A 461,373-nucleotide genomic window follows, 5' to 3' on the forward strand; every position below is an offset into this window, starting at 1 on the left:
TGGCAAAAGCTTTTGTAAATGAGATATTTATGGGTTTAGATCCTAAAAATATGCCAAAACCATCTACGTTTGATAATAACTACAATTATGGTGAAATGTTAGTAGAAAAAAACATTGTTGTGTATTCTACTTGCGAGCATCATTTATTACCAATTATTGGTAGAGCACACGTTGCTTATATTTCTGATGGTAAAGTTATTGGTTTATCTAAAATGAATAGAATTGTAGAGTATTTTTCTAAAAGACCACAAGTGCAAGAGCGTTTAACTATGCAGGTTGTACAAGCAATGCAAGAAGCATTAGGTACAGATAATGTAGCTTGTGTAATTGATGCAAAGCATTTGTGTGTAAATTCTAGAGGGATAAAAGACATAGAAAGCTCTACTGTTACAGCAGAATTTGGAGGTAAATTTAAAGAAAGTGAAACAAAAAGAGAATTTTTAGATTACCTAAAAATGAACACAGATTTCGATTGATTTATCAGTCTTAAAAATTCTTATAATTATAATATTAATAATCCGTTTAGAAATTTCTAAACGGATTTTTTTTGTTTTCTACCTAAGTTGTCAGTTCGAGTGATTTTGCTTTTTCGCAAAATTGTATCGAGAACATTTAAAGCAACAAACTTCTCAATTTAATTTTTCATTCTTCCGCAATGAAATATCTGAGTTGTTGATAGTTGAGATTTTTGAAATTTAATTTTATTTCCTGTCAGTTCGAGTAATTTTGCTTTTCGCAAAATTATATCGAGAACATTTACAATTTTCTATTTTAATCTTCAATTTCTTGGAATCTAAAAATCGGCTAAGCTAATTTAGACACCTTTATTCTAAGGAGTAACTAACGTTTTTAAAAAATAATTTTATTTTTTGCGACACTTATTAAAAATCTCAGTTCTTATATTGTAAGATAAAATTAACCAACTATTTTTTTGAACACCAACCAACTCATACAACAATGTAAACTGAATAATTACTCAGCACAATTACAAGTATATAATGCTTATAAAAATATGATGTTTGGTGCTGCTGTTAGAATTTTAAAAAGTAGAGAAGAGGCAGAAGATGTTGTACAAGATTGTTTTATAAAAGGTTTTCAAAAAATTCATCAACTTAAAGAAGGTGCAAATTTAGGAGCTTGGTTTAAAAGAATTGTAATTAATAAATCTTTAGATGTTGTTAAAGAGAAAAAAAAGATTGTTTGGGTTGATGAAACTTTTGTTTTAGAAAAAGAATCTGATCAAGAAAATGAAGTAACAAATGATATTTCTATCGATTTTATAAAGAGCTGTATACATCAACTTAAAGAAAAATACAGTATTATTTTAACGCTTTATTTAATTGAAGATTATAATCATAGAGAAATAGGAGAGCTTTTAAATATTAAAGAAAGCACAGTTAGAAATCAATATAGAAGAGGAAAAGAACAACTTTTGCTATTGATAAAAAAATAAGAAAGATGAAACTTAAAGAGTTTATACAAGAACATAAAAATGATTTTAATAACGAAACAATGTCTAAAGAAGCAGATGTTTCTTTTGAAAAATTATTGCGAAAAGAATTACATCAACCTAAAAAGCAAAAGGTTATTTCTATCAAATTTATTTCTATAGCTGCAAGTATTGTAATTATCTTTTCTGTTGGATTTTGGTATATCAACTCAAAAAAAATAAATGTTGCACAACAACAATTAATGGCAAGTTTAGATGCAGATTCTGCAGGAAAACGTTTAGAAGGTATTTATGCTTTTAATGATGAGTATAAAAAAGAAGACGCAAGAATAATTAATAGATTAATAGAAATTATACATAAAGATGAAAATGCCAATGTAAAAATTGCAACCATTGATGCGCTTTTACAATTTCCATCTAATGAGAAAATTAGAAAAAATTTAATAGTGGCTTTAGAAAAAGAAAACAAGCCTTTGGTACAAATAAAATTAATTAAAGCTTTAAGTGTTTTAAGAGAAAATCGCGCGAAAAAACCTCTTGAAAGAATTATAAATGATGAACAAACCTACCCAATAGTAAAAAATAATGCAACATTAGCTATGGTAGAAATTAAAAAATAATATAATGAAAACAATAAAAATACTATTCATTTTTGCACTGTCTATTCACTTTTTACAGACAAATGCCCAAGAGAAAAAAATAAAATTTAACAAAGGAACTTTAAAAATTTGCTCTTCTAAAAATTTTGAAATTGAAGGTTATGATGGAACTGAAGTTATTATAAAAAGTTTGCACGATAAAAGAAGAGCTAATTTAACGTATTCAGTGTCTGGCACTAGAGGTTCAAGAGCTTATTCTTATAGCAGTTCTTCCAGTAATTCTAATAGAGTTGGAGTTGCAAGATTAGGAACGATAAGATCATCTGCTACAAGTGCTAAAGACTCAACAATTAAAGGAAATGTTTTCTTTTTAAATAATGATGGGGATAGAAAAAATGGTTTAAAGAAATTGGGTAAGAAAAATGAAAACTCAGATTTAGGAATCTATTTTATCATTGAAAAAAATGGTGATGAATTGGTTTTTAAAGATAATTCTGAAGGACAATTAATTATGATGAGCAATGAAAGATATCAAATTAAAATTCCGAATTCTATTAAATTAGATTGGCAAACCAACAATTGCAAAGAAGCAGAGGTTAAAAATAATCAACATCGTTTTTTTAATTCAAAACCATCCAGTTTATCCAATTTTAATGGAGAAGTAGAAATCTCATCAACCTTAAATAATACAAAGTTAAAAGATGTTACTGGGCCAGTTTCTATAAATACTATTGGTGGTAATGTTACTATTGAGTTTGATAAAAAAACACCACAAAAACTCTATTCTATTTATTCTAACAACGGATTTATAGACATAACTTTTCCATCAAATTCAGATATAAAATTAGATGCAACAGGTAGAGAAATTTTTAGTGATATCGATTTTAAAATTGAAGAAGAAACAGAAGAACGAGATTTGCAGATTATGAAATTGAAACTAAATAATGGTAAAGTAAAAATGAAATTAAATGCCAATTTGGGTAATATTTATTTGAGAAAAAAATCCGTTTAGAAATTTCTAAACGGATTTTTTTATTTTTAACTCCTGCAAGGTTTTAAAAACCTTGCAGGATAATAGTTTATTTATTTACTAAAACAAACTCACCTTTTTCAATTAAAGGAATTGCTTGTTTGTATTTTACCTCTTTTTCTTCACCACTCATTACATTTTTAATAGTAACACGTTCGTTTCTACCAATTTTTGGTTGCTCTCTTACTACAGTTTCAACAGGTTCTTGTTGTTGCTGTCTAGAGTTTTGAATGGCTTGTTCTGTAGTGTTTTGAACATCAGCTTTGCTAGTATTTAATTGCTCTCTTTTTTGTTGACGAGCTTCAGAAATCTGATTAGATTGTTGAGGTAATTCTCCTTTAAATAAGAATGATAAAACTTCTTTATTTATTTCATCTACAGTTCTTTTAAACAATTCAAAAGCTTCGAACTTATAAATTAATAGAGGGTCTTTTTGTTCATAAGACGCATTTTGTACAGATTGTTTTAACTCATCCATTTTACGTAAATGCTCTTTCCAGTTTTCATCAATAATGGCTAACGTTATATTTTTCTCAAAATCTGTAATTAACGATTTACCATCACTTTCGTAAGCCTCTTTTAAGTTGGTAACAACTTGTAAAGATTTAATTCCGTCTGTAAAAGGAACTACAATTCGTTCATAACGATCACCTTCATTTTCAAAAACATCTTTAATAACTGGGAAAGCTAAAACAGCATTTCTTTCGATTTTTGCTTTGTAATGTTCAGTAACAATATCGTACAATTTGTCTGTTAATTCTTTTTCAGACAGTTTATTAAACTCATCTTCAGAAAAAGGAGAAGTCATCGAAGAGAATTTGATCAATTCAAACTCAAAATTCTGAAAATCTTTAGCGCCTTTATTTGCCAGGATAATAGATTCGCAAGTATCATAAATCATATTTGCAATATCTACTTGTAAGCGTTTACCGTCTAAAGCATTTCTTCTTCTTTTGTAAACAAACTCACGCTGAGAGTTCATAATATCATCATATTCTAACAAACGTTTTCTGATACCAAAGTTATTTTCTTCAACTTTTTTCTGAGCTCTTTCTATAGATTTGGTAATCATAGAATGTTGAATAACTTCACCTTCTTGTAAGCCCATTCTATCCATCATTTTGGCAATTCTATCAGAACCAAAAAGACGCATTAAGTTATCATCTAAAGCCACATAGAACTGAGAAGAACCAACATCACCTTGTCTTCCTGCACGTCCTCTTAACTGTCTGTCTACTCTTCGTGAATCGTGTCTTTCTGTACCTACAATTGCTAAACCACCAGCTTCTTTTACTTCTTTAGATAGTTTAATATCTGTTCCACGACCAGCCATATTTGTTGCAATGGTTACAACACCAGGTTTACCAGCTTCTGCAACAACATCAGCTTCACGTTTGTGTAATTTTGCATTTAATATATTATGAGGAATTTTACGCATTTGTAACATTCTACCCAATAATTCTGATATTTCTACGGATGTTGTACCAACTAAAACTGGTCTTTTTTGTTCTACTAATTTTACAACATCTTCTATAACAGCATTGTATTTTTCACGAGCAGTTTTGTAAACTAAATCTTCTTTATCATCTCTTTGAATAGGTCTGTTTGTTGGTATTTCTACAACGTCTAATTTGTAAATTTCCCATAACTCACCTGCTTCTGTAATCGCAGTTCCTGTCATACCAGAAAGTTTACGATACATTCTAAAGTAATTCTGTAAAGTTACAGTGGCAAAAGTTTGTGTAGCATCTTCAATTTTACAGTTTTCTTTTGCTTCAATTGCTTGGTGTAAACCATCAGAATAACGACGACCGTCCATAATACGACCTGTTTGTTCATCAACAATCATTACTTTATTGTCCATAACTACATACTCAACATCTTTTTCAAAAACAGTGTATGCTTTTAAAAGTTGATTCATAGTATGAATACGCTCGCTTTTTATGCTAAAGTCTTTGTATAGTTCTTCTTTTTGGGAAGCTTTTTCTTCTTTTGATGTTTCTGCTTTATCAATTTCACCAATTTTAACACCAATATCTGGTAATACAAAGAAAGTATCGTTGTTTGTTTTTTCTGATAAATGGGCAATACCTTTATCAGTTAAATCAATTTGATTATTTTTTTCTTCTACAACAAACCATAAATCTTCATCTACTTCTGGCATCAACTTGTTGTTGTCTGCCATATATGTATTTTCAGTTTTTTGTAAAATTTGTTTTGTACCTTCTTGAGATAAAAACTTAATTAAAGCTTTATTTTTAGGTAAACCTCTGTAAACTCTTAATAATAAGAATCCACCTTCTTTTTCGTTTCCTTCTGCTAATAATTTTTTTGCTTCTGCTAAAACACCAACTAAATGCTTTTTTTGTAAAGCAACAATATCTGCAACTAAAGGTTTTAAGTCGTTAAATTCGTGTCTGTCTCCTTGTGGTACAGGACCAGAAATAATTAAAGGAGTTCTTGCATCATCAATTAAAACAGAATCTACTTCATCAATAATAGCGTAATTTGGTGCTCTTTGTACTAAATCGTCTTTAGAGCTAGCCATATTATCACGTAAATAATCGAAACCAAATTCGTTATTTGTTCCATAAGTAATATCTGCATTGTAAGCTTTTCTACGTGCATCTGAGTTGGGTTGATGAAAATCAATACAATCTGTAGATAAACCGTGGAATTCGAAAATAGGCGCCATCCAAGCTCTATCACGTTTTGCTAAATAATCATTTACAGTAACAACGTGCACTCCATTACCTGTTAAAGCATTTAAGTAAACTGGTAAAGTAGAAACTAGTGTTTTACCTTCTCCAGTCATCATTTCTGCAATTTTACCTTGATGTAAAACAGAACCACCAATTAATTGTACATCATAGTGAATCATATCCCAAGTAACAGGTTTACCTGCTGCATCCCAAGAATTTGCCCAAAAAGCTTTATCGTCTTCTAAAGTGATATGTTCGTTTGTTGCAGATAATTCTCTATCAAAAGGTGTTGCTGTAACTTCTACTTCTTCATTTTCTACAAAACGTTTGGCAGTTTCTTTAATAACAGCAAAAGCTTCTGGCATAATTTCTGCCAAAGTAGCTTCAGAAATAGCATATGCTTCATCTTTTAAAGCATCAATTTCGGTATAAATGTCTTCTTGTCTATCAATATCTGCTTCTTTAGCTTCTTGTTCTAATGCAGAAATTCTATCATCCAATTCTTTTGTTGCGGCTTTTAACTTATCTTTGAATTCTTGAGTTTTTGCACGTAATTCATCGTGTGAAAGTTTAGTAAGTGCTGCTTCAAATTTCTTTACATCTTCTACAATTGGTTGTAAAATTTTTAAATCTTTTTGCTGTTTATCACCTACAAAAAGTTTAATTACTGAATCTAAAATACCCATTTATTTATATGTTTTTTAGTTATTTAGAATAACTATGTTTGTTTAGTTAAATTTTAATTTTATCAATCAGAAAAGTATTTTCTTGGTTATCAAAAAACAAAAAAAAAGCCTCTTTAGAGACTTTTTATATTGTTTTGCATTATTTAGTATTCATCCTCATTCCAAAGATAATCATCTTCTGTGGGATAATCTGGCCAAATTTCAATTATAGAGTCATAAGCATCACCTTCATCTTCAATATCCTGTAAGTTTTCTACAACTTCTAAAGGAGCTCCTGTTCTAATTGCGTAATCTATTAACTCATCTTTGGTTGCTGGCCAAGGTGCGTCTGCTAAATAAGATGCTAATTCTAATGTCCAATACATTTCTTACTGTTTAATTTTGTGCAAAAATAATTTTTTTGCGGAATTATGCAAGTCTTTTTTAAGAAATATACAATGAAGTTATTGTTAATTTTTATGTTACACTGTAAATCAATACTTTGTATTTGTAATAAAAGTTAAAAATCCTTCAATAATCGATAAAAAAAGAACTTAGTTATTGTTTAGTAGGAATCCATTTAATTTCCTCTACTGCTAAGTCTTGAGACAATTTTCGTGCCAATACAAAAAGGTAGTCAGAAAGTCGGTTTAAGTATTTTAAGATGTCATTATTAATGTTTTCTTGGTCATTTAATTCTACAGAAAGGCGTTCTGCGCGTCTGCAAACACATCTGGCAACGTGACAGAATGACACTGCTTGATGACCTCCAGGTAGAATAAAATGTGTCATTTGAGGAAGTACAGCATCCATTTTATCAATTTCATTTTCTAAAAACTCAATAGAATTTTCATCAACTTTAGGAATATTTAAACGCTCTTTGCCAGATTTTAATGTTTCTTTTTCTGGCGGAGTTGCTAACATTGCACCTAAAGTAAATAACTCATTTTGTATTTTTAGCAAAGAATTTTTAATTTTATCACTAATTTCTTGATCCTTTATTAATCCAATATAAGAGTTTAATTCATCTACAGTACCATAACTTTCTATGCGTAAATTGTATTTTTTTACTCTAGAACCTCCAAAAAGAGCTGTGGTTCCTGCATCACCAGTTTTTGTATATATTTTCATTAAAAATGAGTTTCGAATTTGAAAAGTGCTAAGTTACAAAGTTTATCCTTGTATAATTGCTAAACTCTAATTCTAAAATCTTCTTTTGCCTGTTCTTTTCTAAAGAATAATAATCCAAAATAAAACAAATTAATACTTACAGTTAAATTATTTTTTTTAATGATGTTCTGCCATTCTTGTTCTGATTTTTTTGATTGATAAATACCATCAATCAAAATAATATGTTTAGAACTTAACTTTGAAAAGTTTATATTTTTAACACTTTCTATGTTGTTGATATATAGTAATTTGTAATTTTCTGGTTTTTCATTAAAACTAGAACTATCAAAAGAAATTTTATCAATTTTAAAATAAATTAGAATTTTTGAGAGTAGTTTTTTTTGCTTTTTTGATAGACTTTTAAGTACTGAATATTCTTCAAAATTAATGCTTTTTATTTTTTTTTGATACAAACCTTTGGTAACAAAATCGAATACAAAAGGGGAATGAACTCCGTGTTCATCTGTAGATTTTAGTAAAAATTGTAGATAAGAAAAAAGTTGAAAGAACATTAAATTTTGTTTTCTTTTTAAGGATAATTAGTTTTTATAAAATGCTTAAATTCGTAAAAACAAACATACATAAATCTATTTTAATGATTCCAGAAAATGAATACGCGCCTTATTACAAATCATACATACAATTGATTGAAAGTAATGAAAAATCTTTATTAGATAACTTGAAACATTCTCAATTAGATTTTGAGAATACATTAAGAAAAATATCAAAAGAGAAAGGTGATTTTGCTTATGCAGAAGGTAAATGGACTTTGAAGGAGTTGGTGCAACACATTATTGATACAGAACGTGTTTTTTGTTACAGAGCTTTGTGTTTTGCAAGAAATGATAAAACTGAATTACCAGGTTTTGATGAGAATTTTTTTGTTGATAATTCTAACGTTCAGAATAGAGATTTTTATGATATGTTAGACGAAATGAAAGCTTTAAGAATTAGTACAATTCACCTTTTTGAAAGTTTTTCTGATGAAGATTTGTTAAAAATTGGTGTTGGTTCTGGTAACAAAATGTCTGTGAGAGCTTTAGGGTTTATTTTTTCTGGACATCAAACTCATCATTTAAATATAGTTAAAGAAAGATATTTGTAAGTTTGCAGAAATAATTTGATATAATGACTTTACCAAAATTTTTATTGGCCGATAATAGTGAGTTTCCTGAAGATATTTTTGTTTTACATACAGAATTTCCTCGTTTTATGATTAATCTTAAAGATGATGAAATAGAATGGTTCGAAGATTTAACAGGAGAAAACGAAGAAGATATTGCTACAGAATTAGCAGATTTAATGGATAAAGCTGGTGAGTTTTACGATGCTGAAATGAAGTTATACGAATAAAAAAAATGCCTAAATTAGTATTTAAACTAATATTAGGCACCAACTAACCAACCAGTTGTTTATTTTTTAAGCTTTTAATTTTACAGGTATTCTGTAAATCTCACCTTTTTTTGTTCCTTTTACTTTTACTTTTTTGTAGTTTAATTTTGTTTTTACAAAAGAACTAAATTCAGATACTTCAGAGTCTACAGAAACAATTACAACTTCATTGTCGTTGTTAATCATAAAAGAGATTCTTGCAGATGTAGTGTCTTCTAATTCTAACTGAATTTCATTTCCTAACATAGAAACAATTTCTGTTCTTAATTTGCTAGATACTTTTGCTTTTTCTGTTTCATTTTTTTTCTCTGTTGCAGTTGCAGAAAAAGTGGTTGCTAAAGTAATTGCAATAATGGCGATAATAGATTTTAAATTTTTCATTTTATTTGAGTGTGTTAAGTTAAACGATACATAGAAAAGACGCCCAATCTTTAAAAACGTTTCACTAAAAAAATGACTTTAATAATTTCTTAACATATTTTGATTGTTCTTAACAATTTTTAACTATAATATTAAGAATTCTTTCGAATCGATATAAGAATTGAAGTATATTGTTTTAAAAACAAACCTATTTATATTTCCAGATTTTCTTAATTTTATTTTTATCTCTCGTAATTTTTGTACCTAATAAACCTTCCCAAAGAAATAAATCTGATATTTTTTCAATTTTACTGGTAGGCACTTGAAACGTTTCTAAATCTTCATCTGTGGCTTTATTTGGTATTATAAAAGACCAAATATGCAAAGTGCCTCTATGATTTTCTGTAAGAATAGATTTAAAGTAGGAGTGAGGTATAGGTAAAGTTACACCTTCGTCTTTTTTGGAATCAATTACTTTAACTTCTGTATCAAATAAAAATAGAGGACCAGAAATTACATAAGTTTCTAAAATATTTTTTTGACCATCTAAAACTCGTACTGCATTTTCTAAACGTTTCCAAACACCTTTGTTAAAAGATGGTACTTGAGGCGTCATGTTAGATAATAGAAAAGTTTCGCTATTTTGAATCTGAGTTTCAAATTGATTTGCACTTGCTACTAAATGACCTCTGTTAAAACCAGAATTTAAATAGTCTGCTAAATCTGCTCTAAACATTTCTGGAATTCTGTAATCGGGTCTAAAATTATCTATTCTTTCAATGTCAGTTCTGTCTTTATCTATAATTTCTAAAGCCCATTTTGCTTGTCTAAAATAATAGGAGTAACCTAAAACATAATGACGATTAAAAAGAATTTGATCTGCAGCTGGTACTCCATATCTGGTTTCACGTTTTAAATTAGATTGTGTAATCATCGCTAAAGTTTTAGTAATTAGTTAGATGTACAATATAATTTTAAAAAACGGAACTTAAAACAGGAAAAACCTTATTTCTTTGCTTTTTCTACCAACTCTAATTTTTCTAATGAAGTTTTTGTTGTGAAAATTCCGTAATTGATGGTTACACTTTTCTTGTCAATCTTGTCAATTGTACCCACAGAATTAGAATCTATAATTCTAACTCTATCATTTACTTTATAAATGTATTTAGATTTTTCTTTGGCAATTTTAGCCGCTTCAATCTTTTTTTCTTTTCTAACTTCTACTACCTTTTCTAAAACCTCTTTTTCTACTTTTTTAATAGTTTCTTGCACTTGTTTTGCAACCACTTTTGCTTTTTGTTTTTGCGCTTTTGTTTTAGGTTTTATAGGATTTTTCTTTACGTGCCTTACTTTTTCGTCTGCAACCCATTTGTTAAAATTAGCATTTAACTCCTTTTTGTTGTTGGTCTGAAAGTATTTATTCAACAACTCATTCGTCTTTCTACCTAAAGAAAGCATTTTCTGATTTTGATCGTACAATTCTTGGAAACCTGATAATTTATCTTGAATTCGTTGTTCTTTTTCTTGTAAACTATCTAAATGTTCTTGCCCTTTAGATTTTTGTCTTTCTAAATTATCAGAATTTTTTTGAAGTCTATTTCTTTCTTTTTGCAGTTTAGATATGGTTTTGTCTAAACGTACTTTTTCAGTTTCTACTCTTTTTTTAGCTTTATTGATTAAACTAAATGGAATTCCGTTTTTTTGAGCAACTTCAAAAGTAAAAGAGCTACCTGCTTGCCCAATAAATAAACGATATAAAGGTTCTAAAGTGCGTTCATCAAATTGCATATTTGCATTGGTAACATTTTCTAATTCATTGGCTAAAACTTTTAAATTAGAATAGTGGGTAGTTATAATTCCGAATGCTTTTTTATGATAAAATTCTTCTAAGAAAATTTCAGCTAAAGCTCCACCTAATTCTGGGTCTGAACCTGTACCAAATTCATCAATTAAAAATAAAGTATTCTCATTACACTTACGTAAAAAATAACGCATATTTTTAAGGCGATAACTATAAGTACTTAATTGGTTTTCAATAGATTGGTTATCTCCAATATCCGTTAGAATTGTGTCAAAAATATAAGTTTCACTACGTTCATCTACAGGAATTAATATTCCACTTTGCACCATAATTTGCAACAAACCAATGGTTTTTAAGGTGATACTTTTTCCACCTGCATTTGGTCCTGAGATTACTATAATTTGTTGCTTTTCATCTAATTTAATAGTTTGTGCAACCGTTTTTATTTCTTGTTCTTTATTCTTTTTCCATAAAACAGGATGATAGGCATTTTTAAAAAATATCTTTTTATTATTCGATATTTTTGGAAGAATTGCATCCATTTCTAGTGCATATTTTGCCTTTGCACCAACTGTATCTGTGTGAATTAAAAATTGAATATATTCATTTAATAAAGCAACACAAGGACGAATTGTGGTGGCTAAAGCACGCAATATTTTTACAACTTCTTGTTTTTCTTCGTACACTAAATTCTGATATTCTCTGCTATAAGAAAGTGTTGCTTGTGGTGCAATATAAACGATATTACCAGATTTAGAAGAACCTAATAAACTACCAGGAACTTTTCTTCTGTGCATTGCAGAAACGGCCAAAACCCTTTGATTGTCTACAATTGTTTCTTTAATATCATCTAAATAACCAGCAGCAATTGCTTTAGATAATGCTGATGAAAAACTTGCGCCAATTTTACCACGAACATTATTAATATCTCTTCTAATTTGTTTTAAAGAAGCTGATGCATTGTTTTTAACTTCTCCAGAAATATCTATAATTTTCTTTATTTCATCGTCTACAAAAGTGGTGAATTCTATTTCTTGAGAAAGCGCATAAAAAGTAGGGAACTGAATTTGAAATTTCTTAAAAAACTTAATTAATTCATTTACAGTAAGTGAAGTTGTGGCTATTTTTAAAAATGCATCAGTTTCTATAAAGCTATTTTCTATAGCCAAACGTTTTACATTTTCTATAATATTATCAAATCCGTGATTAGGAACTCTGTTTTCACTTTCAAAAGAAGATAAATATTCATCTACTAAATGCAGTTCTTTAAACAGTTCTTTACGCTGCTGAATTGGTTTAGTTTCAAAGATTTTTTCTTTACCTAAACTAGAAATGCAAAATTCTGAAATGTGTTGTAAAACCGTAGAAAATTCTAAATCTTGAAGTGTTTTCTCTGAAATGTTCGTTCTCAATATTGTATTTTTGAATTCTTTTTTGAGTGATTTTATCACTAATAACAACAAAAATAGGAACTATGGAAGTAAAAATAGCGGATTCTTGGAAAAATATCTTACAACCAGAATTTGATAAACCTTATTTTAAAGAATTAACAGATTTTGTAAAATCGGAATATGAAAATTATATTTGTTATCCGAAGGCAAAAGACATTTTTGCAGCTTTTGATTTTTGTTCTTTAAACAATTTAAAAGTGGTTATTATTGGTCAAGATCCTTATCACGGACCCAGTCAAGCAAATGGATTGTGTTTTTCTGTTAAAGATGCTATAAAACATCCACCTTCTTTAGTTAATATTTTTAAAGAAATTTCTTCGGATTTGAATCAGGAATATCCACAAAGTGGGAATTTAGAAAAATGGGCAAAGCAAGGAGTTTTGTTACTCAATGCAACTTTAACTGTTAGAGCACACGAAGCTGGTAGTCATCAAAAAAAAGGATGGGAAACTTTTACAGATTGTGTTATCAAACAAATATCCGAAGAAAAAGAAAACATTATTTTTTTACTTTGGGGAGGTTTTGCCAAGAAAAAAGTGAAATTAATTAACAAAAAGAAACATCATATTTTAGAATCTGGGCATCCATCACCTTTAAGTGCCAATAGAGGTTATTGGTTTAATAATAAACATTTTTCTAAAACAAACGAAATTTTACAAAGTATGAATAAGCCTAAAATACAATGGTAGATAATAGTGTTTCGTTGTAATATGGCAATAAAATAGCTTCAATTAGATCTTCTGTGGTATCTTCATAATCTACATCAATAAGATTATCTGCCTGAATCCATTTTGCAATTTTTGTAATTCTTTTTTTGCTTAATTTCTTTAAAACAGGTACGCCCATTTCTTTTAAAGCTAATGCATTGCATTTTTGTTCATATTGGTTTTTCATTGGTATTACCATCAGCTTTTTTCTTAAAAATAAAGCTTCAGAAGGAGTTTCAAAACCTGCTCCACAAAGTACACCACTAGATGAAGCCATACTTTTTATAAAATCGAATTCGTTTACAGGGTAAATAGTTATGTTTTTTCTAAATATTAAACTTGTAGTTTCTTTAGAAAAAATATGCCATTTTACAATTGGTATTTGAGACAATACTTTTACTATTTTATTATGATTATAAGATGGTAAGTATACTGTAAAATGCCCTTTATTTGTAATTTTTCTGTTACGAATCTTTTTTCTGATTATTGGTGTAAATGTAGTAGTACTATAGGTTTTAAAATGAAAACCAAATTTTGAATTTGCAGGTGCGTAATATTTTAAAATTAGTTTTTCTAAAAAATGCTTACTGTATTTTGGTGCAGCTTTATCTGACACTGCATTTTGATGACTTAAAGAAACAATGTTTACATTATTTATTTTAGCAGCCCAAGCAGAAACTGGCTCAAAATCATTTAAAACTAAATCATATTTTTTAACAGGTAATGCTTTAATTTCTTTAAAAAATCGAGATAGATTCATTTTTTTATAACTAGCTAAAAAATCAATACCTCCTTTTTTACCAAAGGTGTAATTTAATCCGTGTATTTTATATTTAATTTCATAACCTAATTCTAAGTCATTTTCGTTGCCACTTACTAAAATATCTAGATCGCCTTTTTCTTGTAGAATAGGAATAATTTCTTTGGCTCTAGTTATATGCCCATTTCCTGTACCTTGTATTGCATATAGTATTTTCATAGAAATAATTTATGTATTTGTTATATCGAACTCTTTTAACAATTCATTAAATAGAATAGTATGTTCTTTTTCTTTGTCTTTTTTCTTTCCCTTTTTTGTGTCTTTAAACTCAAAGCTTTTAGCAACTTCATCTTTAGCATATTCGTATAAAGACCATTCTTTTTTATTGTATTCGAGAGCAGTTAAATTCTCTATCCAATCTCCAGAGTTTAAATAAAGAGTTTCTCCTTTTTGATTTTTTATTTTTCTGATTTCTGGTTGATGAATATGGCCACAAATCACATAATCGTAATTATTATCAATAGCAATATCAGAAGCAGTTTTCTCGAAATCATTAATAAATTTTACAGCGCTTTTTACACTGTTTTTTATTTTTTTTGAGAGCGATAATTTTCCATAACCAAAAAGCTGACTAACCCAATTTATAAAAGTGTTTAAAACTATTAGTAAATCGTATCCTTTACCGCCTAATTTTGCCAACCATTTAGAGTGTTTCATTGTAACATCAAAAACATCACCGTGAAAAATCCAAGCTTTTTTACCATCCAGATTTAGAATAATTTTATTTAAAATCTTGAAATTACCTAGTTGAAAGCCTCTAAATTTTCTAAGCATTTCATCGTGATTTCCAGTAATGTAATAGACCTTAGTTTCTTTTGATAGTAGAGATGTGATATGTTTAATCACATTCATATGCGATTTAGGAAAAAATCGTTTTTTAAACTGCCATATGTCTATAATATCTCCGTTAAGAATTAGTGTTTCTGCTTGAATGGTTTTTAAATAATTCAGTACTTCTTTTGCTCGGCAACCATAAGTGCCTAGATGAATATCAGAAATTACAACTAATTCTACCTTACGCTTTTTAGTTTTTTTCATTTTAAGAAGTTCGTTAGAGGAACTAGGCCAACTATTTTTAAGAGATATAACAAGTTTTTAGCTTGATATTTTTTATACATAGCATCTATTTGCTCTTGGTTTTAACAAATATAGAAGCCTAATGTATTTTTAGCGTAAAATTAAAATGAATAAAAAGTAAGTTTAATCTTATTAAAAAGTTTGTGAAAAGTTAATAAAACATTAAGAAATAATGTTTTATAGTGATTCTGTAAAAAAAATAAAATCCACTTAAAAAAGTGGATTTATTGAATTTGAAATTAAGAAACAAGAAGAGTTTAAGTTAAATCTGCTTGCTGTAATGTTGTTTGAGTTGTTGAATTTTGATCTGCTAAACCACAAGAGCTTGATGTACTTCTACAAGAAGAAAAACAAATAACTCCTAAAATACAAATTACAATAAATGCTGCTTTTTTCATTTTTTTTCTATTTTCGATTTAAATGTACATATTTTTTATGAAATCTCCCGAATTTTTCTTCTTTTCAATAACGTTAAACTTCACCATTTTATTTTGAATGCGTGTAATTAAGTTTTTTGTTATTGGTTTTCCAGGGTTCCATTCAGTTATCTTTAGCCACTCTCGAATATCTTCTAGTTGTTGTTCGTATCTTTTTGCTAGTGTTTTATCTATATCTTTAATTTGTTTAAAGTCATTAGTTTGGTTATTTATAATGTCTAAGACTTTTTTAACTTCATTAAAATTATTTTCTAAAATTTCATTTCTTACAGCTATAACAAAACATGGCCAAGGAGTTGGGCAATCATCAATTCTTCTAAAAGTACCGTTATCTACATAAGGTTTTGTTGTAAAATGTTCCCACATAAAATAATCAGCTTCACCATTTGTAAGTGCTTCTATACCGCCATCTAAATTTTTAATTACTTTAAATTTTAATTTAGAAACATCCCAACCTTGATTGTATGCATTTACAATGGCCATTAAATGTGAGCCAGAACCAAATCGACTAATCGCAATTGTGGCGTGTTCTAAATCTTCTATTTTTTTAAATGATGAATTTGCACCAACGTGAATACCCCAAACTAAGGGAGTTTTTACAAAAGTTTGTACAATTTTAGACGGATTGCCAGCAGCAATGTCTTTAATTATACCTTCTGTTAACACAATAGCAATATCTACAGAACCATCTCTTAAGGCTTTGCACATTTGCCCAGTGCCTCCATAAAAGTCTTGCCAACGTAAATTAATATTATGTTTATTGTATTCTTTATTTTTAAGTGTAATGTACCAAGGATAGTTGAAATGCTCAGGAACTCCACCTACTTTTAAGTTCGTCATTTAAGCTACTATTTTATCTAAGGTATATGTAATTAAATCGGCAACTACATTACCAGGGTTTTTACTAAAAGTACCATTGGCTCTATTTGCTATTATAGCATTTATAGAGCAAGCCTTATGGCCTAATAATTTTGATAAACCGTAAATAGCAGAAGTTTCCATTTCTAAATTGGTAATTCTATTATTTTTAAAATTAAAACTATCAATTTTATGGTTTAAATCATTGTCTTGTAATGCTAATCGTAAAATTCTTCCTTGAGGACCATAAAAACCCCCTGCAGTTGCAGTAATTCCTGTAAAAGTTTTATCAGAAGTTAACTTGCTTTCTAACTCTTTACTGTTTGATATTATTATAGGATATGCTTTTTTTGCACTCCAATTTGTATGCGCTACAAAAGCATTTTCTATTTCTGGATTAGAAATAGTATCTATTTGATAGGAGTGAAGCAATCCATTTAAATCGAGTCCGTGAGAACTAATTACAAAAGAATCTACAGGAATATCTACTTGTAAAGATCCAGAAGTACCAATTCTTACAATATTTAAAGAAGTTAGTTTTTCTTTAGGTTGTCTTGTTTCTAAATCGATATTAACCAAAGCATCTAATTCATTTAAAACAATATCTATATTATCTGGTCCAATACCAGTTGATATTACAGATATTCTTTGGTTTTTATAACGACCTGTTGTTGTTTTAAATTCTCTTTTTTGCGTAGTAAACTCAATAGAATCGAAGTGTTTCGTAATTTTATCAACTCGATCTTGGTCACCAACAAAAATTATATTTTTTGCAATATGTTCTTCTCTTAAATTAAGATGATAAATACTACCATCAGGATTTAAGATAAGTTCAGAAGGTTTTATAGGCATTTAAGATGTAATTTGTAACAGCTTATTAGATTGATTATGATATAAAAAACTGTATTTTTTAGAACCACCAAGATAAGAAATATCATTTCTTATTTGGCCATAATAATTAATTTGATTTTCTAAAACTTCTTTTCCTTTTTTACTTAACTTAACAGGATTAAAAGAATGGAAGAGTTTTCTTAAATCGTTAATTTTATTTTCGTATTGTAAATCGCCAAAACCATAAGCATCACCATCTTTTAAAAGCTGGCTAATTAATTCATTTTTAGAAGTTGGTTTTTTATTTAAGGCAGTTTCTAGAATAGTATTTTCAACTTTATTTAATCCGTTTGCAATAGAAGGGAAACGTAATAAATGTGCTTCTATAGCAGAAGTTAAATATTGAAAAGGAGACATTGGGTTAAATTTATATACGGTTTCTAAACGTAGAGGGGAGTCTGAACAGTATAATTGCCATATGTAATCGGCATATTCAATATCATCTTGGGTTAATTCCATTCTATTTTTAAAATGGCTTTGAATTTGTTTTTCGTTTAACTCTGGTAAAGCGTACATTCGTTTTGAGTTACCTACTTTGCCGCTGCAAACTAAAGAAATGTGGTGTCCTTTTCTGTAACGCTTTAACCAACTGATTACAGCAATCATATTAATTTGGCAAAACAAATCGTACTCGAACCATAAAACGATTTCTTTTTGTTGTTTTTCGTTACAAAGGTTTCTATATTCTTTAATGGTGTAATCTATAAACTTTTGTTTGCTTACTTTGTAAGAAGATTTAAAAAAATCATATCTATTTTTCCAAAAGGATTCGCTACCAACATCTATGGTAGTTTTACCTTCGCATAGCATCTCTCTCCAGGTAATAAATTCTCCTTTAAACTTTAATTTTTTTAGATAGTTCGTAGTACTATCACCATTTGTAATGTGTAATATTGAGCCCCCCATAATTGAAAAAAACGTTTATATATAGTTTAGTTAGTTGTCTGTTGATTAAAATTTACCCGCCTACGCGTTTTACTTTAAACCCTTTTTCTTTTAGCATTGTCATTATTTTATCTCTATAATCACCCTGAATAATGATTTTTTCATCTTTAAAACTACCTCCAACAGAAAGTTTTGTTTTAATTTCTTTTGCTAAAATTTTAAAATCTGAAGTTGCTCCAGTATAACCTTCTAATATTGTAATTGGTTTTCCTTTACGCTTTTCATATTTACATATTATAGGATCTTCTTGTAACCAAATATTTGATTTTTTTACTGCTGGTTCTTGAGTTTCTTTATGCTCAGGAAACAGGTTTTTTAATTGATCTTTTAAATCCATTATTTCTTTAATCCTAATTCTCTTAAACGTTCATCTAAAAACTCACCAGCTGTAATGTCATCGAATTTTTTAGGATTATTCTCATCAATACAATTTTCTAAAACATTTAGTTTCATATCTGAAACTGGATGCATAAAAAACGGAATAGAATAACGAGATGTACTCCACATTTCTTTTGGCGGATTTGTAACTCTATGAATTGTAGATTTTAATTTGTTATTACTATGTCTCGATAACATATCACCAACATTAATCATTAATTCATCGGGTTCAGCCATAGCATCAATCCAATCTCCATTATGGTTTTGAACTTGTAATCCTTTTCCTTGAGCACCCATCAATAAGGTAATCAAGTTTATATCTCCGTGTGCTGCTGCTCTTTCTGCTCCTTTTGGTTCTGTTTTTATTGGGGGGTAATGAATAGGTCTTAAAATGCTATTTCCATTTTTAATATAATCATCAAAATAAACCTCATCTAAACCTAAATGTAAAGCCAAAGAACGTAAAACATACTTCGCTGTTTTCTCTAACATCTTATAGGTTTCTTTACCAACTTCGTTAAATTTTGGTAATTCTTCTACATTTACATTATCTGGATATTCATTGGCATATTTAGAATCTTCATCTACATATTGTCCAAAATGCCAAAACTCTTTTAAATCGCCTTCTTTTTTACCTTTCGCAGATTCTTTACCAAAAGAAACATATCCTCTTTGACCTCCAATTCCTGGAATCTCATATTTTTCTTTTATTTCTGTAGGTAAATCAAAAAAGTTTTTAATTTCTTTATATAAATTATCTACTAAATTATCATCTAAAAAATGTCCTTTTAAGGCAACAAAACCTATGTTTTCATAGGCGTGTCCAATTTCATTGATAAATTTTTGTTTTCTATTTTTATCTTCGGATAAAAAATCGGCTAAATTTACACTAGGTATTTGATTCATTATTAATGAGCTATTTAACAAGCGGGTTTAAAGTTACAAAAAAAAGGTTTCGTTAATTCGTAAAAATATAAGAGCTATTTTAAATATTCAATTTTTTAATGTTAAAAAATTAAAGATTCCTAAATAATTATTTTTTTGAAAACGGAATTAAGTAAGATAAAGTATAATTAAAACCAAAACCTGTACCAGTTTCAAAAATTCTATTAAAACCTGGGGCATATAAAGTTTTAAAGTTTTCAGGCTCTTTTGCGCTGATTAATACTTTGTAAGAAAAACTTGCACCAAGGTAAAAATTTGTGAAAGTTTCAACTTTAAAACCAAACATAAATTCGGTCCAATGTGCATTTAAATTTGTAGTTGTATCTGTAGTAACTAGAGTTGCTGGGAAATATGGGACGCCATTATCTTCACCATTAACAACATTTGGTGTATAATGGTTTAAAGTTTGGTCGAAAATACTAAAACCATATCTAAAGCCCATAAAAACTTCGTTATTCATATCTAACCAATTTTCATAGGCATTATAATTTATACCTAATCTAATATAACTGCCTTTAGCTGTTGAATTTGTATATTCTTCTGCATTTGTTTCATCTTCAAAACCAAGTTCTGCAGCTATAAAAAGTCGTTTTGTTACTCTATAGTCTCCTACAATTTCGAAACCACTATTATAAGCACCATCTACAGATGCTTTTATAGGTTTACTAATGTCTACGCCCAATCGAATTCCGTATGGAGATTTATATACAATAGAATCTTTAGAAGTAGTGGCTTCGTCTAGTTCTTGTTCTTGAGAAAAAGCATCAACAACTATAAAAAGCAAGAAAATATTAATGAAATACTTGAACATGTGCTGTATTTTGATTGTCTATTGCTGTTTCTATTTGTGTAAAATCGGTTATCCAAGAATTATCTGTAGTAAAACTAACATTGTTAAATATTATTTTATAACCACAAGAACGAGAAACATATTCGTTTTCTGGAGTATAATCAATGGTAAATTGTTCAACTACATCTCCTTTAGATAAACTATAAATGGTTTGATTTGTATTTGTGTTTAGTGGAATTACCAAAGAATCTGTAGATATGTTTTCAAAAATACTATCTTTAGTACCAGACCATACATAAAGATCATCTGCTGTTTTTATGGTGCTTCTATCTGCATCATCATAAAAACGGAGAATTAATTTTGGTGTTACAGGATTCTTAATACAGAAATCGTCCTTTTCACAACCCGAAATTATAATGACCATTAAAAAAAGAAAACCAAATATTTTTCTCATATATTATTCTTCAACTTCTACGATTCTATTAATGGCTTTTGCCAATTTAAAATCTAATTCTGTTACGCCTCCTGCATCGTGTGTTGTTAGTAAAATGTCTAAAGTATTGTAAACATTTGTCCATTCTGGATGATGATTTAGTGCTTCGCATTCAAACGCAATTCTGTTCATAGCAGACATACAATCTTTAAAATTATCGAATTCAAAATCAGTATGCAATGCATTATCATAAAATTCCCAATCAGTTAGGTTTTCTATTTTGTTTTCAATTTCTGAGTTCGTAAGTTTTTTCATTTTTGGAGGTTTTATTTGTTGCTAAAATAGTTTCATTTTAAGAAATATGCCTAAAACTTCACAAATAATTAACTGATTTAACATTTCTCGAACAAAACAACAGTTTCTATATGTGCTGTATGAGGAAATTGATCTACCAAACTAATTTTTTTAATTACATAACCAGCTTCTCTTAATAATTCTGTGTCTCTTGCCTGTGTTGCAGGGTTACAAGAAACATACACCATTCTGTCTGCATTTAAATCAATTATTTTTTTCAAAGTTTTTGGCATAATTCCTGCTCTTGCAGGATCTAAAATTATTGTTTTTATTTTATTTTTATATTCTGGATGATGAGTTAAAAACTTACCAACATCAGCAGCATAAAATTTTAAACCTTCAATATTATTTCTCTTTGCGTTTTTCTTGGCATCTTCAATAGCAGATGCAACAATATCTACACCAACAATTTTTGCATTATCACTTTCTGATGCTATAATTTGCCCAATAGTTCCTGTACCACAAAATAAATCCATAACTACAGTATTGTCTACTTTAGATTTATCTTCTAAAACATAATCAACTACTTTTGAGTATAATTTTTCTGCGGATTTAGGGTTGGTTTGAAAAAAGCTTTTCATACTAATTTCAAAATTTAAGCCTAATAATTCTTCTACAATTTTGTCTTTTCCATAAACTAAATCAATACTTCCAGAAGTTGCAATAGTTCTATCGCCAACTTCATCATTTATAGTATGTAATAAACCAGCAACTCTATCACCAAAAAGGTTTACTAAAAAACTAGCAAATTTATTTAAATCGAACTTTGGTAAATCATAAGAAGTAGTTACTAAATTGAATAATAATTCATTAGTTTTAAACGATTTTCTTACTACAAAATACCTGAAAAAACCTTCTTTTTTGGGTCCGTGCCAAGGATCTAAACCAGTATCAAAACAATATTTTCTGATGTTTTTTAAATTGTCTTCAAATTCTTTATCAAATAAACCTGAATCTTTTTCTAGATTATCTCCCATCCACCAAACTCCACGTCTTTTAAAACCTAGGGTAAATTCGTCTTTATCTCTTTTGGCAACTCTATCATAACCAATTGCAGAAAAACCATATTCCATTTTATTTCTATAGTGAAATACATTTGGAGAAGTAATAAATTCATCAAACAAATCTTCGATATTTTCTACTTTACCAATTCTTTTAAAAAGAGATAATGTACTTTCTTTTTTATATTGATGTTGTAAATCAATAGGTAATTGAATATAAGGAGCTCCAGGAATATCTTGAAACGGAACTTCAATTTCATTTTCTGAAGGTGCTAAAACATCAATTAATTTAGCTTCAGCGTATTTTTTGCTCGATTTTTTTATCTGTGCTTTTACCAATTGTCCAGGCAAAGTATTAGGTACAAATACAACAAAACTACCTTCATCAGAATGGATTCTTGCAATTCCTTTTCCTCCAAAAGCGTAATCTTCAATTTTTAATTCTAAAATTTGATTTCTTTTTACAAATTTATTTCGTTCTCTACGTGGCATTTTCAATTATTTATAAGGTTGCAAAATTAGACAAAATATAATTTCTTTAAACAAAAAAAGACCACTCAAATGAGTAGTCTTCTTTATTAAATTTTATAACTATTATTGTTTTGCTTCTTGTTGTGCTTCTTTAATCATTTCTTCATTGGCTACAATAGCAAATTCAACACGTCTGTTTTTGCTTCTACCTTCTGCAGTTTCGTTGGTTGCAATAGGGTCATTTATACCCAAACCTTTTGTTTCGAAACGAGCATTATCTACCCCATTTGCAGCTAAATAATCTTTTACAGAATTCGCTCTTTTTTCTGATAACATTTGGTTGTATTCAACTCTACCTGTACTATCTGTATAACCATAAATTACAATATTTGTGTTTTCATAATTATTTAAAACAGGAACCAATTTATCTAAATTCCCTTTGGCAGTTGCTGTTAAAGTAGATTTATTAGTATCAAAACGAACAGCGTTTTCACCTAAAGTTAGCATAATACCTTCTCCAACTCTTTCTACTTCTGCACCAGGAATTGCTTCTTGAATTTCACGAGCTTGTTTATCCATTTTATTACCAATAACACCACCAGCAACACCACCAATAACTCCACCTAAAACTGCGCCTAATTCTGAGTTCTTCTTGTTACCAACGTTGTTACCAATTACTGCACCCAAAATGGCACCTGCAGCAGCCCCAATTCCAGCTCCTTTTTGAGTGTTATTTGCATTTTTTGTTGCTTCGCAAGAAGTTAATGTACTTGCAGCTATTACTAAAATCGCTAAACTATATATGATTGTTTTTTTCATTGTGTTTTTAATTTAATTTTTTTGAAAAGTATAAGTTATGCTTTTAATGCTGCCTGCAACATTAATTTTATCAACTAAATCGAAGCTAGTTTCTGTTACGTTATTAATAGTTAAAACAAAACCATTACTTACTTCTTTAGCTTTATAATCGTTAGTGAATTTTAGCACAAATTGCCCCTCTTTGTTTAAATACCAGGTAATAGGAGAACTATAATCGATACAAGCACTGCTTGAGTTATTTAGTTTCATATCTCCTTTATTATTATTCGAAATAAAATTCCAGTTGCTGTTTACAAAACATTTAGAATCTGCTAAGTAAAATGATTCTACTTTTATATAATCAGATCCAGGATAATTAACAGAAGTAATTGTCCAGTTTCCTTTTAAAATGCGTTCTGTTTTATTATCAACTTTAGTATTTACTACAGAAGTCGATTTACAACCAACTATTGTTGCTATAAATAATAGCACTATTAAGTGTTTTTTCATAAGTAAAATAATTTTAAATTATTATTAGTTTTTAAGGGGGTGCAAGTTATAATTTTTTAGACACATTATAATTTAAAGGGTCACTTAATATTCTTAAAATACTATTTATTTTAAAATTAAATATTTAAAGAATAAAATTTATTATTTTTGTAAAACTTCGGGGATGATTTCTTTCCCACGCTGAATTTTCGGTACTCACTGAAAGGATAAAGGTAGAACAGGAATGGTTATTTACTCGTTTATCGAGTTTAATTATTTATTAATTTATTTGAAAACTAAAAATAATGTTTTCGAATATGGTTTTAGTGATATACTAAAACATTAAACTATTTTAAAATGGCTGTTTTAGACAAATTAACATCGCAAGAAGCGATTGAATTAGAAAACAAGTATGGTGCTCACAACTATCATCCACTTCCTGTAGTTTTAAGTAGAGGAGAAGGCGTATATGTTTGGGATGCAGAAGGTAAAAAGTATTACGATTTTTTATCAGCTTATTCAGCTGTAAATCAAGGTCATTGTCATCAAAAGATTGTAGATGCTATGGTTAGTCAAGCAAAAACATTAACCTTAACTTCTCGTGCTTTTTACAATGATATGTTAGGTAAATACGAGAAATTCGCTACAGATTTATTTGGTTTCGACAAATTATTACCTATGAATACAGGTGCAGAAGCTGTAGAAACTGCTTTAAAGTTAGCCAGAAAATGGGCGTACGAAGTAAAAGGAATAGACGAAAACAAAGCAGAAATAATTGTTTGTGAAAATAATTTTCACGGAAGAACAACTACAATTATTTCATTTTCTAATGATCCTGTAGCTAAGAAAAATTTTGGTCCTTACACAAAAGGATTTATCAAAATAGAATACGATAATTTACAAGAATTACAAGAAGCTTTAGAAAATAACCCAAATGTGGCCGCTTTTTTAGTGGAGCCAATTCAGGGGGAGGCTGGTGTTTATGTACCTTCTGAAGGTTATTTAAAAGCAGCAAAGAAATTATGTGAAGATTATAACGTTTTATTTATTGCTGATGAAGTACAAACAGGAATTGCAAGAACTGGTAAAATGTTAGCAGTAGATCACGAAGATGTACAACCTGATGTTTTAATTTTAGGAAAAGCTTTAAGTGGAGGCGCTTATCCTGTTTCTGCTGTTTTGGCAAATGATACTATTATGAATGTAATTAAACCTGGTAATCACGGTTCTACTTTTGGTGGTAACCCTATTGCATCTGCTGTTGCAATTGCTGCTTTAAATGTTGTAGCTGATGAAAAATTAGCAGAAAATGCTAATAAATTAGGTGAAATTTTTAGAGCTGAATTAACAGAATTCTGTAAAAACAATCATTTAGTAGAATCTGTTAGAGGTAAAGGTTTATTGAACGCAATTTTAATAAACGATTCTGAAGATAGTTCTACAGCTTGGGATATTTGTATAAAATTAAGAGATAATGGTTTGTTAGCAAAACCAACTCACGGAAATATTATTCGTTTTGCGCCACCTTTGGTAATGAATGAAGAACAATTAAAAGATTGTATTAGCATTATTAAAAAAACGATTACTGAGTTTAACTAAGCGTTTTCTGTTAATACTAGAAAATACAGTAATAAATTACAGCCACAAAATCGCCAAAAAATATTTGGGATTTTGTGGCTTCTTTTTTCTATTTTTGAAGTAAAGAATAAAATATTATGCACAGTCCACTTACACAATTAGAGCAAATCGTTTTAACATCAGATTCTAAAAATTTTTTAAGAGAAATTTCTAAATGGACATTTTTCTTTTCTATTATTGGGTTTATAGGAATAGCTTTTTTAGTGATTGGTGCAATTCTATTAGGTACAATTTATGCACCAATGTTAGATATGGTTGGGCAACAACAAGGTGTTGCTTCTATAAGTTTAGGAGTAATGATTACCTATTTAGTTATGGCCTTATTGTATGTTATGCCTGTATTGTATTTATTTAAATTTTCTAGAAAAATGAAATTAGCTTTAGCAGATAAAAATGATGATATTTTAGCTGATGCTTTTCAGAATTTAAAATCGCACTATAAATTTATTGGAGTGTTAACAATTATAATGATTTCTTTATATGTGCTTTTAATAGGTTTTTCTTTGGTTGCTGGTTCTTTACTTTAAATTAATAAGTAGCTCTGTTTTTGCTTTTGTAGATTTTTATCCATCTAAAAAAACACCAAACATAAATACTTTCATATTCTTCTGATATTTCATTTTCTTTGAAGAAACCATCATAAGTAAAATTTACAAAAGGAGATAATTGCTCTAATTTTATCCAATAGATAAGGTTCATATTATTCCAGAAATTACGTTCGTAATTTACTGTAACATCATTAAAACCTTTGTCTTTTAAAATGCTAACAATTTCTCTTTGATTTTTTAGATAATCCTCTAAATCAAAAATATGAATTTGTATAGAATCTTGTTTTTTTACAAAAGTTTTGTTTGTTATTATTTGTAACCCTAAAGTGTTTTTGCCATAAAAGAAAAATGAACACAAATAAATTACAAACAATATTAAAACGATTCGTAATTTATTTTTCATACCTTAAAAGTACAACTTTTACTGCTTATTGTTTTTTGTAGTATCTGTTTTCTTTTTGCTAAAAAGATTACCTAAAACTCCTTTAATTTTATCAGTAGTATTTTCTTTTGTTTCTGTAGAATCCTTATCGTTTTTATTAATGTTTAATAAGCTATTTAATTTGTTTTTACCTTGATTTAGTAAACTTTGTTTTTGCTTTTCTACCAAATCATTTATTAAATTGGAAGTAGCATCTTTAATATTTGTAGAAAAATTAGGACTTGTAAAACTACCTGTTAAATTCGCTTTTACAGGCACACTTTTTACTTCTGCAGCGTCTTTAGGTGATAATTTTGCTAGTAAGCTAGTTACTTCTGAACCTAAATATTTTACAGGAACATCGAACATAATATTGTAATTTATAGATTGATCAAAACTATGATTACCAGAAATTTCTATACCAATGTCTTTATATTTTAACGGAATTGGTTTAACATTTACTGTTCCGTTTTCGAAGGATAAATAAGCATTTATTCCGTCTAAATTTAATTTGTCAGCATCTAAAAAAGAAACTTTATTACTTAATAAACTTAGTACTTTAGAGTTACTTGCATTTAGTTTTGGATCTAATAATTTACCAAATAAATCACCTGTTATGGTTTTTAAATTCGGAGTCATATCTTCATTTAAATTACCAGCAACTTTTATTGTTGAATTAAAATTACCCTGAATTGTATTTGCAATTGGAGCAATAGATTTTAGCATTTCTAAATTAGAGAAAGACTGAGCTACACTTAATTGGTTTAATTTTAAATCAATATCAAAAGTTGAGGTAGCTCCTTTTGTAGAGACATTACCATCAAAACCAATTTTACCGCCAAAAACATCAGTTTTTAAATTTTGAAGATTTACAGCTTCGTCTTTTACATAAATAGTACCAGAAACATTTTTTAAATTTATATCATCATAAACCACATTTTTAGCATTTGCTACAAATTTGCAATCTAAAAAAGCAGGAATTTTAAGTTGACTATTTTGTGTATTCGTTTCTTCTGTTGAAGTAGATTCTGTTAAGAAATCTGCAACTTTAAAGTTGTTAGAATTTAAATTGAAATTCCCTTTTAAAACTTCTTTGTTAAAAAGAAATCCGTAGAAATTATCCAAATTCCCCCTTACAGAAATATCAGAATTCCCAGTTTTTGCATCAAACTCGTTTAGTTTTATAGTATTGGTATTAAAACTTACTTCGGTTTTATTGATTATAAATGCGTTTGCAACATCATTTCCATCATATTTAAAGTTGTTTACACTAATTGTACCTGTATTTTTAATGTTTTTATACAAACCTTTTTCAACGGAATTCATATCGAAACTTGTAGAAACATCTGCATTTAAAATTCCAGCTAGATCTAAATCAGCAGGAGCAGGATAAACTTTACCAATGTTTTCTAAATTAATTTTTCCTTTTGCGCTTAAATTTACATTCGGATTTGTAGTTAAGTTTGCAATGCTACCATTGGTTGCAAAAACATCTTCATCAATCTTAAAAGTTAATTGATCTATATTTACATAAGTGTCTTTTGTTAAACCAGTTTTGTTAATGACTTTAGCATCAATATTTATATTTTTTACAGCTTTTGGTAAATCATCATATTTAAACATTGCATTTTTAGAAGAAAAAGAAATATTAAAAGCCGGTATTTTATCTTGAGACAAAATACCTTTTACAGTACCATTTAAATCGAAATTACCTTCAGTTTTTATCGCATTTAAATTACCTGAATATTGTTTTGGTAAAAGTGCTAATAAATTTTTAAATTCTGATGTTGGTGTTTTAAAATTGATGTCATATAGCTGGTTTTCATCAACTAATTGAATATAGCCATCAAAATTTAATGGTAATTGATTTATGTAACCTGTGTTTTCTTTAAAGGTGTATTTGCTATTTTTTAAATCAATTCCCAAAACAGCATCCAAAGAAATGGCTACATCGTGTAAATAGTTAGTATTTGCCATATCTAAAGACAGAATTGCTTCTGTTTTGGTGTCTAAATCTAAAACATCTTCTGCAAAATTTCCATTTCCTTGATGATTGATATTTTTTAATTGTAGCTTTAAATCAGAGCTTCTATCAATGTAATTAAACTCCATATTTTCTAATTCATATTCTTGAATATCAAAAGAAAAAGAATTGTTATTGGTTGTTGTAGATGTTTCTTCAGTTTCTATGGCAATATCATAATTACCTACATTTTGCTCATTAAAAATAATGTTTACTTGGCCATTTTTGGTTGCAATACTATTTAATTCTATGGTTTCATCTGCTTTTTTAAAGAGTTCAGTAATTTTCATACTAAAATCTAAACTTTCTGCTTTAAACAAAGTATCTCCTTTAAATTCAGCTTTATTTGCAACTACAATATCATTTACATTAATACTTGCTAGAGGAAAATTACGGAACAAACTTAAATCTGTTTCTTTAAAAGTTACTGTTGCATTTATATTATTGTTGATGGTATTAGAAACCATTTCTACAATTTTATCTTTAAATAAAAACGGAATAGAAAAAAGCCCAATTATTAAAACTAATAAGGTTATTAAACTCCATTTTAATATTCTTTTTTCTAAAGATTTTTTCTTTTTCTCCATTATAAACTGTAGTTATTTAATTCAATCACAAAGTTAGTTGAAATACAAAATCTTCTTTGTTTATATGATGTTAAATGTAACTCAAATACTAGTAAAAAAAATATCCAAATACTTTCAGTAAGAAAATATTTGGATATTATATATAGGTAGTAAAAATTTAATTTTACTGATATTCTTCCATTCTTTTATTAAACTCTTCCCAAAAAGCTTCTGTATCCATTGTCGCAAAACTATATACACTATAAATAAACCATAAACCATTAATAGCTAACGCAACTAGTGCAAATGTTCTTGCAGTTGACATTGCTTTTACTTCTTCAGCATCAAATTCTTCCGGATATTGCGTGGCTTCTTTAAATTTTTTATTAGCAATTAAAAAAGAAGGTAATGCTAAAAGGATTCCAAGCCCAAAAAAGCAACAGCACAAGAGACTTACAGATGATAATACATAGATTAGGGTAGTGTTTAATTTCTTCATTTGGTTTTAAAAATTGATTTTTATTAGATAATTAATTATCATAATTGATAAATTTAGGTACGCTAATCTACTAATTATTTTTTTTGAATGTTTAAACTTGAGTTTAAAATTTAATAAAATGAATAAAAATAAGCCAATAAGTGTATAAACTGCAGGGTACATTTTAAAAGCATCAATAAAATTACCATTTATTAATAATAAAAAAGATCTTTGAAAACCGCAGCCCAAGCATTCTAAACCAAAAAAGGTTTTGCTTAAACAGGGTAACATATAATCTTCTAAATTTAGGTGCATTTTATATTTAATTTATCACATTCCAGGTATGTTTGGCATTCCACTTTTAGCAGCAGAAGCCATTTCTGTTACGTTAATTTTAGAAGCCTTTTCAATGGCTTTATTTAAAGTGATAATTAAAAAATCTTCTAACTCTTCAGCATCAGTAAGTAAAGAATCATCAATTGCAATAGATTTAATGTTTCTATTAGCAGTTAAAGTTACTTTAATTTTACCATCCGCAGAAGTTTCATCAATTAAAACAGAATCTAACCTAACTTTGGTTTTTTCTACTTCTTCTTGCGCTTTTTTAAGTTTATCCATCATTCCTGATAAGTCTCCAAACATAATTTTTCTTTTTTTTCAGTTATTTAAAAACAAATTTACAAATTCGTAAAGAAATGTAATCGCTCAAAAACCAGAAAATAATAGTTTTAACTTTAATATTAAGTCTTACTTTTGCTTTCGCTTTTAAAAAATGATAAAATGATGAAAAGTTCAGATGCAAAACAGCCCATTGCAGAAAAACAACCCGTAAAATTAGAGAAACATAATGATGTAAGAATAGACAACTATTTTTGGATGCGTTTGTCTGACGAACAAAAATTATCGGAAGTTAAAGATGAACAAACTCAAAAAGTTATTGATTATTTAGAAGCAGAAAATACTTATTATGATAAAATAACTGACTTTTCTAAAACTTTTCAAGAAGAATTATTTGAAGAGATGAAAGGCAGAATTAAAGAAGACGATTCTTCTGTGCCTTATAAAAAGAACGGTTATTATTATATAACACGTTTTGAAATTGGGAGTCAATACCCAATTTATTCAAGAAAAAAAGGAGATTTAAATGCAGAAGAGCAAGTTATTTTTAATGTAAATGAATTTGCAAAAGGTTTCGATTATTATCAATTAGGTGGTTTAAATATTTCTTCGGATAATAAATTGGCTGTTTTTGCAACAGATACAGTAAGTAGAAGGCAATATTTTTTAAGAATTAAAAACCTAGAAACAGGTGAGATTTATAAAGATATTATAGATAATACAACAGGTGGTTCTGTTTGGGCAAATGATAATAAAACGTTTTTTTATACCAAAAAGAATCCTGTAACTTTAAGAAGCGAAAAGATTTTTAGACACGTTTTAGGCACACCAGCATCAGAAGATGTAGAGGTTTATCACGAAAAAGATGAAACTTTTGGTACTTATGTTACCAAATCTAAATCAGAAAAATACATTATAATTGGGTCTTATAGTACACTTTCTACAGAAGCTCAATATTTAGATGCAGATAATCCTACAGGAGCATTTACAATGCTACAAGAAAGAGAGCAAGATTTAGAGTATAATGTTGCACATTATAAAGACCACTTTTATTTATTAACCAATAAAGATAATGCTACCAATTTTAAGTTGATGAAAACTTCTGTTGATAAAACAACTAAAGAAAATTGGGTAGATGTAATTCCTCATAGAGAAGATACATTATTAGAAGATTTTTCAATTTTTAAAGATTATTTGGTGCTTGAAGAACGTACAAATGGCTTAAATAAAATTAGAATAAAACGTTGGGATGAAACCGAAGATTACTATTTGCCTTTTGATGAAGAAACATATGCTGCAAATGTATATGGTAATCCAGAATTTGATACAGATGTAATTCGTTATTCTTACAATTCTTTTACTACACCAAGTTCTGTAATCGATTTTAATATGGATGATAAATCTAAAGATATTAAAAAAGAACAAGAGGTTTTAGGAGGAAAGTTTGATAAAAACAACTACAAAAGCGAAAGAGTTTGGGCAACAGCAAGAGATGGAAAAAAAGTGGCCATTTCTTTGGTTTATCATAAAGATACAAAGCTCGATGAAAACACACCGCTTTTACAATATGCTTATGGTTCTTATGGTTATACAATTCCAGATAGTTTTTCTACAACACGTTTAAGTCTTTTAGATAGAGGTTTTGTCTATGCATTAGCACATATTAGAGGTAGTGAATATTTAGGCAGAAACTGGTATGATGATGGTAAAATGCTAAATAAGAAAAACACCTTCTACGATTTTATTGATTGCTCTAGATTTTTAATTGATCATAAATATACATCAGCCAAACATTTATATGCAATGGGTGGTTCTGCAGGTGGTTTGTTAATGGGAGCTATTGTAAATATGAATCCTGAATTGTATAATGGAATTATTGCAGCTGTACCTTTTGTTGATGTTATTTCTACAATGTTAGACGATTCTATACCTTTAACAACAGGTGAGTATGATGAATGGGGAAACCCAAATGAAAAGGAATTTTACGATTATATAAAATCGTATTCTCCTTACGATCAAGTTGAAGCTAAAGCCTATCCAAATATGTTAATAACAACTGGTTTTCACGATTCTCAAGTACAATATTGGGAACCTGCAAAATGGGTTGCAAAATTAAGAGAATTAAAAACAGACAATAATTTATTGATGTTGCATACTAATATGGAAGCAGGTCATGGAGGTGCATCTGGTAGGTTTGAAGCATTAAAAGAAACTGCAAAAGATTATACATTCTTTTTAGCTTTAGAAAACAAATTAAAAATATAATAAATTAAGCCTTAAAATCAATTTTATTATTCAATAAGGTTGCGTATTTTTGTGGCTTATTAAAAATTAAACATCGTTAAACGAAAACTAACAATTTGCAATTACTAATAATTTTGTTTTTCGTTAAAACTCTAAAGATGTTTTACTTTTTAAAATGTTAAAATGACTAGAAATCAAGGAATTAGCAATACTATTTTAGATCTGGTAGGGGAAACACCTATGGTAAAACTCCAAAGAGTTACAAAAAAATTAAAAGGTAGATATTACGCTAAATTAGAGGCATTTAATCCTGGATTATCCCAAAAAGACAGAATAGCGCTTCACATCGTAGAAAATGCAGAAAAAAAAGGAATATTAAAAAAAGGAGCAACAATTGTAGAGACAACTTCTGGTAATACAGGGTATAGTTTAGCAATGATTGGTTTGGTAAAAGGCTATAAATGTATTTTAGCAGTATCAGATAAATCATCTCAAGATAAAATAGATTTGCTTCAAACAATGGGTGCAGAGGTACATGTTTGTCCTGCTAATGTTCCTGCAGCAGACCCAAGATCTTATTACGAAGTTGCAAAAAGCATTCACAAAAAAACACCAAACTCTGTATATATTAATCAGTATTTTAATGAATTAAATATCGATGCACATTACAGAACAACTGGTCCAGAAATTTGGGAACAAACCAAAGGTAAAATAACGCATTTAATTGTAGCTAGTGGTACAGGAGGTACAATATCAGGTACAGGTAAATATTTAAAAGAGCAAAACCCTAATGTTAAAGTTTTAGGTGTAGATGCAATTGGTTCAGTTTTAAAGAAATATCATGAAACAGGTCAATTAGATTTAAATGAAGTTGCGCCTTATAAAATAGAAGGTTTGGGTAAGAATTTAATTCCTACTGCTACCAATTTTGATGTAATAGATATTTACGAAAAAGTAAGTGATAAAGAAGCAGCTTTTGCAGCAAGAGAAATTACAAATAAAGAAGGTATTTTTTGTGGTTACACTTGTGGAGCAGTTTTACAAGCTGCTAGGCAATACGAAAAACAAGATTATTTTAATGAAGATAGTGTTGTAGTTTTAATTTTTCCAGATCATGGTTCTAGATATATGAACAAAATTTACAATGATTCTTGGATGAAAGAACAAGGATTTATATAAAAACATAGATTTTCTTAACAATTTGATAAACTGCAAAAAAAGCGGTTAATTTGCACCACTTAAGAAAATCAAAAATACAGAAAATGACGAAAGATTTATTTGATAGAATTGTAGCGGATAAAGGGCCTTTAGGAAAATGGGCAGACCAAGCAGAAGGATATTATGTTTTTCCTAAATTAGAAGGACCTATTTCTAATAGAATGTCTTTTAATGGTAAAAAAGTTGTTACCTGGAGTATTAATGATTACTTAGGTTTAGCAAATCATCCTGAAGTTTTAAAGGTTGACGGAGAAGCAGCTTTAGAACATGGAATGGCTTACCCAATGGGAGCTAGAATGATGTCTGGACATACACCTTTACATGAACAATTAGAACGTGAATGTGCAGAATTTGTAGATAAAGAAAAAGCATATTTATTAAATTTTGGATACCAAGGTATCATGTCTGCAATAGACGCTTTGGTTACAAAAAACGATGTTATTGTGTATGATATGGATACACACGCTTGTATTATTGATGGTGTTCGTTTGCATGCAGGTAAACGTTTTGTTTACAGACACAATGATATGGAGAGTTTTGAGAAAAACATTAAACGTGCTACAAGAGTTGCAGAAAAATCTGGAGGTGGAATTTTAGTGATTTCAGAAGGAGTTTTTGGAATGAGAGGAGAGCAAGGACGTTTAAAAGAAATCATCGCTTTTAAAAAAGAATATAATTTTAGATTATTAGTAGATGATGCTCATGGTTTTGGAACTCTTGGAGAGGGAGGTAGAGGAACTGGTTTTGAGCAAGGTGTACAAGATGATATAGATGTTTATTTTGCAACTTTTGCTAAATCTATGGCAGGAATTGGAGCCTTTTTAGCAGGAGATAAAGATGTAATACAGTTTTTGCAATATAATTTAAGATCGCAAATGTTTGCAAAATCATTACCTATGGCAATGGTTAAAGGTGCATTAAAACGTTTGGATATGATTAGAACAATGCCAGAATTAAAAGAAAAATTATGGCAAAATACTAATGCACTGCAATCTGGTTTACGTAATGCTGGTTTCGATTTAGGGACTACGCAAACTTGTATAACACCAGTATTCTTAAAAGGAGATATACCAGAAGCAATGGCTATGGTTAATGATTTAAGAGAAAATCACGGTATTTTTTGTTCTATTGTTGTGTATCCTGTAATACCTAAAGGATTAATTATTTTAAGATTAATACCAACAGCAACACATACTCAAGAAGATATTGATGAAACTATAATTGCTTTTTCTGCAATTAGAGAAAACTTAGAAAACGGAACTTATAAAAAGATAGCTGCTGCAATGATGTAGTAGCTATTTTTTTATAGCAGCTTCAATTTGGTCTAGTAAATCTTGCGGATCGAAAGGCTTAAAGATAAAACCATTCATACCACATTCACTAATCTTGTCCTTTACTTCCATAAAAACGGAAGCAGAAAGGGCTAAGATTGGTATTCTTTTATTAAATTTTCTAATTTCTTTTGTAGCTGTATAACCATCCATAACTGGCATTTGAATGTCCATAAGTACAACATCATAATCGTTTTCTTTTATTTTTGTTACGGCAACTGCCCCGTCATTAGCAACATCTACAGTTAGTTTAGATTTTTCTAAAATCTGTTTACCAACCATCACATTTATAAGGTTGTCTTCTACTAACAGAACTTTCTTACCTTCAAAATTATACTTCTTCTTCCTAATCGTCTTTTTTAGTTCTTTTTCTGATGCAATTTCTAAATCAATTTCAAAATAAAAACGACTTCCTTTGCCCATTTCACTATCAATCATTACATCAGAACCCATAGTGTTTACAATGCTTTTTACAATAGGTAAACCTAAACCAGTACCACCATATAAACGATTTGTATTAGTTGATGCTTGTGTAAAGGCTTCCCAAATGGTGCCTTGTTTATCTTTTGGTATTCCTATTCCAGTATCAATAATTTCTGTAAGCAATGTTAATTTACTTTTACCAATCTGATTTACTTTTTTTATTCTTAAAGTAACACTACCAACATCTGTAAATTTAATGGCATTTGTTACAAGATTATTTATTACTTGGTTAAATCGAACAACATCTAACCAAACTACTGGTATGTCTTCATCAACTTCTAAGTTCATTGTAATTCCTTTACGTAAACAAGAAGCTTCATGAATTTTTTTAATCTGTTTTGTTGCAATTAATAAATTAGTCGGAATGTTATCTAATTCTATTGTAGTAGATTGCATCTTGCTGAAATCTAGTACATTGTTTAATAAGTTTAATAATATTTTACCAGAATAATTGAGTGCTTCGATGTTTTGAACCTGATCTTCTCTTGGGTTATCATCACCTAAAATATGTGATAAACCAATAACAGCATTTAAAGGAGTTCTTATCTCATGACTCATTGTGCTTAAAAAATCTGATTTTGCATTTGATGCTTCTATGGCTTCTATTTTTTTGTTTTCTATTCTATTAAAATATTTTGTATTCAGAATTAAAAAATAGATTAATTGAAAAATAACTAAGCCAATTGCACTTGCTACTGATATTGGGTAAATGAATTCTTTAGCAATTACAGGATCTAATTTTCTATCTGTAAATAAACTAAATTCAGTGATAAATAAAAGTGTCCATAAAATTAATGGAACTATAGTAAATAGTAATACTAGCAACCTTTCTCTTCTAAAAGAAAATAAGATAAAAGGTAAACCAATATTAAACATATAGATAAACTCTACACTACCAAATTTACCAACATAAGAAGCAATAACAGCAATACCAAAATTACTTGCCAATAAATAAATTACTCTGGCATAATTTAGCAAACCTTTTTTTACAATAGTGGCTGCTATAACATATATAAAAATATTAAATATATTGTAGTTTCTTAGCCAGGTAAACCCTAAGTTATGTGCTATAAAAACAGTGAGTAAAGAAAGACCAACATGTATTAATGCTAGTGTAAATAAAAGATTTAACCTTCTTTGAGAATACTTTTTTCTCATATTCATTAACTGTTTATGGTTACTTCAATTTGATTTAATAAGTCTTCTGGTTCAAAAGGTTTAAAGATAAAACCGTTCATACCACTTTCGTTTATTCTGTCTTTAACTTCCATAAAAACGGATGCAGAAAGGGCTAATATTGGTATTTTACTATTAAATTTTCTAATTTCTACGGATGCTTCATAACCGTCCATAATTGGCATTTGAATGTCCATTAAAATGGTATCATAATGTTTTTCTTTTACCATATTTACAGCTGCTAATCCATCATTAGCAACATCAACGTTAAGTTTTGCTTTTTCTAAAATTTGTTTGGCAACCATTACATTAATTAAATTATCTTCTACTAATAGAATAGTTTTACCTTCAAAATTATGAACTTTCTTTTCTGTAGTTTTTTGAAATTCTTTTTCTGATGCAATTTTTAAATCCAACTTAAAATAAAAACGACTTCCATTACCTATTAAACTATCTATTTTTACATCAGAATTCATTGAATTTACAATGCTTTTTACTATTGGTAAACCTAAACCTGTACCACCATATAAGCGATTTGTAGAGCTAGAAGCTTGTGTAAAAGCTTCCCAAATTGTTTTTTGTTTTTCTTTAGGAATTCCTATACCAGTATCTATAACTTCTGTAAGTAAAGTTAATGTGTTTTCTGTTTGTTGTTCTTTTTTTATTCTTAAAGTAACACTTCCTTTATCTGTAAACTTTATAGCATTGCTTACTAAATTATTAATCACTTGATTAAAACGAACAATATCTAACCAAATCATTGGTATATCATTATCAATTTTTAAATTCATAATAATTCCCTTTTTTAAACAAGATGTCTCGTGTATTTTTTTTATCTGTTTTGTTGCAGATAATAAATCTGTAGGAATATTATCTAATTGAATTTTAGTAGATTGCATTTTACTAAAATCTAAAACATTGTTTAATAAATTTAATAATATTTTTCCGGAATAATTTAAAGCTTCTATATTTTGTACTTGGTCTTTTCTAGGATTGTTGTCTCCTAAAATATGAGAAAGACCAATAACAGCGTTTAATGGTGTTCTAATTTCATGACTCATTGTACTTAAAAAATTAGACTTAGCATTAGAAGCTTCTATAGCATCTTCTCTATAATTGTGTATAGAAGAAAAGTTTTTAAAATTTAAATGAGAATAATAAAATAACTGAAATGTAACCAAAAATAAGGTCATTATAATAGAAACAGGATATATAAATTTTGCTGCCTGTTCTACATCAATTTTAGAATTTACTATTAAATTGAAATCGGAAATATATAAAGTAGCCCAGAGTATAATTGCAGTAATACAGAATAAAAAGATAAATATTTTTTCTCTATTAAAAGAGAATATCATAAAAGGTAAACACATAGAGTACATAAACATAAACTCCATACCACCTTCTTGTCCTACATAAGATGCAGAGGTAACAATACCAATGTTTAGTATAACAAGGTATATTATTCTAGATTCTATTAAATTACCTTTCCAAGAAAAGTATGCACATAATAAATAAAAGGAAATACAAATTAAATGTAGTGATACTAAATTGTCTAATTTGAGGCTTAATGCTATAAAAATATACACAACACTAATTACTGATGTAATTAATGATAATGTGAATACCATTTGTGTACGCCTTAGGGAGAAATCGGCCATTGTTTGTTTTCTAGAACATAAATATACAAAAAACTTAAGAGAAATTAATCAATTGAAGTAACTTCTTGAATTTGTTTAAGTAAATCATCTGGATCAAAGGGTTTGTAGATAAAACCATTCATTCCACATTCTTTTATTTTATCTTTAGCTTTCATGAAAACAGAGGCAGAGAGCGCTAAAATTGGTGTTTTTTTATTAAATTTTCTAATTTCTTTAGATGCAGTATATCCATCCATAATTGGCATTTGAATATCCATAAGAATAATGTCAAAATTTGTTTCTTTAGCTAAATTTAGGGCAGTTAATCCATCTCTTGCAATTTCAACTTTTAGATTAACTTTTTCCAATATTTGTTTGCCTACAAGCACATTAAAATCATTGTCTTCTACTAATAAAGCTTTTTTGCCTTTAAAATTATAAGTTTTTTTCTTTTTAGTTTTTTCTAATTCTTTTGCAGATGCTTTTTTAAGAGAAATTTGAAAATAAAATCGACTACCTTTATTTATATCGCTATCGATTTTTACTTTAGATCCCATAGCTTTTACAATACTTTTTACAATTGGTAAACCCAGTCCTGTACCACCATATAATCTATTTGTTTGGCTAGAAGCTTGCGTAAATGCTTCCCAAATTGTTTCTTGTTTATCTTTAGGGATACCAATACCTGTATCGATTATCTCTGTTAATAAACTTATCGTTTTTTTTGTTTGCTTAACGTTTTTAATTTTAAGAGTTATGCTTCCTTTTTCTGTAAATTTAATGGCATTAGCTACTAAATTGTTTATTACTTGATTAAAGCGAACAATATCTAACCAAACAATGGGTATATTTTTGTCAATTTCTAAATTCATAATTAAACCTTTTTTTAAACAAGAGGCTTCATGAACTTTTTTGATTTGTTTAATGGCATCATAAAGATTAATAGGAATATTGTCTAATTCTATATTTGTAGATTCCATTTTACTAAAATCTAGTACATTGTTAAGTAAATTGAGTAGTATTTTACCAGAATAATTAAGGGCTTCTATATTTTGAACTTGATCTTTTCTAGGGTTATTATCTCCTAATATATGAGATAACCCAATAACTGCGTTTAATGGTGTTCTAATTTCATGACTCATTGTGCTTAAAAACTGAGATTTAGCATTAGATGCATCAATAGCTTTTTGTTTTGTAGAGTGTGCTTTTTTGTTTATTCGTGCATTACCATAAGAATAAAATATTAGCTGAAAAACGACTAAGAGAAGGCCTATTGTTATTGAAAAATAATAAATAATATTTCTAACTTTTGTAGCATTTTTTAATTCGACATCAACAAAAAGTTTAAAATCTGTTATGAAAAGAAGTAGCCACAATAATATTGGGATTAAAGAAAATATAAAGATTTTAATTTTGTCTCTTTTGTGAGAGAATATGATAAAAGGAATACCAACAGCAAACATTAAAAAGAACTCTACACTTGCTCCCTTACCTATATAAGAAGAAACATAGGTAATTGATATATTAAAAAGTAAAATAAAAAGTATTCGAGCAACGCCTGGAAACCTATTTTTAGAAAGAAATGCTGATGTAATAAATAATATAGATACAGCAATTAGAAAATAACTTAAACTGTAAATACCTATTAAAAAGGTCATAATTGCCCAAAGAAAAGATAAAGCAGCACAAACTAAAGAAAGCGTGAAAATTATTCTTATTCTTTTAGTTGAAAATTTTAATTTAACTGTTTCAGACATCTTAATTACTTAAAAATTCTTCTAATTGGTTTAATAGCTCTTCAGGAGTAAATGGTTTAAATATAAAACCGTTCATTCCAGAATCTTCTATTTTATCTTTTATTTCTCTAAAAACATTAGCAGAAAGTGCTATAATAGGTGTTGTTTTATTAAAAATTCTTATTTCTTTAGTTGCTGTATATCCATCCATAATAGGCATTTGAATGTCCATTAAAATGATGTCAAATTCTTCTTGTTTTACTTTATTTACAGCTGCCAATCCATCATTTGCAACTTCTACTTTTAATTTAGAACGTTCTAAAATTTGTTTTCCAACCATAATATTAATTAGGTTGTCATCAACTAATAAAGCCTTTTTATTTTTAAAAAAATGATTTTTGTCTTTAGTGATTTTTGTAGGAGCGATTTTTTCTGAAATTTTTAAATTTAAATCAAACATAAATCTACTTCCTTTACCTTCTGAACTTATGATTTTTACTTTAGATCCCATAACTTCAATAATACTTTTTACAATAGGTAAGCCTAAACCTGTACCTCCATAAATTCGATTTGTTGTATTTGATGCTTGTGCAAAAGCTTCCCAAATTGTTTCTTGTTTACTTATAGGTATACCAATACCAGTGTCTTTAACTTCGATATTTAAGGTAATGTTACTTTTATTTTGATTTATTTTTTTTATGATTAATGTTACACTTCCTTCATCAGTAAATTTTATAGCATTAGATATTAAATTATTTATTACCTGATTAAAACGAACTATATCAATACAAATAGCAGGTATGTTATTATCAATTTCTAAATTCAATGAAATGCCTTTTTTTATACAAGCTGGCTTATGAATTTTTATAATCTGTTTAACATCATTATAGAGATTAGTATGTATTGAATCTAACTCTATTATTGTTGATTGCATTTTACTAAAGTCTAATACATTGTTAAGTAAATTAAGTAAGGTTTTGCCAGAAAAATTTAAAGCTTCAATATTTTGAATTTGATCCTTTTTGGGTTCGTTGTTACCAAGTATATGAGAAAGCCCAATAATTGCATTTAAAGGTGTTCTAATTTCATGACTCATAGTGCTTAGAAATTTAGATTTAGCTTGTGATGCTTCTAAAGCTTCTTGTTTTTTATTTAGTATTCTGTTATAATATCTAGTTCCTAAAATAGAAAAGTAAATTAACTGTAAAATAATCATTAGAAAAGTACCAATTACAGAAATAGGGTAAATATAGTTGTTAGCAATATCAGTATTTAATTGAATATTTGAAATTAATTTAAAATCTGTAAATGCAAGAAGTATCCATAATATTCCAGATAAAAAAGAAAATATATATACGTATATTTTTTCTGTTCTAAAAGAAAACATAGAAAAGGGTATTGCTATAGAGTATAAAAACATATATTCTATACTAGCTGCTCTACCCATATAAGAAGCAGTAATTGTAATTCCTAGATTAAGTAATATTAGGTAAAGTATTCTTGCAAAAAATAATTTGCCTTTTTTAGAAAGAAAAGCACAATAAATATATAAGAAAATAGAAGAAAAATTGTAATAAGCTAAATTATTGAGGTCAAAAAAATATGCAATTAGTGCTGTGAAAAATGTAATACATGCAGTTCCAATACTTACATAGAATGACAGTAATTTAATTCTATTAGAAGTTTTTTTAATTTTTCCTTCTGACATAATTTTTATAAAATTATAAAAAATGTCCCATTAAATATTAGAATCTGGGGGGAGATTTTTATATTAAGTATCTAATTTAATAAAAATTATGATATAAAAAAAATAAGCTCTCGATTATTGAGAGCTTATTTTTTATTATTTGTAATTAAATGTTATTTAACATCCATTAATTCAACATCAAAAATAAGTGTAGCATTAGGCGGAATTACACCTCCTGCTCCTGCAGATCCATATGCTAAATTAGACGGAATTACCATACGTGCTTTATCACCAACTTTTAATAATTGAATACCTTCATCCCAACCAGAAATTACTTGGCCAACACCAACATTAAAATCTATAGGTTGTTTTCTTTTGTATGAAGAATCGAAAACAGTACCATCTAATAATTGTCCTTTATAATGAACAGATACTTTTGCTCCTTTTGTGGCTTGTTTTCCATCACCTTTTTGTAAAACTTTATAACGTAAACCGCTTGCAGTTTCATCATAACCAGCTGCAACTTTGTCTAACATTTCTTTTTGAGCAGCTTTTGCTTCTGCTTCACGTTTTTCTCTAGCACCTTCAAAAGTTCTAAAAGCTTCTATAGCATTAAAGTTTTCAGCTTCTTCACCTACTTTAATAATTTCTACAGACATTTCATCACCTTGTGCAACAGCATCAACAACATCTTGCCCTTCAATAACAGAACCAAAAACAGTATGTTTACCATCTAACCAAGGAGTTGGTACATGAGTTATGTAAAATTGACTACCATTAGTTGCTGGTCCAGAATTAGCCATTGCTAATTTCCCAGGAGCATCATGTTTTAAATCTGGGTGAAATTCATCATCAAACTTATAACCAGGGTTACCTGTTCCTGTTCCTTGAGGGCAACCTCCTTGAATCATAAAATCTGGAATTACTCTATGAAATTTTAATCCATCATAATAAGGAGTTCCTTGCTCTTTTGATGAGTTTTCTAAATTACCTTCTGCTAAGGCAACAAAGTTACCAACAGTTCCAGGTGTTTTTTCGTGTTCTAACTGTACTAAAATATCACCTTTTGGTGTTTTGAATTTTGCATAAATTCCGTTGTTCATTTTTTTAATTTTAATCGTTTTTATTGATGTTTTACTAAAATAAATTTAGTATGAATTATTTTTTAGCATTTAAAATTGATAGACTATAGGTTAGGCCAATATTTAAATTTGTTGAGTTTACATTGCCGTATGCAGATATATATTGCCCACCAGAAATTTGAAAAGATAAATCACTATTTAAGTGATAATTAATACCTGCTGTTGGTCTTATTAAAATTCCTTCTCCTGTATCTACACCTGCACCACCAGCAACTCCTGCAGAAGTTTCAGCAAATAAAGAAAACTTATTGTTTATAAATTTATTACTTCTAATTCCTATTCCGAATATTCCGTGAGCGTAACCACCAGATTCACCTTCATATGCAAATGAAGCTTCTCCTGAAAGATAAAAAATATGGTTTATGTCATATAGAACTTTTATAGCGATTAACTGAAGATCCAGAGGGTTTCTATCTGTTTTTGCAACTTTAAAATAAGTTTGATTTTGAACCCCTATATGAATACCTTTTGTTTTTATTATTGATACTTTTTTATTGGTGAAAGGTTCAGTAGTACCTCCGTTTAAACCATAATATTTTAAACTAAAACCAGCAGTATAAGCTTCAAAAATTCCACCAATAGCTCTATGATATCCACCGTGAGCACTCACTCCAAAATTCTTTGTTAGTTTTACATCAAAACCTGCATTTGGGTAAACTGTTAATCCATTTTCTGGGTAAATTCTACCACCTGCAGCTCCAACTCCCAATTTGGCAAAAAAGTTAACATATTTTGTTTCAATTAAGTTTTTACCAATTCCGAAAAAGACATCCATAAAACCAGCTTCTAAACCACTATACATAGCATCTACGTGTGCATAAATAAAAGTATTTTGTGTTAAATATCTTTGGTATTCAAAACCTAAAAGACTTAAAGTTTGAGTTAAAGGTGTTGCATCGTTAAAAACTGTAATTCCATCATTTCTAGAAGAACCAATAGGGAAAAAATAATCAAAGGTTACTTGTTGTACGTTTTTTACAGCCGGTTTTTTCCAGAATTTATCTTTATTTTCATTATTTACTATAAAAGATTTTTGAGCATTTGCATAAGAACTAGTTCTTAAAGTAGTTGGTATTTCTACAAAAAATGAAATATTATTTCCACCTTGTATCCCTGTAAAGAAATCTACTTTACCATATTGAAGTCCGAAAGAAAAATCTTTAGTATCATATTTTAAACCGGCATTTGTGTATAATAACCCACCGCCATTTACTAAACTTCTAAAACCACCTCCACCACCAAAGTGGACATTAGCATCAAAAGATAAGTTTTTATAAATTGGAAAATTAACACCTAAGTTTACACCTAATGTAAATAAACCACCTTGATCTCCATAAGCTGCTCCGTGAAAACCAGCACCAGTATATAACCAATCGTTTAAAGGGATGTTATAATTTAATCCCCAAAAACCCATATTAGGATCTAAAGTATAGGTACTTCCATCACCATAAGTGTAAGTTCTATCTGGTTGATCAATTAAAATGTAATTTAAACGAATTGAATTATGAAGTTCTTTACCTTTTAAATCATTCAAATTATATTCTTGAGCGATGTTATTTAAACTAGAAAGAAAAATACATACAAAAATGAATTTCTTCATATTATTAATTTTTAAATTCACTTGTAAAATGTAATTTAACTGATGGATATTTACTTTGTGTCATTTGAATGGTAAAAGCAGAATCTGCTAAAAATACTAATTGACCTTGTTTATCTTTTGCTAAATAACGTTGTTTTACTCTTTTAAACTCCTTGAACTCTTCACTTTTTATGTCTTCTGGTTCTACCCAACAAGCTTTGTGAACACTTAAATTTTCGTAAGTACATTTTGCACCATATTCGTGTTCTAATCTATATTGAATAACCTCGAATTGTAAAGCACCTACTGTACCAATTACCCTTCTTCCATTCATTTCTAAGATAAATAATTGCGCAACACCTTCATCCATCAATTGATCTAAACCTTTGTATAATTGTTTAGATTTCATTGGGTCTGCATTATTTACATATCTAAAGTGTTCTGGAGAAAAACTTGGAATTCCTCTAAAATTTAAATCTTCACCTTCAGTTAAAGTGTCACCGATTTTGAAATTTCCAGTATCATGAATACCAACAATATCACCAGGAAAAGATTCATCTACAATTTCTTTTTTCTCTGCAAAAAATGCATTCGGACTAGAGAATTTTACTTTTTTACCATTTCTAACGTGTAAATAAGGCGAGTTTCTTTTAAAAGTACCAGAAACCACTTTTATAAAAGCCAATCTATCTCTGTGCTTAGGATCCATATTTGCGTGGATTTTAAACACAAAACCAGTCATTTTTTTCTCTTTAGAATCTACTAAACGTTCTTCTGCTTTTTTTGGTTGTGGAGAAGGTGCAATTTCTATAAATGCATCTAATAATTCTTTTACACCAAAATTATTTAAAGCCGAACCAAAAAATACAGGTTGTAATTCACCTTTTAAATATTCATCTTGATTAAAAGGTGGGTAAACTTCATCAATCAATTCGATTTCTTCTCGTAAAGTTTCTGCAGCAGTTTCTCCAACAGCTTTGTCTAATTCAGGGTTCGATAAATCATCAAACTCAACACCTTCTGAAATAGTTTGTTTTTTATCGCCAGAAAAAAGATTTAATTTCTTTTCCCAAATGTTATAAATCCCTTTAAAATCGTAACCCATTCCAATAGGGAAACTCATTGGTGTTACTCGTAAACCTAATTTTTGCTCAACTTCATCTAACAAATCGAAAGCATCTTTACCTTCTCTATCCAATTTATTGATAAAAACCAGCATTGGTATGCTACGCATTCTACAAACTTCAACTAATTTTTCTGTTTGTGGCTCAACACCTTTTGCCACATCAATAACCACAATAACACTATCTACAGCAGTTAAAGTTCTAAATGTATCTTCAGCAAAATCTTTGTGACCAGGAGTATCTAAAATATTGATTTTCTTATTTTGATAAATAAATGCCAAAACAGAAGTAGCCACAGAGATACCTCTTTGTCGCTCAATTTCCATAAAATCGGAAGTTGCTCCTTTTTTTATTTTATTATTTTTTACTGCACCAGCTTCTTGTATGGCACCACCAAATAATAATAATTTTTCTGTTAATGTAGTTTTACCAGCATCTGGATGCGAAATGATACCAAATGTTCTTCTACGTGCTATTTCTTCTAAAAAACTCATCTACAAAATTTGAGGTGCAAAGATAGGTTTTATGTTGAAAATAGACACTAAATTATCGAATTTAGACTTGTGTTTACTTTAAAAACATACCTTTAATTATATCAAAATAAGAATTCGCATTTTATTATTCTAAAATTTCGATGGTCATTTGAATGTCGTTTATAGGCCATTCATCAACACCAACTTTTACTTTAGATATTTTATCCATAGTATCAAAGCCAGAAATAACTTCACCAAAAACAGTATGTTCGTTATCTAAATGATGAGCGCCACTTCTTTTATGAACCATATAAAACTCAAAAGGACTTGATAATTTATTCGGATTATTTTCCCATTGTCTGGCTGCCGCTAAAGCTCCATATTTATGTTTTCTATGGTTTCTGAATTCGGGTTTCATTAAGTAATTTCCGTATTTTCTACGTTGTTTTTGCGTGTACATATTATCAGAATTGCCACCTTGAATTACAAAGTTTTTTGCCACACGATAAATAACAGTTGTATTAAAATATTTAATTTTTGTTAAGAAAATAAAATTAGCTCTGTGTACAGGTACATCTTCATAAAGTCTGAGTTTTATATTGCCAAATTTTGTTTTGATGATAACTTTTGTCTCAGGATTTTGTTTGCCATATTCTAATAAAAAAGCTTCTGTATTGGTGCTATTTAAACTATCCCAAGGTTTAATTATTTTTTCTTCTTCTTTTTGTTTAATTGTTTTATTTAGTATCGTTTTTTCTTTTTTTGATTCCTTTTTTGCATCACATTGATAAAATGAAATAAGTAGCGTTAGAATGAATAATCGATATAAAAGCTTCACTTTAAAATAAGTTTAATAATTACCAAATATAAATCATCAAAATAAAAGAATAGAAAAATCTAATGGTTTTATTAAAATTTTAGGTTCTTAAACCTTTTTGATATATTATCTTTGTAAATATGGAAGAATTGGTAGTTTTAGTTGATGAAAATGACAAACAATTAGGTTTAATGCCTAAAATGGAAGCACATGAAAAAGCAGTTTTACATAGAGCTTTTTCTGTATTTATTTTTAATGATAAAGGTGAGTTAATGTTACAACAAAGAGCAGCTCATAAATATCATTCGCCATTATTATGGACAAATACATGTTGCTCTCATCAAAGAGATGGAGAAAGTAATGTAGAGGCTGGTAGAAGAAGGTTGCAAGAAGAGATGGGTTTTACAGCAGATTTAAAAGAGATTTTTTCGTTTGTTTATAAAGCACCTTTTGATAACGGTTTAACAGAGCATGAATTAGACCATGTAATGATTGGTAGTTTTAATGATATGCCAAATATTAATAAAGAAGAAGTTGCTGATTATAAATGGATGCAATTAGAAGATGTACAGACTGATATTGACAACAATCCTGCTATTTACACAGAATGGTTTAAAATAATTTTTAAAGAATCTTATCAAAAATTAACAAATGCCTAGAGTTACAGTTCATAGAAAAGCACATTTTAATGCAGCTCATAGATTGTATTGTAAAGATTGGTCCAGTGAGAAAAATTTTGAGGTTTTTAGTAAATGTAGTAACCCTAATTTTCACGGTCATAATTACGAGCTTATTGTTTCTTTAACAGGAGAAGTAAATCCAATAACTGGTTATGTTTACGATTTAGGTGTATTGAAAAATATCATAAAAGAAGAAATAGAAGAAGCTTTTGATCATAAAAATTTAAATATAGAGGTGCCTGAGTTTAAAAACTTAAATCCGACAGCAGAGAATATTTGTGTTGTTATTTATGATAAATTAAGAACACACATTCCCAATCATTTAGATTTAAAAATTACACTATACGAAACGCCAAGAAATTTTGTAAGTTACTCTGGCGATTAATAAATTTCTAATTCGCTGCTAAAATATTTTCGTTCTTTTTAAACTTCTCAAAACCACCATTTATACTGTTATAATACTTTATAGATTTAGCTAGTTTATTATAATTGTAATAGGTAAAGTTTGTGAAATTAATTTTTCTTAATAAATCTTTATTGGTTTTCTGCATACTATCAATAAAAATTCTTTCACCTTTTTTAATCGAATTAAACTTTAACCAACCACCCATAAACATAGTTTCTGAAGAATAAATAATTGATATTTTAGGCATATTTTTTATATCACTTAGATATTCTAACCTTTTGTTTGCAGAATTAAAGCCGTTTCTTGGGTCTGTAACGTAAACGTGTACCAATAATCTGTCTACATATCTAGAAATTTTTTCAATTTCGTGTTTGTAGTATTTACCAACATAAGCTTCTACAGTTACTTTATGGCTATTTTCTTTAGCCAGGGCTTTCATTGTTTTTAACGAGTTTACAAAAAAGTTAAAAGTGGTTTTTCTATTACAAGCTTCACCATTTTTTTTCAGATAGTTTTCGCAATAATAGCCTCCATTTTTATTTGCATCTTTTTTCCAATACTCATATTCTAAATTATAAGTATCAAACCTTTCAATAGGGTTTATTCTAGACATATTGTAGGCGTGAATTGCATTAATAAAAAACTCTGCACTTTCTCCAGAACCACCTACACCTTTTAAACCATAGTTTATTTTTGCTTTAAAAATAAATCGAGCTAAAATGCTGTTTTTTCTTTCATCTGCAAGCGGATAAACTTTGTTGATTTTGTGTAAATCGTAAAGAATAATTTTGTCGAAACCATTTTGAACAGTGAACTCTAATAAGTCGTTTTCTTTTTGTTCATTGCCAAGAATATCGTAAAACTGATCTACATACAAGATTCTGTGAGATCCATAAGTTTTAAATATAACAAATAGCGTAATTATTAGAAATTTAGGGAATTTCCATTTCATACTTAAAAGGGGATTTAAGGGATTTAATAGAGAACAAACGTACAACTTTTTTTTAAATAAAAAGTTATTAACAATTTTATTCAATAAAAAGTTGCTTTAATTTGTGAAAATATAAAGTTTAAGGTCTTATTTTTAGAGACTTAATTGCGAGTGTAAGAAAAGTAACTTACCGATTTTTCTAAAAAAGAATAGGTGTGGTAACTAAAACCATCTAAATTTATATTTTTAGAATAATTAGTATTATTAACATTCATTAAATTAAAAAAATCTTTTTCTCCACGCTCTAAACTATTCGATTTAAACCAATAACCCATATGATTCATACGTGTAGAATATAAAATTGATGTTTTAATTTTGCTATTAATTTTTGCGAGATGTGCTAAATTCTTTTTGGCAGAAGCAAACGAAACTTTAGGGTTTTTACCAGAAGTTTGTATAATTAAACGATCGCAATATTTTACAATATTGCTCACTTCTTTTTGGGAATAGTAACCTATGTAAGCTTCTATTTTTATGTTGTGAATGTTGTCTTTAGAAAGCTGTTTTAATTCTTTTAAATTATCAATAAAAAAATTGAAAGAACCATTTCTATTACAAGGAATTGAGTTTTCATTCAGGTAGTTTATGCAATAATAACCATTTTCTCCAGATGCATTTTGAGACCAATATTCATACTCAAGGTTGTAAATGTCAATTTTTTCTTCGGCTCTATTTCTAGAGTTATTGTAAGGGTTAATTCGGTTTGTAAAAAAGGAAGCACATTCACCAGAAGCTCCAATATTTTTTATACTGAATTCAGTTTTTGCTTTGGCAATAAATTCGGCTAAAACATTATTTTTTCTAGGATCAGAAAGCGACCATTTTTTATCAACTTTATTTAATTGATAAAGTATAAGTGTTTTAAAATTATTCTTTTTTGCGAATAATAATAGCCTTTCTTCTTTACCAGAGCTGCCTAAAATATTCACAAAATCATCTACATATAAAGTTCTATGATTACTAAATATACTTGTTGTAATCAAAACATAAAAAATGAAAGTAATAACTTTTTTCAAACTAAAATATATTTGTTTAATAGTATTGCAATATAATTAATAAACCAAATATATATTTAATTCTGGTTTGTACATTTTTAAAATTGATTTTTAAATTCGGAAAAATTATGGACTATAATTGATGAAAACAATACAAAATCTATCAATATTATTTTTTTTGATAAAATTTTAAAAATGATTTTAAAGGTAATTGTTTTTAAACAATTCTATTAATCTTAAATTTGTACTTACAAATACAAAGTTTCTTAAAACTTGTAAAGATAATTTTATGAAGGTAATTGCAATGATTCCTGCACGTTATAGTGCATCTCGTTTTCCAGGTAAATTAATGAAAGATTTAGCTGGTAAACCTGTAATTCTAAGAACATACGAAGCAGCTTTAAATACCAATTTGTTTGATGAAGTTTATGTTGTAACAGATTCTGATGTAATTTTTAATACCATAAAAAATGCTAAAGGTAAAGCAATTATGAGTATTAAAGAACACGAATGTGGTTCTGATAGAATTGCTGAAGCTGTTGAAAATTTAGCTGTTGATATTGTAATTAATGTACAAGGAGATGAGCCTTTTATAGATGCTATTTCGCTTACAAAATTAATTCAGGTTTTTAAAGATGATGCTAAAAAAGAAGTAGATTTAGCTTCTTTAAAAGTAGAAATTAAAGATAAAATTGATGTCGAAAACCCGAATAATGTAAAAGTAATTACAGATGTAAATAATATGGCAATTTACTTTTCTAGAAGTGTAATTCCGTATCATAGAGATACTAATATTAATGTAAAATATTACAAGCATAAAGGTGTTTATGCATTTAGAAAACAAGCTCTTATCGATTTTTATAACACGCCAATTACACCTTTAGAAGCAGCAGAAAAGATAGAGGCAATTCGTTATCAAGAAATTGGTAAAAAAATTAAAATGGTAGAAACTTCTGTAGAATCTATTGGTATAGATACACCAGAAGATTTAGAAAAAGCAATTAAAATTTTAGATAATAATGAATAAAAATATAAAAGTAATTGCCTTTGATGCTGATGATACACTTTGGGTAAATGAAACTTATTTTAGGGATGCAGAACATCAATTTGCTAAACTATTATCTAAATACGAAACCGAGAATAAAATAGATCAAGAACTCTTTAAAAAAGAGATCGATAATTTACACCTTTATGGTTACGGAATTAAAGGTTTTGTATTATCTATGGTAGAATCTGCCTTAGAACTTTCTAATTATCAAATAAATCCAAAAATTATAGCATCGATTTTAAATATTGGTAAAGAAATGTTAGCGCAACCTATTGAGCTATTAGATGGAGTAGAAGAGGTGCTAAAAAGTTATTATGGAAAATATAAATTAATTGTAGCAACAAAAGGAGATTTACTAGATCAAGAACGTAAGTTAGAGAAATCGAATCTGCTAAAATATTTTCATCATATTGAGGTAATGAGCGATAAAAAAGAAAATGATTATCAAAAATTAATTAATCACTTAGATATTGATCCTTCTGAGTTATTAATGATAGGTAATTCTTTAAAATCTGATGTTTTGCCATTAATTAACATAGGCGCTACTGCAATTCATATTCCTTTTCATACAACTTGGGTTCACGAAGAAGTTAGCGATAATGAAAAATCTGATACCGACTACAAAACACTTTCTAGTATTAAAGAAATAAAAAATATTTTATGAAATATTTAGATATTGAAAACTGGAATAGAAAATTACACTATAACCATTTTAAAAGTCTAAAAAATCCTTTTTATGGTGTAACTGTTAATATTGACGTAACTCATACTTATCAAAAATCAAAAGAAGAAAAAATATCGTTTTTTGTCTATTACTTGCACGCTTGTTTAAAAGCTTTAAATAGTGTAGAGAATTTTAAATATAGAATTCAAGATGATAAAATTGCCGTTTGCGATGTAATTCACGCTTCTGCAACAATTGCCAGAGAAAATCATACTTTTGGTTTTTCTTTTATTCATTTTGCTGATGATATTGCTACTTTCAATCAAAATTTTTTAGAAGAAAAAGAACGAATTTTAAATTCAGAAGATTTGTTTCCGCTTATAAATTCTGATGAATGTATCTATTGCTCAGCTTTACCTTGGTTTTCTTTTACCAGCCAAATAGAGCCAGATTCAGGTTTAAAAAACGATAGTATTCCTAGATTGGCTTTTGGAAAAACCTTTACAGAAAATAATCGACTTAAAATGCCGGTTGCAATTACTGTAAATCACGCATTAGTAGATGGTTATCATTTAGGTTTATTTTTTAAAGAATATCAAAGTCAATTAGATAAAAACCACTAAATTTGCACTTTAAAATAAAAAGTAATGGCAAGTATAAAAAACTTAAAAAAAGATATCAATTACGTTTTGGGTGATGTTATAGAATACACATTAGATGTTTCTATCTTAAAAAACGAATCTAAAAAAGGTGAGGAGATTATTGATGAAGCAATTGAAACTTTTGATTCTTTAATTGCAAAAGTTAATGCGAAGAATGTTGAAAATAAAAAAGCACATTACAAAGCAATAAACGAAGAATTAGAAACAGAAGCTAAAAACTTAATCGAAAAAGTGAATAGCCTTTAATTGTTTTTTAACAAATTGTAACAAAAAATTAAGACCAATATCAAATTTAGATATTGGTTTTTTTTTGTAAATTTGGTAAGTATACTAAAACGTTTTAGTTTACGTTATTACATATAATAAATATACAAAATAATATGGCAAGAGCAATGTTTGAGTACACAAAAACGGTACTAAAAAAGGTAAGTTTTAATTCAGATTTGTTTTGTAAGGAGTTAGAGAAAGCACTCAGCAGGTTGTTACCTTATGAGATTGATGAACTAACAATTTGGTTGAAACAATTTACAGCAAACAAACCAGAATTATACTCCTGTCTACAATTAATAGATTAAAAAAAATGGAAGCTTTTTTAAAGGCTTCCATTTTTTTATTAGTTAATCTAATTCTTTCTATCAGAATCTCGATCTCTATGCTTGTATTTTCTCATTAATTTACGCCCAAATTCCATTTCTGCTATTTGCAGTTTTAGAATTTTTTTATAAGAAATTATACTCTCAATTTTTTTTGTAAATTTTTCTTGAGAATCATATAGTTTTTTATCTGTAACTAGTTTTAAAGCTACTAATTTTTTTGCTTCTTCTTCACTTACGCTACTTAGGTCTTCATATTCTTTTTCTACCTTTTTAACGCTCGCTTTATAATTGTTTCTTATAGAATATTGAGTAGTATTATAAGTATTGTAAACAGGCCAAAACTTTTCTGCTTCTGCAGTTGTTAAGTTCATTTGCTCTGTTAAATAAGCCACTTTTAAAGCCTTAATCTTTTTTCTTCCTTCTCTGCTCATTTGAGCATTTATAGATATTGATAAGAAGATAGAAAAACATATAAATGTTATTGTTTTTTTCATTATCTAAATTTTTAATTTAATTCGTTTAACAAAGATGTATTATCTATAGAATTTATATAATCTTCTATACTTTCATCTTCTATTAGTGCAAAAGAAAACTCGTTAATTTCTAAAATGTCTTCTGGTAAAATTTCTACGATATCGTCTGTTTCTATAGAGCTAACATCTAACCATTGTTCAAAATCATCATCTGTAAGTGCTTCTAATGTATTTGCATTATCAGTATTAAATACAAACGAATTCAAACCAATAAATAAAGCAATAGAAGCAGCAGCAGCATAAGGTATAAGTTTAAAAACTCTCTCTTTTAAAGAAATTATTTTTGTTTCTTTTTCTTTGGATGAAATTTTTTCTAAAATAGTATCTTCTAGATTGTTAAAGTAGGTGTTAGGTACTTTGAAAGAAGTGTTTTTTGCAAAATTTTCTTCAGAAATTTTTATAGAAATATCATCCTCTAAATTATCAAAATAATTAGATGGAGCAGAAAAGCCAGGCTTTTTGCCAATTTTTTTACTAATAAATGCTACACTATGTCTAATTTCGTTTTCCATTGTTATTTAGACCTTTAAATTTTAAAAAGGTTTAATTTGTTTCTGTTTTTATATATTTTTCTATTTTTTTAACTGCATGAAAATAAGATGCTTTTAAAGCTCCAACAGAAGTTTCTAAAATTTCTGATATTTCATCATATTTTAACTCATCAAAATATTTCATATTAAAAACTAATTGTTGTTTATGAGGTAATGTTGCAATTGCTTTTTGTAGAATAATCTGAATTTCATCACCAGAAAAATATAAATCGCTTTCTAAAGTACTCGCTAATTGTTGGTGATAGTCAGAAATATCTACATTTCTTTCTTTAGCTCTCTTGTTAATAAATGTAATAGATTCGTTTGTGGCTATTCTATACATCCAAGAGTACAATTTACTTTCTTTATTAAACTTTTCGATATTTTTAAAAATCTTTACAAAAGTGTTTTGTAAAACATCATCTGCATCATCATGTACAATTACAATTTTACGTATATGCCAGTACAAACGCTCTTTGTATTGAGTAATTAATACTCTAAAGGCTTTGTCTCTGGTTTTAGTATTTTGAAGTTGTTGTACTAATGTAATCTCGTCAATCAAAAAAACAACGTTTTATGTTAGACAAAAAAATACTTAAAAGGTTTAATTAAGTAACAAATAAAATTTAGCTTTTACGTCTAGATCTAGAATAACCAAATAATCGATTTTGTTTAATAATTTCTGGAATACCTTCTGGCAGCATTTCTTCCCAACCTTCTTTGCCTTCCATAATCATTTTTAAAACGGTTCTAGAAAAAATGTCTAAAACGTCTTTATTAAAATCTTTAATATCTGAAATTTTACCATTTATTTTAAAGAATTTATATAATTCTTTCATTCTAGGATGCACTTTTAAGTTTTCGCTATTCATATACTCACCTGTTTCTGGATCGTGATATGGATACATATAAACCTTTAAATCTCTATGAAAAAGTTTACCAAAGGCCTCTAAAATTCCGCCACTTAAATCTCTATAATATTTTTCGTCAAAAATTTGTACTAAGTTGTAAACACCCATTGCAAGTGCCATTCTTTCTTTAGTAAATTCGCTAAAATATTCTACCAATTTAAAGTATTGTTGAAAGTTGGTAATCATTACATTTTGCCCAAGAGAACAAAGTAATTCGGCTCTATCTAAAAAGTCTCTTTCGTTAATTTTACCTTCTGCAGATAAATTACTAAGAGTAATTTCAAAAATTACTTGAGTTTTACTTTCTTGCACTTTTTTCTCTGCTAAAAACATTTTTTTGGATTGCTCAAACATATCCATATTAACCTTAGTAACAGGTCTAAAACTACCTCTTAAAGCTAAAATATTTTTCTTATAAAGTACTTGTGCAGGCAATAAATTATTTCCATCAGGGCCAAACATCACAGCGTTTGTCATACCATTTTTAAGTAGTTGTAAACTCATTAATCGATTATCAACATACATAAAACGCGGGCCAGAGAAATTAATCATATCAATTTCTAGTTGATGGTTACCTAAATTGTCGTAAAAAGATTTTACTAATTCTTTAGGATTATCATTTAAATAAAAAGCTCCATAAATTAAATTTACACCTAAAATACCTAGCGTTTCTTGTTGTAAACGTGCATCTGTTTCTTTAAAACGAAGGTGCAAAACAATTTCGTTATAATCTTCTAAAGGATCTAATTGAAAACGGATACCAACCCAACCATGACCTTTAAATTTTCTTGCAAAATCTATGGTTGTTACTGTGTTCGCATAACTAAAAAATAATTTATCTGGGTGTTTTTGTCTACTTAATCGATCTTCCATTAAATCGATTTCGTGACCTAGCATTTTTTTTAAACGTGGCTGAGTTACATAACGTCTGTCTTCTTCAATACCATAAATAGCATCAGAAAAATCTTTATCATAAGCACTCATGGCTTTTGCTATTGTGCCAGAAGCAGCACCAGACCTAAAAAAATTACGTGCAGTTTCTTGCCCTGCACCAATTTCTGCAAAGGTTCCGTAAATATCAGTGTTTAAATTTATTCTTAGTGCTTTATTCTTAGTAGTTGGTACACTACTAATTTCTTGATCTCCTCTCAAAGAAATTGCCATATCAGATTTTTTAAGTACTTAACAAATGTAGTAAATAAGAATACTATCAGTCAATTTTTATGTTATTTTTGTTCTAATGAATTTTACCAAAAAAATATTACATATTACTTTTTTAGGAACAGGTACTTCTCAAGGCATACCAATGATTGCAAGTAACGATCCTGTATGTTTATCTACAGATTTTAAAGACAAGCGTTTAAGGTCTTCAATTTTAATTTCTTGGGATAATGTTTCTTATACCATAGATTGTGGTCCAGATTTTAGACAACAAATGTTGCGCGAAAATGTGCAGTTAATTCAGGGTGTTTTTTTTACTCATGAACACGCAGATCATATTGGTGGTTTAGATGATTTAAGGCCATTTTGTTATAAGTTAGGTGAAATGAAAATCTATTTGTCTAACAGAGTTTTAACGAGTTTAGAAAAGCGTTTCGAATATATTTTTAGTACAGAAAATAGATATCCTGGTGCACCAACTGTTAATCCTATTTTGGTTGATGATGCTTCTTTTTTGGTTGATGATTTAACAATTACACCAATAAAAGTAATGCACGGTAATTTGCCAATAACTGCATATAGATTTCAAGATTTTGCATATTTAACAGATGTAAAAAGTATAGAAGCATCAGAAAAAGAAAAGTTAAGAAATTTAGATGTTTTGGTGGTAAACGCATTAAGAATTCAAGAACATCCAACTCATTTTAACCTACAAGAAGCTTTAGATTTTGTAAAAGAAATAAAACCGAAAAGAACTTATTTTACACATATTAGTCACAAACTTGGCTTTCATAAAGAAGTTTCTGAACAGTTACCAAAAAATGTGTTTTTGGCTTATGATGGTTTAAAAATTACAGTATAGGTTTTTATAATTTGTTTTTTAGTGTATATTTGTCTACAAGGCTATTGTTTTCAGAACTTTAGTCATTAATTTTAAAAGACTTAAAGGTTATAAATAACAAATAAAAGCATGGCAAAAACTCCCGAACAAAATAATGAAGCAGCTCCTAATCAGCAAGTTGATACTAGGATTGCAGCAGTAAGAGACTTAATCTTTGGAGAAAATATACAAAGATACGACTCAGAATTTGCAGATGTTTATGAAAAAATAGAAACATTAAAAAATCAAAGTAACCATAGTTTAGCTGAAGCTGTAACTAACCTTGAAAATAAATTATCTGATTTAGAAAGTTTAGTTGATCATAAATTTCAAGATTTAAATGACGATTTAGACAAGAAATTGGCAGATTTAGATGATGAAAAAGCAGACAGAAGGAAATTAGGAAAAGCTTTAGAGAAGATTGCGCAGATGCTGCAAGAATAGATGAAAAACACGACTGTAAATCATAAAACAGACAACCGTTTTGAATTACTAAAAGAACTTTTATTAACTGAAGATAGAAAAGAATTAGAAGCTTTAAGCGCAAAATTTTTAGAAAAAACTGAAGTTAAAAAAGAAGTTTCTCCTGTTATTGACGATAAAATTGATGATTTTAAAAATAATTTTTCAAATCATTTTGGTGGTCATATTACAGAAGCAATAAAGGTTCAGATTAGAGATTCGCAAGACGAAGTTGTAGAAGCTCTTTACCCAATTATAGGTAAATTGATTAAGAAATTTATTGTCGCAGAAATAGCTAAACTTACAGAAAGTATAAACGAAACCATTAACGATAAATTCTCGATTTCTCAGATTATTAAACGCCTCTTTAAAGGTAAAAGAACAGATGCAGATGATGTTTTTCAAGAGGTATTTGAGCCAATTATAGAAGAAGTTTTTGTTATAGAAAAAGATTCAGGTTTATTAAGAGGTAATTTCTCAAGAGGTAGCATTGCAGATAAAGATATGGTTTCTGGAATGTTAACCGCTATTAAATCTTTTGCAGAAGATGCCTTTTCTAAAGAAGGGCAAGATTTAGAAGATATTAAGTTCGAAAACTTTCAGCTCTCCATACAAAATTTTAAGTCTATTTATATTGCAACTGCAACATCGGGTATTATTAATAGCGAATTTAAAGAAGAACTTTTAGATGATATTAATAGTTTAGCAGAACGTGTTTTGATGGATAGAAGTTTTTTATCAGAAGAAAAAAGACTGAACGAATTAATAATAACAACATTTATAAATAAAGATTAGTTTATTTAAATGATAGCAAAAAAAGTTTTACTAGTTGGTAATTTTGGGGTTGGTAAAACTTCCTTAATTAGAAGATTTGTTTTAAATGAGTTTTCTGAAGATTATATAAGTACAATTGGTGTTAGAGTTAGTACAAAAATTGTAGAATTAAATTCAGAAAAAATTAAACTTTTAATTTGGGATGTTGCAGGTACTAAAGATGATGAAAAAGTACCTAAAGCCTATTTTTTAGGCGCAAGTGCGGCTATGTACGTTTTCGATTTGTCTAGAGAAGAAACTTACCTAAACATTAAAAGTCAAATAAATACTGTTAAAGAATTATCGGGCTTAGAGTATATTACTGTTGTTGGGAATAAGAAAGATTTACTTACATCAACAGAGTTAGAAAAAATAAATAAAATTATTAGTATTCCTATTGATTTAGTTACTAGTGCTAAAGATGATGAAAATGTAGAAGATGCATTTATTGCTTTAGCTAAACAATGCTTAAAATAAAACTTGTGATCCCCAAAAAAATTGAAAATGCGTTTATAGAAATTACTACAGATAACCAAGGTGTTATTAATAAAGTTACTGCAGGTAAATTTGCTAAAAATGAGTTTTTAGCAGGTACTTCAATTTTTAATTCATGTTCTTTTCTTTTTGGTACTTTAGATTTGCTTCCTATAAGTGAGTCTTTTGTAATGGAAGGAATGGTGATAAACTCTGAGGATGAGGAGTTTAATGTAGATTTAGAGTTGTTTAGAACAGACGATTTAATAACTATTTTAATCCATAACCGTACAAAAACCTACAAAACTATAAGTCAATTAAATCAAAATAGAAATGATTTATTTTTTATGAAAAGAGAAATTTCAGAAAAAAATAATGAACTTGCTATTTTAAGAAAAGCATCAGACAAAGCGAACGAAGAAAAATCACGATTTTTGGCAATGATGAGTCATGAAGTTCGTAATCCTTTAAATACAATTTTAGGATATACTGATATGATTTCTGATGAAAATTTAAGCAAAAAAGTCGAAGAATATGTAAAGTATTTGGCAATTGCTGGTAAAAATTTAAAAGTTATTGTTGATGATATTTTAGATTTATCTAGAATAGAGGCAGGTAAACTTCAACTAGCAGTTGAAGAGGTAAATGTTAACGATATAATAGAAGGTATTTTTATCAACTATAAAAGTCAGAATAAGAATGAAAAAGTTAAAATAGAACTTTCTAAATCTGATCATATACCAGATATTTTATTGGGTGATGGTGTAAGACTTACTCAAATTATTACCAACTTAATGAGTAATGCTTTAAAGTTTACCAAAAAAGGAATGGTTTCTTTACAAGCAAATCTAATTTTAGAAAACCCAGAAACTACAGAAATCTGTTTTAAAATTATTGATACTGGTAGAGGAATGACTCCTGAACAAACAGTACAAATATTTGAAGAATATGGGCAAACAGAATTAGACGATAATAGAATTCATGGTGGTGCAGGTTTAGGGTTGGCTATAGTAAAGCGTATAGTGTCAGCAATGCAAGGAACTATTTCTGTAGAAAGTGTTGTTGATAAAGGAACTGTTTTCTCTATAGAAATTCCGTTTAAAAAAGTAAAAAACATTGCTACTAAGCAAAAAGCTGAGCTATCTGAAGAAGAAATTATAAGTTTAAATGGGAAAAAAGTTTTATTAGCTGATGATGATCATCTGAATCAAAAAATAACTGTTCATTTTTTAGAAAAGGAAGGTGCTAAAGTTACTGTTGTAGATAATGGATTAATGGCTTATAATATTTTAAATAAGGAATATTTTGATATTGTTCTTTTAGATATAAATATGCCAGAAGTAACAGGGGTAGAGTTAGTTAAAAGAAAAGAACATCTAGATTTTAATACACAAATTCCTTTTTTAGCTTTAACAGGTTTTGCTACTGAAGAAGACAAAAATCATTTTTTAAGTATAGGTTTCAAAGATGTTGTTTTTAAACCTTATAAACCTATAGAATTAATAGGTAAACTTCAATGTTCTTTAATTGATATAGAGTAATTAGTTTAAGAATTCTTATTTTGTATCTATGCTTATATCTTTTTGCATAAATACTTTTAAGTTCTTTATTTTATTCTAAATTTTTCTCAATCCAAGATTTAAAACTATAAAAATTTTGTGGAGCTACTCCATGACCAACAGGATATTCAGAATAAACATTATCTAATCCTAAATTGTCTAAAAAGGGTTTGGTTTTTCTTGCCCAATCTATAGGTAAAACTTGATCTACAGTTCCGTGAGAACAATAGTAGTCTGTTTTTATATCTTTAGAAATGGTTTTTGGTAATAAATTAGTTTCTATATAACCACTTAAAGCAATAACATGGTTTACTTTATTTGGATAAAAAAAGCTTAAAGAGTAACTTAAAATTGAACCTTGACTAAAGCCTAATAAAAAGGTGTTATCAGCATTTGTGTTGTATTTTGCTTTTATTTCATCAATAAAAACAGCAATTTTATCTATAGATTCTTTTGCTTGTTTTAAATCGGAAAATTTACCATTTACTTCGTCAAAATTAATAGCATACCAAGCATAACCTCCATAACCTATTTCGTAAGGTGCTTGTGCACTTATAATCAGTAATTCTTCTGGTAACTCTTCTGCAAACGAAAATAAATCTTGTTCATTACTGCCATATCCATGTAATAAAATTAATAAAGGCGGATTTTCAGTTTTTTTAGTAGGTTCTTTTACAATGTAATTTAAACTCATAAATATTTTATATACTCCTGTTTTTACAAGGATGATAGATTTTTGTAAATGTAAATTCTAGTTCAAGAAAAAATACTTGAATTAAATATTTCTAAACCAATTTTGAAAATGTTCACCAACAACTGGTACTTCTTTCTCTTCTCCTTTAAAGGCTCCTATTAATGAGATAATCCAAAGAACAAAAGTTATAGCTCCAATAATATAACTTGCTGAGCTACCAAAAAATTTGAGAATAATTGCTCCGTTTAAAAATTGAATAATATTTAAACCAATCATTTGTCTAATATAAAAACTAGCAAAATAATTTTTTTTGTTCATATTCATTATAAAAGCAATTACTAAACCTACAATCCAAAAATGACTGATAATAGCTGCTGTTTTTCCTTCGTTTACTGATGTATTTTCCATAATACTTATTTTAAAATCAATTGATTGTTTGCAAAAACTCCATAAACTTTTCCTTTCAATTTTTTGCTGATAAAAGGACTGTTTTTAGAGGTTGATAAAATTTGTTGGTTAGTAAAAACTATTTCTTCTTTTGGGTCGAATAATGTAATATCAGCTTTATTACCTTCAGCAATAGTGTAATTTTCTAATCCGAAAATAGCTTTAGGTTTTATGGTTAAATTCTCAATAAAATTTTCTAAATCTAAAACTGAATTGATTGCTCCAAAAGCTGTTTCTAAACCAATAACTCCATCTTTAGCTTCACTGAATTCAACTTTTTTATGTTCAATATCTATAGGATTATGATCTGAAGTTATAATGTCAATAACACCATTTTTTACGCCTTTTTGTAAAGCTTTAATATCTTCTTTGGTTCTTAAAGGCGGATTCGTTTTAAAATTACTGTCAAAACCATGTAATTCATCATCAGTTAATGTTAAATGATGTACACTAACACTACAGGTAACTTGTAAGCCTTTTTTCTTAGCATCTTTAATTAACTCTACTGATTTTGCTGTAGAAATTGTAGGTATGTGTAATTTACCTCCTGTATATTCTAACAAAAATAAATCTCTTGCAATTTGTATGTGTTCAGTTAAAGCTGGGCTTCCTTTTAAACCTAATTTGGTGCTATTAATCCCTTCGTTTGCAATTCCTTCTCCTGCAATTGCATTATTTTTAGGGAAACTTAAAACTAGACCATCAAAATTTTGAGCATATAAAAGTGCAACTTTCATTAAGTTGTCGTTTTCAATTGGCTTATTGTAATCGCCAAAAGCAATAGCTCCAGATAGTTGCATATCGTACAATTCAGCCATTTCAATTCCTTTGCTTTTTTGAGTTAAAGCAGCAATTGGGTATAGTTTTGTGGCAGAATTATTAGCTTTATGAATCAGAAACTCAACATCAGATTTAGAATCTATAATTGGATTTGTATTTGCATTTACAGCAATTGCAGTAAAACCACTTTTAGCAGCGACTTGCAAACCATTTTTTATTGTTTCTCTTTCTTCAAAACCAGGTTCTCCTAAAGAAACACTAGTATCAAACCAGCCACAAGAAATATGGAGGTCTTCTAATTCTATTAAATTTGTGTTTTCTTTAAGTTGAATGGCGTCTGCAATCTTTTCAATTTTTCCATTACTAATTAAAATATCCTTTTTTTGAAGATGATAAGGACTTGTTGCATCTATAATTGTTGCGTTTCTAAGAAGCGTACTCATGGTTTATAGAATTTTAAAATAAAAATTTCTAAAAGCAAAGATACAATTGCCAAGGCTAAAAACCATTTCCAAAGCCATTGAACTTCATTTTTTTTGTTTAAATCGTTAAAAACATCTGCAATTGAAGAAGAAAATTCAATGTTTTTATGTTCTTTTTTTAAAGAATTTATGTCTAAAAATTTTAATGAACTCTCTTCTTTTGGGTTGTTGAAAGCAATAGTTTGTAGTGTATCTTTTTTGCTGATTATATTGTAGAAACCAACTTCTGTGGGATTGTCTTTCGTAGTAATACTAACTTTATTTTGATACGTTTGTTGAGGTGGTATAAAAGATGAATTTAGATTTACAATAGTAAGAATTTCATCTTTTTCTAAATTTGTTTCAACATCAATTTTGTTTTCTTTTTCTAAATAATAATACATTTTTTTATGCTGAAAACTTAGTTTTCCAAAATTGTAAAAGACTGGAACAACTAGTGGTGAATTTAAAAAATTACTATTGCTTTTTGATAAAGAACTAGACACCCAATACACTTTATTTTTAGAAGAATTAAGTTCACTTATAAAAGATGAATTGTTCTCAAAACTGATAATGTTACTTTTATTTTTTGATAAAATAGGGTAGTGGCTTTTAACAATTGGATATTGAAAATTCAATACTTTTTTAGAAAAAACATTTTTAAATAAAGGATGATTAAAATTGATATTTGTAATTTTTAAAGTATCAGAAATTTTTGATTTTATTTTTGAGTCTGCAATTTTATTTAGGAATAAATTATAAGATTGTACTTCAGATTTTATATTTGGTATAATTACAATTGTGCCTCCTTTTTTAGAAAATTCAATGATGCTTTTTGATAACGTTTCTGGAATTTTTTCTAACTCATTTAAGATGATAATTTGCTGTTTTGGAATCGCATTATAATTTACATTTTGTAGAGTAGAAGTAGAGAAATTAAATTCGTCTTTTGTGTAGATTTTAGATAAGAAATTTGCGTTATTTCCAATGCTTAAAACGTTAATTTTTTTACTGGTATTTATACAGAAATAAAATGTGTTATCAAATGAAAAAGTATCGCTAAAAGTTATGTCTATTTTTCCTAAGAATTCAGTGATGTTTTGTAATGTAAAAGTTATTGTTTTGTTTGTGTTTTCTTCAATAGAAAAAGACTGTTTACTTACTAGTTTTTCTTTGTTGAAAATTGCAATAGGAATGTTGTTTTTTGCATCACCTTGATTTTTAATCACAACGTTTACGGTTAAGTTTGTAGCGTTTGTGTTGTTAGTAAAAACACTATCAATAGAAATGTTGTTTTTTTTGCTGCTTTCTAGTTTTATGCCAGAAAAACCTTTGGTTACATTTGTAAACTCGTTATTGTAAGTGTTCTGAAAATCAGAAATAAATATGCTTTTATTTAAAGTTTTAGTTTTATTTTTTTGAGAACTGTTTATTTTAAGTAAAACGTTCTTAATTCCTACTTTTTTTGCTGAATTTTTAATGTTTAGTAGGTTGCTTTTTAAATCTTCGTAAGAAATATCTTTGTAAAAATCTGTATTCGTTTGCAAAGAATAACGATCATTTTTAGAAGCGTTTTCAATAATTTCTTGTGCTGCTATTTTTAATAAATTTCCTTTTTCTCCTGTAGCATTTGTGCTTAAAGAATTGTCTAAATATATAAAAGTTTGCTGTTTTGTTTCTATTTTTTTACTGCTAAAGTAAGGTTGAGAAAATGCAAAAATTATCGCTGAAAGTAAAAGTAGTCTTGTGCCTAAAATTAACCATTTTTTAATACGAGAACTCTTACGAGTTTGTTGTACTAATTTCTGTAAAAAAGCAACGTTGGTAAATGGTATTTTTTCAAACTTTTGTAATTGAAAAAGATGCACTAAAATTGGTATAATAAGTAGCGCTAAAAAGTATAAAATTTCAGGATTTTGAAATTGCATTTTTATGATTAAAGTTCTCTCAAAAATAGGGAAATTAATCCATATTATAACACTGAGTTATGAATAGAAATCACAAAGTTTTATTAGTTTATTTGCTCTAAAATTTTTCGAAAACACCTAATCCAAAAAGAGCAAAATCATATTTTACAGGATCTTTTTTGTCGAGTTTTCTTAAATTTTCATCTAACTCAGAAAGTGCTTTCCAGTCGTTTTGTTTTCTGTTTAACAGTTTTAATTTTCTTGCAACATTGCCAGAATGGACATCTAAAGGACAAGATAAATTTGCAGAATTATGCGTTTTCCAAATTCCGAAATCTACACCAGAATTATCGTTTCTAACCATCCAACGTAAAAACATATTTATACGTTTTGCTGCCGAATTTTTATGTGGATCTGAAACGTGTTTTTGTGTTCTTTGTTGATGCTCAATTTCAAAAAAAACATTTTTAAATTGATGAATTGCTGTTTTATAATTTTGTGAATTATCTGTAATATTTAAAACATTTTCTAACCCATTATAAGTTTTGTAAATGTGTTGTAAAGATTTTATAAATTGTTGAAAATCGACAAAATTAAAAGTTCGATGTACAAAGTTTTCGAAAGATTTTAAATCTTTTTCTTGATGGTTTAAAACAAAATCATAAGGAGAATTCTCTAACAATTCCATCATCTTAAATGCATTTTTAATAATCATTTTTCGATTACCCCAAGAAATGGTGGCTGTTAAAAAAGCAGCAATTTCTATATCTTCTTTTAAAGCAAATGTATGCGGAATTTGAATAGGATCTGATTCAATGAATTTAGGATTGTTGTATAAGATTACCTTTTCGTCTAAAAATTCTTTTAGGGCTGCTTTATTCAATTTTTAAAGTTTAATTCCTAATTTAAAACCTAAAGAATAATTAAAAAATGATTTTTGATCATAATTTTTAAAATCTCTCGTATCAAAAAGAAAAAAATTATCTGAGTATTGTATTTGATGAATGTTTTTATTGTATTCTAAATTTTTATGATCAAATTTTTTAATCCTTAATCCTAATCCAGTATAAAAATCAAAATAAAACTTTTTTCCAATTGGTACAATTAACCCATATTTTAAGTTAAAAATAGTTACGTTTTTTTTTGTCGCAAAATCATCAATATAATAATTGTTAGAATTTTCTATCTCATAATAATTGATTTGATCATTGTATTCATTTTTTATTTTTCTAAATTCTATTGCTAAATATTCATTTAGATAAACATTATTAGTTAGGTTAATTTTATTGTAAAGTTTAGTTTCAAATCGATAGGCATTATTTTTTTCATCTAAAAAAGAAACTTCATAATTTCTATTATAATCTGAATTATTAAACCCATATTCTGCACTTAAACTAAAATTATTATCGATAAAATATTCTGTTCCTAATGTAACCATAGGTACTGAAAAGAAATCTAAAAATTGTAATGGAGATGTATATAAAAAGAACTTGTTTTTTGGAAGGAAACTTATTTTTTTATTACTAATTACCATTTTGTTTGTTATACTATCTGTTACAAAATGTAAATTATGTCTATAAGTAAAACGTTTGTCATTGGTTAAATCAACAAGAATTCCTAATCCATAATTTTGCGTAATGTTTAACCAAAAAAGAGGAGATAATTTTCTTTTTAATGAAATGTCTTCTTTTAAACTATCTCTTAAAATACTAAAATTTAAAGGATTATTAGAGCGTATTGGCTTTAATTTTATTTGTTTTTTACTAATTAATAAAGTATCATTTAGGTAGATTATTTTACTTTTTTTATCCGAAGATATTTTAACAACAGTTGTTTCTTTATTAAGTATTGAAGCACAAGATGTCATTAATATTATAGATAGTAAAATAAATAATATTCTTTTCATAGTAGTTATACTATTTTACCATCTTTCATTGTTAATTTTCTATCAGCCATATCTGCTAATTCTAAATTATGTGTAACTAAAACAAAAGTTTGGCCAAATTCATCACGCAGTTTAAAAAAGAGCTCGTGTAAATTTTTAGCAGATTCGCTATCTAGGTTTCCACTTGGCTCATCGGCAAGAATAACAGAAGGGTTGTTAATTAAGGCTCTTGCAACTGCAACTCTTTGTTGTTCACCACCAGAAAGTTCGCTTGGTTTATGATTTATTCTATGAGATAAACCTAAAAATTCCAGTAATTCTTTAGCTCTTTTTTCAGCTTCTTTTTTCGGTTTTTTTGCAATAAAGGCAGGAATACAAACATTTTCTAAAGCTGTAAATTCTGGTAATAATTGATGGAATTGAAAAATAAAACCAATATGTTGATTTCTAAATTCTGATAATTGTTTGTCTGTTAAATTTTTAAGAGATTTATTGTTGATGCTAATTTCGAAATCTTGTTCTTTTAAAGGTTTGTCTAACGTACCTAAAATTTGTAAAAGTGTTGTTTTTCCTGCTCCAGAAGGACCAACAATAGCTACAATTTCTCCTTTCTTTATTTCTAAATCTAATCCTTTTAAAACTTCAACATCACCATAATATTTATGGATATTTTTTGTAACAATCATAGTTTTTATATCTGATTACGAATGTATAAAAAAACGGATATACTTTGTAAATATATCCGTTTTTATTGAAAGTTGGGAGTGTTTTAAACTCAAAAAATGTTCTTTATTTTATTGTAGTCGATAAAATAAACAAACCTTACAGAAAATGTATGACTATGAGATTGTGCAAATAAATTATCTAAATTTTTAAAAAAATTCAAATTAGAGTTCGTGTCTGAATTGTAAATTGAATTTCTATAAAACGCTATTAATTGGCTTCCTGGGGCAAATTGCCAAATGTAATTTAAGTCTAAATTCCAGCTATTAAAATTCACATTTTCTCCTTCATATGTATCGTTTTTATTTAATCCTCCATCAGAAGTAAGATTGTAATAGTCATTATAATTCACAGCCCCCCAATAATGTCTAAAGGTTAGGGATAAAGAAGATTTTGTACTAAAGCTATATTTACCAGATATAGAATTGGTGTAGTTTTTTCGATCACGCATCCCAAAAATTATATTGGTATCATCTTCATCTACATAACCTTGATCATCATAAAATTGATTATAATTTAATCGATATTGCAAAGAAAATTGGTTTGTAAATCGATAACGTGGTGCAACACTAAAACCATAACCTACTTTTGGGTTATTAGAATACGCTGTATACCAAGCATCAGCATCTACTTGAAACTTTTTTTGTGAATTTGTAGAAATCCACATATTTATATTTTTTCTTTCTGGTTGTAAAAAATAAACACCACTTGTAGTACCTTGTCTTGGCTCAAAAAAATCTTTACTTTCTGTTTCGTAATTTAAGTTACCACCAAAAAAGAATCGTTTTCTTGTTTGTGCACTCGCGCCAAAACTAGCTGAATAACCTGTAAAAATTCCAGAATAATGCTGGAATTCTGCATTGTTGTAAAAATAAAAATTGTAAGAATTAAACTTTTTAGTAGGTTGTAAAGTTCGCCAACCTGCACTACCATATATGGTTTGCTGATTATTGCTAAAAAGAATCCCCAAATCGTTTGGATTGTAATCTTTGTTTTCGAAGTTGTAACCTAATTCCCAATTCCAATGACCAGAATTGTAACCAAAACTATTATCAAAATAATAACCTAAACCATTATTATTTACGTCATCAGAAATAGAACTCATTTTTACAGAACCATCTGCATTATACTTACTATCTTTTGTTTCTATATGCCAATCTAAAGCAGTTACATTTGCATCTCTAAAACTACCGGATCTTGTAACATTTGTGTTGATAAGAGATATGGTTGAGTTTTGATTAAATTGTTGATCTAAAACTAAAATATTATAATTTGTAAAAGGATCAATAACTTCTTTTCTTTCTGTACCAGTAGTATTGTTTTTTATAGTTGCTTCTGTTTTTTCTGTAATTGCGTTAAAAAAACCAATTCCTAAACCCTTTTGGGTTCTTCCAGAAATTTTTACTGCATTTAGCATCGTTACTTTTCCTGGGTAATCTGTAATTTCTTCATCTTCGGATATTGAACTTTCAACATCAAATTGATCTATAGGTTGTGCACCAATTCTTCTAGAATAAAATAAATTGGCAATATTAAATAATTCTGTACCCTCTGTAAAAAACTGTCTTTGTTCTGTAAATTGTTGCTCAAAGGGCCCCAGATTTAATTCAACATCATCAAATCCAACTTGACTAAAATCAGGTATCAAAGTAGCGTCTAAAGTAAAGTTTTCTGTTAAACCATATTTAATATCCATACCAACACTATAATTAAAATCGGTATTACCTTCAAACGTAGTGCTAGTTGCAGAAGCGTAAGGATATAAGTTTAATCTAGTTGGTGGTTTTATATTTCTAAAATCTGTAATTAAACCATCATATTGAGTCCATCTTCCTACTGTATTATCAATATGTGTCCAAGTGTGTTGTTGGTTTAATTTTTCTAATCTTCTATGAAAATTAAACCCCCAAGATTGTACTGGTCTGTTTGCAAAACGTAAGGCTCTGTAGGGTATTTCCATTTCTACATTCCAGCCTTTATCAGTAATTTTTGCAGCACTATCCCAAACAGCACTCCAATTTAAATCTTCATTTCCATTAGATACTTTGGCATCACCCTGGTTTCCTGTAGATTGTACAATAAATTCAAACGGGTTTTGTCCATCATCATTTGGATTAATGGTTACTAGAAAGAAATCTGCTAGTCCAAAATTGTCTCTAACCGCAAATTCTTGAGGAATTCCTTTAGGATCTGGATCTAACATTTCTGCTGAGATGTATATAGCATCATCATTATAAATTACCTTAACAGTAGTTTGATATTCTTTTGATACTGGTTTACCATTATCTGGTCTAAGAATAACAAAATCAGAACAGATTTCTGCATTTTGCCAAGCTTCATCATTTAAAATACCATCAATTTTTGGTGCTTTCGATATTCGTTTTGTTTTAATTGTTTTTCTATTCTTTTGGTTTTGTGAGGATAATTGATGAATGCTTATAAAAGCAATCAGAATTAATGAGAGTTTTTTGAACATTAGGTTTTTTTGGTTGATTTATGTTTATAAACACGGTACGAATATATCTGACACATCACAGAAAACTCATAAAATGTTATTAATTATTGTAAAGACAACCTATTTTTGAAAGCGTTACAGAAATCAACTGTTAATTAAATCTTAAAATGTTTTCAGTAATTTTAATTATAATTTTATTGATGTGATAATTTTATAAAAAAAATATTAAAAATCATCATTGAATTTGTATTTTTGTTTCCGTTTTAAAATCACGACACAGATGAACTTACACGAATATCAAGGAAAAGAAATTTTAAACAGTTTTGGAGTTAGAATTCAACGAGGAATTGTTGCAAGCACTCCTGCTGAAGCTGTAGAAGCTGCAAAAAAACTAACAGAAGATACTGGTACAGGTTGGCATGTTATAAAAGCTCAAGTTCACGCAGGTGGTCGTGGAAAAGGTGGTGGAGTTAAGTTAGCTAAAAATTTAGATGAAGTTCAAACTATTTCTGACGATATTTTAGGTATGATGTTAATTACACCTCAAACATCTGCAGAAGGTAAATTAGTAAACCAAGTTTTAGTTGCAGAAGATGTTTATTATCCTGGAGATGAAGAACCAGACGAATACTATATGTCTGTTTTATTAAATAGAGCAACTGGTAAAAATATGATTATGTATTCTACAGAAGGTGGAATGGATATCGAAACTGTTGCAGAAGAAACTCCGCATTTAATTTTTACAGAAGAGGTAGATCCTTTATTAGGTTTAATGCCTTTTCAAGCACGTAAAGTAGCTTTTAACTTAGGTTTATCTGGTGTAGCATTTAAAGAAATGACAAAATTTGTTACAGCTCTTTATACTGCATATATTAAATCTGATTCTTCTATGTTTGAGATTAACCCAGTATTAAAAACTTCTGATTCTAAAATAATGGCTGTTGATGCTAAAGTTTCTTTAGATGAAAATGCTTTATACAGGCATAAAGATTATGCAGCAATGCGTGATTTAAGAGAAGAAAACCCAATTGAAGTAGAAGCTAAAGCTGCAGGTTTAAACTATGTAGATTTAGATGGTAATGTTGGTTGTATGGTAAACGGAGCTGGTTTAGCAATGGGAACTATGGATTTAATTAAGGAATCTGGTGGTGAGCCAGCTAACTTTTTAGATGTTGGTGGTACTGCAGATGCAGCAAGAGTAGAAACTGCATTTGGTATTATTTTAAAAGACCCGAATGTAAAAGCTATTTTAGTAAATATTTTTGGTGGTATTGTACGTTGTGACAGAGTTGCACAAGGTGTTGTAGATGCTTACCAAAATATGGGAGATAAAATTACTGTACCAATTATTTGTAGATTACAAGGTACAAATGCTGTAGAAGCTAAAGAACTAATTGATAACTCTGGAATGGAAATTATTTCTGCTACAGAATTTCAAGAAGCTGCAGATAAAGTAGCAGAAGTTTTAGGAGCTTAACCTTATAGTTTAAATATATTTAAAAAAGCCTCACAAGAAATTGTGAGGCTTTTTTAATACATGATATTAAAATTATAAATTAATAGTCAAAAGACTATAAAAAAGAATACTAAATTTATTTAAGCCATTTTCCTTAAATTTCTGTTAAAGAGAAAAAATAATGTAACTTAACTACAAATGATGCGTCTAAATAAATATATAGCTAAAACTTAAAAAGTTATTTAGCGAATATTAGTTAGTTTTTAATAGTTGATTAGAGTCAAAAACGATAAAAAGTTTTTGACTCTTTTGTTTTTGAGATATTTTAGTTTTTAGAAGGAATTTTATCGCGTTCTATTTTACCATTTTTTATGGCTTTATAGTTTTCGTAACAACTAAGAACAGCTTCAATCATTTGTAAATCTGATGCTTTTTTGATAAAATATTCAGAATAACTACAGTCTGTTAAAAGATCAGTTAATTCCTGTCTATCCATTTGTAGGTATTCCATCATCACTTCTCTGTCAAATTTACCAGCTAACATTTTACGTAAATCGTCTTCTTTCTTAAGCTTTTGCAATTTCTTTAACTGCTTTGGCTTTTTACCAAATAAGTTATACAAGAAGTCTACTGGTTGAAATAATGCGGCAACAGGAGAAGAGAAATCTCTTTTATTAGGTTTACCAACTTCATAAGTTTGTGGCAATCCATTAATATGAATTCTTGTAAATTTATCTTTAGGTACTTGTTTTACATCAACTTCTAAAACACCAATTAACTTCGTAGATTTTATAATAACCTCTCTAATTTCTTCGGGTTTTTCGTACAGAGCAATTTCTAATTCATTACCTTTTAGTAAATCGTTAGTTACTTTTACTTTTATTGATGAAAATCCTAGGTAAGAAACTAGAATCGTATCATTAGCTTGTGTTGGTATTTCAAAAAAACCTTTATCGTTAGTAATCGTACCTTGCACTGTATTTAAGTTTAAAATATGTGCTGCACTTAAAGGTTGCTTATTTACGGCGTGTATAATTTGCCCTTTTAATGTTGCAGTACGAATACTATCTTGTTGAGAAAATGCGCTTAAACTTAATAAAAAGCACAGTATAATGAGAGTTTTTTGCATAGAAACAAAATTAATGATAAAAGTGATGAGAAAGGTTAATATTTTGTGAAGATGTAAACATTTTCAATGATAATGTGCGCACGAGAAGATTCGAACTTCCACTTTCTTGCGAAAACAGCCCCCTCAAGGCTGCGCGTCTACCAGTTTCGCCACGTGCGCAAAATATAAAAATAAAAAAAAAGTTAAGCGTTGGCTTAACTTTTTTTTCTGTGACCGGGCTGGGGCTCGAACCCAGGACCCTCTCCTTAAAAGGGAGATGCTCTACCAACTGAGCTACCAGGTCAAAAATTTTACGAGGTGCAAATATACTATCAATCATTTAAATCTGAAACATAAAATTGAAGAAATTTTTCGATATTTGCTAAAAATTAAAAATAAATGAAAATAGTTCTATTAGGTTATATGGCTTCTGGAAAATCTAGTATTGGTAAAAAACTATCTAAAAGTTTAGAAATGAATTTTATAGACCTAGATGATTATATTATCGAAAAAGAAAAAAAATCTATTTCTGATATTTTTAAAGAGAATGGAGAAATCTATTTTAGACTGATTGAAACCAAATATTTGAAAGAAATCTTATCAAAAGATGGTAATTTTATACTTTCATTAGGTGGTGGAACGCCTTGTTATGCTAATAATATGGAAATTGTTAATCAGGCTGAAACAAAATCTATCTATTTGCAAGGGAGTGTACCAACAATGGTAGAAAGATTAATAAGAAAAAAAGCAAAAAGACCCTTAATTGCTTCTTTAGGCGATGATAAAATTCCAGAATTTGTAGCAAAACATCTTTTTGAAAGACGTCCATATTATGAAAAAGCAAAAGTGACTATTAAAATAGATGATAAAAAGAAAAGTGAAGTAGCAGAAGAGCTGTATAAGTTACTAAGCTAAATACGCTATAGAATCATTTTCTAAAAAGTCAATCTGTACATGTTCTTTTATTGATGTTGATAAAGAAATTCCTTTAAAATCTGCTTTTACTGGGTATTTTTTATGATTTCTGTTTACTAAAACCGCTGTTTTAAACCTTTTTAATGGTACATCTAAAAAATGTTTTACTCCATATATTAAAGTAGTTCCAGAGTTTAAAACATCATCAACAAGAACTAAAGATTTATTTTTATAATCAGCAACATTTAAAGAAGTGGTAATAGGTTCTAAAGGTTTTTTCTTATTAATAGTTACTTTACAAATGGTTAATTTAAGAGTTGATATTTCGTTTAAAATTTCAACTAATTTTTCAGCAAAAACATAGCCATTACCTATAACACCTGCAATAATAACTTCTTTTTCGCTACTATTACTTTCGTAAATTTGATAAGCAATTCTTCTAATTTTTTGATTTATTTGAACTGTATCTAAAATAATATTTCCTTCTGCTATCATAAGTTTTCTGTAGTATCTTCTGTATATCCTTCTATATCTCTTCTGTCTTTTTTGGTTGGTCTACCAGTACCTTTTTTACGATAATAATCTTTTGCATATTTTAAAAGTTCATTTTTTTGAAACTCCTCTTTTGGTGTAACATCCTTTCTATACAAATCTGCTAACTTGGCACCAACACGACTTTCTGGTAAATCTAAAACTTTTATTTGATAATTAATTTGATTTTTTCTTACTAAAATCAATTCATTACCAAAAACCTCTTTAGAAGGTTTTACACTTTTATTATCAATCTTTACTTGCCCTTTTTTACAAGCATTAGTAGCTATACTTCTAGTTTTAAAAGTACGAATACACCATAAGTATTTATCAATTCTCATAAAAACAGTTAAAATACATCATTTGTCTTTTTACAAAGGTATAAAAATGGTAAATTGCGCCCACAAAATTTATGATTAAATGAGTAAAATAAAAAATGCACTTGTTATAATAATTTTAACTACTATTATTTATGCTTGTAGCGATGACAATTTTTTTACTAATCCTTTTGATGATGTAGATCATGAAGCATTAGCAATTTCTGATAATGATTCTTTAGTTAAGTTTTTAAGTAGCCATTATTACGATTTTAGTGTAGATTCAGTAAAAGCAATTACAGCTAGCGAAACTGCATTAATAAACGATTCTAATTTAAAAACTTTATCTCTTACAGAAAACGATATCGATTATAAATTATACGTTTATGTAGCTAATGTAGGAGATCCAAGTCCTGATGTTAATAAGGGAAACCCTACAAAAGTAGATTCAGTATTTGTAAAATATGATGGTAGAACAATGTCTGGATCAACATTTAGTGCTACTAATTTTGATAGCAATATTACAGGTCTTTGGATTAATTTATTGTCAACTGTAAGAGGTTGGTCTCATGGATTTCAGTATTTTCAGGGTGGTTCGTTAAAAAAAGATCCAGATACAGGAGGAGTTTTTAACGGCCCAATAACTTATTTAAACGGCGGTAAAGGAGTTTTATTTATTCCTTCTGGTTTAGGATATCCATCTTCTGTTACTACAAATCAAACAAGTTCTTTAGTAGATACCAATTTGTTTTTTTATATAGAATTATTAGATTTAGTACCAGATACTGATCATGATAATGATAATGTAGGTACTATTTTTGAAGATTTAGATGGTGATGGAGATGTTACAAACGATGATACAGATGAGAATGGTTTACCAAACTATTTAGATACTGATGATGATGGAGATGGAGTATTAACGAAAGATGAAGATGCTAATAATGATGGAGATCCAACAAACGATTTTAGTGATCCAAATTCTGCTTTACCAGATTACTTAAATCCTGATGTTAATTAGTAACATCAATTTTATAAACATAAAAAAAACTCTTTCTATTTTAGAAAGAGCTTTTTTTATGAATTATTTCTTTTGTAGACCTTATGAATTCGCTCTCCTTTTACAAGCTAATAATGTGTTTTTAAGTAACATTGCAATTGTCATTGGCCCAACACCACCAGGTACTGGAGTAATAAAATCTGATTTTGCTGCTACTTCATTAAAAGCGACATCGCCTACTAATCTAAACCCGCTTTTTTTGCTAGGATCTGCTAATCTTGTAATACCTACATCAATAACAGTTACATTGTCTTTTACCATATCTGCTTTTAAAAATTCAGGAATACCAATCGCAGCCAAAATAATATCTGCTTGTAAAGTGATTTCTTTTAGGTTTTTAGTTCTACTATGACACATAGTTACAGTGGCATTACCAACTTTCCTTTTTTGTGATAAAAGAATACTCATTGGGCTACCTACAATATGGCTTCTACCTAAAACAACAACATGTTTACCAGAAGTTTCTACATTATACCTATCTAATAATTCTAAAATTCCGAAAGGAGTAGCAGAAATAAAAGTTGGCAAATTAAGAGCCATTTTTCCAACATTCGTTGGATGAAATCCGTCTACATCTTTATCAGGGTCAACAGCCATTAAAACTTTTTGTTCATCTATGTGTTTTGGTAAAGGCAACTGTACAATAAAACCATCAATATCATTATCAATATTTAAAATGGCAATTTCATTTAATAATTCTTCTTCTGTTATATCTTCAGAAAGTCTTATTAAAGTAGATTCGAAACCAACTCTTTCGCAAGCTTTAACTTTTGCGTTTACATAGGTTATACTTGCACCATCATTACCCACAATAATTGCAGCTAAATGAGGAGTTTTATGGTCGTTATTTTTTAAATCTCTAACTTCTAAAGCAATTTCTTCTTTAATGTCAGCTGATGTTTTTTTTCCGTCTAATAAAATCATTGTTCTTTTGTAATATAAATATTGGTAGTGATGTTAAAATTATTGAATTCTTTTAATATAGTTTAATCATTTTTCTAAACTTTTTAATTCATCATCAGATAAATTAAAAACTGTTGTATAAAGCTTATACTTGCCTTTTTTAGTAATTGGTTTTAAAGAGCTAGTATCAACTTTAAAGAAAAAATTAGTTAGTAGAAAAGTTCAATTTTAATGTTTTACACATTTCTTAACTAAAAAAAGCTGCAAAATTGCAGCTTAAATTTATTTCATTCCTTTCATCATTTGCATCATCTTTCTACTTCCACCACCTTGCATCATTTTCATCATTTTGCTCATTTGGTTAAACTGCTTCATTAACTGGTTTACTTCTTGTATCGAAGTTCCAGATCCTTTTGCAATTCGTTTTTTTCTGCTAGAATTTATAGTAGATGGAGTACTTCTTTCTGAAGGAGTCATAGAATGGATTATTGCTTCTATACCTTTAAAAGCATCATCATCTATATCAACATCTTTCATTGCTTTTCCAGCACCAGGAATCATACCAACTAAATCTTTCATACTACCCATCTTTTTGATTTGCTGAATCTGACTTAAAAAGTCGTCGAAACCAAATTGATTTTTAGCAATTTTCTTTTGTAGTTTTCTTGCTTCTTCCTCATCATATTGATCTTGGGCTCTTTCTACAAGAGAAATAACATCTCCCATTCCCAAAATACGATCTGCCATTCTATCAGGATGAAAAACATCAATTGCTTCCATTTTTTCTCCTGTACCAATAAACTTAATTGGTTTATCTACCACAGATTTAATAGATAATGCAGCACCACCTCTGGTATCACCATCTAATTTTGTAAGTACAACACCTTCAAAATTTAAAATATCATTAAATGCTTTTGCTGTATTTACAGCATCTTGCCCAGTCATAGAATCAACCACAAATAAAGTTTCTTGCGGATTTACAGTTTTATGAATGTTAGAAATCTCTGTCATCATTTCTTGATCTACAGCTAAACGACCTGCAGTATCAATAATTACAACATTTTTACCATTTGCTTTGGCGTGTTTTATGGCATTCTGAGAAATTTCTACAGGGTTTTGGTTACCAACTTCTGCATATACTTCTACACCAATTTGCTCGCCTACAACTTGTAATTGATTTATGGCAGCAGGTCTATAAACATCACAACCTACTAATAAAACTTGTTTAGATTTTTTTGTTTTAAGGTAATTCGCCAATTTACCAGAAAAGGTAGTTTTACCAGAACCTTGCAAACCAGACATTAAAATTACAGTTGGTGAGCCACCAAGATTAACACCTACAGTTTCTCCTCCCATTAATTCAGTTAGTTCATCTTTAACTAACTTTACCATTAATTGCCCAGGGTTTAATGTAGTTAATACATCTTGCCCAATGGCTTTTTGCTGAACTTTTTTGGTGAAATCTTTGGCAATCTTAAAGTTAACATCGGCATCTAAAAGTGCTCTTCTAACTTCTTTTAAAGTCTCTGCAACGTTAATTTCTGTAATTTGCCCATGACCTTTTAAGGTGTGTAAGGCTTTATCTAATTTATCACTTAAATTATTGAACATAATTTGTATTCATTTTTTTCGAAACACAAATATAAATATAACTGCTCTCTTATAAAAAATTAAAAGACTTATTCTCTTTTTAAAAGTAAACTAACAAAGAAATTGACCAAATGCACAAAGATGGATAATAGAAATAAGAAAAAAGAGAAGATTAAAACTGCTTCTAAGTTTAATATTCCTAAAAATTGATTCCCTTTTAATAAGCCGTTTTCATCTAGTCGTAAAACTGCATAAATAAAAGGGATTATGGCTAAAGTTTGTAGAATTATGTGCGAAATAGTCAGCCACTTTTTTGGGCATTTTTTAGCCCAATCTAAAGCCACATAATTTATACCAATCAAACTAAAATAAACAGCAGAAACATAACACCAAAAATCTACATTAATTAAATAATAGATATAAGTTATGTTAATATCAATTGGCACATTTCTTTTAATTAACCCAATAGTGATGTAAAGAGGTATTAACGCAAAAAAATATAAATAGGGTTTGTTGATTATTTTTTTCATCTAAAATGATTTTTGTAAAGTATCTAAATACGGATAAGTACTTTACAAAATTTTATAAACTTAAATGTATGAAAATTAATTAAAATACAATTTACCTTTAGGTTTTAAGTTGATTTAATCATTTTTAAATTACAATAGAGATGGTAAAATATACTCTTCAAATATTTTTTCTGGCTGTTTTGTTTTTCCGTTTCTGTAGTTACCAGATGTAATAACACAGACCAAATTTAATTCAGAAATCACAAAAATATACTGACCTCCATTACCTCTTGCTTCTACAGACTTTATTTTTTTACCTTTTACAGTATAAGTTTTGTGCCACCAAAAATACCCATATCCGTTTTTTTCTAAGGTATTAGTCAAGGGTAAATAATTTTGAAATGATTTATCTATCCAATTTTCAGATAAAACTCTTTTTCCTTCAAACTTACCTTTATTTAAATACAATTGTCCAAATTTTAGCATATCTCTAGGTGAAATATATATTCCGCCTCCAAAATAAGGTTTCCCTGTCATTTCTTTCTGAATTGTATAATTATGAATACCTAAAGGTTTAAATAATTTTTGATCCATATATAATGGTAATGGAAGAGGAGTGAGGTCAGTTAGAATTTCGCCTAATAAATACGGATTTGCAGAACCATAATTGGCTACAGCACCTGGTTTATGCATCATTGGTGCTTCTAAAACAGTTTTTAACCAATTTCTTGAGTTTTGATACGCTTGCTCAGAAGCTTTCGATTTTCTATCAATACCAAAATCAACAGCATCTAAACCAGAACTCATTGTTAGTAAATCTTTAATTTTAATGTCTTTCTTTAATGTGTCTTTGGTGTATTGATATTCTTCTGAAATATAATTGTATAATAAATCTGTATCGCCTTTAATAATTTTATCTTCTATTGCCAACCCAACAATTGCAGAAGTTATACTTTTTGATGCAGAGCGTTGATCGTGAAGAGTAGTATTCGAAAAACCATCAAAATAGTTCTCATAAATTATTTTTCCTTTTTTGGCAATTAATACACTATGTGTATTGATTAATTTCTTTTGATGAATACTATCTTCTAGTTTTTCTAAGAAAATATTTTTTTCTAGAGGATGTGTTTTCCAACCATCATCTAAATTTAAATTGTTGTTTTTTATATTGTTATAATTACCAAATTTCCATGGATTTTTTGATGGGTTTAAACGAACTTTTGTAAAAACATTATTCGCAATAAGTATTTCTAAATCGATAGTTTCTTTTAAAAGAGTGCCTTTAAAACCAATACCAGTTCTCATATCTTGAAAGGTAATTACATTGCCATTCTGTTTAGAATTACCAGCCCATGTACCTGCAAAACGTTGATCGCCAAAAAAAGGATAGGCATCAAAATTAGTACCATTTACATTTTCGATACTTAAAAATATGGAGTTAGAAAGAAGTTCATCCAACATAAAAATATTCCAATTACCTTGGTAAGAATTATTTTCTGCTTGAATTAATTTAATATGATAGAAATAAAGTCCTGAGCTTATAAAACCATCAATTTGATGCTTCTTTTTATCTAAAATTCCTGTAAAAGAAATAGTTTCATCAATCTTAATATTGATATAATTTTTAGTAGAAGATTTTACTTTTGTAGTAAATTTGAAGTTTTTGTTATGTAGTGAAAACTGGTATTCAGAATTACTGAGTAGATCCAAAGTAACAGAAAAATTAAAAGCATTTTTATCATTTAGTTTTCCTTCCCATTGTTTTTCATAATCTTTAATATTTGTTTGAGAATGAAGCTGGGTAAAAGAAAAAATGAATAAGCTAAAAAGAATTTTATAATAGGTTTTCAATACTGTTGATTTTAGTTTGCCTCAAAAATAAATACTTCGATTTTTTTAAAATTGTAATAAATTAACATCGCCTATTTTTTTTGATATTTTTAAAGGAGTTTGTCCATAAATCTTTTTTAAAGAAGTTATAAAATGGCTCTGATCATAAAAACCAGCTTCATAGCAAACTTCGGTCATAGAGAGTTTGTTTTTAGCAATTAATAATAAAGCTTTGTTTATTTTTTGAGTACGAATATAATTGCCAATTGTAGTCTTAAAATATTTAGGAAATTCTCTTGATAAATGTACAGGATGAATATTTAAAATAGTACTTAAAGCACTAAGAGAAGTGATGTTATTTTCTGATGAATGTAAAATTTCTTTAAGCTGTTTTACCCAATTTGGCTTTTGTTTTTCTGAGTTATGATGGTGGGTTTTTATATTGTTAAAAATATCAACCAAAAGCATATTTATAGCTAATTGACTGTTCTGATCTTTAATTTTACTTTCCAACAAAATGCAATTCATTTTTTGCTGTATTAAAGGATTTTTTAATTGCATACTACCTTCAAAATCAAAAGATTTAATATCATATAAATCAAACCAATTTGTATTCATTTCTATATGAAAACCTCTTGTATAAATATCTGGTTTTATATTATAATGTGCATCTTGCCAATTATGGAAAAGTAAACTTCCACTTTTTAGATAATAGTTTTCTTTCTTATTTTCTTCGTATAATTTGCCTTGTAATAAATATGTGAAATATGGATTTTCATGATAATGCCAATCTACCTTTGCGTGTGTGTATTTGGTATCTGTAATTAATAAATCATCAAACTGATTCTTATTGTAATGATTGCCAAAATATTCTCCTTTCAATAACTTTTTCATAAACTATTGATATAATTTTCTTTTTCGATACCCGACAATTAATCCCACTAAACCAATAATCGTCATTAATAAAAAAGCAAAAGAGATATATCTATTAAAAATGAAAACTTTAGTAATTATTGTAATTATAGCTAAAGAAATTCCTAAGGTAACCCAGAGTTTGTCGTTTTCTAATCTTTTTATGTTAGAATTTGTAGGTTTTTTATTGATGAGTATTTTAAGTGAATCCCAATCCCAATAAATTAAAAATAAGGAAGATAGTAACATTAAACCTGTAATAATGGGTGTTCCTCTAAAATCGTAAGAAATGGTAATTACAAAAACATTAGCAATAATGGGCAAAAATATAATTGCACCTAATTTTGCAAAACGTTGTGTAATTAAAAGTGTACCCGCAATACATTGAGCAATACCAATAAAATGCCAATATAAACCAGATTGATATAAAGTTTCAAAAAAATGCCAAGCTGAATTTATTGGGTTTTCTGCTCCGCTTTCTGCTGTAAAACGCAATCCTTGAATCTTTACTAAACTTGCAAAAATGAAAGCAAAACCAATTAAATAGCGCAAATAAATCACAAATAATTGTGGAAAGGTTTTTTGCTTCATCAAAAAGTTGGTTTATTAGTTTACTTATTTTGTAGACGATATATAACCAATTTTGTTACTCACATTAAATTTAAAACCTTTTGCTTTGTATTTATAAGTACTTAATTTTTAGCTACAAATTCTAAGGCTGCTCCATTTATACAATGACGTTTTCCTGTAGTTTCTGTAGGGCCATCATCAAAAGAATGCCCTAAATGACCACCACAAGTATTGCATTTTAGTTCGGTTCTTGCATAACCAATTTTGTAATCTACATCTAGTTCTACATTTTCTTTAATTGCTCTATCAAAAGAAGGCCAACCAGAACCAGAATCATATTTATGCTCAGATTTGTATAATGGTGTTTTACAAGCAGCACAAACAAAAGTTCCTTTTTTATGGTTATCATTTAACGGACTTGAAAAAGCTCTTTCTGTACCAGATTCTCTTAAAACATAATAAGCTAAAGGAGAAAGTAGTGTTTTCCATTCAGCATCTGTTTTATTAATTTTATAAGTTTTCTTTTTTTCTTCTGATGAGTTTTGGGCATTTCCTATACAACTTATCATCAGCATTAAAAGAATAAGACTTGCTACTTTTTTCATTTATTTTATTTAAAAATTAATTCTGGGTAAAATAATAATTTAATTGTTTCACTATCATTTTGGACGAAATCTTATGGTTTATCTTACAAATAATATTAAAAACTATTTTTTAGATTTAAATAGAATACTTAATTTTAAGGAAATAATTTAGTTATAAATGTGACTAAATTAGTATATAAGTGTCTTATAATAAGAACCAAAAAGTATAAAAATGAAAAAAATAATAGTTTTAGTAGTCGCAGTTTTTCTTTTTTCTGAATGTAGTACAGTGCCAATTACAGGAAGAAAACGTGTGAATTTTGTGAGTGATTCGCAAGTTTTACCTGCAAGTTTTGCACAATATAGTAGTTTTTTAGAAGAGAATAAATTGTCTACAAACAGAGTAATGTCTAATCAAATAAAAGATGTTGGTAAAAATATTTCTGCAGCTGTAGATCGTTTTATGAGAGCAAATAATATGGTTTCTGAAGCAAATTCTTATAAATGGGAGTTTAATTTAATAGAAGATAAAACTGTTAACGCTTGGTGTATGCCAGGTGGTAAAGTAGTTTTTTACACAGGTATAATGCCAATTTGTGATAATGAAAATGGGGTAGCAGCAGTTATGGGGCATGAGGTTGCACATGCGTTTGCAAAACACGGTCAAGAAAGAATGTCTCAAGGACAATTACAACAAATAGGTGGTTTAGCTGTTGCTTTGGGCACATCTGGTAAAGATGCAGAAAGTCAGCAAATTTGGAATACAGCTTTTGGTATAGGTTCTGGTTTAGGAATGTTAAAATTTAGTAGAGTACATGAACAAGAAGCAGATAGATTAGGTTTAGTTTTTATGATTATGGCTGGTTATGATGGTACAGAGGCAGCTGAAGTTTGGGTAAGAATGAGCGAAAAATCTGGAGGAGGATCTTCACCAGAAATTTTAAGTACACACCCATCTAACGCTTCTAGGATTCAAGATCTTAGAACTTATTTGCCTACTGCAAAAAAATATGCAGCTCAATACAATGCAAATGGAGTTATAAAATAAAATAGAAACAAATAGTTTCCCTATATTGTAGCCGTTCAAAATTTAATTTTGAACGGTTTTTTTATAAAATATATTTTATGTTAAAAATAGGAGATAAAAAATTAATAAACGCTTGGGCTTTTTATGATTGGGCAAACTCAGTATATTCTTTAGTAATTAGTACAGCAGTCTTCCCTTTGTATTATAGTGCAGTTACAGAAGGTGAAACTGTTACTTTTTTGGGTATGGAATGGGATCATCCAGATAGTTTATATAGTTATGCACTTTCTTTTTCTTTTTTGGTAGTTGCTTTTATTTCGCCAATATTATCTGGTATTGCAGATTATACAGGTAGCAAGAAAAAGTTTATGAAATTTTTCTGCTTTTTAGGAAGTTTATCTGTAATGAGTTTGTATTTTTTTGATGGATTAGATACAGTTTGGATTGGTATTGTTTTTACCATTTTAGCAAGTATAGGTTTTTGGGCAAGTTTGGTTTTTTACAATGCATATTTGCCAGAAGTAGCGCATCCTGAACAACAAGATAAGGCAAGTGCAAAAGGGTTTATATTTGGTTATATTGGTTCTATCATTTTACTAATTATCAATTTAATACTGATACAAAAACCAGATTGGTTTGGTATAGATTCTGGTATGGCTTCTAGAATTTCTTTTGTCATGGTTGGTTTGTGGTGGTTAAGTTTTGCGCAAATTACGTTTAAACGTTTACCTAATGATATGTATAATAAAAAGCCCGAAGAAGATTATATCTGGAAAGGGTTTAAAGAGTTAAAAATAGTAGCAAAAGAGATTGCAAATTATCCTACATTAAAAAAGTTTTTAATAGCTTTCTTTTTATTGAGTGTTGGTGTACAAACTATAATTCTCTTAGCTACTATTTTTGGTTCTACAGAATTAGGTTTAGCGACTATTGATTTAATTATTACAGTTTTATTAATTCAGGTTGTAGCAATTTTAGGAGCATTTTTATTCTCAAGATTATCAGGAAAAAAAGGAAACTTCTACGCATTAAAATTAACCATTGTAATTTGGATGGTGGTTTGTTTCTGTGCTTTTTTATTACACAAAGAATTACCAAATGTTTCTTTGTATTTTTATTCTTTAGGAGCTGTTTTAGGTTTGGTTTTAGGAGCTATACAATCTTTAACGCGTTCTACCTATTCTAAGTTGTTACCAGAAACAGAAGATCATGCTACTTATTTTAGCTTTTACGATGTTACAGAAAAAATAGCAATTGTACTAGGTACAGCTGTTTATGGAGTATTGTATGCCATTACAGATTCTATGCAATGGAGTGTTTTATGTTTGGCTTTCTTCTTTTTAGCAGCTTTACTAATTTTAAGTACTTTAAAGAAAACGAAATATGTGAGATAAAAAAAGTGCTGATAAACAGCACTTTTTTAAATATTTATAAGTTTTTCTTTTTTCTTATTGAACAGAAATTGCAAAAGTAACTTCTACATCTGTACTACCTCCTGCATTATCAGCATTATTATCATTTGGTTTTGTTGGTTCGTGCTTTAAAACAATTGTTAAAGTACCAACACCAGCATCTCCTGTTGTAAGTGTAGTTTCGATTCCAATTGGGTTTCCATCACCATCTTCATCTGTTTTTTCAATAGAAACTCCATTAATATTAGAAGAATAAAAGAATTCGTGCTCATCACCTTCATCTTTTACTTCAACAGTAATATCTTCAGCAGGGTCTTCTGTTGCGTTTAATAATTCAATAGCACCAATGTATGTAGTATTTGCAGTTAAACTACCAGAAACAGTGTAAGTTCCATCAGCACCACCTTCACCATCTAAATCTACAAATGATAGGGTAACAACATCATCTCCGTTAGTTAATGTATAGTTAACTGTTGTAATTAATTCTTCTTCGTGGTCGTGGTCATCATCATCATGGTCGTCATCAGAACAGCTAGAAAGTGTTAAAGCTGAAATAAATAATATTGCTAATAATTTGATTGTTTTCATTGTTGTTGTTTTTGAATTTTTCATAATTGAGTGTTCTAGTATTTTATTTTTATTTTAAAATTAAAATTCCTACCTAATTCATCAGCAAAATATCTTAATCTGTTTAAGTGTTCTCTGTAAGAAACATCAAACAAATTTTCGATATTAAATTCTAATTCTAAACTTCCTTTATTAAATGCCTTAAAAACGGCAGAAGTGTTTAAATTGAATAATGAATAAGCAGGTGGTGTAGAACTAATGTCTACAAATACATCTTCTTGCGCAATAGCATTAAATGTATAAAAATTGTAATCTGGGTATCGTTTTTGTTGTAAAACCGATTTATGTGTTAAACTAATTTTTAGATTGTTTAACGCATTGTTTGTATAAGAAATACGATTACTAAAATTGGTAGCAGGCATATGTATTAAAGGAATATCATCTGAAATATTATTACCTCGTAATAAACTTAAGCTTCCTTTATAATCGAACTTGCTGTTAATTTTTTTGTTTACGTCTAAATCAACTCCAAAAATCTGTGCATTAATCTGGTTGTATTGCCAAACAGGAAATGCGCCTCTAATTGTTGTTGTAATTCCTACAGGTATTAATTGAATATAATTACGAATATGTTTAAAATATGGGCTAACAGAAAATCCGAAATCATCTGAATTTTTCTCTAAAGAAATGGCAAATTTATTAGCAGTTTCTTTTTCCATAGTTAATAAACCTATTTCTATTCTAGCTGCACTATGATGCAAACCATCACTAAATAATTCTGACGGATTTGGCACTCGCGAGGCTAAACCATAATTCACTAATAAAGACAAATTATTATCAAATTGCTTAGCTAAACCTAAACTTGTAGAAATATTATGATAAGAAAAATTCGGATTTGTAGGAATGTCTGTTCCATCAACATCACCAGTTTCAAATTCAGGGAATAATTCGTCGTAGTTATACGTTTCGCGCCAATCTGTAACATTATATTCTTTTTGGGCATCTATTCTAGAAAAATCATAACGAACTCCTGCACTTACCTTAGTAGACTCGTTAATATCGTAATTTCCTATAATGTAAGTACCAAAATCATATTTGTCGTAATCAGGAATTAAAGGACTTGTGCCTGTGCCAGCGACTGCATCATTTTGCTGATAACGTGCTAAAATACCAGTGTTAATTTTTAAATTATCTGAATAATCTATTTGTAAATCTGTTTGTAAACTATTTGTAAATAATCGTAAATCTATTACAGGAGTATTACTTAAATCTCCTCTTCGTAAATCAAATTCTTTACGTCTATTAATTTGAAAATCGTATTGAACAGTTAATTTTCCAAAACCTTTAAAACGTTTATAGGCTTCTATTTTTCCTAAATGATGTAAAATAGATTGTTTTGGAAAAGTAATATCATAAGAAAAGTCTTCAATAACTCTTGGTTCTTGGCTGTTTATAGCGTTAACGAGATCATTTACATTACCAATATGTGAGGATTGTAAAATGGCAAATTCATTATCTACATAACTATAATAAGCGTCAAAACCTTTTTCAAAACTATTGTAACCAAATCTAAACGATGCATTTTTACTAATGGTTCCACTATTTGTAAGGTAATAATCGGGTGCTTTAAAATCTCCAAACTGTTTGTAATTCATCTGAATTTTTCCATAAAAACCAGATTCGTATGTTTTTACAATTTCTGAATTTATATTACCACCTAAACCGTTTGAATTAAATGAAACTAAGGTGCTCCCAAAAAGGCTATCTTTAATAGCGTATTTTTTAGGTTTAATTAGTATCATACCTCCAATAGCATCACTACCATACTTTAACGTATTTGCACCTTTTATAACTTCAATACTGTTATTTGCATTAATGTCTATATTTGGTGCGTGTTCATCTCCCCATTCTTGGTCAAACATTCTTACATTATTGTTAATAATCAAGAGTCTGCTACTGTGTAAACCGTGAATCATTGGTTTTACAATAGTGTTACCTGTGTTTAATGAAGATACTCCACTTACGTTTTTTAAAGCATCACCTAAAGACTTGTCAGAATATTCTTCTAATACATTTTTTTTGATAGATTGCTCAATACTAGTAGCTTCTGTTTTAAAATTTGTTTTTACAACTACCTCATTTAGTTCTTCTAAATGATGCTCTAACAAAATTTCTTTATATAAATTTTGATTGATGGTAATGGTCAAATTTTTAGTTTCACAAGCTATATGCTGTACTTCGATTACCAATTCTCCTTTGCATAAATTTTTAAACTGAAACTCACCTTTATGATTTGTAGAGGTATATTTGTTTAAATTTTTTATGTGAACAGATGCACCAAAAATTGGTGTATTGTTATGGAAATCAGTAATTTTCCCTTTAAGAGTAAAGGTGCAATCTTGCGCCATTGTATTTGTGGTAAGACAAATAGCAATAACACAATAACAAAATAATTTTATCATTGTTTATTCTTAAGATTTAAATTAATAGCGTTTAATTTAAACCGATAAAGGTGGCCCTCTTAAAGAAAATGATAATTGATGATGATTTTTTAAGTAATAATATTGCTCGCTATTAAAATCAATAATAATAGCTTCTGAAAGTATGTTAGGTAAATCTAGAGTTAATAAAGCAGTACTATGCTTTATTAAATGTACTTTACAATCAATATCTTTTTTATGTACATGTTGCTCAATTTTAGAATTACAAACAGCGTGTTCGTGATTCATAAAATCGTGTATTGAATCAAGTACTAATGGTAATAAGAATATTACTAGTAAAACAATACCTATATGTTTTTTTATATTCTTGATATTAATTGTTCTTTTTACGTGCTTTTAAATTTAGCATTTCTACACCTAACGAAAATGCGATTGCAAAGTACAAATAACCTTTAGGAATAGCACCTACAGTTTTGTTAAAAAATTTAGTGTGCGATAAATGTGCACCTTCTGTAATTAGCATAAACCCAATTAAAATAAGAAAAGAAAGTGCTAACATTTGTATTGTTGGGTTTCTGTTTACAAATTTATTGATGGGTTGAGAGAAAATCATCATAATAATAATCGAAACAATTACAGCAATTATCATAATAATTAATGCGCCATCAATTCCGTTTGTCATACCAACAGCAGTAAGAATACTATCAAAAGAAAAAACAATATCAATTAAAATAATTTGAATAATTACACTTTTAAAAGAAATTACTTTTGGTGAATTTATAACCTGCTCTTCATTGGTATGTTCTACTTTTTCTCTTATTTCTTTGGTGCTTTTATATAATAAAAATATTCCTCCTAAAAATAAGATAAGGCTTTGCCCAGTTAAGCCTGTTTTAAACCAACTAATATCAACAATATAAAAAGGATCTTTTAAAGCAATTAAATAAGACACGCTAAAAAGCAATGCAATTCTAGTTATCATTGCTAAAGCTAAACCTAATAATGTGGCTTTTTTAACTTGGTTTTCTGGTAATTTATTAGCGGAAATAGATATGAAAATTATATTATCTATACCTAAAATAATCTCTAAAAAAGTAAGTGTTAGCAAAGAAACCCAAGTTTCTGCTTGTAAAAATATTTCCATTTATTTTACTTTAATTACTGTACCAGATTTTTTAAATTTAGAGAAACCAATTTTAACTGTAAAATCGTAAGAGTTTTCTCTAAATTTATTAATTTGAATGTACATAGGATCTTTTTGTAAACTATTTTTTGGGTTGATATACTTTAAAGTATAAAAGAAATTATTTTTCCATTCAATAGATAAAGTATCAATCTGATCTCCATATTTACTAATCTGAATGCTATCTTTTCTGATAATTGTTTCTTTTACAAAATCTTTACCAGCAGGAATTTCGAAAACACCTTCTTTAAATCGATTAGAACTGTCTTTAAAAGATGGTTTACACGATAAAAAGAAAATAGAAGTGGTTATAAATAGAAAAAACAATAAGCTTTTTTTATTGATTAAATTATAGAAATGTACAGATCTATTTTCTTTCATCGTGTTTTCTTTATCTTATATTTTAAAAACTTATATTCCTGTGTAATTACTTGGTGTAATTGCTTTTAATTCTGCTTTAATTTCATCAGAAACTTCTAATGTATCAATAAAATTAGCAATAGAATTTTGATTGATTTTCTCGTTTGTTCTCGTTAATCCTTTTAAAGCTTCATAAGGATTAGGATACGCTTCTCTTCTTAAAATTGTTTGAATAGCCTCGGCAACAACTGCCCAGTTATTTTCTAAATCTTGCTCAAATTTTTCTTTGTTTAGCAATAATTTATTTAAACCTTTTAAGGTTGATGTAAACGCAATAATTGTATGACCAAAAGGTACACCAACATTACGTAAAACAGTACTATCTGTTAAATCTCTTTGTAAACGAGAAACAGGTAATTTTGCAGAAAGGTGTTCAAAAATTGCATTTGCAATTCCTAAATTTCCTTCAGAATTTTCAAAATCAATAGGATTTACTTTGTGTGGCATAGCAGAAGAACCAACTTCGCCAGCTTTAATTTTCTGTTTAAAATAATCCATAGAAACATAGGTCCAGAAATCTCTGTCTAAATCTATGATAATTGTGTTGATACGTTTTAAAGTATCAAACAAAGCAGCCATATGATCGTAATGTTCTATTTGTGTTGTTGGAAAAGAGTGTTGTAAACCTAATTTTTCTTGTACAAAATCAGTTCCAAAAGTTTTCCAATCAATAGAAGAATATGCCACTTTATGTGCGTTAAAATTACCAGTTGCTCCACCAAATTTGGCAGCACTTGGTATATCATTCAGTAAATTAAATTGTTCTTTTAAACGAGTAACAAAAACATCTACTTCTTTACCCAATCTTGTTGGCGATGCTGGTTGTCCATGCGTTCTTGCCAACATAGAAATGTCTTTCCATTCAATTACTAATTCTTGTAATTTTTCTACAACTTCAAAATAATGAGGCACAAAAACATCGTTCATTGCTTCTTTAATAGATAAAGGAATTGCAGTGTTATTAATGTCTTGTGATGTTAATCCAAAATGGATAAACTCTTTATCTTTTTGTAAACCTAAAGCATCGAATTTTTCTTTGATAAAATACTCAACCGCTTTTACATCGTGATTAGTAATTTTCTCAATATCTTTTATTTTTTGAGCATCTTCTGCAGTAAAATCTGTATAAATTTTACGTAAATCACTAAATAAATCAGTATTAAAATCTGCTAATTGAGGCAAAGGAACTTCGCACAAAGCAATAAAATATTCAATTTCTACACGAACTCTATACTTTATTAGAGCTTCTTCAGAAAAATAATTAGCTAATTTTGATATTTTACCTCTGTAACGTCCATCAATAGGAGAGATGGCATTTAATTGTGATAATTCCATTTTTTAGTTCTGTTGTTAACTGCAAAAATAGGTATTTCAGCAGATTTATACTGTTTTTTTAGACACGAATTTATCTAATTTCACAAAAATAAAATCTTCAAATATAAACTTTTAATAAGCTACAAATTCACAATTTTTTCTTTTTTCAAGTTGATGATATTTTTAAGTGATAAATTTCTCAAAGATTCTAAATAAAATTAGAACATTAAGGTGTTTACAATAAAAAAAATGAGAAATTAATGAAATTCGTGCCTACTTTGCACGTTTTGCCATCAAAGCTAAAATAAATTTTCCACGAGCTTTACAACCTTTACTTTCGTGAATAATTTTAGTTTCTATTAAATGCTTTAATTCTGGATGTACCCAATCTTTTTCTAATCCGAAAAAATACAAAGTATTCATTGTGTACGCTCTAACTGCAATTTTTTGAGGTGTAATTAACCAATCAAAACCAGTTTCAATAATTGTGTTTATGTGATTATCAGTTAAATGTGTTTTAACTTCATTGGCTTTTTTAGAATAGTAAGCATTTGCCAAATGTTCACAAATTTTTGCACAAGGTCTTATTGCGCTATCAAAAGTAAGATGGGCAATATTTTTGGTAAACTCATCTAAATGCGGAATAATCAAATTTAAATGATGATGAGTGCAAATCCATTCTAAAATCCAAGCCGCTTTTATAGATATTTTATCATCAACCTTAAAAGTGATTGTAACCAAATCTTTGAATAAATTTTGATTTTTTAACACAATATCAGCCACTCTTTGTCGGTTTTCCCTTTTAGGGTTTTCCATATTGTTGAGTTGTTCTGTTAAAAAAATAATACTCATTTTTGGTATGATTAATGTATATTTACTCTAAAATTTTTGCAATGCTAAATATAAAAAGATTGGGTTTTGTTTTTGTGTTTTTAACTTGTTTTTTTTCAAGTATAAATATTAATGCACAGAAAATAAATCAGTTTGATGCGAATAAGAAAAGAACTGGAATTTGGAAAAAATATCACCCAAACAAAAGAATTCGTTATACAGGTCAGTTTATGAACGGAAAAGAAGTAGGTGTTTTTAAGTTTTACGACATTACTGATTCCAGAAATCCAACAATTATTAAAACTTTTTCTGCCACAAGCGATTCTGTAGCTGTGTCTTTTTATTCGATAAATGGTATTTTAAAAAGCAAGGGAATTTTTATCGGTAAAAAAAGAGTAGGAGTCTGGAAATATTTCTTTGCTGATGGTAAACTAATGTCTAAAGAATTTTATATTGATGGTAAATTAGAGGGTGAGTTGGTTAATTATTATCCGAATGGAAAACCAGCAGAAATCTCAATTTATAGAGCAGGTTTAAAAAACGGATTATCTCAAAAATACTCAAGTAAAGGTATTTTAATTGAAGAGTTAATGTATCAAAATAATAAACCAAATGGAATTGCCAAATACTTTGAATTAACAGGTATTCTAAAAGAAAAAGGAGTTTACAAAGACGGCAAAAGATTTGGGAAATGGGAGTTTTATTTGGATGGAGAAATGGCTTCTGAAGAAGAAAATAAAAAGAAAAAAACGTTTACTAAAACTAAAAAGAACTAATCTTAATATTATAAGGTAAACTAATCTTATAATCAATTCTTTCAATTTATAGTTCACTTACAAAGTCGTAACTTTGCATCCTCAAAAATAAAAAATGAAACGAGTAGTTGTTGGTCTTTCTGGTGGAGTAGATTCTAGTGTAACAGCCCATTTGTTAAAAGAACAGGGTTATGAAGTTATTGGGCTTTTTATGAAAAATTGGCACGATGATTCTGTAACTATTTCAAACGAATGCCCTTGGTTAGAAGATAGTAATGATGCAATGATTGTTGCAGAAAAATTAGGTATTCCTTTTCAAGTAGTAGATTTAAGTGCACAATACAAAGAACGTATTGTAGATTATATGTTCGATGAATATTCTAAAGGTAGAACTCCAAACCCTGATGTACTTTGTAACAGAGAAATTAAGTTTGATGTTTTTATGGATATTGCACTAAAACTAGGAGCAGATTACGTGGCAACTGGTCATTATTGTAGAAAAGGCGAAGAAATTATAGATGGTAAATCCGTTTATAAATTATTCGCAGGTAAAGACAATAACAAAGATCAATCTTATTTTTTATGTCAATTATCGCAAGAACAATTGGCAAAAGCATTATTTCCAATAGGCGAATTAACAAAACCAGAAGTTAGAGAAATAGCAAAAGAAGCAGATTTAATTACAGCCGAAAAGAAAGACAGCCAAGGTTTATGTTTTATTGGTAAAGTACGTTTGCCAGAATTTTTACAGCAAAAATTACAACCAAAAGCAGGTGAGATAGTTACGATTCCTGCGGATTTTAATGCGTATGTAAAAGAACATCCGAAGTTTGAAAATAAAGAAGAAGAGCTTAACTATTTTGCAACAAAATTTTCTTACAACAAAGAAGATGGTAAAGTTGTAGGTAAACATCAAGGAGCACATTATTTTACGAAAGGACAACGTAAAGGATTAAACGTTGGTGGTACCAAAGAGGCTTTATATGTTATTGAAACTGATGTAAATGAAAATGTAATTTACACTGGAGAAGGTAAAAATCACGCTGGTTTATACAGAAATGTATTGTTTGTTTCTAATGATGAAATGCATTGGATTCGTGAAGATTTAACGTTAAAATCTGGAGAAACAATGCAAGTTGATGCCAGAATTAGATACAGACAAAAATTAGAAAATGCTACTTTACACAAAGTTGATGCTGGTTTGTATGTAGAATTTGATAACAAACAATCTGCAATACAAGAAGGGCAATTTGTGGCTTGGTATAAAAATGAAGAATTGTTAGGTTCTGGAGTTATTTCGTAACTTCGTTTAATGACAAATAAAATCACTCAACTTTTTAATATTAAATACCCTGTTATTCAAGGAGGAATGGTTTGGGTTTCTGGTTATAAACTAGCTTCTGCAGTTTCTAATGCAGGTGGTTTAGGCTTAATTGGTGCAGGTTCTATGTATCCTGATGTTTTAAGAGAACATATAAAAAAATGTAAAAAAGCAACAGACAAACCTTTTGGTGTAAATGTACCTATGTTGTATCCTCAGATTGAGGAAATTATGAATATTATTGTTGAAGAAGAAGTCAAGATTGTTTTTACATCCGCAGGAAATCCGAAAACGTGGACCGCTTTTTTAAAGGAAAAAGGAATTACTGTAGTACACGTTGTAAGTTCTGTAAAATTTGCCTTAAAAGCAGAAGCTGCTGGTGTAGATGCCATTGTTTGTGAAGGTTTTGAAGCTGGAGGACATAATGGTCGTGAAGAAACTACCACGTTTACTTTAATACCTATGGTTAAGGAAGCTGTAAAAATTCCTGTAATGGCTGCTGGCGGAATTGCAACAGGAAAAGGAATGTTAGCTGCAATGGTTTTAGGTGCAGATGGAGTACAAATTGGTAGTAGATTTGCTGCAACAGAAGAGTCTTCTGCTCACATTAATTTTAAAAATAGTATTGTTGATGTTAAAGATGGTGATACACATTTAACTTTAAAAGAATTGGCTCCTGTTCGTTTGATAAAAAATAAGTTTTACCAAAAACTACAAGAATTATATCTACAAAACCCAACAAAAGAACAATTGATAGAATTATTGGGTAGAGCAAGAGCAAAAAAAGGAATTTTTGAAGGAGATGTAGAAAATGGAGAGCTAGAAATAGGACAGATTGCAGGCTTAATTCACAATATAAAACCGGCAAAACAAGTTTTAGAAGAAATTATTGCTGAATTTAATGCTGTTAAAGCTACTGTTAGTAAGCTTTAAGCATTTAAATAAAAGAAAATTAAATATTTAGGGCTTTCTAATATTATTGGCACTATCTTTGCAACTTAAATAAACGTTGTTAGGAATTAATTTAACAACACAATAATTTTTTATAATGAATAAAGGTACCGTAAAATTTTTCAATGAATCTAAAGGATTTGGATTTATCACTGAAGAAGGAACAAACAAAGAACATTTTGTACATGTGTCAGGATTAGTTGACGAAATTCGTGAAAACGATGAAGTTGAATTCGACTTACAAGATGGAAGAAAAGGATTAAACGCAGTAAACGTAAGAGTTTTATAATTATATATTGCTAGTTAAATTTTTATCTAAAAGCCTATCAAATTTTGATAGGCTTTTTTTATTTTTATAATTAAATGTTATTTATGATTGATTGTAGGCAAAGAAAAAATATTAAAGTCGGTTTGTTTGTAGAAGTAGTTCAAAAACCACATCAAAAAACAGGCGAATTAACACAAGGTGTTGTTGCTAAATTGTTAACCAAATCACCCAATCATCCTTATGGAATTAAGGTGCAATTAGAATCTGGTTTGGTTGGTAGAGTAAAAAATATAATTGAATAGAACTATTTCTTAATTAGCAGGTATTTTAATTTCGTACAATTTTCTGCTTTTATTGTTTAAGTGATGTTCTCTTAACCAAGGATTTAAAATCTTAAATTCCTTGTAATTTATACCAAATTTTTGAGCAAAAGCAGTAATATTGGTAATTGCAGTATCTACTTTTACAGTGGTTGTTTCTTGTAAAGTGTATAAATCTTCCTTTTCAAAAACAAAACCATATTTCTGCGGATTATTAATAATCTCTTTTAAAGCTAAAATTCTAAATATATAACGCTCAGTTTCATCAGCAAGTTTAGCATCGTAATAATTAGTTACTTGTTGTGCTTCTAATCTTCTAGAAATACCATAATTTCCAGCATTGTATGCAGCAGCAGCCAAGGTCCAAGAATTAAAACGTTCTTTAGATTTAATTAAATATTCGGCAGCAACTTTGGTAGATTTTTCAATATCATATCTTTCATCAACATTTTTATTAATTTCTAAGCCAAATTCTTTACCAGTTTGCTTCATAAAATGCCACATTCCTGCTGCACCAACATTAGAGGTTTCATCAGTAAAACCACTTTCAGCTAAAGCTAAAAACTTAAAATCGTCTGGTAAACCATATTTTTTTAAAAGCGGTTCTAAAATAGGAAAATATTTATTTGCTCTTTTTATCAATAATAAACCATTCGATTGCCAATAAGTATTCACTAACAATTCTCTTTCCATTCTTTCTCTAACATCAGGAATCTCTAAAGGCACTCTTTCACCAGCCAAATTTAAATTATTAGGTAATTTTAAAGCCTTTATTTTGTAGTATTTATGTGTGTTTATAATCGGTTCTGTTTTGTCTTTATTTATAGCATTTATAAATAAAAGAGTAATAAATACAATGCTTAATATTGATATTATTCTAAAAGGTTTCTTCATAATCAATCCATTTAAATTGTGACATAAATTTACTTAAAACTAATAATTTAAAAAAGTTAAAGTGTCTTCAATTATTTTTGATATTTGTTTGGCTTTTATAATTATCATAGAATGATTTCCGTTTTCAATTTCTATGGCATTTTTAATATTTTTTATTGGAAAAATTTCATCTTTTGTTCCGTGAATATGTGTAATGTTTTCTAGAACTGTTTGCTCTTTCCAATTTAGAACATTTTCAATAGACCATTTCAGATAGTTTTCGCCTCTAACAGAAAGGTATTTCTTATACATTTTGGCTTTTTTTTCTAAGGTTTTTCCAATAAAATATTTAGAATACGTGTCAAAATTAGTTACAATTTGAGTTGGGAATAATTTATATATTTTACTCTTACTAGCAAATTGAAAAGTTGTAGGAAATTCAGTTTGAGATTTAACACTAGAAATAATAATTACTTTTTTTACAGTAATAAACTTTGTCATTTCTTGCACTATAATCCCGCCAAAAGAAACACCAACTAAAACAGGGTTTTCGTGTTTAATTTCTTCGGATAATCTTTTTGTGTAACTACTTAAACTTTCATCTAAAGTTAGTGGCTCATTCCAAGTTAAATAATGCAGTTCATATAACTCATCAGAAAGGGTAAGGTTTTCAAAAATTTCAGGTCCAGCAGCTAAACCAGGCATAAAATAAATATGAGTTTTAGACATAATAATTTAATTAAAAATAAACAATTCAGTTCTTAAAAGCACATTATTAAATGTGTTATTATAAAGCTACTTTATCTTCTATAAAATCGAAACGTACTAAGCCATCTTCATCAATTTTAGTAAGTGTAATAGTGTGTAAAGTATTTATTAATTCAGGATTCCAAGGCGTTTTTACTTTTACGTAATTTTCTGTAAATCCGTTAATATATCCTTCTTTATTCTCATTTTCAAACAAAACAGTTACTGTATTACCTAATTGAGATTCGTAAAAAGAACGTCTTTTCTTGGCAGACAAACCACGCAACATTTTGCTACGTTTTGCTCTTGTTTTTTTAGGTACAACTCCATCAAAACCTACAGCTTCTGTATTTGGTCTTTCAGAATAAGTAAAAACGTGTAAATAAGAAATATCTAATTCGTTTAAATAATTGTAGGTTTCTAAAAATAATTCATCAGTTTCACCAGGAAAACCAACAATTACATCAACACCAATACAAGCATTTGGCATTACTTCTTTAATTTTATCAACTCTATTTGTGTAGGTATTTCTTAAATATCTACGTTTCATTTTCTTTAATAACTCATCACTACCAGATTGCAAAGGAATATGAAAATGAGGTACAAAAGAATTGGATTTAGACACAAAATCAATAGTTTCATCCTTTAGTAAATTAGGTTCTATAGAAGAAATTCGTAAACGATGAATACCATCTACTTTATCTAATTCTTTTACTAATTCTAAAAAAGTATGTCCGTGTTTTTTGTTACCAAATTCACCTTTTCCATAATCACCAATATTAACACCTGTCAATACAATTTCTTTAATACCTTTAAATGATATTTCTTTGGCATTATCAATTACATTTTGCAAAGTATCGCTTCTAGAAATTCCGCGTGCTAAAGGAATTGTACAATACGTACATTTATAATCGCAACCATCTTGTACTTTTAAAAAAGCACGAGTTCTATCGCCTATAGAATAAGAACCTACATAAAAATCGGCATCTACAATTTCACAAGAATGTACTTCACCAACATCATTTTTAGATAAATCGTTAATATAACTAGTTACATTAAACTTTTCTGTAGCACCTAAAACCAAATCTACACCATCTACAGCAGCCAATTCTTCTGGTTTTAATTGCGCATAACAACCCACAGCAATTAAAAAAGCATCATCATTTTTCTTTAACGCATTTTTTACAATCGATTTAAAACGCTTGTCTGCATTATCAGTCACTGAGCAAGTATTAATAACGTAAATATCTGCTTCCTCAGTAAAATCTACACGTTCAAAACCTTCATTCACAAAATTTCTTGCAATTGTAGATGTTTCCGAAAAATTTAATTTACAGCCTAAAGTATAAAAAGCGACTTTTTTATCTGACATCATTCCTGTACATTTACTCGATAATCGAGGTTTTATAATTTTTTAATAACCCTAATTTTTTTATAAAAATAAAGCTTATTAAAATGATTTTTTAATTCTGCAAATTTACAACATTATTGATGATTTTTGAGACACAAAGGTTACTTATTAGAAAACTGAATTTAGAGGATTTAAAACCTTTTCATCAATTAGAAAGTAATCCTAAAGTTTTAAAATATGCAACAGGAGAAGTGAAAACTCTTTCTGAAAATAAAAAGGAATTGAAAGATTTAATTTCTAGATATAATAAGCATTTAAACGATTTTTGGATTTATGCTATCGAAAGAAAATCAGATCAAAAATTTGTAGGAACTCTAGCTTTGGTAAAAGATAATATTGATGATGAAATAGGATATCGTTTTTTAGAAAAATATTGGAACAAAGGTTATGGTTTTGAGCTTTGCCAAGCAACAATAGCCTATTGCAGACAAATAGGAATTAAAAAATTAGTGGCTTATTGTGTAGATGAGAATATAGCATCAGCAAAGATTTTAGAAAAGTTAAAATTTAAAATTGTGAAGCATTTTATAAGTGATGATATTAAATTGCCAGAAACTAAATACGTTTTAGAATTATGATTGTTGATACTTTAAAACCACCTTATTATGCCGTCATTTTTACAACAATTTTAGAAAATAACATAGAAGGTTATCTAGAAACAGCAGAAAGAATGGAAGCTCTAGCCAAACAACAAAATGGTTTTTTAGGCATTGAATCTGCAAGAAAAGAAATCGGAATTACAGTTTCTTACTGGCAAACTGAAGATGATATTATTGCTTGGAAAAATAATATAGAACATACAGAAGCAAGAAATTTAGGCAGAGAAAAATGGTACAAACAATACCAATTAAGAATCTGTAAAGTAGAACGTGAATATGGTTTTAAGAAATAAATATGTACGCACAAATTCAGAAAGTTTTAGAAAAATTTATGAGTAAAAGCAGTATTTATAAATACGGTTTTAACTTATCACCAATGTACAGAAGGTCTACAGGGAAAATAATAAAAGTTTCTGATGATTTATTGAACGTAAAAATACAGATTAAATTAAGTTACAAAAACAGCAATTATGTAGGTTCTATTTTTGGCGGAAGTTTGTTTTCTGCAACAGATCCTATTTTTATGATACAGTTGTTAAATGTTTTAGATACCAATTATGTAGTTTGGGATAAAGCAGCTTCTATAAAATTTAAAAGACCAGCTAAAGAAACTTGTTACGTTGATTTTATTTTTACTTCGGATGAAATTGAACAAATAAAAAAAGATGTTTCTGAGAAAAAAGAAATTGATTTAATTAAAAATATAGAACTAACCAATAAGGATAAATCTGTTGTTTTTGCTGAAGTTTCTAAAACAATTTATATCGCTGATAAAAGGTATTATAAAGAGAAAAGAAAACTTAAAGAGAAGCAAAATTAATCATCAAAGACATTTTAAGAATTAATTTTTGTTGTTCAAGTTTCTTTTGATTTAATACGTTTTTAACTCATAAATTCATTTCTTTAAAAAAATCTTCTCTTTAATTTTATTTTTTAGTTTTTCAGAAACATTTGTAGGGAAAGGACGATCTCCGTGTAAAATATCAACCATAATATTATTAAAATATTGTCCATATTTATTCAATAAATATTTTCTAACAGGGTTATTGTGATAAAAGAATTTAGATAAAAAAGCACCCGATTTTAATTCAGGTAACAACTTGATATTTAGTTTTTCTAGATAAATTTTCTCAGCAAGTTTTATATCTAATTTACTTTCTATAATAGCTTCAGCAACATATTTTCCGCTTAAAATTGCATTAGAAATTCCTTCTGCCGTAATAGGTTCTGCAAAACCTGCAGCATCACCAATTAAAAAGACATTGTTTTTTACAAAACCATCAGTTCTTGGAGCTAACGGAATTTGAAATCCGTGTGCATCTTCTTTAATAATTTCTTTAATGCCTAAAGTTTCTAAATACTTTTTGTAATATTCTTTTAAATTGATTTTCCCTTTTTTGGTAGTTAAAACTCCTAAGGATAAATGGTTTTTCTTAGGAAAACACCAAGCATAGCCATAAGGAACTGCATCAATATCAAAACGTACAGTTTTAGAAAGCCTTTTAAAATCTGTTTCAGAAACTTCAACTTCATATTCTAAAGCAGGGATTAAATTTCTGGTATCATTTTTATAACCTGCCATTTTTGCTGTCGGACTCAAAACACCATCTGCAGCAATAATAAAATCAGCAGAAATATCACCTTGCGAAGTTTTTAAAATCGATTTATCATCAGTAAAATCAATACTTAACAATTTATGATCTTCTAATAAAGTAACTCCGAATTCTTTTGCTTTATTAACAATTAAATTATCGAAATCATCACGCATAATCATTGTAATTATGGGCTCTTCTTTGTTAGAGTAGTAACATTTTTCGTGATTGTTAAAGTAAGTATCCACTTGGCAAAATTCACGTTCTACAACCTCAGAAATATCAAAAGGCATATCTTTTTTGCCTCTGTTTACAAAGCCACCACCACAAGTTTTATATCGTGGTAAAGTCTCTTTTTCAATAATTACGGTATCAATACCTTGTTTACCCAAATAAAATGCGGTGGATGCTCCAGAAGGACCACTACCAATAATTGCAACTGTAAAATGTTTCATAGCACTAAAAGCTTTGTGCGAATATAGAGATTCTTACCAATTTATTTTAGCTTGAATAGAGAAGTGGTCAGAATTTTTTTCTGTAAAAGATGTGAATTGAGTGATTTCTGCATTTTCATCAGATAAAATAAAATCAATTCGCATAGGAAACCAATAATTAAAAGATTTTCCAAATCCGCTACCAGCCTCAATAAATGCATCTTTTTTATCTTCGGATATTTGATTGTACACCCAAGAATAGGAAGTGTTATTAAAGTCGCCAGCAACTATTTTTTTTCCGTTCCATTTTTTTTCGTGTTCTAAAAATACAGTAGTTTGCTCAGCCTGTTTTTTAAAACCTTCTTGTAATCTTGCAATTAGTTTTTCTGAATTTTCTTGGCCAAAATTATCTTTATCGGTATTTAGACCTAAAGATTGTAAATGAATATTGTAAATTCTTATGGTGTCTTTATTTCTAAGAATATCAGCAAAAATAATATTGTTAGATGTGTTATTAAAATCAAAAGAACCTTTATTTATAATCGGAAATTTAGAGTAAATGGCCAATCCGAAATTAGAATTTAATTTGCTAGGTTTTAAATATTTGTATTTATAATTAAAATTTATTCCTTTTTGATTAAAATATTCTTGAAATAGTAAAATATCTGGCGATTCTTTTTTAAGAAAATTATTGATGTTTTCTAGTATGTTTTTGTCATCAATCCAGTTCCAATAATTAAACATTCTAACATTATAACTCATTACTTTTAAATCATTTTTTTCTGATGTATCTTTTTCAGAAAATTTATAAATATTGGGTATTATAAACCAACCCAGCAATAAAATTAAGGTTGATAATAGAAATTGTTTTTTTAAGTTAATGAGCCAATAAACCACAAAAACTAGGTTAATAACTATTAAAATAGGTACTAATAAACTTAAAATAGCAAAGGCAGGAAACGATTTTGGAGAAACATATGGCAATAAGTAAGAAAACAACAAGCAAGCAGCCATCAAAGAATTGATGATATAAATAAGCGTATTTATAAAGGATAATTTTTTCACGTTGGGGAGTTAAAAATAAATTATTTTTTGCCTTGTCTAAACAAAAAATCTTTTTCGGCTTTGGTCAATGTATCGTAACCAGATTTACTTATTTTATCTAAAATTTCATCAATCTGCTGCTGATTCAAATTGGTATTTGTTTTCTTTTTTACTTTCGATTTATGTACTGTTTTTAAAGGCGATTTCTTTTTAGTTTTAAATAAATCTGCAATTTTATCGAACAATTTAATTTCTGTATTACTTGCTTTTTTAACATATAAAAAACCAAATAATGCACCACCTAAATGTGCAAAGTTACCTCCAGCATTATCACCAATTAATCCAATTACATCTAATCCAATCCAAATGGCAGCTAAATGCCAAAGTTTTACAAAACCTATAAATCGTAATTTTAATTGATAATTTGGTATGTAAGTAGCAATACCAATAAAAATAGCTGAAATACCTGCAGAAGCACCAACCAATAAAGATATTTTACCTTGAAATAATGGGAAATAATTCTGACTAAAAATAAATAAAACTCCGCCAAAAAAAGTACCTAATAGGTAAAAACTTAATAATTGTTTTTGAGTAAAATATTCTAGAAATAAATTACCAATAAAATACAAAACCATAAGGTTCATTAAAACGTGTAAAAAATCGGCGTGTAAAAATCCGTAAGTAATTATAGACCAAGGTTTTTTGTAGAGAGAACTTATATCATCATCTAAAGAAAACCAATCAACTAACCAATTTATTTGACCTTCATATAAACCTTGAATAACACTAACTATAATGGTTACAACGAATATAGTAATATTTATAAAAATTAATTTTTCTACAATATTACCAGTAATATATCTGTTTTTTATATCGTTTACAATGCTCATTAGTTTGTTTTGAATTGATTTTTTTTCCAATAATAGGCAATTAAAAAACCGATTAAAGCTCCACCAACGTGAGCAAAATGCGCAACATTTCCAATAGAATATTTTGTCATTCCAAAGAATAAATCACCTAAAATCATTACAGGAATAAAGTATTTTGCTGCAATAGGAACAGGGAAAAATATTAATGCTAATTTGGCATCTTTAAAATACAAACCAAAAGCAACTAAAATTCCGTAAACAGCACCAGAAGCACCAACTGCAGGTGTATTATATAAAGACCAAATTTTATTAAATTGATCTTGGTTAATAACATCTGCCAACCTAGGGTCATTTGTACTACCAAGTTCTAGAATAGAGATTACTTCAGAATCTGTTAAACCAGCGTTTATAAAAATTTCATAAATGCCATTAAATTGATAATAATTAACTAAAGTATAAATTAAACCAGCGCCGATTCCTGCAGAAAAATAGAAAAAGAAAAACTTTTTCTTTCCCCACATTTGCTCTAAAGGTGTACCAAAAGCCCATAAACCATACATATTAAATAAAATATGTGAAAAGCTACCGTGCATAAATATGTGTGTTACATATTGCCAAAATCCAAAATGCTCATTTCTTGGAAAATGCAAAGCTAAAAAATTAGTTAAATCTAATTGTAATATTTGTGGAGCAATAAAAAGTATTGCGTTTATAATAATTAGATGTTTTATAGCGTCTGTAATTCTATTCATTTTTAACTATTAAATAGATTATCTATTTCGTTTAATGTAAGCGTTTTAAAAGTCGCTTTACCTGTTGGGGAAACTGTTGGCTCTTTACAAGAAAATAAATTATTTACTAAACTTTCTTGCTCTTGTTCAGAGAGTTGAGTTCCTGTTTTAATCGATAACGTTTTAGCAAAAGATTTTGCCATAACATCAAAATGACTAAAACTTGTATCTGGTACTTCTAAATTAATATCATTTAAAAGTTCTTCTAAGATAATGGTAATTTTACTTTCTGTTACAGAAACCGGAATTCCTTTTATAGTTACACTGTCTTTGGTAAATTCATCAAAAGAAAAACCAGCATTTTCTAATTCTGTTTTTATGGTGTAAATCATTTCTATTTCTTGTGATGAAAAAGAGATTTTTACAGGAAACAACAATTGCTGACTGTTAGCTTCCTTTACAGTGATGCTCTCTAAAAATTCTTCGTATAAAATACGTTGATGTGCCAAAGATTGATGAATTAAAACCACACCAGATTTTATCAAACTCATTACATATTTACGCTGAATTTGAAATGTTTTTTGTGTTTTAGTTTCTGGCTGATTTTCAAATAACTCTTCCTGTTTTTCTGTTTGATGATTAGAAACAGAAGTATATAAAGTTTCCCAGCTTTGTGTATTTTGCTCTCTTTTGTAAGGAGAACTGATTTGTTTTGGTTTTACATCCTCTTTAAAAGGATTAAAATCTGGATCTACAGTAATTTTGGGTGTAGATGCTTTTGTGTTGTTTTTATTAAAATGATAAGGTGTATCTAAATTTGCATCTCTATTAAAATCTAAAACAGGAGCTACATTATATTGCCCTAAACTATGCTTAACAGTAGCTCTTAACATCGAGTATAAAGCCTTTTCATTATCGAACTTTATTTCTGTTTTTGTAGGATGAATGTTAATATCTATAGTATTTGCAGGCACAGTTAAATATAAAAAATAGGAGGGATGTGAACCCTGTTCTAACAAACCATCAAAAGCATTTACAACTGCGTGGTTTAAATAAGAACTTTTTATAAACCTATCGTTTACAAAAAAGAATTGTTCACCTCTTTTTCTTTTAGAGAATTCTGGTTTTGCTACAAATCCGTTTATATTTAAGATATCTGTTTGTTCATTTATTGGTACTAATTTTTCATTCATTTTTGTACCAAAAACAGCTACAATTCGTTGTCTTAAATTGCCATTTTTTAAATGATAAACTTCATTATTATTATGATGTAATAAAAAAGCAATATCAGGATGTGCTAAAGCAACTCTTTGAAACTCATCTATAATATGCCTAGTTTCTACAGTATCTGATTTTAAGAAATTTCTACGAGCAGGAATGTTGTAAAATAAATTTTTTACAGCCAAACTTGTTCCTTTAGAAGTTGAGATAAAATCTTGAGAAACTACTTTACTACCTTCAATTTTTAGGCAAGAACCTAATTCCTCATTTTCTTGTTTTGTTTTTAATTCTACGTGTGCAATTGCTGCAATAGATGCTAAAGCTTCACCTCTAAATCCTTTTGTACTAAGATTAAACAAATCTTCTGCTTTCTGAATTTTAGAAGTTGCGTGTCTTTCAAAACACATTCTGGCATCTGTGGCACTCATTCCTTTGCCATCATCAATAACCTGAATTAAAGTTTTACCAGCGTCTTTTAGTAATAATTTTATACTAGTTGCACCAGCATCTATAGCGTTTTCTAACAATTCTTTTACCACAGAAGCAGGTCTTTGCACTACTTCTCCTGCAGCAATTTGGTTCGCTACATGATCTGGTAAAAGTTGAATGATGTCTGACATTAATTATTAATGAATATGGATAAATCGAAATCTATAATGTACAAGAAAATTAAAACAAGAATTAAAACAATGTAAACAATGGTTTTGTTAAACTTGTTTTCTGAATCTTTAAATTCGTTTATGGCTGCAGAAAATTTAGATTTTAAGCCTTTGTTTTTTCCTGTTGTTGTTCTAAATTTATCTAGTTTATGTTCTATCTTAAAAGGATTTCCTTCTCCTTTATAATAACGAGGTTGGTAATCAAATTTTTTATTTGTTCTTTTTAAAAATCCCATAATTTTAGATAATAATTGGTGAATAATGGTTTGTAAAACTCAAATATTGTACCAATTTTAAGGATATCAAAATTAAAGAATTAAAAGGAATACATCAAGAAATGATGTTAAAAGTATTCTTAAAAATCCTGCAAGGCTTTTAAAACCTTGTAGATTTGTGTATTGGATTAAATTTATGGATGATTTCCTAAAAAGTTTAAGAAATTCTATAAAGTTGATTCTTTAATAATATAGCTGAATACTTTCTAATTCTATTTTATTAAAAACCAATACTATCAGAAGTTCTGTCAATGTTTTTAAGAGCTGCCATTTTTACAGCAGCAACAGCACATTCTATACCTTTATTACCTAATTTTCCTCCAGATCTATCTAAAGATTGTTGTTTGGTATTGTCTGTTAAAACACAGAAAATTACAGGTACATCGTATTTAATATTTAAATCTACAATACCTTGTGTAACACCTTCACAAACAAAATCGAAATGTTTTGTTTCTCCTTGTATTACATTTCCAATAGCAATAATTGCATCAACTTGTTGAGATTGAATCATTTTTTTGCATCCATAAACAAGTTCAAAACTACCAGGTACATCCCAAGAAATAATATTTTCTTTAGTAGCACCACAATCTAAAAAAGTTTCTATTGCTCCTTTTTTAAGGTTCTGAGTAATTTCTGGATTCCATTCAGAAACAACAATCCCAAATCGAAAAGGTTTCGCATTTGGGATTGTTGCTTTATCGTAATATGATAAATTGGTTGTAGCCATATTTTTTAGTCTTCAGTGTTTAGTTTTCAGTCTTCAGTTTGCCATTTACTGCTTTCTGTTAACTGAAATACTGCTTACTTATTATTGCGCATATTTTGCTGCATTGATAAATTTTTCTACATCTCTACCTTGATCAGATTTTGGGTAGCTTTCTTTAATTTTAGAAAATAAATCTTCTGCTTTACTGTATTCTTTTAAATTCATAGCAGTTTGTCCTGCTTTGTATAAAAATAAAGGAGTTGTAAAATCGTTTGTTTTTTTATTAGCCGCTTTTTCATAATATTCTAAAGCATCTTCTTCTTGATCAATATCAGAAAAAGCATCTCCAATTGCACCTAATGCAACAGGACCTAACATTTCGTCATCAGAATCAAATTTGCTTAAAAATTCGATGGCTTTATCATATTGTTTCATTTGTAAATAAGAAACACCAGCATAATAATTTGCCATATTTCCTGCATCTGTACCACTGTAAGAATCTGCAATATCTATAAAACCATATTTACCATCAGCACCTTCTAAACCTAGAGTTAAAAGAGAATCTATACCAGAACCAGCAGTTGCTGCTTCATCAAAATATTTTCGAGGAAAAGCCAATTCGTTAGATGCATCTAACTCATTTGGTTCTACTATATATTTATTATACCCTAAAAAAGCTAAGAAAACAACAACAATTGCTACTAAAGCACCAAATAAAACTTTGCTATTTTTTTCTATCCATTGTTCAGATTTAGAAGCAGTTTCATCTAAAGTATTAAATACTTCAGCAGTTGTGCTTTCCATATTTTCTACTTGTTGTTCTTCTTGTTTATTCTTAGGTTTGTATCCTCTCTTCTTGTATGTTGCCATATTTCCTTAAAAATTAGTGGCGCAAAAATAGTTTTTTTAATTGGATTTTAAAAGCGGTTATTTCGCAAAATTTTCAATAATTTGCAATCCGTTTTTAATCTAGTTTTTTATACATGTATTTACAGAAAATTTCTATTGTAAATTTTAAAAATATCGAATCGCAAACCTTTGATTTTCAGGAGAAAATAAATTGTTTTGTGGGTAATAATGGTGTAGGTAAAACCAATGTTTTAGATGCAATTTATTACTTGTCTTTTACCAAAAGCTACTTTAATTCTGTGGCTGTACAGAATATTAAACACGGTGAAGGTTTTTTTATGATAGAAGGTAATTACCTTTTAAATGATAGAATTGAAAAAATTGTTTGTAGTTTAAAAAAGGGACAAAAAAAGGTTTTAAAGAGAAATGAAAAAGCTTACGGAAAATTTTCTGAACATATAGGTCAGTTTCCTTTGGTAATCATTTCGCCTGCAGATCGAGATTTGGTTACAGAAGGTAGTGATACGCGTAGAAAATTTATAGATGGTGTAATTTCTCAACAAAATAAATCGTATTTACAAGATTTAATTGCTTATAATAAAGTATTAAGTCAGAGAAATGCTTTGTTAAAATATTTTGCTGCTAACAGAACTTTCGATGCTTTGAATTTAAGTGTTTACGATGAGCAATTAGCTAATTATGCAAGTAAAATTTATAAAATAAGAAAGGCTTTTTTAGAAGAGTTTATTCCTATTTTTAATAATAAATATCAAATAATTTCTGGTGATAAAGAGCAAGTAAATCTGAATTATAAAAGTCAGTTACACGATTTTAATATGGAAGATTTATTAAAGAAATCCTTAGAAAAAGATAGAGTAATTCAATATACGACCTCAGGGATTCATAAAGATGATTTAAGTTTTGAGATTGGAGATTATCCTATTAAAAAGTTTGGTTCTCAGGGTCAACAGAAATCATATTTAATTGCTTTAAAATTGGCACAGTTTCAGTTTATAAAACAACAATCTAAAGTTACACCTATATTATTGCTAGATGATATTTTTGATAAATTAGATGAAAACAGAGTTGCACAAATTATAGACTTAGTAAATAATGATGAATTTGGACAGATTTTTATTACTGATACGCATTCTGATAGAACAGAGAATATTTTAAAACAAGGTGATAAAGAATATCAGATTTTTAAGCTGTAGTTTACCTATTTTGAACTTGGCAGTAATATTAAAAAATTAAATAATAATTAGTGAAAGGCAAATAGCCAAAAACTAAAAGTTAAGAATAATGGCAAAGAGAGAAAACGATTCCTTTTCGATAGAAGATTTAATGAAAACCTTTATCAAAGAAAATAATTTGAGCAAAGGAATGCAAAAATTAAAAGTAGAAGAAACTTGGAATAAAATGATGGGGCCAGGAGTTGCTACGCATACTACTTCTGTAAAATTGCAAAATAAGACTTTAATTATTCAATTAAAATCTTCGGTTTTAAGAGAGGAATTAAGTTACGGAAAAGATAAAATCATTAAAATGATGAATGAAGAATTAGGAGAAACTATTATAACTAAATTGATGTTGGTTTAAATAAAAAAATGTTCAATAGAGCAATTTGAATAATTGTTTTTTATTGAGTTTTCTGTTTTTTTTAATCTTAATCTTTATGATTTTGATCAATTTATAGATAAATAAAAAAAGGATTACAATATTTTATTGTAATCCTTTTTTATGAATTTTAATTTATCAATTATTTTAATGGCTCAATACTAAAACTATAAGAATATTCTTTTGGTGTAATTCTGTATTCTTTGTGTGGTTCAGCTCTTTTAGACCAAGTATTATCTCCACCAACTCCCATTTGAATTAAATCGATATTTACCGTCAATTCTTTTCTTTCTTTAAGTTCGTTAGTGTGTGTTGCCTTTTCAATGTTTTTAGTACTATAAGGCAAAACACTAAAATTTAGGGGTTGTAAACCTTTGATTAACAATCCTTTTTTACGACTATTTTCTAGTTGAAACCATTTTGTACCCATATGATTACCATATTCTTGGGGTAAAACATACATATAATTCATAGTTAAAGCGTTCTCTTTAAACAACCCAAAATGAGAAGCAGTATTTCTATCAGAATAATTTGCTTTTGGTCCTTTACCTAGATAAGTTATGTTTTTATACTGATTAGCAATATCAAATTGCATTCCTATTTTCGGAATGTTTGGTGCATTTTTATCAATATTTGCCTTGTAATCTGTAACCACTTTTCCATCACCATAAATGGTATAACGCAATATTATATCAGTTTTTGGTTGATCTATTTCTCCAGTAATAGTTACAATAACGATTCCTTTTTTATTTTGATTGATATTTGCAGTTGTAACCTTAAAATTATCTGCGGCATTTAACCAATCTCTTTCTGATGTTTGTTTTTTGGCTCTTCTGTAAGCAGCATCATTTTCTGTTTCTGGTCTCCAGAAATTCAATTGCAAAGGAGCTTCAAAATAACTTACATTCTTGTAAGCATATTGATTAATAGTACCCTTTTTCTTATCAATTCTAATATTTAAGTTTTTATTATTGATGATTATTAAAGCATCATTTTCATTAACATTTAAACTTGGGTAATTTTTAGATTTACTTTTTTTGATTTCTGTTTGATTCGGGATTAAAAATTGCTCTTCAAAAACCGTATAATTAGCATCTGCCCATAGAGTTTTCTCTTTTAAGTTTCCTTTAAAATTGATGTAATAATCGCTATTACCTTTAAGCTTTAATTTCTTTAAATCAATTTTGAATTTTTTAGTTTCGTAAGGAGCTAAAGTTAAATCATTAACAGCACCAGAAAGAATGCTTATTCCATCTTTTTCTACATTCCAAATAAAATTATAATTACTTAAATGAGTTGTTTGATGTCTGCTTGTAATTTTAAAAGTTCCTTGTAAAACATCAATTTTAGAAATAATTATAGGCTGATTTACTTTTTTACACTCATAAATTTCTGGTTTAGGAGTTCTATCTGCAGCAATAATTCCGTTAATACAAAAACTACCCGAATTTGGTTTGTCACCAAAATCGCCACCATAAGCTAAAAACTCAGTTCCATTTTCATCTTTTTTTACAATTCCTTGGTCAATCCAATCCCAAATATATCCACCTAAAGCTCTATCATACTTGTAAATTACATCCCAATATTCTTTCATATTACCAACAGAATTCCCCATTGCGTGTGCATATTCGCACATTAAAACCGGTCTTTTGTCAAAACTTGTATTGTTTATTAAAGATTCATATTCAGAAGGTTGTGGGTACATTCTACTTAACATATCTACATATTGAGGATCTGTAGGGTTTCCTTTTCCGTGATTATAATAATTAATTTTATAGTCTTTATGAGTAGGATCTCCTTGTGCACCTTCGTAATGTATAAAACGAGTAGGGTCGTAGCTTTTTATCCAGCTAGCCATTGCTGCGTGATTTGGTCCAGTACCAGATTCGTTACCTAAAGACCAAAATACAATACTTGGATGATTTTTATCTCTTTCTACCATTCTTACAGCACGTTCTAAATACGCATTAGACCATTCTGTAACATTGCTTAATTTTCCTCTAACTCCATGCGTTTCTAAATTAGCCTCGTCCATTACATAAATTCCGTATTTATCACATAAATCATAAAAATATGGGTCATTAGGATAGTGAGAAGTTCTTACAGCGTTAAAATTAAATTGTTTCATTAATTTAACATCTTCTTCCATTTCTGCTCTGGTAAGGGTTTTTCCGTTTTTCATATGATGATCGTGTCTGTTAACACCAATCATTTTTACAGGATTTCCATTTACTAAAAAACGACCTTTATCATCGAATTTTGTTTCTCTAAAACCAATTTTTGTACTTACAAACTCAATTGTTTTACCATCATCATTAGTTAAGGTAAAAATTGCAGTGTATAAATACGGATGATCTGAAGACCATTTTTTAGGCGATTTTACTGGGATTTCAATTAAACTTCCAAAATAGACATTGTCTCTCTGTGGATAAAATTCTCCAAAATAATCACCCAATTTCATTTGATGAGAAACACCAATATCATTTCCATTTTCATCATAAAGTTTGGTTGTTAATGTCCAGTTATCAACAGTGGTTTTAAGAGGTGCATCACCAAAATGACCAACTTTTTTTAAATATTTGTTTTTGATATTTGCAATTATTTTAGGTCTAACTTTAAGAGTGGCATCTTTATAACCTTCATCTAAATCTGTTTGTACAAAGAAATCTGCTAAACGTACTTTTGGTACAGCTTTTATATAAACTTCTCTTTCAATTCCGCTTAAACGCCAGTGATCTTGCGCTTCTAAATAACTTCCATCAGACCATCTAAAAACTTTTACAGCAATTTTATTTTTACCTATTTGAGTATATTTTGTAATATCGAATTCAGATGATAATCTTGTGTCTTCACTATAACCCACAAAATTTCCATTTACCCAAACATAAAAAGCAGAAGAAACACCTCCAAAATGAAGAATTAAATCTTTTTCAGACCAATTTTCATCAATCTCTATTTCTTTGATATAATGACCAACAGGATTATCAGAATGATTTATAAAAGGAAAATCACTAAAAAACGGGTAAGTAGAATTCGTGTAAATTGGTGTTCCGTAACCTCTCATTTCCCAGTTTGATGGTATATCAATGGTTTTCCATTTAGAAGCATCATAATTCGATTTGTAAAAATCATTTATAGCATCTACAGGTTTTTTAACCCAGAAAAAGTTCCAATCTCCGTTTAAGGATAAAAAGTTTTCTGAAGCCTCTCTGTTATCACTTTTTGCTAATTTTTCAGTTTCGTAACTGTAAAAAGTAGCTTTAGATGGTAATCTGTTTATTTGATTTACATTCGGATTTTCCCAATCATTTTGTTGGGCTGTTAAATTGATAGAAATTAAAAATAGAAATAAAAGTTTCTGGATTTTCATAAATACAATAGTTTATAAATCAAAAGTAATTTTAATTACAGATAAAGTAGAAAACAAATGATTTATAGAGTATGTTAAATGTTCTTTTAGAAAATAAGTTTTTTATTTAGTGTGTTGATTTTTAGGTTTTTGAATTATTTTAAAGCAAAAAAAACTCATAACCAAAAGGTTACGAGTTTTTAAAAATATTATTTTGAACTTTAATTCTAAATTAGAATTGCTCTCTACCAGAAAAGTGAAAGTTTCCTTCGATTTCAGCATTTTCATCAGAATCAGAACCATGAACAGCATTTTCTCCCATAGAAGTTGCATATAATTTTCTGATTGTTCCTTCAGCTGCATCAGCAGGGTTTGTTGCACCAATTAAAGTTCTAAAATCTTCAACTGCATTTTCTTTTTCTAAGATAGCAGCAATTATTGGTCCTCTTGTCATGAACTCAACTAATTCTCCAAAAAACGGACGCTCATTATGCACAGCATAAAAAGTTTCTGCATCAGCTTTCGTCATTTGAGTTTTCTTTAACGCTACAATTCTAAATCCTGCAGCATTAATCTTTTCTAAAATTGCACCAGTGTGTCCGTTTTCTACAGCATCTGGTTTAAGCATTGTAAATGTTCTATTTGTTGCCATTTTCTATAATTTTCGGCAAAAGTACATTTTTTAATGTTAATAACAAGTTAATGATATACTTGTATTAATTCTTGTTGCAATATGTTGTCTTTCCCTCTCATCTGCATCGTAATTTTATTTTTATCAAAATTAAATTTTAACACCCCAAAACTAATTTTAGAAATAACTTTTTGTATTCTATATTGATTGGGTTCAGATGTAAAACCTTCATAAGAATGTGTTAATCCACTAGATGTAAAATCGATTAAAGGGTAGGATAAAGCATCAACAATAGTTTTAGAAAATTCAGAGATATGCCTGTCTCCAGAAAGTAATAACACTTTTTTTGCTTTAGATTCTTTAATTATTTTTTTTAGTTGATCTACTTCATGCGGAAAATTTCCCCAAGTTTCAAAACCGTGTTCAGCAGATAAAACTTGTATGCTGCTTACAATTACATTAAAGTCTGCCTTAGAATTTGTTAATTCAGATTTCAACCATTTCCATTGAGTATCACCCAAAATGGTACCTTCTCCATATTTATTTGGGGTATATCTTTTTTTTCCTTTTGCCTCTGTTAAGGCTGTTCTATGATATCTAGTATCTAAGATAATTACTTTAACACTTCCTTTTTCTGTCTTAAATTCTTTAGAATGATAAACTCCAGATCTTGTTCTTCTTTCACTTTTTTTATCAACATTTAAAAAATCTAAAAATAATTGTTGAGCTTCTTTCTTTTTTGGGAATTCAGTTCCACCATCATTTATACCATAATCGTGATCATCCCAAGTAGCCATAATAGGCATACTATTTTGTATGGTTTTATATTCTTCTTGGTTTAATAATATATTATAATCCTTTTTCATTTTATGCATATTTTCTGTGTCTGAGTAAATAATATCTCCACCCCAAATCCATAAATCCGGATTATTTTTGTGAACTTCTTGCCATAAAACATTGGTTTCGTTTTGTTTGTTGCAAGAACCAAAAGCAATAGTAAAATCTGCTTTACGAGTTGTAACTTGTTTTGAGTTCGTTTGCTTTGCTACACAAGAAAAAAGTATAGTGCTAGCAATAATGATTATAAATATTTTTTTCATTTTGATTTTAGTTTGCGCAATCAAATGTAGCAGAAAATATATTTTAATCAATGTTATTAAATTGTATATTCGCAAATTATGATTTTGAAAGGACTTGAAGATTTAAAAGGGTTTTTAGAAGAACCAAAAAAAATAGTAATTGTAGGACATAGAAATCCTGATGGAGATGCAATGGGTTCTACATTGGCTTTAAAGCATTATTTAGATAAAAAAGGACATAAAAGTACAGTTGTTATGCCTAATGATTACCCAGATTTTTTAAACTGGTTGCCAGGTACAGATTCAACTTATTTATTCGATTGGCAAAACAAACAATCTAAAAGAGCAATCAATAATTCTGATATTATTTTCTTGCTAGATTTTAATGCTTTGCATAGAGTAGGTAGTGATATGCAAAACACTTTAGAAGCATATAAAAATGATTTTGCTATGATAGATCATCATCAACAACCAGATGATGTAAAATACATGTATTCTGATACTGAGATTTGTTCTACTTGTCAAATGGTGTATCAATTTATTGAAATGAATAACGATTTAGATGTAATTGATGCCAATATTGCTACTTGTTTATATACAGGTATAATGACAGATACAGGTTCTTTTCGATTTAGATCTACCACAAGTACAACGCACAGAATTATTGCAGATTTAATTGATAAAGGTGCTGAAAACGATAGAATTCATAACAACGTTTACGATGCCAATTCTTACAATAGATTGTTGTTATTAGGGCAGGCATTAAGTAATTTACAGATTTTACCTAATTACAAAACAGCTTATATAACCTTAACTGATGCAGAAAAGAAGCGTTTCGATTTTAAAAAAGGAGATACAGAAGGTGTTGTGAATTATGCGTTATCGTTAAAAGGAATAATTTTTGCAGCTATTTTTATTGAAGATAAAGAGCAAGGAATTATTAAAATATCGTTTAGATCTAAAGGTAATTTTTCTGTAAATCAATTTGCCAGAAATCATTTTAATGGCGGAGGCCATGATAATGCAGCAGGCGGTAGGTCAGATTTACCAATGGCACAAACAATAACAAAATTCACATCTTTAGTTCCAGAATATCAACAAGAATTAGAAACCTCTTATGAAGCATAGTTTTTTGTTTTTTTTGATGTTAATTTGTTTTTCGTGCTCAAAAATTGAGCCTAGAAAACCAATTAATCCTAAACCATCTACCACACTTTATTTTGAAGCTATGCAACAAAATAAAATTTTAAATAGACAGGAAGATGATAAGATTTTACAAATCATAAAAAACGATTCTTTAAGTACTTATTATCAATCTTCAAATGGATTTTGGTACAAATACATCAACAAAATTAAAGAAGATTTACCAACGCCTAATAAAGGAAACGAGGTAACTTTTGAGTACAATATTACAGATTTAAGAGATTCTATAATTTATAGTAAACAAGAATTAGGAATTAAAACGTACGCTATAGATAAACAAGACATAATTTCTGGTTTACAAAAAGGAATAAAGTTGATGAAAATAGGAGAAACCATTACATTTGTAATTCCGTCTTATAGCGCTTTTGGTATTGCAGGCGATGGAAAAAAAATTGGAATAAATCAATCAATAAAAAGTACAGTAACATTAATAAATATTAAATAAACAAATAAAAATGAGAGTATTAAAAAATTTAGCAATTATTACGGTTTTAGGAACAATGGTTTCATGCGGAAATCAAGTAAAAAACGCAAGTTCTTTAGAAACTGAAATAGATTCAGCTAGTTACGCTTTAGGTATGGATATGGCTTTAAAAGTAAAAGCTAATTTTGATAAAGCAGATACAGATTTATTTTTACAAGGATATAGAAACGGAATCGATTCTACAAACTTGTTAATCGAAGAAAAAGACTTAAATAATTTTTTAAGAGTTTTCTTTCAAAAACAACAAGCAGAAAAAATGAAAGAGCAGCAAGCTAAAGCAGAAAAAGATGCTTTAATAAAATTTGCTGATAACAAAAAAGCTGGAGAAGAATTTTTAGCATTAAATAAAGTTAAAGATGGTATAGAAACTACAGAAAGTGGTTTACAATATATTGTTCTTAAAGAAGGTAAAGGAGAAAATATTAAGCCAACAGATAAAGTTAAAATTCATTATCATGGAACTACAATCGATGGTGAGGTTTTTGATAGTACAGTAGACAGAAAATCGCCATATACATCTAATGCAAATGTTTTTGTACCAGGATTTAATGAAGCGTTATCTTTAATGAAAGTAGGTTCTAAATACAAAGTTTTTATTCCTCAAGAATTAGCATATGGTGCACAACAAAGAGGACAATTAATTAAACCTTTTTCTACTTTAGTTTTTGAAATTGAAATGTTAGAAATTATAAAGTAATAAATGAAAAAATCAATCTATATTTTAGCTAGTTTCTTTTTAATTGTTGGTTGTCAATCTCCAAAATATAAAGATTTACAAGAAGGTTTGTATGCAGAAATACAAACAAATAAAGGCGATATTTTATTAGAATTGTATCCAGAAGCTGCACCAATGACGGTTGCAAACTTCGTTTCTTTATCAGAAGGTACAAACAATAGAGTTTCAGATTCTTTAAAAGGAGAAAAATTCTATGATGGAATTCGTTTTCATAGAGTTGTAAATAATTTTGTGATTCAAGGAGGAGATCCAACAGAAACAGGAAGAGGAACAGCGGGTTATAGATTTGGTAGTGAGTTTACTAAAGATGAAAATGGTAATTTGTTGAATAAACATGATGATGCAGGAATGTTATCTATGGCAAATGGAGGACCAGATTCTAACGGAAGTCAGTTTTTTATAACCCACAATCCTATTCCGCATTTAGATGGTAAACATACTGTTTTTGGTAAAACTACTGTAAACTCGATTCAATTAGAAGCTTTAAAAACTAAAATACAAGATTCTTTAGGCTTAGTAAAAGCGATCGATTCTTTAAGAATGGCGGTTGTAAATAGTATTGTGCAATTCGATACTATAAATACAATCGAAATTATTAGAATTGGTAGTAAAGCAAAATCCTTTGACGCTCCTGAAGTATTTGATGCAGAATTAATGAAATTTGCTAATAGTAAAAAGGATAGAGAAAAAGAAGTATTGAATGCAGAAACAGCAAGGTATTCTAAATATTTAGAAGATAAAGTTGCTTTTTTAGCTAAAATGGATGAAAGTAAAGCAAAAAAAACAAGCTCTGGTTTGCGAATTTTAATGCTTAAAAATAACCCATCAGGCGAAAAAGTAGTAACTAACAAACCAATTAAAGCGCATTTTACTTTGTATACTGCAGATGGTAATAAAATACAATCTACAGAAGATTCTGGTCAGCCATTTGTTTTTCAATTAGATGATGCAGAAAGACCAATGATTACTGGTTTTAAAGAAGGAGTTGCAGATATGAGAGTAGGTGAAAAAGTACGTCTTTTTATCCCTTATTATATTGGTTTTGGTGAGGCAAAATACGGTCCTTTCCCAGCAAAATCTGATTTAGTTTTTGAAGTAGAAATTTTAGAAATAAACAAATAATTTGTTCGATTTTATAATTCAAAAAGATCAAGAATTATTAATATTCTTTAATAGTTTAGGAAGTGAACAATGGGACCCATTTTGGTTGGCAATAACCAAGCAATTTAATTGGGCTCCATTGTTCCTTTTTGTTATTATTTTAATCTTCAAATTCTTCGGATGGAAACGTGGTAGTTTTGTAATATTATCACTTATAATTTTAGTAGCTTTTTCAGATCAGTTTGTAAATTTGATTAAGAATACCATAGAAAGATTAAGACCAAATAATAATCCAGAAATAAATCATATTATTAGAACTTTTTCTTATTCTCCTAAAGGATTTAGTTTTGTTTCTGGCCACGCAACAACATCTACATTTTTCTCTGTATTTGTAATTCTTTTACTTAGAGATAAGTTCAAATACATTTACTTTATTTTAATTTTTCCGCTTTTATTTTCTTTTAGCAGAATGTATTTAGGAGTACATTTTCCTTTGGATGTTACAATGGGCGCTTTAATTGGTTTTATACTTGCAAATTTATACTACTTGCTGTTTAATAAAGTAGATCAGAAGTTGTTCGCAAATCAAATTGCACAAGAGTAAAAGTTATTGAACTTCTACTAAATATCTGATTTGTAAAGTTTCTTTTCTGGTATCTTTATTTAGAAATTTATTGTTAATTCTACTTACATGAAAGTTTTCTATTTCTTTAATTATTTTAAAATTGACGTTCTGTCTTTTAAATATATTAAGTTCTTTACTATCAATATAAAAAATACGTCCTTTTTCTTGATGTATTTTTAAAGTATCAATTCTTTTAAAATTGCCCTTTAAATAATATTCAAAAGCAAAATGTCTATTAATTTTTTTTAATAAACTTCCTTTGCCTTCATAATTTTTATTTACAAAACGAGCTGCATTTACACCTCCTTGATAAGGTAAAATAGTAGGATAAAAAAAGGTGAATAGAAACGTATAAATATTTAAAAATAATACTGTAGAAACTAGAAATAATTTCTGAATTGAGTTGTTTTCAGATTTGTAAATTCCCCAGAATATAAAGATTGAGAATGCTAAAACAACTAAAAATAAAAAGTTGAATTCAGGTTGCATCACATAAAATAAAAAGCCAATCAATAAAATAGCAACCACGTTTTGAAACCATAAAATTACAGCATAACCTTTTGTATAAGAATTCTTGTTTTTACTCAATTTATCAATAAAATCAGCAACAATTATCGCCATAAAAGGAAATACAATATTGGTATAATGTGCTAATTGAAATTTACTCAAAGAAAAAATAAATATCGCTGATAAACATCCAAAAAGACTATAAAACTCTTCTTTCTGAATTACTTTTTTCAAATTTCTTTTTACTTTACTAAATGTTGCTATGTAAAAAAGGATACCAAATGGTAAAAATGCCCAAAGAATTGTGTGTAAAAAGAACGTTTTATCTCCAGTTCCTTTTATAGGTCCTGTGTTAAAAAAACGACCAAACTGACTGTCCCAAAAGAAAAATTTTAGCCCAGAAACATTGTGTTTACCAAATACTAGTTTCTCTGGATGCATATCAAACTGAACATACAATGTGTACAATTCTGGTAAAATAAAAATGAAAATCAGCAATGTTGCTAATAACCAAATAGGATTAAGAATTTCATTCCATTTTCTTTTTAATAATAATTCTCCTCCTAATGCAGCAACTATAGGAATCATTGCAAAAATACCTTTTGTCATAATTGCAAATGCAGAAAAAAGACAAGCAAAAATTAAATATTTTATTCGTTTGTTTTTTAAATATACATCAAAATAATAGAGGCTACTAATCATAAATGCTGTTAAATAAGCTTCAGCTCTTACATCAAAATTAGAAATAATACTATGTGTTGCAGTAGCTAAAATAATGGCAGCATAAATACCAGTTTTTGTATTGTAATTATTTTTTGTGAATTTATAAGTCGTGTAAATTCCGAAGAAAAAAATAAGAACTCCAGGTAGTTTGTATGCAAAATTGGTAACCCCAAATATTTTATAAGAAACGGCAGTAAGCCAAAAAGGTAAATGAGGTTTATCTAGCCAATCATTTCCTAATGAATAGAGATTAATAAAATCGTTATTTTCAGCCATCAATTTAGAAATGGACGCATATAAAGTTGCATCTGGTTCTAACAGATCTAAAGGAAGACCAATAATGGTAACAATTAAGATGAATACAAAAATTAAAAAAAAAAGATTATTTTCTTTTGATAAAAGTTTGGCTAACATAAGTTTGTGTAATTTTTTTTAATCTATTTATTCTATTCACTTAAAAGTTCTTGAACAAACTCTTCAAATTCTTTTTTAAATTCATGATACTTTTCATCAGTTGCAGGACCATTAAAACCAGTATGAATTTTTCTAACTTTTCGATTTTTATCCATAAAAATAGTGGTAGGATAAGAAATAATGTGGTTTAACATTGGTAATTTTCTTTGAGCTAAAGTTTTATCTGCAACTTTACCATATTGTGCTAATAAAACAGGATATTCTACCCCAACTCTTTCTTTAAAACGTTTAATTCGTTTGTAGGCAATTTCTCTGGTTTTAGCTACTTCAAAAGCTAAAGCAATTACTTGTAAATTTTCATTCGGATTTTCCTTTAAATACTTTACCAAATACTTGCTTTCATCTAAACAATTTGGGCACCAAGTTCCCATTATTTGAATAATAATTGTTTTGTCTTTAAACTCAGTATCACTTAAAGAAACAATTCTACCTCTTGTATCAGGAAAAGAGAAATCGAAATATTCGTAACCCTCTTTAATGTAGGTTAAATCTTCTTCTTTAGGTAACTCATAATCGTTGTTTAATTTGGCAGTAAAAGGCTCTTTCCAATGATTTCCTGAATAGAAAAATCCGTTCATAATTGAATCTGTAACCTTTGCTGTAAATAAAAATGCGTGAGCACCATCAAAAGTAGAAAGCTTTAAAGAATCACCATCAACAATACCTTCTAAATACCTATAATCTCCAGTTGTTGTTCTAAAAGTACCAGTTACTTTATTTTTTGTTTGATTAAAAATACCTTTTGCAATATATTTTTCATCAAGGTTGTCATCGCTAAAAACAGTTTCCCAATTACCAGAAATATTTACAGTTTCTTTTTTGATTGATGAAAATCGGACACTATCTTTTTGAGCTTCAAAAGGAACAATTCTATCTAAACTTGGTTTTATAAAACTTCCTTTTAAGGTATTATTTGCAATTTTAGCAATAATATAGCCTTCAAAAACAGGAGTTTGTATGGTAATAGAATCGTTTTTGTAAGAAATTTCATCAACAATAATTTTTTCATCAGCATTAATAATTGTGATTAAAGAATCGTTTTTAACTTCGAAAATAAAAGGCAATTCTTGGTTGTCTTGTACTTTTAAAATGGCTCTGTAAGTTCCTTTATCTATTTTGTTTTCTGTTTTTTTATCACAAGAAATAAATATTAAAATACTGATTATCAATAAAAAAAATCTCATTACAAATGCTTTTTTAGAAAAATCGAATTTACAATAATTTGTGAACATTATTGGGGGTAAAATTATAATGAATATGTTTAATTTAATCTTAAAATTGGTTAAATTCGCAGATTAAATATCATCATAAAAAATAAATGAAAATATCATACAATTGGTTACAGCAATTTTTAAAAGTTGATTGGGAAGCTGATAAAACTGGTGAACTTTTAACAGATTTAGGTTTAGAAGTTGAAGGAATTGAAAAGATAGAATCTATTAAAGGTAGTTTAAATGGCGTAGTTGTAGGTGAAGTTTTAACTTGCATTCAACACCCAAATGCAGACAGATTAAAAATAACTACTGTTAATTTAGGCGATGAAAACCCTGTACAAATTGTTTGTGGAGCACCAAATGTTGCTGCTGGCCAAAAAGTACCTGTAGCCACTATTGGTACAATGTTGTATGATGAAAAAGGTGAAGGTTTTAAAATTAAAAAAGGTAAAATTAGAGGCGAAGAAAGCCATGGAATGATTTGCGCTGAAGACGAATTAGGCTTAGGTAAAGGTCATGATGGAATTCTAGTTTTAGAAAATGATTTAAAACCAGGTACACCGGCTGCAGAAGTTTTTGAAATAGAAACTGATTATGTTTTCGAAATTGGGTTAACTCCTAATAGATCTGATGCTATGAGTCATCATGGAGTTGCTAGAGACTTGCGTGCAGGTTTAATTCAAAATGATTTAAAACTTGAATTAATTTCTCCTTTTGTAAGTGATTTTCATGTAGATGAAAGAACTTTACGTTTTGATGTTGAAGTAGAAGACAAGGAATTGGTGCCACGTTATTGTGGGATTTCTATTACAGATATCGAAGTTAAAGACTCGCCAGATTGGATTAAAAACAGATTAAAAGCCATTGGTATTACACCAAAAAATAATATTGTTGATATTACTAATTATGTTTTACATGAATTAGGACAACCATTACATGCTTTTGATGCTCAAAAAATTAGAGGAAATAAAATTATTGTTAAAACTTTAGAAGAAGGTACAAAATTCATCACTTTAGATGAAGTTGAAAGAGAACTTTCTGCAGATGATATTATGATTTGTGATGCTGATGAAAATCCGCTTTGTATTGCAGGAGTTTTTGGAGGATTAAACTCTGGAGTTACAGAACATACAAACTCAATCTTTTTAGAAAGTGCTTATTTTAATCCTGTTTCTGTGCGTAAAACTGCAAAAAGACACGCTTTAAACACAGATGCTTCTTTTCGTTTTGAAAGAGGAATTGATATTAACACTACAAAATACGCTTTAAAAAGAGCAGCTTTATTAATCGAAAAATATGCAGGAGGTAAATTGGCTTCAGATATTTCTGATTTCTACCCTATAAAAATGGAAGATTTTCAGGTATTTCTTTCATACGATAATGCTTACAGATTAATTGGTCAAGAAATTCCGAAAGAAAAAATTAAGAACATTTTAGCTTCTTTAGAAATTAAAATTAATAGTGAAACTGCTGGTGGTTTAGGTTTAACAATTCCATCTTACAGAACAGATGTTCAAAGAGAAGCAGATATTATTGAAGAGATTTTAAGAGTTTATGGTTACAATAATATTGAATTTTCATACAAATTAAATACTTCAATTTCTTTTGATACTAACAATGATACAAAAATTGAAAACATTGTTGCCAATCAATTAAGTGCTTTAGGATTTAACGAAACTATGGCAAACTCATTAACCAAACCTGAGTACAATTCGCTTTCAGAAAATATTAATGATGATGCTAAAGTGATGATGTTAAATCCGTTAAGTAACGATTTAGCTGTTATGCGTCAATCAATGTTATTTAGTGGTTTAGAATCTGTTTCTTATAACTTAAATAGAAAAAATACAGCATTAAAGTTTTATGAATTTGGTAAAACTTATCATAAATATGCTGATAAATACCAAGAAGATAAACATTTAACGCTTTTTGTAACAGGTAATAGAACCAAAGAATCTTGGAAATCAAATAATAATCCTTCAGATTTCTTTTATTTAAAAGGTGTAATAACTTCGGTTTTAGAAAGGTTAGGAATACATAAGTTAAAAGCAACACCAATTAAAAACGATGTTTTTTCAGAAGGTTTAGTTTTTAGTTTAGGTAAAATTAAAATAGCAGAATTCGGAGTTGTTAAAAGAAGTGTTTTAAAAGAATTTGGTATAAAACAAGAAGTTTTATTTGCTGATTTTAATTGGGATACTGTTTTAAAATTCTCTGGTAATAAAAAAGTGAAAGTTGCTGGCTTAACAAAATTCCCAGCTGTTAAAAGAGATTTAGCTTTGTTATTAAATGCTAAAACTGAATTTAAAGAGGTTTACAACTTGGCTTTCCAGGCAGAAAGAAAACTCTTAAAAGAAGTAGATTTGTTCGATGTTTATGAAGGAGATAATTTACCACAAGGCAAAAAATCTTATGCAGTAAGTTTTGTTTTACAAGATGAAACGAAAACTTTAGAAGACAAGCAGATTGATAAAATAATGCAAAAATTACAACAAAGTTTCGAGAAGAATTTAGAAGCTGTTTTAAGATAATTACAAAGCTCCTTTTTAGGAGCTTTTTTTATAAAATAGAATTATGTACAAACTAATAATAAGACCCATTTTCTTTCTTTTTGACCCAGAAAAAATACATTATTTCACCTTTTCTTTGGTTAAATTTTTATCTAAAATACCTTTAGTACCAAATATTTTTAGAAGTCTTTATCAAGTAAATGATAAAAAATTAGAACGTAATTTATTTGGATTAACATTTAAAAATCCTGTGGGATTAGCTGCTGGTTTTGATAAAAATGCAGTTTTATATAATGAATTGGCTAATTTTGGTTTTGGCTTTATAGAAATTGGTACAGTAACTCCAAAAGGTCAAGTTGGTAATCCTAAAAAGAGGTTATTTCGTTTAAAAGATGATCAAGGAATTATCAATAGAATGGGGTTTAATAACGAAGGTTTAGCCATTGCTATAGAACAATTAAAAAAGAACAAAGGCAAAGTAATTATTGGTGGTAATATTGGTAAAAACACACAAACTGCTCCTGAAAATTATACAGCAGATTATTTAGAATGTTTTAAAGGATTACATCCTTATGTAGATTATTTTGTGCTGAATGTAAGTTGCCCAAATGTTGGTAGTCACGCAAAATTAAATGATAAAGATTATTTGGTAGAATTAATTACTGAATGCCAAAAACTAAATAAATTAGAAGAAAAGCAAAAGCCAATTTTATTAAAAATTGCTCCAGATTTAAACAATGTTCAATTAGATGAAATAATTGAGTTGGTTGCAGAAACTAACATTGATGGTGTAATCGCTTCAAATACATCAACAACTAGAGATAATTTAAAAGCCTCTCCAGAGCGATTAAAAGAAATTGGTAATGGAGGTGTAAGTGGTCAGCCAATAAAAAATCAGAGTACACAAGTGATTAAATATTTGGCAGACAATTCTAATAAATCTTTTCCTATTATTGGGGTAGGAGGTATTCACTCCGAACAAGATGCCTTAGATAAGTTAGAAGCAGGCGCAGATTTGGTTCAGATTTATACTGGTTTTATTTATGAAGGTCCAAGTTTGGTTAAAAGAATTAATAAAGCAATTTTAAAGGATTTATAAATTATTGTTAGATTGTTTGCTAAATTTGCAGTAACAAATACCAATGTTAGAAACCCTTTTATCTTTTGCTTTAGCAACAGCAATATTAGCTATTTCTCCTGGGCCAGATAATATATTTGTGTTAACGCAAAGTATTGTAAATGGTAGAAAATTTGGTTTAGCAACTGTTTTCGGATTAATTTCTGGTTGTTTGGTACATACAACTTTGTTGGCATTTGGAGTATCAGCAATTATAAAACAATCAGAAAATTTATTTTTTGCAATTAAATTATTTGGTGCTATTTATTTGCTTTATTTGGCTTATAAAGTTTATAAATCTGATGCTAATATTATTCTTTCTAAAGATAATGTAGAACAAAAAACAACGACACAATTATTTAAACAAGGGTTTATTATGAATGTATTAAACCCGAAAGTATCCATTTTCTTTTTAGCCTTTTTTCCAGGTTTTTTATTTTCAGAAAGTATTAATACTGTAATTCAATTCTATGTTTTAGGTTTTGTTTTTATGCTAGTTTCTCTTTTAATTTTTTCCTCAATAGCTTTTTTAGCAGGTACAATTTCAGAAAAAATTAAAGAGAATCAAAAAATTGGGTTGTATTTAAAATGGATGCAAATTATTGTTTTTGTATTAATTGCAGGTTTTATATTTATTTAGGTTTATTAGATAAAGAACGTATTATCATTTTTACAAGAAATTATTTGGTACAACATCTTTTTTATTAAAAATCAAACAAAAACTTAAATCTTGATAAATATTATATTTAACTAAATTTTATAGCCACTTCATTTGGTTTTATCAAAATAAAATTTGAATATTTGTATAATTAATAAAGTAAATGAAATTTATTCAAAATCATCATCATCATTTTTACAATTGCTCTCAAGCGATTTAAAAATGTATTGAATAAAGTCAAGATATTTATAAACCTGTTTGAGCAAATCAAACAGGTTTTTTAATTTTAAAACCAAATTTGCTCAAACCAAACTAAAAACAAAAATGAGTAACTTAAGAATTGCAGTACAAAAATCAGGTAGATTAAATGAAGATTCAATGAGAATCTTAAAAGACATTGGTATTTCTATCGATAATGGTAAAGATCAATTAAAAGCAGCTGCAAGAGATTTTCCTGTAGAGGTTTTTTACCTTAGAAATGGCGATATTCCTCAGTATTTAAAAGACGGAGTAGTAGATGCAGCCATAATTGGCGAGAATGTTTTAATAGAAAAAGGAAACGATATTCAGTTTGTAGAACGTTTAGGTTTTTCTAAATGTAAAGTTTCTATTGCAGTGCCAAAAGAATCAAATGCAAGTTCTTTAAAAGATTTGGCAGGCAAGAGAATTGCAACTTCGTATCCAGAAACTGTAAAGAAATTTTTGGTAGAGCAAAATATAGATGCTCAGTTACATAAAATTAATGGTTCAGTAGAAATTGCACCAAATATTGGTTTAGCAGATGGTATTTGCGATATTGTTTCTAGTGGAAGTACATTATTTAAAAACGGATTAAAAGAAATTGAGGTTTTATTAAAATCAGAAGCAGTTTTGGCAGTTTCTCCTCAAATTAATGCAGAAAGAAAAGCAATTTTAGAGAAAATTCAATTTAGAATTCAGTCGGTTTTAAAAGGCAGAAACTCTAAATATATTCTATTAAATGCACCAAATGATAAATTAGAAAATATTCTAAAATTGTTACCAGGTATGCGTAGTCCTACAGTTTTGCCATTGGCAGAAAAAGGTTGGAGTTCTGTGCACACAGTTATTTCTAAAAATCAGTTTTGGGAAATTATAGACGAATTAAAAGCCAATGGAGCAGAAGGTATTTTAGTTTGTCCAATAGAAAAAATGGTGCTTTAATATTTTTATTAGGGCGTTTTAACGGGCTTTACGCACTCGCTTTTTTTCTGAAAAAGAAAAAAGAGCTCAAACAAATGCTACAATCCCTAACGCTTATGCAAGTTTATAAAGAGTAATTATTATGAAAACTATTAATAACCCATCAAAAGAAACTTGGTCTCAAATTTTAGAAAGACCAACAAAAACAGTTGATGATATAGAAAAAACGGTAATCCAAATTTTTGAAGAAGTTCAAAAAAATGGAGATAAAGCTGTTCAAAAATACACAGAATTGTTCGATGGTATTTCTTTAGATAACAATATTGTTTCAGAAGTAGAAATTACAGAAGCTTTAAATTTAGTTTCAGAAGATTTAAAAGTAGCTATTCAATTAGCAAAAGATAATATTACGAATTTTCATAAAGCTCAAAAAACAGAAAAAGTTTTTGTAGAAACTGCAAACGGAGTAGAATGTTGGCAAGAAAAAAGACCAATTCAAAAAGTTGGTTTATATATTCCTGGAGGTACAGCACCTTTATTTTCTACAGTATTAATGTTGGCTGTTCCTGCTCAAATTGCAGGTTGTAAAGAAATTGTTTTATGCTCACCTCCAAATGCAGCTGGTAAAATAAATCCGGCAATTTTGTACACAGCAAATTTATGTGGTGTTACTAAAATTATAAAAGTAGGCGGAATTCAAGCAATTGCAGGCTATACTTTTGGTACAGAAACAATACCTCAAGTTTACAAAATATTTGGCCCAGGAAATCAGTTTGTAACAGTTGCAAAACAGTTATCAACTAAATTTGGAGTAGCCATAGATATGCCTGCAGGACCGAGTGAACTATTAGTAGTTGCAGACAATTCTGCAAATGCAAGTTTTGTAGCTTCAGATTTATTGAGTCAAGCTGAGCATGGTGCAGATAGTCAAGTTATTTTAGTTTCAACATCAAAAGAATTAATTAACGAAGTTGAAAAAGAAATTGAAACACAATTAGCAGTTTTACCAAGAGTAGAAATAGCCAAAAAAGCGATTGCAAATTCAAAATCAATATTTGTAGATAATGATGAAATAGCTCTAGAATTAATTAACGAATATGGGCCAGAACATTTTATTGTTTGTACAAATAACAATGATTTTTATGTAGATAATATTGCGAATGCAGGTTCTGTTTTTATAGGTAATTATACACCAGAAAGTGCAGGAGATTATGCTTCTGGTACAAACCATACGTTACCAACAAACGGATTCTCTAAAGCCTATTCAGGTGTAAATTTAGATAGTTTTACAAAAAGTATTACTTTTCAGAAAATATCTAAAAAGGGCATACAAAATATAGGAAATGCTATAGAATTAATGGCAGAGGCAGAAGGTTTACAAGCACATAAAAATGCAGTTTCTATCAGATTAAAAAATTTGGAAAAATAAATTGTAACTAAAACTCCATTTTAGGAGTCTTTAAAGTATGAAAACAGACTTTAACATCAACAACTTAGTAAGAGAGAATATTAAATCTTTAAAACCATATTCATCTGCAAGAGACGAATATAAAGATATAACCTATAATGATATGATTTTCTTGGATGCCAATGAAAATCCTTTCGAAAATGGCGTAAATCGCTATCCAGATCCGCAACAACTTAGTGTAAAAGATATTTTATCTGAAATTAAAGGGGTTGACCAAGAAAATATTCTTTTAGGTAATGGTAGTGATGAAGTTTTAGATTTAATTTACAGAGCTTTTTGTGAGCCGAAAATTGATAATATCATCACCTTACCACCTACGTATGGTATGTATTCTGTTTTAGCAAGTTTAAATGATATAGAAAATAAAGAAGTGTTGTTAAGTTCTGATTTTCAGCCTAGTATTACTGAAATATTAAATGCTTCGAATAAAAATTCTAAAATTCTATTTTTATGCTCGCCAAATAACCCAACAGGAAATAGTTTTAGCGAAAAAGCAGTACATGAATTACTTATAAAGTTTAAAGGCTTGGTGGTTATAGATGAAGCTTATATCGATTTTTCTACGCAAAAAAGTTGGTTAAAAAAGTTAGATAAGTTTCCGAATTTAATCATTACACAAACCTTATCTAAAGCTTATGGTTTAGCAGGAATTCGATTAGGAGTTTGTTATGCATCCAAAGAAATTATTAAAATTTTAAACAATATAAAACCACCTTATAATGTAAACGAATTAACGCAACAAAGAGCAATAGATCGTTTGCAAAAAATAGATGAAATTAATAATGAAGTAGCACAACTAATTAGCGAAAGAAAACGCCTAAAACAAGAGTTAGAATGTTGCGTAAGTTTTATAGAAAAAGTATATCCTTCAGATGGTAATTTTTTATTGTTAAAGGTAGATGATGCTAATAAACGTTACAAAGAATTAATTGAATATGGTGTGGTAATTAGAAACAGAACTACACAACCTTTATGCGAAAACTGTTTGCGAATTAGTGTGGGTATTTGTGAAGAAAATCAAAGATTAATTAGAGCTTTAAAATCATTACAATAATGAAAAAAGTATTATTTATAGACAGAGACGGAACTTTAGTTTTAGAACCACCTGTAGATTATCAATTAGATAGTTTAGAAAAATTAGAATACTACCCAAAAGTATTTCAATATATGGCAAAGATTGCTGCTGAATTAGATTACGAATTGGTTATGGTAACCAATCAAGATGGTTTGGGAACAGATTCTTTTCCAGAAGATACTTTTTGGCCAGCACAGAATAAAGTAATTTCTGCTTTCGAAAAAGAAGGTGTTGTTTTCTCTGAAGTTTGTATCGATAAAACTTTTCCGCATGAAAATGCTCCAACTCGTAAACCAAGAACAGGATTATTAACCAAATATTTTTCTGAAGATTATGATTTAGAAAACTCTTTTGTTTTAGGTGATAGAATTACAGATATGGAATTGGCTAAAAACTTAGGTGCAAAAGGTATTTATTTATCCGAAAACCCAGAATTAGGAGCAGATGAAATTGAAACTTCTAAACAAGAAATTTTAGATTGTATTGCTTTAACGTCTACAGATTGGAAGCAAATTTATGAGTTTTTAAAATTAGAAGATAGAGTTTCTGAAATTACTAGAAATACAAATGAAACTAAGATTTACATCAAACTAAATTTAGACGGTTCTGGTAAAAATGATATTGACACTGGAGTTAAGTTTTTCGATCATATGTTAGATCAAATTGGTAGACATGGTGCTATGGATTTAACTGTTAAAGTAGATGGAGATTTAGAGGTTGATGAACATCACACAATAGAAGATACGATGATTGCTTTAGGAGAATTATTCCACAAAGCATTAGGTAATAAATTAGGGATAGAACGTTATGGTTTTTGTTTACCTATGGATGATTGTTTAGCACAAGCAGCAGTTGATTTTGGTGGTAGACCTTGGCTAGTTTGGGATGCAGATTTTAAACGAGAAATGATTGGTGATATGCCAACAGAAATGTTTTTACATTTGTTTAAATCGTTTACAGATGGTGCAAAATGTAATTTAAATATTAAGGCAGAAGGTGATAATGAGCATCATAAAATAGAAGGAATTTTTAAAGCATTTGCAAAAGCAATGAAAATGGCTGTAAAAAGAGATGCTAACAAAATGTTTTTACCAAGTACAAAAGGAATGTTGTAAAATTACCTTTAGCTGTTAGCTATTTGCTAATAGCCAAAAGCTAAAAGCGAAAAAATGAAATTAGTAATTATAGATTACGGAGCAGGAAACATAAAAAGCATTCAATTTGCTTTTAAACGTTTGGGAGTAGATGCTGTTTTATCAAATAATATTGATGAAATTAAAGCTGCTGATAAAGTAATTTTTCCAGGTGTAGGAGAAGCAAGTTCTGCAATGAAAATGTTGCAAGAAAGTGGTTTAGATAAATTAATTCCGACATTAAAACAACCAGTTTTAGGAATTTGTTTAGGTATGCAATTAATGTGTAACTCATCAGAAGAAGGAAATACAAAAGGATTAGGAATTTTTAATGTTGATGTAAAAAAGTTTTCGAAAGCTGTAAAAGTTCCACAAATGGGATGGAATGTAATTTACAATTTAGAATCTGAATTATTTGCAGGAGTTAAAGAAAAAGATTTTATGTATTTGGTGCATAGTTTTTACGCAGAAGAATGTGAAGAATCTATTGCAACCACAGATTATGAAATTGAATATGCATCAGCATTAAAAAAGGATAATTTTTATGGAGTACAATTTCATCCAGAGAAATCATCAAAAGCGGGAGAACAGATATTGAAAAACTTCTTGAATATTTAAAATACTATGGCTATGAAAAAGCAAATTTTAATGTTCGTAATTGTATTTAATTCTTTAATTACAAGTTATGCTCAAAATAATCCTGTTCCTGAATATTTAGAGAACAATACTTTTTCTAAGGAACTCCTAAGTTTTAAAATGACTAATTTAGAAGGTAAAGTAGTTTCTTTAGGTGAAGTTTTAGAGTTACATAAAGGAAAAAAAGTAGTCATTGATTTTTGGGCTTCTTGGTGTAGAGATTGCATTTTAGATGTGCCTGCTGCTAAAAAACTAAAGCGAAAAACAATAAATACAGACTATGTTTATATTTCTTTAGATAAAGATATTGAGCGTTGGAAAAGAGCTATAACTTATTGGAAAATTAAAGGAGATCATTATTACATAAAAGAAGGTTGGGAAAATGAACTATCTAAATATGTAGATTTAGATTGGATACCAAGATATATAGTATTAGATGAAGCTGGAGTTATTAAACTGCCTAAAGCTTTAAAAATATCAGACAAAGAAATTAAAGAAATCGTAGATTAAAGAAAATTATATGCGAATTATACCAGCAATAGATATTATAGACGGAAAATGCGTTCGTTTAACCAAAGGTGATTACGATACCAAAAAAATTTACAACGAAAATCCGTTAGAAGTTGCTGCAGCATTTGAAGCAGCAGGAATCGAGTTTTTACACGTTGTAGATTTAGATGGCGCAAAAGCAAGTCAGATTATCAACTATAAAGTATTAGAACAAATTGCCTCTAAAACCAATTTAAAAATTGATTTTGGTGGTGGTTTAAAAGCTGATAAAGATTTGGAAATTGCTTTTAATTCTGGAGCAAATCAAATTACAGGAGGAAGTATTGCAGTTAAAAATCCAACAATATTTGAAAGTTGGATAGAAAAATATGGTTCAGAAAAAATCATTTTAGGAGCCGATTTTTATCCTGATAATTCAGGAGGAAAAATAGCAACAAACGGCTGGCAAGAAGAAAGTTCATTAGAATTAATTCCCTTTATTTCTGATTATCAACAAAAAGGAATTCAATATGTAATTTGTACGGATATTTCCAAAGATGGTATGTTACAAGGCCCAAGTTTTGATATTTATCAACAAATTTTATCAGAAGTAAAACCTTTAAAACTAATTGCTTCAGGAGGAATATCATCTTTTGATGAATTGCCAAAATTAGCAGAAAATGGTTGTGAGGGCGTAATTATTGGAAAAGCGATTTATGAAAATAAAATCAGCTTAAAACAATTAGAACAATTTATATTAAACAAATAGCCTTTTGTTATTAGCGGTTAGCAATTTGCTAAAAGCCAAAAGCCAAAAGCCAAAAGCTATAAATAATGTTAACAAAAAGAATAGTACCTTGTTTAGATATTAAAAACGGAAGAACTGTAAAAGGTGTTAATTTCGTGAATTTAATAGATGCAGGAGATCCTGTGGTTTTAGCAAAACAATATGCAGAATTAGGTGCAGACGAATTGGTTTTTTTAGATATTGCAGCCACTTTAGAAAATAGAGGTACCACTTTAGATATGGTTTTAAAAGTTGCTGAGCAAGTAAATATTCCGTTTACAGTTGGTGGAGGAATCTCTTCTGTAGAGCACGTAGATGCCTTATTAAAATGTGGCGCAGATAAAGTTTCTATAAATTCATCTGCAGTAAAAAGACCGGAATTAGTAAACGAATTGGCAGAAAAATTTGGGAGTCAATGCGTGGTTGTTGCTATTGATGGAAAACAAATTGAAGGAGAATGGTTTGTGCATTTAGCAGGCGGAACAATACCTACAGATATTAAATTATTTGAATGGGCAAAAGAAGTTGAAGAAAGAGGAGCAGGGGAAATTTTGTTCACATCTATGAATCATGATGGAACAAAAGGTGGTTTTGCAAATGAAGCTTTGGCACATTTATCAGAATTACTAAACATTCCAATTATTGCTTCTGGTGGCGCTGGAACTATTCAGCATTTTGCAGATACATTCATTGATGGAAAATCTGATGCAGCTTTGGCAGCTAGTGTTTTTCACTTTGGTGAAATTCCGATTTTAGAGTTAAAACAAGCATTAAAAGAACAAAATATACCAGTTAGACTTTAGTCGATATTCTGAGTAAATTTCAGAATTATATAAAAAAAACATAATGTCACTTCGAGTGATTTTTGAGGAACGAAAAATTGTATCGAGAAGTAATTATTGGTTCTCGCTACAGTTTCGATGAAAAATCGAAATCACTCTAACTGAAAGAAAATTAATAAAATGAATATAGATTTTAATAAAAATAACGATGGTTTAGTGCCTGCAATCATTCAAGATGCTACAACAAAAAATGTCTTGATGTTGGGTTATATGAATGAAGAAGCTTTTGCAAAAACGCAAGAAACTAAATTAGTTACTTTCTTTTCTAGAACAAAAAATAGACTTTGGACCAAAGGTGAAGAAAGTGGAAATGTATTGAATTTAGTGGATATAAAACTAGATTGTGATAATGATACTTTATTGATTTTTGTAAACCCTAAAGGGCCAACTTGCCATACAGGAACTGACACGTGCTGGAATGGAGAAAATAACCAAAACTATGGTTTCTTTTCTACATTAGAAGGTGTTATTGCAGAAAGAGTAGCCAACAAAGACACTAAAAAATCTTATGTAGCTAGTTTATTTGCGAAAGGGATAAATAAAGTTGCGCAAAAAGTAGGAGAAGAGGCTGTTGAAACTGTTATTGAAGCTATGGATAACAATGATGAATTGTTTTTATATGAATCTGCAGATTTATTATTCCATTATTTAATGCTGTTGCAAGCAAAAGGATTTACTTTAAAAGATATTGAAGCTGAATTAAAAGGCAGACACAAATAGCCGGGGTTAATATGTGATTTTAAAAGGATGTTTTTAAAAACAGAATCAGTAAAATTTTTTATTTATTACCAGTTAACTATATTTAAACTTTATTCAAATATTTTTTATGAAATTATATCATAGCCTATTTAAAACAGGTATTTTAATTTTCCTTTTTCAAACAAACCTTTTATCACAAACTTTAGAGTATAAAAATCCAATAGCCAAACAAAGAGCTGATCCATGGGTTACAAAAACAGATAGTACATATTATTTGATTGCTACAGTACCTACTTATGACAAAATTGTGATAAGAAAGGCAAATACCATCAACGGCTTAAAAACAGCAAAAGAAACGATAATTTGGAAAAAGCATGATAAAGGTGTAATGGGACATCATATATGGGCTCCAGAGTTACATAAAATTGATGGGAAATGGTATATATATTTTGCTGCAGGTGAAGCTGAAAATATATGGAATATTAGAATGTGGGCACTTTCTAACACTTCAAAAGATCCAACAAAAGGAGTTTGGAAAGAGGAAGGAAGAATTATAACACAAAGAGATTCTTTTTCTTTAGATGCTACTAGTTTTACCCATAATGGAAAACGCTATTTAGTTTGGGCTCAAAATGTTAGAGGAGGAGAGCATGGTACTGCTTTAGTTATGTCGGAAATGAAAAATGCAACTACTTTAATAGGTCCTGAAATTGTATTAACAGAACCAGAATTTGGTTGGGAAACTATGAAATACAATGTTAATGAAGGCCCAGCAGTTTTAAAAAAGAATGGTAAAATATTTATTAGCTATTCTGCAAGTGCCACCAATCATAACTACTGTATAGGTTTGTTATGGATAGATGAAAATAAAGATATTATGAAATCAAAATTATGGAATAAATCGCCTGCACCAGTTTTTTATAGTAATGATAAATTAAAAAGATTCGGTCCAGGGCACAATTCCTTTACGGTTGCAGAAGATGGTAAAACTGTAGTTATGATTTATCATGCAAGAGATTATAAAAAAATTGTTGGTTCTGAGCTTTTAGACCCTAATAGAGCAACAAGAGCAAGAGAACTTAAATTTACAGCAAGTGGGTTTCCAGATTTTATGCAAAATGTAAAAGATTAGTAAATTTTAGTGAAAATAACGATGAATTATTTTTATACAAGTAAGGGGGAGATTATTTCATTGTTTAAGGCTAATATAAAAAAGGTTTTACCTTAAAATTGTATTGAGGCAGAATTAAAGCCAGACATAAATAACTAGTTTATTGCCGTAAGGATTAAGGTTTGAATATAATTTCCTTTATCACCGGAAGCAAAAAGCATTCTGTTTTCCGTTAATTCTTCTAGTTCTAGGATGGTTAATCTAGATTGAAAATCGTTATTGAAGGATTCGCCTCTACTTACATTTAAGAAAACGCGACCTTCTAATTCGTTTATAGAATAGGTTAGAGTTGCTGCTTGATCTGTTGGGTTATCAAAAAAACAGTTAATACCTCCTAAATTGGCTTCAGCCACATTTTTATCTTTGTAAAAAGTAAAAGTATCGTCTGTATAGCAATCATTAAATTCGCTTAAAATATTCGAGTTATAGTTGCTATAGAAACTGTCTACTTGCCATGTTTTAGAACTATTACCATCTATTTTTTGTAAATCTAATGTTGTAAAACCAGTCTCAATTTCATCATCTTTACTACAATTAAACAATAATATTGAAAGTACACTTAAAACAAATATTTTACTGATTTTCATTTGGCTGAATTTAAATTTATATTGTTTTACTTATTCAATTATTGTGCCACTTGTAATAGTTGTAGTTTATTTTTTATTTATTAATGCTAACGTAACAGTATAAACATCTTGTTTTGTCATTTTAGCTTTTAGCCAAGCAAAGAAACTCATTATAAAAATATCTTCTTTTTTATGATCTAACCAAGCAAAAGAATTCTCTACTTTTTGATGAAATTCTTCTGATGTTACAATTTCTGGATTTTTGTAATAGGTTTCTATTAGTTTTAGATAATCAGTTACTTTCTCTTGATGTATGTTTTTTAAATACTTATTGTAATTACGTTTAAAACTTAAAATTCTAGAATCAACAACATCAATATTACCTAAATCTATTTGGAGTAAAATTTCAATTAAACTCTTTTTTATTGTCCAATCAAACCCTGCTTTTTCAATGTACCATTTGTCTGTATGATAAAATTTAAGAAATAAACTGTGTGCTTTTTTTATTTCATTTTTCTGTGCATAAAACACAATCATTGCTAAAAAAATATCTAATTGAGAAACAAGGTCTAAATTTTTTTGATCTATAAAAGGAGTTAAAAGTTGTATAGCAAAATCCTGATTTCCAGAATAATTGTAATTTAAAGCTATTAGTAATTGATATTTTAAATAAAACTCTTTATAGTATTTCTTTTTATTTTGAAGCATATGTAAATGCATCAACTCTAAATATGCTAAAGATTGTTTAAATTTTTTATTTCTAAACAAAGTATTCGCAATCACATACACCACCTCAATATGATAAAATAGCTGTTTTTCTTTCGCTTTATGGTTTTTTTAAATTTGATAAGTATCTAATAAAAAGGGTTCTATACTCCAATATTCAAAATTTTGAATGGTAGTAAGATTTGTGATTTTTATAATTTGATTTAAAGATTTAAACGATAATTCATCAGAAATAGTAATTTCATTTTCTTTAAAAATGGTTTCTATTACCAATTTTAAATCAACAATTTTTTGTTGATGTTCAATTTCATTTAAAGTTTTTGTAATCTTAGCATAAGAAATGTTTAACCGTTCTTCTAATTGATGTTGCTTTTGATTTTCTTTAAATTTTAGAATAATTTCATCAATATCAATAGTTTTTATAAGATTTATATATTCAATTTTTGTGTGATATATTTCATTTAGTATTGCATATAATTGATACTCATTAGCGATTAATTCTGCTTTATCTAAAATTTTATATCCTACTTTATACTGCCCTTGTTTTAAAAAAGATCTAGCAGAAACAATATGTTTAATTAAAGAAATGTCAATAGAATTTTCATCTTTTAAACTAATATTTGCTGTAAAGTCAATTAAAGATTTAAATAATCGTTTTCTTAAAGCGTGTAAAGCAACCTTGTTTTCTCTTTTATATAGTTTTAAAGATATTTCTTTAGATGATAATTTATCATCAATTAAAATCTTTACTAGCTTAATGTTTTTAGCGTCTTTTCTTTTATTCTTTTTATCTAGATAATTAATAAATTCTTGCTGTTTTTCTTCTGTAAATGAATTTAGTATTTGTTTTAAATTAATCATTATATCGTCAGTAATTATTACTCTAATATATAAATTTAATAGAATTTATATTGATAAAGTAAAATTATATCGTCAGTAATTATTTAATTCTATTTTTATCAGATTAAATTTATAAACCAAATTTGCAGTGTAATTATTAAACTAAAATTATGAATTATCAAACAACAGTTTCATCTAATGAAGAAACTAAAAATCAGAAAAGAAATAATAAATTAACTGTAGAAATGAGTCAGAAACCAACATCTGCTTATGTTGGTGCAACTTGGGGTGTAGTTAGTATTGGGTTGCTTTCTTATTGTATTGGCTTATGGAATGCAAATATGCAGCTCAATGAAAAGGGATACTATTTTGCTATTCTTTTAATGGGTATTTATGCTGTTATTTCACTACAAAAAGCAGTAAGAGATAAAACAGAAAAATTAAAAGTGAGTGATATGTATTACAGCATAAGTTGGGTTGTAGTAATTGTTGCTTTGCTTTTATTAATCATTGGTTTAAGAAATGCAGATTTAGCTTTGAGTGAAAAAGGTTTTTACGGAATCTCTTATTTATTAAGCCTTTTTGGGGCAATTACTGTACAGAAAAATGCAAGAGATATAGATTTTATAAAAACTAAAATGGAAAAAGAAGAGTAATTAGTTTAATAATGGTTGTAAACCAAAACCTCATAAATTCAAGTTTATGAGGTTTAAAATCACTAACTTTAAAAAAAATATTATGAATTCTAAATTAATACGAGAATTACAGACTTTAATTGAGAACGAGGTAATTTCTATAGAAGTTGCAGAAAAAATTGAAGCGTATTATAATTCTAAATCTCCCAACCAAAGCAATAAACTTTTAACCATTTTTGGAGTAATTGGTAGTCTTTTAGTTGGTTTAGGAATAATATTGGTTTTGGCTCATAATTGGGATAATTTTTCTAGAACTATTAAATCTGTTCTTGCCTTTTTACCTCTATTAATAGGGCAAATAATAGTGGGGTATTCGTTGTTAAAGAAAAAAACTAAAACTTGGTTAGAATCATCTGGAGTGTTTTTATTTTTTGCAGTGGGTAGTTCAATTTCTTTAATAAGTCAGATTTACAATATTCCTGGAAATTTCAGTTCTTTTTTATTAACTTGGTTTTTACTTTGTGTACCATTAGTTTATCTCTTAAAATCTAAAGTACTTTTTTTATTAACATTAGTTTTTGCAACAGTTTATAGTGTTGATGTTGGCTATAATTTTTCTGGAATTAGAAAAGTTCCTTGGATGTATTTATTGACTATCGCAATTCTTTTACCTAAGTATTTAATGCTTCTAAAAGATGAAGTTGTAATGAATTATACAGCAATATTAAATTGGCTTATACCATTAAGTGCTATTATTGTTTTTGGTGCATTTATCAATTCAAGTTTTATGTTCGAATTAATTTTATACATTTTGCTTTTTGGATTACTCTATAATATTGGATTGCTTAAAAAATTTAATAAAATACGATTAATAAAAAATGGATTTTTAATTATTGGTTCTATGGGTTTAGTTATAACGTTACTCTTAGCAAGTTCTAAAAGCTTTTGGCATAAAGATTTAGATATTTATAATTTACAAATTAAAGAAATCATAATTGGTTTTGTATTGATTTTGAGTACTGTTTTTATTATGCCTAAAAATAATTTTTTCAATAATAAAGGCTATCAAAAACTATTTCAATTAACATCAATAATAATGCTTTTTATATTTATTATTCATTATTTAGATATCACTATAGCTATTATTCTTTTAAATTTTACTCTTTTAGCTTTAGGCATAACAACTATAAAAAAAGGTGTAGATACAATAAATTTTACTTTGTTAAACTACGGATTTTTAATCATTACTGCATTAATAATAACTCGTTTTTTTGATACAAATATGTCTTTTGTAGTACGAGGTTTATTATTTATTTTAGTTGGTGTTGGTTTCTTTTCTACTAACTATTTATTGGCAAAAAAAATAAAAAAGGATGCTTAAATTTTATCAAATGAAATCAAAAAAAATAATTTTTATACTTTTTTTGTTGGTAGCAGTTTTGCAATTATTAGCGCCAACAAAAATGATTTACGATCAAGAAAACACACTAAAAAATGGTAAAGCTCTTAAGTTTTTAACAGAACCAATAGATCCTAATGATCCTTTTAGAGGTAAGTACATTAATTTGAATTACAATATAAATTCATTTAAAACTAAAGATACAATTTGGGAAAGAAAGCAAGATATTTATATTTATTTAAATGATAGTTTAGGTTATGCTACCTTAAAAACTGTTAGCAAAACAAAATTAGAAATTGATAATAATTATGTAAAAACAAAGGTAAGTTGGTATAATAAATACAATAATAAATTACAATTTAATTTACCTTTCGATCGTTTTTATATGGAAGAATCTAAGGCAAAACCTGCAGAAGATTTGGTAAGGATTAATAATAGAAGAGATAGTTTAGAAACAAATACTACATTTGCTTTGGTATATCTAGATAATGATAAATTTGTGTTAGATAATGTCTTTATAAATGATGTTTCAATTAAAGATTTAGTAGATAAATAAAAATGTAGAAATATTTTTTACTGGCTTAATACAAAGTGAATCCTTTTATCATATTTCTAATATATTTTTTATTAAATTCATAATAATTAGAAGAAGATAAAAGTAAATTATATAATTTTTTCTTGGTTTAATTTCTTCTTAAAATATTTGGTTATAAAAATTTCAGAGATAAATAAGAAAATAAATAAAAACCTAGAAAACATAGGTAAAGTAAAAGCTAAACAACCTGCCAAAACCCAAACTAAAAATCCGTTTAAAGCTCTTATTTTATGATATTTACCTAAAGTGGGAGTAATGCCTGTTAAGCCTTTTTCTTTTTTTATGATATAAAAATTCATTAAAACGTTAAAAAGGCCAATAGCAGAAAGATTAAAACAGTAAAAAGTAAAAGGCCCATTGTAAGAAAACCCTTTTACATAGAAAGCTGTAGAAAAGGGGAGAAGCACAATAAAAAATAATAACATTATGTTTAGCCATAATAATTTACTATTAATGCTGGATACATATTTCATAATACGTAAATGAGAAATCCAATAGATAGCAGTTACCATAAAACTAACCACTAAACCAATAAAACTTGGAATTCTATTTTTAAGAATTAATAAAGTATCTCCAGTTTTTAATTCTTTATAGCTTGGTATAACAACTTCTAGAACTAATAAAGTAATTGCTATAGAAAAAACAGCATCACTAAAACTTATTACTCTGGCTTTGTCAAAAGTTTCGTTTTTCATTATAAAATAATCTATATTTTCAAATATAGCATTTTAAAAATGTGTTATATAACAAAGAAAGAGAATTTTATAATGATATTTTTAAATTAATTAATAGTATCTATTTCTAGATTCTCATTATCATCACTACCTAAACTATAATGTTGATTTTCTTCGTCTTTCAAGCTTTTTTTATTTGTTTTTATTGATGGTTTTCTACCAGGAATATCTAAATCTTTGCCTGTAAAATCGGTATTATTTACCTTGTTTTTTAGTAGTTCGTCATCACTGTTGTCGTTTCTTAAATTTCCAGATTTATCACCTAAAGTTTTTAAATCTTCTTTTGTAATTTCTGAATTATACTTTGTGTTTTTCGTGCTCATATTTTTTTATTTACTGTTTACATAAAATGCGTGTATTACTCCTGGTAACCAACCTAAAATGGTTAGTAAAACATTTATTAAAAATTCTTTACCTAAACCGTGTTTTAAGAGTACAGCTACAGGTGGTAACAAAATGCTTAAAATTATTGTTAAAATAGACATATTTCTGTTTGTTTTTAATTGATGTACAAAACTAAATTTTAATCTGTTTTTAGATTACCTTAAAAGATTTAAGTTTTAACTCATTACCTATTTTAACTTTTTAAAAATCTTGTTAACAGATGTTTAACTATTAAATTGAAAGTTAATGTTTATATTGAAAATGAACTTAAAAAATAGAATTATGGAAATTAGTATTAAGAAAAAATTTGAAAGAAAAAAGAAACAGAATAATCCAATTGGTACAACTATTGATTTAGAAAAGAATAAAGATTTTAATTTGGATAACAAGACAATTAAAGAAAAGCAACAAAATTCATAATTATAAATAGTTGTATATAAAAATAACGCTCACATTTTATGTGAGCGTTTTCTAATTAAAAGTAAAATAGAAAGTTTAATACTCATTCATTAGAATTACTTTTAAGTTTGGGTAATTTGTTTTTAACTCTTTTTCTAAACCAATTACATGTGCAGCACCAACAATAACTAAATTTCTTTTTTTGTTTGATGTTAAAACTTGTTCTGCAATATTTTTTGCCATTCTCATATTTCTTTCATTCCAATATTTTCTGCCTTCTTTGCATCCTTCAGTATCTTCTAGAACATAATTAAATGAACTCATTTTATGCAATCTGTTTAAAGATTTCCTTTTATTTACATGTTTACCCAAACCTCTAAAAATAGCTGGTAAAATGGCTGAATTATAATCTTTTTTGTTCAATTTAGAATTTTTGTTATTATTTCCATTGTTTACTCCTTCTTTAGAGCATTTACCCCAAGCTTTATGATAAAGACCATTTGTTTGTTGATCATCCATATTTGTAACTTTTAAATTTTGATGAATCGCTAATTTGTATGTTAAATCTCCATCTTCATGTCTTGTTGGTTTTTTAGCGCCTTTTGATCCATATTTTTTAAAATAGGTTAATAATCCGTAATTTCCATTATCTCTTTTGTGGGCGTAATTGATTATTAGTTCATTAATTTCATTAACATTCAAAACTTTTAAGTTTTTGTTTGATAATATTTTGAATTTATCAGCATTAAATTGAAAAGTATCTTTAAGGTCATTAGATAATTTATAAAATTGCTTGTAATTTTTAGACCAGCCTTCTTTTAAATAATTCCAAGAAATAGAATCATTTGCCATTGGCGATTCTACATAAATAGCTTCAGGATTGTACTTTTTAGCAAAACGTAACATAGGTTTATAACTATTTTTTACAATTTTTGGTACTTTATGCATTGTACCAATAATTATAATTTCTTGTAGCTCTTCTTGAGCCGATAAATTAAAAATTGAAATGAAGATTAAGCTAATTAAAGTAATTTGAGTTTTCATAATGATGTTTTTTATTGATTAAACTTTCTGATTCAAAACTAGAAAGGAATCTTTTAAAAACTCAGTAATTAAAAGCGATTGGGGTGAAATGCAGTTATTCTGTGGTAGAATTAAGAACTGCTTTTACATCATTTTGATAGGTTCTAGAAACTGGCACTTCTATGTGGTGAAATAACAAAACGAACAACTTACTTTTTTCTGTTTTCCATTGTGAAAAATGAAAAGGATTAATTAAATAAGAACGATGTGTTCTTAAAAGTGAAGGGAATTCATCAGCAAGCACAGATAATTTATTTCGAATTAAACTTTTCTTAATTTCATTATTAGATATATAAAAAACTTCTACATAATTGTCTGATGATTTTATACAAATAATATCATTCAAAAATAAACGCAAACCTTCATAATTGCCTTCTCCTTTAATCTCTATTTTTTGAGCTTCAATTTGTTTGTTTTTATATTTTCCGAAGGCAAAGCGCCCAATAAATACAATAGGTAAAATTGTAGTTAATGCAGGCAGAATTATAGCTGTTAAATGATATGTAAATGTATACGGATTTCTGTCTGGTTTAACAATGTATAAATAAAACAGTCTTGCAGCAATAATTGCCATTAAAACAAATAATAGAAAAAACAATAGTTCTGTTTTTACATACCAATTTTTATTGTTTTTGCTATAAAAATAATTTTGAAGCGGTAGAAAAACAGCATAACAAATAGAGCCTAATAAACCATATAATGGTAAATAAATTAATTTTTCTATACTTTTAAACTCATTTATATCTACAGGTTCAGAAAAATAGAGGAATATAAAAATCCAAAAAGCTAAACCTAAGGCAATTATAAAATGATGCTTTAAAGAAGAGTCAAAAGGGTATTTTTTGTTTAGCAAATCTTTTATTGTAATAGTGTAGAATTCAAATATACTTATATTATAAACATTCTTGTAAATTAAATGCATTGGATGATTATAATATAAGTATTTTTGAAGCCTAAATTAAATACCCTGAAAAATTCTAAACTATTAATTGTTTTATCGTTTATCTCTATTTACGTTATATGGGGATCTACTTATCTATTCAATAAAGTTGCGGTTACAGAATTGCCTCCATTTTTTTTGGCTTCTATTCGTTTTTCTGTGGCAGGTATTTTAATGATTTTAATTGCTATTATTTTAAAACAACCTTTAAAAATTTCGAGAAAGCAATTTTTTAACTCAGCAATTGCTTCCTTTTTCTTTTTAGTTTATGGTAATGGAGTTTTTGTTTGGGCTTTGCGTTATGTAGATAGTGGTTTTGGAGCTTTATTAGCCTCTACACAGCCCTTATTTGTATTATTTCTATTAAGGTTGATAGATAGAAAGCCTTTTCAAAGAAAATCGATGATTGGGGTTGCTTTAGGTATGTTTGGTATGTACTTATTAGTCAGTCAAAAAGAATTAGTAACATCCGAAGATACTTTACTAGGAATTTTTATGATGCTTACCTGTGTTTTAAGTTGGAGTTTTGGTAGTGTATTTGTCTCTAAAGCTAATTTACCAAAAAGCTTTATGGTTTCAACTGGTTATCAAATGTTAGTAGCTGGTTTTATACTTTTTATATTAAGTGTAAGTACTAACGAGAGTTGGAGTTCTCCATTAAATTGGAGTAATGAGGTGCAATTATCTATGTTATTATTAATTGTTTTTGGTGGTATTATTGCTTTTACAGCATTTAATTATTTATTAAAAGTGGTTTCTCCAGAAAAAGTATCTACGTCTGCTTATGTAAACCCAGTAATTGCTCTTTTTATGGGTTGGTATTTCTTAGATGAAAATTTAACTACTCAATCAATTATTGCGTCATCAGTCTTATTAACAGGGGTGTATTTTATTACTTCTAGAAAAAGAAGATAGAAGTTTTACGTAAAATATTGTATTAATTTGCTTTATAAACTTTTTATAATTAAAAAACTAATTTTTGTTTAAAAAAATAACAATTTATTAAAAAAAAGTATATATTTGTTTAACCTTAAAACGTAACCCCTATGTTAAAATCAGATCTAACTGCTACAGAGCAGTCAGTACTCAATGCAGTACGCGAAGAACACTTAACCAGTTTCGAAATCCTAAAAAAAGTTGAGAATGTTTCTCTTATATTATCTCTGTATAATATTTTGGATAAACTTAACAGTAAGGGTGTATTAAAAAGTTATATGAAACAAAATAGAAAGTATCATTACGCTGCTTAATTTTTTGTTTATGTAGAATAAAAAAAAATGCCATTTTAATTAATACAATATTAAAGTGGCGTTTTTTTTTGATGACAATAATTTTATTGAACTACAAGTTATCTAGTTTAACTTGTAGTTGAAGTAAGGTTTGTATGCTTTTAACTAAATTTTGTTTATTTACAGTTAATCTATCGTATTTTTGTTATATCCTAAAAAAAATACAATGAAATTCAATAATTTAACAGAACAGCAAAAGTCGGTATTAAAAGTAATTCAAACAGAACCCCTAACCAGTTTTCAAATTTTAAAAAGAGTTGAAAATATATCTATGATTTTATCCCTATATAATATTATGGACGAACTAAAAAGTAAAGGTGCTCTTAAAAGCTATACAGTAGAGAATGTAAAATATCATATTGCTAGCTAATTATTATTTCAATAAAAATAAAATTATAATACTTCAAAAATGAACCATTTTGGTGATTTTTTGAAGTTTTTTTATATTACAGCTGGTCTAATATCAACAGAAACATTCATAATACTTTTTCCAGAACCATAAATAACACCTTTTAAAGGAGGTACATCATAATAATCTCGACCATAAGAAATTACAATATGTTGGTCTTTTGGTATTTGATTGTTAGTAGGATCAAAATCTACCCAGCCAAAATCTGGTATAAATACAGAAAACCAAGCATGAGATGCATCTGTACCCACTAATTTTTCTTTTCCTGGTGGTGGTAAGGTTTCTATATAACCACTAACATATCTGGCAGGTAAACCAATTGAGCGTACGCAAGCAATTGCCAATTGTGCAAAATCTTGGCAAACTCCTTTTTTGGCTTCCATAACTTCTTGAATTGGTGTTGCTATGGTACTAAAATTACTATCGAATTTAAACTCTGTAAAGATTCTTTTCATCAACTCGTTTGCAGCCTCAAAAACAGATCGGTCTTTTTTAAAAGATTCTTTAGCATAATCTTTAATTGTTGATGAAATATTTTTGATTAAAACAGAGTCTAACAAAAACTGTTTGGCATCTATACTTTCTGGATTTAATGTGTTTAATTTTAATAATGCTGTTTCTAAAGTTATTGATTTATAGGTTTCTGAACTTAAATTATTTTGTTGCAATTCATAAGATCTATCAACTTTACTTACAGCAGTTACAATAAGTTCTTTGTGTTGTTTTTCAATTGAAAAATGGGTAACAGAATTACCAAAAAAATCAATATTTTCTTTAATTACAGTTGGTTTTGGAGTAATCTCTAATTTATAGTCTAGTAATCTTTGACCTGCAAATAATTTAGGTTTTAAAATAGCTAAATTATGACAGTAAGTAACGTTATTATCGTATTTATAAATCGTTTTATGTATGATAGAAAAAACCATATTAAGATATATAATTTTGATTAAACAACTGTATTTGTTCATCAGAATGATTAAAATACATATCTGTTAAAGATAATGATGTATTGTGAATCATATCACTTAAAGAAGCTAATAAATCTTCTAATTCAGTTCTTGTAAACGAATCTTTATCAACTTTTATAAGATTAGTTGCGTTGGCTTTATTAATTAAATTACACGCATCTAAAATTGATTTTTGAACAGAAGATAAATTAGTATCTTCATTTCTTTTTGGTAGCCTAAATATATCTTTTTGAATTCTATTTATTTGATATTTTAAAGATCTAGAATAAGAATTATCAAGCAATATTAAATTAATAACATTTTCAATATCTAAATAAGATCTAAAACTATATCTATAAATATTTAAGCTTTCATGGCTATTTAATAAAGATTCTAGAATTTCATATTCAACGTCTTCATTGTGTTTTATAGTTAATAATGCTCTAGATTTATCGATACACATTATGGCTTGCTCCATTTGAAAACCAATAAAATAAACTAATAAACCTTGCTCTACTAATATGCTTTCTTCAATTAAACCAATGTAAGCTATTAAATCTATGATTACTGTATCTAATAATTTAATAATCTTGTGGATGTTTTTATGATCTTCTTTTTCAAAACTATGCCAAGTTTTATGCAATTTGTCGTAAACACGCCACATATCTTTAGACCACAGATTTCTAAGCGAATAATAAGAGCTATTAAAAGAGGATAAAGAGTGTGCTAAACTACCAAACTGAGTTTCATCAAAAAGTACTTTAATAATTTCTTTTAAAGGATCTTTAAATGCTTCTTCTTTATTTTTACCTGTAAACCCAGGAAAAATTGAAGTTAAGTGTGTTATAGATTGATATAAAATATGTAAGTTTTCTGAATCTGAATTTCGTTGAGTAAACTCAGAATTAGACATTTGATTTAACACCATTCTAATATACCTAGCAGTTACTAAAGTTCTTGCTAAATATCTACCAGACCAAAATAAGTTTTCTGCTGTATTACTTGGTATATTACCAATTCCTGATAAATTATTCGTTGTAGAGTGGTGCCAATGATATCTTTGTCTTTTTTTGTACGATCTTTTTTCGGTGTTTGTAATCCAAAAATCTTTACTTGTTCCACCTCTTTGGTTAGAAACTCTTAAGCGTTCTCTTTCTGCAGCAACTCTTACCAAACCTCCAGGCATAATACTGTACTCGTTTTCTTTAGCTACAGCAAAAGTTCTACACATTACCTTACGTGGTTCTAATTGTTCTTTTGATAAGTTTGGAGCCGTAGAAAAAGATATTTTTTCTTGGGCTACGTAATGATAAGGTTTTGCAAGAATTTCTTTTTTTAAAGCTTCAAGTTCAGCTTTATTTAAAAATTCACAGAAATAGATATGTTCTCTATGTGTATTGTCTATTGGTTTTACAACAAAGTTTTTTAAATTATCTAAAACATGTTTACGTTCTTTTTCTTGTCCACACCACCAAGACGCAATCTGAGGTAAAATAAGGTCTTCTTTTAAAAAGTATTTACAAATAGAGTTCATAAAAGGAATTAACCCAGGATTCTCTAAAACTCCACTTCCAATAGGATTCATTATAGCTACATTTTGCAGTCTAACAACATTTAATAATCCTGCAACACCTAAATAAGAATTTCCATTTAGTTCTAAAGGATCTGAGTATTCATCGTCTACACGTCTGTAAATTACATCAATTTGAATTAATCCTTTTAAGGTTTTAAGCCAAACTTTGTTGTCTCTTACCACCAAATCATTGCCTTTTACTAAAGGATAACCAAAGAAAGATGATAAATAGGCGTGCTCAAAATAAGTTTCATTATGAGGGCCTGGAGTTAAAATAACAATTGTAGGATTCTCTTTGTGAGATGGCGCAGCATTTATTAACAATTCATTAAAATCTTTAATAAAGCTAAAAGGTTGTTTTACATTTATTTCGTTAAAAATATCTGGAACAACTTCACTTGTAGTAAATCTGTTTTCTAGAGAATAGCCTAAACCTGATGGAGCTTCGGTTCTGTCGTTAACCACCCACATTTGTCCATCTGGACCTCTAGCCAAATCTGCAGAATGAAATAATAATTGTTTTGCTGTTTTATATTGAATTTGATGACAAGGTCTTAAAAAGCCACGATGAGAAAATATAATTTCGTAAGGTACAATTCCGTTTTTTATAAGCTCTCTTTTGCCATAAATGTCTTTTAAAACTAAATCTAAAACTTGTGCACGTTGTTGTAATCCTTTTTCAATATTCTTCCATTCTTTTCTTTCGATAACAAAAGGAATAATATTTAAATTCCAAGGTCTATTTAATCCATTAGGATCATTATATACATTATAAGTTACTCCGTTTTCTGCCAGTAACCAATCTAAATCTCCTTGTCTTTTTGTTAATTCGTTAATACCTAATTCAGAGAAATTAGTTAATAGTTTTTCCCAATTAGGATTTATTTCCATATTAGATTTTAAAACTTCGTCGTAGTTTTCAAAATCTTTAAAGTAATCCTTAAAAAAAGAGGTTATTGGTGTTTTTGTCAAGTTAATTATTTTTTGAGACGCAAATCTAAGGTATTTGGATATTCTGAGTTAACAGGATATACTTTATATCTATAAATATTTGAACTTTCTTCTTCTTCAACACTTTTTTCAGTTACTTCTTTCTCACTTTGCATTAATTCTTCGATGTAACTTGCATCAGTTTGTGTTTCTCCTATATCCCAAAAACGGTTAATTCTACGAGATTCTGCTTCAAAACTATTTACAGGATACGTTTCATAAGATCTACCTCCTGGATGTGCTACAAAATATTTACAACCACCAATAGATTTTTTACTCCAAGTATCAACAATATCAAAAGCCAAAGGTGTATCTACACCAATAGTTGGGTGTAAAGCCGAATACGGATCCCAAGCTTTATATCTAATACCAGCAACATATTCACCTTTTTTAGTAGTAGGTTGCAATTGAACTTTTACGCCATTACAAGTCAATACATATCTTTCGTTTGTAAAATTAGATACTTTTACTTGTAAACGTTCTAAGGATGAATCTACATAACGTGCGGTTCCTCCACCAGTCATTTCTTCACCTAAAACATTCCAAGGTTCTATACCTGCTCTTAACTCTAAATGAATATTATTAATATCTACCATTCCATGTAATGGGAATCTAAATTCAAAGAAAGGATCGAACCAATCTACTTCAAACTCATAACCAGCTTTATTTAATTGTTCTACAATATCCTTAATATCTTCTCTTACAAAATGTTCTATTAAAAACTTGTCGTGCAATTCTGTACCCCATCTTACTAAATTATGTTCATAAGGTTTTTCCCAGAACCAAGCCACTAAGGTTCTTACCAATAACATTTGCATTAAACTCATCTGCGGATGTGGAGGCATATCAAAACCACGAAGTTCTAAAATACCCAATCTACCAGAAGATGAATCTGGCGAATATAATTTATCAATACAAAATTCTGCTCTGTGTGTATTACCAGTTAAATCTGTTAATAAGTGTCTAAACAAACGATCTGTTAACCAAAAAGGAACTTCGCCACCTTTCGGAATTTGACTAAAAGCAATTTCTAACTCGTATAAGTTTTCCATTCTAGCTTCGTCTATTCTAGGCGCTTGACTTGTAGCACCCACAAATGCACCAGAAAATAAATAAGATAATCCAGGATGATGTTGCCAAAAAGTTAGTAAACTTCTTAATAAACTAGGTTTTCTTAATAAAGGGCTATCAGATGGTTTAAAACCTCCAAGAGTTACGTGGTTTCCTCCACCAGTTCCTGTATGTTTACCATCAATCATAAACTTTTCTGTGCCTAAACGAGATTTTTTAGCTTCGGCATATAACGTTAAAGTGTTTTTGACTAGTTCTCCCCAACTTTTCATTGGGTGTACATTAATTTCAATTACTCCTGGATCTGGAGTAATTTTCATTGATTGTAATCTGTTATCATGTGGAGGATTATATCCTTCTAAAATAACAGGAATGTTTAATTCTTGTGCAGTTGCTTCTATAGATGCTATTAAATCTAAAAATGCATCTGCAGATTCTAAAGGAGGTAAAAATAAATACAGTTTACCATCTCTTATTTCTGAACAAAGTGCAGTTTTAACAAAGTATTTTGGTTTGTCTTTGTTAATACCTTTAGCTATAAAATCTTTATATCTTTTGTTTACTTTTCTTTTGAAATTTGGTAAGTCTTTTTGTTCTTTAAATAAATCTGGTTCATAAACCGGAAAAACATCATATTCTGGTTTTGCAATTAAAGATTTAATTGGTAACCTTAATCCTATAGGCGATGTTCCTGGGGTTAAATGTAAATTTTTTCTTCTAAAAACCCACTTGCTAGAAAACCACTCATCATTATGATTATTTAAAGGCAATACATAACCCACAGGTTTGTGAGTACCTTGTGCTAAAATATCAGCAAGTCTATTTCTTACTAAATCTTCGCTATCTTTTTTGCTAATATCTATATCTATTGGTAAATTTCCTTCTTCCCAAAGTAGGTAAAAAGCATCTTCGAAAGTGGGTGTAATATTTTGATTAGATATACTTAAATATCTAGTTAATGTGGTTAGGAATCGGATATCAGCATCTTCTGGTACAATTGGGTTTGGTGCAAATGATGATAATAAATCTTGATTGTACCAAATTGGTTTTCTGTCTATTCTCCAATACAATTGAATTTCCCATCTTGGTAAAGGTTCTCCAGGATACCATTTACCTTGCGCGTGATGTAACATTCCACGAATACCAATCTTATCCATTAACCTTTTGGTTAAATTGTTGGCAAGTTTTCGTTTATGAGGACCATCAGCATCAGTATTCCATTCAGGAGATTCCATATCATCAATAGAAACAAAAGTAGGTTCGCCACCCATTGTTAATCTAACATCTCCTTCTTCTAATTGTTTTTCTACTTTGTAACCTAGTTTTTCAATGGCTTTCCATTGTTCTGTAGTGTAAGGTTTTGTTACTCTTGGCGATTCTAATATTCTAGTTACAGAATTATCAAACTCAAACTCTGTTTCAATTTTTTCATCAGAAATAATTCCTCCTGTAACTGCTGCTGCACTTTTATAGTGAGGAGTACATGATAAAGGTATATGACCTTCCCCAACTAATAAACCAGAAGTGGAGTCAAAACCAATCCAACCAGCACCTGGTATATAAACTTCTGTCCAAGCGTGTAAATCTGTAAAATCTTGTTCAGGACCAGAAGGACCGTCTAAAGATTTTTCATCAGACTTTAATTGAACAATATAACCAGAAACAAATCTTGCTCCAAAACCTAAATGTCTCATAACTTGAACAAAAAGCCAAGAATAATCTCTACATGATCCTGTTTTACACGATAAAGTTTCTTCAGAAGATTGTACACCAGGTTCTAAACGAATATTGTATTTTAAATATTCATAAATTTTTCTATTAACATCAATTAAAAAATAAATTGTTTTTCTAGGTGTATAGTCAATGGTTTTTAAAAAATCTTGTAATATCTCGCTATCTTCATTAATCTCTAAATAAGGTGCTAATTCTTTTTTAGTAATCTCATCATATTCAAAAGGGTATTCTTCTGCATTTTCTTCAACAAAAAAATCAAAAGGATTTATCGTTTTTAAATCTGCAATAATTTCTACAGCAATAGAGAGTTCTTTTGTTTTTTCTGGAAAAACCACTCTTGCTTGATAATTACCAAAAGGATCTTGTTGCCAGTTAAAAAAATGGTTTTCTGGTTTTATTTTTAAAGAATAAGATTCTATTGGAGTTCTAGAATGTGGTGCAGGTCTCAATCTAAAAATATGTGGAGAAAGCTTTACAGAACGATCGTATTTGTATGTTGTTTTATGTGATATTACAATTTTTAATGCCATAAATGCTTTTTTAAAATTATTTTTATTTAAGCGAACGTGAATTTAATAAAACTGATATAATTTAACTACAAATATCAAAAAATTAATTCGACTATTTAGTGATTATTGTATTTTTAATAAAAACTTAATTTTGATAAATTAAAATGAAGCTTTTTGTAAAATTACCTAAAATAATTTAACAAAAATCATCATTTTAGCTATATATTTATATTTAATTTTATTAAATTTACCAAAAAAAGGATCCAATTTGAAAGCACCAACAAGTTTACCAATTTTTTCTTCTTATGAATTTGATTCAAGATTTTATGATGAAATTTTTACAAATAATAACGAAGTAAGAGAAGTTTATAAAACACTTTTTAATTTATTTAGCGAATACTCTGTAAATGATTTTGTGAATTTAAATGATAAAGCAAAAGATGCTTTTTTTAATCAAGGAATTACATTTCAGGTATATAGCGATCAAGAAACAAAAGAGAAAATTTTCCCTTTCGATTTATTCCCAAGAATTATTGGCCATGAAGAATGGTGTAAAATAGAAAGAGGCGCTTTGCAACGAAGTAAAGCTTTAAATCTTTTTTTATGGGATTTATATCATGATCAGAAAATTATAAAACAAGGTATTGTACCTAAAGAACTTATAGATTCTTCTGCCAATTATTTAAAGCAAATGCAAGGGTTTAATCCTCCAGGAGGTGTATATAACCACGTTTCTGGTACAGATTTAATAAAACATTTAGATGGTGAGTATTATGTTTTAGAAGATAATATTAGATGTCCTTCTGGTGTAAGTTATGTAGTTGGTAATAGATCTGCATTAAAAAGAACATTATTTGGGGTTTTTAATCATTATCAATCTTATAACGTTTCTGATTATGGAGAAAATTTATTAGAAGTTATAGAATCTGTTAAACCAAAAGGTGTCGATTTACCTAAATGTGTGGTTTTAACACCTGGAGTTTATAATTCAGCTTACTATGAGCATTCTTTTTTAGCTAAACAAATGGGAGTAGAGCTTGTTGAAGGGCGAGATTTATTCATAGAAAACGACTTTGTTTATATGAAAACCATTAAAGGCTTAGAAAGAGTAGATGTTATTTACAGAAGAGTAGATGATTTATTTATAGATCCATTAGAGTTTAATAAAGATTCTTTATTAGGTGTACCTGGTTTATTTAAATGTTATATGAAAGGTAAAGTTTGTTTGGTAAATGCACCTGGAACTGGAGTTGCAGATGATAAAGCAATTTACACATATATGCCTCAGATTATAAAATATTATTTAGATGAAGAACCAATTTTAAATAATGTACACACTTATCATTGTAGCAGACCAGATGAGTTAAAATACGTTTTAGAAAATGTAGATAAGTTGGTAATTAAACCTGTGGATGAATCTGGCGGATATGGAATATCTATTGGTAATAAATTAACCAAAGAAGAAATAGAAAAAGTAAAAGTAACTATAAAAGAAAGCCCTAGAAAATATATTGCACAGCCAATTATGTCTCTTTCTACACACCCAACATATATAGAAGAAGAAAACTCATTTGAGCCAAGACACGTAGATTTAAGAACTTTTACATTGTTAGGTAAAGATGTAGATTTTGTTTTAAAAGGAGGTTTAACAAGAGTTGCGTTAAAACGAGGGAATTTAGTAGTGAATTCATCACAAGGAGGAGGATCTAAAGATACTTGGGTATTAAAAAAATAAAACTATTTTATGTTAGCAAGAGTAGCCAATAATTTATTTTGGATGGGACGTTATATAGAGCGTTCAGAACATTTAGCGAGGTATATGAATGTAAATTATTTTTCTTCATTAGATGCTCCTAACGATATATCTCAATCTAGACAATTTGTATTACGTTCTATGCTTTTTGTAGCAGATGAAGAAGAAATAAAAGATATTAAAGAATTAGATGAGCAAGAGGTTTTGTTTGATATTGGTTTAAATCCTGATAAACCATTTTCTATAGTTTCTTCGATTAATAATGCACAGCAAAATGCAAACGGAGCAAGAGATTTAATATCAACAGAACTATACGAATCTATAAATACTTTAAAAAGAACTGTAAATAATTACGACAAAAACATTTTTGTAAAAAATGGTTTATTCGATTTTACAACAATGGTAACCACAAATGTGGCTTCTTTACGAACAAAAATTAGAGGAACATTATTACATGATGAGGTGTATGCAATTATTATGCTGGGTATTTACATAGAAAGAGCAAACCAAGTAATTAGAATTATTAATTCTAAATATAATGATGCTTTAATAGAAAAAGTAAATTTTGGAAGTTCGCTTACTAAAAGTTACGAATGGACAACTTTATTAAAGTGTGTAGAATCTTATGATATGATGCGTAGATACTACAGAAAAGTACCTACAAGTCATACAGTTTTAGACTTTTTAATATTAAACCCACACTGCCCAAGATCTATAATGAATTCCTTAAAATGTATAGATAGCTATATTGGTTATTTATCTAAAGAAGAATTTCCGGATAAAGATTCTGCCGCATTTTTAATTGGTAAATTAAAATACGAACACATGTTTAAAACCATAGAAGATGTACAAGGAGATTTAAAAGGATTTATCGAAAAATTAGTAGACGATTTATCTTTAGTAGGCGAAAAAATGGATAAAGATTATTTTTCTTTATACTAAGTAGTTTATTTAAAATACAATTAATTTAAAACTGTTTTAGAACCTTTAATTCTAAAACAGTTTTCTGTTCCTAAGAACTTTGGATCTCCATATTCTTCAGACCAAAAGCCCTCTAAAATATCTTTGTTTAAACATTTGTAAACCACAGTTCCGTAATAAGTATTGTTTTCATCACCTTGATAATTAAAGTTTACAACTAAGGTGTTATTTTTAAAAAAACCAACTCCAAATTGTTCTTGACTTTTATTAATGATCCATTTAGCAATAATTCTATTTTCATCATCTAAAGTTAAAGAAAGAACACCTTTATAAGTTTCTTCAGATTCATTTTGATTACTGCCAATAATAGAAAAATCACCTAAAATATCTTCTTTTGTCATCTATTTTATAATTTCTACAAACAAATCTCTTTTGTCATTTATATTATGATAAAAATCTGCTTTCTTCATTCCACTAGAAATAGAAACAATTTCATTTTTATAATTTTCAAAAATAATTTGAGGATATCCTTTTGTAGCAATAGTGTAGTAAGATTGTGAATCTCTATTATAAATAGTTGCTATTTTTTTATGTTCACTATCCGATTCAAAAGACCAACTAGGATCATTGTTTGTACCGTAAATAACTTTACCATTTAAACTAACTGTTGATGCAAAATTGGGCTGATTAAAAGTTGTTATTGAAGAAAAGTCGTTACCAGAATATAATTTTTGCTCTTTAAAATTGATGATATAATTATCTGCTAAATTATAGCTCGAATTTCTTTCTTTATTTTGTTTTAAAGGTACAGGTACTAATTTTAATTTTATTAATAATCCGTAATTATCAATGCTAAATAAAATACTATTTGGTTCGTTATAATGCCCTATAAGTAATTGATTATCTTTAGTTTCTAAAACTTTATAATCATAGCCAGACTGATAGTTAGGGAAATGCATCTTTTTATCGACTAAAGTTAAAATATCATTATTTCTTGAATAAGTATAAATATAGTTATCTTCTACAAAAACATAATATCCTGAAGATGTATAAATAAAATCATCAATAGAAAATAATTCCTTAGGTTCTAAGCTGTATTTAAAATCTAAACTATTAGCATCATAAATATCAAAAGCTCCACTTTGATCCACAAAAATTTCATCACCATATACTGTTGTATAAAACTTTATAGGTATGTAATTGGAATAATTTATATCTTTAGTAGAAACAGCTTCAACACTATTAGTTTCGTAATTATAATTATAAATTCTTGAAAGATTTACTGTGTTAGAATCATAACCATATAAATAGATATTGGGTTTGTTGGGGTTTATTTCGTAAGAAATGATATGTGTTAAATCTAAGATTTCTTCTCTTTTAAAATCTACTTCCCAAGAGGTAATAAAATTATCATTTGTATCATAGGTTTTGTTTCCAAAAATATCATAAACGTGAATTGAATAATAAGGTTTTTCTAAATAGGGTGGATTTTCATCAATAAAGCTAGTCTTATTTTTATCAGTAATTTTGGTTACAATTACATTTTGTTCTCCAAAAGCACTAATATTTGGTGCGTAGTTAGAATACGAAATTTCGTAGTGCGAAAAATAAGGCATTTCACTTTTTGTCCACTTTAAACTTATTGTGTTATTTATTACAGTTGGATTTTCTAAATTAACAGGTGTTGCAACTAAATTATAGGTGTTTAAAGTTTCTAATCCACTTTCACCCAATAACCCAGATTGTATTTTTACTTTTAGAAAATAACATAAATGTTCTTCATTGGGAGGCGAAATATCTCTAAAAACAGTGGTGTTTGGGTCTGTAATAGTTTCAACTAAAACAGCATTATTTTTAGAACAATAATCTCCAGAACTTGCACTTCTGTATATTTCATAAGCAATAAATGGTTCTGAGCCAGTATATGGATCCCAATTATAACTTATATAATTATTAGATGTAGCTGAGGTGTTTCTTGAAAAAGTATCAGAAATATTGTCTATTTCTTTTGGTACATAGGGTTTTAAAAATGCTGTAATTATGTCTTGTTCTCCATCTCCATCTACATCTAATTTGGTTTTAAAATTAAATTCTGAATTTGTTAATTTAGTAACAACAATTTCTTCTGTTTCATTAAAATTATTAGACAGTGTAATTATTCCTTTAGATAAATTCCAGTTTAAAGTGTTCGATAATTTTGAACAATTACTATCTTCAAACAAAACTTCTTCATAAATACCATTTTCTTTAAAAACACTATAATTTCTGCCACAATCCAAATAATCTAATGGGACTTCTATTTTTTGTCCTTCGAATTCTAAAAAATAAATAGACCAAATACCTATTAAATTGTTTGCTGTTGCAGATGTTTCTGCATTAGAATAAAAATCGGTATAAAAATCATATTCATCTTCTTGAGAACAAGAGAGTATTAAACTTAAAATTAATAATAAAAATGGAAATTTAAATTTCATAACAAAGTATAAAGTGTCTAATTAACTTCTTAAAAAGAAGATTTAAAAATAGTCTTTTTAAATTGCAGAAAAAATAAATAAAAGTTTAATTATTAAAAACGTTTACCAATTCCTATTCCTATAGACCAAGTACCAAAGTTATTTGAACGATAATCATAAAAAACAGTTGGTGATACATCCCAATGATTACCAAATTCAATTTCGTATTCTAAACCAGTTCTTATAATAAATAAATCTTCGTTTTTTTCGAATTCTATACCTGTTCCAATGACTAAAATCCATTCTTTGTGAAATTTCCAAAGAGCATCTAATGTTAAAACTACAGGAAACTCTTTTTCTACAAAGATTTGATGATCTTTTTCAATTTCGAATGTTTCTAATTCTAAATCGTTATGAAAACCAAACCCCCATTTTTTATTGAACCAATACTCTAAGTCTAAGCCAATTGTAGGTACAATTACGGTTTTATCTCCATCATTTGTAGCCATTGGTATGTAAGTATGACTAAGTACTGGACTAATTCTAAAATGTTTAAAATGTTCTTCTTGTGCAGCTAATTTTATTGTTCCTAATAAGAGTACTAAAACTAGAATGTTTTTTTTCAAAATAATTTAATTTTATATTAATTCAGATACAAAATTAGGAGCAAGTTATTATTTAAAATATGATAAATGTTAACTCTTTTTAAAGAAAATAGTGTAGAAATTGTTAAGGATTTTACTTACCGATACAAAAATTAGAAAAAATATGACCTAAGATATCTTTATCTACATCATAATCTCCAGTGATGGCTCCTAAATGGCGTAAACATTCTCTAATATCTATAGAAAATAAATCTGTTGATATTTCTAAATCAATACCTTGTTGTACAGAAGTTATGGCAATTAGAGCATTATTTAACGCTTCAAAATGACGTGAATTGGTAACAATTGTTTCGTTATTGCTTAAAGCCCCTATATTAACTAAAGCAGTTAATTCTTTTTTAAGTTCGTCTATGCCTGATTTATTTTTTGCTGATAGTACAATAAGATTTTCTATTTCGCTTTGTAAAATTGATGAATCGTGGCAAGATAAAGTATCAATTTTATTGGCAATAACTAACAAACGTTTGTTTGGAAAACGGTTTTTAATAGTGTTAATTTCTGCTAAAAAATCTTCTCTAGAATATGCGTATTTATTTGCATCGATTAAGAAAATAATTAACTGTGCATTTTCTGCTTTTTCATAGGCTTTTTTTATACCAATACTTTCTACAACATCTTTAGTTTCTCTAATTCCTGCTGTGTCTATAAATCGAAAAGCAACACCATCAATAATAATTTCGTCTTCTATGGCATCTCTTGTAGTACCAGCAATATCAGAAACTATGGCTTTTTCTTCGTTTAAAAGTGCGTTTAATAAAGTAGATTTCCCAACATTTGGTTCGCCAATAATAGCAACAGGAATTCCGTTTTTCATAGCATTACCAAAAGAAAAACTATCAATTAAACGTTTTAAAACAAAAGTAATTTTTGATACTAATTCTTTAAATCTTGTTCTGTCTGCAAATTCTACATCTTCACCAGAAAAATCGAGTTCTAATTCTATTAAAGCAGCAAAATCTAAAAGCTGACCTCTTAATTCTTTAAGCTCGTTTGTGATTCCTCCTCGCATTTGTTGAATTGCCATTTGATGACTGGCAGCAGAATTAGAAGCAATAACATCTGCTACAGCTTCTGCCTGACTTAAATCCATTTTTCCATTTAAAAAAGCACGCATTGTAAACTCGCCATTATCAGCCATTCTACAACCATTTTTTAAAAATAACTGAATAATTTCTTGCTGAATAAAACTAGATCCGTGACAAGAAATTTCAACTACATTTTCGCCAGTATACGAATTTGGATTTTTAAAAACGGATACCAAAACTTCATCTAAAACAATATTATTATCAACAATATGTCCTAAATGAATAGTATGAGATTTCTGATTTTTTAATGTTTTTCCTTTTTTTATCGATTTAAAAAAAGCATCAGCAATAGTTATTGCATTTTCTCCAGAAAGTCTAATTACAGCAATTGCTCCAACTCCTGCAGGTGTTGCTAAAGCAATAATAGTATCGTTTTTAATCATACTGCAAAAATACATAAAGATTTTATCAGAAAAGAAAAAGCACTACAATTAACGTAGTACTTTTTTACAATCATACAAATAAAGACTGTTTGTATTAGTTTGATGACATATGCTGTTTTGCAATATCATTCTTAACATTTAATTTATTTGTAAATTCTAAAGTTCTTATTGGGAAAGGAATATTAATATTTTCCTTATCAAAAGCTTTTTTAATTTGAATTATGGCATTACTTTTTGCTTTTAATTTTTGTAATGCATTTTGGGAATCTACCCAAAATCTACATAAAAAATTAATAGAGCTATCACCAAACTCTGTGTAGTAGAACTCAACATTTTTACCAATTTCTTTTTGATTAAAATTATCTTGAATGGTTTGTTTTGTTAATTTTTCTACCATTTCTAAATCTGCTCCATATTCCACACCACATTCTATAGCAATTCTCATTTGTGTTGTTAAAGAGTAATTCTTAAAAGGATTCTCTAAAATGGTTTTATTAGGTATAACAACTGTATTATTATCTGCTTCTCTAATTACAAAATAGTTTAAATTTATATCTATAACTTCACCTGCATAACCATTGGTTTCTACCCAATTACCAATATTTAAATTGTGTCTAAAAGATAAAACAACACCAGAAATTGTGTTAGATAATGTGCCTTGTAAGGCTAAACCAACAACAATACCAGAAACACCAGCTGCAGAAACAATAGTTTTTAAAGTGCCATCGAATTTTAAAACAGTCATAGCAATATATAAACCTAATAGAAAAATTACAGCAGATGCCACTCTAGAGACTAAATTTCTAACAGATTCTTGCTTAATTCTATTTCTTAAATTTTTTGAAATAAAGCTATTTATAGCTCTAGATGCAAAATATGCTATTAGTACAACAACAATTGCAATTGCAATATTGGGTATGTTTTTTAAAAATATGTCTCTCCAGGTTTCTAGTTTTTCTATTATTTTATCCATGATTGTTTTTAAAATTCGTTATTGTAATTTTTTCTGATGTTTTAGAATTTACTACTTCACAAAACTGGTATTTAATTCTTCTTTGGTGTCTTTAGACCAAGCATTTAACATCCAAGTAGATTTTTCTAACTCTCTGATGTAAGCACCAATTAAATCTAAAGTACCTTCGTCTTTCGCTTTTTCAGCTCTGTCTACAACTTTTCCAAATTGTTCTAAGATAATTTTATGATCTTCAATTATTTCGCTAACCATTTCGTAATCAGATAACAAGGGTGATGATTCTTTAATTTTGGAAACTTCGATATAATCTGACAATTTGCTAATTGGGTGGTATTTAAGCGTTACAATTCGTTCTGCAATTTCATCAATCTTAAGTCGAGTATCATTATACATTTCTTCGAACTTATTGTGTAAGTCAAAAAAGTTTTTGCCTAAAATGTTCCAGTGAAAATTTCTTAATTTCTGATAATACACGTGGTAATCTGCGAGTAATACATTTAATTCTGATACTACTGGTAAAATTTTTTGATTGTCTATGTTAAGGTAATCCATCATAATTTTGGGTTTTAAATTTATATTTTATACAAAGGTATTTTTAAAGTGAAATGTTTTTTTGCTCAAATAAATGAGATATTAACCTATATACTTTTTTAAAATTTCTTTATAGGTTAATTTTCTTAATTCGTTTATAATTAAGTAGTTTAAGTTAAAATTTTAAAGTATTTTTAGATTAAGGTGTTTTCTGATGACATATTGAAATGTAACAAATCCAGAATTTGAGCGACAAATAGATACAAACCAAACAACAATTATAAAGATGAAAGAAGATAAACAACTATTAGTTTTAACACATTTAAGTCAGTTATTAGATTTTGTAACTGGTATTGGTGGCTTTATTGTGCCATTAGTGTTATGGCTAACTAAGAAGGATGAAATTATAAATATGGATGCACATGGTAAAGCAATTATCAATTTTAGAATATCGATGTTTATTTACATTTTAATCTGTATTCCATTAATTTTATTATTAGGATTAGGAGTTTTAGGATTAATAGCTATCGGAATTTTCTATTTAATTTTTCCGATAACAAATGCTATAAAGGCAAGTAATGGAGAAGAACCCAATTATCCTTTTTCGATAAATATTATAAAATAAGTGAGAAGAAAAAGTAAAGTTAAAAAATCGCCATTTGGGCGATTTTTTTTTAGATTATATTTTAAATATTTTTGATAACATCTTCGTATTCATAAAAGAAGAGTTCAAACTTTTCCATAGTTTCAACATAAAATTCATAGCAATCTCGCCACGTGTTTTTGTTATAAATACTGAATTTTTTATCCAAAGTAACATATATTCTGTGAATGGTTTTACCACTTTCCAAGAGGTAATCGTCATCAAAAATTACTTCTGGTAGTTCAGTTTCTAACAGCGTTTTTAAAGAAAGTAATTGATCATAATACAAAAGATTTACCAATTCATCCGGATTTTCGATATCCAAACAAACCATTGCTTTTTTTCTATCAGCAACAAACTTAAAAGAAAAACCTTTTATTTTGGTATTGTATAAAAGCCATTTTCTTGGAAAAGATTTTCCAAAACTTGTCCAGAATAGTTTACGAATTTGTGCAGCTTCTTCTTTAGAGAACATTTTTTTTATTTGAGTTTCAAAACTTCAAAGTTTCAAAGTTGAGGTTTATCAATTTTACTATTTATTACAATAATATTTTTTCATTTTTGCTAACTGCTAACTGCTAACTGCTAACTGCTAACTGCTAACTGCTAACTGCTAACTGCTAACTGCTAACTGAAAAATTACCCGTGAATTTTAGCTAAATTCCCTCTTTCTTTCATCAATTCTGCTTCAAATTTTAATAAAGCATTCCATTTTTCGTCAACAATTGCTCTATCTTGATATTCTCTTGCAAATTGTAAAAAAGTTGTATAATGATTGGCTTCAGAAATCATTAAGTTTTTATAGAATTTTTGCAATTCTTCATCTTCCATATTTTCAGAAAAAACCTTAAAACGCTCACAACTTCTAGCTTCTATTAGAGCTGCAACTAATAAACGCTGAATTAAAGCATTGGTTCTATCTTTCGTTTTTGGGAAAAATTTTTGTAATCGAACAGCGTAATCATTTTTCTGTTCTCGCCCTAAAACCATTCCTCTTTTTACCATTAATAAATGCACCATTTTAAAATGTTGCATTTCTTCTATTGCAATATTGCTCATTTCTTTAACTAATTCTGTTTCTTCAGAATAATTAATGATAATTGATACTGCATTAGAGGCTGCTTTTTGTTCTAAAAAAGCGTGATCTGTTAAAATTTGTTGCAAATTTACTTTTGCAATTTCTGCCCAAGAAGTTTCTGTTTCGAATTGTAAGCCTAACATTGTTTTAATTTGAAAATACAAAAGTAAAGAATATAAACCCTTTTTTGGTAAAAGACTAACTATCTTTGAACCGAAATTTATAATCAATCAACTTCATTTAATTTTTTTAGAGATAAAATAGTATGGCAAATAACATTAAAAATCAAGAAGATATTTTAGCAAAATTAAATATTTATGAGTTGAATGAAATGCAGAACGAAGCAATTTCTGTTATTGATAAAACTACAAATACTATTATTCTTTCGCCTACAGGTACTGGTAAAACTTTAGCTTTTCTTTTGCCAACTCTAAAGTTGATAGATCCTGAAAATAAAGATATTCAGGTTTTAATATTAGTGCCATCAAGAGAATTAGCCATTCAAATTGAGCAGGTTATTAGAGAAATGGGAACAGGTTTTAAAGTAAATGCTGTTTATGGAGGGCGTTCTATGGCTAAAGATAAAATAGAAATTAAACATACACCAAGTATTTTAATTGGTACTCCAGGTAGAATTTCTGATCATTTTGCAAACGATCGTTTTTCTAAAGAAAGTATTAAAACTTTAATTTTAGATGAGTTTGATAAATCTTTAGAAGTTGGTTTTGAATATGAAATGAGAGGTATTATTAATCAATTGCCAAATATTAATAAGCGAATTTTAACATCAGCAACACAAGATGCAGAAATTCCTGATTTTGTAAAATTGAATAAACCAACTACAATAAATTACTTAACAGGTAAAAAATCTAAGAAATTAGATATTAAGATAGTTGCATCAGAAGCAAAAAATAAAAATGAAACGCTTTTAAATTTACTAAAACATATAGGTAATAAACCTGGAATTATTTTCTGTAATTTAAAAAGTAGTATTGAGCACGTAAGTGAATTTTTAAGTAAAAATAAAATAGCCCATTCTTGCTTTTCTGGAGGTATGGAACAAAGAGATCGTGAGCGTTCTTTAATTAAGTTTAGAAATGGATCTAGTCAAATTTTGTTGGCTACAGATTTAGCTGCAAGAGGTATAGATATTCCAGAAATGAAATACATTATTCATTATGAATTACCACAAAGAATAGAAGAATTTACACACAGAAATGGACGAACTGCAAGAGTTGATGCAAAAGGAACTGCTTATGTTTTAAAATGGCAAAAAGAAATTTTACCAGAATTTATAAAAGGTTCTACAAATGCAGATATTTCTAATAAGCAAAAATTAAAACCTATTTTTTGGGAAACTTTGTTTGTTTCTGGTGGTAGAAAAGATAAAATTTCTAAAGGTGATATTGCTGGTTTATTCTTTAAAAAAGGAAACCTAAATAAAGATCAATTAGGTGCTATTGAATTAAAACAAGATTGTGCATTTGTTGCTGTACCCGTTTCTGAAGTTAAAAGATTAACAGAAAGTTTAAATAATGTTCGTTTAAAAAATAAAAAAGTTAGAGTTTTTACTGTCTAATTTTTAGGCAATAATTTTCTGTAAACCAATACCAAAATAGGCCAGTGCTTTAATTTCTTTTACACTTGCTAAACGTTCGCTACCAAATACCAAAAGGCCTTTTTCGGTTGCTGAAATATGATATTGTTGGTTACTTTCGAAAAATAGAATTAAATCATCTGTAAAAAAGTCTTTTATTTTATTTTCATTTTTTCCTGATAAATAAAAACGTCTACTAAAATCTGGATGATTGTCTAAATCAATATCATCATAACCCACAAAATGTAAAATATGTTCAAATAGATTTTCCTTATCTAAAGTAAAATTAGGAATTTCTTTTTTTGTATGAATGTGCATCATTGTGGTTTTAACTAACCGTTTGGCAATTAGTTCACCTTCAGAAAAATGTACATCAAAAATAGTGGATGAATTGTTAGAAAGTACATTAGAAACTTTTTGTATTTTTCTAGTTTTAAAATATCCGAAGTTCGGTAACTCTTTCATTTCAACATCAGAAAAAGCATCATATTGCCAATTCAGTTTTTTACTAATATCCTCTATAGAACCTTGTCTTTTGGTAAATACTTTGTTTAAAGAGCTCATTTGTTTCGGAATAATTTTACGCAAAGCAAAAGGATGATTGCTTTTAGATTCTGCATCATCTAAACCAATAACCTCAAAATGGCCGCCTTTTCTGGTAAAACTTTCGGCATAATTACTCATATTTTCCATTACAGAATCATCAACAAAATCGCACATAGAAAAATCGATAATAGCTTCTTCTGTTTCCGGAATTTGATTGAGCTTACTTTTTAATTTTGTATAGTTTAAAAAACTTGAAAAATTCTTAACACTTACATAATAAATATCATCTTCTTTAAACATTAAAACATTAGGTTTTACTACGTTTTTAAAGAACAATTCAGCATTTTTATTAATCATAATATGAATAATAAATGTAGCAAAAATACCTACTAAAATACCTGAAATTAAACTCGTTGCAATTGTAGTTAAAAGTGTAATTAAAAAGATAACCAATTGTTCTTTACCAACTTTAAAAACTTTTATAATGTTTTCTGGTGATGCTAATTTGTAACCCGTAAATACTAAAATTGCTGCCAAAGCTGGCAATGGAATTTTACGCAATTGAGCCGCAAATAATAATATAAAAAGGATTAAAAAACTTGCGTGAAAAAAGTTTGCAGATCTATTACTACCTTTATTATTAACGTTTACAGAACTTCTTGCAATAACAGTAACTACATTTAAACCACCTAAAAAACCACTAATTACAGTTGCAATTCCTAAGGCTCTAATATCTTTATTTACGTTAGATCTTCTTTTTAAAGTATCTAATTTATCAACTGCTTTTATACTTAGTAAACTTTCTATACTAGCAACTAAAGTTATGCTAATTACAGCACTAATAAAATCGAATTCATAGATTTTACCAAAATCTGGAAAAGCAAATTTTGATAAAACATCATTAGGCAAATTGATTAATAAATGTTTATCAATAGGATAATTAGCATTAGAAAAATATTCGAAATAAGAATAAAAGCCAATACTTAAAATTACAATCCACATGGGTGCAGGAATCAGTTTTAAATATCGATTTCTAATTTTGCCATAAAAAATCATAATTAACAGACTTAATATGCCTACTAAACCCGCATAAAACATACTATTACTATCTGTTTTTATAAATTTTATGAATCCTGATGGTATTTGTAAAAGCAACTCAATAATGCTACCTTTTGCTGTAGTATTACCAAACATTACGTGAATTTGTTTGGCAAAAATACCTATACCAATAGCAGCCAACATTCCTTGAATAGCAGAAGAAGGAAAGAAATCTCCCAAAGAGCCCATTCTTAAAAAACCAAGAATTATCATAATAATTCCAGAAACCACAACAGCAGCCAAAGTATATAAAAAACCTTGTTGCATATCGCCATTTCCTAAAGTGGTAATTGCAGCTAAAATTACTACAACCAAACCATTTCCTGGACCAGTAATAGTTACATTAGATCCACCAATAATAGAAACTACTATACCACCAACAATTGCTGCTATAATTCCTGAAATTGGTGGTGCACCAGAAGCCAAGGCTAAACCTAAACCTAAAGGCAGCGCAATTAAAGAAACTACAAATCCTGAAAATAAATTTTGAGGTATTTCTGATAAAAATGTTTTAAAAGTACTCTGTTTTTTCATCTATTTTACAATTAAAACATCGGTTGGTAATTCAGATAAAATGTACTCAATGTCATGCGGAAAAATACGATCTAAGATTCCTAGTTTTTTAGGCGCATTCATAACCAATAAATCAGCTCTTTTTACTTGCGCATAATGGCCAATAGAATACCCTCTTTTACCAAATATACTTTGAGTTTTTACAGAAAAATTCTGACATTCAATATCTTTTAAAATATTATTTACACGTCTATTTTCTCTCGTTTCTATTCTTTCTTTATTAATATTTGCTCTACGTAAAGATCTGTCATCATTTACCTTAACTTTTAATTCTTCTTGTTTAATTTCTTCAACAATTGTAATTTTTTTACAGTTAAGATAATTCGCTATTAGAAAAGAAGTTTTAATAGTTTCTACTGTTTTTTTATCTTCTAAACCATTTACCACAATTTTTTTACAAGGCTGTCTTTCAATAGATGGTTTTATTAATAAAAGCACAGAACAAGGTGCTTTTCTTGTAATTTGTCTAGCAATAGAACCCACATAATATCTATAGAAATTTTCTTTCTGTAAGGCACCTAAAATTAATAAATCGATCTGTTGTTGTTTACAAGTTTTTAAAATAACATCTACAGGATTACCCTTTTGCCAAATGGGAGTAAATTTGGTGGTTAATAGATCTGCTTCTTTTAAAATAGCTTGTATATTCTGTTCTTTTTCTTCGGATTTTTCACCAACATGAACACCAACTAATTCTGCTTGAAACATATTAGCTAATCTAACTGCTTCAAATAAATTCGGTTTTAAGTTTGGTGAAAAAGCAATCCCAATTAGGATTTTATCAAATTTTTGCAAGAAAATTATTCGATTTAGTAGTTATTGGCACAATATACCAAACTTTAAAAGAAAGAAAAAAACTATAGATTTTATTTTTAAGATAAATAAACATTCTTAAATTTACTAATTAAACTTAGGCACAAAATATGTTAGAATTAGCAGGTATCATCATTTTAGGAATATTGGCACAATGGGTGGCTTGGAAATTTAAAATTCCTGCCATTTTACCTTTAATCTTAATTGGTTTATTAGTAGGGCCAATAGCTGCTGAATTTTTAAGCGATGATGGTTCTAAATGGATAGAACCAATTTGGAATGGTGAAAAAGGATTATTTCCTGGAGAGAGTTTGTACTATTTTGTATCGCTAGCCATTAGTATTATTCTTTTTGAAGGAGGTTTAACTTTAAAAAGGAGTGAAATTAAAAATGTTGGTCCCGTAATTACAAAATTAATTACACTAGGTTCTGCAATTACATTTTTTGGAGCAGGTGTTGTAGCACATTATATATTTGGTTTAGGTTGGGATCTTTCTTACCTATTTGCAGGTTTAATTATAGTTACAGGACCAACAGTTATTACACCTATTTTAAGAAACATTCCGCTAAAAAAGGATATATCTACAGTTTTAAAATGGGAAGGAATTTTAATAGATCCTATTGGTGCTTTAGTGGCAGTATTGGTTTTTGAGTTTATAAGTGTTGGTGGAGGTGGTGGTTTTACCAAAACTGCATTAATTGAATTTGGTAAAATTTTATTATTCGGTACTACCTTCGGATTTACGTTTGCGCACGCTTTAGCATATTTAATCAACAAAAAAATGGTACCTCATTATTTGCTAAATGTAGTTTCATTATCATCAGTATTAATGGTTTTTGTTTTATCAGAATTATTTGCACATGAATCTGGTTTATTAGCAGTTGTAGTTATGGGGATGGTTTTGGGTAATGGTAAACTAAAAAACTTAAAAGAATTGCTTTACTTTAAAGAATCCTTGAGTGTTTTATTAATATCAATTCTGTTTATTTTATTGGCAGCAAACATTAATATGAAAGATTTATTGTTGTTATATACTTGGAAAACAGCCTCTTTATTTGCCATTGTTGTATTTATTATAAGACCATTAGCAGTTTTTGCAAGTACTTATAAATCCAAATTAAAATTAAACGAAAAACTTTTCATCAGTTGGGTTGGGCCAAGAGGTATTGTTGCAGCAGGTATTGCTTCTTTATTTGGAAGTAAATTATTAAAACAAGGCGTAGAAGGTGCAGAGTACATTACACCTTTAGTATTTATGATTGTTTTAGGAACCGTACTTTTAAACGCAACCACAGCAAGATTATTTGCTAAAATGGTAGGTGTTTTTCTAAAAAGATCGAACGGAATTTTAATTGTTGGTGCTTCTAAACCTGCAAGATTAATTGCTGCTTTTTTAACCAAAAAAGGCAAAAGAGTAGTTTTAATCGATTCTAATAAAAACTTTATTGAAAAAGCTACAGAAAATGATTTAGAAGCTTTTAATGTAAATATTTATGATGATGAATTAACCGATAATATTGAATTAAATGATGTTGGATATTTAATTGCCTTAACAGGTAATGATTCTGTAAATAGGTATGCATTAAATAATTTCTCTAAAGTTTTTGGTGAACACGGTTCGTTTAGATTAGCATCTTCTACAGAAGTTAGTGATGCAACAGAAGAGGAAAAATATGGCTTCTTTACACCAAAAGACGATTATATTAATATGAGTGAAGCTTTTAGGGAAAATCCTAATATTACTGAGGTTAAAGTCGCTAATGAAGTTGAATATCAGAATATTTTAGATACTTTAGAAAAAGAAGAAAAGGCAATTCCTTTATTTATACAGAACAAAAAAGGGATTTATTTAATAGCCGAATTTGAAAAAGCAAAACAAGAAAAGAAAGATTTAGTGTTATCTTATTTAGGTAAAGATATTGGTGATGCTTATAAAATTGAAGAAGAAAAATTAGAAGTCTAGCTCAAAAGTTTGACGTAGTTTTTCGAGTAAAGGGTTTTTCTCTTTTAGCTTGTTAAATTTTTCTTGACTCGTGTATGCGAATTTCTTCTGAATTGTTTCGTTAACCTCAACATTTATAGAAATACCGTAATTGTTTAGTTTTTCTCTTAAAAAAGCCAATAATTTTGGTCTACCTTTTAAGAACTCATCTTTCATTAAATTACTAGGTACAGTATAAATGATTTCAAAACCTTTTGATAGTTTTGGAGTTCCTGAAGCAATAATTGAAGCTAAATTGTTTTCACCTTTTTTACGTAATAATACAGGATATTCTTTCCAATGATTTTGTAAAGTTTCTTCTTTAAATGGATCTTTTGGATGATTATCGTAATTTTCTTCAGCAATAGATTTTTTCACTACTTTTTTCTCATGAATACTTTTTAAAGTAAGAGAAGAAGTACGCCTTTTTACCGATTTTAAAATTGGTTTTCCTAGTTTTGGTTTTATTTCTTCTGATGTTTTTGGTTGCGAAACCTCTACTTTATTTACAACAGGTTTTACTGCTTTTTTAGGAGCAGGAGAAAGTGCTTGAAAAAATGTTGCAGGAATTATGTAGTTAGCTGGCTTTTTTTTTTCTCCATCAAAAGTGATAGAGGCAATCTGCATTAAAGTTAATTCCACCAGCAATCGCTGATTTTTACTAGTTCTGTAGTTTAAATCGCAATCATTCGCTTTGTTAATCGCTTGCATTAAAAAAGGAATACTTGCTTTGGTAGATTGCTCTAAATATTTCTTTTTAGCAGTATCACCAACTTCTAATAAATCTAAAGTTACTTTGTCTTTAGCAACTAGCAAATCTCTAAAATGACTCGCTAAACCATTTATAAAATGATGCCCTTCAAAACCTTTACCTAAAATGGAATTAAATGCATTTAATACATCAGGTATTTTGTTGTTTAGCAACAAATCTGTCATATTAAAATAGGTATCGTAATCTAAAACATTTAAGTTTTCGGTTACAGCTTCACGAGTTAATTCTTTGCCAGAAAAACTAACAACTCTATCAAAAATAGATAAAGCATCACGCATTGCACCATCAGCTTTTTGGGCAATAATATGTAAAGCATCATCTTCTGCTGTAATGTTTTCTTTTTCGCAAATGGTTTTTAGATAATTTTTAGCATCTAAAACACCAATTCTTTTAAAATCGAATATTTGACAACGAGATAATATTGTAGGTATTATTTTATGCTTTTCTGTAGTAGCTAAAATAAAAATGGCGTGTGCAGGTGGTTCTTCTAAAGTCTTTAAAAAAGCATTGAATGCAGCTTGAGATAACATGTGCACCTCATCAATAATATAAACTTTGTATTTACCAGATTGTGGTGGTATACGTACTTGATCGGTTAAATTTCTAATATCATCAACCGAATTATTAGAAGCAGCATCCAATTCAAAAATATTAAAAGCAAAATCTTCATCATCAGAAACTTCTACATCTTGCTGATTTATTTTCTTAGCCAAAATACGTGCACAAGAAGTTTTACCAACTCCACGTGGACCTGTAAACAATAAGGCTTGTGCTAAATGGTTGTTTTTTATAGCGTTCTCTAACGTGTTAGTTATGGCTTGTTGCCCAACAACATCCTCAAAATTTTGTGGTCTGTATTTACGTGCAGAAACTATAAAATGCTCCATTAAAACTTTTAATTTATCGCACAAAAATAGGGATATCAACTATTTTTAGCAACTGGGTTTCTTAACAAAATGCTAAAGTTGTAAACAAAATGTATGAAGTTTAGTTAAACTACGACATATTAAGTAATTCGAGTTTTTTTATCGAGTTAAAAGTTCAGAAATTTGTGCCAAGAATTATTTATGTTCTTGGTGCAAATTTTATTTATAAAGAAATAATCTTTTTAAAAAGTTTACTTTAGATAATAAATCTTGTAAAAACAGTAATTTAAATTAACTATATGAAGCTACTAAAACCTATTTTATCAATTGCCTTTTCTTTTTTATTAATTTCTTGTTTTAGCTTTTCGAAAAAAGAAGAAAATGAAACATTAATAAAAACATACAAACCCAATAAAAATACTAAAGTTGCTTATTTCGCAAGCGGATGTTTTTGGTGTGTAGAAGCCATTTTTGAAAGTGTAGCAGGAGTAGAAGAAGCAGTTTCTGGTTATGCAGGTGGAGAAACTAAAAACCCAACTTATCAATCTATTGGAACAGGAAAAACTGGGCACGCAGAAACTGTAGCAGTATATTACAACCCTAAAGAAGTAAGTTTTGAAACTTTAGTAACCGTTTTTTTTGGATCACATAATCCTACTACTAAAAACGGACAGCATCCAGATTATGGAACTCAATATAGATCCATTGCTTTTTATCAAACGGAAAAAGAAAAGAAAATTATAGAAGATAAAATTGCTAAATTAAATAAAGAAGTTTACGATGGTAAAATAGTAACAGAAGTAACCCAACATAGTAAATTTTACGAGGCTGAAGAATATCATCAAGACTTTGAAAAAAGAAACCCAAATCAAGGTTATGTAAAAGCGGTTTCGATTCCTAGATTAAATAAGTTTAAAAAGAAATTTCCAGAGTTATTAAAAGAAAAAAACTAAATTTTATTAGGATTTGATCTTGGAATACGTGTATGGTTAGTAGCGTGTTTCAGCAACTAATTTAGTAAAAATGAAACAAATCAGAGGAAATTCCTTAGGAATTTCCAATTAGGCTAGAATTCAGCAATAGATTATACACGTTGTTGGCAAACGTTTATTTGTTGAAAAGATGTTAAGAATTCTTTAAATAATTCACTTATAAGTTAATTTATTTTAATAATCTTTGCAAATCTAAAATGAATAGTTTAATATTGTACTTAACTTAAAAGTGAATTCCAGTCGAGAGATAATTGTCGAAATTTTTGAAGAACATACTGAAGTCAATTTCTATTCAATCAGATATGCTGATAAGGAATTTTCTGAAGCAGAGTGTTTTTTCAATGAAGTTTTAGATAATGATGGTCTGGAAGAAGACATTGAAATTTTATCAAAACTAATAGATAGAATAGGTGAAAATGGTGCAGAACCAAGACATTTTAGGAACGCAGGGACAAGACGAGACAAGGTCGCAGCTTTACCTGAATATCTTTCAAGTACTAGCTTGAGGTTATATGCTATAAGACTAAATGAAAAAATAGTGATTCTAGGAAATGGAGGAATTAAAAACACAAAAACTTACAATGAAGACCCCTTTTTAAATCAATGTGTTGAAACATTAAAGAAAATTGATCGTTTTATTGATAGTCGCATACAAACTGGCAAGACTATTGTATTTAGAAAAGAATTAATGGGTGATTTAAAATTTTACATTAAAAATGAAAAAAAATAAGATATTAGACAAAATACGAAAGTATCGCTCTAAATACGTTGATATTTTTGTTGATTATACATTTGATTTATCTAATAGAATTCAGTTCCTACTTGAACAAAAATCTATGGATCAAAAGGATTTAGCAAAGGCTTTAGGCAAAAATGAGTCAGAAGTAAGTAAATGGCTGTCTGGTTCACATAATTTTACTTTAAAGACTGTTGCTAGAATTGAAGATATTTTGGGTGACAAATTAATTGAAATTGTAAATGAAAAACCTCTTCAAAAAGAGGAAAAAGTTTGCGTTTATTTTATTAATTCTGACCAATTATATACTCCTAGAAATTATAATCCATTAAAAGAGAGAGTTCCATTAAAAAAATATTCACAAAATTACAGAAATACAGTATTGGCTGATTGTTAAGTTATGAATAAAAAAAATGAGGGTTTTGGCGTGAAAATTCAAGAAATCAAAGAGATTTCTTTTTCTAGTAAAGTCACAGATGATTTAATAGAAAACTTTGATGATGAAAATGTTGAAATCAAATTAGGGTTTTCTGTTAGAGGTGATTTTGAGAAGAATATACTTTTTATTGGTGTAATTGTACACTTTTATTCTAATCAAAGCACCAAGCATAAGGAATTTTTAAAATTAGAAACCAGCACATCATTTAGTGCCCTAAATTTTACTGATGATGATATTAAGTTTATTGACGGAAATAAAGAAATATTCATTAATGATGAACTAATGTATGTGTTCTTGAGTACAGCAATTGGTGCTACTCGAGGAATGTTAGCATATAAAATTGCAAGTCTTCCAATAAATATTTGCTTGCCTATAATAGATATGGATCAACTAATTCCTAAAAATAAAAAGAAACCTAGTAAACAGACTCAGAAAAAAGCAAAAAAGTAACTGCTTTAGTCAAATGTTTGCCAACGTAAACACAAATAAGCAACGTTTCTATGTTTTATATTTGTAGTTAGTTAAGTTCTATATTTTAAATTAGAAAATAAATAGGAAAAAACCTCTTTTTGAAATACAGAAAAACTCGAACAAAATAAATTGCTCGAGTTTTTCTATTTAATAAATATTAATAGTCTTAGAATTTAAATTCTAAGCCACCATATATACCAAAAGGATGTCCAGGTCTTAAACCTGCAGGTACTTTAGAAACTGCATAAGTTTCATCTAATATATTTATAATATTTGCTGTTATACTTAATGAGTTTGTTAAAAAATATTTAGCAGAAGCATCAACAATAAAATTGCTATCTACCTTTTCATTGTCTGGGATATCTCCAGAACCAGCAAGTGTTCTAAACGCTCCACTATAACGTGCATTTAAATTAATTTCAAAATCAGAATGTTCCACAGAAAAACCAATATTAAATTGATTTTTAGGGATATAAGGTATTTCATCACCAACTGTAACACTTCCCCATAAATCATTTGAACTTCCAAAATTAGATTTAAATTCTGTATTTGTATAGGTATATCCAAAAGAGATAGGTAAAGCTATTTTAGCATCTTTTTTTGCGAAATTATAGTTTAATAATAACTCAAATCCATTAACATTTACTTCACCAGCATTAAACTGATCTAAAGAACCAGTTCCTCCAGAAGCAGCTAAATCGCTTCCTAAAAGGTTAGAATAATCGTTAAAAAAACCAACAAGCTCTCCATTTATACCTGCAATTGTAAAACGAGTACCTAATTCGTAATTAATACTTTCTTCAGGTTCTTGACCATCTTGATTTCCTGGAGGTGAAAAACCTTTGTGTATACCTCCAAAAATTGAAAAGTCGTTGTTAAATTTGTAATTTGTACCAATTCCTGGTATAAAAATAGCAACATTATTTTCTCTTTCAGAAAGATTTACTCCAGTTCTATTAACATCATCAGAGCCAAAATCTTCTCTCTCTAAGCTAATGTTTTCATAGCGAATACCAGGAGTAAATGTCCAATTTTTAAATTTTATTTTATAGGTTACATAAGAAGCGAAAGCAATGGCGCTAGAAATTCTATTGGCATCTGTACCTGCAACACCAGCTGTAGTTAAAGCTAAACTACCAGTATTTGAAATGCTGTATTTATCTACCCATTGAAAACGATCTTCTTCATCATAATGATAACGTAAACCTATTTCTAAATCGTGAAAAGTATCACCTTTGTACCAATGGTAATCTAATTTGGTTTGTATACCTTGTGAAGTGTATTCTCTATTGTTTGCTTTAATACCTAAGGCATCTGATTCAGAATTTATTGAGCCATTTATTATTGCAAAATGATCTGTTAAAATGTTTGGATTATTTATTACATTAGAAATAGACTGCTTATCACCATTAAAAGTAACATCATTTAATTTATACCAATTTCTAGCAAAGTTGTTTTGATATGCAGTTGTTGTTACTCTTAAATTTTTAGAAAAATCAATTTTATAGGTTAATGCATATTGTGTATGATCTGTTGTCATTTTATCTTCATTAGAAGAAGCGTACCTAGCAAATGGATTATTGTTAAAATCAGTTTCAGTAAGTCCTAAATAGGTTTCGTTACTAACTTCATCCGAATATTGAAATTTAAATTCTAGTGATTGTTTAACAATTGCATTCGTAAAAAGATTTGCTTTTATTTTAGCAACAACATCATTTTTATTAAACCCAGTATTTTTACCACTTGGTAAAGTTTTAAAACCATCAGAACCATAGTTTAAATATTCTAAAACATAACCAATAGTTTTATTGCCTCCACCAATTTTTGCATGTAATTGATTAGAATTGTAACTACCATAACTTGCTCTCACTTTACCATTAAATTCAGTAGGAATTTGAGCAGAAACCATATTAATAGCTCCACCAGTTGTAAAAGGGCCATATTGTATTTGACTGCTACCTTTTAGAACTTCTATAGCTTCCATTCTGGCAATGGTAGAAAAATAATATGCAGAAGAAGCACTGTAAGGAGCAGGAGCAATTAAAACACCATCTTCCATTAAAGTTATTTTAGAACTTCTTTCTGGAGATGTACCTCTTAAACTTATGTTTGGGCGCAAACCAAAACCATCTTCTTCATAAATACTAACTCCGGGTACACTTCTTAACGCTTTATTAATATCTGTAAAACTAAACTTTTGTAATTCTTTAGCTGATAAATAATAAGCAGAACCAGTTCTATTTTTAGCCACAAATTTATTACCAAAAATAGCTTTAGATGATACTATTATTTGATCTAATTTTTGCACGGAATCTAAAGAAGAATTTTCTTTCTTTTTTTCTTGAGCATTAATTATCATTGCAATTAGAGCTATACCAACAGAAATAACTTTCCTCATTTTATTTAGATTAATTTAAAATAGTTTTTTTTGATTTCGGCAAATATACAATCTCATCTCAATTTCACAAGTTTAATTTAGAATAAATAGACATTAATTAAAGTATTATTTTTTGATATTGATATTATTCTCTCTTTTTAATAAGTAACTAAATTGTTAAGTTTTTAAAGGTTTAGGATTAAATTAGTTTACCATAAATATAAATCGTAAATTTGCACGCAATTATATCTTAATTGCAAAATGATAGCACACGAAAACAAAATTTTAGGAGAAGGGTTAACTTACGACGACGTTCTTTTAGTTCCAGCTTTTTCTCAAGTTCTTCCAAGAGAAGTTAGTATTCAAACAAAATTTACGAGAAACATTACTATTAATGTACCAATAGTTTCAGCAGCTATGGATACTGTTACAGAATCTTCTTTAGCAATTGCTATGGCAAGAGAAGGTGGTATTGGTGTTTTACATAAAAATATGACTATTGAGCAACAAGCTCAAGAAGTTAGAAAAGTAAAAAGAGCAGAAAGTGGTATGATTTTAGATCCTGTTACTTTGCCTTTAACTGCTGTTGTTGCAGACGCTAAAAATAATATGCGTGAGCATAGTATTGGAGGTATACCTGTAGTTGATAAAGATGGTAAGTTAGAAGGAATTGTAACCAACAGAGATTTACGTTTTGAGCATAATAATAGCAGACCTATTGTTGAAGTAATGACAAGTGAAAACTTAATTACTGCAGATGTTGGTACTTCTTTAAAAGACGCTGAAGCTATTCTTCAAAAAAATAAAATAGAAAAACTTTTAATTGTAGATAAAGATTACAAATTAAAAGGATTAATTACATTTAGAGATATTACTAAAGTTACTCAAAAACCAATTGCAAACAAAGATACTTATGGTAGATTAAGAGTTGCTGCAGCTTTGGGGGTAACACAAGATGCTGTTGATAGAGCAGAAGCTTTGGTAAATGCTGGCGTAGATGCTGTGATTATTGATACTGCTCACGGACATACAGAAGGTGTTGTAAAAGTATTAAGAAATTTAAAAGAAAAGTTTCCGAATTTAGATGTTGTTGTAGGTAATATTGCTACTCCAGAAGCAGCTCAATATTTAGTTGCTGCTGGCGCAGATGCTGTAAAAGTTGGTATTGGACCAGGTTCTATTTGTACTACAAGAGTTGTTGCTGGTGTTGGTTTTCCTCAGTTTTCTGCAGTGTTAGAAGTTGCAAATGCTATAAAAGGTAGTGGAGTTCCTGTAATTGCTGATGGTGGAATTCGTTATACTGGTGATATTCCTAAAGCAATTGCTGCAGGAGCAGACACAGTTATGTTAGGTTCTTTATTAGCAGGTACTAAAGAATCTCCTGGAGAAACAATTATTTACGAAGGTAGAAAGTTTAAATCTTATAGAGGAATGGGTTCTGTAGAAGCTATGAAACAAGGCTCTAAAGACAGATACTTTCAAGATGTAGAAGATGATATTAAAAAATTAGTTCCTGAAGGAATTGTAGGTCGTGTACCTTATAAAGGTGAATTGTTTGAAAGTATTCATCAATTTGTTGGTGGTTTGCGTGCAGGAATGGGTTATTGTGGAGCTAAAGATGTAGAAACATTAAAAGAAACTGGTCAGTTTGTTAGAATTACTGCAAGCGGAATTAACGAAAGTCATCCTCATGACGTAGCTATCACAAAAGAATCACCAAATTATAGTAGAAGATAGCTTTAAAAAATTGCTTTGAAAACTGAAAGTATGGAAGAACAGAATTTTGTAAATTTTAAAAAAGTTAGAGGTTTAGGAGATATGCTTTCTGATACTTTTAAGTTTTTAAGTGTAGAATGGAAACCTTTTTTCGGTACAATCTTAAAAATAGCGATTGTTCCTGTTTTAATTGCGGTTTGTTTTGCTTTGTATTTTGTAATGAGTTTTATGCCTATGTATGCAGATTTGTTGCAATTTAGCCAATATGAGAATGACATTAATTTTAACTTTTCACAATTATTAATACCTTTTATAGGTTTTATCTTTGCTTACTTAGTTGCTTATGCATTAGTAACAGTTGCTTCATTATCCTATATAAAATCTTATGTAGAAAATAAAGGAACAGTAAATTATAAAGAAGTACAAAAGCTATCTAAAGAGAATTTTTGGTCTTATGTTGGTTTATTTTTTCTAGTTGGTATTATAGTTGGTTTTGGACTGTTATTTTGCTTTGTGCCAGGTATTTATTTAGGTGTTGTTTTATCTTTATCGATTTGTTTACTAATTTTTCAAAACAAAGGTGTTTTCGATGCAATAAATGATTCTTTTGGATTTATAAAAGAACACTGGTGGGAAACTTTTGGAATTTTAATTGTTGTACAAATACTAATTGGTGTTGTTGGGTATGTAGTTAATTTACCAGCTACTATGTATATGGGGACTGATATGGCTTTAATGATTCAAAATCAAGAAACTGCTGATTTGATTAGTATATTTTCAGACCCAGTGTATTTAGGTTTTCTTGGCTTTGCATATTTAGCAAAATTTGTACTTTATATACTATCAATAATAGTTACAGTATTTATTTATTTTGATATTAAAGAACAGAGAAATCCATCTTCAGATATGATAAATGAGATTGGAGTAAGGTAGTTTAAACTAAATTTTTTCTAATATTTTATTTAAATTAAAATTATAACCTTCTCTTTCTAGGTAATAATTTCCATTAGGTTTGATAATTACAAAAGCATTAGAACGAATTTTTTTGTATAATGTTTTAGTTAAATAAGAATCATTATCATTAAAGTAATTTATACCAATATTAAGATTACTTGTTCTAATAGTTATAAAAAGTTGTTGAATATTATCTTTTTTATCAATCTTTTTTAAATACTTTTTGTATCTTTTTTTAAAATGAGTTAAATGTTCATTATTAGGACAATCGCAACTTAAATTAATAAAATTTAGTATTATAGTTTTGTCCTTATCAATAGGATTATTCGTAATATTTTCAATACGATTTTTTATTTTATCAAACTCATTGACATTGAATCTACCAGTCTTAATTTTCTTAAAAGCCATTTTAAAAATGAGGCTATCATTAGTTTCATTAAATAAAATATTTGAATTATCTTCTGCTAACTTTTTATAATCCTGAAAACTAATTTCTTTTAAATCATCATTATAAAATTTTTCTCTTTTTATTACAAAAGGTTTAAAAATGTATTTTTTACTGATTTCAATACTTTTAATCAATTGATTATTATAATTATAAGTGTTTTTTGATGTTAATGTAAAGTTGTTTTCATCAATATACTTCCCACTATAAATAATAGATTTGATTTCATTTTTTTTAATAGTAGGTTTCGTAAAAGGAAATATTTTAAATGTTATAATACTATCCTTAATTGTGTAATTACTTTTTGATTTTAAATTTGAATTGAAAGTTAGATAAGTTTCTAAAAAATCTATTGAGGCTTCATAATTATTCTTTTTTGAATGAAATAATCCATAAAAATAATCGCTTACACTTATCTCTTTATTTTCTTTAAAAAGAATTGCTTCAACACCAAAAACATAACCTTTACTTTGCAAGTTTTTATTCCAGTTTGTACTTATAAAATCTGAAGTTGCTGTTTTAGTCTTGGTATAATAATAGCCATTCTTTTTAAATGAATATTTTTGTGAAAATAGACTAAAAGAAATTAAGAAAATTAGGTTTAAAGTCAATAAAAATTTCATAGCTTTTTTATGATTTTAAATTTTACATATAAATATAAGAATTAAAAATTACTTTCTTCTGCCATTTTTACAACACCAACTGTAAGTATTAGATTCGCAAATCTTCTTTGCTCTCCTGTTTGAATAATTAATGTTGTTAACGGATCTCTTATTTTATCATAAAAAGCCCAACGTTCCATTTCATCCCAAGAAACATCACCTAATAATTCTTTGTAAGAATTATGTATTTCTGCATTTGCTTCTGCTGGTTTTTGCATAACAATTGCGCCTTGTATTGGGCAAACTTCTAAAATACCTTCTAGAACAGTTAAAGCATCTAATAAACCTGGTTTAAAATTTAAGTGAACAGTTGTAGAATTAGGTCCATTCATAGCACCAACAGGTAAATTACCATCTGCTATTACTACTTGTGCAAAGTGTCCTGAACGTGCAAGAACTTCCATTATTGTTGGGTGTATTACTGATGTTTTAAGCATAGTTTAGTTTTTAAAATATAGTATATCCAAATATAATAGACATCGTTTTATATTCAGAATAATTATTTAAATAATTATTGAAGAGGTCTCTATTGGTATGATATCTAAATTCTATAGAATATTTTTCTTGACTTTTAAAACCAACACCAAAACCAAAATTAGAACTAGATTGTATTTCTTGACTCAGTAATTCTCCATTACTAAAATCAATAATTATAGATCCATTAATATACAATTTAGAGCTATTATTAAGAAAGAAATAATGTCTTACTCCAATTGGTAATTCTATTGAACTATAATCTACAGAGGTAGAATTTTTTTGGTCAACATCTGCCTTATAAGATTGGTAAGTTGGCTCTATTATAAATCCCCATTTATTTTTATTAAATGGCATAATAAACTCTAATTCAACTCCTAATCTAAGACCTAATTGATTTCCAAAATCAGGAAAATATGGGCTATCAGCATCAAAAGTGTTATTGCCAGTTTTTAAAGAAGAATTGTTAAGCCCAGCTCTAAGTGTAAGATTAAATAAATCTTGGTCTTTATTCTTTTTAAAAGAAATATATTCAGATTGCATACAGTTGTAATATCTTTCAAAAAAATGAATAAGATCTTGCTCTTTGTAATCTAAATTTTTAAATGTTTTGAATGATATGTTTTCACATTTTAAACTTACCCATAATTGTTGTTTAAATTTATCATTTATAGCAATTTTACCTTCTGTAGTTTTATATTTTTTAAATATTAATTGCTCAATTTCAGAATTATTTTTGTTGAAAAAGAATCTTACTAAATTTCCATTTTTATAAGAATACAAATTGGTATCACCTTCTATTAATACCTTCAAAAAGATTTCTTCTTGTTCGAATTTAGGTTCTTTAAATTCATTTAATTCTTTTAAAATTTTACTAGATTTATCAATATTAACAATGGCTTTAATATATTTTGACGAACCATAAACACCAAAGCCCTTAACTTCTTTAAGCGTTAATTTTTTTTGTTCAGCATCAATTGTCTTCTTGTAAATAAGAAAATTAGGATTTTGTAACCATTCATTATTCTTAATAAGGCCTTCAATTTTTTGCCCGTTATTTGTAATAAAATAGCCTTTTTCAAATTTAATTTGTGCTAAAGAATTTAATCCTAAGAATAGGATGATCATAGTGGTTTTTAATTTCATAGTTTGTTAAAGATTTGGTTTAATAGTTATGTTTTGTGTTTTAAACTTTTGCTAAGGTTAAATTAGTTTAAATTTTCTCTTTTAAAACAGCAATTTCATCTCGTAATTTTGCAGCTACAATAAAATCTAAATTTTTAGCTGCAGCTTCCATTGCTTTGCGTTTTTCTCTAATGCGTTTTTCTATTTCTTCTTTTGGTAAATATTGTAAATCTTGTTCTGCAGCAACTTGTTTGGCATTGTCATAATGATAACTAGAAATGGCAGATTTAGATAATGTATTGTCAATTTTTTTATTGATTTGAGTAGGAGTAATGTTATTTGCAGTATTATAAGCAATCTGTTTTTCACGTCTACGTTCAGTTTCATCTATGGTTTTTTGCATACTATTGGTTATTTTATCAGCATACATAATTGCCAAACCATTTACGTTTCTTGCAGCTCTACCAATAGTTTGTGTTAAAGAACGATGACTTCTTAAAAAACCTTCTTTATCCGCATCTAAAATGGCAACTAAAGAAACTTCTGGTAAATCTAAACCTTCTCTTAATAGGTTCACTCCAATTAAAACATCAAACAAACCTTTACGCAAATCTTGCATAATTTCTACTCGTTCTAAAGTATCTACATCAGAATGAATGTATCTACAACGTATATCAACTCTTGTTAAATATTTGGTCAATTCCTCAGCCATTCTTTTGGTTAAAGTAGTTACTAAAGTACGTTCGTCTTTTTCTACTCTAACTTGTATTTCTTCTATTAAATCATCAATTTGATTAATACTTGGTCTAATTTCTATAATAGGATCTAATAAACCTGTTGGCCTAATTACTTGCTCTACAAAAACACCTTCTGTTTTTTCTAATTCATAATCTGCAGGAGTTGCAGAAACAAAAATGGTTTGATTTTGTAAAGCTTCAAATTCGTCAAATTTTAAGGGACGATTATCCATTGCTGCTGGCAATCGAAAACCATATTCCACTAAATTTTCTTTTCTACTTCTATCTCCACCATACATTGCGTGCGTTTGTGGTACAGTAACGTGACTTTCATCAATCACCATTAAATAATCATCAGGAAAATAATCTAACAAACAGAAAGGTCTTGTACCTGGTTCACGACCATCTAAATATCTTGAATAGTTTTCAATACCAGAACAATACCCCAATTCACGAATCATTTCTAAATCGAATTCAGTGCGTTCTTTTAAACGTTTTGCTTCTAAATGTTTTCCTATTTCTTTAAAATAATCTACTTGTTTCATCATATCATCTTGAATTTGATGAATGGCATTTTGTAAAACATCTGGAGAGGTTACAAATAAGTTTGCAGGATAAATATTGAGTTCATCAAAATTTTCTAAAACGGTTTGGCTTTCTAAATCAAAAGATTCAATTTCTTCAATTTCATCACCAAAAAAATGAACACGATAACCATTATCACCGTAAGAAGGATAAATAGTTACAACATCACCTTTCACCTTAAATGTTCCGCTTTTTATTTCTATTTCTGTTCTAGAATATAAACTTTGTACTAGTTGATGCAAAAATTTTGTTCTAGAAATTTGCTGATCTCTGTGAATAGGAATTACGTTTTTCTTGAATTCTACAGGATTTCCAATACCATATAAACAAGAAACTGAAGCCACAACTAAAACATCTCGTCTGCCAGAAAGTAGGGAAGAGGTTGTACTTAAACGCAATCTTTCTATATCATCATTTATAGATAAATCTTTTTCTATGTATGTTCCAGTAACAGGAATATATGCTTCTGGTTGATAATAATCGTAGTAAGAAACAAAATATTCTACAGCATTTTCTGGAAAAAACTGTTTAAACTCTGAATATAGTTGAGCTGCTAAAGTTTTGTTATGCGCCAAAACCAACGTTGGTTTTTTTACTTCTTTTACCACATTTGCCACAGAAAAAGTTTTACCTGAGCCAGTAACACCTAATAATGTTTGATATTTTTCTCCTGCTAAAATTCCTGCAGAAAGTTCTTTTATAGCATCAGGTTGATCTCCTGTTGGCGAAAATTCGGATACAAGTTTAAATTCCATCTTGTAAAAATACGCAACCTATTCAAAAATTCTATCAATTCGTATGGATTTTACAACTAAAAATGAGTGAAATTTCTATAAAACACATTAACATTATGTAGTAAGTTAAGTAATTTGATAATTACAAATAGTTCTCGATAAAATTTCTCTTAAAATCGAAATCACTCGAACTGACATTTCTTAATTTTTATTATTTTTATACTATGGATTTATTTTCTTCGGATAAAATTACTAACATTTTACCTTTTGATGGCGTTACAAATTATCACGGAATTGTGTTAAATAAACAACAGTGTGATTTTTATTATCAGCAATTATTCAATAAAATAAATTGGAAGAATGATGAAGCTATAATTTTTGGTAAAAAGATCATCACCAAAAGAAAAGTGGCTTGGTATGGAGCATCAGAATATTCTTATACGTATTCTAAAGTTACAAAAAGAGCAAACCTTTGGATACCTGAATTGTTAGAACTTAAAGCAATTGTAGAACAAGAATCTAATGAAACTTATAATTCTTGTTTGTTAAACTTATATCATTCAGGAGAAGAAGGAATGGCTTATCATTCTGATGGAGAAAAAATGATGAAAAAAAATGGAGCAATTGCCTCTTTATCTTTAGGTGCTGAACGAAAATTTTCTTTTAAACATAAAGAGAACAAACAAAGAATTGATATTGTTTTAGAAAGAGGAAGTTTATTAGTGATGAAAAAAGGAACTCAAACCCATTGGCTACACAGATTACCACCTACTAAAAAAGTACATTCGCCAAGAATTAATTTAACGTTTAGAACTATTGAATTGTAGGTTAGTTATCTATCTTTTTAATAAAATCTTCTCTATAATTTAAACCAATTGGTATCCATTTATCATCTATAATAATTCGATTTCTTTGTACAGAATAAATGTGTTTTAAACCCACTATATAAGATTTATGCACTCTTAAAAAGTTTGTTTTTCCTAATCTTTCTTCAAAACTTTTTAGGCTACTTAAGGTTAAAATTGGTTTTTCTTTATTGGTGTAAATTTTAATATAATCTTTTAAAGATTCTATATATTTTATTTCTGATAAATTAATTTTTATGTTCTCGTATTCTGATTTTACAAAAATAAAATCACAAGTTTCTTTTTGCACTTCTACAGCAGCAGGTTTGCTTTTTGATAATAATAAATTATTGGCTCTTGTAGCTGCTTTTAAAAATCGATGAAAAGGAATTGGCTTAACCAAATAATCAATAGCATTTAAGTTAAAACCCTCTACAGCATAATGAGAATAAGCTGTTGTAAAAATAAACATAGGTTTAGGTTCTAATGATTTTATAAAATCAATACCAGAAAAATCGGGCATTTCTATGTCTGTAAAAATAAGATCTACTTGTTCTGTTTGTAAAGCAGACATTGCTTCAATTCCGCTAGAACAAGAAGCCACTAATTCTAAAAAATCGATTTTAGAAATAAAATCTTCTAATAACTCTAATGCCAAAGGCTCATCATCTATAATAATACATTTCATCTATTTTTTTAGCTTAATGGTTAAATTGATTTCAAATGATTTTTTTTCACTTTTTATCTCTAACAGGTGTTGTTTTGGGTATAGTAAATTCAATCGATTTTTAATGTTTTCTAAACCAATTCCAGAATTTTTATCACTAACTTTTGTAATGTGGCAAGCGTTAAAAACATAAAGATTTAGCTCATCATTTTCAACATTTATTTTGATTCTAATATTGGTATCACCTTTATAATTTGTGCCATATTTAAATGCATTTTCTATAAAAGAAATTAGCAATAATGGCTCAATTTTGTAATTTAAATCTCCATGAACATTAACACGAACTCCACTAGAATCTTTTAATCTTAACAGATGTAGTGAAATGTAATTCTTAATGTATTCTACTTCTTTTGTTAATGAAATATATTCTTGATTGGTTTCATAAATCATATATCTCATTAATTCTGAAAGTGTTACAATAGCAACGGTGGTGTCTTCGGATTTTTTATTAGCCAAAGAATAAATACTATTTAAAGTATTGAATAAAAAATGCGGGTTTAATTGTGCTTTTAAAAAAGATAATTCAGAAGTTACTTTTTGCGATGCTACTAAGGCTCTCTCTTTTTCTGCTTTGTACCACTCAGAAACTAGTTTTATAGAAGTACTTAAAACAAAAAATAAGATAATCATTATTGGTGGTCTAAATCCGAATCTTGGACTGTCCATTTTAGGAGATCGAAGTCGATTTTCAAAATCATTTTTTTCTGGAATATAATCTTTAAACAAAAAAAATATTGGTTCTAAAACATAAATAAAAAATAAGATAAACATTACAAAAACAAGTAAGTACAATCCTATTTTTTTATTTAGTAATAGTTTAGGTACTAAAAAAGAGTAATTCACATAAAAAACTATAATCAATGATAAATTTAAAATGTAAAAATTTATGGGTATTGAATTAAATCTATAAAAAAATTGTATGGCAATAATTAATATAAAAAACAGCCATAACAAGACATGTATAATTACGGTTGTAAAAGATTTTTTGAAAATAAAGTTCAAGTTGATAATTGTTAGTTGCGCAAAATTATGTAGGAATAGTCTTAAAAAACTCACAATAGATTGTTGTTTTTTTCATAAAAAAATGCATAAAAATTAATGTAACTTAATTTTTATGCATTTTAAAATTATAAAATATGTTGTGTAAGATTAGTCATCTTCATCTTCTAATTCATAAGGTTTAAATTCCCAAACATCATCAAAATAATAACTACCACTTCTACCCATTAAAACATATGCAGAAGAGCCAAAAGAAAATGCAGAGGCGTCTTGTCTTGCTGTACCTTCAAAATCAGGAATTTCATCCCAAGTATCTGTAGAAGGATCGTAAGAATAAGTGGTAGAAGTTACAGAGCCATAAACACCAGTACTAACATAACCTAACCCATCTAAAGAAAAAGCAACAGCAGAACTTACTAAAATTTCGTAATCATCATCATCATCATCGTCGTCATCTAAATCAGTTAAACGTGTCCAAGTTGTACCATCAAACTTATAAAAATCTTCTTCGTAAGTTCCATTATGAATACCTAAACCTAAATAAGCAACTTCATTAATCATAAAAACAGAGGCATTCTGGCGTTTTTCACCACCAAAACCAACAGATTGTTCCCACGTGTCTGTAGCTACATCATATTTCCAAAAATCCTTTTGCTCACTACCATCATAACCAGTACCAATGTAACCAGAATTACCAATGGCAAAACCAATAGCACCATATCTTGCAGAACCACCAAAATCTGCTTTTTGTTCCCAAGTATCTGTGGTAGAATCGTAAGCCCAAAAATCTTTTAACTCATCATTACCATCGTAACCTGTACCAATATATCCTTTTGTTCCAATAGAAAAACCTACAGCACCACTTCTTGCAGTTCCAGGAAAAGAAGCTCTTTGTATCCAATAATCTCCTTCAGAATCGTACTCCCAAGTATCAGATAAATAATCGTCACCATCATAACCTGTTACTAAATATCCTTTATTACCAATTGTAAAGCTAACAGAATTTGCTCTAGAATTTCCATCAAAAGTAGAACTCTCTACCCAGTTTCCATATTCATCATCATCATCATCATCACTACATCCAATAAAAAATGTAGAGCTAATTAGAATTGCCATAAAATATATGACACTTCTTTTTTGTGTAAAAATTGTTTTTTTCATTCGTGTTATTTTAATCATTTCAGTATTTATTGGCAAAACTAAATGCAAATAAATAGGCATAACTATGAAATAGACAAACACGGGTATTTTATAGATGAACATGTAAAACAAGTGTTAATTTTCTTAAAAGCTGTTAAATATAGGGTTAAGAGGTGTTTTTTTATAGAAAATCTATAAAATCGGGCAGTTTATATATTTTATGATTTTTTGTGATAATGCCTCTAATACTTTTGCTCTAAAAAGTAAAATGAGGTATTTAATTATAGGCTTTTTAAGTATTGTTTATTTCTCGTCTTGTACAACAGATGGAGCAACTTATGAAGTAGGAAGTGATTTTATTGAGAATGGTATACAGATTAGAGTTATAGATACTTTTACTGTTAATACAGGAACTTTTAAACTAGATTCTTTAGTAACATCTGGCACAAGTAGAATTTTATTGGGTAGTATTAAAGATGATGATTTTGGTAACACAACTGCTAAATCTTATCTAGAATTAGTTGCATCTACTTACTCAATAAGTAACGATGCTATTTACGATTCTATAGGTATGATTTTAAATTATGATACTTATTATTATGGCGATACTACTAAAGTACAAACCTATAAACTGCATAGAATTACAGAAACTTTTGAGCCAGAAGATAGTGACGATTTTTACAACGAATCTTTTTTAGATTATGATTCAGCATCTTTAGGTGAAACTACTTTTACTCCAAAACCAAATAAAGAAACAGATTCTCTTTTTATTAAGATGGATGATGTTTTAGGTGAAGAAATTTTTAATAAAATTGTAGATAATGATATTAATAATTCAGATGATTTTCTGCAATATTTTAAAGGATTAGCAATTGTACCAGACACTAGTTTAAATAGTCATATTCTTGGTTTTAGTGCTTATCCATCTACTTCATCCGAAGAAAATTCTAGTATGCGACTTTATTATACCATTAAGGATGATGATAGCGAAGACAATAGTTACTATGTAGATTTTTTAATATCTAGTGCAACACAACAGTTTAATCAAATAGAATCTGATTTTTCTACTTCTGTGCTCGGTAATTTTACAGATGGCGAAGATATAAAAGATAGTAAAGACACTAATAATGCTACTTATATTCAGTCTGGTGTTGGTATTGCATCAAGAATAGAAATTCCATCTATAAAAAAACTTTTAGAATTTTCTAATGAAGCAACTTCGTTAGGCGCAACTTTAACTTTTTCGCCATTAGTAGGTAGTTATAATAGTGATTATCCTTTACCAGAATCTTTATTGGTTTATGTGGTAGATCATAAAAATAGAATATTAAAACAACTTACAGATATTAATGAGAGTGCTGTTTATGCTTATTTAAATGATAATGAAGATGAATTTAGCCAAAACACTTTTTATTCTGTTGATTTAAGCGGATTTGTAGAAGAAATTTTACTAACCGAAAGCGATTTAAATTATGCATTAATGATTATGTACGAAACCTACAATCAAAATGTAAGTCATATGATTATTGAAGATAATCCTGCAACAGATAACCCAGTAAAATTAACCGTAAAATATTTAAACTATTAAGATGCAAAAAAATATATTATTAATTGTACTTATCGTTGCTACACAATCAATATTTACACAAAACAACGCAAATACACCTTATTCTTTATTTGGTTTAGGTGTAGAAAATAAAACAGCAACTGGTGGTTTAACAGGTTTAGGAAATACTGGTATTGCACAATCTACTCCTTATGAAATAAACATTTTTAATCCTGCTAGTTTGGGTAATTTATTATCAAAATCATTTTTATATGAATTTGGTTTAAATGGTACATATTCAACTTTAAAAACCGATAACATTAGCGAAACCAGCAATAATGGTAATATTTCTCACATTGCCATTGCTTTTCCTCTTCGTAAAAATTTAGGAATGAGTATTGGTCTTTTACCATACACAAAAACTGGCTATAATATAGATATAGAAAGCCCTGTAGAAGGTACTTTAGATACTTTTACCACAAGAATAACTGGATCTGGAGGTTTGAATAAATTTTTTATTGCAGCAGGTTTTCAGCCTTTAAAAAACTTATCAATTGGAATTGATTTTTCTTTTCTTTTTGGTTCTATAGAGCAAGAAAGTCAAGTGTATTCAGATTCTTTTGTTTCTATTTTAGATCAAAATTATTACAATGGTGTAAAGTTAAAAACAGGCTTTCAGTACAAATTACCAAAAATAAAAAATATAGAAACCACAATTGGTGGTACTTTTGAGTTGCCAACTTCATTAACAGGTAAACAAACTAGAACTTCTTATAAAACTACGACTACAGGTTCTGAATTAACAATAGAAGATGAGGTAGAAAATGATTTAGATAATTACGAATTGCCAACAAGTTTTGGTTTGGGTATTACATCAAAATTTAATAATACCATTACAACTAGTTTAGATTTTAGAAAACTAATGTGGAATGATACTAACCAAGAATTAAATAACGAACGTTACACAGACGAATCTATTTATGCTTTTGGTGTTGAATTTTTACCAAATAAAACTAAGTACAGTTATTGGTCTAACGTAAAATATAGATTTGGTTTAAATTATAATACAGGGTTTTTAAAGATATCAAATCAGCAAATAGATAGTTATTTTGTTTCTGTTGGTTTAGGTTTACCAATGAAAAAGAACAGTCAGAATAACTTTAATATTGCTTATTCTTATGGTAAAGAAGGTACTTTAAATAATGGTTTAATTCAAGAGAATTTCCATAAAATTACATTGAATTTAAATTTTGTTGGAAATTGGTTTAGCCAAAGAAGAATAGATTAAATCCGTAAGAAAATAATCTTTAAAGCCATAAATTATAATCTTATTTTTACTTTTGTTGAAAATATTTTTCTTTGGATCATAATAATCAACAATCAACAAATCTTAATAAATTCATTAGCTCTACAGGAATTTGTTCACGTAGAGAAGCCGAAAAGCTAATCACAGAAGGTAGAGTTACTATAAATGGTAAACCTACACAATTAGGAAATCGTGTTTTTAAAAATGATGTAGTTAAGGTTGATGGCAGATTACTAAAACCAAAACCAAAAACACTTTATATTGCTTTAAATAAGCCTGTAGGTATTGTTTCTACTACAGATTCTAGAGAAAGAGATAATATTGTAAAACATATTAATCATCCAGAAAGGTTGTTTCCAATTGGTCGTTTAGACAAACCCTCTGAAGGATTAATTTTTTTAACCAATGATGGAGACATTGTAAATAAAATTTTAAGAGCAGGTAACAATCACGAAAAAGAATATATTGTTTCTGTTGATAAAAGAATTGACGATGATTTTATTAGAAAAATGAGTAATGGAATCCCGATTTTAGGTACAATTACAAAAAAGTGTAAAGTAGAAAAGGTATCAGAAAAGGTTTTTAAAATTATTCTAGTTCAAGGTTTAAACAGACAGATTAGAAGAATGTGCGAGTATTTAGATTATGAAGTTACCAAACTAAAACGCACAAGAATTATGAATGTTGAACTGCGTAATTTAAAACAAGGAGATTGGCGTGAACTTACTGAAGATGAGCTAAAAGAAATAAATACAATGATTGCTTCATCATCTAAAACAGAAGAAGCTTCAGTAGTAAAAGAAAAACCAAAAACAGCAAAACCTAAAAGAAAATCGACACCAACCAAAAACGATTTTAATAAGAAAAGTGCTTCCTTTAGAAAATCATCACCTAAAAACAAGAAAAGAAATGCTGGTTCTTCATCAAAAAAGAAAAGACGATTTTAAATAGTTGTCTATTAAAGCAAAGACAAAAGGTTTAAGAATCTTTTAATTTTTCAATTCTTAAATAGTATTATCTTTGCGCCCAATGAAATTCGATTTAAAACTTACTGACCCCAAAAGCAAAGCTAGAGCAGGTTCAATTACAACAGATCATGGAGTTATAGAAACTCCTATTTTTATGCCTGTAGGTACTGTAGGTACCGTAAAAGGCGTACATCAAACAGAACTTAAAACAGAGGTTAATCCAGATATTATTTTGGGTAACACCTATCATTTATATTTAAGACCAGGTTTAGAGATTTTAGAAAAAGCAGGTGGTTTGCACAAGTTTATGAATTGGGATAGAAATATTCTTACAGATTCTGGTGGTTACCAAGTTTATTCTTTATCAGGAAGAAGAAAAATTAACGAACAAGGTGTAAAATTTAAAAGTCATATAGACGGTTCTATGCACTTTTTTACACCCGAAAACGTTATGGAAACTCAACGCACAATCGGGGCTGATATTATTATGGCATTTGATGAATGTACACCTTATCCTTGCGATTATAATTATGCAAAACGTTCTATGCACATGACACATAGATGGTTGGATAGATGTATAAATCACTTAGAAAAATTACCTTTTAAATACGGTTTTGAGCAAACTTTTATGCCAATTGTTCAAGGTAGTACATACAAAGATTTAAGAAGACAATCTGCAGAATATATTGCAAATTCTAATCAGGCAGCAAATGCAATTGGCGGACTTTCTGTAGGTGAACCTGCAGAAGAAATGTATGCTATGACAGAGGTGGTAACAGAGATTTTACCAGAAGATAAACCTCGTTATTTAATGGGTGTGGGTACACCAATTAATATTTTAGAAAACATTGCATTAGGTATAGATATGTTCGATTGTGTTATGCCAACAAGAAATGCAAGAAACGGAATGTTGTTTACAGCTCATGGAACAATTAACATCAAAAATAAAAAGTGGGAAGATGATTTTTCTCCAATAGATGAAATGGGTATAACGGGTGTAGATACCTATTATACAAAAGCCTATTTACGTCATTTATTTGCGGCTAAAGAAATGTTGGGTAAACAAATTGCTTCAATTCATAATTTAGGATTTTACGTGTGGTTAACACGCGAGGCTAGAAAACACATTTTAGCTGGTGATTTTAGAGAGTGGAAAGATATGATGGTAAAACAAATGGATAAAAGATTATAGTTGAGGTAAAAGTTATAAGTTGTAATTAAAGTTTTATAAAAATAATTGAAATAGAATAAATTAAAAGACATCAATTGGAATAAAATATTTTCTTTTAAGAATATTTTAGTTGGGCTTTTATAGGATGCACACATTATGAAAATAATTGATTGGTACATATTAAAACGATTTTTGGTAACATTTTTGTTTACCCTTTTGGTTTTAATTCCTATTGCAATTGCTATTGATATTGCAGAAAAAATTGATAACTTTTTAGAACATGCAGATTTAAGTTTTTATCAAATTGTAGATGAATATTACAAGAATTTTATCATCTATTATACCAATACTTTTATGCCTTTGGCATTATTTATAGCTGTAATTTTATTTACATCTAAACTTTCTAATAACACCGAAATTATTGCCATAAATAATGCAAAAGTTTCATTTACACGTTTTTTGTATCCTTATTTTATTGGGGCAACATTAATTACAATTTTATCTTTGGTAATGAACCATTTTGTGGTTCCTCAAAGTAGTTCTACCAGGAAAAAGTTCGAGAAAGAGTATATTAATGGTAATAGACAAAAACACGAATTTAAATACATTAACGATTTTAGTTTACAGCTAACAGATAGTACTTATATTTTTATTAGAAATTATAATACCGAAAATAATAGAGGTTACGATTTTTCTTCTGAGTTGTATGATGGTATTGAGCTAAAAACAAAATTGGTTGCAGATAACATAAAATATAATAAAAAAGATTCTACTTTTAGATTACAAAATTGGCGTTTAAGAAAAATTTACGATCAAAGAGATAGTATTTTTTTAGGCGATAAAATTGATACTGTTTTTAATTTTACACCTAGAGATTTAATTTATAAATCGGCATTATCACAAGAAATGCCTTCTGATGAATTGTATAAATTTATTAAAGTTTCAGAAAAAAGAGGTGTTAAAAATCTAAATGCTTATTTAGTAGAGTTTTATAAAAGAACGAGTTTACCTATTGCATCTTATATTTTAACAATTATTGCAGTGGCTCTGGCTTTTAGAAAAAGAAGAGGAGGAACCGGAGTTAACTTAGCCATAGGTTTTGGTATGATGTTTTTCTATGTTTTTCTATTAAAAGTATCCGAAGTTTTAGGAGGAGTTGCTGGTGTAAATCCGCTTTTATATGTTTGGATGCCTAATTTCTTTTTCGGTTGTATTGCCATTTATTTGTATTTAAATGCAAGAAAGTAGATTAAAAAATTATTTACTATTACACCTTGTTGTTTTTATTTGGGGTTTTACAGCTATTCTTGGAGCTTTAATTACGATTGATGCAATTCCGTTAGTTTTTTTTAGAATGACGCTGGCAGTAGTTTTTATTGCACTTTATTTTATTTTTAAAAAGAAGTCTTTTAAAGTTGATAAAAAAGGACTAACTAAATTTTTGTTTACTGGTATTATAATTGCCACACATTGGATTTTCTTCTTTAAAGCCATTAAAGTTTCTAACGTATCTGTTGCGCTGGTAACAATGAGTACAGCTGCTTTTTTTACATCATTAATAGAACCAATTTTTTTTAAACGAAAAATTAAAGCCTTAGAAATTCTTTTAGGTTTACTAGTAATTTTGGGTCTTTACATTATTTTTAACTTTGAAAGTGAATACAAATTAGGAATTATTTATGCATTAATTTCCTCTTTTTTAGGGTCTTTATTTTCTGTTTTAAATGGTTTATTTATCAAAAAATATGATGCCAATAGAATATCTTTTTACCAACTTTTATTTGGTACTTTATTTGTAACAATATATCTACTTGTTAACAATCAGTTTTCTATATCTTTTTTTGATTTAAAACAATCAGATTGGATATATCTTTTTATTCTAAGTAGTGTTTGTACAGCATATGCATTTATAATTTCTGTTCAAGTAATGAAATATCTATCACCATATACAGTAATTATTACCAACAATTTAGAGCCAATTTATGCTATTATTTTAGCATTGTTTATTTTTGGTGATAAAGAAAAAATGAATTCTGAATTTTATTTGGGTGCCACCATTGTTTTAGGTGTTGTTTTGTTAAACGGTATTCTAAAGAATAAATCAGCAATTAAACAGAAAGCTAAATTAAGGTTAAAGCCAAAAAAGTAAAATGAATTTGCTATAAAAGCAATTTTTATAGTATGTTTGTTAATCGAAATAACTTAATCAAAGTAACTACAAAATGGAATATTTAGATTTTGAAATGCCAATAAAAGAGCTTGAAGATCAACTTCAAAAATGTCAGATTATTGGTGAAGAAAGTGATGTAGATGTTACAGCTACTTGTAAAAAAATAGAAAAAAAATTAGCAACTGCTAAAAAAGATATTTACAAAAATTTAACGCCTTGGCAAAGAGTTCAATTATCTAGACATCCAAGCAGACCTTATACTTTAGATTATATCGAAGCTATTTGTGGAGATACTTTTATGGAGTTACATGGAGATAGAAATGTAAAAGATGATAAAGCTATGATTGGTGGTTTAGGTAAAATTGGCGACCAATCGTTTATGTTTATTGGTCAACAAAAAGGGTATAATACCAAAACACGCCAGTATCGAAATTTTGGTATGGCAAACCCAGAAGGTTATAGAAAAGCTTTGCGTTTAATGAAAATGGCAGAGAAATTTGGTATCCCTGTGGTTACTTTGTTAGATACACCTGGAGCTTACCCTGGTTTAGAAGCAGAAGAACGTGGACAAGGAGAAGCTATTGCTAGAAATATTCTAGAAATGACACGTTTAAAAACACCAATTATAACCATTGTTATTGGTGAAGGAGCTTCTGGTGGAGCAGTTGGTATTGGAGTAGGAGATAGAGTTTATATGATGGAAAATACTTGGTATACCGTAATTTCTCCTGAATCTTGTTCTTCTATTTTATGGCGTAGTTGGGAGTTTAAAGAGCAAGCAGCCGCCGCTTTAAAATTAACGGGTACAGATATGAAAAAGTTAAAGTTAATTGATGGTATCATTAAAGAACCAGTTGGTGGTGCACATGCAGATAGAGCTGGAGCTTTTGCAATGGTAAAAGAGCAAATAATTACCGCTTTTGATGAATTAAAAGATTTATCTGATACTGATTTGGTAATGCAAAGAATGGATAAATATGCTGATATGGGTGTATATAAAGAGTAAAGTATTCTATAAATAAATAGAAAAAAAGCGAAATTCTTAATTGAATTTCGCTTTTTTTATGGGTTTAGTTTTTTCTAAATCTTTACTAATATTATATTCGACTATAGTTAAATGTTTTTAAACTATGATGCTCTTTTTAATTCACAATAAATTAAGAAATTTGGAATAGCATTAAGCTATAAACCATATAAAATCCTTAAATTATGTTTAAAAACACTTTACAACAGATTTTCCTTTTATCAATTACAGCTATATTACTTTATAAAACTGGGCAATATATGATTCATTTAAATGATATTAATTCATTTTTAGACTTTGGTGTAATTGCTGTATTCTTTTTCTCTTTTATCTTATTTATGAATTATTTCGTAAGATTAGCGAACAAACTTTTTAGAGGGTTTAGCTTTTAAATTCCACTAAATACCTAAAGAAGTAAATAAAGATTTTAAATTTGGATCAGAAGGTCTTGGTGCATTTGCATTTACTATGTTACCTTGAGGATCAATTAAGATAAATCTAGGAATTCCGCTAATTTGATAATCTTGCTGAAAAGAATAATCTTGTCCTGCCCATAATTGAACACCAGACATATTTCTCTTTTTTACAAAATCACGCCATTTTTTTTCTGCAGCTTCCCAAGAACCACCACTTCTTCTAGATTCATCCGTAGAAATACTTACAAAAGTTATATTTTTATTATGATATTCTTTTTCTAAAGCTTGTAAATATGGAATTTGCTGAATACAAGGTCCACACCAAGTTGCCCAAACATCAATATAAACGTACTTACCCTTAAAAGAATTTAAAGATTTTGTACCTCCTTTTATATCAACATAATTTTCGAATGTTGGTGATGGTCTTCCTTTAGCCATCATTCTATTTTGAGCATAAGCATTATCAAAATAAGTAACAATTTGTTGATTCTGTTGTTTTATAGAAGTGTATAAAGCTGTATCAATATTATTATAAGAATCTAAAATACTATCAAAATCAGCTTTTATTTTATCTACTTTTTTTCTGAAAGCTTTTTGCTCTAAATCTAAAATTAATTGTGGATTTCCCATTTTCTGACTTCTCTCAATCTGAGCCAAAATAAAGTTACTGTTAGATGCGCCTTCTCCAGAAAATTTAATGCTTTCTAAAAAAGTATCAGTATTAGTATTTAAAGAAAGGTTATATCCGTTTTTTAAATAAATAGGCGCTCTTTTGTTAGAGCTAGTAAGTAATGTATAAATTTCTCCTTTATTGTCTTTTAGTTTTAAAGTGTCTTTAAAACTACCATCAGTATTAATTTTTATTTCTTTGATAATTCCTTTTCTGTCTGCAATAGAAATAATAGAATCTTTACTGTTTTCTAGTTTTCCAGATATTGTAAGATACTCTTTTGGCTGCTCTTGGCTACAAGCCACCATCATTAATAAACCAAAAAGTATTGTGCTAATTTTCTTCATTTTTTAATTTCAAATTTGTTGCAAATATAAAACATTAACAGGCATATGGTTGTTAAAATAATTGATGGATTTCGTTAATATGTTTAAGGTTAGTACAACATTTTATGTCTAACAAAAAAAATCCTGATTGTAATAATCAGGATTTTTAAATTAATATTCAATTTTATCTTGTTTTTCGCTCCATTTTTGAAATGGCTCTAAAGCAATTTCTCGACCAACTTGCTCAAATTTGATACTTCTTTTTTCGTATGGTAATGGTATTTCTTTATAGATAAATTCATCATCAAAACCAATATTTGCAGCATCTTGTTGATTACTTCCATAATATACTTTATCTGGTCTTGCCCAATAAATTGCACCTAAACACATAGGGCAAGGCTCGCAAGAAGTATAAATAATACAACCATCTAACTGAAAAGAACCTACTTTTTTACAAGCATCTCTAATTGCAGTAACTTCTGCGTGGGCAGTTGGGTCATTTGTAGAGGTTACTTTGTTATTTCCACGCCCAATAATTTCTCCGTCTTTTACTACAATACATCCAAAAGGTCCGCCTTCATTATTGTTCATTCCTTTTAAAGCTGCTTTTACAGCTTCACTCATAAATTCTTCGTGATTGTTCATCTTCATTTTCTATTATTATGATTTAATTTTTTTAGCCAAAAAAAAGCTGCATTAATGATGCAGCTTTAAGAGATTGTAAAATTAATATTTTTATTTTAAACTACCAGTCATTGCTGCAGGTTTTACCCATTCGTCATATTGTTCTGGAGTTACATAACCCAAACGTACAGCTTCTTCTTTTAAAGTTGTTCCGTTTTGGTGTGCAGTATTTGCAATTTCTGCAGCTTTATAATACCCTATTTTTGTATTTAAAGCAGTAACTAACATTAGCGAGTTGTTTACTAATTCTGTAATTCTTGAGCGATTTGGCTCTATACCAGCAGCACAATTATCTGTAAATGAAACACAAGCATCACCAATTAATTGAGCAGATTGTAAAACGTTTGCGGCCATCATTGGTTTAAAAACGTTTAACTCATAATGCCCTTGAGTACCACCCACAGTTACAGCAACATCATTACCCATAACTTGTGCACAAACCATTGTCATTGCTTCACATTGTGTTGGGTTTACTTTACCTGGCATAATAGAAGATCCTGGCTCGTTTGCAGGTATAATAATTTCTCCAATTCCAGATCTTGGCCCAGAAGCCATTAAACGAATATCGTTTGCAATTTTATTTAAAGAAACAGCAACTTGTTTTAAAGCGCCATGGGTTTCTACTAAAGCATCGTGTGCAGCTAAAGCTTCGAATTTGTTTTCTGCAGTTACAAAAGGCAAACCTGTAAATTCTGCAATATATTTTGCTACTAAAACATCATAACCTGCAGGCGTATTTAAACCTGTACCAACAGCTGTACCACCTAAAGCTAATTGAGATAAATGCTCTAATGTGTTTTTTAATGCTTTTAAACCAAAGTTTAATTGTGCAACATAACCAGAAAATTCTTGACCTAATGTAAGTGGAGTAGCATCCATTAAATGCGTTCTACCAATTTTTACAACATCGTTAAAAGCTTCTGATTTTGCTTGTAAAGTATCTCTAAGTTTAATAATTCCAGGAATTGTAGTTTCTACAATTTTTTTATAAGCAGCAATGTGCATACCTGTAGGAAAAGTATCGTTAGATGATTGCGATTTATTTACATCATCATTTGGTTGAATGGTTTTTTCGCCTTCACCAATTACTTTACCAGCAATTTCATGAGCTCTGTTAGCAATAACTTCGTTCACATTCATATTAGATTGTGTACCAGAACCAGTTTGCCAAATTACTAAAGGAAATTGATCATTGTGTTTACCTTCTAAAATTTCATCACAAACTTTTGCAATTAAATCTCTTTTTTCTGCGGCCATTACACCTAACTCTGTGTTTGTATACGCTGCAGCTTTTTTAAGATAGGCAAAACCATAAACAACTTCTAAAGGCATTGATGCAGCAGGACCAATTTTAAAGTTATTTCTAGAACGTTCAGTTTGTGCTCCCCAGTATTTATCTGCTGGCACATTTACTTTACCCATTGTGTCTTTCTCTACTCTGTATTTCGTCATTTTTAGTGTAATTTATGATGAAACAAATTTACAAAAAACAATTAGCACAGAATGTTGATAAATGTCATTTTTAGATTGTAAAAAAAAATATTTTTTTGATATGAATTTTTAAAAATTAGTATTATTTTTGAAAAATTAAAATTTCAAAGTATACAGATGTTAGATTTTTCAGAATTTTCAGGATTAGTTTTATTTATGTTCATTTTTACAGCTGGTTTTTGGTTGTTAATCTTTTTATTGACATTTGTAGTGCCTTACTGGATTGGAGGAACAATTTGGGAGAATATGAAGTTAAAAAGAGAAGCTAAAAAAGCTGCTGAAGGTAAGTAGTTTTATAGCTAAAATATATTATTATAAAAATGCTCGCAATTTGCGAGCATTTTTTTGTGCTAAAGATTAATGAACAATAGCTTGAATAAGTATTTTTTGATACCCTTATTAATTTTTAGTTAATTACTGTACTTTAATATTAGATAAAAAAAAATAGCTTACTTAATACAAGTAAACTATTTTTTTAAGTTTTAGGTTTATAAAAGTGGTTTATCCTTCAAATTCTTCACCACCCATTTCTTCTCTATCACCACCTCTTTGGTTTTTCTTTTTCTGATTAAATCTGTAAACAAAGCTTACACGAATTTGACGTTCTCTCCATTGAAACTCACTGTATTGCTCAAAAACATCTGGAACAGTTGTTGTACTTTGTCTTCTTCGTCCGTTAAAAACATCACTTACATTTAAACTTAAAGATGCTTTTTCGTTCCATAAATCTTTACTTGCAGCAATGTTCATTGTAAAAATACCATTACTTGAAGATTGTGCATCTTCAGAAGCACCTCTAAAATTAGAATTTATTTGTAAATCTGTTTTGCCAGGTAAAGTTAACTTTTGGTTTAATCTGATAAAAAATGTAGTATTTTTAAAATCGAAATTTTGAGTAACATTTGTTGTAGTATTTACATAATCTCCTTCAGTAGAAACGTTATATAAATTAAAATCACTATTAATATTCCAAATTTTAAAAGGTTTATAATTTAATGTAAACTCAAAACCAACTCTTTCTTCTAAAGATAAATTTATTGGAAATCTTCTAATTACAGGATCTCCATTATCTGTAAAATCTCCTGTGTTTTCTTGTATGTTTTCCCAATTATCGTTACTTCTGTTGTAGTAAATTGATGTACTTAAGGTAAACTTGTTCCATCTTTTTAAGTAACCTAAATCTAAAGCATCTGTAATAACAGGGTTTAAATCTACGTTACCACTGTAAATATTACTTTCGCTAGAACGACTTGGAAATGGGTTTAGACTTCTACCTCTAGGTCTTCTAATTCTTCTGTTGTAACCTATTGTCATATTTTCACCATCTTTAAATTCTAAACCGATATTAAGTGTTGGGAAAAGGTTATCATAACTTTTTTTGCTACTGCTGTTAGCAGTTTCTTGTTCAATTTCTACAGATGTATTTTCGTAACGCAAACCTGCTAATAAAGAAACTTTATTAAATTTTTGGCCGTATTGAAAATATGCTGCATTCACAAATTCTTTATAACCAAATGAATTGTTTAAACCAGTATCTGCTACTAAAGGACCATCAGGAAAAACTTGTCTTTCAGCTAAATAAAATTTATTATAAATATCTCTGTAATTACCTCTATAACCAGCTTCGTACTGAATAGATTCACCTACAGGATGTACATAATCTGCTTGTAAAAGAAAACGATCTTCATCTTGATCTTCGATTACTTGTTCTAAATCGTTTAATAAGTTAGTTTGAGTATCTACTTCTGTAATATTATTTAAAATATCTTCTGTTTCAGTTGAGTATTGAGTATTTATAGATAGTTTTTTTCCATTACCATCAAAGTTATTTACATAATCTAAAGTGTATTGAATTCTAGTTTCATCTTCAGACTCGTCTTCAGTTCTAAAAGTAGCTTCATTTATTCCTCCATCAGCATCATATCTGTTAATTTCATTAGAGTTTACATCATCATCATTACCAGAATTATAAATAATGTTACCAATAATACTTGAGTTTTGACTTAAATAATATTCAGCACCAAAACTTGTAAATACAGATCTACCTAATCTATCAAAATTTCTTTGTTCTGCAACTCTTGCATTTGGTGCAGTATCTAAAAAGTAATCAGTATCACTTAATGCATTACCAGGTGTTTCATTATATCTAAAACCTGTATTTGTAAATAGGTTCCATTTTTCAGTTCTCCAGTTAGCGTTAAAAGCTGTACCCACTCTTGCTGGGTAACCTAAATCTAATTGTAAAGAACCATTAAACCCTGTTAATTTATTTTTTCTTAAAATAATATTTAAGATTCCTGCTGTACCTTCTGCATCATATCTTGCAGATGGAGATGTAATAACTTCTACCTTTTCTATAGCTTCTGCTGGTATTTGTCTTAATGCATCTGCACCATTTAAACCAACTAAAGCACTTGGTCTACCATCAATTAAAATAGTAACATTTTCATTACCTCTTAAACTTACAGCACCTTCAACATCAACTTGAACAGAAGGTACGTTACCTAAAACATCACTGGCACTACCACCACGAATTGATAAATCTTTACCTATATTGAATACTTTTTTATCTAAACGAATATCTACAGTTGTTTTTTCTGCAATAATAACTACTTCATCCAAAGAGCTTAAATCCTCAGAAAGTTTAATTGTACCTAAGTTTAAGTTTTTAGTAATTTCTTGTGCAGGGTAGTTTTTAGATTTAAAAGAAATATATTCTATACTAATTATGTATGTTCCTTTTGGAGTTTTAATATTAAAATTACCATCAAAATCTGTAATTCCACCAGAAACTTTATCGGTTTTGGTGTTTTTTATAACAATGGTTGCATACTCTAAAGGTTGATTAGAGTTTGTGTCGATAACTTTACCAGATATTGAAACTTCGTTAGAAGTTGATCCTTGTTGTGCAAATAAAATTGCTGATGATAATAAAAAGCTAAATAGAATAATTTTTTTAATCAAGACTTGTTGGTTTTTAGTTTTAGACTACAAAGTTCTATTTAAGTTTAGTTTATATTAGTTAAAAAAAAGTTAAACAAGTTTTTAAAAAAGTTAAGCTTTATAAAACTGTAGCAATAGCTTCTGTTGGTCTACCAATTACAGCCTTGTTTTTATTGATAATTATTGGGCGTTCAATTAATTTCGGATTTTCTACCATAACTTTAATAATTTCTGAATCTGATAATTCTTTCCCTTTATAGTTTTCTTTCCAAATTTTCTCAGTTTTACGAACTAATTGAATTGGAGTAATGCCTAATAAATTGATAATTTCTGTTAGCTCAGTTTCACTTGGCACAGTTTCTAAATATTTAATAATCTCAAATTCTTTACCAGAATTTTCTAACAATTGTAATCCTTCTCTAGATTTTCTACATCTAGGGTTGTGGTATATTTTTATCATTTTTTCTTAAGTTTCAAAGTTTCAAAGTTTCAAAGTTTCAAAGTTTCAAAGTTTCAAAGTTTCAAAGTTTCAAAGTTTCAAAGTTTCAAAGTTTCAAAGTTTTTAATTTTGATTACTGATTACTGATTACTGATTACTGATTACTGATTACTGATTACTGATTACTGGCTTTTTGCCCATTCAGCATTAAATAGGCCTTTAAAAATGAATTGATATTACCATCCATAACAGCATCAACATTACCAGTTTCGTGAGCAGTTCTTACATCTTTTACTAATTTATAAGGATGCATTACATAGTTTCTTATTTGGCTTCCCCATTCATTTTTCATTTTGTTTGCTTCAATATCATCTCTTGCAGCTTGTTGTTTTTGCAATTCAATTTCATACAATTGCGATTTTAACATTTGCATTGCTGTAGCTCTATTATCGTGTTGAGAACGAGAATTAGAACAAGAAATTTGAATTCCTGATGGTTTATGCGTTAACTGAACTTTAGTTTCAACTTTATTTACATTCTGACCTCCAGCACCACTAGATCTTGCTGTTGTAATTTCTATATCAGCAGGATTTATATCAATTTCAATAGAATCATCAGCAACAGGATATACATAAACAGAAGCAAAAGAAGTATGACGTTTTGCATTAGAATCGAAAGGAGAAATACGAACTAATCTATGTACACCATTTTCACCTTTTAACCATCCAAAGGCATAATCTCCAGTAACTTCTACTGTAACTGTTTTTATTCCTGCAGCATCTCCTGCTTGATAATTGAGTGTTTTTAATTTAAAGCCTTGTTTTTCAGACCACATTGTGTACATTCTAAACAACATTTCTGCCCAATCACAAGATTCTGTTCCTCCTGCACCAGCTGTAATTTGTATTACAGCAGAAAGAGAATCACCTTCATCAGAAAGCATATTTTTAAATTCAATATCTTCTAAAAAAGCACTTACTTTATCAAATTGTTCAATTACTTCATTTTCATCAACTTCATCTTCTTTATAAAACTCATATAAAACATTTACATCTTCATTTAAAGTAATGGCTTTGTTGTAATCTTCTACCCATTTCTTTTTAAAACGTAGTTCTTTCATAACAACTTCTGCTGCTTTTGGATCGTTCCAAAAATCAGGATTTGCTGTTTTTTCTTCTTCATTGGCTATTTCTATGAGTTTTTTATCAATCTCTAAATAAGATTTTAATTTTTCAATTCTAGTAGCTATATCTTTCAGTTGGTCTTGTGTAATCATAAATTTTGTTTTGCTACGTAATTCATCAATTTAAAAATAATTCGTGAATTCGTGGCTAATTTTTATACTGAGTAGTAAGTATAAATTCGAAAAACAAAAATAAATGAAATTTTAAGATTTTAGGTTTTTATAGCTAATACTTATTTTATAGATTTATAAAAATTAATTTTACAATGAAAAAAACACTACTTCTTTTACTTTTCTTATCGCTTTATTTTAACGGGTTTTCGCAATTTCTTACTGAGAAAACTGGTAAAAATCTAAAAAAAGGAATCACCAAATACGAAGGTTATTTTACTTTTTATTATGATGAAAATCAGGATAAAGTTTACTTACAAATTGATAAAATAAATCAAGAATTTCTTTATGTTCGCTCACTTTCAGAAGGTTTAGGTTCTAATGATATTGGCTTAGATAGAGGTCAATTAGGAGGTGGAGTTGTAGTACATTTTAAAAAAGCTGGGAATAAAATTTTAATGGTGCAACCCAATTTAGATTATAGAGCTATTACTGATAATGAAGAAGAAAAAAACTCGGTTAGAGAGGCATTTGCAAAATCTGTTTTACACGGATTTGTTATCAAAGAAACCAAAGAAAATAATTATTTAGTAGATGCAACATCTTTTTTTATTAGAGATGCGCACGGAGTTGCCTCAAGACTAGCAAGAAGCAAAGAAGGGAATTACAGTTTAGATAAAAGTAGAAGTGCATTTAACTTAAAAAGAACAAAAGCATTTCCTAAAAATATTGAGTTCGATGTTTTATTAACATTTAAAGGGTCTCCAAAAGGTAGAAACATTAGAAGTGTTGTGCCAGATGCAAGTGCAGTTACTGTAAATCAACATCATTCTTTTGTAGAATTACCAGATAATAAATACAAACCAAGAAAATACGATCCACGTTCTGGTTCTTGGCAGATGAGTTATTTAGACTATTCTACACCAGTAAATGAAGCCATTACAAAACGTTTTATTTACAGACACAGATTAGAAAAAAAGAATCCAGAAGCAGCAATATCAGAAGCTGTAGAACCTATTATTTATTATTTAGATAGAGGAACTCCAGAACCTGTAAGAAGTGCTTTGTTAGATGGTGGACGTTGGTGGAATCAAGCTTTTGAAGCTGCAGGTTATAAAGATGCTTTTCAGTTTAAAATGTTGCCAGAAGGCGCAGATATGTTAGATGTACGTTATAACGTTGTACAATGGGTACACAGATCTACAAGAGGTTGGAGTTATGGTTCTAATATTTCTGATCCAAGAACTGGAGAAATTATAAAAGGCCACGTAAGTTTAGGAAGTTTACGCATTCGTCAAGATTATTTAATTGCGCAAGCTTTGCAAGCTCCTTTTAAAAATAATTCTGCTGATGATGAATTTGCATTGCAAATGGCAATTGCCAGAATTAGACAATTATCGGCTCACGAAATTGGGCACACTTTAGGTTTTAGTCATAATTTTGCAGCGAGTACAAATGGTAGAACTTCTGTAATGGATTATCCACATCCAAAATTTACTTTAAAAAATGGTAAAATAGATTTTTCTGATGCTTATGATGATAAAATTGGTGCTTGGGATAAAGTAACTGTTGCGTATTCTTATCAAGATTTCCCTAAAGGAATAGATCAGAACAAAGCCCTAAATAAAATTTTAGAAGATGCTTATGCAAAAGGACTAAAATATTTATCAGATTCTGATGCAAGACCTCAAGGTAGTGCAAGTGCAACAGCACATTTGTGGGATAATGGAGGAAATGTTTACGACGAATTAAACAATCTTTTAAAAGTTAGAAAAACTGCAATTGCAAAATTTTCTACGGATAATATAAAAGCTGGTCAACCTTATTCTGTTTTAGAAGATGTGTTTGTACCTCTTTATTTTTTACATCGTTTTCAAACAGAAGCAACAACTAAATTAATTGGTGGTTTAGATTATAGTTATGCTGTTAAAGGCGGAAACCAAACAGTAGTTAAAAGAGTTTCTGGAGATGTAGAGAAAAAAGCTTTAGAAGCCATTTTACAAACGATTTCTGTGGATGAAATTGCGATTCCTAAAGAAAAATTGGCATTATTTCCACCTAGAGCAATTGGTTATAATAGAACTAGAGAATCTTTTAAAAGTAAATTAGGGGTTGCTTTTGATGCTTTTTCTGCAGTAGAAACTGCTTCTGATATGACATTGAATTTATTATTAAATCCGCAAAGAATGTCTCGATTAATAGCGCATAAAAGTTTAGATAAAAATCAATTGGGATTAGATGCATTAATAGATGATTTAGTTGAAGCATCCATAAAAAAAACACATAAAGATAATTACCATCAAGAATTACAAAACGTAATAAATTCTAAAGTTTTAGAGCAATTGTTTTATTTAGGAGCATATAAAAATCAATACAAACAAGTAAATGCCATTGTATTATTTAAGTTAGATGAAATAAAAACTTATTTAAAAACTAAAAACGCATCTGGAATTCAGAAAATTTATGATGCTGCATTATTAAAAATGATTGATGGATATTTAAAAAATCCGACTTCATTTAAAAAATTAGCGGCTCCAAAAATGCCTGATGGTTCGCCTATTGGTAGTGAAGGTTATTAATTTTAAAGACTTTTTAAAAATAGAATTAACAAATATTCACTGAGTTTTAATAAAATGCTCAGTGAATTTTTTTATCTAATAGAATCAAGTAAATAAATATTTTAATGCATAGAAAAATAATTATTACTGGTACAACTTGTACAGGAAAAACAACGCTAGGTAAAAAAATATCTAAAGAATTTGGTATTCCGCAAATAGATTTAGATGATTTGCATTTTTTACCAAATTGGGTAGAAAAAGAAAATGAAGAATTTGTAAATGATGTAAATTCAGAAGTAGCAAAACATCAAGAATGGATTGTTACAGGTAGTTATCAATCACTTTTAAAAGATTCAGTTTGGCAAGAAGCAACTTTAATAGTTTGGTTAGATTATTCTTTGAGCTTAGTTTTAAGACGCTATTTTATTAGAACTTATAAAAGAGTTTTTTTGAAAGAAAAATGTTGTGGAGAAAATTATGAAACTTTAGGTAGAACCTTTTCTAAAGAAAGTTTATTTCTGTGGATATTTAAAAGTTATTGGGTTAGAAAAAAAAGAATGCATCATTGGCAAAACACTCTTTTTACGCATAAAAAATGGCTGATTTTAAAAAATCCTAAAGAAGAAAATAAGCTAAGATTGATGTTAAAACATTAATAATAATTATTCAACAACAATTGTACTTGTACCGTAAATAGGAATTCCTGTTTTTGTAATTCCTTGAACTTCTATCAAATAATTGCTCTTTAAATCCGAAGTAAAAAAGTCGATAATTACCTCGTTATTTTCTGTGGTTTTAATTTGAGGTTCCCAATGTAAAGTAGTTCTTAAATCTGATTTTGTACTTTCTTCAATTCCGTTAATATGATCTGGAGCATAGAATTCTTTGGCTGTGTAAAATCCGATAGCATTAAAATCGATAATTCCTGGTTTTCTCTTTACTTTTGAGTTTAATCCATTTCCATTTCCATTTCCTAATTTAGAGTAGATAGAAATTACAGAGCCGCTATTAGAAAAGAAAGCAGCATCTGCACCAATTAATACATCAACAAAAGAAACATTTGATGCATCTATATTCTGTAAATCTATAATATCTACAGGCATTTCATCATATAAAAATAAAGGTAGTTTGTTGGGTTCTCTATTGATATAAATAGAATCGCCAACTATATTTACACCAGGTATATTGTAAAAAATATCGAAAGCGTTGTTAGAAATAGCAATTTGGTTTTCAATATCGAATCTTCTAAAAGAATTTCCATAAGAAGTTCTAGCATTCATTTCATCTCTTCTAATATCTTTGTCTGTTTTTAGATTAGATTTTATGACAACTTCACTCAGCATATTTTCTTGATTTTTAAAAGCATTTTCAATGTCTTTAATGTATTGTTGATATTTTAAATAAGCATCTAAATTATTTTTATTGTTTTGACTTGCTGTAGTATCTCTGTAAATTTCAGGGCTTTTTTCTTCTTTATTTTTTACTATCAATACTTTTCGATCTCCTTTTTTTTGGGATTTAAAATTGGTTAATCTAGATTCTACTAAAACCGGAATTGAATCATAAAAAACATAAGGACCATAGCTAAAATTTCCATTAGCATCAGAATTTTTAATTGGTTCTTGTTCTATAACTTTACTGTAAAAAGTTAGTCTCGTAGGTAGAGATTGTGGCTTGTAAGGTGCTTTCATACTAAACGTTTTACCAGAAATAAATAGCCCTTTTTCTGCATCAAATCTATTTAACTTTTGATTAAAAAGTAGGTCTTGCCAAGTAAATCTTCGCCAACCATTGGTTCTCATAATTAAATCTAATAAATATTTTCTTTGATTATTTTCTTGTTCTTCAAAGAAATAATTTGGGTTTTCAATTTTTCCTTTTACATCAGAATTTAATAATAAATAAGTTTTAATATTTTCAGCATCTGTGCTTTCTGGAAAAGTATTCATATCCTTTACAGTCAATGATAAAATACTTTCTACATTTTTATCTTTAAAATCATTTACATCAATATTTAGACTTACTTTTTTTCTTGGTGTAAAATAATCTCTCGATTTTTTTATGTTAACATTTACAGTATTATTTTTATTATTTACAAAAACCAATCTTTCGCAAGTTGGTTGGTTACTAGAATTGAATAATGTAATATGTAAAACTCCATTATCTAATTTGTCTATTGGTAACTTTAAAACTTTACTTTTAGATTGCTCTTTTAATTGTTTATTAAATAAGATATTTCCTCTTTTATGTATGACTAAAGTGGTATTGAAAAGACCATTATTTCTATTCGATTTTAAGTTGATAAAAATTTCATCATTATTAATTACTGCATTTAAAACATTACCAACTGGCAAAGCTTTTGGTAAAGGATACGTATAATCAGTGTCTTTAAAACTAATTTTAGCAAAGTAAGTTTCATCTTTTTTAGGAGTAATATTAAACATCCCTAATCCAAATTTTGAAGATGAAAAAGTAGTTACAAGATTATCATCTTGATCATAAATTGAAATAGGTGTTTTTACCTCATTAAAAATTGAATTTTTTAATTTGATGGCAACAAAATTACTCAAGTCGTTTACTAAATAACCACCTTCAGGATAAAAATGAAGATTGGGTTTGTTATCTATGATTTCTTTATTTTCAGTACTTATGGTTAAAGGATTTACTTTATCAGACCAAATCATAATTTCCTTTTGAAAAAATGAAGCAGAACCACTATTTTTCATATAATTAGTATATGCCCTAATTAAATATTTACCAGGTTTTACATCCTCAGAAATTGAGAAATCTCCTGCAACAGAAACTTCTGACATATAAAATTTTTTATGATCTAGAATGCTATCTTTTTCATTAATCAATTCAGCATGTACAACCTTACTTTTATTCGATTTTAAATGATTTGTAGCATCAACCAAATAAGCAGAAAACCAAATACGATCTTCAATATTGTAATTACTCTTATCTGTATGAACAAATATTTTTTCTTGATGATCTACATTTGTAAACTGGTCTAATTTATCTTTAACAACTTCTGTAAAAGTGGAATTCTGCCCAAAAGAAAAGAAATGGACACATAAAATTAATAGAAAAACAAGCTTTTTCATTATAAGGATTTTTGATGCTTAGTAAATGTAGCATCAAAATAAATAATAATTTATTTTTTTAAAAAAATTTAACGTGTATTTACATTTTATTCTATAGTTTAGAACAATGGTTATAGACTTAATTTCAGATACAGTAACTAAGCCAACATCAGAGATGTTAGCTGCAATGATGAATGCAAAAGTAGGCGATGATGTTTTTAAAATGGATCCTACAGTAAACGCACTAGAGCAAAAAGCTGCAAAAATGTTTGGTATGGAAGATGCTCTTTTTTTTCCATCAGGAACAATGGCAAACCAAACAGCCATAAAATTGCACACGCAACCAGGAGATTTAATTATTGCTGATAAATATGCTCATATCTATAATTATGAGAGTGGAGGAGTAGCATTTAATTCTGGAGTTACGTGTAAGTTAATAGATGGAAACAGGGGTATGTTTACAGCAAGTCAAATTGAAGAATTTGCTGCTGTAAAACCACAAATTTATTTGCCTTTTACCAAAATGATTTGTGTAGAAAACACGACAAATAAAGGTGGTGGAGCTTGTTGGGATTTTTCTGAATTAGAAAAAATTAAACAAGTGGCACAAAAAAACAATTTAGCTTATCATTTAGATGGTGCAAGATTGTTTAATGCTATGGTTGCAAAAAAACAAACTCCAAAACAATATGGAGCCCTTTTTGATACTATTTCTATTTGTTTGTCTAAAGGTTTAGGAGCTCCAATTGGTTCTCTTTTATTGGGGTCTAAAAAAAATATTGCTTATGCTTTAAGACTTCGAAAATTATTAGGAGGCGGTATGAGACAAGTTGGTTTTTTAGCTGCAGCTGGTATTTATGCTCTAGATAATAACATAGAAAGATTAGCAGAAGATCATAAAAAAGCAAAAGAAATTGCTACTGTTTTAGAAACCTGTAGTTATGTTACTAAAATAGAACCTGTAGAAACCAATATTCTAATTTTTTATGTAGATGATAAAATTGGTGTAGATAATTTTATTGAAAAAATGGCAGCAAAAAATATTCTATTAACGCCTATGGGCGAAGGTAAAATTAGAATTGTAACCCATTTAGATTATACAGATGACATGCACGAAATTTTATTAAAAGAGCTAAAAGCTTTTTAAAAATAGAAACGAACTACTGGCGATATTGGTGAAGCAAAAATACTTTTGTTTTCATCATACAAAACGTCATAACGAATTCCCAACGCAAATCTGCCTTGGTTGTAAGCGACACCTAAATGTAAGGCTGGGAAATTTGTACTTATAGAATTACCATTAAAAGTAGATTGGTTTGCAAAATAGTAATCAAAATCTGTAGAAAATTGAACTCCAAAATTGGTTTGATACAATCCAATAATACTTGTACTGTATACATTTGTTGTAAAATCATTAATTTCACTGTATAGATAACCAAGTCCTGCACCTAAAGCAAAACCATTATCAAAATTATAGATTGCACTTGGCGAAATACCAATAGTTGTTTGATTACCAAAACTAGCTGTAAAACCACCACCAAATTGAACGTTGTCCCAAAAATCAGATTTTTGTTGAGCAGCAAGCGGTATTGAGAAACCTAAAAATAATACTAAGAATAACTTTTTCATACAATTGTTTAATTTAACGCATCTAACCTAGCCAATTCTTTATAATTTTTGTTTAATTTTCGTAAAAGAATTCCGTAGACTAATTTGTAAAACAACCATAGAAATACCAAAATAATAATTAATGCAACAACTTGACTAATAATAGTTATAGTAATAATTTGGCTCATATCAATAGCCAAATTATCAGGATTCATTGTTTGCATTAATTTATCAGAGTCAGAAAACATTACTACATTTAAAACTATGCTGATAAGAAAAACAGTAGCTAGATTATAAAAAACATAGTACTTAACTGTTTTTCTAATTCGTAGAATATTTTTCATTAATTTTCTTGTACTATCAGTTAAAGATACTCTTTGATGATTGTTGTAAAATAAATACAAAAATATGGCAATAATTATGTAGTGTAAAACTACAAATACCTTTAAAAACCCTGTTAAATTAAGGTCTTCATATACTTGATAAAAACTATCAGGAATCACAAAATTTAAAGCACTCCAGAATAAAAATTCTAAAATACCAATAATAAAAATCCATTTTACAATAGATGAAGATTTTGAATGAGCAAGTTTATAAATCTCTTTAGCAGAGTGTTTATTTTGCTCTTCAGGCTGATTTTTCCAAGCCTTTTTATAATTGTCTAATACATCCATAAACTATGGGTTTAGTATATTTTTTAATTTTTCTTTAGCTCTGTTCATCTTTACTCTTGCATTTACAGAGGTAATTCCTAATGTTTCAGATATTTCTTTATAAGGTTTATCTTCTAGGTATAAGAAAATAAGCGCTTTATCAATATCATTTAATCTGTGTATGGCTTTATACAAAGCACCTAGTTGTTTTTCTTCTGTATCATCATAATCTGTAGCTTTAATTTTATACGCAAAATCGCTAATATCTTGTGTTTTTACTGTTCTAGTCGATTTTCTATACAAAGAAATAGCGGTGTTTAAAGCCACTCTATACATCCAAGTACTAAATTTAGAATCTCCTCTAAACTTCGGATAGTTTTTCCAAAGTTGAATTGTTATTTCTTGAAACAAGTCATTATGAGCATCTCTATTTGTAGTATATACTCTACAAATTTTATGTGCTATATTTTGGTTTGTCTCAAAGTCCGATAAAAATTTAATCTCTAAATCTTTCTGCACTTGTAGTTAGTTGGTTTATTTATTAGTACCAAAATAGTACAAATTGTTACATTATTTTTCAATAAATTTTAATTTAAAATAAAATTCATAAATTTGTTGAATAAAATACAAATTAAATTGAACAATATTAAACAAGATTTTACTATTAAAGACCTTGAAAATATTTCAGGAATAAAAGCGCATACCATAAGAATTTGGGAAAAGCGTTACAATTTATTGCAACCAAAAAGAACAGATACCAACATAAGATATTATTCTCCAGAGAACTTAACTAAGCTTTTAAATATTGTTTTATTAAACAAAAATAATTTTAAGATTTCTAAAATTGCAGCAATGTCAGAAGATGATATTACTACAAAATCTAGAGAATTAGCCTTTAATATTGCTATAAATGATGAAGCCATAAATGCTTTAAAAGTAGCTATGTTTCAGTTTGATAAAATTCTATTTAATAATACGTACAACAAGCTTTTGCATAAAAAAACGTTTAGAGAAATCTTTAAAGATATTTTCATTCCGTTTTTAGACCACATTGGTTTATTGTGGCAAACCGAAACTTTATTGCCAGCTCACGAACATTTTATATCAAATTTAATTGCACAAAAAATTCAGACGAATACAGAAAAATTACAATACAGTATTAGCAACACCAATAAAACTTATGTGTTGTTTTTGCCAGAAAATGAAATACACGAATTAGGTTTATTGTATTTAAATTACGAATTAGTACTTAGAGGGCATCACACAATATACTTAGGGCAGAGTTTACCTTTAAATAATCTAAATTATTTCTTAGAAAGTGAGCGTGAAGTTTGTTTTATATCATCCTTTACAATTCAGCCTTATGACGATAAAATAGAGGGCTATTTTAATCAGATAGAAGAGGTTATGAAAGATACCAAAAATCAATTTATTGCTGTTGGTAGAAAGGTAGATAAAGTAAAACATCTACAATTAATAGATAATATCCAATTACACTATTCAATATCAGATTTGTTAAAGGTCTTATAATTTTTATTTCTTCCATTAATATTGTTTAGTAAATTGCTATATTTGTTGAACAAATTATTTAAATGGATAAAAGTGTACATATTATAGGTTCTGGTTTTTCTGCTTTAGCGGCTTCTTGTTATTTGGCAAAACAAGGTTATAATGTAAAGGTTTTAGAAAAAAATAATACATTAGGTGGTAGAGCAAGACAATATAAAAAGGATGGTTTTACTTTCGATTTAGGTCCTTCTTGGTATTGGATGCCAGATGTTTTTGAACGTTTTTTTGCTGATTTTGGTAAAAAGCCTTCAGATTATTACACCTTAGATAAGTTAAGTCCGGGTTACGAAGTATATTTTGGTAAAAACGATTCCATAACAATTTCTGATCGTTTAGAAGAAATTTATGATTTGTTCGAAAAAGAAGAAAGAGGAAGTAGTAAACATTTAAAAAGTTTTTTAGATTCTGCCAAAGCAAATTACAATACTGCTATAAAAGATTTAGTCTATAAACCTGGAGTTTCGCCTTTAGAACTAGTAAATACAACTACAATTGCAAGAGTAACTCAGTTTTTTTCTACCATTAGAAAACAAGTTAGAAAGAATATAAAAAATAAAAAGTTAATTCAAATTTTAGAATTCCCAGTTTTATTTTTAGGGGCAAAACCAAGCAATACTCCAGCATTCTATAATTTTATGAATTATGCAGATTTTGGTTTAGGAACTTGGCACCCAAGAGGAGGGATGTACAAAGTTATTGAAGGAATGGTAACCTTAGCTAGGAGTTTAGGTGTTCATTTTGAGTTGAATGCAAACGTAGAAAAGATTTTGGTTGATGATCAAAAAAAGGTAAAAGGATTATTGGTTAACGGAAAACAGGTTGATACAAATTTGGTGTTAAGTGGTGCAGATTATCATCATACAGAAACATTATTAGATACTAATTTAAGACAATATTCAGAATCTTATTGGTCTAAAAAAACATTTGCACCCTCTTCATTATTATTTTATGTTGGTTTTGATAAGAAAATAAAAAATGCAAGTCATCATACATTATTTTTTGATTCTGATTTTGATGCACATGCAGAAGAAATTTACGACAATCCAAAATGGCCTACAAATCCTTTATTTTATGCCAATTTTACTTCGATGACAGATAAAACTTCTGCACCAGAAGGTAAAGAAGCCGGCTTTTTCTTAATTCCTTTAGCACCGGGTATAAAAGATACAGAAGAATTAAGAGAAGCGTATTTTCATAAAATAATGGACAGATTTGAGCAATTAACAAACCAAGAAGTTAAAAAACACGTATTGTTTAATAGGTCTTTTTGTGTAAAAGATTTCGAGAAAGAATACAACTCATATAAAGGTAATGCTTATGGTATGGCAAATACATTATTACAAACTGCATTTTTAAGGCCAAAAATTAAAAGTAGTAAAGTAAAAAATTTGTATTTTACAGGACAGTTAACTGTGCCAGGTCCAGGTGTACCTCCTGCATTAATATCAGGAAAAATAGCATCAGACTTAATCATCAAAAATCAACAGTAAAATGAAAGAATTATTCGACAACGTTTCTAACAAATGCAGTAAAATTGTTACCAAAAGTTATAGTACTTCATTTTCTTTAGCTGTAAATATGTTATCGCCCAAAATTAGGGTAGATATTTATAATATTTACGGTTTTGTACGTTTTGCTGATGAAATTGTAGATACCTTCCATAATTACAATAAAGAAGAATTAATGGCGCATTTTGAGCGCGATTATTATATGGCAAAAGAACAAGGTATTAGTTTAAATCCGATTTTAAATTCTTTTCAGCAAACTGTAAAAAGGTATAATATCCCTGATGAAATGGTTCAAGCTTTCTTAAAAAGTATGAAAGCAGATTTACATAAAACACAATACCAAACAAAAGCAGAGTACGATGAATATATTTATGGTTCTGCAGATGTTGTAGGTTTAATGTGTTTAAAAGTTTTTGTTGATGGTAATGAAGATCAATACGAAAATTTAAAAGATGCAGCAATGCGTTTGGGTTCTGCTTTTCAAAAAGTAAATTTCTTACGAGATTTAAAAGATGATTACGAGGTTTTAAATCGTTCGTATTTTCCGAATGTAGATTTAGGGCAGTTAAATGCCATTTCTAAACAAATTATTATCGATGAAATAGAGGCCGATTTTGATTATGCATATACAAACGGAATTTTAAAATTACCTGTAGAAGCAAAATTCGGAGTTTATATGGCTTATAGGTATTACAGAAGGTTACTAAAGAAATTAAAAGCAGTACCTTCAGAAAAAATTATGGATACAAGAATCCGTATTTCAGACCCAATGAAAATAAATTTGTTGGCTAGGAGTTATGTAAAATATAAATTGAATATTATTTAAAAATGTTTGTTTTAATCACTTTAGGAGTTTTTTTATTGATGGAAGGCATAACTTGGTGTACTCATAAATATGTAATGCACGGCTTTGGTTGGTTTTTACATGAAGATCATCATGAACCTGGTTATCCTCATGTATTTGAAAAAAATGATGCCTTTTTTATTGTTTTTGCAATACCAAGTATGGCTTTATTTTATTTTGGTACATATACAGCTCACACTTATTTGTTTTTTATAGGTTTAGGAATTTTATTTTACGGAATTGCCTATTTTTTAGTTCATGATGTTTTAATCCATCAACGTTTTAAATGGTTTAAAAGAACAAATAACAGATATTTAAAAGGATTAAGAAAAGCACATAAAATTCATCATAAAAATATGGGAAAAGAAGACAGCCAATGTTTTGGAATGTTGTTTGTGCCATTTAAATATTTTAAAAAACCTAAAGCTTAGTGTTTTTATACCTGCTTTTAAATCTTGGATCTTTTAGTATTCCTTTTGCATATTCTTTCGAAAAAAATATGCGATTCATAAAACATTGGAAAGCAGTTTTCTTATCATTAACCATAGTAGCAACCATTTTTTTAATTTGGGATGCTATTTTTACTGCAAACGGAGTTTGGGGTTTTAATCCTGATTATCACATTAATTTATTACTCTTTGGAATGCCGATAGAAGAATGGCTTTTCTTTTTTTGCATTCCTTATGCAAGTATTTTTATTCATTATTCTTTAGCTTATTTTAAACCTGATTTATTAATATCTGAAAAAATTACAAAAGGAATTACACTTTTTTTTATGGTAATTTTAGTTCCGGTAATTTTTATGAATACAGATAAAGCTTACACATTTGTAAATTATCTATTTTTAGAATTTGTTTTGCTGATAGGTTTTTTCTTCGGATTAAAATATTTACAAAGATTTTACATCGCTTTCTTAATAATCTTAGTTCCTTTTTTTATTGTAAACGGAATTCTGACAGGTACAGGCATAGAAGAACCTGTAGTTTGGTACAATAATGCAGAAAATTTAGGTATTCGACTTTTAACCATACCAATAGAAGATATTGGTTACGCATTCACTATGCTTTTTGGTAATGTTTTTCTGATAGAAAAGTTTAAGAAAAAAATTTAAAATAGAAATCTTTTTCAAGTTGAACTTGTTCAACAATTTAATCAATAGATTTTTTAATTTTTGTAATTGAAACCTACAATTGAATTATGAACCTTTTAAAAAAATTAAAAATTGCAATTTTTACCGTAATTTTAATACTGATTTCAAACACTGCTTTTACACAGATTACAAACGATATTTCGCATGAAGATGCTTTAAAAGTATTGTTAGCAGCAAAGAAAAAAGCAGAAGAAACTAATGTTTTAGTAAATATTGCTGTTGTTGATGCTGGTGCCAATTTAAAAGCATTTATTAGAATGGATGAATCTTTTTTAGGGAGTATAGATGTTGCCATTAAAAAAGCAAAAACAGCTAGATATTTTGATATAGATACAGGAAAATTAGGCGAATTAACACAACCTGGTGGAATTATTTATAATATTGAACATTCTAATGGAGGTTTAATAACTTTTCCTGGTGGCTATCCTATCAAAAATAAAAATGGAAAAATTATTGGTGCAATTGGTGTTAGTGGTGGTACAATAGATCAAGATAGAGCAATTGCAATTTTTGGAGCAGAATCAATCATCTAATAAAATATAAAAATAAAATAATGAATTATATCAAAACATATTTTCTAGTATTTGTCTTGTTTTTATCGCAAGTTTTATTATCGCAAAATACAGATAATTTAATGTTGTACAGACAAGATTTTAAAAATACTGCAGGTAAAAATACGGTTTCTGTTACTAGTTATGTAAAAAATGGAGCACATTACATTTTTGCAGGTGGAATAGGAGATATTGATGTTTATCAATTAGACGAAAAAGGAATTTTAACCCCAATTAGCAATCACGAATTGCATATGAAAAAGGGACCAGCAAGAGGTATGGTTGCAGACAATATTAATGGTACAGATTTTCTTTTTGTGGCTAATAAATTTGGTAACGTAATTGAAACTTTTAAAATTCTAGAAAATGGAAGTTTAGAGCGAGTTTCTTTGGTAGAAGACACAGAGGATACGCATTTAGGAACTGCAATTACTTTGCAAGTTGTACATATGAAAAATGATGCTTACTTGTTTATTGGCGGTTTAGAAGAAAACCCTGGGTTAAGTAGTTTTAAAATTCATAATGATGGTAAGTTAACCCACGTAAAGTCTATGAAAGACAACGATAAAATTCACACAGATGGAATTATTGGAATGTTTACACACAAAATTAATGGAAAAACTTTTTTATACACAGGTGGTTTTCAAGATAATGGGGTAAGTAGTTTTAGGATTTACGATAATGGTAAGTTTAAAAACATCAATAATATTAGTGATAATGATACAGATCGTTATTTAACAGGTGCTTATCCTGTAACTGGAGTAGGTTTAGGCGATAATAAATATGTAATTGTTGGGCACAGACATCATAAATATTACAAAAGAAAAGGATTCATTAAAAAAACAGATTTTCTATATCATGGAGATGCTGTAAGTATTTTTAAGGTTGATAAAAAAGGTGCATTAGTTCCGCATTTTGTTTTAAAGGATGATGAAAAAACAAAACTGATTGGTCAAACTAGAATAGAAGTAGTTTCTGTAGAAAACAACGAAGCAGTTTTGGCTGTAGGTACTAGAAATGACGCAAGTATTCAATTATTAAAATTATCAGAAGCAGGTGTTTTAAGTCCGATAAATTATTTAGAAACCGGTTTTGAAATTTATTACGGATTAAGAGCGCATCAAATTAATGGACAAAATTTCTTAATTGCAGGTGCTTTTAATTGGGGTTTACAAAAAATAGCGACTTATAAAGTTGATGCTAAAATCAATAGAAAAGGTAAGGTTTTAAGACATATGGTAAATCTAAAATATAAAGAGGATGCTACTGAAAAACAAGTTAACGATGCTGTAAAAGCTTTTGTAGATCTTAAAAATAAAATTCCTGAAATTGTAGATTTAGAATGGGGTTTAAATGATAGTACAGAAGGCCATACAAAAGGATTAACACATTGTTTTACCTTAACTTTTAATGATGAAAATGCTAGAGAGGTATATCTTTTTCATAAAGAACATCAAAAAATGGTAAAAAAAATAGGTCCAATTATTTCAGATGTTTTAGTTTTGGATTATTGGACAAAATAAAATTAAAATAAAAAGATATGAGTACTTTAAAAAGTAAAAAAGCGATAATTACTGGTGGTAGTAAAGGTTTAGGAAAAGCAACTGCTATAGCATTTGCAAAAGAAGGAATTGATGTTGCAATTACTGGTAGAACAGAAAGTGTTTTAAAAGAAACTGTAGCTGAATTGGAAACTTACGGAGTTAAGGCAACTTACGCTGCTTTTGATGTAGGTGATTATGATGATGTAAAAACTAATATTAAAACGATTATAGACACTTTAGGAGGTGTAGATATTTTGGTAAATAATGCAGGTATTGCAGCAATAGGTTCTTTTATGGATATGGAAGTTGCAACTTGGAGCAAAATTATACAAACCAATGTTATGGGGATGTATTATGTTACCAAAGAGGTTTTACCACATTTAATTGAGAAAAACGAAGGTGATATTATTAATGTATCTTCTACAGCAGGTTTAAACGGAAATGCAAATATTTCTGCTTATAGTGCTTCTAAATTTGCAGTAATAGGTTTATCAGAATCTTTAATGAAAGAAGTTCGCAAGCTCAATATTAGAGTAAATACATTAACACCAAGTACCATAGAATCTGATTTAACCATCGATTTAGGAATGTTAGAAAAAGGTTCAGATCACGTTTTACAACCTGAAGATTTTGCAGAATTAATTTTAGCGGGTTTAAAATTACCAAGAAGAGCTATGTTAAAAGGCGCTTCTTTATGGTCTACAAATCCTTAAAATTTAGTTGATGTTACAAACTTTGTAACCATTCATACAATCTATCTGGCCATGTTGCTAATCTTCCTTTGCCAATAGCAAAAGAATAGCCATGGCCTCCTGTTGGATAAATATGCATTTCAGCTTTAATGCCTTTATCATTTAAAGCTTTATAAAATTCTAAACTATTTGCTACAGGTACTGCCTTATCATCAGCAGAATGCACTAAAAAAGTGGGTGGTGTATTTTTGGTAACTTGTAACTCATTAGAATATTTAGTTTTTAAAGTTTCGCTAGCGTTTGTACCTAATAAATTATTTTGAGAACCTTTGTGCGTGTATTTGTCCTGCATAGAAATAACAGGGTAAATCAGCATCATAAAATTAGGCTTTGCAGAGATTGTATCTAAAGGTTGTTCTTTAAAATTGTTAGACTCACTAAATAAAGTGCCTAAACTAGCTGCTAAATGTCCACCCGCAGAAAAGCCCATAATTCCTATTTTATCAGGATGTATTCCCCATTCTTCAGCATTATTTCTTACCAACCTTATGGCTCTTTGAGCATCTTGCAAAGGTGCTTCATGACGAACAATTAAAGATTTAGAAGTTGGTAATCTAGATTTTAAAACAAAAGCTGTAATTCCTTTGCTGTTAAACCATTTGGCAACATCTGTACCTTCCCAATCATAAGATAAAATTCGATAGCCACCTCCAGGACAAATAATAACAGCTTTGTCAGAGATATTTTTTTTAGCAGGTAAAAAAACTTCTAAAGTTGGTTCTTTAACTAAAGCAATTCTTTTAATTCCGTCTATTGTAGTGGTCTCTTGTTCTTCAGTAGGTTTAGTGTTGGGTATTGTATCCCAAAGATTAATAATTTTAGATTGAGAAAAGCTAGTATTCATCATTAGTAATAAAAAAAGAAGTGTAAATAATTTTCTCATAATTTAATCTGTAAGTTTATGGAAAATTACATTTAATTTTATTTTATCACAAGTAAAAATATGAAAAAGACAGAAACGAATTACTATAGGTATATTTTTACCATTTCTCTCCAATATCTGGCTTTATGAGCTTCATCATCCCACTCAAATAATTGATGTGAGATGCCTTTTTCATTAAGGATATTAGATAAAGTATAATTGCTTTCAAGAAAAGAATCTTCTTTACCAATGGTTAAAATAATATCCATTTTGTCTAATTGCTCAATTAGACTAATATCATCAAGATTTTTTAAATATTGATTTGGCATATTAAAATAAACGAAATCATTATGAAAACCACTTAATAAATCTCTAAAATAGCCTTTAGATTTAGTTAAATCGTAACGACCACTCATACCTAATACTTTACAAAATAAATGTGGATGACGCATAGCAACATTCACAGCATGATAAGCACCTAAACTGCAGCCAGCAGAAATAATATTGGGGTTGTTGTTAATTAAATTGGCAAGTGGTAAAACTTCTTCAAGTACATATTTTTCATATTGAATATGTCTATAAATACGATATCCTGGATGAGAAAAACTATTGTAAAAAGATTCTAAATCAACACTATCTACACAGAAGATTTGGAGATCGCCATTATTAATTTTATCTTCTAAAGATTTAATAACTCTCCAGTTTTCATAATCATAAAAACGACCCATTCTAGGAGGGAAAAAAAGTACTTTGGCACCTGAATGCCCAAAGACTAATAATTCCATCTCTTTTTCAAGATTAGGACTAAACCACTTATGATATTCTCTTTCCATAAAGAATTTTTTGTGGTAAAGATAGTTCCTAAACTATATTTCTTCAAGAATTTTCTGAGGAAATATTTCTGAATTAGTTTTTAAAGTGTTTACTATCAATTCGTAACCTAAAGCATTAAAATGTAATCCATCTGCTTCGAAAAATATAGTATCGGGATTTCCATTTTGGTCCAAGAATTTATTATAGATATCTATAAAGTGTAAATTATCATCTTTAGTTGTTAAGTTTTTAACAATTGTATTTGTATAACGAATACTACTTAACAAATGAAAACGAGCAATACTAGGTTTTATAGAAATTACAGCACATTCTATATTGCCATATTTAGCTCTAATTTTTGCTATTAAATTTTCTAAATATAAATATACTTCTTCCGGGTGTCTACCATCACCTAAATCATTATCACCAGCGTAAATTACTATGGAATCTATATCTTCTATATTTTTAAAAACACGATCAAAATACCAAGTACAAGCGGCTAGAGTAGAACCTCCAAAACCTAAATTTATAGGATTGTAATCCTTAAAAACTGTTGTTAAATCGTTCCATAAAGTAAATGTAGAACTACCATAAAAAACCATTTTTGGCTTATATTCTAACCCTTCAATTTCATTTTCCAAACGTACTACATCATCATGGTACCAAAACATCTATTCTAATATTTTTAAAAATCAGTTTGCAAATATAAAATTTTAAAATTAAAGTGAGTTTTAGTGAATAAAATTCAATTTTTTTAACATTTTTTAAGCAATTTTGCATTTAATTTACATCAGAATTTAGCTAAGAATTTTTTATAAAAAAATAAGAAAAGTTGTAAGGTTGTAATTAAATAACGACTACTATTTTCAAAACAAATTAATCACAGATAATTAAAGTTATAATTTAATGAAATTTATTAGAAAACTACTATTTATTGCAGTAGCGGTTACACTAACTACTTGCGATAATCTTTTTGAATACAGTGTGTATTCTGCTGATGTTAAATCGGAACAAAAAAATACTACATCCAAAAATTTAGAACTATTAAAACATATAACCATAACTGAACAAGATTTTAAATTTGCTTTTGTTACAGATGTACATTATTCTTATAATAATTTAAGAACGGTTATAGAAGATATTAATAAAAGAGATGATGTTTTATTTGTAGTTTTTGGTGGTGATATTGCAGATCAAGCATTGTTAAAAGAATTTGAGATTTTTTATGATATTATGAAAAATCTAAACAAACCGTATTTTACTGTTATTGGTAACCATGATTATAATTCAGAAGGTAGTCTAATTTATAGTAGAATGTTTGGGGATTTTAATTATTCTTTTGTATTTAACAACAATAAATTTGTACTTTTTGATGATATTATTTGGGAAAGCAATAAAGATCCAGATTTTGATTGGTTAGCAGATGATTTAAGTGATCATGCAAATTATAATCAAGTTTTTGCTTTTGCTCACATACCAACTTATGTAAGTAGAGATTTAACGCCAGAAATGAGAGAAACTTACCAAGGTTTAATGGAAGATAATAATGTTTCGCTTTCATTACACGGGCATACGCACAGCTATTTTTATGAAGAAGGTGATGTAGATTATTTAATTGTACCATCATTAAAAGATCCTGTTTATGCAACAGTTCAAATTCAGGATAAAGATTTTAATGTAGAACTTATAGAATTATAATTAGAATGAAAAATAAAAACATATACATATTAGTACTGTTCTTCTTCATTTTTTCAAAAACATATGGGCAAGATGACAATTTAGATAAAAAAAATGCTTGGTATGTACCAGATTACGTAAAAGTTCAATTTGCAGGTAATATAGGTTTTGTATCACTTGGTGCAGGTTATCAGATATTTAATAAAGTATTGTATTCAGAATTGTTATATGGTTATGTGCCAGAAGTGGTTTCTAAAACAGATCGAATTCATTTAATTACAATTAAAAATACTTTTCCTATTTATAGAAAGAAAATAGGAAACAATTTAACTATTACACCTATAGCTGGTATTACAACATCTTATCAAATAGGTACAAACAGTTTTACAACATTACCAGAAATTTATCCAGAAGGTTATTATGTGCCAAATGCATTTCATTTTACACTATTTGCAGGCGGATTAATTCATAAAGACTTTAAGAAAAAAAATGTTTTTAGTGGTTTAGATTTTTATGCAGAAGTTGGTACTGTAGAAACTTATTTGTGGTACACGATAACCTCTAAAGAAGTGGGTTTAAACGATGCTTTTAGTGCTAGTTTTGGTTTCAATTTTTATTTTTAAAGTTGATAAAAGTCAGAAATAAAAAAATCCTAGTTTACATTATGTAGACTAGGATTTTTTTTATTTTTGTTGATTTTTTAAATGGATGTTATTTTGGAAATTTATCCTTAATTTTTTCTAAGGATAAATTATGAATACTACCAACGTGTGTATGTTGTTTTCCTAAATCTGGCTTGTAAGTTCCTGCTTGTACTTGACCACCAATTTGTTGATAAGCTTCTCTAAAAGACATTCCTTCTACCACTAAATTATTGATAGAATCTACCGTAAATAAATATTGATATTTTTCATCATTTAAATCGATGTCTTTTACAATTACTTGCTGAATTGAGTAATTAAAAATGTCTAAAATATCCTTTACATCTTCAAAAGCAGCAATAATATTTTCTTTTAATAACTGAAAATCTCTGTGATAACCAGTTGGTAAATTGTTTGTTATTAATAACATTTCTGAATGTAAAGCCTGAATTTTATTACATTTTCCACGGATTAACTCAAAAACATCAGGATTTTTTTTGTGTGGCATAATGCTACTTCCTGTTGTTAATTCATCAGGAAAAGTGATAAACCCAAAATTCTGACTCATATATAAACAAACATCCATAGCAAAACGAGCCATTGTGTTACACAAACCTCCTAAAGCTGCAGCAATTGAGCGTTCGCTTTTTCCTCTACTTAATTGGGCAGCAACTACATTGTATTTTAAGGTTGCAAAATCTAATGCTGCCGTAGTTAATTCTCTATCAATAGGAAAAGAAGAACCATAACCAGCTGCAGATCCTAAAGGATTTTGGTCTACAACTTTAGAAATTGCATTTAATACATAAACATCATCAATTAGTAATTCAGCATAAGCAGAAAACCACAAACCAAAAGATGATGGCATTGCCACTTGCAAATGTGTATAACCAGGTAATAATGAATCTTTGTGAGTTTCTGCAAGGTTTAATAAAGTTTCAAAAAGTGATTTTACTTTATCATTAACAATCGCTAAATTTTCTTTATAATACAGTTGTAAAGCCACTAAAACTTGATCGTTTCTAGAACGAGCAGTATGAATTTTTTTACCAACTTCTCCTAATTTATTGGTCAATTCCCACTCAATTTTAGAATGTACATCTTCAAAAGAAGGTTCAATAACAAAAGTTCCGTTTTCGATGTCAGCAGCTAATTCTTCTAAACCTTTTTTTAAGTCCGCTAATTCATCAGCAGAAATAATTCCAATAGATTCTAGCATTATTGCGTGTGCTAAAGAAGCTTGAACATCATATTTTGCAATATGAATGTCAATTTCTCTATCATTACCCACTGTAAAGTTTTCTATTTGTTTATCTATTGAAAATCCTTTATCCCAAAGTTTCATATTTTTTATTTTTTAATGTCAGGTTGAGCGCAGTCGAAACCTAAGTAATTTTATATAATTAACCTCTCGACTGCGCTCGAGGAGACATTTTTTTAACGATCACTGTGTTTAACAACTCCACATAAATCTGTATTCCTTCTTCAATTTCTGCCAAATATATAAATTCGTTTGCAGAATGAGAACGAGTGCTATCTCCAGGGCCTAATTTTAAAGATTGGCAACTCAATACAGATTGATCAGAAAGGGTAGGAGAACCATAAGTTTCTCTTCCCATTGCTATTCCTGCTTTTACCAAATCGTGATCAGTAGAAATAGAAGATGAATTTAATCGTAAACTTCTAGGAATTATTTCTGTACAAGGAGATTGTTCTTGTAAAATTGTTGCAATTTCTTGATTCGAATAGGCATCATTAACACGAACATCAACAACCAAATCTACGTGAGCAGGAACAACATTGTGCTGTTTACCTGCATTTATTTGAGTAACTGTCATTTTTACATCACCCAAAGCTTCAGAAGATTTCTCAAATTTAAAATCTTTGAACCACTGTAAAACTTCAATGGTATTATAAATTGAGTTGTTGTCATTTGGATGTGCAGCGTGACTTGGAGTCCCTTTTACAACTGCATCAAAAACTACCAATCCTTTTTCTGCAACCGCTAAATTCATTAAAGTTGGTTCACCAACAATGGCAACATCAATTTTTGGAATTATTGGTAACATACTATTCAATCCATTTGGTCCGCTATTTTCTTCTTCTGCAGAAGCTACAATTACCAGATTGTATTTCAAGTTTTCTTGAGCATAAAAATTGGTGAAAGTTGCAATTAAAGATACCAAACATCCACCTGCATCGTTAGAACCTAAACCAAATAATTTACCATCTTCTACAAATGCTTTTAAAGGGTCATTTGTATATGCAGAATTAGGTTTTACAGTATCGTGATGCGAGTTTAATAATAAAGTTGGTTTGCTTTCATCAAAATGCTTGTTGGTTGCCCAAACGTTATTTTTAGTTCTTTTAAACGGAATTTCAAATTCTATAAACCAAGCTTCAATTAAGGCCGCAGTTTTGTCTTCTTCCGTTGAAAAAGATTGGGTTTCAATTAAACTTTTTAAAAGTGAAATTGCTTTTTCTGTTAATTTTTCAATAGTCATCATTATAATGTAATTGTTGTAAAATTATCGTTTTCTTTTGTTAGCATTGCTGTATTACCAATATGAACTTTTTGTACGCCATTGTTAAGCGCATCAAAACAATTGTCTATTTTAGGAATCATTCCGTCTGTAATAATTTTAGCATCTAATAATTCTTTATAAGAATTTGTGTTGATGTTTTTAATCACTGAATTTTTATCAGAAAAATCTTGTAAAACACCATTTAATTCAAAGCAATAGTATATTGATGTCTCATAAATATCACTCATTCCAACACCAATGGTACTTGCAATTGTGTCTGCATTTGTATTTAATAATTGTCCATTTCCATCGTGAGTAATGGCACAAAAAACAGGAGTAAAATCAGCTTGAATTAATTTATCAATAGAATTAGAAGCCACTTTTTTTACATCGCCTACAAAACCAAAATCAATATCTTTTACAGGTCTTTTGTCTGATTTTATACTGTTGATGTCTGCACCAGTTAAACCAATGGCATCTACTTGTAAAGCTTGTAATTTAGCCACTACATTTTTATTGACTAAACCTCCATACACCATCGTGATTACTTCTAAAGTTTCAGCATCAGTAATACGTCTGCCATTTATCATTTTAGATTTAATACCTAATTTTGATGCAATGTGAGTTGCTCGTTTTCCACCTCCATGAACTAAAATTTTATGTCCTTCAAGGTTAGAAAATAGTTTTAGAAAAGCATTTAAAGAAGTTTCATCTTCAATAATATTTCCACCTATTTTTATGATTGATAGTTTTTCCATTTTTTAGCTGTTGGCTTTTAGCTGTTAGCCATTAGCAGCGAAATGCTAAAAGCTAAATGCTAAGAGCTGTTATAAATCTTCTAATATTTTCTTTAACACCAATTGCGCAGCATACGTTCTGTTATTTGCTTGTTCTATAACCAAAGAACTATCAGAATCTAAAACTGCATCTTCAACAACAACATTTCTTCTAACAGGTAAACAATGCATAAATTTAGCATCACCAATTTTATCTTTTGTGATAGTCCAATTTGCATCAACTTCTAAATTTTGACCATAATTTTCGTAAGAACTCCAGTTTTTAGTATACACAAAATCAGCATCTTTAAAAGCTTCTTCTTGATTGTGAATAATAGGTGTGTCTTTTGTAATTTCTGGATTTAAATTATATCCTTCAGGATTTGCAATTACAAACTCAACATCCATTTTTTGCATAGCCTGTGTAAAACTATTGGCAACTGCGTGTGGCAAAGCTTTAACATGAGGCGCCCAACTTAACACCACTTTAGGTTTCTTTTTTGTTGAGTTTTCTGCAATGGTTATAGCATCTGTTAAGCCTTGTAAAGGGTGACCAGTAGCACTTTCCATGCTTACAACTGGCACAGAAGCAAATTTTACAAAAGAGTTTAAAATTTGCTCAGATTCGTCTTTTTCTTTGTCTGTTAAACTCGGGAAGGCCCTAACTGCAATAATATCGCAATATTGAGAAACCACAGCTGCAGCCTCTTTAATATGTTCTGCAGTATTACCATTCATTATGGTTCCATCTCCAAATTCAATTCCCCAAGCATCCCCAGAAACATTCATTACAATAGGATCCATTCCTAAATTTAACGCTGCTTTTTGTGTACTTAAACGCGTACGTAAACTAGAATTAAAAAATAACAAACCTAAGGTTTTGTTTTTACCTAATTCTTTGTTTGCAAGCGGATTTGCTTTAATTTCTTTAGCTTCATCAATCCAAGAATTGATGTTTTCTATGTCGTTAATGGATGTGTAATGTTTCATTTTATTCTATTTTTATTGATGTGATTCTTATTTTACAAGAATTACATCAATTACTTTATTTTATTTTTGTAAACGGAACTTTATTTTCGAATGCATTTGTAATAAAATCATCTTCTAAGCCGTTTACAATCCACGTTTCTATATTTTCTTTTTTTGTTAAAGAAGCAGCTTCAATTTTAGATTCCATTCCTCCACTTCCGTGAGTTGATTTAGAACTAACAACTTCTTTTCTTAAATCCTCAAAATTATCAACCTCTAAAATAGTTTCTGGAGCATTGTTTTTGAAAGATTTTTTGGTGTAAATACCATTTGTATTTGTAGCGATAATCAATAAGTCTACGTCTAATAAAGTAGCCGTTAAAGCTGCTAATTTATCATTATCACCAAATTTAATTTCATCAGTAGCAACAGTATCATTTTCGTTGATGATAGGAATGTAATTATTGTTTACCAAAACATTAATGGTATTTACAATATTGGTTTTGCTTTCTTGTTTTTCAAAATCTGAATAGGAGAGAAGGCATTGAGAACTCAACAAACCATATTCTCTAAAAATCTCTTGATAAATTCTGATTAAATGAGGCTGACCAATAGAAGCCAATGCCTGTTTTACAAAGACTTCTTCTTGTTTACTTTCTAATTTTACAAACTGTTTAGCCACTGCAATTGCACCAGAGCTTACAATAATAAACTCGCAAGAATCTTTCAATTTTGCAATTTGATTTGCCAAATCTTCAATTTTTCCTCTAGATATATTATTGGTTTCTTTGGTTAGAGTATTCGAACCAATTTTTAGTAAAATACGTTTCTTTTTCATACTATCTTATTTGTCCATTTCCATGTACATACCATTTATTGGTTACCAAATGTTGTAATCCAATTGGTCCTCTTTGATGTAATTTATCTGTACTAATAGCCAATTCTCCACCTAAACCCAATTGACCACCATCTGTAAAACGCGTGGAAGCATTATGATAAACAGCAGCAGTATCTACGTTTTCCATAAATAATTTTGCTTCGTTTTCATTTTTGCTGATGATGGCAGCAGAATGACCTCCAGCGTATTTATTAATCATAGAAATGGCAGCTTCATTGGATGCAATTTCTCCAATTACAATTTTGTAATCTAAAAACTCTTCGTACCAAACTTCGTTGGATGAAATTTGTTCTAATTGATGATTTTTAGCCACAATTGCATCACCTAAAACAGTAATTTTAGCATCATTTAATTTTGATATCAATTGATTGATGAACTCTTTTTTATGTGGTAAATTTTCGTCAATTAAAACTTTATCAACAGCATTACAAGCAGAAATTTTTGATTTTCCGTTTAAAATGATGTCAATAGCAATGTCTAAATCAGCATTTTTAGAAACGTACACAAAATTATTTCCTCGTCCACTTATAATAACAGGACAAGTTGCGTGTTGTTTTACAAAAGCAATTAAGCGTTCTCCACCTCTTGGAACAATTAAATCAACTTTTTGCGTTGGTTTTTCTAAAAAAGCTTGAGTTTCTGTTCTGTTAAATTGTAAATATTCTACCCAATCAGTAGCAGCATTGTGCTGTTTTAAAGCTTTATGCCAAAGTTCTACAATTTTTAAGTTAGAATGTAAAGATTCTTTTCCACCTTTTAAAAGTATTTTATTTCCTGATTTAAAAGCAATACCTGCAGCTTCTACAGTAACATCTGGTCTAGATTCGTAAATGATTAAAACTGTACCAAAAGATGCAGTTTTATTATAAACTTGCATTCCATTATCGTGTTTAAAACTAAAACGTTCTACACCAACAGGATCTGCTTGAGAAGCCAAATGTTTAGCTGCTTTTATCATTTCATCAACCTTAGCATCATCCGCTTTTAAACGATCGAACATAGAAATATCATCACCTTTATAAGCTTCTAAATCTTTTTTGTTGATGTTAATAATTGCTGCTCTGTTTTCTTCTAAAAGTGTTGCCATTGTTAGCAAAACAGCATTTCTAGTTTCTATGGATAATAGTGTATTCATTTTGTTTTTTACTTATAATAGACTTTGATAAACTTAGTCTGTTACCATAATTGTTTAGTTAATTTTCATCCAAAGCATCAACTAAAGCTTCAAAAAATTGATTGATATGGTCTTTTTTTACGGTTAAAGGTGGTAAAATTCTTAATAGTTTTTTATTCATTGCACCACCAGTAAAAATTTGATAATCGTAAATTAATTTTTTACGTAACTCACCAACTTCAAAATCAAATTCTAAACCTAACATTAAACCTTTTCCTTTTATTTTTTTGATTTGAGGAATCGTTTTTGCCAACTTTAAAAAGTAACAAGAAATTTCATTTACATTGTTTATTAGTTCTTGTTCTTCGATAACTTCTAATACTGATAAACCTGCAGCACAAGCCAAATGATTACCTCCAAAAGTAGTCCCTAACATACCGAATTTAGCTTCGATAGAAGGGTGAATTAAAATTCCGCCAATAGGAAAACCATTTCCCATTCCTTTTGCAATAGAAATAATATCTGGAGTTACATTATAATGCTGAAAAGCAAAGAATTTTCCAGATCTACCATAACCAGACTGTACTTCATCAGCAATAAATAGTGTATTATTTATTTTGCATAAAACATCAACTTGTTCAAAAAACTCTGCAGTTGCTTCATCTAAACCACCAACACCTTGAATAAACTCAACAATAACAGCACAAACATCCCCTTTTTCTAGCTCAGTTTTTACGGCATCAATATCATTTAAATCTAAAATTGTAACTTTTTGTTGTGCGTTAATTGGTGCAATAATGTTTTTATTATCAGTTGCAGCAACAGCAGCAGAAGTACGTCCGTGAAAACCATTTTTAAAAGCAATAACTCTACTTTTTTCGGTTTTAAAAGAAGCTAATTTTAAAGCGTTTTCATTGGCTTCTGCACCAGAATTACACAAAAATAATTGGTAATCTTTACAGCCAGAAAGTGTTTCTAGTTTATTTGCTAATTGGGTTTGTAACGGGTTTTGAATTGCATTAGAATAAAAGCCCAATTTTTCTACCTGACTTCTAACAGCTTCTACATATTTAGGATGTGCATGACCAATAGATATTACTGCATGCCCACCATACAAATCTAGATATTCTGTGTATTTTTCATCATAAACATAAACTCCTTTTCCTGAAACAGGTGTTACATCATAGAGAGGATAAACATTAAATAGTGGCATAGTTTTATTTTTTTATTTGATTAATCTTTTCGAAAGATGCGTTAATTCCTTTTATTAAAGAAGAACTTAAACCTTGGTGTTCCATTTCGTTTAAACCTTCTATAGTACAACCTCCAGGAGTAGTTACTCTGTCTATTTCTGCTTCTGGATGTTTACCAGATTCTTTTAATAAAGTAGCTGCTCCAAAACAGGTTTGCATTGCCAATTTGTGGGCTTCATCTGGCTCAAAACCTAGCTGAATTGCACCTTGAGTTGTGGCACGAATTAAACGCATCCAAAAAGCGATACCACTTGCACAAATAACAGTTGCAGCTTGTAGTTGTTCTTCAGGAATTTCTAAAGAAGTACCTAAACTGTTAAAAATAGTTTTGGCAATTGATACTTTTTCTTTTCCTTTTGTATTAGCAGAAATACAAGTCATAGACTGCCCAACAGATGCTGCTGTATTTGGCATTGAACGAATAATATTTTTATTATGACCAACAATCGCTTCAATTTTATCAATAGAAAAACCAGTAATAACCGAAATTATAACGTGATTTTCTGTTATAAGAGGTTTTATGTTTTCTAGAATTCTATCAAAATGTCTTGGTTGTACAGCAAATATTAATACATCTGCGTTTTTAACTGCTTTTTTATTATCCGAAGTTAAAATTACCTCATTATAAACATTAAAATCGTTTAAAGAATCTATGTTTCGTTTTGTTAAATATAAAGTTTCTACAGCTTTACTTTTTAACAATCCTTTTGCTATAGATTGCCCTAAACTACCTGCTCCAATAATTGCTACTTTCATAATTTTTTTATTATCCTACAAAGTCTTTTTGTTGATTTTGTAAGTATTATTTTATTCTTGAATATACTACCAAGGTTTTAGAAACCTTTCAAGGAAATTTTAAAAATAATTTGCTTTAATATTTAATCCTAAAGTTTCTTCAAAACCATACATTAAATTCATATTCTGAATGGCTTGCCCAGAAGCACCTTTTAATAAATTATCTATTGTACTTGTTATTAGTAATTTATTACCGTGTTTTTCTAATTGTACCAAACATTTGTTTGTGTTTACCACTTGCTTTAAAAATATACTTTGATCAACAACAAAGGTAAAAGCTGCATCTTTGTAATATTCTTTATACATTGCTGTTGCTTCTTCAAATGTTCCATCAAATTTAGTATAGGTTGTTGCAAAAATTCCTCTAGAAAAATCACCTCTATTTGGCATAAAGTTAATTTCTGAATTAAAATCACTTTGTAATTGATTTACAGTCTGATTTATTTCTCCTAAATGTTGATGATTAAAGGCTTTATAATGCGAAAAGTTATTATCTCTCCACGTAAAATGTGTAGTTGCAGATAAAGATGTTCCTGCTCCAGTTGCACCAGTTACTGCATTTATATGGACATCATTTTTTAATAATCCGTTTGCAGCTAATGGTAAAATTGCCAATTGTAAAGCAGTTGCAAAACAACCCGGATTTGCAATGTATTTTGCTGATATAATATCGGCTTTCTTTAATTCTGGTAAACCGTAAACAAAATCTTTGCCTTCGAAATTTTTATCAGCAAGTAATCTAAAATCGTTACTTAAATCGATAATTTTTGTGTTATCAGAAAACGTGTTTTTTTGTAAAAAGGCAGTTGAATTTCCATGACCTAAACATAAAAATAAAACATCAACATCAGGATTAATATCACTGGTAAAACTGATTTCTGTAGAACCAATTAAATCTTGATGAACTTTATACAATTTGTTGCCAGCATTAGATGTACTGTACACAAAATTGATATTTGTTTCTGGATGATTTAATAATAATCTAATTAATTCTCCTGCTGTATAGCCGGCACCACCAATAATTCCTACCTCTAATTTTTTCATTTTGAAAGTTTTATTTTCATCCTGCAAGGTCTTTTTTTTGACCTTGTAGGTATCCTTAACTTGTATGCCTACAAGGTTTTTGAAACCTTGCAGGAGATATTACTTATTTACTTGTTGATATATTTTATTTTGATTTCCTAAAATCTTAATAAATCCTTTGGCATCATCTGCTGTCCAAGCTTTATTCTCTTCTCCATAAGTACTAAAAGCACTCGACATTAAATCGTGGTCAGATACAATTCCATCCAAAGAAAAATGATAAGGTTTTAAAGAAACTACCACATTACCAGATACCATTTTTTGAGAACTTTGTAAAAATGCTTCTGTATCTCTCATTACAGGATCTAAATATTGACCTTCGTGCAAATGCATTCCGTAAAAACTAGATAAATATTCTTTGTGTTGTAATTGCCATTTAGTTAGTGTGTGTTTCTCTAACAAATGATGAGCTTTTACTGTAATTAAAGCAGCTGCAGCTTCAAAACCAACTCTACCTTTTGTACCAACAATTGTATCACCTACATGAATATCTCTACCAATTGCAAATTTAGAAGCAATATTATTTAAGTTTTCAATATTAACTTCAGGAGCATTTTCTTGTCCGTTTAAAGCAACAAACTCACCATTTTTAAAAGTTAATGTAACTTTTTCTTCACCTTCTTTTTCTAATTGAGAAGGATAAGCTTCACTTGGTAAAGGTTTTTCTGATTTTAGAGTTTCAACTCCACCAACACTTGTTCCCCAAAGACCTTTGTTTACAGAATATTTAGATTTTTCCCAATTCATATCAATCCCTTCAGATTTTAGGTAATCTATTTCTTCTTGTCTTGCTAACTTTTGATCTCTAATTGGCGTAATAATTTTAATTCCTGGCGCTAAAGTTTGAAAAATCATATCAAAACGCACTTGATCATTTCCTGCACCAGTACTTCCGTGCGCAATATATTCTGCATCTATGCTTTTAGCATATTCAATAATTTCTATGGCCTGAATAATTCTTTCTGCACTTACAGAAAGTGGGTAAGTGGCATTTTTTAAAACATTACCAAAAATTAAATACTTAACTACTTTATTGTAAAAAGTGGCAACAGCATCGATATTTTTATAAGTTGTAACGCCCATTTTGTAAGCATTACTTTCTATATGTTTAATTTCTTCGGATGTAAAACCTCCTGTATTTACACTTACAGCATGTACATCATATTCTTTAGATAAACTTACAGCACAATAAGAAGTATCTAAACCACCACTATATGCAATTACTAATTTTTTCATTGTATTATTTTTTATTCTTTTTAAGAAACAAGTTTTGTTTCATGTCTTTTAATTTTTTAAAAACGTTTTCTTTAACTTCTACAGACGCTTCTTTATTGTTGTTTTTTGGGTCGAATAACATACCTGTACACAAACACATTTTTCTGTCTGTTCTAGTTAAAATATCGTAGTTTCTACAGGTTTGGCAACCGTTCCAAAAGCTTTGATCATCTGTTAATTCTGAAAAAGTTACAGGTTTGTAACCTAAATCGCTATTTAGTTTCATTACAGCTAAACCTGTTGTAATACTAAATACTTTAGCGTCTGGAAACTTGGTTCTTGAGTGTTTAAAAATTACTTTCTTTATTTCTTTAGCAAGACCAATATTTCTGTAATCAGGATGTACAATAAGACCAGAATTGGCAACAAATTTGCCATGCCCCCATTGTTCTATATAACAAAAGCCGGCAAACATACCTCCATCTAAAGCAATTACTGCATTACCATTTTCCATTTTGGCGGCAATATATTCAGGTTTTCTTTTGGCAATACCTGTACCTCTAACTTGTGCAGCATCTTCTATGGTTTTGCAGATTATTTCTGCATATACCTTATGTGATTCGTTTGCAATTACAATTTCCATTGCATTGTTTTTAATTTAATAAAATGTTTTTTTTGTTTGGATGTGGAATTGGACGCACCTAAATTCCGTAAATAATTAACTACCCCAAAGGGCGAAAAGGAAATCTGCGACGTACATTATTTATGTTATTGTTAAGAATAACTTGAGATTGTAAATAAAGTTGTTTTGAAAGTTTCACGATAAAAAATAAAAAGGTTAAGTACTTGAATAGATTTGTTTGTTGCTAACATAAAATCTTAGCGACGAATATTGCGCAAGCGCAAACTGGGAGCTATTGTAGTACATATTTTATTTCCTCTTGTAGTAATCATTGGTGTAAATGTATGTAATTTTTATATTTTAGGATAGTATAATAATACTTTTTAATAATTTTTATTAAATATTAACCAATTCTTTATTTTCGTTAAGATTTCAATATCGAATATCTAAATATTTCGTAATTTAATAATCATAAAATTGGTTAAAGCGTATTATTTGTAAGTAGTAATCTATCGTTTATATGCTAATTCATCAGGAAAATTACAATTCGTCCTAAAAAAAATACAGTTGGGTATGCTTTACTTTTAAAAACTGTTGTTCAGTTGCATTTTTGTACCATAATTAATCAATAAAAAATAATATTATGAAACTTATCGTATCTCTTTTAGTAGCAACAGCTTTATTTATTTCATCAACAATAACAGCTCAAAACAAAAAAATTACAGCAACAGTTGTAAATGTAACATCAGATTCTGGCAAAGTAAGTTTTGCTCTATATAATAAAGTAACTTTTATGAAAGCTCCAATTCAAGCAAAAAACGCAAAAATTGTGGATGGTAAAAGTACAGTTACTTTCGATAATTTAGAAGAAGGTGAATATGCAATTATTTGTTTTCATGATAAAAATGAAAATAATACAATGGATTTTCAACCAAATGGAATGCCAAAAGAAGATTATGGAGCTTCTAATAATGTGATGAATTTTGGACCACCTAGTTACGAGAACGCAAAGTTTGTAGTTACTGATAAAGATGTATCTTTAGATATCAAATTTTAATCAACCTAATTACCCTATTAAACCTAGAAAATGACAACATCTAACCCAACATTTTTTACAAAGCTTAAAAAAGATATTTTTATTTGTATAAAGTTAACTGTAATAATGGCTGTAATATTTGTAATTATAAATCAGCAGTTTACTTTAAAAGGAATGGGGTTAGTATTTTTAATCTCTGCAATGTATTCTTTTACTTTGGGATTAGGGAATGGCTTAATAAACGATTTTTTAAATACAAAATGGGATTGGGTTACAGAAACCAACGAAAGAGTTTGGGCAGGTATAATTACAACCACAATTTATACGGTTATTGCAGTTTTAATTATACATTATGTACAATACATTGTAATTTTTGATAATTCTTTCGAAGATTTTTTTAGTGGTTACTTAATTTGGGTGCACTTATTTGCCATTATTTTTTCTTTAGGAGTTGCAGCCTTTTTTCACGCAAGAGGTTTTATGATTAATTGGAAATCTGCAATGACCCAAGAAACCACAAAACAAGAAATAGTTGCAAAAACAGAAACTGCAAAATTTGAATCATTAAAAAGTCAGTTAGATCCGCATTTTTTATTCAATAGTTTAAATGTATTAACAAGTTTAATTGGCGAAAACCCAAATCAGGCAGAAAAATTTACCACAAAACTATCTAAAGTATATAGATATGTTTTAGAGCAAAGAAATAAAGATTTAGTACCAATTTTAGAAGAATTAACATTTGCTAAAACGTATATGCAATTATTAGGGATGCGTTTTGAAGATGCTGTAGAATTCAATATTCCAGATACTGTAAGTAACAAAGATTTAAAAATTGTGCCACTTTCTTTGCAATTATTACTAGAAAATGCTGTAAAACACAACGTGGTTTCATCCTCTAAACCACTAACTATAAATATTTATGAGGAGAACAATTATTTAATTATAGAAAACAACATCAATCCTAAAGAAGCAATAGGTAAAAGTACAAAAGTAGGTTTACAAAATATTGCTGATAGATATGGATTAATCACTCAAAGAGGAGTGAAAATAGAAAACAATAACAAAACTTTTAAGGTGAGTTTACCTCTCTTATATAAAATGAACGACATTATGTACACAGACGATTTAGAAAATAACAAATATGTAAAAGCAGTAGAAAGAGTTGAAAAACTGAAAGAATTTTATCAGAATTTAGCATCATACTGTATTGTAATTCCATTTTTAATTTTTATCAATTTAAGATTTTCTCCAGGCTTTCACTGGTTTTGGTTCCCAATTTTTGGATGGGGAATGGGATTAGCTTTCCACTTTTTAGAAGTAAATAATTATAATATTTTCTTAGGTAGAAACTGGGAAGACAAAAAGATTAAAGAGTTAATGGATAAAGAAAATAACCACAAACAATACAGATAATGGAAAGAGATTTTACAGAAGAACAGAAATACATTTTAGCTCGTAAAAGAGTAGAAAAAATGAGCAAGTTTTATAAGCATTTAGCTGTTTATGTGGTGGTAAATACCTTTTTAAGTTGCATATTTATTGCAGGAGATATTAATGATGGAGATACTTTTTTTGAGGCAGTTTGCAATTATCATAATTATAAGATCTGGTTGTTTTGGGGAATAGGAGTCTTTTTTAATGCCTTAAATGTGTTTGGTGCAAGTCTGTTTTTTAACAAAGACTGGGAAAAAAGAAAAATTAAAAAATATATAGAAGAACAAAATTATAAAAGATAAAATGGAAACAGAATTAAGCAATCAGCAACGTTATTATAAAGCTCAAAAAAAAGTAAAAGAAATAAAAGGGTTTTACACGCACTTAACCGTTTATTGTACAATTATACCTGTAATTATTTTTGTTAATTTAAAATTTGTACCACATTTTCATTGGTTTTGGTTTTCACTTTTAGGTTGGGGATTAGGTTTGTTTTTCCATTGGTTAGGCGTTTTCGGATTTAATTTATTAGGTTTTGGAAAAAACTGGGAAGAAAGAAAAATAAAGGAATTTATGAACGATAATAATTAAGATGATGAAAGCAATGAACATAAATCTTCAACTAAATTTAATAGCACAAAAAAGAATAAAAGACATAAAAGGATTTTACACGCATTTATTTTCAACATTTTTAATTTTACCTTTTTTAATTTTTATCAATTTACAAACAGTGCCACAATTTGAATGGTATTGGTATGCAATTACAGCTTGGTGTTTAGGGCTTTTAATACATTGGCTTAATGTTTTTCCGTTTTCTAAATTAGGTTTTAAAAAAGAATGGGAAGACAAAAAATTAAAAAAGATTATTGCAAATAGTAGTGTTGAAAATGAGATCAATTTAAATGATACTTTTATTCAAGAAAAATATTATTTAAAAGCTAAAAAACAAGCTGAAGAAATTAAAGGATTTTACATTCATTTAATAGTAACTGTTTTTACAATTCCTATAATTGTATTTGTAAACCTAAAATTTGTACCAGATTTCTACTTTTTTTGGTTTGCGGTTGGTGGAATGTTAATTGCAATATTTTTACACTGGTTAGGTGTTTTTGGCTTCAATTTTTTAGGATTAGGCAAAAACTGGGAAGAAAGAAAAACAAAAGAAATAATAATGAATTTTAAATAAAAAATGGAAAGAGATTTTACACAAGAACAAAATTATATTAGAGCCAAAAAAAGGGTGAAAGATATTAAAGCATTTTACATTCATTTAGTGGTGTATGTAATTGTAAATATTTTTATTAGCGGTATCATTATCTTCGGATTAATGACAAGTGGAGACTCTTTTACAGAAGCAATTACTAATTTCGGCGTATATTCTACTTGGCTTTTTTGGGGAATTGGTATGTTTTTTCATTGGCTTGGAGTTTTCGGATTTAGATCTTTAGGTTTTAGTAAAGATTGGGAAGAAAAGAAGATTAAAGAATTAATGGATAAAGACGATGAAAGAAGAAAAAACTTTTAATTATGGATAATTTACACGAAAAAAAGTTACAAAAGGCTAAACAAAAAGTAGAAGAAATTAAAAAGTTTTATAAACACGTAATTACCTATGTTTTAGTCAATTTGTTTTTAACATTTGTTTGGACTTTTTCTTTTAAAATTTTTGGTGATTTAGTATTTAGCAATCAATACAATTCAGAAGGATTTAAACATATTCCTTTTTGGTTAGTTTGGGGAATTTTCTTACTTTTTGATGCGTTAAAAACATTCGGTTTTATTACTTTTTTTGATAAAAAATGGGAAGAAAAAAAGATCGAAGAATATATGAAAGAGTCAGACAATCTTTAAATTTTACTGATATTTTAAGGATTCATATCACTCTAAAAAGATAATCAAAACATAAAAAGAACAACTAAAAAATGAATGTATTAATTATTGAAGATGAAAAGCCAGCAGCAAGAAGGCTAAGCAGAATGTTATCAGAATTAGATATCCAAGTTCAGCAAATGTTACATTCTGTAGAAGAATCTTTAAACTGGTTGCAGAATAATAAACATCCAGATTTAATATTTTTAGACATTCAATTATCAGACGGATTATCTTTCGAAATTTTCGAAGAAATAGAAGTTAAGTCTGCCATCATTTTTACAACTGCTTATGATGAATATGCTCTAAAAGCTTTTAAATTAAATAGTATCGATTATCTTTTAAAACCTATTGATGATGATGAATTAACATCCGCAGTAAATCAGTTTAAACAACAGCAGCCCAAACAATCTGATGTTCAGGTAAATTTAGATGATATTCGAAAATTATTGATAAATCCTGTAGATCGTAAGTTCAAAAAAAGGTTATCTATAAAAGTGGGGCAGCATATAAAAATCATTCATATAGATGAAATTGAATGTTTTTATAGCGAGAATAAATCAACCTATATTCATACAAAAGAAAACAGAAATTTTTTGCTAGATAATTCTTTAGAAAACTGGCAAGAACAATTAGATCCAGAACATTTTTTTAGAGTAAATAGAACTTTTATTGTGCATATAAATGCGATAAAAGATATTGTAGCATATTCAAATTCGCGTTTAAAACTCATTTTACATTCTTATAAAGACTCAGAAATTATTGTAAGTAGAGAGCGTGTAAAAGATTTTAAAAATTGGATTGACTAATAGCAAATCAAAATTATTGACTATTTTCGATATTTTATAGGTCTTTTTTGTTAATTATCTTTTTTTTATAAAAATGTATTATTATTAATACAATTAATTGAATAAATTAATTTATATTTGGACAGCCAAACTGGTAAACCAATCTGGCTGTCCAAATATTTTAAGATGCAACCAAGTGTAATTTTTGTTATCGGAGTTTCTGGAGTAGGTAAAAGTACCATTGGTAAACTTTTATCAGAAGAACTAAAAATTTCTTTTTTTGATGGCGATGATTTTCATCCTGAAAGTAACGTACAAAAAATGTCTAATGGCATTGCTTTGGTTGATGAAGATAGATATAGTTGGCTTCAAAATTTAAACGAATTAGCAAAAACACAAGTTAAGAACCTTAAAAGTTGTGTTATTGTGTGTTCTGCGTTAAAACAATCTTATAGAGATATATTAGAAAATACAATAGAGAAAAATTCTAAATGGATTTTTCTAAAAGGTTCTTTTGAGCTAATAAAAGAAAGGTTAGATAATAGAAAAGGGCATTTTATGGGATCTAAGCTTTTAGAATCTCAGTTTAATATTTTAGAAGAACCAAAAAATGCACTGCATATAGATGTAAAATCAACACAAAAAGATATTGTGAAAAGCATAAAAGAAAATTTAGAAAACAAGTCAGAATTTGGTCTTTTTGGCTTAGGAGTAATGGGTAAAAGTTTAAGTAGAAACTTAGCTAATAATGGTTTTAAAATGTCGCTGTTTAACAGACACGTAGATAATTTAGAAGTAGATGTTGCTAAAAATTTTAAAAATCAGTTTACAGAATTATCAGAAGCACAACCTTTTGATGATTTAGGCGCATTTGTAAACTCCTTGCAAAAACCGAGAAAAATAATGTTAATGGTAAATGCAGGTAAAACTACAGATTACGTAATTAATGATTTGATACCATATTTATCTAAAGGAGATATTTTAATTGATGGAGGTAATTCTAACTACAAAAAAACATTAGAAAGATTTACGTATCTAAAATCAAAAAACATTCAATTTATTGGAACAGGTGTTTCTGGAGGAGAAGAAGGGGCTTTAAAAGGACCTTCTATTATGCCTGGAGGAGATAAAGATTCTTATAATAAAATAAAAGATTATTTAGAAGCTATAGCAGCCAAAGATAAAAATGGAAAAGCTTGTTGCACTTTTATTGGTACAGAAGGTAGTGGACATTTTGTGAAAATGGTTCATAACGGAATTGAATATGTAGAAATGCAATTATTAGCAGAAGCATATATTTTGTTAAAAAACTCAGGTAAAAATCCTGATGAAATTGCAGATGTTCTTGAAACTTGGAAAATTACAACCAACAGTTATTTATTAGAAATTACAATTGATATTCTAAGAAAAAAAGAAAATAACGATTGGTTAATTCATAAAATTATGGATAAAGCAGGTAATAAAGGTACAGGAAACTGGACAACTATTGCCACAGCAGAATTAGGTATACCAAGTTCTATGATTACTACAGCTTTGTTTGCTAGGTATTCATCATTTTTTAAGGATGAAAGAATAGCAGCTAGTAAAAGTTTTAATACCATTAAGTTTGATGTGTCTTCTTTTAATGCTGATGATATTCATAAAGCATATCAATTTGCAAGAATTGTAAATCATTATCAAGGTTTTAAATTGATAAACGAAGCATCTAAAAAACATTCTTGGAGTTTAAATTTAAGTGAACTAGCTAGAATTTGGACAAATGGATGCATCATTAGATCTGATTTAATGGAAAATTTAGTAGAAGAATTTAAAACTACAGATAACTTATTATCAAGTAAAAAGTTAATCGAAGAATTAAACGTTTTAAAGCCTAGCATTAAAAAAGTAGTTGCAGAAAGTATTATAAAAGAACAACCAATACCTGCTTTAACAGACGCTATTAGTTTTTTAAATAGTTTTTCTAAAGCAGATTCTACAGCAAATATTATACAAGCACAGAGAGATTATTTTGGAGCACACACATACCAAAGAAATGATGATGTTTCAGGGAAATTTTATCATACAAACTGGCAAGAATAATTAACACTAAAAAACCACTATGGAATTAACTAAAAACAAAAAACCACTTTTAAAAAGAATACTTGCCTTAATTTTAAGTTTTGGTCCAGGTATTTTTGCAATCGGTTATACAATTGGTACAGGTAGTGTAACATCTATGATTAAAGCCGGTAGTGCATATGGTATGCAATTAACTTGGGTGCTTTTATTAAGTTGTTTGTTTTCTGGAATTCTAATGTTTGTTTATGGTAATTATACATTGATTACTGGAGAAACAGTGCTTTATAGTTTTAAGAAATATTTAAAAGCAGGTAAATTTATAGCGATTTTAATTATTGTTGGAGTTTCTGTTGGGCAATGGGGCTCACTTATGGGGATTTTAACCATTTCTGCTAATATGCTTTATGAGATTTTTGCCATAAATTTCGATAGCCTAAAAGCATATGAATATGAAACCGTTTTACTTATTTCTATCATAATAGTTGGTGTATTTTATGCAATCATGTTAGTGGGTAAATACACTTTTTTTGAAAAAATATTGGTCGTATTTGTTTCATTTATGGGGTTGTCTTTTATTATTTCATTATTTTTTGTTCACCCTTTACCTTCAGAAGTTTTAGAAGGCTTAATACCTTACATTCCAGAATCTAAAGATCCTATGGTTTCAGGTAAAATGATGGTGGCAGCATTTGTAGGTACAACAATGGCTGCAGCAACATTTTTGTCTAGACCTCTATTTGTTAAAGGTAAAAATTGGAGCATAAAAGATTTAGGAAAACAGCGTAAAGATGCAATTACAGCAGCAATATTAGTATTTATTATAAGTGGTGCAATTATGGCAGTTGCTAGTGGAGCTTTATATCATCAAGGTAATCCTGTAAATAATGTTTTAGATATGGCAAAGCCTCTAGAACCAATTGCAGGAAGTTTTGCAGTGGCCATTTTCTTTTTTGGTACGCTTAGTGCTGGTTTATCATCTATTTTTCCGTGTTTATTAATTGCGCCGCTTTTAATAGCAGATTACCAATCAGGAACTTTAGATACAAACTCAAAACAATTTCGAATTATTACAGGTATTGCTTGTTTAGTAGCCCTAATTGGTCCTGCATTTTTTGGAGGTAAACCAATTTTAGTTCAAATTTTATCGCAAGTATTTAATGTATTTATTTTACCAGTAGTTGTTCTTGGTATTATTCTTTTGGTGAATAACAAAAAACTAATGAAAGGTTATAAAACAAGTTTAGGCGTTAATATTGGTTTATTCGCAGCCTTGTTCTTTTCTTGTATTGTTTCTTATACAGGAGTAGTTGGTCTTGTAACAAAATATCTATAGTACATTAAAATTAAATTATAGTAAATAGATTTATCTCAAAAAAAATAAATAAAACAAAAAATGGAAAATAAATTAAAAAATAAAAATGTACTAATAACTGCTGGTGCTCAAGGAATAGGAGAATCAATTACAAAGCATTTTATAGATAGTGGCGCAAATGTGTCAATTCACTATTTTTCTAGTAATGCAACAGCAAATGAATTAAAAGAATATGCAGAGTCTAAAGGTCAGAAAGCAGTTGTAATAAATGGCGATTTAACAAAAGAAGAAGATGCAAATATTTTAGTTGATAAAACAGTAGCTGCTTTAGGTAGTTTAGATATTCTAATTAATAACGCTGGTTCTTTAGTAGCTAGAAGATTATTAAATGAAATGGAAACTGAGTTTTGGCACAAAGTAATGGATATAAATTTAACTTCTATGATGTTTGTAACACGTGCAGCCGCTCCTCATTTAGGTAAAAATGAATCGAGTAGTATTGTAAATCTAGCATCTTTAGCTGGTCGTAAAGGAGGGCATCCAGGATCCTTAGTGTATGCAACAAGTAAAGGTGCAATTTTAACGTTTACAAGAGCTTTATCTACAGAATTAGGAGCGCAAGGAACAAGAGTAAATGCAGTAGCTCCAGGTCTTATTTTAGGAACATCTTTTCATAACACGCATACCACAAAAGAATCTGCAGCAGAAACAATTTCAGGTATTCCAATAGAAAGAGCAGGTAACTCTGCAGATGTTGCACGTGCAGTTTTATTTTTAGCATCAGAATATGATGGTTTTATTGCAGGTGCAACACTAGACATTAATGGTGGAGTTTATAACATGTAAGAGTTCTAATTTTTAAAAATATTAAGATGAAAAAAAGTTCAATAAAAATAGTTTTAGCATTTGTAATGCTTGCTGTTATTGCAACAAGTTGTAAAAAATCAACTAAAAAAGAAGCAGCAACTCCAAAAACGGTTTATGCTAGTGATGTAATTCCGTTTTTTAACGATTGGAGTTTAATTTTGGGAGATGGTTCTAATGTAGGTCAAGCCATAAACTTCGAAAACAAAGATTATTTTTATACGGTAAAAGATGAAAAAGATACTTGGGTAGTTTTTAAATCGCCAAATGCAGGTGATACACATGGTACTTCTAATAATACAAGAACCGAATTAGCACAATCTAAAAAATGGTATCCAATGACGGAAGCTAAATTAAAGGCTAATTTAAAAGTAATGAATGTTTCATCTACAGGAGATGCAACAGTTGCAGCTTCTTATGCTGTAGTAGTTGGGCAAATTCATAGTGCAGATAAACATGAGAATGAGCCTTTAAAGATTTTTTACAAGAAATTTCCTGGTCATACAAAAGGTTCTGTATTTTGGCATTATGAAATTAATACTTTAGGTGATGATAATTCTAAAAGATGGGATTATTCTTCAGCTGTTTGGGGTAATGATTTCTCTATAGTAGGCTCAGATGCAAATACATATCCAGAAGAACCAACAGAAGGTATTGAATTAGGAGAAGAGTTTAGTTATTCAGTAGATGTAAAAGACGGAATAATGACTTTAGTATTTACAAGCGAAGGTCACGAAACAAAAACATTTACCAAAAACTTGATTAAAACAGATTATGCTTCTAAGGATGATATTTCTCAACAAACAAAAGATATGTTCTTTCCTGTTGGACAAGATGGAGTAGAAAGAGCAAATGCTTATGCAGATGAAGGTTGTTTTTTTAAATTAGGTTGTTATAATCAAACAAATGGAAAATCACCAGATGTCAATAAGAATTGGTGCTCAGGTGCAGATACTTACGATGGAGATCTTAAAAAACAGTACGAAACAGGTAATTATGCAGAGGTTTGGTTTAATAAAGCCAAAATTTACGTGAGTCCTAATGCTATTTCTAATCAAGAATATTTTACTAAAAATGATTAATTAATCTCTTCTTAGATTCTCAATTTTACTTATTTTTATCGAAATTTTAGATAATGAGTCAAAAAGAGGAATTCTTTGAATATATAAATTCAGGATATAGCACCAAAGGAGATTTTATAGAGTTGGGAGCAGCAATGCTTGGTGAAGAAACTGTAACAAATGCAATTGTAAAAGTTCCTTTAAAAACCTTAAATAGACACGGATTAATTGCAGGTGCTACAGGTACAGGTAAAACAAAAACTTTACAAGTTCTAGCCGAAAATTTATCAGAAAAAGGGATTCCTGTTTTGTTAATGGACATAAAAGGAGATCTTTCTGGTTTGGCTAAAGCAAGTCCTGGACACCCTAAAATTGATGAACGTCATACAAAAATTGGTTTTCCTTTCGAGGCTAAAAAATTTCCTATAGAAGTACTTACAATTTCTGAGCAAGATGGTACTAGATTACGTGCTACAATATCAGAATTTGGGCCTATTTTATTATCAAGAATTTTAGACTTAACAGAAACTCAAAGCGGAATTGTTGCCATCATTTTTAAATATTGTGATGATAATAAGTTACCTCTTTTAGATATTAAAGATTTTAAAAAGGTTTTACAATTCGTAACAAACGAAGGTAAAGAAGAAATTCAGGCAGAATATGGGCGAATTTCTACAGCATCAACTGGTGCAATTTTACGTAAAATTGTAGAAATAGAACAACAAGGTGGCGATTTATTCTTTGGCGAAAAATCTTTTGATGTAGAAGATTTAACCAGAGTAGACGAAGACGGAAAAGGAATTATTTCTGTTTTACGTTTAACAGATATTCAAGATAAACCGAAGCTGTTTTCTACATTTATGTTACAATTATTGGCAGAGGTTTACGAAACTTTTCCAGAGCAAGGAGATTCTGGTAGGCCAGAATTAATCATATTTATAGACGAAGCACATTTGGTTTTTGATGAAGCTTCTAAAGCACTTTTAAATCAAATAGAAAGTATTGTAAAACTAATTCGTTCTAAAGGAATTGGTTTGTATTTCGTTACTCAAAATCCTAAAGATGTGCCAGAAGATATTTTAGCACAATTGGGTTTAAAAGTACAACATGCTTTAAGAGCATTTACTGCAAAAGACAGAAAAGCCATTAAATTAGCTGCTGAGAATTATCCAGATTCTGAGTATTATGACACCAAAGAAGTTTTAACACAATTAGGTATTGGAGAAGCGTTTGTATCCGTTTTAAACGAAAAAGGGATTCCAACACCTTTAGCAAGAACAATGTTGCGTGCACCAATGAGCAGAATGGATATTTTAACTGATAAAGAACTTAAAAACGTAATCAATAATTCTAGACTGTTCTATAAATACAACGAAAATTTAGATAGAGAAAGCGCTTACGAATTATTAAACTCTAAAATAGATAAGATAAATAAAGCAGAAGAAAAGGCTATTAAAGACGCTGCAGATAAAAAGGAAAGAGAAAAATTAGCCAAAGAAAAACAAAAACAATCTAGAGTTTCTACCAGAAGAAGAAGCACAAGACAAGACCCATTAGTAAAAGTATTAACCAGTGCCACATTTATAAGAGCCGTTTTTGGAATTTTAAAAAAAGTAATTAAATAACAAAATCAAAAAACGCACGTTTTATATTTTATAAAAACAAACCAAATGATAAAAAAAAGCATCTTACCATTAGTTATGGTATCACTATTTATAATAAGTTGTAGTAATAATAATAAGTTTAAAATAGAAAAAGGTAAAGTAGGTTTAGTAGACCAAACCACAACTGTTAAAGACTTAAAAGTAATCTTTAAAAACGATTCAATAGTAACCAATTTAAGTGAAGGTGCATTAGGAGATAATTATTTTCAAGACGATGATGAGTATTTAATTTACGAAAAAGGAGGCAAGCATTTATTAACAATTATACCACAAGAACAGTTAGATTCTACATCAACCATAAAAAGTATAGAAATTCACGATGCTCGTTTTAAAACAAATGAAGGCATTAATTTAAACTCTAATTTTTCTGAAATTAACTCAACAAATATTTTAAGACCAGAATCTACTTTACAATCTGTAACTCTATTTGTAGACGAGTTAAATGTAACTATAGCAATAGATAAACAAGAATTAGGTTTAAGAGATTTTAGTACTCAAAAAGTGTCTTTAGAACAAATTCCTGATTTGGCAAAAATGAAATCTTTTGTAGTTTGGTTTAATTAGGGCGTATTTTTTACCTTTTATAAGAAAGGCAAAAAACCGCGCTTTCCATTATATCTTTTTTTCGTACCCTCAAAAAAGGATGCCATTTCAATCGCTTACGCAAAACCAATCTTTATGGATAAAAAATATACCATTCAAAAATCGCCATTTGTTGTACCAACAACAGATGGCAAATTAATTGAAGAACATTTTGGAAATGCAACAGATAAAAACTCTGATGTTAGTATTGCCCATATGATTGCACCACCAAACTGGAAAGAACCTTTTCAAACACCAAAATTTGATGAATATACCTACATCATAAAAGGAAAAAAACAATTTATTATTAATGATGAGGTTGTTGTGTTAGAAGCTGGTCAATCTATCAAAATAGAAAAAAATACACGCGTACAATATTCAAATCCTTTTGATACAGAATGCGAATATTTAGCTGTTTGTTTACCAGCTTTTTCTATTGATTTAGTGAACAGAGAAGAGGAATAAAATTCGATATAAATCGTATTTGAATTAATTTTAATATTGATATTAACAATTTTAAGTCAGAAAATGACTTAAATTGCGGTATGAAAGATAAAGTAATTCCTCCAAAAACCATAAGACAAGTCTTTGTCTTAATGCTCATTGTATTATTTGCGTTCTTAATATTTAGAGAATTAATTCCTTATTTATCGGGAGTTCTAGGAGCCATAACCATTTACGTTATTCTACGAAAGTGGATGACTTATTTGGTAAAGAAAAAAAAATGGAATCCGCATTTTGCAGCCTTATTTTTAATGGCTTTTTCCTTTATTAGTATTCTTTTACCAGTTGCTGGTATTGTGCTAATGTTAGGAGGTAAGGTAGGGGAAGCTGTAGACAATTCAGAAAAAATTGCCAAAGTTGTAAAAACTAAAATGAATTGGTTCGAAGACAATTATGGTTATGATTTAAGTTCTAGAGTTAATACCGAAGAAATTTCTACTTGGATTTCAGAAAATTTAGAAACTTTTGCAGGAGGCACTTTTAATATCTTTATTGCTATTGGCTTAATGTATTTTGTACTTTATTATATGTTAACCAACAGAAATCAATTACGCACTTCTTTGTACGAGTATATTCCCATAAGCGAAAATAATTTAAAAATTATAGGTTCAGAATCTCAAGCAATGGTACGTTCTAATGCTATAGGTATTCCTCTAGTTGCTATTGCTCAGGGTATAATTGCACTTATCGGTTTTTTAATCTTCGGAATTAAAGATCCTTTTTTCTGGTTTATAATTGTAACAGTTGGTTCTATGATTCCTTTTATAGGAACCTTAATAGGTATTTTACCAGTTTTTATTTTAACACTTTCTACAGGTAACAATTTCGCTGCTTGGGGAATTTTAATTTACGGTTTAGTTATTGTAGGTTCTACAGATAATATTATTAGACTTTTTGTTTTGAAGAAATTGGATAATGTCCATCCATTAATTACGTTAATTGGTGTAATAGTTGGTGTGCCTTTATTTGGGTTTATTGGGCTTATTTTCGGACCACTTTTAATCAGTTTATTTTTAATTGTGGTAAGAATTTACAAAAAAGAATTTGGTGCTTTAATAGAATCTAGAAAAATACTTTAAAATTTCATAGACACTTTAAAATTTAAAACTCTACCAGTCATGTAATTAGGAATTCCGTATTGTGTTTTAGAATATACATCTCTAACCCAAGTATTGGTAATTGCATTCTGAATATCGAACATATTAAAAAGTTCTAAACCAGCAGTAAGTTCTTTAAATTTAGACAACAAACCCGTTGTAAACTGTTTATTATTATCAGCAAAAACATAAGAAACTCCTAAATCTGCACGTCTATAATCTCTTAATCTATCTTGAAAATTATAAGGATCTGAATAAGAAGGCGAACCACCCGGAACACCAGAATTATATACTAAATTTAAGTAGGCTTTTAAATCTGGCAAATTAGGTACATAATCTTGAAACAGAATACCGAATTTAATGCGTTGATCAGAAGGTCTTGCAATATTACCTTGATTATTAATGTTTTCTTCAGTTTTTAAATAACCTAAACTCACCCAACTTTCACTTCCTGGAACAAACTCACCATTTAAACGCATATCTAATCCGTATGCATAAGCTGTTGTTGCGTTATCTGCTCTATATCTTATTCTAACATTATCTATAGAATAGGCATTTACATCAGATAAATCTTTGTAATACATTTCTGTGGTTAATTTAAAAGGTCTGTCCCACATTGTAAAACTATAATCCATACCAGTTACAAAATGTATGGATTTTTGAGCTTTTACATCAACATTTAAATCGCCATTAAAATCTCTTAATTCTCTGTAAGAAGGTGGTTGCGCATACATTCCTCCAGAAACTCTAAAAAGCATATCTTTTTCCCAATCAGGTTTTATGGCAAATTGTAATCTAGGACTAATTATTGTTTGATTTTCAGAATCAACCCCATTACCAGTTACAGACCAATTTTGTGCTCTAATTCCTAAATTATAGAATACTTCGTGATCGTTCCAAAACAAACGTTGATTGAATTGTACAAAGCCAGAAAAACGAGAAATAGCAACGTTATTATCTTTTCTGATAGATTGATAAGGAGTAATTTCACCTTCAAAAGGATCGTAAGGTTGATTGTTTCCTGAATGATGTGGAGGTCTAATTGAAAAACCTAAAGAATCTATAACTTCCCATTCTCTAATTCTGTCTTGTATATCTTCCTTTTGATATTTTACACCAAAATCCCATTGTTTGTCATTATTTTTGATTGTTCCTCTAACTTGAAGATTTGTAATTAAAGCATCTAAATCATTACGAGCGTGATTTAGTTGAGAACCAATTCCTTGAGAAAACTCAACTTCACCAAAATTTTCAGATCCAATATTTGAATCTACTTCACCTAAATTATATTGTGCAGCAATATCAAAATGTTCTTCTTCTTGCGTATTGTATCTAGAAGCTGTGGTTTTTAAAGTAAAGTTATCATTCACTTTATAATTCGCAGATAAAGCACTAAATAAAGTTAAATATTTGTCTTGTTCTTGGCCTGAATAAAAAACAACCAATTCTAAAGGATCTGCAACTGTACCAAAACGTGTTCTTCTAGATAAAGGTTGATAATTATAATTGTTTAAAGAAAAATTACCGAGAAAACTTAATTCAAATTTATTAGAAAAATCATACGTTAAATAGGTTTGTACGTCTGTAAATTTAGGTCTAAAATTAGTTTCTATTTGTTTACTGTTTACAAATAAACTGTTGTCTCTATAACGAACTCCAGTAATTGTGCTTAGTTTTTTATCTAAAAACTGACCTTCGAAAGTTACACTTGCACCTAACAAACTAGCATCTATTGTAGTTGCTGTTTCAGTTGGTTTTCTGTAAGTTATATCTAAAACAGAAGATAATTTATCACCGTATTTTGCTTGAAAACCACCTGCAGAAAAATTAATATTCTGCACCATATTTGTGTTGATAAAACTTAAACCTTCTTGCTGGCCAGATCTAATTAAAAAAGGCCTATATACTTCAATACCATTAACATAAACTAAATTTTCATCAAAATTACCACCTCTAACATTGTATTGTGTACTTAATTCATTGTTGTTATTTACACCAGCAAACGTCATTAAAGTATTCTCTACACCAGCATTTGGGCCAATGGTATTTTTAACCGTTTTTATGTCTATAGATTCAATTCCTGACGCTTCTTTTCTGATGTCTTTTACAACTATTTCGTTTAATTTTTCGGTTTTTAAAATTAGAGTAGGTGAGAAACGAATTATATTTCTACTTTTTGCAGTAATTATTTTTGTGATGCTTCTATATGAAACGTGACTGTAAATAATTGTTATTTCCTCATCCAAAGGAATTCTAATAGAATAATTACCATTTTTATCTGTAGATGTACCTGTATTTTTAAATTTTATAGATACATTTTCTACTGGTTCTTTTTTACTGTTTTTAATTGTACCTTTTAAAATAGTCGTTTTTTGAGCAATTAAAAAACTAGGAATAAAGAGTAGAAATAAGAATATTTTTTTCACAAAAATTAGTTTATTGTTTCTTAAAGAACGTTGCAGATAACTCATTCGTATTTCCAACATTGTCTGATACTACAAGTTTAAAGATATGTTTACTTCCCACCAATTTTTTATCACTAAAATTATAGGTTAAAATTCTTTTTTTATGGTTGTATTGCATTAAAATCCATTTACCATCAATTGTGGCTCTCCAATTTTTTATGCCAGAACCAATATCACTAATTTTTACTTTTAATGTTTTAGCACTACTAATCCATTGTTGGTCTTTAAAATAGAGCAATTTAATTTTTGGTTTTATAGAATCTGTAGCTAAAGTGTAGTTTCCTAAAACTTTAGTTGTGGTATAAAAAGTAGTATCTTTTTTTCTAGTATAGTAGTATCTTGGGTATTTAGGATATTCTAAATTGGCAATATAAAGCTGTTGCTTTTCTTTTTCTGAATATTTAGATACGTTAAATGTTAGCGTAAAACTTTTATTTAATGGTACAGTTGGTTTATGAATTTTGGCGATATTATTATCAACCTTAAAATCTAGATACAAATCTTTATAAAAAGTATTTTTAGGAAATGCGATACTAACATCACCTTCACTAAATTTATAAAAGTTTTTAGCTATAATTTTATAAGCGGTTGTGTCTTTTTGAGCAGAAAAGACGGTATTACTTTCTATACCAGAAACAGGAATTTTAATAGCACTTTTATTGCCTGCAAAATCTTTTGCGATAATTTCTATATTATAATTCATTCCTTTTTGGATGTTAATTTTTCCATTATTAATTAACTTTTCATAGGTCGATAATTTATTCGCAGTTTCTTTATGTGTTTTTTGATAACGTCTTTTGTATTTTTTGTAATGCTCGTAATCAATATGTAAGTTTAAGTATTTACTTTCTGCAAAAGAAAAAGTTTCTACATCATGATAATAAAAACGTTTGCCATTTACAAACATTTCTAAACTGTAAATTCCGTTTTTATTAGGTACACCATTAAAACGATCAAAAACGCTAACTCCAAAACTTATGTAACCGCTTGCAGTAATTTTATCAGCAATATAATTTCCATTTCCAAGACTTTTTATAGGGATTTGAAAACTCTTTTTTTGTTGATTAATTCTAGCATCAGTACTTAAAGTATACCCTTTTAAAGACTGAAAAGCAGGTGTTCTAGTATCTTGAACTTTTATACCAAATAACAAAGGATTTATTATGTTTTCTGATGCAGTATTTCTAATTTCAAAATGCAAATGTGGTCCACCAGAACCACCAGTATCACCAGAATAAGCGAGAAGATCTCCTTTCTGTAGTGGGAATTTATCCTCTTTTAAAAAAAGATTTCCAGTATTATAATCTTCCTTTTTGTATTGAACGCTTTTAACATAAGCTTCAATTTCATCATTAAATTTACTTAAATGACCGTATACGGTTGTAAATCCATTTGGGTGCGTAACATAAATCGCTTTACCATAACCAAATTGCTGCACTTTAATTCTAGATACATAACCATCTGCAGCTGCAAAAACTTTTAAACCTTCTTTACCTTGAGTTTTAATGTCTAAACCTGCGTGAAAATGGTTGCTTCGTAATTCACCAAAAGAACCAGATAGAAAAACAGGAACATCTAAAGGGTTTCTAAAGTAATCTGTTGGATATTTCTCTTGAGAAAATGTAAAAAAATGGAATGCTAAAAGAGTAAATAATATAAGCTGTTTCAAAAGGCAAAATTTTAGGTAAAAATAATAAAAAACATTCTTTTGGTAATTTGTTTAGCTTCAATGTATTAGTAAAAAAGTAATAAAATGTTGTAAAATTTAAAACAGAATGTTAACTTTGTAAGAATAGTTTATTCTAATAAATGAAATGAGTAATACATTAGAAGCAATTGAGTTACTAGAAAAAACGTTGAAAAACTTACTTTCTAAGTACGAGTTTTTAAAACAAGAAAATGAAATATTGCTTCAAAATAATACACAATTACAACATCAGTTAATAGAATTAAAGCAAGATTATACTAATCAAACCAAAGAATTCGATTTGCTTAAAATTGCAAAAACTATTGAGGGCAGTAGTACAAATACAAAAGATACAAAACTGAAAATAAATTCGTTGATTAGAGAAATTGATAAATGTATAATTCAGTTACAAGAATAAAGTTCTTTTTATTGTGAGTAATAAATTAAAGATTAATGTTGTAATTGCTGGTAGAACCTACCCTTTAAGTGTAAATAACACCAAAGAAGAAGAAGGTATGCGTAAAGCCGCTAATGCAATTAACAAGTTAATTTCTATGTACGAGCAAAATTATGCAGTAAGTGATAAACAAGATGTTTTAGCAATGTCTGCATTACAATTTGCATCAAAATTAGAAATATTATCTTTACAAAAGTCAGATAATAAAAAGGAAGAAATACAAAAGCTAAATGAACTTACCAATTTGGTAAAAACGCATTTAGAATAAGTTCATTAAAATACATTAACAACACACTGCCTACGTTAGTAATTGTTTATTAAACTCAACACTATTCTATTATGAAGGATGAGTCTTAACTACTATAGCATGCCATAGTTACTGAATTTATTTCAGTTTCAAGTTGGATCCTTGAACAGTTAGTTAGTCCTATAAATGTCATTTTGGAGTTTAAAAACCTAGCTAATGTAGGCTTTTTTTATATATAAATTTTAAATTATGGATGGAATGGTACTACCCACTATTATGGGAGTTTTAGTAGGGATAGCAATAGGTTTTATGATTTTTAAAGCCTTAGAAAAATCAAGAGGTAAGAAAATTCTTGATGGTACAAGAAAAGAAGCAGCAACAATATTAAAAGAAGCAAAAATTGATGCAGAATCAGTAAAGAAAGATAAAATATTACAAGCAAAAGAAAAATTTATTGAACTAAAAGCTGAGCACGAAAAAGTAATCTTATCAAGAGAAAAGAAGATTTCTGATGTTGAGAAAAGAATTAGAGATAGAGAGTCTAAAGTAGCTTCTGAACTTGATAAAAATAAACGATTAAACCAATCTTTAGAAAGTAAAGAAAAAGATTATAATTTTAAATTAGATTTCTTAGAAAAGAAAGAAGATGATTTAGAAAAAATGCATAAACGCCATGTAGATATGTTAGAGCAAATCTCTGGTTTATCGGCAGAAGAAGCTAAAAAAGAATTGGTTGCCTCTTTAAAAGATGAAGCCAAAACAGAAGCAATGGCTTTTGTACAAACTTCTATAGAAGAAGCTAAATTAACTGCAGAACAAGAAGCAAGAAAAGTTGTTTTAGGTACTATACAAAGAGTAGGTGTAGAGCAAGCTGTAGAAAATTGTGTATCTGTTTTTAACTTAGAATCAGATGATGTAAAAGGTAGAATTATTGGTAGAGAAGGGCGTAATATTAGAGCTTTAGAATCTGCAACTGGTGTAGAAATTATTGTTGATGATACTCCAGAAGCTATTATTTTATCTTGTTTTGATCCTGTTCGTAGAGAAATTGCACGTTTAGCAATGCACAAATTAGTAACAGATGGTAGAATACACCCAGCAAGAATTGAAGAAGTTGTAAAGAAAACTGAGAAACAAATTAATCAAGAAATTATTGAGGTTGGTAAAAGAACAGTGATTGATTTAGGTATTCACGGTTTACATCCAGAGCTTATTAAAGCTGTTGGTAGAATGAAATATCGTTCTTCTTATGGGCAAAATTTATTACAACACTCACGAGAAGTTGCAAATCTTTGTGGAATTATGGCATCTGAAATGGGTATTAATGCTAAGTTAGCTAAAAGAGCAGGTTTATTGCATGATATTGGTAAAGTGCCAGAAGCAGAAAGCGAATTACCTCACGCATTATTAGGTATGCAATGGGCTGAGAAATTTGGCGAAAAAGATGAAGTTTGTAATGCTATTGGAGCTCACCATGATGAAATTGAAATGAAGAGTTTATTATCGCCAATTGTACAAGTTTGTGATGCAATTTCAGGAGCAAGACCAGGTGCAAGACGTCAAGTTTTAGACTCGTACATACAACGTTTAAAAGATTTAGAAGCAATTGCTTTTGGTTTTAATGGCGTTCAAAAGGCATATGCAATTCAGGCTGGTCGTGAGTTAAGAGTTATGGTAGAAAGTACAAAAGTAAATGATACTAAAGCTTCTGAATTATCTTTTAGTATTTCTCAAAAAATACAGAATGATATGACCTATCCAGGTCAAGTTAAAGTTACTGTAATTAGAGAAACTAGAGCTGTAAATGTAGCGAAATAAGTTTTTACTTACATAATAAATTAAAAAACCTTGAGTATATACTCAAGGTTTTTTTCTGCCTTTTTGTTTTAAGTTTATGTTATTTTAAAAATAAATAAACGTTTTTTAGGTAACATTAAATTAAGACCTTTTTAAGGTTTTATAATCAATTCGCTAACTTTTAAAAAACATCATACTCATTTATAATATTTTGTTTTGTAGTCATTATTCAACCATAATCAAACTACAAAATGAAACACAAGTTTTTAGGTAAATTTTTAATTTTAATTTCTTTTTTTCTCAGCACAATTGCTTTTTCGCAAAAAGTTATTTCTGGAAAAGTTATAGATGAAACAGGAACACCTTTACCAGGTGCATCAATTAATATTATTGGTGAAAACAAATGGACCACATCAGACTTTGATGGTAATTTTACAATAGAGTATAAAGATGATAATAGTAAAATTAAAATTGTATTCTTAGGTTATTTAGACCAAGAAATTATCATTGGTAATAGAAACAATATTACTATTACAATGCAATCTGATGTAAATACGTTAAGCGAAGTTATAGTTACTGCATTAGGTATTAAAAGATCTCAAAAAAAGGTGGGTTACGCTACTCAAAAAGTAGAAGCAGAAACTATTAAAGAAATATCAGCACCAAATGCTGCTAATTTAATTACTGGTAAAGTAGCAGGTTTAACAGTAAGTAATCCTACAGGTTTATTTCAAGCACCTTCATTTTCTTTAAGAGGTAAAACGCCTTTAATTGTTGTAGATGGTATCCCTGTAAGCACAGATTTTTATGATATTTCTCCTGATGATATTATTGATATAACTGTTTTAAAAGGTACATCTGCTTCTGCGTTATATGGTTATCGCGGAGGAAATGGAGCAATTCAGATTACGACTTCTAAAGGTAAAAAATCAGACGGATTAGAAATTACAGTTTCTCAAAATACAATGGTAAGTGCTGGTTTTACTGTTTTTCCAGAAACGCAAACAGAATATGGAAATGGTTCTAATGGACAATATGAATTTTGGGACGGACAAGATGGTGGTATTTCTGATGGAGATATGATTTGGGGACCAAAATTTGAGCCAGGTGTAAAAATTGCGCAATGGAATAGCCCTATTTTAGATAATACAACTGGTGAAGTTACGCCTTGGTGGGGAGATGTAAGTGGAACAAAATATGATGATAAATCTCGTTATTCTAGAGTACCAATTGAATGGAAATATCATAATAACTTAAAAGATTTTTTAAGGACAGGCGTTATAAGTACTACAAACTTTTCGGTTACCAATTCTACAGAAAAAGGATCTTATCGATTATCTGGAAATTACAAATCTCATACAGGTAGAGTACCTAACACAAACTTAAAAACTGCTGGTTTAACTTTTAACTCATCAACTAAATTATCAGATAAATTAACTTTAGATTCTAAGTTTGCGTTTAATAAAGTTTACTCACCAAACTATCCAAGACATGGTTACGGACCAAAAAACCATATGTATACTATTTTAATCTGGATGGGAGATGATGTAAACGGACAAGAATTAAACGAACATAGATATATTCCTGGTCAAGAAGGATATAGACAAGCTAACTTTAATTATGCTTGGTACAATAATGTGTATTTTGCAGCACACGAATTAAATCAGAAATATGATTCTAATGTTTTAAATGGTCAATTAAAATTAAATTATAAGGTAACTGATGATTTAAATATTCAAGCAACGGGTTCTGCTGTTTTAAAAGATAGATTTGAAGACAGAGAAAGTCCTAAATCTTATTTAAACTACGGAGATCCAAGAGATGGAGATTACAAAACTTGGAACACCAATTATTTAGATGTAGATTACAATATTCTTGCTACTTACAACAAAGAAATTTCTGAACAATTTTCGTTTAGTGCTAATGTTGGGGCATCATCAGAATATCATAAATATCAACAAGAATACAATGCAACAGATGGTATTATTGTTCCAGAATTGTATAGTTTAAACAATACAAAGGGTAACATTAAAGGGAGTACCAATTTTTCTGAAAGGTCTGTAAATAGTATCTACGGAATGTTAGAACTAGATTTTGATAATAAATTATTTTTAACACTTACGGGTAGAACTGATAAACACTCTACATTACCAACAGATAATAATTCTTTATTTTATCCATCAGTATCTTTAAGTACAATGGTTTCTGAATGGTTTACTTTGCCAGAAGCTATCAATTATTTAAAAGTTTTTGGTTCTTGGGCACAGGTAAAAAGATCTTTAAGTGCGTATCAAATAAATTCTTATTATGATAATGCGGGTACTTTTGATGGTAGCCCAGAATTATCATATTCTGGTAGTTTGGTAAATCCTGATATAGAAGGCTCGTTAACTACAAATGTTGAATTAGGTTTAAGCGCAGGATTTTTAAATAATAGAATAGGTTTAGATTTTGCTTACTACAATGCAATTGATGAAAATTCTATAATTAACTTACCAATTTCTTTAGGTTCTGGGTTTTCATCAAAAATAGAAAATGCTCACGAATTTACAACAAATGGTTATGAAGTTTCTGTTAGAGCAACACCTATAAAAAATACAGAATTTAGATGGGATGTTTTAACCAACTGGTCTAAAAAAGTACAGCGTTTAACAAGATTAGATGAAGGTGCAGAACAATACAATAATTTAAGATTAAATGATAGAACTGATGCTTATTACGCAACAGTTTGGGAAAAATCTGCAGATGGCGATTTAATTTTAGATGCCAATACAGGTATGCCAACTAAAAATCCTTATAAACAAAATATTGGTAACAAAAATCCGGATTGGAGATTTGGAATCGAGAATACCTTTAAATACAAAGATTTTTCATTAAAAATTGGTATTGATGGTGTTTGGGGAGGTTTAATGAGATCTTTAACCGTAGAGAAAATGTGGTGGGGAGGTAAACATCCAAATTCTACATTGTATAGAGATGCAGAATATGCAAACGGAATTGGAACTGTATATGTACCAACAGGAGTAAATGTTACTGGCGGAACTGTACAAAGAGATTTAAATGGAAATGTAACTTCAGATACAAGAACTTATGCAACACATACATCTGCAGTAAGTTGGCAAGCTTGGTCTCAAAACTACCCTTATAGAGCGCAAGTAACTCAAGAAGAAAGCGAAACTTTTGCAAATGTTTTTGATAGATCTTATTTAAAATTAAGAACAGTTACTTTGGGTTACGATTTAACAGATGTTTTAAAACTTAAGGGTTTTAAACAAATTAATGCAAGTTTAAATGGTTACAACTTATTTATTTTGAAAAAAGCAGACATCATTGATCCTGATTTTGGGAATGATGACAATTTACAAGATCCTTCTACAAGATATTTAGGTTTAGGTTTAACTTTAAAATTTTAATAAAAATGAACAATTTTAAAACAATACTATTCTTTGTAATGGTTGTTATTTTTTCTTCTTGCGAAGATTTAGACATCAATAACAATCCAAATAAAGTAAGCGAAACGCACCCAAGTTTATTATTAACTAACATTACAACATCTGCTTTTCAAGTAAAAGGTACAGGAGCAATGTATGCTTCTAGAATGATAGTACAAACAGATGGAGAAAGTACTTCTCAATTTTACAAATGGGATAGAGCAGGTTTTGGCGATTATAATAGCTTAAGACAAGTTACTAAAATGATAGAAGAAGCAGAAAGAGTAGAAGACGATGCTTACATTGGTATTGGTTATTTTTTTAAAGCTTATTATTTTTATAACCTTACCTTAACTTTTGGCGATGTTCCTTATGCAGAGGCTTTAAAAGGAGAAACTGAAGATTTGTATCAACCTAAATATAGTACACAAGAAGAAGTCTTTACAGGAATTTTAACTGAGTTAGAAACCGCAAACTCTTTGTTAGATGGTTCTAATATTATTTCTGGAGATCCAATTTTTAATGGTGATACTAATAAATGGAAAAAACTAATCAACTCTTTTCGATTAAAAGTTTTATTATCGCTTTCTAAAAAAGCAGGAAGCTCTTCATTAAATATTAAAAATGAATTTGCTTCGATTTACAGCTCTCAATCTATCATTTCTTCATCAGAAGAAAGTGCAAAATTAGAGTTTGTAGATGTTGTAGATTCTAGATATACCGAATTTAATTCTAGTGGTTATGGTTCTGGTTTATATATGGCATCTACATTTGTAGATTTATTAAAAGAAAGAGAAGATGCTAGATTGTTTGCAATTTCTGGTCAAACTAAAAATGCAAAAGAAGCGGGTTTAGCTATTAGTGATTTTAATGCTTACGCAGGCGGAGATCCTATTGCTGCTTATAATGATGTTAATTTATTAGCTGCAGAAGGTAAAGTATCTAAAGTAAATGATAGATATACAAAAGATCCAACTGCAGAGGCTCATAATCTTTTAAGTTATTCTGAAGTGCAATTTATTTTAGCAGAAGCTGCTCTAAAAGGATGGATTTCTGGTGATGCACAAACTTTTTATGAAAACGGAATTAAAGCTAATTATCAATTTTATAATACTTACGCTAAAGGTTTAGAAGAATATTATACAGAAGCAGCGGCTTTAAAATATATATCTGGTGCTAAAGTTAACCTTACAAATGCAACAACAGTTTCAGATAAGTTAGAATTTATCATCACTCAAAAGTATTTTACTTCATTTTTACAAGGGGGTTGGAACATGTATTTTGATCACCTAAGAACAGGTTATCCAGATTTTCCTTATTTAGGTTCAGATACTCCTCCTACAAGATGGATTTATCCTTTAGATGAATATAATAACAATTCAGAAAATGTTACAGAGGCAATTTCTAGACAATTTGGTGCTGCTAACGATGGTATTAGAGAATTAACTTGGTGGTTAAAATAATAGTAAAATATCAATCTATAAGACCGTAATTTTATTGCGGTCTTATTTTAATTTAATAAAAAGATGAAAAAAAATAGAGTTTTAAGTATTTCCTTTTTATTTCTAGTTCAGTTTTTAATAGCTCAAAAAATAGAAATAAAACCTTATTTACAAGATGCAGAGTCCAATTCTATCAAAATTATGTGGCAAACCGATTTTGGTGAAGAATCTATTGTTTATTGGGGTTTAAGTAAAACTAAATTAAGCAACAAAGCTATTGGCAAAGCTTCAGATATCAATTTTACAGATAAAAGAATACACGAAGTAGCGATTACAGGTTTAACAAGGTTTACTACCTATTTTTATAAAGTACAAACGGGTAAAGCTGTATCCAAAATTTATCAATTTAAAACGCCACCTTTTGCAGGTCATTCTAAAAAAATAAATTTAGTGGCAATGAGTGATATGCAATACGACTCTCAATATCCTACTAAATTTACAGAAATTGTAGAAGAAGGGGTGTTAACTTATTTTAATGAAAATTATAAAGGCGATATTTCAGACAATTTAGCAATGGTTGTAATTCCTGGAGATTTGGTAGTTACTGGTTCTGTGTTTAGTCAATGGCAAGAACATTTCTTTAAACAATCAGAAAAATTATTTTCTAATGTGCCAGTTTATCCGGTTTTAGGAAACCATGAAAGAAATTCAGATTTCTATTTTAAATACTTTAGTCTTCCTAAAAACGGAAGTCCGGAATATGCAGAACATTGGTGGTTTAAAGATTATGCAAATACCAGAATTATTGGTTTAGACTCTAATAACGGTTATAGAGATATTAAAGAACAATTAAAATGGTTAAAAGAATTGTTAGATAAAACTGCAAAAAATGATGATATCGATTTTGTATTTGCACAATTACATCATCCTCATAAATCAGAATTATGGATACCGGGCGAAGAAGATTTTTCGGGTAAAGTTGTAAAGTTATTAGAAGCATTTAGCAAGGCATCTAATAAACCAAGTTTGCATTTTTTTGGTCATACACACGGCTATTCTAGAGGGCAATCTAAAGAACACAAACACCTTTGGGTAAATGTGGCTTCTGCTGGTGGTGCTATTGATAATTGGGGAGAATTTGAAGGCAGAGATTATGATGAATTTACAGTAACACAAGACGAATATGGTTTTGTTTTAGCAACTATAGATACAGATAAAGAGAATCCTTCTTTTACTTTAAAAAGAATAAGTAGAGGAAATAATATTAAATCTAGAAACAACGAATTAAGAGATAGCATAACTGTTTTTAAGAAAACGATTCAACCAAATGCACCTGTATTAGTTGATTTTAAGAATGCGAATAATCCTATTCATAAAATGTTAATGAAAGCAAATACTTTTAAAAGTGATAAAAAAGATGCTTTTCACGCAGCTACTAATTGGCAAGTGGCTACAAACAAAGATTTTTCTAAAATAATTTACAATTCTTGGAAACAACACGAAAACTGGTACTACAAAGAAAACAGACAAAAAGACGATGATTTAACTGATGAGTTTATCGATAGAAAATTAAGTAACGAAACTACCTATTATGTAAGAGTTCGTTATAGAGATCAATTTTTAAATTGGAGCGATTGGTCTGCTGTAAAATCTTTTAAAACTGATAAATAGTTTATTGCGTAAAGGGTTTTAAAGAATATTTAAAAATCAATTTTAATGGAAAGATGAGGCTGTCTAAAAAGATAGCCTCATTTTTAAGTTTACACACTTTATGAGATACTGATGTGAAAAATTGTACAGTTTAAAATTGTACTACTTCTTTTTAAATTCATAATTTTAAATTAATAGCACATTATAAATTAAGCCATTAAAAAAATCGTCTATAAATTGTTTTTTAGACGACCTCGAACTTTTTTTTCTTTGCTCTAAAACTAAATTTTTTAAAATAAAAGTATAATCTAGAGGAACTAATTTTTTATTTTTTTACAAAATCTTTTTTTAACCTCATCTGTACTTCAGATTTGTTATTAGTTAATGTTTTCTTTCCATTTTTATTTTTCATCAAACTAAAACTATCATAAACCTCTCCTTTAGTAGTATAAGAATTGTATTCAATTCTATCATTTTCTACAGTAATAATTTGAAAAAGCTGCACATATTCTCCTCTTTTTACCATCCAATCTTGATTCTGAGATTCGTACATTTTTGGGCCACTTACTGATACTGCATATACAGTTCCTGCGTCTTGTACAATTGTTCTCCCTAAACCTTCATTAGATGCGTAACCTCTGGCATAAGTATGATCATGACCTTGTAAGACTAAATCTACATTGTATTTATCAATTAGAGGCTTTAAGTTTTCTCTTAATGCTTGGTTATCTCTTCCTTTTGCTGTAGAAAAAATTGGATAATGCATAGTAATAGTTACCCATTTTTTAGTGTTGTTAACCAAAACTGAATCTAACCATTTTGTTTGAGCTTCTCTAGAGTGTTTACTATTATTAAAACTTTGTGCATCTATAGAAATTACTTTCATATTTTGATAATCTAATGCATAACATGTTTCTTTAAGTTCATCTAAAGGACCATTTTCTGGCAATGTAAATTGTGGTCTCCATAAAGCTGATAATTTTGTTCTATGAACACTTTTATCATATTCATGATTTCCAGGAGTCATAATACTCGGTACAGTTGCATGTATAAAACTACCCGCATAAAACCATTCTCCCCATTCTCTATCAGATTCACTATGATTAATTAAATCTCCAGCATGTAGCATAAAATCAACCTCTGGCATCATTTTATATGACTTTCGAATTACTCTAGACCACATTGATTTTACATCATTTTGAGCATCGCCAAAATAAATAAAACTAAAAGATTCATTTTCATTGGTAGACGGAGTACTTATTTGAAACCATTCACTCCAAGTATCTCTATTTTTGCTACCATCTCCAACTCTATAAACATAATCAGTTCCTGGTTTAAGATTGTTTATTATTGCTGAGTGATAAGCAGCATTTACAGAAGGTTCTTTATCTCTTGTGTTTTCTACAGTAATCAATTCTGTTTTAGCAGTAAATTGTTTTTTTTTCTCATCTAATAGAAAATCAGGACCATGAGTTTCTTCTGCTACTTCTACAAAAGCAGTTTCAATTTGTTGGCTTGTTCTCCAATTAACCGCAAAACTATGTTTAGCATCTTCGGTTAAACTAACAATAATTCTATCTGGAGCTTTAGATGGATAAATTAACTTATGAGCATCAACATCAGACTTATAGGATTTATGCGAATGAGTAAGATGATGCTCATTATCATGATGGTGAGATTCTTTTTCTTTTGTTTTACATGCCGTTAAGACAATTAACCCTAAAAGAACAAATACTGTTTTTTTCATTTCTTTTGATTTTTAAATACAAAGCAGAAGTTTTAAACTTCTGCTTTGTAAAAATTATTATTGTAAAAGCCACATATTGGCCCATTGATCATTTACAGCTGGTTGTAAATTATTAATAGCGTTTAGCATATTTTCTTCATTGTAAGCATCAGTATAAATAAACCTTATTGGAGTTCGTTGTCCTTTAGTTCCAGAAATAATGTTACTATTTAATTCTGGATAGCCAGTTCTGCTAAAATCAAACCAAGACTCTGTTGTTAACCATAAAGCTATCCATTTTTGATGAATAATTGGTTCTAATTTATCTGAAGCAGCATCGAAAATTTCTTTTGCATTTTTAATATAATCAGCTTGATTAAAGGCAATTAAAGCATTATTTTCTTCGTCATAAACAGATTCACTATCTCCATCGTTAATTTGATACTGATTAAAAGACAATTCAATTCCTTCTTTGTAATACGTATAAGCATTACCACTAATATAACCTCTATAACTTGCTTCTGCTAATAAAAATTGTACTTCTGCAGCAGTCATTAAAATAGATTTTACCAATTCATGATTATTTTCTGAATACATGTCTGTTAGGTAAGAAGCATGCGGATTTGCAGCAGCGTTTAAGTAAATACTATTATCTAAATTTCCTATTTCTGTAATAACATCACTAAGTGTACCTCCCAAATTAAAATCGTTTGGAGCGCTTAAAGCAATAGGCAGCCCAACAAATAAACTTGTATTGATATCATTCTCTAGATTATCATCACTATTAATAGCATCTATATCAAAATCTACATAACGTTTTACTCTATTATTTTCTACCACAACTTGGTTTGTTGTTCCTTGTGCTAACTGAACATCAACTGGTTTTACCCATTTAGTTAAACGAGGATCTTTTAGAGCAATTAAATCGTTTACAATGGTAGAAGATGGTTTTCTACGGTAAAACTCAGATCTATTACTCCAGTTTAAAGCGCCACCTGGCCAACTATTTACATTATCTGTACCAATATAAGAAATAACAGCATTGTCACTATTATCTTGTAAAACAGGAAACTCACTTGTATTGTTTACTATTGAAGCAATTTCTGATGATACATTAATATCTGAATCACTTTTTTCTGACAAACGAATGTAAAATCTAAGACGTAGTGAATTTGCTAATCTTCTCCATTTTTGACCATCTCCATTATACATTATATCACTATTTACAGCTTCTGTAATTATACCTGTATTTTTTAAAAGTGTATTTGCTTCTTTTAAATCATTAAGAATTCCTATAAAAACTTCTTTTTGAGTATCATAAATTGGTTTTAAAAATTCATCACCTCCATTTTCAGCTAATAAAGCTTTATGGTAAGGAACATCGCCAAAAGCAGATGTTATAAACCCATATTGATAAGATTTTATAATTAAAGCTACAGCTTGATAATAGTTTTTGACCTCATCTGTTTTTTCATTTTCTGCTCTCTCAAAAATATACTGGCTATCTTTTAAAGGTTCATAATAATTAGAGAAATCGATGGTTCCCCATTGATAGTTATTTTCTTCATAACTTGTAAAATCTCTTTGTAAATATTGTGTTGCTGCAGATAAATGTCCCCATTCATAAGACATTTTAGTGGCAATTTGAGCAGATTTTGATAGGACACCCGTAAGCACAAATTTAATATCTACCTCTGTATCTGGAAGTGTATTTGGACTTGTATTGATTTCATCAAAAGACTCACTACATGATGTTGCAATAAGCATAATCATTAATAGCAATATGGTTATTTTATTATTTTTCATTTTGTTTCGTATTTATTAATTAAAAACTAACGTTAAGTCTAAAACCCATTGGTATTGTCCATGGAGTAAGATTCCATTTATCAAAACCTTGATTTCCTTCGTCATAAGCGGTCTCTGGATCGATACCAATTTTAGCTTTTGTCCATAACATTATATTCTTTGCATATAAAGAAATAGAGATGTTTTGAGCAGATATATATTTTGCTACTTTATCAGAGAAATCGTAAGTAAGGGTAATATCTCTTAATTTTACAAAAGAAGCATCATACATAAATGTTTCTCCTGTTCTCCAAAAACTACCACTAGATTCAACTACTCTATAAGCATCAAAAAATTGAGTTCCTTCACCTCCAAAATTCTCTGTATAAGTTCCATCTCCGTTATCTATAACACCAGGAAAGAAAGCACCATTGTAATTTCCGTTGTAAGCAAAACCACCTAAATCTTGATTTCTACCACCAACCCAAACATTATTATTTCTATAAATAGGATTCGATTTAATTTCATTTGCAAGTGCAGCTCTATCTCCGTTAAAAGAATTTGCATTTAAAACACCAGTAAATGTACTTGTACTTATACCATTTTTCCAGCTTTCTATTTTACCAGAACGAGCCATTCTTTTCATAGATTCAGAGAAAAAATCTCCACCTTGTCTCCAATCTAAACTAGCAGTTAATGTGAAATTTTTATAAGTAATAGAAGTATTAAAACCTACAGCAAAATCGTTATTAGAGTTACCTATCTTTTTTTGATTTTCTTTAGTTCTATCAACATCCCATCTACCGTTAGCGTCTAGTAAATTCCATCCTTTGTATTCTCCTTCTTCTACTTTTCTAACATAAGGTGCATATAAATCTCCAATAACACCACCAACTCTTGTAAAAGACCCCATATCCGTTCCTCCTCCAAAATTAACTCTATCAATTCCATCTACTAAAGCAACTAACTTACTTTCTTGTTTGGTAAAATTAAAGTTCATATTCCACTCTAAATCTTCTGTTCTAATTGGTATTATATTTAAACCTAATTCAATACCATAATTCTCTACATTACCAGCATTAATTGTAGAACTTGTATAACCCGTTAAAGGAGATACAGCCACATTTAATATTTGATTTTTATTCTGAGTTTTATAATATGTAGCATCAAAACCTAAACGACCATGAAACAATTTAATATCGGTACCAAATTCATAAGAAGTAGCAATTTCTGGTTTTAGGTTAGTATTTGGCATACTACTAGGTAATGAGTATGTAAAATCGTCTCCCCAATATCCTTGAGATAAAGTTGGGTTAATTAAATAAGGAGAAGTATCTTTACCTACTTGCGCCCAACTAGATCTTACTTTAAATAGAGACACCCATTTTGGCATTTCTACAAATTGAGATACTAAAACACTTGTAGACACAGAAGGATAGAAATAAGATCTATTTTCTTTTGGTAAGGTACTAGACCAATCGTTACGAGCAGTAACATCAAGAAAAACATAATCTTTATACCCAAAAGATACCATTCCGTAAGCACTGTAAACTGATTTTCTATAGCTAGCACTATCATATAATAATCCGCCTCTGGCTACATTAGATACCGTATAAAGACCAGGTAAAACCAAATTGTCTCCACCAGAACTAATTGAAGTACTTCGGCTATTTAATATATTACCACCAATAGATGGGTCTATTCTAAAATCGCCTAATTGTTTCTTATAAGAAAAAAGTACATCAATGTTAGTTTCTCTAGAACTATTTTCGCTAATATTATAAGATCCAAAAGGTTTACTAGTACCAAAACCATCGTAAGACCAAGGTCTTATAATTTCGGTTCTATTACTATTACTACTGTTAGATACTCTAGCCATAGCATTAAAATCCTCATTAATTTTCCAATCTAATTTAATGTTTCCAAACCCTCTTATTTTATCAAACTTGTTTACCCTTTCGTTAGCAAAAAACCATGGATTGTTATAACCTTCTGTAATTTTACGTTGTTCTGTGTTTTTTACAACCCAATAATCTTTTAAATCATTGATATTGATATGTGGTGCAATGTTATAAATATCAAAATATTGGTCGTCACCACCAATAGAATTAATAGGATAATTATCTGAATTAGGGTTAGAAATATTGATGTTTGTAGATACAGTTACTTTGTCAGTAATTTTAAAGCTAGTTGTTAAATTTGCTCCAATTTTTTTCAATTCTGTACCAGGAGTAAAACCTTTTCCACTTAATTGAGAAATAGATAAACGGAAACTTCCTTTATCATAAGCTCCAGATATACTTACATCATTAATAGTAGTAACTCCTGTTTTAAAATAATCTTTTAAACTATTATCATAAAATTCTAAAGGCACTTCTTCGCCATTACTATTCCATTGTACAGCAGTAGTTCCTTTTTCTGCCCCATACCAATGCTGCCAAGTAGCTTCATTAAAAATACCTTTTTGCCCATTAGTAAATTGATTTTGTAACTCTATATATTTATATGGAGCGTTAAAAGTTGTAGTGGTATTAAAATTAACTCCAATTCCTTTTTTAGTATTATTACCAGATTTAGTTGTAATTAAAATAACTCCGTTACCTGCTCTAGAACCATAAAGTGCGGCTGCACTTGCTCCTTTTAAAACAGATATATTTTCTACATCCATTGCGCTTATATCTCCCATAACATTGGTATCTCCTATAGGAGATCCGTCAATAACTACCAAAGGCTGGTCATTACCTGTTAAAGAAGTTTTACCTCTAATGTAAACGTACGTTTCGTTATTTAAATCATTTCCTCCTCGACGAATGTCTAAACCTGAAATTTTACTAGACAAAGCACCTAAAACATTTTCTTGAGGAACAAGGTTAATTTTTTTATCATCTATTTCTCCTACAGCATAACCTAAGGCTTTCTTTTCTCTTTTCATACCCAAGGCTGTAACTACAATCTCATTTAGATCTGCAACATTTTCTTTTAATACAATGTTAAATTCTTTTTGATTGTTAACTTGAATCTCTTCATTTTTATATCCAATATAAGAGATTACTAAAACAGCATTTGGGTTTGCTACTGTTATAGAAAATTGACCTTCAAAATTAGATGTTGTTCCGTTATTTGTGCCTTTTTCCATAACTGAAGTACCTGGTAACGGATTTCCGTTTTCATCATAAACAGTACCTTTTACAGTATGTTGAAAGTTACTCTTATTCAGTTTTTTTATTAAGACACTTTTATCATTAATTTGGTATTTAAAGAAACCTTTTTTAGATAAATCATTTAATAAATTAGACAATGTTGTTTCTTTATAATCAACTGAAAACTTAGCTGAATCTTCTATAATTTTCTGTCCATAAGAAAAATTAATGTTGTATTCATTTTTAATTTTTGAAAAAATAGTTGTTAGTTTAGCATTTTCTAATTTAATGCTTACTTTTAACTCCAATATATTTTTTTGATTATTTCCAAAACTTGTCATTGGAACTAATCCTAGTATAAAAAGGAGTAAAATTAACTTAGATAAGTAATTTTTAAAATTCATTTTAATATTTAATAAGTGTTGTTTTTATTACAGATTCGATACTTTTTACCTGAGGAGTCTGTGCCAGCAGACTCTTCTTTTTTTTGTTTTTTGTTTATTTAATTTCTATCATATTATTTTCTTTAAGAGTTAGTTGTAAATCAGTTATATAATTAATCTTATTTATTATACTTTTAATGTCTTCGCCTTTCTTTATGGTAATAGACATTTTAATTTTTTTAAAGTCTGTATTGGTAAATACCATTTTGGTTTTGTAATTATATTCTAAAAAATCTGCAATATCATTCATAGATACATTCTCTAAATTGTAGATTTTTTTAAACCAAGTAGTAAAAAACAGATGCGATTTGTTATTGGTGGTAAAAGCTTTAGAGGCTATTTTATAATTTGTTTGTTGGTTAGGCTTTAATAAAACTGCATTATGAGTATCAGAAACTTCTACTAAACCAGTAGCTACAGTAACACTAACTATAGAATCGTTATTTAAAACATTAAAACTAGTACCTAATACTTTTGTTTTTATATTTTGTGTTTTAACTATAAACGGTTTTTTTTTGTTTCTTGTTATTTTAAAAAAAGCTTCACCATTAAGCTCTAAATGCCTAGTATTGTTATAGGTATTTATATAACTAAAAGAGCTATTTTTATTTAATATTACTTTACTTCCATCTTCTAAAAACACTGTTTTTATTTGATTTGATGTGTTTGCAAAAGTTACTATCTCTGAATTGTTATTTTGGTTGAAGAAAAAAACACTTACAAGACCTAGAAGTAAAGTTACAGAAGCAGCAATAGCAAACCTTACATAGTTATTTGGTTTTATTTGTTTTTTAACCCCTTTAAAGATTTCATTTTTAACTTCTTTTTTTTCCTTATCATTTAAAAAAAGTTCTTTTTTAGTTTCGCGTATAGCTTTCTCTTCTAAAGAAATTAATAATGCTTCTTCTTCTTTGGTTATTGTGCCTTTTAAAAATTTATCTAAAAGGTTTTTAAATTCTTTTTCAGTCATTGTAGAGTATCTATTATTAAATACCCAAAAATGTAGTGCACACGTAAAAAAATATTTATTTTTTTACAATTAAATTAAAATAACAAATAAATTTAATAGTTTATTTCGCTTTTAATACTTCTAATAGCAAGAGAAATTTGAGTTTCTACTGTTCTTTTAGAAATTCCTAATTTTTGCGAAATTTCTAGGTTATTAAGTAAGGTAAACCTACTTAATGTAAAAACCTGCTTACGTTTTTTAGGTAAGTTATTAATAGCTTTTTCAATTAAAGTTTCTGTTTCTTTTAATTGCAATTCTTCTAAAACTCCATTTGTATGAGGAGCTTTTAAAGAATCTATGAAATCGATATTTATTTTTTTAAACTTATCATCTCTAAGTTCTTTGTAAACTCTAAAACGAGTTGCTTTAATAAGGTAAGCTTCTATATTACTATTTTCTATTTCTAATCTTCTAACCCAAAAATCTACAAAAACTTCTTGAACAAGATCTTTAGATAAATCTTTATTCTTTAATAAAGAAAAAGCTAAAGTATACATACGATGCCATAACCTATCATAAAGTACAGCAAAAGCAGCCTCGTCTGCGCTTTTTATTTTGTACATTAATTCTTTGTAAAAATTATTACTATCAGCTTGTTGTTGCATGAAACAAAGCAAATCAAAATTACAAGAAACTAGATTATGAAAAAGTAAAGAATTTGTTAAGAAGGTTTTTTATTTTCTAGGATGATAGGTTTCTACCACTTCTTTTAAATAGCTTTTATCTAAATGCACATAAACTTCTGTGGTGGTAATACTTTCGTGCCCTAACATTTGCTGAATAGCTCTTAAATCTGCTCCGTTTTTTAGTAAATGTGTTGCAAAAGAATGGCGCAAAGTATGCGGACTAATTTTTTTGTTTAAATTGATGGCTACCGCTAGATTTTTTAAAATAGTAAAAATCATTTGTCGCGTTAAACCATTTCCTCTTCTGTTTAAAAACAAAGTATCTTCAAATCCCTTTTTGGGTGTTAAATGACTTCTGATATCTTTGATATAAATAGAAATATATTTTTGCGCATTATAATGTATAGGTATAAAACGTTCTTTATTTCCTTTACCAGTAACTTTTATAAAGCCTTCTTCAAAAAATAAATCAGAAATTTTTAGGGTAATGAGTTCACTTACACGTAAACCACAACTATACATGGTTTCTATAATTGTTCTATTTCTTTCTCCTTGCGGATGACTTAAATCTATGGCAGAAATCAGTTCGTTTATTTCATCTTCGGATAAAGTATCTGGTAATTTTCTTCCAATTTTTGGCGCTTCAATTAAATCTGTAGGATTTGTTTTTCTATAATCTTCAAAGACCAAATAATCGAAAAAACTTCGTAAGCCAGAAATTATTCTTGCTTGGCTTCTAGGGTTTACTTGTTTAGCAGTTTCATAAATAAATTGTTGTACTAGGTTTTCATCAATAGCAATAGGAGAGGAGTCAATTTCATTATCATTTAAAAACAAGGTTAGTTTTTCTAAATCTCGCGTGTAACTATCTATTGTGTTTTGCGATAAACCTCTTTCAATTTTTAAGAATAATTGATAATCTCTAATGGCATTTTTCCATTTCATAAAAATACTTTACGTGGTAAAAATAATCTATTTTAATGCCTACATAAAAAAATGCTAATTATTTCATCTATTTTTTAGTAAAGATTTTTTTTATCATTAACTTAATTTATTACAAACTTGAATTTCATTTAAATAAAAGTGATATTCTATGGGCAAAATTCTAATTTTATCAGAAAAAGTTTTTTAGTTGTAAAGGAAGATTTAAAAGTGATTTTAAAAAAAACTAATAAATTAGAAGTAACGATTACATTAATACAGCTCTTAATAATAGCAATTGAGTTAAGATAGCCAACCTTATTAGTATAGTTTTGCTTTATAATCTTAAAAATAAAAATAATGAAAAAAGTAATTTTAGTATTCGCTTTAGTTTTAAGTGCTTTAGCTGCAAATGCACAGCTAACCGTTAGTGTAAATGGAGGTATACCAGTTTCTGATGTAGAAGATTATTCTTCTTTTGCATTAAGTGGAGATGTGGGGTATGCTTTTGCAACAGATAGCGATTTAATGTTAGGAGTTTCTGCAGGGTTTTTAAATTATTTTGGAAAAGACTATGAAGTTTTAGGTACAACTATAGAGGCAGAATCTATACAATTTTTACCAGTGGCAGGTTTTGCATTTTACAGGTTGTCAGATAATTTTTCAGCAGGTTCTAAAATTGGTTACGCATTCGGAATTAATGATGGTAATGATGGTGGATTCTATTACAAACCAATGTTAAATTATATGGTGGGTAATGCTACAAGTTTATCTTTATTTTATGAAGGTGTAAGTGATGATGGTATTAACGCTAACAATGTAGGCTTAGGACTTACATTTGGTTTATAATTTAAAGAAATTTAAAATTTAGAAGGAGGCAATTTTGCCTCCTTTTTTTATTTAAATAATTGTATTTTTGAGCTATGAAACTAATTATTATAAACGGACCCAACTTAAACCTTTTAGGTAAACGTGAACCAGAAATTTATGGTTCTGAAACTTTTGAAGATTTTTTTAGAGATTTACAATTAAAATATAAGGATGTTGAATTGTCTTATTTTCAGTCTAATATAGAAGGTGAACTTATCGATAAATTACATGAAGTTGGTTTTGATTACGATGGTATTATTTTAAACGCAGCTGCTTATACGCATACTTCTGTTGCTATTGGTGATGCTGTAAAAGGGATACATACCCCAGTTGTTGAGCTACATATTTCTAATACCCACGCTCGTGAAGAATTTAGACATAAAAGTTTTATTGCGCCTGCTGCAAAAGGAGTACTATTTGGTTTTGGTTTAAAAGGATATGAATTAGCGATTCAGAGTTTTCTATAAATAAGGATAATATAGGTTTATATTTTAGTTGCACTTTATGATATAAGTTTCTTACATATAAAGGAGTTTTAGAATAAATGTTGTGTTTTATTTTTTCTTTACAAAATATTCTAAAACAAGATTTGTTTTATATTTAGGGTATAATTTGAGGCTACTTCTAATTTAGTGAAAGTTAAGCTTAATAATTATTTAGCAGTAATTAAAACCCAATTAAAAAAATGAATAAAGGGAGAAAAATATTGATTACAGTAGGAATAACTATTCTATTTATTTTTATTATGTCCATACTTAATATTAAATACGACAATGGAAGTCAATTACGTACTATTTTAGGGTGTTCTATATTGTATGTAATAATTCGTGCAATTTGGAAAATCCCATTTAAAAAGAATATTAGTAGTAATTTATCAATAGATAAAATTAATTAGCATTATTTTCTAAATAACTATAGGAGTTATTTATTTAAGTTTTTTATGAATTATTTTAGGTAAGATTCTTAATATCAAAGTGCAAAGTTCTGAAAACAATTACTAGAATATAAAAATTAATAAAACAATGAACAAAAAGGAAATAGCAAAGCAATATATAACTCACCTTGAAAATGGAAATATTAAACAAGTAGTTGCATTATTTAATGAGAATGGAATGGTTGATTCACCTTTATATGGAATAAAAAAAGCAGATGAATTTTATCGTGAGTTGAATAGTGATACTGCAAATTCTGAACTACATTTAAAAGGAATTTTTGAAGAAAATGACTCAAGCAGTTTAGCTCTTTATTTTACCTATAAATGGACTTTAAAGAATAATAAAAAAGTGGAATTTGATGTAGTAGACATTATTGAATTCGATAATCAAAATAAGATTAATAAACTAAAAATTATTTATGACACAGTTACCGCTAGAAAACTAGTGGAAGCGCTATAAAAAAGGCATTTGCCAATATTGTATATAATTCATTGCTAGTTCTAGGCTACATAAAAAAACCTCGCGGACTTTCTATCTGTGATTTATTTGCAAGTGCAAGTCTTAAATAACTCAAAAAAGCGTGTTAGTGCATCATAATTGCCAAATGAATTCCTAACACGCATATACTTATCCGTTGTTAACATGTATCGTTATGTATTTAAAGTTTACACTACGGTTACTGCACCTAGATAAGTACTAGTGGCTGCAAAATTGGTTTCTGGTTTATAAAAGGATGCCCAAACTTCTACTTCGAATCCTAACATAAATGGAGGTAAAGTAATACTTACAGAGGTTGCATCTCTAGTAGCCAAGTTTGTACCGCTATAAAACAAATTTAAATCTGGTGCATACACCACTGCCATTAAAGCATCTGTTGAGGTAGCTTTACCTTGACCACTGTTGTCTTGCCAATTTAAGTTTAACAAACGCCCAGTAGCAGCAGCTACGGTTGCGCCATCTAAACCCCTTAAATCTCCTTTACTAATCAGCACCTTTGCATAATCCATGACCATACCTTGTGGTGTACTCACTACTGCATTTTTAAGATGATAGGAGGTAGCCAAGTTAGATCTCGATTTATCGCCCTGCGGACTCCCAAAATACTGACTTAGGATATCTACAATAGGGCTTAAGAACGAGATTACGGTTTTAAACTTTAAACGCTGTTCCTCTTGTTTTGTAGTTGGAGTGTATTTACCACGTTGGGGTAAACTACGCATGATGTTTTTCCCTCTCCATCGAGAGCCTACTACGTTACCTACTTTTCCAGAGAATCCACCAAGGATTCCTTTTTCGAATGTTGCCATAATTGAATGGTTTTAAAATTAATATGCTCCAAAACTAAAAGCTATTTTTCTATAAACCAAGCACATGACCCCAATTGAACCTCTCAGACCCTAATTGGACCTCTCTGGACCTCTGTGACCCTCTGTGGACCTTTCTGGACCTCTGTGGACCTCTGTGGACCTCTCAGGACCTCTGTGGACCACTTTTCTTGATTTTAGGGGGTTTTGTTCGAGTCTTGTTCGGGTTTCCTTCGGGTGAGGGTTGGGTGTATTTTTTAAAAATAGATGCTTTTCCGAACAAGACCCGAAGCAAACTGGAGCAAAACCTATAAAAAGGTGGTTGATCTGTGGCTTTTTTTAACCATTTGCTTGTGTTCTTGGTGTTTTGTTGCCTTAATTTTTTTGTTATTGGGCTATTTTACATTAAGATTTGTTTTATATTTAGCCTTTAGTTGTAGCCAATTTGAGAAACACCTTTAAATAAATGAAACAAGAAGGATTTATATTTGTACTTATGCCATTTGACAGTACTTTCGATGACATTTACAATTTTGGTATTAAACAGACAGCTAATAAATGTGGATTTTATTGTGAACGTGTTGATGAACAAATATTTGAAGGTTCTATTCTTACTAGAATTTATAATCAAATTGAAAAAGCGGACATAATAATTGCAGATTTGAGCAATAAAAATCCAAATGTATTTTACGAAACCGGATATGCACACGCACTTAATAAAAATGTGATATTACTAACTCAAAAAACTGAAGACATACCTTTTGACTTAAAACATTATCCTCATATTATTTACAAAAACAATATCGGAACATTAAGTGAGTCATTGGAATTAAAACTGAACTGGTTTAAGAAAAACAAAAATGAAGAAAGAGCTGATGAGTCTGGATTTATTGAGTTCTACAACGACGGAAATAAGATTGAAGAAAATGGAACAGTAATTTTCAATGATATTGAACATTTACACCCATTTATAGAAGATGAAGACGAATTAGCAGGCACAAATCATATTTCTTTCACCTTAAATCTATATAATTCAGGAAACAAGATTATGGATACTATTTCCGATTTAGGTCTTGAAATTGAAAATATATTTACTGATTCGAGACTTAACGATTATGAGGAAAGAAAAGTTATTCAACTTCCTAATAATAAAGTTCTTATTCCAAGTGGCTATGTTGATTTAGTTTATCCTAAATCTTGGAGTTCACTTAAATTTTATATTGGAACAAAAAGTCAATTTAAAAAACTACCAACTGAAATGGTTTTGAAAGTTTACAAAGAAAATGGAGTTAATTCAATTCCTTTGAAAATAGAGTATCGCAACGTGAAAATAAAATAAAAACTGGCTACAACAAAGTACTGTGGTAAAAAACAAGTAAAAACTCATTAATTTTAAGCCAAAGAACTTTTATAGTTATTATCATAAATTACACCTGATTTCGCAATTGCAAAAGCTTGTTTTAGCAACTTATTACACACTGCTATTAATGCTAATTTTTTACTCTTGCCTTTGGCTACAATTCGATCATATAATGCCTTACAAGCTTTATTATATTTACAAGCATTAAAACTACACATAAACAATAAATTGCGTAACTTCTGATTACCTATTTTACTAATTTTAGGACGTGCCTTTACACTAGATCCACTTTGCCTTACTACAGGTGTTAATCCTGCATAACTGCACAACTCTTTTGCGCTTGTAAAGCGTTTAAAACCATCTGTTAAAACAACTAACATAATCGCTGTTTTATCTCCTATACCTGGTATGCTTTTTAAATTTGTTAATACTTCTTGATGCGCTTGTTTAACTAAAACTAACAACGCTGTTTCTAAGTTTTTCATCCGTTTTTCAAGATCCTTTAAACTTTGTTTTAAAGACTTTACAACAAACTTACTTGGGTTTCCTAGTACTGATTCTCTATGTAATTTATTCTTTAGCATTGTGCTTTGTTTTGTATATACAGCAAGTAGTCTAGTCATTTGTAAGCATTCTAACTGATGTTTAGAATTACCCTTCCATAGTTGTAAATCTACTTGTTGGGCATATTCACAAATCGAACGTGAATCGCTTTTATCTGTCTTTATCTTAGATAGTTTCATCTGGATAAATCGCTTCACAGATAAAGGATTTTCTACTGATAACTTAACCCCTTGCTCTTGTAAATAATAGGCTAACTTATAATGATAATAACCGGTAGCTTCCATTACACAATGACTATCTTTATCTAATAGTTTTACAAACTTTTTAAAGCCTGAAACAGTATTTTTAAACTGATAATATTTACCATCTGAATCAGTTACATCAAAAACTAAATGACTAATGTCAATTCCAAAATATTTTATATCTTTATTCATAAGAAAATGTTTTTTGAAAGGACAACCTACGCGAGTTTCAACGACTTAAAATCGAGGTCTTAAAAGCCTCATAGAACTGTACGAAATCTGTGTAGAAAAGAGAGGGGATTTTCAATGTTGACGAGATCATAGTCTCTACGTGTATAATAACCTTAATCCTCTCTTTTGTGCTTTCTGTTTATTTGTCTAATTTAATGAATTACAAACTTAAGCCGTGTATAATTAATTGCTTGGTTTTAGCCAATTTACGAAAGTCCTCGCGGACTTTCTATCTGTGTTTTATTTACTAACTTTAGTGCTTAAAACACGCAACTAATCATACACAACAACGTTGGCATTAATTAAAGAAAATGAATCAAAAATCTAATTATAAAATAGAAATTTACATAGGTCTAATTGGTCTTATAATTATTCATCTCTTTTTTATTCCTCAAGCCTTTAGAGGAGAAGTTATCGATGCTGAAAAAGCGAGTAAGTTCGGAAGTTTTATTGGAGGATACGTAGGAACATTATTTGCGCTTATAAGCGTTATTTTATTATACAAAACTTTAAAAGACCAAAAAGAAGCTTCAGAAATTGAAAAGTTTGAAAACAGATTTTTCTTACTATTATCACTTCATAAAAATAATACTGAAGAAATTATTTTAGAAAAGGAAAATGGAAAAAAAACATTTGTCCATTTTATAAGAGAATTTCGTTCAGTCTTTAAAAAGGTTTGTCAAGAATTTGACAATTCAACGCCAATCAAAGATAAAATAAATATATCTTACTTATTCTTTTTTTATGGAACAGGTTATAACTCAAGAAGAATTTTAAAATCTGAATTATCTAATTATGATGAAATAAAAATTGATAAGATTATAAAGGAATTAAGTAAAGACCGAAAACAAGATAAAGAAAATGGAAAAAAAAGAAAATTTAAATATTATGGTGGTCATCAATCAAGATTAGGTCATTACTATAGACATTTATTCCAAACAGTTAAATATGTTCATAACAAACAGTTAAACATAGATAAGAAAGAATATGTTAAAATTTTAAGAGCACAATTATCGAATCACGAACAAGCTATATTTGCTTTGAATTCACTTTCTTCAATAGGAAGAGAATGGAATGAATTAGGACTTATTAATGAATATGAAATGATTAAAAATATTCCGAATGAATTCTTTAATCCTAATAATGAATTTGATTTAAAAACACTTTTTCCTAAAATAACATTTGAATTTGAAGAATAAAACTAATGCCAACACCATGTAAAAAAATTGCTAGTAAAAGCCTACTTACGAAAATCCTCGCGGATTTTCTATTCGGTTTTTATTTACTAAATTACGTGCTAAACCACGCAACAAAGCATACAAAAACACGTTGTAAGCAAGCTGAAAACAAGATTGTAACTTTAACGAAAAACAGTAAAAAGTGAGAAAATTAAAACTTCAAATTCAACTCTCAATTGATGGATTCATTTCTGGCCCAAACGGAGAAATGGACTGGATGATTTGGAATTGGGATGAAAAACTAAAGAACTTCGTCAAAGAAATAACAGAATCGACTGACACCATTGTATTAGGACGAAAACTTGCTGAAGGATTTATTCCACATTGGAAATCCAACAAAGAATTGGAAGGTGCTGAAAAAATTAATAACTCAAATAAAATAGTTTTTACAAAAACGCTCGAAAATACTGAATGGCAAAATACCCTTTTGGAAAAAGGAGATTTAGTCGAAAAAATAGAAAAATTAAAGTCCTCAACTGGAAATGACATAATTGCCTATGGAGGTGGCGAATTTGTTTCTTCACTAATTAGAGAAAATTTAATTGACGAATATTATTTTTTCATAAATCCTTCGATTTTGGGGAAAGGAATGCCAATATTTGAGAAAGTTGATTATAAAACTGAATTAAAATTGGAAAGCGCAAAAGCCTACGAATGTGGAATAACAGTTTTGACATATAAAAAGTAAAAGCCAGCTTACAATAACGTGTATAATTAATGGCTAGTTCTTGCCTACTTACGAAAATCCTCATGGATTTTATATTCGGTTTTTATTTGCTAAATTAGGTGTTTAACCAACGTAACTAGCCATACAGTATTCCAAGATCAAATCCTAATAAAATTTAGTTTTTTTTAAGCTACATAATTTTGAAGAACAACATAAGGTGTTCCTCTTTTAACAACTGCAAATGCTCTTGCTATCAGTTTATTTCTCACATTATTTATCGCTAACATTTTATCTTTTCCTTCTGCTAACTTTTTTTGATAATATAACTTTAACTCACTATCATGTTGTATTGCAGAAACACTTGCCATACTCAATAAACTTTTCATCTTTCTATCTCCTAAATAATGACACTGTTTTCGTCTATGAATACTGGTTCCTGAGCGATGTTCAAAAGGTGCGGTTCCACAATAACTAGAGAATGATCGCCAACTTTTAAACCTTGTAAAATTACCTGTATGATAAATAAGTTGACTAGCAACTACAAGGCCAATTCCCTTCATACTTTTAAGTAATTTGTAATTTTTACTCATAGAAACATCATTAAAAATTATTTCTTCAATTCTAATTTCTATTGCTTTGACTTGCTTTGTGAGATAGTCAATACTTCGTTTTAAACTGATACAACCTAAATCGGTTGTAGAGCTTGTTAAAAGTACTTTCATCTCTTTTAAAGTACCTTTTAAACCTGCATTATTTCTAACCAACTGATCTCTTAAAGCTAACAATCTACCCAACTCTAAATGAGAGCTGCTTTTAACAGTACTTGGGCTTAATTCTTCTCGGTGAAGCCAACCATACCTAGCAATTACCTGAGCATCTAACTTATCCGTTTTTTCTTTTACAATGCCAGATGAACGTTTGATTTTTAACGGACTCTCCTCTACATAAATAACTTTTTTACTGTGTAAATAAAGTGCCAACTTTAAGGAATAATAACCGGTATTCTCAAAACAATAAAAAACAGCACTTTCTTTTGTTGCCTTTAAGACCCATTTTATAAGCCTTTTGTAACCAGTTAAATCGTTCTTAAACTCTTTGTGTACTTGGGCATGATAACAATAAGCATCAATCGTCTTTTTGGATACATCAATTCCTACTACTTCTCTGTAATTTTTCATATTTTTACAATTAGAATGATTAAATATGTTGCAAAAACTACTTCCTTTATCGGGGTTTATACGCCTGGTATTCCAAATGGTTCTTTGCAACTTTATAGCAACAGAGGACTCGTACGTGTACTGGAACTGAAAATCTAAAACACGTTATAGTTCTCCTCTGTTACTAAATAAAGATATATATTACAAACTAAAGAAACACGTTGGCAACAATTTGTATAAAAGCTGTAACATAATAGAAAACTGACAGACTTATTCATCAATCAATCAAAAAAATCATTAAATGAATTCATCTATTAAAGCACTATTTTTCGCTTTCATAACCTTTTTAACATTAAATCCCTTTTCTCAAAGCACAAATAAAGAACTATTCAATAGAATTGACACTTATTTGAAATCGAGCGAAACAAATGGTTTTTCTGGAGTTGTTTTAGTCTCTAAAAAAGGTAAAATTATTTTATCTAAAGGATATGGATGGGCTGATAGGAAAAATAAAATCCCTAATTCACCATCAACCGTTTTTAATATTGGTTCTGTAACAAAACAATTTACAGCATCGGCTATTTTAAAACTCGTAGAACAAGGAAAAATTAAAACATCAGATAAAATAAGCACATATTTTGCCCAGACACCTATTGACAAAAGCGATATAACTATTCATCAATTATTAACGCATACATCAGGAATTTCAAATAGAACTGGTGGTTTTAGGTATGATGAGGCTAGTAAAGAACAGTTCCTAAAAGAATTTTTTGAATCAGAATTACAATCAAAACCTGGAACAAAACATCAATACGCAAATGCCAACTATATTATGCTCACTGCGATAATAGAAAGAGTTTCAGGACAAACCTATAATTCCTTTCTAAATGATTTTTTGTTTGTTCCTTCTCAAATGAATAGTACAGGATATAAGAGTGTCAATTTTAGCACAGAAAGACTAGCACACGGCTACTACTATAACAGAAATGATGAACAATGGGAAGATTGGGGAACAACTCAAGAGCATCTTCCTTACAATGACAAACATTGGTACAGTATAGGTAAAGGAGATATTCACTCTACCGTTGAGGATTTATATAAATGGAATATTGCTTTAAAAAACAATGTAGTCTTAGCATCAAACACAAAACTAGTTCAAGAAACACCATACGTAGCCGAAAATGATAAAAAGACATCATTTTATGCATATGGTTGGGCAATATCTCAAAGTAAAAGAGACACTAAAATTGTTGCTCACAATGGTAGTAATGGGCTTTATTTTGCAGATTTTGTTAGGTTTGTAGACGATGACGTAGTTATCATATACATAACAAATGTGTTTTTAGGACCTGAATCAGAATATGTTGCAAGAGAAATTGGTAAAATGATTTTTGATTCAAATTATACGCCAAGTCCAATTTCTAGAAATATTTATGAATTAAGTTTTGAGTTTATGAAAACGAACCCATCATCTAATGCAGCAAAACTACCTGTGTTTTTAAAGAAAAAACTTAATAATGAATTCAAGGATCACGCCATTCTAAATCGACTAGGATTTAGCAGGTTGAAAAAAGAGGACAAACCAGATTGGGCATTAGAATTATTTAAGCTTAATGTAAAGCTATTCCCAAAAGATGGTAATTTATGGGATTCACTTGGAGAAGCTTACTTAAAATATAATATGAACGATGAAGCCATCAAAAGTTACACAAAAGCAGTAGAGTTAGGTAATGAAAGTTCAAGGAAAGTATTGAATGAATTATTGAAAAAAGAATAGACAGAAAAACTGTTGCCAACACCGTATATAATTTATTGCTTGGTTCTAGCCTACTTACGAAAATCCTCGCGGATTTTCTATTCGGTTTGTATTTGCTAAATTTACGCTAAACCAACGCAACTAACCATACACAATCACGTAGGCAATAATATTGCCCTGTCCTGAAATAAGGCTACATAGTTTTAAACATTATGTATAGAAATGACAAAGTAATTAGACGGTATTCAGAACCTTTTAAATTAAAAATTTTAGCCGAACTTACAACTGGCAAGCACACAAAGAACGAAATTGTTGCGTTACAATATTGAATCTAAGATGCTAACATCGATAATTGAAGAATTAGAACAACATATCAAATTTAGCTATTCCTTTTTTGATCGGGTGATGATTCTTAGGTGATACTATCTTATTTTATTTATAGGGGAGCATAATTAAACTTTTACGCAACGCTGTCTACGATTCATATGCAACGAGTGAGATACTGTTTTGTATTATGCTAAAAAAACCGAGCCAGTGACTTTACACTTTGACTCGGTTTTTCTATAAGATCGATTATTACTTCTGTGCTATCGAATTATTATTTTTCGTTGGGTAGAAATTTTTTCGTTTTTAACACTAAGTACATAAATACCAGGTGATATACTTGAGACATCGATTGTTGTATGTTCAGACTGCGCATCTACTGTTGTGATAAGTTTACCGGATAAAGCCATAATGCTAATCTTTGAATTTACAAACTCAGGGCAGCTAATATTCAGGATATCTTCAGCTGGTGAAGGGTAAACATTCAAAGCATTATATTGTTGCTTATCAACACTTAAACTGCTATCTACTATATTAAAGTTGTAGGTCTTTTTAGCGATGTTGGTTTGCCAGTTACCGTTAACAGGACGAATAGCTAAAATGGCGCTATAACCATTAGCAACCTCTAAAGGAGCTTCCAATTTTACCACTATCGTTTTTTCACCTTCACCCGCAGGTACTGTTATCTTTGTGTTAGTAATGTATAAAGGCTGCAGGTCTTTGAGCTCAATGTTAAGGTCTCGCTCTTGTGTTGCAGCATAACTTACCTTAAAGGATAATTCTAATAAATCTTTTGAAAATTCTGCTGGAGCATCAATAAAATCAACTAAATCTACAGTAGGCAATAAAGGGCCATCAACCACATCAAATGAATGTTCCTTAGTCATAATGCTTTCCTCTATTCCCTTACCTACAGGACAAAGCGCTGTAATTACCTTATAGCCATCAGCAACATGAAGAGCGGATGCCAAAGTAAAAATAACATTCGTTGACGATACTCCTCTTTCAACAGGTATTGTTTTGCTTTCTATAGTCGTTCCATCAGGATTTTGAAGGGCTACTTTAAGATCTCGTTGCTCATTAGCTCCATAACTTACGGTTATCGGAATCTCTAACGCAGCATTTGATATTTTATCTGCAGGACTTACGAAAGCCACTTTTTCTGTAATGTCAAAATCATTCTTGTCTACGCACACCTCTAGGGCATACCATCGGCCACGAGCAGTAGCAGTACTATTACCTTCTGGTACTTTTCCGTTTGTAACTTGATTCGAAGTTACCCTAATGACATCGCCTGGCTTTATTGGAGCCTTAGTGTCTATAATCAATTCCTCGATTTCATTTCTTAATTTTTCATCCTCTATGTTATGCGTAGCATCATAAGAAGAAGAAATCTGCTGTTCTCCTACTTTTGTTCCGTTTACATAAACGGAGTAGGTGCTTTCGCCATCGGGTTCTTGCATAGCGTGAACCTTATAGCGGGCATTACCTTGTGCGGTGCCATTATAAACTACCTCTGCAGCAATGGGACGATTAATACCATTGGTGCCGTTACATTTTATGATTTCTTTGGCATTTCCTTCCCAAGTTTTACTAACTCTCCACTCTAATGTTGCTGGGTCATAGCCCTCAATCTCTAGGTCTGTGAAGTCTTTAGCTAATATCGTTTCGCAGCCTTCTATTACAAGGTTTTCACAATTAGGGTCAACTGTTCCAGTTTCCGACCAATACTTATTCGCTTGTGCTTCTGTTTTATTAGTAAAGTCTCCTAATTTAGCTGCAGTACTAGTTGCCATTACAATTTTGTCGATTTGATAGCCATGAGAGCGACCGCAAATGTCCATAGTATAAGTTCCTGCTTGTTCTACTTTTATATTTATCCAGTTGTGTGCGTGGTTTTTTTCGCCAATACCGTGCAACCAGAATCCAGGATCACTGCGTCCATAAAACTTAAACCAAGATGTTGTTTGCTCAGTACCCCAATAAGCAATACCATCAGAAAATTTTAGCCATGCATCATTACTTAAATCAGTACCTTGTTGGCCTTCTACTTTTCCTCGTTCTTCTTCATTTTGACGACCAAACCATTTTACCGTATAGGTACCGGGTGTGTTTATCGTAAAACTATAAGATATGGTGTTATTCGCATTTTGATTTTGGTAAGAGTTAGGGCCATCATAATAAATGTATTTACCACCTGAAGCATATTCTTCGTCTGTACCAAGCTTCCAGTCTCCTTTTAGCGCTATTCTTTCAGCTTCAAATACGAGTAAACCCTCTGTTTCATATACATCTATTGCAGGACAGTAGCCATCAGCTTCAGGAATACTACTAGGTTTTATACCACTAATAAATTTAGTCTTTAATTTGCTCGGGTTACCATTTTGGTCGTTATTTAAAAGAAACCATACCATACCCGCATCAGAAATGTCAGGTTTGCTTTTGGCATCAATATTTAATCGATCCCATAGATACTTACAACTAGGATCAAAATGATCTCTCAAGAAAAAGTAAGGCGTCCAATTCTTAACGCCATTTATTGAAGACGAACTCCAACCATTATTCAAATTTGAAGACTGGTTTTGATCTATAATGCGTTTAAAGTTTGTACCCTCACTTACTGGAAAATCATTTAAAATATGCTCTACTCTGTGGTGCTCAGCTCTACGGATATGATTATCGTTATAGTTACTATGGGATAGAATATAAAGGTGATTTATGGCATCTTCTTTACCATCAGCTTTCACTTTTACTAAGGCTTGGTATAAAAATTCGCTAGGTCCCATTTGTACAAAATACAAAGGATTATTTGCTGTTGATATCTTAATCTGCTCAGCTAAATGATTAATGGCTGCGGTATTATTAGCAGAAACATCGAAAAAAACAGAGGCATCAAACTCGGTAAAGAATTCTAAGGCGCCTTCCACACCTTCTTTCATAACATTCGTTTCGGTTGTATGTGCAGGAGAGCCTATAAAGTTATTATAAGAATAATGCACCAAATTAGCCTCTAGATTTGCATTGGCTAACATGGCTAAAGCGGCTGGTGTTGCACTCCAATCGTCCTCGTCTCCACGTTGCCATGCGGAGTTATAGGTAAAAGTTTTACCGGCATCTGCAGCAGGTGCATTTGCAGTAACTGTGCCACCCCAAGTGTTTGGGTCTGGTTGGTTATTACCATCTGCACTAATGGCTATACGGTTATTGCTGTAGCCCCAGCCTTGTGAGAAAATTTGTGTTGCTAAAAAAAGCAGGGTTATAAATAATCCAATTCTTTTCATTGTAATAATAGTTTTTAGTTACACACTTTTGTGTGTTGGGTTATTATTTGGTTCAATACATGTTTTGATTACTCCAAAAGTATTCGCCATACTCCTCAAAACCTAAAAAACTATATTTGTTTTATATTTACAATCGAAACAATTGATATGTATATTATATTTACAATAAAAGAATTTTTAGCTTTTTAAACCTTGAAAATCAGTGATTAAATGAAAAAGACTCAGATATTTATATTAGTATATGCTTTAAGCTCTATATTTACTTTTAGTAGCACTTATGGTATGGATAGCATTACAGCTCAGAACCATAATGATGTTTATCAAGAGGCGAATAAGATGTTAGACATTAATGCAGATACTGCCTTGAATTTATTTAATAAACTAATTCCTTATTACACTAAATGTCTAAATACTGAAAAACGAATTCAATGTTATATTGGCTTGTCTGATGCTTACAAAACTAAAGGGCAATACAGCAAGGCTTACGAACACCTGTGGGATGCACTTCTTTTGGGCGAAAAGGAAAATAATCCGCTTATAATAATTGATATTCATATAGACTTATCTGGGCTATACCGCATTTATAAACGTTATGACAAATGCCAGCAGTACTTGAAAACTGCATTACAACTTTCAAAAGATAATAGCATTAAAAAAGGTTATCGTCTAGCTAATATCTACTATGGTTTGGCTATCGTTGAACGCAATTTTAAGAATTATGACAAAGCGTTGGACTATCTGAACACTTGCATGAGGATTAGAAAGAAGGAACAACAAGGGCAATCTGAATTTAGTTATATCGACTCAGAACGAGGCAACATATATTTGGAGATGGGCCAACTGGACAATGCTGAAAAATACTTACTTCGATCGCACCCATACTTTATAAAAAACAACTTAAATTTTGCTGTTAAATCTAGTCTAAGTCTGGGTGATCTTTATGTTAAAAAGAAGAACATATATAGAGCGAATGAGTATTATAAAGAAAGTTTATCTCAATTGCAAAAGATGAATTCACATACCGATGTTCATAGTGAGTTACTTGCTAAGCTAGCACAAACTAACAGAATTCTAGGGAATACTAGTATCGCTTATGATTTCTTAGAGGAAGCCAATGTGCTTATCGATAGCTTGTTTAATGCTAGAACTTCAGTTAACAATGAATTGTTTCAAATAAAGAATAAACACGAAGAGACCATTCGTAAAAAGGATGAAGAAATTAAAACACACCTTTTAGCGATAGAGCATAACAAATTAATTCAATCAAGGTTAAAACTTTTAATTTTCTTTATACTGTTTGTAATAGTAGTTGGCATTGTGGTAATACGTATGCGCTTAAAGCTTAGAAAGGCGGATATTGTAAAGAAAGAGATGGAATTACAAGCAAAGTTTGAGCATGATAAAGCTGAAGCAATTATGAAAATGAAAAATAGAGAGCTTACTTCTAATACCTTGCAGATGATTGAAAAAGATAAACATATTTACATGATGTTAGAAAAACTAAAAAGTGCATCCGTAGCAGAATATAAAAGTATGAAGCGGCTTATTGTGCAGGGCAAAAACGGAATGTGGGAGCAATTTAATAAACGTTTTACAGAAGTGAATCAGGGATTTTATGAACGCTTAAGAAAGCAACACCCTGATTTAACACCTACGGAGCTTAAACACTGTGCGCTTATTAAACTGAATTTTAACAGTAAAGAAATGTCTCGTTTGTTGAGTATTTCACTAAACAGCGTTAATATTTCAAGGCACCGCATTCGAAAAAAGATGTACCTGCAACGTGAAGATAATTTAAGTATTTATATTGCTGCGATTTAATATTGAGTAGAAAACGGGCGTACTTTTGCAAATAAAGAAATCAAAACCCAAGAGGGGGGAAGCCATTTAAACAAATTTATTTGTAGAATAAATTATGAGAAAAAAACAGCTCTGCGTCTGCTATATGTAATATCGAGTATAATTCATTGCTGGTTATAGCCTACTTACGAAAATCCGAGAGGATTTTCTTGGTCAGTAATTATTTACTAATTTAGTTACTTAAACAATATAACTAATTCTTTACAATTATGTTAGGTTTTTAATTTTCTTTTTTAGTTAGTTTTACAAAAGGGTTTGTTTTATATTTAGGATTATATAGGAGGCTAGTTGTAAATTGATAAAAGTTTAAGCATAGTCATTAATTGTAAGCAATCTAAAAAAAACGAATGGCAACATTATTAGAAGATATAAAAAAGCAATCCAATTGGACAGTTAAAGCGTTCAAATCGGATGGAATTGAACTGGATTATTCAATGGGAAGTTTAATTGAAATTGACCGATTTATCCAAAAATACACTAAAGACGGACAACCGATAAAAGGTGGTCGACTTGCCAAAGGTTATGGCGGAAAAATATTTTCGATTGGCTCATATATTGGAGAAACTTTAATAAAAAATGTTTCTGATTCGAAATGGATTACTGACGACAATGACCCTCACGGAGAAGTTAATATCGAAGTGAATTTGTCAGACGGAACTCGATGTTGGCCAATTCAAAAATTAATGAAGAGGATTCAAAACGGACTTGAGGACGGAATTTATCCTTATGGAGTAAGCGTGACAAACAAAAAAGCGGATGAAAAATATGACGGAGAGTTTTGGAAAATAGAAAATGAAGTAAAACCAATGGAACCGAAAAAAACTTGGTGGAAGTTTTAAAAATAAAAAAGCCATCTTACAACACCGTATAAAATTAATTGCTGGTTTTGGGTCACTTGGGAAATTCCTTCGGAATTTCGCCGTTCTTATTTTATTTAGTAAATTCATTGTTAAAACAACGCAACTAACCTTATACATAAACGTTGGTTTTTTATTTTACTTTTTTAGTCTGTCTTACAAAAGCATTTTTTTATATTTGACGTTAAATTTGAGGTTAGTTTTAATTTAATAAAAGCGAAGCAGGAACCATTGGTTAGCTACATTTAAATAATTTAATACTGATAAAATAAAATTTAGAAACCACATTTTAATTCAACAGAGAATTACAGCTTATTATTTAAAATACAGCGCAAACAATTAAATAAATGAAAAATAGCAGAACAAAATTAATTATCTTATTTGTACTTGCAATACTATTTACAAGTTGCTCAACCAATAATGAGGAAAATATAGACACAACTGAACCAATGATCTCTATTCAAAGTCCTCAGTTAAATCAGACCTATGTAGGATATTGGGGAGGAGCATGGCCAGAGGCAGACAAGGTAAATTTAATAGCATCGGGAGTTGACGAGACAGGAATCTCATCAATAAAACTGACAGTTATAAATGAGAGCAAAACTGTTGTCTTCGAAAAGATAGTAAATAGCACAACAAGCAGTCAAACTGAACTTGTTATTTCCGAAAATTTTACACCTCAAGAAATTGGAACTTATAGCGTGATATTTAGTGTTACAGATGTAATCGGAAATATTGAAACTTCAGCACCTAGAACTTTTTTAGTTGAATGATGCTGACTGAAGCATAATTAATGATTATATGTTGCCCAAAACGGTAGATAACGATAAATAATAATATTGCTTAATTAGTTTGATTAATCAAAGGTTAGTGCGGTTTTGTAACGCCAGATTTTCCTATGGAAAATCCTCGCTCACAAAACCGCACTATTTTTAAAGGTAACCTTTACCTTTAATTCTTTTAAATTACAAATTGAAAAACCTATAAACAATTGTAGTAATTGGAATTGCAATTTATATTGCAACTAAAGTGAATGGAAATTCCTTAAAAAATCAAAATACATCAGCAAAGTAATTTTTAAAATCATTTGAATAATTAGGTTATTTTAAATAGGCAACCGAAAAAGATATACTAAAAGTGTGAAAAATACTTTGATATCTATAAATCTGATATTAAAACATAAGAATCATTTTAATATCAGAACGTTCGTAATGTGAATCTTCTTCAACAGGTATTTCTTTGAAGCCCATTTTTTTGTATAAATTTATTGCTGGTACTAAACTTCTATGTGAGTATAAGGTAATACTTGGCCAGTTTTGTTTTTTTGCAAAAGCGATAGAAAACTCCATTAGTTGTAAACCTATTTTTAAGCCTTGAAATTGAGGAGCAACAGCCATTTTACTCAATTCATAAAATGTTTTTTGATTGATGATAGATACAACACCAATTATTTTATGATTGTATTTAGCAAAAAAGATAAAACCACCAGGCTCTAAAACATATTTTTTAGGATTACTTAACACCTTTTCATCATAAGGTTCTACATAAAAATATTTTTTAAGCCACTCTACATTTAAGTCGTAAAAATGCTTGGCATATTTATCTTCAAAAGGAATGATTTCTAATTGATGTTCCATTAAAAAAAGCTTTTTTATTTTTTATAAAATGATGCTAAAAATAAATAACGAACAAAAAGTAAAACTAAAAAAGGAATTACAGCTAATGGAAATAATTGCACTTTTAAAATCCATAAAATAGGAATGATAACCAATAAACCTAGCAACATTTTAAAGTAAGCTTGTATCCATTTAGGATGCTTATTTTTAAACAAGATAAAAGCTATAATTAAGTTAGGCGCAAAAGCCCATAAAAAATTAAAGTTATTTGGTGTTGTAGAATGATCTGTAAAAAACCATAAAAATAGAATTAAAATTCCGACAATTCCTGTTACAAAAAGTAAGGTAAAATCTAAGAACTTAGTACGCTTGTTATTTTTAAAATCTCTGTAAGTAATAAAAAGTCCGATAAAAGCAATAATGCTAAAAATTACAAAAGGATTAAATAGAGTTATTTTCTGATCTAACTCTTGGTAATCTAATAAAGTAATTTCTTTCTTAATGAGTTCTTTAGGTTGATTATCAATAAATAAAGCACTGTTTTTAAATATTGCATACACATAATCAGGTAAATACATGTATTGTTCTGATGTTGCTTTTTGATCTAATTTACTACCTAATGCTAAATTAATTCCGAAATTACCCCAAGTATTCCAATGAATTTCTTTATTCATCAATTGTCTAAAAGATAGGTTCTTTTCAATTTTATCATCATTAAAAGCAACTCGATCTCCTAGAACTGTGGTGGTAATATCTCTTAATTTAGAAGCACAATTATTATAAAAAGGATCGTAATAATAATTTGCATTTTTAGGTAAAGCATTATTTTCTAAATATTTAAAAAAGGCTTGTTTTTCTTGTTGTGTTAAATTTAATACTTGTTGTTTTACCCAACGTTTATCTTTTTTATAACTTGCTAAGAAATACTTAAAATCGTATCGAGCCAATTTATACAACAATTTACCTTTGGTAAAGTTTGCATAAAAATTAGGCTGATTAAAATCGAACATTCCGTAATTATAAATTAAATCTAACTGTAAAACAGGATCTTTAATTCGAATAGCAGAATGCCCAAAAGCTTCGTATAATTCTGTTCCTGGACCAGCAGTTATAATACTAACTTCTGAGTATACAGAAAGATTAACTTGTGCATTTACAGGTTTTATCAGCAATAAAAAAAAGAGAAATAGTAAGTGTTTTTTGTTCATCAGTTTTAATTTCTAAAGAAACTATAGTCGAAAGTAATAGAAAAAATGTTAGAAAATAGCGCATTACCAACACTACCAATATTGGTTAACGCATAATCTACTTGAATGCCTTTGTAGTTGAAACCAACTCCGAAATTGGGCTGTACAGAAAGCGATTTACCATCGTCAAATTCTGTAATATATTGAAAATTACCAACACCTAAACGTAAATACACCAACTTATCATAATCTAATTGAAAACCAACAGCAGGATCTATACTACCAATTTTTGATGAAAAAATATCATTAGATTGTTCAAAACGAATGTTTAAATCTACCTCAGAAAGTAAGTTTAAATATCGGCCAACTCTCCATTCTTTGGCAACACCAACTTGTATTTTTGGTTTGGTAACCTCTGTAGTTTCTGGTAATTCTTGATTTTGTCCAGGAATTGCATTTTTAATTTTATCAAATTCTTCTTCATTAATTGCCCAACTATTAAAAGTTGTAGTTATATCTCTAGCCATTATACCAAATTGCCAAGAATTTCTTTCGAATTGCAAACCTGCATCAAAACCAAAACCCCAAGATGTAGCAAATTCGCCAATAATTCTACGCACTATTTTAGCATTCACTCCGAATTTTACATCCTTAAAAATTAAATTTCTGGCATAAGCAATATTAAAGGCATAATCTGCAGCAGAAAAAAGGCTAATTCTATTAAAATCGATATTTCCCTCACTATCAATTAATTGTGTGGTGTTTAAAATATCATCAACCCCAAAACGAATTACAGAAATACCCAAAGCACTTTCGTAATCTATTGGCATTGCAAAAGCTGCGTGATTGTAATTGGCAATACCCGCAAAATAAGAAGCGTGCATTAAAGAACCTTGATAATCTTCTATACCTACCAAACCAGCAGGATTCCAATAACTTGCATTTACATTATTTGTAGTGGCAACAACAGCTTTACTCATTCCTAAAGCAGCAGCATCAACCCCAATATTTAAAAATTCGTTGGAGTAATTTCTAAATACTTGCGCATTTAAAAGCAGTGGAAAGATGATTAAAATAAGTAAAAATTTATATTTCAATAGCTTATAATTTATCAAAAACAAATATCTTAAATCCTATTAGATTAACTATTGTTTTTGGTAGATATTGTTTGTTAAATATCAATCTGAATATTTTCTTTGATAAAACGATAAATTCTGTGCTCTAACCATTTATTTTCATTGGGTTTAAATGATGTCATAAAACCACAATGGCCACCATATTTTGTTGCTTCGAAAAAGAAATAATTAGAATTTTCTGCTTCTTGATAAGGATAACACTCAGTGGATAAAAATGTATCGTCTTTAGCGTTAATTAATAAAGTTGGCTTTTTAATATTTGTTATATAAGGTTTAGAACTTGCTTTTTGCCAGTAATCTTCTGGGCTATCAAACCCAAAAACAGGTACTGTATACAAATATTCTAAATCTTTAAATTTAGTTGCTTTAAATAATTTGTCTTTGTCGAGTTCAAATTCAGGAAATTTATGTGCTTTTTCTAAAACTTTGTTTTTCATTGTTTTAAAAAACACTTCCATATATAATTTGTTTTTTAGTTTGTCCATTTCTAATTCAGAAGAACCAATATCAATAGGCACAGAAACTGCAATTCCGCCTTTAATTTTTGCTGATATTCCATCACTCTTTTCACCAATATATTTTAGCGTTAAATTACCACCTAAACTAAAACCAACAATTATAATATTACTGTAATTATAATTTTCTGTAAGATGTTGAATTACAAAATCTACATCCTCAGTTTTTCCACTATGGTAAGTGCTTAAAAGCAAGTTATCTTCGCCACTACAACCTCTTAAATTAAAACAAACAGTATCTATGTTTTTACTATTTAAATAATTTGTGTTAGATGCAATATATTTAGACTCAGAACTACCTTCTAATCCATGAATAAGTAATACCAAGGTTTTAGAATTTACAAAAGAAAAATCTAAATCTATAAAATCGTTATCCCAAGTTGTAATCCTCTTTCTTGTATAAGTTGCCTTATCTTTCATAAAAAGTGGTCTGTACATCGTATTAAAATGACCATTTCTAAAAGGTATTGTAGGCAAAAAGTTTGAAGTGAATACAGGCATATTTTTTTTTGATCTCTTACAAATATCCCAAAAAATTAACAATTAAGAAAACGGAGTGATTTTGAATGCTTATTTTAGCGGAAAATCAACAAAAAACATCAATGAAAATTATAAAAAATATTCCAAATCTGTTAACACTTGGTAACCTTTTTTGTGGAACAGTAGCAGCAATATTTGCAGTAGAAGAAGATTTTATTAACGCTAGTATATTTGTTTTAATTGGTATTCTTTTTGATTTTTTTGATGGTTTTGCAGCACGTTTATTAAAAGTTACAGGAGAATTAGGTAAGCAATTAGATTCTTTAGCAGATATGGTTACAAGTGGAGTTGTGCCTGGTATTATTATGCTAAAATTAATTCAGAATAATTTATTAAAAGACTTTAATGATATTGATAAGTCAATCTTTGATGTTTCTTTAATTGGTTTAATTTTAACGCTTGCAGCCTGTTATAGACTGGCTAAATTTAATTTAGATACCAGACAAACAAACTCATTTATAGGTTTACCAACACCTGCAATGTGTTTATTTATAATTTCATTACCTTTAATTCAAGAGTATTCAGATATTGAATTTGCTGTAAACTTAACCTATAATAATTACTTTTTAATTGCAATAACTTGGGTCTTAACCTATTTAATGAATGCAGAATTGCCTTTGTTTTCTTTAAAGTTTAAAGATTATTCATTAAAAAATAATTGGATAACTTACTTGTTTTTAGCGTTTTCATTAGTGTTAATTTTATTGTTAAACTATTTATCTATACCAATTATTATAACTTTTTATGTATTTTTATCAATAATAAAAAATTTAACCCCCAAAGTTTAGTGTTATGAAATCAGCAGAAATTCCTGAAAATGAGGAAGAAAGGTTAAAAGCCTTAGATAATTACAATATTCTTGATACTTTACCAGAAGAAGATTACGATGCACTTTCAAAAATTGCATCAGGTATTTGTAATACACCGATTGCTTTAATTTCTTTAATAGATGAAAAAAGACAATGGTTTAAATCTCATTATGGTGTAGATGCAACAGAAACACCAAGAGAATTGGCATTTTGTGCACATAGTATTTTAAATCCTGATGAATTATTTATTGTAAAAGACGCTACAAAAGATGAACGTTTTTTTGATAATCCTTTAACTACAGAACAACCAAAGGTTATATTTTATGCTGGTGCGCCTTTAGTAACGCCAGATGGGAATGCTTTAGGTACTTTATGCGTTATAGATAATGAGCCAAGCGATTTAAATGATACTCAAAAAGAATCTTTAAAACTTTTAGCAAATCAAGTAGTTAGTCTCTTAGAATTAAGGAAAAGAAATAACGAGCTTTCTAAGGCAAATGTTGAAACAGAAAAACTAAATATACGCTTAAATAATTTTGCATATCGTTTAACTCACGATTTAAAATCGCCAATAAGCGGGATTAATTTTTTGTTGGATGTTTTAAAAGAAGATTTTCAAGATCTATTTAAAGAAACTGAAGCTGAAAAACATATAGATTTAATTGCTAACAGAATTGTTTATATGAGTACTTTAATTGATGATATTTTAGAATATACAAAAGTAAATACTGAAAACATTGTTTATGAAGATATTAACGCTAAAGAGTTAATAGATAGTATTATTAAAAACATAGATTTTGAACAGAAAATATTTTTAAACTCTGATGTTTTAGACACAAATATTCATATTTCAAAAATCGGCTTTTTGCAAGTTTTTCAGAATTTAATATCTAATTCTAGAAAATATACTAATAAAGATAAAGTAAATATAGAAATAGATTTTAAAGACGAACCACAACATTATCATTTTGTTTATAAAGATAATGGGCCAGGAATTGAAGAACAATATTGGGACAAAGTTTTTAATATGTTCGAAACTATAGACAATAGCAATAATGATAATACAGGAATTGGTTTGGCTACTGTAAAAGCAATTATTACAAGGTTGGGAGGCGAGATTAATTTACAAAATAGAGAAGATGGTAAAAGCGGAGTTTGCTTTTCTTTCTCTTTCTCTAAAAAGGAAATTTTAGCGTAATAATTTTTGATTATGTTTAAATCGATAAGAACATTTATTGGCGCAAAAGACTTTGAAATCTCTCGTAGTTTTTACAAAGATTTAGGCTTTATAGAAGTAAAATTATCTACCAATTTATCTGTTTTTAAGGTTGATGAAAAATTAAATTTCTATTTACAAAAAGCATATGTAAAAGATTGGATAGATAACTCAATGCTATTTTTAGAAGTAGAAGACATTGAAGCTTATTTATTAGAAATAAAAAATAAAAATCTTACAGAAAAGTATTCAAAAGTACAACTATCAGCAATTGTTACTAACGATTGGGGTAAAGAATTCTTTTTGCACGATCCGTCAGGAATTCTTTGGCATATTGGGTGCTTTAATCAGTAAAAAAGTATAAGTAAACAGTTTTTATTGAAAGATTTTCTTCTTTTTCAATTCAAAATCTTTACCTAAATACACCTTACGAACCATTTCATCTGCTGCTAATTCTTCTGGAGTACCTTCTTTTAAAATACTACCATTGTACATTAAATAGGTTTTATCTGTAATAGCCAAAGTTGCTTGCACATCATGATCTGTAATTAAAATTCCGATATTTTTGTTTTTCAATTGAGCAACGATACTTTGTATATCTTCTACAGCAATTGGGTCTACACCCGCAAAAGGTTCATCTAACAATATAAAATTAGGATCAGAAGCTAAACAACGTGCAATTTCTGTTCTACGTCTTTCACCACCAGAAAGTAAATCTCCTCTATTTTTACGAACGTGACCAATATTAAACTCTTCAATTAAAGATTCGAGCTTTATTTTTTGTTCTTTTTTCGATAAATCTGTGAATTGTAATACAGACATTATATTGTCTTCTACAGAAAGTTTTCTAAAAACAGAAGCCTCTTGCGCCAAATAACCAATTCCTTTTTGCGCACGTTTGTACATCGCATCATTGGTTATTTCTTCATCATTTAAAAAAATTTTGCCTTCGTTAGGTTTAATCATACCCACAATCATATAAAAAGAAGTTGTTTTTCCAGCTCCATTTGGGCCTAAAAGTCCAATAATTTCACCTTGCTGAACCTCTAAAGAAATGCCTTTTACAACTTTTCTACTTCCATAGAGTTTTTCAATATTTTCTGCTTTTAATATCATTTTATCAAAAATATATAATTGTGGTACTGTTTAATTATGTAAATGTATTTAACTAAAATTATAAAGTTCTTAAAACACTCTTAAACAATTATTCAGTTAAACTTTTTTCTTCTTCAAGAGCTTCCCAATATTCTACAGCTCTTCGTAAATGCGGAATTACAATGGTACCACCAATTAAATTGGCAATAGACATGGTTTCCATCATTTCTTCTTTGCTAACCCCATTTTTCATTGCAGCTTCTAAATGATATTGTACACAATCATCGCACCTTAAAACCATAGAGGCTACTAAACCTAATAGCTCTTTTGTTTTTACAGGCAAATGCCCTTCTTTAAAAGCATTGGTGTCTAGATTAAATATTCTTTTGATAACTTTATTATCTGAAGCTAAGATTTTATCGTTCATTTTAGCACGATAATCATTAAATTCTTTAACTTTTGTTGGCATTCTTTTCTTGTTTTTTAATAACTCTTCTTGATACGCTAATTCCTATTTCATATAAAATTAAGATAGGAATTGCTACTATAACTTGACTTGCAACATCTGGAGGTGTAATAATTGCTGCTAATATTAATACAACTACTAAAGCGTGTTTTCTGTATTTTTTAAGGAACTCTGGTGTAATTAATCCGATTTTTGTTAAAAAGTAGATGAGTACAGGTAATTCAAATAAAATAGAAACCCCTAATAACATATTTGTAACCAAACCAATATGAGATTCTAGTGTAAAACTATTTTCAATAGCATCTGTAATTTGGTAATTGTATAAAAAATGTATTGAGATTGGTGCAATTACATAAAAACTAAACAACACTCCAATAAAAAATAAAAAGGAAGCAATAAAAATAAATCCTTTCGATTTTTTTATTTCATGTGCAGTTAAACCGGGTGCTACAAATCGCCAAATTTCCCATAATAAATAAGGGAAAGAAACGATTAAACCTAGAATTAATGAAGACCAAATAGAGTTCATTAATTGAGAGGTTACTTTTATACTTTGTAGTTTTTTATCAGCAAAACTAACATTACAAAAAGCACTATCGATACCAAATAATTGAAATGCATCACAAAATAATTGGTAGGTGATAAAATCGGGCTTAATATGTGCTAGTAAAAAATGATCGTACACTTGTTCTGCAAATGCAAAGAATGTAATTGCCAAAATAAATATTGCAGCAACACTTCTTACCAAATGCCATCTTAATTCCTCTAAATGTCCTAAAAAAGACATTTCTTTTTGTTGTTCTGCCATTAAAAAATTCCTTCTTTAATTAAATCATGTAAATGTACAACTCCTGCATATTTATTTGAATCATCTACAGCTAAAATTTGAGTTATACTACTATTTTCTAAAGCATCTAAAGCATCAATAGCCATAGCATCTTTATGAATGGTTTTCGGGTTTTTACTCATAATGTCTTCAGCAACAAAATCATCAATTTTTGTGGTTTTACTTAGCATTCTTCTAATATCACCATCAGTAATAATACCTAAAACTTTATCACCTTCTACAACAGCAGTAACCCCTAAACGCTTTTCAGACATTTCTATAATTACTTTTGCAATGGTGTCATTTTTCGCAACTTTTGGTAATTCATTATTAACGATTAAATCAGAAACTCTTAAATACAATCGTTTACCTAAAGCACCACCAGGATGATATTTTGCAAAATCTTTACTCGTAAATCCTTTTAACTCTAATAAACAAACAGCAAGAGCATCTCCCATTACTAATTGAGCGGTTGTGCTTGTTGTTGGTGCTAAATTATTTGGACAAGCCTCTTTTTCTACATAAGTATTTAATGTAAAATCTGCATTTTTGCCTAAATAAGAATCTACATTACCAGTTATTGCAATAATTTTATTTCCATAGTTCTTTATCAACGGAATTAAAACTTTTATTTCTGGGGTATTTCCACTTTTAGAAATACAGAGAACCACATCATCATCTAAAACATTTCCTAAATCTCCATGAATGGCATCTGCAGCATGCATAAATACAGCAGGAGTTCCTGTAGAATTAAAAGTAGCTACAATTTTTGTGGCAATATTGGCGCTTTTACCAACACCAGTTATAATAACTCGACCTTTAAAGTTATGAATATATTTTACAGCGTTTACAAAATTACTATCTATAAAATTTGCTAAGTTAGCAATAGCTTCACTTTCAGCAATTATTGTTTTTTTTGCGTTTGCAATTATGGTGGTATTATCTTTCAAGCTTTATGTTTTTATCAGAATAAAAAAAAGTTATATCTTTAGATATACGAAACAGGCAAATTTACTATAAAAATAAGTTTCATCAAACAATATAGTAATTGGTTTGCATTTTCTAAAAATGATAATTTAATATTTATATGGATTTACATAGTCCTCTTAAAAAATTCTTTGGTTTTAATAAATTTAAAGGATTACAAGAAGAAGTAATAAAGAGTATTGTTAGCAATCATAATACTTTTGTAATAATGCCAACAGGAGGAGGAAAGTCTCTTTGTTATCAACTGCCAGCTTTAATGGCAGAAGGTACTGCAATAGTGGTTTCACCTTTAATCGCTTTGATGAAAAATCAAGTAGATGCTATAAGAGGTATTTCTGAACATAATGGAGTAGCACATGTGTTAAATTCATCATTAAATAAAACAGAAGTAGCTCAGGTTAAAGATGATATTGCAAACGGAATTACTAAACTATTATATGTTGCACCAGAATCTTTAATAAAAGAAGAATATGTTACTTTTTTAAGAACTCAAAAAATTTCTTTTGTAGCTATTGATGAAGCACATTGTATTTCTGAATGGGGTCATGATTTTAGACCAGAATACAGAAATTTAAAGCATATTATTAAAGCTATTGATAGTGTACCCGTAATTTGTTTAACAGCAACAGCAACAGAAAAGGTACAAGAAGATATTTTAAAAACGCTTGGTATAACAGATGCAAATCGTTTTAAAGCCTCTTTTAATAGGGCTAATTTATTTTACGAAGTTAGACCTAAAACTAAAGAGGTTGAAAAAGATATTATTCGTTTTGTAAAACAAAGAGAAGGCAAATCTGGAATTATTTACTGTTTAAGCAGAAAAAAAGTTGAAGAAGTTGCCCAAGTTTTGCAAGTTAACGGCATAAATGCAGTGCCATATCATGCTGGTTTAGATGCCAAAACAAGAGTGAAACATCAAGACATGTTCTTAATGGAAGATTGTGATGTTGTTGTGGCAACAATTGCTTTTGGTATGGGAATAGACAAACCAGATGTACGTTTTGTAATTCATCATGATATACCTAAAAGTTTAGAAAGTTATTATCAAGAAACAGGTAGAGCAGGTAGAGATGATGGAGAAGGATATTGTTTGGCTTTTTATGCCTATAAAGATATTGAAAAGTTAGAGAAATTTATGTCTAGCAAGCCAGTAGCAGAACAAGAAATTGGTCATGCATTATTGCAAGAAGTGGTTGGTTATGCAGAAACATCTATGAATAGACGTAAATATCTGTTACATTATTTTGGTGAGGAATTTGATGAAGTGAATGGGGAAGGTGCAGATATGGATGACAATTCTAGAAACCCTAAGAAAAAACACGAAGCAAAAGAAGATGTTGTTATAATTTTAAAAGTTGTAAAAGAAACATTACAAAAATATAAAGCTAAAGAAGTTGTTAATACCATTGTTGGTAAAGAAAATGCTTTATTAACATCGCATAAAACACATTTACAACCATTTTTTGGTGTTGGTAAAGATAAAACGGCATCTTATTGGATGGCTTTAATTCGCCAGATATTGGTAGTTAATTTCATTAAGAAAGAAATTGAACAATATGGCGTTATAAAATTAACTGAAGATGGTAAAAATTATTTAAAGAAACCAACTTCTTTTATGATGACAGAAGATCATTCTTATCATGAGGGTGATGATAATTCTATTATTACAAACTCAAAATCTTCAGGTGGAGTTTCTGATGATAAATTAGTAAAACTACTTAAGGATTTAAGAAAAAGAGTTGCTGTAAAACAAGGTGTACCACCTTTTGCTGTTTTTCAAGATCCGTCTATAGATGATATGGCTTTAAAATACCCAATTACTTTAGACGAATTATCTAAAGTGCATGGAGTAGGAGAAGGGAAAGCTAGAAAATTTGGTAAAGACTTTGTAAAAATTATAGCTACTTATGTAGAAGAGAATGATGTTTTAAGACCAGATGATTTAATTGTAAAAAGTACAGGTGTAAATTCTGGTTTAAAGTTATTTATTATTCAGAATACTGATAAAAAATTACCTTTAGAAGATATTGCTAAATCTAAGGGTTTAGAGATGAGTGACTTGATTAAGGAAATGGAAAGAATTATTTTTGCTGGTACAAAAATAAATATCAATTACGCTTTAGATGATTTGTTAGATGAAGATCAGCAAGAAGAAATTCACGATTATTTTATGGAAGCCGAAACTGATCGAATTCAAGATGCTTTAGATGAGTTTGATGGTGATTATGATGATGAGGAATTGCGTTTAATGCGAATTAAATTTATTAATGAAGTAGGAAATTAAAACTGATATTTTTTATCAATTGCATATTTAACTAATTCGTTACCAGACGCTAAATCTAATTTACGAATCATGTTTTTTCTGTGGGTGTCTACAGTTGTTTTCGCTATAAATAATTTTTCTGAAATTTCTCTAGAAGTATTTCCATTGGCAATTAAACTTAAAATTTCTTTTTCTCTGTTTGATAAAATAACTTTATTCGATTTACCAATGGTAACATTATCATCGATATAATTATTCATAAAATTGAAGGCTACATTTGGATCGAAAAAAGTTTCTCCAGAGGCTACTGTAACAATTGCTTTTGATAACATTTTAATTCCGGAGTTTTTTAAAATGTAACCAGTTGCACCAGCATCTAGCATTTGTTTAATGGCATCTGGTTGATCGAACATTGTCATTGCCAAAACATTTATATGTGGCATATTTTTTTTGATGATTCTAGTAGCTTGAATACCATCCATAATTGGCATTCTAATATCTGTGATAACTAATTTAGGTTGTTTTAATGTAACTAATTTTACCAATTCATCTCCATTATTAACAGCACCAATAATGTTTATTTCATCATCATATTCAAAGAAAGATTTAACTCCGTCTATTAACATTTGATGATCTTCTGCCATTATAATTGTTATCATAGTTTTAGTTTTTTATTAAAAATACAACTTTTAATAAGTTTAAAAATACCTATATGTAATGATTTTTTTATGAAATAGGAATATCAATAATAATAGAGCTTCCTTTTCCTAAAGTGGCATCAACTTTAAAAGTACCATTTAAATGTTCTACTCTGGTTTTTATAGAACTAATGCCCATTCCGTTATTTAAATTCACTTTTTTAATGTCAAAACCTTTTCCATCATCTTCGATAATAATATTTAAGTTCTTATCATACAAAGAAATATTGATGGTCGCATTTTTAGCATCTGCGTGTTTGATTATATTAGTTACCAATTCTTGAATAATTCTAAAAAGAGTAATTTCTAAAGTATTTTCTAAACGTTTATCTAAGCCAAAATGAATAACTTCTATTTGAATTTTATCTGCGGATGATATTTTTTCAGCCATCATTTGTAACGCTAACAACAAACCTTGATTTGCTATAACTCCCGAATTTTTAGCGTGTGCAATTCTTCGAACTTTTAAATACGCTTCATCAATTAAATTTTCGGTTTTATTAAAAAGTTCTTTTTGATCTATTTTCTTCTTTTCTCTATTAATTTTTAAGTTCTCGAAATGTAATTTTAAAGTAGCCAAAACAGAACCTAAATTGTCATGCAAATCTTCAGCAATTCGTTTGCGTTCTTTTTCTTGGCCATCTACCATTGCATTTATGGTAGTTATTTCTTGTTCTTTTAAAAGGGTTAGGTTTTTTATAGTTTCTAGTTCTTTTTGTTGCTCTGCTAGTTTTCTTTTTCTTTTGGAGTTTTTTAGTGATAAGGTTGCAATAATACTTATCAAAATAAGTGTTGATATTGTTGCTACTAAAAGGCCTAAATTTTGTTTTCTTTTGGCGTCTAACTCTAAAATTTCTTTTTCTTTTTCAACTGTTTTATTCTTTACTTCTAAAGAAGAAATTAAATTATTTTGATTTTTAAAATTTAAAGAAAGACTATTTTGAAAAGCTAATTTCATAGCATTAAAAGCAGAATCTTTTTTGTTTAAGCCATTATACATTTCGCTTATGTATAAATTATAAACAAATTTATTTCTTATTGGTGTTATTTTGCTTTCAAATATTTTAGCTTTATTTAAGTAATTAATTGCTTCATTGTAATTTTTGTTTTCTGTTAACTTTCGAGCAATTTCTTTAAAATTTTCATACTTATATTTATTAAAAAAAATATGATTCTTAGCTTTTAATAATTTGAGTTCATATTTTAAATTTTGTAATGCAAGTTGCGAATCATTAAAAGAATAAATAAGTGCTTTTAAATGATAATATTCGATATTTAAATTATTATTTTTTTTAAATAGATTAATTAAACTGTCTAATTTTTTAAAATTGCTTAGGCTTATTTCTGTTCTTTTGTCAAATTTAGATTTTTGATCTGTTTTTAATAAACCAATTTCATTTAAGTATATTTTGTAGGTATAGTATTTAAAAAGATATACATTGTTATTCTGACTTAAAGTAAATAACTGATGTAAATATTTTTCAATATTTACATCATTATTAACAATGCCATTTTTATATATTTTTAATATTAAAATTAAAAATTCTCTTTGTAAAAATTGGTTTTTTAGTTTTTTAGAAATTTCAAGTCCTTTGTAAGCAAAATCAAAAGCTTTTAATCGATCATTATTATACGAAATTTCATTTTCTGTAAGAATTAATAAGTCAATTAAAAGTGTTAGGTTTTCATCACGATTTTTTAAGACAATATGTTGTAATCTATCATTAACATTATGTTGTTGAAAACCATTAGATTTTTTAATTTCAAAATATAAGCTAACTTTATTTCTTAATGTAACATTTTTTATACTGTTAATTTCTTTATAAGATTTATTGATTTTAAATTGTTGTAAATCCTGTAAAATATTATTAATAATTACTTTATCTACAAGAATTTCATTTTTTTCTTGAGTATAAAAAGCAATATTTAATAAAACTAAAAAATAAAAAATATTATAAGACAAGTTTATATTAATTTACTAGTACCAACAACGCATAATTTGGGACTTGCTGCATCAAAAGATTTTAAACTTTTAATTTCTTCTTTTATTTGAGCAATATACTTTTCAGCTTCTTCAGTTTCTATTTCATAGGGTGTTTTATAACCACTTATTATATTTGTAAACTGATGTTCAGATACTAAAAAGGGTGAAATTTCATTTTCTTTAGCGCTTATTCTTTGACAAATTAAATATTCATCTTTTTTTAATTTTACTTTTTCTATATGATTATCATCACCATTTGTAGAAGTGAATATTTTAAAGTGAGTAAAACCATTTTTTACTTGTTCTACCTTAACAACTTTATTAATTTTTACTTTTACAGGTCCTTTATAATTTACTATTGAAAAATCAATGGTAAAATCATCATTATTACTTGTTTTTGTAAAACTTGCATAAACACAATAGAAAGTACTTAATTCTACTGAAGCTAATACTAATTGTTTATCTGTCGAATTTAAATCTATTGATGTTCTAAAATCCATACTTTACGTTATTATTGGTTAGTTTTTTTTCAAAGATCAAAAATATTTGTAGCAATTTTATACCTATAAGTAGGTATACCTAGATAAGCTAAATATAATAAAAAAATATTAGCTAATTATTTAATTTACAGGAATATCAATAATAATAGAACTTCCTCTTCCTAAAGTAGCATCAACTTTAAAAGTACCATTTAAATGTTCTACTCTAGTTTTTATCGAACTGATACCCATTCCGTTATTTAAATTCACTTTTTTAATGTCAAAACCTTTTCCATCATCTTCGATAATAATATTTAAGTTCTTATCATACAAAGAAATATTGATGGTCGCATTTTTAGCATCTGCGTGTTTGATTATATTAGTTACCAATTCTTGAATAATTCTAAAAAGAGTAATTTCTAAAGTATTTTCTAAACGTTTATCTAAACCAAAATGAATAACTTCTATTTGAATTTTATCTGCTGATGATATTTTTTCAGCCATCATTTGTACAGCTAACAATAAACCTTGATTTGCTATAACTCCAGCATTTTTAGCGTGTGCAATTCTTCGAACTTTTAAATACGCTTCATCAATTAAATTTTCGGTTTTATTAAAAAGCTCTTTTTGGTCTATTTTCTTTTTCTTTCTATTAATTTTTAAGTTTTCGAAATGTAATTTTAAAGTAGCCAAAACAGAACCTAAATTGTCATGTAAATCTTCAGCAATTCGTTTGCGTTCTTTTTCTTGGCCATCTACCATTGCATTTATAGTAGTTATTTCTTGTTCTTTTAAAAGGGTTAGGTTTTTTATAGTTTCTAGCTCTTTTTGTTGCTCTGCAAGTTTTCTTTTTCTTTTAGAGTTTTTTAATGATAAGGCTGCAATAATACTTATTAAAATAAGTGTTGATATTGTTGCTATTAAAAAGCCTAAATTTTGTTTTCTTTTAGAGTCTAATTCTAAAATTTGCTTTTCATTTTCTAGGGTATTATACTTTTCCTTGATATCTGAAATAGCAATTGATTGATTTAATAGATTTAAACTATCTTTTAATTTATTATGAACTTTTAAATAAAAAAAAGCACTATCATTTTGTTTATTTTGCTCAAAAGCTTTTGAGATATACAAGTAATATTTAAGTTTACTTTGGTTTGCATATTGTTTGTTTTCTTTGGCTTTTTTAAAAAGTTGAATGGCTTTAGCAAAGTTTTTTTTATCAAATTCTATTCTACCAAAATTAAAATAGATCTGACTTAGAATTTCTTGAAAAAAGAAGCTATTTTCTTTTAACAATAACATTTTACTTTTGTTAAAATAATAAAAAGCGCTATCACTATTTTTATTACTAGCTAAGGTGTAAGTAGCTCCAATTATTTGGTTTGCTTTTATTTTTGCAAACTTGTTTTGAGTTTTTTCTGCAAAGTTTAGGCAACTTTTAAAATCTGATGCTTTAGGGTATTCAGTTTTATTAAAATAGGCTTTCGAAATATTAAATCCGTTACTTAAATATTCGTACCAAAAGTTATCCCAATCAGAAGTTTTTAATAATTTAAATTCACTTAAATACTTATCAACTTTATCGTAATTTAAAGAGTTGTTTCTTTTAAAAAAATAGTATAAAATTCTTCTTAAAGCTTCATTTATTTGAAAAATGTCATTTTTTTGCTTGGCAATATTTAAAACCTCTAGGTAGTTATTGTAAATTATTGAATCGTTGTTTTTGGTAGCATAATTTAGATAATCTGTATAATTAAGTTTTAGATTTAAGTCTTTAGTAGTATTTAAAGATTTATTGCTTAATATTTTATCTTTTGAGCCTTTTAGGTAAAAATCTGTGATATAATAATTAGCTAAATAAATTGAATCATTAGTGTTAATTTTTGACAAAACTTCTGAAGCTCTAAAAAAATTATAGCGACTTAATTCTGAATAAATTTGTTTATACAGCAGACTGTCTTTCTCTTTTTGTTGACAGAAAGAGGAACAGTTTATGAATAAGATAAATATTAAAAATAAATATTTTTTAACTAGTTTACCTTGAGTTTGCATTCAATTTCTGGGGTTTCTTTATCTACATCTTGAGGATTTTCATTTATAAAATCTATATGAAAATCTAAAACTGTGCCTTTTTTTATGATGATATTATCAGAAAATAATGTTTTATTGCTATTGTTTTTTAAAAAATATTCTTTAGCATTTTTGTCTAAAGGATTATTTTCTAGCTTACTTTTATTTTCATCAATTTTTACAGCTAATACAAACTTTTTATCTTCTTTAAAATAGCTTACTTTTTCGATAAGTAATTTAGGATCATTTGTAGTAAAGTTAGTGATATTAAATTCAATATCTTTTAAAGTGAAGTTTTTAGAAAACCAACCATTTCTATCCGCATCAAATTTAATTAATAGTGCGTGCGGAATTTCATTGTTTGTTTTATCAGTAATAGTACCAAGATGAACTACTTGATGTAATTTAGAATGTATACTTGTATTAAAATATTCAATAAGTTTTCTGGGATTGTTTTCATCAACTTTGCCTTTACTAACAGAACAAGAACAAAATAATAATGTTAAACATAGAATTTTTACAAATTTCATTTTGAGTAGTTTTAATTTCTGTTAAATTTAAGGTATAAGTTGATAATTTAAAATACCTACAACTAGGTATTTTAAGACTAACTAAATATATGAAAAAAACTATAAAGTAAAAATGGTCAATATTATACCAAAAAGAATAGCAATAAATTTCTGTAAGTTAAATTTATGGTTTTCAGTACTCTCAAATAGTATTATTGTAGAAATGTGTAAGAAAACTCCGATAATTAAAGCTGTAATCTGAGTAGAGTAGGTAGTAAAGAATGAGATTTTATCACCCAACAAAACGCCTAAGGGACTCATTAATCCGAAGAAAAATAGAAAAGAAAAGATTATTTTTTTTGAGTATTTTGTATTTATTAAAAAAGTAGTTAATACAATTGCAATCGGAATTTTATGTACCACAATTGCCCATAATAAATTGTCACCTGAATGATGAATAGGCAAACCTTCAGAAAAAGCGTGTAAACATAAACTTATAAACAATAAGGTTGGGAAATCTTTATTATCAGAATGTAAATGGATATGCCCATGTTCTGCACCTTTAGATACCGATTCTAAAAGAGATTGTAAAATAATACCAATTAAAATGAAAATTCCTATAGATTTTACATTTGTACTTTCTGTATAGACTTCTGGCAACATATGTAAAATTGTTACAGATAAAAGGTAAGCACCACTAAAAGCCACCAATAAACGAACAATTTTTTTACTAGGTTTCATAAATAAAACCAAAAAAGCACCAACAAAAACAGATAAAATTAATAAGATGTAATTCACTTGGCAACTAAAATTAATCTATTAGAAGTTTGGCTATCAAAATCATTTAAATGATAATCTCCAAAAATATTTGTGATGGTAAAACCTACCTTTTCAAAATAGGTTTTCATTTTATTTACATCTAAATATTTTACTCTTTCTGTGTAAGAATGTTGCTCATTATCTGCAAAAAAAGAAATATTTTTTAAGATAAAACCATCCTTTATTTCTCTGGTTATATGAAAGGTAATATCATCTACCACCTTAGTTTCTTTAGGTACTAAAGTCGCTTTTACATAATCTGCATTTAAAAAATCAAACACAAAATAACCGTTATTTTTAATTCCGTTTTTAATGTTTTGTAAAATTAAAAGATCTTCATTATCATCTTCAAAATAACCAAAACTAGTAAACAAATTAAAAACAGCATCATATTTATTATTAAAAGGTTTACGCATATCGTGCACCTTAAAATTTAAAGAATCATTTTCAAATTCTTTGGCAATTTTTATGCTGTTTGCTGCCAAATCTCCACCAGTAACTTTGTATCCTAAAGAATTTAAAAAAACAGAATGACGACCTTTACCACAAGGTAAATCTAGAATATGAGTAGATTTTGGTAAAGCCAAGAACTCAGTTATATTTTTCATAAATAACTGTGCATCCTCATCATTTCTATTTTTGTATAATATAAAATAATAAGGCGTGTTAAACCAATCTGTAAACCAATCTTTTTGAGTCATAATTATTTTCAGTCGCAAAAGTAACTAAATCTTACTTGTCATAAAACGAATTGTTAAAATATAAGTGTTCGGTTTTTAATTTTAGTGACTAGTGCAACATCTAGACACTTTGATACAATTAATTATTGCTAATTAGTAGCCATAGTTATTCTTAAAACTTACAACATCAAACCTTAAACATCCCACTTTAAATATTTAACTTTGCAGTATGAATAGAGATTTTAAAATGACAGCAACAACACTTTTTGGTTTAGAAGGTGTTTTGGCAGATGAACTGAAGAAATTAGGAGCGCAAGATGTTAAAGAAGCAGTTAGAAGTGTTTCTTTTAGGGGTGATAAAGGTTTTATGTACAAAGCAAATATTGCTTTAAGAACCGCTGTTCGAATTTTAAAACCTATAAAAACGTGTAAAGTTTATGATGAAGAAGATTTATACGAAGCTATTCAGAAAATAAAATGGGAAAATTATTTAGATGCAGAAGGCACTTTTGCAATTGGGGCTGTTGTTAATTCTAAGAATTTTACTAGTAATTCGCACTATATTTCTTTAAAGTCTAAAGATGCTATTGCAGATTATTTTAGACATAAATACCATAAGAGACCAAATGTAGATTTAAAATATCCAGATGTTAAAGTACACATTCATATTCAAAAAGATTGGTTAACGGTTTCTTTAGATTCTTCTGGTGATTCTTTGCATAAACGTGGTTATAGAACAGCAACAAACATTGCACCAATAAACGAAGTTTTAGCAGCAGGTATGATTCTATTATCAGGTTACACTGGCGATGAAAATTTTATAGATCCAATGTGTGGTTCAGGTACAATTCTAATTGAGGCAGCAATGATTGCCAATAATATTCCTGCAAACATCAACAGAAAACTCTTTGCTTTTGAACATTGGAAAGATTATGACGAAGATTTATATTTTACAATTCAAGATTCTTTGTTAAAGAAAATTCGTTCTTCTCATTTTAAGATTATGGGCTTTGATAAAGCACCATCTGCAGTACAAAAAGCAAAAGCCAATGTAATTTCTGCGAATTTAGAAGAGTTTATTGGTGTACATCATGTAAACTTTTTTAATTCAACCAAAGAAGTTTTTGGTAACACTACGATTTTGTTCAACCCACCTTATGGAGAGCGTTTAAACATAGACACGCACGATTTTTATAAAAAAATAGGAGACACCTTAAAACATAATTATCCAGGTTCTACAGCTTGGTTAATCACCTCAGATACAGATGCTTTAAAATCTGTTGGTTTACGAACTTCTAAACGAATTGCATTAAAAAATGCAGATTTAGACTGTAAATTTGTAAAATACGAATTGTATGAAGGTACTCGTAAATTTAAACCAAGAAAAAATAATTCAGAAGAAGAGGAATAAATTATTACAATTTTAAGAAGCAATTATACATAGCTTTAGATTTTTGTTGATTATTATTTTTAGAAGCTATTTCCTGCTTTACGCACTCGCTTTTTTCAGTTGTGTTCTCGATACAAATTTGTCAAAAAAAGCAAATTTACTCGAACAGACAACTAAAAAAGAGCTCAGACAATTGCTTCAATCAGGGCTAAACTTGTTTGCAAACTTTATTTAGAAAAAGCAGCAATTATGTCTCTAAATTAACAAAAATCTATTTAATTTTTTAAATGTAAAATAAGTTTAGAAAGTTGTTTTGGTTTTTCCATCATCGGAAAATGCCCACAATCTTCTAATGTATAAACTTCGGTTATATTCAGAATGTTTTTCAATTTTTCTACAGATGATAAGTTACTTAATACATCATCTTTACCCCAAATAATCTGAATTTGGTTTTGATATAATTTAAGAATTTCTATCCATTTTTCGCAGTACAATTTGCGTTCTTTAATACTATAATCAATAAACTTTATAATTCTACCACCATTATTTCTATTTTGTAGTTGCCATAAAACTTTAAATTCATCTTCAGTAATTGCATCTTTTTTACCCAAAGATTCTCTGTAATATTTTTTAAATAACTCGTAAGAAATCGTGATTTTTATAAACTTATTGGTGAGTTCATTATCTATAATATCTTCAAAAGATTTATGATTTGTGGTTTCAATAGTTAAACTACCATTTAATAAAAAAATTTCTTTTACTTTAATATTTAATGCGTTGGTTTTAATAATATTTAGAAACTCACTTAAAACCGAAGTTCCAAAACCGTGTGATAAAGTCGAAAAACGATTGATATTTAAAAGGTTTATAAATTCAATTAAAATTTGAGCGTGATCTAAAATTGAATTGTAATAATTTTGAGGTTTAGAAGATAAACCAAAGCCAATTAAATCAGGAATAATAACTCTGTAATGTTGTTTTAATTCGTTTATAATTTTATAATAATTAAAAGAACTAGCACCAAATTCGTGGAATATAATTAAAACTTCCTTTTCAGATTCGGTATCTATAAAAGATAATTTTTCATTTAAAATAAGTATAGACTTATGCTTAGACTCCCATTCTTGAAGATGAATCATTTTAGGTTTTATTAGTAATTAATGAACATTGTTTTAAGAGAATTGTATTTTGTTGTATCAATTTCTTTTAAAATCATTAATAACCATCTAAGAGGATTGTTTTCAATAACCAAGCATTTTTTGTTTTCGATAATTTCTACATTTTTTGGTTGGGTGGTAGCTAAATTCAGTAATAAATCTTTAATGTTTTCAAGATCATCTTTACGCCAAAAAATCTTTACGGGAATTTTTGAGTCTCTTAAAGCTTTAATCCATCTATGCCAGTATAAAAAGTTTTCATCATTATAACTACTTAAAACTAAAGTCTCTTTTTGGCCTTCCATTTCATTAAATTTCTGCCAAATTCTAAGAACTTTATCGTCTTCTTTTTTTTCTAATCCGTTGTTTTTAAAGAAATCTTTTGTTGTATAATTCTTTAAAACTTCTTTGTATTTGCAAATTTTTCTGTTGTTAATTAAATTGCTAATCGTTTTTAACTTTGTAAAATACTCTTTATTAGTGCTGTTAGATAGGGTGATACTTGTAATTTTAAAAGGTAAAATATTAGCATTATTTCTATATAAAATTTCTTTAGCTACTTTATCACCATAGTTCGATGCAATAATTTGGAAATTTTTCAATTTTAATTGTTTCCAAACTTCTACACAAACATCAGCTTGATCTATAATAGAAAAACAGTAAGAATTAGGTAGTTCAGAAAGTCCAAATCCTAAATGATCATGAATAATTACACGATAAAATTCTGATAATTGAAGTATTATTTTATGGTAATCGTAAGAAATAGAAGGGTAACCACTAATAAAAACAATTGTGTTTTTATGGTCTCCTTTATCTATAACAAAGACATTATTATTTTTTACCGTATAATAATTTCCTAGGGCTTTGAAATCTTTTAAAAGCATATTCGGGGGATAATAAGTTAAAAATAGATCGTGTTGTATTTAAGATAAAATTAAATACTTTTTCAAAAATAGTAGTTATTTTCTTAATTTAGTGTTAATTATCTAAAAATTATTCAATTTTACAAATAAGTTTATCAGCCATTAAATTTTCTTTAGATTTGGTAATGTAAACTAACTTTCCTTGTGCTAAACTTTCGAATTCTAGTGTTATAGAATCGCTTTCTAGCTCACAAATTATTTGACCTTTTTCAATAAAATCTCCCACAGATACAAACCACTTAGAAATTTTAAATCTTTTATTTTGAATATTTGGAACAAGAATATCTGTAGTTTTTTTATCATCATAAGGTATTTCAAACACCATATGTTTTACAATTTTTCTGTTGCTTTTTTTATGAAATGTTAACCAATTTAATATTCTTTTTAGCGAATTCATTATTAGGGATTTAAATATTATTCCCTAATATTACTAAATTTTTCATAAACATTACTTTCTAAATTATCAAAATCATATAGTTTTTGATCTAATAAATGAGATGGAAAAACATTCTGTAAGGCATTCATCATAATGGCATTTCTGTTAGGGAATTCAGATTCCCAGTCTGTAATCATTTGTTTTACCTTTTTACGTTGTAAATTTTCTTGAGATCCGCATAAATTACAAGGTATTATAGGAAAATTTTGATGGTTTGAGTATGTTTCTATATCACTTTCTTTACAAAAAGATAAAGGTCTTAAAACTACCAAATTACCAGCATCATTTTTAAATTTTGGTGGCATTGTTTCCATTTTACCAGCAAAAAAGAAATTCAAGAAAAAGGTTTCTAAAATATCATTTCTATGATGACCTAGAGCTAATTTATTACAACCTAAATCTTTAGCAGCTTCGTATAAAGTTCCTCTTCGTAATCGAGAACACAAACTACAAGTTGTTTTACCTTCTGGTGTTTTATCCATTACAATTTTGTAGGTATTTTTTTCAATAATCTTAAAATCAACCTGTAAGTTTGTTAAGTAATTTGGTAAAACTTCTTCAGGAAAATTCGGTTGTTTTTGATCTAGATTTACTGCAATTATATCAAAAGAAATAGGAGCTACTTTTTTAAAATACATCAACATATCTAATAAAGTATAACTGTCTTTACCACCAGATAAACAAACCATAATTTTATCGCCTTCTGCAATCATTGTAAATTGTTGTATGGCTTGTGCAGTAGCTTTTTGTAGTTTTTTTGTAGTCTGTTTTATAGATTCCATATTAGTAAAAAAAAGTGATTGTAATAAAAATTGAAAGTTGGTTTTAAAGAACTTCTTCTATAGCTTCTAATAGTATTTTACAACCAGTTTCAAGTTCTTCATCAGAAATAGTTAAAGGTGGTGTAATTCGAATTGCTCTACCTTCAAATAACAGAAAGAAAAGAATTAAACCTTTTTCTAAACATTTAAAAATAATTTTGGCAGCTAATTCAGGAGTTTCAACAATTGGTGCTAACATTAAACCTTTTCCTCTAATTTCTTTTATAGCAGAATGTTGTAAAAGATTTCTAATTATTTTTTCTTTTCTTAAACTCTCAGCAATTAAATCGTTTTTTAGAATTTCTTGAACTGTAGCATTGGCAGCACTGGCAATTACAGGATGCCCCGCAAATGTAGAAATATGACCTAATTTGGGGTTATCTTTTAACAAGTTCATATGTTCAAAAGATGCTATAAAAGCACCAATTGGCATTCCACCTCCTAAACCTTTACCTGTAATAATAATATCTGGAATTACATTATAGTTTTCAAAACCCCAAAAAGTTCCTGTTCTTCCAATTCCGGTTTGTATTTCATCTAAAATCAATAAAGCACCAACTTCTTTGCAACGTTGTTTTACTTTTAATAAATAATTATTTTTAGGCTCAATAAAACCAGCTCCACCTTGTATGGTTTCTAAAATTACGGCTGCAGTTTTTTCTGTTATTTTACTAATTTCTATCTCGTTATTGAATTCAATAAATTGAATACCAGGAATTAAAGGTCTAAAAGCAGCATTCTGTTTTTCTACACCAGAAACACTCATAGATCCTTGAGTATTACCGTGATAAGAATGTTTTGCTGCAATAATTTCTGCTCTATTTGTAACTCTTTTTGCTAATTTTATAGCACCTTCTGTTGCTTCTGTACCTGAGTTTGTAATGTAAACCGATTGTAATTCTTGTGGTAAATTATTGGCTAATAACTTACATAAATCTACTTGTGGTTGCTGAATAAACTCACCATAAACCATAACGTGAGTGTAAGAATCAACTTGATTTTTAATTGCTTCTGATACTTTAGGATGATTATGACCTAAACTATTTGCAGAAACTCCAGCTACAAAATCTAAATATTTTTTACCAGAAGTATTGTAAATATAAGAGCCATTTGCGTGAGAAATTTCTATAGCCAATGGGTGAGGAGAGGTTTGTGCTTGATATTTAAAAAAATCTGATTTCACTTTATTGCTGTTTTAATGCATTAGGAGATTTTCTCTTTTTCTTTTTATCTTTTAACACCGCTTTTGGTTTTTCTTTTGATTCTTTTTTTAAAGGTTCTCTTTTAGGTGTATTTTCATCCTTTATAAAAATATCATTTTTAGTTTTAGGCTGCTCATCTTCTCGCCAAATAAAATCCTTTAATTTTTTTAAATCCTCTGGAAATTTTGATGGTGGATAAGTTTTACCATCAGATTCTTTTAAATATTTTATAGATTGAATTTCGCCATCTTCTAATGTGAATTCAATATTACTAGAAATTTCTTTTGTGATGGTTTCTAGTATTTTAGTTTCTTCGTTTCTATTATAATACAAAGATTCAGCATTACCTTTTACCAATAAAGTTTTCAGTTTACCTTTTAAAAACTTACCAAACATATTTCTACCTTTAATTTGGTTAAAGTCATTTTCTGCAATAGAATCTTTAGAGATAATAAAGGCATTATTAAACACTTTTAAAGAATCTAATTTTTCAGTCTCAACATTTGATTGTAGGTAAATACTATCGCCAGTAATTTGATTTTTTTCTGACCAAATTACAGGTTTCCTATACATTTTTGTGTAACCCGTTTCTTGATTGGTATGTATAGAATCGCATTTTCCTTGTAAATCAGATTTAAAGATTTTTACATTATGATAAATTCTAACAATACGTTTTTTAGGTTTACCAGTAACCAACAAAGTATCTCCATGGGTAAACATTGAATCTTTTTCTATAACAGAAATGGCAACTGCTTTTTTAATGATATAAAGTGAATCTTTTTTCTCAAATAACTCAGCATAATTACCTCTAGAAATAAAATTTTGTACAGTATCTATTACTTGAATATTATTGGTTGCAGAAGCAAAACCTCTTTTTTTATCATAATACAAACTATCACCTTCTATTGTTCTTTCTTTTAAAAAGAGTTTTGCATTTTTAGTAAAATGAGAAACATCTGTTTTGGTATTGTAAAAACCTTTTTCTGAATATAATTTGTTTTCGTTTTGAGTATTTGTAATAGTTGATGGTCCATAGAGATAAGTTAAACCAGAATTGGTATAATAATCTAAATGATTCGATTCTAAATTATGTTCTGGGTTTACAACAGTTACTCTAGTTGTAGCTGTAAATTTTTTGTTCTCTAAATAGTAATTTCCATTTTTACTTTTTAGCGTATTTGTTTCATCTTTTATGGTTCCATAACTTTGGTAATACAATTTCTGATTTATTCTATCAAACTGTAAGGTATCTGTAGTTAAAGTCATTGTAGGGTCTGTTAATACTACATTTCCCCAAGAAAGTGCTTGTTTAGAGTTTGCATCATAATCTGCATAATCACTTGTTTGTGTTATGGTATCTCCTTGTTTAATAAAAACGTTACCAATGGCCTTAAAGAAATTTAGTTTTCTATAATACAATGCTTGTTGGCAGGTTAAATCGATACCTTCGTGTTTCATTTTTACATTGCCAATTAACACTGTAGCACCAGGATATTTTTCTTCGTCTGCTTCTTGAATTTCAGCTTTATATTCAATTTTTCTTTTTGGTTTTTCACTAGCACCAATTTTCTGTTGAGAAAAGGTAATTAGAGAAGAAAAAATAAAGCATAAAAAAAGTATTCTTTTCAAAAGATAGGTTTTGTCGCAAAAATAATGAAAAGAATATTGTTGTTTACTAAAGAAAAGTAAAAGTTGAATTTAAAAAACATAGAATTTTACACTGTCTTTTTTCATTTTCTTATGATAATAGTCATCTTTTTCAGCAATAAATAGAAATACATTGCATGCTTATTCAAAAAATAATTAAACAACTAAATTAAAAGATGAAAAACGTACATTCATTTCACATACCTGTTATGGGAATAGGTTTTACAATAGACTCACCCTTAAAAGTTGCGCAATATGGTATAGACTCTGTTATTTCTTTGGTTGATGATATTTTAGTAGAAAAAATGCGTAAACTTTATAGCGAAAAGTTTCAAGTTCCTTATCAAGAAATATCTGATAAGGTTGATGATTTTAGAGCTAAAAGAATAACTTCTTATTTAAATTTATTGCATGGGCAAACCGAGCATAAGTTTAATCAACTTAAAAATATAACTTCAGAAAAAAGCTCAGCTTTAAAAGATTATATTCATATGCTACCAGAATATTCTAATCTTAAAAAAGATTTTTTGAAACTTACAGAAGAAGGGGTAGATTTTAATAAATTAAAAGAATGGGCAAATAAAAACTTAAAAATGGGTAGTATTGATGTAAACATCATGACCAAAGTTGATAAAGAAAACTACCAAAATAAAGAAAAGCTACCCACAGAATATAATGATGCTCACGCAGCTTTAAGAGGTTTTGCAGAAAGTAAATTGGCATCTTCTTTAGTGCTTTCTGCTGGAATGAACCCAAGGCTGTATACATATATTAGTAAATTCAATGATTTTTTTCCTGATGAAAATGGTTTTATAAAAAAGAAAATTATTCTTAAAGTAAGCGATTATAGATCTGCATTTATACAGGGTAAATTTTTAGCAAAAAAAGGATTATGGGTGTCAGAATATAGAATAGAATCTGGCTTAAATTGTGGTGGTCACGCATTTGCAACAGACGGATTTCTATTAGGGCCTGTTTTAAATGAGTTTAAAGAAAATAAAGAAACCTTAATTGAACAAACCAAACAAATTTTATTTGATGCTTTAAAGGAAGCTGATAAAATTATACCAATAAAAGAATTGGAATTAAAAATTACAGCGCAAGGTGGTGTTGGTAATCAAGAAGAACATTCTTTTTTATTAGAAGAATATAATTTAGATTCTATTGGTTGGGGAAGTCCTTTTTTATTAGTGCCAGAAGCCACAAGTGTAGATGATAAAACGATACAGAAATTGGCAAAAGCTAAAGAAAAAGACTTGTATTTAAGTAATACATCTCCTTTAGGAGTACCTTTTAATACACTTAAAGGCAATACGAAAGACATTCAAAAACAAGAGCTTATCGATAAAAATAGACCAGGTACATCTTGTGCGAATAAATTTATTCAATTAAATAAAGAGTTTAAAGATACTGGTTTATGTACAGCATCAAGAGAATATCAACATTTAAAATTAAAAGAATTAGATGCATTAGATTTAAATGCAGATGATAAAAAGAAAGCGTATAATAAAATTGTAGAGAAATCTTGTATTTGTGTTGGTTTAGGTACTTCTACTTTACTATTAAATAATTTAGATACCAAAAAAGTAGGAGAAGGGGTTTCTGTTTGTCCAGGTCCAAATATGGCTTATTTTAATAAAATAATGAGTTTAGGCGGAATAACAGATCATATTTATGGACGTAAAAATATGGTTTCTAGAACTGATAGGCCTAATGTATTTGTAAAAGAATTGTCTTTATATACATCTCATTTACAGGAAAAATTGAATGATTTAAAGTTTTCTTTTGATAAAAAACAACTTCGCTATTTAGTAAAGTTTAAAAATAATTTAGACAAAGGAATTCAGTATTATAATGAGATTCTTATAGAACGTAAAGAATCTTTTAAAAATCAGAAAGAGGCTTTATATAATGCATTGCAATTAGAACAAAATAAATTGATTGTAATTGGTGAAGAAATTAATAAATTAAAATAATTTAAAATTTCAGTAAATAAAAAAGCATCTTTAAGAAATTAAAGATGCTTTTTTTATATTATGATTTGATAAAATTATCTATTTATTGTTTGTTTTCTATCTGGACCTACAGAAACTATTTTTACAGGAACTCCAGTTTCTTCTTCAATAAAAGAAATATAGTCCATTAAATTCTGTGGTAATTCATCAGCAGAAGTCATTTTTGTTAAATCATCTTCCCAACCTTTAAATTCAGTATAATTTACAGAAACATTTTCTGGTTCTATATTATAAGGTAAATGTGTAATTTCTTCTCCTTTGTAGTTGTAAGAAGTACAAACTTTAAGTGTATCAAATCCTGAAAGAACATCACCTTTCATCATCATTAATTGAGTTACACCATTTACATCTACAGCATATTTTAATGCTACTAAATCTAACCAACCACATCTTCTTGGTCTACCAGTTGTTGCACCAAATTCGTGCCCAACTTTAGCCATTGTTGCTCCATCTTCATCGAACAATTCTGTTGGGAAAGGTCCAGAACCAACTCTTGTTGTGTATGCTTTAAAAATACCAAAAACATCGCCAATTCTATTTGGTGCAACACCTAAACCTGTACAAGCACCTGCTGCTGTTGTGTTAGATGATGTAACAAAAGGATATGTACCAAAATCGATATCTAATAAAGATCCTTGAGCACCTTCTGCTAAAATGGTTTTTTTATCTTTTATTGCTTGGTTTAAAAATGCCTCGCTATCAATAAATTCTAAAGTTTTTAACTTATCGATACCTTTACAGAATTCCGCTTCTAATTCTTCTAAATTATATTCAATTTGAACATCAAAGAATTCTAACATTTTAATATGCTTTTCTGTTAAAGCATCGTATTTTTCTTTCCAGTTATCTAATTCTAAATCACCAACACGCATTCCGTTTCTACCAGTCTTGTCCATATAAGTTGGGCCAATTCCTTTTAAAGTAGAACCAATTTTTGCTTTACCTTTAGAAGTTTCTGAGGCAGCATCTAATAATCTGTGTGTAGGTAAAATTAAATGTGCTTTTCTAGAAATTAATAATTTAGAAGTATAATCTATATTATGTTTGTCTAGGTTTTCTAATTCTTTTTTAAAGATTACAGGATCTATTACAACACCATTACCCACCACATTTAAGGCAGTTTTATGAAAAATACCAGAAGGGATTGTGTGTAAAACGTGTTTGTATCCATCAAAAATTAAAGTATGTCCAGCATTTGGACCTCCTTGAAAACGTGCAATGATATCGTAGTTTGTGGTTAAAACATCTACAATTTTACCTTTTCCTTCATCTCCCCATTGCAATCCTAGTAATAAATCTACAGCCATTATATTTTTGTGTAATTATTTAGTTGTGTAATTGTTGTTATTTGTTGTTGAAAAACTGTTTATTTCTTTTTTGTTCCGTAAAAATATAGGGAATGATTATGAATATCAATCTCAAAAATATCTTCGATCGTTTTTTTGATTATTTGAATTCTTGGGTCGCAAAATTCTTTAACATCACCAGTATCAGTAAAAATTACATGATCATGGTTTTTATCAAAATAACTTTTTTCATAACGAGCCATAGATTGCCCATCAAATTGGTGTTTACGCACCAAACCACAATCTAACAACAAATCTATAGTGTTATATAATGTTGCTCTACTAACTCTATAGTTTTTGTTTTTCATTTTGATATATAAAGATTCTATATCAAAATGCTCTTCAGCATCGTATATTTCTTGAAGTATAGCATAGCGTTCAGGAGTTTTTCTGTGCTTATGCTCTTGTAAATAGGTGGTAAAAACTTTTTTAACTACGTCTTGATTTTCAAGAGAATTACTCATTATATTAACTTTTACAAAAAAACAAATTTACAGTTATTTCTTAATTAAAATGCATTTTTCTAAGAATGATATTTACATTCTATTAACACGTTCTACTTTTTTAACGCCTTCTACTTTTAAAATACGCTTAATTAAGTTGTTTAGTTGCGAACTATTTTTAACACTTAAAGATATTTTACCGTCAAAAATTCCTTCATCACCAGATATATTTATTCTTTGTAAGTTAACGCCTTTACTATTTGTTATAATTCGAGTTACGTTATTTACAATACCTGAATGGTCTACACCACTCATTTGTAAAACAGCTTTAAAATCTTGTTTTGTAGAGTCAATCCACTTGGCTAACATAATTCTGTAAGCGTAATTAGATTGCAAAGAAATGGCATTTGGACAGTTTTTTTTATGAACTTTAATACCATCATTTATGGTTAAAAATCCAAAAACTTGATCACCAGGAATTGGGTTACAACATTTAGAAAGTGTGTAATCTAATTTTTCTTCTTCTTTACCAAAAACTAAAGCATCGTATTTGTTAGTAACTTCTTCTGAGTGGTCTTTTATATCTTCATGAGATGGACTTCTTCTTAATTTTGTTTTAAAGAAATTAAGAATTGTACTATTTCTTTGATTAACAAAAGCTTTTAGTTGGGTATTGTCTAGAGCTCCATTACCAATTCTATAAAATAAATCGAAACTTGTTTTTAATTTAAAATAAACAACTAATTCGTTAATTGTTTTATCATTAAAAGCAATTTTTAAATGACGTAATTTTCTGGTTAAAATAGCTTTACCTTCTTCTGCAATTTGTTTTTCTTCGTCTTTTAAAGCAGTTCTAATTTTAGTTTTTGCTCTAGCAGTTATTACAAAGTCTAACCATCTTGCATTTGGTTTGTTTGTAGAACTTGTAATTACTTCAATTTGATCTCCACTTTTTAAAATATGACTTAATGGTACTAATTTACCATTTACTTTTGCTCCTCTACATTTTAAACCAATGTCTGTATGAATTGAAAAAGCAAAATCTAAGGCAGATGCATCTTTTGGTAAAGATTTTAAATCTCCTTTTGGTGTAAAAACATAAATTTCTTTGGCATATAAATTTAATTTAAAATCCTCTACAAAATCAACAGCATTCATATTGTGATTTTCTAAAGTCTCTTTTAATTTATTTAACCAGCCTTCTAAACCGCTTTCGTTTTTCTGATTTTGTTTGTATTTAAAGTGTGCTGCATAACCTTTTTCTGCAATTTCGTTCATTCTTTCAGAACGAATTTGTACTTCTACCCATTTTGCATCAGGACCAATAACTGTTATATGTAAGGCTTCGTAACCTGTAGATTTTGGCTGTGAAATCCAATCTCGTAGACGAGCAGGATTTGGTCTAAAATTATCTGTTACAATAGAATAGATTTTCCAAGCATCGTGTTTTTCATCCTCTGAAATTGGTTTAAATACAATTCTGATCGCATATTTATCAAAAACTTCATCGAAAGTAACATTTTGCTTGCGCATTTTTCTTCGGATAGAAAAAATAGATTTAAATCTTCCTTTTATTTCATAGGTAAAATTCTCTTTATCTAATCCGTTTTCTAAAGTTTTTGCAAAGCGATTTAAGTAGTTTTGTTGCTCTTCTTTACTTTCTTTAATTTTTGTGATTATACTATTATAAACCTCTGGTTCAGTGTATTTTAATCCTAAATCTTCTAATTCTTGCTTAATGTTATATAAACCTAATCTATGTGCTAAAGGCGCATAAATATAAATGGTTTCTGATGCAATTTTTACTTGTTTATGAGCAGGCATTGCATCCATAGTTTGCATATTGTGCAATCTGTCAGCTATTTTTATCAGAATAACTCTAACATCATCATGTAATGTTAAAAGCATTTTTCTGAAATTTTCTGCTTGTATAGAAGCGTCTTGCTCTTTGTTTAAACGAGAAATTTTTGTGAGTCCGTTTACAATTCTTGCAATTGTTTCTCCAAACAATTGCTCCATATCATTTAAGGTATAATCTGTATCTTCTACAACATCATGTAACAAAGCTGCAGCAATAGAAGTGGCACCCAAACCAATTTCCATAGCAACAATTTTTGCTACTGCAATTGGGTGGAAAATATATGGTTCGCCTGTTTTTCTACGCTGACTAGAATGTGCATCTACAGCAATTTCAAAGGCTTTTCTTATGAGTTCTTTATCTTCTTTAGATAACACCTCATAAGTACCTTTTAGCAAATCTTTGTATCGATTTGCTATTTCCTTATTTTCTTCTTCTGGTGTTGCGTTATACTCCATAAATTCGATTAAAGACTTCGTTTAAAACTTAAGTGAAGTTAGCAAATTAATTTTAACAGCCAAAGAATTACTTTTCTAAATTTAGAATTCTTTGCAACAAAGTTGGATGTGAATAATGCATAAAAACATAAGCAGGATGAGGCGTTAAATTACTTAAGCTATTTTTTGATAATTTTTTAAGTGATGTAATTAAAGGCAAACCTGCAAAGGTTTCTTTAGCATAATTATCTGCTTGATATTCGAATTTACGTGACATATAATTCATAAACAAACCTGTAATTTCTGATATTGGCGAATATAAAATTCCGAAAGCAATTAAACCAATATGAAAACTTGGTATTGACACACTTAATGCTTCTGATAATACAGATGAGTTTATAAAAAGTGATAAAATAAATAAAGTTAATCCTGTGAGTAGGATAGAAGAACCCAAATTAAAAATGATATGTTTTCTTTTGTAATGCCCAACTTCGTGCGCTAAAACAGCAACAATTTCATCTGTTTCTAAGTCGTTTATTAAAGTATCGAAAAGTGTAATTCTTTTTTGTGAACCAAATCCAGAAAAATAAGCGTTTGCTTTTGTAGATCTTTTAGAACCATCAATTACAAAGATATTATTAAGTGTAAAACCAACTTTTGCTGCGTATTTTTCTATGGCTGATTTTAATTCTCCGTCTTCTAAAGGCGTTTGTTTGTTAAATAAAGGAACAATCAATTTTGCATAAAACATATTCATAAACAAAGAAAAAACGGCAACTAAAATCCAAGCGTAAATCCAGAAATTTACTCCTGCAAATTGATAAAACCAAATGATAAGTGCTAAAATTCCTCCACCAATTATTGATGACATTAACCAACCTTTTAATTTATCTAACCAAAATGTTTTTTTTGTTGATTTGTTAAATCCAAATTTTTCTTCGATTACAAAAGTTTTGTAATATGAAAAAGGAGTTGTTAAAATATCTGAACCTAATAGTATAACCCCGAAGAAAATTAAAGCCACCAAAATTGGATGATTTGTATAACTTCTTGCAAAATCATCTACCAATTTAAAACCATCTGCAAAAAAGAATGCCAAAGTTAAAGTAATTGAAAATGTTGATGTTAAGTTAGAAAATTTCTCGTTTATTTTCTTGTAGGCTTGTGACTTTTTATATTCTTCTTCGTCATAAACATCTGCTAATTTTTCTGGTATTTTATCATCAAAATGTTTCGCATTTAAAGCGTCTAAAATTTTATCAATAATAAAACTGATGATTATAATTGAAATTAGAATATAAAATAGAGTAGTGGGTTGCATTAATCTTTTAAATTTTTATGCGCATACATTGCAGCACCAATAATACCTGCATTATTTCTAAATTCGGCTACATTTATTTCGACATCTGTTTCTAGAAATTCTTTAAATTGATCGTACTTTTTACTAATTCCACCACCTAAAATAATTAAACTTGGTGAGAAAACAATTCTGGTATATTCTAATAATTCATCAAAACGTAAAGCCCATTGTTTTAATGTTAAATCTTCTTTTTTTCTGATAGAATCTGCTGTATAAAATTCAATAATTTTTCCATTAGAATGCAACATTTTACCCAACTCTAAATTAGGAATTAAAGTTCCGTTATAAAACAAACCAGAGCCAATACCTGTACCAATTGTAATTACAATTGTAACACCTTTTTGGTCTTTTCCAGCTCCTAAACTTACTTCTGCTAGTCCTGCTAAATCAGCATCATTACTTACATAAAAAGGAAGTTTAGTCGCTTTTTTAAAGAGTTTATCAACCTTAACATTTAACCATTTTTCGCTTAAATTACCAGAATGAATACATTGCCCATCTACAATTGTTGTAGGAAAACTACAACCAACTGCTTTTTTCCAATTAAAATGTTCTACCATTTCTTTAACAACTTTTGCAACAGCTTCTGGAGTAGCAGGTTTTGGAGTATCGATTCTATGTCTTTCAGAAATTAATTCTCCTGTTTTAGTATCTACAATAGCAGCTTTTATTCCTGATCCTCCAATATCAAACCCTAATATTTTCATTTTTAATATTTTAAATTTATGATTTTTTATTCAGCGAATTTGCGAATATTACTTATCCTTCTAAAATATATTAAATTTTTAAAATTAAAGTAATAAAAAGCTGAATTGTTAGATTTTATTTAAACTTTCTTTGCCTTTTAGCTTCAAATATAACAATTGCTGCTGCAACTGAAACATTCATAGAATCGATTTTACCTTGCATTGGTATATTTATGTTTTGAGTAGCTTTTTCTCTCCAAATTTCTGATAATCCAGTTGCTTCTGTACCTACCACAATTGCCGAAGCTTTTGTATAATTTTCTTGATGATATTCGTTAGAATTCTGCAAGGTAGCAGCATAAATATCAATTTGATTATCTTGTAAATAACTTATAATTTCTTCGGATGTTCCTGTTGCAATTTGATTTGTAAATAAACAACCAACACTAGAGCGAATTATATTTGAGTTGTACAAATCGCTTTTTGGATCTGCAATAAAAACAGCATCAATATTAGCAGCATCTGCCGTTCTTAACAAAGCACCAATATTACCTGGTTTTTCTATACTTTCTGCAACTAAAATTAAAGGGTTTTTATTTTTGAATTCAATATTATCCAAAGAAAAATTTTTAGAATTAGTTACAGCTATAATACCTTCTGTAGAATCTCTATATGCTAATTTTTGATAAACTTCTTTTGATATTTTAATTCGATTAATATTCGAATTAAATAAAGTTAAAATTTCTTTTTCTGATATAATATCTTCATCAAAAAGAATGGTGTCAAAACTATAATTAGATTCGATTGCTAGTGTAATTTCGCGTTTTCCTTCAACGATAAATAAACCTTGTTTTTTACGTTCTCTAGATTTCTCTTGAAGTTTTATTAGGTTTTTAACATAAGAGTTTTGAATGCTGGTAATTTCTTTCATTAATGCAAATATACCCAATTGTAGTGTTGTTTTTGAGTTGTTATTTAAATTATGTATGTAATGATTTTAACTAAAAAACTTTCATTATGAAAAAAAATAAAATTACTTATTAATGTTAGTTTTTGTATTATTTTCAATTAGTTTAAGTACACAGAATGTTGATGGTCATAAATTTTATGAAACAGATAACAATGTTTCATTATATTATAAACAAACAGATTAGGAAGTTACTTTTTTGGGCAATTAATAAGCGATGTAAAATCTGTATATGTTAGAGTAAACAAGGTTAAAAGCCTTTATATAGAAGGTATAACAAGATCATAAATAGTAAATATAGGTTTTGTGAAATTTTGTAAAGCATAGAATGGAGGAGGAGTGGATTTAGATGATTATGCTAAATTGATAAGCTGGAAATTTTCTAGTTGGCAATGGTTCAAAAAAAAATAAATTACAACGCCTTCACTTTTGTAAATATACCTATAAGTAGGTATTGTTTGAAAGTAAATTTAATTTGATATTTGAAGTGTAGTAGCCAATCAAGTTTTGTTTTGCATAATTTAAGGAAGGTTGTTATGAAAGAAAAGTAAAATTTAATTTGTTTAGAAAAAAAGGCTCGCATATGCGAGCCTTTTTGATGTATGAAAGAATTGAATTACTATTCAGTTTTGTATTTATTAGAATAACGTTTCCATAGTTTTGTTTGATGAGATTCTAAACTAATATCTCTACCTTGTATATATGCTTTTGTTAGTTGGTTGCTTCTCATATCTAAAGCATCACCTTCAGAAATAAATAATGTAGCGTCTTTACCAACTTCTAAAGTACCTGTTGTATCATCTATACCTAAAACTTTAGCTGAGTTAGATGTTATTAATTGCAAAGCAACTTCTTTATCTAAACCGTGAGCAGAAAAAGTACCTGCATAAAAAGGAAGATTTCTAGTATTCATACGTTCCATTTGCCCTTCCATACCAATACTTACTATTACTCCTTTATCAGTTAAGGTTTTTGCAATGGTATACGTATAATCGTAAGCATCATCTTCTGAATTTGGATTTCTGTGTGGTCTATTCAAAACAACAGGAATGTTATTTTTAACTAACAAATCTGTTACACTTTCAGAACCTTCACCACGAACAATAACAATATTATTAATTCCAGATGCTTTTGCAATTGTTATAGCATCTGTAATTTCTCTTGCTCCACTAACGTGGATGAATAATTTTTGAGAACCATTAAAAAGACCTTCCATTGCTTGATATGGCAAATGCATTTTCTCTTTTTTACCAGCTAAATAAGTTTTAGCATCAGTAAAATAATCTTTAATTTTACTAGTGCTAGCAGCATATTTAGGATTAGGTTTTAATGCAGGATCTTCTCCTAGCCACCATCTACCACTTGTAAAACTACCAGGCCAATTCATATGAATTGCATCATCTACTTTAAGAGCAGCATCTTCCCAGTTCCAAGCATCTAATTGTACAATAGAAGAAGTACCAGAAATTGTACCACCTCTTGGTGTAATTTGTGCCATTAAAACTCCATTTGGTCTCATAGACTCAACAACTTTACTTTCGGCATTGTATGCAATTAAACTTCTAATATGCGGATTAGAAATACCAATTTCTCTTTGATCATCACTTGCTTTTACAGCATCAATTTCTACTAAACCTAAAGTTGAGTTTGCTGCTATAAAACCTGGGTAAACGTGTTTACCTTCTGCTTTTATAACTGTTCCTTGTCTTGCAATTTTCATCATTGCAGAACCTACAAAAGTAATTTTACCATCATTAAACATTATTAACGAGTTTTCAATTACTTTACCATTACCTAAATGTGCAGTTGCACCTTCTATAGAAATAGCTGTACTTTGATTATCTGCAGGTGTTTGTTGTGCGTTTACGTTTCCTAATACAAAGAAAAATAGTAAACTATATATTATTTTTTTCATCATTTCTAGTTTTTATGTTCTTCTAAAGTATCACAGTGAAAATCTCTATCACCTCTTTTCATTGGAGCCTTAGTTTGACCACCACTTGTTTTTTCTTTTAACATCATCTTAATTAAAATACTTTTTTCTTCTTTAATTGCTTCACGTTTTTTAGCATCTTCAGCTCTATCAAAGAATACTTTTCCGTCGATAATTGTTTTTTCTACTTTAGCGTAAATAGACATAGGATGATTGTTCCATAAAACAACATCAGCATCTTTACCTACTTTAATACTACCTACTTTATCATCTATATGTAATAATTTTGCAGGATTAATAGTAACTGTTTTCCAAGCTTCTAATTCAGACATTCCTCCATATTTAATGGTTTTAGCAGCTTCTTGATTTAAACGACGAGACATTTCTCTATCATCAGAATTTATAGCAACAGTAACACCAGCATTGTGCATAATTGCAGCATTGTAAGGTATTGCATCGTTAACTTCGTATTTATAAGCCCACCAATCAGAAAAAGTAGAACCACCAACTCCATGTTCTGCCATTTTATCAGCAACTTTATATCCTTCTAAAATGTGTGTAAAAGTGTTTATAGTAAAATCGAATTTGTCTGCAACTTTCATTAACATATTAATTTCTGATTGTACATAAGAATGGCAAGAAATAAAACGCTCTCCGTTTAAAATTTCGGCTAAAGTTTCCATTTCATCATCTTTTCTATAAGGTTTACCACTTTTCTTTAAAGCATCGTATTCTTTTGCTCTTGTAAAATAGTCGATAAACATTTGCTCAACACCCATTCTTGTTTGTGGAAAACGAGTACCATTTCTACTTCTAGATTGTTTTACGTTTTCACCCAAAGCAAATTTTATAAATTTAGGAGTATCCTCATAAATCATAGACTCTGCATTTTCTCCCCATTTTAGTTTGATGATTGCAGAACGACCACCAATAGGATTTGCAGAACCGTGTAAAATCTGAGCAGATGTTGTACCACCTGAAATATTTCTATAAATATTGATGTCTGTAGGATCTACAACATCTTCTATAGTAACTTCTGCTGATGAGTTTTGTGCACCTTCATTAATAGCAGATGCTGCAATATGAGAATGCTCATCTACAATACCAGCAGTTAAATGTTTACCTGTACCATCAATAACAGTTGCTTTACTAGATTTTAAGTTTTTACCAATTTTAGATATTTTACCATCAACTAATAAAACATCTGTATTTTCTAGAATTCCTTCAGCTTCACTGGTCCAAACAGTTGTGTTTTTAATTAAAAGTGTTTCTGATTTTGGTTGTGTAAAGTTTCCAAAACCAATATTAGGATAACTAACAGGCATTACTGTAACAGCCTCATGAGATTTCTTTTTCTTTTCACCTTTTTTCTTACTTTCTTTTATTACTTTTTTACTTGCAGACCAAGTAGTCTCATTTCCTTGAGTATCGTAAGCAGTACCTTGCATTACGTTAGATGGATTTACAATTTTACCCATCATTCTAGTGTAACCACTTTTTTCATTTAAGGTAATAGCAACCCAATCATCTTTAAAAGAAAACTTAGCGTTTACTTTTTCTTCTCCTATTTTAATAGTTCCAGACTGTTTAGCTCCTTTACCAGAAATGGTTAAATCGTAATTTTTATCATTAACAGAAAGCATATAAGTACCTGTAATGTCTTTGATATTCATATCATTAATTACATTTTTATCACCTTGTACCCAGTTTTCATACATTGTAGTTTTAGCGTCAAAAACATCACCAGAGGTAATTATAAAGTTTGCATAACTACCCCTTTTTAAATTTCCGATAGCAGAATTACCAATAATATTTGCAGGAATTGTAGTTAAAGCAGCTAAGGCTTTTTCTTTATCAAAACCATATTTAATTGCTTTTTGTAAATTTTTATGAAAAGATTTAACTGATTTTAATTTATGTGTAGTTAAAGCGAAATTTACTCCATTTTTAGCAAGTACACTTAAATTTGATGGCTCTTGATTCCATTTACGCATATCTTGTAAAGAAATTTGTTCTGCTAAAAGCGGATTAGAAACATCATAAGCAACACTAAAATTTATTGGAATAATAAAATTTGCATTAGTAGCTTTTATGTCTGCAACACGTTCGTATTCATCTCCAGAACCAACAATTGTATATTGTACAGAGAATTCATCTCCAACTTTATCTGCTCTTACAGCATCTAAATGGTTACCAGTTTCAAAGATTTGTACAAGATTCTTATTCTCATTAAAAGCTTCTAAAGCCAAATCTTTATTTTTCATATTACCTTTTGCATACCAATCTGCATCATTATAAACTTGGCGTAATAAAGCCATTGCACCCATTCTAGAACTAGGATACATTTGTTTAGATTTTGCACTTTTTTGAAAAGATAAATATTGTGCAGATTTAGTATCTAAAATTCTGTAAGCATTTGTGGAGTTAGGGTTTAAAGCAACCAGTAAACCATTTCCACGAACAATACCATCTTGTAAATGAGTGTTTACTACTCCAAAACCTGCATCAATAAATCCTTTTGCTTTTTTTGAATCGAATTTAAACTCATCTATAGGGTCTGTTTCTGGTCTAATATGGTCGTTCCAATAATAACCTTCTCTTTCAGAAGCATATTGTGCAGTACCAAATCTACCTCTTTGTCTTTTTGGAGCTTTTATTCCGAAATCAGAATAAATATCAATAAAAGAAGGATAAATTGTTTTGCCTTCTAAATCTGTTGTTTGTGTGCCATTTGGAATTTTAACAGACTTACCAACAGCAACTACTTTACCATCTTTAATTAATAAAGTACCTTTTTTTATAACTTCTGTAGGAGTTACATAAATGGTTGCATTGGTAAATGCATAAGTTGTGTTTTCGGTTGTTTTTACTCCAGCATCTGTTGGGAAGTAATCTTGTGCCTGTATGACCGAAAGCGACAAGAAAAAGAGTAAGGATAATAGTTTTTTCATGTGTGTTAAATTATTTGAATTAACTATAAATTTATTGATAAGCATTTTGTAAAATGTTAAAGGATACTATTTTTAACAAATTTTTAAGAAAAGGTTAAGACGTCAAGAAGTGTATGTTTTTTTAATTCAGCTTTTTAGCAAAGAAATTGTTATTGAGGAGAACTGATTTTTTGATAATTAATATCCATATTAAAAGGATTAAATACAATTAAAATTTTAATTATTTTTATCAAAAAATACAACTATACTTTATTAGAGTCTTCAAAATAAGAGATTAATAAATCTACCACATAATTATAAGAAGCTACACCTTTGGCTTGTTTATTTGCTTTTAAATAAGCATTATAACCTTTTTTAACAAGTGGCTCAAAAGGATTTTTATAGGCTTGCCAAAACAAATAACTATAGTTAAAATCTTTGGCAATACCTTTATGTACAGTTTGCCAAAGTTCTTTGGATAAATCAGGATTTCGTTTTCTAATTTCTGAAATACAGTATCCAAAAGCCATTCTATAACTAGCATATTTAAAGTAAATATCGTCATTATAATTAGCGGCTAAAAAACCAACAAAATTAGCTTCATTTTCTGCAGCAAAACCAATTTGATGCGCCATTTCATGACAAGTTGTGGTTGGGTAACTCGATTTCGGAATTTTATCATTTAATTGAGCTTCTCCAGTTAACGGATTTAGATAACCAGAAGTACCATTATAAGTTTGCAGTAAACTCATAGATGAACTTTTTACTGATGAAAATTGATATTTTAACTGCGGAAAATCTTTTGCTAAATTATCATATCCAGAAACTGCCATTTTATATATTTCTTGTGGTTGATAAGGATTATTAACTTTTAAAGTATCGTTTTTTGTAATTTTAAATTGATAATAATTAAGTTTCTCAATAATATGTTTGGTAACTTTTGTAAGTTGATCTGTAGTATATTTTTGCTGCTGATAATTTAAGTTTTTTGCCAAAGGTTCTCTGTAATAATTTAATCCCCAGAAAAGATAAAAACAAAAATAAATTACGGATAAAACTGCAATAAAATGAACTATTTTAGGAACAAAATTTTTAAACTTTGTTTTGATCAATAAAAATAAAAAGCGTAGTAAAATAAAGAGTGCAAATGCAATTAGTAAATCACCAACAGAAAAAGGAATCCAACCCAAAAGTATTCTAAAAAATGATGAAATGTATGGGTAAAATCCGTTTGAATAATAACTTTCTATAAAAGCAGGATTTTTGCCTGCAATTTGCATCAAAAGCATTTGTATAGGTAGTAATATCGCTAAAAAAATGTGTTTCCTATTCCATTTCATTAGCGTAAAAATAGGAAATCAAAATAGAAGTTGACTGGTTATTAACAAGATAATAACAATTTTGTTTACAATAATTGTCAACAAATTAAAGTTTAATATTTATGGTTAACATCAACCTAAAAAAGTACATTTGTGATAATGGAAAAAACGAACACGATAGCAGGAAAAAAGATTGATAAATCCAAAATCATTAGCCTTGAAAAAGGTAAAATTCCACCACAGGCAGTAGAATTAGAAGAAGCTGTTTTGGGTGCAATGATGATTGATAAAAAAGGGATTGATGATGTAATTGATGTGTTAAGTGCAGAAGCTTTTTATGAAACTAAACATCAAGAAATATATGCAGCAATTTATGAATTGTTTCAAAATTCTGAACCAATTGATATCTTAACAGTATCTAATTTATTAAAGAAAAATGGAAAATTAGAATTTGTTGGTGGCGATTTTTATCTAATTAAACTTACTCAAAAAGTAGCTTCTTCTGCGCATATTGAATTCCATGCTAGAATTATTTTACAAAAATTTATACAACGAAGATTAATTTCTATTTCAAGTGAAATTATTGAAAATGCATATGATGAAGGTTCAGATGTTTTTGATTTATTAGATGATGCTGAGGCCAAACTTTTTGAAGTTACTCAAGGTAACTTAAAGAAAAGTTCAGAAGATGCAGGTTCACTTGTAAAACAAGCTTTACAGAAAATTCAAGAAATTGGTAACCAAGAAGGTATGTCTGGTTTAGCTACTGGTTTTACAAAATTAGATGCCTTAACTTCTGGTTGGCAACCTTCAGATTTAGTAATTATTGCAGCAAGACCAGGTATGGGGAAAACTGCATTTGTAATTTCTATGGCAAAAAATATGGCTATAGACTTTAATCATGGAGTTGCTGTTTTTTCTTTGGAAATGTCTTCCGTTCAGTTAATAACACGTATGATTTCTTCTGAAACAGGTTTAACATCAGAAAAATTAAGGAAAGGTAATTTAGAACCTCATGAATGGGAACAATTAAATGTTAAAGTAAAACGTTTATCTGATGCGCCAATTTTTATAGATGATACTCCATCTCTTTCTGTATTCGATTTACGTGCAAAAGCAAGACGTTTGGTATCGCAACACAATGTTAGAATTTTAGTAATTGATTATTTACAATTAATGACTGCTGGAGGAAAAGCAGGAGGAAATCGTGAACAAGAAATCTCGATGATTTCTAGAAACTTAAAAGCCTTAGCAAAAGAATTGTCTGTGCCAGTAATTGCATTATCTCAGTTATCTAGGGCAGTAGAAACACGTGGAGGATCTAAAAGACCACTTTTATCAGATTTACGTGAATCTGGAGCCATTGAGCAAGATGCAGATATTGTAAGTTTCATTTTTAGACCAGAATATTATGGAATGACAGAATGGGATGATGATGAACACACACCTTGTGAAGGACAAGGAGAATTTATTGTGGCAAAGCACAGAAATGGTGGTTTAGATAATATTCGTTTAAAATTTACTGGGCATTTAGCAAAATTCTCAGATTTAGAAGAAGGTTTTAGTTCAGAATTCCAATCTTCTATGAACAATCCTTTCGATGATGATACTACTATAAATCAAAGAATAGAGCCAAAAGATGCTTTTGGTGATGATGGAGATGATGTGCCATTTTAACTATTAAAGATTTTATAAAATTATAGAAATACACAATTGCATAAAAGTAATTGTGTATTTTAGTTTTTAATATGAGAAAAAACTATTTTTTATTTTTTGTTTTATTAATTTCAACTTCAACTTGGGCATCTTTTATTTATGTGCCTATGGATCACGATAATCAGAAAAATCATTTAAAAGCTTATGGAATTGTATATTTTGGTTTAGAGGCAGGTTTAAAATCGAAATGGTTATTGAATTACGACGGAGGCGCATTTTTAATCGAAAATAACAAAGCCATAGAAAATGAGTGTAAAATTAGAGGAGTTTCTTATCAAATTGTTTCTGATGCAAAAGCGCAATTAATTTTACAAGAAATTTCTTCACCTTCATCAAATCAAGAAGCAGTAACTTTAGAGAAAGCACCTAAAATTGCAGTTTATTCACCTTTGGATAAAATGCCTTGGGATGATGCTGTTACAATGGTGTTAACTTATGCAGAAATTCCTTTTGATGTTATTTATGATAAAGATGTTTTAGCTGATAAGTTATTAATTTATGAATGGCTGCATTTACATCATGAAGATTTTACAGGTCAATATGGTAAATTTTATGGTTCTTTTAGAGCTGCACCATGGTATGTAAAAGGAAAACAAAATGCAGAAAAATTGGCTAAAGAATTAGGTTACAACAAAGTATCCGAAGAAAAATTAGCTGTTGCAAAAAAAATACGAGATTATGTTGTTGGTGGTGGTTTTATGTTTGCAATGTGTTCTGCAACAGATAGTTTTGATATTGCTTTGTCTGCAGAAGGTGTAGATATTGCAGAAGCTATGTTTGATGGTGATGCTACAACACCAAATTATCAATCTAAAATAAATTTCAATAAAACTTTTGCTTTTACTAATTTCGAATTAGAAAGAAGTCCGACAAAATATGAGTTTTCTTCAATAGATATGACTCGTAAACGAAGAATACCAAAAACTTCAGACTATTTTTCTTTGATAGAATTTTCTGCAAAATGGGATCCTGTACCAACAATGTTAACGCAAAATCATACCATTTTAGTAAAAGGTTTTATGGGGCAAACAACTTCTTTTGATAGAAATACAGTAAAATCTAATGTGTTGGTTTTAGGTGAAAATAAAACGAACAGAGAAGCAAGATACATTCACGGCACAAAAGGAAAAGGAATGTTTACGTTTTACGGAGGCCATGACCCAGAAGATTATACACATAGAGTAGGAGATCCAAAAACGGAATTAGATTTGCATCCAACTTCGCCTGGTTATCGTTTAATTTTGAATAATGTGTTATTTCCAGCAGCAAAAAAGAAGAAACAAAAAACTTAGGCTGTTTTTCTTTTATTCAGTTCTTTAATGTAATATGATGGTTTAAAACCTGTTTTTTTATAGAAAGCATTAGCAAATGATTCAGCTGTATTAAAACCTACTTCGTTTGCTATGGCTTTAATGGTATATTTTCTTATGAGTTCATTTTTATCTAAAATTTCTATGGCATAAGCTATCCTTAAATCCTTTAGGTAATTAGAGAAATTTTTATTTTTATAATGATTTATTATTTTAGATAAGTAATTTGTATTTGTCTTTAATTTGATAGCAAAATCATTTAAAGTTAGACTTGTATTGGTGAATCCTTTCTTTTTTTCAAACTTTTCTAAACCATTTAAAATATTTTCTATAATTTCTTTAGGTATTAATAATTCTTGTTTTTCTATAATATTTATTTTTTTTAAGCTAGCCTTTTTAGAATTTAAGATTTTTTCAAAACGTTTTTTTAATATTATACGCTTTCTAATTTGATAAGCCAATATCAAAATAATAATAAAAGTAAAAGCTATTGAAAAATATATTATTTTTTGTGATCTGTCTTTTAATTGACCAATTACAGCTTCTTTTTCCGCTTTTAATTTAGGTATATCATACTCTTCTGTAAAGGTTTTAGAAAGTTTTTTACTTCTCGTATTTAGTATACTATCAACTTTTAGTAGTTTTTCTATATATAATAATTGATTTGATAATTCATTTTTATTCTTGTAATAATTAATTAAAAAAGCATAACTACTTTTTTGAGACTTATATGTAACATTTGTCTTTTGATATAAAGAATCTATTTTTAAATTATACAGAACTGCTTTATCTTGATTCCCTAATTTCGCATATGATTTGGCTATTTTTGAGTAGGCATTTGATAAACTTCTATGGTTGCTATCACTATTAATCCACTTTAGTGATTTCAAAATGCTATTAATTGCACTTTTGTACTTTTTCTCTGCATAAAAGATATGTCCCTTTCCATGAAGAGAATATCCAATCATAATACTATCTCTTATAATATTGGCATATTTATTTGCTTTAGTATTAAAAATTCTAGCAGAGTCATATTTTTTTTCAGATATATATGAGTTGGTAAGATTAATTAATAATGCACAATACTCTGTTGTTTCTCTATATTTAGATTGATTATTATAAAAATTATATACTTCTAATCTTATTTTTTTAGCTTTAACAAATTGCTTGTTTTCAAATTTTAAACTGGCTATTCTATCTTTAATCCTATATTTTAAACTATCATTTCTGTATAAATTACTGTATTTTAAGGCTAAAATATAATTCTTTAAAGATTCATTATTTTTCCCATTAATTATATAATGTCTCCCTTTATCTACATATAAAAGAGTAGGAAACATTTTTGTAGGCATTTTACTAGTTTCTATAATTAAATTATCTAAAAATTGTAAGTAGATAGTGTCATCTTTTAGGATTTCTCCTAAAAATTCATACCCAATAATCTTATAAATAGTATCATTTTCTAAAGTTGCTTTTTGTAAAAATCTATCTGCGTAATTTTTTGCTTTTATAGTGTCTGTGAATTTATACTCATAATATTTTTCAGAAAGATATTCGTAAGTCGAATCTAGTTCAGAAAAATTAGAATTTTGTGAATTGAGGGATAAAGAAAAAAGAATAATAAAGTAAATAATATTCTTAAAAGCTAAACTTTTTTTCATAGCAACAAAAATAATATATTTTTTTTCATTTATGGTCGAAAAGCTAGATATATAAAAGGCTTTATACTTTTTTTTAAAAGCCGAAATTCATAAATATAGACCATACTATGTTTTTTGTTCTGTCTTAAAATAAGAGATTTGAATACAGAAAAAGAGTTTTGTTCTTAATTAAGAAAAATTAACAATTTTAATTTTTTCTTTTGGGAAAATAACTGTGAAAAAGATATTAACAAAACTCTTTTCTTTTTTTATTACTAAATCAAAATTGTTTTGTTAATTGAAACTAAAAAAATTACTTTTGCCATCAATAAACAATACACAATATGCCAAATACTCAAGAATTAAAAGATTTTACACAACAAGTACGTAGAGATATATTAAGAATGGTTCATAAAGTAAATTCTGGTCATCCAGGAGGTTCTTTAGGCTGTGCTGAGTTTTTTACTTGTTTGTATCAAGAAGTAATGGATTATTCTACAGATTTTACAATGGATGGTAAAAACGAAGATTTATTTTTTCTATCTAATGGTCATATTTCTCCTGTTTATTATAGTGTTTTGGCACATAGTGGCTTTTTTCCTGTAGAAGAACTAAATACTTTTAGATTAATAGACTCTCGTTTACAAGGCCACCCAACTACACACGAAGGTTTAGAAGGTATTAGAATTGCTTCTGGTTCTTTAGGACAAGGAATGTCTGTAGCTTTAGGTGCTGCAGAAGCAAAAAAGTTAAATGGAGATGATAAATTAATTTATTCTTTACATGGTGATGGTGAGTTACAAGAAGGGCAAAACTGGGAAGCAATTATGTATGCATCAGCTAAAAAAGTTGATAATTTAATTGCAACTATCGATTTAAACGGAAAACAAATTGACGGTGCTACAGATGATGTTTTACCCATGGGAAGCATTAAAGCAAAATTTGAAGCCTTTGGTTGGGATGTAATAGAAGTTAAAGAAGGTAATGATATTGATGCTATTTTAGCAGGTTTAGCAGAAGCAAAAGCATTAACAGGTAAAGGAAAACCAGTTTGTATTTTATTAGAAACAATGATGGGTAATGGAGTAGACTTTATGATGCATACGCATGCATGGCATGGTAAAGCACCAAGTGATGAGCAGTTAGAGAATGCTTTGGCTCAGAACCCTGCAACTTTGGGAGATTATTAAAAAAAACTAAGTTTTTAAATATTTAAAAAGCTTTTCAAATTATTTGAGAAGCTTTTTTTATGAAATCATTTAGAAACGAACTGTAATATTAGACTTATATTTACGACTTTCTTATCAAAATAAAATAAATGAAAATAGGTATTGTTTGTTATCCAACTTTTGGAGGAAGTGGAGTAGTGGCAACAGAGTTAGGAATGGCTTTGGCAGATAAAGGTCATGAGGTTCATTTTATAACTTATAATCAACCAGTTCGTTTAGATTATTTATCGCATAAATTACATTTTCATAGAGTTTTAGTAGAAGAATATCCTTTATTTCAATATCAACCTTATGAGTTAGCGCTATCAACAAAAATGGTAGAGGTTGTTAAAAAATACGATTTAGAAGTTTTACACGTACACTATGCAATTCCGCATGCATATGCAGCATATATGGCAAAACAAATGCTAAAAGAAAAAGGAATTTATGTAAAAGTTGTTACCACTTTGCATGGAACAGATATAACTTTAGTGGGGAGTCATCCTACTTATAAAACGGCAGTTGAGTTTAGCATTAATAATTCTGATGTAGTTACTGCAGTTTCTAATAATTTAAAAGAAACGACAAACGAACTTTTTAATATCAATAAAAAAATACAAGTTGTTTATAATTTTATTGATATAGAAAAATATAGCAAAGCAGAAGATGATGAATGCCAAAGAGGAGCTTTAGCACAACCCAATGAGAGAATTTTAACTCATATAAGTAATTTTAGACCAGTAAAAAGGGTAGAAGATGTAATTAAGGTTTTTTATGAGGTACAAAAAGAAATACCTGCTAAATTATTAATGATTGGTGAAGGGCCAGAAAGAAAAAAAGCAGAACTCTTAACTAAAAAACTAGGAATAAGAAATAAAGTATTCTTTCTAGGAAATAGTACAGAAATCGATAAAATTTTATGTTATTCAGATGTGTTTTTATTACCATCGGAAACAGAAAGTTTTGGTTTGGCTGCTTTAGAAGCAATGGCTGCAAAAAATGCAGTTATTTCTACAAATACAGGAGGTTTACCAGAAGTAAATTTACATGGAGAAACAGGTTTTTTAAGTAATTTAGGTGATGTAGAAGATATGGCTAAAAATGCGATTTCTATTTTAAAAGATGATGATATTTTAGAGTGTTTTAAGTTAAACGCAAGAGAATTTACCAAGCGTTTTTCTTTACAAAATATACTACCAGTTTATGAAGATATTTATAAGTCTTGTTATAAAAGCGAGGTTTAATAAAGCATAAAAAAACTCAAAATCAATGATTTTGAGTTTTTTACTTCACTTTTCTTTTCACTTCAACATCCCATCTACATTTTTTCTTCTTACAAGCAATTTTCTTATTTTCCGAAAAGACCTCCTAGCATTCCACCAATTCCACCAGATTGTTTGTTACTACCACCTAAAAGCATACCAGCAACGTCATCAACAACACTACCATCACCATCAGCATCTAAAACTTTTTCAAGAAAGCTTTGATCATTAGAAGCAGAACTACCACCTAATAAACCTCCTAAAAGGCCTGTTAAATCTCCAGAAGAACTTACATTTTGTTCTTTCTTTTGTTTACCTAAAACACCCATTAAAATTGGAGCAGCAACTTTTAAAATGTTACCTACAGAACCAGCATCAATACCTGCTTTTTGTCCAATTACTTGCTCAACACCATTTTGTTTAGCTCCTAAGATATGCCCTAAAATTCCTGCTCCATCTTGTTTAACACTTTCATCTACACCACCACCACCAAATAAACTACCTAGGTTGTCTAAAATACTTCCATCGTGTTTATTTGCCAAAGCTCCCATTAATCCTTCTGCACCTTCTGGAGTTGCAGCATTTCTTTCCATAGCCTTCATTAACACAGGTAATCCCATAGTTAAAACACTACTTGTTTTGTTAGAATCGTTACCTGTAGAGCCTGCTACACCTGATACAATCTGCTTTCCTAAATCACTATTTAATAAATCTAATATTCCTGCCATTTTTATGTTTTTAATAATTAATTAATCAGTTCACTAAAAATATGACACAATATAATAATAAAGTCACTTTATTTTTAAATATTTTTTTATCTTTCAGCTTATTTTTTAATTTTTAAACAACTTAATGAAGAAACTCGCTTTACATTGGAAGATTTTAATTGGAATGGTATTAGGAATCATTTTTGGTTTTGTTATGAATTCTGTTGATGGTGGTAAAGATTTTGTAACAGATTGGATTAAACCTTTTGGAACTATTTTTATCAATCTTTTAAAATTAATTGCAGTACCACTTATTTTAGCCTCTTTAATTAAAGGAATATCAGACTTAAAAGATATTTCTAAAATTAAAAAAATGGGTCTTAGAACAATGGTAATTTATATGATGACCACACTGGTTGCCATTATTATTGGTTTGGGAATTGTAAATGTGGTAAAACCAGGGGCAGGTATGTCTCAAGATACTATAGAAAAAATTAAAGTTAAATACGAAACTTCTTCTGGAGTTGTAGATAAACTTACAAAGGCATCTGCACAAAATGATGCAGGACCTTTACAAGCATTAGTAGATATTTTTCCAAGTAATATCTTTACTTCTTTAGGTGATGCTAAAATGTTACAAATTATCTTTTTTGCACTTTTTGTTGGTATCTCTTTATTATTAATACCAGAAAAAAAAGCAAAACCATTAATGAACTTTTTCGATTCTTTGAATGAAGTTGTTATGAAAATGGTAGATTTAATTATGCTTTTTGCACCTTATGCAGTTTTTGCATTGTTAGCAAATGTTATTATTGCTTTCGATGATACCGAAATTTTATTAAAACTATTAGTTTACGCACTTTGTGTAGTTGGTGGATTAGTTTTAATGATTGGTTTCTATTTACTTTTAATAAGTGTATACACCAAAAAATCGCCTATTTGGTTTTTAAAACAAATTAGCCCTGCGCAATTATTAGCATTTTCTACAAGTTCTAGTGCTGCAACATTACCAGTAACTATGGAAAGGGTAGAAGAACATTTAGGTGTAGATAAAGAAGTTTCTGGTTTTGTATTACCTGTTGGTGCCACTATAAATATGGATGGTACAAGTTTATACCAAGCCATTGCAGCTGTTTTTATTATGCAAGTAATTTGGCCAGAAGGCTTAACGTTTTCTAATCAATTAATTATTGTAGCAACTGCATTATTAGCTTCAATTGGTTCTGCAGCTGTGCCAAGTGCTGGTATGGTAATGCTAGTAATTGTATTAGAATCTATTGGTTTTCCTGCTGAATTATTACCAATTGGTTTGGCATTAATTTTTGCTGTAGATAGACCTTTAGATATGTGCAGAACTACTGTAAATGTTACTGGTGATGCTACTGTTTCTATGATTGTTGCAAAATCTTTAGACAAATTACACGATCCTAAACCTAAAAATTGGGATGATAATTACGATGCTGTAAAATAATAAATATTACTTTTTATTAATTGATTAAGTAGTGTTAAACTGAGATTTAATAAAGTCTTTTTTATAAATTATGTCTTTAAAAATAGATAAACCTTTAGTTTCTGTAGATTGGTTATTTCATCATTTAAATGATGAAAAACTAATTGTTTTAGATGCAACTTTACCAAAAGTAACTGCTAAAAAAGAGACTGAAATAGAAGAAAAATATCAAATTGAAAATGCTATTTTTTTTGATATTAAAAAGGTTTTTTCTGATGTAAATGCTCCTTTTCCAAACACAGTTTTATCAGCAAAAGAATTTGAAGAAAAAGCGCAAAATTTAGGTATAAACAAAGATAGTTGTATTGTAGTTTATGATGATTTAGGGATTTATTCATCACCCAGAGTTTGGTGGTTATTTCAATTAATGGGTTTTACAAATATTGCAGTTTTGGATGGTGGTTTTCCTGAATGGAAATTGAAAGAATATCCAACAGAAAAACCTATGAATCATCAGTTTAAAAAAGGTGATTTTTCTGCTGATTATCAACCTGAAAAAGTAAAGTTTACTGAAGATGTTTTGGCTGCGATCAACAATAAAAATCTTTTAATTGCTGATGCAAGGTCTAAAGGAAGATTTTATGCGACTGCTTCAGAACCAAGAGCAGATGTTAAAGGTGGTCATATACCAAATTCTGTGAGTTTGCCTTTTTCTGATGTATTATTGAATGGAAAACTAAAATCGGAATCAGAATTAAAATCAATTTTTAAAACAATAAATCCAGAGAATAAAGAATTTATATTTTCTTGTGGAACAGGAATAACAGCTTCGGTTTTAGCTTTAGGAGCAGAAATTGCAGGTTATAAAAATCACGCTGTTTATGATGGCTCTTGGACAGAATGGGGTTCTACAAAAGATTTACCAATAGAAAAATAATGAAAAACTTAGATTGGACAAAAAAGGAATTTGAAGCTTATGTGCTTTTGTATGCTGCACATTGCAATTTTTTTGAGTCAGAAGAAGAAGAAAAATACATTTTATCTAGAGTAGATAAAACTACATATCATAAAATTCACACAGAAGTTGTTGTTGATTCTGATGAGCATAACTTGAATAAAATTCAACAATATTTATCAGAAAATAAATTTACTCAAAACGAAAAAGACGATTTAATTAGAGATATTAAAAACGTCTTTTTTGCTGATGGTTCTGTAGATGTTATCGAGAAAAAAGTATTTAATATTTTAAAGAAAATTATCGATTAGTTTATTCTAATCCTTTTTTCTTTGGATTCCAGAAAGGTTTAGTTTTAATATTTTTTGTGTTCCAGTTTAATTCTTTTCTAAAATATTGATTTAAAGCAATACAGACTCTACTATCTCCAGCAATATAAACCATTTTGTTGCCTTTCATTTTAGGTACAATTTGTTTGATAATTATTAGAATATCATCAATACTATTTTGTTTTAAAGAATGAAAATTAAATGGTTTATTATTATTTATATCTGCAAATAGATGGTTTAAATTTTCACTATAAATTAAACTTTCCACTTGTTTTTCTTTGGGTAAATATCTGCTTAAAATATATAAGTGAGATAAAGCAGACAAATCTCCAATCATTAAATAACTATCCGCAGAATTATCAATTAAAAAGTTACCTTTTTTCCATTTAAAATAAACAGTTTCATTTTCTTTACAATTTGCAACCCATTTAGAACCAATTCCATTACTTTCTGTTGCTATTGCTAAATCTAAAGTTCCATTGCTTTTATCAATATCCCAAACACTGTAACTTCTTACTTTATCTTTCATTGATAACTCATCATTACCAATGCCAATACCTAAACGTAAAAAATAACCAGGTGTAAAATCTATTTTCTTAAAACTCTCACTTTTAAGTTTAATTTTATAAACTGAAGGAGTTATTTTTTCTTTTTGATGAATAATAGCTTCATCCAAAACTACTTTTTTTAATATATTTTCTAATAAACTCATTTTAAAACTATTAATAGATAGGAAATTTGATTTAATCTATTTCATTAATCCTTTAAATTTTTCAATTTCCCTACCTTTTGTGTTAAAATATTATTGAACTAAATTCTGATTTTAAAATAAACTAATCAAAAGAATTAACATCTTTAACACGTAAAAAAGCCTCATATATAGAATATGAGACTTTAATAATATGATTAGAATTAAAATGTTTCTACTTTAATCTTTCTAATAAAAGTTCTGCAACTAGTTCTGAAGAAGCAGGATTTTGACCTGTAATTAATAAACCATCTTCTACTGCATAAGCATTCCAATCTGCTTTTTTAGAGTAGATTCCGCCATTTTCTTTAAGCATATCTTCTACTAAAAACGGAACTACAGTTGTTAATTGTACAGCTTCTTCTTCAGTGTTTGTAAATCCAGTTACTTTTTTACCATCAACTAAAAAACTACCATCTGCTTTTTTAGTATTTTTAAAAATTGCAGGAGCGTGACAAACAGCAGCAACAGTTTTATTGTTGTTGTAAAAACTTTCTATTAAGCTAATTGAATTTTTATCTTCAGCTAAATCCCATAAAGGTCCGTGTCCACCTGGATAAAATACTGCATCAAAATCTTCTTGATTTATATTTTCTAATTTTACAGTTTTCGATAGGATTTCTTTTGTTTCTGCATCATTATTAAATCTTACAGTTGCAGGAGTTTGAAAATCTGGTTCATTACTTTTAGGATCAATTGGAGGTTGCCCACCTTTAGGAGAAGCAATTGTAATTGCAATACCTTTATCTTTTAATAAATAATATGGTGCAGCGAATTCTTCTATCCAAAATCCTGTTTTTTCTCCTGTTGTACCTAATTCATCGTGACTAGTTAATACAAATAATACGTTTTTCATTTTAGTGCTTTTTTCTGTGTTATTACTTAAGTTTTCATCAACAGATTTATTTTCTTTTGTGTTTTTTGCACAAGCAGATAATAAAACTATGGCAATAATTATTGCTGATATTTTTTTCATTTTTAATCATTTTGTTTTGATAGAACAAAAGTATTAACAAACGAAACACTAAAAATTGATGTATGGTAATAAATTAATTATGCGCTATTTCTTTTCTAATTCTACTTAAACTTTCTGTAGTTATTCCTAAATAAGAAGCAATATGAAAGTTTTTTACATTCTGCTCTATATTAGGGTAAGTAGTTATAAATGAAAGGTATCTTTCTTTGGCTGATTGCGATAAAGTTGCCAAAATTCTTTTTTGAAAACTTGTAAAAGCTCTTTCCATTTTTTTTCTGAAAAAGGTTTCTAATTGAGGAATCTCTCTGTACAAAATTTCCATGTGCTCTTTCGATATTTTATACAAAGTAGCATCTTGTATAGTTTCTATATACATTATTGCTTTTGTAGTGGTAAAAAATGCGGTGTAATCGCTAATCCACCAATCGTTTATGGCAAATTGTAAAGTGTGTTCTTTACCAGAATTATCTATATAATAAGTTCTTAAACATCCATCAAAAACATAATATTGATTAAAAACTGTATCCCCCGCTTTTAGAATTGTTGTCCCTTTTTTTAAAGTAAGTTTCTCTAACTTAATTTCAATACTCTTTTTTTCATCCGAAGAAAAAGAAACATCTTTAAAAATTTTTGATAGTATTGATGTATTAAGTGTCATACGATATGTGTGTGTTTTTGAAGAGAATATCATTATAATATAAAAATAAAAAAAGTCTCATAAAAATGAGACTTTCAAATATCGTTTAAAAAATAAATTATTCTTTTACTTCTGGTTCTTTAACACCTAATTTAGCCATAACTAATTTAGTGATGTCATATTTTTCATCTACATACGCAAACTCATTACCTGCAACTGTTAAAATATGAGTGTAACCATTTTCTTTTACAACTACTTTAATAGCGTCGCTTAATTTTTTATACAAAGGTCTCATTAATTCGTTTTGTTTTAACTGCATTAATTTTTTACCATTTGCTTGATATTGGTTTATATTTTGCTCTAAACCAGATAGTTCTTTAAGAACTGTTTTTTTCATTAAATCACCCATTTCTTTCTCTTTTTCTTTATAATCTGCAACTTTATCTTGGAACTCTTTCATTTTAATTGAAAAAGATGAATCTAGTTTTGTACCATACTCTTGTGTCTTTTTAATAACAATTTTTGCTTCTGGCATTATATTTATAATATAATCGCTATTTATTGTACCAGTTTTGGTTTGAGCAATAGATAAAGTACTAATAAAGGCAATAAAAAGAACTGTAATTTTTAATTTCATAATTTTAATTTTGTGAGAAACAAAGATATAAAAGCGAATGATTTATGAAAATGAGATTTTAATAAAAAACGTTAAAATTTATTTATTTAGATTTCTGATAGTTTATCGTAATCATAATTGTTGCTAATAGATGATTTTGCATCTTTTAAAAGGTTTTCTATTTCAGTGTCAATAATTTGTAATTTCTCTTTATCAGAAGTATAGTTTTTTAAATCTTTTAGAAATTGAAGCAATTTTTTTACGATAATTACATCGTGTTTTGTGTAATTTCTTAAAGACGCCATGACTTTGTAAATCAAATCTTTAAAGGTTATAATATCTAAAAGAATAATGCAATTATTTTCGTGAAAAATAAAATCATTTTCTTGTTTTTGTATTCTTAATTTAAAGAGTTCGTGCAAATAGTCAATAGCGTAACTTGCTGTTCCAGGATCATTTATTCCTGGAGACATTGCTTTTAATGCAATTTCTTTTAAGTGTTTAAATGCAATTAAATAATTATCTTCTATAAATTCTTCATTAGAAAAATCGAAGGCTTTATATATTTTTTCGATTGTTTTTTCGTCTAAATCTTTTTCGGTTTTAAATAAAATTTCATCTTTAAAACAAAGTGAACCTTTTTTAGAAATTACGTGAAGTTTGCAATCGTTATCTAAAGCTACTTTTTTAAGAATGTTTAAAGAAACATCTTGAAAATAATTTGTTTCTTTTACCTTAAATGATTTCCAGTTAGAACTATCTGAAAACTCAAATTCTTCATTCTCTTCGAGTTCAAGAAGTTTTTCTAGTTTTTTCTTAGCTTTTGTACCAATTCTATTCATTATAAATTCTATCTGTATTTCTTGAGAAATAGAATGAATAAAATAAATAAAGGCACCTAAAGAACATACCATAAAAACAATACTCAGTAACACAGAAAAACCAGGAACTTGGTATTTACTGCCTGTAGGTTCTATAAAAACCAAAATAAATATGCAGTATAAAATGGTAGCTAAATAAATACCTAAAATTATCTGATGTTTTCTATTAGAAATTAAACCAGGCAACAATCTAGGAGAAAAATTACTTGAAGCTTGATTTAATAAAATCATTACCATAGAAAAGCTAAACACCATTATAGATATTAAACCTCCAATAAATGAACTTAAAATTACTCTTGCAGTTTCTATATTATTGATAACCAAACCTGGTAAAAAATCAACCAAATATTTAGAAATACCTTTATTTTCGGCAAACATCATTAGATAAGCAAATAGTGCACCTGCAATAGATATAATTGTAGGAAAGAAAGCTATTTTATCTTTTAAATGATATATTTTTCTAAATATCTGTAAAAATTTATCCTTCATTAATAATGTTTTCTTCTATAGTTTTTATGATTTGGTTGCTATCCGTTTTGTAATCGAACCATAAAGTTTTTTCATCTTTTTTAAACCAAGTTATTTGTCTTTTTGCAAAACGTCTAGTATTTTTTTTGATTTCAGAAATGGCAAATTCTTTGGTAAAATCATCATCAAAATAAGAAAATAACTCTCTATAACCTACAGTTTGTAATGCATTTAAATTTTTATATTCAAATAATTCTTTGGCTTCTTCTAACAAACCGTTTTTAATCATTAAATCTACTCTTTGGTTAATTCTGCTATAAATAATTTCTCTATTTGCTGTTAAACCTACTTTTATACTATTAAAATTTCTTGATTCTTTAGGTTTGTTTTTAAAAGTAGAGTAGGGTGTATTTGTACCAATACAAATTTCTAAAGCTCTCATTATTCTATGAGGATTCTCGATTGCAATAGTATTGTAAGTTTCAATATCTAAATCCTTTAATTTTTCTTGTAAAGATTCAATTCCTTTTTCTTCTAGTTCTTTGGTTAAATCTATTCTGATTTGTTTATCAACTTCAGGAAAATAATCTAGACCTTTTAAAACAGCATCTACATATAAACCACTACCACCAACCATAATTTGCACAGAGTTTTCAATAAACAAATCATCTAATTTGGCTAAAGCATCTCTTTCGAATTGCCCCACATTATAATCATTAAAAATACTTCTATTTTGTATAAAATGATGATTTGCTGCTGCTAGTTCTTCAGGTTCTGGTACTGCTGTTCCAATGGTCATTTCTTTATAAAACTGTCTAGAATCGCAAGAAATAATATCACTTTTAAAATGATTTGCCAATTTTATACTTAAAGCAGTTTTACCAATTGCTGTTGGCCCAACAATTGTAATTAAGGTGTTTTTGTGTTGTATCATTCGTTTAAAATACTACCACAATTATAACAAAAAGTGGCATTTTCTTTATGATTATCTTTTAAACAATTTGGGCAAGATTGTGTATTTGTATGATGTTCGTTAGCGGTTTTTGTCATTTCAGAACTTACAATTCCTGTGGGTATTGCAATAATAGAATACCCTAAAATCATAATTACACTTGCAATTAATTGTCCTAAGGGAGTTTGTGGTGCAATATCTCCAAAACCAACTGTAGTAAGCGTAACTATTGCCCAATAAATACTTTTTGGGATGTTAGTAAAACCATTTTCTGCACCTTCTATCATATACATTACTGTTCCTAAAATAATACAAACAATTAAAACAAAAAATAAAAAAACTGCAATTTTAGCTCTACTTGCTTTTAATGCTAAAAGTAATTTGTTAGATGCACCTATATATCTTGCTAATTTTAAGATTCTAAAAACTCTTAACAATCGTAATGCTCTTAAAGCCACTAAACCTTGTGAGCCAGCAAAAATAAAAGATATGTAAATTGGTATGGTAGATAAAAAATCGATAATACCGTAAAAACTAAAAATATATTTAAAAGGTTTTTTAATAGAAATTATTCTTAAAATATACTCAAAACTAAATAAAATGGTAATAATCCATTCGCCAACATATAAGGCATTATGGTATTTAGCATCAAAATTTTCTACACTTTCTAGCATAACCAATATAATACTAGCAATAATGGCAACTAGTAAAATAACGTCAAATAGTTTTCCTTTGGGTGTATCTGCCTCATAAATTATTTCATGAAGTCGAAATTTCCAGGATGCTTTTTTAGTAGATTTCTTCAAATTTTATTTAAATTTCTAATACAATACTACAAATATTTAGTGGATTTATAATTTTTTTTACCTCATTTTTCTCTTTGTTTACAAGGAATTTGATTTTTTTTTGAAAAAAAACAAACTTTTTTAAAACCGTACTTACAATTACCTCGTATGTATATGTGAGATTCAATTAATATAACTTAAAAACTCACACAATGAAAAAAACAAAAATTTTAGTAGTAACCGTTTTCGCAGCGATTATCGGTTTAATTACAATTGCAGCAGATCATATTGATGCTCCTGCAGTAAGCGGATCATCAGCAGACATTACAGACTTTTATGCTTTTGAAGGAGAAGATAGTAACAATTTAGTATTTGTTGCAAATGTGCAAGGATTATTAAGCCCTTCAGCAACTACTGCAGCTTCTTTTAGTGAAAATGTTATGGTAGAATTTAATATTGATACTAATGATGATAAAGTAGAGGATTTAGTGATACAAGCTATTCCAAGAGATGGTAAAATGTATTTCTTTGGCCCATATTCACCAACAACAACAGGATTAAATAGTACAATTAATGAAATGGCAACAAAATCTGAAGTAGCAATTTCATCTTCTTCTGCAATTGTTGCGAACCAAAATGGGATGAAATTTTTTGCAGGACCAAGAGATGATCCTTTCTTTATGGATTTTGCACAATATGGAGAAATTATAGGTGGTAATGCAACTGGATTCAACAGTCCTGGTTCAGATACTTTTGCAGGTACAAACGTAATGTCTATAGTTGTAGAAGTGCCTAAAAGTGAAATAGGTGGTTCTGGTACAATTAATACTTGGGTAGAAGCAAAATCTAAACAATAATAAACTAACTAACAATTTAAAATATACAAATATGAAAATTTTTAAAATAAAATATATAGCAATCGCAGTTGCATCACTACTAATGGTAAGCTGTAATAATGATGATAATATGATGGAGGAAACTTCAATTGATTTTTCTGGAACTTTTGTGCAAAAAGATCAAATGGGTAGACCAGCTGTAAACACAGTATTTGTTTCTTCTGATAGTAAAGACGCTTTTAATACTACTATACCATCTCAGCAAGGAGCAATGTTTCAATCTATGTTTCAGACTAATTTAACAGGTTTAAGTCCTGCTTATGCAAATGATGGAGATACAAATGCATTAGGTTTAGACGCTGCAACTTTTACAGGTTTATTAGCTACAGACGTTTTAAATGTTTCTTTAGATGGTACCACAACTTTTTATGATGGTACAAATGTTTTAACAGGTAGAGCTTTAGCAGATGATGTAATTACTGTAGAATTATTATTGATTTTTGGTGGAGAAGATTTTTCTGAAAACCCTAGTTTATCTAATGATAATGTAGATTCAAATGATAAAGAATTTTCAGATTCTTTTCCATATTTAGCTTCACCTTGGTAAAAACTAAAAATTTCAACTAATTGTTCCCCCATATTTGTTCCCCCGCAAATTCCCCCAAGCAATTAAAAAGAAATTACCCCTAATAGAACACTGGCGTATATAAAATACGCCAGTTATTAAAAACCAACTTAAAACTACAAATCATGAAATACATCCAACTTATTTTAATATTTGTAACTTTTTCTATCACAATTAGTTGCAAAACAAGCCAAACCAAACAAATTACAAACCCAGAAGAATATAAAGCTTATTTAGAAGTAGATAAAAATATGGACTTAGATAATGCCAATAAAGAATTAAACTTCTGGAGTAATAAACTTGCTAAAACACCAAATCAATACCCTTATTATTCTAAAATTGCTAGTGCTAATTCTCAATTATTTAAGTTAACAGGTAATATTAATCAACTAAAAAAAGCTGAAGAAAGTTTATTAGTAGCTAACCAAAAAACTAATTTTAATAACGCTGGTTATTTAAGAGGTTTGGCTAGAAATTATGTTTCTCAACATCTTTTTCAAGAAGCTTTAGAACTACTTTTAAAAGCAGAAAAAAACGGAGAAAATTTAACTCAAACGCATTTTATGTTAGTAGATGTTTATTTAGAATTAGGCGATTATGATAAAGTAGATCAATATTTATCCGAAGTAAAAAACCTTAACAATTTCGATTATTTAATAAGATTGTCTAAGTACAATGATCATTTAGGAAATTTAGATAATGCTATTAAATATTTAGAGAGTTCTTTAAAAATTGCAAAATCAACCAAAAACGAAACATTAATTCAGTGGAATTACACAAATCTTGCAGATTATTATGGTCATTCAGGTAGAATAGAAGATTCTTATAAAGCTTATTTAAATGCTTTAGCTATTAATCCTAATAACTGTTATGCAAAAAAAGGAATTGCATGGATTGTGTATTCTTATGAAAGAAATCCAGAAGAAGCTTTAAGAATTTTAGATGCAATACAAAAAGAAAACACCTCTCCTGATTACTTCTTGTTAAAGTCAGAAATTGCAGATTTTATGGGGAATATTGCAGAAAAAGAAAGGCAAACTAAAAAATATTTAGCATCTGTTTCAGATGATAAATATGGAGCTATGTATGCAAAATACAATGTAATTTTATTTGCTGATAATGCCGATAAAAAGAAAGAAGCAATAGAAATTGCCCAACAAGAAGTTTTGGAGAGACCAACAACACAATCTTACGATTTATTAGCTTGGGCTTATTACAAAAACGGAGAATCTAAAAAAGCTTTAGAAATTAGCGAGAACTTTGTAATAGGTAAAACTTTTGAGCCAGAAGCATTATTACACACAGCACATATTTTAAAACAAAATGATAAAATTCTAGAAGCTAGAAAATTGAAAAAAGAATTATTAGAAAGTGTTTATGAGTTAGGTCCATTAACAGAAAATGAGATAAAAAACATTTAAATTCGCGAAAATTTTTTAATTATGAGATATAGAATAATCTTTATTTTACTTTTTACTTTCAGTTTGCAAGCTGTAGCTCAAACTATAAAAGGGCAAATTGTAGACCCTTTTAATGAACCTTTAGAGAATGTTTATGTTGTAAATGAAGTATCAAATATACATACACATACCAATGAAAATGGAAATTTTACTTTAGATAAAACAGCCGTAAATAGTAGCATTCAAGTAAGTATACTTGGATACCAAAAAAAGACCATAAAAGTAATGCCAGAACATTTAAAAAATGGTATTACCATCATTTTAAAAACGAAAACTTTTCAATTAGAAGAAATGGTTTTGCGTAAAGAAATTAATGCTTTGCAAACCATTGCAAGAGTAGACTTACAATTAAATCCTGTAAATAACTCACAAGAAATTTTAAGAAAAGTACCGGGTTTATTTATTGGTCAGCATGCTGGAGGAGGAAAAGCAGAACAGATTTTTTTAAGAGGTTTTGATATAGATCATGGAACAGATATTACACTTTCTGTTGATGGTATGCCAATTAATATGGTTTCTCATGCACATGGTCAAGGCTATTCTGATTTACATTTTGTAATACCAGAAACCATTAAAAACATTGATTTTGGTAAAGGACCTTATTATGCAAACCAAGGTGATTTTAACACAGCGGGTTATGTAAATTTTGCAACAAAAACAGCCATCAACAAAAATATGGTTTCTGTTGGTTATGGAGATTTTAACTCAATTAGAACTGTTGCAATGTTCAATTTACTAGAAAATGCTAAAAACGATGATGCTTATGTAGCTCTAGAATATATTGAGTTTGATGGTCCTTTTGAGTCTCCACAGAATTTTAATAGACTAAATTTATTTGCAAAATACAATACGTTTTTAAATGGTAAAGACAAATTAACGGTTTCAGCCTCACATTTTACAAGTGCTTGGGATGCTTCTGGACAAATACCAGAAAGAGAAGTTGCTAATGGTAATATTTCACGTTTTGGTGCTATAGATGATACAGAAGGTGGTTTTACATCTAGATCTAATATAAATGTTCAGTTACAGAAAACTTTAGAGGATGCATCTATTTTTAAAGCAAATGCATTTTATACAAATTATAATTTTGAGTTGTATTCTAACTTTACTTTTTTCTTAGAGGATGCTATAAATGGAGATCAAATAAAGCAATTTGAAGATAGAAATATTTATGGGATGAATGCAAAAATCATCTCAGAAAAAGAGTATGGAAATGTAGAAGCAAAATTTACGAAAGGTTTAGGTTTACGTTTCGATAATATTAAAGACAATGAATTATCGCACACAAAAAATAGAAGCGAATTGTTAAATAGAATTCAGTTTGGAGACGTACAACAAACCAATGCTTATGCTTTTTTTAACTCTGAATTTGAGTTTGGTAATTTAAAAGTTTCACCAGCATTAAGGTTCGATTATTTTAAGTTTTTATACAATGATAATTTAAGTTCAACTTATGAAACATTAAGTAAAACCAAGGCAATCGTAAATCCGAAGTTAAATTTTTTATACACTCAAAATGATAATTTACAATGGTTTTTAAAATCAGGAATTGGTTTTCATTCTAATGATGCAAGAGTTGTTTTACAGCATAATGCTGATAAAGTTTTACCAAGAGCTTATGGTGTAGATTTGGGTAATGTATGGAAACCAAGTAAAAATTTGGTTTTAAATACAGCACTTTGGTATTTGCTTTCAGAAGAAGAATTTGTGTATGTAGGTGATGCAGGTATTGTAGAACCTTCTGGGAAATCTGAACGTTTAGGAGTAGATTTAGGAATAAGATATCAATTAACAGATAATATTTATTTTGATACTGATGCAACTTATACAAAAGCAAAAAGTTTAGAAAATATAGTTGGAGAAGATTACATTCCTCTAGCACCGAATTTTACGATGTCTGGAGGAATATCTTTTTCGAATCTTGGAAAATTTTCAGGTGGCTTAAGATATAGATATTTAGGAGATAGAGCTGCAAATGAAGATAATAGCATAATTGCAGAAGGTTATTTTGTAAGTGATTTAAATGTTAATTACAAAGTAAATGATATAACCTTTGGTGTAGCTGTAGAGAACCTTTTTGATGTAGCTTGGAATGAGACACAATTTGCAACAGAAAGTAGATTGCAAAATGAAGCAAATTCTGTAGAAGAAATACATTTTACACCTGGAACACCATTTTTCGCAAAAGCAACAATTACATATCAATTTTAGTATGATATAATTAAGAATTAATAAAGTAAGATCTTAGAAAATATATAAAGAATAATAGAAGGAAATTAACCTATTTTTTGGTTAGTTTAGTTGGATGGAAGTGCCTGTTACTTCATTGTAATGGGCATTTTTTAAACTTATAAAAATATAAATTAAGTTTGGTTGATTTGATTTTAGATGAAATGCCTATTACAATTTGTAATAGGCATTTTTAATTGGTAAGTATTTGTTAAGAAGGTAAACTTTCTTTTATCAATTCCTTATTTATTGCAGCACCAGCTATTGTACCAGAAGATGTTGCTAAAGAAACAGCTCTAAAAGGAGATGTATTATCACCAGCAGCATAAACGCCTTTAATATTTGTTTTTTGAAAAAAATCGACTTCAATATGTCCAGGTTCTGTGGTTTTACATCCTAATTCTAAAGGTATTTTACAATGCTGATCAAAAGGAACTCTAGAAAAAATAGCATCAATATTAGTTTTAGAACCATTTTTAAAAGAAATGTTTTCAATGCTACCATCAGTATGAATGATTTCTTCAATTTCTTTTTCAATAACTTCAATATTTAATTTTGATATCATATTACTTTGCTCTTCTGTTAATACTGATTTCCCATTAGTAAATAATGTTAATTTATTAGACCAATTTTGGATAAGTGTACAAAGTTCAAAAGCTGTTTTTCCATTAGCAATAATGCCTAAATTTTTATGAGCAACTTCATAACCATGGCAATAAGGACAATGTAAAATACTTATTCCCCAGCATTCAGTAAATCCTTTTATATTTGGCATTATATCTTTAACACCAGTTGTAAAAAGTACTTTTTTAGCTTTAATATTTTTAATTGAATTTGTATTAACTAAAAAAACATCAGTTGTTTTTGTTGTTGTAATAGCTAAATCATTCAAAAATTCTACTGTATCGTATTTTAGCACCTGATTTTTAGCCTTTTCAAAAATATCTTTTGGTGTAGCACCATCTTGTGTAATAAAGTTATGTGAATGTGGTGTTTGTATGTTACAAGGTTTACCACTATCAATAATTAAAACCGTTCTTAAAGATCTACCTAATGCCATTGCAGCAGATAAACCAGCATAACTACCACCAATTATTACTACATCATATTCTTTTTTATCATTCATTATTTTGATTTTAAATAATATTACAGAAGTTTTCTACTTCATTGAAAATAAAAGACTTCTTTATTTTTGGTAAAAGTATGTAAAATCAAACTTACTGCAACTTGGTTGCAATAAGTTTTTTTGATAAGAAATATTATTAAATCTATTTATAGATGATTAAAGTTAAAATTTAAAAAGTAAAATTGATAATACTTAACTTAAGAAGATACTGCACCTAACGTATACAATTGCTCTAAAGTAGGAGAGAGGCTACCACCTGCAGGCTCTAAAGTAATACCAAAGGCTTCAGATTCGTTTGCATTTGTAATTGTAAATATTTTATTAGCATCAGCAGTAAAAGAATCTAAAGTACCCAGACTTGTTGGAGTTAAAGGACTTAGTTTTAAAGACCAAACTTGGTAAACTTTTCCTTTTGGTGGTTCTGGTAATCCTTTAGCATCTAAATAAATAGAGTTTGTTTTTTTATCCCAATATACTTTAGCATACGATGTTGGCGAAACCGTTTGCCCAGCTAAAGGCACAGAAATGATGTCTTTGTCTCTAAATATTTCAATTAATTTTTCTGCAGCAGCTAAATTAGTGGATGCACTATCAATTTGTGCTTCTAGTAATTCTTTTTCAGAAACCAATTGACTTTTTAGTTTGTTATTTTGTAATACTGATAAAATTAAGGTTGAACCCAATATAAAAGCAGCTGCCCAACCTAAATATTGTTTCCAATTTGATGTTGGTTTCGAAATTGGTATCACCTTAGGATCATCAACATTTAGTTGATTTTTTATGTCATCAAATAGATAAGCATCATCTTTTTTAGCTAAAGCTGTTAATTGAATAATTGCATTTTCTATGGATTCTACTTCTGCTAAAACATCAGGATATTTTTGCATAGCTTCATATACTTCCTGATTTTCTTTTTCAGAAAGTGAACCTGCAACATAAAGTTCCAAAATTCCAGATGCTATATAATCTTTACTATTCATTTTTTATACGCCTAACATTGTGCGCAATTCGCCAATGCAAGCTCTATTTCTAGTTTTTATGGTACCCAAAGGTATTTCTAATTCTTCTGATGCTTCTTTTTGTGTAAAACCTTTAAAATATAATAATTCAATAACTGCTTTACAGGTATCACCTAATTTTGTAACAAATTCTTTTAAACCAATTGTATTTGTAGATTTATCTAAATTACTACTGGTTTCTAATATATCTACGAAAAAATCTGCATTAAGGTTTTGTTTAGACTGTTTAAACTTTTTAGAACGTGTATAATCTATGGCTGCATTTCGTGCAATATTTAGTAACCATGTAAAAAAACGGCCTTTTTTAGCAGAATAAGTATCTGCTTTGTTCCAGGCTTTTATAAATACATCTTGGGTAATTTCTTGAGTAACATCATCATTCTTAACAATATTATTTACAACTCCAGAAATACTGTCACAATATATATTGTATAGTTTTTCATAGGCTTTAATGTCCTTTTGTTGAAATTGTAAAATTAATTGTTCTTGAGTCATAAATAATACTAAAAGCTAAAATAGCATAAAATTAATAAGGAGAAATAATTTATAGGCTATTTCTTCTCTAAAGTGATATATGAGTTTTCAGCTATTACAATTTGATTAAAAAACTCTTTTAAAGCAAAATATTCTTCTGATGTATAAATGCTTTTATTAAGGTTTATTCTCGTATATAAATTTATGATATTCTCCTTTTTAACTATTTTTAAAACGAATAAACCTCCATTGTTTGGAAGAGAAATAGCGACTTCTTTAGGTAATTGTGTTATTTTGTAAGAATCAGGAATCTCTAAACTCAAAGAAAAATTATTTTTACTTGCGTAACCAAAATCTACAGGATAATATCTTTCTTTTAAAGTAAATGGGTTTTCTTTCATTCTATCAAAAAAGAAAGGGTTTATTCTTGTTTTTTTACTTAAATCTTCTCCCATCATTATATTTATAGCATAAATTTCTTGCAATGGTTTATCTAATTCATCAAGAAAATTAACTCTATAATTATCTACTTCTACATCTGGGTTTTCTTCTTCAAATTCTTCTAAATAATCATCTTCAGTTAAAAGATTTAATTTTTCTCTTTGCTTTTTTGCAGAATACCCTCGTTTTTTAATCAGTAAATTACCCGAGAACTCTCCATCTTCACTTAAAGTTAATTTGGCAGTTACATTATTAGTAGATTTAAACCTAGGTTTTAAAGTTACCCAACTACTTTCTTTTTTATAATTGATAACTCTTGCTTCTCCGTTTAAAGTTCTAATAGGAACCTCACCAAAAGGTAAATATTTATCAGTAGCATCTAAAAAATATTCTTTTTCGTTTATTGTTGCTTTTATAATAACATAGTTATAATCAAAAATTACGGGATAAAGCTTTGTTGGAACTCCGTTTTTTCTGGTAGAAAGTATAACCAAATCTGCTTGAATTTCTGCAGCAATTAAAGCATTGTATAAAGACAAATTAATTTCACCAGCACTACCAACTTTGTTATCGAAAGCTTTTTTTACTTTTTCATCTTCATTATTCCAGTATTTATCATTCCAAGTGTAATGATTTTGTATAAATGTGTAAATACCTTTTGCTTTTTCTAAATTATTTTCTAGTGTTAAAATTTCTTCTGGTATTCTCTTTTTAAAAAAGCTTTTTTTAGAAGTTTGATTGTTTAAAAATATTTTTTTTAATTTTTTGTCTGCTTCTTTCCAAGTGGTGGTATATTTTTCTATTACTCCTCTTGGACTTGTATAGGTTTCTAAATCAAAAGAAATACGAGACATATAATTCTTTTTACTTAACATATAATCTTCTTCTTTAAAAGCGGGTATATCATTTATACCAAAAGAATAAATTCTACAAGATCCTGGTCCTAAACCTTCTATATCAATACAATTTTTTTTAATAGAAGAATCGTTTTTATCTAGTTTTAAAAAGCCTACAATTCTAATGTTATATTTGTAATTTCCAAGAATTGCTGCATCAAATTCACTTTTAATTTTCGGAATATCAGCTTGAAAATTCCAATCTGAAATACCAGAATATGGCGAAATAATACTGTAAGAATATTCAATTACTGAACCTTCTTTTATGTTTGGTAAAGTAAAACGATGTGTTGTCCAATATTCGTTTTCATTTACTACAAAAATTTTATCTTTAGCTAAATGTGTTCTGTTTAAAGAACCAATTTCAGAACTATTGTATGTTATTGCTTTTATATTTAAAACTTTTTTTTCTTTATATAGTTCTAGAGTAATATCAGCCAAATCAAAAGCAGATTTATCTAATATTTTTATTCTAAAATAATAATCTGTTCTTGTCTTATAATCATTCTTTGGATCTAAATAAACATTAGCATGTTCATACAAAACAACAGCAGCTGCAGTAGAATCTTTATCGTAAGTTTTCATTTTTAATTCACCTAATGTAGTTTGCCCCATTTTAGATGATTTTTCTGCTTGAGCATTTACTATTATTGTAGCAATTAATAATAGAATTAGAGGTATTTTTTTCATTTTTTATAGCCTGATAATTTTCTGAACTTTATTCTTGTCTAAGTAGTTTTTAACTATGGTTTTAGAAATTTCTTTATTATCGATAGTTGTAAGTACAGATTTTAGAATATCGATATTATTTTCTTGATAAGCTAAATTGGTATAGCCATAACAACAAATGGTATTGTTTTCTATAAGAATAACAGCATTTTCTTCAAGTTCTCTACCTTTATCAATAATTAAAAAGTTCTCATTATTAAAATTTTCTTCAATAAGTTTAAACTTCTTTCTAAAGTTGAATTTTGGAGATATAGCTTCTAATGCTAAGTAGTATTTTAAACGTGTAAATAATTCGTTACCGGTTTTATTATAAGAAACAGAAGTGGCTCTTTCTTGAATTTTTATAGCACGTCTTGTAGTTTTTAGAAATAGTTTATTTATTTCTGACTTTATATTTTTCCCTCTCCCAATAAAAATTACTTTACCATTGGCATCGTGAATGAAGTAAATACCTAAAACTCTCGGAATTTCTTCAATTAAAGTTTTTAATTTTTCTTTTTCAACTCTTTTATCAAAATATTTAATAGAGTTTTGAATGATTTCTTTCTTGGTATCTTTTTCTAATAATAACTTAAATAACTGAATTGTAGCTAAAGCATCTCCATTTGCCCGATGTCTGTCTGCTATTGGTATTCCTAAAGATCTAGTTAATTTACCTAAGCTATAAGAAGGTTGATCTTTAATTAATTCTTGGCTTAATTCTACTGTACATAAAGTGTTTCTTTGATAATCGAAACTTAAACGTTGGAATTCAGTTTTTAAAATACGATAATCGAAAGCGGAATTGTGAGCCACCAAAATACAATCTTTAGTAATTTCTACAATTCTCTTTGCTACTTCAAAAAATTTAGGAGCGTTTTTCAACATTTTACTGTTGATGCCTGTTAGCTTTACTACAAATTGTTGTATTTCTCTTTCAGGATTAACTAAGGATATAAATTGGTCTACAACTTCATGGCCATCAAATCTATAAATAGCAATTTCTGTAATGCCTTCTTCATTAAATTTACCACCAGTTGTTTCAATATCTAATATAGCGTACAAATTCTTTTTCTTTAATTTTTTTTTAAATTTACTGATTATAATTACGATGACCAAATATTGAGCTACCAACTCTTATCATTGTGCTACCATTTTCGATAGCTAATTTATAATCTCCACTCATTCCCATAGAAAGAATATTAAGTTTTGAGTGCTTGGTTCTTAGTTGATTAAAGAAGTTTTTAAGTGATAAAAATTCTTCTTCTAATTGGTTTTTATTATCAGTAAAAGTAGCCATACCCATTAAACCTACAATGTTTATGTTTTCTAATGCAGCTGTTTCTTTTGCTGATAAAATTGCTTCAATTTCGTTAAAAGATAAACCAAATTTAGTCTCTTCTTTGGCAATTTTAGCTTGTAGTAAACAATCTATAATTCGATCGTGTTTTTTAGCTTCTTTGTTAATTACATTTAAAGTCTTTAATTTATCAACTCCGTGAATTAAATCAACAAAATGAGCCATATATTTTACCTTATTACTTTGTAAATGACCAATCATATGCCATTTAATGTCTTTTGGTAAAGCATCATATTTATCAACCATTTCTTGAATTTTATTTTCTCCAAAAATACGCTGACCAGTTTTATAAGCCTCCTGTAAATCTTCTATAGGCTTTGTTTTAGAAACTGCAACTAGAGTTACATTTTCTGGCAAAGTAGCTTTTATTTTTTCTAAATTTTCCTTTATCATTTATAACTTTAAAATTAATCTCGATACAATTTTTATACTATCATTTAAATAAAAATTTAGATCAAAAATTGTATCGAGAGTTTTTATAATTATCTTAATAATTCCACAATTTGTTTAGCCAATTCTAAACCAATTCTGTCTTGAGCTTCTTTGGTTGCTGCACCAATATGTGGTGTTAAAGAAATTTCTGTATTCATTAATAATTGTACTGCAGGTGTAGGTTCTGTTTCAAAAACATCTAAACCAGCAAATTGTACTTTACCACTTTCTATAGCTTTTACTAAATCTACTTCGTTTAAAATACCACCTCTTGCTGCATTTACTATACCAACTCCGTCTTTCATTTTTTCGAACTCAGCTTCAGAAATAATATAATCTTCTTGAGCAGGAACGTGTAATGTAATAAAATCGGATTCTTTTAACAATTCATCTTTATCAATAGTATTAATCTGAAAGCTAATTTTTTGTCCGTTAAAAAAATCTAAAGTAATAGCAGCATCTTCTACTAATTCATCAGTTGCAATAACATTCATACCTAAACCTATACCAATTTTTGCAACTTCTTGACCAATTCTACCAAAACCTATAATACCTAAAGTTTTACCTCTTAGCTCTGTACCTTGAGCATAGGCTTTTTTTAATTCTTTAAAACGTGTATCTCCTTCTAAAGGCATTTCTCTGTTAGATGAATGTAAGAAACGAACCATACCAAATAGATGAGAAAAAACCAATTCTGCAACAGAACTTGAAGATGCAGCTGGTGTGTTTATTACGTGTAAACCATTGTCTATGGCGTAATCTACATCAATATTATCCATACCAACACCACCACGTCCAATTAATTTTAGAGAAGGACAAGCATCTATTAATTCTTGCCTAACTTGTGTTGCACTTCTTACTAAAATTGCATCTATATTGTGTTCGTTTATATAATTTTCTAACTGACTTTGAGCTACTTTTGTTGTTAATACTTCAAAACCTCCTTTTTCTAAAGCATCTATTCCGCTTTTAGAAATTCCATCATTTGCTAATATTTTCATTCTATATTTTTTATTATATAGCCTCAAAGTTTTAAAGTTGCTAAGGTTTGCAGCTTTAACTTTGTAGCTCTGCTACTTTGTTACTTTTTTCTTTCTAACTCTTGCATTACATCAACCAAAGCTTGCACACTATAAAGAGGTAAAGCATTGTACATACTTGCTCTGTAACCACCAACACTTCTGTGTCCATTTATTCCGTTAATACCAGCTTCTGCACAAAGTTTATCGAAAGTTTCTTTATGTTTTTCATCAACTAAAGTAAAAGTAGCGTTCATTGTACTACGATCTTCTTTAGCTACAATTCCTTTAAATAAAGGATTTCTATCTATTTCAGTATATAATAAAGCAGCTTTTTTGTTGTTTACTTCTTCTATAAAAGGAATACCACCTAAATCTTTTAACCATTCTAAAGTTAACATAGAAACATACACAGCAAATACTGGAGGTGTATTAAACATAGAGTCTTTATCTATATGAACTTGGTAGTTTAACATAGAAGGGATTTCTCTTTCTACTTTACCTAAAATATCCTCTTTAATGATTACTAATGTTGTACCTGCAGGACCCATATTTTTTTGAGCACCAGCATAAATTAAATCGAACTTTTCAAAATCTAATTGACGAGAAAAAATATCTGAACTCATATCACAAACCAAAGGAACATTTGTTTCTGGAAACTCGTGTATTTGAGTACCAGCAACTGTATTATTACTTGTACAGTGAAAATAATCTGCATCTTCTGGAATATTAAATCCTTTAGGTATATATGAGAATTTTTTATCTTTAGATGATGCTACTTCAACGACCTCACCAAATAATTTTGCTTCTTTTAAAGACTTTTCAGACCAAGTACCTGTGTTTAAATACGCTGCTTTTTTATTTAATAAGTTATAAGCAACCATTAAAAACTCAGTGCTAGCACCACCTTGCAAAAACAATGCTTTATAACCTTTATTCTCTAAACCTAATAATTTTAAAGCCAAAGAACGCGCTTTTTCCATTACAGCTACAAAAGGTTTACTTCTATGAGATATTTCTATTAACGATAAATTATCATCATTAAAATTTAGTATAGCTTCAGATGCTTTTTGTAATACTTCTTGTGGTAAAATACAAGGCCCCGCACTAAAATTATGTTTTTTCATACTCTTATGTTCAAAATTTTATATTCAATTTTCAAAGTTGAAGTTTTATCAACTTTGTGTTTATTATTATTAAATGGTAGCTAAAAATTCTAACGTATTTACACCATCTGCATAATCTGTTAACTGCGGATGTTGGGTTTGCCCAAAAACAACTTCATTTTCTATAAAGTTTTTGGCAACAATACACTGAATTTTTTCTCTATCTTGATGTAGTTTTATTTTAAGATCGATTTCATTATCATAATACTCATAAAAAATGGTAGCAATAGGTGATGCGTAGCTCTCATCTTCCTTTATCATTAAAAAACCATTTTCTAATAAATCAAATTCGCTCATTAAATATACGGCTTTGTTATAGTCGTAATTATTGGCATATTTTGCATTATTGATAATTTCTTTTTTTTGAAACATTCCGTTAAAGAAAGTTTCAAAACTATAATCTTTAGGTACAAATAATTTAGAAACACTTCTACACCCTAAACCAAAATATTGAAAAACATCGTTAGATAAATTTTCAAAATCTTCAATAGTTTCTTTCCCAGTAATTACAGCCACAGAATTTCTACTTTTTCTGATGATATTAGGCTTATTTTTAAAATAAAACTCAAAATAACGAGCAGTATTGTTACTACCTGTTGCAATTACAGCATCAAAATCGGTTAACTTTTCTTCTGTAAATGTAATTTTACCTTTAAAACTTTCATCTGCATATTCTAGATACTTTGCTAAAAAAGGTAATAAATGTTTATCGTTAGAAGATTGTTTCACTAACACAGAATGCCCAGAAATTAATACGGATAAAAAATCGTGAAAACCAACTAATGGAATGTTACCAGCCATTATTATGGCCACTTTTTTAGATTGAATTTGTTCTAAATTTACACTTTGTGCAAAATCAATTAAATTGTTTTTTGTTAAGCTTTTAGACCAACTATGTAAGCTAAATAGAATGTTATCTTTAGTAAACCAAGAGTTTTTTTCTTGTGCTAATTTAATTTGATGTAAAAAACCATCAAAAAAGATTTCATTATTTTCAATATTATCTTGTTTTTCTATTTTATCAACAGAAAATTGACTTAAAAAGTGGCCTAATTTTGCAAATGCAGTAATTCTATTTTGAATACTATTCATTTATTTTGGTTGTCTATAATTTTGGCTTTATTTTTGCAAAAGCAAAGGTACAAAAACAGAAAAGAAAATTATGGCAATTATAATAACAGATGAATGTATAAATTGTGGGGCTTGCGAACCAGAATGTCCTAATACAGCAATTTACGAAGGTGCAGACGATTGGAAATATTCTGATGGTACAGATTTAAGTGGTGATATTGTTTTGCCAGGAGGAAAAGCAGCTAATGCAGACGAAGATCAAGAACCAGTTTCAGATGAAATTTACTACATTGTTCCAGATAAATGTACAGAATGTAAAGGTTTTCACGATGAGCCACAATGTGCTGCAGTATGTCCTGTAGATTGTTGTGTGCCAGATGAAGATGTTGTAGAAACTGAAGAGTTTTTATTAGAAAAACAAGCATTTATGCACAATGAATAAATAATAAGATTTAATTCAATAAAAAATCCTGAACAATTTTGTTCAGGATTTTTTTTATTTCCATTTTTTAAGATAAAGATTTACTAATTGTCTATTTTTCCAATCTGATTTTTCATAATCATCTAGAGAAATATAAGTTGCTCTTTTTAGAGGTTCATTTTTCTTTTTGGGTTTAACTGTAAATTCTTCTATAACATAACTACTAGATATTAAAACTTCTTTTGTTGTTAAAACATTAACCTCTATTTTTAAATCAAATTTTACTTTTTCTTTTTGTTTAGAGTTTTCTTTAAATTTTATAGGTCTATGTACATAGGCATAATTACCCAAAGTTTCTTTATAGTAAGCTGTATAAACCTTATTATTTTTATTTTTTTCATAATATATATCCACCTTATTTAAATCTTCAGAAGCTTTAATGCCTAATAGCCATTTTAAATTTAAGCTTTGCCCTTTTTTTCCTTCAGCATAAGAGTAAGAAACTTTTGCAATGGTATAATCTTTTGGATCGATAACAATTTTTCCACTAAATTTTGATTTCGATTTTCTAGGCTCAAAATTAACAGTGTAATATAATTTATCTCCTAAAAACTCATTTTTACCTAAAATGTGTTTGTAATATTTTTTGCTTAAAAAATTATTTTTATTATCAATTTTAAAAAAAACAGAATTCCTAATGGCATCATTATAATAGTAAGAAGCGTTGTTTACTATATAACTATTGTCGGTTGCTAAAGAATCTGTCTCTTTTATAATTTCTTTTAAAGAAAGTGAATCTTCAATTTTAAACAAACCAGAACTAATTTTATACGTTTTATTGGTATCTAAGTGTTTTAAAACAATGTTTTGTAAGTCTTTTTGAGCAGTTTCTATAGTAATGTTTTTGTTATTATTTAGAAGTGTAATTCCTTGAACAGTATCTATTTTGGTGTAATTAAAGTCTCTTTTCCATTTTTCAGAATATTTTTTTTGAGATTTTAATACGCCAACATATTCAGTAATTACCTTTGGGTAACTTTCTTTTAATTTTGTAGCATAATCAGTCAATTCTTTTTCTGCTAATTTTCGTGATTTTTTATTTAATAATGTGCTTTTTTCTAATTCTAATTCTAAATTTTTAAAATTGATTTCAGAAAATTCTCTTGTATAAAACTGACTTTTTATTGGGCCAGAAATGCTGTTTTTTTGCATACTATTTTCTGTTTTTATCAAAAGAGAATCTAAATTTATTGTGGATAAATTCAGTTGAATTTCATCTAATTGATTTATGTTTTCAATTAAAAAAACTTTAAATTTTTTCTTTTTTAAATCGGATACAGAAATTGTTTTTGAAATATAACCTAAACAAGAAAATGTAATTGTTTTTATATTTTTTATATCTATTTCATATTCTCCTAGCTTATTTGTTTGAGTACCTGTATTTAAATTGGTTAATATAGCAGCTCCAAATATAGGTTTAGAAGAAATTTGATTGCTGATTTTTCCTTTAATAACTTGAGCATTAAAATTAAATGTAACAGAAATTAATAAAGTAATGAAGAGTAATTTTTTAATCATGTTTGGTTGTTTTTTTTGGAAAAATAATTAATTAGAGAATTCAAAATAAATCAACATATAACTTTAACAAAGTATTATATTTGCATTCTGAAAAAATTATGAACATTTATCTTAAATTAAGTTAAAAGCGTTTATAATACATAATATTACACAATATGAAAGCTGGAATTGTAGGATTACCAAACGTAGGAAAATCGACTTTATTTAATTGTTTATCTAATGCTAAAGCACAAAGTGCAAATTTTCCTTTTTGTACCATAGAGCCAAACTTAGGTATTGTAAATGTGCCAGATACTCGTTTAGAAAAATTAGAAGAATTGGTAAATCCAGAGAGGGTTTTACCTGCTACAGTAGAAATTGTAGATATTGCTGGTTTAGTTAAAGGAGCTAGTAAAGGTGAAGGTTTAGGAAATCAGTTTTTAGCTAATATTCGTGAAACAGATGCTATTTTACACGTTTTACGTTGTTTTGATAATGATAATATTATTCACGTAGATAACTCAATAGACCCTGTTAGAGATAAAGAAACGATTGATATTGAACTACAATTAAAAGATTTAGAAACTGTTCAGAAGCGTTTAGAGCGTGTAAAAAGAACTGCTAAAACAGGTAATAAAGAAGCGCAAGCTGAATTGGTAGTTTTATTAAAAGTTGAAGAAACTTTATTACAAGGAGTTTCTGTGAGAGCTTTAGAATTTTCTGAAAAAGAAATCGAGTTTGTACAATCTTTACAATTTATCACGGCAAAACCAGTGCTTTATGTTTGTAATGTTGATGAAAACTCAGCTGTTTCTGGTAATGATTACGTAGAAAAAGTAAAAGAAGCTGTAAAAGACGAAAATGCTGAGGTTATAGTTTTGGCTGTTGGTACAGAAGCAGATATTACTGAACTAGAAGATTATGAAGAACGCCAAATGTTTTTAGAAGATATTGGCTTAGAAGAAGCTGGTGTTTCTAGATTGGTACGTTCTGCCTATAAATTATTAAACTTACAAACTTATTTTACTGCTGGTGTTAAAGAAGTAAGAGCTTGGACAATTCCTATTGGTTCTACTGCACCGCAAGCTGCAGGTGTTATACATACTGACTTTGAAAAAGGTTTTATTAGAGCAGAAACTATTGCTTATGAGGATTTTGTAACCTTTGGTTCTGAAGCAAAAGTAAAAGAAGCTGGTAAAATGAGAGTAGAAGGTAAAGATTATATTGTTAAAGATGGTGATGTTATGCACTTTAGATTTAACGTATAGATTTTAAATGCATATTTAAATAAAAAAAATCCAATAAATAATTTATTGGATTTTTTTTTATTTTGATGATAATTAGTTGTTTTAATCTTTAAATGACTAAAATATGATGTTGTTAATTAGTTTAATGTTTTAAGGTACTCTAATTTTTATTAAACTGTAGAACAATTCCATTCAACTATAGTTAATTGTTGTCTGTGCTTTTTGACCTAAATTTAGATTTGATAAATAGTATTTTTGAATAACCTTAAAAATTATATATTATGTTTATCCAAATCTTAAATCTTATTTCTTTTAAAGCATTAACTTCTCAAGTTATTGATTATACACTTTTAACAGTTGCTTTCTTTACATTTTTTGTTTTAGTTAACAATGTAATTAATGCTATAAAAGTAGCAAACAGATATAGAGCTTTATCGAGAGTTAAAATTTAATTTTTTAATTTCTTAAATCAATTTAAGAAATAAAATTTTTGTTTTATCAAAGTTAGTATTACAAAAATTTACTCAATCTTCTTAATAATTCAATTCAACCGCTAAATATTACCTTTCGTATAATAAAACAGAATACAATTTAATTAAAATCTATTTTTGAGTAACTTTAAAACTAACTATTATGTTTACTCAAATATTAGATTCAATTTCTTCAGTAGAATTAGCTTCTCAAGCTATAGAATATACAGTTTTAACTACAGCTTTCTTTTCGTTTTTTGTTTTGACAAGTAAAGTGATTAAAGTTATTAAAACCAACGAAAGCCGTAAAGCGTTATTAAATGTTAATATTCAAGGAGAGTATTAATAATAAATCATTACAATTAATTAATAACTGTTTCTTCTCGGCAGTTAATTAAGTCTATAAAGTTTTTATGAACTTCTATGGGAACAGCTATTTGTAATCAATCTATCAGATTAAAAATGCAAGTTGGTTGTTAATATTATTATCTTTCAAAAGTGAAAATAATCTAAGCTTTTTACTTTTTTTAATTCCCTTTAATTCTTTGCCATAATTCTGATACTAATTTTTTAGCATCACTTTTCTTTTTTGGTTCTTCTATAAAAAAAGGAGTTCCGTTTTCATCAACAGTAATCTTATATTTAAAAACAAAATTGGTTGCATTTGGTTTTATACTTAATGTGCCAAATCTTAAATCGTTAAAATATAAAACGCCATCTTTTTTGTTGATTGTATACCACCCTTTAGAAATAGAAATCATTCGTTTTACTTTTTTATGATGCATTAAATTTCCTAACAAGTGATGATTTTTAGGATAGCTAGTAAAATGAATTGGATTTTTATCAAAAAATGAAGAATTACCAATTAAAAATGCATTTTTGGTATTAATATTTGCTGTCCATAAAATTGTGTTAAATGGAGTTGGTTTTGTTTTAATATCAGAATAGATTATGTTTTGCAGTGAAAGTTCTTTTGTAAATTTTTGATAAGAAATTCCTTTTAAAATCAATGTAATTATCAAATAAGAACTGCTAATAATTAATCCTAAATTATTATAAAATCTTCTTTTTTTAGATGCTCTCTTTTTACACATAGCTAAAATCAAAAAAACTAAAAACGGAAGGGTATATAAAGGATCTACAACAAAAACATTTTTAAATGCCAATCGAATATCAAAAGGCCAAAAAAGTTGTGTGCCCCAAGTGGTTTGTGCATCTAAAATGGGATGAGTAATAAAAGTCCAAAAGAAAAACCAAGACCAATTTTTAAAGGATTTGTATTTTTCGTATTTGTTAACTATAAATGAAAAAAAAGGGGCAAAGATTATAGAAAATAGGATAGAGTGAGTAAACCCTCTGTGAATTTCTAAGGCAGTAACTTTATCAGTAAAAAAAGATGAAAGTACATCTAAATCAGGAATTGTACCAGCAATAGCACCATATAACATGGCTTTATTACCAATTTTCCTTCCTAAAACGGCTTCTCCAACTGCAGCACCCAATACTATTTGCGTTAACGAATCCAAGTTTATCTCTATCTATTTTTAATTAATAACTTTTTTTAAACTTTTTTTCTACGGAAAAGTTAATCAAGTTCATAAAGTTTTCGTGAACTCCTAAAGTAACATCTAATTGCAATTGATCTATTAGTTTTAAAATTTGTTCAGATTTAAATTGCAAATCGGGTATAGAAACATATTTTTCGAATAAGCTACCAATACTTTTATAATACAATTGCTCAAAACCATTTAAGTTTTCTGGTTTTTGATCTACATATTCATAAGATTGAATATTAAAAGCCTCTAAAACATCACCCACATAATTGTTGTGTAATATTTGTTTCGGATTCACAATATTCATTTCCTTTATACCTGGTGTTAAAAATGCGTATAAAATTGCTTTTGCAGCAAAATCAACCGGAATTATATTCAAGCCACTTTTTTTATCAACCCAAATTCTAAAATTATCTTTTGCTTTTTTAGCATATTTATCTAAAAATATAGCCCAAGAATAAAAAACATCATATTTAGGAGTTTCAAAAAAAGGTTTATCAATTAATCGACCACATATAATGCTTGGTCTTAAAATCTGAGCATCAATATTTTTTAGATTACAGGTTTCTCTTACAAAACGTTCGCTTTCATATTTTGATTTTTCATAAGGATTTCTAAAATTATTCACTTTATAATCTGCAATAGTATCGTTTACTTTATCATCTTGAATTCCGAAAGAATATGCTGTACTGATGTACAAAAATCGAGTTACAAAATTAGGAATAACCTCTAAAAGATGTTTAGTAACTAAATAGTTTTGAGTGTGTACAGTATCTTTAGAATCGTTGGTATTTAGCAAGTTTGTAGAGCCTGCACAATGTATAACTGTGGTAAAATTATATTGTTGTAAAGTTTCTTTTTTTAGGGTTGATAAATCACCAGAAATAACTGTAATTTTTGCTAAACAATCTTCTAAAGAAAATTGATTTAAAAAATCAGGACGAGATTTATCTTGTAAAATGTTTATTAAACGTTGTTTTGCAGTTTTATTTGTATCTCGAATAACAACAAAAATATGATTTACTTTTTTTTCTACAATTGCTTTATGCAACCATTCAAAAATAATATGACTACCAACAATTCCTGTTCCTCCAGTTAATAAACAATTCATATATATCTTTATATTGAAATAATAGCTGACGAATTTACTTTATAAAAAACAATAACCCCAGAAAGTCTGAGGTTTTATTTAATTTAAATATTTTTTTTATTTTTTGATAAAATCTTTTGGTATGGTAAAAGAATTTCTAAAACCAGTTACAAATTTTATATTGGTAATTTTACCACTACCAATTTTCTTTGTTAAACCTTTCTCTAATCCCCATTCTAAAAACTCCCAATTAGTAGCAAAAGGTACACCATCTATTTGTTTATAATCTAAATATTTTATGGCATGAGGATCTGCTTCGGCTTCTGCTTTAGTTTTACCAGCAGTAACAATATAAGCAACGTGATCTAACATATTATTGTCTTTATTAGTATAGACTATATACCAATCATCAGGTGCATCACCAGTATTAGCCTCAAAAGATAATTTTGCAGTATTAAAAGAATTATTCGCTTCAGAAGTTTTAAAATTATCATCCCATTTTGTTCCATGATCACTTAATTTATAAGGATATAAGAAAAAATAACTCCAAGTATAGGCATGAAAACGAACTCCAGAATTGTCTTTTAAACTAGGAGAAACAAAAACATTTTGTTTATCTACATACATGAAATCTCCGTTTTTGTATGCAATTTTTGCTATATCAGAAGTTGTAGAAATGGTAATATTTGCATTAAAAATTTCATTACCACCAAATTCTATTAAAGCATCAAATTGTATTGCTTCTTGTTTTAAGAAATTGTTTTTGTTGTGAGCAATTTCAATTTTTTCTGCAAAGGTTTTTTCAGCAATTACTTCTTTTGTTTTGTTTGATGTTTCAGTAGTTACAACGTTTTTTTTACAGCTAATTATAAATAACAAACCAGCGAATACTGTAATGATTATTTTTTTCATTTTTTTTATTTGTTTAGTTAAATGATACAATCTTTATGTAATCGATTTATAATTTTAGTCCTTACAAAATAGTTGTTAATTTTTATAAAAAGGTAATTTAACTATAGTTGCTGGTATTGCTTTTTTACGAACCTGAATATTTATTTCTGTTCCAGATTTAGCAAATTGAGTAGGTACATAACCTAAACCAATTCCTTTACTTAAACTTGGGCTCATTGTACCAGAAGTTACGTTACCAATAACATTTCCATTACCATCTACAATATCATAACCTTGTCTTGGAATTCCTCTATCATTTAATTCAAAAGCAACCAAACGTTTTGTAGGTTTTTGTTCTTTTTGTTTTGCTAAAGCATCAGCATTTACAAAGTCTTTGGTAAATTTTGTTATCCAACTTAAACCAGCTTCTATTGGCGATGTTGTATCATCAATATCATTACCATATAAACAATAACCCATTTCTAAACGCAAGGTATCTCTTGCAGCCAAACCAATTGGTTTTATACCATATTCTGCACCAGCTTCAAAAACTTTGTTCCAAATTTGTTCAACTTCAGAGTTTTTACAATAAATTTCGAATCCACCAGAACCTGTATAACCAGTTGCAGAAATAATTACGTTTTCTATACCTGCAAAATCGCCAACTTTAAATTTATAAAAAGGAATTGCTGCTAAATCTAAAGAAGATAGAGACTGCATAGCTTCAACAGCTTTTGGACCTTGAATGGCTAGTAAAGAATAATCTTCTGATAAATCTCTTAATTCTGCTCCAAACTCTTCATTGTACTTGCTAATCCAGTTCCAATCTTTTTCAATATTAGAGGCATTTACAACCAATAAATAAGTATTCTCTTTAATTCGATAACAGATTAAATCATCTACAATTCCGTTTTCTGTGTTTGGAAAACAGCTGTATTGTGCATCTCCAATAGCTAATTTAGAAGCATCGTTAGAGGTGACTTTCTGAATTAAAGCCAAAGCATTATCACCAGAAACTAGAAATTCTCCCATATGACTTACATCAAAAACACCAACTCCATTTCTAACTGTAAGATGTTCTGCTGTAACACCTTCGTAAGAAACTGGCATGTTATAACCAGCAAAAGGTACCATTTTTGCGCCTAAATTTTCGTGAATTTTATGTAATGCAATATTTTTCATTTGTAGATTTCTTTATTAAAAGGCTAAATTATTGAAAAATCCACAATAAACAATCACTAATAATTTGTTAATATTTTTACAGAAAAATAATTAATGTTACATTTGAGAATACAACATAAACAACAGAGCAATGAAGCGCTTAAAATTTACACTCATTTTATTTTTAACAATTTCGTTAAACGGATTTTCACAAACGCCAACCGATTTTTTATCGAAAGAATTTCATAAAGAAAGACGCGATTTGTTGCGCTCTAAAATGCCAGCAAATTCAGTTACTGTAGTTTTTGCAAATCCGCTTAGAAATAGAGCAAATGATGTAGATTATGTTTTTCATCAAGACCCAAACTTTTATTATTTAACAGGTTACAGAGAGCCAAATGGAGTTTTAGTTTTATTTTCTGATGATCAAACTGATGCTGATGGCAATACTTATAACGAAATTTTATACGTGCAAAAAAGAGATAAAAGAGCAGAACAATGGAATGGTAAACGTTTAGGAGTTGAAGGGGCAAAAAATGAATTGGGTTTTAAAATGGCTTTTAATGCATCAGAATTTATAGAATCTAATATAGATTTTAAAAAGTTCGATAAAGTTTTTATAGAAAAATTTAATGACGATTATAGAAATTTAAGTGGTGCAGATGTGTTTGATTTGGTAAAAAGTTTTAAACAGAAATCTGGTTATGACCCAAACATATTTTTATCTCAAATAAAAAAATATGTATATAGTAATGTTGCAGAAACGCCTATTGAAAGCAGTGCAAATGTAATTAGTATTATAGATAGAATGGCAGATCGTTCATCAGAAATTAAAAATGACGAACTTTTAAATAAATATAAATCTGCTGAAAGCGATAAATTAAAAAATGAAATTAAACAAAAAATTTCTTTGGCTTTAAAACCAAAAACCAATATCGATTTAAGTTTTTTATCAGCAAATTTAGCCACAATGCGTGAAGTTAAAACAGCTGCAGAATTAAAATTATTAACCAAAGCTGTTCGAATTTCTGCTGTTGGTCAAATAGAAGTTATGAAAGCTATGAAACCTCATATGTCTGAAACCGAATTGCAAGGAATTCACGAATTTGTGTACAAAAAATATGGTGCAGAATACGAAGGATATCCATCTATAGTAGGTGCAGGTAACAATGGTTGTATTTTACATTATATAGAAAATAACAAAACAAAAGTGGCTAATGATTTAGTTTTAATGGATTTAGGTGCAGAATATAGAGGTTTTACTGCAGATGTTACTCGTACAATACCTGCAAACGGAAAATTTACAAAAGCTCAAAAAGAAATTTATGATTTAGTTTATGAAGCACAAGAAGCCGGAATCGCTTTGTATACAATAGGAGAAAAAATGAGTGCACCAAATCAAGCAGCAAGAAAAATTATTAATCAAGGATTGTTTGAACTAGGTATTATTAAATCTGTAGATGAAAGACATAATTATTTTCCTCATGGAACCTCACATCATATTGGTTTAGATGTGCATGATCCTGGAAATTATAATACATTCGAAGAAAATATGGTGGTTACAATGGAGCCAGGAATTTACATTCCAGAAGGCAGTGCTTGTGATAAAAAATATTGGGGAATAGGTATTAGAATTGAAGATGATATTTTGGTAACCAAAAAAGGCCCAGTAAATTTATCTGCAGAAGCACCAAGAACCACAGAAGAAATTGAAAAAATGATGGCTAAAAAATCTGTTTTAGACGAATTTGTTTTACCGAATTTAGATAAATAATGAGTAAAACTGCAATTATTTTAGGAGCTACAGGTTTAACAGGTAATATTTTACTAAAAAAATTAATTGAAGACAAAGAGTATTCTAAAATTAAATTATTTTCTAGGAATTCAGTTTCTATAAAATCAGAAAAAATTGAAGAATTTATAGTCGATTTATTATCCTTAGAAAAAGAAAGTAAAGATTTTATTGCTGATGAAGTATTTTGCTGTATTGGTACAACAGTAGCAAAAACTAAAGATAAAGAGTTGTACAAAGCCATCGATTATGGAATTCCGGTAACTGCAGCAAAAATTGCCAAAGAAAATGGTATTGCTACCTTTATTGTAATGTCTTCTTTGGGTGCAGATGCAAAAAGTTCTGTTTTTTACAATAGAACAAAAGGAGAAATGGAACGCGATATTTTATGTAAAAAAATTAAGCACACCTATATTTTACGACCTTCGTTAATTGGTGGAGACCGCAAAGAATTTAGATTAGCAGAAAAATTAGGAAAAGGCATTATGCAAATTTTAAATCCATTACTTACAGGCAGTTTAAAAAAATTTAGAATGATTCATCCAGAAAAAATAGCAACTTGTATGCAGGTTTTGGCCAAAACAAAACCAGGAGTAAATATTTTAAGTTCTGATGAAATAGTAGATAAATCGAATAATTAATTATGAGTAAAGAACAACCCAACAATCCATTACATGGAATTAAATTGGCAACAATCTTAGAAGAATTGTATTTAGAATACGGTTGGGAAGAATTAGGTTATGCCTTAAATATTAATGCGTTTAAGAATAACCCAACTTATAAATCTTCATTAAAATTTTTAAGAACTACACCTTGGGCAAGAGAAAAAGTAGAAAAGTTTTACCTAAAAAATATGATTAATTAATTTTCATTAGAAGCTATTTCCAGCTTTTCACTATATCTTTTTTTGAGAAAAACAAAAAAAGGATGTCGTTTCAATCTGGGCTAGACTTGTTTGCCAACACATTTCTTATTAAATTGAATTTACTATTTATTCTCTTCTTTAATCAGCTTTTGAACCTGTTTAATAGTTAGTGTACTGCCATCATGAGACCAACCAGGAGCAGCAAAAGCATACATAAATTTATGATACCAGTTTTTAGATTTTTTCATATCTAACCAAATGTCTTTGTATTCGTGGGTTAATATTACCAATGGATTAAAAGAATTTGGTGGTTTTGTAACTCCGTATTTTATATCAATAGATTCATCTAATTCTTTCCAAGTTCCAAAAATTTTATCAAAAACATTTAAAAATCCACCATGGTTTTTATCCATATATTCAATGTTTTGTGCGTGATGAACTTGGTGCATAGTATGCGTATTCATAAACTTTTCAATAAACCCCAATTTCGGAATATAAACAGAATGTAATTGAAACTGCCATAAAGCTTCTATACCTAAACAAACCACTAACATTTCTGGCGGAAAACCAATTGCAGGAATCCACATATAAAAGAAAGGTTTGTAAAAAATAGTAAACCAACCATTTCTTACAGCTGTACCCAGATTAAAATTATCTGAAGAATGATGTACAATATGTGCAGCCCATAAAAAACGAACATTATGGTTTTGTCTATGAAACCAGTAATAACTAAAATCGTCTAAAAGTTGGCAAACTATCCAAATATACCAAGCATAACCAAAAGAAACATAACCCATAATATTGGTTCTAACACCATCTACAAAAGGGTTAAAAAGCTCGTAAACAAAATTAAAAAGTACAATAGCAGCAATGGTTTTGGTTAGTGGTGCTATAATTGTAGAACCAATACCCATAGTTAAACTAGCAGCTAAATCTTTCCATTTATAAAGGTCTTTTTTTTTCTTTTTCTTGTGATGTTTGCTGTAAGTTAACTCCACTAAAATTAGAGCTAAAAAACAAGGAACACCATATATTAGTGGGTTTGTAAAATCCATTAAAAGTTTGGCTTAGTTTTTTTAGATAGTTAAAATCACTAATATAGGTTAAAGATCAAGATTTTAAGCAATTTATTTTAATAATTGCTTTATATTTAAATAATAATATAAAATATTATTGATTTAATATTTCTAAAACCAGTTCTTTTGTTAAAGGTTGGCCACTAGCCATTTTTTTAATGTTTTCGAAAGTAAAAACAAAATCACAACCTGTTTTGTATTCAGAACAACCATAAGCTGTTTTTCCTTTTAAAATGGTTCCTTTTTTACATTTTGGGCAAGTAATCTTATCAGAAAGTTTATCAACTTTTTTTGTACTTGTAAGTTGTTTTTTTGGCTCTAGTCTTAAATTAAAATTATCATCAAAACGAATTAAACCTTCCACTTTTTTATCTTCAAAAACAAAACCCTTTAAATTGGTTGTACAACCTTTATCAATTAATCTTATAATCTGATTTTCAGAAACTTTCTTGTCGTAAATCTTAAACGGAATTTTAAAATTACAATTATTTTTGTATTCTGAACATCCATAAGCAGAAGAGCCTTTTAAAAGTTTTCCTGTTTTACATTTTGGGCAAGTTTTTCCTGCAACCTGTTTTTTCTTTGATGTTGAACTTGTTTCAGTATTTTTTTTTGTTGAATTCTCGACTGCGCTCGAAATGACAGCAGAAATTCGTTTTTTAGAAGTATTAGAACGCACTTCATAAACCAATTGATCTACCATTTTTTTCATATTATTTATGAAAGTTCCTGCGTTAAATTCACCACGTTCAATTTCCTTTAAACGTTTTTCCCATCTACCAGTTAATTCAGCAGATTTTAGCAGTTCATTATCAATAATATTAATTAAGTCAATTCCTGTTTGTGTTGGTAAAACCAATTTTTTCTTACGTTCTATATATTTTCTTCTGAATAAAGTTTCAATAATACTTGCTCTGGTTGATGGTCTTCCAATTCCGTTTTCTTTCATCAACTCACGCATTTCATCATCATCTACTTGTTTACCAGCAGTTTCCATTGCTCTTAATAAACTAGCTTCTGTGTAGTTTCTTGGTGGTTTTGTTTCTTTTTCTAAAAAAGAAGGTTCGTGTTTTCCTTTTTCTCCTTTTGTAAAAGAAGGTAAAGTTGCAGCAGCATTCAGCTCTTTTTTAATTGATGATTCTTTCTTTTCAAAAACAATTCGCCAACCTTTATTTATAATTTCTTTACCAGTAGTTTTAAAAGGCACTTCTGCAGCTTTACCTATTACAGAAGTATTAGAAACATCAGAATCTGGATAAAATACTGCAATAAATCTGCGAGTTATAATATCGTAAACTTGTTGCTGATTGTATTGTAAATTCCCCTGAATTCCTGTGGGAATAATTGCGTGATGATCTGTTACTTTTTTATCATCAAAAACACGTTTTGTTTTCTTTATTTTTTTACCTAAAAGCGGTTGAGTAAGTTCGCTATAATTGGTTAATTTAGATAATATTCCGTGAATTTTAGGATACAAATCATTTGGTAAAAAAGTAGTATCAACTCTTGGGTAAGTTACTACTTTCATTTCGTACAACTTCTGAACGATTTTCAACGTTTCATCCGCAGAAAATCCGAATTTATTGTTACAATATACTTGTAAACCTGTTAAATCAAAAAGTTTAGGTGCGTATTCTTTACCTTTCTTTTTTGTAACAGAAACAATTTCAAAGTCAGATTGTGCAACTTTGTCTGCTAAAACTTGTCCATCTTCCTTTTTTAAAAAACGCCCATCTTCGTAATTAAAAAGTGTATTTCTGTAGGTTGTTTGTAACTCCCAATAAGGTTGTGGCTTAAAATTCTGTATTTCAAAATAACGATTCACTAACATTGCTAGAGTAGGAGTTTGTACTCTACCCACTGACAAAACCTGTTTGTAACCACCAAATTTTACAGTATATAATCGAGTTGCATTTAAACCTAAAAGCCAATCTCCAATTGCTCTAGAATAACCTGCGTAATATAAATTATCGTATTTTTCTGAGGATTCTAAATTGTTAAATCCGTCTTTAATCGCTTCTTCAGTTAAAGAAGAAATCCATAAACGTTGTACTTTTCCTTTGTAATTACATTGATTAATTACCCATCTTTGTATCAATTCTCCTTCTGTTCCTGCATCACCACAATTGATAACAACATCTGCTTTTTCGAATAAAGATTTTACAATATTAAATTGTTTTTTAATTCCAGAATCGCCTGTAACTTTAGTATCAAAACGTTCTGGTAACATTGGTAAGTTGTTCAAATCCCAACTTTTCCAATGCGGTTTGTAATCTTTAGGTTCTAAAAGTGTGCATAAATGTCCAAAAGTATAGGTTACTGCATAACCATTTCCTTCATAAAAACCATCACGTTTTGTGTTGGCTCCTAGAATATTAGCAATTTCTCTTGCTACACTTGGTTTTTCGGCTATACAGACTTTCAAGATTTAATAATATTTTTAAAAAGGTAAATAATCATCTTCATTTTCTTCATTTGAATAGTCTGTAAAACTACCAAGACCTGGTTTAATTAGCAAAGACTCTTCCAAATAATTATACAAATTTGATACAGTTGAAGTTGGGCTATAATATCTATTTAGTTCAACTTCAACTGTATCAAATTCAGTAAATTGATAGAAATCATCGTAAAAATCATCATCGTTATAATCGAAGTCATTACTTTTTATGGGTTCAGGGTAATGTGTGGTAGTATTTTCTACTATGTTTATTTTAACAATATGATCCCAATCTTTAGATTCAATAGGGGAGAAATCATATATAAAATCTTCAAAAATATTTTTTTTAAAAAAATAATAAACTTCATTCAAATAACTTAAAGAATCATTTACTACTTCCTCGTTTTTAACTGTTAACAAATAATCGTATTCGATGTTAAATAATTCATCAAATAAAGATTCAACTTTATTTTTAAAATAATTTATTTTTTTTCTATGATTAGAATCCCTATGATTTTCATTTATATAATTTTTTAAATTAAAATCATAATGATTGTTTATTAGTTTTACACGTTCTAATAAATCTTGAATTTCTTCATAGTCATTTATATAGTTAAAAAAAACTGTGTTGGATAATTTACATAGTGTTTTATTAATTTTAGTGTCTCCAATTGCATTCTTGAACAAAAATTTGAAGAAGAAAAAAGTATAACTATTTCTTTCATATATAAAATCCCAATCTTTAATTGATTTAAGTAATTTTATAACTAAACTGTTTTTTTTATCAGTGTAATAATAAATAAAAATTGATGTTAAAAAAATAGATTCTTGATTGGTACAATATTTTTTATAATTTTTTAAAAAGTAAACAGAATAATTTTTATTCAATTCTTTAAAATTATTTTTTTTGAAAAAAAACCAAAACCATTGCTCAATATTTGGAGAAGATTTTATAATACTTTCTTTTTCAAATTCATTATCTTCTATAAAATAATTAAGAAAATCTTGTAACGATGGGTTGATAAAAGAAATTTCCACTTCATCTTTTGAGAACCTATTTATTAAAAGAAAACCATTATTTAAAACTCTGAGAGACTTGTTGAAAGAATTTAGGGGTTTTGTATAATTGTTATGTTGTACTTCATAATTTAATCTTGAATTATAATGACTTTCTAAAACAGATTTATTGCACTTAAAATTTAAAGAATATAATGTGTTTAAAAGAAACCTATCATAATCAGATATCTGATTTAAATATGCGTGTCTCCATATTTCTTTAGGATTGTTTAAATTATCAAAAATAAATTCTTCAAATTTTTCTGCCTCAAAAAAAGAATTAATTTTAGAAGTGAAAAATTCGATAATTCTAGGAGAAAAATTCTTATGGATACATATTTTGTGTGCATATTTATTTAGTACCTCAAGGTTTTTTTTATCTAAATTTGACTCTAAAATATGTAAATCTAGAATTCTTCTTTTAACTCCATAGCTATAAGATTTAATTTCAATTCTAGATTCATAATTTAAAATATTCCTTCTTTTATACCTTTCAGATTCTTCAATGACAGATGAAAGAATAAATTTTCTAGTATTTAGAATTAAATATTTGTTTTCTGAATCTTCAATCAAGTTTAGGGTTTTTATGATAAAATTCTCAGAAGCTTTAGCTTTTGAAATTTCTGCTTGAGTATGACCTAAGAAGTCATCAAAATAAAAAACTTGTTTGCTATTATCATTTTTAAGGACATCTTCAATTTCTCTTATTGAATCATATATTATATTAATTTGATATTCTTTTCTTATAAAATCATATATAATTATATCAGAAACAGTTGTTTTTCCAACTCCAGGTTCACCAGTAATAATAACAAATTTGTTTTGTTTTAATACTCTTAAAGCTTCATTAAAAGAGGAAGTAGGAACATAAAGTCTTAGTTTTTTCTGAAGAAAATTATTTTGAAATTGTTTTCTTCTCCCTTCGAATTTATAATTTGCAATATTCCTTAAAGCTGCTGAACTTGAAAACCATAATTTAAAATGCTTGTCTTCAATACTTTTATTTTTTGTAAGTAATGAGTTTAAATCTTCACGACCTAAAATATCATTTGTTGATCTTATATATTTATCAAAAATTGTTATAATTTCTTTTTTGTCAGTAATACTTAGTTCACAAGAAGTCGCAATTATATATTTTTTGGGATTAAGTAGTTTTATTTTTGGTAATTCATATTTCTTTAAATCATACTTTAATTTTGAAATTGGACTTTTTATATAATGCTTAACTTGTACTATTGTATTTGTTCCATCATTTTTTTCTAAAAGTAAATCTACACCTTTATCTTTACCAGGCTTAAAAAGCTGAAAAAAAACAGGTGAATTTTCTAACTTACTGTTTAATAGGTCACAAACAAGGTTTTCAAATTCAAATGAATTTAATGTTGAAAAATCATACATAGCAAGAAATTTATAATGAAAATACGAAATTCAATATCAAATAAACGAATTATTAAGGTTTATCTTTCCAAAGCCAATTGAATTCTCTTCCTCACTATATCAAAATCTAAAACTTTAACTATAATTGGCTGTTGTAAAGAAACAATAATATTTATGTTTTTCATAAAAAGATCAGATAAATTAGAATGTTTAACTAAATCATTTTTTATTCATTTTTAAATGAAATACAGAAAAGAATAGTATCAATAGAAAGTGTGTTTATCTTTGCATAAATTTATAATATGTCAAAAACGTTTTCTGATTTAGGAATTCATCAACAAATACAACAAAGCCTAACTGATTTAAAAATTTCTGTACCTACAGATATTCAAGAAAAAGTAATTCCTGTAATTTTAAATAAAAAAGACGATGTTGTTGCTTTAGCAAAAACAGGAACAGGTAAAACAGCTGCTTTTGGTTTGCCTTTATTACAATTGATTGATACAGAGAACGCTAATATACAAGCAGTAATTTTAGCGCCAACTAGAGAATTAGGGCAACAAATTCATAGCAATTTAGAATCTTTTGCATCTAATATTCCAGAAATATCAATTGCAGTTGTTTGTGGAGGAATACCTATAAAACCTCAAATTGAAAGATTAAAAAAAACAACTCATATTGTAGTTGCTACTCCTGGAAGGTTGGCAGACTTGGTAAAGCGTGAAGCGATCAACATTAAAAATATTTATTATTTTATTTTAGATGAAGCTGATGAAATGGTTAGCGCTTTAAAAGAAGGATTAGATGCAATTATAACTGAAATACCTAAAAAAAGAAGAACGCTATTATTTACTGCTACAATGCCAGGTGCAATTAGGCAAATGGTTAATAATTATATGGCTAAAAATGTTGTTCAGATTGAAGCTGATATGAAAACTATTGGACATCAGGGAATTGAACATCAATATGTAGTTGTAGAACCAATTGAAAAATTAGAAGTTTTATTGCATTTTTTAAATTCTAAAGAAGGAAAAAGGGGAATTATTTTTTGTAAAACTAAGGCTGCCGTTAATAAATTAGCTAAAAATTTAGCGATTAATAAATTTTCATCTGGTGCAATTCACGGAAGTTTAACCCAGGGAATTCGTGACAGAATTATGGGGCAATTTCGAGAAGGACATATAGATATTTTAATAGCTACAGATTTAGCAGCAAGAGGAATTGATGTTAAAGAAGTTGAGTATGTGGTAAATTATCATTTGCCAGATACTTATGATGCTTATGTACATAGAAGTGGAAGAACTGCAAGAGCAGGAGCAAAGGGGCTATCTTTAACGGTTTTACAACAAGAAGAAGTGGTTGATATTGCCGATTTTGAAAAAGAATTAGGAATTTCATTTTCGAGATATGAAAAAGCAGATGCACAAAGTATAGAAGAAAACAATGGACTAATTTGGGCAAAGAAAATATTTAAAACAAAACCAAATAAAACGGTTTCAGAAGATTTTAAACGAAAAGTTAGTACTGTTTTTCATCATTTAACCAAAGAAGAATTAGTAGAAAAAGTGTTGGCAGATTATTTAGCTAGAACTACAACTAAAGTTTCTAAAGAGGAAAATTCTAAAAAGAAAAAGAGAAAATAATATTTTTGGTTTTATAATGAGCGAGTATAAAGAAAATCCTGAAATTACATCTTGTATTAAAACAATACAGCGTTTGTTGGATGATACAAATCAGTTATTTGAAATTCCTGAAGAACAAAGAATTGCACTTTTTAAAGTTGCTGGCGAATTATCTCGTCCAAACAGAGATGAGTTTCAACGACGTAGAAAAGATGCCAAAAAAGCAGCAAAACGCAAAAAACAAGAAAGTGATAAGCACGCACGAAAATCGACTGGAATTCGTTCTGCAAGAGAATCTGCCTTATTTGTGGCTCCAAAGTTATTAGGAGCTGCTCAAATAAATGAAGATACTCCAGAATTAGAATCGCCTAGAAATTGTTATGTATGTAAAACTGTTTTTACCAAATTGCATCATTTTTATGATACAATGTGTACAGATTGTGGAGATTTAAATTATGCAAAACGTTTTCAAACTACAGATTTAAAAGGTCAAGTTGCAGTAATTACAGGTTCTCGTTTAAAAATAGGTTATCATATTACTTTAATGTCTTTACGTTCTGGAGCAACTGTTATTGCTACTACTCGTTTTCCTGCAGATTCTGCCATTCGTTTTGCTAAAGAAGAAGATTATAACGATTGGAGTCATCGTTTGCACATTCACGGTTTAGATTTAAGACACATACCAAGTGTAGAGATTTTCTGTAATTATATAGAACAGAAATATGATAGATTAGATATTCTTATTAATAATGCTGCACAAACAGTAAGAAGACCATCAGGTTTTTATAGCCATATGATGGAAAATGAAAAGAAACCAATTGATCAATTACCAAAACTAGCACAAACTTTATTAAAAAACCATAATGAATGTTTACAGGAAATTTCGGATTTAAGTATTTCATCAACAAAAACAGCCAAAAATAATGTGTTGCCTGTAACTTGGCACGGACCAGAACCTGGTATTGGTTTAAGAAACTCTGCTGAATTATCTCAAATTCCTTATAGTTTTGATAACTCTTTACAAACATCAGAAGTTTTTCCTGAAGGTAAATTAGACGCAGATTTACAGCAAGTAGATTTAAGAAAAACCAATAGTTGGCGTTTAAAATTAGGTGAAATTGAAACTACAGAAATGGTGGAAGTACAATTGGTAAATGCTGTTGCTCCTTTTGTGTTGTGCAATCGTTTATCTAATTTAATGATGAAAGAAAATACTGGTAAAAAACACATTATCAATGTTTCTGCAATGGAAGGTAAGTTTCATCGATTTAAAAAAGTAGACAGACATCCGCATACAAATATGGCAAAAGCGGCTTTAAATATGTTAACTCATACATCTTCTGCAACTTTTGCTAAAAAAGGTATTTTTATGAATGCTGTAGATACAGGTTGGGTTACAGATGAAGATCCTGCAGAATTATCTAAAAAGAAACAAGAAGTGCACGATTTTCAGCCACCTTTAGATATTGTAGATGGTGCAGCAAGAGTTATGGATCCTTTAATTGATGGTATAAATACTGGTAAACATTGGTCTGGAAAGTTTTTGAAAGACTATTTTCCTATTGATTGGTAATTTTTTTTGAAGCTATTTCCTGCTTTCCATTTTATCTTTTTGCTAAAAAAAGCAAAAAGGATGTCATTTCAATCAGGGCTAAACTTGTTTGCTAAGTTTATTTCACTAAAGCCAATTGAATGCTATTCCTAATAACATCAATTTTTAAAACTTTTGGAATAATTTGTTGTTCTAAAGCCAAATAATATTGAAAAATTTTTATTTATAATGCTTAAGAAAAATGTGTTTTATTTCAATTTTGAAAGCTTTTTTTTCATGTCTTCCCAAGAGACTTTTTTCTTTTTATTTAATTCATTAACCTCTTGTTGAATTTCATTTTTTTGAAAATCACTTAAGTCATCCCAAGAATCTGATTTTTCTTTTTTTGTCATAATTTAAAGATAATAAAAAATTTACTTTACTAAAGCCAATTGAATACGTTTTCTAACCACATCAACTTCTAAAACTTTTACAATTATTTGTTGTTGCAAAGCTACAATTGTATTTACATCTTTTACAAAAGTATCAGATAAATTAGAAACGTGAATTAAGCCACTTTCTTTGATGCCAACATCAACAAAACAACCAAAATTGGTAATATTGTTTACTATTCCTGGTAATAATTGACCAATTCTTAAATCAGAAATAGTTTTGATGTTTTTATCAAAAGAAAATACTTTTGCTGTAGCTCTAGGGTCTAAACCTGGTTTTTCTAATTCGCTAATAATGTCTTTTAAAGTAGGTAAACCAATGTTTTTAGTAATATAATGTTGCAAATTAATTTGTTTCAAAATTTCTTTATTACCAATAATTTCTGAAACATTTTTCTTTGCATCTTTGGCAATTTTATCAACTAAATGATAACTTTCAGGATGCACTGCTGAATCATCTAAAGGATTTTTGCCGTTTTTAATTCTTAAAAAACCAGCAGCTTGTTCATAAGCTTTTCCTCCTAATCTTGGTACTTTTTTAATTTCATTTCTTGATTTAAATGAACCATTTTCGTTTCTGTATTTTACAATATTTTCTGCCAATTTTGAGCCAATTCCTGACACATAACTTAATAGAGATTCACTTGCAGTATTTACGTTTACACCTACTGTATTTACACAACTTTCTACTGTAGTATCTAAAGATTTTTTGAGCTTTGTTTGATCTACATCATGCTGATATTGGCCAACTCCAATTGATTTTGCATCAATTTTAACCAATTCAGCCAAAGGATCTTGCAATCGTCTACCAATTGAAACTGAACCACGAACGGTTACATCGTAATTTGGGAACTCATCTCTGGCAATTTTTGATGCAGAATAGATAGAAGCACCAGCTTCACTTACCACAAAAACATCCACAGTATTTTTAAATTGAATTTTCTGAACTAATTGTTCTGTTTCTCTAGATGCTGTTCCATTACCAATAGCTATGGCTTCAATTTTATGCGCATCTACTAAAAAACTAATTTTTTTAATGGCTTCAATTTTTTGATTTTGAGGTTCGTGTGGAAATATAGTTTCATTATGTTCTAAATCACCTTGTGCATTTAAACAAACCACTTTACAACCAGATCTAAAACCAGGATCTATTGCCAACACTCTTTTTTCACCTAATGGCGATCCTAAAAGTAACTGTTTTAAGTTTTTAGCAAACACTAAAATGGCATTTTCATCTGCGTTTTCTTTGGCATTTGATAAAGCTTCATTAGATAAAGAAGGGAATAACAATCGTTTATAAGCGTCTTTTATAGCGATTTCAATTTGAGTTGCACATTCATTTTGAGAACGAATAATTCTGTTTTCAATTCTTTGCAATAATCGTTCTGAATCGACTTCGATTTTTATTCTGATAAAACCTTCGTTTTCAGCTCTTAAAATTGCCAATAATCTATGAGAAGGAATTCGATTTAGAGATTCGCTCCAATCAAAATAATCTTTAAATTTTTGTGCTTTGTCATCATCTTTTTTAGTTTTTATCACTTTAGATGAAATGCTTGCAAAACGTTCTAATTCTCTTCTGATGTTATTTCTGATATCTGTTCTTTCGTTAATCCATTCTGCAATAATAAAACGTGCACCTTCTAAAGCATCTTCTAGAGTATCAACATCATTTTTAATATATTTTGATGCTGTATATTCCAAATCATTTACACGTTGACTCATTATCATTTTAGCCAAAGGTTCTAAACCTTGTAAACGTGCTGTTTCTGCTTTGGTTTTACGCTTTTTCTTAAAAGGTAAATACAAATCTTCTAGCTCAATTAAATCTCTAGAATTAGTTATTTTTTGAGTAAGTTCTTGTGTTAAAACACTTTGCTCTTCTAATGCTTTTAAAATTGCTTTTTTACGCTTTTCTAAAGCTTCAAAGTTTTCTTTAAATTTTACAATTTCTCCAATTTGAACTTCATCTAAATTCCCTGTCATTTCCTTTCTGTATCTTGATATAAAAGGAATTGTAGCATCTTCATTTAAAAGAGAAATGGTATTTTCTACAGATTTTGATGAAAGTTGTGTTTGTTGAATGATATATTGGAATAATTGCATTTTAATTTGAGTTTAATCTAAAAAATAAACCTCATAAAAATGAATTTATGAGGATGTAAATATAGTTTTATTTTGTGTTTCTAGTTGAAAAACTTCTCGATACAATTTTCTTCCTTTGTCAGAAAATTACTCGAAGTGACATAACGTGATAATGTTTTAAGTTTGAGGATAAACAAACTCTAACTTCGAGTAAAACTCTTTATTTTAAAATTTTATATCGAGAAGTTTTTTAAGAAATTACTTTTTCAAAAGCCAGTCTTTTTGCGTTGTAACTTTTGTATATAATTCGGAAATATATCTAGCCTAATTTTCAAAACTTCTTGTTGATTACCATACTGTGAATTACCTCATATTTTTATTTTTAGATGAACAGAGTAGTTAATAATTATAGTTGTTTTCGAAATTTTAAATCGTTGATTTATCTACTTTAATTTTCTAATTATAGGACTAGGTAATTATACTTAATTTTAAGATTGGGTGTTAAAACTCTAAAATACAGGTAAGTATAATTCTAAATTTGTAATGTAATTAAAAAGAAATGTTCGATTAAGTAGCTACAATCATTTTCTTTTTAGATTATGGTGTAATCCGAAAAGCCAGTTTTAAATAGAGTAGGAGTTTTTAAATAAAAAAATTATGTCAACATTTAAAGTTAATATACCAGCAGGTCCATTATGGAATGATCAAGATGCAAATGAAAAAGCACCAAAAGTTGCAGCAGCACATCAAGGAAAATGGACGGGGCAATGGAATACAGTTGTAGAATCAGAAATGAGTGTGATTCAAGTAGAGTTACAAGTGAAAAATACAGGTACAGATAGTTTTGTTACAGACGTTCTTGCTGGACCATTATGGAGTAATGAGGATGCCAAAAAATTCGGACCAGCAATTGCTGCTTCTTATGGCGCTGAATTTACAGGGCAATGGAAAACAATTGTAGAAGGAAAAATGAGTGTTATTCAAATTAAGTACTCATTTTAACTACAAGGTAAGAATAGAAAGTGGTTTTATTTTTTAAGTGAAACCACTTTTTTAGTTAAGGCCGTATTTTTTTTAAAAGAATTGGTTTTAAATGTAAATTATAAAAGAACATTAATTTTTATCGAATGAAAAATAATATAAATATAGCAGCATATGGAGAAGGTATACTATATCCTCCCAATTTAGCTATGAATATGAAAGATATTCAAAATGCAGGTTGGACAAGTCTAATGGTTAGTTTATTTCAAGTAAGTTCGGCAGGAGATATAAGTTTTAATGGTATTACTTTAATATCTAAAGGAAAATATATAGGTGATGCAATTTGGCCTCAACAATTATTGGATTTAAAAAGTTCAGGAACAATAATTAGTTTATTAGCAACTTTTGGTGGATGGGATAGTGCCTTTCAAAATATTCAGAATATATATAATCAAAATGAGACCTTTAAAGGAACACAATTAGAAGCGAATTGTATCGTTTTTAGAAAGACATTCAAGGCATTTGATTTGATTGATATGGATGTAGAATACCCTAATGGAAAACCACAAAATGCCCAAGCCGCTTTTATTGCATTTTGTGAAATGTGGATAGAAGTTGGCTTTAATATTACTTTTTGTCCTTATGGAGATATTCCTTTTTGGACAAATTCTTTAGTTGCTATAGAAAGTAAATATCCAGGAGCTGTAAAATATTGGAATTTACAATGTTATGCTGGTGGCGCATATAATAACCCAGAAGTTTGGGCTAAAGCCATAATAAAAGCACTACCAACATTTAATACAGATGGTTATATTATGGCAAGCGATTGGTCTCGATTTTGGAATTCAGGAGCAGACGAGTGGCAGGGAGACTGTCCGAATGCAGTAAAATCATTGCTTTCTCAATTTAAAGGACAAAGTTGTATTAGTGGAGGGTTTATTTGGACAATTGATCAAATGATAAATTACTCAACAGATGAAAAAATACATCCTGATTCTGAAAGTTGTGGAAATGTTGCTATGATAGATTATGTAAATGCCATTAAAACAACTTTTGATACCTAATAAAAATTAAAATTTGAATATTTAAAAAGATTAATAACTGATTAAAGGAGAGTGGAAAAAGTTTTAATTCATACTATTTATTGAAAAAAGGAACTGTATTTTTTAATCGAAAAAAAATCCCGATGTTTTACTACGGGATTTCTTTTAAAAATATTATTTCGCGAAGTTTGTACTTAACTTAATTGCCTGTTAAACAAATGAAATATAGCTTTGTATTTAAGGTTGTTGATTTAATATATTAGCGTACATTAAAAATAGTTTTTATTTTAATTTTTATAGAAAAATCAATAACATAAAATTATAGTATTACTTTCTCAAAAGCCAGTCTTTTTGCATTATAACTTGTGTAAATAATTCCACAATATGAATAACCCAATTTTTTGATTAAAGACTGCATACCCAAATTATTTTCGTGCGTATCAATCTTTAAACTTTGTATGTTTTTATCTTTTAATTGCTGATGAAATTCAACAAACAAAAAAGTAGCCAAACCTAATTTTCTAAACTCTTTTTTTATAGCCATTCTATGAATTACGCCATAAACTTTATCTTCAGAAATAAGCCAATTACCATCAATTATTTTTTTGTAAGTTGGCTCTTTTCTTAAGGTAAACATTGAGGTAGCCATAATTGTTTCATCATCATTTACAACTACAAAACTTTCACCTTTTTTTATGTCGTTTTCAACTTGTGCCGCATTTGGATATCCATTTTGCCATTGATCAATGTTTTGAGAAGCTAAATACGCTTTTGCATCATTAATGATCGTTTCAATTTGCGGAATATCATCAAAAGTAGAAAGTCTGATTTTCATCAATTTTAAATTATATCATTTTAAAATCTAACAATAATTCACCATTTATAGAACATTGTAAATGATCTCCTTTAAAGATTTCACCTTTTCCTAAAGCTGGAGTTCCAGTAAAAATTAAATCTCCAGGTTGTAAAGTCATATATTCAGAAATAAACGCAATAATATCAGCAAAATCATTAATCATATAAGCAGTATTACTTTTCTGTTTTTCTTCACCGTTAATTTTTAAGTCGAAATTAATATCACCTAAATCATAATCGGTAACTGGTTTAAAACTAGAAATTGGTGCAGCACCATCAAAACCTTTAGCAAACTCCCAAGGATGTTTGGTTTCTCTTGCATTTTTAAGAATATCAGTAGCAGTATAATCGATACCCACAGCAATTTCTGAAATGTAAGAATTAGCCTCTTTTTTGCTAATGTTTTTACCTTCTTTACCAATTTTAACCACTAATTCTACTTCGTAAATTAATTCGTTGGTAATTTTACTTGGGTATTCAACATCGCAATTTACAGCCAATGCTGTTTCTGGTTTCGAAAAAATAAACTTTTTTCCTTTCTTTTTTTCTTCAATATCTTTTAAATCTGTAACGTAATTACTACCTATTCCTAAAATTTTCATTTGTGTTTTTGATTTTTTATTGTTTAGTAAAAGTAAAAAAATATCCACTAAAAAAAAGAATTCTTTAGTGGATTTATATAAAAATATGATCTAATTTTTAAGCAGTAACTTCTGCTTTAGTGGTCTTCTTTTTTGATGAAAATTCTACAACTTCTTGGTTGTTTAAAATATCTTCTATAGTTTGTCTTTTTCTAATTAAATAATCTTGCCCGTTAACTACCATAACTTCTGCAGGTAAATAACGAGAGTTGTAATTAGATGCCATAGAAAAACAGTAAGCGCCTGCATTATGAAAACATAAAACATCTTCTTCAGAAATTTCTGCAATTCTTCTGTTAGAAGCAAATGTATCTGTTTCACAAATATAACCTACAACAGAATAATAACGATCTCTACCTTTTGGATTTGAAATGTTTGTAATATGATGATAAGAATCGTACATCATTGGTCTTACTAAGTGGTTAAAACCAGAATCTACATGCGCAAAAACAGTTGAAGTAGTTTGTTTTACCACATTTACTTTTGCTAAAAATACTCCAGCTTCAGAAACTAAAAATTTACCAGGCTCAAACATTAAGGTAATGTCTTTACCATATTCTGTGCAAAATTCATTAAATCTTTCTGATAATTGAACACCTAATTGCTCAATATCTGTAGAAATGTCACCTTCTTTATAAGGTACTTTAAATCCGCTTCCAAAATCGATAAAATCGATATTCTCAAATTGACGAGCAACATCAAACAAAATATCAGAAGCGCGTAAAAAAGTATCAATATCTAGAATATCAGAACCTGTGTGCATATGAATTCCGTTAATATTCATACCTGTGTTTTCTACAACACGTTTAATGTGTGGTACTTGGTGAATAGAAATTCCGAATTTAGAATCGATATGACCTACAGAAATTTTAGAATTTCCACCAGCCATAATGTGTGGATTGATACGCACACAAACAGGAATTTCTGGATGTTTTTGACCAAATTGTTCTAAAATAGAAAGGTTATCAATATTAATTTGAACGCCTAATTTTGCAACTTCTTCAATCTCAGTTAAAGAAACTCCATTTGGTGTAAAAATAATATTGTGAGGTTCAATGCCAGTTGTTAAACATAATTGTACTTCTTGGTAAGAAACTGTGTCTAAACCAGAGCCTAAATTTTTAAAGAATTTTAAAATATTGATGTTTGAAAGTGCTTTAACAGCATAATTCAATTTTAAATTTTTAACACTGCTAAAAGCATTTGTTAATCTGTTGTATTGCGATTCTATTTTATCTGTATCGTAAACATATAAAGGACTTCCGTATTTATTTGCTAACGCTAAAAGTTGTGAGTTTTCCACTGTATTTTAATTTGATTTACGCATCAAAAGTAATTAAAATGTTGAGTATTTTATGTTTTGTTTAAAAATATAACATATTGTTTTTTTTTGTTATAATGCTCAACTTGTTTTAATATCTTTTGATTGATTTTCTTCAATGATTATTAGCCAAAAAAAAGTTGAAATCCTGTTAATAACTAATTGATTTTGCTATTTTATTTAAATGATGATAATGCTATATTGTCAAATACATCAAACCCAATCATAGTAAAGATTTTATGAGTCAAGAAACAAAATATACAGAAGATAATATCAGGTCTTTAGACTGGAAAGAACACATTAGAATGCGTCCAGGAATGTATATTGGTAAATTAGGTGATGGTTCTTCTGCAGACGATGGTATTTACATTTTAGTTAAAGAAGTTCTTGACAATTCTATTGACGAATATGTTATGGGAGCAGGGAAAACCATCGAAATTTCTATTCAAGGAAGTAAAGTTACAGTGCGTGATTATGGACGTGGAATTCCTTTAGGAAAGGTGGTTGATGTAGTTTCTAAAATGAATACTGGTGGTAAATACGACTCAAAAGCATTTAAAAAATCGGTAGGTTTAAATGGAGTTGGTACAAAAGCTGTAAATGCTTTATCATCATTTTTTAGGGTAGAATCTTCACGTGAAGGGAAATCAGCATCAGCAGAATTTAGCCAAGGGAATTTAGAAAACGAAGAATTTTTAGAAGAAAGTTCTCGTAGAAAAGGTACTAAAGTTTCTTTTATTCCTGATGATACCATTTTTAAAAACTACAAGTTCAGAAATGAATATGTAGCGAAAATGCTAAAGAATTATGTGTATTTAAACCCTGGATTAACCATCATTTTTAATGGAGAAAAATTCTTTTCTAAAAACGGTTTAAAGGATTTGTTAGAGGATAATAACAACACCGAAGATATGTTGTATCCTATTATCCATTTAAAAGGCGATGATATAGAAGTTGCGATTACGCATAGTAAAACTCAGTATTCAGAAGAATATTATTCATTTGTAAACGGTCAACATACCACACAAGGTGGTACGCATCAATCTGCTTTTAGAGAAGCAATTGTTAAAACCATTCGTGATTTTTTTGGTAAAAATTTCGAGGCTTCAGATGTTCGTAAATCAGTAATTGCTGCAATTGCTATTAAAGTGATGGAACCTGTTTTTGAAAGTCAGACCAAAACAAAATTAGGTTCTACAGAAATGGGAGGTGAGTTGCCTACAGTAAGAACCTATATCAACGATTTTGTAAAGACCAAATTAGATAACTTTTTACACAGAAATACCGAAATTGCAGATAAGCTTCAAAAGAAAATATTACAAGCAGAAAAAGAACGAAAAGAACTTTCTGGAATTCGAAAATTAGCTAGAGATAGAGCTAAAAAAGCTAGTTTACATAATAAGAAATTACGTGATTGTAGAATTCATTTAGGAGATATTAAAAAGGAAAATTACTTAGAAACTACTTTGTTTATAACTGAGGGAGATTCTGCTTCTGGTTCTATTACAAAATCTAGAAATGTAAATACACAAGCTGTTTTTAGTTTAAAAGGGAAACCTTTAAACTCTTACGGATTAAGTAAGAAAATTGTGTATGAAAATGAGGAGTTTAATCTTTTACAAGCCGCTTTAAATATAGAAGATGGTTTAGAAGATTTAAGATATAATAATATTGTAATTGCTACTGATGCTGATGTTGATGGTATGCACATTCGTTTGTTATTGATTACTTTTTTCCTCCAATTTTTCCCAGAATTGATAAAAGAAGGACATTTATATATTTTAGAAACACCTTTATTTAGAGTTAGAAATAAGAAACAAACGTTTTATTGTTATTCTGATGAAGAAAAGAGAGAAGCAATAGAAAAATTAAGAGGTAAACCAGAAATAACTCGATTTAAAGGTTTGGGAGAGATTTCACCAAATGAATTTGTTCATTTTATTGGTGATGATATTCGTTTAGATCCAGTAATGTTAGACAAAGAAATGTCTATTGAGCAAATGTTGCAATTTTATATGGGTAAAAATACACCTGATAGACAGAAGTTTATCATTCAGAATTTAAAAGTTGAACTGGATTACGTAGAAGAAGAAGTTTAAGATGAGTGAAGAAATTAACGAGCACGAAAACGAGCACGAAGAAGAATTAACAAATGAAGGAGAACAATTAGATTCCCCTCAAGAAGAAACCATTACCAAAGTTACAGGAATGTACAAAGAATGGTTTTTAGATTATGCTTCGTATGTAATTTTAGAAAGAGCAGTACCATCTTTAGAAGACGGATTAAAACCTGTGCAGCGTAGAATTATGCATTCTATGAAAGATTTAGATGATGGACGTTATAATAAAGTAGCCAATATTGTTGGGCATACAATGCAATATCATCCTCATGGAGATGCTTCTATTGCAGATGCTATGGTTCAAATTGGTCAGAAAGAATTGCTGATAGATATGCAAGGAAACTGGGGTAATATCTTAACAGGAGATAGAGCTGCAGCATCTAGATATATTGAGGCACGTTTGTCTAAATTTGCTTTAGAAGTTGTTTTTAATCCGAAGACAACTGAATGGAAATTGTCTTACGATGGTCGTAGAAAAGAACCAATTGATTTACCTGTAAAATTCCCTTTATTACTAGCTCAAGGAGCAGAGGGAATTGCAGTAGGTTTATCAACAAAAATATTACCACACAATTTTAATGAACTCATTGATGCTTCTATTAAATACTTAAAAGGAAGAAGTTTTAAAATTGTGCCAGATTTTTTAACAGGAGGAATTGCCGATTTTTCGAATTATAATGATGGAAAAAGAGGAGGAAAGGTAAGAGTAAGAGCTAAAATTTCTCAGCTTGATAAAAAAACGTTGGTCATTAATGAAATTCCGTTTTCTACAACAACATCTTCTTTAATCGATAGTATTTTAAAAGCCAATGATAAAGGTAAAATCAAGATTAAAAAGATTGAAGATAACACTGCTGCAGAAGTAGAAATTTTGGTGCATTTACCACCAAATGTATCACCAGATAAATCTATTGATGCTTTGTATGCTTTTACTAATTGCGAAACATCAATATCGCCTTTAGCGTGTACAATTGAGAATAATACGCCTGTTTTTACTGGAGTTTCTGATATGCTAAAACATTCTACAGATTTAACTGTAGAATTGTTAAAACGTGAATTAGAAATTCAACTAAACGAATTAGAAGAACAATGGCACTTTTCATCCTTAGAAAGAATTTTTATAGAAAATAGAATTTATAGGGATATTGAAGAAGAAGAAACTTGGGAAGGTGTAATTGAAGCGATTGATAAAGGCTTGCAACCGCACATTGCTCATCTAAAAAGAGCGATTACAGAAGAAGATATTGTTCGTTTAACAGAAATCAGAATTAAGAAAATATCAAAATTTGATATTGACAAAGCTAAGCAGCATATAGAGAGTTTAGAAGAAAAAATTGCAGGTGTAAAACATCATTTAGATAACCTAATTGATTATGCAATTGACTATTTTAAAAATTTAAAAGAAAAATACGGAAAAGGTAAAGAGCGTAAAACTGAAATCAGAATTTTTGATGATATAGTTGCATCAAAAGTAGCAATGAAAAATGCCAAATTGTATGTAAATAGAGAAGAAGGTTTTATTGGTACTTCTTTAAAAAGAGACGAATTTGTAGCTGATTGTTCTGATATTGATGATATTATCGTTTTTAGAAGAGATGGTAAAATGATGGTTACTAAAATCGATTCTAAAACCTTTGTAGGTAAGGATATCATTCATATTGCTGTCTTTAAAAAGAAAGACAAACGTACGGTTTATAATTTTATGTATAAAGATGGTGCAAGAGGTCCTAGTTATATGAAACGTTTTGCAGTAACTGCTGTAACTCGTGATAAAGAATACGATTTAACCAATGGTAGCAAAGGCTCTAAAGTTTTGTACTTTTCTGCAAACCCAAATGGAGAAGCAGAAGTGGTTACTATAAATTTAAGAGCAGTTGGTAGTATTAAAAAACTAAAATGGGATATTGATTTTGCTGATTTAGCAGTAAAAGGCAGAAGTGTTCGTGGTAATACAATTACCAAGTTTGCCATTAAAAGTATCGATTTTAAATCAGCAGGTGTATCTACTTTAAAACCTCGTAAAATTTGGTTCGATGAAACTGTACAACGTTTAAATGTTGATGAAAGAGGAGATTTATTAGGCGAATTTAGAGCAGAAGATAAATTGCTAATTGTATCACAAAGTGGAAAAGCAAAAGCTGTAAAACCAGATTTAGCAATGCATTTTGAAGATGATATGATTGTTTTAGAAAAATGGAAACCAAGTAAACCAATTTCTGCCATTTATTTTGATGGCGAAAAAGCAAAATATTACGTAAAACGTTTCTTGATTGAAACTCCAGAAAAAGAAGAACTTTTTATTTCTGAACATCCTAAATCTAAATTAGAAATTGTTGCTACAGATTATAGACCTATTGCAGAAGTGCAATATTCTAAAAGGAGTTTAGAAAATGAAGAAGTTAATTTTGAAGAATTTATTGCAGTAAAAGGCATAAAAGCATTAGGAAATCAATTAACAACTGAGCGAATTAAAAATGTGAATTTGTTAGAATCGCTTCCTTATGAAGAACCAGAAGAAGAAAGTGTAGAAGAGGTAGAGGTAATTGAAGAAGAAGTAATTGAAGAAACTTTACCTTTAGAAGTACCCATAGTAGAAAAACCTGTTGTTCTTGATACTTCTGAGAAAGAAGATAAAAAGAAAGCACTTTTAAAGAAAGCAATTCAAAAGAAAAAAGATAATTCTGATGACGAGAATCAACAGAGTTTGTTTTAAAAAAAATCAGCTATGAAAAAAATCGGATTAATAGGAGGTATAACTCCAGAATCTACCATTTTATATTATCGAATTTTAAATGAATTAAATTCGAATGCTTTAGGTAAACCACATTCTGCCGATGTTGTAATCAATTCTTTTGATTTTGGTGAGATAGCAAATCTACAGAAACAAAATAGATGGGATTTGTTAGATGAAAAAATGGCAAATACTGGAAGAAATTTAGAAAAAGCAGGTGCAACCTGTATCTTAATTTGTGCAAACACTATGCATTTATGTATAGATGCTGTTCGTAAAGCAGTAAAAATTCCTGTTATTCATATTGCAGAAGCAACATCAAAAAAAATTATAGAAAAAAAGTTAAAAAAAGTAATTTTATTAGGTACAAAATATACAATGGAAAAAGATTTTTTTGTTGATATTTTAACTTCATTTGGTATTGAAGCTATAATCCCTGATTTAGAGGATAGAAATTTAATTCATAACGTAATTTATAATGAATTGGCAGATGGTGTAATTAAGCAAACATCAAAAGAGGATTACCTTAAAATTATAAATAAATTATTAGAAAATGGAGCAGAAGGTGTAATTTTAGGTTGTACAGAAATTCCGTTGTTAATAAAACAAGAAGACGTTTCTGTGCCTGTTTTTGATACCACTAAAATACACGCTACAGCTGCCTTTAATTTTTCGGATATTTTAAGAAAACAACAACAAGAGCAGCAACAGCAATAGTTTTAGTATATTTGGTTAATATGCTTATTAAAAGTATTTAATTAAATTAATCGAATTTGCAAACCAACTTAAAGTTTTTTATTTTTTTACTATTCATATCGAGTAGTGTCTTTTCTCAGAATGAGGTTTACTATTTTAAAGATTTTGATAATAGTTTAACAGAAAAAACTATTATTTTAAAAGAATTTAAACCAATTGAGAAATTAATTTTAGAACCACATTCAGAGGCTTCTTTTTGGTTTAAAATTCCTAAATCTGAAGCAAAAGAAGCGTATATTTTTAAAGTTAAGACTCATAGAATTAAGCACTCTAAGGCTTTTCAAAACTTTAAAGAAGTTAAATCTTTAAAAAAAGAACGGTTTTTAGCATATAAATTTAAGAGAAACGAAGATGTATATGTTAAGTTAAATTCAGACTTTGTTTCTTATTTTCCTTTTGAATTAGATAAAGAAGTAGATTCCAATTTTAGAGAAAAATTGATTATAACACTTAACGGATTTTTTTACGGATTTATTTTTTTAATTATAATCTACTCTCTATTATATTACTCTTTCTTTGAAGATAAAACATTTTTGTACTATGCATTATTTTTATCTAGTATTAATTTAATGTTTTTTTTATTAGACGGAACACTTATTTTATTTGGTTTAGATTATAGTTATATCAACCTCTTAATTTTATTAAATTATATTTTAATTTCATTTTATTCTTCTAAGTTTGTTGATTGTTTTCTGAACTTAGATGAGGTTTACCCTAAACTTAAATATTATACTTATACTTTGGGTAGTCTTATTATTGCATTTGTAATAATTTTCTATTTTAATAATAGCCATAACATATTTATTGTATTAAATGTGTTGGTATTTTTATTGTTACTTACTTATTGGTTAAGTGCGCTAGTGTTATTCAATAAAAATAACTTTACAAAGTTATTTGTCCTCGGGTTTGCTATATTATTGTTTTCGGGCTTAGATTCTTTTGTTTTTAGAAATTTAGGAATTTCTATTTTTTCTACTGATGGTTTTAATATAAAACTAGGTGGTATTATACAAATTATAATATTTGGATTTGCTATTTTGTTTAGAGAAAAGCAACTTAGGAAAAAAAATACTTTTATGAAAAAAGAGATTAGAAAATTCTCTAATAAAATAAAAACTAAAAACACCAAAATCGATGCTAAATTAAATAAAGAAAAATTACAATCTTTAAGTGTTAGAGAAAGAGAGATTTTCGATTTAATTTTAAAAGGGAAATCGAATAAAGAAATTTCTACAAAAGCAAATGTATCTATTAATACAGTAAAATTTCATGTTAAAAATATATATGACAAATTACATATAAAAAGCAGGAAAGAAGCTTTAAATTTACCTAAATAGTTGCTTTTTTGTTAAAAATTTAAAGTATACTACCCAAATACTACCTAAATACTACCTGATTTTAGACGCTATTTTTTAAAATTAATACTTAATTTAGTGTGTCTTAAAAAAGTATATATTTAATATCCCCTGTTTATATAGATAAAACCTCAGATTTTTTAAAATCTGGGGTTTTACATTTAAAACATCTTTTCAAAAAATGTTAATTTGTAGTTTAAAAGTAATTCAGGATTTGTAATTTTTATAATATCTTTTAAAACTAAATCTGGTCTTGTTGGTGCCAATTCATAATATATTACTCCACCAGTCTTTCCTTTTTTTGTTGATGGCGTAAAAATATTACCCATTTTAAAAGCAGTAAATTTTGAGTATAATTCATTGCTGCTTAGTAATTGTTCTTTGGATGTAAAGTAACCAGGAGCAATCCAAAATTCTGCATCTGCACCCTTATCAAAAACACTCTCAAAACTTAAAGATAAACTTCCTGTACCTTTTGATGTTTGCCATAAATAATTGCAGTTTGCATCTTTTAAGTACTGAGCCACAAAACTATCTCCAGCAGGTAAATTCCAAATGTCTTTACTCATTATAGCACCAGATAAAATTGTAGGTTTTTTAGTCGATTTTAAAGCAATTTGTTTTGCTTCATTATAATTGACTTCTATTACTTTAAAAATACTATCTGCTTGTTGTTCTTTATCAAATAAAACACCAAAAAATTTAATCCATTCTGCTCTTCCTAAAGGGGTTTCTTCTAACCAATCTCCATTGTAAATAACATTAATTCCTGCTTTTTTTATAGTTGTTAAAGATTTATCAGCAGAAGAAACACTATAGCCAACCACTAATTCTGGCTGTAAATCCAATAGGATTTCAGTATTTAACGAACTTTCTTTACCAATTTCTTGTATTTTTCCAGCATCAATTAAGTTTCTTGTTTTTTCTGATGAAACATATTTAGAATAAGGAAAACCAACAATAGCTGTTTCTTCATTTAACAATTCAACCATTGGTATATGAGTTGTAGATGTAACAACGATTTGCTGAATAGGAGTAAAGATGGTATTTTCTACTTTGGAGTTTTTATCACCTTTTGTTTTAATAGTGTACTCTGCAACTTCATTAGAACCTTTATAAGCTGATTTTATAATTAGCTTTTTAGTTCCATGATCATTAATAATATCAAAACCTTTAGCATATTTTATGTCGCTTTTCGATTTTATAACAACTTTTGTAGCTTCTTTTTTACAAGAAATTATAACTAATAATATCAAAAAAAAGAACGCTTTTATAAAACGCTCTTTTTTAATTATTTCTCTTTTTAAAATCATTTTTTCTAAAATTTTCTAATAATATATTAAGAATAAACTTGATTTTCTTGTTCTTGCACTCTAATAAAAGTGGTTCTTTTGGTCAATTCTTTTAATCTTTTAGCACCAACGTAAGTACAAGTAGATCTTATTCCGCCTAAAATATCAATAACCGTATTTTCTACATCCCCTTTAAAAGGGACTTCTACAGTTTTGCCTTCAGAAGCTCTATAGTTGGCAACACCTCCAGCATGTTTATTCATAGCAGTTTCTGAGCTCATACCGTAAAAAGCTTTGAATTTTTCGCCATTTTTTTCTATCAAATCTCCACCACTTTCTGTATGCCCAGAAAACATACCACCCAACATTACAAAATCTGCACTACCACCAAAAGCTTTAGCAACATCACCAGGAATTTTACAACCACCATCAGAAATAATTTGTCCTCCCATTCCATGAGCAGCATCAGCACATTCAATGATAGCAGATAACTGTGGATAACCAACACCAGTTTTAACACGTGTTGTACAAACTGAACCAGGTCCAATACCAACTTTTACAATATCTGCGCCAGATAAAAGTAATTCTTCAACCATTTCACCAGTAACTACATTACCTGCAATAATTATTTTATTCGGATGGTTTTTACGCATTTTTTGAACAAAATTCACAAAATGTTCAGAATATCCGTTAGCAACATCAATACAAATAAAGTTTATTTGAGGAAACTCGTCTAAAATCATTTTTACTTTTTCAGAATCGTCTTTTCCTGTACCTGTACTAACAGCAATATTTTTTAAGATTTCTTCGGATGAATTCGATGCAAAATCACGCCATTCGTCTAAAGAATAATGTTTATGTACAGCTGTAAATAATTTGTGTTTTGCCAATTCTGTTGCCATTTCAAAGGTGCCAACAGTATCCATATTTGCAGCCATTATAGGTATTCCTTTCCAAACTACATCACTATGTAAAAACTTAAATTCTCTTTCTAAAGTAACTTGTGATCGCGATTTTAATGTAGATCGTTTAGGGCGAATCATAACATCTTTAAATCCTAATTTTAAATCATTTTCAATTCTCATATATCAGATTATTATTAAAGTTTAAAGATATAAAAATACAAAACGATTTTATTAGATTCTTGATAAGAATACTTATACATTTGCAAAGATTTTGGTTTTGATGTAAGATTTGTTTTGCATTAAATTAAAAGGGAATCTGGTTTAAAGCCAGAACTGTACCCGCAACTGTAAGTTTATGCTGATTTTTTATCAGCACCTTTTTAAAAGGATGTTATTAATTCTTATGCCACTGACATTTTAAGTTGGGAAGGTCTAATAACATAGAAACGAGTCAGGAGACCTGCCTTAATCATAATTTTAATTTAATCTTCGGGATAAAGATTTGATAAAAATATGAAGTTAAAACAGAGTTTGTTTGTTGTTTTTTGGTTTTTTGTTGCTTGTAATTTACAGGCTCAAAAAGATACGATTGCTATAAAACTAGATGCTTTTTCACTATCAATATTAAAAGTGAAAGATTTTTCTAAAGGTTATAGTCGTATTTTAATTTCTGATAGTTTAGCAATTAAAAATATTAAATCGTTAACAGATGTTTTACGATTTAATTCGTTTATTTATTTTAAAGAGAATGGTTTAGGTATGGTTTCTTCACCATCTTTTAGAGGTACAAACGCTTCTCAAACAGCTGTTATTTGGAACGGAATAAACATTAATTCTCAATTAAATGGACAGACAGATTTTAATATAGTTTCTGCAAATTCTTACGATAATGTTGTAGTTAGAAGTGGAGGAGGAAGTGTTTTGTATGGAAGTGGTGCTATTGGTGGTACAGTTCATTTAAGCAATACAATTACTTTTAAAAAAGAAACTAAAAACAACCTTCTTTTAAAATATGGGAGTTTTAATACACAACATTTAAGTTACGATTTTGTAAAGTCTGATGAAAAAATGTACTTAAATATTGGTTTGGGTTATAATGCTTCTAATAACGATTTTAAATATTTGAATTCTAATTTAAAGAATGATAATGGAGCTTTTTACAATTACAATTTTGATGTAAATTATGGTTATAAAATTGATGCTAAAAATCAGCTAAAGTTTTACAATTCTTCTTTCTTTTCTAAAAGAGATTTGTCTAGAACTTTAAATGCACCTTCTAACGATTCTTATAAAGATATAAGTTTAAAAAACTTGTTAGAATGGAGTCATTTTTTATCAGCAAAAGAAAACATAACAACAAGAGTCGCTTACCTTTTTGATGAGTTTAAATATTATGATAACAAAGAAAATTTAGATAACTTTTCTATTGGTAGTACCAAAATAAAAATTGCACAAGTAGATTATAATAATGCTATTTCTAGAAAAGTAAAAATAAATGGAATTCTTGGTTTTGAAACGGCAAAAGCAGAAGGGACAAGCTTTTTTACACATCAAAGAAATATTATTTCGTCAGTTTTTTCTTTAAATCATCAGCTTACAAACAGTTTAAGTTATGGTATTCAGTTTAGAAAAGAGTTTCAAAAAGATTTTGATGCTCCCTTTTTATATTCTTTAGGTGTAGAGCAGAAAATCAATAAAAATTATACGTTATCTTTTAATACTTCAAAGAATTTTAGAATACCTACTTTTAATGATTTGTATTGGAATCCTGGAGGAAATCTTGATTTAAAATCAGAAAACTCTTATCAATTTGAAATAGGAAATGCCATTAATTTTAAGAAATTTCAATTTCAGTTAAACGGATTTTTTATAAAATCTAAAGATTTAATTCAATGGATACCAAATGATTCAGGTGTTTGGAGTCCTGTAAATGTAAATGAAACAAAAAATATAGGTTTAGAGTTTTCTGCAAACTATAAAACATCTTTCAGAAATCATTCTTTAGTAATAAATGCGAATTATTCTTATACAAGCGCAAAAGATTTAGAAACGAATACTCAATTAATTTATGTGCCAAAAAATAGAGCAAATTTTCTGGTAGATTATAATTATAAAAACTTTAATGTTTATTATCAATCTTTAATAAATGATGAAGTAACTTTTTTGATTGATACAATTCCTGCTTATTCAGTTTCTAATGTTGGATTTAATTATCAATTATCAGCCGTAAAAAATAAACCAAATATTGGGTTTAAAATAAATAATTTATACAATTCTTTTTATCAAAATACTTTAAGCAGGCCAATGCCTGGAGTCAATTTTCAATTAACAACAAATTTAAATTTTTAAAATGATGAATATCAAAAAGACAATTTTTTTAGTAGCATTATCAGGTGTGTTATTTTCTTCCTGTAACAATAATGATGGTGAAGATTTACCAAAAGGAGATTATGAAAACGGAATTTTAATAGCAAATGAAGGTGCTTTTTCTGGAGGAACAGGAACTATTAATTTTATTTCTGATGATTATTTAACAGAAGAATCTACTATTTATAGTTCTTTAAATGGAGAAAATATTGGTACAATTTTACAATCTATAGGTTTTAATGGAGATGATGCTTATTTAGTGGCAAATGTTGGTAATAAAATTTCTATAGCTGATAGATATACTATGGAAAAAATTACTGAAATATCTCAAGGTCTAAGTAATCCAAGGTATATTGCTTTTGCAAATGGTAAAGGATACGTTACAAATTGGGGAGAAGGTGGTGATGCTACAGATGATTATATTGCTGTTGTAGATTTAGCTTCTAACACAATTTCTACAACAATTTCTGTGGCAGAAGGTCCTGAACAAGTTATTGCAGATGGTAATACTATTTATGTTTCTCACAAAGGTGGTTGGGGTTCTGGTAATACAATTTCAGTAATTGATACAACTTCAGATTCTGTAATATCTACAATTACTGTTGGTAATGTGCCAGATGAAATGATAATTGATAATAGTGGGAATTTAGTAGTTTCTTGCGAAGGAAGTGCTTGGAGTACTCCAGAACTTTTAGGAAGTTTAGTAACTGTAAACACCAGTACAAATACTGTTAGTTCTACTATAGATTTTGCTTCAGGTTTTCATCCAGGAAATATGGTTTTGAGTGATGCTAATATTTATCTTTCTACTTCTTCTGATGTATATCAAATGAGTGAAAGTGCATCAGTAGTTCCTACTTCTTCAATTATTTCTACTACAGTTTATGGGATGTCTGTAAATGATGGTAAAATTTATGTTACAGATGCAAAGGATTATGCCTCAAATGGAACATTAAAAATATTTGATGCTTCTTCTTTTATTGAATTGAAGGAGTTTACAGTTGGTTTAATACCTGGTAAAGTTTATTTCAATTAATAGATAATTTCCCCCAATTTTATGAAGCTTTTGGCTTTATAAAAACTATCCTTCTTTTCGTTAAGAAGGATTTTTTTTGATTATAAAAGTTTTTTTACTTCATTTTTAATAAAAGAAATCGCTGTTTCAGTAGGTGGTAAGGTTTTAGAATAATCTATTAAAACGTTCTCTCTAAAATCATTGGCAGAGTTAGCAGTTTCTGCTGATTGCTGTAGCTTATTTATTATGGCTCTTTTTGTAGCAATAATTGCTGTCCAAACTTCATCAGAAATATAAATTTGTTGCACTAAATTATGCTCAAATTCTTGATCTATGTTTGCAATTAATAACTTTAAATAATCAGATGTGTTTTCTGATATTGGTTTAATTCTTACCAACATTTTTACAGGATTTATACGCTCGCAAAACAGTAACATTCTTTCGTAAGCTTGTAATTTAATTGGCAAAGATTCTTTCTTTTTCTCAGCCATTAATGCAAGTTTCTTTTCGGTATTTTGTTGTTTTAAAAAACCGTTAAACATATAATATGCAACAAAACCTGTAACTGCAGCAGGTAAAATATAAGCAATACTTTCTAAGATTTTATCTTCCATTATTTATATAAAATTTAAGAGGTACAAATATAAAATTCCTAAAAAGACAGCAAAACCAAAACTTAATAAAGTACCAATTAATATGTATTCTGTAAGTTTTCTGTCTTTAGATGATGTTAAATCGCCAAATCTAAAAACGGATTTAGCAGCCAATAAAAATCCAATACTTTCCCAATGATTGGTAATTACAAAAGTAAACACAAAAAGGCGTTCTAAAATCCCTATATATCTACCAGCTTTAGCTAAAGAATCATCATTTTCTTTTTTGCTCTCAGGGTTCCATTGCGTAATAATTATTTTAATAATAATTGCTGAAACAAACACAACCATCAAAATAAAAATCAATAATAATAACGTTTTTTCTGTGATAGTATTTTCTATGGATAATTGAAAATCTTCATAGAAAGATGCTGCAATCATCAGCATAAAAAGATGTAAAACTTGATCTATAAAAAACCAAATTCGTTTTGTTTTTTTCTTTTGAAGATATAATTTTAAAAGATCTATACTATAATGAGAAGCAATAATAAACAGAAAACCTAGCCAATATTGTTGTAGATCAAACAAAAGAATTATCAATAAAGATAAAGCGTGTAGAGCTATATGAAAATATAAGTATAAAGATTTTACTTTCTTTTTTTCTTTATCATTTACCCATTTTTCTGGTTGAAAAACAAAATCACCTAAAATATGTGCCAATAAGAACTTTAAAAATAGGAGCATTAGTTTACTGTTTTTTGATTGATTAATGTTCTGTATAGTTGCTCTAATTGTAAAATTTCATCCAAACCTGCTCTTTTTCTACGTTCGCTAGCACTACTTTCTGAGATGTTTAATTCTTTGGCAATTATTTTCTGAGTTACTGTTGGCTTATTTAAGTACATTTCTACAAAAGTGGCAGAATTTATAGTCCAATTGTCCATAGTTAATAAAGCTAAAGCTAAAGCAGTGTTTAAGATATTATCAAATTCAGGCCAAGGAGTTTTAAATGCTAGATTTTGTTTTTTTAGAATGTTGTCAAAAGCAAATCCGCTGTTTATAAAAGCTTCTCCATTTCCTTCTGTAATATTTTTAAAAGCTTCGTTTTTTGCTCCAATTCCAATAGCAATTCTAACATCTAAATTTTTAATTTTCTTTAAAGCTGTCTTTAATTTTATGGCAAATAATAAGGCGTTTTCTATCGAATTAATTTCTATTTGAAAACTGTCTCCTCTAAAAATTTCCCAAGTTTTTGGCGATGTTCCAACAGTATTAAATGCATCTTTTAAAATAGGTAACCACAGATGTGTAGCTACATTTCTAGAGTTTATAATATCGCCTGTTAAAATGCTTGTCATTGTAAATTTTTAGTAAAAATACTTTTTTTATTGTCAATTTCAAAATTATTCGGGTTTTAAGACGAATTTTAATAAATTCGGGTTTTAAGACGAATTCTAGTTAATTCGGGTTGTAGAACGAATATTTGTATAATAATTTGTGAATAAAAACTAACAAGGTTACTTTATAAAAACGAATAGTTTGGTTAATTTCACCTTTTTAAATTCTTTCAAAATTTACTATTGAATACCTATTTAAATACTTTAAACGAAGCACAAAAACAGGCTGTCTTACAAAAAGATGGCCCAATGATAATTATTGCAGGAGCAGGTTCTGGTAAAACACGTGTTTTAACCTACAGAATAGCGCATTTAATGCAATCTGGTGTAGATTCTTTTAACATTTTATCGCTAACTTTTACCAATAAAGCAGCTCGTGAAATGAAAGAAAGAATTGCAGGAGTTGTAGGCCAAAGTGAAGCAAAAAACCTTTGGATGGGAACTTTTCACTCGGTTTTTGCAAGAATTTTAAGATCAGAAGCAGACAAATTAGGTTTTCCAAGCAATTTTACAATTTACGATTCACAAGATTCAGTTCGATTAATATCAACAATTATTAAAGAAATGAATTTAGATAAAGAACGCTATAAACCAAAGCAGATTTTAGGACGAATTTCATCTTTCAAAAATAGCTTAATAACAGTTAGAGCGTATTTTAATAATTCTGATTTGCAAGAAGCAGATTTACACGCAAGCAGACCAAAAGTTGGTGATATTTATAAAGAATATGTAGACAGATGTTTTAAATCTGGTGCAATGGATTTTGATGATTTATTGTTAAGAACTAATGAATTGTTGGCGCGTTTTCCAGATGTTTTAGCAAAATATCAAGACAGATTTAGATATATTATGGTAGATGAGTATCAAGATACAAACCACTCACAATATATAATTGTAAGAGCTTTAGCAGATAAATTTGGTAATATTTGTGTGGTTGGTGACGATTCTCAGAGTATTTATAGTTTTAGGGGTGCAAATATTCAGAATATCTTAAATTTTCAAAAAGATTATCCAGATGTAAAAACCTTTAAATTAGAGCAAAATTATAGATCAACAAAAAATATTGTAAACGCAGCAAACTCTGTAATAGCAAGAAATAAAACCAAATTAGATAAAGAAGTTTGGACCTCTAATGATCCAGGAGATTCTATAAATGTAATGCGAACTATTTCTGATGGTGAAGAAGGGCGTTTTGTAGCACAATCCATTTGGGAAAACCAAATGAATCATCAATTAACATCAGATAATTTTTGTGTTTTATATAGAACAAATTCACAATCTAGAGCTATAGAAGATGCGTTAAGAAAGAAAAATATTGATTATAAAATTTATGGTGGAATCTCATTTTATCAAAGAAAAGAGATAAAAGATATTTTATCATATTTAAGAATTTTAATCAACCCAAATGATGAAGAAGCACTAAAAAGAATTATCAATTATCCTGCAAGAGGAATTGGAGCAACAACTATTGATAGACTTACTATAGCTGCAAATCATTATAAAAAATCAATTTTCGAAATCATAAAATATATTGATAAAATCGATATTAAAATAAATTCTAGCACCAAAAATAAACTACAGAATTTTATGAATATGATTTTGCGTTTTCAAATAGAATCGCAAACAAAAAATGCTTTTGAAATTGCAGAAACTGTTGTAAAAGAAACTAGATTAATTAAAGATTTAGAAAAAGATGGTACACCAGAAGCTGTAAGTAAAGTAGAAAACGTTCAAGAACTTTTAAACGGAATTAAAGATTTTATTACAGATAAAATAGAAGAAGGTGCAGATGCTTCTTTAACTACATTTTTAGAAGATGTTGCTTTGGCTACAGATTTCGATGCTAAAAAAGACGAAGAAAAACCAAGTGTTTCTTTAATGACCATTCATCAATCTAAAGGTTTAGAGTATTTATATGTGTACATTGTTGGTTTAGAAGAAAATTTATTTCCTTCTGCAATGAGTATGAATACTAGGAGTGAGCTAGAAGAGGAGCGTAGATTATTTTACGTAGCATTAACAAGAGCAGAAAAGGTTGCCTATTTAAGTTATGCTCAAACACGTTACAGATGGGGTAAATTAGTAGATGCAGAACCAAGTCGTTTTTTAGAAGAAATAGACGATCAATATTTACATTATATTACTCCAAAAGTACCAGAACCAAGTGTTAATCGTTTTGTTGATAAAAGTATTTTTGATGATGCACCAAAAGGTATACGCTTTCAAAAACCAATTCAACGTAAAAAAATGGAGCGTGATTTGGCCAAAAAGAAAGAAGTGATAATTCCTAAAAACTTAAAAAAAGTATCACAAGCTATACCAAAAACCAATTTATTTGATACTACAGTTGCAGTTGGCAATATTGTAGAACATAATAGATTTGGTGCAGGAGAAGTTATTGCATTAGAAGGTAAAGGACCAAATAAAAAAGCAGAAATTAAATTTAGCACGGTAGGTAAAAAGAAATTATTGCTACAATTTGCTAAATTAAAAGTGATTGGATAAAAAATCCGATTAGAAAACAAAAATAAAGTGTTATTTTGCAACATTAAATAACTACAAATTATAAATTGTCAGTTCAAGTGTATCGAATTTACTTCGGATAAACCAAGAACACACTTCACAAAAATAAATAAATGACATTCGATTTAGAATATAATTCAGAAAGAACATTAATGATAATTCCAGAATATGGTAGACATATTCAGAAATTGGTAAATCATTGTGTAGCTTTAGAAACCAAAGAAGAAAGAGATAAAATGGCAAAAGCCATTGTAGATGTTATGGGTAATTTACAACCACATTTACGAGATGTTCCAGATTTTAAACACAAATTATGGGATCAATTATATATAATGTCTGAGTTTAAGTTAGATGTAGAATCACCTTATCCACAGCCATCAAAAGAAGAATTACAAGAAAAACCAGAAGGTTTAGCTTATCCAAAATCAGCATCAAGATATCGTTATTATGGTAACAACATACAAACAATGATAGATGTTGCTTTAAGTTGGGAAGAAGGTGAGAAAAAGGAAGCTTTGGTGTTTACCATTGCAAATCATATGAAAAAATGTTATTTAAATTGGAATAAAGATACTGTAGATGACGCTGTGATTTTTAAACATTTATATGACTTATCTGATGGAAAAATAGATTTAAGAAATACAGAAGAAGAATTAACAGAAAGTAAAAATCTATTGAAAAAAAGGAATTCTCAAGGACAAAATCATTCTAAGAGCAATCATAAGAAACAACACCACAATCATAAAAACAGAAAAAGATATTAAGTAATGGCATCGTTTAAAATTGAAGGTGGTCATAAATTAAATGGAACCATCACTCCACAAGGAGCAAAAAATGAAGTTTTACAGATACTTTGTGCAGTTCTATTAACTCCAGAAAAAGTTACAGTTCATAATGTTCCAGATATTATTGATGTTAACAAACTAATTTTTATTTTAGGAGAATTAGGTGTTAAAGTAGAAAAATTAAGTAGTAATTCTTACGCTTTTCAAGCGGATGAAGTAAATTTAGGATATTTAGAATCTCCAGAATTTAAGAGAGATGGTAGCTCTTTACGTGGTTCTATTATGCTTGTAGGGCCAATGTTGGCAAGATTTGGTAAAGGATATATACCTAAACCTGGTGGAGATAAAATAGGTCGTAGAAGATTAGATACACATTTTGAAGGTTTTACAAATTTAGGTGCTTTTTTTAGATATAATAAAGAAGAATCTTTTTATGGAGTAGAAGCAGAAGAGTTATTTGGTACAGATATGTTATTAGATGAAGCCTCTGTAACTGGTACTGCTAATATTTTAATGGCTGCAGTTTTAGCAACAGGTACAACAACTATATATAATGCAGCTTGCGAACCTTATATTCAACAATTATGTAAAATGTTGAATTCTATGGGTGCAAACATAACAGGTGTTGGTTCTAACTTATTAACCATTATTGGTGTAGATACTTTAGGAGGGTGTGAGCATACAGTTTTACCAGATATGATTGAGATAGGTTCTTGGATTGGTGTTGCTGTAATGACACGTTCAGCATTAACAATAAAAAATGTTAGTTGGGAAAATTTAGGGCAAATACCAAATGTTTTTGCTAAATTAGGGATTGAATTCGAGAAAATAGGGGATGATATATTTATTCCAGAACAAGAATCATATGAAATTCAGAATTACATAGATGGTTCTGTTTTAACTGTTTCAGATGCTCCTTGGCCAGGTTTTACACCAGATTTATTGAGTATTGTTTTGGTTATTGCAACACAAGCAAAAGGTACAGTTTTAATACATCAAAAAATGTTTGAGAGTCGTTTGTTTTTTGTTGATAAATTAATTGATATGGGTGCTAAAGTTATTCTTTGCGATCCACATAGAGCAACTGTTATAGGCCAGAATTTTGAAAGTACATTAAAAGCAACAACTATGACTTCTCCAGATATTAGAGCTGGAATCTCATTATTAATTGCTGCCTTATCAGCAAAAGGAACATCAATAATTCATAATATTGAACAAATTGATAGAGGTTACGAAAATATAGAAGCGCGTTTAAAATCAATAGGCGCTAAAATTGAAAGAATTTAAAAATTGATATAAAATTTAATTGCTAGAAAAAGTTTCAAAAAAAATGAAAGTGAAAAAGTTTTATTATTAACTTAATTAAACTTTAAAAAAATGATTAGAAACTTATGGAAAGAAGAATGGAAAGACATTCAATTTGATGAAAAGATTTCGACGAAGAAGAAGTTTAAAATTTCTAATTATGGACGAATCATTAAATCGAGTAATGGAAAAGAAATTCTAAAAAGACAAACTTATATTAATGGGTATGAAACCATTTCTGTAAGACAAGTAGTAAACAAAAAATCTACAAGTAGGTATGTACATAAACTTGTGGCACAACATTTTTTACCCAAAGAAAATGATGACCAACTTTATGTAATCCATTTAGATTATGATAAAACAAATAATGTTTTAGAAAATTTAAAATGGGCTACAAAAAGAGAAAAAGAGTTGCATCAATTTAATCACCCAAATTGGGAGAATGTTGTTAAAAAAAGAAGTAAGAATATTGGTAAACTAACCGAAGGAAAGGTTAAAATTATTAAAAGGCAACTTAAAAATAATAGAACAAGAATTACTATGATCGCCAAACGTTTTGGTGTTTCAGATATGCAAATTCATAGAATAAAGACTGGTGAAAATTGGTCGCATATTAAAATTTAAGAATATTAAATAGTGTCAAATTGACACTATTTTTTTGTTGGCAACATTTTTGACAATAAATTGTGTACAATTTAACGATTACAAAGAAATGAGTAAGAAAGAAGATATAAAAGAAGAAGAAATTAGCAACGAGCAAGAAACTGCACAAGTAGAAGAAAATCAAGAAGTTGAAACAGAATCTGTAAAAGATGAGCCTACAACTGAAGAATTAGTTCAGGTAGAAAAAGATAAGTTTTTACGTCTTTTTGCTGAGTTTGAAAACTATAAAAAAAGAACAACTAGAGAAAGAATCGAATTATTTAAAACAGCAGGTCAGGAATTAATGACATCTTTACTGCCAGTTGTAGATGATTTTGAGCGTGCTTTGACACATATCGAAGAAGATAAAGAAGCAGAAGAGTTAAGAAAAGGTGTTTTATTAATCTATAATAAATTCTACAACACTTTAGAGCAAAAAGGTTTATCTAGAATAGAAACTAAAACTGGAGATACTTTTGATGCTGAAATTCACGAAGCAATTACACAAATTCCTGCTCCGTCAGAAGATTTAAAAGGAAAAATAATTGATTGTGTAGAAAAAGGTTACAAGTTAGGTGATAAAGTAATTCGTTACCCAAAAGTAGTAATAGGACAGTAATTAGTATTCAGTACACAGTAAGCAGTAGCCAGTAATTTACTGACTGCTCACTGAAAACTGCAAACTGCAAACTAAAAATAATGGCAAAACAAGATTTTTACGAAATATTAGGCATTTCTAAATCAGCTTCAAAAGCAGAAATTAAGAAGGCTTACAGAAAAATGGCAATAAAATATCATCCAGATAAAAACCCTGGAGATACTACAGCAGAAGAAAATTTTAAAAAAGCTGCAGAAGCTTACGAAATTTTGAGCGACGAAAACAAAAAAGCAAGATACGATCAATATGGTCACGCTGCTTTTGATGGTCCTCAAGGTGGAGGAGGCTTTGGAGGTGGTGGTATGAATATGGATGACATATTTAGCCAGTTTGGAGACATCTTTGGAGGCGGTGGTTTTGGCGGCTTTGGTGGTGGAGGCCAAAGACAAGCTAGAGTAAAAGGGAGCAATATGCGTATTCGTGTTAAGCTTACTTTAGAAGAGATTGCAAAAGGAGTTGAGAAAAAAGTAAAAGTTCGTAGAAAAGTACAAGCAAGTGGTGTAAAGTATAAAACTTGTACAACTTGTAATGGTTCTGGTCAAGTTATGAGAGTAACCAATACTATATTAGGTAGAATGCAAACTGCAACCACTTGTAGTACGTGTTCTGGAGCAGGAGAAATTATTAGCTCTAAACCAAATGGAGCAGATGCTCAAGGTATGGTTGTAAAAGAAGAAACTGTACCAATTAATATCCCTGCAGGTGTAACAGAAGGTGTACAATTAAAAGTAGGTGGTAAAGGAAACGATGCTCCTGGTAAAAATTCAATTTCGGGAGATTTATTAGTTTTAATAGAAGAAATACCGCACGAAACTTTAAAAAGAGAAGGTACTAACATTCATTACGATTTATATGTAAACTTTTCTGAAGCCGTTTTAGGAACAAGCAAAGAAGTAGAAACCGTAACAGGTAAAGTAAAAATTAAAATTGATGCAGGTACACAATCTGGAAAAATTTTAAGATTAAAGGGTAAAGGTTTACCAAGTATAGAACGTTATGGAACAGGAGATTTCTTAATTCATACCAATGTTTGGACACCTCAAGAATTGAATAAAGAACAGAAACAATTTTTCGAAAAAATGTTAGATGATGATAATTTTTCACCAAACCCTAACAAATCAGACAAATCATTTTTTGAGAAGGTAAAAGATATGTTTTCTTAAAAAAGTATTAAAAACAGAAAAAAAGACTGCAAATTTTATCAAAAATGTTTTTTTATAAAACTTTTTAGTATATATTTGTAATGTTGTTGAGAGATCAATAACACTTTTTCTTTTTCATAGCAATTTTTCCCACTCAAATTTTATTTGAGTGGGTTTTTTTATAAATTAAAAAGAAATACATTTGAAAAATATTTAGCAGACTTATCTTATCGTCCAGAATTTACTTCTGGGAGGAAAGTCCGGACACCAAAGAGTATTCATAGCGGATAACATCCGTCCAACGTAAGTTGAGGACAAGTGCAACAGAAAGCAAGTACAGTTAGGCTGTAGTGAAACCAGGTAAACTCTATGAGGTGCAATGTCATGTAAATTAGAGCTTGAGAGCTACTCGCTCGATTCTAAAGGGTAGGCAGATAGATTCTAAGAGTAATTTTAGAACTAGATAAATGATAAGAGCCTTTGTAAAAGGAACAGAATTCGGCTTATTAGTCTGCTTTATATTTTTTATTTATTTCACACCTTTCTTCCTAATTTGTTGAATTATATGTAGATATTAAAAAAATAGTTTTTTTTTATTCATTAATTATACCAATCTATTATTTATCTTTCAAATTCAATATTAATGCTGTAATTTTGCTTGCGTAGACCTATTATTATAATATAGTTTAACTACATATTCTAATCATTTAGATTAGTATCATAATTTTTAATAATATTAAGATAATAAGCTACAAAAAATAACCAAAAAGAATTCTATAATATATTTTATGAGCATTTACAACGATTACCTTAAGGAGATTGAAGAGAGAAAACAACAAGGCCTTCATCCTAAACCTATTGATGGTGCTGAATTGCTAAGCGCAATTATTACACAGATTAAAGATTTAAATAACGAACATAGAGATGATTCTCTTAATTTCTTTATTTATAATGTTTTACCAGGAACCACGAGTGCTGCAGTTGTAAAAGCAAAATTCTTAAAAGAAATTATTTTAGAACAAGAAGTTGTTAAAGAAATTACTCCAACTTTTGCTTTCGAACAATTATCACACATGAAAGGTGGTCCTTCTGTAGAAGTATTATTAGATATTGCTTTAGGAAGTGATGAAGCAAAAGCGAACCAAGCTGCAGAAGTTTTAAAAACACAGGTTTTTCTTTACGATGCAGATACAAATCGATTAGAAGAAGCATTTAATAATGGAAGCAAAATTGCAAGAGAACTTATAGAAAGTTATGCTAACGCAGAGTTTTTTACCAAACTACCAGAGATTGAAGAAGAAATAGAAATTGTAACTTTTGTTGCAGGAGTTGGTGATATTTCTACGGATTTATTATCTCCAGGAGCAGATGCGCATTCAAGATCAGATCGTGAGTTACATGGTCAATGTATGTTTGAGCATAATAAAGAAATGCAGAATGAATTATTAGCATTAAAAGAAAAGCATCCAAATAAACGTGTGATGTTAATTGCTGATAAAGGAACAATGGGAGTTGGTTCTTCAAGAATGTCTGGTGTAAATAATGTTGCATTATGGACAGGTATTTCTTCAAGCCCTTATGTACCATTTATTAATATTGCACCAGTAATTGCTGGTACAAATGGTATTGCCCCAATTTTCTTAACAACAGTTGGTGTAACTGGTGGTATTGGTATCGATTTAAAAAACTGGGTAAAGCAACAAGATGCTAAAGGAAATACTATTGTAGATGAAGATGGAGAGCCAATCTTAAAAGAAAAATATTCTGTTGCTACAGGTACAGTATTTACTATAAATACAAAAACTAAAGAATTATTAAAAGATGGAGAAGTAGTTAAAGATATTTCTACAGCTTTAACACCACCAAAAAAAGAATTTATTAAAGCAGGAGGTTCTTATGCTGTTGTTTTTGGTAAAAAATTACAAACATTTGCTTGTAAAGTTTTAGGAAAAGATGTTCCTCAAGTTTATGCAGTTGCAAAAGAAGTTTCTATAGAAGGTCAAGGTTTAACTGCTGTTGAGAAAATTTTCAACAGAAATGCTGTAGGAACTACTCCAGGAAAAACATTACATGCTGGTTCTAACGTAAGAGTAGAAGTAAACATTGTAGGTTCTCAAGATACTACAGGTTTAATGACTTCTCAAGAATTAGAGATGATGGCTGCAACAGTTATTTCTCCTATTGTAGATACTGGTTACCAATCAGGATGTCATACAGCTTCTGTTTGGGATGATAAGTCTAAAGCTAACATTCCAAGATTAATGAAGTTTATGAACGACTTTGGTTTAGTTACTGCACGTCATCCAGAAGGGAACTACCATGCAATGACAGATGTGATTCATAAAGTTTTAAATGATCTTGCTGTTGATGATTGGGATGTTATTATTGGTGGAGATTCACATACACGTATGGCAAAAGGAGTTGCTTTTGGTGCAGATTCAGGTACTGTTGCTTTAGCTTTAGCAACTGGTGAGGCTACAATGCCAATTCCAGAGTCTGTAAAGGTTACTTTTAAAGGTGAAATGAAGCCTTATATGGATTTTCGTGACGTGGTTCACGCTACGCAACAGCAGATGTTAGAGCAGTTTGATGGGGAAAATGTTTTTCAAGGTAAAATTATTGAAGTACATATTGGTACTTTAACTTCAGATCAAGCATTTACATTTACAGATTGGACTGCTGAAATGAAAGCAAAAGCATCTATTTGTATTTCTGAGGATGAAACTTTAATAGAATCATTAGAAATCTCTAGAGATCGTATTCAAATTATGATTGACAAGGGAATGGATAATCCTAAGCAAGATTTAAAAGGTTTAGTTGATAAAGCTAATACACGTATTATAGAAATTAAAACGGGTACAAAATCAGCATTAAAGCCAGATGCAGATGCTAAATATTATCAAGAAGTTGTTATTGACTTAGACAAGATTATTGAGCCAATGATTGCTGATCCAGATGTATATAATGAAGATGTTTCTAAACGTTACACTCACGATTGTATAAATCCATTATCTTTTTATGGAGGAGTTAAAAAAGTAGATTTAGGATTTATAGGATCTTGTATGATTCATAAAGGAGATATGCAAATTTTAGCTCAAATGTTAAAAAATATTGAAAAACAACAAGGTAAAGTTGTTTTTAATGCACCTTTAGTAGTTGCACCACCAACATATAATATTGTTGATGAGTTAAAAGCAGAAGGAGATTGGGATGTTTTAGTAAAATACTCAGGTTTTGAATTTGATGATAGTGCTCCAAAAGGTTTAGCACGTACAAAGTATGAGAATATGTTATACTTAGAGCGTCCTGGATGCAACTTATGTATGGGTAATCAAGAAAAAGCTGAAGCAGGAGATACTGTAATGGCTACTTCTACACGTTTATTCCAAGGAAGAGTTGTAAGAGATACTGATGAGAAAAAAGGAGAATCTTTATTATCTTCTACACCAGTAGTAGTATTATCTACAATATTAGGAAGAACTCCTACTATTGAAGAATATCAAGCTGCTGTAGACGGAATTGTTCTAACGAAGTTTAAGCCTTCTACTAAACAATTAGTAAACTAATAAGTAAGATTTTAAACTTAAATATTTTAAAAGCCTAAATCATCGATTTAGGCTTTTTTTTTGCATAAACCATTCCTATATTATAATCATTCTATTTTATACCTATCTTTTTTATAAAAACTCAATATTTTGTATCTTAGATTTTTAACAAACACAAAAACAAGAAATCTTATGGCATTTGATATTGATATGATTAAGCAGGTCTATGAAAGTATGACTGAAAGAGTTGATGCAGCTCGTAAAATTACTGGCAAACCATTAACCTTGTCAGAAAAGATCTTATATTCTCATTTATGGGAAGGTATGCCTACAAGTGCATTTACAAGGGGTAAAGATTATGTAGATTTTGCTCCAGATAGAATTGCTTGCCAAGATGCAACAGCACAAATGGCTTTGTTACAATTTATGCAAGCAGGTAAACCAAAAGTAGCTGTGCCAACAACTGTACATTGTGATCACTTAATTCAAGCAAAAGAAGGAGCAGCAAAAGATTTAAAACACGCAAATAGTACAAGTAGTGAAGTGTTTAATTTCTTAGAATCAGTTTCTAATAAATACGGAATTGGTTTTTGGAAACCAGGTGCAGGTATTATTCATCAAGTTGTTCTAGAAAACTATGCCTTTCCTGGAGGAATGATGATTGGTACAGATTCACATACTGTAAATGCTGGTGGTTTAGGAATGGTGGCTATTGGCGTTGGTGGTGCAGATGCTGTAGATGTTATGGCTGGTATGGCTTGGGAATTAAAATTCCCAAAATTAATTGGTGTAAAATTAACAGGTAAACTGTCTGGATGGACCGCTCCAAAAGATGTAATTCTTAAAGTTGCAGACATTTTAACGGTAAAAGGTGGTACAGGTGCAATTGTAGAATATTTTGGACCTGGTGCAACATCAATGTCTTGTACAGGTAAAGGTACAATTTGTAATATGGGAGCAGAAATTGGTGCAACAACATCAACCTTTGGTTATGATGATTCTATGGAACGTTACTTACGTGCAACTGATAGAGCAGATGTTGCTGATGCTGCAAATACAATAAAAGATTATTTAACTGCAGATGCAGAAGTTTATGAAAGCCCAGAAGAATATTTTGATCAGGTTATCGAAATTAATTTATCAGAATTAGGGCCATTATTAAACGGACCTTTTACACCAGATTTATCTACAACAGTGGGTTCTGCTATGACAAAAAAAGCAAATGCTAATGATTGGCCTTTAACTGTAGAATGGGGATTAATTGGTTCTTGTACAAATTCATCTTACGAAGATTTATCAAGAGCATCATCCATAGCACAACAAGCCATTGATAAAGGTTTAAAAACAAAAGCTGAATTTGGTATTAATCCAGGTTCTGAACAAGTAAGATATACTGCAGAGAGAGACGGAATTCTTCAAATTTTTGAGAATTTGGATGCAAAAATTTTTACGAATGCTTGTGGACCTTGTATTGGTCAATGGGCAAGATATTCAGATCCTAAAAATGCACCTAAAAATAGTATTGTGCATTCATTTAATAGAAACTTTGCGAAAAGAGCAGATGGTAATCCTAATACACACGCTTTTGTTGCATCACCAGAAATTACAGCAGCAATTGCAATAGCAGGCCGTTTAGATTTTAATCCGTTAAAAGATAAATTGATTAATGAAGATGGTGAAGAAGTTATGTTTGATGAACCTACTGGATGGGAACTACCACCAAAAGGTTTTGAGGTAAAAGAAAATGGTTATTTAGCGCCAGATAAAGATGGAAGTGGAGTAGTAGTTTCTGTTAAAGATGATTCTGAAAGACTACAATTATTAACACCTTTTACACCTTTAGGAGATTCTATTACAGGTGCTAAATTGTTAATTAAAGCTTTTGGGAAATGTACAACAGATCATATTTCTATGGCTGGACCTTGGTTACGTTTTAGAGGTCATTTAGATAATATTGCTAATAATACGTTAATTGGTGCTGTGAACGCGTACAACAAAAAAACAAACTTTGTTAAAAATCAATTAACAGGTGAGTATGATGCAGTGCCGGCTGTACAAAGAGAATACAAAAAAGCCGGAATTAAAACAATAGTTGTTGGTGATCATAATTATGGTGAAGGTTCTTCTAGAGAGCACGCAGCTATGCAACCAAGACATTTAGGTGTTGCCGCTGTAATTGTAAAATCTTTTGCAAGAATACACGAAACAAACCTTAAAAAACAAGGTATGTTAGGTTTAACTTTTGATAATGAAGCTGATTACGATTTAATTTTAGAAGATGATACATTCAACTTTACAGATTTAAATGAATTTGCTCCAGACAAACAATTAACTTTAGAAATTGTTCATACAGATGGAAGTACAGATACTATTAAATTGAATCATACTTACAACAAAGCTCAAATTGATTGGTATAAAGAAGGTTCTGCATTAAACTTAATTAAAAAGCAAAACGCATAAATTATACTTAAAAGTAGATATTTATTTAACTCTTGAAGAAATTCAAGAGTTTTTTTGTAAGTATTTGTTAGTTTTTAAGACTTTTTTAACAATCACCTAAAAGTTTTAAATATGAATAATCTATGGTTTTTTGATAATGTTAATTTATTCAATCTTCTATGTCCGCATAAGTTTAAAGACTATAAAGCATGCCATAATTTTGATCTTTATAAAAAAAGCGATTATGTTTATTTTGAACAAGATGCTGCAAATAAAATTTATTTAATCGAAAATGGTAAAATAAAAATTGGTTATTATACTGAACAAGGAACAGAGGTTGTTAAAGCTATTTTATCTAAAGGAGAATTATTTGGCGAAAAAGCAATTTTAGGTGAAGAAAAAAGAAATGAATTTGCTCAATCTATAGATAATACAACTTCAATATGTCCTGTAGGTATAGATACCATGCACGATTTAATGCGTGATAATAGAACATTCAGTTTAAAAATATATAAATTTTTAGGTTTGCGTATTAAAAAGTTAGAAAGAAGGTTACAATTAATTTTATTTAAAGACACTAAAACTCGTTTTTTAGAATTTATGAAAGAATTGTGTGAGGATTATGGTTACGATTGCGATAAATCTGGAGACAAAGTTATTCAACATCCTTATACACAGAAAGATATTGCCTCGTTAATTGGTACATCAAGATCAAATTTAAATGTGTTGATGAATGAGTTAAAAGAGGAAAACATCATTAAATTTAATAGAAAAGAAATAAGATTATTACATAAAATGGCGAAAACGTTCGCTAGCTAACATTTTAAGAGAATTCATCAATTTAATTTTGTTGTTATTAATATAAAACAATAAAAAGATGAAAAAAATATTAAAATTAGTTTACGTATGTGCAGTGTTATTTTTTCTTGCTTCGTGCGATGATGAAAATGAAATTATACCAACTACAGGAAATTTAACTATAGACTTAACAGGTTTAGAAGAATTAGGAACAGACTATGTTTATGAAGGTTGGTTAATTGTTAACGGAACTCCTGTAAGCACTGGTACTTTTACAAGTATTGTTTTTCCGCAAACTTTTACAGTTGGTATAGATAATTTAAATACTGCTACACAATTTGTACTATCTATAGAACCTGAAGGTGAAACAGGTACAGCAGCAGCAACCCCAGCAGCAACTAAATTATTAGCAGGTGATTTTTCTGGTAATTCTGCAAATGTAACATCAACAGGAATTGTAGGAGATTTTTCTAATTCTTGGGGAAAATATATTTTAGCAACTCCAACAGATGATGATAATTCTAATGAAGAAAGTGGTATTTGGTTTTTAGATAATTCATCAGGTAATGCAGAAGTTGGTTTAAGTTTACCAACTTTAACTGATGGATGGAAATATGAAGGTTGGGTAGTTTTAAACGGAACTCCGGTAAGTACAGGTACATTTTTAGATCCTGCAAGTGCAGATGATAATGCTGCAACTTCGCCTTATAAAGGTAGTTTAAACAATGGTCCTGCTTTTCCAGGAGAAGATTATGTAATGGGTTCTGCTGCTGGTGTAGATTTTCCTACGGATTTAAAAGATGCAACTATCGTAATATCTGTAGAACCTTATCCAGATAATAGTGCTGCGCCTTTTACATTAAAACCTTTGGCAAATGTAGTTCCAGCATCAGCAATGAATCACAGTGTTTTAAGTTTAGAAGCTGGACCTATATCAGTTTTAACAGGTACAGTTTCAAGATAAATCTAATAATAAATCAATATTTTCAAAAGGAAGCTAATCAGCTTCCTTTTTTTGTGTTTTTAAAGCAAATAATCCTAAAATAGGACCTAAGGCTAAAATCATAAAAATATAATTTGAATTTGTTATTGCTTTTAAACTATCAATAGAAAGAATACTGATGATTGTTATAGAATAACCAATACAATTTACAATGGTTAAGGCTGTCCCTTTGTCTTTTACAGGGGCATTTTGTGCGACTAAAGTTGAAAACAAAGGAGAATCTGCGATAACAACCATTCCCCAAAAAATTAAAAAGCCGATAAATAGATATTCATTTGAAACTTGAAAAGCAAAAGGAGAAATTAAACAACAAAAACAAGAAATTAATAGGAAGTTAAAAGCAGTTTTTTGAACTCCTATTTTTTCTGATATATAACCTCCGAAAACACAAGAAAACCCTCCAAAAGCTATAATTATAAAAGATAAAATAGGAATATTAAATTTTATTTCTGGATGCAAATCTTTATAAATACTTAATAAAACAGGTACAAAAGCCCAAAATGTATACAATTCCCACATATGACCAAAATAACCAAATGCTGCTTTTTTAAAATTATCATTTTTAAAAACTGTATAACAAGCTGATAAATTTAAAGTTTTACTGGCTTTTCTGTAAGGGCCATTTTTAACAAATAAAAGCATAATTAACCCTCCAAAACTTGCTAATGCAGATGTAGAGATTAAAACAATTTTCCAAGAATAATCAACCAAAACATCTTTTAATAAATGAGGTAGAGCAGTACCTATAACTAAAGCTCCAACTAAATATCCCAGAGATTTTCCTAAACCTTTGTTGTAATAATCTGTAGCAATTTTCATACCAACAGGATATATCCCTGCTAAGAAAAACCCTGTAAAAAAACGTAAACTCATTAAACTAAATAAAGTTTGATTATTTAAAATACAAGCAAAGTTAAAAACAGATCCTAAAATTGCACTGAAAAAAAAAACTTTAGAAGGCGAAAAACGATCTGCAATTGTAAATAACGCAAAGAGTAAAGTACCACCAATAAAGCCAAATTGAACAGCAGATGTTAAATAACCTAATGCGTTTTCTTGTAAATTAAATGTTTCTACAAGGCTATTCATTACTGCATTACCTGCAAACCATAAAGAGGTACAGCAAAATTGAGAAATTACAATAACAAATAAAATGTGTTTTGGTATTTTCATTAAACCTTTTATTTTAAGAGTTCTAATGTACTAAGATGTAAATCTTCTTTATCAAATGAATAAATAGGGTCTCTTTCATATACAGATATTTTTTTTATGCTTTGTACGCTAAAAAAAAGAGTACCAGATTCATCATCATCTTTATATAATTGAAATTTATCATTATCATTAAAATATCTAATTTCACTTACTTTAAAAATATCATTTATATTTTTGGTCTCTAAATTATCTAATATAGATTTATTAATTTTTCCATATAAATAGCTCAGAGTAGTATCTTTTTTCATAATGGTTTCAAGCTCAATGTAAACCCAAGAAGTTTCTTTTTTTGTAGGTGTTGTTCTTTTTATTAATTCGCCACAAGAACTTAAAAATAATATTATAGAAAAGATTATAAAATAAATTTTTCTGATATTCATTGTTATATTTTTACAACTAATATAACTTAAAATTAAATATGGTCTCCTAAAAACTTTTGGAATTTAGAAGGGTTTCCATCAGCATAAATCATACCTGCATCTGAAATGTCTGCTTTTTTTTCTTTATGTTTTTTAATAGACTTCCAAATCCAAGCAATATTATTATTTTTATGATCTCTTAACCAGTTCCAAACTGTCCAATCGTGGTTAGAACTCCAACCATCATTGGGTAAATTCTTTTTATTTTGATCTTTTATCCTCTTAAATTTTATACGATTTCCACTTAAATTTAAAACTTGATCTAATTTACGATAGTAAAGAAATGGCAAGTTTATTAAATATTTCTATAAGTAGTGTGCACACTTCTAGACACAGAATTCGTAAAAAATGTAACTTCATAGAGATGAATATTAACTCAATAATATATAAATTCAAATATCAATTGTATATTTGGTTTAATGAAAAAAGTTAAAATTATAGAATGTCCAAGAGATGCAATGCAAGGTATAAAATCGCATTTTATTTCAACAGAAAAAAAGGCATTGTATATCAATTCTTTATTAAAAGTTGGTTTCGATACAATTGATTTTGGCAGTTTTGTATCGCCAAAGGCAATTCCGCAAATGCGTGATACAGCAGCAGTTTTATCAAAATTAGACTTATCAAAAACGAATAGTAAACTATTAGCTATTATTGCTAATGTTAGAGGTGCAAATGATGCTTCTAAATTCGAAGAAATCGATTATTTAGGCTATCCTTTTTCTATATCAGAAAATTTTCAAATGCGAAATACGCACAAAACAATTGATGAATCTATAGCAACTTTAAACGAAATTTTAAATATCGCAGATAAATCGAATAAAGAAGTTGTTGCATACTTATCTATGGGGTTTGGTAATCCTTATGGAGATCCTTGGAATGTAGAAATAGTAGGAGAGTGGACAGAAAAATTGTCTAAAATGGGTGTGAAAATTTTATCACTCTCGGATACAATTGGTAGCTCAACTCCAGATGTAATAGATTATTTGTTCTCTAATTTAATTAAAGAGTATCCTGAAATAGAATTTGGTGCGCATTTGCATACAACTCCAGACAAATGGTTCGAAAAAGTTAATGCGGCTTATAAAGCTGGTTGTTTACGTTTTGATGGTGCAATGAAAGGTTATGGAGGTTGCCCAATGGCTAAAGATGAATTAACAGGGAATATGCCAACTGAAAAATTATTGAGCTATTTTACTGCAGAAAAAGCTGATACAAATATAAGACCAATGAGTTTTGAAAGTGCTTATAATAAGGCATTGGAAGTTTTTAAACATTAATAATAAACATTTTTGAGGATGAAAATCTTTTAATTATAAAAAGGTAAATATTTAAATAGCTTCTATTTTTTGTATTCTAAAGCAACTTTATAAAAAAAGGACATAAAAAAAGCCTTACAATTAAAGTAAGGCTTTTTTTATTTTTATAAGATTCTATCTTTCTCTACGTCTTCGACCAAAACCTCCAGATTTTCTATCGCCTGAATTTTTAGGTCTGTCAGAAGAACGCCTGTCAGTTCTTTTTCTTCCTCCATCATCACTACTTCCTCTAGATGAATTTTCAGAACTTCTTCTTCTTCCAAAACCACCATCTTTTTTACCAAAAGGTTTTTTACCACCTCTTCTTCCTCCACCTGAACGTTCTTTTTTCGTAATTTCTACGTTAACAGAGCGTCCATCAAAATCTGGTTGATTACTAGAAAATGCTTCTAATGTTTTGTCTTCGAAGTTTTTATCAATCTCAAAGAAAGAGAAGGTATCTAAAATATCTATTGCACCAATTTCAATTTTATCACCAATTTCTTGGTCATTGATTAAACCGATTAATTTTGCAGGGTTTAAGCTGTCTTTTCTACCAATATTGATAAAAAAGCGAGTCATATTATCTGCAGTAGATCTTTTTCTTGAAGTTTCTCTACCTAAATCATTTAAATCTTTAGCGTTTTCGTAATACGCTAACATTGAGTTAAATTCTAAAGAAACGAATTTTTGGATTAATTCTTCTCTATCTAAATCAGCTAATTTATCATAAATACTAGGTAAAAATTCATTGATTTCAGATTCGTTAACTTCAGTTTTTTGAACCTTATCAATTAAATTCATTAATTGATTTTGTACAATTTCTTTACCTGTAGGTACTTTACCTTCTACAAATTTCTTTTTAATGATTCTTTCAATAACACGTAGTTTCCCTTTTTCTTTTCCGTTAACTAATACTATTGATATACCTTTATTACCAGCTCTACCAGTTCTACCACTTCTGTGTGTGTAGTTTTCTATTTGATCTGGTAATTTATGATTGATTACGTGCGTTAATTCGGTTACATCTAAACCACGGGCAGCAACATCTGTAGCTACTAAAATCTGAATTGTTTTTTTACGGAATTTCCCCATTACAGAATCTCTCTGTGCTTGAGATAGATCTCCATGTAAAGAATCTGCGTTATAACCGTCTTTTATTAAATTGTCTGCAACTTCTTGTGTTTCTCTACGAGTTCTACAAAAGATAATTGCATAAATATCTGGATTTAAATCTGCTATTCTTTTTAAAGCTGGGTAACGAGTTCTTTCTGTAACTGCATAGTATTCGTGCTCTACATTCTCTGAACCAGAATTTTTTTCACCAGAAGTAACTTCAACTGGTTTTGTCATATAGTTTCTTGCAATTGCTTCTACTTCTCTAGGAAATGTTGCAGAAAATAATAAGGTTTGTTTTGTTTCTGGGGTTGCTTCTAGAACTTTATCTAATTCTTCTTTAAAACCCATATTTAACATTTCATCAGCTTCATCTAAAACAAGCCACTGAACGTTTCCTAATTTTAAAGCTCTTCTGTTAATTAAATCTACAGTTCTACCTGGAGTACCAACTACAATTTGAGATCCTTTTTTTAAAGAACGAATCTGCTCTTCCATACTAGAACCACCATAAACAGTAGTTACTTTAACGTTTTTCTGGTATTTAGAAAAATCTTTAATGTTGTTACCAATTTGCACTGCTAATTCTCTCGTTGGTGATAAAATAATAGCTTGAACATTGCTATTGTTTTCATCTAAAAGTTCTAAAATTGGTAAACTAAAGGCAGCAGTTTTACCTGTACCAGTTTGTGCAAAAGCCTTTAAATCGTCTGTAGATGCAATTATTTGAGGTATTGCTTTTTCTTGAATAACAGTAGGTTTTTCGTAACCTAAATCTATTAATGCTTTACTTATAGGCTCTTTTAAGCCTAATTCTAAAAATGTTGACATGTCTGTGTTTTTGTAGATTCACAGAACGCCCACCTGTAAATCAAATTATAAATTATCGACTTGATTTTTTATTGAGTTGTACTCAAAATTAAAATCGTGCAAAGATACTGTAATTTAAATAGATAACTAATATTTAATTGATTAATTAGTTTTTACTTAATTCTTCTAGGTAAGGATTAAGGTTTTTAGAAGCTATAGAACCATAGCCATTAATAACTTTACCGCGTTTATTGATTAAAATAGAACGAGGCATTTTACTTGTTAAAAATTGATGAGCTTCGCTACTTTTATCCAGATAAAATTGGTTTTTTATATCTAATTTCTGAATTCTTTCTCCTTTATTACCATCAATCATTACCTGTATAAATTGAATATTTGGGTAATTTTTAGACAAAAATATTATTCTAGTTTCTATATATGACCTTGAAACATACTCAGGACTCCAAAAGAATAATAAAGTATTTTTGCCTTTAATAATATCATAAACTTTATGCTTAGCATCAGAATAATTGGTAATATTAAAATTAGGCAATTGATCGTTTGCTGTAATTAATTTTGTGTCGTTTACTAAATTTTTTAGCAACATTTTATCTTCATCATTTGTACTTAATTTAAAATAAGTATCAAAAGCTTTGGCATTAATATCGCAACTCGATTTATTGTAAAAATGACTAATAATTGTTTGCCTTAAAAATGCGTTTTTAGATCTACTTGTAATAATTTCCTTATCAATTATATTTAATAAATCTACTGTAAACTCAGAAGAATACTTATTTTTCATTGGTGGATGACCCAAGGCATAGGTTTTATTATATAAATAATTTCTAATATATCTAGAATAAGGTGGATAATACATTAAAGAATCTTTATTGATAGAAATATTGTTTCTATAATTATAAAAATTACTGCTTAAACTAGGGAAATTTCCATCCGTAGTATATTTAGTATGCATTAAAGGATATCTTTCAATTCTAGAATAAATAGGAAAAGTTAATGCTGTTTTTAAGGCTTGTTTAAAACCAATTGTTTCTTTCGGGTGCTGATCTATATACTCATTAAATCGGTTTAATTTTATATTGATTACAGAATCTGCTTTTTGTTTAAATTCAGTTGGTGAAAGTCTGTTATATTTGTAAAATAAATTTTGATCATTTTCACCTTCTAAAAAACAGTCAATCAGTACATTATTTCTTTCAGCTCCTTTACCTGCAAAGACCAAAGATTCATCAAAATCCCAAGTGTTTAAGCGAATCATAACACTATCAGCAACTTCTAAATAAATATGCTGTTTTTCGTTACCGTGATAAAAATAATACAAACCTTCGTTTGCATTTTTTATCTCACCAATAAATTTGTTTTTAGAATCTAAAAGAAAAGTGTCGATAACTTTATCCATAGAATGTAAGACAATATGATTGGTTTTAGGATTTATAATTTTACCACCAAAATATGTAGTTGTGCTTTTTTTGTCTGAATTACAGCTAAATAGGGTGATTAAATATGAAATTTGTAGTAAAAGGATTATCTTTTTTGTCATATATTATTCTAGCAATTACGCTCAACAAATTTAACCATACATAAGTGTTGTGTCTGTTAATACGTTGTTAAAAATATTTACAATATATTAATATTAACTATTTCTGTTTTTTTAAGAAATGGGTTTAAATTCTAAGTAGTTAAGAAAAATCAATTTATTACTTTTGCAGAAATTTAAAATACAATTATGTTATCAGTTTCTAATCTATCAGTACAATTTGGAAAACGTATTTTGTTTGATGAAGTAAATACCAAATTTCAAACAGGTAACTGTTATGGAATTATTGGAGCAAATGGAGCAGGAAAATCTACTTTTTTAAAGATTCTTTCTGGTAAGCAAGATCCTACATCAGGTCAAGTACATTTAGAGCCAGGTAAAAGAATGTCTGTTTTATCTCAAAATCATAATGAGTTTGATGATTTTCCTGTTTTAGAAACAGTGGTTATGGGTAATAAAGAACTATTCGAAATTAAAAAACAAATAGACGCTTTATATGCTGATTATACTGATGAAAATGCAGAAAAAATTGGTGAGCTTCAAATTGTTTTCGAAGAAATGAATGGTTGGAATGCAGATTCTGATGCTGCAGCAATGCTATCTAACTTAGGTATATCTGAAGATTTACATTATACATTAATGAAAGATTTAGATGGTAAACAAAAAGTACGTGTATTAATTGCACAAGCACTTTTTGGTAATCCTGATGTGTTAATTATGGATGAGCCAACCAATGATTTAGATTTTGAAACAATTAATTGGTTAGAAAACTTTTTAGCAAATTATGATAATTGTGTAATTGTTGTTTCGCATGACAGACACTTTTTAGATGCCGTTTGTACTCATATTTCTGATATTGATTTTGGAAAAATTAACCATTATTCCGGTAATTATACATTTTGGTACGAATCTAGTCAGTTAGCAGCTAAACAAAGAGCTCAACAAAACAAAAAAGCAGAAGATAAAAAGAAAGAGTTAGAAGAATTTATTAGAAGATTTTCTGCTAACGTTGCAAAATCGAAGCAAGCTACTTCTCGTAAAAAAATGATTGAGAAATTAAACGTAGAAGATATAAAACCTTCTAGCAGACGTTACCCAGCTATTATTTTTGAAAGAGATCGAGAAGCAGGAGATCAAATATTAAATGTAGAAGGTTTAAGCAAAGAATTTGAAGGTGAAAAATTATTCGATAATGTTCACATTAATTTAAATAAAGGAGATAAAGTTGCTATAATTTCTAAAAACTCTAGAGCTGTAACCGCTTTTTACCAAATTATTAGTGGTAATTCTGAAGCTGATGGAGGTAAGTTTTCTTGGGGCGTTACTACTACCCAATCTTATTTGCCATTAGATAACTCGTCATTTTTTCAGAATGGGGAATTAAATTTAGTAGACTGGTTAAGACAATATGCACAAACAGAAGAAGAACGTGAAGAAGTTTTTTTAAGAGGATTTTTAGGAAAAATGATTTTTTCTGGTGAAGAAGCTTTAAAGAAAAGTAACGTTTTATCTGGTGGAGAAAAAGTACGTTGTATGTTATCTAGAATGATGATGAAAAGAGCAAATATTTTATTATTAGATGAGCCAACAAATCATTTAGATTTAGAATCGATTCAAGCCTTAAACAACTCTTTAATTAATTTTAAAGGTACTGTTTTATTATCTACTCACGATCATGAGTTTGCACAGACAGTTGCCAACAGAATTATAGAATTAACACCAAAAGGTGCTATTGATAGATACACAACTTTTGATGAATATTTATCTGATAAAAAAATTAAAGAATTACGTGATTCTATGTATTCTTAAAATATATTTTAAGAAACTTTATTTATAAATTAAAAAACCTAATCTAAATTAAAACTTTAGATTAGGTTTTTTAATTTACTATAATACAGTTATTTATATAAATTACGTTATGTAATAAATAGCTTGTTATTTGCTTTTAATTTTTCTGTAAAGGACTAATAATTTTAACATCAGAAAAAGAAATTGCACCTCTTACAACACCATCAATAGTTTTCTTTAAAACTTCTATCAATTGCATTTTTAATTGCGATTTATGATAAATTAAACTCACCTCTCTTGCAGGTGGTGGAGATGTAAATTCTCTTAAATGTTTCTTGTCGTTTTCATTTAAATCTAAAGTATGTAAATAAGGTAATAAAGTCATTCCTAAACCTTCTTTAGAAAGTTTTATCAACGTATCAAAACTTCCACTTTCTAACTGAAAACCTTTTTTGTTATCTAATTTATGTGTTCTACATAAATTAATTACACTGTCTTTAAAACAATGTCCATCTTCTAACAAAAGAATATCTTCCATTTCTAATTCATTCGAAGAAATATTTTTATTATTAAATAATCTATGATTTTGTGGCACCAAACCTACAAAAGGTTCGTAATATAAAGGTCTTTCTTTTATAGCTTCATTCTCTAGAGGTGTTGCAGCAATTGCAGCATCTATATGACCATCAGTAAGTTTTCTAGTAATTTCTTCTGTAGTTAATTCTTCTATAATCAACTTTACTTTTGGGTATTTTTTTGTAAAGTTATTTAAGAACATTGGCAAAAGAGTAGGCATAATAGTTGGTATAATTCCTAATCTAAATTCGCCACCTATATAACCTTTTTGTTGATGTACAATATCTAAAATTCTATTGCTTTCATCTACAATAACTTTTGCTTGTTCAACAATTTTTTTACCAACTTCTGTTAATTCAATTGGTTTTTTAGATCTATTAAAAATTTGTACAGATAATTCGTCTTCTAGTTTTTGAATTTGCATACTCAAAGTAGGTTGAGTAACAAAACTGTGTTCTGCAGCCACTGTAAAATTCTGATATTCTGCTACAGATAAAACGTATTTTAATTGAGTAATTGTCATTTAATAAGAATTTTTGATAAAGATATTAAATGTATCAATTATAACTATTATTTATATTCATAAATTTCACATAAATTTGAATTATAATTAAAAATATAGATAAAATGACCAAAACAATATTAGGATTAGACAAAAAAGAGACTGCTAATTTAGTTGATGAATTAAATGGTTTGTTAGCTAATTTTCAAATATATTATCAAAATTTAAGAGGATTACACTGGAATATTAAAGGAAAAAACTTCTTTGAGTTACACGTAAAATTCGAAGAGTTTTATACAGATTCTCAAATTAAGATTGATGAAATTGCAGAACGTATTTTAACTTTGCAAGGTAAGCCTTTACATACATTTACAGATTATATAGAAAATGCTTCTGTACCAGTTGGTAAAGATATTTCTAATGATGTAGATGGAGTAGAGTTAGTTGTAAATTCTTTATCAGAATTATTAAAAATAGAAAGAAGTATATTAGAATCTTCTGATAAAGCTGATGATGAAGGGACAAATTCTATGATGAGCGATTTTATTGCAGAACAAGAAAAAACAATTTGGATGTTAAATTCTTGGTTAGGTAAATAATTGTTTTTAATCAGGAAATTAGTTTTATTACTGATAAAAGCTTGTTTAAATTTCTTTTAATCAAAGAATTTTAAACAAGCTTTTTATATTTTAAAAGAATAACCAATTTCTAAACCTAAAATATTGTAACCAGCATTTGGTAAATTAAAATCGAGATTTGAAACGTGGCCAAATAAATTTGTACCTATATATAAATAAGAATCAGAAAATGTTTCATAAGAAATCCCCAAAGAAAAATTTTCTAGAAAAGTAAAGCCTTTGGCTATACGTTCTGTTCTAGTATCAATATAATTAAAACCTAAACTAATGGTGCCTTGTAAAGCTAACTTTTTAAAAATTTGTCTTTTTGCAGCAAAACCGAATTCAACACCATATAAATTCATTTTTTTTTGTTGTGTAAATTCTTCTCTTTTTTCAAGGAAATTATCAATATCTGGTGTAACATATTGCTCGTTAATCAATTGATGTTTTATAAACTGAATTTGAGGTTGTACAATTAACTCAATATCAAATTTTTTCCAGTTTGTTAATTTATAAAAGGCCTGTGCTTTATAGGTATTTGTAGAATAATCATAATCAGGATCATCATTTAAAAAATTCTCGTTTGTTGCAGAATTATATAAAAAACCAACCTTATAAGGTTTTAGTTTTGATTCCTTTTTTACATCTTGAGAAACAATAGAAAAACTTATAAAAAATAATAAAACGATTAGGCTATTTTTCATTAATTATACAAACATTTTTGCTACTGTTTCTGCCTTTCTACTTTCTTTATAATCGTAAAAACCTTCACCAGATTTCACGCCTAATTTACCAGCATTTACCATATTAACCAACAGTGGGCAAGGAGCATATTTGGGGTTTTTAAAACCATCATACATTACATTTAATATAGACAAACAAACATCTAAACCAATAAAATCTGCCAATTGCAAAGGTCCCATTGGGTGAGCCATTCCTAATTTCATAACAGTATCAATCTCAGTAACACCAGCAACTCCATTGTATAAAGTTTCAATAGATTCGTTAATCATTGGCATTAAAATTCGGTTGGCTACAAATCCAGGATAATCATTTACTTCAACCGGAATTTTACTAATTTTTTTAGACAATTCTACAATCCTATTCATTACTTCATCAGTAGTATTGTAACCTCTAATTATCTCAACCAATTTCATAATTGGCACAGGATTCATAAAATGCATCCCAATAACTTTTTCTGGTCTTTTAGTAACAGCAGCTATCTGAGTAATAGAAATAGACGATGTATTTGTAGCTAAAATTGTATTTTCATCACAAATAGCATCTAATTCTTTAAAAATTTTAGACTTTAAAGTTGCATTTTCAGTAGCAGCTTCAACAACCAAATCCATATTTTTAACACCATCTTTAATGGCGGTAAATGTGGTAATGTTATTTAAAGTAGTAGTTTTATCAGCTTCAGAAATTTTTTCTTTAGCCAACATTCTATCCAAATTTTTGGTAATTGTGGTTACACCTTTTTGCAAAGCAGCTTCAGAAATATCAATTAAATGTACATTATAATTAAATTGAGCAAAAGTATGGGCAATTCCATTTCCCATAGTTCCAGCTCCAATTACAGCTATGTTTTTCATCAAAAAATAAATTTAAAAGTTAATGTTTTGGGCGTTTTAACGGGCTTTCATTACTCGCTTTTTTGTAAAAAACAAAAAGAGCTCGAACAGACCATTCAATCCCTAACGCAATTTTTTGCCAACAAAAGGCAAAATTTAAATAACGGCTTGTGTTTTAAAACAATCTATTACCCATTGTGCAATTCTTAAAGCTTCAGAACCATTTGCTAAAGTTACAATTGGTGTTGTATCATTTAAAATGGCATCAGCAAAAGTTTCTAGCTCGTCTAAAATTGCGTTATTGTTCGTAACTTCTGGATTTTCGAAATAAATTTGTTTTTCTACGCCTTCATCATTCTTTAAAACCATTGCAAATTCATCTAAATTATCTGGGGCATCTTGTATTCTAACAATTTCTGATTCCTTACTCAGAAAGTTTACAGAAATATAAGCATCCTTCTGAAAAAAGCGAGTTTTACGCATATTTTTCATAGAAATTCTACTGGATGTTAAATTAGCAACACAACCATTTTCGAACTCAATTCTTGCATTGGCAATATCTGGAGTTTCAGAAATTACAGATATTCCGCTTGCGTGCACATCTTTTACCTTAGAATTTACACAAGAAAGAATAATATCTATATCATGAATCATTAAATCTAACACAACAGGCACATCAGTTCCTCTCGGATTAAATTCGGCCAATCTATGCGTTTCAATAAACATTGGGTTGTCTATTTTGTCTTTAACAGCAGTAAAAGCTGGGTTAAAACGCTCTACGTGACCAACTTGTCCTTTTACGTGATGTTGGCTTGCTAAAGTTCTAATCGCTTCAGCTTCTAACATTGTTTTTGCTATTGGTTTTTCAATAAATATATGACGTCCTTTTTCGATTGCTTTTTTTGCACATTCAAAATGTGATAGCGTAGGTGTTACAATATCTACAACTTCTACAGCATCAATTAATTCATCAATAGAACTAAAAGAAGTATAACCAAAATCTTCTACAACTTTTTTTGCATTTTCTTTAGAAGGATCGTAAAAACCTACTAATTCGTATTTTGAAGATTGTTTTAATAATTTTAGATGAATTTTCCCTAAATGACCTGCTCCTAAAACCCCTACTTTAAGCATATATATTATTGTTTTTGTCTTTGCAAAATGATAGAAACAAACATTTTTAATAAGCGTAGTTTGTTAATTATTTTGATAAAGAAGATTGTTTTTAATTAATGATTTTTAAAAAATCAGCTATAAACAAAGATACAATTTTATAAGAGTTTAATTTAATTTATTACTATTTTTAGACTCTTGAAACTGAACCAAAATTGAGAGATACAGCAAAACACCAAGGACTTCGAAACCAATTAGCTAGCGTTTTACAAGCAAAAGGCATTGTAGATAATAATGTATTGAATGCTGTACGTAAAATTCCGAGACATTTATTTATAGACTCAAGTTTTGAATCGCACGCTTATCAAGACAAAGCTTTTCCTATTGCTGCAGACCAAACAATTTCTCAACCTTATACAGTAGCTTTTCAATCGCAAACTTTAAGGATAAATAGAGGCGATAAAGTTTTAGAAATTGGTACAGGTTCAGGTTATCAAACTGCTGTTTTATTAGAGTTAAAAGCAGAAGTATATTCTATTGAAAGACAGCACGAATTGTTTAAGAAGACCTCTTTATTTTTACCAAAATTAGGTTACAAACCAAAGAAATTTATTTTTGGTGATGGTTATAAAGGTTGGCCAGAAAAAGCACCTTTCGATAAAATTATTGTAACTGCTGGTGCGCCTTTTGTACCAAAACCTTTACTAGCACAATTAAAAGTAGGAGGTATGTTATTGATTCCTGTTGGAGATAAAACTCAAATAATGACTTTATTTTTTAGAAAATCTCCAAAAGAATTCGAAAAACACGAATTAGGTGACTTTGCTTTTGTGCCGATGTTAGAGGAGAGAAATTAATTACTTTTTAGTATTTTTCCTATAGAACCTTTTTGAGAAGGAATTAACTCATAAATAAAATTTGGTTGTAAGTTTTTTGTAGTTTTATGAGATACAAAAATTATGGTTGTGTTACTTTCTTGGGCAATTTTATTTATTAAAGCAGTAATTATTTGGGTACTTTTATCATCTAAATTTATTAAAGGTTCGTCTAAAATTAATAAAGGTGGATGTTTAATCATTGCTCTTGCAATTAAAACCAATCTTTGATTTACAACAGATAAATTTTGAAATAATTCTTTACTTTTACTTTCTAAATCTAGCAATTTTAGCCATTCAACTGCTAATTTTTCTTTAAGAATAGTTGGTGTTTTATACAAACCAATACTATCAAAAAAACCAGAAATTACCATTTCTTTTACTGTGGTACTTCTCTGAAACAATTCTAACATTACAGGGTTAAAATACCCGATTTTCTCTTTTATTTCCCAAATACTTTCTCCAGAACCTTTTTTTTGTCCAAATAAATAAACTTCTTGCCCAAAAGCTTTTACATTATTACCATAAATCATTGATAAAATGGTGCTTTTTCCAGATCCATTTGGGCCAATTAATTGCCAAAATTCATTTTTATTGATGTTCCAATTAATATCATTTAAAATGTGATTATCATTATAAGAAACATTCACATTTTGCAAAGAAATTAATAGATTGGGGATGTTTTTATAAAATGTTATTGGCTTAGGAATATTACAGTTAAAATTAACTGTATCTTCAGTAAAACGATAATTATCAATAGGAATTATATTCGTAATTTTACCCTTTTTAATTCCTAAAAAATGTGTAATAATCGGTAGAATTTCTTCTTTTCTACTAATAATTTGAATTAAAGTTATTTTCTTAGATAAGTTAATAAGTCTCTCTTTTAGTTCTTTAACAGATGTTTGATCTAAACTTTCAAACGGACTTTCTAAAACTAAAAAATCAGGATTATTTTCTATTAAATAATTGAGTAAAGCTTTTTTTTGTTCTCCACTAGAAAAAGTACGGATAGATCTTTTTTCTTTTTTGGTTAAAGTACTAGAACTGTGTTTTACCTCTTTTTCTATAAATTTGGTTAAAACAGCATTAGAGAATAGAAGTCCTTTTTTGTTTTTTAAATTAGATATTGAATGATTGCCTTTTAATAGGTTTTCAATTAATTTACTTTTTTTTGAAAGGGTTGTATTTTTAAGAACATAATGGAAATTCTCCATACTTTTTAAAATTTATTTAGCTCTTTGCCAATATTTGGTTTTTCCAAAAAGAGAAAGACCAAGATAACCACGAATTTTTAATTTATCTGGTTTCACTAATTTTATATAGCATTTGTAAACTTTACCATTTCTAGGATCTAAAATTTCTCCTCCAGACCATTCTTTGTCATTTTTTTCTAAACCAGTTAAGATTTCTAAACCTAAAATGGGTTTATCTTTATTGGGTGCATCACATTTTTCACAAATTGCTTTTTGTTTTTCTGGGTCGTTAATTTGTAAAATTTTGGCGTAAGCTTTTCCATTTTTCTTATATACTTCAATTACGGAATCAACTTCGCCTGTTTCATCATTAACAGTATTCCATTTTCCAAAAATAGTTTGTGAATTCATTGAAAATGAGATAAATAAAATAAATAAAGTTGAAAGTAATTTTTTCATAATATATTTGTAATTAAAGATTTAAAGATTTTTTTTAGCTTCTATCCCAATAAACAGTTTTACCAAAAAGAGGAATACCAGCATAACCTCTTACTTTTAGTTTTTTAGAATTTATCAATTTTATATAAACATTAAAATAGTTTCCTGTTCTAGGGTCTAGCCCATAACCACCAACCCATTTGCCATTTTTTTCGGTTAGTTTATATAAGATGTGCAAGCCTAATGCAGGTTTGTCTTTTAAACTTCCTTTGCATTTTTTGCACAGCTCATTTTTTAATTCAGGGTCAGTAATATCAATTATTTTAGCAAACAATTCTCCTTTTTTTTCATAGATTTCAACTACAGAATCTATTTCTCCAGTTTTTTCATCTCTAGAATTCCATTTGCCCAGCACTTCTTGTGCATTCATTGTAATTGTTATAAAAAACACTAAGATAAAAAATAATCCTTTTTTCATTTTAATCATATTTTGCATCAAAATTATTATCCCATTTGCCTTGCACTCTTAAAATTTGCTCAATAATGTCTCTCACACAACCTTCACCACCTTTTTTATCAGAAATATATTTGGCAATTCCTTGAATTTCTTGAGCAGCATCATTGGGTGCAGAAGGTAAACCCACTAATTTCATTACTGGATAATCAGGAACATCATCACCCATATATAAAACATTTTCTGGCTGTAAATTATATTTTTTAACCAACTCATTATATTGTTCAATTTTATTATGCGCGCCTAAATAAATGTCTTTAATTCCTAAGTTTGCCAAACGTGTTCTAACGCCTTCATTTTTTCCGCCAGAAATAATACAAACGTTAAAGCCTTTATCTACAGCAGTTTTTAAGGCATAACCGTCTTTAATATTCATATGTCTAACCAATTCTCCATCTGGCATTATGGTAACCATTCCGTTTGTGAGTACACCATCTACATCAAAAATTAAAGTATTTATTTTTGGTAATAATTGTTTGTAACTAATTTCCATTTTGGATTGATTCTGTTAAGATTGTATAAATTTTTTGTTGCTCTTTATTTAGCAAAGCTAAATGATTTTTTATTGTTTTTTGATCTTTTCTAATAGCTGGGCCAGTTTGCGCATTTTCTGGTGATAATTCTTTAATTTTTGTTGCTGTTTCTTGTATTAAAGGCATTAAAATTTCGAAAGGCACATCATGTGTATTACAAATATCGTTCCCAATTTTAAATAAGTGATTGGTAAAGTTATTTACAAAAACAGCAGCTACGTGAATTATTTTTCGTTGTTCTGAATTGATAGCATAGATTTTATTGCCTATTAATTTGGCTAAGGTTTCTAGTAATTTATAATCTTGCTGATTTTCTGCTTCTAAGCAATAAGGCACATCAGAAAAATCGACTTTTTTATTTTTAGAAAAAGTTTGTAGCATATAAAAAACACCTTTTCTTGTTGTGTTTTTTAATTGATTAATACTAGATGCACCAGAAGTATGTACAATAAAAGTGTTTTTTATTTTTGATGAAACTTCAGCAATAGCATCATCTGAAACAGCAATAATAGTAATGTCTGCTTTTGGAATATCTTGTAACTTTCTAGAACTGATTTGAGTAACCTTAATTTTATCAATATTAGAAAATACATTATATAAATGAAAGCCAACATTTCCTTTTCCAATTACTAAAACTGATATCATAAAACGAAGATATTGAAATTATAAATAAAATTTAGATTTGGTTTTCCTAAATTAGCCATGACAAATTATATATATGAAAGATTCTAAAAAATTAGGTATAAATACAACTTGTGTACACGTAGGTGAAGTTAAAGATAAACAATTTAAAGGAGCAGTTTCTCCTATATATATGGCAACTTCGTATGCTTTTGATAATGTAGATGTTAAACGTTATCCTCGTTATTACAATACTCCGAATCAAGAAATGCTTTGTAAAAAAATTGCGGCTTTAGAAAATACGGAAGATGCATTGATTTTTAGTTCTGGAATGGCTGCAATTTCATCAGCAATGTTGGCTTTCTTAAAAAGAGGAGATCACGTTGTAATTCAGCAAGTTATTTATGGAGGAACGTATAATTTTATAGTCTCAGAATTTGATAAATACGGAATTGAATATTCTTTTACTGAATCTGATAAAGTTGAAGATTTTATTCCTCTAGTCAAAGAAAATACTAAGATTTTATATATCGAAACACCTTCAAACCCGTTATTGGGAATCACGGATATGCAAGCTATTGCTGATGTTGCTAAAGAAAATGAAATTTTAACAATGATTGATAATACGTTCGCTTCACCTATCAATCAAAATCCTTATAATTTCGGAATTGACATTATTATTCATTCTGCAACAAAATATATGGGAGGTCATTCTGATATTTCAGCTGGAGCAATTGCAGCATCTGCAGCACATATTGAACAAATTTGGAAAACCGCCATTAATTTAGGTGGAAATTTAAGCGAGCAAACAGTTTGGTTATTAGAAAGGAGTTTAAAAACGCTAAATTTAAGAGTAAAAGCACAAACTGAAAATGCTAAAATTATGGCAGATTATTTAGAGGCTAATTCGAATATAGATGCTGTTTATTATCCTGGGTTAAAAAGTAATCCTGGTTTTGAAATTGCTGCCAAACAAATGGAAGATTTTGGAGCAATGTTGTCTTTTGAGTTGTCAGAAAATATAGATCCTATGGAGTTTCAACGAAATTTACAGTTGATAAAATCGTCTATGAGCTTGGCTGGTTTAGAGAGCACAACAGTAAGTCCGGCTCAAACTACACACGCTTTACTAAGCGAAGAACAACGTTTAGAAAGAGGAATAAAAGACGGATTAATTCGTTTTTCTGTGGGTATTGAAGAATCTGAAGATTTAATTGCAGATATTGAACAAGCCATAAAAAAAGCGAAGATTTAAAATCTTCGCTTTTTCGTCGTTTAACAAATTATACAAACTTAGAAAGGCCAAATAATTGGTACCAATAATAAGGTTGTAATTACAAATAGTATTAAAAGCGGAAAGCCTACTTTTAAATAATCCATAAATTTATAATCACCAGAACTCATAACCATTGCATTTGTTGTAGTTCCAATAGGAGTTAAAAATGCGGTAGATGCACTAATTGCAACTGTTATTAATAATGGTTCTGGAGAAATATTTAAGGTTCCTGCAGCCAAAATTACAATCGGTGTCATTAAAACTGCGGTTGCAGAATTATTAATAAACTGACTAAATGTTGTTGTTAATAAGAAAATTCCACCTAATAATAGTGTAGGGTTACCTTCTCCTAAAAAGCTAATTAATGAATTAGAAATCATTTCAGCAGTTCCGGTTTTTTGAATTGCAACACCCATAGGTATCATTGCAGCAATCATTACAACACTAGTAAAACTGATACTTTTATAAGCTTTTGTAAAGGGTACACAGCCAGAAAATAATACAATACCAGCAGAAATTAATGCGGCTATAGAACCTGGTACAGCTTTAACAACTAAAAGAACAATCATTAAAATTAATGCACCTAAAGCGATATAAGATTTTGGTGTAAGTTCATCAACATCTTTTAACATTTCTTCTGGGCTACCTACAACTACTATGTTTTTATGCTGATCTTTTAATTTTTCAATATTTTCCCAAGGACCTCTAATAATAAAGCTATCACCAGCGTTTACTCTCATTTCTTCTTCTAAATAAGGTTCTCTGTTTCTAGAAGTTGCTAATAATTGAATATCATATCTTTTAAAATATTCTTTTAATTTCATTTTTCTACCTACTAGAAATGATTTTGGAGAAACTAATACTTCTGCCATACCAACTTCTTGACTAATTAAGTTATTACGTAACTCACTTTTAGCAGATTCTTTTGTTAATAAACCTAAATTAAACTCAATCATTAACTTATTAATATCTTCAGTATTACCTTTAACAGTAATAATATCATGGTATCTTAATTCAGTTTCATTCTGAGGAAATTCAATATAAGGTTGCGTACCTTTTAATCTATTTGGGTGTCTTCTTTTTAAACGAATAACATTAATATGGTATTTATTTTCTAAATCCCAATCACTTAATTTAGTATTAAGTAAAGTAGATATTGAACGAATTCTTAGTCTATAGTAATGATTGTCTATTTGATAAGCTTCAATCCATTCGTGTAAAGTTGAGTCTATATTAATAGGTTTATTATTTGTTTTATTAGTTGGTAATAATTTAAACCCAAAGTATCTAAAATAAATAAGAGCAATAATTAACAGCGGTAAACCAATTAAACCAAATTCAAAGAAAGAAAAGCCTTCAAAACCAGCTTCTATTAAAGCATTATTAGCAATAATGTTTGGTGGAGTACCAGTTAAAGTTAACAAACCACCTGTATTAGAACCAAAAGCAACCGGTATTAAAATTTTAGATGGCATTGTACCAATACTCCAAGCCGAAGAAATTGTTGCAGGTAATAAAGTAGCTACTGTACCAGTATTACTTACAAAACCAGATAAAACTCCAGAACCTAATGTGATAATTACAAGTAGTTTAGGGACACTTTTACCAGCCAATTCAATTAATTTTTTTCCTGCTAAAGCAGTCCAACCAGTTTGTGATAAACCTTCTCCAATAATAAAAAGAGCAGCAATCATAATTACAGTAGGATTGCTAAAACCACTTAGAGTTTCACTTAAATTTAAAATTCCGCACAAAAATAGACTTAGCATAGAAACTAAGGCTACTACATCTGGGGAGTATTTACCCCAAACAAATAAAGCAATGGTAATAACAAGGATAATCAGCATTAAAGTCATAATATATTTTTTATTTTGATGATGTAAAATTAGCATCAATATACATTGGTTTTTATGATAGATATCATACTCTTAAGAAGCCATTAACTTTTATGAATTCAATAAAAAAAAAGCTATTTTTTTTTGAAAATAAAAATCGAAAACGTAATAGAAATCTTTTAAAACGAAATATAAGCTTTAAATAGATTATTTTTGATTGCTGTTGATGAAGGTTATTAAATAAATATTTTTTTTGTTTGATATAAATTCGTCATTTTTAAACTTTATAAACAAAATAATCATTTATGAAATTAGATATTTTAGCATTTGGAGCTCATCCTGATGATGTAGAATTAGGAAGTGGAGCAACAATTGCCAAAGAAATTTCTTTAGGTAAAAAAGTAGGAATTGTAGATTTAACCAGAGGTGAATTAGGTACACGTGGTTCTGCTGCAATAAGAGATATAGAAGCCAAAAATGCTGCAAATATTTTAGGAGTTTCTGTAAGAGAAAACTTAGGTTTTGCAGACGGATTCTTTGTTAACGATAGAAAACATCAGCTCGAGATTATAAAAATGATTCGAAAATATCAACCAGAAATTGTGTTGTGTAACGCTATAGATGATAGGCATATAGATCATTCTAAAGGAAGTAAGTTAGTTTCTGATGCTTGTTTTTTAAGCGGATTGTTAAAAATTGAAACCACAGTAGAAGGGAAGCTTCAAGAAAAATGGAGACCTAAGTATGTATATCATTATATACAATGGAAAAATATTGAGCCAGATTTTGTTGTTGATGTTACTGGCTTTATGGAAATCAAAGAAAAATCGGTATTGGCATATAGTTCTCAGTTTTTCGATCCAACAAGTAACGAGCCAGAAACACCAATAACCAGCAAAAATTTTACAGAAAGTATAAATTACAGAGCAAAAGATTTAGGAAGGTTAATTGGGGTAGATTTTGCAGAAGGCTTTACGTCAGAACGTTATGTAGCTGTAGAAAATTTAAGTAAATTAATTTAATTTTTTTCTTTCCATAATTCAAAAATTAATTATATTTGCACCCGCAAGTTATATGGTGGTTGTAGCTCAGTTGGTTAGAGCGTCGGTTTGTGGTACCGAAAGTCGCCGGTTCGAATCCGGTCTTCCACCCAAAATACTTTGAATTAAAAAGCCTATCTTTTCAGATAGGCTTTTTTTAGGGGTAAAGGGGATTTAATTGATTCTTTCTTTAAATCAAATATTGAAGGTTTAACTCCCAAAAAAATACAATGCTAGGGAACAATATATTTTTCTTTTTGTTAAACTCTAAATTATACGATGGGCTCGCTAATTAGAATTCTTAACAGAATCTTCAATATTTGATAGTTTTTGAACAATGTCTTTAGACAACTCTTCAAATTGTTTCATAACTATGTTTTTTATATGCTGTTCAATAGGGGATTGAACTTTTAGGGGGACATAATTATTTTTATATTTTCCATTGCCAGTAAATAACCACATTGGGTCTATACCTTCTATATTATCTATAATAGCAAGCAAAATAGTTTCATTAGGTTTTTTTGTATAATTAACCACTGCACTTATCAATTGTTGCGAAACTCCAATCAGTTCCGAAAACTGTCTTTGATTTAATCCAGTATCTTTAAAAACCTTTATTACTCTATCAGAACGTTGTTTATCTTCATCTTTCATAATAACACTTCAAATGTAGTAATAATTTACCACAAACAATGTATTTTTATCAATAAATATGGTAATATTTTTAATAAAGTATTTAAATCGCTATTAATCAGTAATTTATGATATATAAAAATATGACTTGTAAAAAAAAAGCCTACAGAACGTAGGCTTTTTTTAGGGGTAAAGGGGATTTAATATAAATTAAAAACCAAATATTAAAGATTATAACCTAAATAATATTGCCTAGGGAACAATACAAATGAGATTTGTTAATTTTGTAATTACGATGGGCTCGTTAATTAGAATTCTTAACAGAATCTTCAATATTTGATAGTTTTTGAAGGATGTCTACAGACAATTCTTCAAACTCCTTTCTAACTATGTTTTTTATATGAAGCTCAATAGGGGATTCTACTTCTAGGGGTTCATAGTTATTCTTTTCAGAACCAACACCGGTTAACAACCACATTGGATCAATTCCTTTTATTTTATCAATAATAGCGAGTAAAATAGCTTCATTTGGCTTCTTAGTATAATTAATTACTGCACTTACTAACTGTTGTGATACTCCAATGAGTTCAGCAAACTGTCTTTGGTTTAATCCAGAATCATTAAATACTGAAATTACTCTATCAGAACGTTTTTTATCTTCAATTTTCATAGCGTGAGGGACTAACACCACAAATGTAGTAATTATTTACTACAAACAATGATTATTTTTAAAAAAGTTTTAATTATTTTTTTAAAGCAGCAATGATTTCTGTCTTTTTCCTTGCTGACACAGGGATGTTAGAAGAATCAGTTAATATTAAATAACCTCCATCAGACTTGATAAATTCCTTAATGAAGCTCTTATTTACTAAATGACTCTGATGAACACGTAAAAAATTAACCTCTTTTAAGATGTCTGAGTAGTACTTTAAGGTTTTAGAAACAAGAATTTTAGTGTTATCTAGTAAATAGAAGGTTGTGTAGTTATTATCAGACTTACATCTTACTATATTCTCAATATCAACAATAATAATCTTTTCTGATGTATGCAGTGAAAGTCTTTTTGGTTTTTCTGTAGGTTGTGTAACTAACTGTTTTAAAACACTTAATTGTTTTTGTCTTGGTTGAATTTGATCTTTAGCTTTGGCAATTGCGTTTGTTAATTCGTTAATAGAGTAGGGTTTAAGTATATAATCTATTGCAGCAAATTTAAAAGCTTTAATAGCAAATTCATCGCTTGCAGTAACAAATATTACCTTAGTATTTAAGTTGGGTACAATTTCTAAAATATCAAAACCAGTACCATCACCTAACATAATATCTAGAAAAAGTAAATCTGGTTTTAGTGTTTGTAATTGCTTAGAAGCCTCTACCACACTAGAAGCTTTACCTATAATTTCTATTTCTGGATGGTTTCTTTCAATATCATTAGATAACATTTCTAAAGCTTCAGGAATATCATCTACCACAAATGATGTAAACTTTTTCATAATTGGAGTATTGGGTTTTAATAATCTGTTTTTAAAGGGATTCTAAAATTTACTTGAGTTCCTTTAATATCTTTATCTTCTTTAATCTCAGATATCTTTAAATTACTTTTGGTGCTAATTAAATATAATCGTTCTTTAGAAACCTTTAAAGCTACTGATTTATGATGAGAATGTTGCTTTTGTTGCTTAGATTGATGGATACCAATTCCGTTATCAATGATACTACAAAGTAAGAAATGATGTTTTACTTCAAAATTAATCATTATTTCACCTGTTTTGTTTTTCTGGAAAGCGTGTTCTATAGAATTCTCTACAAATGGCTGTATTAACATTGTAGGAATTAGTATTTCTTCTGGATCTATATTGTTTAATTGTGTGTTTATTGAATAGGTAAAAGTCTTAGCACTCATTCTTTGCTCAAGTTCTATATAGTTCTTTAAAAGGTCTATTTCTTCTTGTAGAGTAATCTCTTCTTTTCTAGAATTGTTTAATATACCTCTTAATAAAACAGAGAATTTAGAAATGTTACTATTTAAATCATCTATTTTACCTGCATTCCCTAATGCTTTTATTCCGTTTAAAACATTAAAAATAAAATGTGGATTCATTTGTAATTGTAGAGCTTTTTGCTCTAATGTTAGTAAACGATTCTTCAATTTTAGTTGATCTACTTTTTCTTTATTCTTTTTATTGATGTTTTCGATATAGAAATGGAGTGAAATGTAAGATATTAATAAGAATGCAATGACTACAGCAAAAATAAACCAAGCTTGCTTGTAAAATGGCGCATCAATTGTAAATGTGAATGATTTAAAATCGCTTTCAAGAGTATTAATCTTTGATTGAACCTTGAAATGGTATTTACCTTCATTTAAATTAGGGAAATTAACAGTATTGTTAGTAGACCAAGGAGAAAGTTTACCATTTAGTTGATACCTATATTGTACTTTTTTAGGATTATATAAATCAATCGTTTTAAATGATATAGCAATGTTATTTTCTGAATTTGAGAGCTTTACATTATTCACCACAAATAAGGATTCTTGATTTTTATGGTTTACCTGTAGATTTTCAAATTGGATTAAAGGTCTATTTATTGGATTTATTTGATTGTTTTTAATAACATATATCCCTTTATCTGAGGCAATATATTTAAAGCCTTTATTATCTTTAAAAACGGAATTAATTTGATTTGTTTGTAATGAATTGTACTTATTTATTTTTTGTTTAAATGTAAAATATGGAAGTGAAAAAACTTCAATTCCGTTTGTTTTTGAAGTAACCCAAAGCTCATTTTTTAGTTTTTTTATTGATGAAATATCGCTTATAGTTTCAATAATTTCTGATATAGAATCTTGTTTAATGATTAATAATTCATTTTTAGCTGTAGCTGCGATTATTGTATTTTGAAAAATCTCTAATGAATTTGTTTTTGTTTTATTTAATAATTTTATATTGCTTAAATTGAGTGTTTTGTCTAACTTAATTAAACCTTTACTTGAAGATAAAAAATATGAATTATCAATGTAAATAATATCGTTTATGATAGAAAAATCTATAGAAGAATTAATTTTAACAGGTGTTAAATTATCATTTTTTAAACTATAGATTCCTTCTATAGTAGCAACATAAACCTCATTTTTATGAACCAATGTTTTTAGTACTTTTTTTGAGGTATATGTTTTTTCTTCAGATTTATTTTTAATGAATAATCCATTTTCTAAACCAGAATAGATCACATCATTTTGATCAATAAAAAGATTTGTTGTTTTTAATTTATGAATTTGAATAAAATCGTCACCATCAAATTTTACCAAACCTTTTTCTGTGGCAATCCATAAATAACCAATTTTATCTTGTTTAATATCATAAACTATATTACTTGGCAATCCATCTTTGATGGTAATATTTTGAATTTCATTTTGAGCAACAATATTTATCGCAAAAAAAACAAGACTTAAAAAAATGTATTTTTTTAAAATAGACATAAAACAAACTTACTAAATTAAATTTTTTGAATTTGGATAAATGAGTAACATCATTAAAGTTACATCAATCTTTAGATTCTAGATAATACTTATAAAAATATATTTAATTAAAACGTCATTATACAGTATTTCGCATAATGACGTTTCTAAAAACCAATTCTCCTTTTCAATTATTTCATTGCGTACAAACGTTTGTTATTTGTATCTGGTGTAATGTGCTGTAATTCTCCATAAGGTTTAATTAAAGGCTTTAATACTACTAACCCTGTCGTTTTTCCTTTAATTATCAATGTACTATTTTTCATAGAGTAGGTCCATCTAAATTTATCAATAGGAACGTTTAATTGTTTAACTTCAAAATAAAATACTTCTTGTTGCTCTATAAAATCCATAATTTCTTCTTGATTTTCAAAAGTTGGCACCTCTTCATCAGAATTATGATAATCTAATTCAAATTTTAAAGGAATATTAAAATGTGTTGCGTAAGCTTCACCTACAAATCTTTCTTCATCATTATTTAAAGCGGTTAACCAATCAATATCTTTTTCTTCTGGATATTTTTTAGCAATTTCTTTTGATAAGTCTACTTTTCCTGGTGAATTTGCTGTAGGATAAAACACATAATGTGGTTTTGCTAAATAATGTTTGCTAAAATCGCCATCAAAAATTGAATAATAAGGTGAAGCTACCACATTTGGTAATTCATCTGCACAAAAGGCATCTTTAAAAACTTTCATTAATGCTGTATTTTCTCCTAAACCATTTGCGTGAAAAATAATTTTAGAATTCGCGTTTACACTTTCTTGTAAAATTGGTAAAGTGCCTTTTGTAATGTGCATTCTTAAAGATTCTGCAGTCACTTTTTCTCCTTTAACAACAGTTTCTAAAGACATTCCTTCAAAAGGATTGCTATTATTTACAATATGAATTTCTCCATAAGGATTTTCGTTTTCGTTTTTGTTTAACCAATTAATAATCTCTTCTACAGAATATTGATCTTCTACAATTTGATAGTTTTTTTCTTTAAAAAATGATCTTGCATTGTTGTAATAGGTTTCATTTCCTTTATCATAACCTGTTATAAATACTAAAGGATTTCTAGTAACCACTTCTTCTTTTACTGTATAATCTATGGTATTTTCTGCAATTAATGTTGATGTTTCATTTTTTACTACAGATGATGTTTTATCGCAATTTACAAATAGACTTGAAGTTAACATAAATGCTGTTGCGAATACTGATGTTTTAAATATTGAGTTCATAATTTCTATTTTTAAATGTTAATACACTGTAAAAGTAGTGGAGAACTTTACCTAAATTTTGGCTGTTTTAGAATTCGTGATTGGTATATTAGAATTCGTAAAGAATTGATTTTAACTTTTATAAAATTTCTATTAAAACATAATTTCTTAAATTTAGAATCTAATCAAACAAAACCATTATGAAACGCTTAATTAACCTATTGGTACTCTTTTTAGTATCTACTATTTTTTCTCAAAACAATGAAGTTTATTTCACGTTAAAACCAACCTTAACTCCAGATGGTAGTGAGGTTATTTATAGTTATCAAGGAGATTTATGGAAAGTGAATTCTAATGGAGGAGATGCTTTTAGACTTACTGCTATGGATGGAACAGAAACAGATCCAAGTGTTTCTCCTGACGGAAAATGGTTGGCATTTTCTAGCAATCAATATGGGAATTACGATGTATATATAATGTCTTTAAATGGAGGAGAAATAAAACAACTTACTTTTCATCAAAGTAATGATAAGGTTACTTCATGGAATTGGGATAGTAAAACAATTAATTTTACGTCGAACAGATTTAATAGAATTACAAATTTTACAATTTCTATTGATGGTGAAACTCCTAAAAGAACTTTTCCTCATTATTTTAATACCATCCATAATGTAGTGCAACACCCAAAAACAGATGATATTTACTTTAATGAATCTTGGGAAAGCTCAAATTTTGCAAATCGAAAAAGATATAAAGGCGATTATAATCCTGACATAAAATCATACAATATTAAAACCAAAAAATTCACAAAACATACTTCTTACAGAGGTAAAGATTTTGGAGTTACCATAGATAAAAACGGAACTGTTTACTTTAAATCTGATGAATATAAAGGAGAGTACAATTTGTATCAATTAGAAAACGGAACTAAAAAAAGGCTTACAAATTTCTCTACATCTATTATGTGGCCTAAAGTTAGCGCAAATGGAAACAAAATTGTTTTTAGAAAAGACTATCAAATCTATGTGTATGATGTTGCTAAAAATACTTCTAAAAAGCTAAACATCAACATCAATAACAATTCTACAGTGGCTAAAAACCAATCTTACAACGTTAAAGGAAATATTACCTTTTTTGATGTTTCTGCTGATGGAAAAAAGATGGCTTTTGTATCTAGAGGAAAATTATTTGTTTCTGATGTAAAAGGGAAGTTTATAAAAGAAATTGATACTAAAAAAGACGAAGCTGTTCAAGAAGTAAAATGGTTAAAAGATAATAAATCTCTTATATACTCTAGGTCTTATAATGGGTATTACAATTGGTTTTTGGTTGATGTTACTAATGCATCTAGCAAAAAGCAAATCACAAAAAATACGATGAACAATAGACAAATTACTTTTAATAGTGATTTAACTAAAGGTGTTTATTTATCAGGAAGAAATGAGATTCATATTATAGATTTAAAAACTTTTAAAAGTGAATTGGTTGTAAAAGATGAACTTTGGGGGTTTTATAATTCAAACCCTTACTTTTCTCCAGATGATAAATACCTAGTTTATAATGCATACAGAGATTTTGAAGCAGATATTTTAGTATACAATATGGCCTCTAAAAAGACAATAAATTTAACAAATACAAAGGTTTCAGAATCAGAACCTGCTTGGTCTTCTGATGGAAAATATATTTATTTTACTTCAGAAAGAACTTCTCCGAATTTTCCTAGTGGAGGAAAGGGAGCATCTAAAGTGTATCAAATGGCTTTAGATAAGTTTGAGAAACCTTTTAAAATGAATAAAGTAAATGAATTGTTTGCTAAAAAAGATACAACAAAAAAGGATAAAAAGAAGCCTGAAATTAAGGTTGATATAAATTCGAATGGATTAATGGATCGTTTAACAAGAATTAGCCCAAGGTTTGGGAATCAAAGAAATATTTCTATTATTAATTCTGGTGATAAAACCCATATATTATACATTTCGAATCACGATGAAGGGACTAACAAATTATGGAAAACAACTATTGAGCCTTTTGAGAACAATAAAACTGTAAAATTAGGTGATACTCGTATTTTTGGCTATCAATATGTATCAGCAAAAAAGAACCACTATATTTTGGCAAGTGGTAAAATTCATACATTAAACTTAACCACCAATAAATTAAAAGCAATTGCTATAGATACTAAGTTTAATAAATCTTTAGCTGATGAGTTTGAGCAAATGTATTTTGAAGCTTGGGCAGGAATGGAAGAAAATTTCTATGATGAAAATTTTCACGGTCAGAATTGGCAAAAATTAAGAGATCGCTATGCAAAATATTTGCCTTATGTTTCTGAAAGAGCAGATTTAAGACTAATTTTTAATGATATGTTAGGTGAATTAAATACATCGCATTTTGGTTTTAATTCTTATGGTGCAGAAGAAAAAATATATTACGGAACCAGAACTCTAGCTACAGGTATTGTTTTTAATAATGATAATCCTTATCAAGTAGATCGAATTGTTACAGAAAGTCCTGTTGATGTAAAAAATAAAGGAATTAGAAAAGGTGATGTTTTAATTGCAGTAAATGGAGTAGAAGTTGATGCAACTAAAAACAGAGAATCTTATTTTACAAATCCAGAAAATAAAGATGAAATTCAATTAACATTCTCTAGAAATAAAACCAATTTTGATGTTTACATTCATACCACAAGCTATCTTAATGTAAGAAATTTAATTTATGATGAATGGCAAGATGAAAATCAAAAGTATGTAGATCAAAAAACAAATAATGAAATTGCTTATGTGCATATGAAAAATATGGGTGGTGGAGAATTGACCAAATTTTATCAAGATTTAATGAGTGAAGAAGCTTATAAAAAAGGATTAATTTTAGATTTAAGATACAACACAGGTGGTAATGTACACGATGCAGTGTTAAACTTTTTACAACAAAAACAATATTTAAACTGGAAATATAGAGAAGGAAAACTAACAAGTCAGTCTAATTTTAGTTATGGAAATAAACCAATAGTTTTGCTAATTAATGAGCAATCTCTTTCTGATGCAGAAATGACAGCTGCTGGTTTTAAAGAATTAGGTTTGGGTACTATTGTAGGTACAGAAACGTATAGATGGATTATTTTTACATCAGGTAAATCTTTGGTTGATGGTTCTTTTTACAGATTACCTTCTTGGGGTTGTTATACTTTAGATGGCAAAGATTTAGAATTAAATGGAGTTGCTCCAGATGTTTATGTGGGTAAAAATTTTAAAGATCGATTAGATAAAAATACACCTCAATTAGATAAAGCTATTGAGATTATTATGCAAAAAATAAAGTAAAATTAGAAATACAGGTATTCATTTTCAGACCCCACAGGTTTTTAAAACCTGTGGGGTCTTTTTATGCGAGTTTTCTATACTTCACGGCTTTTCGTTAAAAAATGAAATTATAACAATAATATCAACTAATTTTCAAACAAGTCTAGCCCAGATTGAAACGACATCCTTTTTTCTTTTTCAGAAAAAAGATATAGTGTAAAGCTGGAAATAGCTTCTAAAAACTCAACTTTTCTGCCAAATATGGAGCAGTATAAGAGGATTTGTTTTTAGCTAAATCTTCTGGAGTTCCTTGAAAAATAAGGTTTCCGCCATTTTTACCACCTTCTAAACCTAAATCAATAATATAATCTGCACATTTAATTAGTTCTATGTTGTGCTCAATAACCACCACAGAATGACCACGTTCAATTAAAGCATTAAAAGATGCTAATAATTTTTTAATATCGTGAAAATGTAAACCTGTTGTGGGTTCATCAAAAATGAATAAAGCTTTGTCTTTTGTGTTACCCTTTACTAAAAAGGAAGCCAATTTAATTCGCTGTGCTTCACCACCAGAAAGTGTAGAAGAAGACTGGCCTAGAGTAACATAACCCAAACCAACATCTTGCAAAGGTTTTAATTTACTGGCAATTTTAGGTACTAAATTTTCTGAGAAAAAGGCAACTGCATCATCTATGGTTAAGTTTAAAATATCGTCTATCGATTTATTTTCGAATTTTACTTCTAAAACCTCTTTTTTAAATCTTTTTCCATTACAAACATCGCATTCTAAATGCACATCTGCCATAAATTGCATTTCAATAGTAACTTCACCTTCACCTTTACAAACTTCACAACGTCCGCCTTCTACATTAAAAGAAAAATGTTTGGGTTTATAATTTCTGATATTTGATAATTTTTGATTTGAAAACAACGCTCTAATATCATCGTAAGCCTTAATGTAAGTTACAGGATTTGAACGCGAAGAACGCCCAATCGGATTTTGATCTATAAATTCTACGTGTTTTAAAATATCAAAACTTCCTTTAATTTCAGTATATTGTCCAATTTTCTCTCCATAACCAGAAATTTGTTTCTGTATGGATGGATATAATATTTTCTTAACCAAAGTACTTTTACCTGAACCAGAAACTCCTGTAATAACCGTCAAAGAATTCAAAGGAAAATTAACATCTATATTTTGTAAATTATGCTCTCTAGCACCAATTACCTGAATATTATTTTTTGATGTTCTTCGTTTTTTAGGAACCTCAATTTTTAACTCTTCATTCAAGTATTTAGCCGTTAACGATTCTGATTTTAGAATTGTTGCAAATGTACCTTCTGCAACCACATTACCACCAAAAGTACCTGCTTCTGGGCCAATATCTATAATATAATCGGCTTCTTTCATGATATCTTCATCGTGTTCTACCACAACTACTGTATTACCTAAATCGCGTAAGTTTTTTAAAACACCAATTAATCTTTCTGTGTCTTTTGGATGTAAACCAATACTGGGTTCATCTAAAATATACATAGAACCCACTAACGAACTACCTAAAGAAGTTGCTAAATTGATACGCTGACTTTCTCCACCAGAAAGTGTGTTCGAAGTTCTATTGATGGTTAAATAGGAGAGGCCAACATCTGTTAAAAACTGTAATCGATTATTGATTTCTGTTAACAATCGTTTTCCTATTTTTTCTTGATATTTATCTAGTTTTAAGTTTTTGAAAAACAGAGCCAATTCATCTAATGGTAAAGAAACTAAATCTGAAATGGTTTTTTCATTGATTTTTACATAGTTGGCTTCTTTTCGTAAACGCTTACCATTACACGTTGTACACTTGGTTTTACCACGATAACGTGATAACATGACTCTATTCTGAATTTTATAGCTTTTTTCTTCTAAAACCGAAAAGAAATGATGAATTCCGTTAAAAGATTTGTTACCATTCCAAACTAATTCTTTTTGTTCTTCTGATAACTCAAACCAAGGTTTATGAATAGGAATATCAAATTGATAAGCTACCGAAATTAACTCTTCTTTATAATGAATGTAAGAAGGAGTTCTAAAAGGAAAAATGGCATCATCAAAAATAGATAAACCAGTATTTGGTATTACTAAATCTTCATCTATACCAATTACATTTCCATAACCTTCGCAAGTTGGACAAGCTCCATAAGGATTGTTAAAACTAAATAAATGCGTATTTGGTTCTAAAAAAGACATTCCGTCTAAATCGAATTTATTACTAAATTCCGCAACCTTGTTATCTGCTAAACTTTCAATAAAACATATTCCTTTACCTTCAAAGAAAGCAGTTTGTATAGCATCGGCTAATCTGTTGTAAAAATCTTCATCATTTTTAGTTACAATTCTATCAACTACTAAAAATAAAGCTTCATTTTTATAATCCTCTTGAGGAAAATCTGATATTCTATAAACAGTATTATTCCATTTTAAACGCGCATAACCTTGTTGTTCTAAAACTTGTAAAACAGTTTTTAAATCGCGGTTTTCATCAATAGCAATAGGTGCTAACAATAATAATTTTGTTCTATCTTCAAACTCTTTTACAAAATTTACTACATCAGAAACTGAATCTTTTTTTACTTCTTTACCAGAAATAGGAGAGTAGGTTTTACCAATCCTGGCATATAATAATTTTATATAATCGTAAATTTCTGTGGATGTACCTACTGTAGAGCGTGGATTTGTAGAATTAACTTTTTGCTCAATAGCAATTGCTGGTGCAATACCTTTAATATAATCGACTTTTGGTTTGTGCAGTTTGCCTAAAAATTGACGTGCGTAAGAAGATAAACTTTCTACATAACGTCTTTGGCCTTCTGCATACAATGTATCAAAAGCCAATGAAGATTTACCAGAACCAGATAAACCTGTAATTACAACGAGTTTATTTCTGGGTATAACAACATCAATATTTTTTAAATTATGGAGTTTAGCTCCTTTTATGATGATGTTTTCTTTCGGGTTTACAGTAGAAATATCAGTATTCATTCAATATAAATATAAGGGATAAAAATACCACTATTTTCAAGGACTTTAAAAAAAGATGAATGCCAAATTTGTTAAAAAGTTTGTTGGATTAAAAATTAAAGTTATATTTGAAGACTTAATATTCACAAAATTAGACGCATATAGTTAAAAACTACTTTTAAATTATTAGTTAGAATAATAAAATTGAAGAACAACTTGTTCCTCAAAAAAAGTAGTTATGATGCAAAAAAAAACAATTTCAGATAGTACTTTAGTAAGTGATTATATTAGAGGAAATGAATCAGCTTTAGGTGTTTTAATCAAAAGACATCAACAAAGGCTTTTTAGCTTTATTTATAGTAAGGTTAAAGATAAAGACATTACAGAAGATATTTTTCAAGATACTTTTATAAAAGTAATTAGAACATTAAAAAAAGGTAATTATAACGAAGAAGGTAAGTTTTTACCTTGGGTGATGCGTATTGCTCATAATTTGGTGATCGATTATTTTAGAAAGTCGAATAGAATTCCTGCTTTTAGTACTACAGATGAATTTGATATTTTTTCTGTTTTAAGTGATGGTAATCTAAATGCAGAAAAACAAATTATACAAGAACAGATTTTTGCCGATGTTAGAGAACTCGTAAATGAGCTGCCAGACGAACAAAAAGATGTTTTGGTAATGCGTATGTATAAAGATATGAGTTTTAAAGAAATAAGTGAAAACACTGGTGTTAGCATTAATACAGCTCTAGGTAGAATGCGTTATGCACTTATAAATATGCGTAAATTAATAGAAAAAAATAAAATTATTTTAGTAAACTAACAATAAAGAGAAATTTGTGTCGTTACTTATTTATAACCAAGTTATTAAATAGTATATATGATGCAACTTTACTCAAGAAAGCCATCTGAAATTCAGATGCAACCCAAACAAGAAACAGTTCAATTTTTGATTGATTTTTCCAAATCGCTAACTATTGTAAAAACCAAATCAAAAGGCTTCATTGAATTGAATTTGAATTAAGAGTGGAAAAAGCTTCAACTGATGTTGAGGCTTTTTTTATGTTTAAATTGTATATCCATTAAAATTTACATTGTATAAGCAAAAATGTACTTCTGTTTTCAACGAAATTTGTGGTATGGAAAATATATTAGTAGCAGGTGCCAATGGTACCACAGGAAAAAAAATAGTAAATTTATTAGCAACATCACAATATTTTACACCAGTAGCAATGGTGCGTAAAGAAGAACAACAAAAGCAATTTATACAGCGAAATATACAAACTGTTTTAGCAGATTTAGAAGAAGACGTTGCACATACCGTAAAAGATATTGATAAAGTTATTTTTGCAGCAGGTTCTGGAGGAAAAAAAGTAAAAGAAGTAGATGAAAATGGTGCTAAAAAATTAATTGCAGCAGCCGAAAAAGAGCATATAAAAAAGTTTGTGATGTTGAGTTCTATGGGGGCAGATAACCCAAAAGGTGCCGAAGATTTACAAGAGTATTTAGAGGCCAAACACAATGCAGACGAGTTTTTAAAGAAAAGTAATTTAACCTATTCAATTGTTAGACCAGGAACATTAACTGATGATAAAGGTTCTGGAAAAATTGAATTAAAACACAAATTAAATAAACAAGGAGAAATTAGTAGAGATGATGTGGCACAAACTTTAGTAAGGGTTTTACATGATAGTGCAGAAGTAGATGATACTTTTGAGATTATTAAAGGAGACACTTTAATTGGTAAAGCAATTCCTCATTAAAATTAAGAACTCTTTTTAAGATAAAAAAACACCTTTTAAGGTGTTTTTTTTGTTTTATAGTAATCATCTAAAACCGATTTTCTACCAATAGTTTTAGTTATAATATCTTTTTCTAAGTCCCAACCACGTGCAGGTGAGTATTCACGACCATACCAAATAATTTGTAAATGCAAATCGTTCCATAATTCTCTAGGAAACAAACGTTTTGCATCCTTTTCAGTTTGATTTACGTTTTTTCCATTGGTTAAATTCCATCTGTATAGCAATCGATGAATGTGAGTATCTACAGGAAAAGCAGGTACTCCAAACGCCTGACTCATTACCACACTTGCAGTTTTATGACCTACAGAAGGTAATTCTTCTAAACCTTCAAAAGATTCAGGAACTTCGCCATTATATTTTTCAATTAATATTTTTGATAAACCATAAATTCCTTTCGATTTCATTGGCGATAATCCACAAGGACGAATGATTTCTTTAATTTCATCCACAGATAGTTTAACCATCTCAAAAGGATTATCAGCTTTAGCGAATAATAAAGGTGTAATTTTATTTACTCTAACATCTGTACATTGTGCAGATAACAAAACAGCTACCAAAAGTGTATAAGGATCTTTATGATCTAAAGGAATTGGTATTTCTGGATAAAATTCTTGAAGTTTATCAATTACAAATTTAACTTTTTCTTGTTTGGTCATTATTAATTTTAAGTTCAAAATTTAACATTCAAAGTTAGCTAACTTATTCGTAATTTTAAACTTTGAATTTTAAATATTAAATTGAATATATGACATCATTAAAAATAGGGGATAAGGCTCCACAATTTGAAGCAAAAGATAATGCCGGGAATACCATTAAATTATCTGATTATTCAGGTAAAAAACTAGTGTTATTCTTTTATCCAAAGGCAAGTACGCCTGGTTGTACTAACGAAGCTTGTGATTTAAGAGACAATTATCAAACTTTTTTAGCTAAGGGTTATGACGTTTTAGGCGTAAGTGCAGATTCAGCAAAAAGACAACAAAATTTTATCAATAAAAATGAATTACCTTTTCCGTTATTAGCAGACGAAGATAAAACTGTAATTGAAGCTTTTAATGTTTGGGGACCAAAGAAATTTATGGGTAGAGAATATGATGGTATTCATAGAACTACCTTTATTATTGATGAAAATGGGATAATTGAAGATGTAATTACCAAAGTTAAAACTAAAGCGCATGCAGAGCAAATATTGAATTAGGAGGTAGATTTGAGTTTTTTGTATTGAAAAATACCTAGTACTAGGTATTGTTTTTAATTGTTAAATTGATAATATTTGGAGTTAAATTTAAATATTTTACTAATTTTTTAATTAAAAACTATTAAATAATGAAAATTAAATTACTTTTTATTTTTGCATTCTTTTTTCTGAGTAATCAGTTTATTGCTCAAAATGTTCCAATTCCAGACACTAATTTTGAACAAGCTTTAATCGATTTAGGTTGGGATACCAATGGATTAAATGGAAATATACTTTTATCTGAAGCACAAGCAATTGATAGTCTTAAAATAGAAAAAACAGCAGATGCTACTGATAAGATTAAAAATTTAACAGGTATTGCAGCAATGTCTAATTTAGTGTCTATAGAAGCTGGTTATAATGAAATTACTACTGTAGATTTATCTCAGAATACTGCACTTGTTAATTTGTTTTTAAATGATAATGGATTAACAGGTATTGATGTTTCAAATAATTTAGCTTTAAAACGTTTAGGAGTATTTGGTAACAATATTACATCTCTAGATGTTAGTATGTTAACAGATTTAGAAGAGTTATTTATTCATTACACAAAATTAACAAATATTGATGTTTCTAATAATGCTAAATTATGGTGGTTATATGCTTTTGGAAATGAAACTACCAATCAATTTACTACAATAGATGTAAGTAACAATCCAGAATTAAAGTATTTATATCTTTCTGGAAATCAATTAACAAGTATTGATGTAAGTAATAATCCTAATTTAGTTAGATTAGTTATTGATAATAATGAACTTACATATGTAGATGTAAGTCAAAATAATCTAATTGAATGGGTTACAACTTTTGATAATCCAAACTTAACAGATATTAATTTTGGTGATATTTCTAGTGTAACATCAATTTGGTCTTGGGGTACAAATTTAACAAGTTTAGATTTTTCTAAATTAACCAATCTACAATATTTAAGATTAAGCAACAATGTAAATATTTCTGCTATAGATTTATCTAAAAATCCTAAACTAATATCATTAGAAATAGGGAATACAGGTACTAATGCTATAGATATAAGTAATTTAACATCCTTAGAATTCTTATTAATTGAGAATAATCCTTTAAACGCTATTGATTTATCGAATAACACAGCTTTAGTAAAGTACTATGGTTCTAATTTAACAGGAAGCTTAAGAGAAATTGATTTTTCTAACAATCCTAAATTAGAAACAATTCACGTAAACGGAAATAATTTATTATCATTAAATGTTAAGAACGGTGCAAATTCTATTTTAACCGAATTTCAAGCAGTTAATAATCCAGATTTACAATGTATTCAGGTTGATGATATTACCATTGCAAACACTAATCTAACCAATCAAACTTGGCTAAAAGAGAGTGTAGCGAATTATAATACAGATTGTAGTTTAACATCTGTATCAATTCCAGACACCAATTTTGAACAAGCTTTAATAGATTTAGGCTGGGATACAAATGGGTTAAATGGAAATATCCTTTTGTCTGAAGCACAAGTAATTGATAGTTTAAAATTAGCAAAAACAGTAGAAGCTATAGATAAAATAACAAATTTAACAGGAATTGAAGCAATGTCTAATTTAGTATCGATAGAGGCTGCTTACAATGAAATTACTTCTGTAGATTTATCTCAGAATAGAGCACTTACTAATTTGTTTTTAAATGATAATCAATTAACAGCAATTGATGTTTCTAATAATGTAGCTTTAGAACGTTTTGGAATTATGCGAAATCAGATTACAGCAGTAGATGTTTCTATGCTATTAAATCTTAAAGACTTATTTGTACATGATAATCAGTTAACTAGTATAAATTTATTAAATAATACTGAGTTAACTTGGTTATTTGCTTCAGGAAACCAATTGTCTAGTATTGATCTATCAGCAAATACAAAATTAGTGAGAATTGATATTTACAATAATCTATTAAAAAGTATTAATGTAAGTAGTTTACCAGATTTAAGCGATTTTAGAACAGCAAATAATCAATTAACAGATTTAGACCTTTCTAACAATAGTCAACTACTTTCATTTAGTTGTAACGATAATTTATTAACGTCATTAAATGTAAAAAATGGTAATAATAGCAATTCAACTTACTTTGACGCTTCAAATAATCCAAATTTAACGTGTGTAACTGTTGATGATGTTGCTTATTCAACAACAAATTGGACGCAGAAAGATGCACAAACCAATTTTAAAACAAACTGTGATGACCTAATTGTTTATATACCAGATGCTAATATGAAAGCAGCTTTATTGGCAGACCCTTTTATAAATACAAATGGAGATGGTGAAATTCAAGTAGCAGAAGCAGAAGCAATACATCAAGATATTGATAAAGGAGAAAGTTTAAATATATCTGATTTAACAGGAATTGAAGCCTTTATAAATATTACTGGTTTAAATGTAAATAATAATAATTTAACAACTGTAGATTTATCAAAAAACACAAAACTTACGTGGTTAAGTATAAATGATAATAGTTTAACAAGTATAGATTTATCTAACAATACAGCATTGCAAACTATTAATATAAGCAACAATAATTTATTAAATTTAGATGTTTCTAAGCTAACAAATTTAGAAAATCTATATGCTTATAGTAATAAGATTGGTGCAATAGATGTAACCAACAATCTTAAATTAAAGAAGCTTTGGTTAAATGTAAATGAGTTAACATCTTTAGATATATCAGCCAATAGTATTTTAGAAGAATTACAATTAGACTGGAATTTTAATTTATCTGCAATAGATTTATCAAATAATTTAGAGTTAAATAGAATCCATTTATGGAAAACAGCTATCAGTACAATAGATGTAAGTATGTTATTAAAACTGCAAAGATTATATGTTTCTGATACCCAAGTTACAACTTTAGATATTACCAATAATACAAAATTATTTGATATTCGTTTGGGAGAAACAGACATTACTACATTAGATGTTTCTAAAAATGTTTTGCTAGAAAGAATAGATGTTTTTAAAACCAAAATAACTTCTTTAGATATTTCTAAAAACAGCAAATTAACAAGATTGTTAATGAACGAAAACGAATTTACAAGTATAGATATATCTAAAAACCCATTTTTAATTGAATTGGTGGCAAATGATAATAAAATTGTAAATATAGATATTCATAAAAACACAAGTTTAGAAAATTTAACCATCAATAATAATCGTTTAGAAAGAGCGGTTTTAAGAAATGGTAACAATACAGCAATCACAAATTTAGATATTACAGGCAACGAAAATTTAACTTGTATTACTGTTGATAATGTTACTTACGCTAATGAAAATTGGTTAAATAAAGATGCAACTGCTACTTATAGCACAGATTGTAATGCAGTTTGGGAGGTATATACAGAAGATACCAATTTAGAAAGTTCGTTAAATTCAATTACAGGTTTAGATGATGATGGAGATGGAGTAATTACTTATGAAGAAGCACAAGCATTTACTGGTGATTTAGATTTAAGTGGACAAGATATAAGTGATGCAACTGGTTTAGAAGCATTCTCTAACGCTGCTAGTATAAATATTTCTGGAAATAGTATTACAGATATTAGCAGTTTATTAACTAGTTCTACAGTTGTGGTTAGCTCTAGAGTTACAGGAGAAAAAAGAACATTATCTAGAAGTTCTAACGGAATTAAAAAATTAAATGTTGCTAATAATTTAATAGAAGAAATAGACATTACAGCAATTACAAGTATTACAGAACTTATTGTTGCAAATAATAGGTTAACTTATTTAAATCTTAATAACAGTGCAAATACTAGCATTATTACTATGGATGCAACAGGTAATCCTGATTTAAGTTGTATTCAGGTTGATAATATTATGGATGCAGAAGGAAATCCAAACTGGAAAAAAGACAGCACAGCAAGTTATAATACCAATTGTCCTAAAACGGTTTTAGCAACAGAAAACTTTTTAAAAGAAAATATCTCTGTTTATCCAAACCCAGCAAGTAGAAATATAGAAGTTTCGTTAAGCAATGGGTTAAACTTAAAATCTATTGAGATTTACAATTTGGTTGGTAAAAGTATCCTTAAAACAAAGAATAATTTAGTTGATATTAATAAGTTATCAAAAGGAATTTACTTTGTAAAAATACATACAGACCAAGGTTATATAAATACCAAATTGATAAAAGAATAAGTAATTATAAAGCAGAAAAAAAGAGGAAAACATTGCGTTTTCCTCTTTTTTTATAATATGAATTTTAACCTGTTATAACTGAATCGATAATCCAACTATAATTTGATTAACTCTTGTATCGTATTCTACATTACCTAAATTACCAGCAAAAGAAGATTCAACATCAGAAAAACCTCTTTCCCAACGTACATCAATTCCTAATTTACCAAATTCAACGCCACCACCAAATTGTAAACCTACAGTAAAACCATCAGCATCAACATCGTTAATATCTTTATAACTAAAATCTGAATCTAAGATATACTGAAAAGATGGGCCAATAAAAACATTACCAATTCCAAAAATCTTTTTTCCTAATAATACAGGAATATCAATTTTTTGAAAAGTGTGAGTTGTAGTTGTTGTTCCTTGTGTGTAATAGACTTCATTTTCTAAATTGGTGTACACCAATTCTGGTCTAATATAAAGACCAATAATAGGTAATTTACCACGTAACCAAATACCAGCATGGTAACCTGTTTTACTTTTAGCTCCGCTAAAAACATCTTGGCTTGTTTCTTTAATAGAGTTTGAGTTGTAGTTTACACCACCTTTAACACCAAATTGAATTTGAGCGTTAGAAGTTTGGCTAAATCCGAAAGCCAATAACATGAATACGATTACTTTTTTCATAATTTTAAAATTTTTAGTTTATATAAAGACGCTTTTAAAAACAAAAACGTTATTATTTTCTAGAAATTACTTTTTTAACAGCTTTAATTACAGCATCTGCATCTAAACCGTATTTAGCCATTAATTGAGCTGGAGTTCCAGACTCACCAAAAGTATCATCAGTTGCCACAAATTCTTGTGGAGTAGGTGTGTTTAACGCTAAAGTTCTAGCAACACTTTCTCCTAAACCTCCTAATTTATTATGCTCTTCTGCAGTTACTATACAACCTGTTTTTGCAACAGATTTTAAGATAATTTCTTCGTCTAGAGGTTTAATAGTATGAATATTAATTACTTCAGCAGAAATACCTTCAGCTTCTAATTTTTCGGCAGCTTGTAAAGATTCCCAAACTAAATGTCCAGTAGCAACAATAGTTACATCTGTACCTTCTGTTAATTGAATTCCCTTACCAATTACAAATTCACCTTCTGGCATAAAAATTGGCACTTTTGGTCTACCAAAACGTAAATAAACAGGCCCATCAAAATCTGCAATTGCAATAGTTGCTGCTTTTGTTTGGTTATAATCACAAGGATTAATAACTGTCATTCCTGGTAACATTTTCATTAAACCAATATCTTCTAAAATTTGGTGTGTTGCACCATCTTCTCCTAAAGTTACACCTGCATGCGAAGCACAAATTTTTACATTTTTATTTGAATAAGCAATAGACTGACGGATTTGATCGTACACACGACCTGTAGAAAAGTTTGCAAAAGTACCCGTAAAAGGAATTTTACCTCCAATAGTCATTCCTGCAGCAATACCCATCATATTTGCTTCTGCAATACCTATTTGAAAAAACCTTTCTGGGTTTTCTTTAATAAAGTCTGCCATTTTTAAAGAACCTACTAAATCAGCACATAAAGCAACTACGTTTGGGTTTGTTCTACCTAATTCTGTTAAACCATCACCAAAACCAGAACGTGTATCTTTTTTTTCTGTGTACGTATATTTTTTCATTATAATAATTGTGTTGTAAAATTTTGCGTAAAAATAAACTTTTATTTTTCTTTAGAGAAGAAAATAGACTTTAGAATAAAGACTTTTAAAAATATTTTTTAATGAAAATTAATAATCTAACAGTAAAACGAGATATTAATTTACAATTTCATAAATTCTTGATAAAGTTTATGAATGGGTAAGCCAACTACATTAAAATAACTGCCTTCCATTTTATCAATAGCAATAAAACCTATCCATTCTTGAATGCCATAAGCACCAGCTTTATCAAATGGTTTGTAGTTTTTAATGTAATAATTGATTTCTTCATCAGTAAGTTCTTTAAAAGAAACTGTTGTTACATCATTTATAATCTTTTGAAAATGCCTGTTTTTTATGCTTATTGATGTAATAACCTCGTGTTTTTTACCAGATAATTTTCTAAGCATTGTAAAAGCATCAGCAGCATCTTTAGGTTTACCAAGCGCTTCATTATTTAACCAAACAATGGTATCAGAAGTAATTAATACATCTTTTTCGGATAAATTTGTAAATGCTTTTGCTTTTAAATCAGCTAAATAATCAGTAATTTCTGTTCCTTTTAGAGTATCAGGATAAATTTCATCTACTTTTTTTACATCAATTGTAAATTCGATATCTAAATCTTTAAAGAATTGCTGCCTTCTTGGTGAACCAGAAGCCAAAATTATATGGTAGTTTTTTAATTTTTCTTTAAGCATTAAAGCCTTTCTTTATTCTTGCTAAATCTCGTTTATTATCTCTGTCTTTAATTACGTTTCGCTTATCGTGCGTTTGTTTTCCTTTGGCTAAAGCAATTTCTAATTTAGCAAAACCTTTATCATTAATAAATAATTTTAAAGGTACAATTGTATTTCCTTTGGCTTCAACATCTTTTTTTAAACTACGCAATTCGCGTTTGTTTAATAACAATCTGCGTTCACTTTTAGGATTGTGATTAAAATGATGCCCATACATATATTCTTGTATATACATATTTATGATAAACAATTCTCCACGATCATTAAATTCGCAAAAGCTTTCTGTAATTCTTGCCTGACTTAATCTTATCGATTTTATTTCTGTACCTGTTAATTGAATTCCAGCTACATATTTGTCAAGAATTTCGAATTCGAAACGCGCTTTTTTATTCTGTATGTTTATTTTTTTCTGCACTATGTAAGGCGGATTTTAAATTTATACAAAGATACATTTTTAGTTTGGTGAAAGAAATGTAATTTTGATGTCAATTTTAACTCAAATCAAACAAAAATTTATGAAATATTTTGTTCTTTTTATTTTAGTGATTGCAGTTTCTTGTAAGCCAACAGAAAAAAAATTAACAGCTCAAGAAATTATTGATAAAACCATTTTATACTCAGGTGCCGATTTGGTGGTTAATTCTGAAATTAATTTCACTTTTAGAGACAAAGAATACAAAGCCATCAGAAATAATGGGAAATTTAGTTTATCGAGAACATTTGATTCGATTACAGATAAATTAACTAATTATGGTTTTACAAGAACTATAGATGGTAATATTGC

At 28.7% G+C, this 461,373-nt stretch carries 423 protein-coding genes, 3 tRNA genes, 1 other RNA gene and 1 riboswitch (2 of these 428 cut by a window edge); of the genes, 186 read left to right on the plus strand and 241 right to left on the minus strand.

The window, feature by feature from the left end; all coding sequences use genetic code 11:
- The 4 genes from folE to BW723_RS11510 all read left to right on the plus strand — a co-directional run.
- Positions 1 to 476, plus strand: partial view of a GTP cyclohydrolase I FolE gene (folE, locus tag BW723_RS11495; RefSeq protein WP_068364676.1) — the 3' portion only. 214 nt of this gene lie to the left of the window's left edge; only the last 476 of its 690 coding nucleotides appear in the window; its start codon lies off the left edge, out of view; its stop codon occupies positions 474 to 476.
- Between the two features lie 455 nt (positions 477 to 931).
- Positions 932 to 1,453, plus strand: coding sequence for an RNA polymerase sigma factor (locus BW723_RS11500; RefSeq protein ID WP_068364673.1), 522 nt, complete (start codon positions 932 to 934; stop codon positions 1,451 to 1,453).
- 5 nt (positions 1,454 to 1,458) lie between these two features.
- Positions 1,459 to 2,070, plus strand: coding sequence for a HEAT repeat domain-containing protein (locus BW723_RS11505; protein ID WP_068364671.1), 612 nt, complete (start codon positions 1,459 to 1,461; stop codon positions 2,068 to 2,070).
- A gap of 4 nt (positions 2,071 to 2,074) precedes the next feature.
- Positions 2,075 to 3,061, plus strand: a complete 987-nt coding sequence (locus BW723_RS11510) for a DUF4097 family beta strand repeat-containing protein (RefSeq protein ID WP_068364668.1) — start codon at positions 2,075 to 2,077, stop codon at positions 3,059 to 3,061.
- Between the two features lie 67 nt (positions 3,062 to 3,128).
- On the opposite strand, the gene secA is transcribed toward BW723_RS11510, so the two are convergent.
- The 4 genes from secA to BW723_RS17895 form a co-directional block, all read right to left on the minus strand.
- Positions 3,129 to 6,467 (minus strand): preprotein translocase subunit SecA, encoded by a 3,339-nt coding sequence (secA, locus tag BW723_RS11515; RefSeq protein WP_068364665.1) that lies wholly within the window; start codon positions 6,465 to 6,467, stop codon positions 3,129 to 3,131.
- 143 nt (positions 6,468 to 6,610) lie between these two features.
- A complete protein-coding gene (locus BW723_RS11520; protein ID WP_015479930.1) occupies positions 6,611 to 6,832 on the minus strand; it encodes a DUF2795 domain-containing protein in 222 nt (73 codons plus the stop codon).
- A 172-nt stretch (positions 6,833 to 7,004) separates the two neighbouring features.
- Positions 7,005 to 7,577 carry a cob(I)yrinic acid a,c-diamide adenosyltransferase gene (locus tag BW723_RS11525; RefSeq protein WP_068364662.1) on the minus strand — a complete coding sequence of 191 codons (573 nt, stop codon included), beginning with the start codon at positions 7,575 to 7,577 and terminating at the stop codon, positions 7,005 to 7,007.
- A 59-nt stretch (positions 7,578 to 7,636) separates the two neighbouring features.
- Positions 7,637 to 8,128 carry a hypothetical protein gene (locus tag BW723_RS17895; RefSeq protein WP_068364659.1) on the minus strand — a complete coding sequence of 164 codons (492 nt, stop codon included), beginning with the start codon at positions 8,126 to 8,128 and terminating at the stop codon, positions 7,637 to 7,639.
- Between the two features lie 41 nt (positions 8,129 to 8,169).
- Between BW723_RS17895 and BW723_RS11535 the strand changes: the two genes are divergently transcribed.
- Both BW723_RS11535 and BW723_RS11540 read left to right on the plus strand, forming a co-directional pair.
- Positions 8,170 to 8,721, plus strand: coding sequence for a DinB family protein (locus BW723_RS11535; protein ID WP_226789201.1), 552 nt, complete (start codon positions 8,170 to 8,172; stop codon positions 8,719 to 8,721).
- 23 nt (positions 8,722 to 8,744) lie between these two features.
- Complete coding sequence (locus BW723_RS11540) at positions 8,745 to 8,969, plus strand: hypothetical protein (protein ID WP_068364656.1); 225 nt, start codon at positions 8,745 to 8,747, stop codon at positions 8,967 to 8,969.
- Positions 8,970 to 9,035: 66 nt separating this feature from the next.
- On the opposite strand, the gene BW723_RS11545 is transcribed toward BW723_RS11540, so the two are convergent.
- The 3 genes from BW723_RS11545 to BW723_RS11555 form a co-directional block, all read right to left on the minus strand.
- Entirely contained in the window at positions 9,036 to 9,389 is a 354-nt protein-coding gene (locus BW723_RS11545; protein ID WP_068364654.1) for a hypothetical protein, read from the minus strand.
- 187 nt (positions 9,390 to 9,576) lie between these two features.
- A complete protein-coding gene (locus BW723_RS11550; protein ID WP_068364651.1) occupies positions 9,577 to 10,302 on the minus strand; it encodes a DNA/RNA non-specific endonuclease in 726 nt (241 codons plus the stop codon).
- 71 nt (positions 10,303 to 10,373) lie between these two features.
- Positions 10,374 to 12,581 (minus strand): endonuclease MutS2, encoded by a 2,208-nt coding sequence (locus BW723_RS11555; RefSeq protein ID WP_068365229.1) that lies wholly within the window; start codon positions 12,579 to 12,581, stop codon positions 10,374 to 10,376.
- Between the two features lie 62 nt (positions 12,582 to 12,643).
- On the opposite strand from BW723_RS11555, the gene BW723_RS11560 reads away from it, so the two are divergent.
- Positions 12,644 to 13,309, plus strand: a complete 666-nt coding sequence (locus BW723_RS11560) for a uracil-DNA glycosylase (RefSeq protein ID WP_068365227.1) — start codon at positions 12,644 to 12,646, stop codon at positions 13,307 to 13,309.
- On the opposite strand, the gene BW723_RS11565 is transcribed toward BW723_RS11560, so the two are convergent.
- From BW723_RS11565 to BW723_RS11625, 14 genes are all read right to left on the minus strand, one after another.
- The gene (locus tag BW723_RS11565; RefSeq protein WP_068364648.1) at positions 13,293 to 14,306 is read right to left on the minus strand and encodes a glycosyltransferase family protein; all 1,014 of its coding nucleotides are present in this window, start codon (positions 14,304 to 14,306) and stop codon (positions 13,293 to 13,295) included. The genes BW723_RS11560 and BW723_RS11565 overlap by 17 nt on opposite strands.
- Positions 14,307 to 14,315: 9 nt before the next feature.
- The gene (locus BW723_RS11570; protein WP_068364645.1) at positions 14,316 to 15,185 is read right to left on the minus strand and encodes a UDP-2,3-diacylglucosamine diphosphatase; all 870 of its coding nucleotides are present in this window, start codon (positions 15,183 to 15,185) and stop codon (positions 14,316 to 14,318) included.
- A gap of 296 nt (positions 15,186 to 15,481) precedes the next feature.
- Positions 15,482 to 15,622, minus strand: a complete 141-nt coding sequence (locus tag BW723_RS17760) for a hypothetical protein (RefSeq protein WP_157578338.1) — start codon at positions 15,620 to 15,622, stop codon at positions 15,482 to 15,484.
- Between the two features lie 18 nt (positions 15,623 to 15,640).
- Entirely contained in the window at positions 15,641 to 16,501 is an 861-nt protein-coding gene (locus BW723_RS11575) for a substrate-binding domain-containing protein (protein ID WP_068364643.1), read from the minus strand.
- Positions 16,502 to 17,371, minus strand: coding sequence for a nucleoside phosphorylase (locus BW723_RS11580; protein WP_068364640.1), 870 nt, complete (start codon positions 17,369 to 17,371; stop codon positions 16,502 to 16,504).
- Positions 17,372 to 18,316, minus strand: coding sequence for a DUF1835 domain-containing protein (locus BW723_RS11585; protein ID WP_068364638.1), 945 nt, complete (start codon positions 18,314 to 18,316; stop codon positions 17,372 to 17,374).
- A gap of 52 nt (positions 18,317 to 18,368) precedes the next feature.
- Complete coding sequence (locus BW723_RS11590; protein WP_068364635.1) at positions 18,369 to 18,692, minus strand: translation initiation factor; 324 nt, start codon at positions 18,690 to 18,692, stop codon at positions 18,369 to 18,371.
- Positions 18,692 to 19,639: an isopenicillin N synthase family dioxygenase gene (locus BW723_RS11595; RefSeq protein WP_068364632.1), complete on the minus strand. Its 948-nt coding sequence runs from the start codon at positions 19,637 to 19,639 to the stop codon at positions 18,692 to 18,694. The genes BW723_RS11590 and BW723_RS11595 overlap by 1 nt, the downstream gene beginning before the upstream one ends.
- A gap of 127 nt (positions 19,640 to 19,766) precedes the next feature.
- Positions 19,767 to 20,489 (minus strand): DUF6048 family protein, encoded by a 723-nt coding sequence (locus BW723_RS11600; RefSeq protein WP_068364628.1) that lies wholly within the window; start codon positions 20,487 to 20,489, stop codon positions 19,767 to 19,769.
- Positions 20,470 to 20,922: a DUF6452 family protein gene (locus BW723_RS11605; RefSeq protein ID WP_068364624.1), complete on the minus strand. Its 453-nt coding sequence runs from the start codon at positions 20,920 to 20,922 to the stop codon at positions 20,470 to 20,472. Before BW723_RS11605 ends, BW723_RS11600 begins: the two co-directional genes overlap by 20 nt.
- Before the next feature lie 3 nt (positions 20,923 to 20,925).
- Positions 20,926 to 21,216: a 4a-hydroxytetrahydrobiopterin dehydratase gene (locus BW723_RS11610; RefSeq protein WP_068364621.1), complete on the minus strand. Its 291-nt coding sequence runs from the start codon at positions 21,214 to 21,216 to the stop codon at positions 20,926 to 20,928.
- Between the two features lie 77 nt (positions 21,217 to 21,293).
- The gene (gene rlmD / locus BW723_RS11615; RefSeq protein ID WP_068364618.1) at positions 21,294 to 22,748 is read right to left on the minus strand and encodes a 23S rRNA (uracil(1939)-C(5))-methyltransferase RlmD; all 1,455 of its coding nucleotides are present in this window, start codon (positions 22,746 to 22,748) and stop codon (positions 21,294 to 21,296) included.
- 102 nt (positions 22,749 to 22,850) lie between these two features.
- Entirely contained in the window at positions 22,851 to 23,546 is a 696-nt protein-coding gene (locus BW723_RS11620) for a YiaD family glycine zipper/OmpA-like lipoprotein (RefSeq protein WP_068364615.1), read from the minus strand.
- Positions 23,547 to 23,558: 12 nt separating this feature from the next.
- Positions 23,559 to 24,035: a lipocalin family protein gene (locus BW723_RS11625; RefSeq protein WP_068364612.1), complete on the minus strand. Its 477-nt coding sequence runs from the start codon at positions 24,033 to 24,035 to the stop codon at positions 23,559 to 23,561.
- 336 nt (positions 24,036 to 24,371) lie between these two features.
- Between BW723_RS11625 and rocD the strand changes: the two genes are divergently transcribed.
- Together rocD and BW723_RS11635 are read left to right on the plus strand one after the other, a co-directional pair.
- Positions 24,372 to 25,613, plus strand: a complete 1,242-nt coding sequence (gene rocD / locus BW723_RS11630; protein ID WP_068364609.1) for an ornithine--oxo-acid transaminase — start codon at positions 24,372 to 24,374, stop codon at positions 25,611 to 25,613.
- Between the two features lie 116 nt (positions 25,614 to 25,729).
- Positions 25,730 to 26,179, plus strand: coding sequence for a DUF5362 family protein (locus BW723_RS11635; protein WP_068364606.1), 450 nt, complete (start codon positions 25,730 to 25,732; stop codon positions 26,177 to 26,179).
- Between the two features lies 1 nt (position 26,180).
- Here BW723_RS11635 and BW723_RS11640 read toward each other — a convergent pair whose 3' ends face one another.
- From BW723_RS11640 to BW723_RS11660, 5 genes are all read right to left on the minus strand, one after another.
- Entirely contained in the window at positions 26,181 to 26,603 is a 423-nt protein-coding gene (locus BW723_RS11640; protein WP_068364603.1) for a hypothetical protein, read from the minus strand.
- 18 nt (positions 26,604 to 26,621) lie between these two features.
- The gene (locus BW723_RS11645) at positions 26,622 to 29,231 is read right to left on the minus strand and encodes an AsmA-like C-terminal region-containing protein (protein ID WP_068364600.1); all 2,610 of its coding nucleotides are present in this window, start codon (positions 29,229 to 29,231) and stop codon (positions 26,622 to 26,624) included.
- A 163-nt stretch (positions 29,232 to 29,394) separates the two neighbouring features.
- Positions 29,395 to 29,709 (minus strand): CCC motif membrane protein, encoded by a 315-nt coding sequence (locus BW723_RS11650; protein WP_068364597.1) that lies wholly within the window; start codon positions 29,707 to 29,709, stop codon positions 29,395 to 29,397.
- A 6-nt stretch (positions 29,710 to 29,715) separates the two neighbouring features.
- Positions 29,716 to 30,003 carry a DUF2752 domain-containing protein gene (locus tag BW723_RS11655; protein WP_068364593.1) on the minus strand — a complete coding sequence of 96 codons (288 nt, stop codon included), beginning with the start codon at positions 30,001 to 30,003 and terminating at the stop codon, positions 29,716 to 29,718.
- Between the two features lie 15 nt (positions 30,004 to 30,018).
- A complete protein-coding gene (locus BW723_RS11660; RefSeq protein WP_068364591.1) occupies positions 30,019 to 30,330 on the minus strand; it encodes a YbaB/EbfC family nucleoid-associated protein in 312 nt (103 codons plus the stop codon).
- Between the two features lie 141 nt (positions 30,331 to 30,471).
- On the opposite strand from BW723_RS11660, the gene BW723_RS11665 reads away from it, so the two are divergent.
- From BW723_RS11665 to BW723_RS11675, 3 genes are all read left to right on the plus strand, one after another.
- The gene (locus BW723_RS11665; protein WP_068364589.1) at positions 30,472 to 32,571 is read left to right on the plus strand and encodes a S9 family peptidase; all 2,100 of its coding nucleotides are present in this window, start codon (positions 30,472 to 30,474) and stop codon (positions 32,569 to 32,571) included.
- Between the two features lie 162 nt (positions 32,572 to 32,733).
- Entirely contained in the window at positions 32,734 to 33,729 is a 996-nt protein-coding gene (locus BW723_RS11670) for a PLP-dependent cysteine synthase family protein (RefSeq protein WP_068364587.1), read from the plus strand.
- Between the two features lie 83 nt (positions 33,730 to 33,812).
- On the plus strand, positions 33,813 to 35,060 hold the full coding sequence (locus BW723_RS11675; RefSeq protein WP_068364584.1) for an aminotransferase class I/II-fold pyridoxal phosphate-dependent enzyme: 1,248 nt from the start codon (positions 33,813 to 33,815) through the stop codon (positions 35,058 to 35,060).
- A 3-nt stretch (positions 35,061 to 35,063) separates the two neighbouring features.
- Here the strand turns inward: BW723_RS11675 and BW723_RS11680 are convergent, their stop codons facing one another.
- The 8 genes from BW723_RS11680 to BW723_RS11715 form a co-directional block, all read right to left on the minus strand.
- On the minus strand, positions 35,064 to 36,740 hold the full coding sequence (locus BW723_RS11680) for a response regulator (protein WP_068365224.1): 1,677 nt from the start codon (positions 36,738 to 36,740) through the stop codon (positions 35,064 to 35,066).
- Positions 36,741 to 36,745: 5 nt separating this feature from the next.
- Positions 36,746 to 38,386: a response regulator gene (locus BW723_RS11685; protein ID WP_139059143.1), complete on the minus strand. Its 1,641-nt coding sequence runs from the start codon at positions 38,384 to 38,386 to the stop codon at positions 36,746 to 36,748.
- A 74-nt stretch (positions 38,387 to 38,460) separates the two neighbouring features.
- On the minus strand, positions 38,461 to 40,152 hold the full coding sequence (locus BW723_RS11690) for an ATP-binding protein (RefSeq protein ID WP_068364578.1): 1,692 nt from the start codon (positions 40,150 to 40,152) through the stop codon (positions 38,461 to 38,463).
- 1 nt (position 40,153) lies between these two features.
- Positions 40,154 to 41,839 (minus strand): response regulator, encoded by a 1,686-nt coding sequence (locus BW723_RS11695; protein WP_068364575.1) that lies wholly within the window; start codon positions 41,837 to 41,839, stop codon positions 40,154 to 40,156.
- Between the two features lie 152 nt (positions 41,840 to 41,991).
- Positions 41,992 to 42,921, minus strand: a complete 930-nt coding sequence (locus tag BW723_RS11700) for a peptidylprolyl isomerase (protein WP_068364573.1) — start codon at positions 42,919 to 42,921, stop codon at positions 41,992 to 41,994.
- Positions 42,922 to 42,976: 55 nt separating this feature from the next.
- Positions 42,977 to 44,560, minus strand: coding sequence for a hypothetical protein (locus BW723_RS11705; protein ID WP_068365221.1), 1,584 nt, complete (start codon positions 44,558 to 44,560; stop codon positions 42,977 to 42,979).
- 4 nt (positions 44,561 to 44,564) lie between these two features.
- Positions 44,565 to 46,157, minus strand: coding sequence for a peptide chain release factor 3 (locus tag BW723_RS11710; protein WP_068364571.1), 1,593 nt, complete (start codon positions 46,155 to 46,157; stop codon positions 44,565 to 44,567).
- A gap of 124 nt (positions 46,158 to 46,281) precedes the next feature.
- Positions 46,282 to 46,974 (minus strand): peptidylprolyl isomerase, encoded by a 693-nt coding sequence (locus BW723_RS11715; protein ID WP_068364568.1) that lies wholly within the window; start codon positions 46,972 to 46,974, stop codon positions 46,282 to 46,284.
- Positions 46,975 to 47,093: 119 nt separating this feature from the next.
- Here BW723_RS11715 and idi point away from each other — a divergent pair, with 119 nt between their 5' ends.
- Together idi and BW723_RS11725 are read left to right on the plus strand one after the other, a co-directional pair.
- Positions 47,094 to 47,612, plus strand: a complete 519-nt coding sequence (gene idi, locus BW723_RS11720) for an isopentenyl-diphosphate Delta-isomerase (RefSeq protein ID WP_068364565.1) — start codon at positions 47,094 to 47,096, stop codon at positions 47,610 to 47,612.
- On the plus strand, positions 47,605 to 48,018 hold the full coding sequence (locus BW723_RS11725) for a 6-pyruvoyl trahydropterin synthase family protein (RefSeq protein ID WP_068364562.1): 414 nt from the start codon (positions 47,605 to 47,607) through the stop codon (positions 48,016 to 48,018). Before idi ends, BW723_RS11725 begins: the two co-directional genes overlap by 8 nt.
- A 7-nt stretch (positions 48,019 to 48,025) precedes the next feature.
- On the opposite strand, the gene BW723_RS11730 is transcribed toward BW723_RS11725, so the two are convergent.
- Positions 48,026 to 48,991, minus strand: a complete 966-nt coding sequence (locus BW723_RS11730) for a hypothetical protein (protein WP_068364560.1) — start codon at positions 48,989 to 48,991, stop codon at positions 48,026 to 48,028.
- A gap of 140 nt (positions 48,992 to 49,131) precedes the next feature.
- Positions 49,132 to 50,046: a hypothetical protein gene (locus BW723_RS11735; RefSeq protein WP_068364558.1), complete on the minus strand. Its 915-nt coding sequence runs from the start codon at positions 50,044 to 50,046 to the stop codon at positions 49,132 to 49,134.
- A gap of 268 nt (positions 50,047 to 50,314) precedes the next feature.
- Here BW723_RS11735 and kdsB point away from each other — a divergent pair, with 268 nt between their 5' ends.
- The 5 genes from kdsB (at position 50,315) to BW723_RS18015 (ending at position 52,974) form a co-directional block, all read left to right on the plus strand.
- On the plus strand, positions 50,315 to 51,052 hold the full coding sequence (kdsB, locus tag BW723_RS11740) for a 3-deoxy-manno-octulosonate cytidylyltransferase (RefSeq protein ID WP_068365218.1): 738 nt from the start codon (positions 50,315 to 50,317) through the stop codon (positions 51,050 to 51,052).
- Positions 51,045 to 51,737 (plus strand): HAD family hydrolase, encoded by a 693-nt coding sequence (locus BW723_RS11745; protein WP_068364555.1) that lies wholly within the window; start codon positions 51,045 to 51,047, stop codon positions 51,735 to 51,737. The genes kdsB and BW723_RS11745 overlap by 8 nt, the downstream gene beginning before the upstream one ends.
- Positions 51,734 to 52,360, plus strand: a complete 627-nt coding sequence (locus BW723_RS11750) for a chloramphenicol acetyltransferase (RefSeq protein WP_068364552.1) — start codon at positions 51,734 to 51,736, stop codon at positions 52,358 to 52,360. Before BW723_RS11745 ends, BW723_RS11750 begins: the two co-directional genes overlap by 4 nt.
- 24 nt (positions 52,361 to 52,384) lie before the next feature.
- Entirely contained in the window at positions 52,385 to 52,645 is a 261-nt protein-coding gene (locus BW723_RS11755) for a hypothetical protein (RefSeq protein WP_068364549.1), read from the plus strand.
- A gap of 134 nt (positions 52,646 to 52,779) precedes the next feature.
- Positions 52,780 to 52,974, plus strand: coding sequence for a hypothetical protein (locus BW723_RS18015; RefSeq protein ID WP_068364547.1), 195 nt, complete (start codon positions 52,780 to 52,782; stop codon positions 52,972 to 52,974).
- 47 nt (positions 52,975 to 53,021) lie between these two features.
- Here the strand turns inward: BW723_RS18015 and BW723_RS11765 are convergent, their stop codons facing one another.
- From BW723_RS11765 to BW723_RS11780, 4 genes are all read right to left on the minus strand, one after another.
- Positions 53,022 to 53,489, minus strand: a complete 468-nt coding sequence (locus BW723_RS11765) for a hypothetical protein (protein WP_083139909.1) — start codon at positions 53,487 to 53,489, stop codon at positions 53,022 to 53,024.
- Between the two features lie 11 nt (positions 53,490 to 53,500).
- Positions 53,501 to 54,040 (minus strand): hypothetical protein, encoded by a 540-nt coding sequence (locus BW723_RS11770; protein ID WP_068364544.1) that lies wholly within the window; start codon positions 54,038 to 54,040, stop codon positions 53,501 to 53,503.
- Positions 54,041 to 54,071: 31 nt separating this feature from the next.
- Entirely contained in the window at positions 54,072 to 54,620 is a 549-nt protein-coding gene (locus tag BW723_RS11775) for an RNA polymerase sigma factor (RefSeq protein ID WP_068364542.1), read from the minus strand.
- Between the two features lie 64 nt (positions 54,621 to 54,684).
- Positions 54,685 to 56,133 carry a nicotinate-nucleotide adenylyltransferase gene (locus BW723_RS11780; RefSeq protein WP_068364540.1) on the minus strand — a complete coding sequence of 483 codons (1,449 nt, stop codon included), beginning with the start codon at positions 56,131 to 56,133 and terminating at the stop codon, positions 54,685 to 54,687.
- Between the two features lie 76 nt (positions 56,134 to 56,209).
- Between BW723_RS11780 and BW723_RS11785 the strand changes: the two genes are divergently transcribed.
- The 5 genes from BW723_RS11785 (at position 56,210) to BW723_RS11805 (ending at position 60,300) form a co-directional block, all read left to right on the plus strand.
- Positions 56,210 to 56,992 (plus strand): MBL fold metallo-hydrolase, encoded by a 783-nt coding sequence (locus BW723_RS11785; RefSeq protein WP_068364537.1) that lies wholly within the window; start codon positions 56,210 to 56,212, stop codon positions 56,990 to 56,992.
- A gap of 108 nt (positions 56,993 to 57,100) precedes the next feature.
- Positions 57,101 to 57,454 carry a hypothetical protein gene (locus BW723_RS11790; protein ID WP_068364534.1) on the plus strand — a complete coding sequence of 118 codons (354 nt, stop codon included), beginning with the start codon at positions 57,101 to 57,103 and terminating at the stop codon, positions 57,452 to 57,454.
- On the plus strand, positions 57,455 to 58,267 hold the full coding sequence (locus BW723_RS11795) for a hypothetical protein (protein WP_068364532.1): 813 nt from the start codon (positions 57,455 to 57,457) through the stop codon (positions 58,265 to 58,267). It abuts the gene before it with no gap.
- A 9-nt stretch (positions 58,268 to 58,276) separates the two neighbouring features.
- Positions 58,277 to 58,762: a Rab family GTPase gene (locus BW723_RS11800; RefSeq protein ID WP_068364524.1), complete on the plus strand. Its 486-nt coding sequence runs from the start codon at positions 58,277 to 58,279 to the stop codon at positions 58,760 to 58,762.
- Entirely contained in the window at positions 58,750 to 60,300 is a 1,551-nt protein-coding gene (locus BW723_RS11805) for an ATP-binding response regulator (protein WP_068364521.1), read from the plus strand. The genes BW723_RS11800 and BW723_RS11805 overlap by 13 nt, the downstream gene beginning before the upstream one ends.
- A 70-nt stretch (positions 60,301 to 60,370) precedes the next feature.
- Here the strand turns inward: BW723_RS11805 and BW723_RS11810 are convergent, their stop codons facing one another.
- The 8 genes from BW723_RS11810 to BW723_RS11845 form a co-directional block, all read right to left on the minus strand.
- Positions 60,371 to 61,012, minus strand: a complete 642-nt coding sequence (locus BW723_RS11810; protein WP_068364519.1) for an alpha/beta hydrolase — start codon at positions 61,010 to 61,012, stop codon at positions 60,371 to 60,373.
- An 81-nt stretch (positions 61,013 to 61,093) separates the two neighbouring features.
- Positions 61,094 to 61,420 carry a DUF4870 domain-containing protein gene (locus BW723_RS11815; RefSeq protein ID WP_068364516.1) on the minus strand — a complete coding sequence of 109 codons (327 nt, stop codon included), beginning with the start codon at positions 61,418 to 61,420 and terminating at the stop codon, positions 61,094 to 61,096.
- 5 nt (positions 61,421 to 61,425) lie between these two features.
- Positions 61,426 to 62,682 carry a dihydroorotase gene (locus tag BW723_RS11820; RefSeq protein WP_068364513.1) on the minus strand — a complete coding sequence of 419 codons (1,257 nt, stop codon included), beginning with the start codon at positions 62,680 to 62,682 and terminating at the stop codon, positions 61,426 to 61,428.
- On the minus strand, positions 62,679 to 64,628 hold the full coding sequence (locus BW723_RS11825) for a BatA domain-containing protein (RefSeq protein ID WP_068364512.1): 1,950 nt from the start codon (positions 64,626 to 64,628) through the stop codon (positions 62,679 to 62,681). Before BW723_RS11825 ends, BW723_RS11820 begins: the two co-directional genes overlap by 4 nt.
- A gap of 97 nt (positions 64,629 to 64,725) precedes the next feature.
- Positions 64,726 to 65,490 (minus strand): TIGR02757 family protein, encoded by a 765-nt coding sequence (locus BW723_RS11830; protein WP_068364506.1) that lies wholly within the window; start codon positions 65,488 to 65,490, stop codon positions 64,726 to 64,728.
- A 3-nt stretch (positions 65,491 to 65,493) separates the two neighbouring features.
- On the minus strand, positions 65,494 to 66,513 hold the full coding sequence (locus BW723_RS11835; RefSeq protein WP_139059142.1) for a hypothetical protein: 1,020 nt from the start codon (positions 66,511 to 66,513) through the stop codon (positions 65,494 to 65,496).
- Between the two features lie 5 nt (positions 66,514 to 66,518).
- Positions 66,519 to 67,178 (minus strand): ABC transporter ATP-binding protein, encoded by a 660-nt coding sequence (locus tag BW723_RS11840; protein ID WP_068364500.1) that lies wholly within the window; start codon positions 67,176 to 67,178, stop codon positions 66,519 to 66,521.
- A gap of 89 nt (positions 67,179 to 67,267) precedes the next feature.
- On the minus strand, positions 67,268 to 69,691 hold the full coding sequence (locus tag BW723_RS11845) for a DUF5916 domain-containing protein (RefSeq protein WP_068364497.1): 2,424 nt from the start codon (positions 69,689 to 69,691) through the stop codon (positions 67,268 to 67,270).
- Between the two features lie 259 nt (positions 69,692 to 69,950).
- On the opposite strand from BW723_RS11845, the gene sucC reads away from it, so the two are divergent.
- Entirely contained in the window at positions 69,951 to 71,147 is a 1,197-nt protein-coding gene (gene sucC, locus BW723_RS11850) for an ADP-forming succinate--CoA ligase subunit beta (RefSeq protein WP_068364494.1), read from the plus strand.
- A gap of 304 nt (positions 71,148 to 71,451) precedes the next feature.
- Here the strand turns inward: sucC and BW723_RS11855 are convergent, their stop codons facing one another.
- The 3 genes from BW723_RS11855 to BW723_RS11865 all read right to left on the minus strand — a co-directional run bounded on the left by BW723_RS11855 (position 71,452) and on the right by BW723_RS11865 (position 72,538).
- On the minus strand, positions 71,452 to 72,255 hold the full coding sequence (locus tag BW723_RS11855) for a carboxypeptidase-like regulatory domain-containing protein (RefSeq protein WP_068364491.1): 804 nt from the start codon (positions 72,253 to 72,255) through the stop codon (positions 71,452 to 71,454).
- Between the two features lie 75 nt (positions 72,256 to 72,330).
- Positions 72,331 to 72,414 (minus strand) — tRNA-Leu (locus tag BW723_RS11860).
- Positions 72,415 to 72,465: 51 nt separating this feature from the next.
- Positions 72,466 to 72,538 (minus strand) — tRNA-Lys (locus tag BW723_RS11865).
- 95 nt (positions 72,539 to 72,633) lie between these two features.
- On the opposite strand from BW723_RS11865, the gene BW723_RS11870 reads away from it, so the two are divergent.
- Positions 72,634 to 73,149: a shikimate kinase gene (locus BW723_RS11870; RefSeq protein WP_068364486.1), complete on the plus strand. Its 516-nt coding sequence runs from the start codon at positions 72,634 to 72,636 to the stop codon at positions 73,147 to 73,149.
- Here the strand turns inward: BW723_RS11870 and BW723_RS11875 are convergent.
- Together BW723_RS11875 and BW723_RS11880 are read right to left on the minus strand one after the other, a co-directional pair.
- Entirely contained in the window at positions 73,141 to 73,644 is a 504-nt protein-coding gene (locus BW723_RS11875) for a phosphoribosyltransferase domain-containing protein (protein WP_068364483.1), read from the minus strand. The two genes, BW723_RS11870 and BW723_RS11875, sit on opposite strands and share 9 nt — an antisense overlap.
- Positions 73,641 to 74,021: an RNA-binding S4 domain-containing protein gene (locus BW723_RS11880; RefSeq protein ID WP_068364480.1), complete on the minus strand. Its 381-nt coding sequence runs from the start codon at positions 74,019 to 74,021 to the stop codon at positions 73,641 to 73,643. Before BW723_RS11880 ends, BW723_RS11875 begins: the two co-directional genes overlap by 4 nt.
- A gap of 79 nt (positions 74,022 to 74,100) precedes the next feature.
- Here BW723_RS11880 and BW723_RS11885 point away from each other — a divergent pair, with 79 nt between their 5' ends.
- Positions 74,101 to 75,015, plus strand: coding sequence for an FKBP-type peptidyl-prolyl cis-trans isomerase (locus BW723_RS11885; protein ID WP_068364477.1), 915 nt, complete (start codon positions 74,101 to 74,103; stop codon positions 75,013 to 75,015).
- An 81-nt stretch (positions 75,016 to 75,096) separates the two neighbouring features.
- Here the strand turns inward: BW723_RS11885 and folD are convergent, their stop codons facing one another.
- The 7 genes from folD to msrB form a co-directional block, all read right to left on the minus strand.
- Positions 75,097 to 75,978, minus strand: a complete 882-nt coding sequence (gene folD, locus BW723_RS11890; protein WP_068364475.1) for a bifunctional methylenetetrahydrofolate dehydrogenase/methenyltetrahydrofolate cyclohydrolase FolD — start codon at positions 75,976 to 75,978, stop codon at positions 75,097 to 75,099.
- 261 nt (positions 75,979 to 76,239) lie between these two features.
- Positions 76,240 to 77,568, minus strand: a complete 1,329-nt coding sequence (ffh, locus tag BW723_RS11895; protein WP_068364472.1) for a signal recognition particle protein — start codon at positions 77,566 to 77,568, stop codon at positions 76,240 to 76,242.
- 68 nt (positions 77,569 to 77,636) lie between these two features.
- Positions 77,637 to 78,077, minus strand: coding sequence for a hypothetical protein (locus tag BW723_RS11900; protein WP_068364468.1), 441 nt, complete (start codon positions 78,075 to 78,077; stop codon positions 77,637 to 77,639).
- Between the two features lie 129 nt (positions 78,078 to 78,206).
- Entirely contained in the window at positions 78,207 to 79,907 is a 1,701-nt protein-coding gene (locus BW723_RS11905) for a serine hydrolase domain-containing protein (RefSeq protein WP_068364465.1), read from the minus strand.
- 45 nt (positions 79,908 to 79,952) lie between these two features.
- On the minus strand, positions 79,953 to 80,780 hold the full coding sequence (locus tag BW723_RS11910) for an AraC family transcriptional regulator (RefSeq protein ID WP_068364462.1): 828 nt from the start codon (positions 80,778 to 80,780) through the stop codon (positions 79,953 to 79,955).
- A gap of 3 nt (positions 80,781 to 80,783) precedes the next feature.
- A complete protein-coding gene (locus BW723_RS11915; protein ID WP_068364456.1) occupies positions 80,784 to 81,389 on the minus strand; it encodes a hypothetical protein in 606 nt (201 codons plus the stop codon).
- 101 nt (positions 81,390 to 81,490) lie between these two features.
- Positions 81,491 to 81,973, minus strand: a complete 483-nt coding sequence (gene msrB, locus BW723_RS11920; protein ID WP_068364454.1) for a peptide-methionine (R)-S-oxide reductase MsrB — start codon at positions 81,971 to 81,973, stop codon at positions 81,491 to 81,493.
- A 211-nt stretch (positions 81,974 to 82,184) separates the two neighbouring features.
- Here msrB and BW723_RS11925 point away from each other — a divergent pair, with 211 nt between their 5' ends.
- Positions 82,185 to 83,000, plus strand: a complete 816-nt coding sequence (locus BW723_RS11925; RefSeq protein ID WP_068364451.1) for a M48 family metalloprotease — start codon at positions 82,185 to 82,187, stop codon at positions 82,998 to 83,000.
- A 77-nt stretch (positions 83,001 to 83,077) separates the two neighbouring features.
- Positions 83,078 to 84,373, plus strand: coding sequence for an MFS transporter (locus BW723_RS11930; RefSeq protein ID WP_068364447.1), 1,296 nt, complete (start codon positions 83,078 to 83,080; stop codon positions 84,371 to 84,373).
- Between the two features lie 54 nt (positions 84,374 to 84,427).
- On the opposite strand, the gene BW723_RS11935 is transcribed toward BW723_RS11930, so the two are convergent.
- The 7 genes from BW723_RS11935 to BW723_RS11965 all read right to left on the minus strand — a co-directional run bounded on the left by BW723_RS11935 (position 84,428) and on the right by BW723_RS11965 (position 91,168).
- On the minus strand, positions 84,428 to 84,979 hold the full coding sequence (locus BW723_RS11935) for a type 1 periplasmic binding fold superfamily protein (protein ID WP_068365212.1): 552 nt from the start codon (positions 84,977 to 84,979) through the stop codon (positions 84,428 to 84,430).
- A 35-nt stretch (positions 84,980 to 85,014) separates the two neighbouring features.
- Entirely contained in the window at positions 85,015 to 87,420 is a 2,406-nt protein-coding gene (locus tag BW723_RS11940; RefSeq protein ID WP_068364445.1) for a TonB-dependent receptor, read from the minus strand.
- 36 nt (positions 87,421 to 87,456) lie between these two features.
- A complete protein-coding gene (locus tag BW723_RS11945; RefSeq protein WP_068364443.1) occupies positions 87,457 to 87,687 on the minus strand; it encodes a hypothetical protein in 231 nt (76 codons plus the stop codon).
- An 85-nt stretch (positions 87,688 to 87,772) separates the two neighbouring features.
- Entirely contained in the window at positions 87,773 to 88,543 is a 771-nt protein-coding gene (locus tag BW723_RS11950; protein ID WP_068364440.1) for a TerC family protein, read from the minus strand.
- The gene (locus tag BW723_RS11955) at positions 88,544 to 88,963 is read right to left on the minus strand and encodes a hypothetical protein (protein ID WP_068364437.1); all 420 of its coding nucleotides are present in this window, start codon (positions 88,961 to 88,963) and stop codon (positions 88,544 to 88,546) included.
- Positions 88,964 to 88,993: 30 nt separating this feature from the next.
- The gene (purB, locus tag BW723_RS11960; protein ID WP_068364434.1) at positions 88,994 to 90,337 is read right to left on the minus strand and encodes an adenylosuccinate lyase; all 1,344 of its coding nucleotides are present in this window, start codon (positions 90,335 to 90,337) and stop codon (positions 88,994 to 88,996) included.
- 252 nt (positions 90,338 to 90,589) lie between these two features.
- Positions 90,590 to 91,168 carry a hypothetical protein gene (locus BW723_RS11965; protein ID WP_068364432.1) on the minus strand — a complete coding sequence of 193 codons (579 nt, stop codon included), beginning with the start codon at positions 91,166 to 91,168 and terminating at the stop codon, positions 90,590 to 90,592.
- Between the two features lie 41 nt (positions 91,169 to 91,209).
- On the opposite strand from BW723_RS11965, the gene BW723_RS11970 reads away from it, so the two are divergent.
- From BW723_RS11970 to BW723_RS11990, 5 genes are all read left to right on the plus strand, one after another.
- Positions 91,210 to 91,923, plus strand: coding sequence for a toxin-antitoxin system YwqK family antitoxin (locus BW723_RS11970; RefSeq protein WP_068365209.1), 714 nt, complete (start codon positions 91,210 to 91,212; stop codon positions 91,921 to 91,923).
- 94 nt (positions 91,924 to 92,017) lie between these two features.
- Positions 92,018 to 93,205 carry a tRNA 2-thiouridine(34) synthase MnmA gene (gene mnmA / locus BW723_RS11975; RefSeq protein WP_068364429.1) on the plus strand — a complete coding sequence of 396 codons (1,188 nt, stop codon included), beginning with the start codon at positions 92,018 to 92,020 and terminating at the stop codon, positions 93,203 to 93,205.
- A gap of 9 nt (positions 93,206 to 93,214) precedes the next feature.
- The gene (locus tag BW723_RS11980) at positions 93,215 to 94,156 is read left to right on the plus strand and encodes an NAD(P)H-dependent flavin oxidoreductase (protein ID WP_068364426.1); all 942 of its coding nucleotides are present in this window, start codon (positions 93,215 to 93,217) and stop codon (positions 94,154 to 94,156) included.
- Between the two features lie 115 nt (positions 94,157 to 94,271).
- Positions 94,272 to 94,463 carry a cold-shock protein gene (locus BW723_RS11985; RefSeq protein ID WP_015480027.1) on the plus strand — a complete coding sequence of 64 codons (192 nt, stop codon included), beginning with the start codon at positions 94,272 to 94,274 and terminating at the stop codon, positions 94,461 to 94,463.
- 83 nt (positions 94,464 to 94,546) lie between these two features.
- The gene (locus tag BW723_RS11990; RefSeq protein WP_068364423.1) at positions 94,547 to 94,744 is read left to right on the plus strand and encodes a YwbE family protein; all 198 of its coding nucleotides are present in this window, start codon (positions 94,547 to 94,549) and stop codon (positions 94,742 to 94,744) included.
- 9 nt (positions 94,745 to 94,753) lie between these two features.
- Here BW723_RS11990 and BW723_RS11995 read toward each other — a convergent pair whose 3' ends face one another.
- The 3 genes from BW723_RS11995 to mtaB are packed head-to-tail and all read right to left on the minus strand — an operon-like array spanning position 94,754 to position 97,757.
- Positions 94,754 to 95,656 carry a lytic transglycosylase domain-containing protein gene (locus BW723_RS11995; RefSeq protein ID WP_068364420.1) on the minus strand — a complete coding sequence of 301 codons (903 nt, stop codon included), beginning with the start codon at positions 95,654 to 95,656 and terminating at the stop codon, positions 94,754 to 94,756.
- A gap of 39 nt (positions 95,657 to 95,695) precedes the next feature.
- On the minus strand, positions 95,696 to 96,364 hold the full coding sequence (locus BW723_RS12000; RefSeq protein WP_068364417.1) for a lipase family protein: 669 nt from the start codon (positions 96,362 to 96,364) through the stop codon (positions 95,696 to 95,698).
- A gap of 58 nt (positions 96,365 to 96,422) precedes the next feature.
- Positions 96,423 to 97,757, minus strand: coding sequence for a tRNA (N(6)-L-threonylcarbamoyladenosine(37)-C(2))-methylthiotransferase MtaB (gene mtaB / locus BW723_RS12005; RefSeq protein ID WP_068364415.1), 1,335 nt, complete (start codon positions 97,755 to 97,757; stop codon positions 96,423 to 96,425).
- 116 nt (positions 97,758 to 97,873) lie between these two features.
- Here mtaB and BW723_RS12010 point away from each other — a divergent pair, with 116 nt between their 5' ends.
- Genes BW723_RS12010 through BW723_RS12020 form a run of 3 tightly spaced genes read left to right on the plus strand, consistent with a single transcriptional unit; the run spans position 97,874 to position 99,212 of the window.
- The gene (locus BW723_RS12010) at positions 97,874 to 98,371 is read left to right on the plus strand and encodes a GNAT family N-acetyltransferase (RefSeq protein ID WP_068364412.1); all 498 of its coding nucleotides are present in this window, start codon (positions 97,874 to 97,876) and stop codon (positions 98,369 to 98,371) included.
- On the plus strand, positions 98,368 to 98,685 hold the full coding sequence (locus BW723_RS12015; RefSeq protein WP_068364409.1) for an antibiotic biosynthesis monooxygenase family protein: 318 nt from the start codon (positions 98,368 to 98,370) through the stop codon (positions 98,683 to 98,685). Before BW723_RS12010 ends, BW723_RS12015 begins: the two co-directional genes overlap by 4 nt.
- Before the next feature lie 2 nt (positions 98,686 to 98,687).
- On the plus strand, positions 98,688 to 99,212 hold the full coding sequence (locus BW723_RS12020) for a PaaI family thioesterase (RefSeq protein ID WP_068364407.1): 525 nt from the start codon (positions 98,688 to 98,690) through the stop codon (positions 99,210 to 99,212).
- Between the two features lie 75 nt (positions 99,213 to 99,287).
- Here BW723_RS12020 and BW723_RS12025 read toward each other — a convergent pair whose 3' ends face one another.
- The 8 genes from BW723_RS12025 to BW723_RS12060 all read right to left on the minus strand — a co-directional run bounded on the left by BW723_RS12025 (position 99,288) and on the right by BW723_RS12060 (position 106,793).
- Positions 99,288 to 100,439, minus strand: a complete 1,152-nt coding sequence (locus BW723_RS12025; RefSeq protein ID WP_068364405.1) for a geranylgeranyl reductase family protein — start codon at positions 100,437 to 100,439, stop codon at positions 99,288 to 99,290.
- Between the two features lie 33 nt (positions 100,440 to 100,472).
- A complete protein-coding gene (locus BW723_RS12030; protein WP_068364402.1) occupies positions 100,473 to 101,483 on the minus strand; it encodes an endonuclease/exonuclease/phosphatase family protein in 1,011 nt (336 codons plus the stop codon).
- A 20-nt stretch (positions 101,484 to 101,503) separates the two neighbouring features.
- Positions 101,504 to 102,352 (minus strand): rhomboid family intramembrane serine protease, encoded by an 849-nt coding sequence (locus BW723_RS12035; protein ID WP_068365206.1) that lies wholly within the window; start codon positions 102,350 to 102,352, stop codon positions 101,504 to 101,506.
- On the minus strand, positions 102,352 to 103,083 hold the full coding sequence (locus tag BW723_RS12040; protein ID WP_068364399.1) for a rhomboid family intramembrane serine protease: 732 nt from the start codon (positions 103,081 to 103,083) through the stop codon (positions 102,352 to 102,354). Before BW723_RS12040 ends, BW723_RS12035 begins: the two co-directional genes overlap by 1 nt.
- A gap of 2 nt (positions 103,084 to 103,085) precedes the next feature.
- Complete coding sequence (mutL, locus tag BW723_RS12045) at positions 103,086 to 104,903, minus strand: DNA mismatch repair endonuclease MutL (RefSeq protein ID WP_068364396.1); 1,818 nt, start codon at positions 104,901 to 104,903, stop codon at positions 103,086 to 103,088.
- The gene (locus BW723_RS12050) at positions 104,903 to 105,178 is read right to left on the minus strand and encodes a riboflavin synthase subunit beta (RefSeq protein WP_068364393.1); all 276 of its coding nucleotides are present in this window, start codon (positions 105,176 to 105,178) and stop codon (positions 104,903 to 104,905) included. Before BW723_RS12050 ends, mutL begins: the two co-directional genes overlap by 1 nt.
- Positions 105,179 to 105,437: 259 nt before the next feature.
- On the minus strand, positions 105,438 to 105,944 hold the full coding sequence (ribH, locus tag BW723_RS12055) for a 6,7-dimethyl-8-ribityllumazine synthase (protein WP_068364390.1): 507 nt from the start codon (positions 105,942 to 105,944) through the stop codon (positions 105,438 to 105,440).
- 81 nt (positions 105,945 to 106,025) lie between these two features.
- Positions 106,026 to 106,793 carry a tetratricopeptide repeat protein gene (locus BW723_RS12060; protein WP_068364388.1) on the minus strand — a complete coding sequence of 256 codons (768 nt, stop codon included), beginning with the start codon at positions 106,791 to 106,793 and terminating at the stop codon, positions 106,026 to 106,028.
- 113 nt (positions 106,794 to 106,906) lie between these two features.
- On the opposite strand from BW723_RS12060, the gene recF reads away from it, so the two are divergent.
- On the plus strand, positions 106,907 to 107,986 hold the full coding sequence (recF, locus tag BW723_RS12065; RefSeq protein WP_068364385.1) for a DNA replication/repair protein RecF: 1,080 nt from the start codon (positions 106,907 to 106,909) through the stop codon (positions 107,984 to 107,986).
- An 88-nt stretch (positions 107,987 to 108,074) separates the two neighbouring features.
- Positions 108,075 to 108,371: a DciA family protein gene (locus BW723_RS12070; protein WP_068364382.1), complete on the plus strand. Its 297-nt coding sequence runs from the start codon at positions 108,075 to 108,077 to the stop codon at positions 108,369 to 108,371.
- 160 nt (positions 108,372 to 108,531) lie between these two features.
- On the opposite strand, the gene lacZ is transcribed toward BW723_RS12070, so the two are convergent.
- The 3 genes from lacZ to BW723_RS12085 all read right to left on the minus strand — a co-directional run bounded on the left by lacZ (position 108,532) and on the right by BW723_RS12085 (position 113,469).
- Positions 108,532 to 111,759 (minus strand): beta-galactosidase, LacZ type, encoded by a 3,228-nt coding sequence (lacZ, locus tag BW723_RS12075; protein WP_068364379.1) that lies wholly within the window; start codon positions 111,757 to 111,759, stop codon positions 108,532 to 108,534.
- A gap of 211 nt (positions 111,760 to 111,970) precedes the next feature.
- Positions 111,971 to 112,390, minus strand: a complete 420-nt coding sequence (locus BW723_RS12080) for a nucleoside-diphosphate kinase (protein WP_068364376.1) — start codon at positions 112,388 to 112,390, stop codon at positions 111,971 to 111,973.
- A gap of 47 nt (positions 112,391 to 112,437) precedes the next feature.
- Positions 112,438 to 113,469, minus strand: a complete 1,032-nt coding sequence (locus tag BW723_RS12085; RefSeq protein ID WP_068364372.1) for an alkaline phosphatase D family protein — start codon at positions 113,467 to 113,469, stop codon at positions 112,438 to 112,440.
- A gap of 78 nt (positions 113,470 to 113,547) precedes the next feature.
- Here BW723_RS12085 and BW723_RS12090 point away from each other — a divergent pair, with 78 nt between their 5' ends.
- Genes BW723_RS12090 through BW723_RS12110 form a run of 5 tightly spaced genes read left to right on the plus strand, consistent with a single transcriptional unit; the run spans position 113,548 to position 117,576 of the window.
- Positions 113,548 to 114,576, plus strand: a complete 1,029-nt coding sequence (locus BW723_RS12090) for a DHH family phosphoesterase (protein ID WP_068364369.1) — start codon at positions 113,548 to 113,550, stop codon at positions 114,574 to 114,576.
- A 16-nt stretch (positions 114,577 to 114,592) separates the two neighbouring features.
- Complete coding sequence (gene gldI / locus BW723_RS12095) at positions 114,593 to 115,096, plus strand: gliding motility-associated peptidyl-prolyl isomerase GldI (RefSeq protein WP_237150092.1); 504 nt, start codon at positions 114,593 to 114,595, stop codon at positions 115,094 to 115,096.
- Positions 115,097 to 115,106: 10 nt separating this feature from the next.
- A complete protein-coding gene (locus BW723_RS12100; protein ID WP_068364365.1) occupies positions 115,107 to 115,832 on the plus strand; it encodes an FKBP-type peptidyl-prolyl cis-trans isomerase in 726 nt (241 codons plus the stop codon).
- 3 nt (positions 115,833 to 115,835) lie between these two features.
- Positions 115,836 to 116,993 (plus strand): peptidylprolyl isomerase, encoded by a 1,158-nt coding sequence (locus tag BW723_RS12105; protein ID WP_068364362.1) that lies wholly within the window; start codon positions 115,836 to 115,838, stop codon positions 116,991 to 116,993.
- Position 116,994: 1 nt separating this feature from the next.
- A complete protein-coding gene (locus BW723_RS12110) occupies positions 116,995 to 117,576 on the plus strand; it encodes a phosphatase PAP2 family protein (RefSeq protein WP_068364359.1) in 582 nt (193 codons plus the stop codon).
- 3 nt (positions 117,577 to 117,579) lie between these two features.
- Here the strand turns inward: BW723_RS12110 and BW723_RS12115 are convergent, their stop codons facing one another.
- Positions 117,580 to 119,241, minus strand: coding sequence for an ArnT family glycosyltransferase (locus tag BW723_RS12115; RefSeq protein WP_068364356.1), 1,662 nt, complete (start codon positions 119,239 to 119,241; stop codon positions 117,580 to 117,582).
- A gap of 32 nt (positions 119,242 to 119,273) precedes the next feature.
- Positions 119,274 to 120,485 carry a peroxiredoxin family protein gene (locus tag BW723_RS12120; RefSeq protein WP_068364353.1) on the minus strand — a complete coding sequence of 404 codons (1,212 nt, stop codon included), beginning with the start codon at positions 120,483 to 120,485 and terminating at the stop codon, positions 119,274 to 119,276.
- A 134-nt stretch (positions 120,486 to 120,619) separates the two neighbouring features.
- On the opposite strand from BW723_RS12120, the gene pheT reads away from it, so the two are divergent.
- From pheT to BW723_RS12185, 13 genes are all read left to right on the plus strand, one after another.
- On the plus strand, positions 120,620 to 123,046 hold the full coding sequence (gene pheT / locus BW723_RS12125) for a phenylalanine--tRNA ligase subunit beta (RefSeq protein WP_068364347.1): 2,427 nt from the start codon (positions 120,620 to 120,622) through the stop codon (positions 123,044 to 123,046).
- Between the two features lie 43 nt (positions 123,047 to 123,089).
- Positions 123,090 to 124,124: a quinone-dependent dihydroorotate dehydrogenase gene (locus BW723_RS12130; RefSeq protein ID WP_068364344.1), complete on the plus strand. Its 1,035-nt coding sequence runs from the start codon at positions 123,090 to 123,092 to the stop codon at positions 124,122 to 124,124.
- A 43-nt stretch (positions 124,125 to 124,167) separates the two neighbouring features.
- Positions 124,168 to 124,782 (plus strand): LysE family translocator, encoded by a 615-nt coding sequence (locus BW723_RS12135; RefSeq protein ID WP_068364341.1) that lies wholly within the window; start codon positions 124,168 to 124,170, stop codon positions 124,780 to 124,782.
- Positions 124,783 to 125,124: 342 nt separating this feature from the next.
- A complete protein-coding gene (hisG, locus tag BW723_RS12140) occupies positions 125,125 to 125,982 on the plus strand; it encodes an ATP phosphoribosyltransferase (protein ID WP_068364338.1) in 858 nt (285 codons plus the stop codon).
- A 121-nt stretch (positions 125,983 to 126,103) separates the two neighbouring features.
- A complete protein-coding gene (gene hisD, locus BW723_RS12145; protein WP_068364331.1) occupies positions 126,104 to 127,390 on the plus strand; it encodes a histidinol dehydrogenase in 1,287 nt (428 codons plus the stop codon).
- 37 nt (positions 127,391 to 127,427) lie between these two features.
- Positions 127,428 to 128,483 carry a histidinol-phosphate transaminase gene (hisC, locus tag BW723_RS12150; RefSeq protein ID WP_068364329.1) on the plus strand — a complete coding sequence of 352 codons (1,056 nt, stop codon included), beginning with the start codon at positions 127,428 to 127,430 and terminating at the stop codon, positions 128,481 to 128,483.
- Entirely contained in the window at positions 128,483 to 129,619 is a 1,137-nt protein-coding gene (gene hisB / locus BW723_RS12155; RefSeq protein ID WP_068364326.1) for a bifunctional histidinol-phosphatase/imidazoleglycerol-phosphate dehydratase HisB, read from the plus strand. The genes hisC and hisB overlap by 1 nt, the downstream gene beginning before the upstream one ends.
- 54 nt (positions 129,620 to 129,673) lie before the next feature.
- On the plus strand, positions 129,674 to 130,255 hold the full coding sequence (hisH, locus tag BW723_RS12160) for an imidazole glycerol phosphate synthase subunit HisH (RefSeq protein WP_068364320.1): 582 nt from the start codon (positions 129,674 to 129,676) through the stop codon (positions 130,253 to 130,255).
- 12 nt (positions 130,256 to 130,267) lie between these two features.
- Positions 130,268 to 130,783: a TlpA family protein disulfide reductase gene (locus BW723_RS12165; RefSeq protein WP_068365202.1), complete on the plus strand. Its 516-nt coding sequence runs from the start codon at positions 130,268 to 130,270 to the stop codon at positions 130,781 to 130,783.
- A gap of 10 nt (positions 130,784 to 130,793) precedes the next feature.
- Positions 130,794 to 131,531, plus strand: coding sequence for a 1-(5-phosphoribosyl)-5-[(5-phosphoribosylamino)methylideneamino]imidazole-4-carboxamide isomerase (hisA, locus tag BW723_RS12170; protein WP_068364318.1), 738 nt, complete (start codon positions 130,794 to 130,796; stop codon positions 131,529 to 131,531).
- A gap of 65 nt (positions 131,532 to 131,596) precedes the next feature.
- The gene (hisF, locus tag BW723_RS12175; RefSeq protein ID WP_068364315.1) at positions 131,597 to 132,352 is read left to right on the plus strand and encodes an imidazole glycerol phosphate synthase subunit HisF; all 756 of its coding nucleotides are present in this window, start codon (positions 131,597 to 131,599) and stop codon (positions 132,350 to 132,352) included.
- Between the two features lie 159 nt (positions 132,353 to 132,511).
- Complete coding sequence (gene hisIE / locus BW723_RS12180) at positions 132,512 to 133,111, plus strand: bifunctional phosphoribosyl-AMP cyclohydrolase/phosphoribosyl-ATP diphosphatase HisIE (RefSeq protein WP_068364312.1); 600 nt, start codon at positions 132,512 to 132,514, stop codon at positions 133,109 to 133,111.
- Between the two features lie 106 nt (positions 133,112 to 133,217).
- Complete coding sequence (locus BW723_RS12185) at positions 133,218 to 134,222, plus strand: glycoside hydrolase family 43 protein (RefSeq protein WP_068364309.1); 1,005 nt, start codon at positions 133,218 to 133,220, stop codon at positions 134,220 to 134,222.
- Between the two features lie 134 nt (positions 134,223 to 134,356).
- Here the strand turns inward: BW723_RS12185 and BW723_RS12190 are convergent, their stop codons facing one another.
- From BW723_RS12190 to BW723_RS18025, 3 genes are all read right to left on the minus strand, one after another.
- Complete coding sequence (locus tag BW723_RS12190) at positions 134,357 to 134,848, minus strand: hypothetical protein (protein WP_139059141.1); 492 nt, start codon at positions 134,846 to 134,848, stop codon at positions 134,357 to 134,359.
- 66 nt (positions 134,849 to 134,914) lie between these two features.
- Positions 134,915 to 135,535 (minus strand): hypothetical protein, encoded by a 621-nt coding sequence (locus BW723_RS18020; protein ID WP_227431574.1) that lies wholly within the window; start codon positions 135,533 to 135,535, stop codon positions 134,915 to 134,917.
- Positions 135,536 to 135,664: 129 nt separating this feature from the next.
- Positions 135,665 to 136,414: a hypothetical protein gene (locus tag BW723_RS18025; protein WP_226789203.1), complete on the minus strand. Its 750-nt coding sequence runs from the start codon at positions 136,412 to 136,414 to the stop codon at positions 135,665 to 135,667.
- 149 nt (positions 136,415 to 136,563) lie between these two features.
- On the opposite strand from BW723_RS18025, the gene yiaA reads away from it, so the two are divergent.
- The 3 genes from yiaA to BW723_RS12210 all read left to right on the plus strand — a co-directional run bounded on the left by yiaA (position 136,564) and on the right by BW723_RS12210 (position 138,983).
- Positions 136,564 to 137,049 carry an inner membrane protein YiaA gene (gene yiaA, locus BW723_RS12200; protein WP_068364304.1) on the plus strand — a complete coding sequence of 162 codons (486 nt, stop codon included), beginning with the start codon at positions 136,564 to 136,566 and terminating at the stop codon, positions 137,047 to 137,049.
- Between the two features lie 82 nt (positions 137,050 to 137,131).
- Positions 137,132 to 138,409, plus strand: a complete 1,278-nt coding sequence (locus tag BW723_RS12205) for a DUF2157 domain-containing protein (protein ID WP_162274035.1) — start codon at positions 137,132 to 137,134, stop codon at positions 138,407 to 138,409.
- A gap of 10 nt (positions 138,410 to 138,419) precedes the next feature.
- Positions 138,420 to 138,983: a GDYXXLXY domain-containing protein gene (locus BW723_RS12210; RefSeq protein WP_162274036.1), complete on the plus strand. Its 564-nt coding sequence runs from the start codon at positions 138,420 to 138,422 to the stop codon at positions 138,981 to 138,983.
- Positions 138,984 to 139,090: 107 nt separating this feature from the next.
- Here BW723_RS12210 and BW723_RS12215 read toward each other — a convergent pair whose 3' ends face one another.
- From BW723_RS12215 to BW723_RS12225, 3 genes are all read right to left on the minus strand, one after another.
- A complete protein-coding gene (locus tag BW723_RS12215; protein WP_068364297.1) occupies positions 139,091 to 139,717 on the minus strand; it encodes a TMEM175 family protein in 627 nt (208 codons plus the stop codon).
- Positions 139,718 to 139,803: 86 nt separating this feature from the next.
- Complete coding sequence (locus tag BW723_RS12220; RefSeq protein WP_068364295.1) at positions 139,804 to 140,079, minus strand: hypothetical protein; 276 nt, start codon at positions 140,077 to 140,079, stop codon at positions 139,804 to 139,806.
- Positions 140,080 to 140,085: 6 nt separating this feature from the next.
- A complete protein-coding gene (locus tag BW723_RS12225) occupies positions 140,086 to 140,241 on the minus strand; it encodes a YqaE/Pmp3 family membrane protein (RefSeq protein WP_068364292.1) in 156 nt (51 codons plus the stop codon).
- Positions 140,242 to 140,422: 181 nt separating this feature from the next.
- On the opposite strand from BW723_RS12225, the gene BW723_RS17765 reads away from it, so the two are divergent.
- On the plus strand, positions 140,423 to 140,560 hold the full coding sequence (locus BW723_RS17765; protein WP_157578339.1) for a hypothetical protein: 138 nt from the start codon (positions 140,423 to 140,425) through the stop codon (positions 140,558 to 140,560).
- A 75-nt stretch (positions 140,561 to 140,635) separates the two neighbouring features.
- On the opposite strand, the gene BW723_RS12230 is transcribed toward BW723_RS17765, so the two are convergent.
- A complete protein-coding gene (locus tag BW723_RS12230; RefSeq protein ID WP_068364289.1) occupies positions 140,636 to 141,583 on the minus strand; it encodes a DUF5694 domain-containing protein in 948 nt (315 codons plus the stop codon).
- A 94-nt stretch (positions 141,584 to 141,677) separates the two neighbouring features.
- Complete coding sequence (locus BW723_RS12235) at positions 141,678 to 142,475, minus strand: LytTR family DNA-binding domain-containing protein (protein WP_068365199.1); 798 nt, start codon at positions 142,473 to 142,475, stop codon at positions 141,678 to 141,680.
- Positions 142,476 to 142,568: 93 nt separating this feature from the next.
- On the opposite strand from BW723_RS12235, the gene BW723_RS12240 reads away from it, so the two are divergent.
- On the plus strand, positions 142,569 to 143,477 hold the full coding sequence (locus BW723_RS12240) for an EamA family transporter (RefSeq protein ID WP_226789204.1): 909 nt from the start codon (positions 142,569 to 142,571) through the stop codon (positions 143,475 to 143,477).
- Between the two features lie 540 nt (positions 143,478 to 144,017).
- Positions 144,018 to 144,221: a hypothetical protein gene (locus BW723_RS12250; RefSeq protein ID WP_068364283.1), complete on the plus strand. Its 204-nt coding sequence runs from the start codon at positions 144,018 to 144,020 to the stop codon at positions 144,219 to 144,221.
- 71 nt (positions 144,222 to 144,292) lie between these two features.
- Here the strand turns inward: BW723_RS12250 and BW723_RS12255 are convergent, their stop codons facing one another.
- From BW723_RS12255 to BW723_RS12265, 3 genes are read right to left on the minus strand one after another with little or no spacing between them, the layout of a single operon-like run.
- A complete protein-coding gene (locus tag BW723_RS12255; protein ID WP_068365192.1) occupies positions 144,293 to 145,186 on the minus strand; it encodes a transglutaminase family protein in 894 nt (297 codons plus the stop codon).
- Between the two features lies 1 nt (position 145,187).
- Positions 145,188 to 147,752 carry a circularly permuted type 2 ATP-grasp protein gene (locus BW723_RS12260; RefSeq protein ID WP_226789205.1) on the minus strand — a complete coding sequence of 855 codons (2,565 nt, stop codon included), beginning with the start codon at positions 147,750 to 147,752 and terminating at the stop codon, positions 145,188 to 145,190.
- 5 nt (positions 147,753 to 147,757) lie between these two features.
- Positions 147,758 to 151,105, minus strand: a complete 3,348-nt coding sequence (locus BW723_RS12265; protein WP_068364280.1) for a transglutaminase family protein — start codon at positions 151,103 to 151,105, stop codon at positions 147,758 to 147,760.
- Between the two features lie 247 nt (positions 151,106 to 151,352).
- On the opposite strand from BW723_RS12265, the gene BW723_RS12270 reads away from it, so the two are divergent.
- Together BW723_RS12270 and BW723_RS12275 are read left to right on the plus strand one after the other, a co-directional pair.
- Entirely contained in the window at positions 151,353 to 152,819 is a 1,467-nt protein-coding gene (locus tag BW723_RS12270) for a circularly permuted type 2 ATP-grasp protein (protein WP_068364277.1), read from the plus strand.
- A 9-nt stretch (positions 152,820 to 152,828) separates the two neighbouring features.
- Positions 152,829 to 153,779 carry an alpha-E domain-containing protein gene (locus BW723_RS12275; protein ID WP_068364274.1) on the plus strand — a complete coding sequence of 317 codons (951 nt, stop codon included), beginning with the start codon at positions 152,829 to 152,831 and terminating at the stop codon, positions 153,777 to 153,779.
- A 20-nt stretch (positions 153,780 to 153,799) separates the two neighbouring features.
- Here the strand turns inward: BW723_RS12275 and BW723_RS12280 are convergent, their stop codons facing one another.
- From BW723_RS12280 to BW723_RS12305, 6 genes are all read right to left on the minus strand, one after another.
- Positions 153,800 to 154,159 carry a hypothetical protein gene (locus tag BW723_RS12280; protein ID WP_068364271.1) on the minus strand — a complete coding sequence of 120 codons (360 nt, stop codon included), beginning with the start codon at positions 154,157 to 154,159 and terminating at the stop codon, positions 153,800 to 153,802.
- A complete protein-coding gene (locus tag BW723_RS12285) occupies positions 154,160 to 156,232 on the minus strand; it encodes a fibronectin type III domain-containing protein (RefSeq protein ID WP_068364268.1) in 2,073 nt (690 codons plus the stop codon).
- Between the two features lie 92 nt (positions 156,233 to 156,324).
- A complete protein-coding gene (locus tag BW723_RS12290; RefSeq protein WP_068364265.1) occupies positions 156,325 to 156,837 on the minus strand; it encodes a porin family protein in 513 nt (170 codons plus the stop codon).
- 112 nt (positions 156,838 to 156,949) lie between these two features.
- Positions 156,950 to 158,344 carry a tRNA uridine-5-carboxymethylaminomethyl(34) synthesis GTPase MnmE gene (mnmE, locus tag BW723_RS12295; protein WP_068364260.1) on the minus strand — a complete coding sequence of 465 codons (1,395 nt, stop codon included), beginning with the start codon at positions 158,342 to 158,344 and terminating at the stop codon, positions 156,950 to 156,952.
- A 94-nt stretch (positions 158,345 to 158,438) separates the two neighbouring features.
- Positions 158,439 to 159,317, minus strand: coding sequence for a mechanosensitive ion channel family protein (locus tag BW723_RS12300; protein WP_068364257.1), 879 nt, complete (start codon positions 159,315 to 159,317; stop codon positions 158,439 to 158,441).
- Between the two features lie 51 nt (positions 159,318 to 159,368).
- Entirely contained in the window at positions 159,369 to 159,869 is a 501-nt protein-coding gene (locus tag BW723_RS12305) for a Dps family protein (RefSeq protein ID WP_068364253.1), read from the minus strand.
- Between the two features lie 265 nt (positions 159,870 to 160,134).
- On the opposite strand from BW723_RS12305, the gene BW723_RS12310 reads away from it, so the two are divergent.
- Positions 160,135 to 160,473: a DUF4870 domain-containing protein gene (locus BW723_RS12310; RefSeq protein ID WP_068364250.1), complete on the plus strand. Its 339-nt coding sequence runs from the start codon at positions 160,135 to 160,137 to the stop codon at positions 160,471 to 160,473.
- 61 nt (positions 160,474 to 160,534) lie between these two features.
- Here BW723_RS12310 and BW723_RS12315 read toward each other — a convergent pair whose 3' ends face one another.
- Together BW723_RS12315 and BW723_RS12320 are read right to left on the minus strand one after the other, a co-directional pair.
- Positions 160,535 to 160,966: a DUF4268 domain-containing protein gene (locus BW723_RS12315; protein ID WP_068364247.1), complete on the minus strand. Its 432-nt coding sequence runs from the start codon at positions 160,964 to 160,966 to the stop codon at positions 160,535 to 160,537.
- Between the two features lie 164 nt (positions 160,967 to 161,130).
- Positions 161,131 to 161,712 (minus strand): MiaE family protein, encoded by a 582-nt coding sequence (locus BW723_RS12320; protein WP_068360650.1) that lies wholly within the window; start codon positions 161,710 to 161,712, stop codon positions 161,131 to 161,133.
- Positions 161,713 to 161,834: 122 nt separating this feature from the next.
- Between BW723_RS12320 and BW723_RS12325 the strand changes: the two genes are divergently transcribed.
- Complete coding sequence (locus BW723_RS12325) at positions 161,835 to 163,148, plus strand: DEAD/DEAH box helicase (protein ID WP_068360647.1); 1,314 nt, start codon at positions 161,835 to 161,837, stop codon at positions 163,146 to 163,148.
- 3 nt (positions 163,149 to 163,151) lie between these two features.
- On the opposite strand, the gene BW723_RS12330 is transcribed toward BW723_RS12325, so the two are convergent.
- A complete protein-coding gene (locus BW723_RS12330; protein ID WP_068360644.1) occupies positions 163,152 to 165,344 on the minus strand; it encodes a SulP family inorganic anion transporter in 2,193 nt (730 codons plus the stop codon).
- Positions 165,345 to 166,091, minus strand: coding sequence for a universal stress protein (locus BW723_RS12335; protein ID WP_226789206.1), 747 nt, complete (start codon positions 166,089 to 166,091; stop codon positions 165,345 to 165,347). It abuts the gene before it with no gap.
- Between the two features lie 215 nt (positions 166,092 to 166,306).
- Between BW723_RS12335 and BW723_RS12340 the strand changes: the two genes are divergently transcribed.
- Positions 166,307 to 168,160 carry a cation:proton antiporter gene (locus tag BW723_RS12340; RefSeq protein ID WP_068360638.1) on the plus strand — a complete coding sequence of 618 codons (1,854 nt, stop codon included), beginning with the start codon at positions 166,307 to 166,309 and terminating at the stop codon, positions 168,158 to 168,160.
- On the opposite strand, the gene dnaX is transcribed toward BW723_RS12340, so the two are convergent.
- The gene (gene dnaX, locus BW723_RS12345) at positions 168,149 to 169,837 is read right to left on the minus strand and encodes a DNA polymerase III subunit gamma/tau (RefSeq protein ID WP_068360635.1); all 1,689 of its coding nucleotides are present in this window, start codon (positions 169,835 to 169,837) and stop codon (positions 168,149 to 168,151) included. The genes BW723_RS12340 and dnaX overlap by 12 nt on opposite strands.
- A 278-nt stretch (positions 169,838 to 170,115) precedes the next feature.
- On the opposite strand from dnaX, the gene msrA reads away from it, so the two are divergent.
- From msrA to BW723_RS12365, 4 genes are all read left to right on the plus strand, one after another.
- The gene (gene msrA / locus BW723_RS12350) at positions 170,116 to 170,769 is read left to right on the plus strand and encodes a peptide-methionine (S)-S-oxide reductase MsrA (protein ID WP_068360632.1); all 654 of its coding nucleotides are present in this window, start codon (positions 170,116 to 170,118) and stop codon (positions 170,767 to 170,769) included.
- A 268-nt stretch (positions 170,770 to 171,037) separates the two neighbouring features.
- Positions 171,038 to 171,538 (plus strand): hypothetical protein, encoded by a 501-nt coding sequence (locus BW723_RS12355; RefSeq protein ID WP_068360629.1) that lies wholly within the window; start codon positions 171,038 to 171,040, stop codon positions 171,536 to 171,538.
- Positions 171,525 to 171,941 carry a helix-turn-helix domain-containing protein gene (locus BW723_RS12360; RefSeq protein ID WP_068360626.1) on the plus strand — a complete coding sequence of 139 codons (417 nt, stop codon included), beginning with the start codon at positions 171,525 to 171,527 and terminating at the stop codon, positions 171,939 to 171,941. Before BW723_RS12355 ends, BW723_RS12360 begins: the two co-directional genes overlap by 14 nt.
- 3 nt (positions 171,942 to 171,944) lie before the next feature.
- Positions 171,945 to 172,433, plus strand: coding sequence for a hypothetical protein (locus BW723_RS12365; protein ID WP_068360623.1), 489 nt, complete (start codon positions 171,945 to 171,947; stop codon positions 172,431 to 172,433).
- Positions 172,434 to 172,620: 187 nt separating this feature from the next.
- Here BW723_RS12365 and BW723_RS12370 read toward each other — a convergent pair whose 3' ends face one another.
- The gene (locus BW723_RS12370; RefSeq protein WP_068360621.1) at positions 172,621 to 174,852 is read right to left on the minus strand and encodes a TonB-dependent receptor family protein; all 2,232 of its coding nucleotides are present in this window, start codon (positions 174,850 to 174,852) and stop codon (positions 172,621 to 172,623) included.
- Positions 174,853 to 175,092: 240 nt separating this feature from the next.
- On the opposite strand from BW723_RS12370, the gene guaB reads away from it, so the two are divergent.
- A complete protein-coding gene (gene guaB / locus BW723_RS12375) occupies positions 175,093 to 176,568 on the plus strand; it encodes an IMP dehydrogenase (protein WP_068360618.1) in 1,476 nt (491 codons plus the stop codon).
- Between the two features lie 30 nt (positions 176,569 to 176,598).
- Positions 176,599 to 177,480 carry a hypothetical protein gene (locus BW723_RS12380; RefSeq protein WP_068360615.1) on the plus strand — a complete coding sequence of 294 codons (882 nt, stop codon included), beginning with the start codon at positions 176,599 to 176,601 and terminating at the stop codon, positions 177,478 to 177,480.
- Between the two features lie 6 nt (positions 177,481 to 177,486).
- Here the strand turns inward: BW723_RS12380 and BW723_RS12385 are convergent, their stop codons facing one another.
- From BW723_RS12385 to uvrB, 4 genes are all read right to left on the minus strand, one after another.
- Entirely contained in the window at positions 177,487 to 178,569 is a 1,083-nt protein-coding gene (locus BW723_RS12385) for a hypothetical protein (protein WP_068360612.1), read from the minus strand.
- Positions 178,570 to 178,610: 41 nt separating this feature from the next.
- Positions 178,611 to 179,045: an RbsD/FucU domain-containing protein gene (locus BW723_RS12390; RefSeq protein WP_068360608.1), complete on the minus strand. Its 435-nt coding sequence runs from the start codon at positions 179,043 to 179,045 to the stop codon at positions 178,611 to 178,613.
- 10 nt (positions 179,046 to 179,055) lie between these two features.
- On the minus strand, positions 179,056 to 180,228 hold the full coding sequence (locus BW723_RS12395) for a porin family protein (protein ID WP_083139748.1): 1,173 nt from the start codon (positions 180,226 to 180,228) through the stop codon (positions 179,056 to 179,058).
- A gap of 67 nt (positions 180,229 to 180,295) precedes the next feature.
- Positions 180,296 to 182,284 carry an excinuclease ABC subunit UvrB gene (uvrB, locus tag BW723_RS12400; protein ID WP_068360605.1) on the minus strand — a complete coding sequence of 663 codons (1,989 nt, stop codon included), beginning with the start codon at positions 182,282 to 182,284 and terminating at the stop codon, positions 180,296 to 180,298.
- 203 nt (positions 182,285 to 182,487) lie between these two features.
- Here uvrB and BW723_RS12405 point away from each other — a divergent pair, with 203 nt between their 5' ends.
- Entirely contained in the window at positions 182,488 to 183,090 is a 603-nt protein-coding gene (locus tag BW723_RS12405; RefSeq protein WP_068360602.1) for an alpha-ketoglutarate-dependent dioxygenase AlkB family protein, read from the plus strand.
- A 1-nt stretch (position 183,091) separates the two neighbouring features.
- Here BW723_RS12405 and BW723_RS12410 read toward each other — a convergent pair whose 3' ends face one another.
- The 3 genes from BW723_RS12410 to BW723_RS12420 all read right to left on the minus strand — a co-directional run bounded on the left by BW723_RS12410 (position 183,092) and on the right by BW723_RS12420 (position 185,995).
- On the minus strand, positions 183,092 to 183,796 hold the full coding sequence (locus BW723_RS12410) for a LytR/AlgR family response regulator transcription factor (protein WP_068360599.1): 705 nt from the start codon (positions 183,794 to 183,796) through the stop codon (positions 183,092 to 183,094).
- A complete protein-coding gene (locus tag BW723_RS12415) occupies positions 183,797 to 184,561 on the minus strand; it encodes a sensor histidine kinase (protein ID WP_162274037.1) in 765 nt (254 codons plus the stop codon).
- 423 nt (positions 184,562 to 184,984) lie between these two features.
- Entirely contained in the window at positions 184,985 to 185,995 is a 1,011-nt protein-coding gene (locus BW723_RS12420) for a Kelch repeat-containing protein (protein WP_068360685.1), read from the minus strand.
- A 247-nt stretch (positions 185,996 to 186,242) separates the two neighbouring features.
- Here BW723_RS12420 and BW723_RS12425 point away from each other — a divergent pair, with 247 nt between their 5' ends.
- The 7 genes from BW723_RS12425 (at position 186,243) to BW723_RS12455 (ending at position 194,141) form a co-directional block, all read left to right on the plus strand.
- Positions 186,243 to 187,562, plus strand: a complete 1,320-nt coding sequence (locus tag BW723_RS12425; protein ID WP_162274038.1) for a DUF4270 family protein — start codon at positions 186,243 to 186,245, stop codon at positions 187,560 to 187,562.
- Between the two features lies 1 nt (position 187,563).
- Positions 187,564 to 188,808 carry a PorV/PorQ family protein gene (locus BW723_RS12430; protein ID WP_068360593.1) on the plus strand — a complete coding sequence of 415 codons (1,245 nt, stop codon included), beginning with the start codon at positions 187,564 to 187,566 and terminating at the stop codon, positions 188,806 to 188,808.
- A 71-nt stretch (positions 188,809 to 188,879) separates the two neighbouring features.
- On the plus strand, positions 188,880 to 189,773 hold the full coding sequence (rluF, locus tag BW723_RS12435; RefSeq protein WP_068360590.1) for a 23S rRNA pseudouridine(2604) synthase RluF: 894 nt from the start codon (positions 188,880 to 188,882) through the stop codon (positions 189,771 to 189,773).
- An 82-nt stretch (positions 189,774 to 189,855) separates the two neighbouring features.
- Complete coding sequence (gene tgt, locus BW723_RS12440; RefSeq protein WP_068360586.1) at positions 189,856 to 190,986, plus strand: tRNA guanosine(34) transglycosylase Tgt; 1,131 nt, start codon at positions 189,856 to 189,858, stop codon at positions 190,984 to 190,986.
- Positions 190,987 to 191,121: 135 nt separating this feature from the next.
- Positions 191,122 to 192,213: an LptF/LptG family permease gene (locus BW723_RS12445; protein ID WP_076686395.1), complete on the plus strand. Its 1,092-nt coding sequence runs from the start codon at positions 191,122 to 191,124 to the stop codon at positions 192,211 to 192,213.
- Positions 192,200 to 193,114, plus strand: a complete 915-nt coding sequence (locus BW723_RS12450) for a DMT family transporter (protein WP_068360583.1) — start codon at positions 192,200 to 192,202, stop codon at positions 193,112 to 193,114. Before BW723_RS12445 ends, BW723_RS12450 begins: the two co-directional genes overlap by 14 nt.
- Before the next feature lie 73 nt (positions 193,115 to 193,187).
- Positions 193,188 to 194,141 carry an acetyl-CoA carboxylase carboxyltransferase subunit alpha gene (locus tag BW723_RS12455; protein ID WP_068360580.1) on the plus strand — a complete coding sequence of 318 codons (954 nt, stop codon included), beginning with the start codon at positions 193,188 to 193,190 and terminating at the stop codon, positions 194,139 to 194,141.
- A 416-nt stretch (positions 194,142 to 194,557) separates the two neighbouring features.
- On the opposite strand, the gene BW723_RS12460 is transcribed toward BW723_RS12455, so the two are convergent.
- From BW723_RS12460 to fumC, 3 genes are all read right to left on the minus strand, one after another.
- Positions 194,558 to 195,592, minus strand: coding sequence for a TlpA family protein disulfide reductase (locus BW723_RS12460; protein ID WP_068360577.1), 1,035 nt, complete (start codon positions 195,590 to 195,592; stop codon positions 194,558 to 194,560).
- 150 nt (positions 195,593 to 195,742) lie between these two features.
- Positions 195,743 to 196,216, minus strand: a complete 474-nt coding sequence (locus BW723_RS12465; protein WP_068360680.1) for a nucleoside deaminase — start codon at positions 196,214 to 196,216, stop codon at positions 195,743 to 195,745.
- Positions 196,217 to 196,306: 90 nt separating this feature from the next.
- Positions 196,307 to 197,707 (minus strand): class II fumarate hydratase, encoded by a 1,401-nt coding sequence (fumC, locus tag BW723_RS12470; protein ID WP_068360574.1) that lies wholly within the window; start codon positions 197,705 to 197,707, stop codon positions 196,307 to 196,309.
- Between the two features lie 156 nt (positions 197,708 to 197,863).
- Here fumC and BW723_RS17865 point away from each other — a divergent pair, with 156 nt between their 5' ends.
- Entirely contained in the window at positions 197,864 to 198,037 is a 174-nt protein-coding gene (locus BW723_RS17865; protein ID WP_169835736.1) for a hypothetical protein, read from the plus strand.
- 210 nt (positions 198,038 to 198,247) lie between these two features.
- Here the strand turns inward: BW723_RS17865 and BW723_RS12475 are convergent, their stop codons facing one another.
- From BW723_RS12475 to prfB, 3 genes are all read right to left on the minus strand, one after another.
- Entirely contained in the window at positions 198,248 to 200,710 is a 2,463-nt protein-coding gene (locus BW723_RS12475) for a TonB-dependent receptor (protein ID WP_083139746.1), read from the minus strand.
- A 97-nt stretch (positions 200,711 to 200,807) separates the two neighbouring features.
- On the minus strand, positions 200,808 to 201,149 hold the full coding sequence (arsC, locus tag BW723_RS12480) for an arsenate reductase (glutaredoxin) (protein ID WP_068360571.1): 342 nt from the start codon (positions 201,147 to 201,149) through the stop codon (positions 200,808 to 200,810).
- Between the two features lie 154 nt (positions 201,150 to 201,303).
- Complete coding sequence (prfB, locus tag BW723_RS12485; RefSeq protein WP_068360568.1) at positions 201,304 to 202,404, minus strand: peptide chain release factor 2; 1,101 nt, start codon at positions 202,402 to 202,404, stop codon at positions 201,304 to 201,306.
- Between the two features lie 173 nt (positions 202,405 to 202,577).
- Between prfB and BW723_RS12490 the strand changes: the two genes are divergently transcribed.
- Both BW723_RS12490 and BW723_RS12495 read left to right on the plus strand, forming a co-directional pair.
- Positions 202,578 to 205,001, plus strand: a complete 2,424-nt coding sequence (locus BW723_RS12490) for a zinc-dependent metalloprotease (protein WP_068360565.1) — start codon at positions 202,578 to 202,580, stop codon at positions 204,999 to 205,001.
- A 104-nt stretch (positions 205,002 to 205,105) separates the two neighbouring features.
- Positions 205,106 to 205,636 carry an AAA family ATPase gene (locus BW723_RS12495; RefSeq protein ID WP_068360562.1) on the plus strand — a complete coding sequence of 177 codons (531 nt, stop codon included), beginning with the start codon at positions 205,106 to 205,108 and terminating at the stop codon, positions 205,634 to 205,636.
- Positions 205,637 to 205,642: 6 nt separating this feature from the next.
- Here BW723_RS12495 and BW723_RS12500 read toward each other — a convergent pair whose 3' ends face one another.
- Entirely contained in the window at positions 205,643 to 208,084 is a 2,442-nt protein-coding gene (locus tag BW723_RS12500; RefSeq protein ID WP_068360559.1) for a hypothetical protein, read from the minus strand.
- A gap of 106 nt (positions 208,085 to 208,190) precedes the next feature.
- Between BW723_RS12500 and BW723_RS12505 the strand changes: the two genes are divergently transcribed.
- On the plus strand, positions 208,191 to 209,210 hold the full coding sequence (locus tag BW723_RS12505) for a threonine aldolase family protein (RefSeq protein ID WP_068360556.1): 1,020 nt from the start codon (positions 208,191 to 208,193) through the stop codon (positions 209,208 to 209,210).
- Here the strand turns inward: BW723_RS12505 and BW723_RS12510 are convergent.
- From BW723_RS12510 to BW723_RS12520, 3 genes are read right to left on the minus strand one after another with little or no spacing between them, the layout of a single operon-like run.
- A complete protein-coding gene (locus tag BW723_RS12510; RefSeq protein ID WP_068360553.1) occupies positions 209,207 to 209,692 on the minus strand; it encodes a hypothetical protein in 486 nt (161 codons plus the stop codon). The two genes, BW723_RS12505 and BW723_RS12510, sit on opposite strands and share 4 nt — an antisense overlap.
- A gap of 8 nt (positions 209,693 to 209,700) precedes the next feature.
- A complete protein-coding gene (locus BW723_RS12515) occupies positions 209,701 to 210,345 on the minus strand; it encodes a hypothetical protein (protein WP_068360549.1) in 645 nt (214 codons plus the stop codon).
- Positions 210,346 to 210,348: 3 nt separating this feature from the next.
- The gene (locus BW723_RS12520; protein WP_068360547.1) at positions 210,349 to 210,843 is read right to left on the minus strand and encodes an RNA polymerase sigma factor; all 495 of its coding nucleotides are present in this window, start codon (positions 210,841 to 210,843) and stop codon (positions 210,349 to 210,351) included.
- 117 nt (positions 210,844 to 210,960) lie between these two features.
- Here BW723_RS12520 and BW723_RS12525 point away from each other — a divergent pair, with 117 nt between their 5' ends.
- The 8 genes from BW723_RS12525 (at position 210,961) to BW723_RS12560 (ending at position 218,203) form a co-directional block, all read left to right on the plus strand.
- The gene (locus BW723_RS12525) at positions 210,961 to 211,854 is read left to right on the plus strand and encodes a MerR family transcriptional regulator (RefSeq protein WP_226789261.1); all 894 of its coding nucleotides are present in this window, start codon (positions 210,961 to 210,963) and stop codon (positions 211,852 to 211,854) included.
- Between the two features lie 62 nt (positions 211,855 to 211,916).
- Complete coding sequence (locus tag BW723_RS12530; RefSeq protein ID WP_068360541.1) at positions 211,917 to 213,383, plus strand: phytoene desaturase family protein; 1,467 nt, start codon at positions 211,917 to 211,919, stop codon at positions 213,381 to 213,383.
- Between the two features lies 1 nt (position 213,384).
- Complete coding sequence (locus BW723_RS12535; protein WP_068360538.1) at positions 213,385 to 214,227, plus strand: phytoene/squalene synthase family protein; 843 nt, start codon at positions 213,385 to 213,387, stop codon at positions 214,225 to 214,227.
- Between the two features lie 2 nt (positions 214,228 to 214,229).
- Positions 214,230 to 214,676 carry a sterol desaturase family protein gene (locus BW723_RS12540; protein WP_068360535.1) on the plus strand — a complete coding sequence of 149 codons (447 nt, stop codon included), beginning with the start codon at positions 214,230 to 214,232 and terminating at the stop codon, positions 214,674 to 214,676.
- Positions 214,676 to 215,356, plus strand: a complete 681-nt coding sequence (locus BW723_RS12545) for a lycopene cyclase domain-containing protein (protein ID WP_068360531.1) — start codon at positions 214,676 to 214,678, stop codon at positions 215,354 to 215,356. The genes BW723_RS12540 and BW723_RS12545 overlap by 1 nt, the downstream gene beginning before the upstream one ends.
- An 86-nt stretch (positions 215,357 to 215,442) precedes the next feature.
- Positions 215,443 to 215,928: a GlcG/HbpS family heme-binding protein gene (locus BW723_RS12550; RefSeq protein ID WP_068360528.1), complete on the plus strand. Its 486-nt coding sequence runs from the start codon at positions 215,443 to 215,445 to the stop codon at positions 215,926 to 215,928.
- A gap of 20 nt (positions 215,929 to 215,948) precedes the next feature.
- Complete coding sequence (locus tag BW723_RS17635) at positions 215,949 to 217,469, plus strand: Dabb family protein (protein ID WP_083139743.1); 1,521 nt, start codon at positions 215,949 to 215,951, stop codon at positions 217,467 to 217,469.
- Between the two features lie 17 nt (positions 217,470 to 217,486).
- Positions 217,487 to 218,203 carry a 3-ketoacyl-ACP reductase gene (locus tag BW723_RS12560; protein WP_068360525.1) on the plus strand — a complete coding sequence of 239 codons (717 nt, stop codon included), beginning with the start codon at positions 217,487 to 217,489 and terminating at the stop codon, positions 218,201 to 218,203.
- A 13-nt stretch (positions 218,204 to 218,216) separates the two neighbouring features.
- Here the strand turns inward: BW723_RS12560 and BW723_RS12565 are convergent, their stop codons facing one another.
- From BW723_RS12565 to BW723_RS12575, 3 genes are all read right to left on the minus strand, one after another.
- Complete coding sequence (locus BW723_RS12565; RefSeq protein ID WP_068360521.1) at positions 218,217 to 219,125, minus strand: alpha/beta hydrolase; 909 nt, start codon at positions 219,123 to 219,125, stop codon at positions 218,217 to 218,219.
- 83 nt (positions 219,126 to 219,208) lie between these two features.
- Positions 219,209 to 219,937: an esterase family protein gene (locus BW723_RS12570; protein WP_068360519.1), complete on the minus strand. Its 729-nt coding sequence runs from the start codon at positions 219,935 to 219,937 to the stop codon at positions 219,209 to 219,211.
- A 33-nt stretch (positions 219,938 to 219,970) separates the two neighbouring features.
- A complete protein-coding gene (locus tag BW723_RS12575) occupies positions 219,971 to 220,588 on the minus strand; it encodes a GDSL-type esterase/lipase family protein (RefSeq protein WP_068360515.1) in 618 nt (205 codons plus the stop codon).
- A 235-nt stretch (positions 220,589 to 220,823) separates the two neighbouring features.
- On the opposite strand from BW723_RS12575, the gene BW723_RS12580 reads away from it, so the two are divergent.
- Both BW723_RS12580 and BW723_RS12585 read left to right on the plus strand, forming a co-directional pair.
- Positions 220,824 to 221,615, plus strand: a complete 792-nt coding sequence (locus tag BW723_RS12580) for a metallophosphoesterase family protein (protein ID WP_068360512.1) — start codon at positions 220,824 to 220,826, stop codon at positions 221,613 to 221,615.
- Between the two features lie 5 nt (positions 221,616 to 221,620).
- The gene (locus BW723_RS12585) at positions 221,621 to 222,217 is read left to right on the plus strand and encodes a hypothetical protein (RefSeq protein WP_068360511.1); all 597 of its coding nucleotides are present in this window, start codon (positions 221,621 to 221,623) and stop codon (positions 222,215 to 222,217) included.
- 88 nt (positions 222,218 to 222,305) lie between these two features.
- Here the strand turns inward: BW723_RS12585 and argH are convergent, their stop codons facing one another.
- From argH to BW723_RS12640, 11 genes are all read right to left on the minus strand, one after another.
- Positions 222,306 to 223,580 carry an argininosuccinate lyase gene (gene argH / locus BW723_RS12590; RefSeq protein WP_068360508.1) on the minus strand — a complete coding sequence of 425 codons (1,275 nt, stop codon included), beginning with the start codon at positions 223,578 to 223,580 and terminating at the stop codon, positions 222,306 to 222,308.
- A gap of 58 nt (positions 223,581 to 223,638) precedes the next feature.
- The gene (locus BW723_RS12595; RefSeq protein WP_068360506.1) at positions 223,639 to 224,739 is read right to left on the minus strand and encodes a M20 family metallo-hydrolase; all 1,101 of its coding nucleotides are present in this window, start codon (positions 224,737 to 224,739) and stop codon (positions 223,639 to 223,641) included.
- Positions 224,740 to 224,741: 2 nt separating this feature from the next.
- Positions 224,742 to 225,518 (minus strand): acetylglutamate kinase, encoded by a 777-nt coding sequence (gene argB, locus BW723_RS12600; RefSeq protein ID WP_068360503.1) that lies wholly within the window; start codon positions 225,516 to 225,518, stop codon positions 224,742 to 224,744.
- Between the two features lie 69 nt (positions 225,519 to 225,587).
- On the minus strand, positions 225,588 to 226,526 hold the full coding sequence (locus BW723_RS12605) for an N-acetylornithine carbamoyltransferase (RefSeq protein WP_068360500.1): 939 nt from the start codon (positions 226,524 to 226,526) through the stop codon (positions 225,588 to 225,590).
- A gap of 55 nt (positions 226,527 to 226,581) precedes the next feature.
- The gene (proB, locus tag BW723_RS12610) at positions 226,582 to 227,343 is read right to left on the minus strand and encodes a glutamate 5-kinase (RefSeq protein ID WP_068360497.1); all 762 of its coding nucleotides are present in this window, start codon (positions 227,341 to 227,343) and stop codon (positions 226,582 to 226,584) included.
- A 1-nt stretch (position 227,344) separates the two neighbouring features.
- The gene (locus tag BW723_RS12615; RefSeq protein WP_068360494.1) at positions 227,345 to 228,538 is read right to left on the minus strand and encodes a glutamate-5-semialdehyde dehydrogenase; all 1,194 of its coding nucleotides are present in this window, start codon (positions 228,536 to 228,538) and stop codon (positions 227,345 to 227,347) included.
- 58 nt (positions 228,539 to 228,596) lie between these two features.
- Positions 228,597 to 229,730 carry an aspartate aminotransferase family protein gene (locus BW723_RS12620; protein WP_068360490.1) on the minus strand — a complete coding sequence of 378 codons (1,134 nt, stop codon included), beginning with the start codon at positions 229,728 to 229,730 and terminating at the stop codon, positions 228,597 to 228,599.
- Between the two features lie 4 nt (positions 229,731 to 229,734).
- Positions 229,735 to 230,526 (minus strand): pyrroline-5-carboxylate reductase, encoded by a 792-nt coding sequence (gene proC, locus BW723_RS12625; RefSeq protein ID WP_068360487.1) that lies wholly within the window; start codon positions 230,524 to 230,526, stop codon positions 229,735 to 229,737.
- Between the two features lie 99 nt (positions 230,527 to 230,625).
- A complete protein-coding gene (gene argC / locus BW723_RS12630) occupies positions 230,626 to 231,609 on the minus strand; it encodes an N-acetyl-gamma-glutamyl-phosphate reductase (RefSeq protein WP_068360484.1) in 984 nt (327 codons plus the stop codon).
- A gap of 99 nt (positions 231,610 to 231,708) precedes the next feature.
- Positions 231,709 to 232,884, minus strand: a complete 1,176-nt coding sequence (locus BW723_RS12635; RefSeq protein WP_068360481.1) for an argininosuccinate synthase — start codon at positions 232,882 to 232,884, stop codon at positions 231,709 to 231,711.
- A gap of 4 nt (positions 232,885 to 232,888) precedes the next feature.
- The gene (locus tag BW723_RS12640; RefSeq protein ID WP_068360478.1) at positions 232,889 to 233,506 is read right to left on the minus strand and encodes a GNAT family N-acetyltransferase; all 618 of its coding nucleotides are present in this window, start codon (positions 233,504 to 233,506) and stop codon (positions 232,889 to 232,891) included.
- A gap of 622 nt (positions 233,507 to 234,128) precedes the next feature.
- Here BW723_RS12640 and BW723_RS12645 point away from each other — a divergent pair.
- The 16 genes from BW723_RS12645 (at position 234,129) to BW723_RS12725 (ending at position 247,736) form a co-directional block, all read left to right on the plus strand.
- Entirely contained in the window at positions 234,129 to 234,542 is a 414-nt protein-coding gene (locus BW723_RS12645) for a DUF2141 domain-containing protein (protein WP_068360475.1), read from the plus strand.
- Positions 234,543 to 234,572: 30 nt separating this feature from the next.
- Positions 234,573 to 235,934, plus strand: a complete 1,362-nt coding sequence (locus BW723_RS12650; RefSeq protein WP_068360472.1) for a 2TM domain-containing protein — start codon at positions 234,573 to 234,575, stop codon at positions 235,932 to 235,934.
- The gene (locus BW723_RS12655; RefSeq protein WP_068360468.1) at positions 235,934 to 236,257 is read left to right on the plus strand and encodes a 2TM domain-containing protein; all 324 of its coding nucleotides are present in this window, start codon (positions 235,934 to 235,936) and stop codon (positions 236,255 to 236,257) included. Before BW723_RS12650 ends, BW723_RS12655 begins: the two co-directional genes overlap by 1 nt.
- Position 236,258: 1 nt before the next feature.
- Entirely contained in the window at positions 236,259 to 236,546 is a 288-nt protein-coding gene (locus tag BW723_RS12660) for a 2TM domain-containing protein (RefSeq protein WP_068360465.1), read from the plus strand.
- Positions 236,547 to 236,559: 13 nt separating this feature from the next.
- Entirely contained in the window at positions 236,560 to 237,141 is a 582-nt protein-coding gene (locus BW723_RS18030; RefSeq protein WP_226789223.1) for a 2TM domain-containing protein, read from the plus strand.
- 3 nt (positions 237,142 to 237,144) lie between these two features.
- The gene (locus BW723_RS12675) at positions 237,145 to 237,480 is read left to right on the plus strand and encodes a 2TM domain-containing protein (RefSeq protein WP_068360462.1); all 336 of its coding nucleotides are present in this window, start codon (positions 237,145 to 237,147) and stop codon (positions 237,478 to 237,480) included.
- A gap of 2 nt (positions 237,481 to 237,482) precedes the next feature.
- Positions 237,483 to 237,806 (plus strand): 2TM domain-containing protein, encoded by a 324-nt coding sequence (locus BW723_RS12680; RefSeq protein WP_068360459.1) that lies wholly within the window; start codon positions 237,483 to 237,485, stop codon positions 237,804 to 237,806.
- Between the two features lie 71 nt (positions 237,807 to 237,877).
- Positions 237,878 to 238,633: a LytR/AlgR family response regulator transcription factor gene (locus BW723_RS12685; protein ID WP_068360456.1), complete on the plus strand. Its 756-nt coding sequence runs from the start codon at positions 237,878 to 237,880 to the stop codon at positions 238,631 to 238,633.
- A gap of 165 nt (positions 238,634 to 238,798) precedes the next feature.
- Positions 238,799 to 240,691 (plus strand): NADP-dependent phosphogluconate dehydrogenase, encoded by a 1,893-nt coding sequence (gndA, locus tag BW723_RS12690; RefSeq protein WP_068360453.1) that lies wholly within the window; start codon positions 238,799 to 238,801, stop codon positions 240,689 to 240,691.
- A 19-nt stretch (positions 240,692 to 240,710) separates the two neighbouring features.
- Positions 240,711 to 242,003 carry an Nramp family divalent metal transporter gene (locus BW723_RS12695; RefSeq protein ID WP_068360451.1) on the plus strand — a complete coding sequence of 431 codons (1,293 nt, stop codon included), beginning with the start codon at positions 240,711 to 240,713 and terminating at the stop codon, positions 242,001 to 242,003.
- A gap of 60 nt (positions 242,004 to 242,063) precedes the next feature.
- Entirely contained in the window at positions 242,064 to 242,828 is a 765-nt protein-coding gene (locus tag BW723_RS12700) for an SDR family NAD(P)-dependent oxidoreductase (protein WP_068360448.1), read from the plus strand.
- A gap of 26 nt (positions 242,829 to 242,854) precedes the next feature.
- Positions 242,855 to 243,928, plus strand: coding sequence for a polysaccharide lyase family 7 protein (locus tag BW723_RS12705; RefSeq protein ID WP_068360445.1), 1,074 nt, complete (start codon positions 242,855 to 242,857; stop codon positions 243,926 to 243,928).
- Positions 243,929 to 243,981: 53 nt separating this feature from the next.
- Positions 243,982 to 245,532 (plus strand): helicase HerA-like domain-containing protein, encoded by a 1,551-nt coding sequence (locus BW723_RS12710; protein ID WP_068360443.1) that lies wholly within the window; start codon positions 243,982 to 243,984, stop codon positions 245,530 to 245,532.
- A gap of 45 nt (positions 245,533 to 245,577) precedes the next feature.
- Positions 245,578 to 246,135: a hypothetical protein gene (locus BW723_RS12715; protein ID WP_068360440.1), complete on the plus strand. Its 558-nt coding sequence runs from the start codon at positions 245,578 to 245,580 to the stop codon at positions 246,133 to 246,135.
- 114 nt (positions 246,136 to 246,249) lie between these two features.
- A complete protein-coding gene (locus tag BW723_RS12720; protein WP_068360437.1) occupies positions 246,250 to 246,618 on the plus strand; it encodes a cupin domain-containing protein in 369 nt (122 codons plus the stop codon).
- Positions 246,619 to 246,698: 80 nt separating this feature from the next.
- Positions 246,699 to 247,736 carry an AI-2E family transporter gene (locus BW723_RS12725; protein ID WP_068360434.1) on the plus strand — a complete coding sequence of 346 codons (1,038 nt, stop codon included), beginning with the start codon at positions 246,699 to 246,701 and terminating at the stop codon, positions 247,734 to 247,736.
- Here BW723_RS12725 and BW723_RS12730 read toward each other — a convergent pair.
- The gene (locus BW723_RS12730; protein ID WP_068360668.1) at positions 247,733 to 250,180 is read right to left on the minus strand and encodes a TonB-dependent receptor; all 2,448 of its coding nucleotides are present in this window, start codon (positions 250,178 to 250,180) and stop codon (positions 247,733 to 247,735) included. The genes BW723_RS12725 and BW723_RS12730 overlap by 4 nt on opposite strands.
- A gap of 10 nt (positions 250,181 to 250,190) precedes the next feature.
- The gene (locus BW723_RS12735) at positions 250,191 to 251,888 is read right to left on the minus strand and encodes a M23 family metallopeptidase (protein ID WP_068360431.1); all 1,698 of its coding nucleotides are present in this window, start codon (positions 251,886 to 251,888) and stop codon (positions 250,191 to 250,193) included.
- Positions 251,889 to 252,033: 145 nt separating this feature from the next.
- Here BW723_RS12735 and BW723_RS12740 point away from each other — a divergent pair, with 145 nt between their 5' ends.
- The 6 genes from BW723_RS12740 to BW723_RS12765 all read left to right on the plus strand — a co-directional run bounded on the left by BW723_RS12740 (position 252,034) and on the right by BW723_RS12765 (position 260,951).
- The gene (locus BW723_RS12740) at positions 252,034 to 252,324 is read left to right on the plus strand and encodes a hypothetical protein (RefSeq protein WP_068360428.1); all 291 of its coding nucleotides are present in this window, start codon (positions 252,034 to 252,036) and stop codon (positions 252,322 to 252,324) included.
- Positions 252,325 to 252,337: 13 nt separating this feature from the next.
- Positions 252,338 to 252,631, plus strand: coding sequence for a cell division protein ZapA (locus BW723_RS12745; protein WP_068360425.1), 294 nt, complete (start codon positions 252,338 to 252,340; stop codon positions 252,629 to 252,631).
- Positions 252,632 to 252,859: 228 nt separating this feature from the next.
- On the plus strand, positions 252,860 to 254,428 hold the full coding sequence (rny, locus tag BW723_RS12750) for a ribonuclease Y (protein WP_068360423.1): 1,569 nt from the start codon (positions 252,860 to 252,862) through the stop codon (positions 254,426 to 254,428).
- Positions 254,429 to 254,658: 230 nt separating this feature from the next.
- Positions 254,659 to 257,820: a SusC/RagA family TonB-linked outer membrane protein gene (locus BW723_RS12755; protein WP_068360421.1), complete on the plus strand. Its 3,162-nt coding sequence runs from the start codon at positions 254,659 to 254,661 to the stop codon at positions 257,818 to 257,820.
- Positions 257,821 to 257,825: 5 nt separating this feature from the next.
- Entirely contained in the window at positions 257,826 to 259,301 is a 1,476-nt protein-coding gene (locus BW723_RS12760; RefSeq protein ID WP_068360418.1) for a SusD/RagB family nutrient-binding outer membrane lipoprotein, read from the plus strand.
- A 63-nt stretch (positions 259,302 to 259,364) separates the two neighbouring features.
- On the plus strand, positions 259,365 to 260,951 hold the full coding sequence (locus BW723_RS12765; RefSeq protein WP_068360416.1) for a purple acid phosphatase family protein: 1,587 nt from the start codon (positions 259,365 to 259,367) through the stop codon (positions 260,949 to 260,951).
- 304 nt (positions 260,952 to 261,255) lie between these two features.
- Here the strand turns inward: BW723_RS12765 and BW723_RS12770 are convergent, their stop codons facing one another.
- The 6 genes from BW723_RS12770 to xerD form a co-directional block, all read right to left on the minus strand.
- On the minus strand, positions 261,256 to 262,677 hold the full coding sequence (locus BW723_RS12770; RefSeq protein WP_068360411.1) for a purple acid phosphatase family protein: 1,422 nt from the start codon (positions 262,675 to 262,677) through the stop codon (positions 261,256 to 261,258).
- Positions 262,678 to 262,734: 57 nt separating this feature from the next.
- Complete coding sequence (locus tag BW723_RS12775) at positions 262,735 to 264,462, minus strand: SusD/RagB family nutrient-binding outer membrane lipoprotein (RefSeq protein ID WP_068360406.1); 1,728 nt, start codon at positions 264,460 to 264,462, stop codon at positions 262,735 to 262,737.
- Positions 264,463 to 264,481: 19 nt separating this feature from the next.
- Positions 264,482 to 267,922, minus strand: a complete 3,441-nt coding sequence (locus tag BW723_RS12780) for a SusC/RagA family TonB-linked outer membrane protein (protein WP_068360403.1) — start codon at positions 267,920 to 267,922, stop codon at positions 264,482 to 264,484.
- Positions 267,923 to 268,079: 157 nt separating this feature from the next.
- Positions 268,080 to 268,994, minus strand: a complete 915-nt coding sequence (locus tag BW723_RS12785) for a FecR family protein (RefSeq protein WP_068360400.1) — start codon at positions 268,992 to 268,994, stop codon at positions 268,080 to 268,082.
- A 92-nt stretch (positions 268,995 to 269,086) separates the two neighbouring features.
- Entirely contained in the window at positions 269,087 to 269,596 is a 510-nt protein-coding gene (locus tag BW723_RS12790; RefSeq protein ID WP_162274039.1) for a sigma-70 family RNA polymerase sigma factor, read from the minus strand.
- Between the two features lie 111 nt (positions 269,597 to 269,707).
- On the minus strand, positions 269,708 to 270,604 hold the full coding sequence (gene xerD / locus BW723_RS12795) for a site-specific tyrosine recombinase XerD (RefSeq protein ID WP_068360394.1): 897 nt from the start codon (positions 270,602 to 270,604) through the stop codon (positions 269,708 to 269,710).
- Between the two features lie 336 nt (positions 270,605 to 270,940).
- On the opposite strand from xerD, the gene BW723_RS12800 reads away from it, so the two are divergent.
- From BW723_RS12800 to BW723_RS12815, 3 genes are all read left to right on the plus strand, one after another.
- Positions 270,941 to 271,429 (plus strand): outer membrane beta-barrel protein, encoded by a 489-nt coding sequence (locus BW723_RS12800; protein WP_068360391.1) that lies wholly within the window; start codon positions 270,941 to 270,943, stop codon positions 271,427 to 271,429.
- 74 nt (positions 271,430 to 271,503) lie between these two features.
- Entirely contained in the window at positions 271,504 to 271,917 is a 414-nt protein-coding gene (gene aroQ / locus BW723_RS12805; protein ID WP_068360388.1) for a type II 3-dehydroquinate dehydratase, read from the plus strand.
- A gap of 555 nt (positions 271,918 to 272,472) precedes the next feature.
- Entirely contained in the window at positions 272,473 to 272,844 is a 372-nt protein-coding gene (locus BW723_RS12815; protein ID WP_068360383.1) for a nuclear transport factor 2 family protein, read from the plus strand.
- 206 nt (positions 272,845 to 273,050) lie between these two features.
- On the opposite strand, the gene BW723_RS12820 is transcribed toward BW723_RS12815, so the two are convergent.
- Positions 273,051 to 273,692 carry a DUF6266 family protein gene (locus tag BW723_RS12820; protein ID WP_068360379.1) on the minus strand — a complete coding sequence of 214 codons (642 nt, stop codon included), beginning with the start codon at positions 273,690 to 273,692 and terminating at the stop codon, positions 273,051 to 273,053.
- Positions 273,693 to 274,155: 463 nt separating this feature from the next.
- Between BW723_RS12820 and BW723_RS12825 the strand changes: the two genes are divergently transcribed.
- Positions 274,156 to 275,028 carry a TIR domain-containing protein gene (locus tag BW723_RS12825; protein WP_068360376.1) on the plus strand — a complete coding sequence of 291 codons (873 nt, stop codon included), beginning with the start codon at positions 274,156 to 274,158 and terminating at the stop codon, positions 275,026 to 275,028.
- Between the two features lie 53 nt (positions 275,029 to 275,081).
- On the opposite strand, the gene BW723_RS12830 is transcribed toward BW723_RS12825, so the two are convergent.
- Positions 275,082 to 276,047: a transposase gene (locus BW723_RS12830; RefSeq protein WP_068360373.1), complete on the minus strand. Its 966-nt coding sequence runs from the start codon at positions 276,045 to 276,047 to the stop codon at positions 275,082 to 275,084.
- Between the two features lie 350 nt (positions 276,048 to 276,397).
- On the opposite strand from BW723_RS12830, the gene BW723_RS12835 reads away from it, so the two are divergent.
- Together BW723_RS12835 and BW723_RS12845 are read left to right on the plus strand one after the other, a co-directional pair.
- On the plus strand, positions 276,398 to 277,285 hold the full coding sequence (locus tag BW723_RS12835) for a putative phage abortive infection protein (protein ID WP_068360370.1): 888 nt from the start codon (positions 276,398 to 276,400) through the stop codon (positions 277,283 to 277,285).
- A 181-nt stretch (positions 277,286 to 277,466) separates the two neighbouring features.
- Positions 277,467 to 278,012, plus strand: a complete 546-nt coding sequence (locus BW723_RS12845) for a dihydrofolate reductase family protein (RefSeq protein WP_068360364.1) — start codon at positions 277,467 to 277,469, stop codon at positions 278,010 to 278,012.
- Positions 278,013 to 278,176: 164 nt separating this feature from the next.
- On the opposite strand, the gene BW723_RS12850 is transcribed toward BW723_RS12845, so the two are convergent.
- Positions 278,177 to 279,169 carry an IS110 family RNA-guided transposase gene (locus tag BW723_RS12850; protein ID WP_068360361.1) on the minus strand — a complete coding sequence of 331 codons (993 nt, stop codon included), beginning with the start codon at positions 279,167 to 279,169 and terminating at the stop codon, positions 278,177 to 278,179.
- A gap of 280 nt (positions 279,170 to 279,449) precedes the next feature.
- On the opposite strand from BW723_RS12850, the gene BW723_RS12855 reads away from it, so the two are divergent.
- A complete protein-coding gene (locus BW723_RS12855) occupies positions 279,450 to 280,925 on the plus strand; it encodes a serine hydrolase domain-containing protein (protein ID WP_068360357.1) in 1,476 nt (491 codons plus the stop codon).
- A 566-nt stretch (positions 280,926 to 281,491) separates the two neighbouring features.
- Here BW723_RS12855 and BW723_RS12865 read toward each other — a convergent pair.
- Positions 281,492 to 284,509: a T9SS type A sorting domain-containing protein gene (locus BW723_RS12865; RefSeq protein WP_068360354.1), complete on the minus strand. Its 3,018-nt coding sequence runs from the start codon at positions 284,507 to 284,509 to the stop codon at positions 281,492 to 281,494.
- A 210-nt stretch (positions 284,510 to 284,719) separates the two neighbouring features.
- Here BW723_RS12865 and BW723_RS12870 point away from each other — a divergent pair, with 210 nt between their 5' ends.
- The 3 genes from BW723_RS12870 (at position 284,720) to BW723_RS12880 (ending at position 287,999) form a co-directional block, all read left to right on the plus strand.
- Positions 284,720 to 286,330 (plus strand): tetratricopeptide repeat protein, encoded by a 1,611-nt coding sequence (locus tag BW723_RS12870; RefSeq protein WP_068360351.1) that lies wholly within the window; start codon positions 284,720 to 284,722, stop codon positions 286,328 to 286,330.
- Between the two features lie 386 nt (positions 286,331 to 286,716).
- The gene (locus BW723_RS12875) at positions 286,717 to 287,208 is read left to right on the plus strand and encodes a hypothetical protein (RefSeq protein ID WP_068360348.1); all 492 of its coding nucleotides are present in this window, start codon (positions 286,717 to 286,719) and stop codon (positions 287,206 to 287,208) included.
- Between the two features lie 365 nt (positions 287,209 to 287,573).
- Positions 287,574 to 287,999, plus strand: a complete 426-nt coding sequence (locus BW723_RS12880) for an Ig-like domain repeat protein (protein WP_068360346.1) — start codon at positions 287,574 to 287,576, stop codon at positions 287,997 to 287,999.
- Between the two features lie 399 nt (positions 288,000 to 288,398).
- Here BW723_RS12880 and BW723_RS12885 read toward each other — a convergent pair whose 3' ends face one another.
- The 4 genes from BW723_RS12885 to BW723_RS12900 all read right to left on the minus strand — a co-directional run bounded on the left by BW723_RS12885 (position 288,399) and on the right by BW723_RS12900 (position 292,181).
- Positions 288,399 to 288,863, minus strand: a complete 465-nt coding sequence (locus tag BW723_RS12885; RefSeq protein ID WP_068360342.1) for a GNAT family N-acetyltransferase — start codon at positions 288,861 to 288,863, stop codon at positions 288,399 to 288,401.
- Positions 288,864 to 288,877: 14 nt separating this feature from the next.
- A complete protein-coding gene (locus tag BW723_RS12890; RefSeq protein WP_068360340.1) occupies positions 288,878 to 290,050 on the minus strand; it encodes a lipoprotein N-acyltransferase Lnb domain-containing protein in 1,173 nt (390 codons plus the stop codon).
- Positions 290,051 to 290,055: 5 nt separating this feature from the next.
- Entirely contained in the window at positions 290,056 to 291,126 is a 1,071-nt protein-coding gene (locus BW723_RS12895) for a putative type IX sorting system protein PorV2 (protein ID WP_175335412.1), read from the minus strand.
- 74 nt (positions 291,127 to 291,200) lie between these two features.
- Entirely contained in the window at positions 291,201 to 292,181 is a 981-nt protein-coding gene (locus tag BW723_RS12900; RefSeq protein WP_068360332.1) for a YheT family hydrolase, read from the minus strand.
- 101 nt (positions 292,182 to 292,282) lie between these two features.
- Between BW723_RS12900 and BW723_RS12905 the strand changes: the two genes are divergently transcribed.
- From BW723_RS12905 to BW723_RS12915, 3 genes are read left to right on the plus strand one after another with little or no spacing between them, the layout of a single operon-like run.
- Entirely contained in the window at positions 292,283 to 293,008 is a 726-nt protein-coding gene (locus BW723_RS12905; RefSeq protein ID WP_139059105.1) for a CDP-alcohol phosphatidyltransferase family protein, read from the plus strand.
- A gap of 4 nt (positions 293,009 to 293,012) precedes the next feature.
- On the plus strand, positions 293,013 to 294,227 hold the full coding sequence (locus BW723_RS12910; protein WP_068360329.1) for a sensor histidine kinase: 1,215 nt from the start codon (positions 293,013 to 293,015) through the stop codon (positions 294,225 to 294,227).
- A 12-nt stretch (positions 294,228 to 294,239) separates the two neighbouring features.
- Positions 294,240 to 294,599 carry a VOC family protein gene (locus tag BW723_RS12915; RefSeq protein ID WP_068360324.1) on the plus strand — a complete coding sequence of 120 codons (360 nt, stop codon included), beginning with the start codon at positions 294,240 to 294,242 and terminating at the stop codon, positions 294,597 to 294,599.
- Positions 294,600 to 294,620: 21 nt separating this feature from the next.
- On the opposite strand, the gene lptB is transcribed toward BW723_RS12915, so the two are convergent.
- From lptB to BW723_RS12935, 4 genes are all read right to left on the minus strand, one after another.
- Entirely contained in the window at positions 294,621 to 295,361 is a 741-nt protein-coding gene (gene lptB, locus BW723_RS12920) for an LPS export ABC transporter ATP-binding protein (RefSeq protein ID WP_068360323.1), read from the minus strand.
- Positions 295,362 to 295,449: 88 nt separating this feature from the next.
- Positions 295,450 to 295,809, minus strand: a complete 360-nt coding sequence (locus BW723_RS12925) for a carboxymuconolactone decarboxylase family protein (protein WP_068360321.1) — start codon at positions 295,807 to 295,809, stop codon at positions 295,450 to 295,452.
- On the minus strand, positions 295,793 to 296,614 hold the full coding sequence (gene tatC / locus BW723_RS12930; protein WP_068360319.1) for a twin-arginine translocase subunit TatC: 822 nt from the start codon (positions 296,612 to 296,614) through the stop codon (positions 295,793 to 295,795). The genes BW723_RS12925 and tatC overlap by 17 nt, the downstream gene beginning before the upstream one ends.
- Positions 296,614 to 297,582, minus strand: a complete 969-nt coding sequence (locus tag BW723_RS12935) for a KpsF/GutQ family sugar-phosphate isomerase (protein ID WP_068360317.1) — start codon at positions 297,580 to 297,582, stop codon at positions 296,614 to 296,616. The genes tatC and BW723_RS12935 overlap by 1 nt, the downstream gene beginning before the upstream one ends.
- Before the next feature lie 137 nt (positions 297,583 to 297,719).
- Between BW723_RS12935 and BW723_RS12940 the strand changes: the two genes are divergently transcribed.
- A complete protein-coding gene (locus tag BW723_RS12940) occupies positions 297,720 to 299,903 on the plus strand; it encodes an ATP-dependent DNA helicase RecQ (RefSeq protein ID WP_068360314.1) in 2,184 nt (727 codons plus the stop codon).
- Here BW723_RS12940 and BW723_RS12945 read toward each other — a convergent pair.
- The 7 genes from BW723_RS12945 to BW723_RS12975 all read right to left on the minus strand — a co-directional run bounded on the left by BW723_RS12945 (position 299,900) and on the right by BW723_RS12975 (position 307,139).
- Entirely contained in the window at positions 299,900 to 300,541 is a 642-nt protein-coding gene (locus tag BW723_RS12945) for a response regulator (RefSeq protein WP_068360310.1), read from the minus strand. The two genes, BW723_RS12940 and BW723_RS12945, sit on opposite strands and share 4 nt — an antisense overlap.
- Positions 300,542 to 300,608: 67 nt before the next feature.
- Positions 300,609 to 302,543 (minus strand): sensor histidine kinase, encoded by a 1,935-nt coding sequence (locus tag BW723_RS12950; protein ID WP_068360309.1) that lies wholly within the window; start codon positions 302,541 to 302,543, stop codon positions 300,609 to 300,611.
- 2 nt (positions 302,544 to 302,545) lie between these two features.
- Entirely contained in the window at positions 302,546 to 303,064 is a 519-nt protein-coding gene (locus tag BW723_RS12955; protein ID WP_068360307.1) for a hypothetical protein, read from the minus strand.
- A 120-nt stretch (positions 303,065 to 303,184) separates the two neighbouring features.
- Positions 303,185 to 304,930, minus strand: a complete 1,746-nt coding sequence (locus tag BW723_RS12960; protein ID WP_068360303.1) for a sensor histidine kinase — start codon at positions 304,928 to 304,930, stop codon at positions 303,185 to 303,187.
- A 140-nt stretch (positions 304,931 to 305,070) separates the two neighbouring features.
- The gene (locus tag BW723_RS12965) at positions 305,071 to 305,640 is read right to left on the minus strand and encodes a hypothetical protein (protein WP_068360300.1); all 570 of its coding nucleotides are present in this window, start codon (positions 305,638 to 305,640) and stop codon (positions 305,071 to 305,073) included.
- 99 nt (positions 305,641 to 305,739) lie between these two features.
- Positions 305,740 to 306,417: a ZIP family metal transporter gene (locus BW723_RS12970; RefSeq protein WP_068360299.1), complete on the minus strand. Its 678-nt coding sequence runs from the start codon at positions 306,415 to 306,417 to the stop codon at positions 305,740 to 305,742.
- Positions 306,414 to 307,139: a class I SAM-dependent DNA methyltransferase gene (locus BW723_RS12975; protein ID WP_068360296.1), complete on the minus strand. Its 726-nt coding sequence runs from the start codon at positions 307,137 to 307,139 to the stop codon at positions 306,414 to 306,416. The genes BW723_RS12970 and BW723_RS12975 overlap by 4 nt, the downstream gene beginning before the upstream one ends.
- A gap of 208 nt (positions 307,140 to 307,347) precedes the next feature.
- Here BW723_RS12975 and BW723_RS12980 point away from each other — a divergent pair, with 208 nt between their 5' ends.
- Positions 307,348 to 308,529 carry a THUMP domain-containing class I SAM-dependent RNA methyltransferase gene (locus tag BW723_RS12980; RefSeq protein WP_068360293.1) on the plus strand — a complete coding sequence of 394 codons (1,182 nt, stop codon included), beginning with the start codon at positions 307,348 to 307,350 and terminating at the stop codon, positions 308,527 to 308,529.
- A 254-nt stretch (positions 308,530 to 308,783) separates the two neighbouring features.
- Here BW723_RS12980 and BW723_RS12985 read toward each other — a convergent pair whose 3' ends face one another.
- From BW723_RS12985 to BW723_RS13010, 6 genes are all read right to left on the minus strand, one after another.
- Complete coding sequence (locus tag BW723_RS12985; RefSeq protein ID WP_068360289.1) at positions 308,784 to 309,647, minus strand: alpha/beta fold hydrolase; 864 nt, start codon at positions 309,645 to 309,647, stop codon at positions 308,784 to 308,786.
- An 11-nt stretch (positions 309,648 to 309,658) separates the two neighbouring features.
- Positions 309,659 to 310,549 (minus strand): alpha/beta fold hydrolase, encoded by an 891-nt coding sequence (locus BW723_RS12990; RefSeq protein WP_068360285.1) that lies wholly within the window; start codon positions 310,547 to 310,549, stop codon positions 309,659 to 309,661.
- Between the two features lie 109 nt (positions 310,550 to 310,658).
- The gene (locus BW723_RS12995; RefSeq protein ID WP_068360282.1) at positions 310,659 to 310,985 is read right to left on the minus strand and encodes a biotin/lipoyl-containing protein; all 327 of its coding nucleotides are present in this window, start codon (positions 310,983 to 310,985) and stop codon (positions 310,659 to 310,661) included.
- Between the two features lie 17 nt (positions 310,986 to 311,002).
- Positions 311,003 to 311,806 carry a tRNA 2-thiocytidine(32) synthetase TtcA gene (gene ttcA, locus BW723_RS13000; RefSeq protein ID WP_068360276.1) on the minus strand — a complete coding sequence of 268 codons (804 nt, stop codon included), beginning with the start codon at positions 311,804 to 311,806 and terminating at the stop codon, positions 311,003 to 311,005.
- Between the two features lie 43 nt (positions 311,807 to 311,849).
- The gene (locus tag BW723_RS13005; protein ID WP_068360271.1) at positions 311,850 to 313,028 is read right to left on the minus strand and encodes an aspartate aminotransferase family protein; all 1,179 of its coding nucleotides are present in this window, start codon (positions 313,026 to 313,028) and stop codon (positions 311,850 to 311,852) included.
- Position 313,029: 1 nt separating this feature from the next.
- Positions 313,030 to 314,676 carry an OstA-like protein gene (locus BW723_RS13010; RefSeq protein WP_175335411.1) on the minus strand — a complete coding sequence of 549 codons (1,647 nt, stop codon included), beginning with the start codon at positions 314,674 to 314,676 and terminating at the stop codon, positions 313,030 to 313,032.
- A 194-nt stretch (positions 314,677 to 314,870) separates the two neighbouring features.
- On the opposite strand from BW723_RS13010, the gene BW723_RS13015 reads away from it, so the two are divergent.
- Positions 314,871 to 316,670, plus strand: a complete 1,800-nt coding sequence (locus BW723_RS13015; protein ID WP_076686397.1) for a hypothetical protein — start codon at positions 314,871 to 314,873, stop codon at positions 316,668 to 316,670.
- Between the two features lie 74 nt (positions 316,671 to 316,744).
- On the opposite strand, the gene BW723_RS13020 is transcribed toward BW723_RS13015, so the two are convergent.
- From BW723_RS13020 to BW723_RS13060, 9 genes are all read right to left on the minus strand, one after another.
- Complete coding sequence (locus BW723_RS13020; RefSeq protein WP_068360265.1) at positions 316,745 to 318,016, minus strand: adenylosuccinate synthase; 1,272 nt, start codon at positions 318,014 to 318,016, stop codon at positions 316,745 to 316,747.
- Between the two features lie 59 nt (positions 318,017 to 318,075).
- On the minus strand, positions 318,076 to 318,519 hold the full coding sequence (locus tag BW723_RS13025; RefSeq protein ID WP_068360262.1) for a Fur family transcriptional regulator: 444 nt from the start codon (positions 318,517 to 318,519) through the stop codon (positions 318,076 to 318,078).
- Between the two features lie 72 nt (positions 318,520 to 318,591).
- Positions 318,592 to 320,814, minus strand: a complete 2,223-nt coding sequence (locus tag BW723_RS13030) for a RelA/SpoT family protein (RefSeq protein ID WP_068360259.1) — start codon at positions 320,812 to 320,814, stop codon at positions 318,592 to 318,594.
- Between the two features lie 67 nt (positions 320,815 to 320,881).
- A complete protein-coding gene (locus BW723_RS13035) occupies positions 320,882 to 322,114 on the minus strand; it encodes a M48 family metallopeptidase (RefSeq protein ID WP_068360256.1) in 1,233 nt (410 codons plus the stop codon).
- Entirely contained in the window at positions 322,114 to 322,860 is a 747-nt protein-coding gene (gene ppgK / locus BW723_RS13040; RefSeq protein ID WP_068360252.1) for a polyphosphate--glucose phosphotransferase, read from the minus strand. The genes BW723_RS13035 and ppgK overlap by 1 nt, the downstream gene beginning before the upstream one ends.
- A 115-nt stretch (positions 322,861 to 322,975) precedes the next feature.
- Positions 322,976 to 323,770: a TrmH family RNA methyltransferase gene (locus BW723_RS13045; protein ID WP_068360249.1), complete on the minus strand. Its 795-nt coding sequence runs from the start codon at positions 323,768 to 323,770 to the stop codon at positions 322,976 to 322,978.
- A gap of 655 nt (positions 323,771 to 324,425) precedes the next feature.
- Positions 324,426 to 325,721, minus strand: a complete 1,296-nt coding sequence (locus BW723_RS13050; protein ID WP_068360659.1) for an amidohydrolase family protein — start codon at positions 325,719 to 325,721, stop codon at positions 324,426 to 324,428.
- A 5-nt stretch (positions 325,722 to 325,726) separates the two neighbouring features.
- Positions 325,727 to 328,690 carry an amidohydrolase family protein gene (locus BW723_RS13055; RefSeq protein WP_175335410.1) on the minus strand — a complete coding sequence of 988 codons (2,964 nt, stop codon included), beginning with the start codon at positions 328,688 to 328,690 and terminating at the stop codon, positions 325,727 to 325,729.
- 242 nt (positions 328,691 to 328,932) lie between these two features.
- Complete coding sequence (locus tag BW723_RS13060; protein ID WP_226789166.1) at positions 328,933 to 329,949, minus strand: DUF3810 domain-containing protein; 1,017 nt, start codon at positions 329,947 to 329,949, stop codon at positions 328,933 to 328,935.
- A 198-nt stretch (positions 329,950 to 330,147) separates the two neighbouring features.
- Here BW723_RS13060 and dnaB point away from each other — a divergent pair, with 198 nt between their 5' ends.
- Positions 330,148 to 331,665 carry a replicative DNA helicase gene (gene dnaB / locus BW723_RS13065; RefSeq protein WP_068360235.1) on the plus strand — a complete coding sequence of 506 codons (1,518 nt, stop codon included), beginning with the start codon at positions 330,148 to 330,150 and terminating at the stop codon, positions 331,663 to 331,665.
- A 71-nt stretch (positions 331,666 to 331,736) separates the two neighbouring features.
- Complete coding sequence (locus BW723_RS13070) at positions 331,737 to 332,996, plus strand: asparagine synthetase B (protein ID WP_175335409.1); 1,260 nt, start codon at positions 331,737 to 331,739, stop codon at positions 332,994 to 332,996.
- Here BW723_RS13070 and BW723_RS13075 read toward each other — a convergent pair.
- A complete protein-coding gene (locus tag BW723_RS13075; RefSeq protein ID WP_068360231.1) occupies positions 332,993 to 334,675 on the minus strand; it encodes a helix-turn-helix domain-containing protein in 1,683 nt (560 codons plus the stop codon). The genes BW723_RS13070 and BW723_RS13075 overlap by 4 nt on opposite strands.
- Positions 334,676 to 334,998: 323 nt before the next feature.
- On the opposite strand from BW723_RS13075, the gene BW723_RS13080 reads away from it, so the two are divergent.
- Positions 334,999 to 335,844, plus strand: coding sequence for a transketolase (locus BW723_RS13080; RefSeq protein WP_068360227.1), 846 nt, complete (start codon positions 334,999 to 335,001; stop codon positions 335,842 to 335,844).
- A gap of 128 nt (positions 335,845 to 335,972) precedes the next feature.
- Entirely contained in the window at positions 335,973 to 337,106 is a 1,134-nt protein-coding gene (gene bshA / locus BW723_RS13085) for an N-acetyl-alpha-D-glucosaminyl L-malate synthase BshA (protein WP_068360224.1), read from the plus strand.
- A gap of 104 nt (positions 337,107 to 337,210) precedes the next feature.
- On the opposite strand, the gene BW723_RS13090 is transcribed toward bshA, so the two are convergent.
- Positions 337,211 to 337,852 (minus strand): DUF937 domain-containing protein, encoded by a 642-nt coding sequence (locus BW723_RS13090; protein ID WP_068360220.1) that lies wholly within the window; start codon positions 337,850 to 337,852, stop codon positions 337,211 to 337,213.
- Positions 337,853 to 337,976: 124 nt separating this feature from the next.
- Between BW723_RS13090 and BW723_RS13095 the strand changes: the two genes are divergently transcribed.
- The 3 genes from BW723_RS13095 to BW723_RS13105 all read left to right on the plus strand — a co-directional run bounded on the left by BW723_RS13095 (position 337,977) and on the right by BW723_RS13105 (position 340,547).
- A complete protein-coding gene (locus tag BW723_RS13095) occupies positions 337,977 to 339,302 on the plus strand; it encodes a dicarboxylate/amino acid:cation symporter (RefSeq protein WP_068360216.1) in 1,326 nt (441 codons plus the stop codon).
- Positions 339,303 to 339,372: 70 nt separating this feature from the next.
- Entirely contained in the window at positions 339,373 to 340,218 is an 846-nt protein-coding gene (locus BW723_RS13100) for a sulfurtransferase (protein ID WP_068360215.1), read from the plus strand.
- Positions 340,218 to 340,547 carry a hypothetical protein gene (locus BW723_RS13105; protein WP_139059104.1) on the plus strand — a complete coding sequence of 110 codons (330 nt, stop codon included), beginning with the start codon at positions 340,218 to 340,220 and terminating at the stop codon, positions 340,545 to 340,547. The genes BW723_RS13100 and BW723_RS13105 overlap by 1 nt, the downstream gene beginning before the upstream one ends.
- A 1-nt stretch (position 340,548) precedes the next feature.
- Here the strand turns inward: BW723_RS13105 and BW723_RS13110 are convergent, their stop codons facing one another.
- The 7 genes from BW723_RS13110 to BW723_RS13140 form a co-directional block, all read right to left on the minus strand.
- On the minus strand, positions 340,549 to 341,277 hold the full coding sequence (locus tag BW723_RS13110; protein ID WP_068360211.1) for a siderophore-interacting protein: 729 nt from the start codon (positions 341,275 to 341,277) through the stop codon (positions 340,549 to 340,551).
- Between the two features lie 211 nt (positions 341,278 to 341,488).
- Positions 341,489 to 342,289 (minus strand): type 1 glutamine amidotransferase domain-containing protein, encoded by an 801-nt coding sequence (locus BW723_RS13115; RefSeq protein ID WP_068360209.1) that lies wholly within the window; start codon positions 342,287 to 342,289, stop codon positions 341,489 to 341,491.
- 73 nt (positions 342,290 to 342,362) lie between these two features.
- On the minus strand, positions 342,363 to 342,947 hold the full coding sequence (locus BW723_RS13120; RefSeq protein ID WP_068360207.1) for a Crp/Fnr family transcriptional regulator: 585 nt from the start codon (positions 342,945 to 342,947) through the stop codon (positions 342,363 to 342,365).
- Positions 342,948 to 343,044: 97 nt separating this feature from the next.
- Positions 343,045 to 343,563 (minus strand): OmpH/Skp family outer membrane protein, encoded by a 519-nt coding sequence (locus BW723_RS13125; RefSeq protein ID WP_175335408.1) that lies wholly within the window; start codon positions 343,561 to 343,563, stop codon positions 343,045 to 343,047.
- 86 nt (positions 343,564 to 343,649) lie between these two features.
- A complete protein-coding gene (locus BW723_RS13130) occupies positions 343,650 to 344,912 on the minus strand; it encodes a DUF2254 domain-containing protein (RefSeq protein WP_068360198.1) in 1,263 nt (420 codons plus the stop codon).
- A complete protein-coding gene (gene miaA, locus BW723_RS13135; protein WP_068360191.1) occupies positions 344,902 to 345,825 on the minus strand; it encodes a tRNA (adenosine(37)-N6)-dimethylallyltransferase MiaA in 924 nt (307 codons plus the stop codon). The genes BW723_RS13130 and miaA overlap by 11 nt, the downstream gene beginning before the upstream one ends.
- A complete protein-coding gene (locus BW723_RS13140) occupies positions 345,822 to 346,649 on the minus strand; it encodes an ion transporter (RefSeq protein WP_068360190.1) in 828 nt (275 codons plus the stop codon). Before BW723_RS13140 ends, miaA begins: the two co-directional genes overlap by 4 nt.
- 191 nt (positions 346,650 to 346,840) lie before the next feature.
- Here BW723_RS13140 and BW723_RS18065 point away from each other — a divergent pair, with 191 nt between their 5' ends.
- From BW723_RS18065 to BW723_RS13160, 4 genes are all read left to right on the plus strand, one after another.
- Positions 346,841 to 347,485 carry a DUF4331 family protein gene (locus BW723_RS18065; RefSeq protein WP_068360188.1) on the plus strand — a complete coding sequence of 215 codons (645 nt, stop codon included), beginning with the start codon at positions 346,841 to 346,843 and terminating at the stop codon, positions 347,483 to 347,485.
- A gap of 31 nt (positions 347,486 to 347,516) precedes the next feature.
- Entirely contained in the window at positions 347,517 to 348,071 is a 555-nt protein-coding gene (locus BW723_RS18070; RefSeq protein ID WP_068360186.1) for a DUF4331 family protein, read from the plus strand.
- 143 nt (positions 348,072 to 348,214) lie between these two features.
- Complete coding sequence (locus BW723_RS13155; protein WP_068360185.1) at positions 348,215 to 349,510, plus strand: tetratricopeptide repeat protein; 1,296 nt, start codon at positions 348,215 to 348,217, stop codon at positions 349,508 to 349,510.
- A 21-nt stretch (positions 349,511 to 349,531) separates the two neighbouring features.
- Positions 349,532 to 351,760, plus strand: coding sequence for a TonB-dependent receptor (locus tag BW723_RS13160; RefSeq protein WP_068360183.1), 2,229 nt, complete (start codon positions 349,532 to 349,534; stop codon positions 351,758 to 351,760).
- A 229-nt stretch (positions 351,761 to 351,989) separates the two neighbouring features.
- On the opposite strand, the gene BW723_RS13165 is transcribed toward BW723_RS13160, so the two are convergent.
- From BW723_RS13165 to BW723_RS13205, 9 genes are all read right to left on the minus strand, one after another.
- Complete coding sequence (locus BW723_RS13165) at positions 351,990 to 352,904, minus strand: NAD(P)/FAD-dependent oxidoreductase (RefSeq protein WP_068360181.1); 915 nt, start codon at positions 352,902 to 352,904, stop codon at positions 351,990 to 351,992.
- Positions 352,905 to 353,101: 197 nt separating this feature from the next.
- Positions 353,102 to 353,884 (minus strand): anti-sigma factor, encoded by a 783-nt coding sequence (locus BW723_RS13170; RefSeq protein ID WP_068360180.1) that lies wholly within the window; start codon positions 353,882 to 353,884, stop codon positions 353,102 to 353,104.
- Between the two features lie 3 nt (positions 353,885 to 353,887).
- A complete protein-coding gene (locus BW723_RS13175) occupies positions 353,888 to 354,418 on the minus strand; it encodes an RNA polymerase sigma factor (protein ID WP_068360178.1) in 531 nt (176 codons plus the stop codon).
- A 56-nt stretch (positions 354,419 to 354,474) separates the two neighbouring features.
- Positions 354,475 to 356,424, minus strand: coding sequence for a hypothetical protein (locus BW723_RS13180; RefSeq protein WP_068360176.1), 1,950 nt, complete (start codon positions 356,422 to 356,424; stop codon positions 354,475 to 354,477).
- Positions 356,425 to 356,427: 3 nt separating this feature from the next.
- Positions 356,428 to 357,507, minus strand: a complete 1,080-nt coding sequence (locus BW723_RS13185) for an exonuclease domain-containing protein (RefSeq protein ID WP_068360173.1) — start codon at positions 357,505 to 357,507, stop codon at positions 356,428 to 356,430.
- Between the two features lie 28 nt (positions 357,508 to 357,535).
- Positions 357,536 to 358,195, minus strand: a complete 660-nt coding sequence (locus BW723_RS13190) for a YggS family pyridoxal phosphate-dependent enzyme (protein ID WP_068360171.1) — start codon at positions 358,193 to 358,195, stop codon at positions 357,536 to 357,538.
- An 89-nt stretch (positions 358,196 to 358,284) separates the two neighbouring features.
- Entirely contained in the window at positions 358,285 to 359,235 is a 951-nt protein-coding gene (locus tag BW723_RS13195; protein ID WP_068360169.1) for a D-2-hydroxyacid dehydrogenase, read from the minus strand.
- A gap of 80 nt (positions 359,236 to 359,315) precedes the next feature.
- On the minus strand, positions 359,316 to 360,380 hold the full coding sequence (serC, locus tag BW723_RS13200) for a 3-phosphoserine/phosphohydroxythreonine transaminase (RefSeq protein WP_068360167.1): 1,065 nt from the start codon (positions 360,378 to 360,380) through the stop codon (positions 359,316 to 359,318).
- Between the two features lie 69 nt (positions 360,381 to 360,449).
- Positions 360,450 to 361,511 carry an acyl-CoA reductase gene (locus BW723_RS13205; RefSeq protein WP_068360165.1) on the minus strand — a complete coding sequence of 354 codons (1,062 nt, stop codon included), beginning with the start codon at positions 361,509 to 361,511 and terminating at the stop codon, positions 360,450 to 360,452.
- A gap of 70 nt (positions 361,512 to 361,581) precedes the next feature.
- On the opposite strand from BW723_RS13205, the gene BW723_RS13210 reads away from it, so the two are divergent.
- The gene (locus BW723_RS13210) at positions 361,582 to 361,932 is read left to right on the plus strand and encodes a 4Fe-4S dicluster domain-containing protein (protein ID WP_068360164.1); all 351 of its coding nucleotides are present in this window, start codon (positions 361,582 to 361,584) and stop codon (positions 361,930 to 361,932) included.
- A gap of 54 nt (positions 361,933 to 361,986) precedes the next feature.
- Here BW723_RS13210 and BW723_RS13215 read toward each other — a convergent pair whose 3' ends face one another.
- A complete protein-coding gene (locus BW723_RS13215; protein WP_068360163.1) occupies positions 361,987 to 363,489 on the minus strand; it encodes a carboxypeptidase-like regulatory domain-containing protein in 1,503 nt (500 codons plus the stop codon).
- A 155-nt stretch (positions 363,490 to 363,644) separates the two neighbouring features.
- Here BW723_RS13215 and ychF point away from each other — a divergent pair, with 155 nt between their 5' ends.
- The 3 genes from ychF to BW723_RS13225 all read left to right on the plus strand — a co-directional run bounded on the left by ychF (position 363,645) and on the right by BW723_RS13225 (position 365,531).
- Positions 363,645 to 364,736, plus strand: coding sequence for a redox-regulated ATPase YchF (ychF, locus tag BW723_RS13220; RefSeq protein WP_068360161.1), 1,092 nt, complete (start codon positions 363,645 to 363,647; stop codon positions 364,734 to 364,736).
- Between the two features lie 260 nt (positions 364,737 to 364,996).
- A complete protein-coding gene (locus BW723_RS17770) occupies positions 364,997 to 365,167 on the plus strand; it encodes a hypothetical protein (RefSeq protein ID WP_157578340.1) in 171 nt (56 codons plus the stop codon).
- A gap of 181 nt (positions 365,168 to 365,348) precedes the next feature.
- Positions 365,349 to 365,531 carry a hypothetical protein gene (locus tag BW723_RS13225; protein ID WP_068360159.1) on the plus strand — a complete coding sequence of 61 codons (183 nt, stop codon included), beginning with the start codon at positions 365,349 to 365,351 and terminating at the stop codon, positions 365,529 to 365,531.
- A gap of 181 nt (positions 365,532 to 365,712) precedes the next feature.
- On the opposite strand, the gene BW723_RS13230 is transcribed toward BW723_RS13225, so the two are convergent.
- From BW723_RS13230 to gcvT, 4 genes are all read right to left on the minus strand, one after another.
- Positions 365,713 to 366,711 (minus strand): metal-dependent hydrolase, encoded by a 999-nt coding sequence (locus tag BW723_RS13230; protein ID WP_068360158.1) that lies wholly within the window; start codon positions 366,709 to 366,711, stop codon positions 365,713 to 365,715.
- A 22-nt stretch (positions 366,712 to 366,733) separates the two neighbouring features.
- Positions 366,734 to 367,849 carry an SDR family oxidoreductase gene (locus BW723_RS13235; RefSeq protein WP_068360156.1) on the minus strand — a complete coding sequence of 372 codons (1,116 nt, stop codon included), beginning with the start codon at positions 367,847 to 367,849 and terminating at the stop codon, positions 366,734 to 366,736.
- A 96-nt stretch (positions 367,850 to 367,945) separates the two neighbouring features.
- On the minus strand, positions 367,946 to 368,740 hold the full coding sequence (locus BW723_RS13240) for a hypothetical protein (RefSeq protein ID WP_068360653.1): 795 nt from the start codon (positions 368,738 to 368,740) through the stop codon (positions 367,946 to 367,948).
- 75 nt (positions 368,741 to 368,815) lie between these two features.
- Positions 368,816 to 369,901 carry a glycine cleavage system aminomethyltransferase GcvT gene (gene gcvT, locus BW723_RS13245; RefSeq protein ID WP_068360155.1) on the minus strand — a complete coding sequence of 362 codons (1,086 nt, stop codon included), beginning with the start codon at positions 369,899 to 369,901 and terminating at the stop codon, positions 368,816 to 368,818.
- A gap of 130 nt (positions 369,902 to 370,031) precedes the next feature.
- Between gcvT and BW723_RS13250 the strand changes: the two genes are divergently transcribed.
- Genes BW723_RS13250 through BW723_RS13260 form a run of 3 tightly spaced genes read left to right on the plus strand, consistent with a single transcriptional unit; the run spans position 370,032 to position 372,537 of the window.
- A complete protein-coding gene (locus BW723_RS13250) occupies positions 370,032 to 371,654 on the plus strand; it encodes an aminopeptidase P N-terminal domain-containing protein (RefSeq protein WP_068360154.1) in 1,623 nt (540 codons plus the stop codon).
- Positions 371,654 to 372,313: an NAD(P)H-binding protein gene (locus BW723_RS13255; protein ID WP_068360153.1), complete on the plus strand. Its 660-nt coding sequence runs from the start codon at positions 371,654 to 371,656 to the stop codon at positions 372,311 to 372,313. Before BW723_RS13250 ends, BW723_RS13255 begins: the two co-directional genes overlap by 1 nt.
- A 2-nt stretch (positions 372,314 to 372,315) precedes the next feature.
- Positions 372,316 to 372,537, plus strand: coding sequence for a VF530 family protein (locus BW723_RS13260; protein ID WP_068360152.1), 222 nt, complete (start codon positions 372,316 to 372,318; stop codon positions 372,535 to 372,537).
- Between the two features lie 122 nt (positions 372,538 to 372,659).
- Here the strand turns inward: BW723_RS13260 and BW723_RS13265 are convergent, their stop codons facing one another.
- The 3 genes from BW723_RS13265 to BW723_RS13275 all read right to left on the minus strand — a co-directional run bounded on the left by BW723_RS13265 (position 372,660) and on the right by BW723_RS13275 (position 378,504).
- The gene (locus tag BW723_RS13265; RefSeq protein WP_068360151.1) at positions 372,660 to 373,592 is read right to left on the minus strand and encodes a sterol desaturase family protein; all 933 of its coding nucleotides are present in this window, start codon (positions 373,590 to 373,592) and stop codon (positions 372,660 to 372,662) included.
- Between the two features lie 115 nt (positions 373,593 to 373,707).
- Positions 373,708 to 376,038 carry a DNA topoisomerase 3 gene (locus BW723_RS13270; protein WP_068360148.1) on the minus strand — a complete coding sequence of 777 codons (2,331 nt, stop codon included), beginning with the start codon at positions 376,036 to 376,038 and terminating at the stop codon, positions 373,708 to 373,710.
- A 15-nt stretch (positions 376,039 to 376,053) separates the two neighbouring features.
- A complete protein-coding gene (locus BW723_RS13275; protein ID WP_076686400.1) occupies positions 376,054 to 378,504 on the minus strand; it encodes an nSTAND3 domain-containing NTPase in 2,451 nt (816 codons plus the stop codon).
- 281 nt (positions 378,505 to 378,785) lie between these two features.
- On the opposite strand from BW723_RS13275, the gene BW723_RS13280 reads away from it, so the two are divergent.
- Positions 378,786 to 380,126, plus strand: coding sequence for a DEAD/DEAH box helicase (locus BW723_RS13280; RefSeq protein WP_068360138.1), 1,341 nt, complete (start codon positions 378,786 to 378,788; stop codon positions 380,124 to 380,126).
- A 16-nt stretch (positions 380,127 to 380,142) separates the two neighbouring features.
- On the plus strand, positions 380,143 to 381,678 hold the full coding sequence (locus tag BW723_RS13285) for an SDR family NAD(P)-dependent oxidoreductase (RefSeq protein ID WP_068360135.1): 1,536 nt from the start codon (positions 380,143 to 380,145) through the stop codon (positions 381,676 to 381,678).
- Between the two features lie 227 nt (positions 381,679 to 381,905).
- Here the strand turns inward: BW723_RS13285 and BW723_RS17775 are convergent, their stop codons facing one another.
- Both BW723_RS17775 and BW723_RS13290 read right to left on the minus strand, forming a co-directional pair.
- Positions 381,906 to 382,049 (minus strand): hypothetical protein, encoded by a 144-nt coding sequence (locus BW723_RS17775; protein WP_157578341.1) that lies wholly within the window; start codon positions 382,047 to 382,049, stop codon positions 381,906 to 381,908.
- 21 nt (positions 382,050 to 382,070) lie between these two features.
- The gene (locus BW723_RS13290) at positions 382,071 to 384,194 is read right to left on the minus strand and encodes a Tex family protein (protein ID WP_076686402.1); all 2,124 of its coding nucleotides are present in this window, start codon (positions 384,192 to 384,194) and stop codon (positions 382,071 to 382,073) included.
- 636 nt (positions 384,195 to 384,830) lie between these two features.
- On the opposite strand from BW723_RS13290, the gene BW723_RS13295 reads away from it, so the two are divergent.
- Positions 384,831 to 385,175 carry a mannan-binding lectin gene (locus BW723_RS13295; RefSeq protein WP_068360132.1) on the plus strand — a complete coding sequence of 115 codons (345 nt, stop codon included), beginning with the start codon at positions 384,831 to 384,833 and terminating at the stop codon, positions 385,173 to 385,175.
- Between the two features lie 125 nt (positions 385,176 to 385,300).
- Positions 385,301 to 386,218, plus strand: coding sequence for a glycosyl hydrolase family 18 protein (locus tag BW723_RS13300; RefSeq protein ID WP_068360130.1), 918 nt, complete (start codon positions 385,301 to 385,303; stop codon positions 386,216 to 386,218).
- Between the two features lie 298 nt (positions 386,219 to 386,516).
- On the opposite strand, the gene BW723_RS13305 is transcribed toward BW723_RS13300, so the two are convergent.
- From BW723_RS13305 to lysA, 3 genes are all read right to left on the minus strand, one after another.
- The gene (locus BW723_RS13305; protein WP_068360128.1) at positions 386,517 to 387,032 is read right to left on the minus strand and encodes a GNAT family N-acetyltransferase; all 516 of its coding nucleotides are present in this window, start codon (positions 387,030 to 387,032) and stop codon (positions 386,517 to 386,519) included.
- Positions 387,033 to 387,042: 10 nt separating this feature from the next.
- Positions 387,043 to 387,654 (minus strand): fumarylacetoacetate hydrolase family protein, encoded by a 612-nt coding sequence (locus tag BW723_RS13310; RefSeq protein WP_068360144.1) that lies wholly within the window; start codon positions 387,652 to 387,654, stop codon positions 387,043 to 387,045.
- Between the two features lie 97 nt (positions 387,655 to 387,751).
- A complete protein-coding gene (gene lysA / locus BW723_RS13315) occupies positions 387,752 to 388,996 on the minus strand; it encodes a diaminopimelate decarboxylase (RefSeq protein ID WP_068360126.1) in 1,245 nt (414 codons plus the stop codon).
- 257 nt (positions 388,997 to 389,253) lie between these two features.
- Here lysA and BW723_RS13320 point away from each other — a divergent pair, with 257 nt between their 5' ends.
- From BW723_RS13320 to BW723_RS13335, 4 genes are read left to right on the plus strand one after another with little or no spacing between them, the layout of a single operon-like run.
- Positions 389,254 to 391,113 carry a DNA topoisomerase IV subunit B gene (locus BW723_RS13320; protein WP_068360125.1) on the plus strand — a complete coding sequence of 620 codons (1,860 nt, stop codon included), beginning with the start codon at positions 389,254 to 389,256 and terminating at the stop codon, positions 391,111 to 391,113.
- Between the two features lies 1 nt (position 391,114).
- Positions 391,115 to 393,847 carry a DNA gyrase/topoisomerase IV subunit A gene (locus BW723_RS13325; protein WP_068360124.1) on the plus strand — a complete coding sequence of 911 codons (2,733 nt, stop codon included), beginning with the start codon at positions 391,115 to 391,117 and terminating at the stop codon, positions 393,845 to 393,847.
- Positions 393,848 to 393,859: 12 nt separating this feature from the next.
- The gene (locus tag BW723_RS13330; RefSeq protein WP_068360123.1) at positions 393,860 to 394,582 is read left to right on the plus strand and encodes an aspartate/glutamate racemase family protein; all 723 of its coding nucleotides are present in this window, start codon (positions 393,860 to 393,862) and stop codon (positions 394,580 to 394,582) included.
- Between the two features lie 56 nt (positions 394,583 to 394,638).
- Positions 394,639 to 395,958, plus strand: coding sequence for a LuxR C-terminal-related transcriptional regulator (locus tag BW723_RS13335; RefSeq protein WP_068360121.1), 1,320 nt, complete (start codon positions 394,639 to 394,641; stop codon positions 395,956 to 395,958).
- 179 nt (positions 395,959 to 396,137) lie between these two features.
- On the opposite strand, the gene BW723_RS13340 is transcribed toward BW723_RS13335, so the two are convergent.
- Both BW723_RS13340 and guaC read right to left on the minus strand, forming a co-directional pair.
- Positions 396,138 to 397,289, minus strand: a complete 1,152-nt coding sequence (locus BW723_RS13340; RefSeq protein ID WP_068360120.1) for an ABC transporter substrate-binding protein — start codon at positions 397,287 to 397,289, stop codon at positions 396,138 to 396,140.
- 26 nt (positions 397,290 to 397,315) lie between these two features.
- A complete protein-coding gene (gene guaC / locus BW723_RS13345) occupies positions 397,316 to 398,353 on the minus strand; it encodes a GMP reductase (protein ID WP_068360116.1) in 1,038 nt (345 codons plus the stop codon).
- Between the two features lie 75 nt (positions 398,354 to 398,428).
- Positions 398,429 to 398,655, plus strand: a riboswitch (cobalamin riboswitch).
- Positions 398,656 to 398,686: 31 nt separating this feature from the next.
- Here guaC and BW723_RS13350 point away from each other — a divergent pair.
- Both BW723_RS13350 and BW723_RS13355 read left to right on the plus strand, forming a co-directional pair.
- The gene (locus BW723_RS13350) at positions 398,687 to 400,522 is read left to right on the plus strand and encodes a TonB-dependent receptor plug domain-containing protein (protein WP_068360113.1); all 1,836 of its coding nucleotides are present in this window, start codon (positions 398,687 to 398,689) and stop codon (positions 400,520 to 400,522) included.
- A gap of 1 nt (position 400,523) precedes the next feature.
- Positions 400,524 to 401,576, plus strand: coding sequence for a YncE family protein (locus tag BW723_RS13355; RefSeq protein WP_083139734.1), 1,053 nt, complete (start codon positions 400,524 to 400,526; stop codon positions 401,574 to 401,576).
- Positions 401,577 to 401,656: 80 nt separating this feature from the next.
- Here the strand turns inward: BW723_RS13355 and BW723_RS13360 are convergent, their stop codons facing one another.
- From BW723_RS13360 to BW723_RS13370, 3 genes are read right to left on the minus strand one after another with little or no spacing between them, the layout of a single operon-like run.
- Positions 401,657 to 402,169 carry a DUF7935 family protein gene (locus tag BW723_RS13360; RefSeq protein WP_068360111.1) on the minus strand — a complete coding sequence of 171 codons (513 nt, stop codon included), beginning with the start codon at positions 402,167 to 402,169 and terminating at the stop codon, positions 401,657 to 401,659.
- A gap of 3 nt (positions 402,170 to 402,172) precedes the next feature.
- A complete protein-coding gene (locus BW723_RS13365) occupies positions 402,173 to 402,892 on the minus strand; it encodes a DUF3307 domain-containing protein (RefSeq protein WP_068360109.1) in 720 nt (239 codons plus the stop codon).
- Complete coding sequence (locus tag BW723_RS13370) at positions 402,892 to 403,506, minus strand: transcriptional regulator (protein WP_068360107.1); 615 nt, start codon at positions 403,504 to 403,506, stop codon at positions 402,892 to 402,894. The genes BW723_RS13365 and BW723_RS13370 overlap by 1 nt, the downstream gene beginning before the upstream one ends.
- Positions 403,507 to 403,728: 222 nt before the next feature.
- Here BW723_RS13370 and BW723_RS13375 point away from each other — a divergent pair, with 222 nt between their 5' ends.
- The 11 genes from BW723_RS13375 to BW723_RS13425 all read left to right on the plus strand — a co-directional run bounded on the left by BW723_RS13375 (position 403,729) and on the right by BW723_RS13425 (position 418,346).
- On the plus strand, positions 403,729 to 406,050 hold the full coding sequence (locus BW723_RS13375) for an ATP-dependent helicase (protein WP_068360106.1): 2,322 nt from the start codon (positions 403,729 to 403,731) through the stop codon (positions 406,048 to 406,050).
- A gap of 131 nt (positions 406,051 to 406,181) precedes the next feature.
- Positions 406,182 to 406,832, plus strand: a complete 651-nt coding sequence (locus BW723_RS13380) for a DUF4290 domain-containing protein (protein ID WP_068360104.1) — start codon at positions 406,182 to 406,184, stop codon at positions 406,830 to 406,832.
- A gap of 3 nt (positions 406,833 to 406,835) precedes the next feature.
- Positions 406,836 to 408,140: a UDP-N-acetylglucosamine 1-carboxyvinyltransferase gene (gene murA, locus BW723_RS13385; RefSeq protein ID WP_068360103.1), complete on the plus strand. Its 1,305-nt coding sequence runs from the start codon at positions 406,836 to 406,838 to the stop codon at positions 408,138 to 408,140.
- Positions 408,141 to 408,230: 90 nt separating this feature from the next.
- On the plus strand, positions 408,231 to 408,782 hold the full coding sequence (locus BW723_RS13390; RefSeq protein WP_068360102.1) for an HNH endonuclease: 552 nt from the start codon (positions 408,231 to 408,233) through the stop codon (positions 408,780 to 408,782).
- 88 nt (positions 408,783 to 408,870) lie between these two features.
- Entirely contained in the window at positions 408,871 to 409,419 is a 549-nt protein-coding gene (locus BW723_RS13395) for a nucleotide exchange factor GrpE (RefSeq protein ID WP_068360140.1), read from the plus strand.
- An 80-nt stretch (positions 409,420 to 409,499) separates the two neighbouring features.
- Positions 409,500 to 410,621, plus strand: coding sequence for a molecular chaperone DnaJ (dnaJ, locus tag BW723_RS13400; RefSeq protein WP_068360100.1), 1,122 nt, complete (start codon positions 409,500 to 409,502; stop codon positions 410,619 to 410,621).
- A 192-nt stretch (positions 410,622 to 410,813) separates the two neighbouring features.
- An RNA gene (rnpB, locus tag BW723_RS13405) (RNase P RNA component class A) lies at positions 410,814 to 411,122 on the plus strand.
- A gap of 266 nt (positions 411,123 to 411,388) precedes the next feature.
- Entirely contained in the window at positions 411,389 to 414,166 is a 2,778-nt protein-coding gene (locus BW723_RS13410; RefSeq protein WP_068360099.1) for a bifunctional aconitate hydratase 2/2-methylisocitrate dehydratase, read from the plus strand.
- Positions 414,167 to 414,337: 171 nt separating this feature from the next.
- A complete protein-coding gene (locus BW723_RS13415) occupies positions 414,338 to 416,605 on the plus strand; it encodes an aconitate hydratase (protein WP_068360098.1) in 2,268 nt (755 codons plus the stop codon).
- Between the two features lie 111 nt (positions 416,606 to 416,716).
- Positions 416,717 to 417,403, plus strand: a complete 687-nt coding sequence (locus tag BW723_RS13420; protein WP_068360097.1) for a Crp/Fnr family transcriptional regulator — start codon at positions 416,717 to 416,719, stop codon at positions 417,401 to 417,403.
- A gap of 58 nt (positions 417,404 to 417,461) precedes the next feature.
- Positions 417,462 to 418,346: an anti-sigma factor gene (locus BW723_RS13425; protein WP_068360096.1), complete on the plus strand. Its 885-nt coding sequence runs from the start codon at positions 417,462 to 417,464 to the stop codon at positions 418,344 to 418,346.
- A 33-nt stretch (positions 418,347 to 418,379) separates the two neighbouring features.
- On the opposite strand, the gene BW723_RS13430 is transcribed toward BW723_RS13425, so the two are convergent.
- The 3 genes from BW723_RS13430 to BW723_RS13440 are packed head-to-tail and all read right to left on the minus strand — an operon-like array spanning position 418,380 to position 420,306.
- Positions 418,380 to 419,558, minus strand: coding sequence for an MFS transporter (locus tag BW723_RS13430; protein ID WP_068360095.1), 1,179 nt, complete (start codon positions 419,556 to 419,558; stop codon positions 418,380 to 418,382).
- 8 nt (positions 419,559 to 419,566) lie between these two features.
- Positions 419,567 to 419,977, minus strand: coding sequence for a hypothetical protein (locus BW723_RS13435; protein WP_068360093.1), 411 nt, complete (start codon positions 419,975 to 419,977; stop codon positions 419,567 to 419,569).
- A gap of 32 nt (positions 419,978 to 420,009) precedes the next feature.
- Entirely contained in the window at positions 420,010 to 420,306 is a 297-nt protein-coding gene (locus BW723_RS13440; protein ID WP_068360091.1) for a hypothetical protein, read from the minus strand.
- Positions 420,307 to 420,435: 129 nt separating this feature from the next.
- Between BW723_RS13440 and BW723_RS13445 the strand changes: the two genes are divergently transcribed.
- Positions 420,436 to 421,296: a hydroxymethylglutaryl-CoA lyase gene (locus BW723_RS13445; RefSeq protein WP_068360089.1), complete on the plus strand. Its 861-nt coding sequence runs from the start codon at positions 420,436 to 420,438 to the stop codon at positions 421,294 to 421,296.
- Positions 421,297 to 421,449: 153 nt separating this feature from the next.
- On the opposite strand, the gene BW723_RS13450 is transcribed toward BW723_RS13445, so the two are convergent.
- On the minus strand, positions 421,450 to 423,261 hold the full coding sequence (locus BW723_RS13450; protein ID WP_068360087.1) for a DEAD/DEAH box helicase: 1,812 nt from the start codon (positions 423,259 to 423,261) through the stop codon (positions 421,450 to 421,452).
- A gap of 145 nt (positions 423,262 to 423,406) precedes the next feature.
- Positions 423,407 to 424,798, minus strand: a complete 1,392-nt coding sequence (locus tag BW723_RS13455; RefSeq protein WP_068360084.1) for a TlpA family protein disulfide reductase — start codon at positions 424,796 to 424,798, stop codon at positions 423,407 to 423,409.
- A 186-nt stretch (positions 424,799 to 424,984) separates the two neighbouring features.
- Between BW723_RS13455 and BW723_RS13460 the strand changes: the two genes are divergently transcribed.
- Positions 424,985 to 426,604, plus strand: coding sequence for an ABC-F family ATP-binding cassette domain-containing protein (locus BW723_RS13460; protein WP_068360082.1), 1,620 nt, complete (start codon positions 424,985 to 424,987; stop codon positions 426,602 to 426,604).
- A 136-nt stretch (positions 426,605 to 426,740) separates the two neighbouring features.
- On the opposite strand, the gene BW723_RS13465 is transcribed toward BW723_RS13460, so the two are convergent.
- Entirely contained in the window at positions 426,741 to 427,682 is a 942-nt protein-coding gene (locus tag BW723_RS13465) for a hydrogen peroxide-inducible genes activator (protein WP_068360061.1), read from the minus strand.
- 104 nt (positions 427,683 to 427,786) lie between these two features.
- Here BW723_RS13465 and BW723_RS13470 point away from each other — a divergent pair, with 104 nt between their 5' ends.
- Positions 427,787 to 428,260, plus strand: a complete 474-nt coding sequence (locus BW723_RS13470) for a Dps family protein (protein ID WP_068360059.1) — start codon at positions 427,787 to 427,789, stop codon at positions 428,258 to 428,260.
- An 83-nt stretch (positions 428,261 to 428,343) separates the two neighbouring features.
- Here BW723_RS13470 and BW723_RS18040 read toward each other — a convergent pair whose 3' ends face one another.
- From BW723_RS18040 to BW723_RS13485, 3 genes are all read right to left on the minus strand, one after another.
- Positions 428,344 to 428,985 carry an acyloxyacyl hydrolase gene (locus tag BW723_RS18040; protein ID WP_226789167.1) on the minus strand — a complete coding sequence of 214 codons (642 nt, stop codon included), beginning with the start codon at positions 428,983 to 428,985 and terminating at the stop codon, positions 428,344 to 428,346.
- A gap of 3 nt (positions 428,986 to 428,988) precedes the next feature.
- A complete protein-coding gene (locus BW723_RS13480) occupies positions 428,989 to 429,876 on the minus strand; it encodes a 3-hydroxybutyryl-CoA dehydrogenase (protein ID WP_068360057.1) in 888 nt (295 codons plus the stop codon).
- Positions 429,877 to 430,011: 135 nt separating this feature from the next.
- The gene (locus BW723_RS13485) at positions 430,012 to 430,989 is read right to left on the minus strand and encodes a Gfo/Idh/MocA family oxidoreductase (RefSeq protein ID WP_068360055.1); all 978 of its coding nucleotides are present in this window, start codon (positions 430,987 to 430,989) and stop codon (positions 430,012 to 430,014) included.
- Between the two features lie 194 nt (positions 430,990 to 431,183).
- Between BW723_RS13485 and BW723_RS13490 the strand changes: the two genes are divergently transcribed.
- Positions 431,184 to 431,825: a protein-L-isoaspartate(D-aspartate) O-methyltransferase gene (locus tag BW723_RS13490; protein WP_068360053.1), complete on the plus strand. Its 642-nt coding sequence runs from the start codon at positions 431,184 to 431,186 to the stop codon at positions 431,823 to 431,825.
- On the opposite strand, the gene BW723_RS13495 is transcribed toward BW723_RS13490, so the two are convergent.
- The 5 genes from BW723_RS13495 to BW723_RS13515 are packed head-to-tail and all read right to left on the minus strand — an operon-like array spanning position 431,822 to position 435,169.
- Positions 431,822 to 433,060, minus strand: coding sequence for an ATP-binding cassette domain-containing protein (locus tag BW723_RS13495; RefSeq protein WP_068360051.1), 1,239 nt, complete (start codon positions 433,058 to 433,060; stop codon positions 431,822 to 431,824). The genes BW723_RS13490 and BW723_RS13495 overlap by 4 nt on opposite strands.
- Positions 433,061 to 433,072: 12 nt before the next feature.
- Positions 433,073 to 433,498 carry a DUF2147 domain-containing protein gene (locus BW723_RS13500; RefSeq protein ID WP_068360049.1) on the minus strand — a complete coding sequence of 142 codons (426 nt, stop codon included), beginning with the start codon at positions 433,496 to 433,498 and terminating at the stop codon, positions 433,073 to 433,075.
- Between the two features lie 34 nt (positions 433,499 to 433,532).
- A complete protein-coding gene (locus tag BW723_RS13505) occupies positions 433,533 to 433,955 on the minus strand; it encodes a DUF2147 domain-containing protein (RefSeq protein ID WP_068360072.1) in 423 nt (140 codons plus the stop codon).
- 1 nt (position 433,956) lies between these two features.
- Complete coding sequence (locus BW723_RS13510) at positions 433,957 to 434,484, minus strand: KdsC family phosphatase (protein WP_068360047.1); 528 nt, start codon at positions 434,482 to 434,484, stop codon at positions 433,957 to 433,959.
- Positions 434,474 to 435,169 carry a Rossmann-like and DUF2520 domain-containing protein gene (locus BW723_RS13515; protein ID WP_068360045.1) on the minus strand — a complete coding sequence of 232 codons (696 nt, stop codon included), beginning with the start codon at positions 435,167 to 435,169 and terminating at the stop codon, positions 434,474 to 434,476. The genes BW723_RS13510 and BW723_RS13515 overlap by 11 nt, the downstream gene beginning before the upstream one ends.
- Positions 435,170 to 435,242: 73 nt before the next feature.
- On the opposite strand from BW723_RS13515, the gene BW723_RS13520 reads away from it, so the two are divergent.
- Positions 435,243 to 436,400: a trans-sulfuration enzyme family protein gene (locus tag BW723_RS13520; RefSeq protein ID WP_068360043.1), complete on the plus strand. Its 1,158-nt coding sequence runs from the start codon at positions 435,243 to 435,245 to the stop codon at positions 436,398 to 436,400.
- Between the two features lie 38 nt (positions 436,401 to 436,438).
- Here BW723_RS13520 and BW723_RS13525 read toward each other — a convergent pair whose 3' ends face one another.
- Positions 436,439 to 438,313 carry an SLC13 family permease gene (locus BW723_RS13525; protein WP_226789169.1) on the minus strand — a complete coding sequence of 625 codons (1,875 nt, stop codon included), beginning with the start codon at positions 438,311 to 438,313 and terminating at the stop codon, positions 436,439 to 436,441.
- A 248-nt stretch (positions 438,314 to 438,561) separates the two neighbouring features.
- On the opposite strand from BW723_RS13525, the gene bshB1 reads away from it, so the two are divergent.
- Positions 438,562 to 439,278 carry a bacillithiol biosynthesis deacetylase BshB1 gene (gene bshB1, locus BW723_RS13530; protein ID WP_068360040.1) on the plus strand — a complete coding sequence of 239 codons (717 nt, stop codon included), beginning with the start codon at positions 438,562 to 438,564 and terminating at the stop codon, positions 439,276 to 439,278.
- Positions 439,279 to 439,332: 54 nt separating this feature from the next.
- Positions 439,333 to 439,408 (plus strand) — tRNA-His (locus tag BW723_RS13535).
- Positions 439,409 to 439,584: 176 nt separating this feature from the next.
- Here BW723_RS13535 and BW723_RS13540 read toward each other — a convergent pair.
- The 5 genes from BW723_RS13540 to BW723_RS13560 all read right to left on the minus strand — a co-directional run bounded on the left by BW723_RS13540 (position 439,585) and on the right by BW723_RS13560 (position 444,669).
- Positions 439,585 to 439,950 (minus strand): helix-turn-helix domain-containing protein, encoded by a 366-nt coding sequence (locus BW723_RS13540; RefSeq protein ID WP_068360038.1) that lies wholly within the window; start codon positions 439,948 to 439,950, stop codon positions 439,585 to 439,587.
- Between the two features lie 283 nt (positions 439,951 to 440,233).
- Positions 440,234 to 440,617 carry a helix-turn-helix domain-containing protein gene (locus BW723_RS13545; protein ID WP_162274040.1) on the minus strand — a complete coding sequence of 128 codons (384 nt, stop codon included), beginning with the start codon at positions 440,615 to 440,617 and terminating at the stop codon, positions 440,234 to 440,236.
- Between the two features lie 55 nt (positions 440,618 to 440,672).
- Positions 440,673 to 441,419 carry a LytR/AlgR family response regulator transcription factor gene (locus BW723_RS13550; protein ID WP_068360035.1) on the minus strand — a complete coding sequence of 249 codons (747 nt, stop codon included), beginning with the start codon at positions 441,417 to 441,419 and terminating at the stop codon, positions 440,673 to 440,675.
- Positions 441,420 to 441,436: 17 nt separating this feature from the next.
- Positions 441,437 to 443,407 carry a sensor histidine kinase gene (locus BW723_RS13555; RefSeq protein ID WP_068360033.1) on the minus strand — a complete coding sequence of 657 codons (1,971 nt, stop codon included), beginning with the start codon at positions 443,405 to 443,407 and terminating at the stop codon, positions 441,437 to 441,439.
- Between the two features lie 170 nt (positions 443,408 to 443,577).
- The gene (locus tag BW723_RS13560) at positions 443,578 to 444,669 is read right to left on the minus strand and encodes a hypothetical protein (RefSeq protein WP_068360031.1); all 1,092 of its coding nucleotides are present in this window, start codon (positions 444,667 to 444,669) and stop codon (positions 443,578 to 443,580) included.
- A 179-nt stretch (positions 444,670 to 444,848) separates the two neighbouring features.
- On the opposite strand from BW723_RS13560, the gene BW723_RS13565 reads away from it, so the two are divergent.
- The gene (locus tag BW723_RS13565; protein ID WP_139059101.1) at positions 444,849 to 447,971 is read left to right on the plus strand and encodes a S41 family peptidase; all 3,123 of its coding nucleotides are present in this window, start codon (positions 444,849 to 444,851) and stop codon (positions 447,969 to 447,971) included.
- A gap of 214 nt (positions 447,972 to 448,185) precedes the next feature.
- Here BW723_RS13565 and uvrA read toward each other — a convergent pair whose 3' ends face one another.
- Positions 448,186 to 450,978, minus strand: coding sequence for an excinuclease ABC subunit UvrA (gene uvrA / locus BW723_RS13570; RefSeq protein ID WP_068360027.1), 2,793 nt, complete (start codon positions 450,976 to 450,978; stop codon positions 448,186 to 448,188).
- A gap of 220 nt (positions 450,979 to 451,198) precedes the next feature.
- Here uvrA and BW723_RS13575 point away from each other — a divergent pair, with 220 nt between their 5' ends.
- A complete protein-coding gene (locus BW723_RS13575) occupies positions 451,199 to 451,783 on the plus strand; it encodes an RNA polymerase sigma factor (protein ID WP_175335407.1) in 585 nt (194 codons plus the stop codon).
- Between the two features lie 316 nt (positions 451,784 to 452,099).
- Entirely contained in the window at positions 452,100 to 452,723 is a 624-nt protein-coding gene (locus BW723_RS13580; RefSeq protein WP_068360023.1) for an SDR family oxidoreductase, read from the plus strand.
- Between the two features lie 35 nt (positions 452,724 to 452,758).
- Here the strand turns inward: BW723_RS13580 and BW723_RS13585 are convergent, their stop codons facing one another.
- Entirely contained in the window at positions 452,759 to 453,421 is a 663-nt protein-coding gene (locus BW723_RS13585) for an endonuclease III domain-containing protein (protein ID WP_068360021.1), read from the minus strand.
- Positions 453,422 to 453,510: 89 nt separating this feature from the next.
- Here BW723_RS13585 and bcp point away from each other — a divergent pair, with 89 nt between their 5' ends.
- The gene (gene bcp / locus BW723_RS13590; RefSeq protein ID WP_068360019.1) at positions 453,511 to 453,963 is read left to right on the plus strand and encodes a thioredoxin-dependent thiol peroxidase; all 453 of its coding nucleotides are present in this window, start codon (positions 453,511 to 453,513) and stop codon (positions 453,961 to 453,963) included.
- A 128-nt stretch (positions 453,964 to 454,091) separates the two neighbouring features.
- On the plus strand, positions 454,092 to 458,156 hold the full coding sequence (locus BW723_RS13595) for a T9SS type A sorting domain-containing protein (protein WP_068360017.1): 4,065 nt from the start codon (positions 454,092 to 454,094) through the stop codon (positions 458,154 to 458,156).
- A 72-nt stretch (positions 458,157 to 458,228) separates the two neighbouring features.
- Here BW723_RS13595 and BW723_RS13600 read toward each other — a convergent pair whose 3' ends face one another.
- The 4 genes from BW723_RS13600 to smpB form a co-directional block, all read right to left on the minus strand.
- Complete coding sequence (locus BW723_RS13600; protein WP_068360015.1) at positions 458,229 to 458,828, minus strand: porin family protein; 600 nt, start codon at positions 458,826 to 458,828, stop codon at positions 458,229 to 458,231.
- A 52-nt stretch (positions 458,829 to 458,880) separates the two neighbouring features.
- On the minus strand, positions 458,881 to 459,831 hold the full coding sequence (locus BW723_RS13605) for a transketolase family protein (protein WP_068360013.1): 951 nt from the start codon (positions 459,829 to 459,831) through the stop codon (positions 458,881 to 458,883).
- 140 nt (positions 459,832 to 459,971) lie between these two features.
- A complete protein-coding gene (locus tag BW723_RS13610) occupies positions 459,972 to 460,550 on the minus strand; it encodes a Maf-like protein (protein ID WP_068360011.1) in 579 nt (192 codons plus the stop codon).
- Entirely contained in the window at positions 460,543 to 461,004 is a 462-nt protein-coding gene (gene smpB, locus BW723_RS13615) for an SsrA-binding protein SmpB (protein ID WP_175335406.1), read from the minus strand. Before smpB ends, BW723_RS13610 begins: the two co-directional genes overlap by 8 nt.
- Before the next feature lie 100 nt (positions 461,005 to 461,104).
- Here smpB and BW723_RS13620 point away from each other — a divergent pair, with 100 nt between their 5' ends.
- A protein-coding gene (locus BW723_RS13620) for a DUF6503 family protein (RefSeq protein ID WP_068360070.1) crosses the window boundary here: on the plus strand, positions 461,105 to 461,373 show its 5' portion. 463 nt of this gene lie beyond the right edge of the window; only the first 269 of its 732 coding nucleotides appear in the window; it begins with the start codon at positions 461,105 to 461,107; the stop codon falls past the right edge of the window.

This window comes from Polaribacter reichenbachii, from assembly GCF_001975665.1.
Taxonomy (GTDB): Bacteria; Bacteroidota; Bacteroidia; order Flavobacteriales; family Flavobacteriaceae; genus Polaribacter; species Polaribacter reichenbachii.

Coding starts and splice junctions, on each gene's coding strand:
- BW723_RS11505 (WP_068364671.1), top strand. CDS start 1,459: ATGAAACTTAAAGAGTTTATACAAGAACATAAAAATGATTTTAATAAC.
- BW723_RS11510 (WP_068364668.1), top strand. CDS start 2,075: ATGAAAACAATAAAAATACTATTCATTTTTGCACTGTCTATTCACTTT.
- secA (WP_068364665.1), bottom strand. CDS start 6,467: ATGGGTATTTTAGATTCAGTAATTAAACTTTTTGTAGGTGATAAACAG.
- BW723_RS11520 (WP_015479930.1), bottom strand. CDS start 6,832: ATGTATTGGACATTAGAATTAGCATCTTATTTAGCAGACGCACCTTGG.
- BW723_RS11525 (WP_068364662.1), bottom strand. CDS start 7,577: ATGAAAATATATACAAAAACTGGTGATGCAGGAACCACAGCTCTTTTT.
- BW723_RS17895 (WP_068364659.1), bottom strand. CDS start 8,128: ATGTTCTTTCAACTTTTTTCTTATCTACAATTTTTACTAAAATCTACA.
- BW723_RS11535 (WP_226789201.1), top strand. CDS start 8,170: ATGCTTAAATTCGTAAAAACAAACATACATAAATCTATTTTAATGATT.
- BW723_RS11540 (WP_068364656.1), top strand. CDS start 8,745: ATGACTTTACCAAAATTTTTATTGGCCGATAATAGTGAGTTTCCTGAA.
- BW723_RS11545 (WP_068364654.1), bottom strand. CDS start 9,389: ATGAAAAATTTAAAATCTATTATCGCCATTATTGCAATTACTTTAGCA.
- BW723_RS11550 (WP_068364651.1), bottom strand. CDS start 10,302: ATGATTACACAATCTAATTTAAAACGTGAAACCAGATATGGAGTACCA.
- BW723_RS11560 (WP_068365227.1), top strand. CDS start 12,644: ATGGAAGTAAAAATAGCGGATTCTTGGAAAAATATCTTACAACCAGAA.
- BW723_RS11565 (WP_068364648.1), bottom strand. CDS start 14,306: ATGAAAATACTATATGCAATACAAGGTACAGGAAATGGGCATATAACT.
- BW723_RS11570 (WP_068364645.1), bottom strand. CDS start 15,185: ATGAAAAAAACTAAAAAGCGTAAGGTAGAATTAGTTGTAATTTCTGAT.
- BW723_RS17760 (WP_157578338.1), bottom strand. CDS start 15,622: ATGAAAAAAGCAGCATTTATTGTAATTTGTATTTTAGGAGTTATTTGT.
- BW723_RS11575 (WP_068364643.1), bottom strand. CDS start 16,501: ATGACGAACTTAAAAGTAGGTGGAGTTCCTGAGCATTTCAACTATCCT.
- BW723_RS11580 (WP_068364640.1), bottom strand. CDS start 17,371: ATGCCTATAAAACCTTCTGAACTTATCTTAAATCCTGATGGTAGTATT.
- BW723_RS11585 (WP_068364638.1), bottom strand. CDS start 18,316: ATGGGGGGCTCAATATTACACATTACAAATGGTGATAGTACTACGAAC.
- BW723_RS11590 (WP_068364635.1), bottom strand. CDS start 18,692: ATGGATTTAAAAGATCAATTAAAAAACCTGTTTCCTGAGCATAAAGAA.
- BW723_RS11595 (WP_068364632.1), bottom strand. CDS start 19,639: ATGAATCAAATACCTAGTGTAAATTTAGCCGATTTTTTATCCGAAGAT.
- BW723_RS11600 (WP_068364628.1), bottom strand. CDS start 20,489: ATGTTCAAGTATTTCATTAATATTTTCTTGCTTTTTATAGTTGTTGAT.
- BW723_RS11605 (WP_068364624.1), bottom strand. CDS start 20,922: ATGAGAAAAATATTTGGTTTTCTTTTTTTAATGGTCATTATAATTTCG.
- BW723_RS11610 (WP_068364621.1), bottom strand. CDS start 21,216: ATGAAAAAACTTACGAACTCAGAAATTGAAAACAAAATAGAAAACCTA.
- rlmD (WP_068364618.1), bottom strand. CDS start 22,748: ATGCCACGTAGAGAACGAAATAAATTTGTAAAAAGAAATCAAATTTTA.
- BW723_RS11620 (WP_068364615.1), bottom strand. CDS start 23,546: ATGAAAAAAACAATCATATATAGTTTAGCGATTTTAGTAATAGCTGCA.
- BW723_RS11625 (WP_068364612.1), bottom strand. CDS start 24,035: ATGAAAAAACACTTAATAGTGCTATTATTTATAGCAACAATAGTTGGT.
- rocD (WP_068364609.1), top strand. CDS start 24,372: ATGGCTGTTTTAGACAAATTAACATCGCAAGAAGCGATTGAATTAGAA.
- BW723_RS11635 (WP_068364606.1), top strand. CDS start 25,730: ATGCACAGTCCACTTACACAATTAGAGCAAATCGTTTTAACATCAGAT.
- BW723_RS11640 (WP_068364603.1), bottom strand. CDS start 26,603: ATGAAAAATAAATTACGAATCGTTTTAATATTGTTTGTAATTTATTTG.
- BW723_RS11645 (WP_068364600.1), bottom strand. CDS start 29,231: ATGGAGAAAAAGAAAAAATCTTTAGAAAAAAGAATATTAAAATGGAGT.
- BW723_RS11650 (WP_068364597.1), bottom strand. CDS start 29,709: ATGAAGAAATTAAACACTACCCTAATCTATGTATTATCATCTGTAAGT.
- BW723_RS11655 (WP_068364593.1), bottom strand. CDS start 30,003: ATGCACCTAAATTTAGAAGATTATATGTTACCCTGTTTAAGCAAAACC.
- BW723_RS11660 (WP_068364591.1), bottom strand. CDS start 30,330: ATGTTTGGAGACTTATCAGGAATGATGGATAAACTTAAAAAAGCGCAA.
- BW723_RS11665 (WP_068364589.1), top strand. CDS start 30,472: ATGAAAAGTTCAGATGCAAAACAGCCCATTGCAGAAAAACAACCCGTA.
- BW723_RS11670 (WP_068364587.1), top strand. CDS start 32,734: ATGACTAGAAATCAAGGAATTAGCAATACTATTTTAGATCTGGTAGGG.
- BW723_RS11675 (WP_068364584.1), top strand. CDS start 33,813: ATGACGAAAGATTTATTTGATAGAATTGTAGCGGATAAAGGGCCTTTA.
- BW723_RS11680 (WP_068365224.1), bottom strand. CDS start 36,740: ATGAGAAAAAAGTATTCTCAAAGAAGGTTAAATCTTTTATTTACACTA.
- BW723_RS11685 (WP_139059143.1), bottom strand. CDS start 38,386: ATGGTATTCACATTATCATTAATTACATCAGTAATTAGTGTTGTGTAT.
- BW723_RS11690 (WP_068364578.1), bottom strand. CDS start 40,152: ATGTCTGAAACAGTTAAATTAAAATTTTCAACTAAAAGAATAAGAATA.
- BW723_RS11695 (WP_068364575.1), bottom strand. CDS start 41,839: ATGTCAGAAGGAAAAATTAAAAAAACTTCTAATAGAATTAAATTACTG.
- BW723_RS11700 (WP_068364573.1), bottom strand. CDS start 42,921: ATGAACAACGGAATTTATGCAAAATTCAAAACACCAAAAGGTGATATT.
- BW723_RS11705 (WP_068365221.1), bottom strand. CDS start 44,560: ATGAAGAAATTCATTTTTGTATGTATTTTTCTTTCTAGTTTAAATAAC.
- BW723_RS11710 (WP_068364571.1), bottom strand. CDS start 46,157: ATGAGTTTTTTAGAAGAAATAGCACGTAGAAGAACATTTGGTATCATT.
- idi (WP_068364565.1), top strand. CDS start 47,094: ATGGAAGAATTGGTAGTTTTAGTTGATGAAAATGACAAACAATTAGGT.
- BW723_RS11725 (WP_068364562.1), top strand. CDS start 47,605: ATGCCTAGAGTTACAGTTCATAGAAAAGCACATTTTAATGCAGCTCAT.
- BW723_RS11730 (WP_068364560.1), bottom strand. CDS start 48,991: ATGAAATGGAAATTCCCTAAATTTCTAATAATTACGCTATTTGTTATA.
- kdsB (WP_068365218.1), top strand. CDS start 50,315: ATGAAGGTAATTGCAATGATTCCTGCACGTTATAGTGCATCTCGTTTT.
- BW723_RS11745 (WP_068364555.1), top strand. CDS start 51,045: ATGAATAAAAATATAAAAGTAATTGCCTTTGATGCTGATGATACACTT.
- BW723_RS11750 (WP_068364552.1), top strand. CDS start 51,734: ATGAAATATTTAGATATTGAAAACTGGAATAGAAAATTACACTATAAC.
- BW723_RS11755 (WP_068364549.1), top strand. CDS start 52,385: ATGGCAAGTATAAAAAACTTAAAAAAAGATATCAATTACGTTTTGGGT.
- BW723_RS18015 (WP_068364547.1), top strand. CDS start 52,780: ATGGCAAGAGCAATGTTTGAGTACACAAAAACGGTACTAAAAAAGGTA.
- BW723_RS11765 (WP_083139909.1), bottom strand. CDS start 53,489: ATGAAAAAAACAATAACATTTATATGTTTTTCTATCTTCTTATCAATA.
- BW723_RS11770 (WP_068364544.1), bottom strand. CDS start 54,040: ATGGAAAACGAAATTAGACATAGTGTAGCATTTATTAGTAAAAAAATT.
- BW723_RS11780 (WP_068364540.1), bottom strand. CDS start 56,133: ATGGCAATTTCTTTGAGAGGAGATCAAGAAATTAGTAGTGTACCAACT.
- BW723_RS11785 (WP_068364537.1), top strand. CDS start 56,210: ATGAATTTTACCAAAAAAATATTACATATTACTTTTTTAGGAACAGGT.
- BW723_RS11790 (WP_068364534.1), top strand. CDS start 57,101: ATGGCAAAAACTCCCGAACAAAATAATGAAGCAGCTCCTAATCAGCAA.
- BW723_RS11795 (WP_068364532.1), top strand. CDS start 57,455: ATGAAAAACACGACTGTAAATCATAAAACAGACAACCGTTTTGAATTA.
- BW723_RS11800 (WP_068364524.1), top strand. CDS start 58,277: ATGATAGCAAAAAAAGTTTTACTAGTTGGTAATTTTGGGGTTGGTAAA.
- BW723_RS11805 (WP_068364521.1), top strand. CDS start 58,750: ATGCTTAAAATAAAACTTGTGATCCCCAAAAAAATTGAAAATGCGTTT.
- BW723_RS11810 (WP_068364519.1), bottom strand. CDS start 61,012: ATGAGTTTAAATTACATTGTAAAAGAACCTACTAAAAAAACTGAAAAT.
- BW723_RS11815 (WP_068364516.1), bottom strand. CDS start 61,420: ATGGAAAATACATCAGTAAACGAAGGAAAAACAGCAGCTATTATCAGT.
- BW723_RS11820 (WP_068364513.1), bottom strand. CDS start 62,682: ATGAGTACGCTTCTTAGAAACGCAACAATTATAGATGCAACAAGTCCT.
- BW723_RS11825 (WP_068364512.1), bottom strand. CDS start 64,628: ATGCAATTTCAAAATCCTGAAATTTTATACTTTTTAGCGCTACTTATT.
- BW723_RS11835 (WP_139059142.1), bottom strand. CDS start 66,513: ATGAAAAGAATATTATTTATTTTACTATCTATAATATTAATGACATCT.
- BW723_RS11840 (WP_068364500.1), bottom strand. CDS start 67,178: ATGATTGTTACAAAAAATATCCATAAATATTATGGTGATGTTGAAGTT.
- BW723_RS11845 (WP_068364497.1), bottom strand. CDS start 69,691: ATGTTCAAAAAACTCTCATTAATTCTGATTGCTTTTATAAGCATTCAT.
- sucC (WP_068364494.1), top strand. CDS start 69,951: ATGAACTTACACGAATATCAAGGAAAAGAAATTTTAAACAGTTTTGGA.
- BW723_RS11855 (WP_068364491.1), bottom strand. CDS start 72,255: ATGCAAAAAACTCTCATTATACTGTGCTTTTTATTAAGTTTAAGCGCA.
- BW723_RS11870 (WP_068364486.1), top strand. CDS start 72,634: ATGAAAATAGTTCTATTAGGTTATATGGCTTCTGGAAAATCTAGTATT.
- BW723_RS11875 (WP_068364483.1), bottom strand. CDS start 73,644: ATGATAGCAGAAGGAAATATTATTTTAGATACAGTTCAAATAAATCAA.
- BW723_RS11880 (WP_068364480.1), bottom strand. CDS start 74,021: ATGAGAATTGATAAATACTTATGGTGTATTCGTACTTTTAAAACTAGA.
- BW723_RS11885 (WP_068364477.1), top strand. CDS start 74,101: ATGAGTAAAATAAAAAATGCACTTGTTATAATAATTTTAACTACTATT.
- folD (WP_068364475.1), bottom strand. CDS start 75,978: ATGATTTTATTAGACGGAAAAAAAACATCAGCTGACATTAAAGAAGAA.
- ffh (WP_068364472.1), bottom strand. CDS start 77,568: ATGTTCAATAATTTAAGTGATAAATTAGATAAAGCCTTACACACCTTA.
- BW723_RS11900 (WP_068364468.1), bottom strand. CDS start 78,077: ATGAAAAAAATAATCAACAAACCCTATTTATATTTTTTTGCGTTAATA.
- BW723_RS11910 (WP_068364462.1), bottom strand. CDS start 80,780: ATGAAAAAGTTATTGAAAGGAGAATATTTTGGCAATCATTACAATAAG.
- BW723_RS11915 (WP_068364456.1), bottom strand. CDS start 81,389: ATGAAGCAAAAAACCTTTCCACAATTATTTGTGATTTATTTGCGCTAT.
- msrB (WP_068364454.1), bottom strand. CDS start 81,973: ATGAAAAAAGTAGCAAGTCTTATTCTTTTAATGCTGATGATAAGTTGT.
- BW723_RS11925 (WP_068364451.1), top strand. CDS start 82,185: ATGAAAAAAATAATAGTTTTAGTAGTCGCAGTTTTTCTTTTTTCTGAA.
- BW723_RS11930 (WP_068364447.1), top strand. CDS start 83,078: ATGTTAAAAATAGGAGATAAAAAATTAATAAACGCTTGGGCTTTTTAT.
- BW723_RS11935 (WP_068365212.1), bottom strand. CDS start 84,979: ATGAAAACAATCAAATTATTAGCAATATTATTTATTTCAGCTTTAACA.
- BW723_RS11940 (WP_068364445.1), bottom strand. CDS start 87,420: ATGATAAAATTATTTTGTTATTGTGTTATTGCTATTTGTCTTACCACA.
- BW723_RS11945 (WP_068364443.1), bottom strand. CDS start 87,687: ATGAATCACGAACACGCTGTTTGTAATTCTAAAATTGAGCAACATGTA.
- BW723_RS11950 (WP_068364440.1), bottom strand. CDS start 88,543: ATGGAAATATTTTTACAAGCAGAAACTTGGGTTTCTTTGCTAACACTT.
- BW723_RS11955 (WP_068364437.1), bottom strand. CDS start 88,963: ATGAAAGAAAATAGATCTGTACATTTCTATAATTTAATCAATAAAAAA.
- purB (WP_068364434.1), bottom strand. CDS start 90,337: ATGGAATTATCACAATTAAATGCCATCTCTCCTATTGATGGACGTTAC.
- BW723_RS11965 (WP_068364432.1), bottom strand. CDS start 91,168: ATGAGTATTATTTTTTTAACAGAACAACTCAACAATATGGAAAACCCT.
- BW723_RS11970 (WP_068365209.1), top strand. CDS start 91,210: ATGCTAAATATAAAAAGATTGGGTTTTGTTTTTGTGTTTTTAACTTGT.
- mnmA (WP_068364429.1), top strand. CDS start 92,018: ATGAAACGAGTAGTTGTTGGTCTTTCTGGTGGAGTAGATTCTAGTGTA.
- BW723_RS11980 (WP_068364426.1), top strand. CDS start 93,215: ATGACAAATAAAATCACTCAACTTTTTAATATTAAATACCCTGTTATT.
- BW723_RS11985 (WP_015480027.1), top strand. CDS start 94,272: ATGAATAAAGGTACCGTAAAATTTTTCAATGAATCTAAAGGATTTGGA.
- BW723_RS11990 (WP_068364423.1), top strand. CDS start 94,547: ATGATTGATTGTAGGCAAAGAAAAAATATTAAAGTCGGTTTGTTTGTA.
- BW723_RS11995 (WP_068364420.1), bottom strand. CDS start 95,656: ATGAAGAAACCTTTTAGAATAATATCAATATTAAGCATTGTATTTATT.
- BW723_RS12000 (WP_068364417.1), bottom strand. CDS start 96,364: ATGTCTAAAACTCATATTTATTTTATGCCTGGTTTAGCTGCTGGACCT.
- mtaB (WP_068364415.1), bottom strand. CDS start 97,757: ATGATGTCAGATAAAAAAGTCGCTTTTTATACTTTAGGCTGTAAATTA.
- BW723_RS12010 (WP_068364412.1), top strand. CDS start 97,874: ATGATTTTTGAGACACAAAGGTTACTTATTAGAAAACTGAATTTAGAG.
- BW723_RS12015 (WP_068364409.1), top strand. CDS start 98,368: ATGATTGTTGATACTTTAAAACCACCTTATTATGCCGTCATTTTTACA.
- BW723_RS12020 (WP_068364407.1), top strand. CDS start 98,688: ATGTACGCACAAATTCAGAAAGTTTTAGAAAAATTTATGAGTAAAAGC.
- BW723_RS12025 (WP_068364405.1), bottom strand. CDS start 100,439: ATGAAACATTTTACAGTTGCAATTATTGGTAGTGGTCCTTCTGGAGCA.
- BW723_RS12035 (WP_068365206.1), bottom strand. CDS start 102,352: ATGAGCATTGTAAACGATATAAAAAACAGATATATTACTGGTAATATT.
- BW723_RS12040 (WP_068364399.1), bottom strand. CDS start 103,083: ATGAATAGAATTACAGACGCTATAAAACATCTAATTATTATAAACGCA.
- mutL (WP_068364396.1), bottom strand. CDS start 104,903: ATGTCAGACATCATTCAACTTTTACCAGATCATGTAGCGAACCAAATT.
- BW723_RS12050 (WP_068364393.1), bottom strand. CDS start 105,178: ATGGGATTTTTAAAAAGAACAAATAAAAAATTTGATTACCAACCTCGT.
- ribH (WP_068364390.1), bottom strand. CDS start 105,944: ATGGCTACAACCAATTTATCATATTACGATAAAGCAACAATCCCAAAT.
- BW723_RS12060 (WP_068364388.1), bottom strand. CDS start 106,793: ATGGCAACATACAAGAAGAGAGGATACAAACCTAAGAATAAACAAGAA.
- recF (WP_068364385.1), top strand. CDS start 106,907: ATGTATTTACAGAAAATTTCTATTGTAAATTTTAAAAATATCGAATCG.
- BW723_RS12070 (WP_068364382.1), top strand. CDS start 108,075: ATGGCAAAGAGAGAAAACGATTCCTTTTCGATAGAAGATTTAATGAAA.
- lacZ (WP_068364379.1), bottom strand. CDS start 111,759: ATGAAAATCCAGAAACTTTTATTTCTATTTTTAATTTCTATCAATTTA.
- BW723_RS12080 (WP_068364376.1), bottom strand. CDS start 112,390: ATGGCAACAAATAGAACATTTACAATGCTTAAACCAGATGCTGTAGAA.
- BW723_RS12085 (WP_068364372.1), bottom strand. CDS start 113,469: ATGAAAAAAATATTTATAATCATTATTGCTAGCACTATACTTTTTTCT.
- BW723_RS12090 (WP_068364369.1), top strand. CDS start 113,548: ATGATTTTGAAAGGACTTGAAGATTTAAAAGGGTTTTTAGAAGAACCA.
- gldI (WP_237150092.1), top strand. CDS start 114,593: ATGTTAATTTGTTTTTCGTGCTCAAAAATTGAGCCTAGAAAACCAATT.
- BW723_RS12100 (WP_068364365.1), top strand. CDS start 115,107: ATGAGAGTATTAAAAAATTTAGCAATTATTACGGTTTTAGGAACAATG.
- BW723_RS12105 (WP_068364362.1), top strand. CDS start 115,836: ATGAAAAAATCAATCTATATTTTAGCTAGTTTCTTTTTAATTGTTGGT.
- BW723_RS12115 (WP_068364356.1), bottom strand. CDS start 119,241: ATGTTAGCCAAACTTTTATCAAAAGAAAATAATCTTTTTTTTTTAATT.
- BW723_RS12120 (WP_068364353.1), bottom strand. CDS start 120,485: ATGAGATTTTTTTTATTGATAATCAGTATTTTAATATTTATTTCTTGT.
- pheT (WP_068364347.1), top strand. CDS start 120,620: ATGAAAATATCATACAATTGGTTACAGCAATTTTTAAAAGTTGATTGG.
- BW723_RS12130 (WP_068364344.1), top strand. CDS start 123,090: ATGTACAAACTAATAATAAGACCCATTTTCTTTCTTTTTGACCCAGAA.
- BW723_RS12135 (WP_068364341.1), top strand. CDS start 124,168: ATGTTAGAAACCCTTTTATCTTTTGCTTTAGCAACAGCAATATTAGCT.
- hisG (WP_068364338.1), top strand. CDS start 125,125: ATGAGTAACTTAAGAATTGCAGTACAAAAATCAGGTAGATTAAATGAA.
- hisD (WP_068364331.1), top strand. CDS start 126,104: ATGAAAACTATTAATAACCCATCAAAAGAAACTTGGTCTCAAATTTTA.
- hisC (WP_068364329.1), top strand. CDS start 127,428: ATGAAAACAGACTTTAACATCAACAACTTAGTAAGAGAGAATATTAAA.
- hisB (WP_068364326.1), top strand. CDS start 128,483: ATGAAAAAAGTATTATTTATAGACAGAGACGGAACTTTAGTTTTAGAA.
- hisH (WP_068364320.1), top strand. CDS start 129,674: ATGAAATTAGTAATTATAGATTACGGAGCAGGAAACATAAAAAGCATT.
- BW723_RS12165 (WP_068365202.1), top strand. CDS start 130,268: ATGAAAAAGCAAATTTTAATGTTCGTAATTGTATTTAATTCTTTAATT.
- hisA (WP_068364318.1), top strand. CDS start 130,794: ATGCGAATTATACCAGCAATAGATATTATAGACGGAAAATGCGTTCGT.
- hisF (WP_068364315.1), top strand. CDS start 131,597: ATGTTAACAAAAAGAATAGTACCTTGTTTAGATATTAAAAACGGAAGA.
- hisIE (WP_068364312.1), top strand. CDS start 132,512: ATGAATATAGATTTTAATAAAAATAACGATGGTTTAGTGCCTGCAATC.
- BW723_RS12185 (WP_068364309.1), top strand. CDS start 133,218: ATGAAATTATATCATAGCCTATTTAAAACAGGTATTTTAATTTTCCTT.
- BW723_RS12190 (WP_139059141.1), bottom strand. CDS start 134,848: ATGAAAATCAGTAAAATATTTGTTTTAAGTGTACTTTCAATATTATTG.
- BW723_RS18020 (WP_227431574.1), bottom strand. CDS start 135,535: ATGCTTCAAAATAAAAAGAAATACTATAAAGAGTTTTATTTAAAATAT.
- BW723_RS18025 (WP_226789203.1), bottom strand. CDS start 136,414: ATGATTAATTTAAAACAAATACTAAATTCATTTACAGAAGAAAAACAG.
- yiaA (WP_068364304.1), top strand. CDS start 136,564: ATGAATTATCAAACAACAGTTTCATCTAATGAAGAAACTAAAAATCAG.
- BW723_RS12205 (WP_162274035.1), top strand. CDS start 137,132: ATGAATTCTAAATTAATACGAGAATTACAGACTTTAATTGAGAACGAG.
- BW723_RS12210 (WP_162274036.1), top strand. CDS start 138,420: ATGAAATCAAAAAAAATAATTTTTATACTTTTTTTGTTGGTAGCAGTT.
- BW723_RS12215 (WP_068364297.1), bottom strand. CDS start 139,717: ATGAAAAACGAAACTTTTGACAAAGCCAGAGTAATAAGTTTTAGTGAT.
- BW723_RS12220 (WP_068364295.1), bottom strand. CDS start 140,079: ATGAGCACGAAAAACACAAAGTATAATTCAGAAATTACAAAAGAAGAT.
- BW723_RS12225 (WP_068364292.1), bottom strand. CDS start 140,241: ATGTCTATTTTAACAATAATTTTAAGCATTTTGTTACCACCTGTAGCT.
- BW723_RS17765 (WP_157578339.1), top strand. CDS start 140,423: ATGGAAATTAGTATTAAGAAAAAATTTGAAAGAAAAAAGAAACAGAAT.
- BW723_RS12230 (WP_068364289.1), bottom strand. CDS start 141,583: ATGAAAACTCAAATTACTTTAATTAGCTTAATCTTCATTTCAATTTTT.
- BW723_RS12250 (WP_068364283.1), top strand. CDS start 144,018: ATGAAATTCAATAATTTAACAGAACAGCAAAAGTCGGTATTAAAAGTA.
- BW723_RS12255 (WP_068365192.1), bottom strand. CDS start 145,186: ATGGTTTTTTCTATCATACATAAAACGATTTATAAATACGATAATAAC.
- BW723_RS12265 (WP_068364280.1), bottom strand. CDS start 151,105: ATGGCATTAAAAATTGTAATATCACATAAAACAACATACAAATACGAT.
- BW723_RS12275 (WP_068364274.1), top strand. CDS start 152,829: ATGTTAGCAAGAGTAGCCAATAATTTATTTTGGATGGGACGTTATATA.
- BW723_RS12280 (WP_068364271.1), bottom strand. CDS start 154,159: ATGACAAAAGAAGATATTTTAGGTGATTTTTCTATTATTGGCAGTAAT.
- BW723_RS12285 (WP_068364268.1), bottom strand. CDS start 156,232: ATGAAATTTAAATTTCCATTTTTATTATTAATTTTAAGTTTAATACTC.
- mnmE (WP_068364260.1), bottom strand. CDS start 158,344: ATGATTAAAAACGATACTATTATTGCTTTAGCAACACCTGCAGGAGTT.
- BW723_RS12300 (WP_068364257.1), bottom strand. CDS start 159,317: ATGGATAAAATAATAGAAAAACTAGAAACCTGGAGAGACATATTTTTA.
- BW723_RS12305 (WP_068364253.1), bottom strand. CDS start 159,869: ATGGATTACCTTAACATAGACAATCAAAAAATTTTACCAGTAGTATCA.
- BW723_RS12310 (WP_068364250.1), top strand. CDS start 160,135: ATGAAAGAAGATAAACAACTATTAGTTTTAACACATTTAAGTCAGTTA.
- BW723_RS12315 (WP_068364247.1), bottom strand. CDS start 160,966: ATGTTCTCTAAAGAAGAAGCTGCACAAATTCGTAAACTATTCTGGACA.
- BW723_RS12320 (WP_068360650.1), bottom strand. CDS start 161,712: ATGTTAGGCTTACAATTCGAAACAGAAACTTCTTGGGCAGAAATTGCA.
- BW723_RS12325 (WP_068360647.1), top strand. CDS start 161,835: ATGGCAAATAACATTAAAAATCAAGAAGATATTTTAGCAAAATTAAAT.
- BW723_RS12330 (WP_068360644.1), bottom strand. CDS start 165,344: ATGAAAAAACAGAGTACTTTTAAAACATTTTTATCAGAAATACCTCAA.
- BW723_RS12335 (WP_226789206.1), bottom strand. CDS start 166,091: ATGTTTCAAGCAGAATTAGTTGGTGTTCATGTTGGTGAAAAATCCGAA.
- BW723_RS12340 (WP_068360638.1), top strand. CDS start 166,307: ATGTTAGAATTAGCAGGTATCATCATTTTAGGAATATTGGCACAATGG.
- dnaX (WP_068360635.1), bottom strand. CDS start 169,837: ATGGAGCATTTTATAGTTTCTGCACGTAAATACAGACCACAAAATTTT.
- msrA (WP_068360632.1), top strand. CDS start 170,116: ATGAAGCTACTAAAACCTATTTTATCAATTGCCTTTTCTTTTTTATTA.
- BW723_RS12360 (WP_068360626.1), top strand. CDS start 171,525: ATGAAAAAAAATAAGATATTAGACAAAATACGAAAGTATCGCTCTAAA.
- BW723_RS12365 (WP_068360623.1), top strand. CDS start 171,945: ATGAATAAAAAAAATGAGGGTTTTGGCGTGAAAATTCAAGAAATCAAA.
- BW723_RS12370 (WP_068360621.1), bottom strand. CDS start 174,852: ATGAGGAAAGTTATTTCTGTTGGTATAGCTCTAATTGCAATGATAATT.
- guaB (WP_068360618.1), top strand. CDS start 175,093: ATGATAGCACACGAAAACAAAATTTTAGGAGAAGGGTTAACTTACGAC.
- BW723_RS12380 (WP_068360615.1), top strand. CDS start 176,599: ATGGAAGAACAGAATTTTGTAAATTTTAAAAAAGTTAGAGGTTTAGGA.
- BW723_RS12385 (WP_068360612.1), bottom strand. CDS start 178,569: ATGAAATTTTTATTGACTTTAAACCTAATTTTCTTAATTTCTTTTAGT.
- BW723_RS12390 (WP_068360608.1), bottom strand. CDS start 179,045: ATGCTTAAAACATCAGTAATACACCCAACAATAATGGAAGTTCTTGCA.
- BW723_RS12395 (WP_083139748.1), bottom strand. CDS start 180,228: ATGAAATTAAAAACCACTATGATCATCCTATTCTTAGGATTAAATTCT.
- uvrB (WP_068360605.1), bottom strand. CDS start 182,284: ATGGAATTTAAACTTGTATCCGAATTTTCGCCAACAGGAGATCAACCT.
- BW723_RS12405 (WP_068360602.1), top strand. CDS start 182,488: ATGGATTTATTTTCTTCGGATAAAATTACTAACATTTTACCTTTTGAT.
- BW723_RS12410 (WP_068360599.1), bottom strand. CDS start 183,796: ATGAAATGTATTATTATAGATGATGAGCCTTTGGCATTAGAGTTATTA.
- BW723_RS12420 (WP_068360685.1), bottom strand. CDS start 185,995: ATGAAAAAAACAATTTTTACACAAAAAAGAAGTGTCATATATTTTATG.
- BW723_RS12425 (WP_162274038.1), top strand. CDS start 186,243: ATGAGGTATTTAATTATAGGCTTTTTAAGTATTGTTTATTTCTCGTCT.
- BW723_RS12430 (WP_068360593.1), top strand. CDS start 187,564: ATGCAAAAAAATATATTATTAATTGTACTTATCGTTGCTACACAATCA.
- tgt (WP_068360586.1), top strand. CDS start 189,856: ATGAAATTCGATTTAAAACTTACTGACCCCAAAAGCAAAGCTAGAGCA.
- BW723_RS12445 (WP_076686395.1), top strand. CDS start 191,122: ATGAAAATAATTGATTGGTACATATTAAAACGATTTTTGGTAACATTT.
- BW723_RS12450 (WP_068360583.1), top strand. CDS start 192,200: ATGCAAGAAAGTAGATTAAAAAATTATTTACTATTACACCTTGTTGTT.
- BW723_RS12455 (WP_068360580.1), top strand. CDS start 193,188: ATGGAATATTTAGATTTTGAAATGCCAATAAAAGAGCTTGAAGATCAA.
- BW723_RS12460 (WP_068360577.1), bottom strand. CDS start 195,592: ATGAAGAAAATTAGCACAATACTTTTTGGTTTATTAATGATGGTGGCT.
- BW723_RS12465 (WP_068360680.1), bottom strand. CDS start 196,216: ATGAACAATCACGAAGAATTTATGAGTGAAGCTGTAAAAGCAGCTTTA.
- fumC (WP_068360574.1), bottom strand. CDS start 197,707: ATGACGAAATACAGAGTAGAGAAAGACACAATGGGTAAAGTAAATGTG.
- BW723_RS17865 (WP_169835736.1), top strand. CDS start 197,864: ATGTTAGATTTTTCAGAATTTTCAGGATTAGTTTTATTTATGTTCATT.
- arsC (WP_068360571.1), bottom strand. CDS start 201,149: ATGATAAAAATATACCACAACCCTAGATGTAGAAAATCTAGAGAAGGA.
- prfB (WP_068360568.1), bottom strand. CDS start 202,404: ATGATTACACAAGACCAACTGAAAGATATAGCTACTAGAATTGAAAAA.
- BW723_RS12490 (WP_068360565.1), top strand. CDS start 202,578: ATGAAAAAAACACTACTTCTTTTACTTTTCTTATCGCTTTATTTTAAC.
- BW723_RS12495 (WP_068360562.1), top strand. CDS start 205,106: ATGCATAGAAAAATAATTATTACTGGTACAACTTGTACAGGAAAAACA.
- BW723_RS12500 (WP_068360559.1), bottom strand. CDS start 208,084: ATGAAAAAGCTTGTTTTTCTATTAATTTTATGTGTCCATTTCTTTTCT.
- BW723_RS12505 (WP_068360556.1), top strand. CDS start 208,191: ATGGTTATAGACTTAATTTCAGATACAGTAACTAAGCCAACATCAGAG.
- BW723_RS12510 (WP_068360553.1), bottom strand. CDS start 209,692: ATGAAAAAGTTATTCTTAGTATTATTTTTAGGTTTCTCAATACCGCTT.
- BW723_RS12515 (WP_068360549.1), bottom strand. CDS start 210,345: ATGGATGTATTAGACAATTATAAAAAGGCTTGGAAAAATCAGCCTGAA.
- BW723_RS12530 (WP_068360541.1), top strand. CDS start 211,917: ATGGATAAAAGTGTACATATTATAGGTTCTGGTTTTTCTGCTTTAGCG.
- BW723_RS12535 (WP_068360538.1), top strand. CDS start 213,385: ATGAAAGAATTATTCGACAACGTTTCTAACAAATGCAGTAAAATTGTT.
- BW723_RS12540 (WP_068360535.1), top strand. CDS start 214,230: ATGTTTGTTTTAATCACTTTAGGAGTTTTTTTATTGATGGAAGGCATA.
- BW723_RS12550 (WP_068360528.1), top strand. CDS start 215,443: ATGAACCTTTTAAAAAAATTAAAAATTGCAATTTTTACCGTAATTTTA.
- BW723_RS17635 (WP_083139743.1), top strand. CDS start 215,949: ATGAATTATATCAAAACATATTTTCTAGTATTTGTCTTGTTTTTATCG.
- BW723_RS12560 (WP_068360525.1), top strand. CDS start 217,487: ATGAGTACTTTAAAAAGTAAAAAAGCGATAATTACTGGTGGTAGTAAA.
- BW723_RS12565 (WP_068360521.1), bottom strand. CDS start 219,125: ATGAGAAAATTATTTACACTTCTTTTTTTATTACTAATGATGAATACT.
- BW723_RS12570 (WP_068360519.1), bottom strand. CDS start 219,937: ATGGAAAGAGAATATCATAAGTGGTTTAGTCCTAATCTTGAAAAAGAG.
- BW723_RS12575 (WP_068360515.1), bottom strand. CDS start 220,588: ATGTTTTGGTACCATGATGATGTAGTACGTTTGGAAAATGAAATTGAA.
- BW723_RS12580 (WP_068360512.1), top strand. CDS start 220,824: ATGAAATTTATTAGAAAACTACTATTTATTGCAGTAGCGGTTACACTA.
- BW723_RS12585 (WP_068360511.1), top strand. CDS start 221,621: ATGAAAAATAAAAACATATACATATTAGTACTGTTCTTCTTCATTTTT.
- argH (WP_068360508.1), bottom strand. CDS start 223,580: ATGAAACTTTGGGATAAAGGATTTTCAATAGATAAACAAATAGAAAAC.
- BW723_RS12595 (WP_068360506.1), bottom strand. CDS start 224,739: ATGACTATTGAAAAATTAACAGAAAAAGCAATTTCACTTTTAAAAAGT.
- argB (WP_068360503.1), bottom strand. CDS start 225,518: ATGGAAAAACTATCAATCATAAAAATAGGTGGAAATATTATTGAAGAT.
- BW723_RS12605 (WP_068360500.1), bottom strand. CDS start 226,526: ATGAAACATTACACATCCATTAACGACATAGAAAACATCAATTCTTGG.
- proB (WP_068360497.1), bottom strand. CDS start 227,343: ATGAAAAAGAAACGTATTTTACTAAAAATTGGTTCGAATACTCTAACC.
- BW723_RS12615 (WP_068360494.1), bottom strand. CDS start 228,538: ATGAATACACTATTATCCATAGAAACTAGAAATGCTGTTTTGCTAACA.
- BW723_RS12620 (WP_068360490.1), bottom strand. CDS start 229,730: ATGCCACTATTTAATGTTTATCCTCTCTATGATGTAACACCTGTTTCA.
- proC (WP_068360487.1), bottom strand. CDS start 230,526: ATGAAAGTAGCAATTATTGGAGCAGGTAGTTTAGGGCAATCTATAGCA.
- argC (WP_068360484.1), bottom strand. CDS start 231,609: ATGAAAAAATTAGAGGTAGGAATTATTGGTGGTGCCGGCTATACAGCA.
- BW723_RS12635 (WP_068360481.1), bottom strand. CDS start 232,884: ATGAAAAAATTAGTAATTGCATATAGTGGTGGTTTAGATACTTCTTAT.
- BW723_RS12640 (WP_068360478.1), bottom strand. CDS start 233,506: ATGGAAATTGTAATTGCAAACGAATCACATAAGGTATATGCAGAAATA.
- BW723_RS12645 (WP_068360475.1), top strand. CDS start 234,129: ATGAAACTTATCGTATCTCTTTTAGTAGCAACAGCTTTATTTATTTCA.
- BW723_RS12650 (WP_068360472.1), top strand. CDS start 234,573: ATGACAACATCTAACCCAACATTTTTTACAAAGCTTAAAAAAGATATT.
- BW723_RS12655 (WP_068360468.1), top strand. CDS start 235,934: ATGGAAAGAGATTTTACAGAAGAACAGAAATACATTTTAGCTCGTAAA.
- BW723_RS12660 (WP_068360465.1), top strand. CDS start 236,259: ATGGAAACAGAATTAAGCAATCAGCAACGTTATTATAAAGCTCAAAAA.
- BW723_RS18030 (WP_226789223.1), top strand. CDS start 236,560: ATGAACATAAATCTTCAACTAAATTTAATAGCACAAAAAAGAATAAAA.
- BW723_RS12675 (WP_068360462.1), top strand. CDS start 237,145: ATGGAAAGAGATTTTACACAAGAACAAAATTATATTAGAGCCAAAAAA.
- BW723_RS12680 (WP_068360459.1), top strand. CDS start 237,483: ATGGATAATTTACACGAAAAAAAGTTACAAAAGGCTAAACAAAAAGTA.
- BW723_RS12685 (WP_068360456.1), top strand. CDS start 237,878: ATGAATGTATTAATTATTGAAGATGAAAAGCCAGCAGCAAGAAGGCTA.
- gndA (WP_068360453.1), top strand. CDS start 238,799: ATGCAACCAAGTGTAATTTTTGTTATCGGAGTTTCTGGAGTAGGTAAA.
- BW723_RS12695 (WP_068360451.1), top strand. CDS start 240,711: ATGGAATTAACTAAAAACAAAAAACCACTTTTAAAAAGAATACTTGCC.
- BW723_RS12700 (WP_068360448.1), top strand. CDS start 242,064: ATGGAAAATAAATTAAAAAATAAAAATGTACTAATAACTGCTGGTGCT.
- BW723_RS12705 (WP_068360445.1), top strand. CDS start 242,855: ATGAAAAAAAGTTCAATAAAAATAGTTTTAGCATTTGTAATGCTTGCT.
- BW723_RS12710 (WP_068360443.1), top strand. CDS start 243,982: ATGAGTCAAAAAGAGGAATTCTTTGAATATATAAATTCAGGATATAGC.
- BW723_RS12715 (WP_068360440.1), top strand. CDS start 245,578: ATGATAAAAAAAAGCATCTTACCATTAGTTATGGTATCACTATTTATA.
- BW723_RS12720 (WP_068360437.1), top strand. CDS start 246,250: ATGGATAAAAAATATACCATTCAAAAATCGCCATTTGTTGTACCAACA.
- BW723_RS12725 (WP_068360434.1), top strand. CDS start 246,699: ATGAAAGATAAAGTAATTCCTCCAAAAACCATAAGACAAGTCTTTGTC.
- BW723_RS12740 (WP_068360428.1), top strand. CDS start 252,034: ATGAGTAATACATTAGAAGCAATTGAGTTACTAGAAAAAACGTTGAAA.
- rny (WP_068360423.1), top strand. CDS start 252,860: ATGGATGGAATGGTACTACCCACTATTATGGGAGTTTTAGTAGGGATA.
- BW723_RS12755 (WP_068360421.1), top strand. CDS start 254,659: ATGAAACACAAGTTTTTAGGTAAATTTTTAATTTTAATTTCTTTTTTT.
- BW723_RS12760 (WP_068360418.1), top strand. CDS start 257,826: ATGAACAATTTTAAAACAATACTATTCTTTGTAATGGTTGTTATTTTT.
- BW723_RS12765 (WP_068360416.1), top strand. CDS start 259,365: ATGAAAAAAAATAGAGTTTTAAGTATTTCCTTTTTATTTCTAGTTCAG.
- BW723_RS12770 (WP_068360411.1), bottom strand. CDS start 262,677: ATGAAAAAAACAGTATTTGTTCTTTTAGGGTTAATTGTCTTAACGGCA.
- BW723_RS12775 (WP_068360406.1), bottom strand. CDS start 264,462: ATGAAAAATAATAAAATAACCATATTGCTATTAATGATTATGCTTATT.
- BW723_RS12780 (WP_068360403.1), bottom strand. CDS start 267,922: ATGACAAGTTTTGGAAATAATCAAAAAAATATATTGGAGTTAAAAGTA.
- BW723_RS12785 (WP_068360400.1), bottom strand. CDS start 268,994: ATGACTGAAAAAGAATTTAAAAACCTTTTAGATAAATTTTTAAAAGGC.
- BW723_RS12790 (WP_162274039.1), bottom strand. CDS start 269,596: ATGTACAAAATAAAAAGCGCAGACGAGGCTGCTTTTGCTGTACTTTAT.
- xerD (WP_068360394.1), bottom strand. CDS start 270,604: ATGAAATGGAAAAATGCCATTAGAGATTATCAATTATTCTTAAAAATT.
- BW723_RS12800 (WP_068360391.1), top strand. CDS start 270,941: ATGAAAAAAGTAATTTTAGTATTCGCTTTAGTTTTAAGTGCTTTAGCT.
- aroQ (WP_068360388.1), top strand. CDS start 271,504: ATGAAACTAATTATTATAAACGGACCCAACTTAAACCTTTTAGGTAAA.
- BW723_RS12815 (WP_068360383.1), top strand. CDS start 272,473: ATGAACAAAAAGGAAATAGCAAAGCAATATATAACTCACCTTGAAAAT.
- BW723_RS12820 (WP_068360379.1), bottom strand. CDS start 273,692: ATGGCAACATTCGAAAAAGGAATCCTTGGTGGATTCTCTGGAAAAGTA.
- BW723_RS12825 (WP_068360376.1), top strand. CDS start 274,156: ATGAAACAAGAAGGATTTATATTTGTACTTATGCCATTTGACAGTACT.
- BW723_RS12830 (WP_068360373.1), bottom strand. CDS start 276,047: ATGAATAAAGATATAAAATATTTTGGAATTGACATTAGTCATTTAGTT.
- BW723_RS12835 (WP_068360370.1), top strand. CDS start 276,398: ATGAATCAAAAATCTAATTATAAAATAGAAATTTACATAGGTCTAATT.
- BW723_RS12850 (WP_068360361.1), bottom strand. CDS start 279,169: ATGAAAAATTACAGAGAAGTAGTAGGAATTGATGTATCCAAAAAGACG.
- BW723_RS12855 (WP_068360357.1), top strand. CDS start 279,450: ATGAATTCATCTATTAAAGCACTATTTTTCGCTTTCATAACCTTTTTA.
- BW723_RS12865 (WP_068360354.1), bottom strand. CDS start 284,509: ATGAAAAGAATTGGATTATTTATAACCCTGCTTTTTTTAGCAACACAA.
- BW723_RS12870 (WP_068360351.1), top strand. CDS start 284,720: ATGAAAAAGACTCAGATATTTATATTAGTATATGCTTTAAGCTCTATA.
- BW723_RS12875 (WP_068360348.1), top strand. CDS start 286,717: ATGGCAACATTATTAGAAGATATAAAAAAGCAATCCAATTGGACAGTT.
- BW723_RS12880 (WP_068360346.1), top strand. CDS start 287,574: ATGAAAAATAGCAGAACAAAATTAATTATCTTATTTGTACTTGCAATA.
- BW723_RS12885 (WP_068360342.1), bottom strand. CDS start 288,863: ATGGAACATCAATTAGAAATCATTCCTTTTGAAGATAAATATGCCAAG.
- BW723_RS12890 (WP_068360340.1), bottom strand. CDS start 290,050: ATGAACAAAAAACACTTACTATTTCTCTTTTTTTTATTGCTGATAAAA.
- BW723_RS12900 (WP_068360332.1), bottom strand. CDS start 292,181: ATGCCTGTATTCACTTCAAACTTTTTGCCTACAATACCTTTTAGAAAT.
- BW723_RS12905 (WP_139059105.1), top strand. CDS start 292,283: ATGAAAATTATAAAAAATATTCCAAATCTGTTAACACTTGGTAACCTT.
- BW723_RS12910 (WP_068360329.1), top strand. CDS start 293,013: ATGAAATCAGCAGAAATTCCTGAAAATGAGGAAGAAAGGTTAAAAGCC.
- BW723_RS12915 (WP_068360324.1), top strand. CDS start 294,240: ATGTTTAAATCGATAAGAACATTTATTGGCGCAAAAGACTTTGAAATC.
- lptB (WP_068360323.1), bottom strand. CDS start 295,361: ATGATATTAAAAGCAGAAAATATTGAAAAACTCTATGGAAGTAGAAAA.
- BW723_RS12925 (WP_068360321.1), bottom strand. CDS start 295,809: ATGCCAACAAAAGTTAAAGAATTTAATGATTATCGTGCTAAAATGAAC.
- tatC (WP_068360319.1), bottom strand. CDS start 296,614: ATGGCAGAACAACAAAAAGAAATGTCTTTTTTAGGACATTTAGAGGAA.
- BW723_RS12940 (WP_068360314.1), top strand. CDS start 297,720: ATGGATTTACATAGTCCTCTTAAAAAATTCTTTGGTTTTAATAAATTT.
- BW723_RS12945 (WP_068360310.1), bottom strand. CDS start 300,541: ATGATAACAATTATAATGGCAGAAGATCATCAAATGTTAATAGACGGA.
- BW723_RS12955 (WP_068360307.1), bottom strand. CDS start 303,064: ATGGATTTTAGAACATCAATAGATTTAAATTCGACAGATAAACAATTA.
- BW723_RS12965 (WP_068360300.1), bottom strand. CDS start 305,640: ATGAAATTTGTAAAAATTCTATGTTTAACATTATTATTTTGTTCTTGT.
- BW723_RS12975 (WP_068360296.1), bottom strand. CDS start 307,139: ATGACTCAAAAAGATTGGTTTACAGATTGGTTTAACACGCCTTATTAT.
- BW723_RS12980 (WP_068360293.1), top strand. CDS start 307,348: ATGAATAGAGATTTTAAAATGACAGCAACAACACTTTTTGGTTTAGAA.
- BW723_RS12985 (WP_068360289.1), bottom strand. CDS start 309,647: ATGATTCATCTTCAAGAATGGGAGTCTAAGCATAAGTCTATACTTATT.
- BW723_RS12990 (WP_068360285.1), bottom strand. CDS start 310,549: ATGCTTTTAAAAGATTTCAAAGCCCTAGGAAATTATTATACGGTAAAA.
- BW723_RS12995 (WP_068360282.1), bottom strand. CDS start 310,985: ATGAATTCGCTAAAAAGAATATTAAATTGGTTAACATTTCATAAAAAA.
- ttcA (WP_068360276.1), bottom strand. CDS start 311,806: ATGGAATCTATAAAACAGACTACAAAAAAACTACAAAAAGCTACTGCA.
- BW723_RS13015 (WP_076686397.1), top strand. CDS start 314,871: ATGAAAAACGTACATTCATTTCACATACCTGTTATGGGAATAGGTTTT.
- BW723_RS13020 (WP_068360265.1), bottom strand. CDS start 318,016: ATGGCTGTAGATTTATTACTAGGATTGCAATGGGGAGATGAAGGAAAA.
- BW723_RS13025 (WP_068360262.1), bottom strand. CDS start 318,519: ATGAGTAATTCTCTTGAAAATCAAGACGTAGTTAAAAAAGTTTTTACC.
- BW723_RS13030 (WP_068360259.1), bottom strand. CDS start 320,814: ATGGAGTATAACGCAACACCAGAAGAAGAAAATAAGGAAATAGCAAAT.
- BW723_RS13035 (WP_068360256.1), bottom strand. CDS start 322,114: ATGCAACCCACTACTCTATTTTATATTCTAATTTCAATTATAATCATC.
- ppgK (WP_068360252.1), bottom strand. CDS start 322,860: ATGAAAATATTAGGGTTTGATATTGGAGGATCAGGAATAAAAGCTGCT.
- BW723_RS13045 (WP_068360249.1), bottom strand. CDS start 323,770: ATGAAAGAAATTACCAGCATTCAAAACTCTTATGTTAAAAACCTAATA.
- BW723_RS13050 (WP_068360659.1), bottom strand. CDS start 325,721: ATGAAAAAAATAATATATAGTTTACTATTTTTCTTTGTATTAGGAAAC.
- BW723_RS13055 (WP_175335410.1), bottom strand. CDS start 328,690: ATGAAAAAACTATTATCCTTACTCTTTTTCTTGTCGCTTTCGGTCATA.
- BW723_RS13060 (WP_226789166.1), bottom strand. CDS start 329,949: ATGCAAATTGCAGGCAAAAATCCTGCTTTTATAGAAAGTTATTATTCA.
- dnaB (WP_068360235.1), top strand. CDS start 330,148: ATGGAAAAAACGAACACGATAGCAGGAAAAAAGATTGATAAATCCAAA.
- BW723_RS13070 (WP_175335409.1), top strand. CDS start 331,737: ATGAGAAAAAACTATTTTTTATTTTTTGTTTTATTAATTTCAACTTCA.
- BW723_RS13075 (WP_068360231.1), bottom strand. CDS start 334,675: ATGAAAAAAAGTTTAGCTTTTAAGAATATTATTTACTTTATTATTCTT.
- BW723_RS13080 (WP_068360227.1), top strand. CDS start 334,999: ATGCCAAATACTCAAGAATTAAAAGATTTTACACAACAAGTACGTAGA.
- bshA (WP_068360224.1), top strand. CDS start 335,973: ATGAAAATAGGTATTGTTTGTTATCCAACTTTTGGAGGAAGTGGAGTA.
- BW723_RS13090 (WP_068360220.1), bottom strand. CDS start 337,852: ATGGCAGGAATATTAGATTTATTAAATAGTGATTTAGGAAAGCAGATT.
- BW723_RS13095 (WP_068360216.1), top strand. CDS start 337,977: ATGAAGAAACTCGCTTTACATTGGAAGATTTTAATTGGAATGGTATTA.
- BW723_RS13100 (WP_068360215.1), top strand. CDS start 339,373: ATGTCTTTAAAAATAGATAAACCTTTAGTTTCTGTAGATTGGTTATTT.
- BW723_RS13105 (WP_139059104.1), top strand. CDS start 340,218: ATGAAAAACTTAGATTGGACAAAAAAGGAATTTGAAGCTTATGTGCTT.
- BW723_RS13110 (WP_068360211.1), bottom strand. CDS start 341,277: ATGAGTTTATTAGAAAATATATTAAAAAAAGTAGTTTTGGATGAAGCT.
- BW723_RS13115 (WP_068360209.1), bottom strand. CDS start 342,289: ATGAAAAAAATATCAGCAATAATTATTGCCATAGTTTTATTATCTGCT.
- BW723_RS13120 (WP_068360207.1), bottom strand. CDS start 342,947: ATGACACTTAATACATCAATACTATCAAAAATTTTTAAAGATGTTTCT.
- BW723_RS13125 (WP_175335408.1), bottom strand. CDS start 343,563: ATGAAATTAAAAATTACAGTTCTTTTTATTGCCTTTATTAGTACTTTA.
- BW723_RS13130 (WP_068360198.1), bottom strand. CDS start 344,912: ATGAAGGATAAATTTTTACAGATATTTAGAAAAATATATCATTTAAAA.
- miaA (WP_068360191.1), bottom strand. CDS start 345,825: ATGATACAACACAAAAACACCTTAATTACAATTGTTGGGCCAACAGCA.
- BW723_RS18065 (WP_068360188.1), top strand. CDS start 346,841: ATGAAAAAAACAAAAATTTTAGTAGTAACCGTTTTCGCAGCGATTATC.
- BW723_RS18070 (WP_068360186.1), top strand. CDS start 347,517: ATGAAAATTTTTAAAATAAAATATATAGCAATCGCAGTTGCATCACTA.
- BW723_RS13155 (WP_068360185.1), top strand. CDS start 348,215: ATGAAATACATCCAACTTATTTTAATATTTGTAACTTTTTCTATCACA.
- BW723_RS13160 (WP_068360183.1), top strand. CDS start 349,532: ATGAGATATAGAATAATCTTTATTTTACTTTTTACTTTCAGTTTGCAA.
- BW723_RS13165 (WP_068360181.1), bottom strand. CDS start 352,904: ATGAATGATAAAAAAGAATATGATGTAGTAATAATTGGTGGTAGTTAT.
- BW723_RS13170 (WP_068360180.1), bottom strand. CDS start 353,884: ATGAATAGTAAAGATTATATAGCATCTGGAATTTTGGAACTTTATGTT.
- BW723_RS13175 (WP_068360178.1), bottom strand. CDS start 354,418: ATGACTCAAGAACAATTAATTTTACAATTTCAACAAAAGGACATTAAA.
- BW723_RS13180 (WP_068360176.1), bottom strand. CDS start 356,424: ATGAAAAAAATACCTCTAATTCTATTATTAATTGCTACAATAATAGTA.
- BW723_RS13190 (WP_068360171.1), bottom strand. CDS start 358,195: ATGATAAAGGAAAATTTAGAAAAAATAAAAGCTACTTTGCCAGAAAAT.
- BW723_RS13195 (WP_068360169.1), bottom strand. CDS start 359,235: ATGAAAATATTAGCAAATGATGGAATTTCTAAAAGCGGAATAGATGCT.
- serC (WP_068360167.1), bottom strand. CDS start 360,380: ATGAAAAAACATAATTTTAGTGCGGGGCCTTGTATTTTACCACAAGAA.
- BW723_RS13205 (WP_068360165.1), bottom strand. CDS start 361,511: ATGAATAGTATTCAAAATAGAATTACTGCATTTGCAAAATTAGGCCAC.
- BW723_RS13210 (WP_068360164.1), top strand. CDS start 361,582: ATGGCAATTATAATAACAGATGAATGTATAAATTGTGGGGCTTGCGAA.
- BW723_RS13215 (WP_068360163.1), bottom strand. CDS start 363,489: ATGATTAAAAAATTACTCTTCATTACTTTATTAATTTCTGTTACATTT.
- ychF (WP_068360161.1), top strand. CDS start 363,645: ATGAAAGCTGGAATTGTAGGATTACCAAACGTAGGAAAATCGACTTTA.
- BW723_RS17770 (WP_157578340.1), top strand. CDS start 364,997: ATGTTTATCCAAATCTTAAATCTTATTTCTTTTAAAGCATTAACTTCT.
- BW723_RS13225 (WP_068360159.1), top strand. CDS start 365,349: ATGTTTACTCAAATATTAGATTCAATTTCTTCAGTAGAATTAGCTTCT.
- BW723_RS13235 (WP_068360156.1), bottom strand. CDS start 367,849: ATGAATTGTTTATTAACTGGAGGAACAGGAATTGTTGGTAGTCATATT.
- BW723_RS13240 (WP_068360653.1), bottom strand. CDS start 368,740: ATGAAAAAAATAATCATTACAGTATTCGCTGGTTTGTTATTTATAATT.
- gcvT (WP_068360155.1), bottom strand. CDS start 369,901: ATGAAAAATATTGCATTACATAAAATTCACGAAAATTTAGGCGCAAAA.
- BW723_RS13250 (WP_068360154.1), top strand. CDS start 370,032: ATGAAGCGCTTAAAATTTACACTCATTTTATTTTTAACAATTTCGTTA.
- BW723_RS13255 (WP_068360153.1), top strand. CDS start 371,654: ATGAGTAAAACTGCAATTATTTTAGGAGCTACAGGTTTAACAGGTAAT.
- BW723_RS13260 (WP_068360152.1), top strand. CDS start 372,316: ATGAGTAAAGAACAACCCAACAATCCATTACATGGAATTAAATTGGCA.
- BW723_RS13265 (WP_068360151.1), bottom strand. CDS start 373,592: ATGGATTTTACAAACCCACTAATATATGGTGTTCCTTGTTTTTTAGCT.
- BW723_RS13275 (WP_076686400.1), bottom strand. CDS start 378,504: ATGTATGATTTTTCAACATTAAATTCATTTGAATTTGAAAACCTTGTT.
- BW723_RS13280 (WP_068360138.1), top strand. CDS start 378,786: ATGTCAAAAACGTTTTCTGATTTAGGAATTCATCAACAAATACAACAA.
- BW723_RS13285 (WP_068360135.1), top strand. CDS start 380,143: ATGAGCGAGTATAAAGAAAATCCTGAAATTACATCTTGTATTAAAACA.
- BW723_RS17775 (WP_157578341.1), bottom strand. CDS start 382,049: ATGACAAAAAAAGAAAAATCAGATTCTTGGGATGACTTAAGTGATTTT.
- BW723_RS13290 (WP_076686402.1), bottom strand. CDS start 384,194: ATGCAATTATTCCAATATATCATTCAACAAACACAACTTTCATCAAAA.
- BW723_RS13295 (WP_068360132.1), top strand. CDS start 384,831: ATGTCAACATTTAAAGTTAATATACCAGCAGGTCCATTATGGAATGAT.
- BW723_RS13300 (WP_068360130.1), top strand. CDS start 385,301: ATGAAAAATAATATAAATATAGCAGCATATGGAGAAGGTATACTATAT.
- BW723_RS13305 (WP_068360128.1), bottom strand. CDS start 387,032: ATGAAAATCAGACTTTCTACTTTTGATGATATTCCGCAAATTGAAACG.
- BW723_RS13310 (WP_068360144.1), bottom strand. CDS start 387,654: ATGAAAATTTTAGGAATAGGTAGTAATTACGTTACAGATTTAAAAGAT.
- BW723_RS13320 (WP_068360125.1), top strand. CDS start 389,254: ATGAGTCAAGAAACAAAATATACAGAAGATAATATCAGGTCTTTAGAC.
- BW723_RS13325 (WP_068360124.1), top strand. CDS start 391,115: ATGAGTGAAGAAATTAACGAGCACGAAAACGAGCACGAAGAAGAATTA.
- BW723_RS13330 (WP_068360123.1), top strand. CDS start 393,860: ATGAAAAAAATCGGATTAATAGGAGGTATAACTCCAGAATCTACCATT.
- BW723_RS13340 (WP_068360120.1), bottom strand. CDS start 397,289: ATGATTTTAAAAAGAGAAATAATTAAAAAAGAGCGTTTTATAAAAGCG.
- guaC (WP_068360116.1), bottom strand. CDS start 398,353: ATGAGAATTGAAAATGATTTAAAATTAGGATTTAAAGATGTTATGATT.
- BW723_RS13350 (WP_068360113.1), top strand. CDS start 398,687: ATGAAGTTAAAACAGAGTTTGTTTGTTGTTTTTTGGTTTTTTGTTGCT.
- BW723_RS13355 (WP_083139734.1), top strand. CDS start 400,524: ATGATGAATATCAAAAAGACAATTTTTTTAGTAGCATTATCAGGTGTG.
- BW723_RS13360 (WP_068360111.1), bottom strand. CDS start 402,169: ATGGAAGATAAAATCTTAGAAAGTATTGCTTATATTTTACCTGCTGCA.
- BW723_RS13365 (WP_068360109.1), bottom strand. CDS start 402,892: ATGCTCCTATTTTTAAAGTTCTTATTGGCACATATTTTAGGTGATTTT.
- BW723_RS13370 (WP_068360107.1), bottom strand. CDS start 403,506: ATGACAAGCATTTTAACAGGCGATATTATAAACTCTAGAAATGTAGCT.
- BW723_RS13380 (WP_068360104.1), top strand. CDS start 406,182: ATGACATTCGATTTAGAATATAATTCAGAAAGAACATTAATGATAATT.
- murA (WP_068360103.1), top strand. CDS start 406,836: ATGGCATCGTTTAAAATTGAAGGTGGTCATAAATTAAATGGAACCATC.
- BW723_RS13390 (WP_068360102.1), top strand. CDS start 408,231: ATGATTAGAAACTTATGGAAAGAAGAATGGAAAGACATTCAATTTGAT.
- BW723_RS13395 (WP_068360140.1), top strand. CDS start 408,871: ATGAGTAAGAAAGAAGATATAAAAGAAGAAGAAATTAGCAACGAGCAA.
- dnaJ (WP_068360100.1), top strand. CDS start 409,500: ATGGCAAAACAAGATTTTTACGAAATATTAGGCATTTCTAAATCAGCT.
- BW723_RS13410 (WP_068360099.1), top strand. CDS start 411,389: ATGAGCATTTACAACGATTACCTTAAGGAGATTGAAGAGAGAAAACAA.
- BW723_RS13415 (WP_068360098.1), top strand. CDS start 414,338: ATGGCATTTGATATTGATATGATTAAGCAGGTCTATGAAAGTATGACT.
- BW723_RS13420 (WP_068360097.1), top strand. CDS start 416,717: ATGAATAATCTATGGTTTTTTGATAATGTTAATTTATTCAATCTTCTA.
- BW723_RS13425 (WP_068360096.1), top strand. CDS start 417,462: ATGAAAAAAATATTAAAATTAGTTTACGTATGTGCAGTGTTATTTTTT.
- BW723_RS13430 (WP_068360095.1), bottom strand. CDS start 419,558: ATGAAAATACCAAAACACATTTTATTTGTTATTGTAATTTCTCAATTT.
- BW723_RS13435 (WP_068360093.1), bottom strand. CDS start 419,977: ATGAATATCAGAAAAATTTATTTTATAATCTTTTCTATAATATTATTT.
- BW723_RS13445 (WP_068360089.1), top strand. CDS start 420,436: ATGAAAAAAGTTAAAATTATAGAATGTCCAAGAGATGCAATGCAAGGT.
- BW723_RS13450 (WP_068360087.1), bottom strand. CDS start 423,261: ATGTCAACATTTTTAGAATTAGGCTTAAAAGAGCCTATAAGTAAAGCA.
- BW723_RS13455 (WP_068360084.1), bottom strand. CDS start 424,798: ATGACAAAAAAGATAATCCTTTTACTACAAATTTCATATTTAATCACC.
- BW723_RS13460 (WP_068360082.1), top strand. CDS start 424,985: ATGTTATCAGTTTCTAATCTATCAGTACAATTTGGAAAACGTATTTTG.
- BW723_RS13465 (WP_068360061.1), bottom strand. CDS start 427,682: ATGACAATTACTCAATTAAAATACGTTTTATCTGTAGCAGAATATCAG.
- BW723_RS13470 (WP_068360059.1), top strand. CDS start 427,787: ATGACCAAAACAATATTAGGATTAGACAAAAAAGAGACTGCTAATTTA.
- BW723_RS18040 (WP_226789167.1), bottom strand. CDS start 428,985: ATGAAAAATAGCCTAATCGTTTTATTATTTTTTATAAGTTTTTCTATT.
- BW723_RS13480 (WP_068360057.1), bottom strand. CDS start 429,876: ATGAAAAACATAGCTGTAATTGGAGCTGGAACTATGGGAAATGGAATT.
- BW723_RS13485 (WP_068360055.1), bottom strand. CDS start 430,989: ATGCTTAAAGTAGGGGTTTTAGGAGCAGGTCATTTAGGGAAAATTCAT.
- BW723_RS13495 (WP_068360051.1), bottom strand. CDS start 433,060: ATGGAGAATTTCCATTATGTTCTTAAAAATACAACCCTTTCAAAAAAA.
- BW723_RS13500 (WP_068360049.1), bottom strand. CDS start 433,498: ATGAAAAAATTACTTTCAACTTTATTTATTTTATTTATCTCATTTTCA.
- BW723_RS13505 (WP_068360072.1), bottom strand. CDS start 433,955: ATGAAAAAAGGATTATTTTTTATCTTAGTGTTTTTTATAACAATTACA.
- BW723_RS13510 (WP_068360047.1), bottom strand. CDS start 434,484: ATGGAAATTAGTTACAAACAATTATTACCAAAAATAAATACTTTAATT.
- BW723_RS13515 (WP_068360045.1), bottom strand. CDS start 435,169: ATGATATCAGTTTTAGTAATTGGAAAAGGAAATGTTGGCTTTCATTTA.
- BW723_RS13520 (WP_068360043.1), top strand. CDS start 435,243: ATGAAAGATTCTAAAAAATTAGGTATAAATACAACTTGTGTACACGTA.
- BW723_RS13525 (WP_226789169.1), bottom strand. CDS start 438,313: ATGCTAATTTTACATCATCAAAATAAAAAATATATTATGACTTTAATG.
- bshB1 (WP_068360040.1), top strand. CDS start 438,562: ATGAAATTAGATATTTTAGCATTTGGAGCTCATCCTGATGATGTAGAA.
- BW723_RS13540 (WP_068360038.1), bottom strand. CDS start 439,950: ATGAAAGATGAAGATAAACAACGTTCTGATAGAGTAATAAAGGTTTTT.
- BW723_RS13550 (WP_068360035.1), bottom strand. CDS start 441,419: ATGAAAAAGTTTACATCATTTGTGGTAGATGATATTCCTGAAGCTTTA.
- BW723_RS13555 (WP_068360033.1), bottom strand. CDS start 443,407: ATGTCTATTTTAAAAAAATACATTTTTTTAAGTCTTGTTTTTTTTGCG.
- BW723_RS13560 (WP_068360031.1), bottom strand. CDS start 444,669: ATGAACTCAATATTTAAAACATCAGTATTCGCAACAGCATTTATGTTA.
- BW723_RS13565 (WP_139059101.1), top strand. CDS start 444,849: ATGAAACGCTTAATTAACCTATTGGTACTCTTTTTAGTATCTACTATT.
- uvrA (WP_068360027.1), bottom strand. CDS start 450,978: ATGAATACTGATATTTCTACTGTAAACCCGAAAGAAAACATCATCATA.
- BW723_RS13575 (WP_175335407.1), top strand. CDS start 451,199: ATGCAAAAAAAAACAATTTCAGATAGTACTTTAGTAAGTGATTATATT.
- BW723_RS13580 (WP_068360023.1), top strand. CDS start 452,100: ATGGAAAATATATTAGTAGCAGGTGCCAATGGTACCACAGGAAAAAAA.
- BW723_RS13585 (WP_068360021.1), bottom strand. CDS start 453,421: ATGACCAAACAAGAAAAAGTTAAATTTGTAATTGATAAACTTCAAGAA.
- bcp (WP_068360019.1), top strand. CDS start 453,511: ATGACATCATTAAAAATAGGGGATAAGGCTCCACAATTTGAAGCAAAA.
- BW723_RS13595 (WP_068360017.1), top strand. CDS start 454,092: ATGAAAATTAAATTACTTTTTATTTTTGCATTCTTTTTTCTGAGTAAT.
- BW723_RS13600 (WP_068360015.1), bottom strand. CDS start 458,828: ATGAAAAAAGTAATCGTATTCATGTTATTGGCTTTCGGATTTAGCCAA.
- BW723_RS13605 (WP_068360013.1), bottom strand. CDS start 459,831: ATGAAAAAATATACGTACACAGAAAAAAAAGATACACGTTCTGGTTTT.
- BW723_RS13610 (WP_068360011.1), bottom strand. CDS start 460,550: ATGCTTAAAGAAAAATTAAAAAACTACCATATAATTTTGGCTTCTGGT.